The sequence below is a fragment of the Pseudomonas sp. FSO-7 genome (genome assembly GCF_059579345.1).
In genome coordinates, this window is the sequence record NZ_CM184193.1 from 5,590,001 (window position 1) to 6,051,373 (window position 461,373).

411 protein-coding genes, 11 tRNA genes, 4 rRNA genes and 2 pseudogenes (2 of these 428 only partly in view) are annotated in these 461,373 nt (G+C 60.6%); 179 read left to right on the forward strand and 249 right to left on the reverse strand.

Going from position 1 to position 461,373, the window contains the following annotated elements; all coding sequences use genetic code 11:
• From AC515T_RS24460 to AC515T_RS24490, 7 genes are all read right to left on the reverse strand, one after another.
• A 16S ribosomal RNA gene (locus AC515T_RS24460) occupies positions 1-739 on the reverse strand; it reaches 798 nt to the left of the window's first position.
• Positions 740-1,282: 543 nt separating this feature from the next.
• Positions 1,283-1,903: a protein-methionine-sulfoxide reductase heme-binding subunit MsrQ gene (msrQ, locus tag AC515T_RS24465; protein ID WP_496530339.1), complete on the reverse strand. Its 621-nt coding sequence runs from the start codon at positions 1,901-1,903 to the stop codon at positions 1,283-1,285.
• Positions 1,903-2,916 carry a protein-methionine-sulfoxide reductase catalytic subunit MsrP gene (gene msrP, locus AC515T_RS24470; RefSeq protein ID WP_496530340.1) on the reverse strand — a complete coding sequence of 338 codons (1,014 nt, stop codon included), beginning with the start codon at positions 2,914-2,916 and terminating at the stop codon, positions 1,903-1,905. Before msrP ends, msrQ begins: the two co-directional genes overlap by 1 nt.
• 75 nt (positions 2,917-2,991) lie before the next feature.
• Complete coding sequence (pssA, locus tag AC515T_RS24475) at positions 2,992-3,837, reverse strand: CDP-diacylglycerol--serine O-phosphatidyltransferase (protein ID WP_123344904.1); 846 nt, start codon at positions 3,835-3,837, stop codon at positions 2,992-2,994.
• A gap of 145 nt (positions 3,838-3,982) precedes the next feature.
• The gene (ilvC, locus tag AC515T_RS24480; RefSeq protein WP_003185459.1) at positions 3,983-4,999 is read right to left on the reverse strand and encodes a ketol-acid reductoisomerase; all 1,017 of its coding nucleotides are present in this window, start codon (positions 4,997-4,999) and stop codon (positions 3,983-3,985) included.
• A gap of 45 nt (positions 5,000-5,044) precedes the next feature.
• Positions 5,045-5,536, reverse strand: a complete 492-nt coding sequence (gene ilvN, locus AC515T_RS24485; RefSeq protein ID WP_003176102.1) for an acetolactate synthase small subunit — start codon at positions 5,534-5,536, stop codon at positions 5,045-5,047.
• A 2-nt stretch (positions 5,537-5,538) separates the two neighbouring features.
• On the reverse strand, positions 5,539-7,263 hold the full coding sequence (locus tag AC515T_RS24490) for an acetolactate synthase 3 large subunit (protein ID WP_496530341.1): 1,725 nt from the start codon (positions 7,261-7,263) through the stop codon (positions 5,539-5,541).
• Between the two features lie 401 nt (positions 7,264-7,664).
• On the opposite strand from AC515T_RS24490, the gene AC515T_RS24495 reads away from it, so the two are divergent.
• Complete coding sequence (locus AC515T_RS24495) at positions 7,665-8,087, forward strand: DUF4124 domain-containing protein (protein ID WP_496530342.1); 423 nt, start codon at positions 7,665-7,667, stop codon at positions 8,085-8,087.
• A gap of 6 nt (positions 8,088-8,093) precedes the next feature.
• Here the strand turns inward: AC515T_RS24495 and AC515T_RS24500 are convergent, their stop codons facing one another.
• From AC515T_RS24500 to mrcB, 3 genes are read right to left on the reverse strand one after another with little or no spacing between them, the layout of a single operon-like run.
• Positions 8,094-8,423 (reverse strand): YqcC family protein, encoded by a 330-nt coding sequence (locus tag AC515T_RS24500; RefSeq protein WP_496530343.1) that lies wholly within the window; start codon positions 8,421-8,423, stop codon positions 8,094-8,096.
• Entirely contained in the window at positions 8,423-9,142 is a 720-nt protein-coding gene (locus AC515T_RS24505; RefSeq protein ID WP_496530344.1) for a tetratricopeptide repeat protein, read from the reverse strand. The genes AC515T_RS24500 and AC515T_RS24505 overlap by 1 nt, the downstream gene beginning before the upstream one ends.
• Positions 9,143-9,158: 16 nt before the next feature.
• Positions 9,159-11,477 carry a penicillin-binding protein 1B gene (mrcB, locus tag AC515T_RS24510; protein WP_496530345.1) on the reverse strand — a complete coding sequence of 773 codons (2,319 nt, stop codon included), beginning with the start codon at positions 11,475-11,477 and terminating at the stop codon, positions 9,159-9,161.
• A gap of 119 nt (positions 11,478-11,596) precedes the next feature.
• Here mrcB and AC515T_RS24515 point away from each other — a divergent pair, with 119 nt between their 5' ends.
• The 3 genes from AC515T_RS24515 (at position 11,597) to AC515T_RS24525 (ending at position 14,094) form a co-directional block, all read left to right on the forward strand.
• On the forward strand, positions 11,597-13,153 hold the full coding sequence (locus AC515T_RS24515) for a bifunctional aminoglycoside phosphotransferase/ATP-binding protein (protein ID WP_496530346.1): 1,557 nt from the start codon (positions 11,597-11,599) through the stop codon (positions 13,151-13,153).
• Positions 13,154-13,244: 91 nt separating this feature from the next.
• Positions 13,245-13,586 (forward strand): pentapeptide repeat-containing protein, encoded by a 342-nt coding sequence (locus AC515T_RS24520; protein WP_496530347.1) that lies wholly within the window; start codon positions 13,245-13,247, stop codon positions 13,584-13,586.
• A 235-nt stretch (positions 13,587-13,821) separates the two neighbouring features.
• Positions 13,822-14,094 (forward strand): TfoX/Sxy family protein, encoded by a 273-nt coding sequence (locus AC515T_RS24525; RefSeq protein WP_496530348.1) that lies wholly within the window; start codon positions 13,822-13,824, stop codon positions 14,092-14,094.
• Positions 14,095-14,316: 222 nt separating this feature from the next.
• Here AC515T_RS24525 and AC515T_RS24530 read toward each other — a convergent pair whose 3' ends face one another.
• Genes AC515T_RS24530 through AC515T_RS24545 form a run of 4 tightly spaced genes read right to left on the reverse strand, consistent with a single transcriptional unit; the run spans position 14,317 to position 17,867 of the window.
• Positions 14,317-15,165, reverse strand: a complete 849-nt coding sequence (locus AC515T_RS24530) for a ChaN family lipoprotein (RefSeq protein WP_496530349.1) — start codon at positions 15,163-15,165, stop codon at positions 14,317-14,319.
• A 22-nt stretch (positions 15,166-15,187) separates the two neighbouring features.
• The gene (locus AC515T_RS24535) at positions 15,188-15,955 is read right to left on the reverse strand and encodes a heme ABC transporter ATP-binding protein (RefSeq protein WP_496530350.1); all 768 of its coding nucleotides are present in this window, start codon (positions 15,953-15,955) and stop codon (positions 15,188-15,190) included.
• Positions 15,955-16,938, reverse strand: a complete 984-nt coding sequence (locus AC515T_RS24540) for a FecCD family ABC transporter permease (protein WP_496533190.1) — start codon at positions 16,936-16,938, stop codon at positions 15,955-15,957. The genes AC515T_RS24535 and AC515T_RS24540 overlap by 1 nt, the downstream gene beginning before the upstream one ends.
• Positions 16,939-16,988: 50 nt before the next feature.
• Positions 16,989-17,867 carry a heme/hemin ABC transporter substrate-binding protein gene (locus AC515T_RS24545; RefSeq protein ID WP_496530351.1) on the reverse strand — a complete coding sequence of 293 codons (879 nt, stop codon included), beginning with the start codon at positions 17,865-17,867 and terminating at the stop codon, positions 16,989-16,991.
• A 256-nt stretch (positions 17,868-18,123) separates the two neighbouring features.
• Here AC515T_RS24545 and AC515T_RS24550 point away from each other — a divergent pair, with 256 nt between their 5' ends.
• Positions 18,124-18,441: a Rieske (2Fe-2S) protein gene (locus AC515T_RS24550; protein ID WP_496530352.1), complete on the forward strand. Its 318-nt coding sequence runs from the start codon at positions 18,124-18,126 to the stop codon at positions 18,439-18,441.
• On the opposite strand, the gene sfsA is transcribed toward AC515T_RS24550, so the two are convergent.
• Positions 18,397-19,143 (reverse strand): DNA/RNA nuclease SfsA, encoded by a 747-nt coding sequence (gene sfsA, locus AC515T_RS24555; protein ID WP_496530353.1) that lies wholly within the window; start codon positions 19,141-19,143, stop codon positions 18,397-18,399. The two genes, AC515T_RS24550 and sfsA, sit on opposite strands and share 45 nt — an antisense overlap.
• On the reverse strand, positions 19,143-20,315 hold the full coding sequence (locus AC515T_RS24560; protein ID WP_496530354.1) for a pyridoxal phosphate-dependent aminotransferase: 1,173 nt from the start codon (positions 20,313-20,315) through the stop codon (positions 19,143-19,145). Before AC515T_RS24560 ends, sfsA begins: the two co-directional genes overlap by 1 nt.
• Before the next feature lie 337 nt (positions 20,316-20,652).
• Here AC515T_RS24560 and dksA point away from each other — a divergent pair, with 337 nt between their 5' ends.
• The 14 genes from dksA (at position 20,653) to AC515T_RS24630 (ending at position 40,212) form a co-directional block, all read left to right on the forward strand.
• Positions 20,653-21,096 carry an RNA polymerase-binding protein DksA gene (gene dksA, locus AC515T_RS24565; protein WP_003205639.1) on the forward strand — a complete coding sequence of 148 codons (444 nt, stop codon included), beginning with the start codon at positions 20,653-20,655 and terminating at the stop codon, positions 21,094-21,096.
• Between the two features lie 232 nt (positions 21,097-21,328).
• On the forward strand, positions 21,329-22,219 hold the full coding sequence (gene gluQRS / locus AC515T_RS24570; protein WP_496530355.1) for a tRNA glutamyl-Q(34) synthetase GluQRS: 891 nt from the start codon (positions 21,329-21,331) through the stop codon (positions 22,217-22,219).
• A gap of 77 nt (positions 22,220-22,296) precedes the next feature.
• Positions 22,297-22,473, forward strand: coding sequence for a hypothetical protein (locus tag AC515T_RS24575; protein WP_003176118.1), 177 nt, complete (start codon positions 22,297-22,299; stop codon positions 22,471-22,473).
• Positions 22,457-25,411, forward strand: a complete 2,955-nt coding sequence (locus AC515T_RS24580; RefSeq protein WP_170866875.1) for a sensor histidine kinase — start codon at positions 22,457-22,459, stop codon at positions 25,409-25,411. Before AC515T_RS24575 ends, AC515T_RS24580 begins: the two co-directional genes overlap by 17 nt.
• A gap of 22 nt (positions 25,412-25,433) precedes the next feature.
• Positions 25,434-26,867, forward strand: coding sequence for a sigma-54-dependent transcriptional regulator (locus tag AC515T_RS24585; protein WP_496530356.1), 1,434 nt, complete (start codon positions 25,434-25,436; stop codon positions 26,865-26,867).
• A 722-nt stretch (positions 26,868-27,589) separates the two neighbouring features.
• Positions 27,590-28,987, forward strand: coding sequence for a polynucleotide adenylyltransferase PcnB (locus AC515T_RS24590; protein ID WP_305468523.1), 1,398 nt, complete (start codon positions 27,590-27,592; stop codon positions 28,985-28,987).
• A 3-nt stretch (positions 28,988-28,990) separates the two neighbouring features.
• Positions 28,991-29,473 carry a 2-amino-4-hydroxy-6-hydroxymethyldihydropteridine diphosphokinase gene (gene folK, locus AC515T_RS24595; protein ID WP_496530357.1) on the forward strand — a complete coding sequence of 161 codons (483 nt, stop codon included), beginning with the start codon at positions 28,991-28,993 and terminating at the stop codon, positions 29,471-29,473.
• Positions 29,474-29,838: 365 nt separating this feature from the next.
• Positions 29,839-30,639 carry a 3-methyl-2-oxobutanoate hydroxymethyltransferase gene (gene panB / locus AC515T_RS24600; RefSeq protein ID WP_072411753.1) on the forward strand — a complete coding sequence of 267 codons (801 nt, stop codon included), beginning with the start codon at positions 29,839-29,841 and terminating at the stop codon, positions 30,637-30,639.
• The gene (gene panC, locus AC515T_RS24605) at positions 30,636-31,496 is read left to right on the forward strand and encodes a pantoate--beta-alanine ligase (protein ID WP_496530358.1); all 861 of its coding nucleotides are present in this window, start codon (positions 30,636-30,638) and stop codon (positions 31,494-31,496) included. The genes panB and panC overlap by 4 nt, the downstream gene beginning before the upstream one ends.
• A gap of 336 nt (positions 31,497-31,832) precedes the next feature.
• Complete coding sequence (gene pgi / locus AC515T_RS24610; RefSeq protein ID WP_060740585.1) at positions 31,833-33,497, forward strand: glucose-6-phosphate isomerase; 1,665 nt, start codon at positions 31,833-31,835, stop codon at positions 33,495-33,497.
• A gap of 205 nt (positions 33,498-33,702) precedes the next feature.
• A complete protein-coding gene (gene acs / locus AC515T_RS24615) occupies positions 33,703-35,640 on the forward strand; it encodes an acetate--CoA ligase (protein ID WP_496530359.1) in 1,938 nt (645 codons plus the stop codon).
• Positions 35,641-35,842: 202 nt separating this feature from the next.
• Positions 35,843-36,859: a class I SAM-dependent rRNA methyltransferase gene (locus tag AC515T_RS24620; RefSeq protein WP_496530360.1), complete on the forward strand. Its 1,017-nt coding sequence runs from the start codon at positions 35,843-35,845 to the stop codon at positions 36,857-36,859.
• Positions 36,860-36,980: 121 nt separating this feature from the next.
• Positions 36,981-39,914 (forward strand): DUF748 domain-containing protein, encoded by a 2,934-nt coding sequence (locus AC515T_RS24625; RefSeq protein WP_496530361.1) that lies wholly within the window; start codon positions 36,981-36,983, stop codon positions 39,912-39,914.
• 1 nt (position 39,915) lies between these two features.
• The gene (locus AC515T_RS24630) at positions 39,916-40,212 is read left to right on the forward strand and encodes a DUF2845 domain-containing protein (protein ID WP_496530362.1); all 297 of its coding nucleotides are present in this window, start codon (positions 39,916-39,918) and stop codon (positions 40,210-40,212) included.
• Positions 40,213-40,546: 334 nt separating this feature from the next.
• Here AC515T_RS24630 and AC515T_RS24635 read toward each other — a convergent pair whose 3' ends face one another.
• Together AC515T_RS24635 and AC515T_RS24640 are read right to left on the reverse strand one after the other, a co-directional pair.
• Complete coding sequence (locus AC515T_RS24635; RefSeq protein WP_003205664.1) at positions 40,547-40,900, reverse strand: BON domain-containing protein; 354 nt, start codon at positions 40,898-40,900, stop codon at positions 40,547-40,549.
• 329 nt (positions 40,901-41,229) lie between these two features.
• The gene (locus AC515T_RS24640; protein ID WP_496530363.1) at positions 41,230-41,658 is read right to left on the reverse strand and encodes a pilin; all 429 of its coding nucleotides are present in this window, start codon (positions 41,656-41,658) and stop codon (positions 41,230-41,232) included.
• Between the two features lie 224 nt (positions 41,659-41,882).
• Between AC515T_RS24640 and pilB the strand changes: the two genes are divergently transcribed.
• Genes pilB through yacG form a run of 5 tightly spaced genes read left to right on the forward strand, consistent with a single transcriptional unit; the run spans position 41,883 to position 46,513 of the window.
• Entirely contained in the window at positions 41,883-43,583 is a 1,701-nt protein-coding gene (gene pilB, locus AC515T_RS24645; protein ID WP_496530364.1) for a type IV-A pilus assembly ATPase PilB, read from the forward strand.
• A gap of 2 nt (positions 43,584-43,585) precedes the next feature.
• Positions 43,586-44,803 carry a type II secretion system F family protein gene (locus AC515T_RS24650; protein ID WP_122564917.1) on the forward strand — a complete coding sequence of 406 codons (1,218 nt, stop codon included), beginning with the start codon at positions 43,586-43,588 and terminating at the stop codon, positions 44,801-44,803.
• A gap of 1 nt (position 44,804) precedes the next feature.
• The gene (locus tag AC515T_RS24655) at positions 44,805-45,674 is read left to right on the forward strand and encodes a prepilin peptidase (protein WP_496530365.1); all 870 of its coding nucleotides are present in this window, start codon (positions 44,805-44,807) and stop codon (positions 45,672-45,674) included.
• A 12-nt stretch (positions 45,675-45,686) separates the two neighbouring features.
• On the forward strand, positions 45,687-46,310 hold the full coding sequence (gene coaE, locus AC515T_RS24660; RefSeq protein WP_496530366.1) for a dephospho-CoA kinase: 624 nt from the start codon (positions 45,687-45,689) through the stop codon (positions 46,308-46,310).
• Entirely contained in the window at positions 46,307-46,513 is a 207-nt protein-coding gene (gene yacG / locus AC515T_RS24665) for a DNA gyrase inhibitor YacG (protein ID WP_018609255.1), read from the forward strand. The genes coaE and yacG overlap by 4 nt, the downstream gene beginning before the upstream one ends.
• On the opposite strand, the gene AC515T_RS24670 is transcribed toward yacG, so the two are convergent.
• A complete protein-coding gene (locus tag AC515T_RS24670) occupies positions 46,510-46,725 on the reverse strand; it encodes a hypothetical protein (RefSeq protein WP_053125334.1) in 216 nt (71 codons plus the stop codon). The genes yacG and AC515T_RS24670 overlap by 4 nt on opposite strands.
• Positions 46,726-46,788: 63 nt before the next feature.
• Positions 46,789-47,475 (reverse strand): energy-coupling factor ABC transporter permease, encoded by a 687-nt coding sequence (locus tag AC515T_RS24675; RefSeq protein ID WP_496530367.1) that lies wholly within the window; start codon positions 47,473-47,475, stop codon positions 46,789-46,791.
• A gap of 219 nt (positions 47,476-47,694) precedes the next feature.
• On the opposite strand from AC515T_RS24675, the gene AC515T_RS24680 reads away from it, so the two are divergent.
• Genes AC515T_RS24680 through AC515T_RS24695 form a run of 4 tightly spaced genes read left to right on the forward strand, consistent with a single transcriptional unit; the run spans position 47,695 to position 50,430 of the window.
• A complete protein-coding gene (locus AC515T_RS24680) occupies positions 47,695-48,321 on the forward strand; it encodes a DUF1780 domain-containing protein (protein WP_030140261.1) in 627 nt (208 codons plus the stop codon).
• Positions 48,318-48,845: an MOSC domain-containing protein gene (locus AC515T_RS24685; RefSeq protein ID WP_496530368.1), complete on the forward strand. Its 528-nt coding sequence runs from the start codon at positions 48,318-48,320 to the stop codon at positions 48,843-48,845. The genes AC515T_RS24680 and AC515T_RS24685 overlap by 4 nt, the downstream gene beginning before the upstream one ends.
• 52 nt (positions 48,846-48,897) lie before the next feature.
• Positions 48,898-49,071 (forward strand): DUF3094 domain-containing protein, encoded by a 174-nt coding sequence (locus AC515T_RS24690; protein ID WP_003205686.1) that lies wholly within the window; start codon positions 48,898-48,900, stop codon positions 49,069-49,071.
• A 60-nt stretch (positions 49,072-49,131) separates the two neighbouring features.
• Positions 49,132-50,430, forward strand: coding sequence for an NAD(P)/FAD-dependent oxidoreductase (locus tag AC515T_RS24695; protein ID WP_305468539.1), 1,299 nt, complete (start codon positions 49,132-49,134; stop codon positions 50,428-50,430).
• 156 nt (positions 50,431-50,586) lie between these two features.
• On the opposite strand, the gene AC515T_RS24700 is transcribed toward AC515T_RS24695, so the two are convergent.
• The 9 genes and pseudogenes from AC515T_RS24700 to rluD all read right to left on the reverse strand — a co-directional run bounded on the left by AC515T_RS24700 (position 50,587) and on the right by rluD (position 57,450).
• Positions 50,587-51,450 carry a methyl-accepting chemotaxis protein gene (locus tag AC515T_RS24700; RefSeq protein ID WP_496533191.1) on the reverse strand — a complete coding sequence of 288 codons (864 nt, stop codon included), beginning with the start codon at positions 51,448-51,450 and terminating at the stop codon, positions 50,587-50,589.
• Positions 51,442-52,212, reverse strand: a pseudogene (locus tag AC515T_RS24705) (MCP four helix bundle domain-containing protein); the annotation flags it as partial. The gene AC515T_RS24700 and the pseudogene AC515T_RS24705, both read right to left, overlap by 9 nt.
• A gap of 147 nt (positions 52,213-52,359) precedes the next feature.
• Positions 52,360-52,436, reverse strand: a tRNA-Pro gene (locus AC515T_RS24710).
• 94 nt (positions 52,437-52,530) lie between these two features.
• A tRNA-Lys gene (locus AC515T_RS24715) sits at positions 52,531-52,606 on the reverse strand.
• A gap of 5 nt (positions 52,607-52,611) precedes the next feature.
• Positions 52,612-52,688: transfer RNA gene (locus tag AC515T_RS24720), tRNA-Pro, on the reverse strand.
• Between the two features lie 7 nt (positions 52,689-52,695).
• Positions 52,696-52,771 (reverse strand) — tRNA-Asn (locus AC515T_RS24725).
• A gap of 299 nt (positions 52,772-53,070) precedes the next feature.
• Positions 53,071-55,635: an ATP-dependent chaperone ClpB gene (clpB, locus tag AC515T_RS24730; protein WP_496530369.1), complete on the reverse strand. Its 2,565-nt coding sequence runs from the start codon at positions 55,633-55,635 to the stop codon at positions 53,071-53,073.
• Between the two features lie 130 nt (positions 55,636-55,765).
• Complete coding sequence (gene pgeF / locus AC515T_RS24735) at positions 55,766-56,491, reverse strand: peptidoglycan editing factor PgeF (RefSeq protein ID WP_496530370.1); 726 nt, start codon at positions 56,489-56,491, stop codon at positions 55,766-55,768.
• Positions 56,488-57,450 carry a 23S rRNA pseudouridine(1911/1915/1917) synthase RluD gene (gene rluD, locus AC515T_RS24740; RefSeq protein ID WP_003205696.1) on the reverse strand — a complete coding sequence of 321 codons (963 nt, stop codon included), beginning with the start codon at positions 57,448-57,450 and terminating at the stop codon, positions 56,488-56,490. The genes pgeF and rluD overlap by 4 nt, the downstream gene beginning before the upstream one ends.
• A 150-nt stretch (positions 57,451-57,600) precedes the next feature.
• Here rluD and AC515T_RS24745 point away from each other — a divergent pair, with 150 nt between their 5' ends.
• The 4 genes from AC515T_RS24745 (at position 57,601) to AC515T_RS24760 (ending at position 61,899) form a co-directional block, all read left to right on the forward strand.
• Entirely contained in the window at positions 57,601-58,617 is a 1,017-nt protein-coding gene (locus AC515T_RS24745; protein WP_058546854.1) for an outer membrane protein assembly factor BamD, read from the forward strand.
• Between the two features lie 126 nt (positions 58,618-58,743).
• Positions 58,744-58,977 (forward strand): PP0621 family protein, encoded by a 234-nt coding sequence (locus AC515T_RS24750; RefSeq protein WP_496530371.1) that lies wholly within the window; start codon positions 58,744-58,746, stop codon positions 58,975-58,977.
• Complete coding sequence (locus tag AC515T_RS24755) at positions 58,967-60,556, forward strand: ATP-binding protein (protein ID WP_496530372.1); 1,590 nt, start codon at positions 58,967-58,969, stop codon at positions 60,554-60,556. Before AC515T_RS24750 ends, AC515T_RS24755 begins: the two co-directional genes overlap by 11 nt.
• Positions 60,553-61,899: a sigma-54-dependent transcriptional regulator gene (locus tag AC515T_RS24760; protein WP_496530373.1), complete on the forward strand. Its 1,347-nt coding sequence runs from the start codon at positions 60,553-60,555 to the stop codon at positions 61,897-61,899. Before AC515T_RS24755 ends, AC515T_RS24760 begins: the two co-directional genes overlap by 4 nt.
• Positions 61,900-62,092: 193 nt before the next feature.
• Here AC515T_RS24760 and AC515T_RS24765 read toward each other — a convergent pair whose 3' ends face one another.
• From AC515T_RS24765 to AC515T_RS24800, 8 genes are all read right to left on the reverse strand, one after another.
• Positions 62,093-62,458, reverse strand: a complete 366-nt coding sequence (locus AC515T_RS24765; protein WP_496530374.1) for a DUF6124 family protein — start codon at positions 62,456-62,458, stop codon at positions 62,093-62,095.
• 1,260 nt (positions 62,459-63,718) lie between these two features.
• On the reverse strand, positions 63,719-64,819 hold the full coding sequence (gene thiO / locus AC515T_RS24770; protein ID WP_496530375.1) for a glycine oxidase ThiO: 1,101 nt from the start codon (positions 64,817-64,819) through the stop codon (positions 63,719-63,721).
• A 57-nt stretch (positions 64,820-64,876) separates the two neighbouring features.
• Positions 64,877-65,278: a type IV pilin protein gene (locus tag AC515T_RS24775; protein ID WP_496530376.1), complete on the reverse strand. Its 402-nt coding sequence runs from the start codon at positions 65,276-65,278 to the stop codon at positions 64,877-64,879.
• Between the two features lie 9 nt (positions 65,279-65,287).
• Complete coding sequence (locus tag AC515T_RS24780) at positions 65,288-68,389, reverse strand: pilus assembly protein (RefSeq protein ID WP_496530377.1); 3,102 nt, start codon at positions 68,387-68,389, stop codon at positions 65,288-65,290.
• Positions 68,376-68,855, reverse strand: coding sequence for a pilus assembly PilX family protein (locus AC515T_RS24785; RefSeq protein WP_496530378.1), 480 nt, complete (start codon positions 68,853-68,855; stop codon positions 68,376-68,378). The genes AC515T_RS24780 and AC515T_RS24785 overlap by 14 nt, the downstream gene beginning before the upstream one ends.
• Positions 68,856-68,860: 5 nt before the next feature.
• Complete coding sequence (locus tag AC515T_RS24790) at positions 68,861-69,577, reverse strand: PilW family protein (protein ID WP_496530379.1); 717 nt, start codon at positions 69,575-69,577, stop codon at positions 68,861-68,863.
• Positions 69,574-70,035, reverse strand: coding sequence for a type IV pilus modification protein PilV (gene pilV, locus AC515T_RS24795; RefSeq protein WP_496530380.1), 462 nt, complete (start codon positions 70,033-70,035; stop codon positions 69,574-69,576). The genes AC515T_RS24790 and pilV overlap by 4 nt, the downstream gene beginning before the upstream one ends.
• Entirely contained in the window at positions 70,032-70,505 is a 474-nt protein-coding gene (locus AC515T_RS24800; protein ID WP_496530381.1) for a GspH/FimT family pseudopilin, read from the reverse strand. Before AC515T_RS24800 ends, pilV begins: the two co-directional genes overlap by 4 nt.
• A gap of 233 nt (positions 70,506-70,738) precedes the next feature.
• Here AC515T_RS24800 and AC515T_RS24805 point away from each other — a divergent pair, with 233 nt between their 5' ends.
• Positions 70,739-71,278: a GspH/FimT family pseudopilin gene (locus tag AC515T_RS24805; protein WP_496530382.1), complete on the forward strand. Its 540-nt coding sequence runs from the start codon at positions 70,739-70,741 to the stop codon at positions 71,276-71,278.
• Here the strand turns inward: AC515T_RS24805 and ispH are convergent.
• The 6 genes from ispH to murJ all read right to left on the reverse strand — a co-directional run bounded on the left by ispH (position 71,232) and on the right by murJ (position 78,741).
• Entirely contained in the window at positions 71,232-72,179 is a 948-nt protein-coding gene (gene ispH / locus AC515T_RS24810; RefSeq protein WP_496530383.1) for a 4-hydroxy-3-methylbut-2-enyl diphosphate reductase, read from the reverse strand. The genes AC515T_RS24805 and ispH overlap by 47 nt on opposite strands.
• Before the next feature lie 175 nt (positions 72,180-72,354).
• Positions 72,355-72,792, reverse strand: coding sequence for an FKBP-type peptidyl-prolyl cis-trans isomerase (locus AC515T_RS24815; RefSeq protein ID WP_496530384.1), 438 nt, complete (start codon positions 72,790-72,792; stop codon positions 72,355-72,357).
• Positions 72,785-73,297, reverse strand: coding sequence for a signal peptidase II (gene lspA, locus AC515T_RS24820; RefSeq protein WP_092257339.1), 513 nt, complete (start codon positions 73,295-73,297; stop codon positions 72,785-72,787). Before lspA ends, AC515T_RS24815 begins: the two co-directional genes overlap by 8 nt.
• A complete protein-coding gene (gene ileS, locus AC515T_RS24825) occupies positions 73,290-76,121 on the reverse strand; it encodes an isoleucine--tRNA ligase (protein ID WP_496530385.1) in 2,832 nt (943 codons plus the stop codon). The genes lspA and ileS overlap by 8 nt, the downstream gene beginning before the upstream one ends.
• 13 nt (positions 76,122-76,134) lie before the next feature.
• Positions 76,135-77,073 carry a bifunctional riboflavin kinase/FAD synthetase gene (ribF, locus tag AC515T_RS24830; protein WP_053125376.1) on the reverse strand — a complete coding sequence of 313 codons (939 nt, stop codon included), beginning with the start codon at positions 77,071-77,073 and terminating at the stop codon, positions 76,135-76,137.
• A 129-nt stretch (positions 77,074-77,202) separates the two neighbouring features.
• Entirely contained in the window at positions 77,203-78,741 is a 1,539-nt protein-coding gene (gene murJ, locus AC515T_RS24835; protein ID WP_496530386.1) for a murein biosynthesis integral membrane protein MurJ, read from the reverse strand.
• Between the two features lie 254 nt (positions 78,742-78,995).
• On the opposite strand from murJ, the gene rpsT reads away from it, so the two are divergent.
• Positions 78,996-79,274 (forward strand): 30S ribosomal protein S20, encoded by a 279-nt coding sequence (rpsT, locus tag AC515T_RS24840; RefSeq protein WP_003185593.1) that lies wholly within the window; start codon positions 78,996-78,998, stop codon positions 79,272-79,274.
• A gap of 204 nt (positions 79,275-79,478) precedes the next feature.
• Here the strand turns inward: rpsT and AC515T_RS24845 are convergent, their stop codons facing one another.
• From AC515T_RS24845 to rplU, 6 genes are all read right to left on the reverse strand, one after another.
• A complete protein-coding gene (locus AC515T_RS24845; protein WP_496530387.1) occupies positions 79,479-81,419 on the reverse strand; it encodes a toxin-antitoxin system YwqK family antitoxin in 1,941 nt (646 codons plus the stop codon).
• A gap of 176 nt (positions 81,420-81,595) precedes the next feature.
• Complete coding sequence (locus AC515T_RS24850; protein WP_122564942.1) at positions 81,596-82,051, reverse strand: CreA family protein; 456 nt, start codon at positions 82,049-82,051, stop codon at positions 81,596-81,598.
• 9 nt (positions 82,052-82,060) lie between these two features.
• Entirely contained in the window at positions 82,061-83,179 is a 1,119-nt protein-coding gene (proB, locus tag AC515T_RS24855; protein WP_496533192.1) for a glutamate 5-kinase, read from the reverse strand.
• Between the two features lie 268 nt (positions 83,180-83,447).
• Positions 83,448-84,671, reverse strand: coding sequence for an Obg family GTPase CgtA (cgtA, locus tag AC515T_RS24860; RefSeq protein ID WP_496530388.1), 1,224 nt, complete (start codon positions 84,669-84,671; stop codon positions 83,448-83,450).
• A 190-nt stretch (positions 84,672-84,861) separates the two neighbouring features.
• Positions 84,862-85,119 carry a 50S ribosomal protein L27 gene (gene rpmA / locus AC515T_RS24865; protein ID WP_003205738.1) on the reverse strand — a complete coding sequence of 86 codons (258 nt, stop codon included), beginning with the start codon at positions 85,117-85,119 and terminating at the stop codon, positions 84,862-84,864.
• A gap of 35 nt (positions 85,120-85,154) precedes the next feature.
• Positions 85,155-85,469: a 50S ribosomal protein L21 gene (rplU, locus tag AC515T_RS24870; RefSeq protein ID WP_003176051.1), complete on the reverse strand. Its 315-nt coding sequence runs from the start codon at positions 85,467-85,469 to the stop codon at positions 85,155-85,157.
• Positions 85,470-85,708: 239 nt separating this feature from the next.
• Here rplU and AC515T_RS24875 point away from each other — a divergent pair, with 239 nt between their 5' ends.
• The 3 genes from AC515T_RS24875 (at position 85,709) to AC515T_RS24885 (ending at position 87,683) form a co-directional block, all read left to right on the forward strand.
• Positions 85,709-86,677 carry a polyprenyl synthetase family protein gene (locus AC515T_RS24875; RefSeq protein ID WP_072411888.1) on the forward strand — a complete coding sequence of 323 codons (969 nt, stop codon included), beginning with the start codon at positions 85,709-85,711 and terminating at the stop codon, positions 86,675-86,677.
• A gap of 201 nt (positions 86,678-86,878) precedes the next feature.
• Positions 86,879-87,220, forward strand: a complete 342-nt coding sequence (locus AC515T_RS24880; protein ID WP_496530389.1) for a zinc ribbon domain-containing protein YjdM — start codon at positions 86,879-86,881, stop codon at positions 87,218-87,220.
• A gap of 205 nt (positions 87,221-87,425) precedes the next feature.
• Positions 87,426-87,683, forward strand: coding sequence for a PA4570 family protein (locus tag AC515T_RS24885; protein ID WP_003205743.1), 258 nt, complete (start codon positions 87,426-87,428; stop codon positions 87,681-87,683).
• A 115-nt stretch (positions 87,684-87,798) separates the two neighbouring features.
• Here AC515T_RS24885 and bamJ read toward each other — a convergent pair whose 3' ends face one another.
• The 4 genes from bamJ to AC515T_RS24905 form a co-directional block, all read right to left on the reverse strand.
• Complete coding sequence (gene bamJ, locus AC515T_RS24890; RefSeq protein ID WP_122564948.1) at positions 87,799-88,416, reverse strand: BamJ family beta-barrel-assembly machinery protein; 618 nt, start codon at positions 88,414-88,416, stop codon at positions 87,799-87,801.
• Between the two features lie 203 nt (positions 88,417-88,619).
• On the reverse strand, positions 88,620-89,108 hold the full coding sequence (locus AC515T_RS24895; RefSeq protein ID WP_047230159.1) for a TIGR00645 family protein: 489 nt from the start codon (positions 89,106-89,108) through the stop codon (positions 88,620-88,622).
• A gap of 132 nt (positions 89,109-89,240) precedes the next feature.
• Positions 89,241-89,582 carry a PA4575 family protein gene (locus AC515T_RS24900; RefSeq protein WP_013694243.1) on the reverse strand — a complete coding sequence of 114 codons (342 nt, stop codon included), beginning with the start codon at positions 89,580-89,582 and terminating at the stop codon, positions 89,241-89,243.
• A 511-nt stretch (positions 89,583-90,093) separates the two neighbouring features.
• Positions 90,094-92,532, reverse strand: coding sequence for a Lon protease family protein (locus AC515T_RS24905; RefSeq protein ID WP_496530390.1), 2,439 nt, complete (start codon positions 92,530-92,532; stop codon positions 90,094-90,096).
• A gap of 274 nt (positions 92,533-92,806) precedes the next feature.
• Here AC515T_RS24905 and AC515T_RS24910 point away from each other — a divergent pair, with 274 nt between their 5' ends.
• The 7 genes from AC515T_RS24910 to lanM all read left to right on the forward strand — a co-directional run bounded on the left by AC515T_RS24910 (position 92,807) and on the right by lanM (position 100,048).
• Positions 92,807-93,295: a DUF3015 domain-containing protein gene (locus AC515T_RS24910; RefSeq protein ID WP_024780764.1), complete on the forward strand. Its 489-nt coding sequence runs from the start codon at positions 92,807-92,809 to the stop codon at positions 93,293-93,295.
• An 89-nt stretch (positions 93,296-93,384) separates the two neighbouring features.
• Positions 93,385-95,238: an Lnb N-terminal periplasmic domain-containing protein gene (locus AC515T_RS24915; protein ID WP_496530391.1), complete on the forward strand. Its 1,854-nt coding sequence runs from the start codon at positions 93,385-93,387 to the stop codon at positions 95,236-95,238.
• Positions 95,239-95,337: 99 nt separating this feature from the next.
• Entirely contained in the window at positions 95,338-95,694 is a 357-nt protein-coding gene (locus AC515T_RS24920; protein ID WP_496530392.1) for a hypothetical protein, read from the forward strand.
• Positions 95,695-95,764: 70 nt separating this feature from the next.
• The gene (locus AC515T_RS24925; RefSeq protein WP_496530393.1) at positions 95,765-96,256 is read left to right on the forward strand and encodes a GreA/GreB family elongation factor; all 492 of its coding nucleotides are present in this window, start codon (positions 95,765-95,767) and stop codon (positions 96,254-96,256) included.
• A 190-nt stretch (positions 96,257-96,446) separates the two neighbouring features.
• Positions 96,447-96,590: a hypothetical protein gene (locus AC515T_RS24930; RefSeq protein ID WP_496530394.1), complete on the forward strand. Its 144-nt coding sequence runs from the start codon at positions 96,447-96,449 to the stop codon at positions 96,588-96,590.
• 152 nt (positions 96,591-96,742) lie between these two features.
• Positions 96,743-96,901, forward strand: a complete 159-nt coding sequence (locus tag AC515T_RS24935) for a hypothetical protein (RefSeq protein WP_496530395.1) — start codon at positions 96,743-96,745, stop codon at positions 96,899-96,901.
• 81 nt (positions 96,902-96,982) lie between these two features.
• Positions 96,983-100,048, forward strand: a complete 3,066-nt coding sequence (lanM, locus tag AC515T_RS24940; RefSeq protein ID WP_496530396.1) for a type 2 lanthipeptide synthetase LanM — start codon at positions 96,983-96,985, stop codon at positions 100,046-100,048.
• A 171-nt stretch (positions 100,049-100,219) separates the two neighbouring features.
• Here lanM and ettA read toward each other — a convergent pair whose 3' ends face one another.
• Positions 100,220-101,884, reverse strand: a complete 1,665-nt coding sequence (ettA, locus tag AC515T_RS24945; RefSeq protein WP_018601028.1) for an energy-dependent translational throttle protein EttA — start codon at positions 101,882-101,884, stop codon at positions 100,220-100,222.
• 271 nt (positions 101,885-102,155) lie between these two features.
• Here ettA and AC515T_RS24950 point away from each other — a divergent pair, with 271 nt between their 5' ends.
• From AC515T_RS24950 to AC515T_RS24975, 6 genes are all read left to right on the forward strand, one after another.
• On the forward strand, positions 102,156-106,004 hold the full coding sequence (locus AC515T_RS24950) for a sensor domain-containing protein (protein ID WP_496530397.1): 3,849 nt from the start codon (positions 102,156-102,158) through the stop codon (positions 106,002-106,004).
• Positions 106,005-106,233: 229 nt separating this feature from the next.
• Positions 106,234-107,487 carry a serine hydroxymethyltransferase gene (glyA, locus tag AC515T_RS24955; RefSeq protein WP_122564957.1) on the forward strand — a complete coding sequence of 418 codons (1,254 nt, stop codon included), beginning with the start codon at positions 106,234-106,236 and terminating at the stop codon, positions 107,485-107,487.
• Between the two features lie 209 nt (positions 107,488-107,696).
• Entirely contained in the window at positions 107,697-108,227 is a 531-nt protein-coding gene (locus AC515T_RS24960; RefSeq protein ID WP_496530398.1) for a hypothetical protein, read from the forward strand.
• Positions 108,228-108,554: 327 nt separating this feature from the next.
• A complete protein-coding gene (locus tag AC515T_RS24965) occupies positions 108,555-109,868 on the forward strand; it encodes a C4-dicarboxylate transporter DctA (protein WP_496530399.1) in 1,314 nt (437 codons plus the stop codon).
• Between the two features lie 59 nt (positions 109,869-109,927).
• Positions 109,928-110,632, forward strand: coding sequence for a FadR/GntR family transcriptional regulator (locus AC515T_RS24970; protein ID WP_496530400.1), 705 nt, complete (start codon positions 109,928-109,930; stop codon positions 110,630-110,632).
• Between the two features lie 22 nt (positions 110,633-110,654).
• Positions 110,655-111,347 carry a GntR family transcriptional regulator gene (locus tag AC515T_RS24975; RefSeq protein WP_496530401.1) on the forward strand — a complete coding sequence of 231 codons (693 nt, stop codon included), beginning with the start codon at positions 110,655-110,657 and terminating at the stop codon, positions 111,345-111,347.
• A gap of 145 nt (positions 111,348-111,492) precedes the next feature.
• On the opposite strand, the gene yjiA is transcribed toward AC515T_RS24975, so the two are convergent.
• The 3 genes from yjiA to AC515T_RS24990 form a co-directional block, all read right to left on the reverse strand.
• Positions 111,493-112,461, reverse strand: a complete 969-nt coding sequence (yjiA, locus tag AC515T_RS24980) for a GTPase (RefSeq protein ID WP_496530402.1) — start codon at positions 112,459-112,461, stop codon at positions 111,493-111,495.
• Between the two features lie 284 nt (positions 112,462-112,745).
• Positions 112,746-112,943 carry a YbdD/YjiX family protein gene (locus tag AC515T_RS24985; RefSeq protein WP_053187442.1) on the reverse strand — a complete coding sequence of 66 codons (198 nt, stop codon included), beginning with the start codon at positions 112,941-112,943 and terminating at the stop codon, positions 112,746-112,748.
• 15 nt (positions 112,944-112,958) lie between these two features.
• Positions 112,959-115,025: a carbon starvation CstA family protein gene (locus AC515T_RS24990; protein ID WP_420767271.1), complete on the reverse strand. Its 2,067-nt coding sequence runs from the start codon at positions 115,023-115,025 to the stop codon at positions 112,959-112,961.
• A 158-nt stretch (positions 115,026-115,183) separates the two neighbouring features.
• On the opposite strand from AC515T_RS24990, the gene AC515T_RS24995 reads away from it, so the two are divergent.
• Positions 115,184-115,546, forward strand: a complete 363-nt coding sequence (locus tag AC515T_RS24995; RefSeq protein ID WP_496530403.1) for a PilZ domain-containing protein — start codon at positions 115,184-115,186, stop codon at positions 115,544-115,546.
• 208 nt (positions 115,547-115,754) lie between these two features.
• Here the strand turns inward: AC515T_RS24995 and radA are convergent, their stop codons facing one another.
• From radA to katB, 3 genes are all read right to left on the reverse strand, one after another.
• Positions 115,755-117,122: a DNA repair protein RadA gene (gene radA / locus AC515T_RS25000; protein ID WP_003185644.1), complete on the reverse strand. Its 1,368-nt coding sequence runs from the start codon at positions 117,120-117,122 to the stop codon at positions 115,755-115,757.
• 43 nt (positions 117,123-117,165) lie between these two features.
• On the reverse strand, positions 117,166-117,714 hold the full coding sequence (locus AC515T_RS25005) for an ankyrin repeat domain-containing protein (protein ID WP_496530404.1): 549 nt from the start codon (positions 117,712-117,714) through the stop codon (positions 117,166-117,168).
• Positions 117,715-117,831: 117 nt separating this feature from the next.
• On the reverse strand, positions 117,832-119,373 hold the full coding sequence (gene katB, locus AC515T_RS25010) for a catalase KatB (RefSeq protein WP_496530405.1): 1,542 nt from the start codon (positions 119,371-119,373) through the stop codon (positions 117,832-117,834).
• Between the two features lie 282 nt (positions 119,374-119,655).
• On the opposite strand from katB, the gene mscL reads away from it, so the two are divergent.
• Positions 119,656-120,069, forward strand: a complete 414-nt coding sequence (gene mscL / locus AC515T_RS25015; protein ID WP_122565106.1) for a large-conductance mechanosensitive channel protein MscL — start codon at positions 119,656-119,658, stop codon at positions 120,067-120,069.
• 43 nt (positions 120,070-120,112) lie between these two features.
• On the opposite strand, the gene AC515T_RS25020 is transcribed toward mscL, so the two are convergent.
• On the reverse strand, positions 120,113-120,889 hold the full coding sequence (locus AC515T_RS25020; RefSeq protein WP_496530406.1) for a ferredoxin--NADP reductase: 777 nt from the start codon (positions 120,887-120,889) through the stop codon (positions 120,113-120,115).
• Between the two features lie 293 nt (positions 120,890-121,182).
• On the opposite strand from AC515T_RS25020, the gene AC515T_RS25025 reads away from it, so the two are divergent.
• Positions 121,183-121,896 carry an autoinducer binding domain-containing protein gene (locus tag AC515T_RS25025; protein WP_496530407.1) on the forward strand — a complete coding sequence of 238 codons (714 nt, stop codon included), beginning with the start codon at positions 121,183-121,185 and terminating at the stop codon, positions 121,894-121,896.
• A gap of 182 nt (positions 121,897-122,078) precedes the next feature.
• On the forward strand, positions 122,079-123,218 hold the full coding sequence (locus AC515T_RS25030) for a methyltransferase (RefSeq protein WP_496530408.1): 1,140 nt from the start codon (positions 122,079-122,081) through the stop codon (positions 123,216-123,218).
• 39 nt (positions 123,219-123,257) lie between these two features.
• Here the strand turns inward: AC515T_RS25030 and AC515T_RS25035 are convergent, their stop codons facing one another.
• From AC515T_RS25035 to AC515T_RS25045, 3 genes are read right to left on the reverse strand one after another with little or no spacing between them, the layout of a single operon-like run.
• A complete protein-coding gene (locus tag AC515T_RS25035) occupies positions 123,258-123,422 on the reverse strand; it encodes a DUF2474 domain-containing protein (protein ID WP_003205785.1) in 165 nt (54 codons plus the stop codon).
• 11 nt (positions 123,423-123,433) lie between these two features.
• Positions 123,434-124,441: a cytochrome d ubiquinol oxidase subunit II gene (gene cydB, locus AC515T_RS25040; RefSeq protein ID WP_053125566.1), complete on the reverse strand. Its 1,008-nt coding sequence runs from the start codon at positions 124,439-124,441 to the stop codon at positions 123,434-123,436.
• 3 nt (positions 124,442-124,444) lie between these two features.
• Positions 124,445-125,881 carry a cytochrome ubiquinol oxidase subunit I gene (locus AC515T_RS25045; protein ID WP_496530409.1) on the reverse strand — a complete coding sequence of 479 codons (1,437 nt, stop codon included), beginning with the start codon at positions 125,879-125,881 and terminating at the stop codon, positions 124,445-124,447.
• A gap of 503 nt (positions 125,882-126,384) precedes the next feature.
• Here AC515T_RS25045 and AC515T_RS25050 point away from each other — a divergent pair.
• The gene (locus tag AC515T_RS25050) at positions 126,385-127,623 is read left to right on the forward strand and encodes an MFS transporter (protein ID WP_496530410.1); all 1,239 of its coding nucleotides are present in this window, start codon (positions 126,385-126,387) and stop codon (positions 127,621-127,623) included.
• Between the two features lie 31 nt (positions 127,624-127,654).
• Here AC515T_RS25050 and AC515T_RS25055 read toward each other — a convergent pair whose 3' ends face one another.
• The 5 genes from AC515T_RS25055 to AC515T_RS25075 all read right to left on the reverse strand — a co-directional run bounded on the left by AC515T_RS25055 (position 127,655) and on the right by AC515T_RS25075 (position 132,862).
• Entirely contained in the window at positions 127,655-129,856 is a 2,202-nt protein-coding gene (locus AC515T_RS25055) for a xanthine dehydrogenase family protein molybdopterin-binding subunit (RefSeq protein ID WP_496530411.1), read from the reverse strand.
• Positions 129,856-130,857 carry an FAD binding domain-containing protein gene (locus AC515T_RS25060; protein WP_496530412.1) on the reverse strand — a complete coding sequence of 334 codons (1,002 nt, stop codon included), beginning with the start codon at positions 130,855-130,857 and terminating at the stop codon, positions 129,856-129,858. The genes AC515T_RS25055 and AC515T_RS25060 overlap by 1 nt, the downstream gene beginning before the upstream one ends.
• The gene (locus AC515T_RS25065) at positions 130,854-131,387 is read right to left on the reverse strand and encodes a (2Fe-2S)-binding protein (RefSeq protein WP_496530413.1); all 534 of its coding nucleotides are present in this window, start codon (positions 131,385-131,387) and stop codon (positions 130,854-130,856) included. Before AC515T_RS25065 ends, AC515T_RS25060 begins: the two co-directional genes overlap by 4 nt.
• A gap of 327 nt (positions 131,388-131,714) precedes the next feature.
• On the reverse strand, positions 131,715-132,281 hold the full coding sequence (locus AC515T_RS25070; RefSeq protein WP_496530414.1) for a DJ-1 family glyoxalase III: 567 nt from the start codon (positions 132,279-132,281) through the stop codon (positions 131,715-131,717).
• Between the two features lie 128 nt (positions 132,282-132,409).
• On the reverse strand, positions 132,410-132,862 hold the full coding sequence (locus AC515T_RS25075; protein ID WP_496530415.1) for a DUF4879 domain-containing protein: 453 nt from the start codon (positions 132,860-132,862) through the stop codon (positions 132,410-132,412).
• 204 nt (positions 132,863-133,066) lie between these two features.
• Between AC515T_RS25075 and AC515T_RS25080 the strand changes: the two genes are divergently transcribed.
• From AC515T_RS25080 to AC515T_RS25095, 4 genes are all read left to right on the forward strand, one after another.
• Positions 133,067-134,362, forward strand: coding sequence for an NCS2 family permease (locus AC515T_RS25080; protein ID WP_496530416.1), 1,296 nt, complete (start codon positions 133,067-133,069; stop codon positions 134,360-134,362).
• Complete coding sequence (gene trmA, locus AC515T_RS25085; protein ID WP_496530417.1) at positions 134,359-135,438, forward strand: tRNA (uridine(54)-C5)-methyltransferase TrmA; 1,080 nt, start codon at positions 134,359-134,361, stop codon at positions 135,436-135,438. Before AC515T_RS25080 ends, trmA begins: the two co-directional genes overlap by 4 nt.
• 274 nt (positions 135,439-135,712) lie before the next feature.
• Positions 135,713-136,153 carry a type II 3-dehydroquinate dehydratase gene (gene aroQ / locus AC515T_RS25090; protein ID WP_496530418.1) on the forward strand — a complete coding sequence of 147 codons (441 nt, stop codon included), beginning with the start codon at positions 135,713-135,715 and terminating at the stop codon, positions 136,151-136,153.
• 5 nt (positions 136,154-136,158) lie between these two features.
• A complete protein-coding gene (locus AC515T_RS25095; RefSeq protein WP_496530419.1) occupies positions 136,159-137,010 on the forward strand; it encodes a shikimate dehydrogenase in 852 nt (283 codons plus the stop codon).
• Between the two features lie 137 nt (positions 137,011-137,147).
• On the opposite strand, the gene AC515T_RS25100 is transcribed toward AC515T_RS25095, so the two are convergent.
• Both AC515T_RS25100 and quiC read right to left on the reverse strand, forming a co-directional pair.
• A complete protein-coding gene (locus AC515T_RS25100) occupies positions 137,148-137,825 on the reverse strand; it encodes a TetR/AcrR family transcriptional regulator (RefSeq protein WP_496530420.1) in 678 nt (225 codons plus the stop codon).
• Between the two features lie 104 nt (positions 137,826-137,929).
• Positions 137,930-139,831 carry a 3-dehydroshikimate dehydratase QuiC gene (gene quiC / locus AC515T_RS25105; RefSeq protein ID WP_496530421.1) on the reverse strand — a complete coding sequence of 634 codons (1,902 nt, stop codon included), beginning with the start codon at positions 139,829-139,831 and terminating at the stop codon, positions 137,930-137,932.
• A 283-nt stretch (positions 139,832-140,114) separates the two neighbouring features.
• On the opposite strand from quiC, the gene AC515T_RS25110 reads away from it, so the two are divergent.
• On the forward strand, positions 140,115-141,452 hold the full coding sequence (locus AC515T_RS25110) for an MFS transporter (RefSeq protein ID WP_496530422.1): 1,338 nt from the start codon (positions 140,115-140,117) through the stop codon (positions 141,450-141,452).
• A gap of 177 nt (positions 141,453-141,629) precedes the next feature.
• Here AC515T_RS25110 and AC515T_RS25115 read toward each other — a convergent pair whose 3' ends face one another.
• Positions 141,630-142,508, reverse strand: a complete 879-nt coding sequence (locus AC515T_RS25115) for a DMT family transporter (RefSeq protein WP_496530423.1) — start codon at positions 142,506-142,508, stop codon at positions 141,630-141,632.
• A 252-nt stretch (positions 142,509-142,760) separates the two neighbouring features.
• On the opposite strand from AC515T_RS25115, the gene ypfJ reads away from it, so the two are divergent.
• Complete coding sequence (gene ypfJ, locus AC515T_RS25120) at positions 142,761-143,645, forward strand: KPN_02809 family neutral zinc metallopeptidase (protein WP_122565086.1); 885 nt, start codon at positions 142,761-142,763, stop codon at positions 143,643-143,645.
• The gene (locus tag AC515T_RS25125; RefSeq protein WP_496530424.1) at positions 143,646-144,593 is read left to right on the forward strand and encodes an alpha/beta fold hydrolase; all 948 of its coding nucleotides are present in this window, start codon (positions 143,646-143,648) and stop codon (positions 144,591-144,593) included.
• Between the two features lie 126 nt (positions 144,594-144,719).
• Here the strand turns inward: AC515T_RS25125 and AC515T_RS25130 are convergent, their stop codons facing one another.
• The 3 genes from AC515T_RS25130 to AC515T_RS25140 all read right to left on the reverse strand — a co-directional run bounded on the left by AC515T_RS25130 (position 144,720) and on the right by AC515T_RS25140 (position 146,854).
• Positions 144,720-145,313: an HAD family hydrolase gene (locus tag AC515T_RS25130; protein ID WP_496530425.1), complete on the reverse strand. Its 594-nt coding sequence runs from the start codon at positions 145,311-145,313 to the stop codon at positions 144,720-144,722.
• Complete coding sequence (tesB, locus tag AC515T_RS25135; RefSeq protein ID WP_072411434.1) at positions 145,310-146,179, reverse strand: acyl-CoA thioesterase II; 870 nt, start codon at positions 146,177-146,179, stop codon at positions 145,310-145,312. The genes AC515T_RS25130 and tesB overlap by 4 nt, the downstream gene beginning before the upstream one ends.
• A 105-nt stretch (positions 146,180-146,284) precedes the next feature.
• Complete coding sequence (locus AC515T_RS25140; protein ID WP_496530426.1) at positions 146,285-146,854, reverse strand: GNAT family N-acetyltransferase; 570 nt, start codon at positions 146,852-146,854, stop codon at positions 146,285-146,287.
• 73 nt (positions 146,855-146,927) lie between these two features.
• Between AC515T_RS25140 and AC515T_RS25145 the strand changes: the two genes are divergently transcribed.
• Positions 146,928-147,848, forward strand: coding sequence for a histone deacetylase family protein (locus tag AC515T_RS25145; RefSeq protein WP_496530427.1), 921 nt, complete (start codon positions 146,928-146,930; stop codon positions 147,846-147,848).
• A 278-nt stretch (positions 147,849-148,126) separates the two neighbouring features.
• Complete coding sequence (locus AC515T_RS25150; protein ID WP_496530428.1) at positions 148,127-149,368, forward strand: TIGR03862 family flavoprotein; 1,242 nt, start codon at positions 148,127-148,129, stop codon at positions 149,366-149,368.
• Between the two features lie 135 nt (positions 149,369-149,503).
• Here AC515T_RS25150 and rhlE1 read toward each other — a convergent pair whose 3' ends face one another.
• Complete coding sequence (gene rhlE1 / locus AC515T_RS25155; RefSeq protein WP_058546752.1) at positions 149,504-150,841, reverse strand: RNA helicase RhlE1; 1,338 nt, start codon at positions 150,839-150,841, stop codon at positions 149,504-149,506.
• 58 nt (positions 150,842-150,899) lie between these two features.
• Positions 150,900-151,802 carry a drug/metabolite exporter YedA gene (gene yedA / locus AC515T_RS25160; protein WP_496530429.1) on the reverse strand — a complete coding sequence of 301 codons (903 nt, stop codon included), beginning with the start codon at positions 151,800-151,802 and terminating at the stop codon, positions 150,900-150,902.
• A 161-nt stretch (positions 151,803-151,963) separates the two neighbouring features.
• On the opposite strand from yedA, the gene AC515T_RS25165 reads away from it, so the two are divergent.
• Positions 151,964-152,416: an Lrp/AsnC family transcriptional regulator gene (locus tag AC515T_RS25165; RefSeq protein ID WP_014340343.1), complete on the forward strand. Its 453-nt coding sequence runs from the start codon at positions 151,964-151,966 to the stop codon at positions 152,414-152,416.
• A gap of 63 nt (positions 152,417-152,479) precedes the next feature.
• Here AC515T_RS25165 and AC515T_RS25170 read toward each other — a convergent pair whose 3' ends face one another.
• From AC515T_RS25170 to AC515T_RS25180, 3 genes are all read right to left on the reverse strand, one after another.
• Entirely contained in the window at positions 152,480-153,091 is a 612-nt protein-coding gene (locus tag AC515T_RS25170) for a 3'-5' exonuclease (RefSeq protein WP_496530430.1), read from the reverse strand.
• Positions 153,092-153,112: 21 nt separating this feature from the next.
• Positions 153,113-153,592 carry a LabA-like NYN domain-containing protein gene (locus tag AC515T_RS25175; RefSeq protein ID WP_013694260.1) on the reverse strand — a complete coding sequence of 160 codons (480 nt, stop codon included), beginning with the start codon at positions 153,590-153,592 and terminating at the stop codon, positions 153,113-153,115.
• A 129-nt stretch (positions 153,593-153,721) separates the two neighbouring features.
• Positions 153,722-154,480: a DUF2076 domain-containing protein gene (locus AC515T_RS25180; protein ID WP_496530431.1), complete on the reverse strand. Its 759-nt coding sequence runs from the start codon at positions 154,478-154,480 to the stop codon at positions 153,722-153,724.
• A gap of 175 nt (positions 154,481-154,655) precedes the next feature.
• On the opposite strand from AC515T_RS25180, the gene AC515T_RS25185 reads away from it, so the two are divergent.
• Both AC515T_RS25185 and AC515T_RS25190 read left to right on the forward strand, forming a co-directional pair.
• Entirely contained in the window at positions 154,656-155,318 is a 663-nt protein-coding gene (locus tag AC515T_RS25185; RefSeq protein WP_496530432.1) for a hypothetical protein, read from the forward strand.
• A gap of 90 nt (positions 155,319-155,408) precedes the next feature.
• Entirely contained in the window at positions 155,409-156,488 is a 1,080-nt protein-coding gene (locus tag AC515T_RS25190) for an endonuclease/exonuclease/phosphatase family protein (protein ID WP_496530433.1), read from the forward strand.
• 137 nt (positions 156,489-156,625) lie between these two features.
• Here the strand turns inward: AC515T_RS25190 and AC515T_RS25195 are convergent, their stop codons facing one another.
• The 8 genes from AC515T_RS25195 to AC515T_RS25230 form a co-directional block, all read right to left on the reverse strand.
• Positions 156,626-157,810 carry an MFS transporter gene (locus AC515T_RS25195; protein WP_496530434.1) on the reverse strand — a complete coding sequence of 395 codons (1,185 nt, stop codon included), beginning with the start codon at positions 157,808-157,810 and terminating at the stop codon, positions 156,626-156,628.
• The gene (locus AC515T_RS25200) at positions 157,807-159,051 is read right to left on the reverse strand and encodes an ATP-grasp domain-containing protein (RefSeq protein ID WP_496530435.1); all 1,245 of its coding nucleotides are present in this window, start codon (positions 159,049-159,051) and stop codon (positions 157,807-157,809) included. The genes AC515T_RS25195 and AC515T_RS25200 overlap by 4 nt, the downstream gene beginning before the upstream one ends.
• Before the next feature lie 46 nt (positions 159,052-159,097).
• Positions 159,098-160,462, reverse strand: coding sequence for an FAD-binding oxidoreductase (locus AC515T_RS25205; RefSeq protein WP_496530436.1), 1,365 nt, complete (start codon positions 160,460-160,462; stop codon positions 159,098-159,100).
• Positions 160,463-160,599: 137 nt separating this feature from the next.
• Positions 160,600-161,532 carry a hypothetical protein gene (locus tag AC515T_RS25210; protein WP_496530437.1) on the reverse strand — a complete coding sequence of 311 codons (933 nt, stop codon included), beginning with the start codon at positions 161,530-161,532 and terminating at the stop codon, positions 160,600-160,602.
• Positions 161,525-162,265: an alanyl-tRNA editing protein gene (locus AC515T_RS25215; protein ID WP_496530438.1), complete on the reverse strand. Its 741-nt coding sequence runs from the start codon at positions 162,263-162,265 to the stop codon at positions 161,525-161,527. Before AC515T_RS25215 ends, AC515T_RS25210 begins: the two co-directional genes overlap by 8 nt.
• Positions 162,266-162,342: 77 nt before the next feature.
• On the reverse strand, positions 162,343-163,401 hold the full coding sequence (locus tag AC515T_RS25220) for a pyridoxal phosphate-dependent aminotransferase (protein WP_496530439.1): 1,059 nt from the start codon (positions 163,399-163,401) through the stop codon (positions 162,343-162,345).
• Positions 163,398-164,981: a phenylalanine aminomutase (D-beta-phenylalanine forming) gene (locus AC515T_RS25225; protein ID WP_496530440.1), complete on the reverse strand. Its 1,584-nt coding sequence runs from the start codon at positions 164,979-164,981 to the stop codon at positions 163,398-163,400. The genes AC515T_RS25220 and AC515T_RS25225 overlap by 4 nt, the downstream gene beginning before the upstream one ends.
• Positions 164,982-164,985: 4 nt before the next feature.
• Positions 164,986-165,999, reverse strand: a complete 1,014-nt coding sequence (locus AC515T_RS25230) for a TauD/TfdA family dioxygenase (protein WP_496530441.1) — start codon at positions 165,997-165,999, stop codon at positions 164,986-164,988.
• A gap of 280 nt (positions 166,000-166,279) precedes the next feature.
• On the opposite strand from AC515T_RS25230, the gene AC515T_RS25235 reads away from it, so the two are divergent.
• Complete coding sequence (locus tag AC515T_RS25235; protein WP_496530442.1) at positions 166,280-167,689, forward strand: amino acid permease; 1,410 nt, start codon at positions 166,280-166,282, stop codon at positions 167,687-167,689.
• 49 nt (positions 167,690-167,738) lie between these two features.
• Here AC515T_RS25235 and hrpB read toward each other — a convergent pair whose 3' ends face one another.
• Positions 167,739-170,255, reverse strand: a complete 2,517-nt coding sequence (hrpB, locus tag AC515T_RS25240) for an ATP-dependent helicase HrpB (RefSeq protein ID WP_496530443.1) — start codon at positions 170,253-170,255, stop codon at positions 167,739-167,741.
• Between the two features lie 98 nt (positions 170,256-170,353).
• On the opposite strand from hrpB, the gene pmcY reads away from it, so the two are divergent.
• Both pmcY and AC515T_RS25250 read left to right on the forward strand, forming a co-directional pair.
• Positions 170,354-170,773, forward strand: a complete 420-nt coding sequence (pmcY, locus tag AC515T_RS25245) for a periplasmic Zn2+ metallochaperone PmcY (RefSeq protein ID WP_122565071.1) — start codon at positions 170,354-170,356, stop codon at positions 170,771-170,773.
• Positions 170,774-170,801: 28 nt separating this feature from the next.
• Positions 170,802-171,695, forward strand: coding sequence for a cation diffusion facilitator family transporter (locus tag AC515T_RS25250; protein WP_496530444.1), 894 nt, complete (start codon positions 170,802-170,804; stop codon positions 171,693-171,695).
• A gap of 129 nt (positions 171,696-171,824) precedes the next feature.
• On the opposite strand, the gene AC515T_RS25255 is transcribed toward AC515T_RS25250, so the two are convergent.
• A complete protein-coding gene (locus tag AC515T_RS25255) occupies positions 171,825-172,835 on the reverse strand; it encodes a DUF6515 family protein (protein WP_496530445.1) in 1,011 nt (336 codons plus the stop codon).
• A gap of 287 nt (positions 172,836-173,122) precedes the next feature.
• Between AC515T_RS25255 and AC515T_RS25260 the strand changes: the two genes are divergently transcribed.
• From AC515T_RS25260 to AC515T_RS25270, 3 genes are all read left to right on the forward strand, one after another.
• Positions 173,123-173,905, forward strand: coding sequence for a hypothetical protein (locus AC515T_RS25260; protein ID WP_496530446.1), 783 nt, complete (start codon positions 173,123-173,125; stop codon positions 173,903-173,905).
• A gap of 337 nt (positions 173,906-174,242) precedes the next feature.
• Entirely contained in the window at positions 174,243-174,722 is a 480-nt protein-coding gene (locus AC515T_RS25265) for an Lrp/AsnC family transcriptional regulator (protein WP_003185723.1), read from the forward strand.
• Between the two features lie 256 nt (positions 174,723-174,978).
• Positions 174,979-175,188 (forward strand): DUF2788 domain-containing protein, encoded by a 210-nt coding sequence (locus tag AC515T_RS25270; protein WP_039594082.1) that lies wholly within the window; start codon positions 174,979-174,981, stop codon positions 175,186-175,188.
• On the opposite strand, the gene AC515T_RS25275 is transcribed toward AC515T_RS25270, so the two are convergent.
• Both AC515T_RS25275 and amn read right to left on the reverse strand, forming a co-directional pair.
• On the reverse strand, positions 175,183-175,749 hold the full coding sequence (locus AC515T_RS25275; protein WP_496533193.1) for a pseudouridine synthase: 567 nt from the start codon (positions 175,747-175,749) through the stop codon (positions 175,183-175,185). The genes AC515T_RS25270 and AC515T_RS25275 overlap by 6 nt on opposite strands.
• Positions 175,750-175,888: 139 nt before the next feature.
• Positions 175,889-177,388, reverse strand: a complete 1,500-nt coding sequence (gene amn / locus AC515T_RS25280; protein ID WP_163006687.1) for an AMP nucleosidase — start codon at positions 177,386-177,388, stop codon at positions 175,889-175,891.
• A 346-nt stretch (positions 177,389-177,734) separates the two neighbouring features.
• Here amn and AC515T_RS25285 point away from each other — a divergent pair, with 346 nt between their 5' ends.
• Positions 177,735-178,940 (forward strand): NHL repeat-containing protein, encoded by a 1,206-nt coding sequence (locus AC515T_RS25285; protein ID WP_496530447.1) that lies wholly within the window; start codon positions 177,735-177,737, stop codon positions 178,938-178,940.
• A 97-nt stretch (positions 178,941-179,037) separates the two neighbouring features.
• On the opposite strand, the gene AC515T_RS25290 is transcribed toward AC515T_RS25285, so the two are convergent.
• Both AC515T_RS25290 and AC515T_RS25295 read right to left on the reverse strand, forming a co-directional pair.
• A complete protein-coding gene (locus AC515T_RS25290) occupies positions 179,038-180,687 on the reverse strand; it encodes an acyl-CoA dehydrogenase family protein (RefSeq protein WP_496530448.1) in 1,650 nt (549 codons plus the stop codon).
• 71 nt (positions 180,688-180,758) lie between these two features.
• Positions 180,759-183,143, reverse strand: coding sequence for a 7TM diverse intracellular signaling domain-containing protein (locus AC515T_RS25295; RefSeq protein ID WP_496530449.1), 2,385 nt, complete (start codon positions 183,141-183,143; stop codon positions 180,759-180,761).
• A 406-nt stretch (positions 183,144-183,549) separates the two neighbouring features.
• Here AC515T_RS25295 and AC515T_RS25300 point away from each other — a divergent pair, with 406 nt between their 5' ends.
• The 4 genes from AC515T_RS25300 (at position 183,550) to AC515T_RS25315 (ending at position 187,074) form a co-directional block, all read left to right on the forward strand.
• Positions 183,550-184,347: a hydroxymethylpyrimidine/phosphomethylpyrimidine kinase gene (locus tag AC515T_RS25300; RefSeq protein ID WP_092459561.1), complete on the forward strand. Its 798-nt coding sequence runs from the start codon at positions 183,550-183,552 to the stop codon at positions 184,345-184,347.
• Positions 184,348-184,364: 17 nt separating this feature from the next.
• Positions 184,365-184,991, forward strand: coding sequence for a thiamine phosphate synthase (gene thiE / locus AC515T_RS25305; protein WP_496530450.1), 627 nt, complete (start codon positions 184,365-184,367; stop codon positions 184,989-184,991).
• A 28-nt stretch (positions 184,992-185,019) separates the two neighbouring features.
• The gene (gene hemL, locus AC515T_RS25310; protein WP_496530451.1) at positions 185,020-186,303 is read left to right on the forward strand and encodes a glutamate-1-semialdehyde 2,1-aminomutase; all 1,284 of its coding nucleotides are present in this window, start codon (positions 185,020-185,022) and stop codon (positions 186,301-186,303) included.
• 216 nt (positions 186,304-186,519) lie between these two features.
• Positions 186,520-187,074, forward strand: a complete 555-nt coding sequence (locus tag AC515T_RS25315) for a tetratricopeptide repeat protein (RefSeq protein ID WP_496530452.1) — start codon at positions 186,520-186,522, stop codon at positions 187,072-187,074.
• Between the two features lie 159 nt (positions 187,075-187,233).
• On the opposite strand, the gene AC515T_RS25320 is transcribed toward AC515T_RS25315, so the two are convergent.
• Positions 187,234-187,563: a DUF1820 family protein gene (locus AC515T_RS25320; protein WP_003185742.1), complete on the reverse strand. Its 330-nt coding sequence runs from the start codon at positions 187,561-187,563 to the stop codon at positions 187,234-187,236.
• Positions 187,564-187,697: 134 nt separating this feature from the next.
• On the opposite strand from AC515T_RS25320, the gene miaB reads away from it, so the two are divergent.
• From miaB to lnt, 5 genes are all read left to right on the forward strand, one after another.
• Positions 187,698-189,026, forward strand: a complete 1,329-nt coding sequence (gene miaB / locus AC515T_RS25325; RefSeq protein ID WP_060740492.1) for a tRNA (N6-isopentenyl adenosine(37)-C2)-methylthiotransferase MiaB — start codon at positions 187,698-187,700, stop codon at positions 189,024-189,026.
• Positions 189,027-189,241: 215 nt separating this feature from the next.
• Positions 189,242-190,252, forward strand: coding sequence for a PhoH family protein (locus tag AC515T_RS25330; RefSeq protein ID WP_496530453.1), 1,011 nt, complete (start codon positions 189,242-189,244; stop codon positions 190,250-190,252).
• Positions 190,245-190,703: an rRNA maturation RNase YbeY gene (ybeY, locus tag AC515T_RS25335; RefSeq protein WP_122565058.1), complete on the forward strand. Its 459-nt coding sequence runs from the start codon at positions 190,245-190,247 to the stop codon at positions 190,701-190,703. The genes AC515T_RS25330 and ybeY overlap by 8 nt, the downstream gene beginning before the upstream one ends.
• 40 nt (positions 190,704-190,743) lie before the next feature.
• Positions 190,744-191,583: a CorC family transporter gene (locus AC515T_RS25340; protein WP_003205870.1), complete on the forward strand. Its 840-nt coding sequence runs from the start codon at positions 190,744-190,746 to the stop codon at positions 191,581-191,583.
• Between the two features lie 27 nt (positions 191,584-191,610).
• The gene (gene lnt, locus AC515T_RS25345; RefSeq protein ID WP_496530454.1) at positions 191,611-193,134 is read left to right on the forward strand and encodes an apolipoprotein N-acyltransferase; all 1,524 of its coding nucleotides are present in this window, start codon (positions 191,611-191,613) and stop codon (positions 193,132-193,134) included.
• Between the two features lie 148 nt (positions 193,135-193,282).
• Here lnt and AC515T_RS25350 read toward each other — a convergent pair whose 3' ends face one another.
• Positions 193,283-194,044 (reverse strand): YdcF family protein, encoded by a 762-nt coding sequence (locus AC515T_RS25350; RefSeq protein ID WP_496530455.1) that lies wholly within the window; start codon positions 194,042-194,044, stop codon positions 193,283-193,285.
• 103 nt (positions 194,045-194,147) lie between these two features.
• Positions 194,148-194,468 carry a hypothetical protein gene (locus AC515T_RS25355; protein ID WP_496530456.1) on the reverse strand — a complete coding sequence of 107 codons (321 nt, stop codon included), beginning with the start codon at positions 194,466-194,468 and terminating at the stop codon, positions 194,148-194,150.
• 292 nt (positions 194,469-194,760) lie between these two features.
• Between AC515T_RS25355 and leuS the strand changes: the two genes are divergently transcribed.
• From leuS to AC515T_RS25380, 5 genes are all read left to right on the forward strand, one after another.
• Entirely contained in the window at positions 194,761-197,367 is a 2,607-nt protein-coding gene (leuS, locus tag AC515T_RS25360) for a leucine--tRNA ligase (RefSeq protein WP_496530457.1), read from the forward strand.
• A 90-nt stretch (positions 197,368-197,457) separates the two neighbouring features.
• The gene (locus AC515T_RS25365) at positions 197,458-198,063 is read left to right on the forward strand and encodes an LPS-assembly lipoprotein LptE (RefSeq protein ID WP_496530458.1); all 606 of its coding nucleotides are present in this window, start codon (positions 197,458-197,460) and stop codon (positions 198,061-198,063) included.
• 39 nt (positions 198,064-198,102) lie between these two features.
• Complete coding sequence (gene holA, locus AC515T_RS25370) at positions 198,103-199,140, forward strand: DNA polymerase III subunit delta (RefSeq protein ID WP_053125648.1); 1,038 nt, start codon at positions 198,103-198,105, stop codon at positions 199,138-199,140.
• 268 nt (positions 199,141-199,408) lie between these two features.
• Positions 199,409-199,573 (forward strand): alternative ribosome rescue factor ArfA, encoded by a 165-nt coding sequence (gene arfA, locus AC515T_RS25375; protein WP_030140368.1) that lies wholly within the window; start codon positions 199,409-199,411, stop codon positions 199,571-199,573.
• Between the two features lie 72 nt (positions 199,574-199,645).
• Positions 199,646-200,968: a lytic murein transglycosylase gene (locus AC515T_RS25380; protein ID WP_496530459.1), complete on the forward strand. Its 1,323-nt coding sequence runs from the start codon at positions 199,646-199,648 to the stop codon at positions 200,966-200,968.
• Positions 200,969-201,080: 112 nt separating this feature from the next.
• Here AC515T_RS25380 and AC515T_RS25385 read toward each other — a convergent pair whose 3' ends face one another.
• The 13 genes from AC515T_RS25385 to AC515T_RS25445 all read right to left on the reverse strand — a co-directional run bounded on the left by AC515T_RS25385 (position 201,081) and on the right by AC515T_RS25445 (position 214,436).
• Positions 201,081-202,013, reverse strand: coding sequence for a S66 peptidase family protein (locus AC515T_RS25385; protein WP_496530460.1), 933 nt, complete (start codon positions 202,011-202,013; stop codon positions 201,081-201,083).
• Between the two features lie 963 nt (positions 202,014-202,976).
• Complete coding sequence (gene lipA, locus AC515T_RS25390) at positions 202,977-203,999, reverse strand: lipoyl synthase (RefSeq protein ID WP_014340371.1); 1,023 nt, start codon at positions 203,997-203,999, stop codon at positions 202,977-202,979.
• 1 nt (position 204,000) lies between these two features.
• Positions 204,001-204,648, reverse strand: a complete 648-nt coding sequence (lipB, locus tag AC515T_RS25395) for a lipoyl(octanoyl) transferase LipB (protein ID WP_003205887.1) — start codon at positions 204,646-204,648, stop codon at positions 204,001-204,003.
• A complete protein-coding gene (locus AC515T_RS25400) occupies positions 204,648-204,920 on the reverse strand; it encodes a DUF493 domain-containing protein (RefSeq protein ID WP_122565047.1) in 273 nt (90 codons plus the stop codon). Before AC515T_RS25400 ends, lipB begins: the two co-directional genes overlap by 1 nt.
• A gap of 81 nt (positions 204,921-205,001) precedes the next feature.
• Positions 205,002-206,159 (reverse strand): D-alanyl-D-alanine carboxypeptidase family protein, encoded by a 1,158-nt coding sequence (locus tag AC515T_RS25405; protein WP_496530461.1) that lies wholly within the window; start codon positions 206,157-206,159, stop codon positions 205,002-205,004.
• A 166-nt stretch (positions 206,160-206,325) separates the two neighbouring features.
• Positions 206,326-207,351 (reverse strand): septal ring lytic transglycosylase RlpA family protein, encoded by a 1,026-nt coding sequence (locus AC515T_RS25410; RefSeq protein WP_496530462.1) that lies wholly within the window; start codon positions 207,349-207,351, stop codon positions 206,326-206,328.
• Positions 207,351-208,361: a lytic murein transglycosylase B gene (mltB, locus tag AC515T_RS25415; RefSeq protein ID WP_496530463.1), complete on the reverse strand. Its 1,011-nt coding sequence runs from the start codon at positions 208,359-208,361 to the stop codon at positions 207,351-207,353. Before mltB ends, AC515T_RS25410 begins: the two co-directional genes overlap by 1 nt.
• Positions 208,362-208,378: 17 nt before the next feature.
• Positions 208,379-209,482 (reverse strand): rod shape-determining protein RodA, encoded by a 1,104-nt coding sequence (gene rodA / locus AC515T_RS25420; RefSeq protein WP_163006686.1) that lies wholly within the window; start codon positions 209,480-209,482, stop codon positions 208,379-208,381.
• Between the two features lie 31 nt (positions 209,483-209,513).
• Positions 209,514-211,409 (reverse strand): penicillin-binding protein 2, encoded by a 1,896-nt coding sequence (gene mrdA, locus AC515T_RS25425; protein ID WP_496530464.1) that lies wholly within the window; start codon positions 211,407-211,409, stop codon positions 209,514-209,516.
• Positions 211,410-211,418: 9 nt separating this feature from the next.
• The gene (gene rlmH, locus AC515T_RS25430; RefSeq protein WP_047229490.1) at positions 211,419-211,886 is read right to left on the reverse strand and encodes a 23S rRNA (pseudouridine(1915)-N(3))-methyltransferase RlmH; all 468 of its coding nucleotides are present in this window, start codon (positions 211,884-211,886) and stop codon (positions 211,419-211,421) included.
• Positions 211,887-211,895: 9 nt separating this feature from the next.
• Positions 211,896-212,390 carry a ribosome silencing factor gene (gene rsfS / locus AC515T_RS25435; protein ID WP_053125667.1) on the reverse strand — a complete coding sequence of 165 codons (495 nt, stop codon included), beginning with the start codon at positions 212,388-212,390 and terminating at the stop codon, positions 211,896-211,898.
• A 71-nt stretch (positions 212,391-212,461) separates the two neighbouring features.
• Entirely contained in the window at positions 212,462-213,136 is a 675-nt protein-coding gene (nadD, locus tag AC515T_RS25440) for a nicotinate-nucleotide adenylyltransferase (protein ID WP_496533194.1), read from the reverse strand.
• Positions 213,137-213,164: 28 nt separating this feature from the next.
• The gene (locus tag AC515T_RS25445) at positions 213,165-214,436 is read right to left on the reverse strand and encodes a glutamate-5-semialdehyde dehydrogenase (protein ID WP_496530465.1); all 1,272 of its coding nucleotides are present in this window, start codon (positions 214,434-214,436) and stop codon (positions 213,165-213,167) included.
• A 196-nt stretch (positions 214,437-214,632) separates the two neighbouring features.
• On the opposite strand from AC515T_RS25445, the gene AC515T_RS25450 reads away from it, so the two are divergent.
• Positions 214,633-215,310 carry a DNA-3-methyladenine glycosylase gene (locus AC515T_RS25450; RefSeq protein ID WP_496530466.1) on the forward strand — a complete coding sequence of 226 codons (678 nt, stop codon included), beginning with the start codon at positions 214,633-214,635 and terminating at the stop codon, positions 215,308-215,310.
• A 195-nt stretch (positions 215,311-215,505) separates the two neighbouring features.
• Complete coding sequence (locus AC515T_RS25455; protein ID WP_496530467.1) at positions 215,506-216,822, forward strand: bifunctional DedA family/phosphatase PAP2 family protein; 1,317 nt, start codon at positions 215,506-215,508, stop codon at positions 216,820-216,822.
• Between the two features lie 154 nt (positions 216,823-216,976).
• Here the strand turns inward: AC515T_RS25455 and AC515T_RS25460 are convergent, their stop codons facing one another.
• Genes AC515T_RS25460 through AC515T_RS25470 form a run of 3 tightly spaced genes read right to left on the reverse strand, consistent with a single transcriptional unit; the run spans position 216,977 to position 218,656 of the window.
• Complete coding sequence (locus AC515T_RS25460) at positions 216,977-217,567, reverse strand: LON peptidase substrate-binding domain-containing protein (protein ID WP_496530468.1); 591 nt, start codon at positions 217,565-217,567, stop codon at positions 216,977-216,979.
• Between the two features lie 10 nt (positions 217,568-217,577).
• Positions 217,578-218,294 carry an LrgB family protein gene (locus tag AC515T_RS25465; protein ID WP_092444060.1) on the reverse strand — a complete coding sequence of 239 codons (717 nt, stop codon included), beginning with the start codon at positions 218,292-218,294 and terminating at the stop codon, positions 217,578-217,580.
• Positions 218,291-218,656, reverse strand: coding sequence for a CidA/LrgA family protein (locus tag AC515T_RS25470; RefSeq protein ID WP_053125681.1), 366 nt, complete (start codon positions 218,654-218,656; stop codon positions 218,291-218,293). Before AC515T_RS25470 ends, AC515T_RS25465 begins: the two co-directional genes overlap by 4 nt.
• 350 nt (positions 218,657-219,006) lie before the next feature.
• Here AC515T_RS25470 and AC515T_RS25475 point away from each other — a divergent pair, with 350 nt between their 5' ends.
• The 3 genes from AC515T_RS25475 (at position 219,007) to AC515T_RS25485 (ending at position 221,952) form a co-directional block, all read left to right on the forward strand.
• Complete coding sequence (locus AC515T_RS25475; protein ID WP_122565036.1) at positions 219,007-219,462, forward strand: MaoC family dehydratase; 456 nt, start codon at positions 219,007-219,009, stop codon at positions 219,460-219,462.
• A 102-nt stretch (positions 219,463-219,564) separates the two neighbouring features.
• On the forward strand, positions 219,565-221,283 hold the full coding sequence (locus AC515T_RS25480; RefSeq protein WP_496530469.1) for a C13 family peptidase: 1,719 nt from the start codon (positions 219,565-219,567) through the stop codon (positions 221,281-221,283).
• A gap of 27 nt (positions 221,284-221,310) precedes the next feature.
• A complete protein-coding gene (locus AC515T_RS25485) occupies positions 221,311-221,952 on the forward strand; it encodes an oxidoreductase (RefSeq protein ID WP_496530470.1) in 642 nt (213 codons plus the stop codon).
• A gap of 294 nt (positions 221,953-222,246) precedes the next feature.
• On the opposite strand, the gene AC515T_RS25490 is transcribed toward AC515T_RS25485, so the two are convergent.
• The 4 genes from AC515T_RS25490 to AC515T_RS25505 all read right to left on the reverse strand — a co-directional run bounded on the left by AC515T_RS25490 (position 222,247) and on the right by AC515T_RS25505 (position 226,816).
• Positions 222,247-222,531: a YceK/YidQ family lipoprotein gene (locus AC515T_RS25490; protein WP_135847348.1), complete on the reverse strand. Its 285-nt coding sequence runs from the start codon at positions 222,529-222,531 to the stop codon at positions 222,247-222,249.
• Positions 222,524-223,156 carry a flavin prenyltransferase UbiX gene (gene ubiX / locus AC515T_RS25495; protein WP_496530471.1) on the reverse strand — a complete coding sequence of 211 codons (633 nt, stop codon included), beginning with the start codon at positions 223,154-223,156 and terminating at the stop codon, positions 222,524-222,526. The genes AC515T_RS25490 and ubiX overlap by 8 nt, the downstream gene beginning before the upstream one ends.
• On the reverse strand, positions 223,153-224,502 hold the full coding sequence (gene mpl / locus AC515T_RS25500; protein ID WP_496530472.1) for a UDP-N-acetylmuramate:L-alanyl-gamma-D-glutamyl-meso-diaminopimelate ligase: 1,350 nt from the start codon (positions 224,500-224,502) through the stop codon (positions 223,153-223,155). Before mpl ends, ubiX begins: the two co-directional genes overlap by 4 nt.
• Before the next feature lie 409 nt (positions 224,503-224,911).
• Positions 224,912-226,816 (reverse strand): sigma-54-dependent Fis family transcriptional regulator, encoded by a 1,905-nt coding sequence (locus AC515T_RS25505; RefSeq protein ID WP_496530473.1) that lies wholly within the window; start codon positions 226,814-226,816, stop codon positions 224,912-224,914.
• 475 nt (positions 226,817-227,291) lie between these two features.
• Here AC515T_RS25505 and exaC point away from each other — a divergent pair, with 475 nt between their 5' ends.
• The 12 genes from exaC to AC515T_RS25565 all read left to right on the forward strand — a co-directional run bounded on the left by exaC (position 227,292) and on the right by AC515T_RS25565 (position 244,192).
• Positions 227,292-228,812 carry an acetaldehyde dehydrogenase ExaC gene (gene exaC / locus AC515T_RS25510; RefSeq protein ID WP_496530474.1) on the forward strand — a complete coding sequence of 507 codons (1,521 nt, stop codon included), beginning with the start codon at positions 227,292-227,294 and terminating at the stop codon, positions 228,810-228,812.
• A gap of 264 nt (positions 228,813-229,076) precedes the next feature.
• Entirely contained in the window at positions 229,077-230,525 is a 1,449-nt protein-coding gene (gene eat, locus AC515T_RS25515; protein ID WP_496530475.1) for an ethanolamine permease, read from the forward strand.
• Positions 230,526-230,582: 57 nt separating this feature from the next.
• Positions 230,583-231,977: an ethanolamine ammonia-lyase subunit EutB gene (locus AC515T_RS25520; RefSeq protein ID WP_496530476.1), complete on the forward strand. Its 1,395-nt coding sequence runs from the start codon at positions 230,583-230,585 to the stop codon at positions 231,975-231,977.
• Positions 231,978-232,004: 27 nt separating this feature from the next.
• Positions 232,005-232,829 (forward strand): ethanolamine ammonia-lyase subunit EutC, encoded by an 825-nt coding sequence (gene eutC, locus AC515T_RS25525; protein WP_496530477.1) that lies wholly within the window; start codon positions 232,005-232,007, stop codon positions 232,827-232,829.
• Positions 232,830-232,936: 107 nt separating this feature from the next.
• Positions 232,937-233,398 carry a GNAT family N-acetyltransferase gene (locus AC515T_RS25530; protein ID WP_496530478.1) on the forward strand — a complete coding sequence of 154 codons (462 nt, stop codon included), beginning with the start codon at positions 232,937-232,939 and terminating at the stop codon, positions 233,396-233,398.
• A 589-nt stretch (positions 233,399-233,987) separates the two neighbouring features.
• A complete protein-coding gene (locus AC515T_RS25535) occupies positions 233,988-234,644 on the forward strand; it encodes a DedA family protein (protein WP_496530479.1) in 657 nt (218 codons plus the stop codon).
• A 5-nt stretch (positions 234,645-234,649) separates the two neighbouring features.
• Positions 234,650-235,462 (forward strand): M90 family metallopeptidase, encoded by an 813-nt coding sequence (locus AC515T_RS25540; RefSeq protein WP_496530480.1) that lies wholly within the window; start codon positions 234,650-234,652, stop codon positions 235,460-235,462.
• A 111-nt stretch (positions 235,463-235,573) separates the two neighbouring features.
• Positions 235,574-236,101: an inorganic diphosphatase gene (gene ppa / locus AC515T_RS25545; RefSeq protein WP_123448269.1), complete on the forward strand. Its 528-nt coding sequence runs from the start codon at positions 235,574-235,576 to the stop codon at positions 236,099-236,101.
• 194 nt (positions 236,102-236,295) lie between these two features.
• The gene (locus AC515T_RS25550; protein WP_496530481.1) at positions 236,296-237,027 is read left to right on the forward strand and encodes a LexA family transcriptional regulator; all 732 of its coding nucleotides are present in this window, start codon (positions 236,296-236,298) and stop codon (positions 237,025-237,027) included.
• 529 nt (positions 237,028-237,556) lie between these two features.
• A complete protein-coding gene (locus AC515T_RS25555) occupies positions 237,557-239,536 on the forward strand; it encodes a type I restriction-modification system subunit M (protein ID WP_496530482.1) in 1,980 nt (659 codons plus the stop codon).
• 59 nt (positions 239,537-239,595) lie between these two features.
• Positions 239,596-240,975: a restriction endonuclease subunit S gene (locus AC515T_RS25560; protein ID WP_496530483.1), complete on the forward strand. Its 1,380-nt coding sequence runs from the start codon at positions 239,596-239,598 to the stop codon at positions 240,973-240,975.
• Between the two features lie 16 nt (positions 240,976-240,991).
• Positions 240,992-244,192 carry a type I restriction endonuclease subunit R gene (locus AC515T_RS25565; RefSeq protein ID WP_496530484.1) on the forward strand — a complete coding sequence of 1,067 codons (3,201 nt, stop codon included), beginning with the start codon at positions 240,992-240,994 and terminating at the stop codon, positions 244,190-244,192.
• Between the two features lie 168 nt (positions 244,193-244,360).
• Here AC515T_RS25565 and AC515T_RS25570 read toward each other — a convergent pair whose 3' ends face one another.
• Positions 244,361-245,476 carry an endonuclease NucS domain-containing protein gene (locus AC515T_RS25570; RefSeq protein WP_496530485.1) on the reverse strand — a complete coding sequence of 372 codons (1,116 nt, stop codon included), beginning with the start codon at positions 245,474-245,476 and terminating at the stop codon, positions 244,361-244,363.
• 233 nt (positions 245,477-245,709) lie between these two features.
• On the opposite strand from AC515T_RS25570, the gene AC515T_RS25575 reads away from it, so the two are divergent.
• The 3 genes from AC515T_RS25575 to darG are packed head-to-tail and all read left to right on the forward strand — an operon-like array spanning position 245,710 to position 248,017.
• Positions 245,710-246,291 (forward strand): DarT ssDNA thymidine ADP-ribosyltransferase family protein, encoded by a 582-nt coding sequence (locus tag AC515T_RS25575; protein ID WP_496530486.1) that lies wholly within the window; start codon positions 245,710-245,712, stop codon positions 246,289-246,291.
• Positions 246,288-246,932 carry a type II toxin-antitoxin system toxin DNA ADP-ribosyl transferase DarT gene (gene darT, locus AC515T_RS25580; protein ID WP_496530487.1) on the forward strand — a complete coding sequence of 215 codons (645 nt, stop codon included), beginning with the start codon at positions 246,288-246,290 and terminating at the stop codon, positions 246,930-246,932. Before AC515T_RS25575 ends, darT begins: the two co-directional genes overlap by 4 nt.
• On the forward strand, positions 246,929-248,017 hold the full coding sequence (gene darG / locus AC515T_RS25585; protein ID WP_496530488.1) for a type II toxin-antitoxin system antitoxin DNA ADP-ribosyl glycohydrolase DarG: 1,089 nt from the start codon (positions 246,929-246,931) through the stop codon (positions 248,015-248,017). Before darT ends, darG begins: the two co-directional genes overlap by 4 nt.
• 192 nt (positions 248,018-248,209) lie before the next feature.
• On the opposite strand, the gene AC515T_RS25590 is transcribed toward darG, so the two are convergent.
• The 6 genes from AC515T_RS25590 to AC515T_RS25615 form a co-directional block, all read right to left on the reverse strand.
• On the reverse strand, positions 248,210-248,569 hold the full coding sequence (locus AC515T_RS25590; RefSeq protein ID WP_496530489.1) for a DUF6124 family protein: 360 nt from the start codon (positions 248,567-248,569) through the stop codon (positions 248,210-248,212).
• 595 nt (positions 248,570-249,164) lie between these two features.
• Positions 249,165-250,439 (reverse strand): glycoside hydrolase family 68 protein, encoded by a 1,275-nt coding sequence (locus AC515T_RS25595; protein ID WP_496530490.1) that lies wholly within the window; start codon positions 250,437-250,439, stop codon positions 249,165-249,167.
• 623 nt (positions 250,440-251,062) lie between these two features.
• Entirely contained in the window at positions 251,063-252,184 is a 1,122-nt protein-coding gene (gene fic / locus AC515T_RS25600) for a protein adenylyltransferase Fic (RefSeq protein ID WP_496530491.1), read from the reverse strand.
• Between the two features lie 1,579 nt (positions 252,185-253,763).
• Complete coding sequence (locus AC515T_RS25605) at positions 253,764-254,069, reverse strand: contact-dependent growth inhibition system immunity protein (protein WP_496530492.1); 306 nt, start codon at positions 254,067-254,069, stop codon at positions 253,764-253,766.
• The gene (locus AC515T_RS25610) at positions 254,066-258,844 is read right to left on the reverse strand and encodes an RNase A-like domain-containing protein (RefSeq protein ID WP_496530493.1); all 4,779 of its coding nucleotides are present in this window, start codon (positions 258,842-258,844) and stop codon (positions 254,066-254,068) included. Before AC515T_RS25610 ends, AC515T_RS25605 begins: the two co-directional genes overlap by 4 nt.
• A gap of 133 nt (positions 258,845-258,977) precedes the next feature.
• Positions 258,978-259,436 (reverse strand): GNAT family N-acetyltransferase, encoded by a 459-nt coding sequence (locus AC515T_RS25615; protein WP_496530494.1) that lies wholly within the window; start codon positions 259,434-259,436, stop codon positions 258,978-258,980.
• 443 nt (positions 259,437-259,879) lie between these two features.
• Here AC515T_RS25615 and AC515T_RS25620 point away from each other — a divergent pair, with 443 nt between their 5' ends.
• The 6 genes from AC515T_RS25620 to AC515T_RS25645 all read left to right on the forward strand — a co-directional run bounded on the left by AC515T_RS25620 (position 259,880) and on the right by AC515T_RS25645 (position 265,790).
• Positions 259,880-260,503, forward strand: coding sequence for a CDP-alcohol phosphatidyltransferase family protein (locus tag AC515T_RS25620; protein ID WP_496530495.1), 624 nt, complete (start codon positions 259,880-259,882; stop codon positions 260,501-260,503).
• A gap of 10 nt (positions 260,504-260,513) precedes the next feature.
• A complete protein-coding gene (locus tag AC515T_RS25625) occupies positions 260,514-262,271 on the forward strand; it encodes a bifunctional alpha/beta hydrolase/class I SAM-dependent methyltransferase (protein ID WP_496530496.1) in 1,758 nt (585 codons plus the stop codon).
• Complete coding sequence (locus tag AC515T_RS25630; RefSeq protein WP_496530497.1) at positions 262,271-263,614, forward strand: phosphatase PAP2/dual specificity phosphatase family protein; 1,344 nt, start codon at positions 262,271-262,273, stop codon at positions 263,612-263,614. Before AC515T_RS25625 ends, AC515T_RS25630 begins: the two co-directional genes overlap by 1 nt.
• Positions 263,604-264,059 carry a hypothetical protein gene (locus AC515T_RS25635; protein ID WP_496530498.1) on the forward strand — a complete coding sequence of 152 codons (456 nt, stop codon included), beginning with the start codon at positions 263,604-263,606 and terminating at the stop codon, positions 264,057-264,059. The genes AC515T_RS25630 and AC515T_RS25635 overlap by 11 nt, the downstream gene beginning before the upstream one ends.
• Before the next feature lie 176 nt (positions 264,060-264,235).
• Positions 264,236-264,856, forward strand: coding sequence for a lysophospholipid acyltransferase family protein (locus AC515T_RS25640; RefSeq protein ID WP_496530499.1), 621 nt, complete (start codon positions 264,236-264,238; stop codon positions 264,854-264,856).
• Position 264,857: 1 nt separating this feature from the next.
• The gene (locus AC515T_RS25645) at positions 264,858-265,790 is read left to right on the forward strand and encodes a phosphatidate cytidylyltransferase (RefSeq protein WP_122566195.1); all 933 of its coding nucleotides are present in this window, start codon (positions 264,858-264,860) and stop codon (positions 265,788-265,790) included.
• Between the two features lie 200 nt (positions 265,791-265,990).
• Here the strand turns inward: AC515T_RS25645 and AC515T_RS25650 are convergent, their stop codons facing one another.
• From AC515T_RS25650 to AC515T_RS25680, 7 genes are all read right to left on the reverse strand, one after another.
• Positions 265,991-267,148, reverse strand: a complete 1,158-nt coding sequence (locus tag AC515T_RS25650; RefSeq protein ID WP_496530500.1) for a glutathionylspermidine synthase family protein — start codon at positions 267,146-267,148, stop codon at positions 265,991-265,993.
• Between the two features lie 12 nt (positions 267,149-267,160).
• On the reverse strand, positions 267,161-267,862 hold the full coding sequence (locus AC515T_RS25655; protein WP_496530501.1) for a DUF1190 domain-containing protein: 702 nt from the start codon (positions 267,860-267,862) through the stop codon (positions 267,161-267,163).
• A gap of 19 nt (positions 267,863-267,881) precedes the next feature.
• Positions 267,882-268,310 carry a DUF350 domain-containing protein gene (locus tag AC515T_RS25660; protein WP_003205981.1) on the reverse strand — a complete coding sequence of 143 codons (429 nt, stop codon included), beginning with the start codon at positions 268,308-268,310 and terminating at the stop codon, positions 267,882-267,884.
• A gap of 15 nt (positions 268,311-268,325) precedes the next feature.
• Positions 268,326-268,988 (reverse strand): DUF2491 family protein, encoded by a 663-nt coding sequence (locus AC515T_RS25665; RefSeq protein WP_496530502.1) that lies wholly within the window; start codon positions 268,986-268,988, stop codon positions 268,326-268,328.
• A complete protein-coding gene (locus AC515T_RS25670) occupies positions 268,975-270,009 on the reverse strand; it encodes an ion channel (RefSeq protein ID WP_496530503.1) in 1,035 nt (344 codons plus the stop codon). The genes AC515T_RS25665 and AC515T_RS25670 overlap by 14 nt, the downstream gene beginning before the upstream one ends.
• 288 nt (positions 270,010-270,297) lie before the next feature.
• Positions 270,298-270,996 (reverse strand): PspA/IM30 family protein, encoded by a 699-nt coding sequence (locus tag AC515T_RS25675; protein WP_122566190.1) that lies wholly within the window; start codon positions 270,994-270,996, stop codon positions 270,298-270,300.
• A 22-nt stretch (positions 270,997-271,018) separates the two neighbouring features.
• Complete coding sequence (locus AC515T_RS25680; protein WP_092258175.1) at positions 271,019-271,600, reverse strand: YjfI family protein; 582 nt, start codon at positions 271,598-271,600, stop codon at positions 271,019-271,021.
• A 314-nt stretch (positions 271,601-271,914) separates the two neighbouring features.
• On the opposite strand from AC515T_RS25680, the gene AC515T_RS25685 reads away from it, so the two are divergent.
• On the forward strand, positions 271,915-272,154 hold the full coding sequence (locus AC515T_RS25685; protein WP_496530504.1) for a type II toxin-antitoxin system RelB/DinJ family antitoxin: 240 nt from the start codon (positions 271,915-271,917) through the stop codon (positions 272,152-272,154).
• Complete coding sequence (locus AC515T_RS25690; protein ID WP_496530505.1) at positions 272,144-272,437, forward strand: type II toxin-antitoxin system RelE family toxin; 294 nt, start codon at positions 272,144-272,146, stop codon at positions 272,435-272,437. The genes AC515T_RS25685 and AC515T_RS25690 overlap by 11 nt, the downstream gene beginning before the upstream one ends.
• Positions 272,438-272,496: 59 nt before the next feature.
• Here AC515T_RS25690 and AC515T_RS25695 read toward each other — a convergent pair whose 3' ends face one another.
• Genes AC515T_RS25695 through AC515T_RS25720 form a run of 6 tightly spaced genes read right to left on the reverse strand, consistent with a single transcriptional unit; the run spans position 272,497 to position 282,697 of the window.
• Positions 272,497-273,330: a YfaP family protein gene (locus tag AC515T_RS25695; protein WP_496530506.1), complete on the reverse strand. Its 834-nt coding sequence runs from the start codon at positions 273,328-273,330 to the stop codon at positions 272,497-272,499.
• Between the two features lie 3 nt (positions 273,331-273,333).
• Positions 273,334-274,953 carry a DUF2300 domain-containing protein gene (locus AC515T_RS25700; protein WP_496530507.1) on the reverse strand — a complete coding sequence of 540 codons (1,620 nt, stop codon included), beginning with the start codon at positions 274,951-274,953 and terminating at the stop codon, positions 273,334-273,336.
• 1 nt (position 274,954) lies between these two features.
• Positions 274,955-279,523, reverse strand: a complete 4,569-nt coding sequence (locus tag AC515T_RS25705; RefSeq protein WP_496533195.1) for an alpha-2-macroglobulin family protein — start codon at positions 279,521-279,523, stop codon at positions 274,955-274,957.
• The gene (locus tag AC515T_RS25710) at positions 279,520-280,179 is read right to left on the reverse strand and encodes a DUF1175 domain-containing protein (protein ID WP_060740429.1); all 660 of its coding nucleotides are present in this window, start codon (positions 280,177-280,179) and stop codon (positions 279,520-279,522) included. The genes AC515T_RS25705 and AC515T_RS25710 overlap by 4 nt, the downstream gene beginning before the upstream one ends.
• Complete coding sequence (locus tag AC515T_RS25715) at positions 280,164-281,873, reverse strand: DUF2138 domain-containing protein (RefSeq protein ID WP_496530508.1); 1,710 nt, start codon at positions 281,871-281,873, stop codon at positions 280,164-280,166. Before AC515T_RS25715 ends, AC515T_RS25710 begins: the two co-directional genes overlap by 16 nt.
• A gap of 35 nt (positions 281,874-281,908) precedes the next feature.
• Positions 281,909-282,697 (reverse strand): YfaP family protein, encoded by a 789-nt coding sequence (locus AC515T_RS25720; RefSeq protein WP_496530509.1) that lies wholly within the window; start codon positions 282,695-282,697, stop codon positions 281,909-281,911.
• Positions 282,698-282,965: 268 nt separating this feature from the next.
• Between AC515T_RS25720 and AC515T_RS25725 the strand changes: the two genes are divergently transcribed.
• The 5 genes from AC515T_RS25725 (at position 282,966) to AC515T_RS25745 (ending at position 289,517) form a co-directional block, all read left to right on the forward strand.
• Positions 282,966-284,102 carry a Fic family protein gene (locus AC515T_RS25725; RefSeq protein ID WP_496530510.1) on the forward strand — a complete coding sequence of 379 codons (1,137 nt, stop codon included), beginning with the start codon at positions 282,966-282,968 and terminating at the stop codon, positions 284,100-284,102.
• Between the two features lie 248 nt (positions 284,103-284,350).
• Positions 284,351-284,593 carry an exodeoxyribonuclease VII small subunit gene (locus AC515T_RS25730; RefSeq protein WP_003185917.1) on the forward strand — a complete coding sequence of 81 codons (243 nt, stop codon included), beginning with the start codon at positions 284,351-284,353 and terminating at the stop codon, positions 284,591-284,593.
• Positions 284,590-285,477 carry a (2E,6E)-farnesyl diphosphate synthase gene (gene ispA, locus AC515T_RS25735; protein ID WP_496530511.1) on the forward strand — a complete coding sequence of 296 codons (888 nt, stop codon included), beginning with the start codon at positions 284,590-284,592 and terminating at the stop codon, positions 285,475-285,477. The genes AC515T_RS25730 and ispA overlap by 4 nt, the downstream gene beginning before the upstream one ends.
• A gap of 115 nt (positions 285,478-285,592) precedes the next feature.
• Positions 285,593-287,491: a 1-deoxy-D-xylulose-5-phosphate synthase gene (gene dxs, locus AC515T_RS25740; RefSeq protein WP_496530512.1), complete on the forward strand. Its 1,899-nt coding sequence runs from the start codon at positions 285,593-285,595 to the stop codon at positions 287,489-287,491.
• A 145-nt stretch (positions 287,492-287,636) separates the two neighbouring features.
• Positions 287,637-289,517 carry a TonB-dependent receptor domain-containing protein gene (locus tag AC515T_RS25745; RefSeq protein WP_496530513.1) on the forward strand — a complete coding sequence of 627 codons (1,881 nt, stop codon included), beginning with the start codon at positions 287,637-287,639 and terminating at the stop codon, positions 289,515-289,517.
• Between the two features lie 108 nt (positions 289,518-289,625).
• On the opposite strand, the gene AC515T_RS25750 is transcribed toward AC515T_RS25745, so the two are convergent.
• From AC515T_RS25750 to nrdR, 12 genes are all read right to left on the reverse strand, one after another.
• A complete protein-coding gene (locus tag AC515T_RS25750) occupies positions 289,626-290,411 on the reverse strand; it encodes a cobalamin-binding protein (protein ID WP_496530514.1) in 786 nt (261 codons plus the stop codon).
• Positions 290,411-290,830, reverse strand: a complete 420-nt coding sequence (locus tag AC515T_RS25755) for an MFS transporter (RefSeq protein ID WP_496530515.1) — start codon at positions 290,828-290,830, stop codon at positions 290,411-290,413. The genes AC515T_RS25750 and AC515T_RS25755 overlap by 1 nt, the downstream gene beginning before the upstream one ends.
• Positions 290,827-291,444, reverse strand: a complete 618-nt coding sequence (gene ribA / locus AC515T_RS25760; protein WP_014340439.1) for a GTP cyclohydrolase II — start codon at positions 291,442-291,444, stop codon at positions 290,827-290,829. Before ribA ends, AC515T_RS25755 begins: the two co-directional genes overlap by 4 nt.
• A 109-nt stretch (positions 291,445-291,553) precedes the next feature.
• A complete protein-coding gene (locus AC515T_RS25765) occupies positions 291,554-292,312 on the reverse strand; it encodes a substrate-binding periplasmic protein (RefSeq protein WP_496530516.1) in 759 nt (252 codons plus the stop codon).
• 11 nt (positions 292,313-292,323) lie between these two features.
• Complete coding sequence (locus AC515T_RS25770; protein WP_053125805.1) at positions 292,324-292,827, reverse strand: phosphatidylglycerophosphatase A family protein; 504 nt, start codon at positions 292,825-292,827, stop codon at positions 292,324-292,326.
• Positions 292,824-293,789: a thiamine-phosphate kinase gene (gene thiL / locus AC515T_RS25775; RefSeq protein ID WP_496530517.1), complete on the reverse strand. Its 966-nt coding sequence runs from the start codon at positions 293,787-293,789 to the stop codon at positions 292,824-292,826. Before thiL ends, AC515T_RS25770 begins: the two co-directional genes overlap by 4 nt.
• A 16-nt stretch (positions 293,790-293,805) precedes the next feature.
• Positions 293,806-294,306, reverse strand: a complete 501-nt coding sequence (gene nusB / locus AC515T_RS25780) for a transcription antitermination factor NusB (RefSeq protein WP_047229742.1) — start codon at positions 294,304-294,306, stop codon at positions 293,806-293,808.
• The gene (gene ribH, locus AC515T_RS25785; RefSeq protein ID WP_003206025.1) at positions 294,303-294,779 is read right to left on the reverse strand and encodes a 6,7-dimethyl-8-ribityllumazine synthase; all 477 of its coding nucleotides are present in this window, start codon (positions 294,777-294,779) and stop codon (positions 294,303-294,305) included. The genes nusB and ribH overlap by 4 nt, the downstream gene beginning before the upstream one ends.
• Before the next feature lie 274 nt (positions 294,780-295,053).
• Complete coding sequence (gene ribBA / locus AC515T_RS25790) at positions 295,054-296,145, reverse strand: bifunctional 3,4-dihydroxy-2-butanone-4-phosphate synthase/GTP cyclohydrolase II (RefSeq protein WP_024617563.1); 1,092 nt, start codon at positions 296,143-296,145, stop codon at positions 295,054-295,056.
• A 16-nt stretch (positions 296,146-296,161) separates the two neighbouring features.
• The gene (locus AC515T_RS25795; protein ID WP_053125813.1) at positions 296,162-296,824 is read right to left on the reverse strand and encodes a riboflavin synthase; all 663 of its coding nucleotides are present in this window, start codon (positions 296,822-296,824) and stop codon (positions 296,162-296,164) included.
• 46 nt (positions 296,825-296,870) lie between these two features.
• Positions 296,871-298,004: a bifunctional diaminohydroxyphosphoribosylaminopyrimidine deaminase/5-amino-6-(5-phosphoribosylamino)uracil reductase RibD gene (gene ribD / locus AC515T_RS25800; protein WP_496530518.1), complete on the reverse strand. Its 1,134-nt coding sequence runs from the start codon at positions 298,002-298,004 to the stop codon at positions 296,871-296,873.
• Positions 298,001-298,465 carry a transcriptional regulator NrdR gene (gene nrdR, locus AC515T_RS25805; protein WP_163006734.1) on the reverse strand — a complete coding sequence of 155 codons (465 nt, stop codon included), beginning with the start codon at positions 298,463-298,465 and terminating at the stop codon, positions 298,001-298,003. The genes ribD and nrdR overlap by 4 nt, the downstream gene beginning before the upstream one ends.
• A gap of 127 nt (positions 298,466-298,592) precedes the next feature.
• Here nrdR and AC515T_RS25810 point away from each other — a divergent pair, with 127 nt between their 5' ends.
• From AC515T_RS25810 to trxA, 3 genes are all read left to right on the forward strand, one after another.
• A complete protein-coding gene (locus AC515T_RS25810; RefSeq protein ID WP_496530519.1) occupies positions 298,593-299,057 on the forward strand; it encodes a hypothetical protein in 465 nt (154 codons plus the stop codon).
• Complete coding sequence (locus AC515T_RS25815) at positions 299,054-299,713, forward strand: class I SAM-dependent methyltransferase (protein WP_496530520.1); 660 nt, start codon at positions 299,054-299,056, stop codon at positions 299,711-299,713. Before AC515T_RS25810 ends, AC515T_RS25815 begins: the two co-directional genes overlap by 4 nt.
• Positions 299,714-299,894: 181 nt before the next feature.
• Entirely contained in the window at positions 299,895-300,767 is an 873-nt protein-coding gene (gene trxA / locus AC515T_RS25820; RefSeq protein WP_496530521.1) for a thioredoxin, read from the forward strand.
• A 99-nt stretch (positions 300,768-300,866) separates the two neighbouring features.
• Here the strand turns inward: trxA and AC515T_RS25825 are convergent, their stop codons facing one another.
• Complete coding sequence (locus AC515T_RS25825) at positions 300,867-301,217, reverse strand: hypothetical protein (RefSeq protein ID WP_496530522.1); 351 nt, start codon at positions 301,215-301,217, stop codon at positions 300,867-300,869.
• Positions 301,218-301,337: 120 nt separating this feature from the next.
• Between AC515T_RS25825 and AC515T_RS25830 the strand changes: the two genes are divergently transcribed.
• From AC515T_RS25830 to AC515T_RS25850, 5 genes are all read left to right on the forward strand, one after another.
• The gene (locus AC515T_RS25830; RefSeq protein ID WP_496530523.1) at positions 301,338-301,916 is read left to right on the forward strand and encodes a DUF2796 domain-containing protein; all 579 of its coding nucleotides are present in this window, start codon (positions 301,338-301,340) and stop codon (positions 301,914-301,916) included.
• 137 nt (positions 301,917-302,053) lie between these two features.
• Entirely contained in the window at positions 302,054-302,764 is a 711-nt protein-coding gene (locus AC515T_RS25835) for an ABC transporter ATP-binding protein (protein WP_496530524.1), read from the forward strand.
• A gap of 1 nt (position 302,765) precedes the next feature.
• Positions 302,766-304,031, forward strand: coding sequence for an ABC transporter permease (locus AC515T_RS25840; protein ID WP_496530525.1), 1,266 nt, complete (start codon positions 302,766-302,768; stop codon positions 304,029-304,031).
• Between the two features lie 11 nt (positions 304,032-304,042).
• A complete protein-coding gene (locus AC515T_RS25845) occupies positions 304,043-304,561 on the forward strand; it encodes a DUF3299 domain-containing protein (protein WP_496530526.1) in 519 nt (172 codons plus the stop codon).
• Positions 304,562-304,795: 234 nt separating this feature from the next.
• A complete protein-coding gene (locus AC515T_RS25850; protein ID WP_496530527.1) occupies positions 304,796-305,494 on the forward strand; it encodes an OmpW/AlkL family protein in 699 nt (232 codons plus the stop codon).
• A gap of 192 nt (positions 305,495-305,686) precedes the next feature.
• Here AC515T_RS25850 and AC515T_RS25855 read toward each other — a convergent pair whose 3' ends face one another.
• Positions 305,687-306,616 (reverse strand): NAD-dependent epimerase/dehydratase family protein, encoded by a 930-nt coding sequence (locus tag AC515T_RS25855; RefSeq protein ID WP_496530528.1) that lies wholly within the window; start codon positions 306,614-306,616, stop codon positions 305,687-305,689.
• On the reverse strand, positions 306,609-307,493 hold the full coding sequence (locus AC515T_RS25860) for a sugar nucleotide-binding protein (RefSeq protein ID WP_496530529.1): 885 nt from the start codon (positions 307,491-307,493) through the stop codon (positions 306,609-306,611). Before AC515T_RS25860 ends, AC515T_RS25855 begins: the two co-directional genes overlap by 8 nt.
• 282 nt (positions 307,494-307,775) lie before the next feature.
• On the opposite strand from AC515T_RS25860, the gene AC515T_RS25865 reads away from it, so the two are divergent.
• A complete protein-coding gene (locus AC515T_RS25865; protein ID WP_496530530.1) occupies positions 307,776-312,089 on the forward strand; it encodes an Lhr family helicase in 4,314 nt (1,437 codons plus the stop codon).
• Between the two features lie 136 nt (positions 312,090-312,225).
• Here AC515T_RS25865 and AC515T_RS25870 read toward each other — a convergent pair whose 3' ends face one another.
• Positions 312,226-314,313: a mechanosensitive ion channel family protein gene (locus AC515T_RS25870; RefSeq protein ID WP_496530531.1), complete on the reverse strand. Its 2,088-nt coding sequence runs from the start codon at positions 314,311-314,313 to the stop codon at positions 312,226-312,228.
• A 183-nt stretch (positions 314,314-314,496) separates the two neighbouring features.
• Here AC515T_RS25870 and AC515T_RS25875 point away from each other — a divergent pair, with 183 nt between their 5' ends.
• From AC515T_RS25875 to AC515T_RS25890, 4 genes are read left to right on the forward strand one after another with little or no spacing between them, the layout of a single operon-like run.
• Positions 314,497-315,423 (forward strand): DUF72 domain-containing protein, encoded by a 927-nt coding sequence (locus AC515T_RS25875; protein ID WP_496530532.1) that lies wholly within the window; start codon positions 314,497-314,499, stop codon positions 315,421-315,423.
• A complete protein-coding gene (locus tag AC515T_RS25880; protein ID WP_496530533.1) occupies positions 315,420-316,229 on the forward strand; it encodes an endonuclease/exonuclease/phosphatase family protein in 810 nt (269 codons plus the stop codon). The genes AC515T_RS25875 and AC515T_RS25880 overlap by 4 nt, the downstream gene beginning before the upstream one ends.
• On the forward strand, positions 316,226-317,524 hold the full coding sequence (clsB, locus tag AC515T_RS25885) for a cardiolipin synthase ClsB (RefSeq protein ID WP_496530534.1): 1,299 nt from the start codon (positions 316,226-316,228) through the stop codon (positions 317,522-317,524). Before AC515T_RS25880 ends, clsB begins: the two co-directional genes overlap by 4 nt.
• Positions 317,511-318,512, forward strand: coding sequence for a lysylphosphatidylglycerol synthase domain-containing protein (locus tag AC515T_RS25890; protein ID WP_496530535.1), 1,002 nt, complete (start codon positions 317,511-317,513; stop codon positions 318,510-318,512). The genes clsB and AC515T_RS25890 overlap by 14 nt, the downstream gene beginning before the upstream one ends.
• Positions 318,513-318,650: 138 nt before the next feature.
• Here AC515T_RS25890 and AC515T_RS25895 read toward each other — a convergent pair whose 3' ends face one another.
• The 3 genes from AC515T_RS25895 to AC515T_RS25905 form a co-directional block, all read right to left on the reverse strand.
• The gene (locus tag AC515T_RS25895; protein ID WP_496530536.1) at positions 318,651-319,409 is read right to left on the reverse strand and encodes an alpha/beta hydrolase family protein; all 759 of its coding nucleotides are present in this window, start codon (positions 319,407-319,409) and stop codon (positions 318,651-318,653) included.
• Positions 319,399-320,502 (reverse strand): DUF3182 family protein, encoded by a 1,104-nt coding sequence (locus AC515T_RS25900; protein ID WP_496530537.1) that lies wholly within the window; start codon positions 320,500-320,502, stop codon positions 319,399-319,401. Before AC515T_RS25900 ends, AC515T_RS25895 begins: the two co-directional genes overlap by 11 nt.
• A 213-nt stretch (positions 320,503-320,715) precedes the next feature.
• The gene (locus AC515T_RS25905) at positions 320,716-321,711 is read right to left on the reverse strand and encodes a GlxA family transcriptional regulator (protein WP_496530538.1); all 996 of its coding nucleotides are present in this window, start codon (positions 321,709-321,711) and stop codon (positions 320,716-320,718) included.
• A 98-nt stretch (positions 321,712-321,809) separates the two neighbouring features.
• Between AC515T_RS25905 and AC515T_RS25910 the strand changes: the two genes are divergently transcribed.
• Both AC515T_RS25910 and AC515T_RS25915 read left to right on the forward strand, forming a co-directional pair.
• Positions 321,810-322,364 (forward strand): cysteine hydrolase family protein, encoded by a 555-nt coding sequence (locus AC515T_RS25910; RefSeq protein ID WP_496530539.1) that lies wholly within the window; start codon positions 321,810-321,812, stop codon positions 322,362-322,364.
• A gap of 71 nt (positions 322,365-322,435) precedes the next feature.
• Entirely contained in the window at positions 322,436-322,654 is a 219-nt protein-coding gene (locus tag AC515T_RS25915) for a hypothetical protein (RefSeq protein WP_496530540.1), read from the forward strand.
• Between the two features lie 62 nt (positions 322,655-322,716).
• On the opposite strand, the gene AC515T_RS25920 is transcribed toward AC515T_RS25915, so the two are convergent.
• Positions 322,717-325,101 (reverse strand): glycoside hydrolase family 31 protein, encoded by a 2,385-nt coding sequence (locus AC515T_RS25920; protein WP_496530541.1) that lies wholly within the window; start codon positions 325,099-325,101, stop codon positions 322,717-322,719.
• On the reverse strand, positions 325,098-326,414 hold the full coding sequence (locus AC515T_RS25925; protein ID WP_496530542.1) for an MFS transporter: 1,317 nt from the start codon (positions 326,412-326,414) through the stop codon (positions 325,098-325,100). Before AC515T_RS25925 ends, AC515T_RS25920 begins: the two co-directional genes overlap by 4 nt.
• Before the next feature lie 211 nt (positions 326,415-326,625).
• Here AC515T_RS25925 and AC515T_RS25930 point away from each other — a divergent pair, with 211 nt between their 5' ends.
• Positions 326,626-327,693: a LacI family DNA-binding transcriptional regulator gene (locus tag AC515T_RS25930; protein WP_496530543.1), complete on the forward strand. Its 1,068-nt coding sequence runs from the start codon at positions 326,626-326,628 to the stop codon at positions 327,691-327,693.
• 200 nt (positions 327,694-327,893) lie between these two features.
• Here AC515T_RS25930 and AC515T_RS25935 read toward each other — a convergent pair whose 3' ends face one another.
• Together AC515T_RS25935 and AC515T_RS25940 are read right to left on the reverse strand one after the other, a co-directional pair.
• Positions 327,894-328,412, reverse strand: a complete 519-nt coding sequence (locus tag AC515T_RS25935; RefSeq protein ID WP_047229766.1) for a single-stranded DNA-binding protein — start codon at positions 328,410-328,412, stop codon at positions 327,894-327,896.
• Between the two features lie 9 nt (positions 328,413-328,421).
• A complete protein-coding gene (locus AC515T_RS25940) occupies positions 328,422-329,819 on the reverse strand; it encodes an MFS transporter (protein WP_496530544.1) in 1,398 nt (465 codons plus the stop codon).
• Between the two features lie 179 nt (positions 329,820-329,998).
• Between AC515T_RS25940 and uvrA the strand changes: the two genes are divergently transcribed.
• Positions 329,999-332,833, forward strand: a complete 2,835-nt coding sequence (gene uvrA / locus AC515T_RS25945) for an excinuclease ABC subunit UvrA (protein ID WP_186729629.1) — start codon at positions 329,999-330,001, stop codon at positions 332,831-332,833.
• A 159-nt stretch (positions 332,834-332,992) separates the two neighbouring features.
• Here the strand turns inward: uvrA and bfr are convergent, their stop codons facing one another.
• From bfr to tyrS, 56 genes are all read right to left on the reverse strand, one after another.
• Positions 332,993-333,457 (reverse strand): bacterioferritin, encoded by a 465-nt coding sequence (gene bfr / locus AC515T_RS25950; RefSeq protein ID WP_014340470.1) that lies wholly within the window; start codon positions 333,455-333,457, stop codon positions 332,993-332,995.
• A 158-nt stretch (positions 333,458-333,615) separates the two neighbouring features.
• A complete protein-coding gene (locus AC515T_RS25955; RefSeq protein WP_496530545.1) occupies positions 333,616-335,064 on the reverse strand; it encodes a catalase in 1,449 nt (482 codons plus the stop codon).
• A 224-nt stretch (positions 335,065-335,288) separates the two neighbouring features.
• Positions 335,289-335,675, reverse strand: coding sequence for a 50S ribosomal protein L17 (rplQ, locus tag AC515T_RS25960; protein ID WP_003186009.1), 387 nt, complete (start codon positions 335,673-335,675; stop codon positions 335,289-335,291).
• Between the two features lie 42 nt (positions 335,676-335,717).
• Positions 335,718-336,719 carry a DNA-directed RNA polymerase subunit alpha gene (locus tag AC515T_RS25965; RefSeq protein WP_003186012.1) on the reverse strand — a complete coding sequence of 334 codons (1,002 nt, stop codon included), beginning with the start codon at positions 336,717-336,719 and terminating at the stop codon, positions 335,718-335,720.
• Between the two features lie 22 nt (positions 336,720-336,741).
• Positions 336,742-337,362, reverse strand: a complete 621-nt coding sequence (rpsD, locus tag AC515T_RS25970) for a 30S ribosomal protein S4 (RefSeq protein ID WP_003176404.1) — start codon at positions 337,360-337,362, stop codon at positions 336,742-336,744.
• Positions 337,363-337,380: 18 nt separating this feature from the next.
• Positions 337,381-337,770: a 30S ribosomal protein S11 gene (gene rpsK / locus AC515T_RS25975; protein ID WP_002555466.1), complete on the reverse strand. Its 390-nt coding sequence runs from the start codon at positions 337,768-337,770 to the stop codon at positions 337,381-337,383.
• 30 nt (positions 337,771-337,800) lie between these two features.
• Positions 337,801-338,157 carry a 30S ribosomal protein S13 gene (gene rpsM / locus AC515T_RS25980; RefSeq protein ID WP_003186020.1) on the reverse strand — a complete coding sequence of 119 codons (357 nt, stop codon included), beginning with the start codon at positions 338,155-338,157 and terminating at the stop codon, positions 337,801-337,803.
• Positions 338,158-338,287: 130 nt separating this feature from the next.
• Positions 338,288-338,404 carry a 50S ribosomal protein L36 gene (rpmJ, locus tag AC515T_RS25985; RefSeq protein ID WP_002555468.1) on the reverse strand — a complete coding sequence of 39 codons (117 nt, stop codon included), beginning with the start codon at positions 338,402-338,404 and terminating at the stop codon, positions 338,288-338,290.
• Positions 338,405-338,434: 30 nt separating this feature from the next.
• The gene (gene secY / locus AC515T_RS25990) at positions 338,435-339,763 is read right to left on the reverse strand and encodes a preprotein translocase subunit SecY (RefSeq protein ID WP_018612224.1); all 1,329 of its coding nucleotides are present in this window, start codon (positions 339,761-339,763) and stop codon (positions 338,435-338,437) included.
• On the reverse strand, positions 339,764-340,201 hold the full coding sequence (gene rplO, locus AC515T_RS25995; protein ID WP_003186032.1) for a 50S ribosomal protein L15: 438 nt from the start codon (positions 340,199-340,201) through the stop codon (positions 339,764-339,766).
• Between the two features lie 3 nt (positions 340,202-340,204).
• The gene (gene rpmD, locus AC515T_RS26000) at positions 340,205-340,381 is read right to left on the reverse strand and encodes a 50S ribosomal protein L30 (RefSeq protein WP_003186033.1); all 177 of its coding nucleotides are present in this window, start codon (positions 340,379-340,381) and stop codon (positions 340,205-340,207) included.
• 2 nt (positions 340,382-340,383) lie between these two features.
• Positions 340,384-340,884, reverse strand: a complete 501-nt coding sequence (gene rpsE, locus AC515T_RS26005; protein WP_003186035.1) for a 30S ribosomal protein S5 — start codon at positions 340,882-340,884, stop codon at positions 340,384-340,386.
• 3 nt (positions 340,885-340,887) lie between these two features.
• On the reverse strand, positions 340,888-341,238 hold the full coding sequence (rplR, locus tag AC515T_RS26010) for a 50S ribosomal protein L18 (protein ID WP_003186037.1): 351 nt from the start codon (positions 341,236-341,238) through the stop codon (positions 340,888-340,890).
• A gap of 10 nt (positions 341,239-341,248) precedes the next feature.
• Positions 341,249-341,782 carry a 50S ribosomal protein L6 gene (rplF, locus tag AC515T_RS26015; protein WP_003186039.1) on the reverse strand — a complete coding sequence of 178 codons (534 nt, stop codon included), beginning with the start codon at positions 341,780-341,782 and terminating at the stop codon, positions 341,249-341,251.
• A gap of 12 nt (positions 341,783-341,794) precedes the next feature.
• Entirely contained in the window at positions 341,795-342,187 is a 393-nt protein-coding gene (gene rpsH / locus AC515T_RS26020; RefSeq protein WP_003186040.1) for a 30S ribosomal protein S8, read from the reverse strand.
• A gap of 210 nt (positions 342,188-342,397) precedes the next feature.
• Complete coding sequence (rpsN, locus tag AC515T_RS26025; RefSeq protein ID WP_003186042.1) at positions 342,398-342,703, reverse strand: 30S ribosomal protein S14; 306 nt, start codon at positions 342,701-342,703, stop codon at positions 342,398-342,400.
• A 13-nt stretch (positions 342,704-342,716) separates the two neighbouring features.
• Entirely contained in the window at positions 342,717-343,256 is a 540-nt protein-coding gene (rplE, locus tag AC515T_RS26030; RefSeq protein WP_003186044.1) for a 50S ribosomal protein L5, read from the reverse strand.
• 20 nt (positions 343,257-343,276) lie between these two features.
• Entirely contained in the window at positions 343,277-343,591 is a 315-nt protein-coding gene (gene rplX, locus AC515T_RS26035) for a 50S ribosomal protein L24 (RefSeq protein ID WP_003186046.1), read from the reverse strand.
• A gap of 11 nt (positions 343,592-343,602) precedes the next feature.
• Positions 343,603-343,971, reverse strand: a complete 369-nt coding sequence (gene rplN / locus AC515T_RS26040) for a 50S ribosomal protein L14 (RefSeq protein WP_002555479.1) — start codon at positions 343,969-343,971, stop codon at positions 343,603-343,605.
• A 23-nt stretch (positions 343,972-343,994) separates the two neighbouring features.
• Positions 343,995-344,261, reverse strand: a complete 267-nt coding sequence (gene rpsQ, locus AC515T_RS26045; protein ID WP_003194644.1) for a 30S ribosomal protein S17 — start codon at positions 344,259-344,261, stop codon at positions 343,995-343,997.
• A gap of 2 nt (positions 344,262-344,263) precedes the next feature.
• Complete coding sequence (rpmC, locus tag AC515T_RS26050; RefSeq protein WP_002555481.1) at positions 344,264-344,455, reverse strand: 50S ribosomal protein L29; 192 nt, start codon at positions 344,453-344,455, stop codon at positions 344,264-344,266.
• Positions 344,455-344,868, reverse strand: a complete 414-nt coding sequence (gene rplP, locus AC515T_RS26055; protein ID WP_003186052.1) for a 50S ribosomal protein L16 — start codon at positions 344,866-344,868, stop codon at positions 344,455-344,457. Before rplP ends, rpmC begins: the two co-directional genes overlap by 1 nt.
• A 12-nt stretch (positions 344,869-344,880) precedes the next feature.
• On the reverse strand, positions 344,881-345,567 hold the full coding sequence (gene rpsC / locus AC515T_RS26060; RefSeq protein ID WP_003176422.1) for a 30S ribosomal protein S3: 687 nt from the start codon (positions 345,565-345,567) through the stop codon (positions 344,881-344,883).
• 13 nt (positions 345,568-345,580) lie between these two features.
• Complete coding sequence (gene rplV / locus AC515T_RS26065; RefSeq protein ID WP_003103908.1) at positions 345,581-345,913, reverse strand: 50S ribosomal protein L22; 333 nt, start codon at positions 345,911-345,913, stop codon at positions 345,581-345,583.
• A gap of 11 nt (positions 345,914-345,924) precedes the next feature.
• The gene (gene rpsS, locus AC515T_RS26070) at positions 345,925-346,200 is read right to left on the reverse strand and encodes a 30S ribosomal protein S19 (RefSeq protein ID WP_002555486.1); all 276 of its coding nucleotides are present in this window, start codon (positions 346,198-346,200) and stop codon (positions 345,925-345,927) included.
• Between the two features lie 16 nt (positions 346,201-346,216).
• The gene (gene rplB / locus AC515T_RS26075; RefSeq protein WP_003186055.1) at positions 346,217-347,041 is read right to left on the reverse strand and encodes a 50S ribosomal protein L2; all 825 of its coding nucleotides are present in this window, start codon (positions 347,039-347,041) and stop codon (positions 346,217-346,219) included.
• A 14-nt stretch (positions 347,042-347,055) separates the two neighbouring features.
• Positions 347,056-347,355, reverse strand: coding sequence for a 50S ribosomal protein L23 (rplW, locus tag AC515T_RS26080; protein ID WP_002555488.1), 300 nt, complete (start codon positions 347,353-347,355; stop codon positions 347,056-347,058).
• Positions 347,352-347,954 carry a 50S ribosomal protein L4 gene (gene rplD / locus AC515T_RS26085; protein WP_003186057.1) on the reverse strand — a complete coding sequence of 201 codons (603 nt, stop codon included), beginning with the start codon at positions 347,952-347,954 and terminating at the stop codon, positions 347,352-347,354. The genes rplW and rplD overlap by 4 nt, the downstream gene beginning before the upstream one ends.
• 12 nt (positions 347,955-347,966) lie before the next feature.
• Entirely contained in the window at positions 347,967-348,602 is a 636-nt protein-coding gene (gene rplC / locus AC515T_RS26090) for a 50S ribosomal protein L3 (RefSeq protein WP_003186059.1), read from the reverse strand.
• A gap of 80 nt (positions 348,603-348,682) precedes the next feature.
• Entirely contained in the window at positions 348,683-348,994 is a 312-nt protein-coding gene (gene rpsJ / locus AC515T_RS26095; protein WP_003186070.1) for a 30S ribosomal protein S10, read from the reverse strand.
• A gap of 155 nt (positions 348,995-349,149) precedes the next feature.
• Positions 349,150-350,343, reverse strand: a complete 1,194-nt coding sequence (tuf, locus tag AC515T_RS26100) for an elongation factor Tu (protein WP_003186071.1) — start codon at positions 350,341-350,343, stop codon at positions 349,150-349,152.
• 30 nt (positions 350,344-350,373) lie between these two features.
• Positions 350,374-352,479 carry an elongation factor G gene (gene fusA, locus AC515T_RS26105; RefSeq protein ID WP_072412392.1) on the reverse strand — a complete coding sequence of 702 codons (2,106 nt, stop codon included), beginning with the start codon at positions 352,477-352,479 and terminating at the stop codon, positions 350,374-350,376.
• A gap of 30 nt (positions 352,480-352,509) precedes the next feature.
• Positions 352,510-352,980, reverse strand: a complete 471-nt coding sequence (rpsG, locus tag AC515T_RS26110; protein WP_003186074.1) for a 30S ribosomal protein S7 — start codon at positions 352,978-352,980, stop codon at positions 352,510-352,512.
• 102 nt (positions 352,981-353,082) lie between these two features.
• On the reverse strand, positions 353,083-353,454 hold the full coding sequence (gene rpsL, locus AC515T_RS26115) for a 30S ribosomal protein S12 (protein ID WP_003186084.1): 372 nt from the start codon (positions 353,452-353,454) through the stop codon (positions 353,083-353,085).
• Between the two features lie 216 nt (positions 353,455-353,670).
• Positions 353,671-357,870 carry a DNA-directed RNA polymerase subunit beta' gene (gene rpoC / locus AC515T_RS26120; RefSeq protein ID WP_047230482.1) on the reverse strand — a complete coding sequence of 1,400 codons (4,200 nt, stop codon included), beginning with the start codon at positions 357,868-357,870 and terminating at the stop codon, positions 353,671-353,673.
• 64 nt (positions 357,871-357,934) lie between these two features.
• Positions 357,935-362,008 (reverse strand): DNA-directed RNA polymerase subunit beta, encoded by a 4,074-nt coding sequence (rpoB, locus tag AC515T_RS26125; protein WP_053125867.1) that lies wholly within the window; start codon positions 362,006-362,008, stop codon positions 357,935-357,937.
• A gap of 220 nt (positions 362,009-362,228) precedes the next feature.
• On the reverse strand, positions 362,229-362,594 hold the full coding sequence (gene rplL / locus AC515T_RS26130; RefSeq protein ID WP_053125869.1) for a 50S ribosomal protein L7/L12: 366 nt from the start codon (positions 362,592-362,594) through the stop codon (positions 362,229-362,231).
• 78 nt (positions 362,595-362,672) lie between these two features.
• Positions 362,673-363,173 carry a 50S ribosomal protein L10 gene (gene rplJ / locus AC515T_RS26135; protein WP_122566146.1) on the reverse strand — a complete coding sequence of 167 codons (501 nt, stop codon included), beginning with the start codon at positions 363,171-363,173 and terminating at the stop codon, positions 362,673-362,675.
• 198 nt (positions 363,174-363,371) lie between these two features.
• The gene (rplA, locus tag AC515T_RS26140; RefSeq protein ID WP_003186095.1) at positions 363,372-364,067 is read right to left on the reverse strand and encodes a 50S ribosomal protein L1; all 696 of its coding nucleotides are present in this window, start codon (positions 364,065-364,067) and stop codon (positions 363,372-363,374) included.
• The gene (gene rplK / locus AC515T_RS26145; protein ID WP_003176435.1) at positions 364,067-364,498 is read right to left on the reverse strand and encodes a 50S ribosomal protein L11; all 432 of its coding nucleotides are present in this window, start codon (positions 364,496-364,498) and stop codon (positions 364,067-364,069) included. Before rplK ends, rplA begins: the two co-directional genes overlap by 1 nt.
• A gap of 117 nt (positions 364,499-364,615) precedes the next feature.
• On the reverse strand, positions 364,616-365,149 hold the full coding sequence (gene nusG / locus AC515T_RS26150) for a transcription termination/antitermination protein NusG (RefSeq protein ID WP_003186097.1): 534 nt from the start codon (positions 365,147-365,149) through the stop codon (positions 364,616-364,618).
• 9 nt (positions 365,150-365,158) lie between these two features.
• Positions 365,159-365,527 (reverse strand): preprotein translocase subunit SecE, encoded by a 369-nt coding sequence (gene secE, locus AC515T_RS26155; protein WP_003206102.1) that lies wholly within the window; start codon positions 365,525-365,527, stop codon positions 365,159-365,161.
• 45 nt (positions 365,528-365,572) lie between these two features.
• Positions 365,573-365,648: transfer RNA gene (locus tag AC515T_RS26160), tRNA-Trp, on the reverse strand.
• A 53-nt stretch (positions 365,649-365,701) separates the two neighbouring features.
• The gene (tuf, locus tag AC515T_RS26165; protein ID WP_003186103.1) at positions 365,702-366,895 is read right to left on the reverse strand and encodes an elongation factor Tu; all 1,194 of its coding nucleotides are present in this window, start codon (positions 366,893-366,895) and stop codon (positions 365,702-365,704) included.
• 84 nt (positions 366,896-366,979) lie between these two features.
• Positions 366,980-367,055 (reverse strand) — tRNA-Thr (locus AC515T_RS26170).
• Between the two features lie 26 nt (positions 367,056-367,081).
• Positions 367,082-367,155, reverse strand: a tRNA-Gly gene (locus AC515T_RS26175).
• Between the two features lie 24 nt (positions 367,156-367,179).
• Positions 367,180-367,264, reverse strand: a tRNA-Tyr gene (locus tag AC515T_RS26180).
• 142 nt (positions 367,265-367,406) lie between these two features.
• Positions 367,407-367,862 (reverse strand): hypothetical protein, encoded by a 456-nt coding sequence (locus AC515T_RS26185; RefSeq protein ID WP_496530546.1) that lies wholly within the window; start codon positions 367,860-367,862, stop codon positions 367,407-367,409.
• A gap of 7 nt (positions 367,863-367,869) precedes the next feature.
• Positions 367,870-368,619, reverse strand: a complete 750-nt coding sequence (locus AC515T_RS26190) for a pantothenate kinase (RefSeq protein ID WP_496530547.1) — start codon at positions 368,617-368,619, stop codon at positions 367,870-367,872.
• Positions 368,609-369,565, reverse strand: a complete 957-nt coding sequence (gene birA, locus AC515T_RS26195; protein WP_496530548.1) for a bifunctional biotin--[acetyl-CoA-carboxylase] ligase/biotin operon repressor BirA — start codon at positions 369,563-369,565, stop codon at positions 368,609-368,611. Before birA ends, AC515T_RS26190 begins: the two co-directional genes overlap by 11 nt.
• Positions 369,566-369,698: 133 nt before the next feature.
• Positions 369,699-369,814, reverse strand: a 5S ribosomal RNA gene (gene rrf, locus AC515T_RS26200).
• Positions 369,815-369,982: 168 nt separating this feature from the next.
• Positions 369,983-372,874, reverse strand: a 23S ribosomal RNA gene (locus AC515T_RS26205).
• 245 nt (positions 372,875-373,119) lie between these two features.
• Positions 373,120-373,195, reverse strand: a tRNA-Ala gene (locus tag AC515T_RS26210).
• Between the two features lie 30 nt (positions 373,196-373,225).
• Positions 373,226-373,302: transfer RNA gene (locus tag AC515T_RS26215), tRNA-Ile, on the reverse strand.
• Between the two features lie 81 nt (positions 373,303-373,383).
• A 16S ribosomal RNA gene (locus AC515T_RS26220) occupies positions 373,384-374,920 on the reverse strand.
• Together the 16S, 23S and 5S rRNA genes with 2 tRNA genes alongside form the textbook arrangement of a ribosomal RNA operon.
• A gap of 549 nt (positions 374,921-375,469) precedes the next feature.
• Positions 375,470-376,669, reverse strand: a complete 1,200-nt coding sequence (gene tyrS, locus AC515T_RS26225; protein WP_434698992.1) for a tyrosine--tRNA ligase — start codon at positions 376,667-376,669, stop codon at positions 375,470-375,472.
• Between the two features lie 212 nt (positions 376,670-376,881).
• Here tyrS and AC515T_RS26230 point away from each other — a divergent pair, with 212 nt between their 5' ends.
• On the forward strand, positions 376,882-378,300 hold the full coding sequence (locus AC515T_RS26230; protein ID WP_496530549.1) for a peptidoglycan DD-metalloendopeptidase family protein: 1,419 nt from the start codon (positions 376,882-376,884) through the stop codon (positions 378,298-378,300).
• Between the two features lie 3 nt (positions 378,301-378,303).
• Positions 378,304-379,395, forward strand: coding sequence for an anhydro-N-acetylmuramic acid kinase (locus AC515T_RS26235; protein ID WP_496530550.1), 1,092 nt, complete (start codon positions 378,304-378,306; stop codon positions 379,393-379,395).
• 67 nt (positions 379,396-379,462) lie between these two features.
• On the opposite strand, the gene erpA is transcribed toward AC515T_RS26235, so the two are convergent.
• Positions 379,463-379,813: an iron-sulfur cluster insertion protein ErpA gene (gene erpA, locus AC515T_RS26240; protein ID WP_260962102.1), complete on the reverse strand. Its 351-nt coding sequence runs from the start codon at positions 379,811-379,813 to the stop codon at positions 379,463-379,465.
• Between the two features lie 155 nt (positions 379,814-379,968).
• On the reverse strand, positions 379,969-381,003 hold the full coding sequence (argC, locus tag AC515T_RS26245) for an N-acetyl-gamma-glutamyl-phosphate reductase (RefSeq protein WP_496530551.1): 1,035 nt from the start codon (positions 381,001-381,003) through the stop codon (positions 379,969-379,971).
• 135 nt (positions 381,004-381,138) lie between these two features.
• Between argC and hemJ the strand changes: the two genes are divergently transcribed.
• From hemJ to coq7, 6 genes are all read left to right on the forward strand, one after another.
• Positions 381,139-381,570: a protoporphyrinogen oxidase HemJ gene (gene hemJ / locus AC515T_RS26250; protein WP_003206117.1), complete on the forward strand. Its 432-nt coding sequence runs from the start codon at positions 381,139-381,141 to the stop codon at positions 381,568-381,570.
• 35 nt (positions 381,571-381,605) lie between these two features.
• Positions 381,606-382,574 carry an NAD(P)H-dependent flavin oxidoreductase gene (locus AC515T_RS26255; RefSeq protein WP_496530552.1) on the forward strand — a complete coding sequence of 323 codons (969 nt, stop codon included), beginning with the start codon at positions 381,606-381,608 and terminating at the stop codon, positions 382,572-382,574.
• A 51-nt stretch (positions 382,575-382,625) separates the two neighbouring features.
• The gene (locus tag AC515T_RS26260) at positions 382,626-383,591 is read left to right on the forward strand and encodes a DUF805 domain-containing protein (protein WP_496530553.1); all 966 of its coding nucleotides are present in this window, start codon (positions 382,626-382,628) and stop codon (positions 383,589-383,591) included.
• Between the two features lie 62 nt (positions 383,592-383,653).
• Complete coding sequence (locus AC515T_RS26265; RefSeq protein WP_496530554.1) at positions 383,654-384,442, forward strand: SDR family NAD(P)-dependent oxidoreductase; 789 nt, start codon at positions 383,654-383,656, stop codon at positions 384,440-384,442.
• A gap of 81 nt (positions 384,443-384,523) precedes the next feature.
• On the forward strand, positions 384,524-384,862 hold the full coding sequence (locus AC515T_RS26270) for a histidine triad nucleotide-binding protein (RefSeq protein ID WP_072405750.1): 339 nt from the start codon (positions 384,524-384,526) through the stop codon (positions 384,860-384,862).
• 75 nt (positions 384,863-384,937) lie between these two features.
• On the forward strand, positions 384,938-385,585 hold the full coding sequence (gene coq7, locus AC515T_RS26275; RefSeq protein WP_496530555.1) for a 2-polyprenyl-3-methyl-6-methoxy-1,4-benzoquinone monooxygenase: 648 nt from the start codon (positions 384,938-384,940) through the stop codon (positions 385,583-385,585).
• 131 nt (positions 385,586-385,716) lie between these two features.
• Here the strand turns inward: coq7 and AC515T_RS26280 are convergent, their stop codons facing one another.
• The gene (locus tag AC515T_RS26280) at positions 385,717-386,139 is read right to left on the reverse strand and encodes an OsmC family protein (protein WP_003206127.1); all 423 of its coding nucleotides are present in this window, start codon (positions 386,137-386,139) and stop codon (positions 385,717-385,719) included.
• Between the two features lie 234 nt (positions 386,140-386,373).
• Between AC515T_RS26280 and crp the strand changes: the two genes are divergently transcribed.
• On the forward strand, positions 386,374-387,018 hold the full coding sequence (gene crp / locus AC515T_RS26285) for a cAMP-activated global transcriptional regulator CRP (protein ID WP_060740379.1): 645 nt from the start codon (positions 386,374-386,376) through the stop codon (positions 387,016-387,018).
• Here crp and AC515T_RS26290 read toward each other — a convergent pair.
• Genes AC515T_RS26290 through AC515T_RS26305 form a run of 4 tightly spaced genes read right to left on the reverse strand, consistent with a single transcriptional unit; the run spans position 387,015 to position 390,205 of the window.
• A complete protein-coding gene (locus tag AC515T_RS26290; protein ID WP_496530556.1) occupies positions 387,015-387,716 on the reverse strand; it encodes a lipoate--protein ligase family protein in 702 nt (233 codons plus the stop codon). The two genes, crp and AC515T_RS26290, sit on opposite strands and share 4 nt — an antisense overlap.
• 3 nt (positions 387,717-387,719) lie before the next feature.
• Positions 387,720-388,556 carry an indole-3-glycerol phosphate synthase TrpC gene (gene trpC, locus AC515T_RS26295; protein WP_496530557.1) on the reverse strand — a complete coding sequence of 279 codons (837 nt, stop codon included), beginning with the start codon at positions 388,554-388,556 and terminating at the stop codon, positions 387,720-387,722.
• Positions 388,553-389,602: an anthranilate phosphoribosyltransferase gene (gene trpD / locus AC515T_RS26300; protein ID WP_496530558.1), complete on the reverse strand. Its 1,050-nt coding sequence runs from the start codon at positions 389,600-389,602 to the stop codon at positions 388,553-388,555. Before trpD ends, trpC begins: the two co-directional genes overlap by 4 nt.
• Positions 389,603-389,611: 9 nt before the next feature.
• The gene (locus AC515T_RS26305; protein ID WP_060740375.1) at positions 389,612-390,205 is read right to left on the reverse strand and encodes an aminodeoxychorismate/anthranilate synthase component II; all 594 of its coding nucleotides are present in this window, start codon (positions 390,203-390,205) and stop codon (positions 389,612-389,614) included.
• Positions 390,206-390,615: 410 nt separating this feature from the next.
• Between AC515T_RS26305 and estP the strand changes: the two genes are divergently transcribed.
• Positions 390,616-392,523: an esterase EstP gene (gene estP, locus AC515T_RS26310; protein ID WP_496530559.1), complete on the forward strand. Its 1,908-nt coding sequence runs from the start codon at positions 390,616-390,618 to the stop codon at positions 392,521-392,523.
• Positions 392,524-392,696: 173 nt separating this feature from the next.
• On the opposite strand, the gene trpE is transcribed toward estP, so the two are convergent.
• From trpE to AC515T_RS26360, 10 genes are all read right to left on the reverse strand, one after another.
• On the reverse strand, positions 392,697-394,178 hold the full coding sequence (gene trpE / locus AC515T_RS26315; RefSeq protein ID WP_496530560.1) for an anthranilate synthase component I: 1,482 nt from the start codon (positions 394,176-394,178) through the stop codon (positions 392,697-392,699).
• A gap of 70 nt (positions 394,179-394,248) precedes the next feature.
• On the reverse strand, positions 394,249-395,067 hold the full coding sequence (locus AC515T_RS26320; RefSeq protein ID WP_496530561.1) for a phosphoglycolate phosphatase: 819 nt from the start codon (positions 395,065-395,067) through the stop codon (positions 394,249-394,251).
• A complete protein-coding gene (gene rpe, locus AC515T_RS26325; protein ID WP_496530562.1) occupies positions 395,064-395,738 on the reverse strand; it encodes a ribulose-phosphate 3-epimerase in 675 nt (224 codons plus the stop codon). Before rpe ends, AC515T_RS26320 begins: the two co-directional genes overlap by 4 nt.
• Positions 395,739-395,816: 78 nt before the next feature.
• Positions 395,817-396,965: an iron-containing alcohol dehydrogenase gene (locus tag AC515T_RS26330; protein ID WP_122566697.1), complete on the reverse strand. Its 1,149-nt coding sequence runs from the start codon at positions 396,963-396,965 to the stop codon at positions 395,817-395,819.
• 206 nt (positions 396,966-397,171) lie between these two features.
• Positions 397,172-397,996 carry an ABC transporter permease gene (locus AC515T_RS26335; RefSeq protein ID WP_122566696.1) on the reverse strand — a complete coding sequence of 275 codons (825 nt, stop codon included), beginning with the start codon at positions 397,994-397,996 and terminating at the stop codon, positions 397,172-397,174.
• 13 nt (positions 397,997-398,009) lie between these two features.
• On the reverse strand, positions 398,010-399,257 hold the full coding sequence (locus tag AC515T_RS26340; protein ID WP_496530563.1) for an ABC transporter permease: 1,248 nt from the start codon (positions 399,255-399,257) through the stop codon (positions 398,010-398,012).
• Positions 399,258-399,458: 201 nt separating this feature from the next.
• A complete protein-coding gene (locus AC515T_RS26345) occupies positions 399,459-400,502 on the reverse strand; it encodes an ABC transporter substrate-binding protein (protein ID WP_014340502.1) in 1,044 nt (347 codons plus the stop codon).
• A gap of 49 nt (positions 400,503-400,551) precedes the next feature.
• Positions 400,552-401,676: an ABC transporter ATP-binding protein gene (locus tag AC515T_RS26350; RefSeq protein WP_122566693.1), complete on the reverse strand. Its 1,125-nt coding sequence runs from the start codon at positions 401,674-401,676 to the stop codon at positions 400,552-400,554.
• A 343-nt stretch (positions 401,677-402,019) separates the two neighbouring features.
• Positions 402,020-402,649, reverse strand: coding sequence for a response regulator (locus AC515T_RS26355; RefSeq protein WP_003206156.1), 630 nt, complete (start codon positions 402,647-402,649; stop codon positions 402,020-402,022).
• A gap of 191 nt (positions 402,650-402,840) precedes the next feature.
• Positions 402,841-405,237, reverse strand: coding sequence for a PAS domain-containing sensor histidine kinase (locus AC515T_RS26360; RefSeq protein WP_496530564.1), 2,397 nt, complete (start codon positions 405,235-405,237; stop codon positions 402,841-402,843).
• A gap of 74 nt (positions 405,238-405,311) precedes the next feature.
• Here AC515T_RS26360 and AC515T_RS26365 point away from each other — a divergent pair, with 74 nt between their 5' ends.
• Positions 405,312-406,304, forward strand: a complete 993-nt coding sequence (locus tag AC515T_RS26365) for an alpha/beta hydrolase family protein (RefSeq protein WP_496530565.1) — start codon at positions 405,312-405,314, stop codon at positions 406,302-406,304.
• A 77-nt stretch (positions 406,305-406,381) separates the two neighbouring features.
• Here AC515T_RS26365 and AC515T_RS26370 read toward each other — a convergent pair whose 3' ends face one another.
• From AC515T_RS26370 to AC515T_RS26380, 3 genes are read right to left on the reverse strand one after another with little or no spacing between them, the layout of a single operon-like run.
• A complete protein-coding gene (locus AC515T_RS26370) occupies positions 406,382-407,149 on the reverse strand; it encodes a TerB family tellurite resistance protein (protein ID WP_496530566.1) in 768 nt (255 codons plus the stop codon).
• Position 407,150: 1 nt separating this feature from the next.
• Complete coding sequence (murU, locus tag AC515T_RS26375) at positions 407,151-407,822, reverse strand: N-acetylmuramate alpha-1-phosphate uridylyltransferase MurU (RefSeq protein WP_496530567.1); 672 nt, start codon at positions 407,820-407,822, stop codon at positions 407,151-407,153.
• A complete protein-coding gene (locus AC515T_RS26380) occupies positions 407,819-408,844 on the reverse strand; it encodes an aminoglycoside phosphotransferase family protein (protein WP_496530568.1) in 1,026 nt (341 codons plus the stop codon). Before AC515T_RS26380 ends, murU begins: the two co-directional genes overlap by 4 nt.
• A gap of 130 nt (positions 408,845-408,974) precedes the next feature.
• On the opposite strand from AC515T_RS26380, the gene AC515T_RS26385 reads away from it, so the two are divergent.
• From AC515T_RS26385 to AC515T_RS26435, 11 genes are all read left to right on the forward strand, one after another.
• Positions 408,975-411,773 carry an LPS-assembly protein LptD gene (locus AC515T_RS26385; RefSeq protein WP_496530569.1) on the forward strand — a complete coding sequence of 933 codons (2,799 nt, stop codon included), beginning with the start codon at positions 408,975-408,977 and terminating at the stop codon, positions 411,771-411,773.
• Positions 411,754-413,070, forward strand: coding sequence for a peptidylprolyl isomerase SurA (surA, locus tag AC515T_RS26390; RefSeq protein WP_496530570.1), 1,317 nt, complete (start codon positions 411,754-411,756; stop codon positions 413,068-413,070). The genes AC515T_RS26385 and surA overlap by 20 nt, the downstream gene beginning before the upstream one ends.
• On the forward strand, positions 413,067-414,056 hold the full coding sequence (gene pdxA, locus AC515T_RS26395; protein WP_496530571.1) for a 4-hydroxythreonine-4-phosphate dehydrogenase PdxA: 990 nt from the start codon (positions 413,067-413,069) through the stop codon (positions 414,054-414,056). Before surA ends, pdxA begins: the two co-directional genes overlap by 4 nt.
• Positions 414,053-414,871 carry a 16S rRNA (adenine(1518)-N(6)/adenine(1519)-N(6))-dimethyltransferase RsmA gene (rsmA, locus tag AC515T_RS26400; protein ID WP_496530572.1) on the forward strand — a complete coding sequence of 273 codons (819 nt, stop codon included), beginning with the start codon at positions 414,053-414,055 and terminating at the stop codon, positions 414,869-414,871. Before pdxA ends, rsmA begins: the two co-directional genes overlap by 4 nt.
• 116 nt (positions 414,872-414,987) lie before the next feature.
• Positions 414,988-415,368, forward strand: coding sequence for a Co2+/Mg2+ efflux facilitator ApaG/CorD (gene apaG, locus AC515T_RS26405; protein ID WP_053125932.1), 381 nt, complete (start codon positions 414,988-414,990; stop codon positions 415,366-415,368).
• Positions 415,368-416,243, forward strand: a complete 876-nt coding sequence (locus AC515T_RS26410) for a symmetrical bis(5'-nucleosyl)-tetraphosphatase (RefSeq protein ID WP_496530573.1) — start codon at positions 415,368-415,370, stop codon at positions 416,241-416,243. Before apaG ends, AC515T_RS26410 begins: the two co-directional genes overlap by 1 nt.
• Before the next feature lie 33 nt (positions 416,244-416,276).
• Positions 416,277-416,606 (forward strand): thiosulfate sulfurtransferase GlpE, encoded by a 330-nt coding sequence (glpE, locus tag AC515T_RS26415; protein ID WP_496530574.1) that lies wholly within the window; start codon positions 416,277-416,279, stop codon positions 416,604-416,606.
• A 300-nt stretch (positions 416,607-416,906) separates the two neighbouring features.
• A complete protein-coding gene (locus tag AC515T_RS26420; RefSeq protein ID WP_496530575.1) occupies positions 416,907-418,829 on the forward strand; it encodes a PrkA family serine protein kinase in 1,923 nt (640 codons plus the stop codon).
• A gap of 112 nt (positions 418,830-418,941) precedes the next feature.
• Positions 418,942-420,213, forward strand: coding sequence for a YeaH/YhbH family protein (locus tag AC515T_RS26425; RefSeq protein WP_496530576.1), 1,272 nt, complete (start codon positions 418,942-418,944; stop codon positions 420,211-420,213).
• Complete coding sequence (locus AC515T_RS26430; RefSeq protein WP_496530577.1) at positions 420,210-421,775, forward strand: SpoVR family protein; 1,566 nt, start codon at positions 420,210-420,212, stop codon at positions 421,773-421,775. The genes AC515T_RS26425 and AC515T_RS26430 overlap by 4 nt, the downstream gene beginning before the upstream one ends.
• A gap of 63 nt (positions 421,776-421,838) precedes the next feature.
• A complete protein-coding gene (locus AC515T_RS26435; protein WP_496530578.1) occupies positions 421,839-423,065 on the forward strand; it encodes a multifunctional CCA addition/repair protein in 1,227 nt (408 codons plus the stop codon).
• A gap of 152 nt (positions 423,066-423,217) precedes the next feature.
• Here the strand turns inward: AC515T_RS26435 and folK (AC515T_RS26440) are convergent, their stop codons facing one another.
• Both folK (AC515T_RS26440) and folB read right to left on the reverse strand, forming a co-directional pair.
• Positions 423,218-423,736 carry a 2-amino-4-hydroxy-6-hydroxymethyldihydropteridine diphosphokinase gene (folK, locus tag AC515T_RS26440; protein WP_186652114.1) on the reverse strand — a complete coding sequence of 173 codons (519 nt, stop codon included), beginning with the start codon at positions 423,734-423,736 and terminating at the stop codon, positions 423,218-423,220.
• Positions 423,727-424,080 (reverse strand): dihydroneopterin aldolase, encoded by a 354-nt coding sequence (folB, locus tag AC515T_RS26445; RefSeq protein WP_039590767.1) that lies wholly within the window; start codon positions 424,078-424,080, stop codon positions 423,727-423,729. Before folB ends, folK (AC515T_RS26440) begins: the two co-directional genes overlap by 10 nt.
• 74 nt (positions 424,081-424,154) lie before the next feature.
• Here folB and plsY point away from each other — a divergent pair, with 74 nt between their 5' ends.
• Positions 424,155-424,724 carry a glycerol-3-phosphate 1-O-acyltransferase PlsY gene (gene plsY / locus AC515T_RS26450; protein ID WP_496530579.1) on the forward strand — a complete coding sequence of 190 codons (570 nt, stop codon included), beginning with the start codon at positions 424,155-424,157 and terminating at the stop codon, positions 424,722-424,724.
• Positions 424,725-424,732: 8 nt separating this feature from the next.
• Here plsY and tsaD read toward each other — a convergent pair whose 3' ends face one another.
• Positions 424,733-425,758, reverse strand: coding sequence for a tRNA (adenosine(37)-N6)-threonylcarbamoyltransferase complex transferase subunit TsaD (gene tsaD, locus AC515T_RS26455; protein WP_116833603.1), 1,026 nt, complete (start codon positions 425,756-425,758; stop codon positions 424,733-424,735).
• Between the two features lie 199 nt (positions 425,759-425,957).
• Between tsaD and rpsU the strand changes: the two genes are divergently transcribed.
• From rpsU to AC515T_RS26480, 5 genes are all read left to right on the forward strand, one after another.
• Complete coding sequence (gene rpsU / locus AC515T_RS26460; protein ID WP_002551877.1) at positions 425,958-426,173, forward strand: 30S ribosomal protein S21; 216 nt, start codon at positions 425,958-425,960, stop codon at positions 426,171-426,173.
• Between the two features lie 479 nt (positions 426,174-426,652).
• The gene (gene dnaG, locus AC515T_RS26465) at positions 426,653-428,611 is read left to right on the forward strand and encodes a DNA primase (RefSeq protein ID WP_496530580.1); all 1,959 of its coding nucleotides are present in this window, start codon (positions 426,653-426,655) and stop codon (positions 428,609-428,611) included.
• A 67-nt stretch (positions 428,612-428,678) separates the two neighbouring features.
• Positions 428,679-430,526, forward strand: coding sequence for an RNA polymerase sigma factor RpoD (rpoD, locus tag AC515T_RS26470; RefSeq protein WP_057449625.1), 1,848 nt, complete (start codon positions 428,679-428,681; stop codon positions 430,524-430,526).
• A 127-nt stretch (positions 430,527-430,653) separates the two neighbouring features.
• Entirely contained in the window at positions 430,654-434,397 is a 3,744-nt protein-coding gene (locus tag AC515T_RS26475; RefSeq protein ID WP_496530581.1) for an EAL domain-containing protein, read from the forward strand.
• A gap of 15 nt (positions 434,398-434,412) precedes the next feature.
• Positions 434,413-434,489: transfer RNA gene (locus tag AC515T_RS26480), tRNA-Ile, on the forward strand.
• A gap of 193 nt (positions 434,490-434,682) precedes the next feature.
• On the opposite strand, the gene AC515T_RS26485 is transcribed toward AC515T_RS26480, so the two are convergent.
• Positions 434,683-434,934: a helix-turn-helix transcriptional regulator gene (locus AC515T_RS26485; RefSeq protein ID WP_496533196.1), complete on the reverse strand. Its 252-nt coding sequence runs from the start codon at positions 434,932-434,934 to the stop codon at positions 434,683-434,685.
• An 8-nt stretch (positions 434,935-434,942) separates the two neighbouring features.
• Between AC515T_RS26485 and AC515T_RS26490 the strand changes: the two are divergent.
• The 3 genes and pseudogenes from AC515T_RS26490 to AC515T_RS26500 all read left to right on the forward strand — a co-directional run.
• Positions 434,943-435,143, forward strand: a pseudogene (locus tag AC515T_RS26490) (VapC50 family PIN domain-containing toxin); the annotation flags it as partial.
• A gap of 86 nt (positions 435,144-435,229) precedes the next feature.
• Positions 435,230-437,659, forward strand: a complete 2,430-nt coding sequence (locus AC515T_RS26495; protein WP_496533197.1) for a sulfite exporter TauE/SafE family protein — start codon at positions 435,230-435,232, stop codon at positions 437,657-437,659.
• Between the two features lie 35 nt (positions 437,660-437,694).
• Positions 437,695-438,156, forward strand: coding sequence for an Lrp/AsnC family transcriptional regulator (locus AC515T_RS26500; protein ID WP_053125954.1), 462 nt, complete (start codon positions 437,695-437,697; stop codon positions 438,154-438,156).
• 120 nt (positions 438,157-438,276) lie between these two features.
• Here the strand turns inward: AC515T_RS26500 and AC515T_RS26505 are convergent, their stop codons facing one another.
• On the reverse strand, positions 438,277-438,591 hold the full coding sequence (locus tag AC515T_RS26505) for an XRE family transcriptional regulator (RefSeq protein WP_496530582.1): 315 nt from the start codon (positions 438,589-438,591) through the stop codon (positions 438,277-438,279).
• Positions 438,584-438,949, reverse strand: coding sequence for a type II toxin-antitoxin system RelE/ParE family toxin (locus AC515T_RS26510; RefSeq protein WP_496530583.1), 366 nt, complete (start codon positions 438,947-438,949; stop codon positions 438,584-438,586). Before AC515T_RS26510 ends, AC515T_RS26505 begins: the two co-directional genes overlap by 8 nt.
• A gap of 364 nt (positions 438,950-439,313) precedes the next feature.
• On the opposite strand from AC515T_RS26510, the gene AC515T_RS26515 reads away from it, so the two are divergent.
• From AC515T_RS26515 to AC515T_RS26555, 9 genes are all read left to right on the forward strand, one after another.
• The gene (locus AC515T_RS26515) at positions 439,314-440,996 is read left to right on the forward strand and encodes a flavin monoamine oxidase family protein (RefSeq protein WP_496530584.1); all 1,683 of its coding nucleotides are present in this window, start codon (positions 439,314-439,316) and stop codon (positions 440,994-440,996) included.
• A 12-nt stretch (positions 440,997-441,008) separates the two neighbouring features.
• Positions 441,009-441,803: a carbon-nitrogen hydrolase family protein gene (locus AC515T_RS26520; RefSeq protein WP_496530585.1), complete on the forward strand. Its 795-nt coding sequence runs from the start codon at positions 441,009-441,011 to the stop codon at positions 441,801-441,803.
• 62 nt (positions 441,804-441,865) lie between these two features.
• On the forward strand, positions 441,866-444,298 hold the full coding sequence (gene pqqF, locus AC515T_RS26525; RefSeq protein ID WP_496530586.1) for a pyrroloquinoline quinone biosynthesis protein PqqF: 2,433 nt from the start codon (positions 441,866-441,868) through the stop codon (positions 444,296-444,298).
• Positions 444,299-444,468: 170 nt separating this feature from the next.
• Positions 444,469-444,543, forward strand: a complete 75-nt coding sequence (pqqA, locus tag AC515T_RS26530; protein WP_003177660.1) for a pyrroloquinoline quinone precursor peptide PqqA — start codon at positions 444,469-444,471, stop codon at positions 444,541-444,543.
• An 80-nt stretch (positions 444,544-444,623) separates the two neighbouring features.
• Positions 444,624-445,535: a pyrroloquinoline quinone biosynthesis protein PqqB gene (pqqB, locus tag AC515T_RS26535; RefSeq protein WP_092202698.1), complete on the forward strand. Its 912-nt coding sequence runs from the start codon at positions 444,624-444,626 to the stop codon at positions 445,533-445,535.
• A 213-nt stretch (positions 445,536-445,748) separates the two neighbouring features.
• Positions 445,749-446,501, forward strand: coding sequence for a pyrroloquinoline-quinone synthase PqqC (gene pqqC, locus AC515T_RS26540; RefSeq protein WP_496530587.1), 753 nt, complete (start codon positions 445,749-445,751; stop codon positions 446,499-446,501).
• Positions 446,498-446,773 (forward strand): pyrroloquinoline quinone biosynthesis peptide chaperone PqqD, encoded by a 276-nt coding sequence (gene pqqD, locus AC515T_RS26545; protein WP_496530588.1) that lies wholly within the window; start codon positions 446,498-446,500, stop codon positions 446,771-446,773. Before pqqC ends, pqqD begins: the two co-directional genes overlap by 4 nt.
• Positions 446,745-447,914, forward strand: a complete 1,170-nt coding sequence (gene pqqE, locus AC515T_RS26550) for a pyrroloquinoline quinone biosynthesis protein PqqE (protein ID WP_496530589.1) — start codon at positions 446,745-446,747, stop codon at positions 447,912-447,914. Before pqqD ends, pqqE begins: the two co-directional genes overlap by 29 nt.
• A complete protein-coding gene (locus AC515T_RS26555) occupies positions 447,880-449,709 on the forward strand; it encodes a S9 family peptidase (protein ID WP_496530590.1) in 1,830 nt (609 codons plus the stop codon). The genes pqqE and AC515T_RS26555 overlap by 35 nt, the downstream gene beginning before the upstream one ends.
• A gap of 128 nt (positions 449,710-449,837) precedes the next feature.
• Here AC515T_RS26555 and AC515T_RS26560 read toward each other — a convergent pair whose 3' ends face one another.
• From AC515T_RS26560 to AC515T_RS26585, 6 genes are all read right to left on the reverse strand, one after another.
• Positions 449,838-449,996 carry a YqaE/Pmp3 family membrane protein gene (locus tag AC515T_RS26560; protein ID WP_038436734.1) on the reverse strand — a complete coding sequence of 53 codons (159 nt, stop codon included), beginning with the start codon at positions 449,994-449,996 and terminating at the stop codon, positions 449,838-449,840.
• Positions 449,997-450,218: 222 nt separating this feature from the next.
• On the reverse strand, positions 450,219-451,586 hold the full coding sequence (ltrA, locus tag AC515T_RS26565) for a group II intron reverse transcriptase/maturase (protein WP_496529475.1): 1,368 nt from the start codon (positions 451,584-451,586) through the stop codon (positions 450,219-450,221).
• A 597-nt stretch (positions 451,587-452,183) separates the two neighbouring features.
• On the reverse strand, positions 452,184-453,962 hold the full coding sequence (locus AC515T_RS26570; RefSeq protein ID WP_496530591.1) for an acyl-CoA dehydrogenase C-terminal domain-containing protein: 1,779 nt from the start codon (positions 453,960-453,962) through the stop codon (positions 452,184-452,186).
• Between the two features lie 244 nt (positions 453,963-454,206).
• Positions 454,207-456,003: an acyl-CoA dehydrogenase C-terminal domain-containing protein gene (locus tag AC515T_RS26575; RefSeq protein ID WP_496530592.1), complete on the reverse strand. Its 1,797-nt coding sequence runs from the start codon at positions 456,001-456,003 to the stop codon at positions 454,207-454,209.
• A 91-nt stretch (positions 456,004-456,094) separates the two neighbouring features.
• Positions 456,095-457,384, reverse strand: a complete 1,290-nt coding sequence (locus AC515T_RS26580) for a GGDEF domain-containing protein (protein WP_496530593.1) — start codon at positions 457,382-457,384, stop codon at positions 456,095-456,097.
• Positions 457,385-457,764: 380 nt separating this feature from the next.
• A complete protein-coding gene (locus AC515T_RS26585; RefSeq protein ID WP_003206230.1) occupies positions 457,765-459,570 on the reverse strand; it encodes a phenylacyl-CoA dehydrogenase in 1,806 nt (601 codons plus the stop codon).
• Positions 459,571-459,885: 315 nt separating this feature from the next.
• On the opposite strand from AC515T_RS26585, the gene AC515T_RS26590 reads away from it, so the two are divergent.
• Entirely contained in the window at positions 459,886-461,154 is a 1,269-nt protein-coding gene (locus AC515T_RS26590; RefSeq protein ID WP_496530594.1) for an NHL repeat-containing protein, read from the forward strand.
• Positions 461,155-461,253: 99 nt separating this feature from the next.
• On the opposite strand, the gene AC515T_RS26595 is transcribed toward AC515T_RS26590, so the two are convergent.
• On the reverse strand, positions 461,254-461,373 hold the final stretch of the coding sequence (locus AC515T_RS26595) for a pyrroloquinoline quinone biosynthesis protein PqqE (RefSeq protein WP_496530595.1). Its footprint extends 177 nt past the window's final position; 120 of the gene's 297 nt are visible here — the last part of the coding sequence; its start codon lies beyond the right edge, outside the window — the gene reads right to left on this strand; the stop codon is at positions 461,254-461,256.

Consider the following 461,373-nt stretch of genomic DNA (forward strand, 5'->3'; position numbering starts at 1 on the left):
AGTCCAGGTGGTCGCCTTCGCCACTGGTGTTCCTTCCTATATCTACGCATTTCACCGCTACACAGGAAATTCCACCACCCTCTACCATACTCTAGCTCGACAGTTTTGAATGCAGTTCCCAGGTTGAGCCCGGGGCTTTCACATCCAACTTAACGAACCACCTACGCGCGCTTTACGCCCAGTAATTCCGATTAACGCTTGCACCCTCTGTATTACCGCGGCTGCTGGCACAGAGTTAGCCGGTGCTTATTCTGTCGGTAACGTCAAAACACTAACGTATTAGGTTAATGCCCTTCCTCCCAACTTAAAGTGCTTTACAATCCGAAGACCTTCTTCACACACGCGGCATGGCTGGATCAGGCTTTCGCCCATTGTCCAATATTCCCCACTGCTGCCTCCCGTAGGAGTCTGGACCGTGTCTCAGTTCCAGTGTGACTGATCATCCTCTCAGACCAGTTACGGATCGTCGCCTTGGTGAGCCATTACCTCACCAACTAGCTAATCCGACCTAGGCTCATCTGATAGCGCAAGGCCCGAAGGTCCCCTGCTTTCTCCCGTAGGACGTATGCGGTATTAGCGTCCGTTTCCGAGCGTTATCCCCCACTACCAGGCAGATTCCTAGGCATTACTCACCCGTCCGCCGCTCTCAAGAGGTGCAAGCACCTCTCTACCGCTCGACTTGCATGTGTTAGGCCTGCCGCCAGCGTTCAATCTGAGCCATGATCAAACTCTTCAGTTCAAACATCTTTGGGTTTTGAGAAAACCCTAAACTTGGCTCAGCAATCGTTGGTTACATCTTTGATTTCTCGCGGAGTAACTTGTGATGCTGATAATCTGTTGACTAGCAGTCTGACTCCACAAGCACCCACACGAATTGCTTGATTCAGTTGTTAAAGAGCGGTTGGCTGAGTCTTTCGTCTCAACCGAGGCGCGCATTCTACAGCGCCCCGTGTATCTGTCAAGCGGTTATTTTCAGAAGTTTTCAAAGTTTCCTTATCAACTTCAACCACTTGCGCTTCCGATCTCTCGTTAGCGGGAGGCGAATTCTACAGCGTTAGTCGCTGCTGTCAACACCTCTTTTTCACCGCTTTCGACCGAGAAGATCGAACCGCCGATAGAGCCAAACAACACTGCGCTATCTGCTGCTTCCGGACCTCGATGAACTGAAGCCCTGCACCGCCGAAACCCACTCAACTCGTTGAATCTCAAGGAGTTTTCCGTTTCGACTGCGCCGGAAGTGGGGCGAATTATAGACGTCCAGAATCTGCCGTCAACCCCCTAATTACGCTTTTGTTGCAGAAGGCACTTTCCTGCCCAGCAAACGCGGGATTCGACGCATAACCGGCGGGACTCTCAGCATCAACAGTACGGCCCCAATAAAGGCATATATCGACCACTCCTTCAGATCTGCCCTCACGATCCACAGCATATGCAGCAATCCAAGCCCCAGGATCAGATACACCAGGCGATGCAACTTCTTCCAGCGCACGCCAAGTCGCCGCTGGCTGTAACGATTGGATGTGACTGCCAGCGCCAGCAAGCCGAGAAACCCAAGCGCCCCTACAATAATGTAAGGCCGCTTGCTCAATTCGACGCCCAACTGCGACCAATCGAATCCCAGTATGAACGCCGCATACCCGCTTAAATGCAGCACAACATAAGCAAAGCACCACAAACCCAACTGGCGCCTGACCGCAATCCACCCCGCCCACCCCGTCATTTTTTGCAACGGCGTCATGCTCAAGGTGATCAACAACAGGATCAGTGTCCCCAACCCGAGCCGATCCACCAGCACCTTGCCCGGGTCAGGACCCAACGAATTCATCAAGGCTTCGTAAAGCCAGAGCAACGGCCAGACTGCCGCGGCGATGAAGACGCTAATTCGCCAGACTGGAAAACGCATCAGTAGTCCTTCCTCAGGTCCATCCCTGCATATAAAGAAGCGACTTCATCCTGATAGCCGTTGAACATCAGCGTATCGCGCACATTGGGACTGAACAGCCCACTCGGCAAACGACGTTCACGTGCCTGGGTCCAGCGCGGGTGATCGACCGATGGATTGACGTTGGCATAGAAGCCGTATTCATCAGACGCGATGCTCTGCCACGTGGTTTTCGGCTGCTCGCTCACTAGGCTGATGCGCACGATGGACTTCACACTTTTGAACCCATACTTCCACGGGACCACCAACCGCAGCGGCGCGCCGTTCTGGTTTGGCAACTCCCGTCCATACATCCCAACCGCGAGGATGGCCAACGGGTTCATCGCCTCGTCCAGTCGCAAGCCTTCCACATATGGCCAGTCGATCAAGGCGAAACCGGAACGCTGCCCCGGCATGACCTTGGGGTCCTGCAAGGTTTCGAAGCGGATGTACTTGGCCTTGGAGGTCGGCTCGACCTGCTTGAGCAATGCAGAGATGGGGAAGCCAATCCATGGAATGACCATTGACCAGGCCTCGACACAGCGCAGCCGATAAATCCGCTCTTCCAGTTGATAAGGCTTCATGAAGTCTTCCAACCCATAGCGCCCCGGTTTCCCCACCTCCCCGTCCACCACCACGCTCCAGGGTTCGGTCTTCAAGGAGCCGGCATTGGCCGCCGGGTCCCCCTTGTCGGTCCCGAACTCATAGAAGTTGTTGTAATGGGTCGCGTCCTTGAACGGCGTGATGGACTCATTCTTGACCGTGACCGCCTCCCATTGGACGGAAGGCAATTTCTCGGTAAACCAGGACGGCGCCTTGCCTGGTTCGACCTCGGCATAACGCGCCGCATCGGCAGCGCTGGCCCATCGCGGCAAGCTGCTGACGGCGAGGCCCGCCATGGTTGCTCCGAGCATTTGACGACGGGATAGATAGAGGGATTCGGGCGTGACGTCCGATTCACGGCAGTCGGACGACTTGGGGATCTTGATCAGCATGACAACTCCGCAGTATTGGAGGGCAGATGCACCAATAGACTGCGGAGTATGGGGGAAATTACATTAAGGCAACGTTTAGCGTCGGCGAAGACGCAACAAGTATTGCACCGGGCCGGAAGCGGCATAGGCGAGGAATACCAGCAGCAGGATACGCGGCGGATCACTGAACACCACCGCGAATACCAGCACCACCGCCAGAATCGCAACGAACGGCACACGGCCCTTCAGATCCAGCTCCTTGAAGCTGTTGTACTTGATGTTGCTGACCATCAGCATCCCGGCCGCGGCAACCAGCAGCGCTACCAGGAACGACATTTTTGAACCCTGGATGCCGTAGTCGCTGAATGCCCAGACAACACCGGCCACGACCCCCGCCGCGGCTGGACTGGCCAGACCGATGAAGTAACGTTTGTCAGCCTTGCCGACCTGGGTGTTGAAACGAGCCAGGCGCAACGCCGCACCCGCCACATAGATAAAGGCAACCATCCAGCCGACCTTGCCCATGTCCCCCAGCGCCCAGCCGAACGCCAGCAAGGCGGGAGCCACGCCAAAAGCGACCATGTCGGACAGCGAATCGTACTCGGCGCCGAACGCGCTCTGGGTATTGGTCATACGGGCGACGCGCCCGTCCAGGCCATCGAGCACCATGGCGACGAAGATCGCAATGGCGGCGAAGGCGAAGTAACGGCTCGCCCCTGCGCTATCGCCGGCGCTCAAGGCAGCCTGGGCGCTCATGGAGCTGATGATGGAATAGAAACCGGCGAACAGGTTCGCGGTGGTGAACAGATTCGGCAGCAGATAGATGCCACGATGCCGGACCTTACGGCCTTCAGCGTCATGGCCTTCTTCGACGTGCTCATCGATGGGCAACAGGCTTTCGGCGTCAGGAGCCTGGTTTGGCTCGTCGGGACGTTCGCTCATGGGCAATACCTTGCAACGGTGTGAAAAAATTCGACAGATGTCTGGGACGACGGTTCGGCCGCAAACGATGCAGCTTTATACCAGAAGCCGTCGCCCAAACGAAAAAACGCGGCCAAGGCCGCGTTTTTCGACTCAAGTTCGCGACTTAGTTCTTGGCTTTGTCGACGATCTTGTTGGCACCGATCCACGGCATCATCGAGCGCAGTTGCTCGCCGATGATTTCGATACCGTGGGCGGCGTTGTTGCGACGCTTGGCGGTCATCGAAGGATAGCCGGTGGCGCCTTCGCTGATGAACATCTTGGCGTACTCGCCGTCCTGAATACGTTTCAGGGCATTGCGCATGGCCTGGCGGGACTCGGCGTTGATGACTTCCGGACCGGTCACGTACTCGCCGTATTCGGCGTTGTTGGAGATCGAGTAGTTCATGTTGGCGATACCGCCTTCGTACATGAGGTCAACGATCAGCTTCAGTTCGTGCAGGCACTCGAAGTAGGCCATTTCTGGCGCGTAGCCCGCTTCAACCAGGGTTTCGAAACCAGCCTTGACCAGCTCGACGGTGCCGCCGCACAGAACGGCTTGCTCGCCGAACAGGTCGGTTTCGGTCTCGTCCTTGAAAGTGGTTTCGATGATGCCGGTACGACCGCCACCCACGCCAGCGGCGTAGGACAGGGCCACGTTCTTGGCGTTGCCCGACGCATCCTGGTAGATCGCGATCAGGTCAGGGATACCGCCGCCCTTCACGAACTCGGAACGCACGGTGTGACCCGGGGCCTTCGGCGCGATCATGATCACGTCGAGGTCGGCACGTGGCACGACCTGGTTGTAATGGATCGCGAAGCCGTGGGAGAAGGCCAGGGTGGCGCCTTTCTTGATGTTCGGTTCGATTTCGTTCTTGTACAGCGCCGATTGGAACTCGTCCGGGGTCAGGATCATGACCAGGTCGGCGGCGGCAACGGCAGAAGCCACGTCGGTCACTTTCAGGCCGTGGGCCTCGGCCTTGGCAACGGTGGCCGAGCCTTTACGCAGGCCGACAGTCACGTCAACGCCGGAATCTTTCAGGTTGCACGCCTGGGCGTGACCTTGGGAACCGTAGCCGATGATGGCGACTTTCTTGCCCTGGATGATCGACAGGTCGCAGTCTTTATCGTAGAAAACTTTCATGAATTTCCCCTATATCCGGCCATTCAGGCCATTCGCTAATTTGATTTAGATGCTCAGCACTTTGTCGCCACGGGCAATCCCGGTGACGCCACTGCGTACGGTTTCCAGAATCGAGGCAGTGCCGATCGATTGAATGAAGCTGTCGAGCTTGTCGCTGGTACCGGTCAACTGAACGGTATAGACGCTGGCGCTGACATCGACGATCTGCCCACGATAAATATCGGTAGTACGTTTGATCTCGGCGCGTTGGGCGCCGGTGGCCTTGACCTTGACCAGCATCAGTTCACGCTCGATGTGAGCGCTTTCCGACAGGTCCACCAGCTTGACCACCTCGATCAGCTTGTTCAGGTTCTTGGTGATCTGCTCGATGACTTCATCGTGCCCCACGGTGGTCAGCGTCAGACGCGACAGGGTCGGGTCTTCGGTTGGCGCCACGGTCAGGCTTTCGATGTTGTAGTTGCGCTGCGAGAACAGGCCTACAACACGAGACAGCGCACCCGGTTCGTTTTCCAGAAGCAAGGAAATAATGTGTCGCATGATTAGGTACGCTCCGTCTTGCTCAGCCACATATCGCGCATGGAGCCGTCTTTGATCTGCATCGGGTAGACGTGCTCGCTGGTGTCGACCGCAATATCGATCACCACCAGGCGATCCTTCATGGCGAACGCTTCCTCCATCTTGGACTTCAAATCCTTCGATTCGGTGATGCGCACACCAACGTGACCATAGGCCTCTGCCAGCTTGACGAAATCAGGCAGCGATTCCATGTACGAGTGCGAATGACGGCTGCCGTAGCTCATGTCCTGCCACTGGCGAACCATCCCCAACACACCGTTGTTCAGGATCACGATCTTCACCGGCAAACCGTATTGCAGGCAGGTGGACAGTTCCTGGATGTTCATCTGGATGCTGCCTTCGCCGGTAACGCAGGCGACATCGGCCTCCGGAAAGCTCAACTTGATGCCCATGGCCGCCGGGAAACCGAAGCCCATGGTGCCCAGGCCACCGGAGTTGATCCAGCGGTTGGGTTTGTCGAACTTGTAGTACTGCGCAGCGAACATCTGATGCTGGCCCACGTCGGAGGTCACAAAGGCATCGCCCTTGGTCACTTCGCACAGGGTTTCGATCACGGTCTGCGGCTTGATCACACTGCCGTCGCCCTTGTCATAAGGGAACAGGCCGCGATCGCCGCGCCATTCATCGACCTGCTTCCACCAACTGGCCACGGACTCCTTGTTCGGAACCTCGCCGATTTCCTTGAGAATGGCGACCATTTCGGTCAGCACGCTCTCGACCGGACCGACAATCGGCACGTCTGCCTTGATGGTCTTGGAGATGGACGCCGGGTCGATGTCGATGTGGATGATCTTGGCGTTCGGGCAGAACTTCGCCGCGCCGTTGATCACACGGTCGTCGAAACGCGCGCCGACCGCCAGGATCACATCGGCGTGGTGCATCGCCAGGTTGGCGGTGTAGCTGCCGTGCATGCCGAGCATACCGATGAACTGACGATCGGAGCCCGGGAACGCGCCCAGGCCCATCAGCGTATTGGTGACCGGCAGGTTGAGCATTTTCGCCAGCTCGGTCAGCGGCGCGGAGCCACCGCCGAGGATCACGCCGCCACCGGAGTACAACACAGGGCGCTTGGCCGCCAGCAGCATTTCGGCTGCCTTGCGGATCTGCCCGGAGTGACCACGGACCGCCGGGCTGTAGGAACGCAGCTTGGCTTTTTTCGGGAAGATGTATTCGAACTTCTCGGCCGGGTTGGTCATGTCTTTCGGAACATCGACCACGACCGGGCCCGGACGACCGGATTCAGCCAGGTAAAAGGCCTTCTTCATGACTTCCGGGATTTCCGACGCGTGCTTGATCATGAAGCTGTGCTTCACGATCGGCCGGGAGATACCGATCATGTCGGTTTCCTGGAACGCATCGGTGCCCACCATGGTGCTAGGCACCTGGCCGGAGATGATCACCATTGGGATGGAGTCCATGTACGCGGTGGCGATACCGGTGATGGCGTTCGTGGCGCCAGGACCGGAAGTCACCAGGACCACGCCGGCCTTGCCGGTAGCACGGGCATAACCATCAGCCATATGGGTGGCCGCCTGCTCGTGACGAACCAGGATGTGGGTCACTTCCGGTTCTTTGAACAGGGCATCGTAGACATGAAGAAGAGCACCACCGGGGTACCCGTAGATATACTTGACGCCTTCGTCACGCAAAAAGCGGACGAGCATCTCACCGCCAGATAAAAGCTCCACGTTGTTCACCTCTAAAACGCCAGAATACCGACCCACGAAAAGGGGACGGGTCTTAATAGGTTTACTTCTCGGCAGAGCATGAGCGACGGTGGTCGCCGACTACGTCAGCACTGACTGAGCAAGTATTGGGATCGTCCCAAGTGTTGCGGGCCTTTCCCACCCAGCGCGAGGTAACGCGTTGCGGGTGTAACAGGTCGGCGCGGATGTGCGCCTCATGATCTGCCGAGTGGGTCTGCTTCTGGCAGTCCCTCTACAGCGGACTTTGGATTCTTCTGTTTCGCCTCCTTCAAGTCAAGTCGTCTATGTGCTTTATTCGAAGTAAGCGCATGAGAACGCAAGAAAAAACCCTTAAACGGCAACTGTGTTAGCTTCAATTGCGCAACTCAAGACAAGGAAACAGCATGCGAATGATCTTCTTGACGGCCAGCCTGCTGGTTGGCCTGAGCCCGATATGCATGGCCGGTCAGGTCTACAAATGGGTGGACGCCCAGGGCGTGACCCATTTCGGCGCCCAGCCTCCCGAAGGCACAGAGGCCACGACCGTGATCAAGTCCGCCCCATCCGCCGCCAAACCGGCAGCACCGCCGTCTGGCGGGGTCATTGGCGACCAGAAGGCCATCGACCAACAGGTCAAAAAACAGGTTGCCGAACAGGAAGCGCAGCTCAAGGCCTTCTGCGAACAGGCCCGGACCAACCTGGCGCAATTGCAGAACAACCCCAGGGTGCGCGAAGACGTGGAGGGAGAAATGCGCCGCCTCACCGAAGAAGAGCGGCACCAGCGGATCGACGAGACCCGCAAACAAATCGAGGAGAACTGTCAGTAACGCCGGTCAGCCGACGTCGCTGATCAACCGATCGAATTGCGCCAGCAGCCGCTGCAACTCGGCGCCCTGCCCTGGCCGCTGGGCATAGACCATCTCGGCCATGGCAAGGATGCCCGAAGCGTTGGGCAGCGGCAGGTCGTTTTCCAGGATGGCTTTCATCCTGGGCAGGAAAATCCATTGCAGCCACTGCTCGAAATCCAGGGTGTCGACCGCGAACGGCTCGACGCTGGCCAACGCCTGCGCCGAAGGCGATACCTCGCTCCACCAGCCCTGGACCCGCAGCTCCCGCTCGATCAGCAGCAACTGATCGGCGATTTGAGGAAAACGCGTATCCATCAGAGCGAAACCTTGGCCTTCTGACGGGCCAACGCCGCGCCAGCGGAGTCGCCTTGTTTCTCACGGGCCTGTGCGATCAACTCCCACAGGCTGGCCTGAAGTGCCGGGCGACCACTGGATAATGTCAGGCCACGGCGGGCCAGTTGTTCGGCTTGCGGCGCATCACCCTGGGCCATGCGCACCTGGGCCAGGCGATAAAGCACCTGGGGTTCACGCGGCGCCACACGCTGGGCACGCTCCAAACTGGAGGACGCACCGTTGAGGTCACCGCCGGCCTGCTGCTGTTGCGCCGTGGTCAGCAAAGCCAGCACCGGGCCGTCCAGTTGTTCATCGGCGGACAAACCACCGGAACTTGCCGAAGGAATGCTGCTCGGCGTCGAAGGCATGCTGTAGCTGCCCTGATTGATCGGCGAGGTTTCGATAGGTCCTGGCGTGATCGGGCCCGGCGTGATCGGCGTGCTGCTGATCGGCGCCGAAGTCGTCGCGCCACCACCGGGCACCATCACCACGACGCCGGTGTCGCCCTGGGGGATTGCCTGGACCTGGCCCTGCGCCGGCCGTTTCACCGTCGTTTGACGGAAACCGCCGTTGGCCGAGACCCGTTCGCTGTTGGACACAGCAGTACCGGAGTCAACGACCGGAATCGAACCGCGTTGTACGGTAGAGCAACCACTGAGCAAAGCCACGGCCGTTACCGCTGGAATCAACCACTTGTTCACTTGAAACCCTCTTTGCTTAATTCATCCAGTCCTTGACCCAATCCATCACCGATTCGGCGGGATTCGTGCCGCCACAGGCTGCACCGGGTGGCGGTTCGCTGCCGCGAATATACGGCATCTGTACGGCGCCCGGGCAATTGGCGTCGGAACCTTGGCCGGTACGCGAATCGACCCAGGCCTGGACGATGTTGTCCGGTTGCGGCATGTCCAGCGGCAGCGGGTCGGCCTTGCGCATGAAACTGGTCCAGACCTGCAACGCGCCGGTGGCGCCGGTGAACGGGGTCTTGCCGTTGTCATCACGTCCGAGCCAGACCACCGCCAGCAGGTCCTGACTGAAACCGGCGAACCAGCTGTCGCGCGAGTCGTTACTGGTCCCGGTCTTGCCCGCCAGGGTCAGGGTCCGAGGCAACACGTTATAGACCGAACTGCCGGTGCCTTCACGCATGACCCGCTGCATCGCGCTCTGGATCAGATAAATGGAGGCCGGGTCGAAACGCTGCTGGATCTGGAACGGATAACGCTTGAGGGGCTCGCCATCGGCGGTCAGCACGCTGCGGATCCCGCGCATGGGCGTATTGAAACCGCCGTTGGCCAGGGTCTGGTACATCGCCGCCACTTCTATCGGCGTCAGCCCTCCAGCCCCCAGCAGCATCGACGGGAAGGCCGGGAATTCGCGGCTAACCCCCAGGCGCGCCAGGGTCTTGAGGACATTCGGCACGCCGACTTCCAGCCCAAGGCGAGCCGTCGACAGGTTGTAGGAATGCGCCAGCCCCTGGTAGAGGAACACCGTGCCGTGGGAACGACGATCATAGTTCTGCGGTTTCCAGACCTGGCCATCCGCGCCCTTGACCGAGAACGTCTCATCCGACAACCAACTGGTCAGCGTGTACTGGCTCGGTTTTTCCAACGCAGTGAGGTACACCGCCGGTTTGATCAGCGAGCCAATCGGACGCACCGCATCCAGGGCCCGGTTGAAGCCGGCGAAACTGGCCTGGCGGCTACCGATCATGGCCTGGACTTCGCCGGTTTCCGGGTTGGTCACCACCATGGCCGCTTCGACTTCGTCGGCGCCCTTGCGCCCGCCCAGCCGCTTGAAGGTGTCCTCGACCGAGGCTTCGGCCTTCATCTGCAGGATTGGGTCGAAACTGGTGAAGATGCGCAGGCCTTCTTCGGTCAAGTCCTCGTCGCGGTAGTCTTCTCGCAGTTGACGCTTGACCAGGTCCATGAAGCCGGGGAATGAACTGTCCGCCAGGCTGCCACGCTTGGTCACGCCCAACGGCATCTTTTTCGCCGCTTCGACTTGTTCGGCCGTCGCCACACCTTGTTGTTGCAGCAGGTCGAGCACCAGGTTGCGCCGTTCGAGGGCACGTTCCGGATTACGCCGCGGGTTGTAGGAAGACGGCCCCTTGACCATGCCCACCAGCAACGCCACCTGATGCAGCTTGAGCTCGGACAGCGGCTGGCTGAAGAAGAACTGGCTGGCAAGGCCGAAACCGTGCACCGCCCGTTGACCGTCCTGGCCGACGAACACCTCGTTGAGGTACGCCTCCAGAATCTCCTGCTTGTCGTAGTGCAGCTCCAGCAACAGCGCCATCATGGCTTCGGTGAGCTTGCGGGTCAGGCTGCGCTCGTTGGTCAGGTAAAAGTTCTTGACCAGCTGCTGGGTCAGGGTACTGCCGCCCTGGCGCATATGGCCCGAGGAGGTGTTGACCCAGATGGCCCGGGCAATCGACTTGGGCGAGACGCCGAAGTGATGGTAGAAGTCGCGGTCTTCGACGGCGATCAGCGTATCGAGCAGGAACGGCGGCACCTGGTCGATCTTGATCAGGATCCGGTCTTCGAGGTTCTTGGGGTACAGGCCACCAATGAGCAGTGGCTCAAGGCGCACCACCGACAGACTCGCGTTGTTGGCGCCGGTCAGCGCAGCCACATAGTCGCCGGAAAAACGCACCCGCACCGGTTGCGCCTGCTCCAGGCCTTCATAGAACTGGAAACCACGGGTGTTGAGGTCGATGGTATTGCCATTGACCGAAGCCGCACCCGGACCATTGGCCACGCTTTCACGGCGATAACCCAAGGCATCGAGTTCGGTCAGGAAGTCGTCCTTGCTCAGCTTTTGTCCGACGAACAGCTCCAACGGCCGGGCATAGACCTTGGCCGGAATGGTCCAGCGCTTGCCGGAGAACTTCTCCTGGACCACGGCATCGAGATAGACCGCAAAACCGGCGAGCACGACGAGGCCCACCAGGCTGAGTTTGAGGGCCCAGCCCAGCCAGGGCCGCAGGCGGCTGGCGGGTGGTTTCTTGGGGGTACGGGGGGATCGGGTACGAGTCATGGCGGCGGATTATACGCACTTTGCTTCGGTTCAACATGAGCCCGCCACGCGGTTTGCGTTAGCGCGGCTAGCGGCCATAATGACGGCCTTGAATTTTTCCAGTCTATGAAGGACCGCCCGTGAGCCAATCCCTGATCGCCGCCCTGCAAAACCCGGCCCTCTACCCGCATCCCGTCGAAGCGTTCCAGGTCATCGAAACCCATATTTCCTGGGTATTGCTCACCGGTCCATACGCTTACAAATTCAAAAAGCCGGTCAACTTCGGCTTCCTCGATTTCACCAACCTCGAGGCGCGCCAGCATTTCTGTGGCGAAGAGTTGCGCCTGAACCAGCGCCTGACCCAGGACCTGTACCTGGACGTGCTGCCGATTACCGGCAGCGCCGAAGCGCCACAACTGGGGGGCGATGGTCCGGCCATCGAATACGCCCTGAAGATGCGTCAGTTCCCACAAAGCCAATTGCTCAGCACACTGCAAGCCAACGGCGAACTGACCACCGCGCACATCGACGAGATGGCCGTCCAGATCGCCCAGTTCCACCTCTCCACGCCCCAGGTGCCCGCCGAAAACGCCGCCGGTACGCCGCAAAGCGTAATGGCGCCGGTGCTGCAGAACTTCGAACAGATCCGCCCGTTCCTCAACGACAAGGCCGACCTGCTACAACTCGAAGCGTTGCAAGCCTGGGCCGAAAGCAGTTTCGAACGCCTCAAGCCACTGCTCACCCAACGCAAGGCCGAAGGTTTCATCCGCGAATGCCACGGTGATATCCACCTGGGCAACGCCACCGTGATCGACGGCAAGGTGGTGATTTTCGACTGCATCGAATTCAACGAACCGTTCCGCTTCACCGACGTCTACGCCGACACCGGCTTCCTGGCGATGGACCTGGAGGACCGTGGCCTCAAGTCCCTGGCGCGGCGTTTCGTCAGCCAGTACCTGGAACTGACCGGCGACTACCAGGGCCTGGAACTGCTGAACTTCTATAAAGCCTACCGCGCCCTCGTCCGGGCCAAAGTCGCGCTGTTCAGCATGCCGGCCGAAGCCGATCCGGTGCAGCGCGCCACCACCCTGCGCCAATACCGCAATTACGCCAACCTGGCCGAAAGCTACAGCACCATTCCTTCGCCTTTCCTGGCCATCACCCACGGTGTTTCGGCCGTTGGCAAAAGCCATGTCGCGATGCGCCTGGTCGAAGCACTGGGCGCCATTCGCCTGCGTTCGGACGTGGAGCGCAAGCGCCTGTTCGGCCAGCAACAGGTCCCCAACGATCCACAAGCCGGCATCTATAGTAGCGACGCCAGCAGCGCCACCTACACCCGCCTGCATGAAGTCGCCGCGGCGATCCTGCGCGCCGGATTCCCGGTAGTGATCGATGCCACCTACCTCAAGCACGATCAGCGCGACGCTGCGGCAAAAGTCGCCGAGGCCACCGGCGCTCCGTTCCTGATCCTCGACTGCGACGCACCGCAAGCGGTCATCGAAAGCCGCCTGGCGCAGCGTCAGGCCGACCAGCAAGACCCCTCCGATGCGAATCTGGCAGTCATCGCCGCACAACAGTCCAGCCGCGAAGCCCTGACCCCGACGGAAATTCTCTGCAGCAAACAGGTCAAAACCAACGAAAGCGGCACGCTCGACATCGTGGTCGCGCAAATCCGTCAGCGCCTGCCAGGCCTGTAGATCACTATTTCGGCCGTGAAGCGACGCCCGGCTTCACGGCCGTCAAATAGTGGCACTATACTGGCGTCATAAAACCAACAGGTGATATGAAATGAGCCACCCCAAGATTCTCAACAGCCCGCTCTATGCCCTGCTGCGCAAAGATGACATTTCAGGCTTCAACAAGGAGCGCCCCCAAGGCACGGTCGACATGCGCGGCGGCGATTTTCGTGGCCTCGATCTGCGGGAGCTGAACGCGGACGACGTCGATTTCACCGATGCGTATTTCCGCGCTAGCGATTTACGCGGCATCGATTTTCGCAAGTCGTCACTGGAAGGCGCGAGCCTGGCCCATGCGCAGATATCCGGCGCCTACTTCCCGCCTGAGTTGTCTGCCGACGAGATCCTGATGTCGATGAATTTCGGTACGCGGCTGCGCTACCGCACACGCTGACACTGTCGCAACCCGGTAGGCCAATACGCGGCAGACCCCACCCCGGATCGAACTGAGCTCCAGCGCCCCCGCTCGCGCTGGACGATGCACCTTGCTGCGTCTTCCTACCCCATCGTGCGTAATGCATTAGAAGCTTTTGCGTCGAATCCCACCAAAGAATCACGCTTTTCCTACTGACCGCTACACTGCTCAGAAGCTTGCCCACCGCACCATTCGGCCGTCGCAAGGAGGCTCGATGAATGATGAACTGCAACACCTGAAGAATCTGGGCAAGACATCGGCCCAGTGGCTGCACGCCGTGGGTATCCACAGCGCTTCCGATCTACGCCGGCTCGGGGCGGTGGACGCCTATCGCGCGGTGCGCACACGCGGCTTCCGGGCATCCAAGGTGTTGCTGTACGCCATCGAGGGGGCATTGATGGATGTGCATTGGAATGAAATCCCCGCCGAACGCAAGGAAGCCCTGAATAAACAGCTGGACGCCATTTCTACGCGTCACAAGACCTGAAGCCCCTTTCGTTCCCAGCGCGAACCCTGGCCACGAGGTTATTTCGACGAATCGCAAAAACAATGTTTGACATGGTAATGAGAATCGCTATGATTACCACATCCGGTCGCGAGACTGGTCGATATTTGAACAGCCCTTGGTTCGGACTCTCAGATATCTCCTCATCAGGCTAATCACGGTTATTTGACCCGGCTCTTGCCGGGTCTTTTTTTGCCTGCGATATCACTGACCGAAGTGTTCGCGCATTTGCGCACAATAATCCTGGGGCGGCATGGCCGGGGTGTACCACACGTAGTCCGCCATGGCCGAGGTCACATCACTGCCCTCTTCAGCCAACATCAGGACGATCGGTGCCTCGCTGGCGCCAAGGTCCAACGCGTGCAGCGGCACCCCAACATCCTTTCGCCCATGCCAGGCGCCGGCGAACAACAACGCCGGGGTCGGCGCTTGCAGCAGGCGTTCGGCCATGCGCCGGTCACGCTGTTGCTGCACGGCCAGCATCGGTGGCATTTGCGACTCGGGCAGCAAACCACAGTGGGACTCACGGATCTGTCCCAACAACGCGTCTTTCACCGCATCGGCATTGGAGCGAGTTCCCATCAAGCTGGGCGCTTGCCGATAGAAACGCTGGACCTCGGCGGCGTCCAGATTGGCGGCCAGCAACGGATAGCGTTGCGCCAAGGCAAACTCGACGACGGGCCCATACAGGCTCCAATCCCAGCCAGGGGACCAGGCCAGCGCGTCGGGCAGGTCCTTTGGCAACGCGGGCAGCTGGCGGACCGAATCAACGCGTGGCTGTTGCGAGGGGGTGAGCATTTCCAGCAACAGGCTCCCTTGGGCCCGCTGCCCGGCCAAGGCCTGGAGTAGCCATCGCTGCAGCGCGTGGTGATCAGGATTGTCGTGCCGCTCCCCCACCACCACCCGAGGCGCCTTTGCCAGGCGTTCGACCAACGCCTGGGGCGTCATGGCCTGGCCGTCGTGCAAATCACGAATCCGTCCGCCGAGCGGGGGCGGTGCGATGCTCTGGCACGCCGTCAGTACACTCAATGCCAGAATCAGGAGCAGGCGCACGTCCGTATCCTCCAGGGCGCCCTCAGCGGGCAATGATCAATGGATGCCCGCGCTCCGGATGGTCTTGCACCAGCACGTCCAGGCCAAACACCGCCTTCAGCGGTTCCGGGCGCAGCACGTGCCGGGGCGTGTCCAGGGCCACCGGTCGACCGGACGCGAGCAGCAACAGGCGATCACAGTAACGCGCCGCCAGGTTCAGGTCATGCAGGATCACCAGCACGGCAGCGCCGCGACCGGCGAATTCACGCACCGCCTGGAGGATAGTGTGCTGGTGCAACGGATCGAGCATCGAGGTTGGCTCGTCCAATAGCAGGGTCTGCCCCGCTTCACCTGGCCACAACTGCGCCAACACCCGGGCCAGATGCACCCGCTGGCGTTCGCCGCCGGACAACGCTAGGTAACTGCGACCGTGCAGATGCGCGGCGTCTGCCGCTTGCAGCGCCGCGGCGACGATTTGCTCGTCGCGCAGTCGGCCACTCTGGTGCGGCAGGCGCCCCATGCCGACGACTTCCTCGACGCGAAAGGCAAAATCCAGGGTCGAGGACTGCGGCAAGACCGCCAGGCGACGGGCGCGCTCGGCACCGTGCCATCGGGCCAGTGGACGGTCTTCAAGCCAGACCTGCCCCTGGCTCGGGCGCAACTCGCCACACAGGGCCGCCAGCAAGGTACTTTTGCCCGCGCCGTTGGGCCCGAGCACACCGAGTACTTCGCCGGGTTTGAGCAGTAGATCGACGTCCGCCAACACAGTTTTGCGGCCACGCTGAATGTGCAGGTTCTGTGCTCGCAACATCAGGCGCGTCCTCGTACCAATAGATAGAGGAAGAACGGCGCGCCGATGAAGGCGGTGACGATGCCGATCGGCAATTCCGCCGGGGCCAGCGCCAAGCGTGCCACCAGATCGGCGAACAACAACAGGCTTGCCCCCGCCAGCACCGACGCGGGTAGCAACACACGGTGGTCGGGACCGGCCATCAGGCGCACCAGATGCGGCACTACCAGCCCGACGAAACCGATCATGCCCGCCGCCGCCACAGCCGCGCCAACCCCCAGGGCCGTACAAAACACCAACTCACGCTTGAGGGCTTCGACGTTGACACCCAAATGAGCCGCCTCGGACTCGCCCAGCAACAGCGCATTGAGTTCCCGGGCCCGGCGTGGCAACCAGAGCGCCACGCCGGCGCTGACCAGCAACAACGGCCACAGCCTCGCGTAGCTGGCGCCGTTGAGACTGCCCAGGTTCCAGAACGTCAGGGTGCGCAGGGTGGCGTCATCCGCCAGGTAAGTGAACAGGCCGACAGCGGAACCGGACAGCGCGGTCAAGGCAATGCCGGCCAGGAGCATGGTCGCGACATGGGTCTGGCCATTTTGGCGGCCGAGACGATAGACCAGCGCCGTCACGCCGAGCCCGCCAAGGAACGCACACAACGACAACACATAAGGGCCAAAGGCTTCGGGCAACCCACCCAGCGCCGAGCCAGCGACGATGGCGAATGCGGCCCCGAGTGCCGCGCCGCTGGACACGCCCACCAACCCCGGGTCTGCCAGCGGGTTACGGAACAGCCCCTGCATCGCCACACCGGATAACGCCAATACCCCGCCCACCGCCAAGCCCAACAGGGTGCGTGGCAAACGGATCTGGCCGAGGATCAGTTCGGCCTGCTCCAGGCCATCGGCGGTCACCGGCAAACCCAGCAGGCGTAAGGCGGCGCGCAAGGTGTCCAGCAGTGGCAGGCTCACCGGCCCCAGGGCCAGGGACAGCCAAGTCGCCAGCAAACACAGCAAGCCCAGGCCAGTGAACAAGGTGCGAGGCTTGACCAACGAAGTCATGGCGCCGTGGCCGACTCAGCCGGATAGAAGCCTGCCGTCAGTGTCACCAGGCTTTGCGGCAAACGCGGGCTCAGGCCACCCACCAACAGCGTCGGGTCGAGCTCCATGACGCGCCCGTCCCTGGCAGCCCGGGTCGAGGAAAGGATCGGATTTTCCCTGAACAGCGCCGCACGCGCTTCTTCGCCACTCAAGGCACGGTCGGCGAAGACCAGCACTTCAGGATTCAGGCTGGCGAGGGTTTCCACGGAAAAAGATTTATAGCCGCTGTGGGTCGCCAGGTTGTGGCCGCCGGCCTGCTGCAGCAACCAATCGGCGGCCGTGCCCAGGCCTGCGACCAGTGGCTTGCCGCCGGAACTGCCCACCAACAGCAATACGCCAGGCGCCTTTTGTTTGCGCTGGGCCTCGGTCACCCGGGCCCGTTGCTGGGTGAGCTGTTCCTGATAACGGTCGAACAGCCGTGTCGCCTCGGCCTCGGCCCCCAGCAATTGCCCCAGGTGCCGCAAATTGCCCTGCAGGGTCGGCAGGTCTGGTGTGGCCGAGAACAATTCGACTTTTACGCCTGCGTTGCGGATTTGCGCCAGCACGGGTGGCGGCCCCATTTCCTCGGTGCCCACCAGGATCTGCGGACGCAGGCTCAATACGCCCTCTGCGGAGAGTTGTCGCTGATAGCCAATGCTGGGCAGGGCCCGCAAGGATTCAGGATGCTGGCTGGTGGTGTCGACGCCCACCAGCTTCGACTCGCCCCCCAGTGCACTGACCCACTCCGACAAGGCGCCGCCGGCGCTGACCCAACGCTGCGGCAAGTCGGCCGCACTGGCCCCCTGGCTGAGCAACAGTGCGACACAGAGCGCAACAACGCGGATATTCAGGCGCATCGGGCAGCTTCCTCAAAGAAGTTTTTCGCAGGACTGGGCCGGGACAAGTATCCTCGGCCACCTGCGAAGGAGGCGCCATTTGATAATTGTTTTCATTTGACCGTCAAGCATCGATCTTTTGCCATATAAAGCCATGTGGGAGCGAGCTTGCTCGCGATAGCGGCCTGTCAGTCACTGAGATGTTGAATGTGCCGCCGTCATCGCGAGCAAGCTCGCTCCCACAGGGGTTTACACCGACAGACATATAGAGACACACATGAAGCTTCTTTGTACCGCCGCCGAACTGCCCGACAACGGCAGTCGCGGTTTCGACCTTGATGGGCGCAAGGTGCTGGCCGTGCGACGCGCCGGCCAGGTGTATGCCTATCTCAACCGCTGCCCGCACCGTGGCGTGCCGCTGGAATGGCAACCCGACCAGTTCCTCGACCCCAGCGCCAGCCTGATCCAGTGCGCCACTCACGGCGCACTGTTCCTGATCGAAAGCGGCGAATGCGTGGCCGGTCCCTGCGCCGGTCAGTTCCTGGCCGCGCTAGACAGCCGGGAGGACGAGCAAGGCATCTGGGTCGAGCTCTAGCAACACCGGCAACGCCCGGTCCACCCACATCTGCTCAGGCGTCAGCGTAACCCCATAGGCCAACACCTCCACACCCGCCGCCACCGCATCACGCAGGGCTGCGGCGTACACCGGGTCGATTTCCTGTGCCGGGCGCACGGCCTCGATACCACTCAGATTCACGCAATACAGCTGCACCGCCCGCACGCCTTCCCGGGCCAGGCAGGCGAGCTCCCTCAGATGCTTGGCTCCGCGCAGGGTCACCGCATCGGGAAATGCCGCCACGTTCGTACCATCGAAACCCAGCGTGACACTTTTGACTTCGACCCAGGCCGAGCCTCGCTCGTAGTCCAGGCGAAAATCGATACGGCTGTTTTCCACGCCATAAGCCACTTCACGCTTGAGCCCGGTAAACCCGTTCAGTTCGCTGATGACCCCGGCGCGCAAGGCTTCTTCGACCAAGGCGTTGGCCCGTGCGGTATTGATGCAGGCCAGCCGCCCTTGAGGGGTTTCGCCGATTTCCCACGTGCCGGGCAACTTGCGCTTGGGGTCGCTGGAGCGACTGAACCAGACGCGCGCGCCTTCAGCCATGCAATTGAGCATAGAGCCGGTGTTGGGGCAGTGAATAGTGAGGAGTTCGCCGTGAACGGTCTCGATATCAGCGAGAAAACGCTTGTAACGTCTAATCAGACGCCCCTCTTCCAGTGCAGGAGAAAAATGCATCAGCCTTGCCAGCTCCGCAGTCCACGTTCGATTCGCGCCACCGCTTCCTGTAACCGCGGCAAGCTCTGTGTGTAGGCGAACCGCACATGGTGGCTGGCCTGATGGCGTCCGAAATCCAGACCCGGCGTGAAGGCCACATGCTCGGTTTCCAAGAAGTGCTGGCAGAACGCAAAGGCATCGCCGCCGAAGGCGCTGATATCGGCATAGAGGTAAAACGCCCCTTGCGGCTCCACGGCGATACCGAAGCCCAATGCCCGCAAGGCCGGCAGCAGAAAGTCGCGGCGCAGCGCGAACTCGGCCCGCCGCTGCTCGAAGATTTCGATGGTGGCGGGCTCGAAACAGGCCAGGGCGGCGTACTGGGCCATGCTCGGCGCACTGATGTAGAGGTTCTGCGCCAGCTTTTCCAGCTCGCCGATGGCTGCCGACGGGGCCACCAGCCAGCCCAGCCGCCAGCCGGTCATGCCGAAATACTTGGAAAAACTATTGAGAACAAAGGCGTCGTCGTCGACTTCCAGCACGCTGGCAGCGTCGGTGCCGTAGGTCAGGCCGTGATAGATCTCGTCCACCACCAGATGGCCGTTGTGGCCCTTGATGGCCTTGGACAACCCCGCCAGCTCGTCCCGGGTGAGAATCGTCCCGGTCGGGTTGGCCGGCGAGGCCACCAACGCACCGACGCTGTCCTGGTCCCAATGGCGGTTCACCAGGTCCGGCGTCAATTGGTAGCGCACATCCGGCCCCACGGGCACCAATTGCGCCGCGCCTTCTACCAAACGCAGGAAATGACGGTTGCACGGATAGCCGGGGTCGGCCAACAGCCAGTGCTTGCCCGGGTCCACCAGCAAGGCGCTGGTCAGCAGCAACGCGCCGGAGCCGCCCGGCGTGATCATGATGCGGCGAGGATCGATGTCCACCCCGTAGCGCTGCCTATAGAAACCCGAGATGGCCTCGCGCAGCTCGGGAATGCCACGGGCCGCGGTGTAACGGGTCTTGCCCGCCGCCAGCGCGGCCTGGCCGGCCTGGATGATCGGCTCGGCGGTGGTGAAGTCCGGCTCGCCGATCTCCAGGTGGATGACGTCATGCCCGGCGGCTTGCAGTTCGTTGGCGCGGGCCAACAGCGCCATCACATGGAAAGGTTCGATGGCGCGGCTGCGCGCACTGTAGGGCTGAGCCATTGGCCTTCCTTCAGGGGAAAAGAACCGATTCTACCCAACTCGGGAACAACTGCGGGAACGCGCGCGAACCCAAAGCGGTCTGAGCCCTCGGATTGCAGGAAATGACTCCTGCGATTGGCCCAGGCTTGACTAGAATCAAGCATTGAGCAGGTTGACATCCCCACCGAAGCGAACCCGATCACGTTTTACAGGCCCCGGCCGCCGCAGGCTCGACAACCGGGAGTAGCGCGGCCCGATTTGATCTGGTAAGTTCGCCCGCTTGCAGCCGCAGGGCCGGCAGGTGTCGGTGATGGAGCAATCCTGCGTAGTGGATTACAAGAGTAGAGGCGGTCCATTCATGCCCACCCAAGCAAAGCAGAATCAAAATCAGTCGCTCAGCGGGTTTGAGCCTTACGTCCCGCAAGCTGGCGAAGAGTACATGGGCGCCCCCATGCGCGCGCACTTCACCAAGATCCTGAACAAGTGGAAACAGGACTTGATGCAGGAAGTCGACCGCACCGTGGATCACATGAAAGACGAAGCGGCCAACTTCCCCGACCCGGCCGACCGTGCCAGTCAGGAAGAAGAGTTCAGCCTCGAGCTGCGCGCCCGTGACCGTGAGCGCAAGCTCATCAAGAAAATCGACAAGACCCTGCAACTGATCGAAGACGAAGAATACGGTTGGTGCGAGTCCTGCGGCATCGAGATCGGCATTCGCCGCCTGGAAGCCCGACCGACCGCGGATCTGTGCATCGACTGCAAGACCCTGGCGGAAATCAAGGAAAAACAGGTCGGCAAGTAATCGCCGGAGCTGTTACCGAAACGGAGCGTTCATACGCTCCGTTTTTTGTTTCTGGCACCTTCGGTACACCCAATACCCTTGTGGGAGCGAGCTTGCTCGCGATGACGGCGGCATATTCAATACGGGTGCAAGCTGACCCACCGCTATCGCGAGCAAGCTCGCTCCCACAAGGGGATATGCTTCGACATCAAGACTTGTATGCCTACCGCCCGGACTCAGTAACATTCGCCCTATGACTGCCATCGCCCCCTACATCGGACGCTTCGCCCCTACCCCCAGTGGCCACCTGCATTTCGGCTCGCTGGTCGCCGCCCTGGCGTCGTACCTCGATGCCCGGGCGGTGGGCGGGCGCTGGTTGCTGCGCATGGAAGACCTCGACCCGCCTCGGGAAGAACCGGGCGCGCAAGCGGCGATTCTCAAGGCGCTGGAAAGCTACGGGTTCGAATGGGACGGCGAAATGGTCCGCCAGAGCGAGCGCCATGACGCCTATGACCAGGTCATCAACCGGCTGTTCAGCCAGGGCCTGGCCTATGCCTGCACCTGTTCGCGCAAGCAACTGGAGGCGTACCAGGGCATTTATCCAGGCCTGTGCCGCAATGCCGGGCACGGCACCGAGGACGCCGCCATCCGCCTGCGCGTCCCCGAGCTCGAGTACCACTTCACCGACCGGGTCCAGGGCGAGTTCCGCCAGCACCTGGGCCGCGAAGTCGGTGACTTCGTGATCCGCCGCCGCGACGGGCTCCATGCCTATCAATTGGCCGTGGTCCTGGACGACGCCTGGCAAGGGGTGACCGATATCGTGCGCGGCGCCGACCTGCTGGACTCCACGCCGCGCCAGCTCTACCTGCAGGAACTGCTCGGGTTGCCGCAACCGCGTTACCTGCACGTGCCGTTGATCACCCAACCCGACGGGCACAAGCTCGGCAAATCCTACCGCTCCCCGCCCCTGGCGGCCGACCAGGCCACGCCCCTGCTGCTGCGGGCGTTGCGCGCGCTGGGCCAGCAACCGGGCCTCGAACTGCTCGACGCCAGCCCACGGGAACTGCTGGCCTGGGGCATTCGCCACTGGGACGCGGGCAAGATCCCGCGCACACTGAGCCTGCCCGAAGCGCAAATACGTTGACGGCCCTTGCAGCTTGGCGCCCATCCGTTACCATCGCCGCACGTTTTCGGGCACGCGCATAAATTAGAGAGGCCGGGATGTATATCTATCGCTTGGTCCTGCTCCTGGTAGTGGGGATTTATCTGTTCTCCCCGGCCATCATGGATTGGTGGATCGATGCCACGGGTGCCTGGTATCGGCCGTATCTGCTCTGGCTGATCCTGATTGTCGTGACCTTCATCCTGCAGAGCCAAAAAGATGCCGATGAGCTTTAGCCTGACCCAGATGATCCTGATCAGCGCCGCCTACCTGGCGGTGCTGTTCGGCGTGGCCTGGATCAGCGAACGGGGCATGATCCCCCGGGCGATCATCCGTCACCCGCTGACCTACACCCTGTCGCTGGGTGTCTACGCCAGCGCGTGGGCGTTCTATGGCACGGTCGGACTGGCCTATCAGTATGGTTATGGTTTCCTCTCCAGTTACCTCGGTGTATCGGGCGCGTTCCTGCTGGCGCCGGTGTTGCTCTACCCGATCCTTAAAATCACCCGCACCTATCAACTGTCCTCCCTGGCCGACCTGTTCGCCTTTCGCTTTCGCAGCACCTGGGCCGGCGCCCTGACCACGATCTTCATGCTGGTCGGGGTGTTACCGTTGCTGGCCCTGCAAATGCAGGCCGTGGCCGACTCCATCAGCATCCTGACCCGCGAACCGGTGCAGCACCGGGTGGCGTTGAGTTTCTGTGTACTGATCATTCTGTTCACGATTTTCTTCGGTTCCCGGCACATCGCCACGCGGGAGAAACACGAAGGCCTGGTGTTCGCGATCGCCTTCGAGTCAGTGATCAAGCTGATCGCCATTGGCGGCGTCGGTCTCTATGCCTTGTACGGCGTGTTCGACGGCCCGCAACAGCTGGAAGTGTGGCTGCTGCAGAACCAGACCGCCCTCGCCGCCCTGCACACGCCTTTGCAGGAAGGCCCGTGGCGCACGCTGTTGCTGGTGTTCTTCGCCTCGGCCATCGTGATGCCGCACATGTATCACATGACTTTTACCGAGAACCTCAACCCGCGCTCGCTGGTGAGCGCCAGTTGGGGCCTGCCGCTGTTCCTGCTGCTGATGAGCCTGGCGGTGCCGCTGATCCTCTGGGCTGGCTTGAAGCTGGGGGCCAGCACCAACCCGGAATATTTCACCCTGGGCATCGGCATCGCCGCCAACAGCAAGGCCCTGGCGTTGCTGGCCTACGTTGGCGGCCTCTCGGCGGCCAGCGGCTTGATTATCGTCACCACGCTGGCCTTGTCGGGCATGGCCCTCAACCACCTGGTGCTGCCGCTCTACCAGCCACCGGCCGAAGGCAACATCTATCGCTGGCTGAAATGGACCCGAAGGGCGCTGATCGTCGCGATCATCATGGCCGGCTACGGTTTCTACCTGATGCTGGGCGACGGGCAGGACCTGGCCAACCTGGGCATCGTCGCCTTCGTCGCCACCTTGCAGTTCCTGCCCGGCGTGCTGTCGGTGCTGTATTGGCCGACCGCCAACCGCCGCGGCTTCATCGCCGGCCTGCTGGCGGGAATCCTGGTGTGGCTGGTGGCGATGCTGCTGCCGCTGATGGGTAACTTGCAGGGTTTCTATATTCCGCTGCTGAACATGATCTACGTGCTCGACGACACCAGTTGGCACATGGCGGCCATCGCGTCCCTGGCGGCGAACGTGCTGATGTTCACCCTGATCTCGCTGTTCACCAACGCCAGCAGCGAAGAGGCCAGTGCCGCCGAAGCCTGTGCGGTGGACAACGTCCGTCGTCCGCAGCGCCGCGAGCTGCACGCCGCCTCGCCCCAGGAGTTCGCCACACAACTGGCCAAGCCCCTCGGCGCCAAGGCTGCGCAAAAGGAAGTCGAACAGGCCCTGCGCGACCTTTACCTGCCCTTCGATGAACGCCGCCCGTATGCCTTGCGGCGCCTGCGGGACCGGATCGAGGCCAACCTGTCCGGCCTGATGGGCCCCAGCGTGGCCCAGGACATGGTCGAGACGTTCCTGCCCTACAAGGCCGGCGGCGAGAACTATGTCACCGAAGACATCCACTTCATCGAAAGCCGCCTTGAGGATTATCACTCGCGCCTCACGGGCCTGGCCGCCGAACTGGACGCCTTGCGCCGTTATCACCGCCAGACCCTGCAGGAACTGCCGATGGGCGTGTGTTCCCTGGCCAAGGACCAGGAAATCCTGATGTGGAACAAGGCCATGGAAGAACTGACCGGGATCGCCGCCCAGCGCGTGGTCGGCTCACGCCTGAGCACCCTGGGCGAGCCGTGGAAAGGCTTGCTGCAAGGCTTCATCGACCTGCCGGACGAGCACCTGCACAAACAACACCTGGCCCTCGACGGCCAGACCCGTTGGCTGAACCTGCATAAAGCGGCGATCGACGAGCCGTTGGCACCGGGCAACAGCGGCCTGGTGCTGCTGGTGGAAGACCTGACCGATACCCAGATGCTCGAAGACAAGCTGGTCCACTCCGAACGACTGGCAAGCATTGGCCGGCTGGCCGCCGGGGTGGCCCACGAAATCGGCAACCCGATCACCGGCATCGCCTGTCTGGCGCAGAACCTGCGCGAAGAACGCGAGGACGACGGCGAGCTGACGGAAATCAGCGGCCAGATCCTCGAACAGACCAAGCGCGTGTCGCGCATCGTCCAGTCGCTGATGAGCTTCGCCCATGCCGGCGGGCACCAGCACAATGACGAGCCCGTCTGCCTGGCCGAAGTGGCCCAGGATGCCATTGGTCTGCTGGCCCTCAACCGGCGCAATTTCGAGGTGCAATTCTTCAACCTGTGCGACCCGGACCATTGGGTCGATGGCGACCCCCAGCGGCTCGCCCAAGTGTTGATCAACCTGCTGTCCAACGCGCGGGACGCCTCACCGGCCGGCAGCGCAGTGCGGGTCAAGAGCGAAGCTTTCGAACACACGATCGACCTGATCGTCGAAGACGAAGGCAGCGGTATCCCACAGAACATCATGGACCGATTGTTCGAACCCTTCTTCACCACCAAGGATCCTGGCGAAGGCACCGGTCTGGGCCTCGCACTGGTCTATTCCATCGTTGAAGAGCATTATGGACAAATCACCATCGACAGCCCGGCCGATGTTCAGAGCCAACGCGGCACCCGTATCCGGGTGACCTTGCCGCGTCATGTCGAAGCGACGTCCGCTGTGAACTGAGACCGTCGAGAGAATCGAATCAATGCCGCACATTTTGATCGTCGAAGACGAAACAATTATCCGCTCCGCCTTGCGCCGCCTGCTGGAACGCAACCAGTACCAGGTCAGCGAAGCCGGTTCAGTGCAGGAAGCACAAGAACGTTTCAGCATCCCCACGTTTGACCTGATTGTCAGCGACCTGCGCCTGCCTGGCGCCCCGGGTACCGAGCTGATCAAGCTCGGCCAGGGTACGCCGGTGCTGATCATGACCAGCTACGCCAGCCTGCGCTCGGCGGTCGACTCCATGAAAATGGGCGCGGTGGACTACATCGCCAAACCGTTCGACCACGACGAGATGCTCCAGGCCGTGGCCCGCATCCTGCGCGACCGACAGGCGGCGACCAGCAACCCGGCGGAACCCGTCGGCAAGGCCAGCGTCGCGGCGAAAGCCGGCATCAGCAACAGTAATGGCGAAATTGGCATCATCGGCTCCTGCCCGCCCATGCAGGACCTGTACAGCAAGATCCGCAAGGTAGCCCCAACCGACTCCAACGTGCTGGTCCAGGGCGAATCCGGCACCGGCAAGGAGCTGGTGGCCCGCGCCCTGCACAACCTGTCGCGCCGGGCCAAGGCACCGATGATCTCGGTGAACTGCGCGGCGATTCCGGAGAGCCTGATCGAGTCCGAACTGTTCGGTCACGAGAAAGGCGCGTTCACCGGCGCCAGCGCCGGGCGTGCCGGGCTGGTGGAAGCGGCGGACGGCGGTACGTTGTTCCTCGATGAAATCGGCGAACTGCCACTGGAAGCCCAGGCGCGCTTGCTGCGGGTGCTTCAGGAAGGTGAAATCCGCCGGGTCGGCTCGGTGCAGTCGCAGAAGGTCGATGTCCGCCTGATCGCGGCCACCCACCGTGACCTCAAGAGCCTGGCGAAAATCGGCCAGTTCCGCGAAGACTTGTATTACCGCTTGCACGTGATCGCCTTGAAACTCCCTGCCCTGCGCGAGCGTGGCGCGGACGTCAATGAAATCGCCCAGGCGTTTTTGGCCCGTCAGAGCGCGCGGGTCAACCGCACCGACCTCAAGTTCGCCCCGGACGCCGAACAGGCCATTCGTCATTACGCCTGGCCGGGTAACGTTCGGGAGCTGGAAAACGCGGTCGAGCGGGCGGTGATCCTGTGCGAGAGCCCGGAAATCTCTGCCGACCTGCTGGGCATCGACATTGAACTGAGCGACCTGGACGATGAAGAATTCATCGGCCTGGCCCCGCAACAGGGCGGCGCTGCCAACAACACCAGCCACGAGCCCACCGAAGACCTGTCCCTGGAGGACTACTTCCAGCATTTCGTCCTGGAGCACCAGGACCACATGACCGAGACCGAACTGGCCCGCAAGCTGGGCGTCAGCCGCAAGTGCCTGTGGGAACGGCGCCAGCGCCTGGGGATTCCACGGCGCAAGACCGGGGCAACCAGCGAAAGCTGACTGTGTGGGAAGGTTCAAACACTGATGGATGTGAAAAAACTGTTACCCCAGTCTTTTTCACGTAACAGAAGCCGGGGTTTACGGTAACGAAACCCCGGCTTTTTTTCGCCTCGGAAAAATGGCTATAACCATAGAACCCCCGGTTTCTCTGGGTTTCACAAAAGTTGGCACGCACCCTGCTATAGCTTTGGTACAAGAACAATAACAAGCAATGCAAAAGACAATAAAAATAAGACGAATCGACTCACGCACAATAAAAACAAGACGGCGAGAGGCGCAGCTAACTGATTCTTTTGGAGAGGCGTTGTATTTGGGGCTTGCCCCACAACCAGGCCGAGAACAATAAAAACTGTCTCAAGACAGGTGCCTGAACTGGTTGGATCGGTTGATCACTGCAACACAGCGACCAAAGCAATCCGTTTGCTCTTGGCTCCCGATTGGGAGGGTCACGAAGGAAAACCTCGTGGCGCGGGCACTCAACAAAAACAAGAAGCCCGAAACCAATAATAAAAACAGAGCACGCAACTAATTCTGGGGGAGCTTCGGCTCCCCTTGTGGTTTCTGTCATTCCCCTTCCCTGAAGCCTACAAAGCTTGTCGCTTGAAGCTTGCAGCTCAAAGCTGCTCCGTCCTACACCATCCCTCGACTAAATGCTAGAATCCCCGCCCATCATGCGGTCATTCTTTGTTTTTGGCCGAATATTCCTTCAAACAGTGCATCCCATGCTGAAGAAGCTGTTCCAGTCATTCCGTTCTCCCTTGCGTCGTACGCAACACATTCGCAGCACGCCTGAAGTGCTCAACAGCGGCCAGCATTCGCTGCAAAAGGCCCAGTTCAGCCGTTATGCGGTGAACATCGTCGAACGTTTGCAGAACGCCGGCTACCAGGCTTACCTGGTCGGTGGCTGCGTGCGCGACATGCTGCTCAACATCACGCCCAAGGATTTCGACGTCGCCACCAGCGCCACGCCGGAACAGATACGGGCCGAGTTTCGCAATGCACGGATCATTGGCCGGCGCTTCAAGCTGGTCCATATCCACTTCGGCCGCGAAATCATCGAAGTGGCGACCTTCCGCGCCAATCACCCGCAAAACGATGAAGAGGAAGACAGCAACCAGTCTTCCCGCAATGAGAGCGGGCGCATCCTGCGCGATAACGTCTACGGCACACTGGAAGAAGACGCGCAACGCCGCGACTTCACCATCAACGCCCTGTATTACGATCCGGTCAGCGAACGCATCCTCGATTACGCCAACGGCGTGCACGATATTCGCAATCGCCTGATCCGCCTGATCGGCGATCCCAAGCAGCGCTACCAGGAAGACCCGGTGCGGATGCTGCGGGCCGTGCGTTTCGCCGCCAAGCTGGATTTCGGCATCGAAAAACACAGCGCCCTGCCGATTCGCGAACTGGCACCGATGCTGCGAGAAATTCCTTCGGCCCGACTGTTCGAAGAAGTGCTCAAGCTGTTCCTGTCAGGCAACGCGGCCGACACCTTCGAGATGCTGGTGGACCTGCAGCTGTTCGATCCGCTGTTCCCCGCCAGTGCCGAGGCCTTGGAGCACAACCCGACCTACACCCACACCTTGATCAGCGAAGCACTGATCAACACCGACCTGCGCATCAAGCAGAACAAGCCGGTGACGCCGGCGTTCCTGTTCGCCGCCTTGCTCTGGCCCGCCCTGCCGGCTCGGGTGCTGCGCCTGCAAGACCGTGGCATGCCGCCGATCCCGGCGATGCAGGAAGCCGCCCACGAGTTGATAGCCGAACAGTGCCAGCGCATCGCTATTCCAAAACGCTTCACGATGCCGATCCGCGAGATCTGGGACATGCAGGAGCGCCTGCCACGGCGCAGCGGCAAACGGGCCGACCTGCTGCTGGACAACCCGCGTTTCCGCGCCGGCTACGACTTCCTGCTACTGCGTGAAAGCGCAGGCGAGCAGACCGATGGCCTGGGCGAATGGTGGACCGATTACCAGGACGCCAACGACAGCGAGCGCCGCGACATGATCCGTGAGCTCAGCGGCAAGGATGACGGCGCCAGCGGTCCACGCAAGCGCCGCCGCAGCAGCGGTGCCAAGCGCAAGCGTGCCGGCGTACCGAGCGCATCGGGCGAGTAATCGATGGAACGCATCTACATCGGCATGGGCAGCAACCTGGCCGAACCCGCCGAACAATTGCGCAGTGCCGTCCAGGCGCTGGCGCAATTGCCCGATACCCAACTGGTGGGGGTCTCGGCGTTTTATCAAAGCGATTCCCTGCTACCCGGCCAGCCGCGCTACACCAACGCGGTGGCGGCGCTGGACAGCCACCTGGCACCGCTTGACCTGCTCGATGCGCTGCAAGCCATCGAAACCGGACAGGGTCGCGAACGTCTCGAACGCTGGGGCCCACGCACTCTGGACCTGGATATTCTGCTGTTTGGCGATCGCCTGATCGACGAGCCACGGCTCAAGGTCCCCCACTACCACATGCAGGCCCGGGCCTTTGTCCTGTACCCACTGGCCGAACTGGCCCCGGTCGACCTGCGCCTGGCCGATGGGCGCCTGCTCAAGGACCTGCTTGCGGCGTGCCCATTCGTCGGCCTGGAACGCCTTCCGAACTGACGCAAATCCACCTTGTGGGAGCGAGCTTGCTCGCGATAGCGATGTGTCAGTCGACACTTGGATGGACTGATCCACCGCTATCGCGAGCAAGCTCGCTCCCACAGGATTCGGGACCCGGCAGTCAGATCAGAAACACGCCCCTACGCTGAAACGCATCAGTAACCCCGGTAACACCCGGCGGTAACACATCCAATTGACTTCCCGAGTGCTCCTCACGACTATAGGCGTCCCGTAGCCGCCAACGCGGCGTTTAAAGGGCGCAATCCAGGCCTTACAAGCACCACGCATAGAAGGTGCGCCTGTATAAATGACGAATCATGCGCGTTACTCGCAGTAGTTCACGAGCGCCTAATGAGGACTTTTTCATGCCAGCTATTACCCTGACCACGCTGCAAGGTCTCAAGCAAAAAGGTGAAAAAATCACCATGCTGACCTGCTATGACGCAACCTTCGCCCATGCCTGCAATGAGGCCGGTGTCGAAGTGCTGCTGGTGGGCGATTCCCTCGGCATGGTGCTGCAAGGTCACGACAGCACACTGCCGGTGACCACCGCCGAGATGGCCTACCATGTGGCCGCTGTCAAACGTGGTAACACCGATGCGCTGATACTCGCCGACCTGCCGTTCATGGCCTACGCCACCCTCGAACAAACCATGACCAACAGCGCCATGCTCATGCAGGCCGGTGCCCACATGGTCAAGGTCGAAGGCGCGTTGTGGCTGGCCGATTCGATTCGGCTGCTGGCCGAGCGGGGTATCCCAGTGTGCGCGCACCTGGGCCTGACCCCCCAGGCGGTGAATATCCTCGGCGGCTACAAGGTCCAGGGCCGCAATGAAAACCAGGCGCGGCAGATGCGCGCCGATGCGATTGCGCTGGAGCAGGCGGGCGCGGCGATGTTGCTGCTCGAATGCGTGCCCAGCGAACTGGCGGAAGAAATCACCCAGGCGGTGAAGATCCCGGTGATCGGAATCGGTGCCGGCAACGCCACCGATGGCCAGGTGCTGGTGCTGCACGACATGCTCGGGCTGTCGATCACCGGTCGCGTGCCCAAGTTCGTGAAGAACTTCATGGCCGGGCAAACCTCCATCCAGGGCGCCTTGAGTACCTACGTCGCTGAAGTCAAGGCCGCGACTTTCCCGGGCGCCGAACACGGATTTTCCGCATGAACACCGTCAAAACCGTACGCGAACTGCGAGCCGCCGTGGCCCGTGCCCGCGGCGAAGGCAAGCGCATCGCCTTCGTACCGACCATGGGCAACCTGCACAGCGGTCATGTGGCGCTGGTGACCAAGGCCGCGCAACGGGCCGACTTCGTGGTGGCGAGCATTTTCGTCAATCCGCTGCAATTCGGTGCTGGCGAAGACCTGGACAAATACCCCCGCACCCTGGCGGCCGACCAGGAAAAACTGCTCCAGGCCGGCTGCCATCTGCTGTTCGCCCCCAGCGTCGAAGAAATGTACCCCGACGGCATGGCCGGGCAGACCCGGGTCAGCGTCCCGCAATTGTCCGAGGGCTTGTGCGGTGCCAGCCGTCCCGGGCATTTCGAGGGCGTGGCGACAGTGGTCAGCAAGCTGTTCAACATGGTCCAGCCTGACCTGGCGGTGTTTGGCCAGAAAGACTTCCAGCAACTGGCGGTGATCCGCGCCCTGGTCCATGACCTGAACATGCCGATCCAGATCATCGGCGAGCCGACCGTTCGCGCCGAGGATGGCCTGGCGCTGTCGTCGCGCAATGGCTTCCTCAGCCCGGATCAACGCGCCGTCGCGCCCGTGGTCTATCGCGTCCTGAGCCAGATCGCCGAGTCAATCAAGCAGGGCCAACGAGATTTCCCGGCACTGATCGGCGAACAGCTCAAGCAACTGGAAGCCGCCGGCCTGCGTCCCGATTACCTGGAAATCCGTCACGCCAAGACCCTGCGCCCGGCGTTGAACGAGGACCGCGACCTGGTGATCCTGGTGGCCGCCTTCCTCGGCACCACGCGCCTGATCGACAACCTGCATCTGGATCTCGACAGCCCCGCCTGAACATCACAAAAACCTGTGGGAGCGAGCTTGCTCGCGATAGCAGTGGGTCAGTTGATGTAATGCTGACTGACACACCGCGATCGCGAGCAAGCTCGCTCCCACAGTTGATCAGTAATATCCCCAACACCTCCGTCTGTCGGCCCCTTCCCACCCCCGTTGTATAAAAAAGTACCGGGAATCGGTCTTACAAAGTCAAGACAGATCGCAACGCGAGGTTTACTGTAGTCGCCCTGCGTCCGGCGATCGTGTCGACGCAGTGTCCGCACGCCCACCTCGAGCCGCGTCGGAATTTTTAGTGTACAAAAGGTCGTTCAAGTAAAAAGGAAACCCGCAGCGATGGCGTATTACCGAACCCCTCATGACGTGACCGCTCTGCCAGCTTGGCAAGCGCTGAATGACCACCGCAAAGCCATGCAGGATTTCAGCATGCGCGAAGCGTTCAATGCCGATCCGCAGCGTTTCACTCAATTCACCCTGTCGAGCTGCGGCCTGTTTCTCGACTACTCGAAAAACCTGATCAACGCCCAGACCCGCGACCTGCTGGTGGGCCTGGCCAACGAAGTCGACCTCAAGGGCGCGATCAAGTCGCTGTTCGAAGGCGAAATCGTCAACGCCTCGGAAAACCGCCCTGCCCTGCACACCGCCCTGCGTCGGCCGGTGGGCGACAAATTGCTGGTCAACGGCGTCAACGTGATGCCGGACGTGCATAAGGTGTTGAACCAGATCACTGACCTGGTCGGCCGCATTCACGACGGCCTGTGGCGCGGCTACACCGAGAAGCCGATCACCGACGTGGTGAACATCGGCATCGGTGGTTCTTTCCTCGGCCCGGAACTGGTGTCCGAAGCGCTGTTGTCCTACGCGCAAAAAGGCGTTCGCTGCCACTACCTGGCGAACATCGACGGCAGCGAGTTCCATGAACTGACCATGAAGCTGCGCGCCGAGACCACACTGTTCATCGTCTCGTCGAAATCCTTCAATACCCTCGAAACCCTGAAGAACGCCCAGGCCGCCCGCGCCTGGTACCTGGCCCAGGGTGGTTCCGAAGCGGAGCTGTATCGCCACTTCATCGCCGTGTCGAGCAACAATGCCGCCGCCGTAGCGTTCGGCATCCGTGAAGAAAACATCTTCCCGATGTGGGACTGGGTCGGCGGGCGTTACTCGCTGTGGTCGGCCATCGGCCTGCCGATAGCCCTGGCCATCGGCATGTCGAACTTCAAGGAATTGCTCTCCGGCGCCTATTCCATGGACCAGCATTTCCAGAGCGCCCCGTTCGAGCAGAACATGCCGGTGCTGCTGGCGCTGCTGGGCGTGTGGTACGGCAATTTCTGGGGCGCGCAGAGCCATGCGATCCTGCCGTACGACCACTACCTGCGCAACATCACCAAGCATTTGCAGCAGTTGGACATGGAATCCAACGGCAAGAGCGTGCGCCAGGACGGTACGCCGGTGTCGACCGACACGGGCCCGGTGATCTGGGGCGGCGTCGGCTGCAACGGTCAGCACGCCTATCATCAGTTGCTGCACCAGGGCACCCAGTTGATCCCGGCCGACTTCATCGTGCCGATCGTCAGCTTCAACCCGGTTTCCGACCACCACCAGTGGCTGTACGCCAACTGCCTGTCCCAGAGCCAGGCGCTGATGCTGGGCAAGACCCGCGCCGAGGCCGAAGCCGAGCTGCGGGACAAGGGCGCCAGCGAAGAAGAGGTGCAGAAACTGGCCTCCCACAAGGTGATTCCGGGCAACCGTCCGAGCAACACCCTGGTGGTCGAACGCATCAGCCCACGGCGCCTCGGCGCATTGGTGGCGCTGTATGAACACAAAGTGTTCGTGCAGAGCGTGGTCTGGGGCATCAACGCCTTCGACCAATGGGGCGTGGAGCTGGGCAAGGAACTGGGCAAGGGTGTCTACAACCGCCTGGTGGGCAGTGAAGAGAACCCGGCCGAAGATGCCTCGACCCAGGGCTTGATCAACTACTTCCGCGGGCGTCACCGCGGCTGATCGTCCCCCGCTCCCACAGCTCACCGCTGATCCCTGTGGGAGCGAGCTTGCTCGCGATGGCGGTGTGTCAGTCAACCTCTGTGTTACTGATCCACCCCCATCGCGAGCAAGCTCGCTCCCACAGTTGCTTTGTGCATGACTTGAACCCTCCGGCTACTCGGCGCATCTTTATGACTTGTCGCAAAAACAAGAATAAGGAACCGTCATGTTCGATATCAGCCAGTACCCCCACGCCGATGCCGTCCGCCGGGCTGCGCAACTGAGTCAAGACGAGTACAAGCGGCTCTACAAAGAATCCATCGAACACCCCAGCGCCTTCTGGGCCGAGCAGGCCATGCGCTTTCTCGACTGGATGACGCCTTGGCAAACCGTCCAGCGCTATGACCTCAAGAATGGCGACGCGTCCTGGTTCGCCGGCGGCAAGCTGAACGTCAGCGCCAATTGCATCGACCGTCACCTGGACACCCGTGGCGACCAGGTCGCGATCATCTGGGAAGGCGACGACCCCGCCGAATCGGCGCAAATCACCTACAGGAAACTGCACAATCATGTGTGCCGCCTGGCCAACGTGCTGAAAAGCCGTGGCGTGAAGAAAGGCGACCGGGTCTGCATCTACATGCCGATGATTCCCGAGGCCGCCTACGCCATGCTCGCCTGCACCCGCATCGGCGCGGTGCATTCGGTGGTGTTCGGCGGCTTCTCGCCGGACTCCCTGCGCGACCGGATTCTCGATGCCGATTGCCGCACCGTGATCACCGCTGACGAAGGCGTGCGTGGCGGGCGCTTCATACCGCTCAAGCGCAACGTCGACAAGGCCCTGGAAAGCTGCCCGAACGTCAGCACCGTGCTGGTGGTCGAGCGCACCCAGGGCGAGGTGGGCTGGGTTGAAGGTCGTGACCTCTGGTATCACCAGGCCATGCACGACATCAGCGACGACTGCCCGCCCGAATCGATGGACGCCGAAGACCCGCTGTTCATCCTCTACACCTCCGGCAGTACCGGCAAACCCAAGGGTGTGCTGCACACCACGGGCGGTTACCTGCTGCAAGCGGCGATGACGTTCAAGTACGTGCTGGACTACCGCGACAACGAAGTGTTCTGGTGCACCGCCGATGTCGGCTGGGTCACCGGCCATAGCTACATCGTCTACGGCCCGCTGGCCAACGGCGCCACCACGCTGATCTTCGAGGGCGTGCCGAGCCACCCCAGCAGTTCGCGCTTCTGGCAGGTGATCGACAAGCACCAGGTCAACATCTTCTACACCGCACCGACCGCCCTGCGCGCGTTGATGCGCGAAGGGCCCGGACCGTTGCAGGAAACCTCCCGCAAAAGCCTGCGATTGCTCGGCAGCGTCGGCGAGCCGATCAACCCGGAGGCATGGGAATGGTATTTCAACACGGTCGGCGAACAGCGCTGCCCGATTGTCGATACCTGGTGGCAGACCGAAACCGGCGGCATCATGCTCAGCCCGTTGGTCAGCGCCCCACGGCTCAAGCCGGGCTGCGCCACCCGGCCGATGTTCGGCGTGCAACCGGTCTTGCTGGATGAGGTGGGCAAGGAGATCAACGGCGCCGGCAGCGGCGTGCTGGCGATCAAATCCAGTTGGCCGGGGCAGATTCGCAGTGTCTATGGCGACCACCAACGCATGGTGGACACGTACTTCAAGCCCTATCCCGGCTATTACTTCACCGGCGACGGCGCGCGCCGCGACGAAGATGGCGATTACTGGATCACCGGGCGCATCGACGATGTGATCAACGTCTCTGGGCATCGTATTGGCACCGCCGAGGTGGAAAGCGCCCTGGTGCTGCACGACAACATCGCCGAAGCCGCCGTCGTCGGTTATCCCCATGACCTCAAGGGCCAGGGCATCTATGCCTTTGTCACGCCGATGAACGGTGTGGAGGCCAATGACGAGCTGAAGAAGGAATTGCTGGCCCACGTCAGCAAGGAAATCGGCAGCTTCGCCAAGCCGGAACTGATCCAGTGGGCGCCGGCGCTGCCCAAGACCCGTTCGGGCAAGATCATGCGGCGCATCCTGCGCAAGATCGCCTGCAACGAACTCGACAGCCTCGGCGACACCTCGACCCTGGCTGATCCAAGTGTGGTGGAGGGGCTGATCGACAAGCGCTTGAATCGATAAGCCCGACAAGAACCTGTGGCGAGGGAGCTTGCTCCCGCTGGAGTGCGTAGCACTCCCAAAATCATAGGGCCGCTGCGCAGCCCAGCGGGAGCAAGCTCCCTCGCCACGGGACCGCATCGGGTTCGCAGCCTGATGCAACCTCAAACCCGATCTTTCATAACTGCTAAACTCCCGCGCCTCATTTCTCAAAGGCGCGCCCGGCATGTCTTCCTTGAATCAGGCGCTGCGCGCCGCCCTCGACCAGCGCCAAGACCTGCTCGGCCAATTGCATGAACAAGGCACCGACTGCTATCGCCTGTTCCATGGCAGCCAGGAAGGCGCGCCCGGCCTGACCGTCGACCGCTATGGCCCGCAATTGTTGGTACAAAGCTTCCATCAGTCGCTGGAGCGCGACGACCTGCTGCAACTGCACGGCATCGTCAACGAACGGCTTGGCCTGGAAACCTTGTTGGTCTACAACGACCGCGCCCGGGGCAATTCGCGCATCGACCGCCAGGACACGGTCTATCAGGCTGACGAGGCCGCCCTGCAAGACCTGGTCGGGCATGAATGGGGCTTGAATTATCGCGTTCGCGGTCGCCATGCCGGGCAGGATCCCCTGCTGTTTCTCGACCTGCGCAACGCCCGGGGCTGGGTCAAGGCACACAGCCGCGGCAAAAGCGTGTTGAACCTGTTCGCCTACACCTGCGGCGTCGGCCTGAGCGCTGCGGCCGGTGGCGCGCGGGAGGTGTGCAACCTGGACTTCGCCGAAGGCAACCTGGCGGTGGGCCGCGAAAACGGCCTGCTCAACCCCGATTTGCCGCCGATGGAGTTCGTGCAGTCGGACTACTTCCCGGCGATTCGCCAACTGGCCGGCCTGCCCATCAGCCAGCGTCGCGGGCAAAAATTGCCCAGCTACGTGCGACTGGAGCAACGCCAGTACGACCTGGTGCTGCTCGACCCACCGGCCTGGGCCAAAAGTGCGTTCGGCACCGTCGACTTGTTGCGCGACTACCAAAGCCTGCTGAAGCCGGCGTTGCTCACCACCGCCGACAATGGCGTGCTGATCTGTTGCAACAACCTGGCAAAAGTCCCCATGGACGACTGGCGCGATCAGGTGTTGCGTTGTGCGGAAAAAGCCGGTCGCCCGGTGCGCGAGTGGAGCGTACTGACACCCGGCAGCGATTTCCCCTCTCAGGACCTGCAGCCGCCGCTCAAGACATTGATCCTCCAGCTCTAGGTCCGTGTCGGAATTCTCACCGAGAAAACCAGACAAATCTCATAAATCACAGTGGCTTCGGAACCGTAAACGCATGCCATACTCCAAGGCATTCCGAATTCACACCAAGATGAAGCCGCACATGCCCAAAGGATTGATTCGCGCTATCGGCGCCCTGTTGACCGCACTGGCCCTCTACAGTCTGTTGGGTTTTCTGATTTTGCCAGGCATTGCCTTGCGCATCGCCAACCAGCAATTGGCTGCCCATGCGACGGTGCCGGCACAGATCCAGCGCCTCGAACTCAATCCCTTCAGCCTTGAAGTCACCCTCTGGGGCCTGAATATCGGCGAGCCAGGCAAGGAGCAGGTCGGCTTCGAACGGCTGTACGCCAATTTGCAACTCGACAGCCTGTGGTCCGGCGCCCTGCACCTGGTCGACATCGAGCTGGACAAGGCCAAGACCGAAGTGGTGTTCGCCAAGGACGGTCAGTTGAACCTGCTGGGGCTGTTCAAGCTGCCGCCCAGCGAACCGACGCCCGCCGATCCCGAGGCCAAGCCGTTCCCACTGCGGGTCGATCGAATCAAGTTGGCTGGCGGTTTTTTGCATTTTCAGGACCTGCGTCCCAGTGAGCCCATCGAGTTCCTCTACGACACCCTCGATTTCGAGCTGAAGAACCTCAGTACCCTGCCCGATGACAATGCCGACATGACCCTGGTGGCCGCCGGTCCCGAAGGCGGACAGATCGACTGGACCGGTAATTTCAGCCTCACACCGATTGCCTCCCAAGGTACGCTCAAAGTCACTGGCGGCCAGATGAAAGCCTGGTGGCCCTATGTGCGCGACGCCGTACCGCTGGTGCTGGAAAATGGCGTCCTGAACCTCAGCACCGACTACAAGCTCAACCTGGCCAAGGGCACCGAACTGCTGCTCGACAATGTCGCGGTCAGCGTCGCGCCCTTCGCCATCAAGACCCCCGATGGCCGTCCACTGGTGAAACTCGAACGCCTGGATGTCAGCGAAACCACGGTGGACCTGGCCAAGCAGCAAGTGGTGGTGGGCAAGATCCGCAGTCAGAAGCTGGAAACCTGGGCCGCTCGCGAGGCGGACGGGCAGCTGGACTGGCAGAAGCTCTTCGCCAGCCAACCGGCCAAACCGCAGGTCAAGGCGGAACCGGCCTCCGCCCCGGCGGCGGCCGACTCACCAAAAGCTGAACCGGCACCGCCCGGCAAACCGTGGCAAGTGCTGTTGAAGGACGTGCAACTGCGCGACTACCGAGTGCACCTGGCCGACCGCCAGGCGCAGCCCGTCGTGGCCCTGGAGGTCGGCCCGCTGAACCTCGACCTGCAGAATTACGACACCCTCAACGGCTCGCCCTTTACCCTCAAGCTGGACACCGGCCTGGGCAAACAGGGCAAGATCCTGGCCGACGGCGAGGTCAACCTGAACCCGATCAGCGCCAGGCTCAAGGTCAAGACCCAGGACATCGACCTGCGCGTCGCCCAGTCGTACATCAACCCGTTCATTCGCCTGGAGCTGCGCTCCGGGATGCTCGGCAGTGACCTGGCGGTCGACCTCAAAAGCACCGAGCCGCTGGCCTTTGCCGTCACCGGCCGCGCCCAGGTCGATCAGTTGCACACCCTCGACACCCTCAAGACCCGTGACTTCCTCAAGTGGCAGAAACTGGTCCTCGAAGGCCTGAATTACCAGCACGGCGACAGCCTGTCCATCGACAAGGTCAACCTGTTCCAGCCTTATGCGCGGTTCATGATCAATGACGACCGCACCACCAACGTCGATGACCTGCTGATCCCGCAACCGGCCGACAGCGGCACGAAGAGCACCGCGGCAAAACCGGCGTCCCAGGAAAAACCGCTGGGTATCCACATCGGCGGCATTGCCATCAACGACGGTTCGGCCAACTTCGCCGACTTCAGCCTGACGCCCAATTTCGCCACGGCCATCCAGCAGCTCAATGGCCAGATCGGCACCATCGACAGTCGCCAGGCCCAACCGGCCACCGTGGACGTCAAGGGCAAGGTCGACCGTTACGCGCCGGTCACCATCAAAGGTGCGGTCAACCCCTTCGATCCGATGGCCAGCCTCGACATCGCCACCAGTTTCAAACGGGTCGAGCTGACGACCCTGACGCCCTACTCCGGCAAGTTCGCCGGCTATCGCATCCGCAAGGGTCGGCTCAATCTCGACCTGCATTACCGAATCACCAAAGGCCAGCTCCAGGCGGAGAACAAGGTGGTGGTCGAGCAATTGCAGTTGGGGGAAAAAGTCGACAGCCCGGACGCCGTGAGCCTGCCGCTGAAGCTGGCCATCGCCTTGCTCAAGGATTCCGAGGGCAAGATTTCCATCGAACTGCCGGTCACTGGCAACCTCAACGATCCGCAGTTCAGTGTCATGCCGATCGTCTGGCAGACCCTGCGCAACCTGGTGGTCCGCGCGGCCCAGGCGCCATTCAAACTCATCGGCGGGCTGGTGGCCGGTGGCGGCTCCGAAGACTTGGGCAGCGTGGCATTTGCGCCGGGCTCCAGCGACCTGAGCCAGGACAACCAAAGCACGCTGCTCAAACTCTCCGAAGCCTTGGCCAAACGGCCGGAGCTGCGCCTGGAAATCGAAGGCACCGCCGCCGAGAGCAGCGACGGGCCATTGCTCGCCGCCCAGCGCCTGGAACGCGAATACCAGTACAACTACTACAAGATGCTCCAGCGCCGGGGTGACAAGGTTCCGGCCCAGGCTTCGCTGATAGAGGTGCCCGAGGATGAAAAGCCGCCCCTGCTTGAAGGCATCTACCGCACGCGCCTCAAGACCCAGCCGCCGGCCGAATGGACGCAACTGGATAAAAAGGCCCGTATCGAAAAACTGCGCGAAGGCGTGATCAAGTTCTGGAGCGGCAGCGACGTGCTCTTGCGTCAACTGGGCCAGGAGCGGGCCAGCAGCATCAAGGACTTCCTGGTGGACAAAGGCCAATTGGCCGACGACCGCGTGTATTTCATCGACGCCAGCCTCGGCCAGGCCGAAAGCGATGGCCGAGTGATCACCCCTATGCATCTGGATGCCGAATAAGATGAAAACCTGGTACGAGCTCAGCCTGGGTCTATTGCTCGCCGCCGGCCAGGCCTCGGCTGCTGACACGCTGCGCTGCGGCAGCCAGTTGATCAGCGTCGGCGACCGCTCCAGCGAAGTGCTGCAAAAGTGTGGGCAGCCCGTGGCGCGGGATGACCTGGGCTACAAGCGCAGTGTCAATCGCCGGGAGGAATACCCGGTGGAAGAATGGACCTACGGCCCCAACAGCGGCATGTACCAGTACCTGCGTTTCGAGGGGAATCGGCTGGTGCAGATCACCAGCAAGCGGGGGCGGTGAATCTACCGCCGCCATCGCGAGCAAGCTCGCTCCACATTTGATCGCATTCCTTCTGGCAGAACTCGCGCCCCTGGGGGAACAGGCTTGATCGCTGTCTTCTGAAAGAACTCGATCCCTGTGGGAGCGAGCTTGCTCGCGATAAGGGCAACCCGATTTCCCCGGCCGGACCGCACACTTTTCCCTCCCCAGAATAGAACAGGCCCCCGGCACGAATGCCGGGGGCCTGTAATGGCCACATCCGTGTGGCCTTTCGCATGAACTCCAAAGCAACGGCAAGCGTATGACTCAGCCCGCTTACCGTGCCTTCTCCCGGTCCAGGCGAGAAGTCTTAGCCTTACTCGGCTTTCAGGCCGTCAGCCGATACGGCCTTGACGCCTTTGATTTTCTTGGCGATCGCCACGGCGGTGTCTTTTTGTGCATCAGTGACTTTGGTCATCGAAGATAGGGACACAACACCTTTATTGGTTTCGACTTTGATATCAGTGCCTGGAATGCCTTTTTCGGTGACCAGGTCAGCTTTGACCTTGGTGGTGATCCAGGTATCGGAAACGTCTTCTTTGGCCTCTGTCACTTCGCCAGCAGCCAGCATCATTGGCGCCTGAGTTGCTTGAGTGGTCTCGGCGAAAGCGCTAGCCATGGTCAGGGTCAGTGCGGTAGCAGCGGCGGCAGTGATAGCGAACTTCTTCATACGAGTAACTCCTGTTTTTCTCAGAAACTGCCGGAGGTGGATCCCGGCAGGGTTATCAGGAGTAGTGCGAACGCTGTGCCAGTTTTGAAACATCTATAAAATGCTTATAAATCAAAATGTTAAGCGAAGCGGCAATTTTCGTGATCATGCAAAATGCATGAAGCGGTGATTCTGGACATGCAACTTGCGGGTTTTATACAGGTGCTAACTTTATGAATTTCTGAGCATTTCTTTAACAGAAAAATATCCTGCCTTAGCCAACCGAACGGAGCGGGCTAAACGGAAAAGCCCCGCATAGGCGGGGCTCGATGGGGTGTTTGCCCAAATGGTCAACCAGCAGCAGCTGCTGCAGCGCCTGTACAGCCGGCAGGCAGGAACTCTTGGGCGGCGGTGGAAGCGCAGGTCCAGGTGCCTGCGGCTGAACGGCTAAGGGTAATTGTCTTGGCCAGCACGGGTGCAGGGGCGTTTGCAATAGTGCATTGAATGGTACCCGTTCCCGCCGCAGCATTGCCCGCGACGGTGATTGCGCAATTGCTGGTGCTCGCAGTTGCCCCAGTGTTGGTTCCATCTGGATTTTGGCCTTGATTCATGACGTCCTCAAACGGCACCTTCAAAGCGGAAATTTCCGCCAGTGCAGCCGTCGCCTTGGCCCGCGCCTGGTACTTGGAATATTGAGGCAACGCGAACGTCGCCAGAATGCCGATGATCGCCACGACGATCAGCAGCTCGATCAGCGTAAAACCCTTTTGCTTATTCATAGACATCTCCCATGCATGAGTCGAAATCTCATGACCTGAAACGGCCATTGCAGGGCACATGCCAACCCTCAAGCCCTATCAATAAAGGGGTTTGAACCCACACAGCGGCGACGTCCTACCTCAACAACCGCACTATCTGACGTTTTTTGTCACCCAGGCCCGCTGGTTTGGCGTCGATGCTTGACTAGGCTATAAGTCATGAACTGTCCGCGTCCGGTATCCCCATGAATGACATCGCCCTCAGCGGCCTGACCAAGCAATTGGTGCTGGCCGAACTGATCACCGAGCAAAATGCGCAACAGGCGTATCAACAGGCTCAACGCAGCCGCATCCCCTTGGTCAGCTACCTGGTGCAGAACAAACTGGTCCAGAGCCGTCAGGTCGCGGAAATCGCCTCGGAGCATTTCGGCGTCGCCCTGCTGGATCTCAACAGCCTGGACAAGGAAGCCCAGCCCACCGGCCTGGTCAGCGAAAAACTGGTGCGCCAGCATCACGCCCTGCCGCTGTGGCGGCGTGGCAACAAACTGTTCGTGGGCATCTCCGACCCCACCAACCACCAGGCCATCAACGACATCCAGTTCAGCACCGGCCTGACCACCGAAGCCATCCTGGTGGAGGACGACAAACTCAGCGACGCCATCGAGAAGTTCTTCGAATCCACGAGTACGGGCCTGGAAGGCATGGGCGATGCCGACCTCGACGGCCTGGACATCGAATCGATCGACGACACCAAGCAGGATTCCATCGGCGGCCAGGACACCGACGACGCGCCCGTGGTGCGTTTCGTCAACAAGATGCTGCTGGACGCGATCAAGGGCGGCTCTTCCGACCTGCACTTCGAGCCTTACGAAAAAATCTACCGGGTGCGGGTGCGCACCGACGGCATGCTGCGGGAAGTGGCCCGGCCGCCGATCCAACTGGCGACCCGTATCGCCGCCCGCCTCAAGGTCATGGCCAGCCTGGATATTTCCGAACGGCGCAAACCCCAGGACGGCCGGTTGAAAATGCGCCTGTCGAAAACCAAGTCCATCGACTTCCGGGTCAACACCCTGCCCACGCTCTGGGGCGAAAAGGTGGTGATCCGGATCCTCGACCCGTCCAGTGCGCAAATGGGCATCGATGCCCTGGGCTACGAACCGGATCAGAAAGACCTGTACATGGCCGCCCTCAAGCAACCGCAAGGGCTGATCCTGGTCACCGGCCCGACCGGCTCGGGCAAGACCGTGTCGCTGTACACCGGGCTGAATATCCTCAACACCGTGGACATCAATATTTCCACCGCTGAGGACCCGGTGGAGATCAACATGGAAGGCATCAACCAGGTCAACGTGAACCCGCGCCAGGGGTTGGACTTCGCCCAGGCCCTGCGCTCGTTCCTGCGCCAGGACCCGGACGTGATCATGGTCGGCGAGATCCGCGACCTGGAAACCGCCGAAATCGCCATCAAGGCCGCCCAGACCGGGCACCTGGTGCTCTCCACCCTGCACACCAACAGCGCGGCCGAAACCCTGATCCGCTTGCAGAACATGGGCATTCCGGGGTTCAACATCGCCACCGCCGTGCACCTGATCATCGCCCAGCGGCTGGCGCGCAAGCTGTGCAACCACTGCAAGAAGGCCATTGAGGTTCCCGAGGAAACCTTGCTCAAGGAAGGTTTCCCCCGGGAACGCATCGGCACATTCACGATCTATGAGCCGGTCGGTTGCGAACAGTGCAACCACGGTTACAAAGGGCGCGTGGGGGTTTACGAAGTGGTCAAGAACACGCCCGAGCTGCAACGGTTGATCATGGCCGAGGGCAACTCGCTGGAAATCGATCTGCAAATGCGCAAGGACGGCTTCAATGACCTGCGCACATCGGGGCTGCTCAAAGTGATGCAGGGCGTCACCAGCCTCGAGGAAATCAACCGGGTCACCAAGGATTGAGCATGGCGGTCAAGGCAGTAAAAACCGACGTCTATACGTGGGAAGGCAAAGACCGCAAAGGCGCGAAAATGACCGGCGAGCTGACGGGCCAGAGCCCGGCCCTGGTCAAGGCACAGCTGCGCAAGCAAGGCATCAACCCCGAGAAGGTACGCAAGAAATCCACCTCGATATTCAGCAAGGGCAAGCGCATCAAGCCGCTGGATATCGCCCTCTTCACCCGCCAGATGGCCACGATGCTCAAGGCTGGCGTGCCGCTGTTGCAGGCGTTCGACATCATCGGCGAAGGTTTCGACAACGCCAACATGCGCAAGCTGGTGGACCAGGTGAAGCAGGAAGTCGCCGCCGGCAACAGCTTCGCCGCTTCGCTGCGCAAATGCCCGCAATATTTCGACGAGCTGTACTGCAACCTGGTGGACGCCGGCGAACAGGCCGGTGCCTTGGACACCCTGCTGGACCGGGTGGCGACTTACAAGGAAAAGAGCGAAGCCCTCAAGGCCAAGATCAAGAAAGCCATGACCTACCCGACGGCAGTGATACTCGTCGCAGCGGTGGTCACCGGCATCCTGCTGGTCAAGGTGGTGCCGCAGTTCGAATCGGTCTTCTCCGGGTTCGGGGCGCAACTGCCGGCGTTCACGGTGATGGTCATCGGCTTGTCGGAATTCATGCAGCAATGGTGGTGGATGTTGCTTGGCGCCCTGGTGGGAACGTTCTTCGGGGTGAAATATGCCCTCAAGCGTTCCCAGGCGTTTCGTGACTGGCGAGACAAGTGGCTGCTCAAGCTCCCCTTGATCGGCACCTTGATGTACAAGTCTGCGGTGGCGCGCTTCGCCCGCACGCTCTCGACGACATTCGCCGCTGGCGTGCCGCTGGTCGAAGCCCTCGATTCGGTATCGGGCGCCACCGGCAACGTGGTGTTCAAGCGCGCCGTGCAGCGCATCCGCCAGGACGTCTCCACCGGCATGCAGTTGAATTTTTCCATGCGCGCCTCAGGCATCTTTCCGAACCTGGCCATCCAGATGACTGCCATCGGCGAGGAATCCGGCGCACTGGACGACATGCTCGACAAGGTGGCGAGCTTTTATGAGGCCGAAGTGGACAATCTGGTGGACAACCTCACCAGCCTGATGGAACCCTTCATCATGGTGATCCTGGGGGTTGTCGTCGGTGGCCTGGTGGTTGCCATGTACCTGCCCATCTTTCAACTCGGCTCTGCGATCTGACATGCCCTTGAGCGAATTTTTCGTGCTGTATCCCGTGGCTTTTGTGCTCGTTGCAGCATTGCTCGGCCTGATCATCGGCAGCTTCCTCAACGTGCTGGTGTGGCGCCTGCCGAAGATGCTCAACCGCGAATGGCGCCTGCAAGCCCACGATCTGCTGGGCCTGCCGGCCGAAACCCCGGGCCCGGTCTACAACCTCATGCTGCCCCATTCACAGTGCCCGCACTGCGGCCATCGCATCCGCGCCTGGGAGAACATTCCTGTGCTCAGCTATCTGATGCTGCGCGGCCGCTGTTCGGGTTGCGCCGCGCCCATCGGCAAGCGCTACCCCCTGACCGAAGTGGCCTGCGGCGCGTTGTCGGCGTTCGTCGCCTGGCATTTCGGCTTTGGCTGGCACGCCGCGATGGTGATGGTGCTGACCTGGGGCCTGCTGGGCATGAGTCTGATCGACGCCGAGCATCAATTGCTGCCCGATACCTTGGTGTTGCCGTTGTTGTGGCTGGGCTTGATCGTCAACAGCTTCGGGCTGTTCGTCTCCCTGGACCAGGCGATGTGGGGCGCGGTGGCCGGCTACCTGGCGCTGTGGTCGGTGTTCTGGGTGTTCAAGCTGATCACCGGCAAGGAAGGCATGGGCTACGGGGATTTCAAGCTGCTGGCGATGCTGGGCGCCTGGGGGGGCTGGCAGATCCTGCCGCTGACGCTGCTGCTGTCGTCGCTGGTGGGCGCCGTTATCGGGGTCATTGTGCTGCGCTTGCGTGATGCTCCCAGGTCAACGCAAATACCCTTCGGACCTTATCTGGCCATTGCCGGCTGGATTGCCTTGCTCTGGGGTGGTCAAATAACCGACTTCTATTGGCAGTCTGTCGGTTTCTAATGTCGATCCTTTATGAATAACCCTCTGGAAAAACCCTGGATTCTCGGCCTGACCGGTGGCATCGGCAGCGGCAAGAGCGCGGCGGCCCAGCATTTCATCGACCTGGGCGTGCACGTCATCGACGCCGACCACGCCGCGCGCTGGGTGGTCGAGCCCGGGCGCCCGGCGCTGGCGAAAATCGCCGAACACTTCGGCCCTGGCGTATTGCAGGCCGACAGCGCTTTGGACCGGACGGCGCTGCGCAAGCTGATTTTCGAGCATGCCGATGAACGCCGTTGGCTCGAAGCCCTGTTGCATCCGCTGATCGCCGAGGAAATCGCCCATCACCTGGCCCAGGCACAATCGTCCTACGCGATCCTGGTGTCACCCTTGCTGATCGAGTCAGGGCAATACACCATGACCCAACGGATCCTGGTGATCGATGCGCCGGAACAACTGCAGATCGAGCGTACGTTGCAACGCGACCAGACCAGCGAACAGCAGGTCCAGGCGATCCTCAAGGCCCAGTCCAGCCGCCAGGATCGCCTGAGCCATGCCGACGACGTGGTGGTCAACGACCGCGACCTCGCCTGGCTGCACAGCGAGGTCGAGCGCCTGCATCACTTTTACCTTACTTTGCGTGGAGGCCAATCATGAGCCAAACCCCAACCGTTGATTGCCCAACCTGTGGCGCCCCTGTGGAGTGGAGCCCGGAGAGTACATTCCGGCCGTTCTGCTCTGATCGCTGCAAACTGATCGACCTGGGTGCCTGGGCGTCGGAAGAACACAAGATTCCGGTCAGCCCCGACGCCGAGGATGAGCTGTTCAGTGAAGACTTCGAGCCACGCTCACACCACTAAGGCCGCATGAAACCGTAGTCCTGTTCGTCGTCGAGGTTTTCCGCCAGGAAACTCAACTCGTCGGCCAGGTCTTCAGCGCTGCGCACGGTCTTGCTCTGTTGCACGATGGCACTGAGCAAGGCTCGCAGGCTCAGGCCCGGGTCGAAACCGATCTCCATTGCGGCATCGTGGCTACGCCTGATCTCTTGTCTGGCCCACTCATAAACACTCATGGTCGTGCTCCTGGAAGTTTTCCAGAGCATGCAGGGCAAGCGGTGGGGCAGCCTTGACGTGAATCAAGGCTTGTCATCATCGTTCCACGGCGCCGACAGGTAGCGCGTGCGGTTGAAGGTCTCCAGCCATTCGGGACTGAACACCACCAACGCACTGATCACCATGCCGTTGATGAAAGCCTCGGGAAAGATGATCAGCCAGAGGTAGCCGATGAAATCCTCCAGCCAGTAAGGCATGGCGAATATCCCGTCGTACCACAGCAGACCAAGCCCCAGCAGCAGGCACGCCAACGCCGAAAGCGCAGCGGCGAGAAACCCCGAACAGAAGATGTACACGAACAGGTTGCGCGGCTGGGCGCGTTCCACCAGGATCGCGCAACCTTCGGTGATCATCACCGGCAGCAGGATCAGCAACGCACCATTGACCCCGACCGCCGCCAGGTCCTGACGCCCCAGCAGCACCAGCGCAAGCTGCGCGCACAGGCCACCCAGGATCGCCAACGGCCAGTCCAGCAGCAGCGTCACGGCGGTCATGCCGATGAAATGATACGAAACGCCGGTGTCGAAATCCCGTCGCACCAGCCACAGCATGAACAACGCCAGCACCGTGCCGAACAGCAAATGCTGGCGACGGCTGTCGGTGAACAGCTCGACCCACGGTGCCCGCACCACGGCCCAGGCCAACACCGGCACATACACCAGCCAGCCGACCGCCAGGGTCTGCGGCGAGAGCAGCTCGGCACCGATCATGGGACTACTCCTTTCGCTTGCCCTTGTTGCATCGATTTTCTGTGGCGAGGGAGCTTGCTCCCGCTTGAGTGCGAAGCGCTCACAAAAAAGGCCTGCTGCGCAACCCAACGGGAGCAAGCACCCTCGCCACAACTCTTGGCAGTCTACACCCCACCCCATAACGGCCATTAATCAACGCAACGCTTCCAGCTTGTCGCAATTGAACGCTAAGCTTGGGCCATGGATGACTCCGATTACTTACGCCTGCTGACCATCGCGGCCGAGCAAGCCAACGCCTTTCTCTCCAATGCCCGCAAATGGGAGCGTGAGCGTTGGGTCTGCCAGCGTCTGCTGCAAGGGTTGAACGTGCCTTATCGCGCCGACGAGTTCGCCCCGGCCGGCGAGCCACCGGACGTGTTGTTTCGCGATGCCAATTTCGAGGTGTTTTTCGTGCTCGACGAGGGCCGCCGCCTCAATGACGAATGGCGCGACGAACTGCAACGCCGCCGCAGCGCCTTTTCCCTGAGCCAACTGGTGCGTCGCGAGGCCAAGCCCCGGCGGATCCCGGCCAATGAGTTCCTGATGCGCCTGGCCCCGACCCTGCGCAAGAAAGCCCACAACTACACCGAGCGCGGCATGGACCTGGGCGAACTGGACATCATCGCCTTCGCCAGCCTCAAGCGCGAAGTGCTGGACCTCAACAGTCACTTTCCACCGCCGACCGAATACCTGCGCCAAGGCTGGCGCTCGCTGTCGCTGGTGGGGCCGACGTTTGCCCGGGTGCTGTTTGCCCACCCCGACGCGCCGGACTTTTTGCGAGGCAACCTGGGGCGCAGCATCGTGTTCGATGTCGGGATCAGCCTGTGAGCCCGTTGCAGGAACTGATCGCCGCCGTGCCGCAGCAGGGCCGCGTACGCTGGATCGGCGTGCGCCCCCAGGGCCATGCGCCGATGATCGAACTGGACGCCGTGGAGGCCCGCCTGGAAGCCGGGCTGACCGGCGACCATGCCCGCCCCGGTGCGCGCAATGCGCGACAAGTGACGCTGATCCAATGGGAGCACCTGGCGGTGATCGGCTCACTGATGGGCCGCCCCGAGGACCAGCCAGTGCTGCCACAAGAGCTACGGCGCAATATTGTGGTCAGCGGCATCAATCTGTTCAGCCTCAAGGGCCGGCGCTTTCGCATCGGCCAAGCCATCTTTGAAACCACCGGCTGGTGCCAACCCTGCGCACGACTGGAACGAAACCTCGGCGAAGGTACGTTCCAGGCCGTACGCGGCCATGGCGGAATCACCGCCCGGGTGTTAAAAAGTGGAATCATTCGCCTGGACGACAGCCTGACCGTCGAACCCGTTCCGGCGAGCGGCTACGCTGCTTTCAATGCCGGCTAGCCGGACGCTGTAACGTCTTCACCTTTCGCAACGTCTACCTGACGAGGCCTTTATGACCAGTCGCCTGAACCCAGAAGACCAGAAGCATGTCGAAGAGTACCTGCAACTGTCCCAGCACCGAGTCGAGCGCCGGCCTTTCCGGCCGTGGATGCTCCTGGTGGTGGTACTGGCCGTGACCATAGGCCTGGGCCTGTTGAGCCGACTGATCAGTTACCTGACGCTATGAGCCGCATTTCGCTCGCTCGGGTAACGGCACCGATTTCCTTTAGCCTTGCGAGATATCCCCATGACTCATCGTATTGTCATCGTTGGCGGCGGCGCCGGCGGTCTGGAGTTGGCTACCCGTCTGGGTAAGACTCTGGGCAAGCGTGGCACGGCCAGTGTGATGCTGGTCGACGCGAACCTGACCCACATCTGGAAACCCCTGCTGCATGAAGTGGCGGCCGGCTCCCTCAACTCCTCCGAAGACGAACTCAACTACGTCGCCCAGGCAAAATGGAACCACTTCGAGTTCCAGTTGGGGCGCATGAGCGGCCTGGACCGCGAGCGCAAGCGCATCCAGTTGGCCGCCACCTATGACGAGGCGGGCGTCGAGCTGTTGCCGGCTCGGGAACTGGGCTACGACAGCCTGGTGATCGCCGTCGGCAGCACCACCAATGACTTCGGCACCGAAGGCGCGGCGCAGCACTGCCTGTTCCTCGACACCCGCAAGCAGGCCGAGCGCTTTCACCAGCAACTGCTCCACCACTACCTGCGTGCCCACGCCGGACAGACCGATATCGTCGAGCGCATCAGCGTCGCCATCGTCGGCGCCGGTGCGACCGGGGTCGAATTGGCGGCCGAGCTGCACAATGCCGCCCACGAACTGCATGCCTATGGCCTGGACCGGATCAAACCGGAGAACATGCACATCACTCTGATCGAAGCCGGCCCACGGGTCTTGCCCGCACTGCCCGAGCGCATCGGCGGACCGGTGCACAAGACCCTGGAAAAACTCGGGGTCAACGTCATGACCAACGCCGCTGTTAGCCAGGTGACCGCCGACAGCCTGATCACCGCAGATGGCCAAGTGATCGACGCGAGCCTGAAAGTCTGGGCCGCCGGGATTCGCGCACCGGACTTCCTCAAGGACATCGACGGGCTGGAGACCAACCGGATCAACCAGCTGCAGGTGCTGCCGACGCTACAGACCACCCGTGACGAGAACATCTTCGCCTTCGGCGATTGCGCCGCCTGCCCGCAACCCGGCAGCGATCGCAACGTTCCGCCCCGTGCCCAGGCCGCGCATCAGCAAGCCTCGCTGCTGGCCAAATCCCTGAAGCTGCGGATCGAAGGCAAGGCCCTGCCGGAATACAAATACACCGACTACGGTTCATTGATTTCGCTGTCGCGCTTCTCAGCGGTGGGTAACCTGATGGGCAACCTGACCGGCAGTGTGATGCTCGAAGGCTGGCTGGCGCGGATGTTCTATGTCTCGCTGTACCGCATGCACCAGATGGCGCTGTACGGCATGTTCCGCACGGCCATGCTGATGCTGGGCAGCAAGATCGGGCGTGGGACCGAGCCTCGGCTGAAGCTGCATTGAGTCAGCAGTACTGACATCGAATGATCCACCGTCACGCGAGCAAGCTCGCTCCCACAGTTGATCGCGGTCATCCTGTAGGAGCGAGCTTGCTCGCGATGGGGGCGGTACAGTCAATACTTGAGCTCGGGCAGGATCACTGTCCGAGCCATCCATCGATCAAACCTGAAACCGCTGCACCATCGTGCGCAGCGAATTCGCCAGCTGCGACAACTCATGGCTGGAGGCACTGGTCTGGTCCGCGCCGGAAGCCGAGCGCACGGACAAATCACGAATGTTCACCAGGTTGCGATCCACCTCGCGGGCCACTTGCGCCTGTTCTTCGGCGGCACTGGCGATGACCAGGTTGCGTTCGTGGATTTCATTGACCGAGGCCGTGATGGTCTGCAGTGCGTCCCCCGCCCGCTCCGCCATGGCCAGGGTGCTGGCGGCGCGGCTGGAGCTGGCCTGCATGGAATCAAGTGCCTGGGTGGCACCGCTGCGCATGCCCTGGACCATTTGCTCGATTTCCTGGGTCGATTGTTGCGTGCGATAAGCCAACGCCCGCACCTCATCGGCCACCACCGCAAACCCACGTCCGCTCTCCCCCGCCCGAGCCGCTTCAATCGCCGCGTTGAGGGCCAGCAGGTTGGTTTGCTCGGCGATGCCCCGGATCACATCCAGCACCTTGCCGATATCCTGCGACTGGTTGGCCAGGGATTGCACCAGGCCACCGGTGACTTGCACATCGGTGGCAAGGGCGCCGATGGCCTCGACCGTGTCGCTGACCCGCTGCTGCCCAAGGGACGCCGATTCACTGGACTGACGCGTGGCATCGGAGGTGGACACCGCATTGCGCGCCACTTCCTCCACGGCGGTGGTCATCTCGGTGACAGCGGTGGCCGCCTGTTCGATTTCGTTATTCTGCTGTTGCAGGCTGTGAGTGCTATCGACGGTGACCGCGTTCAGCTCATCGGCGGCGGTCGCCAACTGAGTAGCCGAGCCGCTGATACCCTGCAGAGTTTCACGCAGGTTCTGCTGCATGGCCGCCAACGCCTTGAGCAAGCGGCTCACTTCGTCGTTGCCATGGGTCTCGATGGGCCGGGTCAGGTCACCGCGGGCGACGTTCTCCGCAGCATTCAGCGCCTCGCCCAAGGGCTTGACGATACTGCGCGTGAGCAACATGGCCAGGGTCACCGTGGCCAGGGCGGCAAGCACAATGAACAGGCTGACAATCATGCGGGAATTGGCGTAGTGCGCCTGGGACTTCTGGCTCTCGATGGACACCTGCTTGGAGAACAACTCCGCCAGATCGTTGAGCTGCTTGCCGGAACCGTCCACTACGGTCTTCATGTCCACCAGCAGCAGCTTGATCAGCTCGTCCCGACGCCCCTGCTCCGCCAGGGTGAAGGATTGCGCGATACCGGTACGGTAAGCGGCAAAGGTCTGCTTGAACTGGTCATACAGCGCCTTGCCTTCCGGCGTGACGACAAGCTTGTCGTAATTGGCGATCTTTTCGCTCAGTTCTTTATCGCGGGTATCCATCTGGCCGCGGTAAACCGGAATATTCTTGGGATCCTGGTCCAGGGCCATGCGCAGGGAAATGGTGCGAATGCGCAGCATCAGTTCGCGGATCTCGTCACCGCCCCGGATGCTGGGCAGCCATTGGGTTTCCACGGCGACCTCACTGTCACGAATGCTCGACATCTGTCCCAGCGCGAACACCCCGAGCAACGCCACCAGCACGGCAATCAGGGCAAAACCCAACGCGGCACGGGGGGCGATATTCAACTGACGAAGAACCATAGAGGGTGCCTTTTTTTATTGTTGGCCTGAGGTGGGGCCACGCCCCTGTCGCTGGGTTATCGGCAGGTCGTACGATGACTTAAGTCAGTCCACTTTATTCCGGGCAAAAAAAAATCCCCGTATCTTTCGATACGAGGATTTTTAATATGGTCGGGGTAAGGGGATTCGAACTCCTGACATCCTGCTCCCAAAGCAGGCGCGCTACCGGACTGCGCTATACCCCGGTAAAAAAAAGGCGACCTTCGCAAGTCGCCTTCCTCGATCAGTGCTTTTGGCCTCTGATCTTAAGATTCGATTCCAGCGAGCTGGTTTCAAAAATGGTGGGTCGTGTGGGATTCGAACCTACGACCAATTGGTTAAAAGCCAACTGCTCTACCAACTGAGCTAACGACCCAAATATGGTCGGGGTAAGGGGATTCGAACTCCTGACATCCTGCTCCCAAAGCAGGCGCGCTACCGGACTGCGCTATACCCCGATTGAAATGGCTCCGTGACCAGGACTCGAACCTGGGACCCAATGATTAACAGTCATTTGCTCTACCGACTGAGCTATCACGGAACTGATATTTCAAGCTACAACGTTGAAGCAAGCTTCAACCTCTTCTACCCTTATGCATCGCTGCGTTCGTGTGTCTGAGGCGCGCTATTCTACAATCTTCAAAACCTCTGTCAACCCCTTAAATTGCTTTCAAGACAATGATTTGCAACTTATTTTGGATTCCTTCTCAGTGAGAAGTCGCCCTTGGGGTGACGTACTGCGGGGCGCACTTTACAAGCCTTTTCCTTTGAGTTCAACGGCCTGATGAAAAAAATGGCCTTGCAAGGCAAGGCCATTTCCCTCGTCGGCAAAGCCGGCCTTCAGTTGAAGACGATTTCGTCGTTCTCCACCGTACCGGTCACGGTTTCACCCGGCATGAAGCGCCCCGACAGGATCAACTGCGCCAGCGGGTTTTCGATCCAGCGCTGGATCGCTCGCTTGAGCGGCCGTGCGCCATAGACCGGGTCGTAACCCACCGCAATCAACTTGTCCAACGCCTCATCGCTCAGTTGCAGTTTCAGCTCACGCTCGGTGAGGCGGCTGCGCAGGCGGCCCAGTTGGATCTCGGTAATGCCGGCAATCTGATCCCGGGCCAACGGCTCGAAGATCACCACTTCGTCCACACGGTTGATGAACTCCGGCCGGAAATGGGTAGAGATCGCGTCCATCACCGCCGCGCGCTGCGCCTCACGGTCGCCCACCAGCTCCTGGATCTGCGCCGAGCCCAGGTTGGAGGTCATCACGATCACCGTGTTGCGGAAGTCCACCGTGCGCCCGTGGCTGTCGGTCAGGCGACCATCCTCCAACACTTGCAGCAGGATGTTGAACACATCCGGGTGCGCCTTCTCGACCTCATCGAGCAGGATCACCGAGTACGGTTTGCGACGCACCGCTTCGGTCAGGTAACCGCCCTCTTCATAGCCAACATAACCCGGTGGGGCACCGATCAGCCGTGCCACGGAATGCTTCTCCATGAACTCGGACATGTCGATGCGCACCATGGCCTCTTCCGTGTCGAAGAGGAACTCGGCCAGCGCCTTGCACAGCTCGGTTTTACCGACGCCGGTCGGGCCGAGGAACATGAACGAGCCGCTCGGACGATTAGGGTCCGACAACCCGGCGCGGGACCGGCGCACGGCGTTGGAGACCGCTACGACCGCTTCTTCCTGACCAATCACGCGCTGGTGCAGCAGGCTTTCCATCTTCAGCAGCTTGTCACGCTCGCCCTCAAGCATTTTCGACACCGGAATGCCGGTCCACTTGGACACCACCTCGGCGATTTCTTCCTCGGTCACCTTGCTGCGCAGCAACTGGTTTTCGCTCTTGCCGTGCTGGTCGACCATTTGCAGGCTGCGCTCCAGGTCCGGGATCACCCCGTACTGCAGCTCGGCCATGCGGTTGAGGTCGCCTTTGCGGCGAGCCGCTTCAAGCTCCTGGCGGGACTGTTCGATCTTTTGCTGGATCTGCGCCGAGCCCTGGACCTCGGCTTTCTCCGAGTTCCAGATTTCCTCGAGGTCGGAATACTCCCGCTCGTGACGAACGATTTCTTCCTGCAACCTTTCCAGACGTTTCTTCGCCGCTTCGTCGCTTTCTTTCTTCAGGGCCTGGGACTCGACCTTGAGTTGAATCAGGCGTCGCTCCAACCGATCCAGCACTTCGGGCTTGGAGTCGATTTCCATGCGGATGCGGCTGGCCGCCTCGTCGATCAGGTCGATGGCCTTGTCCGGCAATTGACGGTCGGTGATGTAGCGATGGCTGAGCTTGGCCGCGGCGATGATCGCGCCGTCGGTGATCGCCACTTTGTGGTGAACTTCGTAGCGTTCTTTAAGGCCGCGCAGGATGGCGATGGTGTCTTCTTCGCTCGGTTCCTCCACCAGCACTTTCTGGAAGCGCCGCTCGAGGGCCGCGTCCTTCTCTATGTATTGGCGGTACTCGTTGAGCGTGGTCGCGCCGACACAGTGCAACTCGCCCCGGGCCAACGCAGGCTTGAGCATGTTGCCGGCGTCCATTGAACCTTCGCCCTTGCCCGCACCGACCATGGTGTGCAATTCGTCGATGAACAGGATGATCTGCCCTTCCTGCTTGGACAGTTCATTGAGCAGGGCTTTGAGTCGCTCTTCGAATTCACCACGGTATTTGGCACCGGCAATCAACGCCCCCATGTCCAGGGACAGCAGGCGCTTGCCCTTGAGGCCGTCCGGCACTTCGCCATTGATGATGCGCTGGGCCAGGCCTTCGGCGATGGCGGTTTTACCCACGCCCGGCTCACCGATCAGCACCGGGTTGTTCTTGGTGCGGCGTTGCAGCACCTGGATCGTGCGACGGATTTCATCGTCGCGACCGATCACCGGGTCGAGCTTGCCTTCCTCGGCGCGCTTGGTCAGGTCGACGGTGTATTTGTCCAGCGCCTGACGCGACTCCTCGTGGTTGGCGTCGTTGACCGCTTCACCGCCACGCAGGTTGTTGATGGCATTTTCCAGGGCTTTCTTGCTCACGCCTTGGCCGAGCAGCAACTTGCCGAGCTTGCTGTTCTCGTCCATGGCGGCGAGCAGCACCAATTCGCTGGAAATGAACTGGTCGCCCTTCTGCTGGGCCAGGCGGTCGGCCTGGTTGAGCAGCCGCGCCAGATCCTGGGACATGTTCACGTCCCCGGTCGGATTCTGGATCTTGGGTAACTGGTCGAGCTCCTTGGCCAGTTCTTTGCGCAGGCTGTTGACGTCAAAGCCGACCTGCATCAACAGGGGTTTGATGGAGCCGCCCTGCTGTTCGAGCATGGCCTGCATCAAATGCGCCGGTTCGATACCGGGATGGTCCAGACCGACGGCCAGGGACTGGGCATCGGACAGGGCCAACTGTAATTTGCTGGTTAAACGATCAATACGCATGGGTCACCTTCCTAATGAGCAGGCCGGACCTTGAAAACATCCTGAATGAAGAAACCTGCCAGATACCGTTATAGATGTGGTCGATTCTGGAAGATTCAAGCCGGGCGCCCTTGATGCAGATCAGAGAAGTCTAGCGTTCGATCCAGATCAGCGAGGCGAAGCGACCGGTGCGCGGATTGCGGCGGTAGGAAAAGAAGCGTGAGTCGGTCACGGTACAGAAACCGCCACCGTAGACCGCCGTGACACCCCGTGCGGCCAGGCGCAGCCGTGCCAACGCATAGATATCGGCCAGAAACTTGCCGGCATTGGGGCTCGCGACAAAAGCGTGTGCCGCTTCAGGCAGTTGCGCGATGAAGGCTTCACGCACTTCCGGCCCGACTTCGAAGGCTTGCGGGCCGATGGCCGGGCCAAGCCAGGCCAGGATTTCATCCGCGGGCACGGCAAGGCTGTCGAGGGTGGCTTCCAGCACACCGTTCGCCAGCCCGCGCCAACCGGCATGGGCCGCCGCGACGCGGGTGCCGGCACGGTTGCAGAACAGCACCGGCAGGCAATCGGCGGTCATCGCCGTGCAGGCGATACCCGGCGTGGTGGTCCAACTGGCATCGGCGGTCGCCACCTGGGCCGGGTCAGCCTCGACCACGGCAATGCCGTGGACCTGCTGCAGCCAGGCCGGGGTGATGACGAATTGATCGGTGAGGCGACGGCGGTTTTCGGCGACGGCCGTGGGGTCGTCGCCCACATGGTCGCCCAGGTTGAGGCTGTCGAACGGCGCCAGGCTGACGCCGCCCTCGCGGGTGGTGACGCAGGCCTTGACCCGGGCCGGCGCGGGCCAGTCGGGTATCAGCCAGTCACTCATCCGATGAACGCCTCGCGGTCCTGCTTGAGCAACGTCAGCAGCCAGACGAAATCATCCGGCAACGGCGACTCCCAGCTCATGCGCTTGCCGGTCGTCGGATGATCCAGTTCCAGGAAACGCGCGTGCAGCGCCTGGCGCGGGAAATTCTTCAGCGATTCGACCATGGTCTGGCTGGCGGCTGGCGGAATGCGGAAACGACCGCCATAAGCCGGATCGCCCACCAACGGGAAGTTGATGTGGGCCATGTGCACACGAATCTGGTGAGTACGGCCGGTTTCCAGCTTGACCCGCACGTGCGTGTGGGAACGGAAACGCTCCAGCACGCGGTAATGACTGACCGCCTGCTTGCCCCCTTCCATTACCGCCATGCGCTGGCGCTGCTGGCCGTGTCGACCGATCGGGGCGTTGATCTTGCCACCGGCGGTGACGACCCCGATCACGATGCATTCATAGATGCGGCTGACACTGCGGCTTTGCAACTGTGTGACCAGCTGTGTCTGCGCCTGGATGGTCTTGGCCACCACCATCAGGCCGGTGGTGTCCTTGTCCAGGCGGTGCACGATGCCGGCACGGGGCACATTGATGATGTCCGGTACGTGGTGCAGCAAGGCATTGAGCAGCGTGCCGTCGGCATGACCGGCCGCCGGGTGCACCACCAGGCCCGCGGGCTTGTTGATCACCAGGATGTCATCGTCTTCATAGACGATGTCCAGGGCAATGTCCTGGGCGACCCATTCTCCCTGGGCCTCCTGCTCGGCAGTCAGTTCGAGGATGGCGCCGCCATGGACGATGTCGCGCGGACGAATCACCGCCCCATCCACAGTCAGGCGGCCGTCCTTGATCCAGGCGGAAAGGCGCGAGCGAGAGTGCTCGGCAAAGAGTTGTGCGGCGACTTGATCGAGGCGTTGGCCGCCCAATTCGGACGGCACCTCTGCGCGAAGTTCTATTTTATCGGACATGCTCGGACTGGGCGTCGGCACAGCCTTTGGTTTCGGCTGCGCGCTTGTGGTTAAATACGGCGTCTTTTGCCCCGAGGCTTTCAACGGGGCGCTCATCATAACAGGACGGCCCCGCCCAAGACAGCGGCCGTCATAGGGACGCAAGCCGCCATGCAAGTGAAACACCTGCTGCTGATCGCCATCCTCGCATTGACTGCTGCTTGCTCGTCGAAGGAAGTCGTAGACGAAAACCTGAGCGAAGTCGAACTGTACCAACAGGCGCAGAACGACCTGGATAACAACAGCTATACCAGCGCCACCGCCAAGCTGAAGGCGCTGGAATCGCGGTATCCGTTCGGTCGTTACGCCGATCAGGCCCAGTTGGAGCTGATCTACGCCAACTACAAGAACGCCGAGCCGGAAGCCGCCAAATCCGCCGCCGAGCGTTTCATTCGTCTGCACCCGCAGCACCCGAACGTCGATTACGCCTATTACCTCAAGGGCCTGACCTCCTTCGACCAGGACGTCGGCCTGCTGGCGCGCTTCCTGCCGCTGGACATGACCAAGCGTGACCCGGGCGCCGCGCGCGACTCCTACAACGAGTTCGCCCAGCTGACCAGCCGCTTCCCCAATAGCCGCTACTCGCCGGACGCCAAGCAGCGCATGATTTATCTGCGCAACCTGCTGGCGTCCTACGAAATCCACGTGGCCGACTACTACCTGACCCGTCAGGCCTACGTCGCCGCCGCCAACCGTGGCCGCTACGTGGTGGAAAACTTCCAGGAAACCCCTTCGGTGGGTGATGGCCTGGCGGTGATGACCGAAGCCTACCAACGCCTGCACCTGGACGACCTGGCGGCCACCAGCCTGGAAACCCTGAAGCTGAACTACCCGGATCACCCGTCGCTGGTCGATGGTCAGTTCACCCCACGGGTCGACGAAGCCGACAACCGTTCGTGGCTGAGCAAGGCGACCCTGGGCCTGATCGAGTCCCGTCCACCCCTGCCGCCGGGCGAAACCCGCGCCAACCAGGACGTGCAGCGTCAATTCCAGGATGCCAAGGAAGCCATCCCGAACGAACTCAAGCCCAAGGACGAAAATGGCGACGTGATCGAGGAAGAAGAACCTGAGAACGAGTCCAGCGACCGATCCTGGTTCAGCTACATGACCTTCGGCCTGTTCGACTGAGGCCAAGGCATCAACAAAAAAGGGAGACCCGAGGGTCTCCCTTTTTTATGCCTGGGTTTTATTGCGCTGTGCGCCGTTCCAGTCCTTGGCTAAACTGCCTGATCTCTAGCCAAAAAGCCGCCCATCATGCTTCGTTTACTGTTCTGGATCGCCCTGATTGCCGCCGCGGTATGGTTCTGGCGCAAGTTCAAGGGTGCCTCCTCCGCGCCGAACGCTCCCCGAGAGTACGACGCACCGCCCATGGTGCGCTGCGCCCATTGCGGCGTACACCTGCCCCGTGACCGGGCACTGGCCCTCGAACAACAATGGTATTGCAGCCAGGCTCACCTCGAGCAAGGCCCGGGCAGTCGTGAGCGCTGAGGCCTCAAGCCCACGCGAGAAGCAGACGCAGCGCCTGCTGCGCCTCTATCACCTCTACCGCCTGAGTATCGGCATCACGCTGGTGCTGCTGATCTCCAGCAACATGGACAACCGCCTGCTGGAGTTCGCCAACGACGACCTGCTGCGCAGCGGCAGTTGGTTGTACCTGGTGCTGAACATCCTGCTGGTGGTGTTCCTTGAAAACACCCGCCGCCCTGCCCGGCTGTTCGGCCTGGCCCTCACCGATGTGCTGTTGCTTTCGTGGCTGTTTTTCGCAGCCGGCGGTGTGCCCAGTGCCATTGGCAACCTGATCATCGTCTCGGTGGCCATCGGTAACACGCTGTTGCGAGGCAGGATCGGCCTGTTGATCGCGGCCGTCGCCACCCTCGGCATCGTCGGTTCGAGTTTCTTTCTTGGCTTGAGCGACTCGAACCGTCCCAGCAGCTATTTGCAGGCCGGCACCCTCGGGGCACTGTGCTTTGCCGCCGCGCTGCTGGTGCAAGGCCTGACCCGACGCCTGGAAGCCAGTGAAACCCTGGCCGAGCAACGCGCCAGCGAAGTGATCGGCCTGGAGGCGCTCAACGCCCTGATCCTGCAACGCATGCGCACCGGTATCCTGGTGCTCGACCGGCAGCGGCGGGTGCAACTGGCCAACGAGAGCGCATTGAACCTGCTGGGCATGCACGACCTGGTCGGCCAGCAGCTCGACGATTACTCCACTGCCCTGGTCGAACGCCTGCAATTGTGGCGGAACAATCCCAGCCTGCGCCCGCCCAGCCTGACCGTTGCCGGCACGGGCCTGACCTTGCAACCCAGCTTCATCGCCCTGGGCCATCACGATCAGCATCAAATTCTGGTTTTCCTTGAAGACCTCGCCCAGGTCTCCCAGCAGGCTCAGCAGTTGAAACTCGCCTCCCTCGGGCGCCTGACCGCTGGTATCGCCCATGAAATCCGCAACCCCTTGGGCGCGATCAGTCACGCGGCGCAATTGCTGCGCGAATCCGAGGAACTGAACGACGCGGATCGGCGTCTGACGCAGATTATTCAAGATCACTCCCAACGAATGAATCGCGTCATTGAAAACGTCTTGCAACTGTCTCGTCGCCAGCAAACCACACCCCAGCGTCTCGACCTGCGCACCTGGCTCGACCCATTCGTCCGGCAGGCCCGCGAAAGCATGGCCGAACACCAGCGCTTGCACCTGAGCATCGACCCGGGGGACTACACCACGCTGATGGACCCCGACCAGCTCACCCAGGTACTCGACAACCTGCTGCGCAACGCCTGGCGCCACAGCGCAATGGCCCATGAACAGGCCGAGGCCTGGTTGAAACTGTTCATCGACCCCCACAGCCAGCTGTCGACCCTGGACATCATCGACAACGGCCCCGGTGTAACGCCCGAGCAGCAGGCGCATCTGTTCGAACCCTTCTTTACCACCAGCAGCCAGGGCACCGGTCTTGGGCTCTATCTGTCCCGTGAGCTGTGCGAAAGCAACCAGGCCCGCCTAGACTTCAAACCACGCCAAGGCGGCGCCTGCTTTCGCATCACCTTTGCTCACGGACGGAAACAGATTTGAACAATCGCTCACGGCAACGAATCCTGATCGTCGATGACGAACCGGACATCCGCGAACTCCTGGACATCACCCTGGGCCGGATGAAACTCGACACCCGCAGCGCCAAGAACCTTGCCGAGGCCCAGGCGCTGCTGGCGGGGGATGCCTTCGACCTGTGTCTGACCGATATGCGCCTGCCCGATGGCACCGGCCTGGAGCTGGTGCAGCACATCCAGCAACGTTATCCACAACTGCCCGTGGCGATGATCACGGCCTACGGCAGCCTGGAAACCGCCATCGACGCCCTCAAGGCCGGCGCCTTCGACTTCCTGACCAAGCCGGTCGACCTGGGGCGGCTGCGGGAGCTGGTCACCAGTGCCCTGCGCCTGCCAGCCGTCGCCACACCGACCAGCACCATCGAGCGCTGCCTGCTGGGCGACTCGCCGCCGATGCGCAGCGTGCGCAAACAGATCGAAAAACTCGCCCGCAGCCAGGCCCCGGTGTACATCAGTGGGGAGTCGGGCTGCGGCAAGGAACTGGTCGCCCGACTGATCCACGAACAAGGCCCCCGTGCCAACCAGGGCTTTGTGCCGGTCAACTGTGGGGCGATTCCCACGGAACTGATGGAAAGCGAGTTCTTTGGCCACCGCAAAGGCAGCTTCAGCGGTGCCATCGAAGACAAGCCCGGTCTGTTCCAGGCGGCCCATGGCGGGACCTTGTTCCTCGATGAAGTGGCCGACCTGCCCCTGGCGATGCAGGTCAAGCTGTTGCGGGCCATTCAGGAAAAAGCCGTGCGCGCCGTGGGCGGCCAGCAGGAAGAAGTGGTGGATGTGCGAATCCTCTGCGCCACCCACAAGGACCTGGATGCCGAAGTCGCCGCTGGGCGCTTTCGTCAGGATTTGTATTACCGGCTGAACGTCATCGAGCTGCGCGTGCCGCCCTTGCGTGAACGCCGCGAAGACATCGAGCCCCTGGCCAATCACATGCTCCAGCGCCTGGCGGCCAGCACCGGCAGCCCCGCAGTAAAACTCCATCCCCAGGCCCTGGCCGCGCTGCAAAACTACCGTTTCCCGGGGAATGTGCGAGAGCTGGAGAACATGCTCGAACGGGCCTATACCCTTTGTGAGCAGCAACAGATCGAGGCGGATGACCTGCGCCTGGCCGAGGGCAATAGTGCGCCTGAGGCAGGCAATCCCGATTTGATGCAGGTCGACAATCTGGAGGATTATCTGGAAGACGTCGAGCGCAAGCTGATCCTTCAAGCACTGGAGGAAACCCGCTGGAACCGTACGGCGGCGGCGCAGCGGTTGAAGTTGTCGTTTCGGTCGATGCGGTATCGGTTGAAGAAACTCGGCCTGGATTGAGCCCCGGTTTCGAAGCCCGCGTATTCCCCTGTGGCGAGGGAGCTTGCTCCCGCTGGGCTGCACAGCAGCCCCAAAAGCATCGAATCAATCAACCTGATACACCAAGGTGTCAGGTTTGGGGGCCGCTTCGCACCCCAGCGGGAGCAAGCTCCCTCGCCACAGGTTCGGCATCCCCCCTCTGTAACGCCGCTCTCTAGCCCTCCGGCACAGGTACCCGCTCGTCCAGAACACGATTGGCCAATAACTCACTCAACTCAATCAATTGCTGTACTCCCAAGGCGATATGTCGCCGCGAGCCTTCAAGTTCGAAGGCCAGGTCGCTGATCGTTGCGTTGGCAGAGGCCAGGGTTTCGCTGAGGTTGGTGAGGAGGCATTCGGTGTCGATGCCGTCCACTACAGTGAATAGCTGGTTTGAGGTTGGTTTCTTTTTGGCTTCGGGTTTTGGGCCAAGGTAATAGTCGAGGGCGCGTTTGGCGGCTTCATCAAGCCCTTTTGGATTAAGGCTGGAGTCAGGAGAAGTGTTATTGGTTTCTGAAGGTGGTAGGGGTTTGTCACTCATTGCGGTACTCCAAAGAGGGAATGGATTACCAAGTTTTTCGGGCCGCGACGCCCGGACGCTGAATTGGCAGCGACGGGAAAAGGTTAGCCAGAGTTCTTCTCACCCGGCAACCGCCAGAACTCGTCGGAAAATTCGGCTCGAATCAGAATCTTGTCCGACCATTCCCACAAAGCTTGGTCGGCTGTGAGGGCGGTGTGTATATCCGTTTCTGCGGTAACGGCTGCTTAGGGTTCCGCTCTTACAGCGGGTCACTTTTGAAAAGCCCGGAAGCCGGCCCAGTCAAAAGTAACCAAAACGCTTCTGCCCCACCACTTGGTGCCTCGCCTGGGCTCGGCATGCCCGAACGAAGGCATTGCTCCGTGGGCCCGCCGCGAAGGGCCATCCATGGCCCAGCGCGGCTATCCCGGCATCCATGCCGGGATGCCCACTCCACAATGCCTGCGTTCGGCCAGCGTGGTTAACGGGGCGCTGAGATCAACGTCCACCGCGAGGCGGCCTAACAGCCGACCTGATTTAGGGTGATCGCGTTTCTCCTGTGGGAGCGGGCTTGCTCGCGAAGGCGGTGTATCAGTTAGCGGTAATGCTGGATGTGCCGGCTTCATCGCGAGCAAGCTCGCTCCCACAAGGGCTCGGTGGCGATCTGCAGATTTGCGGCCACTGCAAATCCCTGTGGGAGCGAGCTTGCTCGCGATAGCAGTGGATCAGCTTGCATCAGCGTTGGATGTGCCACCGCCTTCGCGAGCAGGCTCGCTCCCACAATTGGATAGGTGTACGACCGGAAGAACCAGGTCGGCTGTCAGGCCGCCTCGCGAGCAAGCTTTGCTCCCACAAAATCTGATTGGTGTACCACCGGGAAGAACCAGGTCGGCTATCAGGCCGCCTCGCTTTTGATTTTGATCTGGGGCGCCCCGTTAACCACGATGGCCGAACGAGGGCATTGCGCAGTGGGCACCTCGGCATGGATGCCGAGGTAGCCGCGCTGGGCCATGGATGGCCCTTCGCGGCGGGCCCACGGAGCAATGCCTTCGTTCGGGCATGCCGAGCCCAGGCGAGGCACCGAGTGGTGGGGCAAGAGCGTTTTGGTTACTTTTGCGCTTCTCAAAAGTGAGCCGCCGTAAGGGCGGAACCCTAAGCGGCCGTTACCGCAGCAATGGATATGTACTCGATCAACAACATCCTGGCCGGCTGTCAGGCCGCCACCGCGAGCAAGCTCGCTCCCACAGTTGAATCTGAGCACAAGAACTGTATCAAAACCGAACCTTACAACCGCCCCGCCGGCGCATAAGGCGCAGGATCAATCACCGGCTCACGCCCCAACATCAGATCCGTAAACAACTGACACGACGCCGGCGCCAACACCAGCCCATTGCGATAATGCCCACAGTTCAACCACAACCCCGCAACCCCCGGCACCTCGCCAATATAGGGAATACCTTCAGGCGACCCGGGCCGCAACCCAGCCCAATGCCCCACCACCTCAGCCCCCGCCAATGCCGGAATCAACTGCTGCGCCGAAGCCTTCAAACTCTCCAGCGCCGTATCGGTAGGGGTCTTGTCGAAACCTTCGCGCTCCAGCGTACTGCCAACCAGAATATGCCCATCACGACGCGGAATCGCATAGCGTCCCTTGGCCAGGACCATGCTCGACAAAAAATCCGAGGCGCACTTGTACAGAATCATCTGGCCCTTGACCGGCTCGACCGGCAACTTCAAGCCCAAGGTCTTGAGCAACTCGCCACTCCAGGCACCAGCGGCCAAAACCACCTCATCACCACGAATTTCGCCAGCAGAGCTGTGCACACCCACCACACGCCCACCGTCGCGAATGAACCCACTGACTTCGCAATGCTCATGAAGCGTGACATTAGGCAGCGCCAGCAACGCTGCCTTGAGGGACTTCACCAACCGCGGATTGCGCACGTTGGCCACGTCGGCCATGTAGATCGCCCGGGAAAAACCCGCGCCCAGCACCGGCACGGCATCGTGGACCGCCGAGATATCCACAGCCCGTAGCGGGCGCCCTTCCCGCTCAGCCCAGGCCAACGCTTCGTCCTGGTCGTCCAGATCCAGCCAATACAGTCCGGTCACGTGCACTTGCGGATCGATCCCGGTGGCGGCGAACAATCGCTCGCCCAGCTGTGGATAAAAATCCTGCGACCAATGGGCCAGCGCCGTGACCGCCGGGCTGTAGCGCCAGGGGTACAACGGCGAAACGATGCCGCCGCCGGCCCAGGACGATTCCTGGCCGACATTGGAGCGGTCCAGCAGCACCACACGTTGCCCTTCGGACGCCAGATTGAACGCCGTCAGCAGGCCGATGACTCCGCCACCGACAATCACCACTTGCTGTTGCCTGGTCATGTTCTGATTCGACTCACTAAAACAAAGGGCGCAAAAGCGCGCCCGGATCAAAGAAACTCAGCGCCCCCAACAATCCTTGGTGGTCAGCCCCGCGGTGGCGTTGAGCATGCCGCGTACGCCGGTATTGTTGATGGTGAAATCACCGCACTTGTCCGTCGCCATGGACGAGCCGCTCTTGCGCACAGCGGTCAGGGTGAAACTCTGGTCCGCCAGCGTCTGGGTAATGGTGTAGAAATCGTTGCCGCTGCTCAGCCCGGTGGCATTGGTGTAGACGTTGTTCTTTGAGTAGTTGCGCTCGAGAATCTGCGCCTGCTCGGACAAGAGCCCAGCAATTTCAGCGCGTCGGCCCTTCTTCATGTATTCGGTCAGGCTCGGATAGCCGACGGTGATCACGATACCGATAATCGCGATCACGATCATGATTTCGATCAAGGTGAAACCCCGGTTGGATCTGCGCATGCCTTGCCCTCATTGTATTTGCCGCCACATGATGCGGCGGCTGCCGCCGACGGATTTGCCCAGCAGGTCGGTAATACCGCCACCGGAATCGTTCACGATCATATTGGTGGCCCCGTTGGCACTGACGACGGCACTCAGGGTCGGGATACCGCCCGTGAACACCACGCCAGCGGAAATCGTATCCAGGCTGGTGAGCGAACCATCGTTGTTGGTATCGAGTACCGCATAGTTGAGCATCTTACCGTTGAACGCATCCAATTCGATCAGTTTGCCAGTACCGAAGCTGGCGCAAGGGTCGGTGGTGTCCACGGCGGCCGTGGTAAAGATCACGCGCCCGAGCACCAGGTTGGCCGGGTTGATGACCCGCTCCCCGGTCAGCGCATTGTTGTACACCAAGGGCAGGTACCAGCCCTTCTTCGCAGGATACGTCACGTCGGTCTGGCTGGTGGTCACGAACTGTCCGGTGCTGCCTGAAAACACCCCGGTGATCGACTGGGCTTGCAGGCTCGACACGGTGATTTGCCCCCCGCCACCCGTGGCGTCCCAGATCGAATAGAACGCTTGCAGATCCTTGTTGAGCTTGTCGGCCGCTTCGTTGAACTTGCCGGTACCGAAAAATACCTGGGTGCCGCCTTGGGGGTTGTCTGCCAGCAGAGGCTGCACGGTAATCGGCTGGGTCGCGCCGCCGGGGGCGGTGAACAACGGCTGGCCAGCAAATGCCAGGCCCCATGCGGTGGGCGAGGTGCCGCTGAGGTCGAATTTCCACATCCGCCCTTTCAAGTCGCCACCGTAGGCGGCCTGCACGACATTCTGGGAGTTGACCCGCAACTTGACCGACGACAGGCCGTTATCGGTCTCACTGCTGTTGATGACGATTTTGCGGATCAGCGAACCGTCGCGGATATCCACCACGTACAAAGCCGCCACGCCGCTGTTGCTGCCATAGCCATTGGCGATGAACGCCGCCCAGCGACCGTCCGCCAGGCGCGCGACTTCAGGGCGTGCGTAGGCATAGCCCAGGTCATTGAGGGCGTTGGCCGTGTTGGCAACGGTGGGCGCGCTGATTTCCCACAGCGCCCGAAACGCATTGCCCGCCGCCGCATCGAACAGCTGCACCGCGAAGAACGTTTTGCCCCCGGCACCCGTGCCGCCCAGGGTCACGGTCTTCCAGGCGCTCCCCGATTGCACGTCGAATACACCGACCTGCCCATCCACCAGAAACTTGTGGCTCACGCCGTTGATGTAGTTGGTGTCGGCGATGTCCTGCAGCGAGGGCAGCACGCTCGACGGCATGTAGGCGTAACGCCGCGTGCCGTTGGCACTGTTGATGACACTGAAAAAGCCATCGTTGCCATTCACCACCAGGCTGGTGCTCATGTTCGTCGCCTTGGTCGCCAGGTAGGTGCTGTAGCTGGTGTCGTTGAGCAGGTCCGCAGCGGTCTGGTCGTTGGGCGATGCCAGCACCAGCGGCGAATTGATGATGTCCCCCAGCAACGCGCTGCGCACCTTCAGGCCGGTTTTGTTGATGCCCTTGCTCCACTCCACCAGGTCATTGCCGGTGATCCCCGTGGGCAGGTTCTGGCTGAGGCTGGTTTGCTGGGCCGGCGAAAAGTTGCCGTAGGCCAGGGTCACCGGCACGTTGGTCGCGGTGTTCCAGGACTGATAGATCGGTGCCGTGGCGCCGGGCACGATGGCGGTGTCAGTGGTCCACTGCAGCGCTGCCGTGTTGACCGTGCCCGCCGTGGTGAAGCCAAACGCCCGGATGGTGCCGCGCCAGTCCTTGGGGTCATAAGTGGTCTGGTAGTAGCTAGAGGTGCTCGACAATGTAGCGGCGTTGGTGGTGCCGCCGCCCCCGGAGCCGGCCTTGGAGGTGATGTCGCTCAGGGCAGAGGCCAACGCTGAGTTCAGGCCTTCGCTGTCGCTCGCCGGATAATACTTGCCCGCCCCGTAACGGGCAGCGTCGGACAACATCTGGTTGGTGACGGCAAAACCCACGGTGTAGGTATTGAGGTATTGCCGGGGAAAATCCGTGGCGTTCCAGCTCTTGCCGGTGGCGTCGGTGCCGGTGGAGCGCATGTCGATGTCGAAGGCGAACTTGGCGATGTCGTCCAGGTAAAGCGTATCGCCCTCCGCATTGCCGAGGGGATCGGCGCCATCGTTGTTGCTGATCCCATCCCAATTCGGCAGCCGGGAGCCACCCAGCGGGTCGTTGGTGGGGAACGTCCGGTCATAGGTGGGCAAGCCGTCGGTGATCACTACGCCGAAGTTTTTCTGGCAACGGTACTGGACCGGGCTGGTGTAGGTGGCGGGCGTTGCATTGTAGTAAGGCGCCATGCCCCTGAAATAGCGCGTGACTTCGTAATAGCTTTCCGCCAAGGGTGTGTTCGCAATAGCGCCCAAACCGTTGATGGCGTTGATCAGGGCGCTGTAGTTGCTGTCGGCCTGGGTCTGAGTCACGCTGCCGCTGACCGGTGACAGGTCGCTGATGGCGCGCGCGATGTAGCCCCCTGGGCCGGAATTGCTGCTGTTGGGCGGGTTGAACGTGGCGAGGCCGATGCGCAAGGCACGATTGCCGGCGACCAAGTCGTTGGACACATCCCGCGCCACGTTGATTCGATAATCGTTGGGAATCGTGCCGGTGGTGAAGTCCCGGCTCGAGCCGTTGGCCAGGGTCACCAGATACGCCAGGTATCTGCCGGTGTAACGGGTATTACCACCTCCCACAGGGTCTGGCAAGCGAAGGCAGACCCGCCCGATGCTGGGTCGATAGAAACCGTACCAGCCAGACGAGCAGCCGCCACGCAACAGGCTCATCAACAAGATGTTCGAGTCGTCCAGATCCAGCTCATACCTGTCATTGCAGTTGTTACTGGCGCTGCACGCATAAGTGCGTGTTTGCGTCGCCGTCGGATCGAACCCGGCCGCCCAGATGATGTTATTCATGCTCCCCGAATCATCGATCAGCAGCATCACGTTCGGCGTCACGGCGGCGGCACTCAGCAAAGGCGAGTCCGAAGGCGTGAACGCACAGGCCGGCGCCGCCAGGTAAAGGCTGAGCAACGCCCCCCACAACGCCTGCCACCCGCCGCGAAGCGCCTTAATATTTGGCATAGATGCTCTCCACCACGCTGCGCTGGTTATTGCCCACCACCGCCACCGCCGTGATCCGGTACAGCGTCGCCGACGTGTTGACCGGCACGTTGACCGCCGTGAGCGTCGTGCCGATGTTCTGCACACCATAAAACCCACCGGCGGCGGCAACCCAGAGCACTCCCGACGACGAATTGCGCCCCGCGCCCGTCAGGGTCGCCGACTCGGCCGGTGGTGCGCACTGGGTCGTGGTGGTGCACATCGGCAACGAATACGTTTCAACCTGCACCGCGCTTTCCCCCACCCTCAGCGCCGCCTCGGCCACCTGGAACGACTGGTTGCGCAGCATGACGCTGCTGGTCATTTTTTCCTGGAGGGTGGCGCTCTGCATCGACGACAGGCCGATCAGCGTCAGCAGCAACAGGAAGACCAGACTGACCAGCAATGCCATGCCCCGCTGGCGGTGCACCTGCCCCATCGAAGTCATCTCCTTCATAGCAACCGGTTGCGCAAGGCGGCAACCACATTGAAGGTCTGCTCGCGCACCGCGTTCCTCGGGTCAAAAAGCGTCAGGGTCAGGCGCACGCTGCGGATCAGTGCCGGGTCAGCCGGGTTGCTGGTGTAACTCGACGCCGCGATGTCCGTCGCGCTGCCGGCCACGCCGAACGTCACGTCGAACGCCCGCACATTGTCCACCAGCACCGACAGGGTCGGCGGATTGCCGGCGCCGCTGCCCAGCAGCAATTGGTTGTTGTTGAAGCTGTAGACCAGTCGGCGGATCGGGAAGGCCAACTGCCCCGCCGCCGGTAACCGCGCGTTGGTATAGGCCGTCGCCGAGGTGCGGCAATCGGAGACGACGGTCCAGGTCGGAGCGTTGCCGCCACTCCCTATGTCGGCGGTCACCAGGGTCAATCTCCGGTTGGCGTTATCCCAACGGATAGGGGTGATCTGGCTGGCATTGAAATCATTGGCCGTGGAAGCATCGGTAATGTTCCCCAGACAACCGAACATGCCCACCATGCGAATCTCCTGGACCATTTTGCTCAGGACGAACCGGGCGTCCTCCTGCATCACCGCCGCCGCGTTTTGGCTGATGTAGGTGTTCTTGGCGGCGATGAAAATCTGCACGACACCCAGGATGACGATCAGGCTGAGCACCAGGGCAATCATCAATTCAATCAGGCCGAATCCCCGGCAACGCCTGTTCATGGCGGCGTCCCCAGCGGATCGACGGCGACGCGGCTGGTCAGCACAAAGCTGCGCCGCGCCTCGGTCGCGTTGCTGGTGTTGGCGGCCCGGGCGTCGTCCCAGGAAATCGTAATCGTGTAGACCCGCTGGTTCAGCGCAATGGTGCCGGTGGCCGTGGCACCGCCAAAGGCGATGATGTTGGTCTTGAAATCGTAGAGGTCCTGGTCCCGGGCCACGTTGAGGTTCGGCGAGCTGGGCGGCGTAATGGTGTAGTCGGCGCTGGAGTTGGCGCGAATGCGGTCCAGCAGGTCATAGGCAATGAAGCTGGCCTGGCTGGTCATGCGCGAACTGTCGGTGTACTTGAGCGCATTGAGCTGGACCATCGCCGCCCCCAGCAAGCCGACGCCGAGAATCAGCACCGCCACCAGCACCTCGATCAGCGTCATGCCCTCCTGCGCCCTTTTACTGCAATCCTTCATCCGCAACTTCCACTCAATACGATTCGTCCATTGAGGCAAACACTCAGCGTCCTGCTCTGCGCCCCTCGTACATAATTGAAACTCACCGGCGTGGCCGGTGCCGATAACCCGCCGAGATTGTTGAAATCGATGTTGTTCACCTCTGAGGTTAGCGTCAGAGTCGCGCCGCTGCCCATTGCTGGAACAACCCGCAATACATTGGCCGGTGTGCCAGTACTGTCATACACCGTCAGTTCACCGCTCCAGACGCTGCCCTGGGCCGTGGGGCGGATACGTGTGGTGATACCACGGTCGATCGCCTCCATGCGGGCAAAGTTCAGCGCCCGGCGCAGATCGCCAATCTCGGTATCGGCCTTGGTGCCCTGCATCGATCCGGTAAAGGCCGGCACCGCCAGGGTAATCAGGATCAGCAGCACGCCAAGGGCCACCAGCACCTCGATCAGCGTGAAACCTTTTGTACGAAGATCCATCGATGCCCTCCGTTGCCGTCGGCTATACCTGCTTCTACACGCTAGAACAAACCACCGCTTGTGGCGAGGGAGCTTGCTCCCGCTCGGCCGGGCTGGCGCTCCAGCGCGTAGCGGCCGCTATTTTGGGGCTGCTGCGCAGCCCAGCGGGAGCAAGCTCCCTCGCCACAACAGGCTCCCCAACACTGAGTTCTTGCACTATCGCGTAGCTTCACGCTCTCCAGGGAGGAGACGTCATGTATCAACAGGGCTTCAGCCTGATCGAACTGCTCATGGGACTGGCAATTGCCGCAATTGTTCTGCCGTGGGCCGGCGCGGGCTACAAAGAGCTGATCGAATCCATCGAACGCGAGGATACCGCGCAGTTGCTGATCAGCGGGTTGCGCACTGCGCGCAGCGAAGCCATCGCGCGCAACCGGACGGTCGTGCTCAAGGGGATAGACAACGATTGGGGCCGAGGCTGGCGAATGACCCTGGACGACAAGGAGAAAACCGTGCTGATGGAGCGCCGCGCCAGCGCCCGGGTGATTGGCAACTGGCCGGTGAAACGCCGGGTGAGGTTCGGCAGCCAGGGGGAAGCCCTGCACCCCAGCGGCGCATTCCAGGCAGGCACGCTGCATGTCTGCGCCAAACGCGGGCCGGTCAGCCACCATCAAGTGATACTGGCGCCTTCCGGTCGCGTGCGCCTGGAGAGCGTCGAAGCCCAACAGGCGCTGTGCGAAAAAGGACTTAAAGCAAGGAGCGGACGCGCAGCTCTTTCGGCATCGAGAACGTGATGTTCTCCTCGCGACCGGCCAGTTCATCGGCACCGGTGGCGCCCCAGGCCTGTAATTGCTGGATCACGCCACGCACCAGGACTTCCGGCGCGGAAGCACCGGCGGTGATGCCGATGCGCTCGACGCCCTCGAACCAGCTGCGTTGCATGTCCTCGGCACCGTCGATCAGGTAAGCGGGCGTGGACATGCGCTCCGCCAGCTCGCGCAAGCGGTTGGAGTTGGAACTGTTCGGGCTGCCGACCACCAGCACCACATCGCATTCGTTGGCCAGTTGCTTGACCGCATCCTGACGGTTCTGGGTGGCGTAGCAGATGTCATCCTTGCGCGGGCCGCCGATGGCTGGGAAGCGCGCACGCAGGGCGTCGATCACCCGGCTGGTGTCGTCCATGGACAGGGTCGTCTGGGTCACGAAAGCCAGGCTATCGGGGTTGCGCACCTGCAAGGCCGCAACGTCCTCCTCGTCTTCGACCAGATAGATCGCACCGCCGTTGCTGGCATCGTATTGGCCCATGGTGCCTTCGACTTCCGGGTGGCCTTCATGGCCGATCAGGATGCATTCACGACCGTCACGGCTGTAGCGCGCCACTTCGATGTGCACCTTGGTCACCAATGGGCACGTCGCGTCGAACACCTTCAGGCCACGGCCGGCGGCTTCGCTGCGCACGACCTGGGAAACCCCGTGGGCACTGAAGATCACGATGACGTCGTCCGGCACCTGGTCCAGTTCCTCGACGAAAATCGCCCCGCGGCTGCGCAGGTCTTCGACGACGAATTTGTTGTGGACCACTTCGTGGCGCACATAGATCGGCGGCCCGAAGACTTCCAGGGCGCGGTTGACGATTTCGATCGCCCGGTCCACACCGGCGCAGAAGCCACGGGGGTTGGCGAGTTTGATTTGCATGCTGTGCCTCGTGTCTTGCGCGCAAGAAATTGAATCAGGGCAATCCAGTGTGGGAGCGAGCTTGCTCACGATGACGGTATATCAGTCAACGTCAATATTGACTGATCCGACGCTATCGCGAGCAAGCTCGCTCCCACAGTGAATCGGGTGGCAGCAGGAACTGCCCGTTAAAACCTTAAACCGCCTTCACTTCGAGGATTTCCACTTCGAAGTTCAAGGTCTTGCCCGCCAACGGATGGTTGAAGTCCACGTTCACCTGGGCGTCGTCGAACGCCTTCACCACGCCCGGCAGTTCGGTATTGGCCGCGTCGTTGAAGATCACCAGCAGGCCCTCGGACAATTCCATGTCCTGAAACTGGGAGCGTGGCATGGTCTGCACGTTTTGCGGGTTGGGCTGACCAAAGGCGTTTTCCGGTGGTACGACCACGGTGCGCTTGTCACCGGCCTTGAAACCGAAGATCGCCGCCTCGAAGCCTGGCAGCAGGTTGCCATCACCGACCTTGAACACTGCCGGAGCCTTGTCGAAGGTGCTGTCGACAGTGTCACCGTTTTCCAGGTGCAGGGCGAAGTGAAGCTTCACTTCGGTGTTTTGAGCGATACGCTGCTCAGTCATGGACGGCTTCTCCGGTTTTCTTGCTCTTGAACATGTCCAGGGCGAGCATCACGGCGCCCACGCTGATGGCGCTGTCGGCAAAGTTGAACGCCGGGAAATACCAGCGGTTCTGCCAGTGCACCAGGATGAAATCGATGACGTGGCCCAGGGCGATGCGGTCATAGAGATTGCCCAAGGCCCCACCGAGCACCAAGGCCAGCGCCACGGCCAGCCAGGTCTCATTGCGCCCAAGGCGCTTGAGCCAGACCACCAGCACGGCACTGACCACGACGGCAATCAGGGCGAACAGCCAGCGCTGCCAGCCGGAACTGTCGGCCAGGAAACTGAACGCCGCCCCGGTGTTGTAGGCCAGGGTCCAGCTGAAGTAATCAGGAATGATCACAATCTGCTGGTACAGGGTCAACGAGCTTTCAAAGTAGAACTTGCTGGCCTGGTCGATGACCAGTACCAGCACGCTCAACCAGAGCCAGCCCAGCCGTCCGAAACGGCCCGCTGCGTTAGGCATAGTGGCGAACCTCGCCAGTGCCGCTGATGTTGTCGACGCAACGGCCACAGATTTCCGGATGCTCCGGGTTCACGCCGACGTCTTCGCGGCAGTGCCAGCAGCGGGCGCACTTGGTGTGGTTCGACTTGACGATCTTCAGCTTCAGGCCGCTGACTTCAGTGGTCACCGCATCGGCCGGCGCCTGCACGAGAGGTGCAACGCTGGCGGTGGAGGTGATCAGTACGAAGCGCAGCTCGTTGCCCAGTTTGGCTAGGTCGGCGTCCAGGGCGTCTTCGGCATACAGGGTCACTTCGGCCTGCAGGTTGCCGCCGACGGCCTTAGCCGCGCGCTGGATCTCCATTTCCTTGTTGACCGCGGCCTTGACCGCCATGACGCGATCCCAATACGCACGGTCCAGCTCGAAGCCTTGCGGCAGTTCGGTCAGGCCTTCGTACCAGGTGTTGAGCATCACCGACTCGTTGCGCTCGCCTGGCAGGTACTGCCACAGCTCGTCGGCGGTGAACGCCAGGATCGGCGCGATCCAGCGTACCAGGGCCTCGCTGATGTGAAACAGCGCGGTCTGGCACGAACGGCGCGCCTTGCTGTTGGCGCCGGTGGTGTACTGGCGGTCCTTGATGATGTCGAGGTAGAAGCCACCCAACTCCTGCACGCAGAAGTTGTGGATCTTGGAGTAGACGTTCCAGAAGCGGTATTCACCGTAGTGTTCCTGCAATTCGCGTTGCAGCAGCAGGGTACGGTCCACGGCCCAACGGTCCAGCGCGAGCATGTCTTCGGCCGGCAGCAGGTCGGTGGCCGGGTTGAAACCGGTCAGGTTGGAAAGCAGGAAGCGCGCGGTGTTACGGATCCGCCGGTAGGCGTCCGCGCTGCGCTGCAGGATCTGCTCGGAAACGGCCATCTCGCCGGAATAGTCGGTGGAGGCCACCCACAGGCGCATGATGTCGGCGCCCAGGGTGTCGTTGACCTTCTGCGGCGCGATCACGTTGCCCAGGGACTTGGACATCTTGCGGCCAGATTCGTCGACGGTGAAGCCGTGGGTCAGCAGCTCACGGTACGGCGCGTGGTTGTCGATGGCGCAACCGGTCAGCAGCGAGGAGTGGAACCAGCCACGGTGCTGGTCCGAACCTTCCAGGTACAGATCGGCGCGCGGGCCGGTCTCGTGGCCCATCGGGTGCGAGCCACGCAGTACGTGCCAATGGGTGGTGCCGGAATCGAACCAGACGTCCAGGGTGTCGCTGATCTTGTCGTACAGCGGCGCTTCATCGCCCAACAGCTCAGCGGCATCGAGCTTGAACCAGGCTTCGATGCCTTCGGCTTCGACGCGCTTGGCCACGACTTCCATCAGTTCGACCGTGCGCGGGTGCAACTCGCCGCTTTCCTTGTTCAGGAAGAACGGGATCGGCACGCCCCAGTTGCGCTGGCGGGAGATGCACCAGTCCGGACGGTTGGCGATCATCGAGTGCAGGCGCGCCTGGCCCCAGGCTGGCACGAACTGGGTTTCTTCGATGGCCTTGAGCGAACGCTGGCGCAGGGTGTCGCCGCTGGTGGGCTGCTTGTCCATGCCGATGAACCACTGCGCGGTGGCGCGGTAGATCAACGGGGTCTTGTGCCGCCAGCAGTGCATGTAGCTGTGTTCGATGACGGTGGTGTGCAGCAGCGCGCCGACTTCGGTCAGCTTGTCGACGATGGCCGGGTTGGCTTTCCAGATGAACTGGCCGCCGAAGAACTCCAGCGACGGTACGTATACGCCATTGCTCTGCACTGGGTTGAGGATGTCGTCGTTGACCATGCCGTATTTCTTGCAGGTCACGAAGTCGTCGACGCCGTAGGCCGGCGCGGAGTGAACCACGCCAGTGCCTGCGCCCAGCTCCACGTAGTCGGCCAGGTACACCGGCGACAGGCGGTCGTAGAACGGATGACGGAAATTGATCAGCTCCAGCGCCGAACCCGGCGCGGTGGCGACCACCGAACCTTCGAGGTTGTAGCGGGCCAGGCAGGACTCGACCAGTTCTTCGGCCAGCACCAACAGCTTGTCGCCAACGTCGACCAGGGCGTAGTTGAATTCCGGGTGGACGTTCAGCGCCTGGTTGGCCGGGATGGTCCACGGGGTGGTGGTCCAGATCACGATCGACGCCGGCTTGGCCAGCTTGCCCAGGCCAAAAGCGGCGGCGAGCTTGTCTTCATCGGCGATCGGGAACGCGACGTCGATAGTCGAGGACTTCTTGTTCTCGTACTCGACTTCCGCCTCGGCCAGGGCCGAGCCGCAATCGAAGCACCAGTTCACCGGCTTGAGGCCCTTGAACACGAAGCCGCCCTCGACGATTTTCGCCAGGGCACGGATTTCGCCGGCTTCGTTCTTGAAGTCCATGGTCTTGTATGGGTTGGCGAAGTCGCCCAGCACGCCGAGACGGATGAACTCGGACTTCTGCCCTTCGATCTGCTCGGTGGCGTAGGCGCGGCACAGCTCGCGGGTCTTGTCCGCGCCCAGGTTCTTGCCGTGGGTCACTTCGACCTTGTGCTCGATCGGCAGGCCATGGCAGTCCCAGCCCGGGACATACGGCGCATCAAAACCCGACAGGGTCTTGGAGCGGATGATCATGTCCTTGAGAATCTTGTTCAGCGCGTGACCGATGTGGATGGTGCCGTTGGCGTACGGAGGGCCGTCGTGCAGGACGAACTTCGGACGATCCTTGCCAATTTCGCGCAACTTTCCGTACAGGCCAATGCTGTCCCAACGCTGCAGAATCTGTGGTTCGCGCTGAGGCAGGCCGGCCTTCATTGGGAAGGCGGTGTCCGGAAGGTTTAGCGTGGCTTTATAGTCGGTCATTTAAGGCTCTTCATTAGCGATTGGCGCTGGTTGCGACAAGGGCACGGGCGGCGGCGATATCTGCATGGATCGCCGTCTTGAGCGCCTCCAGAGAGGCAAAACGCTGCTCTTCACGCAGCTTATGGTGGAAAACCACCGTCAAACGCCGGTCATACAGATCGCCGGCAAAATCCAGAACATGTACTTCAAGGTGGGCCTTGCCATCGCCCTGGACCGTGGGTCGCACGCCGATGTTGGCGACGCCGGGCCAGGTCTTGCCGTCGATCTCGACACTCACCAGGAACACCCCGGTCAGCGGCACACGACGACGCTTGAGCTGCACGTTGGCCGTCGGCGTACCCAATTGGCGCGCCAGTTTCTGCCCGTGCAGGATCCGCCCGGCAATCCGGTACGGCCGACCGAGCAAGCGCTCGGCCAATTCGAAGTCGGCCGCCGCCAGGGCATTGCGGACCTGGGTGCTGCTGACGCGCAAGCCATCCATCTCGACGGTCTGCGCCGCTTCGACGGTGAAACCCTGGGCGATGCCGGCCTGTTGCAGGTAATCGAAATCCCCGGACCGGTCGCAACCGAAACGGAAATCATCGCCGACTTCCAGATGCTTCACATCGAGACCGTCCACCAGGATGGTATCGACGAACTCGGCGGCGCTGAGCTTGCTCAGGCGCTGGTTGAAGGCCAGGCACAGGACCCGGTCGACGCCTTCGGCGGCCAGCAGTTGCAGCTTGTCCCGCAACCGGGCCAGACGGGCCGGGGCGGTGTCCGGAGCGAAAAATTCCCGTGGCTGCGGCTCGAAAATCACCACGCAGCTGGGCACGCCCAACTCCAGCGCACGCTCGCGCAGTCGCGCCAGGATAGCCTGGTGGCCACGGTGAACACCGTCAAAGTTGCCAATAGTGGCGACACAGCCCCGATGCTGGGGGCGCAGGTTGTGGAGGCCTCGAACCAGCTGCATAACGCGCTTCTTGCTCATAAAGTGGCCGATTATAACCACACCCGGCGGCCGACGACAGGCAACACCGCACCCCAAAGTGATCGAACCGACAAAACCGCTGCCCGGCCCGGGATTATCCAGGGCCCGTCCTCAGCCCAAGGCCTTGCGATTGAAGTCGCGCAGACGGAACCCCATCAGCAGCAACATGCCGAAATACGCCACCACGCCGGCCACCACCAGCGCCCCCAGGCGCAGGAAACGCTCGAGCATCTGCCCTTCGCCCCAGGCCGGCATGAAATGCATCGCCCCCAGCAACACCGCCGACATCACCGCCACGGCGACCAACAGCTTGAGGCCGAACTTGCCCCAGCCCGGCTGCGGTTGATACATCTTCTGCTTGCGCAACTGGTAGAACAGCAGCCCGGCGTTGAGGCAGGCGCCGGCGCTGATCGCCAGGGCCAGGCCGGCGTGGGCCAGCGGGCCGATGAGCAACAGGTTGAACAACTGCGTCATCACCAGGGTGAAAATGGCGATCTTCACCGGCGTGCGGATGTTCTGCTGGGCATAGAACCCTGGCGCCAGCACCTTGATCACGATGATCCCGAGCAAGCCCACCGAATAAGCGATCAGTGCCCGCTGGGTCATCAAGGCATCGAAGGCATTGAATTGGCCGTACTGGAACAGCGAGACCGTCAGCGGCTCGGCGAGGATCCCCAGCGCCAGGGCACACGGCAACACCAGCACAAAGCACAGGCGCAGGCCCCAATCGAGAATCCGCGAGTATTCGTGGCGGTCCTGGCTGGCGTAGGTCTTGGCCAGGGTTGGCAGCAGGATCGTGCCCAGGGCCACGCCCAGCACACCGGACGGCAACTCCATCAGGCGGTCGGCGTAGTACATCCACGACACCGAGCCGGCCACCAGGAATGAGGCGAAAATGGTGTTGATGATCAGGGAAATCTGGCTCACCGACACCCCCAGGATCGCCGGCAGCATCTGCTTCATCACCCGCCACACGCCGCTGTCGCGCAGGTTCAGCCGTGGCAGCACCAGCATGCCGATCTTTTTCAGGTGCGGCAGTTGATAGAGCAGTTGCGCCAGGCCACCGACCAGCACTGCCCAGCCCAGGGCCATCACCGGCGGGTCGAAGTAAGGTGTCAGGAACACGGCGAAGACGATCATGCTGACGTTGAGCAGGGTCGGCACAAAGGCCGGCACGGAAAAGCGGTTCCACGTGTTGAGGATCGCCCCCGCCAGGGACGACAGGGAAATCAGCAATATATAAGGAAAGGTTACCCGCAGCAGGTCGGAGGTGAGCTGGAATTTTTCCGGGGTGTCGGTGAAGCCCGGCGCGGTGGCCCAGATCACCCAGGGCGCGGCGAGCATGCCGGCGGCCGTGACCAGCGCCAGCACCAAGGTCAGCAGCCCCGTGACGTAGGCAATGAATGTGCGGGTTGCCTCGTCGCCTTTCTGGCTTTTATATTCCGCCAGGATCGGTACGAAGGCCTGGGAGAACGCCCCTTCGGCGAAGATCCGTCGCAACAGGTTGGGCAGCTTGAAGGCGATGAAGAAGGCGTCCGTCGCCATCCCGGCACCGAATAGCCGTGCGATCAGCGTATCGCGAACGAACCCCAGGACGCGGGAAAGCATCGTGATAGAGCTGACGGCGGCCAACGATTTGAGCAGATTCATGAAAAGAGTTTTTGCCTGTCGATAAACAGCAGGCGAACAACGCGCCCACTTGTGCGATACTCCGCGCCGCTAAACAGTGCAGAGCCAAAGCCCGCGAGTTTACAGGTCGCACGCCGGAAAGAAATCCTTCGGTGCGCAGCACCTGCCATTCAGCGGAACGCGTCACCCGCCCTTGACAAGACTTCAACTCATCGGCATGATTCGCGGCCTATTTTGTTTGCTATTTCCCAAAAAGTCTTTCGAGGAGCTCGACGGTGGCCAACACACCTTCCGCCAAAAAACGTGCAAAACAGGCTGAGAAGCGTCGCAGCCACAACGCCAGCCTGCGTTCCATGGTCCGTACCTACATCAAGAACGTAGTCAAGGCCATCGACGCAAAAGACGCTGAAAAAGCTCAAGCTGCTTACGTTCTGGCTGTGCCAGTTATCGACCGCATGGCCGATAAAGGCATCATCCACAAGAACAAGGCTGCTCGCCATAAGAGCCGCCTGAATGGCCACGTAAAGGCCCTGAACGTTGCCGCTGCTGCCTAAGCGACGCGCTCGTTAAAAAACCGACCTCAGGGTCGGTTTTTTATTGCCTGCGATTTACCTCCTACCAGATCACCTTTCCCCTGTGGGAGCGAGCTTGCTCGCGATAGCGGTAGGCCAGATGATGGGGATGGTGACTGCACTGCCGTCATCGCGAGCAGGCTCGCTCCCACACTGGATCTTGTGCTCACAACCTTCGTGGCAACCCTACTCACCAAAATTGAAAACCACCGGCTTGGGCGGAGGGCAACCTCCCGGTGGCGGGAAATTCTGTACGCCTGCCTCATCGTAGCCGGTGTAACACCCCACTATCTTGTCATCCTTGAAGTTCATGCGGCGCTCGACCACGCCCGTCGGGTAGTAGTAGACCGTCTCGCCTTCACGCTTGGCGTAGGAGTAGTCCTTGTATTCACGCCCCTCGACCGTTATCAGTCGAAAGCCCTGCTTGGCCTCGGAGAACTTCAACTGACCGTCGGGGTAGTACTCCTTGCGCATCACGCGATCACCAGGCTCCAGCAGCACCTCCCGGACGGTGCGCCCATCCTGGGCGTAGCGAGCACTTTGCTCATTACCGAACAGGTAATCACTCTCCGAGTCGAAATGACCATTGTTGAAAGCCCCGCGCTGCTTGCCGCAAAGCTTGATACGGGTGTATTTCCCGTCAGACACATGGCAATAGTTCCGGTCCGCGATCAACACGCCATTGGCATCGAATGATTGCACGTTGCCAATGGGCTCATCCCCCTCGTAGGTTGCTACCGTATCGGGCTGGCCGTTGGGGTGATAGAGACGAAAAGCGCCCTCTCGCGAACCCTGGCGCCACGAGATATCCGACAGCAGCACCGCACCGTCATCGGTGTAGGTCAACGCCCGCCCTTCGATCTGACCATTGGCATAGTTGGCCGAATAGGTGAGCTTGCCATTCGCCCCATAGGTTTCTTTCAACCCATCCAATACACCCGCGCGGTAATGCTCGACGAGCCGCAACAGCCCCGCGGCATCCACTTCACGCAACTCACCCGACTTCTTGTCGGCGACATAGTCCACGGTCTGGACACCACCGCCCTCCACCTTCGATGTCCAACGACCTTCCCGGACACCGCGCACATAACGCCCCTCCCCCCAGGGCATTATCCAGTCCCCGTGCTGCATTCCCGCCACGAACTCGCCACGCTGGATGACCTCACCCTGACGCACACGCTCGGAAGGCCCGTCAAAATCACCGTGCTTGTAAGTATCGAAGCCAGACATCTCCCCCTCATCGTCGCGCCCCTTGATCGTCCAGCGCCCCTCATAGAAATCGTCGACGATCATGCCCTTGGAAACCGTACCACCCTCCCTGACGACCCACGGCCCCTGGCGCGATCCATCCACATAGGCGCCCGTGGACGCATAGCCCGACTCGTCGAACTCCATCCACTTGCCCACTCTCTTGCCCTGGGCATACGAACCCAGCGCCCAGAGCCGACCATTACCCAAGAATGCCCACACCCCATCCTCGGAGCCCTGGTACACCTCCGGCCGGGTTTCCCAAGCCATCCGGCTGACGCTATAGGCAGCACCCACATCCTCGTCCCGAGGCGGCACGCGCTCATACGTCAGCGTGAGCCAGCGCCCTTCGCGCTGCTGGAAGGTCTTTTTGTAGGTATCGCGATGAGGGTCCTCTGCCGGTTGCCCCGTAGACGCCGGGACACCATCGACACCGAAGTAGCCCACCAGGGTGCCACTCGCCGGCTCCAGCGTGTCGAACTCGGCGATACCGGTCTTGGGTAACACAGCGCTGTAATCGTAGGGCGGCAACTTGCCCAGCGCTTTCTGGACCAGCGCGGCAGTGAGGACCTTGCGCTCAGCGACAATACGATCCAGTACCGGCTGCAGCGGCTCGAGCCGGCGATACCTGCCAGTGGCCGGCACGAAGCGATAACCGTGAAGTGCAGATCGCCCATTGATGCGGGACAGCACGATCAACGTCTGTAGATCACTGTCGAGACTGGCGTAGAACACCGACTCGATGCTCGCATCGCCATAGGTGTCGAGCACTTGCGGGACACCGTCCGGTGAGTCACACAGGCATGAGTAGCCGACGACACCCTCCGCCTCGCGGATAAACGCCAGCGTCACCCCGCTCTCCTGGGAGTTTTTTATCACCGGGTGCGCCAGGGGCTTAGCGCCATAAAACGGTTCCGCCAGGGCCCCGGCGGAAACTGAACAACCCAATAGCAACAGCAGCAAAAACGCACGCATACGAATCCCTTCGCGCCAAAAGCACAACACATCCATGGACATTAAAAAGCGAGCCGATCGGCCCGCCCGTTATTCGATCCTTAACGCCAAGGCAAGATCGGAATCGCCGTCACCGCATTCTGCGGACTGCCCTCGATCACGCGATCGCTGTAGACCAGGTACACGAGTGTATTGCGCTTCTTGTCGAGGAACCGCACCACCTGCATGGTCTTGAACACCAGAGAAGTGCGCTCGCGGAACACTTCCTCGCCATCCTTGAGCTCACCCTTGAAGCTGATGGGCCCGACCTGGCGACAGGCGATGGACGCCTCGGCGCGATCCTCGGCCAGGCCCAGGCCGCCTTTTACACCGCCAGTCTTGGCCCGCGACAGGTAGCAGGTCACGCCCTCCACCTTGGGATCATCGAACGCCTCGACCACAATCCGGTCATTCGGCCCGACGAACTTGAACACGGTCGACACCTGACCGATTTCCTCGGCCGAAGCCAGCAGCGGCACTGCCAGCAGCAAGCCGATCAATCCTTTTGCCAAACCCATGATTTTTCCTTAGACGAGGATCAGGTTGTCACGGTGGACCAGTTCGGGCTCCGCCATGTAACCCAACAGACCGACAATCGCATCAGACGACTGACCGATGATTTTCTGCGCTTCCAGCGCGCTGTAGTTGGCCAGGCCACGGGCGATCTCGCGACCGTCCGGCGCCACGCACACCACCATTTCGCCCCGACGGAAACTGCCCTGGACCAGCTTCACGCCCACCGGCAGCAAGCTTTTGTTGCCTTGGGACAAGGCCGACACGGCGCCAGCGTCCAGTACCAGGGTGCCGCGGGTTTGCAGGTGCCCGGCCAGCCACTGCTTGCGCGCCGCCAGCATGCCGCGCTCCGGAGAAAGCAAGGTGCCAATGCGCTCGCCCGACTTCAGACGATCCAGCACCCGCTCCAGCCGACCGCCGACAATGATGGTGTGAGCCCCGGAACGCGCCGCCAGGCGTGCCGCACGCAGCTTGGTCTGCATGCCGCCACGCCCCAGCGCACCGCCCGTGCCACCCGCCACCGCATCCAGCGCCGGGTCGTCGGCACGGGCTTCGTAGATCAGCTTGGCATCGGGGTTATTGCGCGGATCGGCGTCGAACATGCCGTCGCGATCCGTGAGGATCACCAACAGGTCCGCCTCCACCAGGTTCGCCACCAGCGCCGCCAGGGTGTCGTTATCGCCAAAACGGATCTCGTCGGTGACCACCGTGTCGTTCTCGTTGATCACCGGGATGACTTTCAGCTCCACCAGCGCCCGCAAGGTACTGCGGGCATTGAGGTAGCGCTTGCGGTCGGACAGGTCGTCGTGGGTCAGCAGGATCTGCGCCGTATGGCGACCGTGCTCGGCAAAGCTTGATTCCCAAGCCTGCACCAGGCCCATCTGGCCGATGGCGGCGGCGGCCTGCAGCTCATGCATCGCGCTGGGTCGCGACGTCCAGCCCAGGCGGCTCATACCGGCGGCCACAGCGCCGGAAGAGACCAATACCAGCTCGACGCCAGCCTCATGCAAGGCCACCATCTGCTCGACCCACACCGCCATCGCCTGGCGATCCAGGCCCTTGCCATCCGCTGTCAGCAGTGCGCTGCCGATCTTCACGACCCAGCGCCGCGCCCCCGTCACCTTGCTCCGCATCATCTTCAACCTTTGCCAGCGAACGGCGCGACCCAGCGCCGCCCATGGGATTATTCGTATTTGCGTTTTACAGATACCAAAACGCCGCTCGAATGAGCGGCGCCTTGGGAACCGGCTTGCCGGCGATGATAACACTGCACTGAAACACTTGAACCTGTGGGAGCGAGCTTGCTCGCGATAGCGGTGTGTCAACCGCCATCAACATTGCTGACCCCCTGCAATCGCGAGCAAGCTCGCTCCCACAGATATTGGTTTCAACTAAGCTGCATCAGTCGCGAACGTAGATGATTTCCGGACCGTCTTCGTCATCCACATCTTCCTCATCCCAATCGTCGTCACCGATGTCATGGACCGACTTCACGCCGCTGCGACGCAGGGCACGCTGGTCATCCAGCGCCTGCAACTGGGCACGGGCTTCGTCTTCGATGCGCTGGTCAAGCTCGGCCAACTCTTCCTTGTAGACCGGGTCATTGGCCAGGCGATCAGCGCGATCTTCCAGGTAGCGCATGATGTCGTGGCAGAGGCGCTCGGTGTTTTCCTTGGCGATGGCCGAGATCACATAGACCGGACCTTCCCACTCCAAGCGGTCGACGATTTCCTTGACCCGCTCCTCATGCTCTTCTTCGAGGATCTGGTCGCACTTGTTCAGCACCAGCCAACGGTCACGCTCGGCCAGGGCCGGGCTGAACTTGGTCAGCTCGTTGACAATGACTTCAGCAGCATCGGCAGCATCGGTTTCATCCAGCGGCGCCATGTCGACGAGGTGCAGCAACAGGCGGGTACGGGACAAGTGCTTGAGGAAACGAATCCCCAGGCCCGCGCCCTCGGAAGCCCCTTCGATCAACCCCGGAATGTCGGCGATCACGAAGCTCTTCCAGCGGTCGACGCTGACCACGCCCAGGTTCGGCACCAGGGTGGTGAACGGGTAATCGGCCACTTTCGGCTTGGCCGCCGACACCGAGCGAATGAAGGTGCTTTTACCGGCGTTCGGCAAGCCCAGCAGACCCACGTCGGCCAACACTTTCATTTCCAGCTTCAGGTCACGCTGCTCGCCAGGCTTGCCTGGCGTGGTCTGGCGCGGCGCACGGTTGGTGCTGGACTTGAAACGGGTGTTGCCCAGGCCGTGCCAGCCGCCATGGGCGACCAGCAGACGCTGGCCGGCCTTGGTCAGGTCGCCAATCACTTCCTGGGTGGCCGAATCGATCACCGTGGTGCCGACTGGCACGCGCAGGATCAGGTCTTCGCCCTTCTTGCCGGTGCAGTCGGTACTGCCGCCGTTGGAGCCACGCTCGGCATCGAAGTGCCGGGTGTAACGGTAGTCGACCAAGGTGTTGAGGTTTTCATCGGCGAGCATGTAGATCGAGCCGCCGTCACCTCCGTCACCGCCGTTCGGGCCACCGTTTTCAATGAACTTTTCCCGACGGAAACTCATGCAACCATTGCCGCCGTCGCCGGCCTTCACTCGAATCGATACTTCATCAACAAACTTCATGACACACGCCTCTCGCCATACGGACGAGCCAAAAAAACAAGACATAAGACTCTTGCAAAAATGAGCGCAGCGACCTGATGACACGCCCCAACCGCAGCGCCGACAGCCCATACAAACAGTTTTGCAAGAGACTCACCCCACAAACGAAAAAGCCCCGTCGCAAGACAGGGCTTTTCCAGCGGTCTCGCAATTAAGCTGCGATAACGCTTACGTAACGACGACCGAAGGCGCCTTTTACTTCGAACTTGATCACGCCTTCGACTTTAGCGAAGAGGGTGTGATCCTTACCCATGCCCACGCCGTAGCCAGCGTGGAATTGGGTGCCGCGCTGACGCACGATGATGTTGCCTGCTTTGATAGCCTGGCCGCCATACATCTTCACGCCAAGGCGTTTGGCTTCTGAGTCGCGACCGTTACGGGTACTACCACCAGCTTTTTTGTGTGCCATGAGTTCAATTCTCCTAGTGAGGAATTAGGCTGAAATTAAGCCTGAATACCGGTGATTTTGATCTCGGTGTACCACTGGCGGTGGCCCATGCGCTTCATGTGGTGCTTACGACGACGGAACTTGATGATGCGGACTTTATCGTGACGACCTTGGGAGATCACTTCAGCCACAACGGTAGCGCCAGCAACGACTGGAGCGCCGATATTCACGTCATCGCCATTGGCGACCAACAGAACGCGATCAAAAGTCACGGATTCGCCGGTAGCGATTTCCAGTTTTTCGATCTTCAGGTATTCACCTGGGGCGACCTTGTATTGCTTGCCACCAGTAACAATTACTGCGTACGACATGGTATTTCTCCGATAATCCTGCTCACCCAGCGCTTTATAAGAAGAGGTATTGGCTGGCATGGCTGCATGGGCTGGAAGGCCCGGATGCAATTGCGTAAGGCAGGTGCTGCCCAGGAAGTTCAGGGTGCGCGATTGTACGCAAGCCAAGAGCCCCTTGCAAGTAGCCGTCCATCGCGCCTTGACACCTGCGGACGTGGGTCCTAGCATGCCGCGCAACCCTTCTGGAGCACCTGTCGCTGATGCAACCCCAAGCTTTCTACCGCGCGGTGGCGGACGATTTTAGCGCCGTCGACGGCATCATCAAGAAGCAGCTGACTTCCCGAGTGCCGCTGGTATCGAAAATCGGCGACTATATCACTTCGGCGGGCGGTAAACGCCTGCGTCCTTTATTGGTGCTGCTGTGTGGCAAGGCCCTGGGTCGCGAAGGCGATGACATGCGCCTGCTGGCCGCCACCATCGAATTCCTGCACACCGCGACCCTGCTGCACGACGACGTGGTCGACATGTCCGGCATGCGCCGTGGCCGTTCGACCGCCAACGCCATGTGGGGCAATGCCCCAAGCGTGCTGGTGGGCGACTTCCTGTATTCACGCTCGTTCGAAATGATGGTCGAGCTGGGCTCGATGCCGGTGATGAAGATCCTGTCCCAGGCCACGCGCATCATCGCCGAAGGCGAAGTGCTGCAGTTGTCCAAGGTGCGCGATGCCAGCACCACGGAAGAAACCTACATGGAAGTCATCCGCGGCAAGACCGCGATGCTCTTCGAAGCCTCGACCCACAGCGCCGCGGCCCTGGCCGGCGCCAGCGCCGAGCAGAGCGAAGCGCTGCGCACCTTCGGCGACCACCTGGGCGTGGCCTTCCAGTTGGTGGATGACCTGCTCGACTACAAGGGTGATGCCGAGACCCTGGGCAAGAACGTCGGTGACGACCTGGCCGAAGGCAAGCCGACCCTGCCGCTGATCTACACCATGCGCGAGGGCACGCCGGAACAGGCGGCGCTGGTACGCCAGGCGATCCAGAAAGGCGGGATCGAAGACCTGGAAAGCATCCGCATCGCGGTCGAAGCTTCCGGCTCGCTGGAGTACACCGCGAAACTGGCCCGGGACTACGTCGCCCGCGCGATCAAATGCCTCGACGCCCTGCCGCCCAGCGAATACCGCGATGCGCTGGTGGAATTGAGCGAGTTTGCGGTCGCCCGTACTCACTGATTGCAACGGCAACGACGAACTTTTGTGGCGAGGGAACTTGCTCCCGCTCGGTTGCGCAGCGACCGCACGTGCCATAAGGGGGCTGCTTCGCAGCCCAGCGGGAGCAAGCTCCCTCGCCACAAAAGCCCCACATCACCCTCCCAGCAACAAAACCCTATATAATGTGCGCCCTTTTGCCCTCCTGATACCCAAGGAACCTTAGTGAGCACGTTGCCTCCCTGCCCGAAATGCAATTCCGAATACACCTACGAAGACGGCACCCAACTGGTCTGCCCGGAGTGTGCCCACGAATGGTCCGCCAGCGGCGACGTTGAAGCGGCGTCCGACGACACCGTGAAGAAAGATTCGGTCGGCAATGTCTTGCAGGACGGCGACACCATCACCGTGATCAAGGACCTCAAGGTCAAGGGCACGTCACTGGTGGTCAAGGTCGGCACCAAGGTCAAGAACATCCGCCTGTGCGACGGCGACCACGACATCGACTGCAAGATCGACGGCATCGGCCCGATGAAACTCAAATCCGAGTTCGTCAGAAAGGTCTGATTCGGCTGTATTCCATCCCATGCCCCGCGTGTGGGATGGAGCTTCACCCTCCCCGCTTCAGCCCTATTTCCCGGGTGTTAGCCAAGCGCCAGGCGCCTTGAGCTACCACAACCCATCGTCAGAAAAACAATCGCAACGCCAATAGAGACTTGCTATTTAGCGAATAAGAATTATTCTCATCGAAACCATCAAGGAGATGAGAACCATGACTTATTTGATCGATGCCTGGCTGGACCGCCCACATCCCTACCTCAGGATCCTGCATCGGGAAACCGGGGAAGTCTGTGCGGTGCTTGAAGAAGAAGCCTTGAACGAGCTGCAGGACCAAGGAGACCTGGACCTCAACAGCCTCAATTCCAGTGAGCCGCTGGTGCTCAAGGAACTGGTGCGCAATCTGTTCCTGTTCTGCTATGCCCGGGCGTTGCGCCCTACGGGTGATTTCAGCGGCAGGTTCCATGGATGAAGCATCAAACCCCGTGGGAGCGAGCTTGCTCGCGATAGCGGTGTGACAATCAACTGGGATGTTGAATGTAAGTCCGCCATCGCGAGCAAGCTCGCTCCCACAGCTATTTAGGGTCTTACAGTACGTCCAACAGCTCGACGTCGAACACCAGCACGCTGTGCGGTGGAATGCTGCCAACGCCTTGAGCGCCGTAAGCCAGTTCGCTCGGCACGTACAGGCGCCATTTGCTGCCGGCATTCATCAGTTGCAGTGCTTCGGTCCAGCCTGGGATCACGCCGCCTACCGGGAATTCAGCTGGCTGGCCGCGATCGTAGGAGCTGTCGAACACAGTGCCGTCGATCAGGGTGCCGTGGTAGTGGGTACGCACCTGGTCTTCACGGGTCGGCTTGGCGCCTTCACCCTGGGTCAGCACTTCGAATTGCAGGCCGGAAGCCAGGGTGGTGATGCCGTCACGCTTGGCGTTTTCCGCCAGGAACGCACGGCCTTCGCCAGCAGCGGCTTCAGCCTTGGCGGCGGCTTCCGCTTGCATGATTTCACGAATGACCTTGAAGCTGGCGGACATCTCGTCCTGGCCCACGCGGCTTGGCTTGCCGGCGAACGCGTCGGTCAGGCCGGCCAGGATCGCGTCCAGGCTGACACCCGGTGGTGGGTTGTCGCGCAGTTGGTCGCCCAACTGACGGCCAATGCCGTAGCTGACGCGGGTTTCGTCGGTGGACAGGTTAACTTCGGACATGATGCTGCTCCGCTGTGCGGACGGCTCGAGAGTTGCCGTGTGTGCCACAGCGCCTCCCGGAGCGCCCGGAACCAAAAGGGCGAGCAGACTAGCACAGATGCCACGGCGGGTGACGAGCCCTCACGTCAAAGCAACCCGCCAGAAACGGCAACGCCCGCCTGCAGTTCGCCAGGCGGGCGTTGCGTCAGCGCGGTGAACGGACCTCAGTGCTTGGTCAGTTTGTCCAGGTAACCCATGGCGAAGGCCGAGACCACGAAGGTCATGTGGATGATCACATACCACATCAGGTGCTCGGGATCGACGTTCTTGGCGTCCATGAAGATGCGCAGCAGGTGGATGGAAGAAATGGCCACGATCGAGGCGGCGACTTTCATCTTCAGCGATGAAGAGTCCATGGTGCCCAGCCAGTTGAGCTTTTCCTTGTCGGAGTCGATGTCCAGTTGCGACACGAAGTTCTCGTAGCCGGAAATCATCACCATCACCAGCAGGCCGCCCACCAGCGCCATGTCGATCAGCGACAGCAGCACCAGAATCAGCTCGGACTCGGCCATGGCGAATACATTGGGGATGATGTGAAAGACTTCCTGGAAGAATTTCAGCGCCAGGGCCAGCAGGCCCAGGGACAGCCCGAAGTAGATCGGCGCCAGCAACCAACGGGAGGCGTACATTGCATTTTCGATAAAGCGTTCCATTGAGTCTCACACCTGGGCTGAAAAATCGCGGCGAGTATATCAGCCACGACCTGCCCCACAAATGCCGGGGCCATCCCTGGTCCCTGCTCTTGTGTCAAAATTTTTCTGCGAGTGTCCGTGCGGCGATAGCCGTCAATGCAGCGGACGAAACTCGAAGCCGCCGACATTGCGGCAACGGCCTCCATTGATTTCACGCAGCTGGGCCTGCATGTGCAAGGACCAGATCTGCGGGTCGTCGGCCAGCTCATAGCCGTGCAAGGTCAGGCTTTGCACAATGGTATCGAGGATGGATTCGGCGGCAGTCGGGCCGGGAAATGGCCCTTGCGCCTTGATGGCAGAGGGTTGTTCGCCAGCCATTCCGGCGGCGAAGAGCAAGGTCCACATACCGGTATCTCCCGCCAGGGGACGAATGGCGCATTCGATACGGGTGACAAGGCCCAGGCATTGACGAGTGAGGCAAAGGTTGCGCGACATGGCGGCGCCCCTCGGTAGATCCGGTATTCAGTCTCGGGAGGAGGCTGTTTCGATCCAATGATGACTCTCGTTATCCTTGAGCTGAGGATAGAAGAAAAGTTCCGGGCCCACGGGTTTTCGAGACCAGAATACGCTGAGCGGTCATAGTGTGAATATTGACGCCAAAGTGGCGGCACTTTTGAGAACTCATCCACAAAACAGTGTGGGAGCGAGCTTGCTCGCGATGGCGGTGTGACAGTCGAGATACCGTGACTGAAATTCCGCTATCGCGAGCAAGCTCGCTCCCACAGGTTTCTGGCGCTCACACACAACCCGTGTGGCGAGGGAGCTTGCTCCCGCTCGGCGGCGCAGCCGTCGTAAAAACTGGCTGACGCGATCCATCTGAATGATCGCGGCAATCCAATTGGGGCCGCTTCGCAGCCCAGCGGGAGCAAGCTCCCTCGCCACAATGACCCGCACTTCGCCGCCAATCCAATGGTGGAAGCGAGGTCTTGCGGCGGTCAGGAAAACATCAAGCCGGCTTGGCCTCCGCCAAGGCCTGCTGCGCCAGTTCCTTTTCCGCTTCCTTGATGTCGTCTTCGCTGATCATCTCCGCGATCACCCGCAGCCGCTCCACCACCCGGGCGTTGACGCTGCCCTCCGGGAACTCGCCGTTTTCATCCGGCTCGCCGGCAGGCTCGCCCACCAGCAGGCTCAGGGCTTCGTCGGCCTGACGCACCGCATAAACGTGGAATTGCCCGGCGCGCACGGCGGCCAGCACTTTCTCGTCGAGCATCAGGGTCGCGACGTTGGCCTGGGGAATGATCGCCCCCTGCTCACCGGTCAACCCACGGGCTTCGCAGAGGCGGAAGAAGCCTTCGATCTTCTCGTTGACCCCACCCACCGCCTGCACTTCGCCGAACTGGTTGATCGAGCCGGTGATGGCGAAGCACTGCTTCAACGGCGTCTTCGACAGGGCCGAGATCAGCGTACACGCCTCGCCCAGGGACGCACTGTCGCCGTCCACGTAACCGTAGGATTGCTCCAGGGCGATGCTGGCCGAGATCGCCAGCGGGAACTCCTGGGCATAACGGCTGCCCAGGTAACCGGTGAGGATCATCACGCCCTTGGAGTGGATCGGTTGGCCAAGGTTGACCTCCCGCTCGATGTCGACGATGCCACTGCCGCCCGGATACACCGTGGCGGAAATCCGCGCCGGCACGCCAAACGCCGAGTCGCCCACTTCCAGCACGGTCAAGCCGTTACACTTGCCCACGGCGGCGCCGTCGGTGTCGATCAGGATAATGCCCGCCAGCATGTCGTCGAGGATTCGCGCCGAGACACGCCCGGTGCGGGTGGCCTTGGCCTTGAGGGCACGTTCGATGTGGCCGGCGTCGGTCATCTCGTCACCGGCCAACTGGCGAATGAAATCCGCCTCGCTGACCAGTTGGAACAGGTCACCGATACGCGCCGACAAGCGTCCCTGGTGTTCGGCCAGCCGGGCGCTGTAGGTCGCCAGGCGCGCCACCGCGTCGGCGGTCAGCGGCGCCATGCCTTCTTCCGAAGTGCGGGTCTTGAGCAACTGGGCGAACTGCTCCAGGCTCTCGTCACCCATCGGGATGTCTTCATCGAAATCCACCAGCACGCGAAACATTTCCTGGAAGTCCGGGTCCAGGTCCTGCAAGGCGTAATAGAGCTGGCGGGCGCCGATGATCACGACCTTGACCTGCAACGGGATGTGTTGCGGCGTCAGGGTCACCGTGGCCAGTCGTCCCAGCTCACCCAGGGGCGATTCCATCTTCAGCTTGCGCGATTGCAGGGCGCGCTTGAGCGCATCCCATACGAACGGTTCGCCGAGCATTTTTTCCGCTTCAAGGATCAGGAAGCCGCCATTGGCCCGGTGCAAGGCCCCCGGACGCAGCTGTCGGTACGTGGTGTAGAGCGCGCCCTGGTCGGTGCTGTATTCAATCCGGCCGAACAGGTTGTCGTAGGTCGGGTGCGGCTCGAACACCACCGGCGCGCCACCGCTGGACGGATGCCCGACCACCAGGCTCGGCGCGTACTGCTCTTCCAGCAGTTTGCGGGCGATGGCGTCGGTCTTGCTGTCGTCCACCAGTTGCTCGACCACGGTCTTGAGCAGATAGACCTGCATGGCCTGCAGATAGCCGCAGACCGCGGCGTTCTCCGCGTACTTTTCCGACAGCGGCGCCAGCAACGGTTGCAGGGCCAGGGTGATGGTTTCTTCGTTGAGCTGGCGCAACTGATTGCTGGACTCGCGCTTCCATTGCGGCAGGCTGGCGAGCTCTTCGTTCAAGCGCTCCTCCAGGCCGGAGATGTCCTCGTGGAAACGCTCGCGCTCGGCTTCCGGCAACTGGGCGAATTCCGCCTCGTCCAGGGCCTTGCCTTCGCTCATTGGCGTGAAGGCGATGTTGCTGCTGTCACGGTACAACGCGACATCCTTCTCCAGCGCCAGGCGCTCGATCACATCCAGGGCCCGGTCGTAGCGCTGGTTGAAGGCGCGGTCGATGGCGCTTTTTTTCTGCTGGTAGGACGGGTGCTCGAACACCGCCGGGAAGGTCGCCAGCAGGTTGTCGATCAAACCGTTGATGTCACCGATGAACGCACCGGCCGTGCCGGACGGCAGCTCCAGGGCACGGGGTTCGCGGGGTTCATCGAAATTGTTGACGTAGACCCAGTCCGCCGGGGTCTGCAGGCGCTTGCCTTCGGCCTTGAGGTAGCGTTTGACGAACGAAAACCGGCCGGTGCCGGGCTCGCCCATGACGAATACGTTGTAACCGGGGCGCGGCATGGCCACGCCGAACTGCAAGGCTTCGACCGCACGTTCCTGGCCAAGCACACCGCGGAAGGGCTCCAGATCATTGGTGGTAGAGAAGCTGAACTGTTCAGCGGAAAACGGACGGGTCAGCGCTTCGGGCGCTAGACGCAAGCTGGCAGCAACAGGATCAGGCATCGGGCTTCCTTACATCAGGCGGGGCAGATAGCGGCATTCTGGCGCTGCCTGTACCTGACTGGCAAGGAGCGCCTCTGACCAAAGCATAGTCAATGGGAAAACCCCGGATGGGACCCCGTAAACAGGCGATCCCCCGTAATGTTTTTGCAAAATATCACGGAACCCTCGGATCGTGCCTAAACTCCAAATTGCGCGGCTGGAACAATAACCGGCCCACTGGCAGCTGTAGGGGCCAGACCCTGTCCATTGGTATGCACATAAAGAGAACATAGCTATGAAACGGATTCTTCTCGGTACTCTCTTCACCGCTGTATCCCTCAACGCCATGGCTCAGGCGCCGGGCGGCCCGGATTGCGGCTGGGGCAACATGCTGTTCGAAGGTCAGCGTGGCACTCCGGCACACTTCCTGGCATCCACCACCAACGGCACTTCCGGTAACGCGACCTTCGGCATGACCTCCGGCACCAACGGGTGCTCGACCAACGCGGCACTGACCTACGGCGGCAAGTCCTGGCTGGCCATGAATGGCATGATGAACGAGCTGTCCGAAGACATGGCCAAGGGTCAGGGCGAAGCGCTGACCACCTATGCCGTGGTACTGGGCGTAGCGCCGGAAGATCGCGCACACTTCTCCGCCGTTACCCACGAGCACTTCCAACAGATCTTCAGCAAGGCTGACGTGACGGCGGAAGATGTGCATACCAACACCCTGGCCGTGCTGAAAAACGACCCTCGCCTGGCCAAGTACGCGACTCAAGCTTAAGCTCGACAGCACTCGCTCCTCTCGGGGAGCGGGTTTTCTTTTTGGGGCCCCTTCGGTCTTTATTTTTTCGACTTTCCAAGTAGCCGACTATGCTCAAACGCCTTGCCTGGCTGGCGCTCTGTGTGTGCGCCCCGCTGTCCGCCGCGCCTCATATCGACCCTCAACGTTTGCAGCAACTGGCCAATGACCGCTTCTGGATCTCCCTGGGCCACTACGAAACCGCCAAGCTGGGTGGCTGGCGCAGCTATATCAGCGACAAGAAATTCTTCCTCGCCCCCGACGGCAACGAACATCCTGACCATGAACTGACCGCCACGCTGCAAGCCTTGTATGGCCCGGCCAGCACCGGCCAGCAGCATGCCCAGTGCGTGTATCCGGCACGCACCCGCTGGCTGAAGGCGCAGCTCAACCTGACAGACCTGCCGGCGGTCAATTGCAGCGACTTCACCCAGTGGTTCAAGGACGTCTCGCCCCACAGCGCGGTGATGATTTTCCCCGCCGCGTACCTCAACAGCCCGTCCTCGATGTTCGGCCATACCCTGTTGCGTATCGACCAGGCCGATGTACAAAGCGACAAGACTGCCCTGCTCAGCTACGCGATCAATTTCGGCGCCTACATCGAAGGCTCGGACAACAGCATCCTCTATGCCTGGAAGGGCCTGATGGGTGGCTATCCCGGCCTGTTCGCCCTGGTGCCGTACCAGGAAAAACTCTCCGAGTACCGTAGCCTGGAGAACCGCGACCTGTGGGAATACCGCCTCAACCTGAGTCAGGCGGAAACCGCGCGCATGGTCGAGCATGTGTGGGAACTCAAGCAGATCCAGTTCGACTATTTCTTCTTCGACGAAAACTGCTCCTATCGCCTGCTCGAATTGCTGCAAGTGGCCCGCCCCAGCCTGCGCCTGACCGAACAATTCCCGCTGACGGCGATTCCCACCGACACCGTCAAGGCGGTGAAAGAAGCCGGCCTGGTGGAAAGCATCCAGTATCGACCGTCCCGGGAGCGAGAACTGCTCAGCCGCGCCGAACCGCTCAGCGATGATGAACAGCAATGGGTACTGAGCGTCAGCGCCGATCAGCAGCAACTGCAAGCAACGGCCTTCAAGGCGCTGCCACGCGCACGCCAGGCGCTGATCATCGACGCGGCGTATCGCCTGGAGCGCTATCGCGCCAACGGCCAGGAACGCGATCCACAACGAGCCCAGCGCAGCTTCGAGCTGTTGCGGGCGATCAACCAGAACCCCGCGCCGGAACTCGACATCCCGCAACCGGGCCTGCCCGAGGACGGTCACCAATCGCGTACCTGGCAAGCCGGCCTCGGCACCCGGGGCGACCGGGCGTTCGGCGAGTATGGCTTGCGCATGGCCTATCACGACCTCAACGACAACGCCGAAAGTTTCCCGCTGGGGGCACAGATCGAAATCCTGCAATTGAAACTGCGCCAGTACGAAGGCAATGACTGGCAGGTGCAGCAACTGGACCTGGCGACCATTCGCTCCCTGACCCCACGCAACGAGCTGCTGCAACCGTTGTCCTGGCAGGTCACCGGCGGTCTGGAGCGGGTGCCGGGCAAACACGACGATGAAACCTTGGTCAGCCACGTCAACGGCGGTGCCGGTGGCACCTGGGCGCTGGGTGAGGATGTGCTGGGCTTTGCCCTGGGCACGGTGCGGGTCGAGCACAACAACGATTTCGCCCAGTTCATCGCCCCGGCCGCCGGCTTCAACAGCGGCGTGCTGTGGAAAAACCCGCTGGGCAACCTGAGCCTGGAAGCCAAGGGCGATTATTTCGTCAACGGCGAAGTGCGTCGTAGCCTGAGCTTGAATCAACAATGGGAATTGTCCCGCAACCTTGGCTTGCGCCTGAGTGCCCAGCGGGAATTCAGCCAATTGGCCTCGCCGGAGAACGAGGTGATGCTCGAGGTGAAGTGGTATCACTACTGACGGCCTGCGTCACCAACGGATTGATCACCGCGCTTTCACGCCTTTCTGACGAATCCACTTCTAGACTTCTTGTAGGCGGGATTCGGCAGGAAAACGGAAATGAAGCGCGCGGCGATGGTACTGGGTGTGTTGATGTTGCTCGGTGGCTGTGAAACAACCCACGAGGACTTGATCGCCCGGGGTTACCCACCGGCGTTCGCCGACGGTTACGACGACGGCTGCAGCAGTGGCCGGCAAGCGGCCGGGGTGATCACCGGCCAATTCAGGAAAGACGTGCCGCGTTACCTCAAGGATCCGCGCTATGCCGAGGGCTGGAGCGATGGCTTCCGGCAGTGCCAGGCCATGCGCGAGAGTGAAGAGCGTAACGCCTACCGCGAACGCCATTGGGACGAACGTGAACGGGCCTGGCAGCAACAGAAGGACCAGGACGCCGCCCGGGCTTATCGCTCGCCGTGAGTCGCATACAGATATTCGTCGAAACCAAAACCTTGCGACCATGGCCCAAACTCCAATAGAGGAGAACACCATGAGCCGCGCTTTCGTCAACGAAGACAACGCCGCTGCCCAGGCCGACCAGCCGGTCGAACGCCAGGTCAGCGCGCAACCCAATTACGTCACGCCCACCGGGCTTACCCAGCTCCAGGCCCGGGTCGCCGAGTTGCAAGCCTTGCACAGCCAGCAGGCGACGCGTGGGGAGCTGGCGGACAAACAACGGATCGCCGACCTTGAACGGGATTTGCGCTATTTCAAGCAGCGCCTGCAAAGTGCCCAGGTCGTTGCACCGACGTCGTCCGATCAAGTACGGGTCGGGCATTGGGTGACCTTTGTCGATGAACAGGATCACGAGCAACGGGTGCAATTGGTGGGTGAAGACCAGGCCGATGCGGCCAGTGGCTTGATCAACTGGGGTTCGCCGCTGGGGCGGGCGTTGTTGGGGGCGAAGGTTGGGGATGAAGTGACATGGAAGCGACCACTGGGCGATCTCGCCATCGAGGTCGTGGCGATAGACCTCCAATGATGTTGCCAGTTTCTTTAAACATGATTACAGCCTCTAACATCAAGTCCCGACAACATTCTATTACTTGCCTGTAGCTATATGTAACCGCAACATGAGGTCATAACAGCAAGTTTGCGTTAAATCAGGACCATGCTACTGTTTTTCCCGCACCGCAATCGGTGCACTGTAAAAACAAAAAGGAGATGCACTCATGAGCGAGCAACTACTGGCAATGTCAGGTGACTTCGACAACGATTTCAAATCCTACCAACAGGTAACTGACCTCGGCTTCGAGTCAGCAGCACTGACCATTGTCGAGTGCGGCACCATAAACTGTACCGCCCTCTTATGCTAAACCCTTTCCCAGCAAAGTAGACCTGCACAACAGGTCCTTGATACCCCCTAACCCCACCTATAAAACAACATCATCCACACCCTACAGTTCGGGTGCGTTTACTCGCACCCAATCGCTGTACGTGGTGTTTTATAACTGATGAGGAAAACACTATGAGCGAACAGATCATGAACATGTCCGGCGACTTCTATGGCGAATTCGACGCTTATCAAGCCCCCGCCGATAATATGGGATCGATCCTGGCAACGACAATGGAATGCAACACCTTTGGAACGTGCACCAATGTTGAATGCTCGACACTGGGGTGTTAAGCCCTTCGACTGATCAAAACAGGCAACACCTATAACCATAGAGCAGGCAACGCCTGCTCTATCCATGTCAGGAGCAATGGCATGCTTGTTAACGCTTTGCAGTTGAATCAGCGAGGCCGGTACAGATTCTCTTCCGACGGCGACATCGCCCTTTTTGAAAACAACCTGACCCGTCTGCATGTTGATGATCAAGCCTTGCTGGATCATTTCGGATTGAACCGGGACCAACTGGCGTCGTATGCCAAGGGCCCCATCAACCACCCGCGCCTGCCCGTCGACGGCGAAACCGCCTTGATGGCCCTGAAGAACAAGCTCACTCGGCTTGACAGCCTTCACGTCGACACAGAGGCCTTGAGCGGCAAAGACAATTTTTATTGGTTTGGCTACCGTTTTTATCTTTATTTCATCGACATGTTCAAGGCGGATGGGCGCTACGCCAGAGCGTCACTGCACATGGATGAACCTGCCCTGCTGGCAAGCCTTGAGCACTATGTCCTGGCACGAGTCGGACGCACATCGGAACAAAGCCTGGTCCATTACCTGAATACGCGAATTGCCGACGGCGACGACATTGATCTGGGCGGATTCAACGAACACCTGCGCACATTGCCGTTGCTGAATTTTTTCGAATCCTATCCCGTGCTGGCGACACTGCTGCTGGATTTGCTGGAGGACACCCTCAATTATCTTTATGCGGTCATTTTCGACTTTGCCGACGATGTTGAAGCCCTGGAAGCGGAATTCTCGATCCCGTCTCGGAAAATCAATGCGATCGAGTTCGGCCTGGGTGACCCCCACGGTCGCGGCGAAACGGTCTGCCAGGTCAAGGTCTGCACAACTTCATTGATCTACAAGCCAAGAGCAAGCCGCGAAGCACTTTTTTTCAATCAGCTGCTTGGACAATTACGCGAGTGGACAGGCGCTGATTGTTTTGCCATCCACGCGCCTAGAATTCTCAGCCGTGAACGACACAGCTGGATAGAAAAGATCGACAACACGCCTTGTGCCAGCGCAGCGGACGTGGCGCTGTTCTATAAAAAAATGGGCGCACAAATCGCCGTCATTCATGCACTCAACGGTATCGACTTCCATTACGAGAACATCATCGCGTGTGGCAACAGCCCGGTCATGATTGACCTGGAGTGCTTGTTCACCGCGTCCACCAGTGAACTGCTACTCGACCTGCCTGCCAACAGTGCACTGTCCAATACCTTTAAATTGATCCAGCAGTCGGTATGTTCCAGCGGTTTTGTGCCCTTTTCACAAAAATCCAATAACGACCAGAGCGGGCTGACTCGGCAAGCGCTATTCATCTCCACCCGTCACGCCCTGGTTTTCGAAAATGGCTTTTACCATTTACGCAAAGTCGAGTTCGAACACCTTCTGGTGCAAAAACACTTGCCGCTTTTGCAGGGCGAACGCCAGGGACATGAAACGTTTAAAGCCGAACTTATCCTCGGCTTTGAATACGCTTATGGCGAATTGATGACGCATCGGCACACGATTATGCAGATGCTTGAGCAATCCGCAGGCGAATTATCAACCCGTGTATTGCTCAAGAACTCTCAACGTTATGCTGACTTTATCGGGCTGAGCCGCCATCCACGCTTCATGAAAAACATGTTGGACCGGGAGCTTCTGCTGGCAACGCTGTGGAGAGACTTGAAGGAGCCCTATCGAACAAAGGGTATCCCGCGCTATGAGATAGCCGACCTGCAAAGATCCAGCATTCCGTGTTTCACCATGCCGCTCAACGCCAACGCTTTGATGAGCGCACAAGGTGAAACAATAGACATGACGCCAGTACAACCGCCGATAAAAAGCTGCCTACAAAAAATAGCCAACCTGTCTACCGCCGACAGGGCATTACAACTCACGTTACTCGAAATGTGTCTGTTCCCAGAGTCCAATGGACAGCCGCCATCACATGTCATCGCCAATGAAGCGCTCCAAACGGATCGACTCGACGCAGTACTGCGCATCAGTTCCCGCCTCGAAGCGCTTGCGGTCAAGGGAACGGCAACGGACGTCAGTTGGCTGGCTTTTCATACGCACCCCACGACTCACAGGAAATACCCCTCGCCAATGGATCACGGGTTGTACTCCGGTGTCGCCGGGGTTGGCTTGTTTTACCTGAGCCTGTTCAAGGTGAGCGGCAAACCGCACATGCTGGCACTCCTGGATCAGGTCCTGGACTCACTGGAGCAACATTTTGGCTTTTTCAAAGCCGACCTGACCGTCAGTGCTTACCATGGGCTGGGTGCATACATCTATCTGCTCATCAATCGTCGCCAAATCACGGGCGATCCGAAACACGATGAGAAAATTGCCAGCCTGCTGACCCAGCTGATTGAAGTCCCCCCTGAACGCTACGACTTCGACTTCCTGGGCGGTTGTTGTGGTGCGGTGACGCTGCTGGCCAATATCCATGGGTTATCCGCGCAAGCGGATGTGCTGCCGGCCATTCGGCGCATGGTCGACTACATAAAGGACCAAGTCCTGATCGAAGAAGGCCAGCTTCTGCGACGCGATGATCGCTCCGTCATTTTAACGGGCCTGTCCCATGGTCTATCTGGCGTCATCCATGCGTTGTGCAAAGCCTACGACGTGACCGGCGATAGGGCCTTGGTGCCCTTGGCCATCCAGGTACTGGAGGGTGAAAATCGCTTGAGCCGGGAAGGTTTCTGGCTGGACCTGAGAGACCTGGTCCCTGTCGACCATGCCACCAAGTGGTGTCATGGAGACGGCGGCATCCTCATCGCCAGGCGACAACTCATGAAGTCGATGGGAGATGCCTTGGACGACACCACCCGGCAGACAGTCCTCGACGACATCCAGCGCTGCGAGAACAATCTCTGGCACCACGGCTTCGGCGATGGCTACAACCTTTGCCATGGCGATTTCGGCAATCTGATCTGCCTGTATGACTTGTATCGGCACGCCGATAATCCCGAGGGCATCAGCAGGGTCAAACAGGCCCTTGGCGAAGTCACCCGGCAGTTTTTCGAGGGCCCCTTTCTCCATAGCGACCGGGTTCCCGACGTGAGCCTGCTGACTGGCATTACAGGCGCAGGTTATGCCTTGCTGTATGAGATCGACCCAACGATCCCCAACATACTCTCGCTCGATTTCGCGATGCCCGCTTAAGTGGGCTAACAGTCACTGTGGGGAGCGAGCTTGCTCGCGAGACGGCTTCACATTCAGCATCTCTGCTAGCTGATCCAGCGCTATCGCGAGCAAGCTCGCTCCCACAGGGGAAATTGCGCCCATAAAAAAACGGAGCCTTCGAAGGCTCCGTTTTTTATGCAACCGACCGAATCAGGCCAGCTTCTTGTGCCGTACACGATGCGGCTGGGCGGCCGCTTCGCCGAGGCGTTTCTTGCGATCGGCTTCGTACTCGGTGTAGTTGCCTTCGAAGAACACCGCTTGGGAGTCGTCTTCGTACGCCAGGATGTGGGTCGCCACGCGGTCGAGGAACCACCGATCGTGGGAGATCACAATGGCGGCGCCCGGGAAGTCCAGCAAGGCTTCTTCCAGGGAACGCAGGGTTTCGACGTCGAGGTCGTTGGACGGTTCGTCGAGCAGCAGGACGTTACCGCCCTCCTTCAAGGTCAACGCCAGGTGCAAGCGACCGCGTTCACCACCAGACAGGTCCTTGACGAACTTCTGCTGGTCGCCGCCCTTGAAGTTGAAGCGGCCGACATACGTGCGCGACGGGATTTCATAGTTGCCGATGCGGATCTGGTCGGAACCGTCGGAGATCTGCTGGAACACGGTCTTGCTGCCGTCCAGGTCTTCGCGGCTCTGGTCGACGCAGGCCAGTTGCACGGTTTCACCGATTTCGATGCTACCCGAATCCGGGGTTTCCTTGCCCATCAGCATGCGGAACAGGGTGGATTTACCCGCGCCGTTACCACCGATCACACCGACGATGGCGCCTTTGGGCATGGAGAACGACAGGTTGTCGATCAACACGCGGTCGCCATAACCCTTGGTGACGTTCTTGAATTCGATGACCTTGTCACCCAGGCGCGGACCGGCCGGGATGTAGATCTCGTTGGTTTCGCTGCGCTTCTGGAATTCCTGGGATTGCATTTCCTCGAAGCGTTGCAGACGTGCCTTGGATTTGGACTGGCGGGCCTTGGCGCCTTTGCGCACCCACTCCAGTTCTTCCTTCATGGCTTTTTCATGGGCCGACTGCTGCTTGGATTCCTGGGCCAGACGATCGGACTTGGCTTCCAGCCAGCCCGAATAGTTGCCCTCGTACGGAATGCCTGCGCCGCGGTCCAGTTCCAGGATCCAGCCGGCGACGTTGTCCAGGAAGTACCGGTCGTGCGTGATCGCAACCACGGTGCCTGGGAAGTCGTGCAGGAAGTGTTCGAGCCAGGCGACGGAATCGGCGTCCAAGTGGTTGGTCGGTTCGTCGAGCAGCAACATGTCCGGGGCCGACAGCAGCAGGCGGCACAAGGCCACGCGGCGCTTCTCGCCACCCGAGAGGTGTTCGACCTTCGCGTCCCAGGCCGGCAGGCGCAGCGCATCGGCGGCGACTTCCAGCTGGCGATCCAGGTTGTGGCCGTCGCTGGCCTGCAGGATCGCTTCGAGCTTGGCCTGTTCGGCGGCCAACTTGTCGAAGTCGGCATCTGGATCGGCGTAGGCGGCATAGACTTCGTCGAGGCGCGCCTGGGCGTCCTTGATCACGCTGACCGCTTCCTCGACCACTTCACGCACGGTCTTGCTCGGGTCCAGCTGAGGCTCCTGGGGCAGGTAGCCGATGTTCAGGTCCGGCATCGGACGGGCTTCGCCGTCGAATTCGTTATCGACGCCGGCCATGATTTTCAGCAGCGTGGATTTACCCGAGCCGTTGAGGCCCAGCACGCCGATCTTGGCGCCGGGGAAGAACGAGAGTGAAATGTTTTTCAGGATTTCCCGCTTCGGCGGAACAACTTTGCTCAGCCGATGCATGGTGAAGACGTATTGAGCCATGGTGAACCTAGCGTCAGTGACAGGTGAAAAGAACGAGCCAGGCCATGCGCGGCGCCGGCACTTGACGGTCATCAGTGCCTGCGGGCGGATAGAGCCTGGGAATCTGGAGCTGGAACGCTCTTGTTTGACCGGCAAAGCTACCTCAACCGTCGGTCAAGGTCCAGCCGCCAGGGGCTGGCACTTTGCCACAAGTCAAGGCATGCTAGCCGCCCTTCGGGCGTCCGGCTTATAGTGCACGTCGCGCCAGTCCAGCAAACCGCAGGATTACAGCTTGTCCAACGTCACTCCGCCCCTGTCCCCTCGCGCACCCGCAGTCGTGCCCGGCTCGCCCCTGCGCGGGACACTGAAGGGCGCGCTGGCCACCCTGGTGCTGCTGTTGCTCGGCTTGCTGTTCTGGCAACTGCTCGACCAACTGCGCGAAACCCAACAGCAACAGCGCCAATACACCATCGACTACACCGCCGATCTTGCCGCGCAGGTCAGCCTGAACATGGCGCTGAACGCGCAAATCGCCCTCAACCTGCTACCAATCGTCGAGCAACCACAAAGTGCCGACGAACAGCAGGCCCTGGTGCGCAAACTCCAGCAGTCGCTACCCGAATTACGCAGCCTGGCACTGCTGAGCCCTTCCGGCCGAGTGCTCAGTGACAGCGACACCGACAGCCACGACGCCGATTACCTGGCTGATCTGGTGCGGCGCAGCCGGGCCCAGGCCCATTACTTCAGCAATGCCGAAGACGGCTCCGTCGTTCATCTATTGTTGCATCAGGCCAGCGGCAGCAGCCGGGGCTATTGGGCCTTGCGCCTGACCCCGAGTTTTTTCGCCACCCTGACCAAGCAGGCCGATGTGGGGCTGCGCCCGCTGTGGCTGGTGGAAAACCGTCTCAACCAGCAGATCGTCAGCCGCGACGAGAGCCTGCCCTCGAGCAGCCCTACCCATCTGTCCCCGGATGACCTGGAGAACACGGTACTGACCGTGCCCCTGAGCAGCAGCGACTGGCAACTGCGAGGGCTGTTCGACCGTCGCCAGGTGATCGAGCAACTGCTGCCGGCCTTCATTGGCAAGTGCCTGCTGGGCCTGGCATTTTCGTTGCTGCCAGTGATCGCGCTCTTGAACATGCGCCGACGCCAGCGGCAGTTGCATGAAGGTCGACGACGTTACCAGGATATTTTCGAAGGCACCGGCGTGGCCCTGTGCGTGCTGGACCTGTCGGGGCTCAAGGCCTTTTTTGAGCGGGCCGGCCTGCACACTGGCGATCAATTGCGCGCCTGGCTGCAAACCCCTCACCAACTCGAACAATTGCGCCAGGAAGTTCACGTCACCGAAGTCAACCAGATGGCGTTGAAACTACTCAACGTCGACTCCTGTGCCCAGGCTTGGCAGTTGCTGGTCGGCAAGGGCACGCCCGACAACAACCCCGTCGGCTCGAAACTGCTCGAAGCGTTGCTCGACCAACACAAGCAACTGGAACTGGAAATCAAGCTCCAGGATGCCCATGGCCGCGATCAGCACCTGTGGCTGGTGCTGCGCCTGCCGGAAAAACAACAAGACTGTAACGCGGTCATCCTGAGCATCAGCGACATCACCAGCCGCAAGCTGATCGAGCTCTCGCTGCTCGAGCGCGAAGGTTTCTGGTCCGACGTGGTACGCACCGTGCCGGACCATCTCTACGTGCAGGACGTCATCAGCCAGCGGATGATCTTCAGCAACCATCACCTGGGTCAGACCCTGGGCTACGACCGCACCGAACTGCACCAGATGGGCGAGTACTTCTGGGAAATCCTGCTGCACAGCGACGACGCCGATCACTACCACAACCTGCGCCAGGAACAACGGCGGGGCGGGTACACGCAGCTGTTGCAATGCCAACTGCGCTTTCGTCATCGCAATGGCAAATGGCGTTGTTTCGACATCCGCGAACAAGCCCTGGCCCGGGACCGGCACGACCAGGTGACCCGGATCATCGGCGTGGCCAAGGACGTCACCGAGCAGATCGAGGCCAGCGAATCGCTGCGCGACAGCGAGCAACGCTATCGGATGCTCGCCGAAAGCATCAGCGATGTGATTTTCTCCACCGACAACAAGCTTTCGCTCAACTATGTCAGCCCGTCGGTGCAAGCAGTGCTGGGCTACACCGCCGATTGGATTTTCCAGAACGGCTGGCAATCGATCATCGCCAATCCGCAACAACTGACCGGCATCTACAGCCTGATGGACCGCGTCAGCAAGGCCCTCGACAAGCCTGATCAACTGGCCGAGCTGCGCAACCAGATGCAGACCCAGCTGTTCCTGTTCGACTGCCTGCGTGCCGACGGGCGCAAGATCCCCATCGAGCTGCGGCTGGTGCTGGTGTGGGATGAACATGGTGCGTTCGAAGGCGTGCTCGGCGTCGGCCGCGACATCAGCCAACAGCGGCGCGCCGAAAAAGACCTGCGCATGGCCGCCACGGTCTTCGAGCACTCGACCTCGGCGATCCTGATCACCGACCCGGCCGGCTACATTGTCCAGGCCAACGAAGCGTTCAGTCGCGTCAGCGGTTATGCCGTGTCGCAAGTGCTGGACCAGTTGCCCAACATGCTGACCGTGGACGAGCAACAGGAAGCCCACTTGCGCTACGTGCTCAAGCAGTTGCAGCAGCACAGCACCTGGGAAGGCGAGGTCTGGCTCAAGCGCCGCAATGGCGAACACTACCCGGCCTGGGTCGGCATCACCGCCGTGCTGGACGACGAAGGCGACCTGGCCAGCTATGTGTGCTTCTTCAGCGACATCAGCGAACGCAAGGCCAGCGAGCAGCGCATCCATCGCCTGGCCTATTACGACGCCCTGACCCACCTGCCCAACCGCACGCTGTTCCAGGATCGCCTGCACACCGCGCTGCAATCGGCCGAGCGGCAGAAGACCTGGGTCGTGCTGATGTTCCTCGATCTGGACCGTTTCAAGCCGATCAACGACTCCCTGGGCCATGCCGCCGGTGACCGGATGCTCAAGGAAATGGCCACGCGCCTGCTCGGCTGCGTCGCCGACGACGACACCGTGGCGCGCATGGGCGGCGACGAATTCACCCTGCTGCTGCAACCACGCGCCAGCCGTGAAATGGCGCTGAACCGGGCCATCACCGTGGCCGAGCAGATCCTCGCCAGCCTGGTCCGGCCATTCGTGCTCGAAGGCCGCGAGTTTTTCGTCACCGCCAGTATCGGCATCGCCCTGAGCCCCCAGGACGGCAACGAACTGAGCCAGTTGATGAAGAACGCCGACACGGCCATGTACCACGCCAAGGAACGTGGCAAGAACAACTTCCAGTTCTACCAGGCCGACATGAACGCCAGCGCCCTGGAGCGCCTGGAACTGGAAAGCGACTTGCGCCACGCCTTGGAGCAGAACGAGTTCGTGCTGTATTACCAACCGCAGTTCAGCGGCGACGGCAAACGTTTGACTGGCGCCGAGGCCCTGCTGCGCTGGCGCCATCCGCGCCGCGGGTTGGTGCCGCCGGGGGATTTCATCCCGGTACTCGAAGAACTCGGGCTGGTGGTGGATGTCGGCGACTGGGTCATCACCGAAGCCTGCCGGCAACTCCGAACCTGGCACCAGGCCAAGGTCCGGGTGCCAAAGGTCTCGGTCAACATTTCCGCCCGGCAGTTCTCCGATGGCCAATTGGGCACGCGCATCGCCAATATCCTGCGCAGCACCGGCCTGCCGCCGGCCTGCCTGGAGTTGGAACTGACGGAAAGTATCCTGATGCGCGAAGTCAGCGAGGCGATGCAGATCCTGGCCGGGCTGAAGAACCTGGGCCTGAGCATCGCCGTTGATGACTTCGGCACCGGTTATTCATCGCTCAACTACCTCAAGCAATTCCCCATCGACGTGCTGAAGATCGACCGCACCTTCGTCGACGGCCTGCCATCCGGCGAGCAGGATGCGCAGATCGCCCGGGCGATCATCGCCATGGCCCACAGCCTCAACCTGGCGGTGATCGCCGAGGGCGTCGAGACTCATGAGCAACTGGACTTTTTGCGCGAGCACGGCTGCGACGAAGTCCAGGGCTACCTGTTCGGCCGGCCGATGCCGGCCAACCGGTTCGAAGCGCAGTTCAGCAATGATGCGTTGTTCATGCTCGATTGAGATTCTTTGGTGTCTGGACTGGCTTCATCGCGAGCAAGCTCGCTCCCACAGGGTTATGTGTACGCAGGCCAAATGTGGGAGCGAGCTTGCTCGCGATAGGGCCCGCCAGGGCAACGCAGAATGGCGCGTGAAACCCATTCGTCCGCGACATGACGTCCTTTCATATGCCATCCAAAACCGGTTGGGTTAGAATGCCCCCCTTTTCTGCCCCCGATCCTTGAGGACCGCCATGTTCAGCCGTGATTTGACTATTGCCAAGTACGACGCCGATCTCTTTGCCGCCATGGAGCAAGAAGCTCAGCGCCAGGAAGAGCACATTGAGCTGATCGCTTCGGAAAACTACACCAGCCCCGCGGTGATGGAAGCTCAAGGCTCGGTACTGACCAACAAGTACGCCGAAGGCTACCCAGGCAAGCGCTACTACGGTGGTTGCGAGTACGTCGACGTGGTCGAGCAACTGGCCATCGACCGCGCCAAGGAACTGTTCGGCGCCGATTACGCCAACGTCCAGCCACACGCTGGCTCCCAAGCCAACGCCGCCGTGTACCTGGCGCTGCTGTCGGCCGGTGATACCATCCTGGGCATGAGCCTGGCCCACGGCGGTCACCTGACCCACGGCGCCAGCGTTTCCTCCTCCGGCAAGCTGTACAACGCCATCCAGTACGGCATCGACGGCAATGGCCTGATCGACTACGACGAAGTCGAGCGCCTGGCCCTCGAGCACAAGCCGAAAATGATCGTGGCCGGTTTCTCCGCCTACTCGCAGATCCTCGACTTCCCACGCTTCCGCGAAATCGCCGACAAGGTCGGTGCCTACCTGTTCGTCGACATGGCTCACGTTGCCGGCCTGGTTGCCGCGGGCGTCTACCCGAACCCGGTGCCATTCGCCGACGTGGTCACCACCACCACCCACAAGACCCTGCGCGGTCCACGTGGCGGCCTGATCCTGGCTCGCGCCAATGCCGACATCGAGAAGAAGCTGAACTCCGCCGTCTTCCCAGGCGCCCAGGGTGGCCCGCTGGAGCACGTGATCGCCGCCAAGGCGATCTGCTTCAAGGAAGCCCTGCAACCTGAGTTCAAGGCTTACCAGCAACAAGTGGTGAAGAATGCCAAGGCCATGGCCGGCGTGTTCATCGAGCGCGGCTTCGACGTGGTGTCCGGCGGTACCGAAAACCACCTGTTCCTGCTGTCCCTGATCAAGCAGGACATCTCCGGCAAAGACGCCGACGCGGCGCTGGGCAAGGCGTTCATCACCGTGAACAAGAACTCGGTGCCCAACGACCCACGCTCCCCGTTTGTCACCTCGGGCCTGCGTTTCGGCACACCGGCCGTGACCACCCGTGGCTTCAAGGAAGCCGAGTGCAAGGAACTGGCCGGCTGGATCTGCGACATCCTGGCGGACCTGAACAACGAAGCGGTCATCGACGCCGTGCGTGAGAAGGTCAAGGCTATCTGCAAGAAGCTGCCGGTATACGGCGCTTAATCAGCTCGCCAACGCGTAGCCAAGAAGGCCCGCATCGAAAGATGCGGGCCTTTTTTATTGGCACGTACAAAACATACGATCAAACAACTAACGCCAGCCAGCCTTTAATGTCCTGCAACACAGGCACTCCCACACGCGATTAATAACTCAATAAGATCAAGCTCGCCTCACCTCGAAATTAATCAACCCTTACAGGAGTCAATATTCACATGGACAGTGAACATTCCTTTCATGCAACACTTGATATGTTCAGCGCTCACGTCAATCTACTGGGAAGGCTGCACGGCAAACCCGCGATGGCGACCGTCAGTTCTTTCAGCGGTGGATTTTATACCGGCAAACCCCAGACCCAGGATCACTCACACCTGCTTGGCATGCGCCCCGAAGCCCCTGGAACGCGCGGCGAGCCCTTGCGGCTGCATTTCCGGCACACGGCGGGTGGCTATCTCCTGACCCTAAAAAATACCGGCGAGCACTACAACAAACTGCTCAGTAAAAGCTGGTTTGAAGTACTTGGCGCAAAGGATCCCACTACTAAAAAGCCGACGCATTTTACCCTTATCGACTTTCAACAGAAAGTCATCACGCCGGCAACCATCAAATCCGGTCACACCCGTATTTCGCTCATGACAGCCGGTAGAAAATATGTGGGGGGATTAAGGCTGCGGGGCTCGCCTTATCTCTATCTTGCCGAGACGGGAGAACAGTCAAAAGTGACGTTCATTCTGAGCATCCTCTGAGAAAAATACCCGTAGAGCATTTTAATCCAAGGCAGTTGCAAGCCCCCCTGTGGCGAGGGAGCAAGCTCCCTCGCCACAGTCTTGGGTCCTCTCCTGAACTGACTCGCTGACTGGCGATATTTTTTCTGACCGAGAAAAGGCTCAAGCTCAGGGCTTTCGCCACAACTGGTAAGACCGGTAAAGCCAAAACACCACAATCAAGCTTGCATACCCGCGAAAACAGCGCCTAGACTGCGCCTGCACTGGACAAACCGGTAAGACCACAATAATGAAGTCCCGACGCCAGCCATCCTGGCGAACAAGGACACCGAACCAGGAATCCCTCCCATGCTCAAATGGTGCTCGCGGTCGATCTTCCTACAAGTTGTCCTTGGACTGGTGCTCGGCATCGTCTGTGGGCTTACCCTTCCTGAATACTCTGCACAGCTCAAACCCCTCGGCGACGGTTTCATCAAACTGATCAAGATGCTTATCGGCCTGATCGTGTTCTGCGTGGTGGTCAGTGGCATCTCCGGCGCCGGTGATCTCAAGAAAGTCGGACGCATCGGCCTCAAGTCGGTCATCTACTTCGAAGTCCTCACCACCATCGCCCTGGTCATCGGTCTGGTCCTGGCTTTCAGCACCGGCATTGGCAGCGGCGCGAACATCCACCTGGAACAGCTCTCCAGCGCGGACGTAAACGATATCGCCCAGCGCGGCGAGCACATGGTCACCACCACCCAGTTCCTGATGAACCTGATCCCGACCTCGGTGATCGGGGCGTTCGCGGAAAACAACATCCTGCAGGTACTGCTGTTCGCCGTGCTGTTTGGCAGCGCGTTGAACCTCGTCGGTGACGCCGCTTCCGGCATTTCGCGCCTGATCAACGAACTCAGCCATGTGATCTTCCGCATCATGGGCATGATCGTGCGCCTGGCCCCCATCGGTGTGTTCGGCGCCATTGCCTTCACCACCAGCAAATATGGCCTGGACTCGCTGCAGCACTTGGGTAGCCTCGTCGGCCTGTTCTACCTGACCTGCATCGCTTTTGTCGCCGTGATCCTCGGTGTGGTGATGCGTGCGTCGGGCCTGCCGATGCTGCCGTTTCTCAAATACCTGCGCGAAGAGCTGCTGATCGTACTCGGCACCGCGTCGTCCGATGCCGTGCTGCCCCAGATCATGCGCAAGCTCGAACACCTGGGGATCGGCAGCTCCACCGTGGGCCTGGTGATTCCAACCGGTTACTCATTCAACTTGGACGGTTTCTCGATCTACCTGACCCTGGCGATTGTCTTCATTGCCAACGCCACCGGTACACCCCTGGCCCTGAGCGATCTATTGACCATCCTGCTGGTCTCGCTGATCACCTCCAAGGGCGCCCACGGGATTCCCGGCTCGGCCTTGGTCATCCTGGCGGCGACGCTGACCGCAATCCCGGCGATCCCGGTGGTCGGTCTGGTGCTGGTGTTGGCCGTGGACTGGTTCATGGGCATTGGCCGGGCCCTGACCAACCTGATCGGCAACTGCGTGGCGACCGTGGCGATTGCCCGCTGGGAGAAAGACATCGATGTCCCTCGGGCGCGCAAGGTGCTGTCCGGTCAACAAGGCTATACCTTCCACCCCAGAAAACCGGTGGGCAATGCCCATCACCAGCAATTCTGAAAGACGGCGATGCCGGCCCGCGAGCCGGCATCGCCTGATTGATTTCCAAGGAGTCACATGTGATCAGCTCATCGACCGTCGTCAATTCCGTGGTGGAGAAACTCCGCGCCGCCCTCGCCCGGGGCCAGTGGCGCTCGGGCGACATGCTGCCCGGCCAGCGAGAGTTGGCCGAGCAACTGGGCATCAGCCGGCCAAGCCTGCGTGAAGCGGTGATTGTCCTGGAGACCCTGGGCCTGGTGCGCTCGATGCCCGGCAAAGGCGTCGTGGTGCTGGAGGCCAATCCCGGCGATGCCGCCAGTGAAGGCAGTGCCATGGCCGGCGCGAGCCTGGAGGACCTCTTGCAACTGCGCTACACCCTGGAACCCTTCATCGTCGGCCTGGTGGCCCAGTCCATCAGCAGCAAGGACGTCGGCCAGTTGCGCCTGACCCTCATGGACATGCGCGAAGCCCTGGAAGCCAACGACAGCGACGCCTGCGCCAACGCCTACATCGCCTTCCATGAAGAACTGTTTGCCCTGACATCCAACCCGATCTTCCAGAACGTGGTCCAGCAGACCAGCAACGCCCTCAAGCAAAGCGCCGACGTGTTGCGCAACTCGCCCGAGCACCTGGCCGAACGCCTGGAAGAGAACGAAGCGGTGGTCCGTGCCATCCGTGGCAAGAACAGCGCCCAGGCCAGCGCCGAAATGCGCCGGCACATTCTTCGGGAAGGCCAGCGCATGGGCATTGAATTGAATATTCCGGACGACAACCTCGGCACCTGAGCCTGGGCCTGCGGAGACCGCCATGAACACTCTCGTTTCCCATCAACACAACCGCAATGTACTCGCCGCCCTGCCCCTGCGCGGCCGGATCGGCAAACCGTCGGTGGACGATATCTACCCGCGGATCTTCGACGCCATTCTCGAACAACGCATTGCCCCGGCCAGCCGCTTCACCGAGGAAAGCCTGGGAGATGTATTCGGTGTCAGCCGCAGCATCATTCGCCGCGTCCTGGCGCGCCTGTCCCACCAGCAAGTGGTGATCTTGCGGCCCAACCACCGGCCACAAGTCGCCGCACCGGATCTGGAGCAGACCCGACAGATTCTCCATGCTCGCCGCCTGGCCGAGCAGACCCTGGTGCGCCTGGCCTGCAAGGCGCCGCAACCGCAGGATCTACGACGTCTTCGGGATCTGGTGGAACAGGAACAGCACTGCCTGGAGCGCGGCGAGCGGGGCCCGGCGATACGCCTGTCCGGCGAGTTTCACCTGCAACTGGCCGCCATGGCCGGCAACGCGCCGTTGATGCAGTTTCTCGGCAGCCTGGTGCCCTTGACCTCACTGGCGCTGGCACGGCACGAGGTCAAGTCCCGTCGGCATTGCGCCTGGCAGGAACACCTGGCGATCGTCGACGCGGTGGAAGGCCGCAACGTCAATGAAGCGGTGCGGCTGATGGATGAGCACCTGGACCATCTTGAGCAAAAGCTGACGATCAAATAGCGGTTGTGGCGAGGGAGCTTGCTCCCGCTCGGTTGCGCAGCGACCGCAAAATCTTGGGGCTGCTGCGCAGCCCAGCGGGAGCAAGCTCCCTCGCCACGAGAAGCTCTTTAGCCGCACATTGTTGATGGTCGCAGGCAAAGCGTCGTCAAAGTAGGGCTGCTTCGAAACCTGCGCGGATTTTTTCCTCGGGCAGCTCGTCGGCGATGAATACGATCACGCTTTCCCGGGGCTCATCCAGAGCCCATTCAGTGTCCCAATCGAAACCGTACAGCTTGAGCACGCCCTGAAATACCAGCCGGCGGGGTTCGCCGGCGATGTTCAACACGCCTTTGTAGCGCAGCAATTGCTTGCCGTGCTCTTCCAGCAACTGGTTCATGAACTCGCTGAGCTTGTCGATATCCAGCGCCTTGTCGGTGCGCAGCACCAGGCTGCTGATGCGATCGCCCGGGGTGGCCTTGCCCACCGGTCGCAGGCTGAACCCTGCGCCCAGGTCTGCATTGAGATTGAAACCACGAATGTCGAGCAACTCAGCCAGGTCGATCTGGCCGTGTTCAACCACCCTGATCGGTGCCCGTCGGTTGATGCGCGTCAGCCGCTCGCCAAGGGCCTGGACTTGAGCGGCGTCTACCAAGTCGGTCTTGCTCAGCAGCAGGCGATCGGCAAACCCTACCTGGGCCTGGGCGATAGCCTGGGTCAGGTGGATGCCGGCGTGAGCGGCGTCCACCAGGGTCAGGATCCCGTCGAGGATATAGCGCTCGCGCAGGTCCTCGTCGATGAAGAAAGTCTGCGCCACCGGGGCCGGATCGGCCAGGCCGGTGCATTCGATCACCAGGCGGTCGAAGGCAATCTCGCCGCTGTCCAGTCGCTCGAGCAACAGGTACAGGGCCTTGGTCAGGTCGGTGTGAATGGTGCAGCACACGCAGCCGTTGGCCAGGGTCATGACCTGCACCGGCTCATCGCCCAGCAGTTGGGTGTCGATACCGGCATCGCTGAATTCGTTCTCGATCACGGCGATTTTCAGGCCATGCTCGGCCTTGAGCAGATGGCGCAACAACGTGGTCTTGCCGGCGCCGAGGAAGCCGCTGAGGATGGTGACCGGGATGGGAGAGGACAAACTGAATCTCCTTGATGCCTGAAAGGAAAGCGGTTTTTGTGGGAGCGAGCCTGCTCGCGATGGCGTCGGGTCAGTCGACATTACCATTAACTGACACTCCGCTATCGCGAGCAAGCTCGCTCCCACAAGGGTTCTGTGGCGTATGCAAATGCTGAAACCAACCCAAAACAACTGTGGGAGCGGGCTTGCTCGCGATAGCGGTGTGTCAGCCACATTATCTGTTAACTGACACGACGCCTTCGCGAGCAAGCCCGCTCCCACATGGGGTTTGGGTTTAACTCAACTCAACAGCACTTGGGCCCACCCTTGCCACCGTAACGGGCCTCCTGGCGTTCGCGAAAGAACGCCTCGTAGTCCATCATCGGTTTGTCCGGGTGCTGGGTTTGCATGTGCTCGACGTAGTTGTCGTAGTCGGGCATGCCGACCATCAGGCGGGCGGCCTGACCGAGGTATTTACCCAGGCGACTCAAGTCATTGAACATCGTTGCAATCCTCTATCAAGCGTCCGGCAGGGCCTGGAATGGCGCTTCTTTGTCCGTGCGTTCTTTCGTGCCCCAGGCGGCGATGCCGACCTTGAGCGCGTAGAACAGAATGCTGAAGACCACGAACAGGAACAACACCGTCAGCGTCGCGTTGGTGTAGGCGTTGAACACCACGTGCTGCATTTGCTCGATGCTCTTGGCCGGGGCCAGGATCTGGCCGGCGGCCAGGGCATCGTTGTATTTGCGCGCCAGGGCCAAGAAGCCGATCGCCGGGTTGGCGTCGAACAGCTTGATCAGGCCCGCCGTGGTGGTGCAGATCAGTAGCCAGCTCGCCGGCAGCAGCGTGACCCAGACGTAGCGCTGGCGCTTCATCTTGATCAGCACCACGGTGGCGAGCATCAGGGCGATACCGGCCAGCATCTGGTTGGAGATGCCGAACAGCGGCCACAAGGTGTTGATGCCGCCCAGCGGATCGATCACGCCCTGGTACAGCAGGTAACCCCACAGCGCCACGCAGCCGGCGGTGGCGATCAGGTTGGCGGTCCAGGATTCGGTGCGCTTGAGGGCTGGCACGAACGAGCCGAGCAGATCCTGGAGCATGAACCGCCCGGCGCGGGTGCCGGCGTCCACAGCCGTGAGGATGAACAGCGCTTCAAACAGGATCGCGAAGTGGTACCAGAACGCCATGGTGTTCTCACCCGGCAGCACCGAGTGCAGGATCTGCGCGATACCGACCGCCAGGGTCGGCGCACCGCCGGCACGGGCCAGGATGGTGGTCTCGCCGATGTCCTTGGCCACCGCTTGCAGCGCGTCGGGGGTGATTGCAAAACCCCAGCTGCTGACGGTCTGGGCCACGGCCACCACGTCAGTCCCGACGATCGCCGCCGGGCTGTTCATGGCGAAGTACACGCCCGGCTCGATCACCGAAGCAGCCACCATGGCCATGATCGCCACGAAGGACTCCATCAGCATGCCGCCATAACCGATGTAGCGAGCGTTGGTTTCGTTATCCAGCAGCTTGGGCGTGGTGCCCGAGGAAATCAGCGCATGGAAACCCGAGACCGCGCCGCAGGCGATGGTGATGAACAGGAACGGGAACAGCCCGCCCTTCCACACCGGCCCGGTGCCGTCGGTGAACTGGGTCAGCGCCGGCATTTTCAACTCGGGCATGGTCACCAGGATGCCGATCGCCAGGGCGACGATGGTGCCGATCTTGAGGAAGGTCGACAGGTAGTCCCGTGGCGCCAGGATCAGCCACACCGGCAGTACCGCCGCGACGAAACCGTAGCCGATCAGCATCCAGGTGATCTGGATCCCGGTGAAGGTGAAAGCCTTGGCCCAGACCGGGTCGGCGGCGATTTGCCCGCCCAGCCAGATCGAGCCCAGCAGCAACAGCACGCCGATGATCGAGATTTCACCGATGCGGCCCGGACGGATGTAGCGCATGTAGATGCCCATGAACATCGCGATCGGGATGGTCGCCATCACCGTGAAGATGCCCCACGGGCTCTCGGCCAGGGCCTTGACCACGATCAGCGCCAGCACCGCGAGGATGATGATCATGATCAGGAAGCAGCCGAACAGCGCGATGGTACCGGGGATGCGGCCCATTTCCTCGCGCACCATGTCGCCCAGGGAGCGACCGTTGCGACGAGTGGAGAGGAACAGGACCATGAAGTCCTGCACCGCACCGGCCAGCACCACGCCGGCGATCAGCCAGAGCGTGCCGGGCAAATAGCCCATCTGCGCCGCCAGCACCGGCCCGACCAGCGGCCCCGCGCCGGCAATGGCCGCGAAGTGGTGGCCGAAGAGAATGTGTTTGTTGGTCGGGACGTAGTCCAGGCCATCGTTGTTGAGCACGGCGGGGGTGGCCCGGCGCGCATCGAGTTGCATCACGTTGTTGGCGATAAAGAGGCTGTAGTAGCGGTAGGCGACCAGGTAGATGGCCACGGCGGCGACGACGATCCACAAGGCATTGATCGCCTCGCCTCGGCGCAAGGCCACGACGCCCAGGGCGCACGCTCCTACGACGGCCAGCAGTAGCCAGGGTAGATGGCGCAGCAGGCTATTATTGTTTTTCATTTTTATATTCCAGCCAGGGTGGACAAGAAAGATAGCCACAGGAGTTTAGCGCTAACCTGGACAAAGGCCATACTCGACATTCGTCTGTCTGTTGTCGAACGGTGACGAGACTCCCTCGGCAGGGTCTATAGTCAATGAATCTTCAGAGGGGATGCGTCATGAGCGAACGTCGCCGCTTCGTGCGAATTGAATTCCATGCCAGGATCGACCTGAGCCAGGGCCCGTTCATCTGGCCGGTGGAGCTGCTCGATCTGTCCCTCAAGGGACTGCTGATCCAGAAGCCCGAGCCCTGGCTTGGCGATATCGAACAGCCCTTCATAGCCGATATTCATCTGAGCCCTGAGGCTGAAATCAAAATGGAAGTTCGGTTGACTCATGATGACCATGGTCACCTGGGTTTCGTTTGTGAACGCATCGATCAGGAGTCCATCGCACACTTGCGCCGATTGGTGGATCTCAATCGGGACGATCATGATCAAGGGGTGCTGGAGCGGGAGCTGGCGGCGTTGATTCATATCTGAAAAGCCCTGCCACCCCCCTGTGATATACACAGTCCCCAGTCATATGCACGATCCCCTGTGGCGAGGGAGCTTGCTCCCGCTGGGCTGCGTAGCAGCCCTAAAAGCAGCGACTCAATCAGCCTGACACACCGAGATGCAGATTTCAGGTCTGCTGCGCAGCCCAGCGGGAGCAAGCTCCCTCGCCACAGGGACCGCGCAGGCCTTGGGGTTATTCGAACAACGCATCCAACGCCTGTTCCAGACGGGTCACCGCGATAATCTGCAACCCCGGCGGCGCTTCCTTCGGCGCGTTCCCCTTGGGCACGATGGCGCGTTTGAAGCCGTGCTTGGCCGCTTCCTTGAGCCGCTCCTGTCCGCTGGGCACCGGCCGCACTTCCCCCGACAACCCCACTTCGCCAAACACCAGCAAATCATGGGGCAGCGGCCGGTTGCGCAGGCTGGACATGACCGCCGCCATCAACGCCAGGTCGGACGCGGTCTCCAGTACCTTGACCCCGCCCACGACATTGAGGAACACGTCCTGGTCGTGCGTGGGAATACCGCCATGTCGATGCAACACCGCCAGCAGCATGGCCAGCCGATTCTGATCCAGGCCCAGGGTGACCCGGCGCGGGTTCGCCAAGTGGCTGTCATCCACCAGCGCCTGCACCTCCACCAACATCGGCCGGGTCCCTTCCCACGTCGCCATGACCACACTGCCCGGGACTTCTTCCTGGGCACGCGTCAGAAAAATCGCCGAAGGGTTCGAGACTTCTTTCAGGCCCCTGTCGGTCATGCCGAACACACCCAATTCGTTGACGGCGCCGAAACGGTTCTTCACCGCCCGCAGCAAACGCAGGCGGCCATCGGACTCGCCTTCGAAATACAACACGGTGTCGACCATGTGCTCCAACACTCGCGGGCCCGCCAGCGCACCTTCCTTGGTGACGTGGCCCACCAGGAAAATCGCCGTGCCGCTCTGCTTGGCGTAGCGCACCAGCAACGCCGCGCTTTCACGCACCTGGGACACGCCACCCGGGGCCGATTGCAGCTGTTCGGTGAAAATGGTCTGGATCGAGTCGATCACCATCACCTTGGGTTTTTCCAGGCGCGCCGTGGCGATGATGGTTTCGATGCAGGTCTCGGTCATGACCCGCAACTGGTCCTGGGGCAAGCCCAGGCGCCGGGCACGCATGGCGACCTGTTGCTGGGACTCTTCGCCAGTGACGTACAGCGCCGGCATGCGGGTGGCAAGGTTGCACAAGGTTTGCAAGAGGATGGTGGATTTGCCGATGCCCGGGTCCCCACCGATCAGCACCACCGAACCGTCCACCAGGCCGCCGCCCAGCACGCGGTCCAGTTCACCGGACGCGGTGGAGAAACGCGGGATTTCTTCAACGCTGACTTCGGCCAGGGTCTTGATCTGCGCCTGCTGACCGGCCCAGCCCGTGCGGCCGGTGGGGGCCGCCGCGCCGCCGCTTTCCACCATGGTTTCGGTCAGGGTGTTCCAGGCCCCGCATTCGCTGCATTGGCCGGCCCATTTGGGGAAGGTCGAGCCGCACTCGGTGCAGCCGTACATGCGCTTTGCCTTGGCCATCTGAACTCCGGGGTCAAAACCGCGATGATAGCCCAGTGAAGGTTCACTGAGGGGCCGGCATTCTGATTTCGCCCTTCGCCAGATCCGCCGCGCTATTGCCCAACGGATCCCGGGCCTCCAGGTCGGCGCCCTTGGCCTTCAAGGCATCGAGCAACTCGCCACGCTTGAACAAACCCGCATACATCGCGGCGGTCTGTCCGGCACCGTTGCGCTGGTCCGGGCTGCAATAGGTGGACAGCAAGCGCCGGGCAATCTGCACTTCGCCCTTGAAAATGGCACCCATCAGCGCCGTATTGCCGCGTTTGTCCTGGGCACAGGCATCGGCCCCCGCGTCCAGCAACCGCTCCACGGCCGGGCCGTGGCCGTGATAAGCCGCCAGAATCAGCGCGGTGTAGCCCTTCTCATCCCGGGTATCCAGCGAATAACCGGCCTCGATAAACGTATCGAGCATCGGCACATCGCCCCGGCGAGCGGCGTCGAAATAATAGTTCTGCAGTTGTTCCTGTACCGCCGCCGGCTCGGTGGGTATTGGCTGATCGGCCAGTACGCTCAATGACCACGCCGCGAGTGTCGATAAAAGCAACTTACGCATCATGACCTCCCCATGCCCCAAGAACTGTGGGAGCGAGCTTGCTCGCGATGCAGGCGACTCGGTCTGGCTGCGCACCGCAGCGCCCGCATCGCGAGCAAGCTCGCTCCCACAGGTGGATCAGTCGCTCAGTTTTTCCGCCAGTGCCTTGACCCGGGCCAGGTCGCCTTTGGCGACACGGGCCACGCCAGTGCCGTATTCAGGATCGGCCTTGTAGAGGAACGACAGGATGATGTGCTTGCTCTCGTCATCAGTGGTCGCCAAAGAGCCACCAAAGCTTTCGATCAGGTCATCACGTTCTTTCTTGCTGAACGAACGATACAGATCACCGGCCTGCTTGAAGTTCTGCTCGCGCTGGATTTTCGCCTGCTGGGTGCTGCCACTCAGCGCGGCCTGGCTGTAGCGTGCCGCTTGCGGTTCTTCACGAGGCATCAGGCGGCTCGGTTGGTAATTCACGCCGGTACTGGTGCCGCCTGGGTTCATCGCACCGTCCTGGTTACCGTTGTTCACCGCCACCTTGGGGGCGTTGATCGGCAATTGCAGGGCATTGGCGCCTATGCGGTACATCTGCGTGTCGGCGTAGGAAAACACCCGTCCCTGAAGCAAACGGTCCTCGGAAGGCTCGATGCCTGGCACCAGATTGGCCGGCGCCATCGCCACCTGCTCGGTTTCCTGGAAGACATTCGCCGGATTGCGGTTCAAGACCATTTGCCCGACTTTGCGCTCAGGCACACCCGGCCAGATCTTGGTCGCGTCCAGTGGGTCGAAGTCGAACTTGGCAAGGTCCTCTGGTTTGAGCACCTGGACGTACAAGTCCCACTTCGGGAAGTCGCCCTTATTAATATGACTCACCAAATCGTTTGTCATATGGCTGTAATCTTGACCCTGAACTTTCACAACTTCTTTCGGATCGAGATTTTTCAAACCCTGCAAACTTTTCCAATGAAACTTCACGTAGTGAACGTCACCCTTGGCGTTAATCAGCTTATAGGCATGCACACCGTTACCGTCAATTTCACGGTAACTGGCCGGCGTGCCGGAGTTGGAATACAACTCGGTCAAGGTGCGGGTCGACTCTGGAACATGAGAGAAGAAATCGAAGCGGCGTGAATCATCGTCCAGGTTGGTCCGCGGGTCGGGCTTGAAAGCGTGGACCATGTCCGGAAACTTGATGGCATCCCGAATGAAGAAGGTCGGGAAGTTGTTGCCCACCAGGTCCCAGTTACCGTCGGCGGTGTAGAACTTCGTGGCGAAGCCACGGGGGTCGCGCAGGGTTTCCGGCGAATGATTGCCGTGCACCACGGCGGAAAAGCGCACGAACACCGGGGTGACCTGGCCGGCGGCAAAGACCTTGGCCTTGGTCAGGTCGCTGAGATCGTCGGACACCGTGAATGTGCCGTGGGCACCGGTACCACGGGCATGCACCACGCGCTCGGGGATGCGTTCACGATCGAAGCGCTGGAGTTTCTGGATCAACTGCACGTCTTGCAGCAGGGTCGGACCGTTGGGACCTGCCGTCTGCGAATTCTGGTTATCGCCGACCGCCGCACCGTTGTCCCGGGTCAGGGTGGCCGCGTTGACAGAGAAGGATAGAAGGCTCGCGGTCAGCACAAAAAGAGCGCGGCGATGGGAATAAGCCCCGTGGCCGAGGGAAGTGTTCATAGGCATGTTCCTCTGATGTTATAGGGCGCATCCATGTGCGCCATCCAGAGGCTAGTGCCGGGAAACGGAAAACCTAAATAGAAATGCCATACCGTGCCGATAGAAAAAACGTTATAGGGCCCCCGACCGAAACCGCGTATCACGCGCGATTGATGGCACTTTGTAAACTTTTCATCCGAGCCCCGGTCGATAACTGAAGCTTTGTAAGCAGGCGTTTCGAGCAGGACTCGGTGGGCTGATTTACACTGCCACTCATCTTTCATCTGTTACAAGGAATAACTCATGGGCGTGCTAAGCGAATTCAAGGCCTTCGCGGTCAAAGGCAATGTCGTCGACATGGCCGTCGGGATCATCATCGGCGCCGCTTTCGGCAAAATCGTTTCGTCCTTCGTGGGCGACGTGGTCATGCCGCCGATTGGCCTGCTGATCGGTGGCGTGGATTTCAGTGACCTGGCCATCACCCTCAAGGCCGCCCAGGGTGATGCGCCTGCCGTGGTACTGGCCTACGGTAAATTCATCCAGAGCACCATCGACTTCATCATCGTGGCGTTCGCCATTTTCATGGGCGTCAAGGCCATCAACCGCCTCAAGCGCGAAGAAGCCGTAGCCCCCAGCGCCCCCCCGGTTCCGACCAAGGAAGAGCTGCTGCTGGGTGAAATTCGCGACCTGCTCAAGGCTCAGAACGAGCGGCCCTGAGCCGATCAGTCACTGCCCCTCGCCACACTGATCGACATCAGCCCTACCAGTAATTTTCCACCGCCACCTGGCCCGGACGACGGGTCAGGCTCAGTTGCAGGCCTCTGGCCTTGAGCAACTTGCGCGTGTCGTCGATCATTTGCGGGTTGCCGCACAGCATCACCCGCGAATGCTCCGGCGTCAGCGCTACGCCGGCCGCGCGCTCCAGCTCGCCGCTGTCGATCAAGGTGGTAATGCGCCCACTGAGCGCCCCCGGGTGTTGCTCACGGGTGACGGTGGCAATGAAATGAAACTTGTGAGCGTACTCGACCAGGTAGTCGCGCTGGGGCAGTTCCTTGATCAGGTCCTGATACGCCAGTTCGCGCGCCTCGCGCACGCTGTACACCAGGATGATCCGCTCGAATTTTTCCCAAGCCTCGAAATTCTGGAGGATCGAAAGAAACGGCGCCACGCCCGTCCCCGTGGACAACAACCACAAATCCCGACCATCGACGAAGCGGTCCAGCGTCAGGTAGCCAAAAGCCTGGCGATCCACCAACAGTTCGTCACCCGGCTGCAAGCGGCTGAGTTCGCTGGTGAACTCGCCATCGGGCACCACGATGGAAAAGAATTCGAGGAACTCGTCGAACGGCGACGACACCATGGAGTAAGCCCGCCAGACGGTGGTACCGTCCGCCTTGGCGACGCCCAGCCGGGCAAACTGGCCCGCCCGGAAGCGAAAGCCGCGATCCCGGGTCGTGCGCAACGTAAACAAATGAGACGTCACTGGCTGGACATCGAGCAAGGTTTGGCGGGTGAACTTCTCTGCGCTGTCGGTCATGAGCCACTCCTGGGGGACAAGACGTGCAGTGTCCCGCAAAGTGAGCGTCTTCACCACCGACAAGCAAGTAATGGCATTTTAGCTACAGTTACCTCCGCCACCTCCAAATCCTTTACCAAACTTGTACAAAGTTAAAGACATGTAAAACCAAACCAATAAGAAACTTATCTCCTTAAATATTTCAAAATGTAAGCGAACTAAAAAAACCCCACTACAAGTTAGGAATAGTCCTACACTAAAATTTCGCATCATGGATTGGATCCGCATGGACGAATCAAACCCAGGAGAAAGCGATGGACAGGTGGAAGGACTTGTTGCTGAGGAAATTATCCTGTGAAAAAGACCTGCAGACGGCCTATCGTCTGGTACTGAATTTCTTTAACAATCAGGGATTTGAATATTGCGCATTTGCAGCCTATCTCGGAAGCCCCGACAAGCACACCAGCAAAGTGAATCTGAATAACTACCCTTATGGATGGGACCGGCTCTATGAACAAAACGGTTATGCTTCAAACGACCCATTAGTAGCACATTGCAATCAATCAGCGCTCCCAATCTTGTGGGATGAGACTGTTTTCGCTCAGGCCCCCAAGTTATGGCGAGAACTTAATCGACAGGGACTCAAGTACGGCTGGACCCAGGCTGTTCATGACGACCAAGGGGCGCAGTGCAGCCTGTTCAGCCTCGCACGAACCCATTGTCCCATTGATATCGAGGAACACTATGGCAATCTCGGCTACGCCATCTTCGCCAGTCAAAAGCTGCATGCGCTCGCCAGCAAAAAACTGTCTGACGCCGTCACAATCAAGCAGAACTATCACTTGTCGCCGAGAGAAATAGAAGTCCTGAGGTGGTCGGCCGAAGGTAAGACGGCGTCGGAAGTGGGCCGGATTCTCTGTCTTTCCGAACGAACGGTGAATTTCCATGTGTGCAGTTGCATGCGAAAACTGAACGTCAGCAATAAAATTTCAGCGGTGGCCAAGGCAGCCCAGATCCATGTGATCTGACCCGTGGCGCGGCACTGCCGAGCTGAAAAACCCGCGAGTAATGTGCAACAAAAAAACGTACCATTTACGGTCCCTCTTGAATGATGCCGCCTCTTGCACGCGACGCAGTTCATTCAGGTGGTCCCGCACAGACACCGGCCTCCAGGCAGCGGGAAATTCGTTGATCTCCAGAGTCCCCAGCCATGCCCCTGCTTGACAGTCCTTTCGCCCAACTCGACCTGATCCGCCAACCCGAACAGCAGAACGAACCGCTACAAGCCTTCGATGCGGCCGATGAATACCTGCTCGCGTATCTGGCCGAACAACAACCGGCCGCGCAGACTCGGGTCCTGGTGCTCAATGACGGCTTCGGCGCCCTGGCCGCCAGCCTGGCCGGCAACCTTCTGGTGACCAGCAGCGGTGACTCCTTCCTGGCCTTGCAGGCACTGGAGAAAAACCTGGTGCGCAATGGCCGGCCCTTCGACGCCGTGCCAACGTTGCCCGCCAGCGAACCGTTGACCGGCCCGTTCGATCGTGTCCTGATCAAAGTACCGAAAACCCTGGCCCTGCTGGAAGAACAACTGATTCGCCTGCAAGGCCAACTGGCGCCGGGCGCCCAGGTGATCGCCGGGGCCATGATCAAGCACCTGCCCCGGGCCGCCGGTGATTTGCTGGAGCGCTACATCGGCCCGGTGCAGGCCTCCCTGGCGGTGAAAAAAGCGCGGCTGTTGATCGCCACACCGCCCGCCGCCTCTTCACCCAGCAGTGCGCCGATCGTATCGCCCTACCCCACGCGCTACTGGCTGGACGAACCGAAGATCGAACTGCTCAACCATGCCAACGTGTTCTGCCGCGAAGGCCTGGACATCGGCACGCGCGCGTTCCTGCCACATCTGCCGAAAAACCTCGGCACGGCCCGGGTCGCGGACCTGGGCTGCGGCAACGGTGTGCTGGCCATCGCCAGCGCCCTGCAAAACCCCGAGGCCCGCTACACCCTGGTGGACGAGTCGTATATGGCCGTGCAATCGGCCGCCGAAAACTGGCGTGCGGCACTGGGCGAACGTGAGGTGACGATCCGAGCCGGCGATGGCCTGGCCGGGCAAGAAGCGCAGTCGCTGGATGTGGTGTTGTGCAACCCGCCCTTCCACCAGCAGCAAGTGGTGGGCGACTTCCTCGCCTGGCGGATGTTCCAGCAGGCTCGCGAAGCGTTGGTGGTGGGCGGCGCGCTGTACATCGTCGGCAACCGGCACCTGGGCTACCACAGCAAACTGGCGCGGTTGTTCCGAGGCGTCGAGCAAGTGGCCGCCACGCCGAAATTCGTGATTCTCAAAGCCCGCAAATAAATCGCCCCCAGTGGGAGCAAGGCTGCCCCCACAGGGAATTCAGTGGGTGGTCAGCCCCGCGGCATTCATGAACATCCGCATCAGGCTGGCGACGATGAACAACGCCAGCACACTGCCAGCCCAGATCAATGCCAGCCAGCCGAGCCGTTGCCAGAGCGGCTTGCGTTCGGCGGCCTCGATGTCTTTCAAGTCAGGTTTGGCCATGCTCGACGCCCTCAATGGTAGCCGTCGTCGTGGGTCACCTTGCCGCGGAATACGTAGTAGCTCCAGAAGGTGTACACCAGGATCAACGGAATGATGAACAGCGTGCCCACCAGCATGAAGCCTTGGCTCTGGGGCGGTGACGAGGCGTCCCAGATCGAGATGGACGGTGGCACGATGTTCGGCCACAGGCTGATGCCCAAGCCGCTGTAGCCGAGGAAGATCAGCACCAGGGTCAGGATGAAGGGCGTGTAATTGGCATTGCGGGCCACTGCGCGGAACAAACCGTACATGGTCACCAGCACCAGGATCGGCACCGGCAGGAACCAGAACAGGTTCGGCAACGTGAACCAGCGGGCCGCGATGTCGGCGTGGGCCAGCGGCGTCCAGATGCTGACGATACCGATCACGGCCAGTACCACGAACGCCAGCGGCCGGGCCAGGTCATGCATCTGCTCTTGCAACTTGCCCTCGGTCTTCATGATCAGCCAGGTGCAGCCGAGCAACGCGTAGGCCGCGATCAACGCCAGGCCACAGAACACCGTGAACGGCGTGAACCAGTCCAGGGAGCCGCCGGCGAACTGGCGATTGACCACTTCGAAGCCGTCAATGAATGCCCCCAGCGCCACGCCTTGGAAGAAGGTGGCTGTCAGCGAACCGCCAATGAATGCCTTGTCCCAGAGGTGGCGCTTCTCAGCCTTGGCCTTGAAGCGGAACTCGAAGGCCACGCCGCGGAAGATCAGGCCGATGAGCATCAGGATCAACGGCAGGTACAGCGCCGACAGCACCACCGAGTAGGCCAGCGGAAACGCCCCGAACAGCCCGGCACCGCCCAGCACCAGCCAGGTTTCGTTACCGTCCCAGACCGGCGCCACGGTGTTCATCATTACGTCACGGTCACGCTCGCCCTTGACGAAGGGGAAGAGGATGCCAATCCCCAGGTCGAAGCCGTCCATGATCACGTACATCATGATGCCGAAGATGATGACCACGGCCCAGATCAGCGGAAGATCAATACCCATGATTCAATTCCCCTTGTTCGAGCGGTCGGTTTTATCCACGCCTTCGCCGTCATCGGCGGCCGACAATGGCCGGGCCGGCGTCCGTTTCTGGCCCGGGCCACCGTCGCTCGGCTCGGCTTCGTGGGCCTCCGGCCCCTTGCGCACCAGGCGCATCATGTAGCTCAAACCTGCGCCGAACAGCGCGAAATACACCACGACGAACAGCACCAGGGTGATGCTCATCTGGGCGAAGCTGTGGCCGGACGAAGCATCGGCCGTGCGCATCAAGCCATAGACCACCCAGGGCTGACGGCCGATCTCCGTGGTAAACCAGCCGGCCAGGATCGCAACCAGGCCGGACGGCCCCATCCATAGCACCAGGTAGAGGAACAGTCGGGATTGATAGATCCGATCCTTGCGGCGTAGCCACAGGCTGCACAGCCCAGTGAAAATCATCAGTAAGCCGAGGCCGACCATGACCCGGAACGACCAGAACACAATGGTCGAGTTCGGTCGGTCTTCAGGCGGGAACTCCTTGAGGGCCGGCACCTGCTTGTCCAGGCTGTGGGTCAGGATCAGGCTGCCCAGGTAAGGAATTTCCACGGCGTACTTGGTTTTTTCCGCTTGCATGTCGGGCCAGCCGAACAGGATCAGCGGGGTCGGCTCATTGCCGACGTTTTCCCAGTGGCCCTCGATGGCGGCGATTTTCGCCGGTTGGTGCTTGAGGGTATTCAGGCCATGGAAGTCGCCGATGACCGCCTGTATCGGCGCGACCAGCAAGGCCATCCACATCGCCATCGACAGCATCCGGCGGATGGCCGGGGTATCGCGCCCGCGCAGCAAATGCCAGGCCGCCGACGAGCCGACGAAGAACGCCGTGGCGACAAACGCGGCGGTGGACATGTGCAGCAATCGATAAGGAAACGAGGGGTTGAACACCACCGCCAACCAATCCACCGGGATCACCCGGCCGTCGATGATTTCGTAGCCCTGGGGGGTCTGCATCCAGCTGTTGGAGGACAGGATCCAGAAGGTCGAGATCAGGGTCCCGATCGCCACCATGACCGTGGAAAAGAAATGCAGGCCGCGGCCGACGCGGTTCCAGCCAAACAACATCACGCCCAGGAAACCCGCTTCGAGGAAGAACGCCGTGAGCACCTCGTAGGTCAGCAGGGGCCCGGTCACCGCACCGGCGAAATCCGAAAAACGGCTCCAGTTGGTCCCGAACTGATAGGCCATGACCAACCCGGACACCACCCCCATGCCGAAGTTGACGGCAAATATCTTCGACCAGAAGTGGTACAGGTCGCGGTAGGTGTCATCGCGGGTCTTGAGCCACAAGCCCTCGAGTACCGCCAGGTAACTCGCCAGGCCGATGGTGATGGCCGGGAACAGGATGTGGAACGAGATCGTGAACGCGAACTGGATTCGGGCGAGATCGAGCGCCTCCAAACCGAACATAAGTCTTCCTCTGTCAGGTAAAACCGGCTGCGGGCGGGGCTTGCATCAACCCCCAGGGATATGGAGTGCAATGCTTTTCAAATCGTTCTTTTTATAACCGTCACAACGCAGGACGCTGGCCGGATGGCCGCCAGCTCAACGCCCCTGAGGGTATTGATCTGGATCAAGCAATGCTCAAAGAGTAGTCGCAATATGGCCGATGGACGGCGTGGTCTTTTGTCGCGTGGCAGGTTGTCTCAGTGCTGCAGTCACGTTCCAAAATGCACCCAGTCCCTGTGGCGAGGGAGCTTGCTCCCGCTGGGCTGCGAAGCGGCCCCGGGATTTTGCGGTCGCTGCGCAACCGAGCGGGAGCAAGCTCCCTCGCCACAGGGGCCGGCGTGCTCCCGGTAAAACGGCTTCCACTGGTAAAAGTAGATGTTTGGCTAACTATTTTTCCAACCACCGCAACTTCCAGTTACAGCTCGGTGATAATCTCGTGACCTTCATCACCGGACCCGTCATAGATGCCCAGCCAAGCGCCGCTGCTGCTCCGTCACCATCGTCCCTTCATCGCCTTCTGGCTGGCCCGAATCTTCACCGCCAGCGGCTTCCAGATGCTCACCGTGGCCATCGGCTGGAATCTTTATCAACTGACCGGCAACGTCCTCGACCTGGGCCTGGTGGGGTTGGTGGAGTTTGCCCCGCGCGTGCTGTTCATGCTCCACACCGGGCATGTGGCGGACCGCTATGACCGGCGCAAGGTCGCGGCGATTTGCCAGTCATTGCAAGCCATGATTGCCCTGGCCCTGGCGATTGGCAGCGCCACCGACAACGTCACGCGAGAAATGATCTTCATCCTCGCCTTCCTGCTGGGCGCCGCCCGCTCCTTCGAAATGCCGACCACCCAGGCGCTGCTGCCAAGCATCGTGCCGGCGTCGCTGTTTCCCCGGGCCGTGGCCGCCGCACAATCGGCCCAACAGTCCGCCACCATCGTCGCCCCCGCGCTCGGCGGCCTGCTCTACGCCTTCGGCAGCACCTGGGTCTATGGGCCCACCGTGCTGCTCTACATCATCGCCTGCTGCCTGATGCTCAACCTGCCCGCCCGGCAGACGCCGCTGAACAAAGGCAAGGCGACCCTGGATTCGTTGCTGGCCGGGATTCGCTTCATCCGCAGTCGCCCGGACATTCTCGGGGCGATCTCCCTGGACCTCTTCGCGGTGCTGCTCGGCGGTGCGACGGCGCTGCTGCCGGTGTTCGCCAAGGACATCCTGCTCACCGGCCCCTGGGGCCTGGGCCTGTTGCGTTCGGCACCGGCGGTCGGGGCCTTGCTGATGTCGCTGTGGCTGGCGCGGTTTGCCGTGGAGCGCAAGGTCGGCCGGGTGATGTTCACCGCTGTGGGCGTGTTCGGCGTCGCCACCATCGCGTTCGGCCTCTCCACTTCGTTCTGGTTTTCCCTGGCGGTGCTGGTGGTGCTGGGCGCGGCAGACATGATCAGCATGGTGATCCGTGCCTCGTTCGTGCAACTGGAAACCCCGGATGAAATGCGCGGCCGGGTCAGCGCGGTGAACGGGCTGTTCATCGGAGCTTCGAACCAGTTGGGCGAGTTCGAATCCGGCCTCACCGCCCACTGGTTCGGCACGGTGCCGGCGGTGGTCATGGGCGGTGTGGGCACACTGTTGGTGACCGGGACCTGGATCAAGCTGTTCCCGACCCTGGCCAACCGCGACCGGATGCACGAACTGGTGGACGAAGCGAAAGCCTAGTGGCCTGTACTCGAATTAACCGTACAGGCCACTAGATTAACTTGTCGAGGGTGATGGGGAAGTCCCGCACCCGCTTGCCGGTGGCGTGGTAAATCGCATTCGCCACCGCCGCGGCCACCCCGACAACGCCGATTTCACCCACGCCCTTGGACCCGAGCGCGTTGACGATCGCGTCCTGTTCTTCGACGAAAATCACCTCGATGTCACCGATGTCGGCACTGACCGGCACGTGATACTCCGCCAGGTTGTGATTCATGTGGCGCCCCAGGGCGTGATCGGTCAGGGTTTCTTCATGCAGGGCCATGCCGACACCCCACACCACACCCCCGAGAATCTGGCTGCGGGCGGTTTTCGGGTTGACCACCCGGCCAGCGGCGATGGCGCTGACCACTCGGTTGACCTTCACCGTCCCCAAGTCCTCATCCACCCATACTTCGACAAACACCGCCGAGTGAGTGGCCGTGGCGTAGGCCTGGCGTTTTGCATCCGGCTCGGCGGTGACCTCGGCCTGCAACGGCGTCTCGCCACTTTTTTGCGCCAGCTCCGCTAACGCGACGCTCGCGTCCCCCAGCCGCAGTTGGCCGTCGACAAACGTCACTTGCTCGAGGGTCGCGCCACTGAAGGCCGGGCAGGCCTGGCGAGCCACGGCCAGGAGTTTTTCCTTCAGCGCTTGGCAGGCCTGCTGCACGGCGGTGCCCACCGACGAGACGGTGAACGAACCGCCCTGCAACGGCGCGGTGGGCAGCGACGAATCCCCCAGGACAAACGTGACGTCCTCAAGGGAAACGCCTGACGCCTCAGCGGCGATCTGGGTCATGACCGTATAGGTACCGGTGCCGATGTCCGTGGTGGCGCTGCTGACGGTCAGCTTGCCATGGGTATCCAGAGAGGCTTTGGCACTGGCCTTCTGCTGCATGGCCTCCCACACGCCACCGGCCATGCCCCAACCGATCAGTTGCCGGCCTTCACGCATGCTGCGGGGTTCCGGGTTGCGCGTCTCCCAGCCGAAACGACGGGCGCCCTGGGCATAGCACTCCCGCAGCTCTTTGCTGGAGTACGGCTTGCCTTCGTTCTCGTTGCGTTCGGCGTAGTTGATCAAGCGCAGTTGGATCGGATCGATCGCCAGGGCACAGGCCAGTTCATCCATGGCGCACTCCAGGCCGATCAACCCGAGGGCGGCACCGGGGGCGCGCATGTCCAGGGGCGTGTAGACGTCCAGCGGCACCAGCTTGTAGGTCAACTCAACGTTGTCGCAGTGATAGAGCATGCCGCTCCACTCCACCACGTGTTCGGTGAAGTCCTCGAAGCGCGAGGTCTGGCCGACGGCGGTGTGCGCCACGGCCAGCAAGCGACCGTTGGCCGCCGCCCCCAGTTGCACGCGCTGCAGGGTTCGTGGTCGATAACCAAAGGTGAACATCTGCTGGCGCGTCAGGCTGACCCGCACCGAGCGCTTGAGGGCCAGTGCCGCCATCACGGCCAACGGCAATTGGTACTGCGGGCGCAGCCCGGAACCGAAGGCGCCGCCAACAAACGCGGCAAACACCCGCACCTGCTCTTTCTCGAGGCCGAAGACCTTTTGCACATAGGCCTGGCAGTTCTGCGTGCCTTGGGTCTTGTCGTGGATGTGCAGGCTGCCATCAGGTTGATACAACACGGTGGAGGCGTGTGGCTCCATCGGGTTGTGGTGTTCGATCGGCGTGCTGTAGGACACGTCCACGCTGAGCGCGGAGCTGGCGTACTCGCCCTGAAAATTCCCACGGGGCTTGGGCAGTTCCGCCGGTGCCGGGTGGGCGTCGTTTTGCAGGGTGATCAGATCGGTCTGATGCTCCTGGGTCTCGTATTCGATTTCAACCAGCGAACCGGCGTACCGGGCCAGCTCAAGGTTGTCCGCCACCACCAGGGCCAATGGCTGGCCGCTGTAGAGCACATGGTCGTTGAACAACGGCCGGAACGGCGAGCCGTCCGCCGCATCGGCATCCTGGTACGGCTCGTCGTAACTGGCGATTCTCGGCCGGTTGGTGTGGTCGATGACCGCGACCACCCCCGGCAGCGCCAGGGCTCGGGACGCATCGATGCGCAGCACGCGGCCACGGGCGACCGTACCGGAGACGACGCTGCCGTGGAGCAAGCCGTCTTCGGGGTATTCAGCGGCGTAACGGGCCTGGCCCGTCACCTTGAGCAAGCCATCGACCCGATCGAGTGGTTGCCCTATGGATTTGCTCGGAGCGTTCATCAGGCGTGTCCTCCTTGCGGTGCGCAACCCAGCGCGGCATTACTCAAGGCGCGGACAATCGCCCGGCGCGCCAGTCTGACCTTGAAGCCGTTGTGCTCCAGCGGCTCGGCGTTTTGCAGCAGCGCGTCGGCGGCGGCGGCGAAGGTTTCGCGGCTGACGGTCTGCCCGGTCAGCCAACTCTCCACGGCCCGGTCACGCCAGGGTTTGTGCGCCACGCCACCCAGGGCCAGGCGCGCCTGGCGAATCACCGGCCCGTCCAATTCCAGCGCCGCCGCCACCGACACCAGCGCAAAGGCGTAGGAGGCGCGGTCACGGATCTTCAGGTAGTGGCTATGCTCGGCAAAACCGGCGGCAGGCAATTCGATAGCGGTGATCAGTTCATCGTCGGCCAGTTGGTTATCGCGCTCCGGAGCATCGCCGGGCAGGCGATGGAAGTCGGCGAACTCGATGGTCCGTGCCCCACCCCGCCCCAAGACATGGACCACCGCTTCCAGGGCGGCCAAGGCCACACACATGTCGGAGGGATGGGTGGCGACACATTGATCGCTGGCGCCGAAAATCGCGTGGATCCGGTTCAAACCGGTCCGGGCCGGGCAACCACTGCCAGGCCGGCGCTTGTTGCACGGTACGCCCGCGTCATAGAAGTAATAGCAGCGGGTGCGTTGCAACAGGTTGCCGCCGGTGCTGGCCATGTTGCGCAGCTGCGGCGAGGCACCCGCCAGGATGGCCTGGGCCAGCAGCGGATAACGGCGCTCGATCCACGGGTGCCAGGCCAGGTCGGCATTGCTCACCAATGCGCCGATCATCACCCCGCCTGACGGGGTTTCACTGAGGTCCGCCAAGGGCAAACCGGTGATGTCGATCAGGTGCTCGGGGCGGGTGAGGTTTTCCTTCATCAGGTCCAGCAGGTTGGTGCCGCCGGCGATGAAGCGGGAAACCGGGCTCGACAGATCGACGGCCGCCTGCAGCGTGTCCGGCTTGCTGTATTGGAATGGGTTCACTGATCACCTCCCTGTGCCTGAGGCTGGCGGCACAGTGGCAACGCTTGCTCGATGGCATCGCGAATGTTGTTGTAGGCGCCGCACCGGCAAAGGTTGCCGCTCATCAGTTCACTGATCTCTGGGCGGGTCTGCGCCCTGCCCTCGTTGGCTAGCCCCACCGCTGAACAGATCTGCCCCGGCGTGCAGTAACCGCACTGGAACGCGTCATGGGTGATGAACGCCTGCTGCATGGGGTGCAAGCCCTCATCGCCGGCCAGGCCTTCGATAGTGGTCAACTCGGCACCGTCGCACATCACCGCCAGGGTCAGGCAGGCATTGATCCGCTTGCCATCGCGCAGCACCGTGCAGGCGCCGCACTGGCCGTGGTCGCAGCCTTTCTTGCTGCCCACCAGGTCCAGTTGCTCACGCAGCAGGTCCAGCAAGGTGGTCCAGGCCAGCACTTGCAACTCGCGCACTTGGCCATTGAGGGTCAGACGGATCGGATGACGGACGAAGGCCGCCGGCGTCGCTTCGGACAGGGTCGCGCTCATGGAACACCTCACGGTTGGTCGTACTCGCGGCGTTTTGGGAAACCGCCGTCATAAGGGGTACGACTTCAGGGTGGGGTGAAGCGTTCAAGGCAAATGATCGACGTTGGAAGCCAGCGCCTTCAGTGGGTCCGCTCGCATTTGAAGTTGAATGCGCTGACGCCATCGCGAGCAGGCTCGCTCCCACATTGGTTCTCGGGTACTCATAGATCCTGCATCCACCATAAATCCCTGTGGGAGCGAGCCTGCTCGCGATAGCGGTAGGTCAGATTGCATTGAAGTTGACGGGAGCAAGCTCCCTCGCCACAAGCCGGTGCCCTCTGAAGAATGTCAGGCCAGCAACTCCGCCGCCACCACGCTCCTCACGCCCTTGCCGCTGAGTTGTTCCACCAGCATCAAGGCGAACGCCAGGGCGGCGGCCGAGCCTTGAGCGGTGATGCAGTTGCCATCCACCACCACGGGTTGATCGACGAAGCTGCAACCGGACAGTTGCTGGCTCACCGCTGGCAGGCAGGTCATGCGTCGCTGGCGCAGGAGGCCACACGCTTGTAGCGCCAGGGCCGGGGCTTCGGCGATGGCGGCGAAGAAACGTCCGGCGGCGGCCTGGTCCTTGAGCAGTTGTTGCAGCGGTTGATGGGCCGCCAGGTGCTGTGCGCCGATGATGCCGCCCGGCAGGACGACCAGGTCGAACTCCTGTGCGAGCACGTCCACCAGCATGCCATCGGCCGTCAGGCGCGTGCCGCGGGCGCAAGTGAGCATGCGTCGCCCTTCGATGCTCGCCACCACGGTTTCGATCTGCGCTCGACGCAGCACGTCGATCAGGGTGACCGTCTGCAGGTCGTCGACACCCTCGGCGACGGCGATCAGGGCTCGGGCGATCTTGGTTCCAGGAATCATGGGCACTCTCCGCGGGGTGATGCTTGTAGTGTAGGAGCTGCCGAAGGCTGCGATCTTTTGATATGCGCTTGAGGCTCAAGTGTCAGGGGAAAGATCGCAGCCTCGCTTCGCTCGACAGTTCCTACAGGCTATTTGATGTACAGCTGGGTCGACATCCGGTTGCCCGGGGCGTTGATCGACTGGTTGCTGAAGCTGAAGGTCCCCTCCTGCTTGCCCCTCAGGTCGAAGATGTACAAATAGCCGACGACTTTGGTCCGCACCGAGCAATCATTGAGATTGCCATTGCTGTACGCGCACACCGGCGAGCGGGTGCCGTCGACTTCAAAGCCGTCCAGGGTGACATGGGGTTGGCGGCCATAGCCGACCTCCAACACATAGACTTTGATCGTGGGGCCGTGATCGCAACGCGTCTGCGCCTGCCCTTGGGCGATGTCCTCGAAGCCACAGGCCGGCGACTCGACCTTGAGCACCTTGACTTCACTCAAGGGCGGTGCCGACGCGGCATTGGCGGCGTGGCCGGGCAACCACAGGCCCAGTGCGCAGGCCACGGCTGCCAGCAGCTTTTTATTCATGCGATACATAGAGACCTCCCGGAACCGCGCGCAGTATGGCCCACTTGGCGCGTTGGCAAAACATCGACGACGATCGCAGCCACAACGCTACGCTGCTGGTATGATGCGCGGCTTTTTCCGACCCGCAGAAAATTCCCGGGCGCCGCTGGCGACCTGTGCTTTGCTGTTGAGGTCGATACATTCACGGCGCCGGGCGCGCCACGGGGAGCAGACATGCTGGAAAGGCTGTTTCAACTCAAGGCACACAACACCAACGTGCGGACCGAGATCCTGGCGGGCGTCACGACCTTCCTGGCCATGGCCTACATTCTGTTCGTCAACCCGAGCATCCTCGGCGAAACCGGCATGGACAAAGGCGCGGTGTTCGTCGCCACCTGCCTGGCGGCGGCCATTGGCTCCACGGTCATGGGCCTGATCGCCAACTACCCGATCGCCCTCGCCCCGGGCATGGGCCTGAATGCCTTCTTCACCTACACCGTGGTCCTGCACATGGGCCACACCTGGCAAGTGGCGCTGGGCGCGGTGTTCATCTCCGCCGTGCTGTTCTTCCTGCTGTCGATCTTTCGTATTCGCGAGTGGATCATCAACAGCATCCCGCTGCCGCTGCGCTCGGCCATTGCTGCGGGCATCGGCCTGTTCCTGGCACTGATCGCCCTGAACAATGCCGGCATCGTGGTGAAGAACCCGGCGACCATGGTCGGCCTCGGCGACTTGAAACAACCGGCGCCGATCCTCGCGACCCTGGGTTTTGTCTTGATCGTCGCCCTCGAAGCCTTGAAAGTACGCGGCGCGGTGCTGATCGGCATCCTGGCGGTCACCGTCGTCTCGATCCTGATGGGTTTCACCCCATTCGGCGGCGTCATCTCCGCGCCACCGTCCCTGGCCCCGACCTTCCTGCAACTGGATATCAAGGGCGCCTTGGACATCGGCCTGGTGAGCGTGATCTTCGCCTTCCTGTTCGTCGACCTGTTCGACAACTCCGGCACCCTGATCGGCGTCGCCAAGCGCGCCGGGCTGATGGGCAAGGACGGCCACATGCCGAAGATGGGTCGTGCGCTGATCGCCGACAGCACCGCCGCCATGGCCGGTTCGCTGCTGGGCACCTCCACCACCACCAGCTACATCGAATCGGCAGCGGGCGTCAGCGCCGGCGGCCGCACCGGCCTGACCGCCATCGTGGTGGCGATCCTGTTCCTGCTGGCGCTGTTCTTCTCGCCACTGGCTGCCAGCGTCCCGGCCTTCGCCACTGCGCCGGCCTTGTTGTTCGTCGCCGTGCTGATGACCTCGGGCCTGGCGGAAATCGACTGGGATGACATCACCGTCGCCGCCCCGGTGGTGATCACTGCCCTGGCGATGCCATTCACCTACTCCATCGCCAACGGTATCGCTTTCGGTTTCATCGCCTGGACCGCCATCAAACTGGTGTCTGGCCGTGGTCGTGAGCTGAACCCGGCGCTGGTCATTCTGTCGATCCTGTTCGTGATCAAGTTGGGTTGGTTCAACGCATGACTTTTGATTCCCAGGCTTACGCCGCCCAGTTGCAGGACAAGGTCACTCGCTTGCGTGACCTGCTGGCGCCGTTCGATGCACCGGAACCTGCGGTGTTCGATTCGCCCCTGAAAAACTTTCGCCTGCGGGCCGAATTCCGCCTCTGGCGCGAGGCCGGTGAACGGCACTACGCAATGTTCTCCCAGGACGACAAGCGCACACCGATCCTCATCGAGGAATTTCCCATTGCCAGCCTGCGCATCAACCAGTTGATGCCGCAACTCAAGGCCGCCTGGCAAGCCAGCGCGCCCCTGAGCCATAAGCTGTTCCAGGTGGAATTCCTGACCACCCTGGCCGGCGATGCGATGATCACCCTGTGCTATCACCGCCCGCTGGACGAGCACTGGCACGCTGGCGCCTCGAAACTGGCGGCCGACCTCGGTGTGAGCATCATCGGTCGCTCCAAGGGCAAACGCGAAGTAATCGGCCATGACTACGTGGTGGAGAAACTCGACGTGGGCGGCCGCACCTTCAGCTATCGCCAGCCCGAAGGCGCCTTCACCCAGCCCAACGGCACGGTGAACCAGAAGATGCTCAACTGGGCGTATGACGCACTGGGCGATCGCAGCGACGACCTGCTGGAGTTGTACTGCGGCAACGGCAACTTCACCCTGCCCCTGGCTACCCGCGTGCGCAAAGTCCTGGCCACCGAGATCAGCAAGACCTCGGTGAACGCCGCGCTGAGCAACCTCAGCGAAAACGCTGTGGATAACGTCACGCTGGTGCGCCTGTCCGCCGAAGAACTGACCGAAGCCTTGAATGAAGTCCGGCCGTTCCGCCGCCTGCAGGGCATCGACCTGAAGAGCTACGAATTCGGCAGCGTCTTCGTCGACCCGCCTCGCGCCGGCATGGACCCGGACACCTGCGAGTTGACCCGGCGTTTCGACAACATCCTGTACATCTCCTGCAATCCCGACACCCTCGCCGCGAACATCGCGCAGTTGAATGACACCCACCGCATCACGCGCTGCGCGCTGTTCGATCAATTTCCTTGGACCCATCACATGGAATCCGGGGTGTTGTTGACGCGGCGTTAAGCCAACACCTACCTATGTGGCGAGGGAGCTTGCTCCCGCTCGGTTGCGCAGCAACCGCAAAAAGCTTGGGGCTGCTACGCAGCCCAGCGGGAGCAAGCTCCCTCGCCACAATTCATCAACCACCGAAAATACACGCCAACGGCAATGTTCGATCATCGAACACTTATTGCCCGATGACCGCTGCTTTATTTGACCAAATTAACCATCTAGTACAATTTATCTCCACCGGCTGAAACCCCGCCGACACCAACAATAAAAAAGTGGAGAAATTGCGATGCCTCCGATCGTTCTGGTGCTCAACGGCCCGAACCTGAACCTGCTCGGCACCCGCGAGCCGGCAACCTACGGCCATGAAACCCTGGCCGACCTCTCGGCACTGTGTGGCCGCTCCGCTGAAGAGTTCGGCCTGGCGGTGGAGTTTCGCCAGACCAACCAGGAAAGCGAACTGCTGGACTGGATTCACGGCGCCCGGGGCCGGTGCGCCGGAATCGTCATCAACCCGGCGGCCTGGACCCACACCTCCGTGGCGATACGTGACGCCCTGGTGGCGAGCGAAGTGCCGGTGATCGAAGTCCACCTGTCCAACGTCCACGCCCGCGAAACCTTCCGCCATCACTCCTTCGTTTCATCCGTCGCCATTGGCGTGATGTGCGGGTTTGGCAGCCACGGTTATCGCCTGGCCCTGGAACATTTCAGTCAACGGTTGAAGGGTTGATGCCCATGTCGAATATCACTGTGCTGGCCGGCCTGATCGGCGCGGGCATCCAGGCATCTCGCACGCCTGCGCTGCATGAGCAGGAAGGCGATGCCCAAGGCATGCGTTACCTCTATCGGCTGATCGACCTCGACGCGCTGAAACTCGACAGCGGCGCCCTGGCCGACTTGCTGGTGGCCGCCGAACGCATGGCCTTCACCGGCCTGAACATCACCTTCCCCTGCAAGCAGGCGATCATCCCACTGCTGGATGAGTTGTCGCCCGAGGCCCGCGGCATCGGCGCGGTCAATACCGTGGTGCTCAAGGACGACAAGCGCATCGGCCACAACACCGACTGCCTGGGGTTCGCCGAAGGTTTTCGCCGTGGCCTGGGGGATGTGGCGCGCAAGCGCGTGGTCCAGATGGGTGCGGGTGGCGCTGGCGCGGCGGTGGCCCATGCGCTGCTGCTGGAGGGCGTGGAAACCCTGAGCATTTTTGATGTCGAGGTCAGCCGTGCCGAGGCGCTGGCCAACAACTTGAACCAACACTTCGGCGCTGGCCGCGTCCGCGCCGGGCATGACCTGCCCACTGCCATGGCCGAGGCCGACGGCCTGGTGAACACCACCCCCATGGGCATGGCGAAACTACCGGGCATGCCGGTGCCGGTCGAGCTGTTGCGGAGCGCCTTGTGGGTCGCGGAAATCGTCTACTTCCCACTGGAAACCGAACTGCTGCGCAACGCCCGGGCCATCGGCTGCCGCACCCTCGATGGCGGCAACATGGCGGTGTTCCAGGCGGTGAAGGCGTTCGAACTGTTCAGTGGCGTGGCGCCGGATGCGCAGCGGATGCTGGCGCATTTTCAAAGCATGAATCACTAAGGCCTGGTGTCATTCCCTTGTGGGAATGACTTTGTGGGAGCGAGCCTGCTCGCGATTGCGGTGTACCAGTCACCATCGATGTCGGCTGAACCATCGTTATCGCGAGCAAGCTCGCTCCCACACAATCAGGTTCGGCGTCAGGGCTGCAGGTACCGCAACACCGACTCACACACCATCTCGCGATGCCGCTGCTTGATGGCCTCATCCGACAAATCGATCTGAAAGATCTCGCCGAACGTCTGGCGGTTGGACACCCGGTAGAAACAGAACGAGCTGATCAGCAGATGCACGTCCAGCGGCTCGAGGCCGGCACGGAATACGCCCTCTTCGGCACCACGGCGCAGGATCACGCCCAGGGAATCGAGGATGGTGTTGGTCATCGCCTTGATCGCGCCTGACTGCTTCACGTACTCGGCGTTGTGGATGTTCTCGATGCAGACGATGCGCACGAAATCCACGTTGCGGTCGTGGTGGTCGAAGGTGAATTCCACCAGGCGCCGGATCGCGTCCACTGGAGCCAGTTCCGCCAGGTGCAGGCGACTCTCGGTGGTGCGGATATCTCCGTAGAGTTTTTCCAGCACCTCGACGTACAACTGCTCCTTGCTGCCGAAGTAGTAGTAGATCATGCGCTTGGAGGTGTGGATGCGCTCGGCGATGGCATCAACCCGGGCGCCGGCCAGGCCTTGCTGGACGAATTCGACGATGGCTTCCTGAAGAATGTTTTCCCGGGTCTTCTCCGGGTTGTTCTTGCGACTTTTGCGTGGCGTGGCGACGGGTTCGTCGAGCGCTGCGGAAAGCTCTGGATTCATAGTCATTGCGGGGCTCACGGCCATCACTGCACAGGCTGGCGATTATGGGCCGCACCGTGCACTGAAGCCAAGCCACGACACTGCCCATTACCACCGCGTTTACGATTTCCCTACAACTTGGCGTGCCGCACGCCACCGCTGCGAGACTTGGCCATGGCCGCCAGGCGCACCGCGACGTTGGCGGCGCCATAACCGGCGTAACCGTTCTTGCGCTGGATGAGTTCAAAGAAAAACCGTCCCTCGAAGGGCTCGGTGTAGACGTGAAACAGCTCGCCACCCTGGGCATCGCGGTCGTACAGCACGTTGAAATAGGCCAGTTCGCTGAGGAACTCGTCGTCGAAATCGAAACGCGCCGCCAGGTCGTCGTAGTAATTGAGCGGGATGTCCAGCAACGGCACGCCCGCCTCCTTGGCACGACTGACCTGGGCGAAGATGTCGTCGCAATCGAAGGCGATGTGATGCACACCGGAGCCGCGATAACTCGACAGAGCGTGTGAGATCGCGGTGTTGCGGTTCTCGGAAATGTTCAGCGGCAAGCGGATCGAACTGCAGCGGCTGCGCAGTGCACGGCTTTTTACCAGGCCATAGGGGTCGGGCAAGACCACTTCGTCGTCGGCCTCGAAATCCAGCAGGCTCTTGTAGAACAGCACCCAACTGTCGAGGCTGTCGGCCGGCAGCGCCATCGCCATGTGGTCGATGCGCTTGAGCCCGGCCCCGATGACCGCCCCCGGCTGCAGGTTGAAATCGGTGCCATAGACATCGGCCTCCTGGTCCACCAGGTAAATCAGGCTGCCGTCCGGTGCGCGCACCGCCGCCAGCTCCAGCTCATTGGGCCCCACCAACCCGCGATAGGGCTGGCCCTTGTAGGCAACGGCCCGCTCCAGGGCGCTGGCACTGTTTTTCACACGCACGGCGGTGGCGCACAACGAAGGCCCGTGGGCTTCGAAAAAGCTGTGGGCGAAGGAGTACGGTTCGCTGTTGAGGATCAGGTTGATATCGCCCTGGCGCAGCAGGCTGACATTCTTCGAACGATGCTGACCGGCCTTGACGAACCCCAGCCGTTCCAGCCAATGGGAGAGCTTGGCACCGAGGCTATCGTCTACGGCAAACTCGAGGAATTCGATGCCGTCGTATTCGCTGGCCGGCGGCGTGGCGAACAGGATATCGGCATTGCCAACGGCGCTCGCGTCTTCGGCCAGGCGCTGGCGGGTCTTTTCTTCCAGGTACAGCAGCGAACGCAAGCCGTCGGCGGCGTTGGCCCGTGGTGGCGCGGCGCGGAAGCCATCGTTGAAGATCTCCAGCGACAGCGGTCCGGTATAACCACTCTTGATGATCGGCGCCAGGAACCCCGGCAAGTCGAATTCACCCTGCCCCGGGAAACAACGGAAATGCCGGCTCCACTCCAAAACGTCCATGGCCAGGATCGGCGCGTCAGCCATTTGCACGAAGAAAATTTTCTCGCCCGGGATCTCGGCGATCGCGCTCGGATCACCCTTGAGGGACAAGGTATGGAAACTGTCGAGCAACACGCCAAGGCTGGGGTGGTCGGCCTGGCGTACGATGTTCCAGACCTGTTGATAAGTATTGACGTGGCGGCCCCAGGCCAGCGCTTCGTAACCGATACGCAAGCCCCGCGCACCGGCCCGTTCGGCCAACAGGCGCAGGTCATCGACCAGGATCTGCTCGTCGCCGACGCTGTCGGCCGAGGCATTGCTGCACACCAGCACCAGGTCGGTGCCCAGCTCCTGCATCAAGTCGAACTTGCGCTCGGCCCGTTCCAGGTTGCGCGACAGCCGATCGCGACGGCAGCCTTCAAAATCACGAAACGGTTGGAATAAGGTGATGGCGATGCCCAGGTCGGCGCACATCTGCCTGATTTCCCGCGGGCTGCCATCGTAATAGAGAAGGTCGTTCTCGAAGATTTCCACCCCGTCAAAACCGGCGGCGGCAATGGCTTCGAGCTTTTCCGGCAAGGTACCGCTCAAGGATACGGTGGCAATGGAACGCTGCATGACTTCGGCTCCCGGGACAGGCATCGGCTACAAAAGGTGCGCCGCTTTTTAAAATGCTTTTAAAAGAGTGAGCCGATTATTGAGCTGCCGGTTTCTTTCAGCAATTCAATATGTACCATTCGGTTAGTTTTTTGGGCGATTATCGAACAAAATGCCGATTGCCGAATTGACGATTTTTTGCTCACTGCGCACCATCGCTCCCCACATCGACGCAGGCCCTGATCGCCGACGTCGTGGGACAGACCCAGACCGACCATAAGAATTTCAAAAACGGGTACACGCTATGATTCCTTCCCAAAGTTCCCGCCTGGCCCCTGGCCTGGGTGCCTCCACCGGCAGCGTCGCTGACAAGATCCGTGGCGCCATGGCCGTGGGCAAGACTCGTTGGGGCATGCTCGCCCTGGTGTTTTTCGCCACCACCCTGAACTACATCGACCGCGCCGCCCTGGGCGTCATGCAGCCGATCCTGGCCAAGGAAATGAGCTGGACGGCGATGGATTACGCCAACATCAACTTCTGGTTCCAGGTCGGTTATGCCGTCGGCTTCGTGTTGCAGGGACGGCTGATCGACCGGATCGGCGTCAAGCGCGTGTTCTTCTGCGCCGTGCTGCTCTGGAGCCTGGCGACCGGCGCCCATGGCCTGGCCACGTCGGCGGTAGGTTTCATGGTCTGCCGCTTCATCCTCGGCCTCACCGAAGCCGCCAACTACCCTGCCTGCGTGAAGACCACCCGGCTGTGGTTCCCGGCGGGCGAACGGGCCGTGGCGACGGGTATTTTCAACGCGGGGACCAACGTCGGCGCGATGTTCACCCCGATGCTGCTGCCGCTGGTCCTGCACGTGTGGGGGTGGCAGGCCGCGTTCCTGTGCATGGCCGCCCTGGGCGGGATCTGGCTGCTGTTCTGGGGCCTGAAATACTTCAACCCCGAAGACCACCCTACCGTCAAACAGTCGGAACTGGACTACATCCAGGCCCAGGACGAACCGGACCAGGTTCGCGTACCGTTCTCACGCATTCTGCGCATGCGCGGCACCTGGGCGTTCGCCCTCGCCTACTCGATCACCGCGCCGGTGTTCTGGTTCTACCTCTATTGGCTGCCGCCGTTCCTGAACCAGCAATACAACCTGGGCATCAACGTGACCCAGATGGGCATCCCGTTGATCATCATCTACCTCACCGCCGACTTCGGCAGCGTGGGCGGCGGGATCCTGTCTTCGTTCCTGATCGGTCGCGGGCTCAATCCGATCAAGGCGCGGCTGGTGTCCATGCTGCTGTTTGCCTGCTGCATCATCGGCGTGATCATGGCCGCCGGCGCAAGCAACCTGTGGATGGCGGTGTTCGCCATTTCCCTGGCCATCGGCGCGCACCAGGCCTGGACCGCCAACATCTGGAGCCTGGTGATGGACTACACGCCCAAGCACATGATGAGTACGGTGTTCGGCTTCGGCGGCATGTGCGCGGCCATCGGCGGGATGTTCATGACCCAGTTGGTGGGCCACATCCTCACGATCACCCACAATAACTACACCGTGTTGTTCACCCTGATCCCGGCGATGTACTTCATTGCCCTGATCTGGCTGTACTTCATGGCGCCGCGCAAGGTGCCGACCCTGGAAAACTGACTGTCCACACGCTAACGGACAGCGATCCACCCGTGGCGAGGGAGCTTGCTCCCGCTCGATTGCGCAGCAATCGCAAAAAAGCGAGGGCCGCTTCGCAGCCCAGCGGGAGCAAGCTCCCTCGCCACAGAGGGCTGTGCTAGCCACAGGGCTGTGCCCCACAAAGGGGGCTGGTAGCGCTTACTTACGACGCTGTTGCCACGCCGCCGCCAACCCACTCAAGCAGATCAAGGCGATGCCCACCACGGTGGTCAGCGTCGGCGTATGGTTGAACAGCAACCAGCCCAACAGCCCTGCGAACACGATCTGGCAATACCCGAACGGCGCGAGCAGCGCCGGGGCGGCAAAGCGGAAGGCCTGGGTCAGCATCAAGTGCGCGGTCATCCCGCACGCCCCCAGCGCCAACATCATCACCCCGTGCATCAGGCTCGGCACTTGCCAGAAGAACGGCACCAGCGCGCTCATCACCAACGTATTGCACAGGCCGGCGAAGAAATTGCTGGTGGTCGGGCTGTCGATCTCGCTGAGCTTGCGCGTGAGCAGTTGGTAGAAACAGAAAAACAATGCCGAGCAGAATGGCAACAACACCGCCGGAGTGAACAGATCGCCGCCGGGATGGACGATGATCAACACCCCGATAAAGCCGAAGATCACCGCGATCCATTGACCGCGCGTCACGTGTTCCCCCAGCAACGGCACCGACAACGCGGTCACCAGCACGGGGGCGAGGAAGTTGACCGCCGTCGCCTCCGCCAGTGGGATGAACATCAACGCAGTGGTGAAAAACAGACTGGTGCCCAGCAGGCACAACGCCCGGGCCAACTGCCACAACGGCCGTTTTGTACGCAAAACCCGCAACCCCGAACGCGGCAGGAAAATACCCGCCATCAACAAGGTGTGCACCACGTAACGCGCCCAGACCACCATGATGATCGGATAAAAACCCGACAGATACTTGGACAACGCGTCATGACTGGAGAACAGGAACGTTGCGACCAGGATAAGCACGATGCCCTTGAAAGCCTGATTGACGCCGGAGAGCGGTGTGCTGACGGTCATGAGGGAAACCTGCGTTGCTTGATGTAGGGGCCGTGACGCACGATGCAGTTGTTGGGCCAGCGAGCATACCGATAAGTTCTGAATCCGAAGTGTAATGAAAATTGCGCAGCCAGGCAGGATTGGCTCACCGCTGAACCAAAATCCGTGTCCGTTGCCTGACAGCTCAAGCGCGGCGCGCACCTTGGGCGCCTAAAAGCTAGACTCATCGCCACAGCAGTTATTTCTCGCAGGGTCATTCAGAGGATTTCCCACATGTTATGGAAAAAAGGTCGCCGCAGTGACAACGTGGTGGACGCCCGTGGTGACGGTGGGGGCGGTGGCGGGATGCGTTTCGGCGGCGGCAAGGGATTGAGCCTGACGGCCATTATCCTGATCGTCGGCATCGGCTGGATCACCGGCCAGGACCCGATGCAGATTCTCGGGCAACTGGCCGGGCAGATGGACCAGTCCGCGCCTGCCACTTCACAAACCCGCCAGGCGCCACCGGCCAACGATGAACAGGCCGAGTTCGTGCGCTCGATCCTCGGCGATACCGAAGACACCTGGGGCCAGGTCTTCCAGCAGGCCGGACGCCAGTACCAACAACCCAAACTGGTGTTGTTCAGCGGCCGGGTCAACTCGGCCTGCGGCCTGGCCTCCTCGGCGACCGGTCCGTTTTATTGCCCGGCGGACCGGCAGGTCTACCTGGACATGAGTTTCTTCAAGGAAATGTCCCAACGCTTCGCCGCCGCTGGCGATTTCGCCCAGGCCTACGTCATTGCCCACGAAGTCGGCCACCACGTGCAGACGCTGCTCGGTGTGTCGGCGAAGATCCAGGAAGCCCGCCAGCAAGGCCGGCAGATGGAAGGCGACGGCGGCTTGTTGGTGCGTCAGGAATTGCAGGCCGATTGCCTGGCCGGCGTCTGGGCCAACCACGCGCAAAAACGCCTGAACTGGCTGGAGCCGGGGGACATCGAGGAGGCCTTGACGGCCGCCAACGCCATCGGCGATGACCGTCTGCAGCAACAAGGCCAGGGCCGCGTAGTGCCGGACTCCTTCACCCATGGCACTTCGGCGCAACGGGTGCGCTGGTTCAAGACCGGCTTCGCCCAGGGCCAGGTCAGCCAGTGCGACACGTTCGCGGCGAAAAACCTGTAGATGAAGTGGGGCACGTTGATCGGGCTGGTGCTGTGCTGCACCGTTGCCCAGGGCGAGGAACACGGCGTCAACGTGGTCGCCCAAGGGCGCCTGCAATTCAAGGGCGGTGCCATGGCGGTCGCCGTCAGCCCGCCCCCGGCGTCCATTCAGCGCGTGCTGATCATCCTCCATGGTCGGCTGCGCAATGCCGAGACCTACCTGCGCAGCGCCGAAAAAGCGACCGGGCAGGCCGGGCAACAAGGCACGACGCTGATCATCGCCCCGCAGTTTCTCAACGAACAGGACGTGGCTCGCCATACATTGCCCAATGAGCTGCTGCGCTGGCGGGGCAATGACTGGATGGCCGGTGGCCTGTCCACGGGGCCCAATCCGGTCAGTTCCTTCCAGGTCCTCGACGACATCGTCGCGCGCGTCAGTGACCGGCAGCAGTTTCCCGAGGTGAAGGAGATCGTCATCGCCGGCCATTCCGGCGGCGCCCAGGTCGTGCAGCGCTATGCCCTGCTCGCCCATGGCCAATACCGGATCAACCCGCGCTTTGTCATCGCCAACCCGTCGTCCTATGCCTACTTCGATGCGCAACGGCCCATGGCCTTCGACCCTGCCAGTTGCCCTGGCTTCAATCGCTGGAAATACGGCCTGCAGGACCTGCCCACCTATGCCGCCGGACAAACGCCTGCCCGCCTGGAGGAGAACTACGTCAAGCGCGACATCGTTTATCTGCTCGGGCAGCAGGACACCGACCCGGAGCATCCGGCGCTGGACAAGGGCTGTGAAGCGCAAACCCAGGGGCCGTATCGGTTACTGCGCGGGCATTTCTTTTTCGACTACCTGACCCGGCGTCATCCCGAGGGGCTGAACCAGCGGCTGATCGAAGTGCCTGGGGTCGGGCACAATGGGAGTGGGATGTTCAATTCGCCGGAAGGGTTGAAGGTGTTGTTTGGGCAATAAGCCTTTTGGTGGCTTATAGGGCCTCATCGCGAGCAAGCTCGCTCCCACAGGGTTTTCTGCGTTCGCCACTCCTCCACTGTGGGAGCGAGCTTGCTCGCGATGGCGATCGATCAGTCAACCGATCTCTCAAGCCGACAGCATCCGCCGCAACTCGACACAATCGCGCGCATGCCAATCCGTCAGCTCCGGCCATGGATTGTCCGGCAGGTTCACCAACACCGTCCGCGCCCCTGCAGCACGACCGCAGTCCAGGTCGAAGCGGTAGTCCCCCACCATCACCATCGTGTCCGGCGCCACGTTCCAGGCCTCGGCCAGTTTCAACAGGCCACCGGGATGCGGCTTGGGCGGTGCCTCGTCGCGGCCCAGGACATCCTCCACGGCGAAACAGTCCGCCAGGCCAATGGCCTCCAGGGTCACATGGGCCAGTTCGCGAGCGTTGCGGGTCAGGATCCCCAGGCGATGGCCGCGCCCGGCCAGCTCTCGCACCAACTCGACCGCGCCGGGCGCAGGCTTGGAGCCCAGCGCCAGGTCCCGTTCGTGCTCCAGCAACCAGGCATGCTTGGCCGCCGCTTCCTCAGCGGGCAACCCCGCCAGATGAGTGAGGATGTCATCTTCGGCCGGAATCGCCAGGGCCACGCGGATTGCCGCGAAGTCATGCACGGCGATCGTCAGCGTGCCATCCATGTCGAACACCCAGTGCCGAACCTCGGACAGGCTCATGCCCAGTCCTTGCGGTGGCGAATCAGGCCTTCCTGGGTGACCGAGGCCACCAGTTGCCCGGCGCGGTTGAACACGCTGCCACGGGAGAACCCACGGGAATTGCCGGCCCACGGGCTGTCCATGGCGTAGAGCAACCAGTCATCGGCGCGCAGGTCGGCATGGAACCACAAGGCGTGGTCGAGACTGGCGACCTGCATATCCTTGTGCCACACCGATTTGCCATGGGGCAGCAGCGAAGTGGTCAGCAAGCCGAAGTCCGACGCGTAGGCCAGCAGGTATTTGTGCAAGGCCGGCGAATCCGCCAGGGCGCCGTCGGCACGGAACCACACGTATTTCACCGGGTCGGCCGGTTGCGGGTTGTAGGGGTCTTTTTCAGTGACCGGGCGCACCTCGATCGGCTTGGGGCACAGCAGTTTTTCGCGCATGTGCTCGGGCAGCAGGTGCGCACGCTGCTGGGTAAGTTCCAGCTCGGACGGCAGGTTTTCCGGCCCGACCACTTGCGGCATGGTGCTCTGGTGCTCAAAACCCTGTTCGTCGTACTGGAACGACGCACTGCAGGTAAAGATCGGGTTGCCCTTCTGGATCGCCGTCACCCGACGGGTGCTGAAACTGCCACCGTCACGCACCCGGTCCACCTGGTAGACCACCGGCAGCGCGGCATCGCCCGGACGCAGGAAATAACCGTGCATCGAATGCACATGGCGCGCCTCTTCCACGGTCTGGCTGGCCGCCGACAACGACTGGCCCAATACCTGGCCGCCGAACAACTGGCGAAACCCCAAATCCTGGCTGCGACCGCGAAACAGGTTCTCTTCGATCGGTTCCAGGGTCAGCAGGTCGACCAGATCTTCCAACACGTGGCTCATTCAGACTTTCCTCACACAGCACAACACCGCGCAGTCTGCGCTACGGCGGTGGATCGATTGTTGGCCCGGACCATTTGGGCGGGGCATTATAAACGTCCGTGTCGGCTAACCGTGCAGGGTCTGCAACCACTGCTCACGATTGATGCGATAGAGCACATGGTGACGCAATGGATGTCCAACCGCGAGCTTTGGGTGTTCGAAGTCGTCCGCCGGGTCGTGGTGCATGCCAATGGCCTGCATGACCTTTTGCGACGGCAGGTTATCCACAGCGGTGAACGCCACCACTTCGTCCAGCAACAACTGGTCAAAGGCACAGCGCAGCCCGGTCCACGCCGCCTCGCTGGCATAGCCCAGGCCCCAGTGCTCCCGGGCCAGGCGCCAGCCAATCTCGATGGCCGGCGTGAACGGCGCGTCGAACCCGACCACACCAAGCCCGGTAAAGCCAATGAAGGCCCCGGTGTCCTTGCGTTCCAGCGCCCACAACCCAAAACCATGCTCGGCGAAATGCCCACGCACGCGACCGATCAGGGCGGCGCTTTCCAGGCGGCTCAGGGGCGCCGGGAAATAACGCATCACCTGCGGGTCGGCGCACATGGCGGCAAATTCCGGCAAGTCGTCGTCGCGCCACTGCCGCAACAGCAGCCGTGCGCTTTCCAGTTCCAGTATCGGCTCCATTTTCACTCCCTTTCCATGCCCCAGAGTCTACATCGCTGGTAGGATCCGTCACTCATTCACGACTGAAAACACCATGTCGCTGCCGCTGATCTATCACGAAGACTACAGCCCCGAATTCCCGGCGGAACACCGTTTCCCCATGGACAAGTTCCGCCTGCTGCGCGATCACCTGGTGGACAGCGGCCTGACCCGCGACGCGGACCTGCTGCGCCCATCGCTGTGCCCGCCGGATATTCTCGCCCTGGCCCACGACCGTGGGTATATCGAACGCTACATGGGCGGCGAGTTGTCCCGCGAAGACCAACGGCGACTCGGCCTGCCCTGGAGCGAAGCCCTGGCCCGCCGAACGGTCCGCGCCGTGGGCGGTTCGCTGCTGGCCGCCGAACAGGCCCTCGAACACGGTCTGGCCTGTCACTTGGCCGGCGGCACCCATCACGCCCACTACGACCACCTGGCCGGATTCTGCATTTTCAACGACCTGGCGGTGATCAGCCGCTATTTCCTGGCCAGCGGTCGGGTCTCGCGGGTGCTGATTTTCGATTGCGATGTGCATCAGGGCGACGGTACCGCCCGAATACTCCATGACACCCCGGACGCCGTGACAGTTTCCTTGCACTGCGAAAAGAATTTTCCCGCACGCAAGGCGCAAAGCGACTGGGACATCCCGCTGCCGATGGGCATGGGCGACGCCGCTTACCTGAACGTGGTGGACGATGCGCTCAACTACCTGCTGCCGCTCTACCAGCCGGACCTGGTGCTGTATGACGCCGGCGTCGACGTACACAAGGACGACGCCCTCGGTTATCTGAAGCTCACGGACGAAGGCCTCGCCGCCCGGGATGAGAGCGTCATGCGCCATTGCCTGGGACGCGACATCCCGGTGGTCGGCGTGATCGGCGGAGGCTACAGCAAGGACCGCCAGGCCCTGGCCCGCCGCCACGGGATCCTGCACCACAGCGCACAAAGGGTCTGGACGTCATCAGGTTGTCATTGAAACCTGGGCTTTACCCACAATGCCTGTGGAGCGGCCTGTGGATAACCTGAGCGAAACGGCCTACAAGCTATGTTGCCTATGGCATGCAGAGGCTTGGCTGTTTTTTGATCAGAGTTCTCAAGAACACCTACATCCCCTGTGGGAGCGAGCTTGCTCGCGATGGCGGAGTATCAGCCACATCAATGCCGCTGACACACCGCCTTCGCGAGCAAGCTCGCTCCCACAGGGATCTGTGCTGGTAGAATGCCCCGCCTATTCCAACCCCCACAGTTCAAATCATGACCTCGACCGCCAAGCCTTCCGCCCCAAACATCGCCATCATCGGCGGCGGCCCCGCCGGCCTGATGGCGGCCGAGGTATTGAGCCTGGCCGGCCTGAAGGTCGACCTGTACGACGGCATGCCATCGGTGGGCAGGAAATTCCTGCTGGCCGGCGTGGGCGGCATGAACATCACCCACTCCGAAGCCTTCCCGGCCTTCCTGTCCCGCTACGCCGAACGCGCGCCAAACCTCGCGCCGCTGTTGCGGGCATTCGGGGCGGATGAGTTATGCACATGGATCCACGGGCTGGGCATCGACACCTTTGTCGGCAGCTCCGGGCGGGTATTTCCGACTGACATGAAGGCCGCCCCGCTGTTACGTGCCTGGCTCAAGCGCCTGCGCGATGCTGGCGTGGTGATCCACACCCGTCATCGCTGGCTCGGCTGGAACCCCGATGGCAGCTTGCGCATAGCGTCCCCGGAGGGCGAAAAAACCCTGCGCCCCAAGGCCACTTTGCTCGCCCTGGGCGGCGGCAGCTGGTCGCGCCTGGGCTCCGACGGCGCCTGGATGCTACCGCTGGAACAACGCGGCGTGGCCCTGGCGCCATTGCAACCGAGCAACTGCGGGTTCGAGGTCGAAGCCTGGAGCGACCTGATGATCAGCAAATTCGCCGGCGCCCCGCTCAAGAACATCGCCATGGGCCTGAACGACGATGTGCCGCGCCTCGGCGAATGCGTGATCACCGCCACCGGCCTCGAAGGCAGCCTGGTCTATGCCCTGTCGGCAACGATTCGTGAGGCCATCAACCAGCACGGCGGCGCGACCCTTCATGTGGACCTGTTGCCGGGCCGGCCTGTGGATAAAATCCTCCAGGCCCTGAACAAACCCCGCGGCTCCCGCTCGATGGCCAAGCACTTGCACAGCCAATTGGGGATCGACGGGGTCAAGGCGGCACTGTTGCGCGAGCTCACGCCGGCCGAGTGTTTCGCTGACCCGGTGCGGCTGGCCCAGGCGATCAAGGCCCTGCCGGTCACACTGGTGAAGACCCGCCCCCTGGACGAAGCCATCAGCAGCGCCGGTGGCGTGACGTTCGAAGCCCTGGATGAACGCCTGATGCTCAAGCAAGTGCCCGGCGTTTTCTGCGCCGGGGAAATGCTCGATTGGGAAGCGCCGACCGGTGGCTACCTGCTTACGGCGTGCTTTGCCAGCGGCCGGGCGGCGGGGTTGGGGATGGTGGAGTGGTTACAGCGCCTGGATTGAAGTTCGAGGCGCGCCCATCGCGAGCAAGCTCGCTCCCACAGAAAATCTGCAGTGGACACCGGATCTGTGCACACCTGAGAACCAGTGTGGGAGCGAGCTTGCTCGCGATAGCGATGTATCAGACGCCGCGAATCATCAAGGCTTACGCTTACGCGGCCCAGTGTTGAACACCGGCACTTTCCGCACAGGCTTGACCGAAGGTTCCACAGGCGCAGCGTCGCCACTGTCCACCCACTTGCCCAGGTTGCGCTTGCCGCCACCACCGGAGGTTTTCGGTTTCTTCGGCTTTTTAGGCTTCTTGATCACCTGGCCGCTGGCATCGGTGTCCGGTACCCGATGCTCAGGCTCGAAGTCCTGTTCCATCTGGCGAGTCAGCGTCTGGCGCGTCAACATCTCGATGGCCGACAGCAAATTCACTTCATCGGCGCAGACCAGGGAAATCGCTTCCCCCGTCGAGCCCGCCCGACCGGTACGGCCGATGCGGTGGATGTAGTCCTCGGCGACGATCGGCAGGTCGAAGTTCACCACCAACGGCAAGTCCTCGATGTCCAAGCCACGGGCGGCGACATCGGTGGCTACCAGGATCTGCACTTCGCTGGCCTTGAAGCGGTCCAGCGCACGTTGGCGGGTGGCCTGGGGTTTGTCACCGTGGATACCGTCGGCGTTGACGCCCAGGCCCTGGAGTTTTTCCACCAGCGCATCGACGCCGTTGCGGGTCTTGGCAAAGACCAGCACCTGCTTCCACTTGTTCTTGCGCATCAGGTGCACGAACAATTCCGGCTTGCGCTTCTTGTCCACCGTCACCACCCATTGCTTGACGGTGTTGGCGGCCACGTTGCGCGGGCTCACTTCAATGCTCAGCGGATCGTTGAGCATCTGCCCGGCTAGCAGGCGGATCGCATCGGAAAAGGTCGCCGAGAACAGCAGGGTCTGGCGCTTCTTCGGCAGGGCCTTGTAGATATTCGCCAGCTCCTCGGAGAAGCCCAGGTCGAGCATGCGGTCGGCTTCGTCCAGCACCAGGGTCTGCAGTTGATTGAACTTCAGCGCATTCTGGCGGAACAAGTCGAGCAAACGACCCGGCGTGGCGACCAGCAGGTCGACGCCCTTGCGCAACTTCATCATCTGCGGGTTGATGCTGACGCCGCCGTACACGGCGTAGGTGCTCAGCGGCAGGTTTTGCGCGTACTGACGAACGCTTTCATGAACCTGCTCAGCCAGTTCACGGGTCGGCACCAGGATCAGCGCCCGCACCGAGTTGGCCGCGACCTTCGGCCCTTCGGTGGTCAGCAACTGCAACAGCGGCACCGCAAAACCGGCGGTCTTGCCGGTGCCGGTCTGGGCCGCGGCCATCAGGTCGCGACCGGCGAGCACCGCCGGCATGGCTTGGGCCTGAACCGGGGTCGGGGTCTGGTAGCCGAGCGTCTCGAGGGCGCGCAGCAAGGGTTCGATCAGGCCAAGGGTGGCGAAAGTCATGGAAGTACCGTAGGAAAAATCAGCGCAAGGTGTGCAATGCGCGGCAGTTTACCCTAAATCAGGAGACGGCCGGCGCAGGCTTGGGTTTGCGCCACTGTGGCAAGCCGATCAGCACCACCGCACTGATGATCACCAACATCGCCAAGGCCTCCTCGATGCCGATGGTTTCACCGGCGAATACGATGCCCAGCAATACCGCCACGGCCGGGTTGACGTAGGCATAGCTGGTGGCCGCCGCCGGACGCACATGCTTGAGCAGGTACATGTAGGCGTTGAAGGCGATGATCGAACCGAAGCAAGTCAGGTAAGCCAAGGCGAGCCAGCCTTCCAGCGGCGGCATGCTCTCCAGATGCTCGCCGCTGGCCACGCTGCCGATCAGCAGCACCACGCCGCCCACCAGCATTTCCACGGCACTGGCCATCGCCCCCGCCGGCAACGGCAGATGCTTGCTCAGCACTGAACCGAACGCCCAGGAGGCCGCCGCGAACACCAGCAACGTCGCCCCCAACGGGCTGGATTGCAGGTTGGAACCGAGGTTGAGCATGGCGATGCCGATCAACCCCAGCACAATCCCCGCCCATTCCAGACGGGTATTACGCGCGCCCCAGAAATATCCGCACAGCAAGGTAAACAAAGGCACCGTCGCCACGGCCAGCGCCGCGACCCCGGACGCTACGCCCGTGTGCTCGGCGACACTGACCGCGCCGTTGCCAAAACTGAGCAACAGCACGCCAATGATGGCCCCGGCCTTCCATTGGGCCCAGGTCGGCGCCGGCGCCCCGCGCCAGCGCAGGAAGCCGTACATCAGCGAACCGGCAATCACAAAACGAATCCCAGCCAGCAGCAATGGCGGCCAATGTTCCACGCCGATGCGAATCACCAGGTAGGTCGAACCCCAGATGACATACAAGGCAAAGAAGGCAGCGATCAATGGCAGGGAGAAACGGCGTGGGCCAGGCATGTTCAGCTCGAAGTCAGGACAATGAGAGACGTTATTCTAGAAAGGCGACAGACGGAAATTAAGCTACAAAACCTGTTTATCCGGGCCATACACTTTTCAAAACACGGCGATCAGCGCTATAAATCGCGCTTTCGAAAGTCACACCGTCAGGAAGCCAAACCGTGGATAAATACGACCGCATGTTGCTCAGCGCTTTGTTGGACAACGGTCGTGCGTCCTACGCCGAACTGGCCCGCAAAGTGAACCTGTCAGCCCCCGCCGTGGCCGAACGGGTCAGCAAACTGGAAGCCAGCGGCGTCATCACCGGTTATCAAGCCAAAGTCGACATGGCGAAGATCGGCCTGCCGGTGCAGTGCGTCATCGAACTGCGAATGAACCAGCACGGCAACCAGAAGACCTACGACGAACTGTGCAAGATCCCACAACTGACCGAATGCCACCGGGTCACCGGGGACCCGTGCGTGATCATGCAGGCGGCGGTTGGCTCGATGCCCGAGCTGGAAGAGTTGATCAACCGCATCGCCAAGTTCGGTTTCAGCAAGACCTCGATCGTGCTGTCCAGCGCCATTGAAAAGCGCGTGCCGTTGGGGCAGTTGGAAGGCAACGGGAAATAAGGATCAAACACTGAACAACCTGTGTGGGAGCAAGCCCGCTCCCACAAGGGTTTTGTGGTGTGTTTAGAACCCGCGATGCCGCTTGAGATGCTCGTTGATCTTCGCCGCCGGCACTTTCTGCAAACTGCACAGCAGATCATGGGACAACTCCCGCAGCCCATGCTTTTGCCGCAGTTCCGCCGCCAGGTGCGCGGTGAGGTTGGCGGCCATTTCGGCGTCGGCCATGGCCCGGTGAGCCTGGCCGGTGTGGGGCAAGCCGGCGAACGTGTTGAGCGTGCCGAGCTTGTGGTTCGGTGCCGCCGGCATCAAGCGCCGGGCCAGCAAGAGGGAGCAGGCAAAATTCTGCAAGCGGGTGCGCTTGATGCGTCCCAGCTCAAAATCCCAGAACTTCTGGTCGAACGCGGCGTTATGGGCCAGCAGCGGCGTAATGCCGACAAACTCGTTGACCTCGTTCATGACCTTTTCCGCCGAGGGTGCGCTACGCAGCATCGCGTTGCTGATGCCGGTCAGTTGTTCGATGAAGGCCGGCACCCGGACACCGGCATTCATCAGGCTCTGGTAGCGGTCGACGATCCGGCCTCGCTCAAGCATCACCACCGCGATTTCAGTAGCCCGGCAACCGCTGCTCGGGGTGATCCCGGTGGTTTCAAAGTCGATGACTGCGATGCGTTCCAAACCTTTTGAACTCCGTGAAAATCAATTCTTGAGCAACAACGCGCCTTCGATGGGCACATAGCGACTGGCGGCGCGGATCAGCGAGTTGGCAGTCAACCCCGGCACGCCATAGGCCACGGCCTGCACACCGTGCTTCTGAATGATGCGTTCGAGCAACATGTCGAAATCGCCATCGCCGGAGGCCAGCACCACTTCATCGACATGGTCGGCAGCGTCCATGATGTCCAGCGTGATGCCCACGTCCCAATCGCCCTTGGCCGAGCCGTCGCTGCGCTGGATGTAGGGCTTGAGCTTCACGATGAAACCCAGGTTGCGCAGGATCTGCTGGAATTGTTGCTGCTTGCTGTCACCGCGATCGATCGCATAGGCATAGGCCTCGACGATCTGTCCCTGTTTGCTGACATCGGCCCACAGCGCGGCGTAGTTGAAATGGCAGCCGTAAGCCTGGCGCACGGTGTAGTAGAGGTTCTGGACATCGGCGAACACTGCAATTTTTTTCACCGCGTTTCCTCTTGGATGCACACGTACGCAGACCACCAGGGGCCGAAAAGTCGCCCAGTATGCCAGCCAGAAGGATTGTTCCGCGAATAATCGGCCCGAGGCGCCAGGGCGCCCCGGACGAATGGCAGGTCAGACGAAGGAGTCGTCGTCGCCGAAGGAAGATGAATCGTCACTGTAGTCCGCGTCGCTGAACCCTCCCGGGTCGCTGCCGTAGGCATCGTTATCGGCCACGCGCGAATCATCGCCCCAGCCGTTGTCGCTGTTGTTGGCAGTGTCGTTGACCGGTTGCGCCGGTTCTTCCTTGATGACCTCGACGATTTCCTGGGGTTGCTGGTTACTGTGGAACAGGCTGCTGATGCCTTGAGCCAGCATCACGCCGCCCGCCACGCCCGCGGCGGTTTTCAGAGCGCCGCCGAGGAAACTGCCCGCTGCCGGGGCCTGCTGCTGCGGTGCGCCATAATTGCCCGGTGACGTGCCGAAGCCCTGTTGGGGCGGGGCATTGAAGGACGGTTGCGCCGGTTCGCGCCAACCACCACCGCTGGAAGCCGGCGCGCTCGCCGGCCGTGAGTCCCGCGGGCTGCCGCCGAAAATACTCGAGAGGAAACCACCGCCACCGCTGGGTGCCGGCGCTTGCTTGCGAGCCTGTTGCAGCTCGACCTGCAATTGCTCGACCTGTTGGGCGAGTTGCTTGTTCTGCTCATCGAGGCGCTTGATCGCGGCCTCCTGCACCAGGATCGCCTGGGCCATGAAATAGCCCGCCGCTGGCTGGCTCGCCAGGTGTTCCTTGATCCGCGCCTCGGCCTGGGCATCGCGCGGGGCTGAATCCTTTTCGGCCTGTTGCAGCCGTGAAAACAGTCCATCGATCAGGGTTTGTTCTTCGCTGTTCATGGCGACCTCATTCGATTGCCGGGTAGAAACCATTCCGATCTCGAAGACCGGTGCCCATCAGTAATGGGGCTCGCCGGAAAGCTTTCAATGGTCTTTACCTGATGTTTACGTTTGCTTGTGCGGGCGCCTGATCGGTTAAAGTGTCGGACCGCTTTTTCAACTGCGATACCGACTCATGAATCCGTTTGACGTGCTGCGCGACTCTTTGTATTTCTTCAAGCGCCATCTGGGCCGGATCGCCCAGCTGTGCCTGCCACTGGTGATACTCGAGGCGTTGCTGCAGCAAGGCGTGGACAGCGCCCTCGGCCCCGAGGGTTTCCCCGGCTACAGCGTGATCGTCGGACTGCTGGTGTACCCGCTGTACACCGCCGCGTTGATCCTGTTTCTCGACGCCCGCAGCCGCGGTGAAGCGCCACGCACCCGGGATCTGCTCGCAATGGCCCTGACCCTGTGGCCACGCTTTGCCTTGCTGACGGCCCTCAATACGCTGCTGATCCTGGTGGGGCTGTCGTTGTACTTCCTGCCGGGCCTGTGGCTGATGGTGACCCTGGCCTTCGGCGAATACCTGTTGGTCCTCAGGGGCCTGCCCCCCCTGGCGGCGATGAAGGAAAGCCTGAACATGTCCCGCGGCAACTTCTGGCGGATCCTGCTGTGCATTCTCTGTGTGATGGGTCCGTTGTGGCTGCTCAAGGGCGCCAGCGTCTCGATGTATCCGTCGCCGCAAAACCCCTTGCTCAGCTTGCTGATCGACAGCGTCCACAGCTTCCTGCAACTGTTCACCACCGTGGTGCTGTTCCGCCTGTTCATGCTGATCGAAGCCAAGCCCGAGCGCCGCTGATCGCATACGGCGACCGCCCTGGGCTTGGGCTTGGGAACCGCTCTCGGTTATGCTCGGGAGCACTTTTGCGTTTCGCCCATAAGCCGAGCCATGACCCGTCTACTGCGCCACACCTTGCTGGGCCTGCTGTTGATCCTCAGCCTGGCCGCCCTGTCGATCTACAGCCTGACCTGGCGGCCACAGCCCCGGGAAACCGTGCCGGTCAGTTGCGCCGTCAACGCGGCACCGCTGGTGCCCGGCCAGGCCTTGAAGGTGATGACCTGGAACGTCCAGTTCCTCGCCGGCAAGCGCTACGTGTTCTGGCACGACCTGGCCCAGGGCGACGATGAAAGCCCGACCCTGGAAGACATGGCCTTCAGCCTCGACGAAGTGGCCCGGGTCATCCGCGATGAGCAACCGGACATCGTGCTGCTCCAGGAACTGGACAAGGGCGCCAAGGCCAGCGATTACCAAGACCAGCTCAAGCTGTTGCAAGAGCGCTTGGCCGACCTCTATCCGTGCGGCACCAGCGCCTTCGACTGGAAAGCCGACTTCATCCCCAACCCGCACATCTTCGGCAGCGTTGGCCGGCAACTGGCGACCCTGAGTCGCTACCGCATCGACCATGCCGAGCGCGTGCAACTGCCGGTGGCCGACGCCAACGTCATCAGCCGTCAGTTCCAGCCGAAAAATGCCTTGTTGGTGAGCTATCTGCCGCTGAGCGACGGCAACCAGTTGGTGGTGCTCAACACCCATCTGGAACGGGCCAGCGAACCGGACGAAACCCTGCCCAGACAAATCACCGCCGTGAGCAAGGCCCTGGACAAGTTCGAATCCGCAGGCACGCCCTGGCTGATCGGCGGCGACTTCAACCTGCTGCCCCTGGGCCAGTACCGACGCCTGCCGTCCGAGCAACGCACGCCCTACTCCGCCGACAGCCCCCTGCACCTGTTGTGGGACAAATACCCGATGATTCCCACCAACAACGAAGCCAGCGGCATCGACCGCGAACACTGGCTGACCCACTACCCGAACGACCCCGGCCTCAACGGCCCCGACCGCACCGTCGACTACCTGTTCTACAGCCCCCGGATCAAACGGGTTGAAGCCCAGGTACGGCAGGACGACACCTTGCGCATCTCCGATCATTTGCCGGTGATTGCGCGGTTTTTGTTGCCGGCAGCGCCTTAGCAGGACTTGCCTAAGACTCCCCTGTGGGAGCGAGCTTGCTCGCTCCCACAGGGGAGTCCGGTTCGGAACATAGTGGCGAGCGCTTATTGTCGAGAACAGTTACCGGCGGAGAACATTTTTGAAATGCCCAGCCTCATTCAGGAAACCTGAGCAGACCTCTGCTCGATGTCGATACCGATGAGCGGGCGCCTGAGCGCAATCGATGCCCATGCCCCCACGGCTGCGATGACGCATGCGGCAAACCCCAGCAGGAAGGACATGAAGCTGAGTTCCTGAGCGACAGCCAGAAGCCCGAGCACAGCTGCGGTTGCTTCGGCAGCGCCCCAAACACACGTCTGAACGGCCATTGCAACAGAGCTGCGGCCTTTCCATATTTTCACCGCTTGGGCTTGGTACAACGGGCCACAAATCATTTCGCCGATAACGATAAACACCACCACGACAAACAGAATTGCCTGCGCCTGCGTTGAAATGATCAACAGTAGGCATCCCGCGCCGATCAATAAATTGGAAATGATCACGCGCCACAGACGCGACACACGCTGCGAAAACGACGTGATGTAAACTTGGCTGGAAATGATGATCCCGCTGGCCACCAGGAAAAGCACGCCCACTAGCTCACTGGAGAAGCGCTCGGTCGCATAGGTAGGAAATACGTAATAAAACTGCGCATAGCCAATCATGGTCAGAAAGTTGATGGCCATGAACGCAGCAACTCTGGGGGAAGCCTCGGACTCGCCCATCGTGGAAGAACGATCGGCAGACACCAGACCTGTTGAACGTGCCACCTGCGCAATCAGCGTGGTGGATACCGTGGCAAGCACACCTAACAACAAGGGCAGCGCCACAAACCAGTACCCGGTGCCGGCGAGTATCAACGACGCAACGAAGGGAGCGACCCCTGCGCCGGCGTTTGCGGCGACGTTTTCGTAGGAGAGCACGCGCTCGTGCTCGCTCTCGCGAAAATACTGAACAATGTATGAAATCTGCGAAATCGTAGCGATCGAGTTGGACACACCGAACACCACGACCAGCGCGACCCAGATGAACACGTTTGTGATGCCCATCGATGCCGCGAGCAGCATCAATAACGCTGCCACCGCCACGCACAATAAGGCGAGGGCAATTTCCCAACGGCGATCAACCTTGTCCAGAATGCCTTGAAAGGCCAGTGCACCAATTCGATTTGAAACAATCGCAAACCCAACAACAATGCCGGCAGCACTGGTACTGAGCCCTACAGCAGCATTGAGCCAGATAGCCATGAATGGATAGAAGCAACTCCAGGCGGCGGACGAAAGAAACCGGACGAAGTAAATCATTTGAATACCGGGCTTCTAGGGCCACGATCGGTATGGATAAGCACCTCACCTATCTCGCGGGCGACCACTTCTGCATAACCGGTGAGCATGCCAATCCAAGCATAGTCAGACGTGCCTATGGGTTGGATCACGCTGCCTACGTTGGCTATAGGGGTATGGATAGACGCCATTGGCGGAGTCTCCCAGTCATACACGATGGCTTCATGGTCCAGGCAATACCAGTAACTCAAGGTCAGACGGCACGCCTCGACAGGCTTGTATTGAAGCGTGGTATCCAGCAAGCCCAGGGGCAGCAGCGCGACGTGTTGCAGGACCGTTGCAGGCGCGAGTTCATAAGCCAACGCAATTTGCTCGACGATGCTCGCGCCACCGAGACGCCCCATGTTGGCGTCAATCAGATAAGCCGTGGATTCTGTCGCGATGAATTCGCAATGAAAGAAGCCATTATCAAACGATGAACGGGAAATCAGATCGCGCACAGCCGTCTCGATTTTCGAACGCACGGACCACGCAATTTGGGCGTCGGCTGGAAACTGATTGGCGACTTCAGTAAACCCGACACGATCGCGCCTGGACAGGCCTAGGAGGACAACCCGCCCATCCTGGACATAGCCCTCCATGCTGACGAGGTCTCCTACGCAATGTGCCTGGACAATCCACGCAATATTCTGCGGATCATCCACTCCGCTCTCCAGGATGGCCGATTTGATCACACTGGCAGGGTCAACCCCCACGTCAATCGAAAGCATAGTCGTTGCTACCGCGCCGGAACCGACCGCGGGCTTGAGAACCAGGTCATTTGGCTGACCGGGTGTCAGCCAGGGAATGACAAAGTCTCCATTGGCCAGAGACACACAGGACTCGGCGGGAACGTGCTCCGGTATCAGACCGCCCACGAACTCCTTGGATGACAGTTTTCCAAAGACCGAAGGAGGCGCATTGAAGCCGAACTCCTGGGCAATCGCAGAGATAACAGGGAACAACTCGTCAAAGAACGTTGTAACACTGTGGATCACACCAACAAGCGTTGGATTGGACTTCAAGTAAGCGGACAGGGCATCTTTGTCCGTAAAGGCGGGAATGCAGGTGACCCCTTCAAATACGCTTTTGGCTGCCCTGTGAAAACCTGAAGGGTTAACAGACAATATAGGCTCAAAGCCCGCACTGCGAATTGCCTCGCATACATACTTGATGGAGACCTTGTTAATACCCACTATCAAAATATGACGCATGTCTTTCATATCCATCCTTAAAAATGAAAAATCGACAGTTATTGAGCCTCAACGGTCACGAGTGATACATCTTGCCTGGGTTGAGAATGTTCTCCGGGTCCAATGCCGATTTGATTGCTCGCATGAATTGGAGCGCCGCGCCATGCTGTGCCGACATCCACTTCAATTTTCCTTGCCCTACACCATGCTCACCACTGACCGTGCCGCCGAATGACAACGCTCGACTCGATAGCCGGTTGAGAAACGCCTGAACTTCCACACTCTCGTCCTCATCTTCATCGAGCATAATCAGCAGGTGGAAATTACCGTCGCCGACATGGCCGATAAGTGGTGCGTCGAGTCCGGAGGCGGCAATGTCGGCTGCGGTGGCGCTGATGCAGGCGCTCAGGCAAGACAGCGGAACACAGACATCGGTGGCCAGCCCCTTGCACCCCTTGTAGAACGCGTGAAATGCCCACCAGGCGTCATGTCGTGCTTTCCACAGGGCCGTGCGCTCTTCAAGACGCTCGGAGATTCTGACCTGTCCGCCGTACTCACCGGCGCAATCCTTGAACAACTCAACGCTGCTGGTGACTGTGGACCGGTCCCCATGGAACTCCAGAAAAAGATGCGGTGTTTCCACTAGGTCCAACGCGGGGGAATAGGCGTTGCAAGCGCGAACAGCCGTTACATCCAGCAGCTCAATCCGGGCAATCGAGAGGCCTTGGCCGAGGGCACAGGCCACCGTCTGTACGGCGTTGTCGACCGAGTCGAACGAACAAACGCCGGCAACGATGGCCTCGGGCATCGGATGCAATCGGACTTCCAGCTCACTGAATATGCCCAGGGTGCCCTCAGAACCCACAGCAATCGCCAGCAAATCCAGGCCCATAGCCGATTTGGGCGCTCGGGAGCCGATTTGGACCACAGCCCCGTCCGCCATGATCCAGCGAGCGGCTTTGACATTGCCGGCCATCGTCCCGTAACGAACCGAGTTGGTCCCCGATGCACGCGTTGCCGCCATTCCGCCCATCGAGGCGTTGGCACCAGGGTCGACGGAAAAGAACAGCCCGGTATCACGCAAATAGCTGTTGAGTTGTTCGCGGGTGACGCCCGGTTGAACGGTGGCGGTCATGTCGGTGACGTTCACGTCGACAATCGCGTTCATTTCCGAGCAGTCGATACAGACACCACCCTTCGGCGCGTTGATTTGCCCTTCGAGGGATGAGCGCGCACCCACCGGGATCACCGCAACATCGTATTCACGACAGAGTCTTACGACCTGGACGATTTCGTCCTCAGTGCGAACAGTCACCACAGCATCGGGTGGACTCAGTTCGATACCGGGGGGCGCCTGGCAGAATTGTCGCCGGATCCCTAGTTCAAGCCTTAAACGCGCGCCAAACAATTGATGGAGTTTTTCTACGACTAGAGAATCCATTCGTCTCATCCCTGTTCTGACTGATTACTGCCGGGTTTATTTTTAGATCCGACTGCTGCGCTATCCCACGCACTCCTGTGAACGGTGGTGTCGTAGATCATGGGGCACAGAAAGCAGCCCCCCCGTCCTGCTCCTATTCACTCCTCGTTTTTTTTGCTCGCTCGGGCCGCACGCCCGTCGTACTCCGGGCGGCCAGAAACAATCAACCCGAAGAAATAAGGTTGCGCACCTGAATCCTCCAACTGACGGCCTGACTTGTTATGCACTTCAATGACAGAGAAAAGATCCACGAGACGGTCCTGAATCTGTTCTATTTCTGCGTCCTTGAGTGTCACCATCGAGCTGTACTTGAAAGAACCTGAAACATCGAAATATTCACTTTTCTCAGGTTTGAGCAGCGACCGATCCACTTCATGGCGCAGGAACTGGTCTTTCAAGTTCAACGCATCCACTGTTCGTGGCATCCTCAGCGTTGGCGCATGCCGGACAAACGGGTCGTCAGGTGTCGCTCGCACTTTGGAGACCAGGTTCAGGAATGCTTCGGTTTTTTGATCATAGGCTAGGCCGAGTTGCTCGCACACCAACACAATTTCTGCTACGGAAGCACTGTCCACCATGTAGAGATACGTCATCAACGGCAGCAGTTCGAAGTTCGCCTCGAATGCCGCGATCACCTCTTCGGTGACGATGAACTCACGCTCGTACCGGCTCAGACTCAGCGCCCGTCGCAAGATTTTTGAGTCGTGCTCGCGCAGCTCCAGCCGGGACGAAAGATCGGTTACCTCGACACCTTTACCGAACAACATCTCGTGGACGTCAGCCGGCAACAAGTCTCTGAAGTAGTGCCAAAAATAATCAAAACTGACTTTGCTGGCCGCATCGATTTTAAGGTGGTCATGCAGCTCGACAGCCGCATCAATGCTCAGGTATTTCCTTCCGGCCTCAACATCACGATAGTAATTGGCCGAAAATGGAATATTGACCTCGTCGAGAAACGTGGAAATTTTCAGATGCCCGGCTTCGATCCGAAACTGCATCAAAAACGCACCAAACGCTCGTTTGCTATCCAAGCTCATCGGCCTCTGCCGACAGAGCGACAACCACTCTTGTCGTATTTTTCTTGATTTTCATACTGGAAGTTACCACGCCTATTTCCTGTGTATTACGCACATGAACGCCCCCACAGGGGATTGACCAGTTTTCGCATTGCCACCAACGGAATCCCTGTCCCTGGCTGATATCCGCTTCCGTACGAATCTCATAACTTGCAGAGCAAAACTCATTCAAGGCGTCTGTCGCCTTTCTAAGACTGTCTTCGTCGAATTCGCCGACAAACTCGTATTGATTCTCCCCAACCTCGTCGCTCAACGGCGAACGCACCGGGTGTGGAATCGAGCGCCCGAGCGTCTGCTCAAGCATGCAATGGATCAAGTGCATCGCCGAATGAAGACGCATCTGATGATATCGCAATGACCAATCAAGCGTGACGATCGCTTGCTGGCCGATCACGCCCGCCTGCAGTTGGGTGAACGCTTCGTCGTCAATCGACAGGTAATGCCTGATCTGGTCATCTCTTTTTTTCGTCGCGACGATCTTCAGCGTGCGCACAACGTCCCCCTCCCCCGCGACCGGGATGTTCAACACGCCTCGATCTCCGAGCTGTCCGCCTCCTTGCGGGTAGAACACTGTCTCGCCAAGGAGGACAAAAGGAAGGCCAGCATCGTCGCGATCAAGCAGATCGACTCGGCATTCCAAGTGTTTCAAGTACGGTTGCTCGTGAAACAATGGCAGCGTCTGGATCATTTTTACCTCAAGTAAGTCTCACTGATTTGCGTTGGAAGCCCAGAGGAATCACCGAGGGCCTCCATGCCCCGCTGGCCTCAGTTGGGTCCCATGGTTTGCAGTTTTTTCTTCAGTACATCGCACAATCTGGACATCTGTGCCTGATTCCCGAACGAGATCCGCAGGCAGGTATCAAGGCCATAATCGGTCAACCGCGACGTCAGGAAGCCTTCGCTTTCCAGGTGCCCATGCAGATCCTCGCAGCGTTGCTGGCTGGCGCACTCGACGAATGCAAAGTTAACGTACCGGCTTCTGGCTTCAATGCCATGGGCCTCGAACAGGCTCACGATTTCCTGCCCCCAGGCCTGACAATGCGTCGCGGTCTTGTCCAGGTGATCGGAGTCCTGCAGGACATATTCCCCGGCCAGGGCGGAAAACGAACTGACGTTGTACGGCGCCCGTCGCGCTTGCAGCACCGGCACCAGATCGGCGCTGGCATAAGCCCAGCCGAGGCGTAATCCGGCAATGCCGTAGGCCTTTGAAAAAGTCCGCAGGCATATCGAGTTTGCCCGAGCATTGACAATCTGAATGCCTGCTGAGTTTTCCCGATCCGGGGCAAACTCTGCATACGCTTCATCGATGATGACCGTCGTACTTTCTGGGATCGCAGCTACCAGCGATAACAGCTGCGATGGCAATAAATAGTCGCCCAGAGGATTGGATGGATTGACCAGGACCACCACGCCCGGTTTTTTCTCCAAGGCAAGACTCAGCGCGGCCTCATAGTTCCCAGCGGCGCTCGGGACTATCTCGCTATAGTCGGCCCCCAGCAGCGCTGATCGGATTTTGTACATCTTGAAGCTATGCTGCTGCGTCACGATGCGGCTGCCGGGCTTCAACAGACTGCGCAACGCGATATCGATCAACTCATCGGAACCCGCGCCGACCACCACGCGCTCGGGATCAACACTCCAGCGCTCGCCGATTGCCGTGCGAAGAGACTTGTAAGTCACCTCAGGGTATTCGCTGAGCAGGGCCGGCATCGACGCGCACAGATGCAGTGCCAGGCCAGATGCGCCCAAGGGGTTTTCGTTGGCGTGCAATCGGACACGCTCGGCGGCGGCTCCTGCGAAAACCGTGTCCTTTGACGAACTCATCGGCTGTGCCCTCCCAGAATCTGGGCAACGATCGTTTCCAGATACCCGGTCAATGCCACATCTCGATCAAGATACGGAATATGTTCACGCACCCGTGCATGCCAGGTACGGCCCTTCGGCCCCAGTTTGGTGCTGCCCCTGATATCGGCAGCCTGAGCCGCACAGATCAATTCGAAGGCAAGGACATATCGCGTGTTCTGCAGCACCTCGGTCACGCGACGCGCGGCGACGAGGCCGAATGAAACCACATCCTGAAAATCACCTGTGGTGGTCAGGGTCTGGATCGAGACCGGCGTTGCCAGCGAACGGTTTTCTGCCGTCAGAGAAGCCGACATGAATTGCCCGCCCATGAGGCCGAAACGCAGACCACCGTTTTCTGCACACAGGAATGACGGGAGGCCATTACTGTTGGCTTTGGTCAGGAAGCGATCAATCCGCCGATCGGAAAGGTTGCACAGTGTAATGACGGAGATCGTCAGGTAGTCCATGGCCGAAGCGATGTACTGCCCGTGAAAGTGCCCATTGTGAAAGACTTGACCATTTTCGGGCGTGATCAAGGGGTTATCGTTTGACGAGTTCAGCTCATTAGCGACCACGCGTTCGACGAACTCGATGGTTTCCAGAACCGGCCCCAGAATCTGCGGCGTGCAGCGAATGGAATAGGCATCTTCGATGGGCATGTCTTCCTGGCGCACTTGGTCTGTGCGCAGTGCACTCAGTTGCGATGAAAGCTGAAGATCGTCAATGGCCAGTTCCGAACTCTGAAGATCGGCCCAAATGGTCTCGGCAATTTTTTGCTGGCCCAGGTGCGGCTTCAACTGGTGAACGTCAGGGTGGAAAGGACGCACCCGAGCTTGTAACGCTTCGAACGAAAAGGCCGATATCGAAGTGTATTGCTCAAGCAATTCCCGGGCCTCGACCACATTCATCGCTGCGACCGCGACCATGCAGGAAGTGCCATTGATCAGCGCCAATCCTTCCTTGTAACTCAAATGAAGCGGTTCCAGGCCCAATTGCTCAAGCGTTTCAGCCGCAGGAACCCGGATGCCGTCAAGATAAGCGTAGCCGTCCCCGGTCAGCATCCGTGCGACAGCCGCCAGCGGCCCCAGGTCGCCGCTGGTGCCCAGAGACCCCTTGCTCGGAATTTCGGGAATCAAGCCAGAGTTGTAGATGGCAATGTACCGATCAAAATTCTCCAGCGAGAGCGCCGAATTACCGCGGGACAAGGAGATGATTCGCGCAAACATCGTTGCGCGGGCCACGCTGTCCGGAAACCGCTTGGCAACGTTTGTCGAGACACCCTGGATCAGATTGGATTGGAGTTCGTGGGCCTTATCGATCGGTACCAGATGGTCAACAAAACCGCCCATTCCGGTATTCACACCATAAATGACCGCCCCTTGAGCAACGAGGTTTTCCAGCGCTTCTCTCGACGCCCGAACCCTTTGCCGGGTGGCTTGCGATGCGACTATTGTTTTTCCAGGCTGGGCGTACTTGATCAGGTCCTGAAGACTGACATCGACGCCGGGAGTCAGTACAAATGCGCTATCCGACGTGAAGTTTTTTTCCTGAATCGTCATTTTTTCATCCCTGAGCTACGTGTGGCTGCTCATCAGCCCAATCGGCGATGACCACGTTGATTGTCCTGTTGCCCGAAAATGCGCGTCGGCCATGCGCATACTGGAAATTATCGAGCAGTAAAATGTCGCCCTTCCCCAAATCGACATCTCGCTCCACACTTCTAACGGTATGGAACAACTCGAGGGTGAGATCTTCCGGAAGTGGTTCACCATCACCAAAACACATGGCTTCCAGCAGCTCCGGACTGTTGCGTTGCGCCTTTGCCAGTTCACTTGCGTCCTGCTCCCGACCATCGATACGCGCCCATTCGATCATGGCCGCCGCACCCCAGAAGTGCGCTTGATTGCACCAGATGTCTGCCGCTTTGCGCGGATGCCGACGCATCGGCGAAATGCAGTCCTGCCAGAGGACCAAGTCATCGCCGCTCCACTCGAAATCCCAACCTCGCGCCCGGCAAAGTGCTTCTGCTTCGGTCGTGCTGGAGGTAGAAAATGTCTCCTGCCAGCTTTTTTTCACCCCTGGCTTGAGGTCTACCCGCGCCTCGCCGGGTAAGGTCCGGCGCAATCTAAGGCCTCGTTCGGTCAGTTGACTCAATGTCGATCGGTTTACCAACTGCTCCAATTTACGCATGTCCCCAACTACGGACTCACCGCCCTTGCCGGCAGGCTCCACGCATACGAAGGCGATGATTTCGGGAGGATTTTTTACATAGGCCATTTCCTGGTGAAGGATGACTGACCAATCGGGAGGTGTGCGGGTCGCTTCCATGACCTTGCCCTGAATCGTCGAGCGGGGAGAGCTGCCACCGACGTAATCGCGGGTCTGAAAACCCAGTGCCCCAACAGCCCTTTCAAACACGCCGGGATCCCTGCACGGACTGGCACCGCGAATGACAACAGCGCCCTCACTCAACAACTGTGCATGGATGTCATGCGCCGCTTCTGAAAAAAAGTGTCTCGGATCGGCATAGGTGCCGGCCATGAAATCGAAAGCCTTTTCGGTATCGAAGCCCTTCACAGTCATCGCTCCTCACGTCCCTGAATCGTTGGCATGTCCATCTGCGATGCATTAGATACCATTCCCTATTTACAAATTCAACACATAGAAATATGTTTCTTCCATAAGATTATTTTCAACCAAAAGCGAAGCATCGACGCACCGCGCGTCGATGAATAACCCAACTTATTGATAGATAAAAAAATACCTGAAGGATCAGAAACCGTATGCCCGTAAAAAAGCATCACTCTCGCTCAAGCACCCAGCAGCAATTTATCAACCCTCACGTGAGCCCCTTCGCATGAGCGGCCCCCAGACACATTCAGGCGAGCTGAAACGCAGCTTGAAAAATCGACATATTCAATTGATTGCGCTAGGGGGGGCCGTGGGTACGGGCCTCTTCCTTGGTTCGGCTGGAGCGCTCAAGCTGGCTGGCCCCTCAATGATCTTTGGCTACGCCATTTGCGGTTTCATCGCCTTCATGATCATGCGCCAGTTGGGTGAAATGATCGTTGAAGAACCTGTCGCCGGTTCCTTCAGCCACTTCGCTCACAAATACTGGAGCGGGTTCGCTGGTTTCCTGTCGGGGTGGAACTGCTGGATGCTGTACACCTTGGTCGGCATGTCCGAGCTGACAGCCGTAGGCAAGTATGTGCATTACTGGTGGCCCGAGATTCCGATCTGGGTATCAGCCGCTGTGTTCTTTGTACTGATCAACGCGATCAACTTGATCAACGTCAAAGTATTCGGCGAGGCCGAATTCTGGTTCGCGATCATCAAGGTTCTGGCAGTGATCGGTATGATCGTCATGGGCAGTTATCTGCTGGCCAGCGGTAACGGAGGGCCACAGGCATCGGTAAGCAATCTGTGGGAACACGGAGGCTTTTTCCCCCAAGGAGTGGGCGGACTGGCAATGTCCATGGCCATCATCATGCTGTCTTTTGGCGGCCTGGAAATGCTCGGATTTGCCGCTGCCGAGGCAGAAGAGCCTCGCAGCGTGATCCCCAAAGCCATCAATCAGGTGATCTACCGCATCCTGATCTTCTACATCGGAGTGCTCATCGTGTTGCTGTCACTAATGCCGTGGGACAGTCTGCTGATTTCGCTTAATGCATCTGGCGATACCTACAGTGGCAGCCCGTTCGTGCGAGTGTGGTCAATGCTCGACAGCAACATCGCCGCACATATTCTCAACTTTGTGGTCCTCACCGCCGCCCTGTCGGTCTATAACAGCGGCACCTACTGCAACAGCCGGATATTGCTCGGGCTGGCCCAACAAGGTGACGCGCCGCAAGGCCTGGTCAAGATCGACAAACGAGGCGTCCCCGTGCACTCGATCCTCGCCACGGCAGCCGTGACCCTGATCGCCGTGCTGCTGAACTACGTGATCCCGCAGCATGCCTTGGAATTGTTGCTGTCACTGGTGGTTGCAACGCTGGTGATCAACTGGGCGATGATCAGCCTGGCCCATGGCAAATTTCGCCAGCACATGAACGAGACTAGACAGACACCGCTGTTCAAGGCCCTGTGGTACCCCTACGGCAACTATGTCTGCCTGGCATTCATGATGTTCATCGTGGCCGTCATGTTGATGGATCCCGTCAACCGGATCGCGGTGTACGCGATTCCGATATGGATAGCGTTGGTGTGGGTCTGCCACGGAATCAAACACAAACGCAGTGTTTCACAGGACCTTTACGGGGACGCCTGAACGACTAAAGGCCCAGGCCATTGACCGGGTGGGACCGAGCAAGCAAGGCTTACTTACGCGGCTTGACCCGCGCCGTCGCCTCCGCCACCAGCGGATCATCCGGCCAGTAATGCTTGGGATAGCGCCCCTTGAGGTCCTTCTTCACCTCGGCGTAGGTACTGCGCCAGAAGTTCGCCAGGTCTTGGGTGACCTGCACCGGTCGCCGCGCCGGGGACAGCAGGTGCAACTTGACCACCTGCCGCCCGCCGGCAATGCGCGGGGTGTCGGCCAGGCCGAAGAGCTCCTGCAAGCGCACCGCCAGGATCGGCGGATGTTCGCTGTAGTCCAGGCGGATCGACGACCCCGAGGGCACGCTCAAATGGTGCGGCGCCAGTTCATCCAAGCGTTGCGGCAGGGGCCAGGGCAACAGGTTGTGAACGATGCTCGACAGGTCCAGGCTGGCGAAATGACTGAGGCGCGAGACGCGGCCCAGATACGGCATCAACCAATGCTCGAGGCTGTTCAGCAAGGTGCCGTCACTGACGTCCGGCCACTCACTTTCACCCTTGGCGCCCAGGTCCAGGCGACGCAACAGCGCCACCCGTGCCTGCCATTGCCGCAGTTCCGGGGTCCAGGGCAACAATTCCAGGCCCTTGCGCCGCACCAGGTTCACCAGGGCCTGGCTACGGGCTGACTCATCCAGGCCGGTCAACGGTTCGCGGCTGAGCACCAGTTCGCCGACCTTGCGCTGGCGCTCGGCTCGCAGCACGCCCTCGCGCTCGTCCCAATCCAGTTGATCCACCGTGCGCACTTGCTCGGCCAATACCGAGTCGAACAGTGCCGGGTCGAAATCCGTCGCCAGGTAGATCCGCTCTTCCCGCTGGCCCTGGCGGCTGCCCAGGTCGGCGATCACCAGCCACGCTTGTTTCATCAGGCTGTCAGCTTCGGCAAACAGCGCCGCACGACCGTTGGCCAGGCGATATTCCGCGCCGCCGGGCCGGCGCTGTTGGGCGACACGGTCCGGGTAAGCCAAGGCCAGCAACGCGCCGAGCCAGCGTGGATGATCGGGATCGGCCACGGCTTCTTCGGCCTTGCCCCGCAGGTAGCCGCGGTATTGCCGGGCCAGTTGCCGCGCCCGCTGCACCCCACCCTGGGCGCCCCGTGCCGCCCGTTCTTCGCCGGACAGCAAGGCCAGGCGACTGTGCAGGTCCGCGCCGGCACCACGGAGAATGTCGCGCTCGCCCAGCAGCGCAGCGACGTTGCAGGCCATGTCCGCCAGCCCCAGGGCCTGGCCGCGCAACAACAGATGCGCGATACGCGGGTGGGCCGGCAGTTCGGCCATGGCCTGGCCGTGGCGGGTCAGTTGCTCGCCCTCCAGCGCACCCAGGCGTTGCAGCAGGTCTTGGGCCTGGGCATACGCAGCGGCGGGAGGAATGTCGAGCCAGACCAGTTGCTGCGGCGTCACGCCCCAGCGCCCCAACTGCAGGGCCAACCCGGCCAGGTCCGCCGACAGGATCTCCGCGCTGCCGTAAGCGGCCAGTTGTTCATGCTGGTCTTCGGACCACAACCGGTAGCACACCCCCGGTTCCAGGCGCCCGGCCCGACCGGCCCGCTGGGTGGCGCTGGCCCGGGAAATGCGCTGGGTGTCGAGCCGGGTCATGCCGCTGCCCGGGTCGAAACGCGGCACCCGGGCCAGTCCGGCGTCGATCACTACTCGCACGCCATTGATGGTCAGGCTGGTCTCGGCAATGTTGGTGGCCAACACCACCTTGCGCTGGCCAGATGGCGCCGGGTCGATGGCGGCGCGTTGAGCGGCGAGGTCCAGTTCGCCGTGCAACGGGCAGAGCAAGACGTTGCCGCCTTCGCCCAGGGCCTCGGCCAGTTGCTGATGGACCCGGCGGATCTCCGCCTGCCCAGGCAAGAACACCAAGACGCTGCCGGTTTCATCGTGCAGGGCTTCGAGCACGGTCTGCACCAGCCGAGGCTCGATGAACTCGCCAGGCTGGAATGGCCGGCCCCAGCGCACCGTCACCGGGAACATACGGCCTTGGCTGCGCAGGATCGGCGCGTTGTCCAACAGCCCGGCCAGGCGTTCGCCTTCCAGGGTGGCGGACATCAGCAGGATCTTCAGCGGCTGGTCGTCGCGAAACAGCTCCCGACCGTTGAGGCTCAAGGCCAGGGCCAGGTCGGCGTCGAGACTGCGTTCGTGGAACTCGTCGAAAATCAGCAGCCCCACACCTTCCAGTGCCGGATCGTCCTGCAAGCGGCGGGTGAGGATGCCTTCGGTGACCACTTCAATGCGGGTCCTGGGTCCAACCTTGCTGTCGAGACGAATCCGGTAGCCGACCGTCTCACCGACCTTTTCCCCCAGTTCGCTGGCCAGCCGCTCGGCCGCCGCCCGTGCCGCCAGGCGCCGGGGTTCGAGCATCAGGATGGTCTGCCCGGCCAGCCAGGGCTCGTTCAGCAAGGCCAGGGGCACACGGGTGGTTTTACCGGCACCGGGCGGTGCTTCAAGCACGGCTTCATGGCGCGATGCCAAGGCTTGGCGCAGGGCGGGTAAAACTTCATCAATCGGCAAAGAAATCATGCTGGCTCCAAAACAGAGGGCCGAGTATAACGGCGAACTGTTTAGCGTGGTCTGGACTCCAACCAGCAACGCCTCTACTACCTGTTCAGGAGATTGCTATGCGTATTCCCTCTCGCGTGATCGGTGGCGTGCTGGTCGCCACCCTGCTGACCCAGATCAGCGCCTGTGGCTCGATCTTCTACCCGGACCGTCGCGGTCAGATCGACGGCAAGATCGATCCGGCCATCGCCGCCCTCGATGCCGTCGGCCTGCTGTTCTACATCATCCCCGGCCTGATCGCGTTCGCCGTGGACTTTGCCACCGGCGCCATCTATTTCGAGCCGGGCCGCAGCGTGCAGATCGAGCCAGAGAAACTCAAACCGGCCATCAACCCCGACGGCACGGTCAATAACCAAAAATTGCAGGCGATTTTGGAACGCGAACTGGGCCGCAGCTTCCCGCTGGACGACCCTCGCCTGATCCAGCACAAAGGCAGCGCCCAGCAACTGGCCACCCTTGGTCTCAAACCGGCCGCATGACGGGCGCTGCTGAAGGAACGACCGCGCCATGACCACCAGTACCGAACACGCTCGCCTGTTGCGCCTGGCCACCCGGGCGTCGGTGGCCGTGGCACTTGTCCTGATCGTCGCCAAGGCCCTGGCCTGGTGGCTCAGCGGTTCGGTGAGCATGCTCGCCGGCCTGACCGACTCGGCGCTGGACGGCGTCACCTCGCTGCTCAATCTGCTGGCGGTGCATTACGCCCTGCGCCCCGCCGACGATGACCATCGCTACGGCCATGGCAAGGCCGAATCCCTGGCCGGCATGGCCCAGGCGCTGTTTATCGGCGGCAGTGCGGTATTGATTGCCTTGCAGGCCTTCGAACGCCTGAAAGAGCCGGTGCCGGTGGCGGCGCCCTGGCTCAGCGTCGGTGTGATCGTGTTTTCCCTGGGGCTGACCCTGGCGCTGCTGGCGTTGCAGCATCGGGTCATCCGCGCCACCGGCTCCAACGCCGTGCGCGCTGACTCGCTGCACTATCGCTCCGACCTGTTGCTCAACGGCAGCATCCTGGTCGCCCTGGTGCTGGCGGGGTTCGGCTGGTATCAACTCGACGCCTGGTTCGGCCTGGGCATCGCGGCGTACATCCTGTGGAGCGCGATCCAGATCGCCCGGGAAAGCTTCGCGGTGCTGATGGATGAAGAGCTGCCGCCCGATGTCAGCCAGCGCATGCTGGAACTGGCCTGTGCCGTGCCCGGCGTGCTCGGCGCCCATGACCTGCGTACGCGGGTCTCCGGCAACCACTGGTTCGTGCAACTGCACCTGGAGTTGCCGGGGGAACTGACCCTGTCAGTGGCCCACGGCATCAGCGACCAGGCCGCCGACGCTATCCACCGCGCTTACCCGAAGGCCGAAGTGCTGGTGCATGCCGATCCGTCGGAAGTGGTGAAGCGCGCCAGCGCTTGATGCCGAACACCCGTGGCGAGGGAGCTTGCTCCCGCTCGGTTGCGCAGCGACCGCAAGATCCTGGGCCTGCTGCGCAGGCCAGCGGGAGCAAGCTCCCTCGCCACAGGGGACGGCTTCTATACCGAGTGATCAGTACGTCACCTGATACCCACGACTGCTCAAGCAACTGCCCTGGGCCTGGCGATAGGTCTGCACCACTTCCGGCGCCGGTGGGTAGGTGTAGTTGCGCGGGTCGAACCCACTCTGCTGCACCGCCCAGCGATAGCAGTCGTAGCCATCCCGATTGACCTGTTCGGGCGACTGGCCGTTGGCCGGATAAGCCACCACGTCAAAGCTGTTGCCCTGGGGTTGCGGCTGCGGGTTGGCGACCGGCGCATCGACCACGACGTAATCCTGAGTGTTGGCTTCGTAGATGTAATAAGCGCCGGCGGCGAGAAAGAACAGCGAGCTGCCGATCCACACTTCCCTGGCGTAATCGGGCAGGTAACGGGTGCGGATGCCCCGCGGTGGCGCGACCACCACATAACGCGGCCCTTGAGGGCGATACCAGTAGCCGCCCGAATAGAAATAGTCCTGGCCGCGATAAGGCACGCGGTAGTTGCGATCCGGGAAACGGTCGATCACATAACCGGGACGGTATTGCGGCCCAGGGCCCCAACCGTTGCCATGCCCACCCGGCCGACCGGGCCAAGGCCGATCAGGACGACCGTCATGGTCAGGTCGCGGACCTGCGTTCGGATAACCATCGTTGCGCCGAGGGATGTCGCGGTAGTAGCCCGGTTGCGGTTCACGGGTCTGGGTCACGCTGTCGGGCCGGCCTTGGATCGGCAGGTTGTTGCCAGGCTGCGGCTGCGGGCGGCCATGGCCGTTGGGGTCTTGAGGCCCACGGTCATAGTGCTGGCCGCCCTGGTATTGCGGCTGCGGCTTGACCTCGAACTGACGACTGTTATCGCCCCGAATGATTTCGTTGCTCTGCGGCCGTGGCTGGCCCGAGTAACCCTGGCCGTTGCCGCCGCGCCCGTCCGGCCCGCGACCGCCATCCGGGCCGCCACGGTTTTGCTGATCGTCGGCCATTCCCTGCGCACTGACACTTGCCCACAACAGACCAACACCTGCCAAACGCCAGATGCGCGACTTCATGAAATTCCTCACAACGGTTCAGGGCCTGATGATAAGACTGGAAAAGCCCAGGCCGGTTCTGCGACAGGTTATCAGCCATGGGGTTTATTTCGCAGGCTGCTGAAAGTTTTCCTCTAAGATGCCTATCGATTTCGCCGGTTGACAGGGACTTTCCGTTCACCCGTGACGACTACCGGCATCGGTCGCAATGAGCCAATCAAGGGAGTGAAGGCATGACAATTCCATTCAGGTGGGGTCAGGGGCACCGCATGCAGCGCCTCGTCACGAGGATCCGTCTTGGTGCTCTGATGCTGCTGCCCGTAGCGCTGTGGGGTTGCGCGCCCGTACCGTTGGTCTATGAAGATGATCGGCGGCTAAGCCGCATGTTGTGTGAAGTGGGAGAACAACGGGTGACCCTCAGCCCGCGATTCTCGTATGACTTGCCCGGGCCATTGAGGCGCCCCCCGTGCGGCACCATCAAAAGCGGCTTCAACTACGATAAGGTGCGCGACATTCAGTCAGCGAGTGCCTCTGGCAGCTTTCGCTCCGGTGAGCTGGTGGTGCTGGCCTCATCGCGCTGGATAATTGTCGAAAGCCTGCTTGATGGCAAGGACGAAGGGACGCTCTATTCTCCCGAGCAGTTCCTGCAAAACAAACTGGACCTGATGGACATCAGCCAAAACGAGCCGCGCCCCGATCAGATCGACTGGGTCACCCGGCAAGGCATGCAATGCCTGCGCTTCTACGACATGTGGCACAGCCCGACGGGGGAATGGGAAGAGGACATCCAATACTGGTGCTGGGAAAACCAGAGCGGCCTGAAACAACCGTTCTCGGTAAGGGCCGGCCAACGCTTGCCCGAGGGGACCAAGGGCTATGATCTGGATGAAGCCTTTCTTCTACCCTTTTTCCAAAGCCTGAAAATCAATCGGCTGTCCGACATTGCGCTGGCCGAGGCCGACGCAAGAATCAAGGCCGCCTGCGCCCACGTCAAATCCCGTTATGACCAACAGTTGAACTGGGGTGCCGACTATCCAGACAAACGCCTGACCCGCCAACGCCTGCGTTCTTGCGGATATGACGCGCCCTAGCCAAAGCAGAATCTGCGCCCAATAAAAAAGGGAGACCCGTCGGCCTCCCCTTGAGAACTTCGTCCATGCTCGACGCTTATGGCGTCGGCTCACCTCACGCCGTCTTCTGGACGGTGTGCAGCTCGGGGGTCTGCCAGTACCGGTGGGTACTGCGACCGCAGCCGGCCTGATTGGGCGGGCTGCACTGGACTGTTTGTCCGAGCAGTGATCTTGGTGGTAAGCATAAGCCTGGGTTGCCGACGGATGATTGCTAAGATTGCGGAAATAAACATCACTTGCGCAATTTTTAACCCCGGATAGATAATCTGCCGCAATTATCAAGATAAAGGCCCGACCGATGAGCAAACTCGACCGTTACGACCTGAGCATTCTGGCGGAATTGCAGCGCGACGCGCGCATCTCCAACCAGGAACTGGCCGAACGCATCGGCCTGTCGCCCTCCCCCTGCTCGCGGCGGGTCAAGCAGTTGGAAGACGACGGCTACATCACCCGCCAGGTCGCCCTGCTCGACCGCAAACTACTGGGCCTGAGCCTGACGGCTTATGTGCTGATCGGCATGGACCGTCACACACCCGAGCGTTTCGAGAACTTCGAAGCCGCCATCCGCAACCTGCCGCAAGTGTTGGAGTGCAGCCTGGTCACCGGCATGGACGCGGACTACCAGCTCAAGGTCGTGGTGCCGGACATGGACCATTACCAGAAACTGCTGCTGGGGCACCTGACCCGGATCGATGGCGTCACCAGCGTGCGCTCGAGCTTTGTGTTGAACCAGGTGCTTAACAGCACCGAACTGCCGTTGACGCATCTGCGCAGCTGACTGCTTTTGTGGCGAGGGAGCTTGCTCCCGCTGGGTTGCGCAGCAACCCCAAAAAAACGTCGGCCGGTTTCCTGACTGCCAGTGGACCGGTTCGCGACTGCTGCGCAGTCGAGCGGGAGCAAGCTCCCTCGCCACAAAATCTCAACCTCGCGTCCGCCCAGGCCTGCGACACACCGCCGCAGGCCAATCCCCCGCCCGCCCCCCATGCCTTATACTCGCCACGCCTTTTCAATCCCGCCCACGCCGGAGTGTCCTGATGGATCCTGCTGTTTTCGAAGAGTGGATGATGACCGGCCTGGTCAGCATCCTGATCATTTTCATGGGTTTCATCGTCTGGGACCTGGCGAAGAAGTCCAAGGCCGGGCGTTTTGGCTCGTTCATCCTGTTTTTCGTGCTGGGCCTCGGCGTGGCGGCGTTCATCATCAAGAGCGTGGTGATCGGCCTGATCGAGTCCGGGACGTTATAAGCGCGCCGGCACTTCTTTCCACTGGCCCTGGTCGAGCCCTTCGAGCGTCCAGTCGCCGATCCTGACCCGCACCAGGCGCAGTGTCGGCAAGCCCACCGCAGCGGTCATGCGTCGCACCTGACGGTTGCGCCCTTCGCGGATCACCAGCTCCAGCCAGCTCGTGGGCACGCTTTTACGAAAACGCACCGGCGGGTTGCGCGGCCACAATTGCGGCTCGTCCAATTGACGCGCCTCGGCCGGCAACGTCATGCCGTCGTTCAATTCCACGCCCTCGCGCAAACGCTGCAACTGTTCAGCGTTCGACTCACCCTCTACTTGCACCCAATAGGTCTTGGCCAGCTTGTGTTTGGGGTCGGCAATACGCGCCTGCAACTGCCCGTCGTTGGTCAGCAACAGCAAGCCTTCGCTGTCGCGGTCCAGGCGTCCGGCCGGGTAGATGCCCGGCACATCGATAAAATCCTTGAGCGTCGCCCGCCCCTCACCGTCACTGAATTGTGTCAGCACATCGAAGGGTTTATTGAACAGGATCAGCTTTGGCTCGGCCGGCGGAGCCTTGGCCACACGGCGCGGCGCGGCGGCGGGAAGCTTTGCGCCAGGGCGACGGGAAGCAGGGCGTGGAGGACGGGGCATGGCGAATACAACATCTAACGGTCAGGGCCGACCATGCTAGTGGCCCGACCGTTAAATGACCACCGTCCGATCAGCGGAACGGTGGCTCGTCGAAGCTGCGCAGCTTGCGCGAATGCAACGAGTTGAGTTCGGTGCGCAACAGGTCCAGCGCCGCGATACCGATCTTCAGATGCTGGTTGACCGCTCGCTCATAGAACGCGTTGGCCGAGCCCGGCAGCTTGATCTCGCTGTGCAACGGTTTGTCCGAGACGCACAGCAACGTGCCATAGGGCACCCGCAGACGATAACCCTGGGCGGCGATGGTGCCGCTTTCCATGTCCACCGCCACGGCCCGGGACAGGTTGATCAGCGGACGTTCCTGGGCCCAACGCAACTCCCAGTTGCGGTCGTCGTAGGTCAGCACGGTGCCGGTGCGCAGGCGTTTCTTCAGTTCGTCGCCCTTCTCGCCGGTGATATTCGCCGCCGCTTGCTGCAAAGCCATCTGCACTTCGGCCAGGGCCGGAATCGGGATGTTCGGCGGCACCACCCGGTCGAGGATACCATCGCGGCGCATGTAGGCGTGGGCCAGCACGTAGTCGCCGATGGTCTGGGACTGCCGCAGCCCGCCGCAGTGGCCGATCATCAGCCAGCAATGCGGACGCAGCACGGCCAGGTGGTCGGTGATGTTCTTGGCGTTGGACGGGCCAACACCGATGTTCACCAGGGTCACGCCATGGCCGTCGTTGGTCTGCAGGTGATAGGCCGGCATCTGGTAGCGGTGCCAGACCACCCCGGCGGCGATGGCCGACGCTTCGCTGTGCTCCATGTTCTTGTCGATGATCACGTTGCCCGGCAGGACCATGCGTACAAAACGCGGGTCGCTGCGCAGTTGCTCCAGGCCATGGACGATGAACTGGTCGACATAGCGGTGGTAGTTGGTCAGCAGGATCCACGGCTGCACATGGCGCCAGTCGCTGCCGGTGTAATGCACCAGTCGGCGCAGGGAAAAATCCACCCGCGCGGCGTCGAACAACGCCAGGGGCAGCGGGTCGGTATTCTCCCAATCGTAGAGACCGTCGGCGATGCCATCGGTGGCGGCCGACAGGTCGGTGCTGGGGAACACCCGCGCCAACACGGCGGCGGTCACGCCGGAGCCGGCCAGTTCGTCGCCCTGCTCCACCACGTACGGGTACGGAATGTTCTGCTCGCTGACGCCCACTTCCACGGTGACGGTAAAGTCGTGCATCAACGGGACCAGCTGTTCCAGCAGGTATTTACGGAACGCGGCGGGATGGGTGACGGTGACGCTGTAGGTGCCGGGCAACTGGACCTTGGCATAGGCACGGGTGGTTTGCGGGACTTCGCCGTGGCAGTGATAGGTCAGGCGCAGGGCCGGATAGCGAAACAATGCACGCTGCTCGGCATCCGGCTCGATGCGGTCCTTGAGATAACGCATCAGCGCCTGGTTCAGCGCGGTGGTCGCACGCTCGTGCAGGGCCGCCAGACGATCCACGGCTTGTTCGGCGGTTTGAACGACAATAAACGCTTCGGTCACGATCAGCTTCCTGTGTTCTGACTTGCAGGCCTTCATCTTGCCTGCATCGCCGCCCGACGGGAACAGTGGCGTATTGGCGCGCTCGATCATTGCCCTCTCTCATTATGGGGCTGGCCTGCTCGCGATGGCGGCCTGGCACCGGCCTGAGACAGATTGATCAGGTCTGCGCTCATCACCTTCGAGACATAAATCGAGAACAATACGCCAGCCATTGTATGGCGCTATCAATGCAACTTTCATAATAGCTGTCATTCTTGACAGTATACAGACAGGCCATTTATGTGAATTCTGTTCTTGTGAATATTGCCATTCATTGAGGCCTATCGAATTCCAGTGGATCGCGTTGTAAAGGCCCTCTACCAAGCAACCAAGGTCTATTCCCATGAACACATCAACCAAACCAAACACCGCTCCGGGTAATTTTGATAACAGCTTCGCAGATCAAGGTATTGCTCGAATTCAACTCCCGTCCGGGCCATTCCAGGGTACATCCAGGCTACTGCCGGATGGAAAAATACTTTCAATTTCGGAGACCGAGCAATTTAACACCCTGGCTATTGTGAAACACACGACGGAGGGCGTTCTGGACACCACGTTTGGCAGTGGGGGCGTGGTTTATACGCGACTTCCAATAAACGAAAGTTTGACGGTATTGAACTATTTAGTACTGGAAAACGGAAAAATTGTTGTATTTGCAGGCCTGGGTGGTGGTGGGCCCTTCGATTTTTTCCATGGGGCGCTATTCGCTCGCCTGCTTCCCGATGGCCGCCTGGATCTTATGTTCGGCACCGGTGGAATCACTCCCTTCAATACAGAGCTGGCGACTCGGCATAGAGCGGGAATAGCCGCTAGAGAAAATGGAAGCATTTTTGCTGCAACGGAAACCAGAGATACAGGCGCCGGGCGTGACGGTGTGATTTTCGGCCTCAATGCAGCGGGCAAGCCGGATGAGACTTTCGGCAACAACGGCGTGGTGTACTCAATGCCGGGCGCCAGTTTTCAATCCGTCGCCGTACAGGCAGACAAGGTACTGGTCAGCGGCATCTACCAAAAAGGCGGACTCATTGCCCGCTATACCAGTCAGGGCGAGCTTGATTTGAGTTACGGCGGCTTCAATCAGGGATATGTTTTGATTGATGGCACAGGAGGCTCTCATGTAGAACTCATCCACCTGGCACAGCAGCCCGACGGAAAGACATTGGCTGCAGGCTATATTTTCAAAGGGACCATGGGCAACTTGCTGGGAGCGTTACCCCTTCTGTCACGGGTTAACGAAGACGGCACGCAAGACAATACGTTTAACGGAGGAAAGGCCCTGGAAATATTCGACGAAACAGCCTACGGATGGCATGCCTTGCATACAACGGCACAACCTGACGAAAAACTGATAGTACTGTGCCAAAAATACAGTACAACCGCATTACTAAGGTACCTGAAGGATGGCTCTCCGGACGCCAACTTCACCGCCCCTGAACTCCAACTAATGGATTACAGACCACGTCCTGTCATCCAGATACAACCTGACGAGAAAGTATTGGTTTCTGGCTCGAACAACGGCATCGGCGCCATTATCCGTCTGCTAGGTTAATCGAAACCAATCACGGTGAAGAGGGAGTTATCAATCTCCCTCGTCACGTCAAGGTTCAAACTCCAACCCTATGCAGTCAGATCGGGATAATCGGGTGTCAGAACCCCTGCGGGGTCGAACGTCCCACAATCGCCTCCACATCAACCCCACGGGGCAAGGTGCCGTAGACCCGCCCTCCTCCCTCCAATCGACTGGCAATAAAACCGTCGCTGACCTCACTGTTGCCCGCCTCGAGCAACAGCTTGGCTTGCAGGCCCACGGCGATGTCTTCGGTCAGTTGCCGGGCGCGATATTGGATGTCGTCGGTGTCCTTGAAAGCTGCGTGCAATTGCTGGATGTGCCTGGCCAGGCGCTTGTCGCCATGGCCGTCGCCCAATTCGCTGAACAAGACTTCCAGCATACCGGGCTCCTTGGACAGGGCGCGCAACACATCGAGGCATTGCACGTTACCGGAGCCTTCCCACGTCGAGTTGACCGGCGCTTCGCGGTACAGGCGCGGCAGGATGCTGTCTTCGACGTAGCCGGCGCCGCCCATGCATTCGGCGGCTTCGTTGATCATCGCGGGGGCGCGTTTGCAGATCCAATACTTGCCCACCGCCGTCACCAGCCGGGCGAACTTGGCCTCGTGCTCGTCATTCAAATGGTCCAACGCCCGCCCCATGCGCAAGCTCAAGGCCAGGGCGGACTCACTTTCCAGCGCCAGGTCAGCCAGCACGTTCTGCATCAGCGGCTGCTCACTCAACAACTTGCCGCCGACCTTGCGATGCGCGCAGTGATGAGCGGCCTGGGTCAACGCCTGGCGCATCAGGGCGCTGGAACCGACCATGCAATCGAAGCGGGTCATGGCCACCATCTCGATGATCGTCGGCACGCCTCGGCCTTCTTCACCGACCATCCAGGCCAGTGCGCCACGGAACTCGACTTCGCTGGAGGCGTTGGAACAGTTACCCAGCTTGTTCTTCAAGCGCTGGATGTAGAACTGATTGCGCGTGTCGTCGGGGCGATGGCGCGGCAGCAGGAAACAGGTCAGGCCCTTGTCGGTCTGGGCCAAGGTGAGGAAGGCGTCGCACATCGGCGCCGAACAGAACCATTTGTGCCCCACCAGCTCATAGGCCTGGCCCGGACCGCTGGCGCCCACCGGATAGGCCTTGGTGGTGTTGGCGCGCACATCGGTGCCGCCCTGTTTTTCGGTCATCGCCATGCCCAGGGTCACCCCGGCCTTGTGGGCCATGCCGACGTTGCGCGGGTCGTACTCGGTGGCGAGCACCTTCGGCACCCAGCGCTCGGCCAGGTCCGGTTGCAGGCGCAGCGCCGGCACGCTGGCGAAGGTCATGGTCAGGGGGCAGCCGGTGCCGGCTTCGGCCTGGCTGTGCAGATAGGTCATCGACGCCCGGGCGACATGGGCGCCGGGCTGTGGATGGGCCCAGGGCAGACTGGGCAGGCCATGCTCGACGGCAGTCCGCATCAACTGGTGATAGGCGGGATGAAATTCCACCAGGTCGATACGATGGCCGTAGCGGTCATGACTGGAGAACACCGGTTTGTTCTGGTTGGCCAGGAAGCCCGCTTCCATCAACGGCCCGCCGGCCAACGCCCCGTACGCATCGATCCGCGCCTGCGCCCAACCGGCCCCAAAGCGTTGCGACCACTGTTGCAGCGGCAGGTCGATGCGGTACAGGTTGGCGCCATCCAGGGACGGCGGCTGATTGGTGACGTCGTGGGTTTCAGCGAACTGGTGCAGGTTCATGACGGGGCTCCTCGATCGGCCAGGGATTCAGTTAAGCACCGCCTCCAGGCCGAACAAAGTGTCATATACGCCTAAATATCGGCGCTTTCACCCTGCCTCGGACACAGCACCCGGCGCTGGAGCGTGGCCTGCAACGCTTCGAATTTCACCGGTTTGCTCAGGTAGTCGATCAGCGCGCCCGACGGGCAGCGCTCCTGCCCCAGGTTCGGGCTGACCACCAGCACCGGCAATTCTTCGCAGCCGGACAACGAGCGAATCTGGCAGCAGACCGACACACCGTCCAGCGGCGACGACTGGCAATCGAGCAGCACCGCGTCAAAGCGCTCGCCGTGCAGCAGATCCAGCGCGGCGCGGCCACTGTCGGCGGTGCGCACCCGATACCCCAACTTGAGCAACATGCCACGCATGACCAACTGATCGATGTTGTTGTCATCCGCCAGCAGCACCGTGCAATCCTGGGGTTGGCGCGAGCCCTGGCGGCTACCGAAGGAAAACGGCGTCGGGACCGCAGCCGGCAAAGCCACGTCAAACTCCACGTCCAACTGGAAACGACTGCCACGACCGGGCTCGGAGGTGTGGGTCAGGCGCCCGCCCAACAGTTCCACCAGTTGCCGACAGATGGCCAGGCCCACGCCGAGACCGCCATATTCGCGAGTCATCGAGCCGTCGAGCTGGAAGAAACGCTGGTACAAGGTCGCTTCCCCCAAGTCGGTAAAGCCGATCCCGGTGTCGATGACGGCAAAGGACAACGCCAACCGGTCGAGCGCCGTCGCCCGACCGCTGACACGCAGCGCCAGGCCGCCCACCCGGGTGAACTTGATAGCGTTGTCCAGCAAGCATTCCAGGCACTGGGCCAGTTTGCCGCTGTCGCCGAGCAACCGGTCCGCCAGGCCCGGGGCCACGTCGACCTTGAAATCCAGGCCCTTGGCCGCGGCATTGGCGTCGAACTGCACCTGCAGCGCATCGACCACTCCACGCAGGCTGAACGGTGCCGGATAGACCTTGAGCTTGCCGGCCTGCAACTCGGTGAGGGTGAGGATGCCATTGACCATGCGCATCATGTCCCGTGCAGACCCGGCGGCGGTCTGTTGATACTGGGTCAGTTCCTCGTCCATCTCGACGGTTTCCATCAACTCCAGGGAACCGATCACCCCATTCATCGGCGTGCGCAGTTCATGGGTCAGGGTGGCGAGGAATTCATCCTTGAGCTTGTTGCCGTGGGCCAGTTGCTGGTTGAGCACTTCGAGTTTCTGCCCGGCATCCAGCAGGGTCTGGGCCTGCTGCTCGCGCATGGCATTGATGCGGTCGGCCAGGGCCAGGGACAACAGCGCCACTTCGATGGCCGAGCCGATCTGGCTGGCGTACATGGTCAGGAAGACGTTAGGCAGGTAACCCAACACCATCAAGGTATTGATGATGCCCCCCAGCAGAAACGCCGACCAGGCGATGATGAAATAACGCGCCACCCGCAGGCCACGCCACCAGGCGAACAACCCTGCTGCAAAGATCGCCACCGTGAACACCAGCGCCAACGCCGTTGCCAGGCGCAGGGCCAGGGCATAGCTGGTCATCAGCGACAGGCCGATGACCACGGCGCTGTAGCCGATCAGTGCCAGCAGCATGCGGTCCATCCAGCGGCCATGCTGGGCGGTTTGCAGGAAGCTGCGGGCGAACTGGCTGCCGAACAGGCCCGCGCAGCCGATGAAGAACGGCGTCGCGGCGTTGGCCCACCAGGGGTTGTCCGGCCAGAAGTACTCCACGGCGGCACCGTTGACCGACAACTGGTACAGGCCGAACGAGGCAATATAGAAGATGTAATAGAGGTAGCTGGTATCGCGCACGCTCAGGTAGATGAACAGGTTGTACACCAGCATCCCCAGCAGCACGCCATAGATGATGCCCAGCACATACAGGCGCACCGGCTGTTGCTCGAGGTACGCGGTGCTCGACCACAGCGTCAACGGCGCCTGGATCGAACCCTGGCTTTGCAGGCGCAGGTAGAGGGTCTGCTGTTGCTCGGGTTTGAACGCCAGGCTGAACAGGTAGTTGTTCTGGTGGATCTCGCGGCTGGCGAACGGCAACGCGTCACCGGTCTGGCGAACCAGGCGATAGGCCCCCGCCGCGTCGGGCAGGTACAAGTCGAGGTGGTCCAGCGGCGGGTACGCCAGCTCCAGCAGCCAGGTGCGCTGGGCGTCCGGATTGCCGGGGCGATAGTGCAGGTCGATTTTCAGCCAGAAGGCTGATCGCGAGTAACCGGCGTTCAGCGTGGCTTTGTCGTGGGGCTTGAAAGCACCCGCTGCGGACTGGGCCAGGACCTCATCCAGGGTGGCCGTACCGCTCGCATCTTCGAACACTTGCAAGGCATGGCCCAAGGGCAGGCTTTGGGTGAATTCATCGAATTCCAGGGCACTTGCCAGAGGGGGCAAGCACAGCAGTAACATCAGCAAATAGCGCATTGAAGCCCCAGCGTGGCCTGTCCGGTTGAGTCAGGAAGCCCCCCATTCCCTGAGTAGACGTAAAACCGGCATTACCTGTTATGTGTTGGATCCATCTCTAGCATAGCCGTTGATGGCCAATTTGCACCATTGAAATCTTTCCTGCAGAAGGCTCTAGAACAGGCGTTTCAGAGCAAAGCATTGAGATAGAGCTGTTGCTTTGGTCAGGTCGATAACCGGCGGACCAATAGTGGCGAGGGAGCTTGCTCCCGCTGGAGTGCGTAGCGCTCCCAAAAACCGGGGCCGCTTCGCAGCCCAGCGGGAGCAAGCTCTCTCGCCACAAAAGCCCCCGCCAGCAAGCCACTCAATACAAAACCCTCAGCGTCCGAGCACCGATAAAACAGGTTTGGTGGTAAGCTCGCGCACCATGAATATCTACAGCTCTCGCCCCGTTGTCCTCTGTCTCTCCGGCCACGATCCCAGTGGTGGCGCCGGTTTGCAGGCAGATATCGAAGCCCTGCTTGCCCAGGGTTGCCATGCCGCCCCCGCCGTTACCGCATTGACCGTGCAAGACACCGTCAACGTCAGCGATTTCCGTGTGCTCGATCGCGAGTGGGTGCTGGCGCAGGCCAATGCCGTGCTCAACGATTCGCAGGTGGCGGCGGTCAAGCTGGGGATGCTCGGCTCGCTGGAAATGGTCGACACGGTGGTCGAACTGCTCCAGGCCCACCCGCATCTGCCGATGGTCTGCGACCCGGTACTGCGTGCCGGCGGCGGTGGGCGCCTGGGCAAGGATGAGGTCGGCTACGCCATGCGCGAACGCCTGCTGCCCCTGGCAATCATCGCCACCCCCAACCTGCCTGAAGCACGCATCCTCGCCGAACTGCCCGAGGGCAGCGCCGACGAGTGCGCGGAAAAACTGCTGCCCTTCGTCAAACACCTGTTGATCACCGGTGGTCACGGCGACGAACATGAAGTCCATAATCGCCTGTACAGCCGCGACGGCCGCCGCGAAACCTTTACCTGCCAGCGCTTGCCTGGCAGCTACCACGGTTCCGGCTGCACCCTGGCCAGCGCCCTGGCCGGTCGGCTGGCCCAGGGCGAACAGCTCGCCAGCGCCGTCAAGACGGCGCTGGATTACACCTGGCGCACCTTGCGCGATGCCGAACAACTGGGCAAAGGCCAGTTCGTGCCGCGTCGCCTGCCGCTGGATTTCTGCTCGTAGCACCGGAGGCCTGTGGAATGAAATTACGTGGCCTTTACGCCATCACCGATAGCCAACTGCTGGCCGGCAAGTTCCTCGCTTATGTAGAAGCGGCGCTGGAAGGTGGCGTGACCCTGCTGCAATACCGCGACAAAAGCAGCGACGAGGCCCGCCGCCTGCGGGAAGCCGAAGCCCTGCGCAACCTGTGCGAGCGCTACAAGACCCAGTTGATCATCAACGACGACGCCGAACTGGCCGCGCGCCTGGGCGTCGGTGTGCACCTGGGCCAGACCGATGGCCCGCTGGCGCCGGTGCGGGCACTGCTCGGGCACAAGGCGATCGTCGGCGCCACCTGCCATGCCAGCCTGGCACTGGCCGAACAGGCCGCCAGCGAAGGCGCCAGTTATGTCGCGTTCGGGCGCTTCTTCAACTCCAATACCAAGCCCGGCGCCCCCAGCGCCAACCTTGAACTGCTCGAACAGGCGCGCATCAAACTGCATATTCCGGTGTGCGCCATCGGCGGCATCACCCTGGAGAACGCCGCCCCGCTGGTGGCCCACGGGGTCGACCTGCTGGCGGTGGTCCACGGCCTGTTCGGCGCCGACAGCAGCGCTGAAGTGACGCGCCGCGCCCGCGCCTTCAACGCGCTGCTGCAGATCAAATAGTCCATTTTCCGTTTTCGAGAGCCCAACCATGTCCCGTTCCGAAACCCTGTTTGCCAACGCCCAGAAACACATCCCCGGCGGCGTGAACTCGCCCGTTCGTGCGTTCAAGAGCGTCGGCGGCACCCCGCTGTTCTTCAAGCACGCCGAAGGCGCGTACGTCACCGACGAAGACGACAAGCGCTATGTGGACTATGTCGGTTCCTGGGGCCCGATGATCCTCGGCCACAGCCATCCGGACGTGCTGGATGCGGTGCGCAAGCAATTGGTCCACGGCCTGTCCTACGGCGCCCCGACCGCGATGGAAACCGAGATGGCCGACCTGGTCTGCTCGATCGTGCCGTCGATGGAAATGGTGCGCATGGTCAGCTCCGGCACCGAGGCGACCATGAGTGCGATCCGCCTGGCGCGGGGCTACACCGGTCGCGACAGCATCATCAAGTTCGAAGGCTGCTACCACGGCCACTCCGACAGCCTGCTGGTCAAGGCCGGTTCCGGCGCACTGACGCAGGGCGTGCCGAGTTCGGCCGGCGTACCGGCGGCATTCGCCAAGCACACCCTGACCCTGCCGTTCAACGACCTCGAAGAAGTCGAGAAAATGCTCGGCGAAGTCGGCCAGGAAGTGGCCTGCATCATCGTCGAGCCGGTGGCTGGCAACATGAACTGCGTGCCGCCCGCGCCGGGTTTCCTCGAAGGCCTGCGCAGCCTGTGCGACCAGCATGACGTGGTATTGATTTTCGATGAAGTGATGACCGGTTTCCGCGTAGCCCTCGGCGGCGCCCAGGCCCATTACGGTGTCACGCCGGACCTGAGCACCTTCGGCAAGATCATCGGCGGCGGCATGCCGGTGGGCTGCTTCGGCGGCAAGCGCGAGATCATGGAATGCATCGCGCCGCTGGGCCCGGTCTACCAGGCCGGCACGCTGTCGGGCAACCCATTGGCCATGGCCGCCGGCCTGACCACCCTGCGCCTGATCAGCCGCCCGGGCTTCCACGCCGAGCTGACCGACTACACCACCCGCCTGCTCGACGGCCTGCAGATCCGCGCCGATGCGGCGGGCATCCCCTTCGTGACCACCCAGGCCGGCGGCATGTTCGGCCTGTATTTCAGTGGCGCCGATGACATCGTCACCTTCGAAGACGTCATGGCCAGCGATGCCGACCGGTTCAAACGCTTCTTCCACCTGATGCTCGACGGCGGCGTGTACCTGGCCCCGAGTGCGTTCGAAGCCGGCTTCACCTCCATCGCCCATGGCGAGACCGAGCTGAAGATCACCCTCGATGCAGCCGAGCGGGCCTTCGCGGCGCTGAAATAAGCCTGTGGATAACTGACGCTGGCTGAGGCCGGCGTCAGTGATTGCTGACAACCCCCCGCCCTTTTCCTACGTATTTATGCCCGAAGCTGCTATTAGCATTCCCGCGCAGCAGAAAAACGAGTAAAGACTTTGTAAGGATGGCCCCGCTTATTTCATAATGCGCGCTTATTGGATCCCCCGAGGGTCCGCGCGCCCCTCAGAGGTAAGTCGATTCCCATGAACCGCACCGGCCGCACCCTTGCCTTGGGCTGCCTGTTGCTCCTTCAGCCGCTGCTGGCGAATGCACAGGCAGGCGGCAACTCGTTGTTGATCCCGGCGCTGGGCCGTTGCACGCTCAACACCCAGCCACAAGATCTCGCACCGGCACTCGACGCCTGTCAAAAAGCGGCGGACGCAGGTGATGCGCAAGCGCAATACGAGTTGGGCGAGTTCTACTACGAAGGCAAGGCTGCACCCCGCGACCTCAAGCAAGCCCTCAACTACTTCGAAAAAGCCTCGCTGCAAGGCCATGCCCAAGCGCAATTCAAGCTCGGCGGCATGTTCTTCCATGGCGAAGGCGTGCCGGCCAACAACGTCCAGGCCTACATCGTCTTGAAGATGGCCGCGGTCAACGGCGCCGAAGAAGCCCTGGACACCGCCGACGAAGTCGCCGAGAAAATGCCCCGCGACGAGCTGGAAGTGGCGACCCAGGTGCTGGGCCAGATCTTTCGCAAATACCTGATGGAATTGCAGAACGCCGACGGGCGTACGCCTTTCTCGCCGCTTCCCTGAACCCACCGCAGCCTTGCGGCTGGGAGCTTATTGTGGCGAGGGAGCTTGCTCCCGCTGGAGTGCGAAGCGCTCCCAGAAATCTTAGGGCCGCTGCGCAGCCCAGCGGGAGCAAGCTCCCTCGCCACAAAGGCTCTTCAGGAACAATCAGAGTCCTGAACCTTATTTCTCAGGCATCGGCATCGGAAACGGCATCACGTTGCCGACCGCGCCGCGGGCTTCGCTGATTTTCGGCGTGCCCAGGCGTTCGACTTCGTCGATGCGCACGATCGAATGCATCGGCACGAAGCTGCGCACCACGCCTTCGAACTGCGCCTTGAGCTTTTCTTCGCTCGGATCGACGACCACTTGCGTGCGCTCGCCAAAGACGAACTCTTCCACTTCCAGGAAGCCCCACAGATCACTTTGATAGATCTGCTTGGCGTACATTTCGAACACCTGGCCCTGGTTGAGGAAAATCACCTTGTAGATTGGAGCTTCACGTTTGGTCATGGCTGGCGAAACACATCGGCGGGTAAAAAATGAGGGCGCGAACTATAGCATAGCCACTGCTCGCACAGCGGTAGGAACCGGGGGACTTGTTCCCTATAATGCGCGGTTCTTTGAATCACGTGATGAACCCGTCCATGGCCAAGAAGCTTTACATCGAAACCCACGGTTGCCAGATGAACGAGTACGACAGCTCGCGCATGGTCGATCTGCTGGGTGAACACCAGGCCCTGGAAGTCACCGCCCGCGCCGAAGACGCGGACGTGATCCTGCTCAATACCTGCTCTATTCGCGAACGCGCCCAGGACCGGGTGTATTCCCAGCTCGGCCGCTGGCGCGAACTGAAGCTGGCCAACCCGGAAATGGTCATCGCCGTGGGCGGTTGCGTGGCCAGCCAGGAAGGCGCGGCCATTCGTGATCGCGCCCCGTACGTAGACGTGGTCTTCGGCCCGCAGACCCTGCACCGCCTGCCGGAGATGATCGACGCCGCGCGCGCGACCAAACTGCCGCAAGTGGACGTCTCGTTCCCCGAAATCGAAAAATTCGACCACCTGCCCGAACCGCGCATCGACGGCCCAAGTGCCTATGTGTCGGTAATGGAAGGCTGCAGCAAGTACTGCACGTTCTGCGTGGTGCCCTATACCCGCGGCGAAGAAGTCAGCCGACCGTTCGACGACGTGATCGCCGAGATCATCCACCTGGCGGAAAACGGCGTGCGCGAAGTGACCCTGCTGGGGCAGAACGTCAACGGCTATCGCGGCCTGACCCATGACGGCCGCCTGGCGGACCTCGCCGAGCTGATCCGCGTGGTGGCGGCGGTGGACGGCATCGACCGCATCCGCTACACCACCTCGCACCCGCTGGAGTTCTCCGACAGCCTGATCCAGGCCCACGCCGAGGTCCCCGAGCTGGTCAAGCACCTGCACCTGCCGGTGCAATCGGGCTCCGATCGGATCCTCGCGGCCATGAAGCGCAACCACACGGCGCTGGAATACAAATCCAAGCTGCGCAAGTTGCGTGCGGCAGTGCCGGGCATCTGCATCAGCTCGGACTTTATCGTCGGCTTCCCCGGCGAAACCGAGAAAGACTTCCAGCAGACCATGAAGCTGATCGAAGACGTAGGCTTCGACTTTTCCTATTCCTTCGTCTACAGCCAGCGCCCTGGAACCCCGGCGGCCGACCTGGCGGACGACACCCCGGAAGAACTGAAAAAAGAACGGCTCAACGCCTTGCAGCATCGCCTCAACCAGCAAGGTTTCGAGATCAGCCGACAGATGGTCGGCTCCGTCCAGCGGATTCTGGTGACCGATTATTCGAAAAAAGACCCCGGCGAGCTGCAAGGGCGCACCGAAAACAACCGCATCGTCAATTTCCGTTGCGACACCCCGGCCCTGATCGGGCAGTTCGCCGACGTGCACATCGACGCCGCGCAACCGCACTCCCTGCGGGGTTCGCTGATCCAGTGACCCCGCACTTCCTGTGGGAGCGAGCTTGCTCGCGATAGCGGCATGACAGTCAATACTTAGGTTGAATGTGAGGCCCCCATCACGAGCAAGCTCGCTCCCACAGTGAATCGTGCCAACCCTGTGATCAGATTCGCCTGTTTAAGAGCTTTCGCACCCAGCCTACTGGCGTTATCCTTGATTTCACCTTAATTGCCCCTGGGCGGCTAAAAACGACCTTGAACGCACCCATCGAACCACATCGCTTTATTCTCGAGCCCTTTGAGGCTCGCCGCTTCGCCAATCTGTGCGGGCAATTCGACGAGCACCTGCGCTTGATCGAACAGCGCCTGGCCATCGAGATCCGCAATCGCGGAAACCAGTTCGAGCTGATCGGCGAACCCAAGCACACCACCTCCGCGGAAAACCTGCTGCGCCGTCTCTACCGGGAAACCAAGGGGAGCGAGCTGTCGCCGGATACGGTCCACCTGTTCCTGCAGGAATCGGCTGTCGAAGAACTCGACAACCACGCCCCGTCGGAACCTGCCGTGGCCCTGCGCACGAAAAAAGGCATGATTCGCCCTCGCGGCTTGAATCAGCAGCGCTACGTGAAGGAAATCCTGGGCAACGACATCAACTTCGGCATCGGCCCGGCCGGTACCGGCAAGACCTACCTGGCCGTGGCCTGCGCCGTCGATGCGCTGGAGCGTGAACAGGTACGCCGCATCCTGCTGGTGCGACCGGCGGTCGAAGCGGGTGAAAAACTCGGCTTCCTGCCCGGCGACCTGGCCCAGAAGATCGACCCGTACCTGCGCCCGCTCTATGACGCACTGTATGAAATGCTCGGCTTCGAATACGTCGCCAAGCTGATCGAGCGCCAGGTCATCGAAGTCGCGCCGCTGGCCTACATGCGCGGTCGGACCCTGAACAACAGCTTCATCATCCTCGACGAAAGCCAGAACACCACGGTCGAGCAGATGAAAATGTTCCTGACCCGGATCGGCTTCGGCTCCACCGCCGTCATCACCGGGGACATCACCCAGGTCGACCTGCCCCGTGGCACCAAGTCCGGGCTGAACCATGTGATCCAGGTGCTCAAGGACGTGCCGGGCATCAGCTTCACGCACTTCATGCCCAAGGACGTCGTGCGTCATCCGTTGGTACAGCGCATTGTCGAAGCCTACGAGCGTTTCGAGCATCGCGCCGAGCAAGAGTCGGCCGACAGCCAAGGCAATGGCCGCAATGCTTGAACTCGACCTGCAAGTGGCCTGTGAACACGCCGCCCCCAGCGAGGCCCAGTTCCGCCAATGGTGCGAACTGGCCCTGCGCCAGCGCAGCGCCGACTCGGAGCTGACGATCCGCCTGGTGGACGAGCCCGAAGGCCGCGAACTGAACCACACCTGGCGGCAGAAGGACTACGCCACCAACGTGCTGTCGTTCCCCGCCGACGTTCCCGACGACCTGCTCGACATCCCGCTGCTGGGGGACCTGGTGATCTGCGTCCCGGTGGTGGAGCGCGAAGCGGCGGAACAAGACAAGACCCCTGAGGCCCACTGGGCCCATCTGGTGATTCACGGCTGCTTGCATCTCCTGGGTTACGACCATATAGAAGACGACGAAGCCGAAGAAATGGAAGCACTGGAACGAACGTTGCTTGCAGAGCTGGGTCATCCCGACCCCTACGCCGGCGACGAACACTGATACATCAACCTGTAACGACAAAGGATTCAGAGTAATCGCTATGAGCGAAGATCGATCGAGCAACGGGCAGAAGTCATGGCTGGGCAAGCTCACCCAGGCTTTTGCCCATGAGCCGAAAAACCGCCAGGAGCTGCTGGAGCTGCTGCGCGATGCACACCAGAACAAACTGCTGGACAGCGAAGCGCTGGCCATCGTCGAAGGCGCCATCCAGGTTGCTGACCTGCAAGTGCGGGACATCATGGTGCCGCGCTCGCAAATGGTCAGCATCAAGGCGACCCAGACCCCGCGTGAATTCCTGCCCGCCGTGGTCGACTCCGCTCATTCGCGCTACCCGGTCGTTGGCGAGAGCCATGACGACGTCATGGGCGTGCTGCTGGCCAAGGACCTGTTGCCGCTGATCCTTCAGGAGAACGGCGACAGCTTCAACATCAAGGACCTGCTGCGCCCGGCCACCTTCGTGCCCGAGTCCAAGCGCCTGAACGTGCTGCTGCGCGAATTTCGCGCCAACCACAACCACATGGCCATCGTCATCGACGAATACGGCGGCGTGGCCGGCCTGGTCACCATCGAAGACGTGCTCGAACAGATCGTCGGCGACATCGAGGACGAGCATGACGTCGAGGAAGACAGCTACATCAAGCCGCTGCCCAGCGGTGACTTTCTGATCAAGGCCCTGACGCCTATCGAGAACTTCAACGAATTCTTCGACAGCCAATTCTCCGACGATGAATTCGACACCGTCGGCGGCCTGGTGATGAGTGCTTTCGGGCACCTGCCCAAGCGCAACGAAACCACGGAAATCGGCTCCTGGCGCTTCCGCATCCTCAATGCCGACAGCCGCCGGATCCACCTGCTGCGCCTGTCACCCATTGGCCGATAACCCCTGCGAGACCCGCTAAGGACACACATGCGCTGGATAACCCGCCCCGGCTGGCCCGGTAACCTGCTGGCCGTGGCGGCCGGTGCGATCACCACCCTGGCCTTGGCGCCGTTCGATATCTGGCCGCTGGCATTGCTGGCGGTCGGCTTGTTCTATGCCGGGCTGCGCGAGCTTTCGCCGCGCCAGGCCCTGGGCCGTGGCTGGTGTTTCGGTTTCGGCCTGTTTGGCGCCGGCACCAGTTGGATCTACGTCAGCATCCATAACTTCGGCGGCGCCTCGGTGCTGCTCGCCGGGTTGTTGATGTTGCTGTTCATCGCTGCCATCGCCTGGTTCTTCGCCCTGCCCGCCTGGCTGTGGGCGCGCTGGCTGCGCCGCAACGAGGCGCCACTGGCCGATGCCCTGGCGTTCGCCGCACTGTGGTTGGGCCAGGAGGCGTTTCGTGGTTGGTTCCTCACCGGGTTCCCATGGCTGTATTCCGGTTACAGCCAGCTCGACGGCCCCCTGGCCGGCCTTGCGCCGTTGGGCGGGATGTGGCTGATCTCCTTCACCCTGGCCCTGACCGCCGCGCTGCTGTACAACGCGCCGCGGTTGATCCGCACCGGGCGCAAGGGCTTTATTGCCGCGGGCGTGCTGCTGTTGATCGGCCCATGGGGGGCCGGCATGGCTCTCAAGGGCCACGCCTGGACCAGCCCTTCGGGCGACCCGCTGAGCGTCGCGGCGATCCAGGGCAACATCGAACAAAGCATGAAGTGGGACCCCGAGCAGCTCAACGCGCAGTTGGCGCTGTACCGCGACATGAGCTTCGCCTCCAAGCGCGTCGACCTGCTGATCTGGCCGGAAACCGCGGTGCCGGTGCTCAAGGAGTCCGCCCAGGGCTACCTGGACATGATGGGCACTTTCGCCGCCGAGCGGCAGTCGGCGCTGATTACCGGCGTGCCGATTCGGCAACTGGTGCGCCACGAGAAGCGTTACTACAACGGCATCACCGTGACCGGCGAAGGTGACGGTACCTACCTGAAGCAAAAACTCGTGCCGTTTGGCGAATACGTGCCGCTACAGGACATCCTGCGTGGCCTGATCGCCTTCTTCGACCTGCCCATGTCGGACTTCGCCCGGGGCCCGGCCGACCAACCGCTGCTGCAAGCCAAGGGTTACCAGATCGCCCCGTTCATCTGCTATGAAGTGGTCTACCCGGAATTCGCCGCCAGCCTCTCGGCGCGTAGCGACCTGCTGCTGACCATCAGCAACGACACCTGGTTCGGCACCTCGATCGGCCCGCTGCAACACCTGCAAATGGCCCAGATGCGCGCCCTGGAAGCCGGTCGCTGGATGATCCGTGCGACCAACAACGGCGTAACCGGCCTGATCAACCCCTTCGGCCAAATCACCGCACAGATCCCGCAATTCGAACGCGGCATTCTCTACGGCGAGGTGGTGCCGATGCACGACCTGACGCCGTACCTGCAATGGCGCTCGTGGCCGCTGATCATTCTGTGCGTGTTGTTGCTGGGCTGGGCGTTGATGGCGGGACGGATGGCTAAAACCGTTTGACCCGTCCCCATGTGAATGAAACACCCTGTGGCGAGGGAGCTTGCTCCCGCTGGGGCGCGCAGCGGCCCCAAAAACAAGGCCTGCGTCGCAATCCAGCGGGAGCAAGCGCCCACGCCACAACAGCAATCACCTCACTCCGCGCAGTGTTTCAGCGATAGAACAACCAATACCCCACCTGCCCCACCGCCTCATTCATCAACTGCCCGGACTGCCAGATCGACTTGAACTCCGGCATCCAGCCGCCCAGTGGCCGGGCGTTGTCCGGCCCCAGGAAACCGACAGGCGCCGGCACCACTTCCAATCCCGCGCGCTCGAAACTCCAGACCGCCCGTGGCATGTGCCAGGCCTGGGTCACCACCACGACTCGCTTGACGCCCTCCGGCAGCAGGATCGCGGCGCTCAACTGGGCATTTTCCCAGGTCGTACGGCTGCGCTCCTCCTGCCAGCGCACGTCGACGCCAAAATCCTCACGCAGCGAGTCGGCCATCAGCCTGGCCTCGCTGGGCGGGGTGTCGTAATGCAAGCCGCCGGAGGTCAGCACGGGCAAGCCCGAAGCCTTGGCCAGTCGCGCCGCATAACGCTGGCGCTCCAGGCCCACACCAGTGGGCTGATCGGAGCCCCAGGCCGGGTCACCGCGCTCGCGACCGGAACCCAGCACCACGATGGCGTCGGCACGCTGGGCCAGGGTCGCCCACTCACTGCGCAGCAGCGGCGGTTCGCGCTCCAAGGCCTTCGCGCTCCACTGCACCACCACCGGCAGGCTCATCAGCCAGAAGCCGCCCAGGCCCACGGCGAAACACAGGCGGGCCAGGCGTGGCCGTGAATGGCGCCACCACCAGGCAAGCGCCAACAGCAGCAAAAGAATGCCGGGTGGCAATAACAGTTGTTTGATGAAATAGCGAAACGGCATCGGGCATCTCCATAGATGCCCGAAGCCTAGGTGGGTTGACGCAAAGCGACAACAGATTCGAAAAAACCCTGAATCAAAAAAAGCGACACGCGTGAATCCGGCGTTACTTGAACTGCAGTGACCGGACCTTTACTGCATCCTTGTCGGGCGTCCGGTCCTTGAGCCATACAACCTTGGCCGAACGGGGCGCATCGAGACGCTTGAGTACCTGGGCCCCACTGGTGGGGGCTTGATGTCCGACCTGTTCGAGATAAGCCTTGACCAGTTCGAACTCCGCGGGGCTCAAACCTCGCAGTTCCAGCTCTGCCGGAGGTTCATTGCGCAAGCGACCGGCGGTTCTTGCAGCGTCCAGGGCCACCCCGAGACGATCGATCAGTTTTTCATACAACTCAGGTGTAGCGACTTTTCGTTGTGATTCAACCATCCCTCACCTCATTGAAGATAAGACTCACTCCCCATTGAGAAGCTTAGCTTCGCTGGGCAAACCGGCAGGGCGCCGCGACCAACGGCCCTGAACACGGGTCTTCGCCAGCGGTCGTCGGTGGCCAGCACGCAATCAGGGTTTCCCTCGGTAGAGCGCGGTCATGTATGCTACGGCGCTTCCTGTAACTCCACTTCCAGCTTGCCTGGGCATCGAAAACGCCGCATTCGGCGTCGTCTGCGTCCAGCATGGCCACGAAGAGGATTGGGCCACCCCATTCAGTACAAAAGTAGCCATGCACGAACACTACCAGCCCCGTGAAATCGAAGCCGCCGCCCAGTCGTTCTGGGACGAGCAAAAGTCCTTTGAAGTCAGTGAACAGCCAGGCAAGGAGACTTACTACTGCCTGTCGATGTTCCCTTACCCCAGCGGCAAGCTACACATGGGGCATGTGCGCAACTACACCATCGGCGACGTGATCTCCCGCTACCAGCGCATGCAAGGCAAGAACGTCCTGCAACCCATGGGTTGGGACGCCTTCGGCATGCCGGCGGAAAACGCCGCGATGAAGAACAACGTGGCCCCCGCCAAGTGGACCTACGAAAACATCGCCTACATGAAGACCCAGCTGCGCAGCCTGGGCCTGGCGGTGGACTGGTCCCGCGAAGTGACCACCTGCAAGCCCGACTACTACCGCTGGGAACAATGGCTGTTCACCCGCCTGTTTGAAAAAGGCGTGATCTACCGCAAGAACGGCACCGTGAACTGGGACCCGGTGGACCAGACCGTACTGGCCAACGAACAAGTGATCGACGGCCGCGGCTGGCGCTCCGGCGCGCTGATCGAAAAGCGCGAGATCCCGATGTATTACTTCAAGATCACCGCCTACGCGGATGAACTCCTGGAGAGTCTCGACGAGCTGACCGGCTGGCCCGAGCAGGTCAAGACCATGCAGCGCAACTGGATCGGCAAGTCCCGGGGCATGGAAGTGCAATTCCCCTACGACGTCGCCTCCATAGGCGAAGCCGGCACCCTGAAAGTCTTCACCACCCGCCCGGACACGCTGATGGGCGCCACCTATGTGGCGGTGGCCGCCGAGCATCCGCTGGCCACCCTGGCGGCACAGAACAACCCTGAGCTGCAGGCGTTCATCGCCGAATGCAAGGGCGGCAGCGTCGCCGAAGCCGACGTCGCCACTCAAGAGAAGAAAGGCCTGCCGACGTCGTTGTTCGTCGAGCACCCGCTCACCGGCGAAAAACTGCCGGTGTGGGTCGCCAACTATGTGCTGATGCACTACGGCGACGGCGCGGTCATGGCCGTGCCCGCCCACGACGAGCGTGATTTCGAATTCGCCCACAAGTACAACCTGCCGGTCAAACCGGTCGTGCGCACCAGCGCCGGCGACCAGACCCCGGCCCCTTGGCTGGACGCCTATGGCGAACACGGCGAACTGATCAACTCCGGCGAGTTCAACGGCCTGGATTTCGCCGGTGCGTTCGATGCCATCGAAGTCGCCCTGATCAAGAAGAACCTCGGCGCCTCGCGCACCCAGTTCCGCCTGCGGGACTGGGGCATCAGCCGTCAGCGCTACTGGGGCTGCCCGATCCCGATCGTGCATTGCGACACTTGCGGTGACGTACCGGTGCCGGAAGACCAACTGCCGGTGGTCCTGCCGGAAGACGTCGTACCCGACGGCGCTGGCTCGCCCCTGGCACGCATGCCCGAGTTCTACGAGTGCAGTTGCCCGAAATGCGGCGCACCGGCCAAGCGTGAAACCGACACCATGGACACCTTCGTCGAGTCCTCCTGGTACTACGCCCGCTACGCCTCGCCGCACTATGAAGGCGGCCTGGTGGAAAAATCCGCGGCCGACCACTGGTTGCCGGTGGACCAGTACATCGGCGGCATCGAACACGCCATTCTCCACCTGCTCTACGCGCGTTTCTTCCACAAGCTGATGCGTGACGAAGGCCTGGTGAGTTCCAACGAGCCGTTCAAGAACCTGCTGACCCAAGGCATGGTGATCGCCGAGACTTACTATCGTCGCGAAGCCAACGGTGCCTACACCTGGTTCAACCCGAGCGACGTCGAGCTCGAACGCGACAGCAAAGCCAAGGTCATCAGCGCCAAGCTGATCGCCGACGGCCTGCCGGTGGAAATCGGCGGCACCGAGAAAATGGCCAAGTCGAAGAACAACGGCGTCGACCCACAGTCGATGATCGACCAGTTCGGCGCGGACACCTGCCGCCTGTTCATGATGTTCGCCTCGCCGCCTGACATGAGCGCGGAATGGTCCGACTCGGGTGTCGAAGGCTCGCACCGTTTCCTCAAGCGCGTCTGGCGCCTGGCCCAAGCCCACGTCACCCAAGGCCTTCCGGGCACACTGGACGTCGCCGGCCTGAATGACGAGCAGAAAGCCGTTCGTCGCTCGATTCACCTGGCCATCAAGCAGGCCAGCCATGACGTCGGCCAGAACCACAAATTCAACACCGCCATCGCCCAGGTGATGACGCTGATGAACGTACTGGAAAAAGCCGCGCAAGGCACCGAGCAGGATCGCGCACTGATTCACGAAGGCCTGGAAGCCGTGACGCTGCTGCTGGCACCAATCACTCCGCACATCAGCCACGAGCTGTGGAATCAACTGGGTCACGCCGACCCGGTGATTGACGCTCGCTGGCCGGTGGTGGACGAAACCGCGCTGGTGCAGGACAGCCTGACCCTGGTCATCCAGGTCAACGGCAAGCTGCGCGGCCATATCGAAATGCCGGCCGCCGCCACGCGTGAAGAAATCGAAGCCGCTGCGCGGGCCAATGAAAACGTGCTGCGCTTTGTCGATGGCCTGACGATCCGCAAAGTGATCGTCGTGCCCGGCAAGCTGGTCAACATCGTCGCAAGCTAATTGGATCGGGCGTCAGGCTCGAGCCTGGCGCCGAATACAACCTGCGGGGTCGCATGGTCGACCCCCATAGGGTTCAAGGGGAGCAACAAGATGATCAAACGTAATCTGCTGGTAGTGGGCCTGGCGGTCCTGTTGAGCGCCTGCGGCTTCCAACTGCGCGGCACCGGCACCACCGAGCTGGCGATCAAGGAACTGGACCTCAGCGCACGGGACGCCTATGGCGAAACCGTGAAAATGCTGCGCCAGACCCTGGAGAACAGTGGCGTCAAGGTCTACAGCGGTGCGCCGTACAAGCTGGTGCTGGCCGGGGAACAACAAAGCCAGCGCAGCCTGAGCTATGCCGGTGCCGGTCGTTCGGCCGAATACGAGCTGACCACCGTGCTGAGCTATGAGATCCGCGGCCACAACAACCTGTCGCTGCTGGACGACAAGCTCCAGGTGCAAAAGGTCTACCTGCACGATGGCAACAACATCACCGGCTCCGACCAGGAGTCCATCGAAGTGCGCGGCGAAATGCGTCGTGAACTCGTACAGCGCATGATGTTGCGCCTGCAACAGTTGAGCCCGACCCAACTGGACCAGTTGCAACAGACCGCCGACGCCCGCGCCAAGGCCGAAGCCGATGCGCTGGAAGCGGCACGCAAGGCTGAAGCGGAAACCCCGCAGCAGTCGCCGATGCAGATCCCGGCTGAATAAGCCTTGCGGGGCGCTCCGGCGCCCCGCTCGCTTTCTCTTATGAAGCTCGCTCCCGCCCAACTCGGCAAACACCTGCAAGGCGCCCTCGCGCCGGTCTACATCATCAGTGGCGATGACCCGCTGCTGTGCCAGGAAGCCGCCGACGCCATCCGCTCCGCCGCCCGCCAGCAAGGTTTCGACGAGCGCCAGGTCTTCGCCGCCGACGCCAGTTTCGACTGGGGCACGCTGCTACAGGCCGGGGCGAGCATGTCGTTGTTCGCCGAAAAACGCCTGCTGGAACTGCGCCTGCCCTCCGGCAAACCCGGGGACAAGGGCGCCGCCGCGCTGATCGAATATTGCTCACGCCCGGCCGAGGACACGGTGCTGCTCATCAGCTTGCCGAAACTCGACGGCAGCGCGCAGAAGACCAAATGGGGCAAGGCCCTGGTCGAAGGCCAGCAGACCCAGTTCGTGCAGATCTGGCCGGTGGATGTCAGCCAGTTGCCCAGCTGGATCCGCCAACGCCTGTCCCAGGCCGGCCTCTCGGCCAGCCAGGACGCGGTGGAGCTGATTGCCGCCCGGGTCGAAGGCAACCTGTTGGCCGCCGCCCAGGAAATCGAAAAGCTCAAGCTGATGGCCGAGGGCGGGCAGATCACCGTGGAAACGGTGCAGGCCGCCGTGGCCGACAGTGCGCGCTTCGATGTCTTCGGGCTGACCGATGCGATCCTCAACGGTGAAGCCGCCCATGCCCTGCGCATGCTCGAAGGCCTGCGGGGCGAAGGCGTCGAGCCACCGGTGATCCTCTGGGCCCTGGCCCGGGAGTTGCGCCTGCTGGCCAACCTTTCCCTGCAATACAGCCAGGGCGTACCGTTGGACAAAGCCTTCAGCCAGGCCCGCCCGCCCGTCTGGGACAAGCGCAAACCCCTGATGAGCAAGGCCCTGCAACGCTACTCCGCATCGCGCTGGGCGCAATTGCTGCTCGAGGCCCAGCGCATCGATGCACAGATCAAGGGCCAGGCCGCCGGCTCGCCGTGGATGAGCCTCAGCCGGTTGTCGCTGTTGATGGCTGGGCAGCGACTCCCTTTGCCCGCTGAATAACACAGTACCTGTGGCGAGGGAGCTTGCTCTTGCTGGACTGCGCAGCAGTCCAAAAATCATTTGACTCGGTGTGTCAGGCAAAATGCATTCAGCTCTCTCGGGGCTGCTGCGCAGCCCAGCGGGAGCAAGCTCCCTCGCCACAACAGCGTTCCAGCCACACTTTCCCTCGCCACTCTTGAAATTTCCTACGCCATGCAGGGACTGGACAACTACCCAACTCTGTCCCATGATTTGCCCCGCAAAAACCACCCCCACGAGAGATCCCATCATGAGCAAGAAGCCATCCAGGCATGGCCCCAACAAGGCCAAGTCCATCGTCGCCCAGCCCCTGTTCCGCAGCCGCCAGGAACGACCCGCCAAGGGCAAAGGCAGCTACCGCCGCGAAGCCTTCCAGTCTGACAACTGGGAGGCTTCTTGCTTTCTGGCCGCTTGAAACACTCGGACAAGCCCTACGCCCCTTTCGCATGTTAAGGTCAGCACCTGATTTGTATTTCTGGACCCGTGCATGCCCTTCTGTCTTTCCCATCGTTGGCCACTGCGCCAAATGATTCTTGCCGCAAGCGTTGTCCTGCTTGTCGCCTGCGCCGAAAAACCTACCGCCGCCGACGCCCAACCGCTCCAGACCGTTCCCGCCGTGACCGCGCCGGCCATCGTGCCGCCTGTGGTGCCCACCGGTGATGACCTGGCCATTGCGCCGACCCAGACCTTCGCGCAATGGCAGGCCGGGTTCCGCAAGGAAGCCCTGGCCGCCGGGATCCGCGCCGATTTGTTCGACCGCGCGTTTATCGGTGTCAGCCCGGACATGAGCGTGATCAAGGCCGACCGCAGCCAACCGGAATTCACCCGCCCCGTGTGGGAATACCTCGATGGCGCGCTGTCGCCACTGCGGGTCAACAAAGGCAAGAGCCTGATCCAACAGAACGCCCAGGTCCTGCAAAGCATCGAGCAGCGTTATGGCGTCGATCGCGAGGCGCTGGTGGCGGTGTGGGGCATGGAGAGCAACTTCGGCCAGTTCCAGGGCAGCAAATCGGTGATCAACTCCCTGGCGACCCTGGCCTATGAAGGACGACGCCCGGGATTTGCCCATGCGCAATTGATCGCCGCACTGCAAATCCTGCAACAGGGCGATATCACACCGGAAAAAATGCTCGGCTCCTGGGCCGGCGCCATGGGCCAGACCCAGTTCATTCCCACCACGTACAACACCCACGCGGTGGATTTCGATGGCGACGGCCGCCGCGACATCTGGGGCAGTTCTACCGATGCCCTGGCCTCGACCGCGCATTACCTGCAAAGCTCCGGCTGGCAACGTGGCCAACCGTGGGGCTTCGAGGTCGATCTCGCAGAAGGCTTCGACTACACACTGGCCGATGGCACGATCCGCAAGCCCGTCTCCGAATGGCTGCGGCTGGGCGTTTCGGAATATGGCGGCTTGCCGATCGCCCCCGAGGACAGGCAGCTATCGGCGGCCCTGCTCCTGCCGGCCGGCCATCGCGGCCCGGCGTTCCTGATCTTCGATAACTTCCGCGCCATCCTCAAGTACAACAACTCGTCGTCCTATGCCTTGGCGGTCGGGCTGTTGTCAAAGCGCTTTACCGATGGCGGGCTGGTCTACGGCCAGTGGCCCAAGGAAGACCTGCCCCTGAGCCGCAGCGAACGCATCGAACTGCAAACGCTGCTGGGCAAGCACAACTACGACGCGGGCAACCCCGACGGCATCATCGGCGCCAACACCCGCAAGGCCATCCGCAGTGCCCAGCAGTCGTTCGGCTGGCCGGCGGATGGGTATCCGACGCACCAGTTGCTGGAGGCGTTGCGTAGCCGCTGAATTGCCGTATGGCGGCTACCGCCATCGCGAGCAAGCTCGCTCCCACAGGTGTTCCCGGTCAACCTGTGGGAGCGAGCTTGCTCGCGATGACTGATCTGAAGACGCTACATGACTAGCGACTGACCACCACATCCTGCTCCAACACCAACCGCTTCTCCCCCGCATCCAGCGTCACCAACGCCCCCATGGGCAAGGTCAGGTTCGGATCGCAATGCCCACTGCGCCAGCCGGACAGCACCGGGATACGCAACGGTTCGAAGGTCTGCTTGAGCAAGTGGTTCAACGCCTCGACGTCGACCCCGGCCACATCCCCCACCAACACGCCACGAAGTTTGTGCAACGTGCCGGCCAAGCGTAGCTGGGTCAGCAGCCGGTCGATGCGATACAGCGGCTCGTTGACGTCTTCGATGAACAGGATCACTCCTTCGGCGTCGATCTGATAAGGCGTGCCCATGGTCGCGGCAATGATCGACAGGTTGCCGCCCAGCAGACGTCCGTGGGCAATGCCCGGCTCGACGGTGGTCAATGGGTAGGCTGCGGGGTGATTCAACATGCTGCCGGCTTTCAATTGCCCACGCAGCAGGCTGAAAAACGAGGTGACGGTTGGGGGTTCCTTGTCGCCCAGCAGATCGGCGTTGAGCAGTGGCCCGTGGAAGGTCACGAAGCCTGCGTAGCGGCTGATGGCCAGGTGCAGGGCGGTGATGTCGCTGTAACCTACGAATGGTTTGGGGTTGCGTCGTAGGAGGTCGAAGTCGATGCGATCCAGCAGGCGGGGGGTGCCGTAGCCGCCGCGTAGGCAGATGATGGTTTTGACTTCTGGGTCGGCGAAGGCGGCGTGCAGGTCGTTCAGGCGTATTTCGTCGCTGCCGGCCAGGTAGTTGTCCTTTTCGTAGACGCCTGGGAATATTCGCAGCTCATGACCCCGGGCGCGCATCCATTGGATGGCTTTTTCCGTGTCCAGGGGGGCGGGGCCGGCGGGGGCGATCACTCCGATCATGCCTTCTTTCGGGAGTGCTGGGACGGGGTGGTGTGGGGTTAGGGCCATTGGGTTCCCGGCTTTTTTGATCGTGTGTATATCCGTTTTTTTTGTAACGGCGGCTGGCGGTTCCGCTCTTACAGCGGGTCACTTTTGGAAGAGCGCCAAAAGTAACCAAAAACGCTTTGCCCCACCACTCGGTGCCTCGCTCAGGCTCGGCATGCCCTCACTCCGGCATTGCTCCGTGGGCCCGCCGCGAAGGGCCATCCATGGCCCAGCGCGGCTATCCCGGCATCCATGCCGGGATGCCCACTGCGCAATGCCTGCGTTCGGCCAGCGTGGTTTAACGGGGCGCCCAGATCAAGATCAAGATCCAAAGCAAAGCAAAGCAAAGCAAAGCAAAGCAAAGCAAAGCAAAAGCAAAAGCAAAAGCAAAGCAAGAGCGGTGGCATATTCAGCATCTATGTGGCTGAGCCACCGCTATCGCGAGCAAGCTCGCTCCCACACTGGATCTTCAGCGAATACAGAATTCACGTGCACCTAACCCCCCTGTGGGAGCGAGCTTGCTCGCGATGAGGTCGGCACATCCAACATCACTGCAGACTGACCCACCGCCTTCGCGAGCAAGCCCGCTCCCACAGGAGAAATGCGGTCTCACCAAGAACCAGGTCAGCTATCAGGCCGCCTCGCGGTGGACGTTGATCTCGGGCGCCCCGTTAACCACGATGGCTGAACGCAGGCATTGGTTCGTGGGCAACCCGGCATGGATGCCGGGTTAGCCGCGCTGGGCCATGGATGGCCCTTCGCGGCGGCCCACGAACCAATGCCGGAGTGAAGGCATGCCGAGCCCTAGCGAGGCACCGAGTGGTGGGGCAAAAGCGTTTTGGTTACTTTTGACTGGGCCGGCTTCCGGGCTCTTCAAAAGTGACCCGCTGTAAGAGCGGAACCCTAAGTGGCCGTTACCGCAGCAACGGATATACACACCGCCCCCGGATACACCACCCCACCAACCCACAAAATCCCAACCTTAAATCAGGACCCCAGCAACTCAGCCTTAACCAGTTTCGCCTGCTCATCCGCATGATACGAAGACCGCACCAACGGCCCCGAAGCCACGTTCTTGAACCCCATCTTGTACCCTTCCTCAGCAAACCAGGCAAAGGTATCCGGATGCACAAAACGCTGCACCGGCAGGTGACTACGCGAAGGCTGCAAGTACTGCCCCAAGGTCAGCATATCGATGTCATGCTCACGCATCCGCTTCATGACCTCGATAACTTCCTCATCCGTCTCACCCAGGCCCAGCATCAAGCCAGACTTGGTCGGAATGTGCGGCATCATCTGCTTGAAGCGCTGCAGCAAGGTCAGCGACCACTGGTAATCCGACCCCGGCCGCGCGGCCTTGTACAGGCGCGGCACGGTTTCCAGGTTGTGGTTGAACACATCCGGCGGCTCGGCGGCGGTGATTTCCAGGGCGATGTCCATGCGGCCACGGTAATCGGGCACCAGGGTTTCCAACTGTACGTTCGGCGACAGCTTGCGGATCTCGCGGATGCAGTCGGCAAAGTGCTGGGCACCGCCGTCACGCAGGTCGTCACGGTCCACCGAAGTGATGACCACGTACTTGAGCTTCAGGTCGGCGATGGCGATGGCCAGGCTTTCCGGCTCGTTGGTGTCCAAGGGCTTCGGACGGCCGTGGCCGACGTCACAGAACGGGCAGCGACGGGTGCAGATGTCGCCCATGATCATGAACGTGGCGGTGCCGCCGGAGAAGCATTCGCCCAGGTTCGGGCAGGAGGCTTCCTCGCAGACGCTGTGCAGCTTGTGCTTGCGCAGCAGGGCCTTGATGCGGTCGACTTCCGGGGAAACCGGGATGCGCACGCGGATCCAGTCGGGTTTCTTCGGCAGTTCGGTGGTGGGGATGATCTTGACCGGGATGCGTGCAACCTTCTCGGCGCCGCGCAGCTTGACGCCGGCCTCTACCTTGGCACGCGGGGCCGGACGCTCGGTGACGTCCAGCGTCGGGATCATGGTTTGCACTGCATCAGTAGTCATATCAGTCGATTCCGCCCGTGAGGGTCGTCTGCTCAGCATAGTCGAGGTGTTTGACGAGCTGCGCGCGCAGCCGGGCACTTACCTCGGCAAATTCAATCGATCCTGCGTGTTCGCTCAACTGGGTCATCGCCAGTCCCGCGTAGCCACAGGGATTAATCCGTCGGAATGGCGCCAGGTCCATGTCCACGTTCAACGCCAGGCCATGAAACGAACAGCCGTGGCGGATCCGCAAACCCAGGGAGGCGATTTTCGCCCCATCGACGTAGACACCCGGCGCATCCGGCTTGGCCGCCGCCGTCACCCCGTAGCTGGCCAGCAGCTCGATCAGGCACGTCTCCATGCGGGTGACCAGCTCGCGCACGCCAAACCCCAGCTTGCGCACATCCAGCAACAGGTAGGCGACCAGTTGGCCAGGGCCATGGTAGGTCACCTGCCCGCCTCGGTCGACCTTCACCACCGGGATATCCCCCGGCAGCAACAGGTGCTCGGCCTTGCCGGCCTGGCCCTGGGTGAACACCGGCGGATGTTCCACCAGCCAGACTTCATCGTCGGCGGTGGTGCCGCGTTCGTTGGTGAAGCGTTGCATGGCATGCCAGACCGGCTCGTAAGCCATCGTGCCCAGCTCGCGAAAGCCCAGCGTGCCCGGCATCACAACACCATGTGCACGAAACCGGTCGCTCGCAGCTCGCTGTTGATGTCGTAGAGCTGTTCCTGACCGGTGGCAATGATGTGCAACTGGATCGTCGTGTACTTGCCGTTGGTACTCTGGCGCTCGGCCAGGGTCTTGTGGTCAACGGTGGCATGTTTTTCAAGGATCGCGATGATCTTGTCCTTGAAACCCACACCGGTGTCGCCGATTACCTTGATGGGGTAATCCGCGCAGGGAAATTCGATTTTTGGCGCCTTTACTTCGTCTGTCATGGCGTAACGGCCTCGTAAGCCGTGGTAACGCACATGGCCCCGCTCCGGATGGGAACGAGGCCATGCAGGTCAACACATCAATCAGTTGAACAAGCCGTAGAAGAATAGACGGATGCTATCCCAGATGCGGCGGAAGATACCACCTTCCTCGACCGCGTCCAGAGCGATCAGGTCAGCGCTGTGCACCACTTTGTCGTCCAGTTTGACTTCGACTTTACCGATCACGTCGCCCTTGGCGATGGGAGCGGTCAGTTGCGGGTTCATGGTCATGCTGGCAGCGAGCTTCTTGAGCTGGCCTTTGGGCAGGGTCATGGTCAGGTCCTGGGCCAGGCCGGCCTTGACCTGGTTGCTCGAACCTTTCCAGACCTGGGCCTGGGCCAGTTCGGTGCCCTTCTGGTAGAAGGTCTGGGTTTCGAAGAAGCGGAAGCCGTAGGTCAACAGCTTCTGGGTCTCGGCGGCCCGGGCCACTTCGCTGCTGGTGCCGAAGACAACGGCGATCAGGCGCATGCCATCACGCACCGCCGAAGACACCATGCAGTAGCCGGCTTCGTCGGTGTGGCCGGTCTTCAGGCCATCGACGGTCTTGTCGCGCCACAGCAGCAGGTTGCGGTTAGGCTGCTTGATACCGTTCCAGAAGAATTCCTTCTGGGAGTAGATGGCGTAGTGCGCCGGGTCTTCATGGATGATTGCCCGGGCCAGGATCGCCATGTCGTGAGCCGACGAATAGTGCTCAGGGTTCGGCAGGCCGGTGGGGTTCATGAAGTGGCTGTTGGTCATGCCCAGGTCGGCCACGGTTTTGTTCATCATGTCGGCGAACGCATCTTCGCTGCCGGCGATGTGCTCGGCCAGGGCGACGCTGGCGTCGTTGCCGGACTGGATGATGATGCCGTGCAGCAGGTCGCTGACGGTCACTTGCGAACCGACCTTGATGAACATCCGCGAACCGCCGGTGCGCCAGGCGTTTTCGCTGACGGTCACCGGATCGTTTTCACCGATCTGGCCGCGACGGATTTCCAGGGTGGCGATGTAGGCGGTCATCAGCTTGGTCAGGCTGGCCGGTGGCAGGCGCTGGTCACCGTTGTTCTCTACCAGCACCTCGCCGCTGCTGGCATCCATGAGCACAAAGGATTTGGCGGCCAATTGAGGGGGCGCCGGCATCATCTCGACCGCGAACGCGGCCGGTGAGAGAAGCAGCGGGACTAGCAGGCAAAGGCGTTTGGCAAAGGTGGTGATGTTCATCCGTCTCTCGAAATCGCTAATGGGACTGCCCGAAGGCAGAACTAAACAGGCAGCTTTCTAACGAGCTGCCGCGTATTTAAGTTGCTCACTCACACCCTTGCCGGGCTTTTATTATTCATGGAGCCAACAACCTGACCCGCTCCAACCGCAAGCGGGCCTCATTCAATCACTCAGAGGTGACCAGGCTCGGCGAACCGAGATTGGCCAGGCGCACACTGTTCTGCACCTGCTGGACCTCACCCGGAGAACCGATCGGCCCCAGGCGCACCCGATGCAGTGTCTGCTGGTTGCGCACGATCGAGCTGATGAACACCGGGGCGCTCACCATCGAGCTGAGTTTGGACCTCAGCAGCTCGGCAGCGTCCGGGTTGGCGAACGCGCCCACTTGCAGAAACTGGCCAGACGCTGTTGCAGAAGCGTTTTTTTTTGCATCGATCTGTACCGGCAGCACGGCCGCGGCGTGTTGCTGCGGCGGTGGTGTCCACTGCTCGACCGTGCCGGTGGACGCCGTCACGGTGGGCGCGGCATTTTGCGCCACTTTCGGCTCGTTGAGCATCAAAGGCGCCGGACGGCCACGTTGGGCCCACCATTCCTGCGGATCGATGCCTTCGACCTTGACCCGGGCGGTGCCGGTTTCAGCGTAACCGAGTTTTTTCGCCGCCGCATACGACAGGTCGATGATGCGGTCGGAATAGAACGGCCCACGGTCGTTGACCCGCAAGATCACGCTCTTGTTGTTGTCCAGGTTGGTCACCCGCACATAGCTGGGCAGCGGCAAGGTCTTGTGGGCCGCGCTCATGCCATACAGGTCATACACTTCGCCGTTGGCGGTGTTCTGGCCGTGGAACTTGGTGCCATACCAGGACGCCGTGCCCGAGGCCACGTAGCGCTTGGAATCGGCCATCGGGAAATAGGTCTTGCCCAGCACCGTATAGGGGTTGGCCTTGTAGGGGCCGGTGTGCAGGGTTGGCGTGGCGTCGGGGATGCGCGAGACATCCACGTCCCACCACGGCGCGCCGTCCTTGTGGGCCCGATTGATGTCCAGGCCCGGCGTCGCGCGCACGGCGGTGGTGTTTTTCTGGACCGGCGCGCGGCTGGTCGAACAACTGACGACCAGCAGCGACAGCGCAGCCAACGCCACCAGCTTGAGGGGTTTGGCCTTCAGGGGTAGATGGGTAGGCAATGCCCGCATTATTTGACGCCCCGTGCTTTGACCAGCTCTTCAGACAGTTGATATACGGCCATGGCGTACATCACGCTGCGGTTATAACGCGTAATCGCGTAGAAATTCTTCAGGCCCATCCAGTATTCGGGGCCTTGTTCGCCTTCCAGGCGCATCGCGGTGACCGGCATGTCGTCACGCAGCGTATCATGACTCGACCAGCCCAACGCCCGCAACTCCCCGACGGTTTTCGTCGGCTCGATGCCCTCGGTCAGGCCCTCGTCCACTTGCTCGCCACGCACGTCGGCACGGCTGACCACCGGCTGGCCGGCTTCCCAGCCGTGACGCTTGAAATAGCTGGCGACACTGCCGATGGCATCGGTCGGGTTGGTCCAGATATTGATGTGGCCGTCGCCGTCGAAGTCCACCGCGTAGGCGCGGAAACTGCTGGGCATGAATTGCGGCAGGCCCATGGCCCCGGCGTAGGAACCCTTGAGGGTCAGCGGATCGACCTGCTCTTCGCGGGCCAGCAGCAGGAACTCGCGCAGCTCCTTGCGGAAGAACTCGGCACGCGGCGGGTAATCGAAGCCCAGGGTCGACAACGCGTCGATCACCCGGAAATTCCCGGTGTTGCGGCCAAAGAAGGTCTCGACGCCAATGATCGACACAATGAACTGGGCCGGCACACCGTATTCCTGCTCGGCACGGGCCAGGGCCGCCTCGTGCTGGCGCCAGAAGTCCACACCCCGGGCGATACGCGCCTCGGTGATGAACATCGGCCGGTACTCGCTCCACTGCTTGACCCGCTCGGCGGGCCGGGAGATCGCGTCGAGAATCGACTGCTTGCGCTCGGCCTCGCGAAACACCCCCATCAGCTGTTCACCGGCGAAACCGTAGTCGCGGGTCATCTCACCGACGAATTCGGCCACCTGTGGCGAGCCTTCGTATTCACCGGCCCAGGCCTGCGACGCACTGCCCAGGAAGCCGACCAGGCCGATCCACGGCGCATATCGCGTCGACCAGCCACGCATTGCTTGCATTGAACTCTTCACCTTATTCAAACCTGCGCGATCCACTTGCGATGCGTATGAATCGACATCAAAACCCCAAACGCTGACAGTAGTGTCACCAGCGAAGTTCCTCCGTAGCTAATGAAAGGCAACGGCACCCCCACGACCGGCAACAGGCCACTGACCATACCGATGTTGACGAAAACATAAACAAAAAACGTCATGGTCAGGCTGCCCGCGAGCAATTTGCCGAACAGCGTCTGGGCCTGGGCAGTGATCACCAGCCCCCGGCCGATCAGCAATAAATAGATCAGCAGCAGCACGCAGATGCCCACCAGGCCGAACTCCTCGCCCAATACGGCGATGATGAAGTCGGTGTGGCTTTCCGGCAAAAAGTCCAGGTGCGACTGAGTGCCCATCAGCCAGCCCTTGCCGAACACCCCGCCGGAGCCGATGGCGGCCTTGGACTGGATGATGTTCCAACCAGTGCCCAGCGGATCGCTCTCCGGGTCGAGGAACGTCAGCACCCGCTGCTTCTGGTAGTCGTGCATCACGAAGTACCACATGGCCACCGACACCGGCACGGCGGCGGCGATCACGCTGAGAATCCAGCGCCAGCGCAGCCCGCCCATGAACAGCACGAAGGCGCCGCCGGCCAGGATCAGCAGCGAGGTGCCGAGGTCCGGCTGGCGGACGATCAGGATGAACGGGATACCGATCAGCAACAGGCTGATGCACACATGCTTGAGCTGCGGCGGCAGTGAACGCTTGGCCAGGTACCAGGCGATGGTCGCCGGCATGATGATCTTGAGGAATTCCGAAGGCTGGAAGCGGATCACCCCGGGGATGTTGATCCAGCGGGTGGCGCCCATGGCGTTGTGGCCCATGATGTCCACCACCACCAACAAGCAGACCCCCACCACATAGGCCAGTGGCACCCAGCGCGCCATGAACCGCGGTTCGAGCTGGGCGATCACGATCATCGACACCAGGCCGATGCCGAACGAGGTGGCCTGCTTGGCCAGCAGGTCCCAGCTCTTGCCACTGGCCGAATACAGCACGAACAGACTGCCCGCGGCCAGGGTCAGCAGCAGGATCAGCAACGGGCCATCGATGTGCATGCGCTGCAGCAAGGTGGCGCGACGGCGCATCACGTCTTCGCTGGAGAGGATCCGGTCGAAATTATTCTTCACGGGCCGTAGCCTCCGCAGTGATGGGGCTTGCGTATTCAGGCTTGAGCTGGCCGTGCTCATCCAGCAGCCAGGCGTCCATGATCTGGCGCACCACCGGCGCGGCGACGCCAGAACCCGACTCGCCGTTCTCGACCATGACCGCCACGACGATCTTCGGGTTGTCGGCCGGCGCGAAGCCGACGAACAAGGCATGGTCGCGGTGGCGCTCCTGGACCTTGGTGCGGTCGTACTTCTCGCCCTGCTTGATGGCGACGACCTGGGCCGTACCGCTCTTGCCGGCAATGCGGTACTGCGCGCCGATGGCCGCCTTGCGGGCGGTGCCGCGAGCGCCGTGCATCACCTGCTGCATGCCGATGTTGACCTTCTGCCAGTCCGACGGGTTGCGCAGGATGATGTCCGGCATCGGGTCCGGGTCCACCGGTTTCTGGCCTTCGATGGTCTTGGCCAGGTGCGGGCGATACCACTTGCCCTTGCTCGCCACCAGCGCCGTGGCCTGGGCCAGTTGCAAGGGCGTTGCCTGCATGTAGCCCTGGCCGATCCCCAGGATCAAGGTTTCGCCGGGGAACCAGGCCTGGCGCCGGGTCGCCCGCTTCCATTCACGGGACGGCATCAGGCCGGGCGATTCCTCGAACATGTCCAGGGAAACTTTCTGACCAAGGCCAAACTTGTTCATGTAGGACGACAGCCGATCGATCCCCAGCTTGTGGGCCAGGTCGTAGAAGTAGGTGTCGTTGGAACGCATGATCGCCGTTTCCAGGTCCACATAACCGTCGCCGGTGCGGTTCCAGTTGCGGTACTTGTGGTCGTAGTTCGGCAGTTGGTAATAACCCGGGTCGTAGACCCGGCTCGACGCGGTGACCACGCCAGCGTCCAACCCGGCAATCGCCACGGCTGGCTTGATGGTCGAACCCGGCGGATAGAGGCCACGCAACACCCGGTTGAACAGCGGCCGGTCGATGGAATCGCGCAACTCGGCGTAGGCCTTGAAGCTGATGCCGGTGACGAACAGGTTCGGGTCGAAGCTCGGCTGGCTGACCATCGCCAGCACCTCGCCGGTGTTCGGGTCCAGCGCCACCACCGCGCCGCGCCGCCCGCCCAGCGCCGCTTCGGCGGCCTCTTGCAGCTTGATGTCCAGGCTCAGGACGATGTCCTTGCCGGGAATCGGATCGGTGCGCTTGAGCACCCGCAATACGCGACCGCGGGCGTTGGTCTCGACTTCCTCGTAACCCACCTGACCATGCAGCTCGGGCTCGTAGAAGCGCTCGATACCGGTCTTGCCGATATGGTGGGTGCCGCTGTAATTGACTGGATCGAGGGTCTTGAGCTCTTTCTCGTTGATCCGCCCCATGTAGCCGACCGAGTGGGCAAAGTGTGGCCCCTGGGGATAATGCCGCACCAACTGCGCCACCACCTCGACGCCGGGCAGGCGGAACTGGTTCACGGCGATCAGGGCGATCTGCTCTTCGGTCAGCTCGAACAAAATCGGCACCGGCTCGAACGGCCGTCGCCCCTGGCGCATGCGCTTCTCGAAGATCGCCCGGTCGTCGGGCGTCAGTTGCAGCACTTCGACGATCACGTCGAGCACCTGCTGCCAGTCGCCGGAGCGCTCGCGGGTCATGCTCAGGCTGAAGCTGGGCCGGTTATCCGCCACCACCACGCCGTTGCGGTCGAAGATCAGCCCGCGGGTCGGCGGAATCGGTTGCACATGCACCCGGTTGTTTTCCGACAGGGTCGAGTGGTACTCGTACTGGATCACCTGGAGGAAATACAAGCGCGCAATCAACACGCCGATCAGCGTCACCACCGCAATAGCGCCGAACACGACGCGACCCCGCACCAGGCGGGCGTCTTTTTCGTGGTCCTTGATACGGATCGGCTGGGGCATGGGGCAGGATTACTTGTGGTAAGGGTGCCCGGACAGGACTGTCCAGGCACGATACAGCTGTTCGCCGATCAGGATCCGCACCAGCGGGTGCGGCAACGTCAACGGCGACAACGACCAGCGCTGGTCGGCCCGGGCACAGACTTCCGGCGCCAGCCCTTCCGGGCCACCGACCATGAAGTTGACCGTACGCGCGTCCAGCCGCCAGCGATCGAGCTCCACCGCCAGTTGCTCGGTGCTCCAGGGCTTGCCGTGGACTTCGAGGGTGACGATGCGCTCGTTCGGCCCGACCTTGGCCAACATGGCTTCGCCTTCCTGGCGGATGAAGCGCGCCACGTCGGCGTTCTTGCCACGGGTGTTGAGCGGAATTTCCACCAGTTCCAGGGCCAGCTCGGACGGAAGACGCTTGGCATATTCATGCCAGCCTTCTTCCACCCACTTGGGCATGCGAGAACCGACGGCGATCAGGCGCAGTCGCACAGCGGTCCCTTATTGCTGGTCTTTGTTGAGCTTGGTGAAGTGCTCATGGGGGTTTTCCGGGCTGTGGTGCGCGGCGCTGGCCGAACGGCTTTGCTCGGCACCGGCCCACAGGCGTTCCAGGTCGTAGAACTGGCGCGCCGAGGCGGTCATCATGTGCACGATGACATCGTCCATATCCAGCAGGACCCAGTCGCTGTCGCCCTTGCCTTCTTCACCCAGTGGCTTGACGCCCTGGGCCTTCACCGCTTCGCGGACCTTGTCCAGCATCGCGCCGATCTGGCGGTTGGAGGTACCGGTGGCGATGATCATGTAGTCCGTGATGCTCTGCTTGTCACGAACGTCGATCACCTGGATGTCCTGGGCCTTGACGTCTTCCAGGGCCGCCACGGCGACCTTGACCAGCTCTTCGCCGACCAGCGCCACGCCGGTGTGGGCTTCTACGGGCAGCGGGGCGCTCTTGAACGTGCCCTTGCGCTTTACTTTGTTTACGTCTTTGTCAGTCATATAAAACTCGTTTTGCTCGTATGTTCGGGCGCTTCGCTACACGCATTCACGTGCCTTGAAGCGCGCCTTTTTCAGTTCGACGCACGGTAAAGCCCGTGCGCATCGATGTAGGCCAGGACCGCGTCGGGCACCAGGAAACGTACCGACTTACCGCTGGCCAGCAGTTGACGGATCTGGGTGGCGGATACCGCGAGCGGCGTCTGCCAGACGAATGCAATCTGTCCGCTCGGCCCTTTCAGGGCCAGCGGGTCGCTCACCGAGCGGGCCGCCAGCAGGTTGCGCAAGGCATCCGGCGGCTCGCTGTCGGCATCCGGGCGTTGCAGCACCAGGATGTGGCAATGCTGGAGCAACTCGTCCCAGCGATGCCAAGTGGGCAGGCCGCAAAATGCGTCCCAGCCCAAAAGCAGAAAAACCTGGGCATCAGCGGCCAGCTCGGCACGCATCAGCTCCAGGGTATCGATGGTGTAGGACGGTTTGTCCCGCTGCAATTCGCGGGCGTCCACCACCAACGGCGCCACACCGGCCACCGCGCACTCGACCATCGCCAGACGGTCCTGCGCCGACACCTGCGGCATGTCCCGATGAGGCGGCCGGGCGCTGGGCGTCAGGCGTAGCTCATCGAGGGCCAGGGCGTCGGCGACTTCCAGCGCACCGCGCAAATGGCCGATGTGCACCGGGTCGAACGTGCCGCCCAGGATACCGATGCGCTTTGGCGCGGTGGTCGCCGTCACCGCGCTCGTAGTCATGGAGGCCAGCGGGTCGAGGTCGCCCAAGTCAGACCGGCTCCTGTCCGCGCAACTGGCCATCACCGACCACGATGTACTTCTCGCAGGTCAGGCCTTCCAGACCGACCGGGCCGCGGGCGTGCAGCTTATCAGTAGAAATGCCGATCTCGGCACCCAATCCGTATTCAAAGCCATCGGCGAAGCAGGTCGGGGTGTTGATCATCACCGACGCCGAATCCACTTCAGCCACGAAACGCCGGGTTTCGCCCTGGTGTTCACTGACGATGGAATCGGTGTGGTGAGAGCCGTGGCGGTTGATGTGTTCGATGGCCTGGTCCAGCCCGTCGACCACGCGGATCGACAGGATCGGCGCCAGGTACTCGGTATCCCAATCCTCTTCCGTGGCCGCAACGGCCTCGATGATCGCCCGGGTACGCTCGCAACCGCGCAGTTCGACGCCTTTTTCGCGGAACTGGGCGGCCATCGACGGCAAAAAGTCCTGGGCAACGGCCTGGTCCACCAGCAAGGTTTCCATCGCGCCGCAGATGCCGTAGCGGTAGGTCTTGGCGTTGAAGGCGATGCGCTGGGCCTTCGGCAATTCGGCGTGGGCACTGACGTAGACGTGGCAGATACCGTCGAGGTGCTTGATCACCGGCACGCGGGCGTCACGGCTGACCCGCTCGATCAGGCCCTTGCCGCCACGGGGCACGATGACATCGACGAACTCGGGCATGGTGATCAGGGCGCCAACGGCGGCGCGGTCGGTGGTTTCCACCACTTGCACCACGGCCGCCGGCAGATCGGCCTCGGCCAGGCCGCGCTGGATGCAAGCGGCAATGGCACGGTTGGAATGGATGGCCTCGGAGCCGCCACGCAGGATGGTCGCGTTACCCGACTTCAGGCACAGGCTCGCAGCGTCGATGGTCACGTTCGGCCGCGACTCGTAGATGATCCCGACCACGCCCAGGGGCACGCGCATCTTGCCGACCTGGATGCCCGACGGGCGGTAGCTCATGTCGCGGATCGCCCCGACCGGGTCCGGCAGGGCCGCGACCTGGCGCAGACCGACGATCATGCCGTCGATGCGCGCCGGGGTCAGCGCCAGGCGCTCGAGCATGGCCGGCTCCAGGCCATTGGCCCGGCCGGCGGCCAGGTCCCGTTCGTTGGCGGCGGACAACTCGGCGCGCGCGGCGTCCAGCGCATTGGCGGCAGCCTGCAGGGCGCGGTTTTTCTGCGCGGTGCTGGCCCGGCCGATGATGCGCGACGCTTCACGAGCGGCGCGACCCAGGCGGGTCATGTAGTCAAGAACGGACTCAGTCATGGTCTGTGTGGTCTTGGCGATGGGGAAAGCGGCAGATTATAGCTGTCGTAACCCTCGACTAACAGCATGGACTCGCAGTGGTGACCGGCGGAGAAGTAAAACAGGCGTAAACAGCCGGTTGAAGCGAGTGTTCAGCGGTGATTAAGCTTTCCATTGCTATCATCGCGCTTCCTTTGGCCTCACTTCGTCTATCGACATGACCGATTTGCCAACGCCCAACGCCCTGCCCCACGCCTTTTTCGACCGCGACGCCCAGGTCCTTGCCAAAGACCTGCTGGGCAAAGTCATCCGCCACAAGGTCGGCGACCTGTGGCTCAGCGCGCGGATCATCGAGACCGAGGCGTATTACTTTGCCGAAAAAGGCAGCCACGCCTCCCTGGGCTACACGGAAAAACGTAAGGCTTTGTTTCTGGATGGTGGGCACATCTATATGTACTACGCCCGGGGCGGCGATTCGCTGAACTTCAGCGCCCAAGGCCCCGGCAATGCGGTGCTGATCAAATCGGCCTACCCGTGGGTCGATGCCCTTTCCGGGCCGGCGAGCCTGGCGCAGATGCTGCTGAACAATCCCGACGCCCAAGGCCGCCCGCGCACACCGCAAAAACTCTGTGCCGGTCAGACCCTGCTGTGCAAAGCCCTGGGGCTGAAGGTGCCGGACTGGGACGCCAAACGCTTCGACCCCGAGCGCTTGCTGGTGGAAGACGCGGGCGTGCCAACGGTCAACGCGATCCAGACCACCCGCCTGGGCATCCCCCTGGGACGGGACGAGCACCTGCCCTACCGATTTGTCGATGCGGCCTATGCACCGTGGTGTACCCGTAACCCGTTGCGGCGGGGGCAGGTCGAAGGCCGTGATTATTTTTTACTTTCATGAACACAACCGCCCCCTGTGGGAGCGAGCTTGCTCGCGATGGCATCGGGTCAGCAGAATGGGGGCTGACTGACACACCGCAATCGCGAGCAGGCTCGCTCCCACAGTTGATGTTCAGTGACCACAGGTTTTGTGTTCACAACAGAATCCCACAGGGGGTTCGATGCATGCCCATCACTATTCAATGGAGTTGTTCTTATGGGCCCATGGCTCGATAGCATCACCGGCTGGTTGACCGTCAACCCGCAATGGCTGGCGGTGGCGGTGTTCATCGTCGCCTGCGTGGAATGCCTGGCCATCGCCGGCCTGATCGTGCCGGGTACGGTGCTGCTGTTTGCCATCGCTGTGCTGGCCGGCAGTGGCGCATTGTCCTTGGGCGAGACGCTGCTGCTGGGCCTGCTCGGGGGTTTGCTGGGGGACTTGGTGTCGTATTTCCTCGGCCGGCATTTCCACCAGAACATCCGGCGCCTGCCGGGGCTGCGGCATCACCCCGAATGGATGAGCGCGGCGGAAAGCTATTTCCAGCGCTACGGCATCGCCAGCCTGCTGGTGGGCCGATTCATTGGCCCGCTACGCCCCATGCTGCCGATGGTGGCCGGGATGTGCGACATGCCGTTCCCACGCTTCGCCGCTGTCAGCGTGTTGGCCGCGGCGGGCTGGACCGTGGCGTACCTGTTGCCGGGCTGGGCCACCGGGGCGGCATTTCGCCTGCCGTTGCCTGAAGGGTTCTGGCCGCAGGCCGGTGTGGTCATCGGCAGCATCGCGGTGATGATCGGGCTGAGCGTCAACAGCACCCTGCGGCGCCATCGCCATGCCACGGTCCTGATCGCCGGGATCGGCCTGGTGATCCTGATCGGCCTGTTCATCGGCTTTCGCTACCTGACGGCCTTCGACCAAGGCTTGATGGCCCTGGTCCAGGAGCATCGCGGCCCGACGCTGGATGAGATCGCCGTGACCTTCACGCTGATCGGCGAATTCCGCTATATGTTGATCGTCTGCAGCCTGCTGACCGGGTTGCTGCTGTTGGCACGGCAATGGCGCCAGGCAATCTTCGCCGGGGGCACCATGCTGTTCACCGCCCTGGCCAATACCGGCTGCAAACACTTCTTTGCCCGTGTGCGCCCGGAAATCCTCACCGACCCACTGACCAGCTACAGCATGCCCAGCGGCCATTCCTCCGGGGCATTCGCGCTGTTCCTGAGCCTCGCCGTCCTGGCCGGCCGCGGCCAACCGCCACGCCTGCGCCTGACCTGGCTGTTGCTCGGCTGCCTGCCAGCGCTGGCCATCGCCCTGTCGCGGGTCTACCTGGGCGCGCACTGGCCGAGCGACATCGTCGCCGGGGCAATGCTCGCCGCCAGCATCTGTGCGGCCGCCCTGTGGTTGAGCCAGCGCCAGACCCCGCTGCCGGCCATGCCGCCGAAAGTCTGGTGGCTGATCCTGCCGGCGCTGGTGGCGATGTTCAGCTTCTTCGCGCTGCGGCATTTGCCCCATGCGATGTTGCGGTATGCCTATTGAACACAATATCTGAGGGCACTGGAGATCCCCTGTGGGAGCGGGCTTGCTCGCGAAAGCGGTGGATCAGTTAACACATGCGTTGGATGACACTCCGCTTTCGCGAGCAAGCCCGCTCCCACAGGGGGTCGGTGTTGTTCGGTGGATATGAGGGGTGTCAGGCGAACAGTTCGCCCTGCAACTCATCGAGCAACGCCTGGATCGCGTCCAGGCGCTGTTGCGGGTCGTCGAGTTGCAGCAGGTCGATCTTGTCCAGCTCATTGAACGGCAGCAGGTAAGCCAGTTGATTGGCCAGCGATTGCTGGCCGGTCGCTTCGGTGCCCATGTTCAGAGCCTCGACCATCGGATGCTCGGCCAGGGCCTTGAGCAGCGCCACCAGGTCGGCGTCTTCATCCTGCAGGGGTTGCTCCGGCTCCTCCTCCAGCCACTCGACTTCAGCGACCGTCAGTTGATCCGCCTGGACGCTGCTGCCATGGACGATAAAGCGCCGCCCACCCTGCACGCGAATTCCCAGCAGGCCATTGTCCTGCTGGGAAAAATCGGTGATGCGCGCTTCACAACCGACCCGCGCGTAGCCTTCAGGCGCGATGCCGACCTCCTCGCCATCGAGGATGCACACCACCCCGAAGCCTTCGCCCTTTTTCATGCAGCGCCCGATCATGTCGAGGTAGCGCGCCTCGAAAATCTGCAAGTCGAGGATGCAACCGGGGAACAGCACGGTGTTCAACGGGAAAAGCGGCAAGCTCATAACCAGATCCTTAAACGGTCATCGACACCACCAACGGCAATAGCACCGCCGTGGCCACGCCCATCAGACTCATCGCCAGCGCCGCAAAGGCGCCCGACTCTTCGCTTTCCTGCAACGCCACCGACGTGCCCACCGCATGAGCCGCCAGCCCCAGGGCCATGCCCCGGGCCTCAGGGCTATGGACACCCAACCGGGTCAGAATACTCGGACCGAGGATGGCCCCGAGTACACCGGTGATCAACACGAACACCGCCGCCATGGCCGCCACGCCGCCGATCTGCTCGGCCACCAGCATGGCGATCGGCGAGGTCACGGACTTGGGCGCCATGGTCATCAGGATCATGTGCTCAGCCCCAAAAGCCCAGCCCAGCAACACCGCGGAGCCGGTGGCAAACACCCCGGCTATCACCAGCGTAGTAAAAATCGGCCAGAACAACTGCCGGATCCGTCGCAGGTTCAAATACAGCGGCACCGCCAGGGCGACCGTGGCCGGGCCCAGCAGAATGCTGAGGATCTCGGTGCTCTTGCGGTACTCGGCATAGCCGATGCCGCAGCCGACCAGCACGCCGATCAACAGCACCATCGACATCAGCACCGGTTGCAGGAACACCCAGCGGGTCTTTTCGAACGCCGCCAGCACCAGTTGATAGGCACCGAGGGTAATGCCGATGCCGAACAGCGGATGGTGGATCACCGAGGTCCAGGCGCCCTGCCAGTCGAGCATCATTGGCTGTCCTCCGGGGCGGCGACGTGACGGCGGGCCAGGCGCTGCATCAGCACCCCCGTCAGCGCCACGGACAGCACCAGCGACAAGGTCAACGCACCAACGATGGCCCAGAAATCGGCGGCAATCGCCCCGGCGTAGACCATCACCCCCACCGCAGGCGGCACCAGCAGCAAGGGCAAGTAACGCAGCAGGCTGCCGGCGGCCAGGTTCAACGGCTCGCTGACTTCACCGCGTACCACCAGATAGCCCAGCAGCAACAGCAGGCCGATGATCGGCCCTGGCAGCACCGGCAAGAACAAATGATTGATCGCAGTGCCCAGCAATTGAAACAGCACCAGCCAGGTCAGGCCCCGTAGCAACATCCGCTCTCTCCCCCAGCAACAGACCCAATGAACGCGCCAATTCGGTTCACGGCGTGATTGTGTGGCGAGGGAGCTTGCTCCCGCTTGAGTGCGAAGCGCTCATAAAATGGGGCCGCTGCGCAGCCCAGCGGGAGCAAGCTCCCTCGCCAAGAAATCAAACGCACACGTTAAGTGAACGCAATTGCAAAGAATGCGCCGGCATTATAAGCATGCCCGCGCTATGGTTCGGCATTCGTAAAAAGCATGGTCGATGACCTGCCCGGCGCGCCATGTTGATCTACAGTGGTTCTCCGGGGACGCCAATCCCCGTTCCAGAAAAAGTAAAACAGATGAACCCAAGGAGAGTCTCAATGCCCTACGTCCCCGTTGCAGCGCTCAAAGATTATGTCGGCAAGGAACTTGGACGTTCCGAATGGCTTACCATCGATCAGGAGCGCATCAACCTGTTCGCCGAAGCCACTGGCGACTTTCAGTTCATCCACGTCGATCCGGTCAAGGCCGCGCAGACCCCGTTCGGCAGCACCATCGCCCACGGTTTCCTGTCGCTGTCGCTGATGCCCAAGCTGATGGAAGACATCCTGATCCTGCCCGAGGGCGTGAAGATGGTCGTCAACTACGGGCTGGACAGCGTGCGCTTCATCCAACCGGTAAAAGTCGATTCCAAGGTCCGGCTCAAGGTCGACCTGGTGGACGCCACCGAGAAAAAACCCGGCCAATGGCTGCTCAAGGCCACCGCCACCCTGGAAATCGAAGGCTCGGAAAAACCGGCCTACATCGCCGAGCCGTTGTCGCTCTGCTTCGTGTAAACCTGCGCAAATGCGAAACCGTCCAGGCAGTTTCGCATCGCTTTTCTATGTCTAGGGGGCATAGCTGCGGCATACTCGTGGCCTGATGACCTGGATCCCGTTATGCGCTTACTCGTCCCACTGACCCTGACCCTGTTGCTCACCGCCTGTGGCGACGGCGAATCGCCGCTGCCTCCCGACGCGCGCCTGCCCGATGGCGGACGCTATCGCGGCGACCTGGTGGATGGGCTGCTGCAAGGCCAGGGGCGTATCGACTACCCCAACGGCAGTTGGTATGCCGGGCAATTCGACAAAGGCCAGTGGCACGGCACCGGGGAATGGCATGGCAGCAATGGCGAGGTCTATCGCGGCCAGTTCCACCAAGGCCTGTTCCACGGCCAGGGCAGCCTGACCACACCGACCAGCAGCTACACCGGCGGCTTCAAGCTGGGGCGCCGGGACGGTGAAGGAACGCTCAAGGAAAACGGCATGACCTACCGGGGCGAGTTCAAGGCCGACCGCTATTCCGGCCTCGGACGCCTGGAGCTCGACGACGGCAGCCAGTACCAGGGTCCCTTCGTCAACGGCAAGCCCAACGGTGAAGGCCAGCGCTTCGACGCCAGCGGCAACCAGTTCACCGGGCATTTTGTCGATGGACAGCTGCAGGGCAAGGGCACCTTCAACAGCGCCGAGGGCGATGTCTACATCGGCGGTTTCAGGAACAACCAACTCAATGGTCGCGGTCGCTACGAAAATGCCGACGGCGACGTCTGGATCGGCCAGTTCAAGGATGGCGCGCTGACCGGCAAGGGCGAACTGATCGGCGCCGACGGCAGCCACTACCTCGGCCAATTCAATGATTGGCGTTTTACCGGCGAAGGGCGCCTGAACCTGCCCGACGGCAGTTTCTACATCGGCCAGTTCGAAAGCGACAGCTATCACGGGCGCGGCACCCTGGCGCTGACCGACGGCACCGTACAAAGCGGCACCTGGGCCAACGGCCAACGGGTGCGCGACGCGGACGGCAGGTTGTTGCCGGATGTGCTCGAACTCGGCCTGCTGGCCCAGGGCCAGCTGCTGGAGGAAGCCCTGGCCAATATCCCGGCCTCGACCCCAGCGGTGGAGCTGTACAGCCTGACCCTGGGCGGCGACGGTAAGCAAAGCGTGTTCCTGCGCGAATCCGACTATGTCGCCAACATGCTCGCCAGCCGTTTCGGCGCGTTCGGGCAGATCCGCCTGGTGAACCATCGTGACCACCTCGGCGATCGGCCCATGGCCAGCCGCGAAAGCCTGCGCCGCGCCGTTGCCACCCTGGCCGAGCGCAGTGGCCCGGAAGACCTGATTTTCATCTACCTGACCAGTCACGGCACCAGCGAGCATGAACTGGTGCTCGACCAGCCGCGCATGGAACTGGCCGACCTGCCCGCCGATGAACTGGCCGTGGTCCTGGCACCGCTGAAGAACCGCGACAAGATCGTGGTGATTTCGGCCTGTTATTCCGGCGGTTTCATCCCGGCACTCAAGGATGAACGCACCCTTATCATGACTGCTTCTCGGGCCGACCGGGTGTCCTTCGGCTGCTCCGAGGAAGCCAACTTCACCTACTTCGGCGATGCGCTGTTCGCCCAGGCATTGAACCAGACCGACGACCTGGAGCAGGCCTTCAAGCGGGCCAAGGCCACCGTGGCCGAACGCGAACAAGCGGACAATTTCGAGGCCTCCGAACCGCAGATGTGGGCGCCAAGGACGGTCCTTTCCCACTGGCAACTGCTGCGCAAACAGCAGGCACGTAAAGCATTGCAAAGTGCTGCATTGAACGACGAGGCCACAAAGAGCAACTAAGCTGAACCGTATCAAGGGGGAAACACTATGTACTTGACGCCTCAGCATGTTTTGCTCGCCGGTGCGACCGGGCTGACCGGGGAACATCTACTGGACCGGCTGCTCAACGAGCCGACCATCACCCGCGTATTGGCGCCTTCACGTCGGCCACTGGCCGAGCATCCACACTTGGAAAACCCGGTTGGGGAGCCGGCCCAGGTGCTGCCACAGCTCAGCGGCCAGGTCGACATCGCCTTTTGCTGCCTCGGCACGACCATCAAGAAAGCCGGCTCTGAAGCCGCCTTTCGCGCAGTGGACCTCGACCTGGTCGTGGCGTTTGCCAAACGCGCCCGGGAACTGGGGGCACGGCACCTGCTGGTGATCAGTGCATTGGGGGCCGACGCCAAGTCATCGATCTTCTACAACCGGGTCAAAGGTGAGATGGAGGCGGCACTCAAGGCCCAGGACTGGCCGCAGTTGACCATCTGCCGCCCTTCCCTGCTGCTGGGCGACCGCGTCGAACCACGCCTGGCCGAGCAACTGGCCGGGCCGTTGTCCAAGCTGATCCCAGGCAAGTACCACGGCATCGAAGCCTGCCAACTGGCCCGGGCCATGTGGCGCTTGGCGCTGGAAGAGCAGGATGGGGTGCGGGTGGTGGAGTCGGATGAGTTGCGCAAGCTTGGCAAGTAATTGCGGCGCCTGAGCGGGCGCCATCGCGAGCAAGCTCGCTCCCACAGTTGACCAAGTTTCTTCAGAAGGAATGCAATCCCTGTGGGAGCGAGCTTGCTCGCGATAGCGATTGATCAGCTTGCATCCATGCTGGATGCCCCCCGCTGTTGTGGCGAGGGAGCTTGCTCCCGCTCGACTGCGCAGCAGTCGCCCTCACATTTGAATCAGCTCAAAAAGCTTGGGGCCGCTTCGCAGCCCAGCGGGAGCAAGCTCCCTCGCCACAGGTTCTGGGCAGATCAAGCACTGTGGTGTTTGTTACAACCCGCCTGTCGCTTGGAACCCTACGCCTAATGCCGTGAACAACGACAACGGCAACAACAAAGTATCCAGCAGCGCACTGCCCGGCAGATCCAGCCCTGGGTAACTCGGCGCCTCGGCCCCAAAGCGGTCCTTGGCGCAGCAACCACCATTGAGGGCATAAAGATCCAGACGCGTGCCCGCGTACACCACCGGCGCCCCGGGCTTGGCGGCGTCGAGGGTGCGGGCGGTGGCGCAGCCGGTCAGTTGCAGCGCCAGCAGCACGATCAGCAGCTTATTCATCGCTGCTCAAATGGTGCTCGCCCCAGCGCGGCAACATGTCCTGGGGAATGTTCAGCAGATTGAGAATCCGCGCGACAACAAAATCGATCAAGTCATCAATGGTCTGCGGCTGGTGATAAAACCCCGGCGAGGCCGGCAGGATGGTCACGCCCATGTTCGACAGCTTGAGCATGTGCTCCAGGTGAATGCTCGAATACGGCGCTTCCCGCGGCACCAGGATCAACTGACGGCGCTCCTTGAGCGTCACGTCCGCCGCCCGTTCGATCAGGTTGTTGCAAGCCCCGGTGGCAATCGACGACAGCGTCCCGGTGGAACACGGCACCACCACCATCGCCGCCGGCGCGCCGGAGCCCGAGGCCACCGGCGACATCCAGTCTTCCTTGCCATACACACGAATCTGCCCCGCCGCCGCACCGGTGTATTCGGTGAGGAAGGCCTGCATCATCTGGGTCTTGGCCGGCAGGGTCACGTCGGTCTCGGTGGCCATCACCAGTTGCGCGGCCTTGGAGATCAGGAAGTGCACCTCGCGGTCTTCGCGCACCAGGCAATCGAGCAGGCGCAAGCCGTACTGGGCGCCGGAGGCACCGGTCATTGCCAGCGTGATACGTTCAGGGCCATTGCTCATTTCAGCGCCTCGGCCAGTTTGCCGTGCAGGCCGCCGAAGCCGCCGTTGCTCATGATCACCACGTGAGTGCCGGGCTGGGCCTGGCTCTTCACACGCTCGATGATGCCCTCCAGGGAATCGCTGACAATCGACGGCACCGTGCACAACGCCGCGGTGGCGCCGAGGTCCCAACCCAGGTTGGCCGGTGCGTACCAGATCACCTGGTCGGCATCGACCACGCTTTCCGGCAGGCCATCGCGATGGGCGCCGAGCTTCATGGAGTTGGAACGCGGCTCGATGATCGCGATCAGCGGCGCGTCACCGATGCGCTTGCGCAAACCGTCGAGGGTGGTGGCGATGGCGGTCGGGTGGTGGGCGAAATCGTCGTAAATGGTGATGCCGCGCACTTCGGCGACTTTTTCCATCCGCCGTTTCACGCTCTTGAACGCGCTCAACGCGGCGATGCCCATGGACGGCACCACGCCGACATGCCGGGCCGCCGCCAGGGTCGCCAGGGCGTTGGCGACGTTGTGCTGGCCGGTCATGTCCCACTCGACCACGCCTTGGGACTGGCCCTCGAACATGACTTCGAACTGCGAACCGTCATCCTTGAGCAATTTCACCTGCCATTGACCGCCCGCACCGGTGGTTTGCACCGGGGTCCAGCAACCCATTTCAATGACGCGCTGCAACGCCGGTTCGGTGGTCGGGTGAATCACCAGGCCTTCGCTGGGAATGGTACGCACCAAATGGTGGAACTGTCGCTCGATGGCCGGCAGATCGGGGAAGATATCAGCGTGATCGAACTCAAGGTTGTTGAGGATCGCCGTGCGTGGACGGTAGTGGACGAATTTCGAACGCTTGTCGAAAAACGCGCTGTCGTATTCGTCGGCCTCGATCACGAAGAACGGCGTGCCGCCCAGGCGCGCCGACACCGAGAAGTTCTGCGGCACGCCACCGATCAGGAAGCCCGGGCTCATGCCCGCGTGCTCCAGGACCCAGGCGAGCATGCTGCTGGTGGTGGTCTTGCCATGGGTGCCGGCCACGGCCAGGACCCAGCGGCCCTGCAACACGTGATCGGCCAGCCACTGCGGGCCCGACACGTACGGCAGGCCTTTGTTGAGCACGTACTCCACCGCCGGGTTGCCCCGGGACATGGCGTTGCCGATGACCACCAGGTCCGGCGCCGGGTCCAGTTGCGCCGGGTCATAGCCTTGGGTCAGCTCGATGCCCTGGGCTTCCAGCTGAGTGCTCATCGGCGGGTAGACGTTGGCGTCGGAACCGGTCACGTGATGGCCCAGCTCCTTGGCCAGGACCGCCATCGAACCCATGAAAGTGCCGCAAATACCGAGAATATGGATGTGCATAGTCGACCTCGTAAACATGGCCGCAGGTTAGCGTAGGGAGGGGGAAATCGCACCTTGTGTTTCGAACTGCAACTGTCGGGGCACCACAAATCCCCTGTGGGAGCGAGCTTGCTCGCGATAGCGGTGGATCAGCTTGCGGTGATGTTGAATGTACAGCCGCCTTCGCGAGCAAGCCCGCTCCCACAGGTGAATGTGCCCGCAGGTGAATGTACAACCCGGCCTTTGTGGCGAGGGAGCTTGCTCCCGCTGGGCTGCGAAGCAGCCCCAAGCTTTCTTTCCACCCTGAAACCGGAGGTGACTGCTGCGCAGTCGAGCGGGAGCAAGCTCCCTCGCCACAACAGCAATCAGCAATCAGCAGTCAGCAGTCAGCAGTCAGCAGTCAGCAGTCAGCAGATCAATGATCAGTGGCTCAGCGAGCAATCGCGTGCTTGCGCAGCTTCCGGTAAAGGGTATTGCGGCTGATCCCCAGTTGTTCGGCGGTGTGAGTCATGTGCCAGCGCTGGCGCTCCAGGGCATCGAGCAACGCCACACGCTCGGCATCTTCCAGCGGCCGTTCCGCCACCGCCTCAACCACGGCAACCGGGCGCTGGCGAATCATCGCCGGCAAATCCTCCAACCCGATCCGCCCGCCGTCGCACAACGCGGCGAGGGTCCGCAGCACATTGCGCAGTTGCCGCACATTGCCCGGCCAATCAAAGCCCAGCAACGCCTGGCGCGCCGGTTCGTCGATGGCCACCGTCTCGGCACCGCTCTCTTCAGCCAACAGGAAATCCAGCAACTGCGACTTGTCACTGCGCTCGCGCAACGCCGGCAGCGGGATTTCCAGGCCATTGAGCCGGTAGTACAAATCCTCACGGAAACTGCCGTCCCGCACCCGGTCGAGCAACTGCCGGTGGGTGGCGCTGATGATGCGCACGTTCACCGCCTCGGGCTCGCCGCCGATGGGCACCACTTGGCGATCCTCCAGCACCCGTAGCAAACGGGTCTGCAAAGCCAGGGGCATGTCGCCGATTTCATCGAGGAACAGCGTGCCGCCGTCGGCCTGTTGCAGTTTGCCGCGCATGCCTTCCTTGCGCGCACCGGTGAAGCTGCCGCCGCGATAACCGAACAGCTCGCTCTCGATCAGGCTTTCCGGGATGGCTGCGCAGTTGAGGGCGACGAAGTGCTTGCCGGCGCGCTGGCTGGCGTGGTGCACGGCCTTGGCGAACGCCTCCTTGCCGGAGCCGGTTTCGCCGTGGATCAGCAGCGGCACATCACGCTCGAACACCCGCAGCGCCTTGCGAAAATGCTCCTGCAACGCCGCATCCCCCAGGCAGATCCCCGGCAGGCGGGCGGGCTCGATGGCCTTGAGCAGCGGCGCGACCGGCACCGGCACGCTGCGCGGCTGCCCACGCAACACGGCGAACAAATGCCGGCCGTCACGGGTGCGCAGCGGCCAACTGGCGCTGGCTTGGGCACTGGCCCGGCCCAGCAATTCGTCCAGTGAGCAGTCGAAAAAGTCCTCGACCCGCTGGCCGAGCAAGCCGCCACGGATATGCCCCAAGAGGTTGAGCGCGCTCTGGTTGACCGCGCAGATCCGTCCTTCGCCGTCGAACGCCATGAGTCCTTCGCTGAACAGTCCCACGGACTCGGCCTGCAAGTGGAAGCGCAGCAGCCATTGATTGTCGAAGCAACGCAGGAAATAGCAGCTCTCGATCATCTTCGCCGAGAGATTGACCAGGGCCATGGTGTGGAACTGGCTCTGGCGCGACACGTCCGGCCGGGCCGAAGAGACATCGAGCACCGCCAGCAATTCGCCCTGGGGGTCGAACACCGGGCTGGCCGAGCAGGTCAGGCCGGTGTGACGGCCACGAAAGTGTTCTTCCTGGTGGATGGTCAGGGCCTGGCGTTCCACCAGGCAAGTGCCGATGCCGTTGGTGCCTTCGCAGGCTTCGCTCCAGTCGGCGCCGAGCCAGAGGCCGGCCCGCTCGAAAATCTTCCGCTCGCTGGGAGCGGTGACGCAGTTGAGGATCACGCCCCGGGCGTCGGTCAGCAGCACCGCGTGGCCGGCGCCGGAGAGTTGCTGGTGCAGGCTGGTCATTTCATTGCCGGCGATGTGCAGCACCTGTTGCAAGCGCTCGCGGCTCTCCAGCACCCGGCCATGTTCAAGCACCGTCGGCGCCAGGTTCTGGGCCGGGTCGAGGTGATAGTCCTCGAGGCAGCGCAGCCAGGAACGGGCAATCGAGGGATCGCTGCCAGGCCCCTGCAAATGGGCCTTGCCCTGGGTGACTGTCAGGACTTGCTGGGCATGGCGACTCAAATGGTTGCTGTGCATTTCTTATTGTTCTCCCCGAAGGACCTGCCTCACTGGAGCAACTGGTGAATATCCAACTGTGAACACTGAACCCTGTGGCGAGGGAGCTTGCTCCCGCTCGACTGCGTAGCAGTCGCCTCCCATTTCAGAGTGAAAAAAGCTTGGGGCTGCTGCGCAGCCCAGCGGGAGCAAGCTCCCTCGCCACAAAAGCGTTCTTGTCCATGGCCTGATCATCAGCGCCCAGCATCCTCCAGCCCAACCCCCTTTGCAATGCTGGCGCGACCTGTCAGTCACAGACTGTCTCGCATCTGGCACAAACTGTCACACCCGCTGTATCGCAAGCGTCACACCCCCCCTCCGTTTGTCCGACCCTCTCCTCCTAAAGTGTTGATTTCCGGGCCCTGCAAGGCAATGGCCCGACCTTTGCTCTAGGCTTAAGTACCAGCGCGTATTTGCGCGGCTCCCTAATAAGCACAAAAGCCAAGGAGAACTCATCATGCGTTACGCTCACCCCGGTACTGAAGGCGCTATCGTTTCGTTCAAGAGCAAATACGGTAACTACATCGGCGGCGAGTTCGTCGCGCCTGTCAAAGGTCAGTACTTCACCAATACTTCCCCGGTCAATGGCCAGCCCATTGCCGAATTCCCGCGCTCCACGGCCGAAGACATCGAAAAAGCCCTGGACGCCGCCCACGCTGCCGCGGATGCCTGGGGCGCCACTTCGGCCCAAGCCCGTTCGCTGATCCTGCTGAAAATCGCCGACCGCATCGAAGCCAACCTCGAAGTGCTGGCGATCACCGAATCCTGGGACAACGGCAAGGCCGTGCGCGAAACCCTCAACGCCGACATCCCCCTGGCCGCCGACCACTTCCGCTACTTCGCCGGTTGCCTGCGGGCCCAGGAAGGCGCGGCTGCCGAGATCGACGGCAACACCGTGGCCTACCACATCCATGAACCGCTGGGCGTGGTCGGGCAGATCATCCCGTGGAACTTCCCGCTGCTGATGGCCGCCTGGAAACTCGCCCCGGCCCTGGCCGCCGGTAACTGCGTGGTGCTCAAGCCGGCCGAGCAAACCCCACTGGGCATCTGCGTGCTCATGGAACTGATCGGCGACCTGCTGCCGCCCGGCGTGCTGAACGTGGTGCAAGGTTTTGGCAAGGAAGCCGGTGAAGCCCTCGCCACCAGCAAGCGCATCGCCAAGATCGCCTTCACCGGCTCCACCCCTGTCGGCTCGCACATCATGAAATGCGCCGCCGAGAACATCATCCCGTCCACCGTGGAACTGGGCGGCAAGTCGCCGAACATCTTCTTCGAAGACATCATGCAGGCCGAGCCGAGCTTCATCGAGAAAGCCGCCGAAGGCCTGGTGCTGGCGTTCTTCAACCAGGGCGAAGTCTGCACCTGCCCCTCCCGCGCCCTGGTGCAGGAGTCGATCTATGACGAGTTCATGAAGGTTGTGATGAACAAAGTCCTGCAGATCAAACGCGGCGACCCGCTGGACACCGACACCATGGTCGGCGCCCAGGCGTCCGAGCAGCAATTCGACAAGATCCTGTCGTACCTGGAAATCGCCAAGGGCGAAGGCGCCGAGCTGCTGACCGGCGGCCGGGTGGAAAAACTCGAGGGCAACCTGGCGACCGGGTATTACATCCAGCCAACCCTGCTCAAGGGCACCAACAAAATGCGCGTGTTCCAGGAAGAAATCTTCGGCCCAGTGGTGAGCATCACCACCTTCAAGGACGAAGCCGAAGCCCTGGCGATCGCCAACGACACCGAGTTCGGCCTTGGCGCCGGCCTGTGGACCCGCGACATCAACCGCGCCTACCGCATGGGCCGGGCGATCAAGGCCGGTCGTGTGTGGACCAACTGCTACCACCTGTACCCGGCCCATGCCGCGTTCGGTGGCTACAAGAAGTCCGGCGTGGGCCGTGAGACCCACAAGATGATGCTCGATCATTACCAGCAGACCAAGAACCTGCTGGTGAGCTACGACATCAATCCGTTGGGGTTCTTCTAAGGCATTGGGGTGAGGCAGGTGGTTCTGCTTCGCCCCTTTAGATCGCTATCGCGAGCAGGCTCGCTCCCACAAGGATCTGTGGATAACTCTCCTTCAGGGTTGAAGCAGATCCACTGTGGGAGCGAGCCTGCTCGCGAAAGCGGTGTCAGTCACATAGTTGCTCAAGGTGCCGCCGCCTTCGCGAGCAAGCCCGCTCCCACAGGGGTACTGCGCTAATCCGGCGATCAGGCTAGACAAAAAAACAATAAAAACAGGTAAACCCTTATGCCAAGCGATCATGCAAACCCGCAACCGGCAACGTCCTCGGTCGACTTCGAAAAAGTCGGCTCCGAATATTTCCAACAACGCGAACTGAAAAAAGGCGCGGCAGGCTGGGTCCTGCTGGTGGGCCTGGGCGTGGCCTATGTCATTTCCGGTGACTACGCCGGCTGGAACTTCGGCCTGGCCCAGGGCGGCTGGGGCGGGATGTTCCTCGCTACCCTGCTGATGGCCGCGATGTACCTGTGCATGTGCTTTTCCCTGGCCGAGCTGTCCTCGATGATCCCTACCGCGGGCGGCGGCTACGGCTTTGCCCGCAGCGCATTCGGGCCCTGGGGCGGATTTCTCACGGGCACGGCGATCCTCATCGAGTACGCCATCGCCCCGGCGGCGATTGCCGTGTTCATCGGCTCCTATTGCCAATCGTTGTTCGGCATTGGCGGCTGGATGATCTACCTGGCGTTCTACATCATCTTCATCGCCATCCATATTTTCGGCGTGGGTGAAGCCCTCAAGCTGATGTTCATCATCACCGCCGTCGCCGCCCTGGCGCTGGGGGTTTTCCTGGTAGCGATGGTGCCGCACTTCAACGTCGCCAACCTGCTGGACATCCCCGTTACCGAGGCCGCCGGGGCCAGTTCGTTCCTGCCCTTCGGCTACGTCGGCGTCTGGGCGGCCATTCCTTATGCGATCTGGTTTTTCCTCGCCGTGGAAGGCGTGCCCCTGGCCGCTGAAGAAACCAAGAACCCCAAGCGCGACCTGCCACGCGGCCTGATCGGCGCCATGTTGGTACTGGTGGCCTTCGCCCTGCTGATCCTGGTGATCGGCCCGGGCGGCGCGGGTTCCAACGCGCTGATGGCCTCGGGCAACCCGCTGGTGGAAGCCCTGGCCAAGGCCTACGGCGGCTCGACCTGGATGGGCCACTTCGTCAACCTCGTCGGCCTGGCCGGTTTGATCGCCAGTTTCTTCTCGATCATCTACGCCTACTCGCGGCAGATCTTTGCCTTGTCCCGCGCCGGCTACCTGCCGCGCAAACTCTCGGAAACCAATAAAAGCAAAGCGCCGGTCCTGGCGCTGGTCATTCCCGGCATCATCGGTTTCGGCTTGTCCTTGACCGGCCAGGGCGACCTGCTGATTCTGGTGGCGGTGTTCGGTGCGACCATTTCCTACGTGCTGATGATGGCCGCGCACATCACCCTGCGCATCCGTCGCCCCAAAATGGACCGGCCGTACCGCACGCCGGGCGGCATCTTCACCTCGGGCGTGGCCCTGGTGCTGGCGTGCATCGCCGTAGTGGCGGGCTTTTTGGTGGACCCACGGGTGGTCATCGGCGCCGCGATCATCTATGGAGTGTTAATTGCTTACTTTGCTTTCTACAGTCGGCATCACTTGGTCGCAGGCACCCCCGAAGAGGAATTCGCGGCCATTCAAAAAGCCGAAGAAGCCTTGCACTAAGCCGTAACGTGCCGAAAACCACGGCGCCGCCCAGCGGCGCCGTCACGGAGAACCTGTATGGCCAGTTTTGCACACACGGTCGGCGCCCAGACCTACCGTTTTGACAGCCTCAAAGACCTGATGGCCAAGGCCAGCCCGGCGCGTTCCGGGGATTTCCTGGCCGAGATCGCCGCGCTCAACGATGGCGAGCGGGTCGCCGCGCAAATGGCTTTGGCCGACCTGCCCCTCAGCCATTTCCTGCAAGAAGTGCTGATTCCCTACGAGGCCGATGAGGTCACCCGGCTGATCGTCGACACTCACGATAAACAGGCTTTTGCCGTTGTCAGCCACCTCACGGTCGGCGGCTTTCGCGACTGGCTGCTCAGCGACGCCGCCGATGAACAGAGCCTGCGGGCCCTGGCCCCCGGCCTGACGCCGGAAATGGTCGCCGCCGTGTCGAAGATCATGCGCGTGCAGGACTTGGTATTGGTGGCTCAGAAAATCCGCGTGGTCACCAAATTCCGCGGCACCCTCGGCCTGCGCGGCAGACTGTCCACCCGCCTGCAGCCCAACCATCCCACCGATGAACCCGCCGGCATCGCGGCGAGCATCCTCGACGGCCTGCTCTACGGCAACGGCGACGCCATGATCGGCATCAACCCGGCCACCGACAGCACAGCCTCGATCTGCGCCATGCTGGAAATGCTCGACGCCATCATCCAGCGCTACGATATTCCCACCCAAGGCTGCGTGCTGACCCACGTCACCACCTCCATCGAAGCGGCGAACCGCGGCGTGCCCTTGGACCTGGTGTTCCAATCCATCGCCGGCACCGAAGCGGCCAACGCCAGTTTCGGCATCAACCTCAATGTCTTGCAGGAAGGCTACGACGCCGGGCTCAGCCTGAATCGCGGCACCCTCGGCAACAACCTGATGTATTTCGAAACCGGCCAGGGCAGCGCGCTGTCGGCCAACGCCCACCACGGCGTCGATCAACAGACCTGCGAAACCCGGGCCTACGCCGTGGCACGGCATTTCAAGCCATTCTTGGTGAACACGGTTGTAGGCTTCATCGGCCCGGAGTACCTGTACAACGGCAAACAAATCATCCGCGCCGGCCTCGAAGACCACTTCTGCGGCAAGTTGCTGGGCGTGCCGATGGGTTGCGACATCTGCTACACCAACCACGCCGAAGCCGACCAGGACGACATGGACACCCTGCTGACCCTGCTGGGCGTGGCCGGGATCAACTTCATCATGGGCATCCCCGGCTCCGATGACATCATGCTCAACTACCAGACCACCTCGTTCCACGACGCCCTCTACGCCCGCCAGACCCTGGGCCTGAAGCCGGCGCCGGAATTCGAGACCTGGCTGGCGAACATGGGCATCTTCACCCAGGCCGATGGCCGGGTGCGGTTCGGCGACAACCTGCCCCCGGCGTTTCGTCACGCATTAGCTCATTTGGGATAAGCCGCATTTGGGATGAGAGAACTGCCCATGGATAAAAAACCTGTAGATCCACAAAACCCTTGGCTGAACCTGCGTACCCTCACCCCGGCGCGCATCGCCCTGGGCCGCACCGGCACCAGCCTGCCGACCCAGGCGCAACTGGACTTCCAATACGCCCACGCCCAGGCCCGCGATGCGGTGCACCTGGCGTTCGATCATCAAGGCATTCGCGCACAACTGACTGAGCGCGGCCGCGAAAGCCTGCTGCTCCACAGTGCCGCCGCTGACCGCCACAGCTATCTACAGCGCCCGGACCTGGGCCGACGGCTCGACGAGGCCTCCGCACAAATCCTGGAGGACTACGCAGCGGCCCATCCCGGCGGCGTGGACCTGGCCATCGTCGTGGCTGATGGTCTGTCGGCGCTGGCGGTGCATCGTCATACCCTGCCGTTCCTGGCGCGCCTGGAAGAACAGACCGCCGCTGACGGCTGGTCGGTGTCGCCGGTGATCCTGGTGGAACAAGGCCGGGTCGCGGTAGCCGATGAAGTGGCGCAGCGGCTCGGCGCGAAAATGTCGGTGATCCTGATCGGCGAACGCCCCGGCCTCAGCTCCCCCGACAGCCTCGGGCTGTATTTCACCTACGCGCCCAAGGTCGGCCTGACCGACGCCTATCGCAACTGCATCTCCAATGTCCGCCTCGAAGGCTTGAGCTACGGCATGGCGGCCCATCGCCTGATCTACCTGATGCGCGAGGCCTGTCGCCGTCAGCTCTCGGGGGTCAATCTGAAGGACGAAGCCCAGGTTCAAACTCTGGATTCGGAAAGTGCTGCCGATATGAAAGGTAATTTCCTACTGATGCCGCCCCAAAGCTGATCCGTTTATCCGATTGCGTTTTTGATCCGCTTTCAGGCAGCATCAAAAGCACGGCAGCGCGACATTGTTGTCTGAGTATCTGTCGACCTTTGCAGACGAGACCTACCATGCGGATTATCCAAGCAACTCTGGAACACCTGGACCTGCTGACCCCATTGTTCGTCAAGTATCGGGAATTCTACGGCTCACTGCCCTACCCGGATTCGTCGCGAGCCTTCCTCGAAAAACGCCTGCGCCGCAAGGAATCGGTGATCTACCTGGCCTTGCCCGATGACGATGACAACCGGCTGCTGGGGTTCTGCCAGCTCTACCCGAGCTACTCATCCCTGTCCCTCAAGCGCGTATGGATCCTCAACGACATCTACGTCGCCGAAGACGCCCGCCGCCAACTGGTGGCCGACAACCTGATCCGCACCGCGAAAAAAATGGCCAAGGAAACCAACGCCGTGCGCATGCGCGTCTCCACCAGCAGCAACAACGAAGTCGCGCAGAAAACCTACGAGTCGATTGGCTTCAAGGAAGACACCGAGTTCAAGAACTACGTGCTGCCGATCAGCGAAGAACTCTGACCCACTGTGGCGGGGAAAACGCTGTGGCTGAGTGCCCCCTCGCCACAGAGTCCCGCTCCACAAACAAACTCCACTGACACCACACCCCGTGGCGAGGGAGCTTGCTCCCGCTGGGCTGCGCAGCAGCCCCAAAACCTGAGCACGCGGTACACCAGACGGACCGAGTCAGCTTCTTGGGAGGACCGCTCCGCGCTCCAGCGGGGATAAATCCCCTCGCCACAGAATCCCGCTCCACAAACAAACTCCACTGACACCACACCCCGTGGCGAGGGAGCTTGCTCCCGCTGGGCTGCGCAGCAGCCCCAAAACCTGAGCACGCGGTACGCCAGGTTCACCGAGTCAGCTTTTGGGGGGACCGCTTCGCGCTCCAGCGGGAGCAAGCTCCCTCGCCACAAAATCGGTCCGAGCCGAGGCCTCATCCAACCAGCCCCTCAGAAATCCCCAGCTACAAACTCCCCCCGCACTTCCCCTGCCCCGCCGTATAATGCCGCTCTTCCCAGCTTGTAAGAAAAAGCTACACATTCTGTAGCCATACTCAAAGCCAGACCCACAAGCCTGCCGAGTCGGGCCACCACCACAGGTGCTATGCATGGATTTCAACCCCCTCGACCTCATTCTGCATCTCGACGTCTACCTCGACATGCTGGTGACCAACTACGGCACATGGGTCTACGCCATCCTGTTCCTGGTGATCTTCTGTGAAACCGGCCTGGTGGTGATGCCCTTCCTCCCAGGCGACTCGCTGCTGTTCATCGCCGGCGCCGTCGCCGCCGGTGGCGCCATGGACCCCGTCCTGCTGGGCGGCCTGCTGATGCTCGCGGCCATCCTCGGCGACAGCACCAACTACCTCATCGGCCGCACCGCCGGCGAAAAACTCTTCAGCAACCCCAACTCGAAAATCTTCCGCCGCGACTACCTGCAGCAAACCCACGACTTCTACGCCAAACACGGCGGCAAAACCGTGACCCTGGCGCGCTTCCTGCCGATCATCCGCACCTTCGCCCCCTTCGTCGCCGGCGTGGGCAAAATGAACTACCTGCGCTTCTTCGGCTTTAGCGTCCTCGGCACCGTCCTGTGGGTCGGCGGCCTGGTGACCCTCGGCTACTTCTTCGGCAACGTGCCCTTCATCAAGCAGAACCTGTCGCTGCTGGTCGTTGGCATCATCCTGCTGTCGCTGTTGCCGATGATCATCAGCCTGGTGCGCAGTAAAATGAGCCAGCGCGCCTCGAAAGCCGAAACGCGCTGATCGCTATGTGGTCCCTGAGCAACTGGCGCCGCCGACGCACCCTCGCCAAACACCCCGTGGCCGAGGACACCTGGCGGCGGGTGCGTCATCAGTTGAGCTTCCTCGACGGCATCAGCGCCGCCGAGGACCAATGGCTACGGGAAGCCTGCGTACTGTTCCTGCACGATAAACACCTCACCGCCCTGCCCGGCGTCGAACTGCACCAGGAACAACGCCTGCTGCTCGCCGCCCAGGCGCAATTGCCGCTGATGCACCTCGGCGATTTGAACTGGTACCAGGGCTTCCACGAAATCGTCCTCTACCCCGACGACTTCCTCAGCCCCCAACGCTACCGTGACGCCAGCGGCATCGAGCACGAATGGGACGGCGAACACAGCGGCGAAGCCTGGCCCCAAGGCCCGATCATCCTGGCCTGGGACGGCGTGATGGCCAGCGGCGGCTGGGACGGCTACAACCTGGTGATCCACGAACTGGCGCACAAACTCGACATGCTCAACGGCGACGCCAACGGCCTGCCACCGCTGCACGCCGACATGCGCGTCCAGGACTGGGCCGACGCCATGCAACAAGCCTTCGACGACCTCAACCGGCAACTGGACAACAACCCGGACGCAGAAACCGTCATCGACCCCTACGCCGCCGAAAACCCGGCGGAATTCTTCGCCGTCACCAGCGAATACTTCTTCAGCGCCCCAGACCTGCTGCACCAGGCCTATCCCAAGGTCTACGAACAGCTCAAGGCGTTCTACCGCCAGGATCCTTTGGCCCGGCTGCGGCAACTTCAGGCCGAAGATCCGGTCTATCAGGCGTCATACTAAGGTCTCTAAGACCCTGCTAACGTGGCAACAGCGGCCGAATATGCCTATAATCGCCGCCACTTTTTGGTCAATCCGACCAGTCATTTGGTCAACTAACGGGGGCACCGCCCAATGAGCTACAGCAAGATTCCGGCTGGCAAAGACCTGCCGAACGACATCTACGTCGCGATCGAAATCCCGGCCAACCACGCCCCGATCAAATACGAAATCGACAAGGACAGCGACTGCCTGTTCGTTGACCGTTTCATGGCCACCCCCATGTTCTACCCGGCCAACTACGGTTTCATCCCCAACACCCTGGCCGACGACGGCGACCCCCTCGACGTGCTGGTCGTGACCCCATACCCAGTGGCCCCAGGCTCGGTCATCCGCGCCCGTCCAGTCGGCATCCTGAACATGACCGACGACGGCGGCGGCGATGCCAAAGTCATCGCAGTGCCACACGACAAACTGTCGCAACTGTACGTCGACGTGAAGGAATACACCGACCTGCCACCGCTGCTGATCCAGCAGATCGAACACTTCTTCGCGAACTACAAAGATCTCGAAAAAGGCAAGTGGGTCAAGATCGAAGGCTGGGCCGGTGCAGACGCCGCCCGCGAAGCGATCACCAAGTCGGTTGCCGCCTACAAAGGCTGATACAAACTTGAAAAGAACCCCGGTTTGCCCCGGGGTTTTTTTATGCCTTAATGATTGCTAATACGTAGTTGTATTAACACCGTTTAAGCACGTTTAGCCCGCGCCTTTCAAATCCTGCAAACGGAAAGATCGTCTTATATATTTGCACGACTTGTTTATTGCCGAAAACACAGTCGCCCCTAAACTTTCCGTTTATGAAAATACTTTCCAGTGGCGACCGCTTCCGAGCCCTTCTAAAAGAAGCGAATATCCGATCCGCCGACTTCGCGAAGTTATACGGCGTGAAATCCCAACACGTGAACAACTGGTTCAACCGTGGCATCCCGCCCGGGCGCATCCACTCCATCGCCAGCCTGCTGACCGTCAGCCCGGAGTGGCTCGCCCACGGCGAAGGCCCCCAAACCCCATTGGGCCTCGGCCCCGGCACCACCTACGAGGCGGCCGAAAACGACGGCGTCTACAGCGTGGTGGAACCCACGGACATCGAACTGCCTTTCTACAAGGAAGTCCCCATCGCCCCCGGCGAAACCAAAACCCACATCGTCGAAATCCCCGACCAATCCATCCGCCTGCCCCGCAGCCACCTCGAATCCCTGGAAATCGACCCCGGCGACGCCTTCTGCATCACCATGGTCGGCGACAGCATGGCCGAACGCATCGAAGACGGCTCCACCCTCGCCATCGACCGCGGCCTGACCCAAATCGTCGACGGCCATATCTATGCGCTTGAACACGACGGGATGCTGCGCATCAAATACCTGCACCGTATTCCCGGTAATCGGCTACGCCTGCGTAGTCATAACTGTGCTGCGTATCCTGACGAAGTCTTCAGCGCCGAACAGATCGACGCGCAACACATCCGGGTAATCGGCTGGGTGTTCTGGTGGTCCACCCTCAACAAACGGAGACCGCCGGTGTTCGACTAAACCACCCAAGACCAGAAACCGTGGCGGGAATTGTGGCAGGAGCTGTGGCAAAAGCTGTGGCAGAAGCTTTTGTGGCGAGGGAGCTTGCTCCCGCTGGGCTGCGCAGCAGCCCCCTGCTTTCCCCCTGAATCCCCCTAACCCAATGATTCCATACCACTTACCACTGGGATTCTGAAGCAAACCCGCGTATCCTCCGCCCCACATTTGCGAGCCCACGCCTCGCACCGACAAGGCAGATCACTTTCTGACCAAGTCCCACAGCCGGCCGCAAGAGCCGGATGTACGTTTTGAAGGCTGGTGAGGTTTGTCAAAAACGAACTGAGTTAGTCAACGAGAAGCCGGCCATAAGCCGGCTTTTTAATGTGTGAGCTTTAATCCCATAACCCTTGTCCCAGCCCCGACTCAGCCCGTCTCCGAGCTATCAACGTCTAAATATCCCCAAGAACCTATCAATCCTGGATCGCCTATGACATGTAGGCAGTCCGGCAGGTTAAACTCCGCTTTTTTGCCTACTCCAAGGAGTTGCTGCGTGAACACGGAAAATCATACCCAGACAGCCGCCTTTCTCTGGTCGATTGCCGACTTGCTGCGTGGTGACTTTAAGCAATCCCAATATGGTCGCATCATCCTTCCATTCACCCTGCTGCGGCGCATGGAGTGCGTGCTCGCACCGACCAAGGATGCTGTGATTCGCGAGTTTTACGCCCAAGAAGGCCGCCCAGAAAACGTACGTGAAATGTATATGCAGCGGGCAACAGGCGGCTTGCAATTCTTCAATGCATCGTCACTGACCCTTGCTACCCTTTCCGACACCCAAACTGCTGCCGACCTGATGAGCTATGTTCAGGCCTTCAGCAAAGACGCCAGCGAGATCTTCGAGCACTTCCACTTCGAGGACTTCGTTCAGCAGTTGTCCAGCGCCAACCTGCTCTATCAAGTGGTGCAACAGTTTGCTGCTACCGACCTGAGTCCCGAGCGCATCAGCAACTTCGGTATGGGTATTGTTTTCGAAGAACTGATCCGCAAGTTTGCTGAAAGCTCCAACGAAACGGCCGGGGAGCATTTTACCCCGCGCGATATCGTGCACCTGACTACCTCACTGGTGATTACCAATCAGGATCACAAACTCAAGCCCAACAGCATCGTCACGATCTATGACCCAACAGCGGGCACGGGCGGTTTTCTGTCTGAAGGTGATGAATACATTCAGTCCATCAGCGAAAAAGTTAGCGTCTCACTGCATGGACAGGAGCTGAACCCCGAGTCCTACGCCATCTGCAAAGCGGACATGCTGATCAAGGGCCAGGATGTGGCCAGCATCAAGCTCGGCAATACCCTGGCCAACGATCAACTAGCCGATAAATGCTTCGACTTTATGCTCAGCAACCCACCGTTCGGAGTGGAATGGAAGAAGGTGCAAAAGCAAATCACCGACGAGCACACCCGTAAGGGTTTCGACGGCCGCTTTGGCCCCGGTCTGCCACGGGTGTCCGACGGTTCGCTGCTGTTCCTCCTGCACCTAGTCAGCAAGATGCGTGATCCGCGCGACGGTGGCTCGCGCATCGGCATCATCCTCAACGGCTCGCCGCTGTTTACCGGTGGCGCGGGCTCCGGTGAGTCGGAGATTCGCCGCTACCTGCTGCAGAATGATCTGGTTGAAGCCATCGTCGCGTTGCCGACTGACATGTTCTACAACACCGGCATCGCCACTTATGTGTGGATACTCAGCAACCATAAGGCCGCTAAACGGCAGGGCAAGGTGCAGTTGATCGACGGCAGTCAGCACTACGCCAAAATGCGCAAGTCCCTTGGTAGCAAGCGCCAATACATCACCGAAGATCAAATCAGCGAGCTGGTGCGCCTGTATGGCAGCTTCGAGCACACTGCACAGAGCAAGATCTTCCCTATCGATGCCTTCGGTTACCGTCGCATCACTGTCGAACGCCCGCTGCGCCTGAACTTCCAAACCAGCGCCGAGCGCATCGACAAAGTATTGGAAGAAAAGGCTATTCAAAAGCTCGACGGCGCCGCTCAGCAGCAACTGGTGACGGCCCTACTAGAAATGGACGCAAGCCAGCTGCACCGCAACCGCGAGCGATTTAGCAAGCAACTGAGAAAAGCCCTTGCCGCGCGCAGCATCAGCCTCAGCGCCCCAGAGCTAAAAGCCCTGCTGAATGCCTTGAGTGAGCGCGACCCCGAGGCGGATATCTGCATGACCAAGGGCCAGCCGGAAGCAGACACTGGCCTACGCGACAACGAGAACGTGCCGCTGGGTGAATCCGTATACGACTACTTTCAGCGCGAAGTCATCCCCCATGTACCGGATGCCTGGATCGACGAAAGCAAGACGGATACTCAGGACGGCGAGCTCGGCATCGTCGGCTTCGAAATTCCTTTTAATCGCCATTTTTATGTTTTCCAGTCGCCGCGCCCACTGGCTGAGATCGATAAAGATCTGAAAGCTTGCACGGACCGGATCAAGCAGATGATCGAAGGGCTGTCGGCATGACAAGTTTGTCGGGAGCAAATTTGAATAACGGCGCAGCCGTTGACCCAAGGGGCGAGGGCATGGATAGCCCGAGTACCTTCCCAGCGTATCCGGCGTACAAAGAGTCTGGAGTGGAGTGGCTCGGTGATATCCCTATTGACTGGACGTTATCAAAGGTTAAATACGACTCATACGTTAAGGCTCGCGTAGGGTGGCATGGCCTTAAGTCTGACGAGTTCACAGATGAAGGGCCTTATCTTGTTACGGGGAGTGACTTCAAGAATAGAGTCGTCGAGTGGGCTAGCTGCTATCACTGCACAAGCGAGCGATTTGAACAGGATAAATACATACAACTACGAGAAGGTGATCTTCTCATCACGAAAGACGGAACCATTGGGAAGCTGATTCTTGTCGAGGATCTTCCCGGGCAGGCCACTTTGAACAGTGGAATATTTGTTGTTCGGCCACTTCAGCAAAAATACTCTACACGTTTCTACTTCTGGATTATGCAGTCCTCGGTGTTTCATGATTTTATTGGCTTAAATAAAACCGGAAGCACCATTATCCATTTATACCAAGAGACATTTGAAAATCTACCCTATGCTTTGCCTGCTTTTGTAGAACAAACTCAAATCGCACGTTTCCTAGACCAGGAGATCGCACGCATCGACGCGCTGATTGAAGAGCAGCAGCGTCTGATCGAACTTCTCAAGGAAAAACGCCAAGCCGTAATCTTCCACGCCGTCACCAAAGGCCTCGACCCAGCGGTACCTATGAAAGACTCCGGCGTGGAGTGGTTAGGCGAGGTGCCGATGCATTGGGCTGTTGCACCAACAAGCTATCACTATGAAATTCAACTGGGGAGAATGCTGAACGAGCAACGTGCACAGGGCGAATATTTGAAGCCATATCTCCGAGTATCTGATGTTCAGTGGAATGCAATTAATACGCTTGATTTGCCTTTGATGGACTTCCCCCCGGAGGCTCAGCTCTCATACCGATTAAAGAGTGGAGACTTGCTGGTCAATGAAGGTGGTAGCTATGTTGGTCGCTCGGCAATATGGAGAGGTGAACTGGACGAATGCTATTACCAGAAAGCACTCCATCGATTGCGCCCCCGAGACTCCAGGCAAGATACTGCTGAGTTTTTTTTATACGTGATGGAGATGGCAACTCAAAGAGGGGTATTTGTTGCGGGTGGTAATCAGACTACGATTGACCATCTGACTGCCGAGCAGCTGCGTCAGTACAGGTTTGCTTTTCCGCCTTTAAAGGAACAACAGCAGATAGCAATCCATGTATCTCAAGAAGCATCGAAGGTTTCTTCTACGGTCTGCGAAGCAGAAAAACTTATTATTCTTCTCCAAGAGCGACGCTCCGCGCTGATCTCCGCAGCTGTGACTGGAAAAATCGACGTACGCGGTTGGCAACCCCAGCCAGCGCGCCACCCCCTGAATTAGCACAAGAGGCCGTGTAATGGCGGACAGCAAGGAAGCGCAGTTTCAGCAAGACATTATAGACGCTCTGGCCGCACAAGGCTGGTTGGTGGGCGCGGCCAGCGGCTATGACCGGCGCACCGCGCTGTACACCGAAGATGTGCTGGGCTACTTCAAAGACGCCTGGCCGGAGCGTTGGGACAAGTTCGCCAAGGCCAACCCGAATGCACCAGAAGACGTGCTGGTACAGAAGCTGGTGCGCGAGCTGGAGCAAAGCGGCACCCTGGATGTGCTGCGCCATGGCTTTAAGCTGCCGGCAGTGAAGGTGGAGCTGTGCAGCTTCCAGCCCGATCACGACATGAACCCAGATACCCTCAAGCGCTATGAGTGCAACCGCCTGCGCGTGGTGCCGGAGGTGTCTTACTCGCCACATGCGCGTGAAGTCGGCAGCGGTGGGCAAAGCTACGACCCACGGCTCGATCTGGTGCTATTCGTCAACGGCATCCCCACCGCCACGCTGGAGCTGAAAAGTGAATTCAAGCAGTCGGTGGAAAACGCCAAACGTCAGTACCGTTACGACCGCCCGGTAAAAGAGCCGCTGACGCGCAAACCCGAGCCACTACTGACCTTCAAACGTGGCGCGCTGGTGCACTTTGCCGTGGGCCAAAATGAAGTGGCTATGACCACCAAACTGGCGGGCAAAGACACCTTCTTCCTACCGTTTAACCTTGGCAACGAAGAAGGCGGCGCAGGCAACCCAATGCCTGCCGACGACGGCCAATACGCCACCAGCTATCTGTGGCAACGCCTGTTGCAGCCGGATGCATGGCTCAAGGTGCTGGGCCGCTTCTTGCACTTGGACAAGAAAACCAGCGAAGGCTTCGACGGCACGCCGGTGACCAAGGAAACGATGATATTCCCGCGTTACCACCAGTGGGAGGTGGTCAACACACTGATTGATACAACCCGCGCCGAAGGGCCGGGCAAGCGCTACCTGATCCAACACAGCGCCGGCTCAGGCAAGTCCAACTCCATCGCCTGGACCGCGCATCAACTGGCTTCGCTGTACGACGACGCCGGTCAGCGCCTGTTTAACTCGGTGATCGTAGTCACTGACCGAACAGTGCTCGATAGCCAGTTGCAAAACACCATCTACCAATTCGAGCATGCCCAGAGCGTGGTCAAGCCAATCAGTCGCGAGATCGGCAACCAGAGCAAGTCCGAACAATTGGCGGAGGCGCTGGCTGAGCAGACGCGCATCATCATCGTCACCATCCAGACTTTTCCAGCACTGTTCGATGCGTTAGACAAGTACCCCAAGCTGGCTAGCGGGCGCTACGCGGTAATCGCTGACGAGGCGCACTCTTCGCAGACCGGCTCCTCAGCTAGCAAGCTGAAGCAGATTCTCGGTAGCGATGCGCTAGACGCCGAGGAAATCAGTGCCGAAGAACTATTGGACGCCGCTGTACAAGCGCGCCAACCAAACGAGCGCATCAGCTACTACGCCTTCACTGCAACGCCCAAACCCAAGACCCTGGAGCTGTTCGGTCGTCCGGCTGATCCTACGCTGCCGGCCAGTTCCAGCAATAAGCCGGAGCCTTTTCACCTTTATTCCATGCGCCAAGCTATCGAGGAAGGTTTCATCCTCGATGTGCTGCGCAACTACACCACCTATAACACCGCCTGGAAGATCGCCCACCCGGATGGCGAAGACGACGAGGTGGAGAGCAAGAAGGCACGTATCAAGCTAGCGCGCTGGGTGCGCTTGCATCCGTACAACATTAGTCAAAAGGTTGAGGTGATCGTCGAGCACTTCCGCGCCAATATCCGCAATCTGCTCAATGGCCAAGCCAAGGCGATGGTGGTGACCAGCAGCCGCCAGGAAGCGGTGCGTTATCAGTTAGCGGTGAGAGCGTATGTAAAGCAGATGGGCTACAACGATGTGCACCCGCTGGTGGCATTCTCTGGCAGCGTACTACCAGATGAGGCGATCCCTGAAGAGGTGACGGAAAACAGCAGCCTGCTCAACCCTGGCCTAAATGGCCGCGACCTGGCCCTGGCGTTCGATACCCCAGACTTCAACGTGATGATCGCGGCCAACAAATATCAGACTGGATTCGATCAGCCCAAGCTATGTGCCATGTACGTGGACAAGAAGCTGCAAGGCGTGGACTGCGTACAAACTCTGTCACGGCTGAACCGGACTTTCGGTGACAGCAAGGAAACCTTCATCCTCGACTTCTTCAACGAACCGCAGGATATTCTCGACGCCTTCTTGCCGTACTACACCAAGGCCGAGCTGAGCGATGTAACCGACCCACAAATCATCTATGACCTTCAGAAGAAGCTGGATGCCGAGGGAATTTACTACTGGCAGGAGGTCGAGGCGTTCGCCATGGCTTTCTTCGACCCTAAGGCTGCGGCCAGTAAGCTCAGCTATTACTGCACGCCGGCCAAGGAGCGCTTTGCCAAGCGCTACGCCCTCTCGTTGGAGTCCCGCCAGCAAGCGCTAGATTTCAAACGTACGGCCGAAGCCAACGGTGATGATAACGGACTTAAAAAAGCTGAGTTCACTCTGAAAGAGGCCGGCGAACAAATAGATCAACTCGATCTGTTCCGAAAAAACTTACAGAGCTTCGTACGTCTGTACGAATTCCTCTCGCAGATTGTGGCTTACGAGGACCGCGAACTGGAGCAGCTTTGTGTGTATGCCAAGCATTTGCACCCACTGCTGCGCCTGGATCGTCTGCAACAAGACGACGTGGACGTGGGCGAGCTGCAACTGACCCATTACCGACTGAGCAAGCGTGCCGAGCATCAACTGCACCTGAGCGAAGAACAAGGTAAGTACCAGTTAAAACCTGGCAGCGATGTGGGCAGCGGTAAACCTCACGACCCGGAGAAAAAGCGTTTATCGGAAATCATTGAGGCCCTGAACGAGATATTTGGCGCCGAAGTGAGCGATGACGACCAACTGCAGTTTCTCGCCGGCATCGCTCAACGCATCAGTCGTCAGGAAGATGTGATGGCGCAGGTAAACAACCACTCGGTCGAACAAGTGATGCACGGCCTGTTCCCGAAGCGAGTGCTGAACACCGTACTGGACGCCATGACCGACCACGAAAAACTGTCGCTGGAAGTTTTGGACAACGAAACCAAAAGTCGGGCGTTTGCCCTGGTGATTCTAAAGATGCTGAAGACGACAGCTGGCTTCGATGAGGATCTACGGCACGGTGCCTGATGGGTTATTCATCGAGAAAACTCAATTACTAAAACGACGGCGGAATTTATGGTGCAGGAAAGCTCTGCTGCACCAGTCCCCGTGCTACACAATGGCTTACGTTTTGACAGCGAGGCGGCCCATTTTCAGCGCGACCCCCATCCCCCCACCCTGCGAATGTAGACGCCGCTACCGCTTGCTCAAATCCTCGGCAACAGCCACTTCGTCGTAGTGTGGAAATCGTTGCTTCAGTCGCTCAATCGTCCACCGCCATTTGGGCGTGGTGGGACGACAAATCGTATTCTGATTACCAAACATTCCGACCTCCCGCACAGCCTGACTTACAGGCACGCTCTGCAGCCACTTAATCGGAACAAAGTATTCGCAACGCTCCGGATCGGCGGCAAACTCAGCGTGATAGGTTGCGCGTTTCGCAACCTCCAGCACTGGCCGCTCTTCGCCATCCTGCATGACTGTGAACTCACTTGCAGGCGTGGACGTTCCCAAAACACGCCCAACACCGACATAACCTTGCTGGGGAATATTTACCCAGACCCGATCTCCCGGAGAGAGGAGTTGCAAGGTCTTGCTATACCACGCACCGCCACCACCAGAAATAAAACCGAATTCCACGGCATCAGCCCATGAACGCGAGACGGAATCCCCGAACGAACAGTAAAACTCTCCATTCCAAGGCTCACCGTGTCCTTCACTCGTCGATACGGCGTTTACCTGAGTCTGAACAGGATCAAGTAACCAGGATCGACTCAGCAACTGCTGATCACCTACCTGGAAAACTTGGAAGCAAAGCACGTTGATCGGAATATCTCGCTTGCTGAGGTATTCAACGATTCGTTCGCTACTGGCGTCCAACTCTGTGGCGACGATGATGAGTTGATGGCTTTTATTCAGATCATCATCGTCAAGCACACGACCAAAACGCGCGAGAAAATCTGCATACAAGCTGCCCCCAGGTCGGAACCGTTGATAAATCGCCGCGATTTCGTTCTCACGCAGACTTTCTACCCAAACGGCATAGTCGAGGGCCTGAGCAACGACCTCCCGGGGCGTGCGATCTCTTTTGAGCTCAATCAGCACCAGACTTCCATCAGGTGCGATGGCCAGTAGGTCAATGCGGCCGCCCATTCCGGTGGATTCTTGCCTGCCTATCAGCATCCATTCCTCAGAGAGAATGCTGGGAGAGCTGATGATCATTTCCTCAAGTAGCTGCTCGCTGGCCAATCGGCTTAGGCGAAGCTTGTTCGGTACAAGACCGACGGTCCAGACGTCCGTTTTGATAGGCAAGTTTTGAGTCCTTTGGGATTTGCGTAACCGAGCGATGAATGGTGATTGCTACCTTGATGACTGGTCAAGACAAGGGAGTGAGTCGTCCTCTCCGAATAATGGCACAACAGCATCACAAAAAATGCTTTACTAATTTCTACAGGGAAACGTGCCATTTGCTAGATCGAACAATAATGAGGGGCTGAAGCCTGCTCAGATACCCAGATTAGATACATAGGTCAAGGAGACCAGCCATGTCAGAAGTCAGAAATATCAAGGATCAAAAGCTTCTGTACCACCTTACCTCGACTGAAAACCTCGACGGGATATTTAGAGAAGGCCTGAAACCTCGGGCTGCTCTCACCACCTTTATTGACGTAGCCGACAGCGAGATTCTGAAAAAACGCCAAGCCCTTGAGCTTGATCGCTATGTGCCCTTTCACTGGTTTGCTGCAAATCCATTTGACGGAAGCGTGCAGTTCAATAGACCAAAATCAACATTTGTGCTGATCTCGGTTTACCGATCACATGCCCAAAAAAATGGCTGGAAAGTCATTCCTCGCCACCCGCTGGCAAACGATGAGATTCAGCTACTTGAGTACGACCAGGGCTTCGAATCCATCAACTGGGAGATCATGAGCACTCGATACTACCAGGACCACGACTGCAAGAGCATTTGCATGGCTGAATGCCTCTCTCCCGGCATCGTCGCTCCGAATGATTTTTCTACACTTTTTGTTCCGAATTCTGATGTCGAGACGCTTTGCACGGAAAAAATGCGGGAGGCCGGTGTTAATGTACGCCTCACCGTGAATCCCGGAATGTTTCGCAAATGATCTACAGCAGACTGAATCCAGAGAAAGCTCTGATTTGGCGTATCGTCCATCGGGACAACCTGCCTTGGATTCTGGATAACGGTCTGCACTGTGCAAATTCGAACGTTCAGTCACCGCAGTACGTAAACATCGGCAACCCTGACTTGATCGACAAACGCCGAACCCGCCACGTCCCCATAGCTCCGGGAGGGGTATTGGCCGACTACGTGCCCTTCTATTTCACGCCCTTCTCTGTGATGATGAAAAATATCCACTCGGGGCGGAGTGTTCAGCAGCGCAGCAATGACGAGATCGTGATTCTGGTCTCTAGCCTGTACCGCATTGAGCAGATGGGCCTTCCGTTTGTCTACACGACAGCGCATGCCTACCCCGATTGGACAGACTATTACAGCGACCTGGCGAATCTCGGCCAGATCGATTGGTCTATCATTCAACGGCGCGACTTCAAACGGGAACCTGACGACCCTCGGAAGATGGAGCGGTATCAGGCCGAAGCGCTGATCCACAATCATCTACCGATTACAGGACTCCTTGGCATCATGTGCTACACCGATGCAATGAAAAAACGCATAGAGCAGGACGTAGCCGCCAGGGGCCTTGCGTTGCCTGTTCATGCGCGTCCGGGATGGTATTTCCAATGATCCGTTTTACCCAAGGCAACCTTCTGGAAGCCAAAACCGAAGCCCTGGTCAATACGGTGAATACCGTGGGCGTGATGGGTAAAGGTATCGCGCTGATGTTCAAAGAGCGCTTCACGGAGAATTACCGCCTGTACTCGGCTGCCTGCAAGGCTGGTGAAGTGGAGACAGGTAAGGTTCACGTAACGGCGGCCAACGAACTGGACGGGCCACGCTGGATCGTGAACTTCCCGACCAAACGGCACTGGCGCTCACCGTCGCAAATGGCGTGGATAACCGAAGGCTTGCACGACCTACGTCGTTTCCTGATCGAAAACGATGTGAAGTCCGTAGCGGTTCCACCTCTAGGCGCCGGTAACGGTGGTTTGAAATGGCCAGAGGTTCGCGAACAGATTGTTGAGATCCTGAGTGATCTTGATGTCGATGTGCTGGTGTTCGAGCCTTCTAACCAGTATCTGAACGTCGCCAAGCGTAGCGGTGTGGAGAAGCTCACGCCTGCTCGTGCACTGATTGCCGAACTGGTTCGTCGCTACTGGGTTCTGGGTATGGAATGCAGCCTGCTTGAGATTCAGAAGCTGGCCTGGTTCCTTGAGCGCGCCATCGAAAAGCTGCCAAACACCGAAAACCCTCTGAATCTTCAGTTCGTTGCTCACAAGTACGGGCCGTATGCCAACCGGTTGGAGCATCTGCTCAATAACCTGGATGGCAGCTATCTGCATTGTGACAAGCGCATCAGTGATGCGGGTATCAGCGACGTGATCTGGTTTGACGAAGGGCGCAAAGCGTTCCTACAGACTTATCTTCAAACAGAGGCGAAGGAATACGCCCAGGCCTTGGAGCGTACCGCCGATTTGATCGATGGCTTTGAGTCGCCTTTCGGCATGGAATTGTTGGCTACGGTTGATTGGTTGGTGAGCCAGGATGGGATTTCGCCGACTGTTCCTGCCGTGCGCGAGGCATTGAAGCATTGGGATGGCGGAGCAGGTGCTGCGGCTCGTAAAAGCAAGCTGTTCGATGATCAGGCGCTTGGTATCGCGCTGAAGCGGCTGACTTCCACTAGTTTCAAGCCGGAAGTGGCGACCTGTTAGGGGTAACGCGTGACTGGACAATTATCCAACAGGTTGTTGGACAATCTCAGCGTTCATCGCTTCGATGACGCTCCGCAATTGTGCAAGTACTTCTTGCACAATTAGAGCTCATCGCTTCGGGGACTGTCGGATACCAAAAAGGTCTTGCCAAGCAAGACCTTTCTTCATACCCGGGGTAAGCACGGCCCCTTGCTACCTCACCTCAACAATATCCAACGCCCGATTCGCCAACAGTTCACTCACCTCAATCACCTGCAAAATCCCCAACGCAAAATGCCGTCGTGATCCCTCAAGACCAAACGCCAAATCACTGATCATGGCATTGGCCGAAGCCAGGTTTTCACTGAGGTTGGCAAGCAGACATTCCGAATCAACATCAGGTGCGATACGAAAAATAGTGTTGGGCTTGTCAGACGTTTCGCTCTTCGGCGCAGGCTTCAGGTAGTAATCCAACGCCCGGTTGGCAGCATCATCAAGCTTGTTGTTACGAGCAGACTGAGCGCGAGACACATGCTCATCTGTGGTCGGAGGGTTCGGTGTAATTTTGACCATAGCCTTAACTCTCTTTGGTGAGGCCACGACCCTCTCGCTGCTAAACGAGTGGGTGGCAGCTGTACGCGGGTTAGCAGACCGACGAGTTAAGAAATCGGCGCGCCCGAGGGCGCCCCACGCACAGCCGCCATCAAGTGCAGGGATGGGAATACCTGACTGATGAAGCTTGATGCGACTCAACTCGACGGGCTGCTAAACCCGATCACTGATGGGCAGTGACAGGATCAAAACTACCGACGCGGCCAAGGACGCACAAGCCGGCGGATTCTGGCGTAGTTGTAGGCAATGGCGCAAGGCGATGTCGGTCGTGGCGAGTCTCGTGGAGTCACGATAAACAGCTGGCTGGAATGTTGCTGATGCACCGCTATCGCGAGCAAGCTCGCTCCCACAGAGGAGCTTGTGTACATACGTCGCGGGGAAATGCATTCGCAACCGACTGCATCCTTGCAGCCAGTCTGCGAAGAGGGTTACGACTCGTTGTTCAATGGGGCTTGCGAGCAACGTCGCAATGAATCAGGCGGGATATCTCGATCATATCCACAACGGTTTTGTCATCGACCTCAAACCCGCTGCCTGCCCCCCCCCTGCGTCGCTATTACTTGAGTGTGACGTCGAGCATCGGCGGGATGTAGCCGTAGTCGTACTCGGCCACCACGAACGTCTGCTGCCCTTTTATTTTCATGCCCACCGTGGGTGCCTCGGTGCCACCCACACGAATCTGCGTGCCGGTTTCGTCGGTCGGTACGCTGTCGATGAAGGAGGTCACCAGGCCGTTTGGCATTACATAGTGCGAGTAGGTCTGGAATGGCTGGGAGGACGGGTTGCCCAGCACCAGGCCGGATCCGTTCAGCGGCACGTAAGGGCCGAAGAGCGAGTCCGCGACGAAACCGTACACGCCGTCCGGCCCGGTCACGCCGTCGGCGTAGGTGAAGGTATGGCTGATCGTGAACAGGTAGTACTTGCCATCCTGGAACACGAAGTGCGGGCGTTCGGTCTGGTCGTTTACGCCCACGGCGGTCAGCAGTGGCGGCAACATTTCCCAGTCGTCACCGTCCGCGTCGCGGGCCACGGCGATGCCGACGCAGGCGGTCTGGAAGCGCGAGTTGCCGACATCTTCATAACCCGGTGGCACATCGCCGATTTCTGCCTCGCCTACTTTGTGCGAGCCGCGCTCACCGGCCACGTTGCCCTCGAACAGCATGTACAGCTTGCCGTCTTTCGGGTCGCGGAAAGGCCATGGGTCGCGGAAACCCCAGAACGCGTTTTGTGCTTCGGTCTGGTACATATTGCCGTCGGCCTCGAACAGCCGCTTGACCTTCTCGAAGCCGACCATGCTGACACCGTGTTCAGTGGTCACCACCCGACCGCGCACCTTGACGATGGTCGCGCCCGGGGTGACGGCGGTGTAATACAGGTCCACTTCACCGCGGTCGTTCAACAGGATCGGCGTACCGGCCCATTCGCGAGCGGTCGGCGAAACGCCTTCGGCCATTACACGGCCACCGAATTCCCAGTTCTTGCCGGTACGAGAGAACCAGTAGTACATCTTTGCCCGACCGTGACGATCGTTCCAATCGCGGAGGATGTCGTAGTTACCGTCCTCGTCGAGGTACTGCGGGTCGTTTGGATGACGATCGGCCGTCAGGGTGAAGATCACCGACCAGCCATCGACGGACGTCACGTTACCGTCCAGGTCGCGCAGGGGCATGGTGTCCCAGATGAACACGTCGTTGTTCAGTACCGGGAAATCCGCGCTGACCAGCGGTTGAGTGGTGGTGGGGTCATCTGCCCGGACTTTCAACGCGTCAGCGCGGGTCCAGAGGCTGGGTTGATGTGGGGTTGCACCGAATTTTTCAGTGGTGGTTTTCATGAGTTATTGCCTCGTCCATGAATGGATTCAAATAAATAGTGATTTAGAAATACTGTATGCACATACAGATAAACCACCTTATAGAGGCTCATGCATGCGGGTCAAGCAAAAAAATGCATTTGTGCATAATCGTGTTTTTCTTTTAGCTGATACGTTTCAGCCATGAACGTTTCGAGAAGTTCATTCCTGTGGAGATCGACGACGTTGCCTGCACGGTTGGTGCTCTGAACGCCGTTCAATGGAAAGCGCGCTTAACTGGGCAACGGGCGGAAGGAGTGCATATAGGGTTCAGTCAACTGAGCTTGCGCGTTCTGCGCAAAGCCCAATGTCGAGAGTGAGCGAAGGGCATCGCGGGCAAGCCTTGCTCTCACAATGGTTTGGCTTGGTTGAGGGGGTGGGTTTGCCGGCCTCTTCGCGAGCAAGCCCGCTCCCACAAGGGTCTGGCTTGGTTGACGGGGAGGGTTTGCTGGCCTCTTCGCGAGCAGGCTCACTCCCACAGGGGGATGGCGGGGGACGTGAGGTTTGTGCAGAAAAGCATCGAGCATGTGACTAAACCTGCCCGATGCCAACGACCTGACCTGTCACCCCAACGCATTCAAACAAACCACCTTCGGCTGAGAAGGTCAGGCATAAGGCTTGAACTCATTGTTATCCCGGGCCAGTAACTGCATCAGTTTTGGGTGGATAAAGAGCTTTTCCTTGCCGACCTGTGTTTCTTGGAGAACGCCGACGTCGACGAGATCTTTGAGGTAGCGAGAGGCAGCCTGGCGCCCGGCAATTTGTTTCTCGACGAGGTTATGGATGCGGCAATACGGTTGTTCGAAGATCACATCCACCAATTCACGGGAATAGATTTTCGGCAGTTGCTCACGAACGAATTGGGTGGTGTGTTCGGACAGGCTGCGGATGGCGGCGATTTTGGCGCAGGTCCAGCGGGCGGTTTCTTCCACGGCGCTAAGCATGTAGAGCAGCCAGGGTTCCCATGCCTGTTCGCGGGTGACGTCGAGCAGGAGACGGTAGTAATCGGCTCGGTGGGCAATGATGTAACGGCTGAGATAGAGAATCGGTAGGTTCAGAAGCCCTTCCTGAATCAGAAACAGCGTATTAAGCACCCGCCCGGTACGGCCATTGCCATCGGTGAACGGGTGAATAGCCTCGAACTGGTAATGCCCGACGGCCATACGCACCAGTGGGTCCAGATCCGTCTCGTTGTGCAGGAAACGCTCCCAGTTGGCGAGTAAATCACGCAGATGGTTTTCGCCGTCCGGTGGGGTGTAGATGATCTCGCCGGTACGGTCGTTGGCTAGTTGGGTGCCCGGTACGCGTCGGATGTCCATGTTCACGCCCTTGAGCGTACGGCAGATCTCGACTGCCGTGCCCGTGGATAAGGGACGCTCGGCCAGTGACAGGTAGCCATGGTGCAGGGCTTTGCGGTAACGCAAGGCTTCCTTGGTCGCCGGATCGGCATGGCCGTCAGCCTCCTGGGCATGCTGAAAGAGCAAGTCCGTGGTGGTGACGATGCTTTCGATTTCGGAACTGTCCTTGGCTTCCAGCAAGGGAATGGTGTTGATCAGCACCGTTTGGTTGGGGATCAGTTCGGCGGCTTGCTTCAACTCAGCCAAGGCCGTGCGCGCCCCGATACAGCGTTTGAGTACTGCACGGGTTTCCAGTTCGGCTGCTGGAGGGAGGGAAGGTAATTGGTTATACGGCTTATCGGCCTGCCAGACCTTAGGGGCTGCAATCATGGGCGATCCTGGTCCTTGGGAGTATCGATCAAGGGCAAGGGCGTTCAATCAGATGCCCTCTCGTGTCGTCAGTGTAAACACGAGGGGATAACGTGTCGCTTTTTTTCGTTTTTTGCGACACGTTCCGCGCTCATGTCGCTGGCGACGACATGAGCACGGAACGTGTTGTCGAAATGGCGTTTTAGCGACATGACAGGTTTCTGCACAATTGACAGTTCGAAAATTTTCCGCTGGCTCGCTCTCGCAAGGGGTTTCGGCGTATGCCTGGTGCGCCGTGCGAATTAAAGATTTGCCCTACACCAACCGCTTCTTTTCCTGACTTATTTCCCCAGTCGTCCGCGGCAAAGTCTCGCGCCTCCCCCTGCGCCGCGAGAGGCCTGCATGCGTGTCCTCAACCAAATGCTTGCCTTTGGCAATGTCATTGGTTCGTTGGTGACGGCGGCCTTGGACCAGAAGCAGGCCGATGCCTAGCCGATGCAGCAGAATTTCCGGCGCTGCCTGAACGATTACGACAGTTGCCCGTCGGCTACATGCCAGCACCATAACCGATCAACCAGAGCCCCCTAACTATGACCATCAACTTAAAAGAAACATCCTATACGCCCCCAATGCCTCCCACCAATACCAAACCAACCTTCCAAATAGTCTCAAAAAACAAATTATTTTTTATGTTCTGGCTAACTCTTGGTTACTACCTATTCTACTGGACATACAGAAACTGGAAGACATACCGAGCCACAACAAACGCGAAGATCCTTCCTTTAATACGAACCCTATTTGGACTATTTTTTATATATTCGCCACTTATGAAAATAGACCACCAACTAAAGACACACAACAAAGAATACAAGTGGAGTCCGCGCCTCCTAGCCTCAGGACTAATAATCTCAGGATGCATAGTAATCTATTGCCTCCTTCCCCTTGGGGGTTTAGGAGACGGATACTTACTCCCCATAATAAATTTATTTTTAGACCTGTACTGCTTACTTAAAGTCCAATCTGCCATAAACCATTTGGGCGATGACCCACAGGGACAGCAGAATGCCAACATAACGGTCGCCAATTGCGCCTGGATTTCGTCAATGTGGTTGGGATTACTCCTTTGGGGAATTGTAGAAACCACGATATGTGGCCCATACAATCGCTATAGGCCTGACTCCCCTACAAGATGGGTCTTTTGCAATGTGAGTGTGGTGGACATCTTTAAGGCCGCCGCTATATCGCTCACCCATAAGCACTCTTCCTAAATTTATGCTGGCGGCTCGCACAAAAAAGGCCTTTCCAAGAAAGGCTTTCTTATTTTCGAAGGAGATGATCCTTTTTTACCTTATATGAACAATAGCGCAATGGTGAAGAACCTGTACGAGCCGTCGGGCATTTCTTTCTCATTACCGAATCTGGCTACATATAGAGAAAACCGGCGCGACCAAGAAACAATGTTATCGGTGCCTAAAGACTATTTTTTAATGGCTAAGGGCAAAGTAGCGACTGCAAATCACAGATGAACCTGTGGAAGCGAGCAAGCTCGCTCCCACAGTGGGCTTCAATTTTCATGAGTAAGAGATCAAGTATCTCAGTTTCAGCCGTCAACTCTAAAGCTCAGCCTGCAAGCAATATGACGTAACCATGCCTCACCCGTCTCCCATGCGCGCCAGTAACTGTAATAACAACTCAGCTCCCTCAATAAATACGCCCTTAACTCCAATTCACTCTTCTTCCTCTCAAGCAGGCTATTGACTTCTAGTTGAACAGCCCTCAAATCGTCAATATCAGACTCTGCTAGAAAAGCGTCGAGGACCTCCTCAGCCGTTCCATGTTCATCAGGCCAATCTTGGTGGAAATAGGCCCCAAAAAAATCATGTAATTCAGGAAATTCTATATTCATACTTCCGGAAATCCTGTTAGCAAAAAATATCCTGTTGGGCTTCGTTGATCTTTCTTCAAGACCAACAATACTTTTGACGCGGGTAGATAATCGGTACGACCATTTAACAGACTGATTCCCACTGGTTGGCTAAACGTATGTTTAATAGTTGTCTTTTCTTTTGGCCCGGCTAAGAAATTTTCGATTTTCTGTTCATTTGCCGCCATTGCTCTCGCCGCTGAAAACTCAGCAGTAGATCTATCAGGAAACGTAGAGGCTGCGGGAATATGCGGCTCTGCCTCCAGTCTCTGGGCCAGTTGAGCATTTGTTCTGCCGATATGCTTCTCAATCAGATGCCCACCACGCGCCTCATGCGCAGCCAAACCTCCCCCCGGCACAATCTCGCTGAATGGTCCATCGGCTTCGATATCGCCAGGGCACCGGCACGACAACCCCAACGGATCCACCCACCCCGTCGGGTTCAGGGTGTACCGATACCCATTAAGCCCTCCCGCCAGTTTGCTCGGGTCAGGCGTCAAATAGCGACCAGTCTCAGGATTGTAGTAGCGGTGCCGGTTGTAGTGCAGGCCGCTTTCCGGGTCGAAGTATTGGCCCTGGAAACGCAGGGGCTGTTCCAGTGGCTCACCGTCGCCGTGCTGGAGCTCGGTGACTTGGCCGTAGCCGTTGTAGCGCGCCGACCAGACGATCTGGCCGGCCGGGTTGGTCAGTTCCTGGGGTGTGCCCAGGTGGTCCAGGTGGTAGTAGAACGATGTGGTTTTTTCCGGGCCTTCGCCCTCAAGTAGGGCCAGTGGACGGAAGGTGCCCGGTTCGTAGACGTAGCTGCGGTGGTGGCGCGGGCTGTTTTCGGCGACGACCTGGTCGCCCTGCCAGAAAAACTCCGTGGTCAGGCCGTCCGTGGTCTTGCTGATGCGTCGGCCGAAGGCGTCGTAGCGGTAGGACGTTTCGCGGCCATCGGCCGTGGTGATGCCGATCAGGCGGTGCTGGCTGTCGTAGCGGTAGGCGCTGACCAGGGTCTGGCCGCGGCGTTCGCGGATCAGGTTGCCGAAGGCGTCGTAGTCGTAGTGGCGGTCGCCCTCCCGCAGCAGGCGGTTGCCCTTGACGGTGGTCGGGCCGGGGCGGTCCTGCATCAGCAGGTTGCCGGCCGGGTCGTGGCTGAAGTGTTCCGGCGGCTCGCTGTGGGAAAAGTCGATGCGGGTCAGGCGATCCAGCGGGTCGTACTGGTAGCTGCGGCGGTTTCGCTTGTCGGAAAGGGTCTGAAGGTTGCCTCGGGGGCTGTAGGTATAATCGCGCCAGAACAGTTGCTGCTGTGGGTTCTGCCACACGGTCTGGGCCTTGAGGCGGCCCTGTTCGTCATACGTGTAATCACTGAGCAACCGGCCCTGCTGGCGTTGTCGTTCGCGACCGCCGTCAAAGCGGTGTTCGGTCAGGCGCGCGCCGTTGAGGTCGATGGCGGTCAGCGCGCCCCCGGGGGCGTGGTGGTAGTCGAGCTGGCTGTCGTCCGGCAGGCGCAGGTGGTTGAGGCGTCCGCAGGCATCGTAGCGATAACGCAGGGTGCCCCAGCCCTGGTGTTCGCTGGTCAAGCGGTCCTGGGCGTCGTATTCGAAGGCCAGCGGATGGTCGCTGCCGTCGTCGACGTGGACCAGCCGGCCCAGTTCGTCGTAGCGGTATTCGATGGCCTGGCCGTCGGGCAAGGTCTTGACCCGCAGGCGCCCGGCCGCGTCACGCTGGTACCGGGTGACCCGTTGCGAGCCGTCCTCGCCGTGCTCGGTTTTTTCCAGCAGGTGGCCGTTGAGGTCGTAGGCGTAGGCGGTGCGTTGCCCGTCGAAGCCGGTTTCCTGTCGGATCAGTCCGCCGGGCGTGTAATCCAGCTGATATTTTTCGCCGGATTCGTTTTCAATTTCCGTCAGCAACAGCCGCGCCGAGTCGTAGCGATACTTCACCTCGCTGCCGTCGGGGTTCAGGCGGCGGCTGACCAGGTGCAGGTCGTCGGCGTATTCGTAGCGGGTGATCCGCCCCTGCTCGTCGCGCTCGGCGATGACCTTGCCGTAGGCGTTGTAGCTCCAGGCCCGAGTGGCACCGGTGGGCAGGGTCACTTGCAGCAGCCGGCCGACGGCGTCCCATTGGTAGTGCGTGAGGGCGCCGTGTTCGTCCCGGCGGCTGAGCAAACGTCCCAGGGCGTCGTAGGTAAAACACCGGCGACCGCCGTCGGGCAGGGTCTCTTCGGTCAGTTGGCCCAGGCGACTCCAGGTGAAACGATGTTCGCCACCGTCCGGGTCATACCGCGCCAGCAGTTGCCCATGGGCGTCGTAGGCATATTCCGTACGCTGGCCGTCGGGATCGATGCTGGCGATTACATCGCCCCGGGCATTGCGGCGGTAGGTCCACACGGCCTGGCCGCGCTGCCGGGCGTGCAGGAAACCGTTGCGGTATTCGTAGGACGTTGGCGCCTCGTCCGGTGGAATCAGCGCCACTAGCCGTCCGACGTCGTCGTAGCGGTATTCGCTGACCGCCCCCAGCGGGTCCTGTTCGGCGATCAACCGGCCCTGTTCGTCATAGGCCTTGAGGTGCTCGCCGCCGTCGGGCTCGACCTTGCGCACCAGCCGTGCCCGATCGTCGTGGACATACACTTCCTGGCTGCCATCCAGGTGCCGCACCGTGACGCTGCCGTCTTCGCCCCAGGTGTAGCGGCTGTCCATCTGCGCAAACGAGGCCCAATGCCGTACGCAGCGGGACGCCGCCCCGACGCCTTGCCACTCCCAGTAGAAACTCGCCCCGCCGGCCAGTTGCCGCTGGAGGATGACGTGCTGGTCGTCGTAGTCGTAGCGTTCGCTTTCACCGGCGGCATTGGTCGCTTCGATCAGTCGGAAACGTCCGTCGTAGCGGTAGGACATCAGCGTCTGTTCGGTCCGCCAGGCGTCGTCGAGGGTGATGGCCGGGTGGAAGCTCTGGTAGTCGACGGCGGTCAGGTGGCGCTGTGCGTAACGCAGGCGCAGGGAGCGCCCGGCGCCGTTGTCCAGTCGGCTGACGTCGCCATGGATGTTGCGCTGGACCGTCAGGCGGTTCTCGTAGCGGTCGCTGAGGGCGATCAGATGGCCGTCGCGAAAGTGTAGGAACGGGGCGTCTTCGCCGGGTTGGGCGACGATCAACTCGTCCGGCTCGCTGCTCAGGTAGATGGCCGCGCGGGCCAGGCTGTTGTGGATCGCCGGACGCTGGGTGGTGGGCCGGAGGAAGGTGGTGCGGCGGTTTTCCTGGTCGACCCAGATGACCTCCTCGCCTTCGATCAAAAGGCGATGGGCCAGGGCATGGCTCCAGCCGCGCCCGAGTCCGATGTCCAGGTCGGCGGCGCTGGTGCGGTACAAACGAGTGAAGATAAACGGCAAACGCCCGTCGAGGGTGCCGTCGTCCAGGGTCAGCAGTTCTTCGCCGGTGACCATCGACACCGGGCAGCCGCTGGTCTGGGTCTGGGCCGCGGTGTCGGCGCTGTCGCCGTTGGGGTTTTTCGATTGGGATGGGGCGTCGTCGTGGGGTTCGTGTTCGCTCAGGCGGGTAGAAGGCTGGGATTTTTCCCGCGCCACGGCGGCCGGATTGCTGACGGACAATGGTGCTGAGTGTTCAGGGGTGATGTGCAAAGGTCCGACAGGCGTCGGTTTTAAAGGCCCGCGCTGGCTGACCACCAACGGTTTGAGCACATCGGCATGTTGATTGAGCCGGTCGGGGGTGAGTTGGCCCAGTTTCAGGCTCGACGCCATTAACCACTCCCGGGCCCGCTCCGAGCGGAGCCGGCCCAGCACTTTGCCGCTCATGCGCAGACCCAGCCCCCCGGTCAAACGCATCAACAGGAAATTGATCAGCACCGAAGCGCGCATTTCACCCACGACTTCAGCCATGTACTGGGGTGGCAGCATCCGCAGCCAACTGACGAACGCCGCCATGTGAACGAAGAGCAACGGCTCGTCGCTCAACACCATCAGCCCTTTGGCGATCGCCTCGGATGAGGCCTTCAGTAGCTGTTCAAGCTCGGCCTGGGTCAGGTACTCCAGCAGCTTTTCACTGTTGGCCTGCAGGTCGGCCAATAGCCCGAAAACCTGTTTAACGTCGTCCCACAGCTGATGCAGGGCATTTTTGAAGCCGTGCCAATCGGCTTGCTGCAACTGACCGTAACGCTCGAGAAACCCGGCATCGGAAAACTCCGCCCACAGCGGTTGAAACTGCTCCCACTCCGCCTTCAGCCAACCCTCAAGTTCATCGACCATGCCTTGGTAAGACGCGTACAACGCCTTGACGTGATCAGCCGTGACATGGGGGAAAAAGGTGATGCGATAACGCTGGCCTCGCCAACACTCAGGCACTTCCAGGATGCCGCTGGGACCGATCACGCGGTGGAGCGGCTCACCGAATGTTTCCTGCCCAGGTTCGCCACCAATCACCGGTTCCAACATCACCGGTGTGTCGCCGATCGGCACAAAGCGCGCCGCCTGGAACATGTGCACCAGCGTCAGCGGCCCCTCCGCCGGGCAGGCCACCACCGTGGCGCTGACGGGCGAGTCCTGGTTTTTTGGTACCGAGAGGGACACCTCATTGCCGACCTTGAACACTTGCTCAAGATCCAACGCCCAGCCGGCCCAGAAGTTTTCAGCCCAGGCGTCGTAGTCGTTCAGGCAGTTTCGAAAGTCCTGGAAAACCGCTTCGACATCCGGCTGCTCGGGGTCCATGGCGGCCATCACCAGCGAACCAATGACGTTGCCCTGGGCAAGAATTTTGTCGTAGCTGGGCATGCAGGAATCTCGGTGCGGGAGCGGACGCGAGACTCTGCCGGGGATGACAGGGGAATTCAGTCAGTGGAGGGGGACAAAGGATGTAGGGCGATTCGCTAAATTTAAACGCTTGGCGTGGGAGCCCCGCCGATGACTATAAACACCGCGCCATCAGCCATTGCTCTTTCCCCCAAGCCTCAAAGCGCTCCAGCACCTCCCAACTCAGCTTGGCGTAATAGTCACGCTGGCTGTGGGTGTGCAAGAACAGGGTGATGATTCCAACCTCCCGCGCATGGCTGCAGATGCCTTCGATCAACTGCGCCGCAAGTCCTCTGCGTCGCGCATCGGGGGCGATGAACACACACGCCAGCCACGGGCCCAGCTCTGGCCGGTCAGGCAGGTCGTGGCTGGCCAGTGAGGCGCCACCGAGCAACTGGTCGTACTCCATGGCGATCAGGCATTTCCAGCGGCCATCGTGCTGCCCCGCAGCGAACTCCTGCTGCCAACTGGCGAGGGATTGCTGGGCAAACTCATAGCTGAATTCCTGATGGAGCCACTCGGCCATCTGGTCGCATTTATCCATGTGGTTAGCGAGCCAATCCATTTGTGGCATTTGAAACACTCCTTGTTCATTTGGCCTGGCGGGAGGGGTTGGGTCAGTTTTACAGCCATTGTGGATGCAGAGGGTCAGCAGGTTGAAGATCTATTTGTTTGATGGGCCGCTATCGCGAGCAAGCTCGCTCCCACAGGGGAATTTTGGTGAAGTCGGGATAGTGGCGAGGGAGCTTGCTCCCGCTCGGCTGCGCAGCAGTCGTAAACCTACCCGGTCACCGCGTTGAATGGTTTTTGGGGCTGCTGCGCAGCGCAGCGGGAGCAAGCCCCCTCGCCACAGGGTTAGTGTTTTTCACATGTCCCAGGGTGTCTTGCGCGGATAAATGCGCAAATAGATGCCTACCCGCGCTCATTCTCAAGAAATACCCGCCAGCAACCCCTCAACCTATCGTAATCTCGCACCTGTATAAGCCCAGCCCCGCAACCGGCCGAGATCTCACCCCGATGCCCTCCATCTACCAACTCAAGCCTGCCTTCCAAAACCTGCTGCGCCCCCTGGTTCAACGCCTTTACAACAACGGCGTCACCGCCAACCAGGTCACGGTGCTCGCAGGCATCGTTTCAGTCCTGGTCGGTGCGCTGATCGCGTGGTTCGCCAGCCATCCGTGGATCTTCGTCCTGGTGCCGATCTGGATGTTCCTGCGCATGGCGTTGAATGCGGTGGATGGCATGTTGGCGCGGGAGTTTGGTCAGCAATCGCATCTGGGCGCCTACCTCAATGAGCTATGCGATATCATCGCCGACGCTGCCCTGATCCTGCCTTTTGCCCTGATTCCCGATGCCAGTCTGTTGCTCGTGTTGTTGGTCACGCTGTTGGCGTTGTTCAGCGAATACGCCGGCGTCCTGGGGGCGATGGTCGGGGCTTCGCGGCGCTATGACGGGCCGATGGGCAAGAGTGATCGCGCCTTTGTGTTGGGCGTGTTGGCGACCGGTATTGCCCTGGGTTGGCTCGGGGCGCTGTGGGTTGATGGTGTGATGGCGGTGGTTGCCGCCCTGCTGGTTTATACCCTGGTCAATCGGGTCCGTCATGGCCTGAGCCAGGTGACGGAAAACGCTCCCTCAGCATAAGGAAGTTGCAATGCGCGAAGCCCAAGATTTGACGTTTACCACCCACGATGGCGTGGAGTTATTCTACCGGCACTGGCCGGCTGTCGATGCGGCGGCGGGCGAGCCCCGTCAGGCCGTGTTGTTGTTTCACCGTGGGCATGAGCACTCCGGGCGCATTGCGCATCTGGTGGATGAGCTGGATTTGCCCGGCTTCGACTTCTTTGCCTGGGATGCACGCGGCCATGGCCAGTCGCCGGGCGCACGCGGCGACAGCCCGAGCTTTGCCACCAGTGCGCGGGATGTGCAGACCTTCTGCGATCACATCGGCACGGCGCACCAGATCGACGAAGCGAACATCGCCGTGGTCGCACAAAGTGTCGGCGCGGTGATCGTGTCCACCTGGGTCCACGACTACGCGCCGCGCATTCGCTCGCTGGTGCTGGCGTCGCCGGCGTTCAAGGTCAAGCTCTACGTGCCGTTCGCCCGTCCGGGCCTGGCGCTGATGCGCAAGTTCCGCGGCAATTTTTTCGTCAACAGCTACGTCAAGGCGAAATTCCTCAGCCATGACCCGGAGCGCGTGGCGTCCTACGACAGCGATCCGCTGATCACCAAGGCCATTTCGGTGAACGTGCTGCTGGGCCTGTACGAAGCCGCCGACCGCGTGGTGGCCGATGCCCAGGCGATCCAGGTGCCGACGCAGTTGTTGATCTCCGGCTCGGACTTTGTCGTGCACCGCAAACCCCAGGAGCAGTTCTTCGAGCGCCTGGGCAGCCTGCACAAGGAAAAACACATCCTGCCAGGGTTCTTCCACGACACCCTCGGCGAGAAGAACCGTGCGCCAGCCGTTGCCAGTGCCCGTCGCTTCATCCTGCAAAACTTCGCCCGTCCGCTGGACCGCCCTTCCCTGCTGGACGCCGATCGTCTGGGCGCAACCTGCGCCGAAGCTGAAACCCTGGCCACGCCGCTGCCGCACAACTCGTTGCGCGACCTTTACTGGCGCATGACCCGCGCCAGCATGCGCTTTGGCAGCAAACTGTCGGCCGGGGTGAAATTGGGCTTCGACACCGGGTTCGACTCCGGCAGTACCCTGGATTACGTCTACCGCAACCGCCCCACCGGCACCTCGGCACTGGGCAAGATGATTGACCAGAACTACCTGAACTCCATCGGCTGGCGCGGCATTCGTCAGCGCAAGCTGAACGTCGAGGAGCTGCTGCGCCTGGCGATGGCCGAGTTGCGCGCCCAAGACCGCGAAGTGCGCATCGTCGACATCGCCGCCGGTCATGGCCGCTACATTCTCGAAGCGCTGCAAGGCGTCAGTCCGTTGCCCGAATCGATCCTGCTGCGCGACTACAGCGACATCAACGTGCGCGACGGCAGTGCGCTGATCGTTGAAAAAGGCTTGGGCGACATCGCTCGGTTCGTCAAAGGTGATGCCTTCGACCGCCAGGATCTGGCGGCCCTGGAGCCAAAACCCACCCTCGCCGTGGTGTCGGGCCTGTACGAGCTGTTTGCCGACAACCAACTGGTCGGCGGCTCCCTCGCGGGCCTGGCCGAAGCCGTGGAGCCTGGCGGTTTCCTGGTCTACACCGGTCAGCCGTGGCACCCGCAACTGGAATTGATCGCCCGCGCCCTCACCAGTCACCGCGCCGGGCAAGCCTGGGTGATGCGTCGACGTACCCAGGCGGAGATGGATCAATTGGTCGAGGCAGCGGGCTTTCGCAAGATCACCCTGCGTGTCGATGAATGGGGCATTTTCAGCGTTTCGCTGGCGCAGCGAGTGCAGTAATGAGCGCCGTCATCGCTCCGGCCCGCGAACCCGCACTGCTGAAACCGGCAGTGCTGTGGCTGCTGTTGTTGGCGCCGCTGTTCTTCAGCACCTACGGCTTCGCCACCTGGGTCACCTCCCAGCGTGACGACGTCGGCACGCTGGTGTTCGCCTGGGAAAGCCACATGCCGTTCATGGCCTGGACCATCGTGCCGTACTGGTCGATCGACCTGCTGTACGGCCTGTCCCTGCTGTTGCCCACCAGCCGTGACGAACTCAAGCGCCATGCCTTGCGCCTGCTCACGGCCCAGGTGATTGCGGTCAGTTGTTTCCTGCTCTGGCCGCTGCGCTTCACCTTCCCCCGGCCGGAAATGGATGGGGTGTTCGGTTGGTTGTTCGACGTGCTCGCGGGTTTTGACAAGCCGTTCAACCAGGCACCGTCGCTGCACATCGCGCTGCTGGTAGTGCTGTGGGTGTGTTATCAGCGGCATCTGCAAGGCTTCTGGCGCTGGCTGATGCACGGTTGGTTTGCGCTGATTGGTGTGTCGGTGCTGACCACGTATCAACATCACTTCATTGACCTGCCCACGGGCGCATTGGCCGGTTGGCTGTGTGTCTGGTTGTGGCCGTTGGATCGGCCGAGTCCGCTGCTGACTGCGCGTCTGGCGGCCGATCCTGCCCGTCGGCGCTTGGCCTTGCGTTATGGCGTGGGCGCGGCGGTGCTGTTCGTCCCGGCGTTTGCCTTGGGCGGCGCGTGGCTCTGGCTGATCTGGCCGGCGGTCGCGATGCTCATGGTGGCGCTGAACTACTTGGTGTTCGGTGCCGATGGTTTCCAGAAGCGTGCCGATGGCCGCTTGAGCCCGGCGGTGCGTTGGTTGTTGGCGCCGTACCTGGCGGCGGCCTGGGTCAATTCCCGCTGCTGGACGCGCCAGCATCCGCAGCCGGATCAGGTGGCGGACAACGTCTGGCTGGGGCGAATCCCCACGCCGATGGAGTTGAAGGACAGCGCGTTTACCGGCGTGCTCGACCTCTGCGCGGAGCTGTCCCTGGACAGCACGGGCGTCGCCTATCGTGCCTTGCCAGTGCTCGACCTGACGGCACCGACCAGCGAGCAATGCCTGGAAGCCGCAGAGGCCATCGAAAGCCTGCGTCAGCACGGGCCGGTGCTGGTCTGCTGCGCCTTGGGTTATTCGCGCAGCGCCACGGCGGTGGTCGCCTGGTTGTTGCACAGTGGACGGGCGGCAAGTGTTGACGCGGCGATCGTGCAAATCCAGCGAGTTCGCCCGCAGATTGTTTTGCACGAGGCGCACCGTCGGGCGTTGGAGCCGTTATCCAGAAGCCGGGAGAATGTCCATGATCACTGATATGGAGCTGCACACCGTGGCGAGCCTGTTGCGCCGGGGTCATTCGCTGGACCAGTTGTCCACCGGGCTGACGCTGCTGGCGACGCTGGTGGGGTTGGGGCAATGGCTGGTGGGGGTCATCGATCCGTGGTTGCTGCTGTTGAGTGCGGCGCTACTGGTGCTCGGTGTGCTGGAAAAGTACTGGGCGTTGCGCGTGGCGTTTGACGCCGATCTGTTCCAGCGCATGGCGGACAGTACCCAATCCCTGGCCGAACGCACCTATACCTTGGATCAGGCCCTCACCTCGCTGGGCCTGCAACCCGCCGAACGCGCCGGCCGTCTCTGGACCGAACGCCGGCACGGTGCGTTGTTGCTGCTGCGTCGGCAGTCGCGATTATTGGCCATACAAGTCGTCTTGGTGCTGGGCTTCATCCTGGCCAGTCCCTGGCTGGCTTCAGGTCTGTAGATAGTTTTTTGTGGCGAGGGGGTTTGCTCCCGCTGGGCTGCGAAGCAGCCCCAAAACCAAGCACTGTGGTGTATCAGATAGATTGTGTTCAGCCTCTTGGGGGCTGCTGCGCAGCCCAGCGGGAGCAAGCTCCCTCGCCACAGTCAGGCTTATGTTTCTCAGGACAAGGAATCCTCATGTTCGAACCCGTGGTCGCCAACCTCATCACTTCAGCCGCCCGCATGGTCACGGGCGCTCGCAGCCTGTGGCTCGGTTGTGCGCCGACGCCGGTGCAGCGGGTCTACTTCGCCAACCACAGCAGCCACGGTGACTTCGTGTTGCTCTGGGCCTCGCTGCCGCCGGCGCTGCGCAAGCTCACCCGCCCGGTGGCGGGGGCCGACTATTGGCAAACCAGCCCGATGCGTCGCTACATCATCAACCGCGTGTTCAACGGTGTGCTGGTGGACCGCGAGCGCAAGGATCCTTCCTACAACCCCTTGCAGCCCATGCTCGAAGCCCTGGAGAACGGCGACTCGCTGATCATCTTCCCCGAAGGCACGCGCAACCCCGACGAAGGCCTGCTGCCGTTCAAGAGCGGGATCTACCACTTGATGAAGGCTCATCCCGAGGTCGAGGTGATCCCGGTGTGGATCGCCAACCTCAACCGCGTCATGCCCAAGGGGCGGGTATTGCCTCTGCCGCTGCTATGCACCACCAGTTTCGGTGCGCCGTTGTGCATCGAAGAAGGTGAAAGCAAAGAGCAATTTCTTGAACGCAGCCGCGCCGCGCTGCTGGCACTGGCCCCGGAGCACGTCTGACATGGATCGATATACCCTGATGTTGTTTGGCGGGATCGGCGCCATTCTGGTGCTGGCTTCGCTGGTTGGTTTCATTCTCAAGCTGCGGACCAAAGGCGCGCCGAACTCGGTCATCGACAACCTCAACGCCCGGATCAATGCCTGGTGGATCATGGTGCTGGTGATCGGCGTGGCGTTCTGGCTCGGCAACGCGGCGGTCATCCTGCTGTTCTACGCCGTGTCGTTCTACGCCCTGCGGGAATTCCTTACCCTGACCCCCACCCGGCGCAGTGATTACCCGGCCCTGGTGGCGGCGTTCTACCTGGCGCTGCCACTGCAATACCTGTTGATCTACTACGACTGGTACGGGCTGTTTTCGATCTTCATCCCGGTGTATGTGTTCCTGCTGCTGCCGATCCTGGCGTCCCTGGGCGGCGATAGCACGCACTTCCTCGAGCGCGCTTCGAAGGTCCAGTGGGGCTTGATGATCGCGGTGTTCTGCATCTCCTTCGTGCCCGCCCTGCTGACGTTGGACATCGCCGGTTTCGAAGGGCGCAACCTGTTGTTGATCGCATACCTGGTGATCGTGGTGCAGCTGTCGGATGTGTTGCAGTACGTCTGCGGCAAGCTGTTCGGCAAACACAAGATCGCGCCGAACCTGTCGCCGTCGAAAACCGTTGAGGGCTTTGTCGGCGGCATTTTCCTGGCCTCGCTGATCGGTGGCGCGCTGTGGTGGATCACGCCGTTCAACCCGTGGCAGTCGTTCCTCATCGCCTTGCTGATCAACCTGCTGGGCTTTGCCGGCGGCATCGTCATGTCGGCCATCAAGCGCGACCGCGGCGTCAAGGACTGGGGCCACATGATCGAAGGCCACGGCGGCATGCTTGATCGACTGGACTCGGTGTGCTTCGCCGCGCCGATCTTCTTCCACCTGGTGCGGTACTGGTGGACCTGAGGAAATCTGTGGCAAACATCTAAACCTGTGGGAGAGAGCTTGCTCGCGATAGCGCCAGGTCAGTCAACATCGATGTTGGCTGATCCATCGCCATCGCGAGCAAGCTCGCTCCCACAAGGGTTTCGGTATTTGGCCCATTGGCACACAGCTCTTGTGGCAAGGGGATTTATCCCCTCGCCACAAGAGCGGTTGGCAATCGATCAATCGAGGATCAGATGCGGCAAGAACCGGCTCGAATCCTTGGTGATCAGGCTGTTGTCTTCCCGCACACCAATGCCGGCCGCCTGGTCGCCGATGACCCAGGAACCGATCAGGGTGTAGCTGTCGTCAAACTTCGGCAGCGGCGCGAACTCCTGGAGAATGAACGGCGCGTCGGTGTAGGGGCCGTCCTCCCTGACGATCAAGCCATCAGCCGTCTGCAGCTCGATGTTGGCGCCTTCCCGGGAAAAGTACGGCTTGCGCACCCAGCCCTTGGGCACCGCTTTGCGGGTGTCTGTATCCAGGTGGGCCGCGAGCAGATTCGGGTGGCCTTTGTTGAATTCCCACAGCAGCGGCAGGATGCCTTTGTTCGAGATGATCGACTTCCAGGCCGGCTCGAAAAACTGCGTATCGCATTGGGCAATCGCCGCACCAAAGGGCTCGTGGAAGATGAACTCCCAGGCGTGCAGCTTGAACAGGTGCGGAATCCAGCGCTCTTGCAGGTCGACGAAACGCCCGTCGCTGTTGAGGCCGATGTCTTCAATATCGATGTGCCGCGATTCGATGCCGACTTTCTCCGCGATCAGCCGCAGGTAGTCCGTGGTGCCCTTGTCTTCCACCGAGCCTTTCATCGAGGCGAAATAGAACGGCTCCTTGAGCTGCAACTGGGCGAAGGCCTGGTGCAGCTTGGTGTCGATGCTGTTGAACTGGTCGGCATGGGCCGGCAGCGTACCGCGCTCGATGCATTGCTCCAGCCAACCCCACTGGAACGCCGCCGCTTCGTAGAGGCTGGTCGGCGTGTCGTAGTTGAGTTCCAACAGCTTGGCCGGGCCCGTGCCGTTGTAGGAGAAATCCATGCGCCCATACAGGTGCGGGTGGCCTTCGAGCCATGAAGTGCGCACCAGGTCGAAGAACGGCGCGGGAATGCTCAGGCGCTCCAGCAGTTCTTCGCTCTGGACCACGCGAGCCACGAGGTCCATGCACATCTCATGGATCTCGCTGGTCGGGTCTTCCAGGTCATACTCGATCTGCTTGAGGGTGAACTGGTAGTACGCGCTTTCGTCCCAATAGGGTTCGCCGTCGATGGTGTGGAACAGAAAGCCGAGCTGCTCGGCGGTCTGTTTCCAGTCAGGACGTTCTGCGCAATGGATCTTCTTCATGGCGCTGGTTCCTCAACCGCCGGAGCTGCTCGAACCGCCCCAACCGCTGCGGGCACTGGACTGGCTGCCGAAGCCACCGCGAGACGTGGACGACGCGACAGACATCGCCTTGCTGCTCTTGACGGAGTCGGTGTAGCTGCCATACCGCGCCTGGTTGGACTTGGTAAAGGTCGAGCCACTGGACACCCGCTGGCTGAGCGTCGAGGACCCGAAGTTGCCGCGATCATCGCGGTAGCGGTAGACCGGCTCGGAGTAATAGCTGCTGCGGTTGCCGCTCAACAGGTTGCCGATCAGCATGCCGGTCAGCAGGTTGCCGAAACCTGACCCTCCCACGTTCGCTTCCGAAGCCGGCAATTGGGCCCGGGCGGCGTCGACCTCGGACTGCGTGACTTCGCCATCGGCGCTCAACTCGAAACCGCCCAGCTTGGGAATGAACTGGCCGGCCGAGTCCTGCTGGCACCAATCGGGAACGAAGTCGGCATCGCAATCGGCCTGGCTGGCGTACGTCGGCGCAATGCGACGATGCTCAGACATGGCGGTCATGTAGGCGTTGGCACAAATGTCCACCGGCAGCTTTTCATCGACACATTGCTGGACAGACTGGAAGTTGTACTTCTTCTGCAACTTGTAGGTTTTTTCCGTTGGCCCGCAACCGGATATCGCCAGGGCGACCGATGCGGCCAGCGAAAGCTGAACGTACTTGCTTCGTTTCATCGGAATCTCCGTGGCGCAATCAGTTCGTGGAAGGCGTCATGCACGCGGCGTTCAACATGCCGACGCTGATGGCCACGGCGGCGATGTAGATACCGGCGGCGATTTCACCGTTCTTGATGCGCGCGGAGGCGCCCTTGAGCACCAGGCTGGTCACCAGGAACGCCAACAACTGAACGACAGCGGCGATCACCGCCCAGACGACGAAATCCAGCAGGCTGATCGAGTAGGCGATCACGTTGCTGGCCGGGATGGCGAAACCAATGAGGGCACCGCTCAGGGCGATCGCCGCAGCCACGTTGCCCGAACGGATCAGTTCGAACTCCTTGTGCGGCGTGACATGGATGTAGATGAACTGAAACAGCGCGAACAGCACGGCCGCGCCGAGAATGTACAGGACGAAACCGAATACGGCGGCCTTGTTCAGGGAAATGGAGAGCGCTTCAAGCATGGACTTCTTCCTTATTCAAAGAGTGTTCAGGTCAGTGGTGTACAGCGAAATACCCAGCGAAGTGCTCAGGCTGACGGTGCCTTCGGCGTCCTCTTCGACGGAGAACAACAGGAACTCCCGGCGATCCGTCAGGCCGGTGTCGCGGGCGTACAACATCGAGCGGTGCTCGACGCTATAGGACTCATCCGGATTGCTCACGCGCTCGCTCAACGTCACCAGTTCTGTCTGGCCCGCCTCGGTGCCCCATTCGCGGGCGTACTCGACACCGTCGTGGGTGTAGGTCGGCAGGCCGATCAGGCTTTCAGGGCCGGCCAGGCGACGCAACTCCGCTTCACTGTTGATCGTGACGTAGCTGAGGTAGTTGAACAGGATCACCGACTCGACCTGCCCGGCGATGTCGCCGCTGGTGTGCACTTGCAGCCAGTAGTCTTCGTCGTTCATGTAGCAGCGCGACAGCCAGTTCGACTGCCCAAGGTCGACGATGCCCAGGCTCCAGATCTGTTGGGAGCCCGGGATGACCACGCTGCTGTTGCCGTCGAGCAGCAACTTGAGCGTGGTATCGAACATGACCTGCTTGCCGGAGGCCAGGCCCAGCGGCCCGGTGATAGGCGAGTTATTGCGGGCTGCCGGGTTCGCGTTCGGGGCCTCAAGCCCCATCAACTGTTTAAACCACCCCATGGGAAATTTCCTTCAGACGCGTGGAGGCGATGTAGAAGAGTTCTCCGCCCACGACACGCGTGGCGCCGGGCGGGTTGATCGCTGGGTGTCGGGCGCCCTGGGCGCGGTAGCCGATCAGCGTAGCGTTGTGCTGCTCTTTCATTCGGATGTAGAGCTCGCCGAACGTCGCCTCAAACGCCTCGGGCAACTTCATCAGGTACTGGGTGGCGCCTTCGCCGACGCACAGCAATTCATTGATGACCACTGACGAGCCCGGATCCTGGGAGGCCCGCACCAGCATTTCGATGGCCATGCTGGAGGTGCATTCCAGGCTCGGCGCATAGGCGCTGGCGAGGGCGGCGGTTTCGCTGTCATTGAAGTGGGCGACCACGTGCCCGACCGGCCCCAATTGATTGATCGCCAGCACGGTGGCCAGGGTCAGGTCGTCGGAGTGGGTGCGCACCAGCACGCGTTCGGCACCCGGCACGCCGGCACGCTGCAACAGCGCGACGGAGGACAGGCTGTCGCCCTTGATGAAGGACGTCTTGCCGGGCATGGGGTTTTCTTCGAGATCGCAATCACAGATGACGATCAGGTTGTCATTGGAGGTTTCGTCCTGCAGCAGCAGTTCGATGACCCGTTCGCTGGAGGCGCCCTCCCAACCGATGAGCACTGTGTGGCCGACCTGGCCGGTGAAATCGCCTTTGCCCTTCATGCCTTTTCTCCATACATCGATGACGCTGCTGGTGGTTTTGCCGATGACCGTCGTCAACAGGGCAATGCCCCCGAGCATGATCCAGGTCGCCACGAAAATTCGCCCGGCGGATGTCTGTGGCAACAGATCGCCATAGCCGACGGTGAGCGTGGTGGTGAGATAGAAGTAGATAAACGTGGCGGCGGCGATGAGGTGTTGCTCGCCCAGCAGCACCAGGCCGATCCAGGCCGTGGACAGGTGCACGCCCAACGCAATGGCCAGGCCCGCCCAGCCAAACCGATGGAAGAAGGACGACGCATACGTGCGCAACAGAAGGAAAATCGACATTTCGTCCCTGACTCCGTGGGGCTTCGTTCCTGGCGGGATCATCGCTCTGGCATCTGAGGGCTTGAGCGTAGTGGCCGGACAGCATTAAACCTGTTGCGGCGCTTGGATAAAAGTACCTGCACCACAATTAAATCCGTGGCGTGCCGGACATTATTGTGGCGAGGGAGCTTGCTCCCGCTGGACGGCGCAGCAGGCCCCATTTTGGAGCCGCTTCGCGCCTCAGCGGGAGCAAGCTCCCTCGCCACGGTTTTTGTGCTCGACCGGCCTTGATTGATCAGGCCGAACCGATCACTCAGCCGATTTTTTCTTCAGGCGTTCCAGAATCGCATTGGCGCTGCCTTCGTTCGGCGTGATGCCGGCATCGCGCAGCTTGCGCTCCAGGTCGGAGCCGGTCGAAGCCTCGGCCAGTTCGTCCTGGGCTTGCAGCTCAGCGGCGCGTTGCTGTTGCTTGGCTTGCAGGCGATTGAGCGTACCGACGGCGGTTTCCAGCTTGCCATTGGCGCCGCCACTGGCGATCGAAGCGCTGACCTGGGCCTTCTGCACGCTTTCGCGGGCCTTGGCCATGTCCACTTGCTGACGCAGGCTCTTGATGCGGCTCTCGGCCTTGGTGATGTCTTTGCGCATGTTGTCCGCGTAGCCGCCGAATTCGGTCGCGTGCTTTTGCTCGGCGTCCAGTTCGGTGGTCAGGGTCGAAATGGCTTCGGCCACTTCCAGTGCCAGGTCTTCGCGGTTGGCCTGGATCGCGGCCAGGGCCTTGGCTTCCAGGTCCTTGATCTTGGCGTTGTATTCGCCAACACGATCGGTTGCCAGCTTGTGCTTGGCCATGATGGTGACCAGCTCACGCTTGGCATTGGCCAGCGCGCTGTCGGCATCGCGGATTTCCTGGTCGAGGATGCGCAGGGCCTGTTGGTCGACGATCGATTCGCCGACTTCGCTGGCACCGCCACGCAGTGCGGTGAACAACTTGCTCCAGATGGACTGAGTCATTGGATGGTTCCTATTCGGCGAATTAGATGAAGAAGCGTTCGAACGCTTCGCTGGCGCGCTGGACGTTGTCGACGAGGGTTTTGACCTCGGTGACGACGTTGGTCAGGCTGGAGTCGGAGCTCAGCGCGCCGAACATGTTGTAGACGACCTGTCCGTTGGGCATGGTCTCGATGCCGATGGACGACAGCGGGAACATTTCCCGGCTGCGCAGCACGGCGTCGTTGAATGCCGCCACGTCGCTGATCGACTCGACGTCCACCAGGACGGTATCGACGATGATCTGGTCGCCAACCACGGCGATGTAGATCGGCAAGCCACCGAAGTCATTCATTTCCAGCTTGATGCTGGACTCGGAGCCTTGGACGAGGGAGAGGGTGATGTCGTTCGCGACCACTTCGTCCAGGGCCTGAAGGGCGCTGTAGAGGCGATCGATGTTCCAGTTATTACCTGCGCTCATGTAATTCTCCGACATGAATGAGCCAGCCAGAATCGGTTGGCGTAGCTGTTTCTCCATCTGCTTGAGCAGGCTTCGGTTTTCGGGAAGCACCCAAGTTTCATGTTTCACATACCCGGCGGCACTCAGGCCGGCGCGCATCTGCTTCATGTAGAAGCTCGATGGTTTTTTCGCGGCGGGTTTGGAGCGCTCTCCCTTGCTGCTCGTTGAATCGCCATCAGGCCCGCCTGGCGAATCCGATGGAGAGCTGGTTTGCATGGTACTGACCCCACTGTGAAAAACTCACGCGTGAGAAACACTACAGGTAACTTCTAAAGCCCACAATAGCTCACGCGTGAGATTTTTATCAGACTCACTCAGCAGGGCCGATTCGTCTGAAAACAGCAAAACCAGCAAACCAAAGGTTGCCGAGAAGGAAGAGCAATTGCTAACGTAACGCCAAACGTCATTACAGGTATTACCCCATGGCTTCCATCAACATCCGCATTGACGATGACCTTAAGCAGCGGTCATTTGCCGAGCTGGAAAAGCTCGGTGTCACGCCTTCCGAATTGCTACGCCAGACACTTCAATACGTGGCGGAGCGAGGCAAATTGCCTTTCAAGACAGCATTAATCAGCGAGGAAGATGAAGCGCTCATTGCAGTGGTTACGGAACGCCTCGCCAACCCTCAACGAGTAAAGGTCAGCCTGGATGACCTATAGCCTTGAATTTGATCGACGTGCATTGAAGGAATGGAACAAGCTAGGCGAAACACTGCGACAGCAATTCAAAAAGAAGCTCATCGAGATTCTTGAGAACCCCCGCGTCGAAGCCAACCGACTCCGACAACTCCCCGACTGCTACAAGTTGAAACTGCGCAACGCCGGGTATCGGTTGATCTATCAGGTTATTGATCAAGAAGTCGTGGTGTTCGTCGTTGCGATAGGAAAACGCGAGCGCGAAGCGGTTTATCAGGATGCGCAGGAGCGCATCTCGTCCGGCTGAAATTTTTTGCTACGCGCATTGCTTACTGAATTGTCCAACAGCCGTTGGACAATTCGCCCTCACGGATAGCTAAAATTCTTGACCAACGTCAACTCGCCCACCGCCCGCATCGGCACGACGAAGGTTTCCATCTTCTCGTTCGGCGTGCCTTCCTCCGTGATCACGGTGACCTGCGCAGTGGTCAGGGCTTGTTGCGCTTGCTCTCCACCGCCCTCACCTTCTTCGCCGTCCTCCTCACTGCGATAACCGCCGCCGTAGTAGTTCACATACACCAGGTACTGGCCTTTGATCGGCGCGGGCATGGCGAAGATTTCCGGGCCGTAGCCGGTGGTGACGTCGACGTCGAGGGCGGCGCCGTTGGCGACGGCGCGGTCGCCGTACCAGATGTGGGCGCCATCGGGGGTAACGAGGTGCAGGTCCAGATCGGTGCCATCGCTGTCCCAGGTCAGCAACACCCGCAGCTTGGCCGGCGTGGCGCCGCCGCTGGTGTTGAGAAACTGCGTGCGATGGCGCTGTTGACCATCGGCGCTGCGCACTTCCACGCTGTTGCTGCCGTTGGGGAACGAGAACGGCCGGTCGAAACGACCTTCCTCATCCAGCTTCAGCGGCAGGCTGACACCGTTGACGATCAACTGGCCCGGCGCGTTACTGTCCTTGGGCGCGCTTTTGATCTGGCCGGTGATGCGGGCGGTGTTGGCCTGGCCCGGGGGCGTGTTGACCGACGAGGCCGGGTAGTTGACGGTCTGGCTGAAGCTTTCGCCTTCACCGCCCGGCGCCCCGCTGCGCCAGCCGCCGACAGGGGTGTCGAGCTTGATGGAGTCGGCGGCCATGGCCGGTGGCAACGCGGTCAGGGCGCAGAGCAACAGCAAGACCTGTGGATAACGGAGTGTCATGGTCTATTCCAGCAAGAGGTGACGGGCGAGCCCTTCGATATAGGTTTCGTCCTGGCCGTTGGGGTGAGCTTCGAAGGCCAGGTGCAAATATTCATGCGTCAGGTCGAGACGGTCTTGCAGCGACAGCACGCCGCGCACATAGATGCGCTGGCGCTCGCGGTCGACATAAGGCCGGCCGAAGGCGACGCGGCAGACGGCGAAAGCGCTGATTTCGTTGTAGCCCACTTCCCCCTCCAGCCGCTCACGCCAGCCCCGGCGCTGCTTCAGCAGCCAGTCCTGGGCGGCGGGCAGCGCCTCGCAGGACGCCACCGGGTTGTCCCAGCGACTGAGGCTGGCACGCGGGTAGGCGTGCAGCAGGATGGCGTCGTAGCGTTGGCCGGCGTTGGCTTGCTCCACCGCTTGTGCCCAGGACAGTTTGTCCGGGCCGGGCTGGTCGGAGTGGTAGGTGACATCGGTGCCGGCCAGGACCAGGTCGCTGGTCCAGGCGGCAATGGCGCGGGTTTCGGACGCCGCCGGGCGGGGTGCGACGCGCTGGCGATGGCTGCTGTCGTCGATGCTCAGGCAATCACCGTTGCGCTGGGCGTTTTGCAGCAGGTAGGTGCGGATCGCCACGGCCAGGGCCTTCGCGGCTTCGGCGGGTTCGGCCTTGGCTTCGCGCTGCAGGACCCGGGCGACGTATTCCTCCCGGTCCAGGCGCGCCACCAGCTTGCCGGGCATCAGGAACAGCTCGCCGTCGCTGTGGATATCCAGTTGATTGCCGTTGGTGAACTCGACGCGGTAATCACCGCGCAGTTGACCCGGCGTGGCAGGCCGATCGCCGGCCATCACCCGCTGCAAGGGATAGCGGGCAAACAGGCCGACTTCCACACAACGCCCGGTTTCCGCCGGCCAGCGGGATGGCAACGCCGTCGCCAAACCTTCGCCGTAGACCTTCAGGACCTGCTGGCTGGTGCCGCGCCCACCGGCCCATACCGGGGTGCCGTCGGCCAGCCAACCGGCGAAACCGCCCTGCCGGGAGGAAGGCCCCTGGTCACCCAGCCAGCTCCAGGTCTTGACCCGCAGGCGACTGCCCAACTCGCCAACCAGCCGCCCGTCCGCCGCGCCGAGCACCACATCCAGCAGCACCCGCCGGGCCTGGTCCTGGGCCGGCAGCAGGGCCAGGGCCTTGAGCAGTTCCGCGACCGGCACCTGCGTCTGGGGTTGCAAGGACGGCAGGCCCAATAACCAGGCCGGCGCCTGGCGGGCCTGCCAGTAATCACGCCAGTTAGCGGCCGACAGCCCGAGCCGCTTTGGCTCGAAATACAAGCCACAGGATTTCACCAGCGCCTGGTCGCGACCGATGCTCTGCCCAGCGTTGCAGCAATAGACTTCTTCCTTCGACTCGCCGCGGCACTCATAGACCGGCTCGCGTGCGTCGGTGTCCACCAGCCAGGCGTAGACAAACAACTTCCACAGGCTGCCCAGTGGCGCCTGCAAGGAAGCGGGCAGCGGCTGGCGATCCAGCACCTGCGTCTGGCTCACGCGCAGCAATTGGCCGTCGAAGGCCAGGCGCAACGGCTCGTCCTGCGCCGTTGCCAGCGCAGGAATCAAGCACAACCACCACCCAACCCACCGCCTGCGCATGTCAGTTGACCGTGACCTGACCAAGCGCCGGTTTCTGTTCGCGAGCCTGATTCTGTGGCGCGTAGACCTGGGTGAAGCGCACCGGTGGCAAGGTGAACTGGCCCTTCTGGGAGAAACGCACCAAGTGCCGCAGGCGCAGCTCGCCACTGAGGGCGTCCACCGGTACCGCATACGCCATCTGGCCGGGCTCGAAGCGGGCCTTTTCCAGGGACGTCGGTTCGCTGTCGGCCTTGCCCATCAACTGGATGCCCCAGGTGGTGCGCTCCACATCGGCGCCCGGCGGCAGCGGCACTTCGAGCATGCCGTAGCGCAATGGCGTCGAGGCCTTGCTGTTGATGATCACTTCATCCAGGTAGAGGCTGTCGCTGGACAATGGTTTGTTGCCCACGGCTTCGAGCTTGAAGGTGTAGGCCTCGTCGCCCGGCACCAGACGCGACAGGCGTCGGGTGATCGACACCGCCATTGGCGCCACTGGCGGTTGCTGGCTCTGGAAGCTCAGTGCCGCTTGCAGCGGACGCTCTTGTGCACCGGTCAACGTCAGCGTCGTTGGAAGCTGCGCACCCTGCCATTGCCAGTAGGTTTCACCGGTCGCACCCTGCTTGGCGGCCCAGCCTTCGCCCGGCGCCAGGGCCACGGCCGGCGCCGCCTGTTCGATGCTGCGCTGCAACCAGGTCAGGGCCAGGGCCCGTTCCAGGGTGGACTGCTGCGGCAGGACGCGCTCCAGCAAGGCCGTGGCGCGAGCCTGATCGAAGTTTTGCAGCGACAGCAACAAGGCTTCAACGAACGGCTGCGGGCTGAGTTCCAGTTGCTGTTGCGCCGCATCGGCTTGACGGCTGAAGGCCGCCGGCAACGGTACCTTGGCCTGTTTCGCCAGGGACGCGGTCAGGACACGGGCGCTGGCCAGGCCAAGGGCCGAATCCGGCGCATACATGACCAGGCTGTCTTCGCCGCCGTCCAGCACGCTCTCGGTGCTGTCTTCACTGGCTTTCGCCAGGTCATCCATCAGGCCGCTGAGCAAGGTGTTCACCGGCAATTGCATCTGCTTGGCGAACGACAGGATCAACGCACGTTGCAGCAGCGGCGTATCACCGGCCTGCTTGGCGTAGACCTCCAGCACCCGCTGCCAGTGTTCCGGCGGCAAGCTCAGATCCAGGGCCTTGCTGGCGTGCCAGTCGGCGTAATAGGCATAGGCGGTGAGGAAGGCATCCGGCTCACCGTCCTGGCCCCACCAGGTGAAGCTCGCCGACGGGCCGGCCATTTGCACCAGGCGCAAGCGGCTGTTTTGCATGATCAAGCGCAAGCGGTCGCGGATCTGCGGGTTCGACGCCAGGGTCGGATACGCGATGCTCAATGGCAACAGGCGACTGGCGGTCTGCTCGACGCCGCCGTAGGGGTAGCTCAGCAGGTCGTCCAGGGCCGAACGGAACAGCGCTTGCGGGCTGTCATCCAGGCGCAGGCGGATGTCGCTGGCGTCGGCCGGCAGGGTCAGCGGGGTGTCGCCGCTGGCCACGTCAAGGCGCTGGCTCTGGGTGACTTGCCAACCGTTGCCGCTGGCGTTCAAGTGCATGGCCAGGGCGTCCTGGGTTTCGCCGTTCAACTGCAACAGCACGCTCAAGTCGCCACTGCTCAGTTCCATGGTCGGCAGCGGTACGTAGTTGATGCCGTTTTTCAGCTCCGCCGCCACACGTTGTTCAGCGCCGGCGTAACGGATCAGCAGTTCGGCCTTCAGTGGTTTTTCCGATTGGCTGAAAGCGAACAGACCCAGTTGCGGCTTGTCGCCCGTGCGGAAGCGGGTCGGGCCGCTCCACTTCAGGTACAGCGGTTTTTCCGAGGCGATGAACTGCTTCTTCTGCCCCACTTGGCCGTCGTCGGCAATGGCCTTGGCGGTGATGCGCCAGCGGGTCAGGGAGTCGGGCATCTTGAAGGTAAAGCGGGCCTTGCCATTGGCGTCGGTGACCAGCTCCGGTTGCCAGGCGGCGGTGTCGACGTCTTCACGCCGCGGCCGCTCCAGCACCTTCACGCCACGCTCGCTGCGGTTGGCCTTGCCCGGCGCGCCGGGGCTGCCTGGCAGCGCCACGTCGTAACTGATGAACGACAGGCTGGCACTGGTGCGCACGTTGTTGCGACGCGGGTGATAGAAGAACTGGTCGATGGTCGGCGCCACTTCCGGTTGCAGGGCATAGACCATTTCGTCCACCACACTCACCGTCAGGTGCGCCGGGATCGCCTTGCCCGCGAACTGGGTGCTCAGGTCCACGGTCACCGTGTCGCCCGGACGGTAAGTGGCTTTATCCGTAACGACGGCAACGTCGATCTGCGGCGTGACCACCTTGATGCCAGCGTTCTGGAAGCTGTACTGGCCGCCCTTGGTGTACAGCACCGAGAAGGTCAGGTTAGGTGCAAAGCTATCCTTCACGGCAATGCGTGCACGGTATTGGGTGTCGCTGAGTTTTTCCATCTTCAGCCAGTCGCCACCCTTGGACAGCAGCGCCGTGGCCTCGACCTTGTCTCGCTCCAGCGACAGCAGCGCATCGCTGACCGGTTCGGGGAAGGTGATCAGCGCCAGCGCTTCGTCACCGGTCTTGTATTCAGGCTTGTCGAAGACGATCTCGACCGTGCCCGGCACGGCCTTGATGCCTTCGCCGGTCACCGCATGGGCGGCGGCGCCGATGACTCGGCCGTGGTCGTCCTTGAGCGTCAGGTTGTAGGTGCCCGGGCGGTCGAAGGTCAGGCTGAAGCCCTTGTCCTTGGCCGCCAGCTTGCCTTCGCCAGTGCTCTGGTCCTCCAGGCGCACCCAGGCGTAGCTGCCCGGCGTCACGGCCTTGGCTTGCTCGTTGCCGCCTTCGTTGGCGTAGCTGAACGACACCTTCTGGCCAACGGCGCTGAACCGCTGGGGAGCGCTCAGGCGGAAATTCGCCGCGCCACGGTCGATGAGGATTTCCTTGGTGGTCTTGACCCGATACGCCGCGCCATCGCTGGCGAACACAGTGAGGGTGTAGCGGCTCGGCTTGTCGGCGGCCGGCAGGTCGAGGATCGCGTTACCCTTGGCATCGGTGGTCACTTCGCTGCTGGTCAGTTCCACCGGGAATTGCCCCAGGTATTGCAGTTCGTTATCCACCATCGACAGTTGCTGGGCGCGCAGGCTCAGGCTCACCTTGGCATTCACCACCGGCTTGCCGTCCGGGTAGAGCAACACGAGGCTGCCCTTGACCGGCTCGCCGGTACGGTAGTCCTGCTTGGCCAGGTTCAGGGCGATCTCGAAGTGCGGCTTGATGTATTCGGCCACGCGGAAGGCGCTGCTGTAGAGCTGGTCCTTGTAGCTGAAGCGCAATTCATAGCCGCCGGCCACGGCGTTTTCCGGCAGTTGGAAACGGCCTTGGGTGCCGGCCTTGGAATCCAGCTTCAGGGCCAGGGTTTGCAGCGCGGTGCCAGTGGCGTCCAGCACGCTGACATTGACGTCGGCGGCAGTCGGTTGCACCGAGTCACGGGCGTTCTTGAACTCTCGGCCAACGATTTTCAGCGACACCCAATCCCCCGGCCGGTACAGCGGCCGGTCGGTGAAGGCATAGAGCTTGGTGTCGTAGATTTCGCTGTCGTAGTAGAAGTTTTCCGAGACGAATACCCCGCCCTCCTCGTCTTCACCGATGACGAACGAACGCTCCGGGCTGACGTGCTTGAGGCGCAGCAGGCCGTCTTCATCGGTGGCACCGCTGCTCATCACGCCCAGGCCATCGGTCCACAGCACGTTGACCTTGGGCACCGAACGCCCTTCATGCTTGCGTGCGGCCCAGACCAGCAATTCATCGCCGGCAATCTTGCTCACGGCCACGGTGTTGGAGACGAAGACCATGGTGGTTGCGCGGTATTTGCCGATCAGCGCTTCCACCAGGTACAGGCCTGGCTTCAACTGGCCCAGCGGCACATAGACGTTGCCCGGGGCGACGCTGACGAACTCACTGGACGAGCCGGCCAGGTTGACGCCTGCAGGCGGCTGGATCGGCTTGGCTTGCCAAAGTGGATAACGGAACTGGCTGACCACCGGCAAGCCCGGGATCAAGGCGAATTGCGCCGGAGCGTCATACGGGGTCGGCGCGACCAGGGCGTTGCCGACCTTCAGTTCCGGCACTTCTTCGGTGACTTGCTGGCGGGACTCGTAGGAGAACGCCCGCTGCATCACCCGACGGGATTTGCGGTACCAGTTGTCCCACAGGTACGCGAGGGTGTTCGACAGGCCTTCGCCCTTGAACTGGCCGTCGCTGACCACGCGGTGCAGGTTCTTCTGGCGCTTGAGGAAGTCCAGCGGCTTGTCGATGCGATAGACGCGAATATCCGCGCCGCCATAGGGCTCCATGCGGAACCGGCGGTAATCGCGGCCCGGCGCTTCGAGGCGAACCATGGCCTGCTCGTCGCTGGCAAAACTGCTGTCGGCCAGCAGGAAGAAGCTTTCACCGGCCACCGGCGTGTAGCCGCTGGGCTCCACCGTGTCTTCGGCATTCACGACAGGTGCCAGCAACAGGGCAAACAGCAGGGGCAATTTTGAACACAAGCGCAGCATGCGGGCACCGGTCATTGGGAGAGAAAGTTGAGTCGATAGACGCCGATGAAGTTGGGGTTGGCTGCGTCGGGTATCCATCGGGTGTCCTTCCAGTTCATGAGTTGTTGCAGGCTTGCGGAGCGCATGCCGTTGTCGGTAGGGGTTGTGGTGCCGGTGTGATAGGCGATGTAGCGGCCCATCCAGATCATCAGGTGCTGGTCGTCGCCCTGATCGAAGAACATCAGGTCGCCAGGCCGGGCCTGGGCGACATCGCGGCCCACCAGGCGACTGTTGAACTGGATCAGCTTGATGGCGTTGACGTAGGGCCCGACCTTGCCGCCGCCCTGCTGCCATTGCTGGGCGAGGCGTCGTTGCGCATCGCTGAGCGGCAGTTCCGGCGGCAGGTAGCGATTGGACAGGCCGTTGCTGCGCAGCCATTTTTCATCGTGGACCTTGAGCGCTTCATTGGCGGCGAAACGCACCAGCCCGGCGCAGTCCTGCTGGTACCAGCGCGGGCTCGGGCCTCTGCTCAGTTGTTCCTGGGCAATGCGCACGAACCAGGCGCGAAAGACCTGGGATTGCTGCACGTCCAGCGCCGGCGCCTCGACGGCAAGCGCAGGCCCGCCAAGCAGCAACGCCAGCAGCAGCGTCAACGCAGGATTGCGGATCAGTGCTGTCACAGCGCTTTCCATTCCAGCGGCAGCCACTGCCAGTGACCGTCCGGCTCGCTGCCTTCAGGCAAGGTCAGGGCGTATTTGCCGTAGCCGCCGAGGGTGCGCAGTTTCGGGATCAGGTAGGTTTGCGCGGCGTTGTAGAACACCGGTTCCATGTCCTGGGGCAAGCTGTCGAGGGTTTCGCGCTGCATCAGTTGCGCCATGGAATCCGGGCCGAAGTAGACCGGCATCAGCAGGTCCTTGGGCACCACATCGGCCATGGGCGGGAAGCGTTTGTCGAGGGTGCCGAGGGCCTTGTCCACCAATTTGTCATCGAGGGAGAACAGCAATGTGGAACCGTGGCGTGCCAGGCTGACCCGCAGGAACGCCTTGCCGGTAATCGCCTCGGGCTGCTCCGCTTCCTTGGCCAGGTAAGGGCCGAAATTGGAGCTGACCTGACGCAGCCACTGGTGAGTCGAGCCTTGTTGTTTCTCGACGACCGGGAATGCATGTTCGGCGACGTTGTTTTCATAAGCGCCAACCATCGAACCGAACAGATTGCCCAGGTCGGCATCGAGCTTGCCGTCGTCTTCATTCAGGCTTGCCACCAACAGCGGCGTGTACAGGCGCGAATCAGCGTACCAGCAAAGGCCTGCGGCGCCGGCCACATGGTCGACCATGGCCTGGGCGGCTTTTTCGTCGGCGCCGAGTTTGACCAGCAACGGTTTCTGTTGCTCGGCGGCGAGGGGCAAGGCCACACAGGCACTGGCACCCATGGGCATGGCTTGCCAGATCGGCTTGAAGTCGAAGTCCGGCTGGTTTTCCAGTTCGTCCATGGCCAGGAAGCTGTGCCAGCCCTTGTCGTCCATGTCGAAACGCAAACCGGCGAAGTTCGGGATGAAACGCTGGTACCCCATGGCGAGCACGCTGGCGTTGACCGAGATGCGTTGCTTGACCTCCGGCGCCTTGGGCGGCAGGCCGAAGGCTTCGGGGAACAGCTTTTCCCCGGCCAGCAGCGCCTCAAGGGATTGGGTCGAGACCATGCCACGTTCGTCGGTAGGGCCATTGCCTTTGTCGTAGAGCTTGGTCGGGTTGGACAGCACGACCAGTTTGTCGCCGTGGGAGGCGAAGACCAGGGATTTGCTGGCGTTATAGCTGAGCTGATACAGCGCGACTTCGTCGCCGCCCACCTTCAGGTCGCCGAGCTTGCTCAATTGGGTGTCATCCAATGCGACTTTCGCCAGCGGTTCCAGCATCTTCGCCAGGCCGCCGCGATCCATCACCAACAGGAAATCCTTGAGGCGACCGTCCGCACCACGCCACAGCGCGACATCGGCCGGCTGGTCGAACAGCGCTTCGATCAGGCTGTCCTGCAGCTTGAGGTCATGCTCGTAGATGATCCGGCGCAGGCTGCCGATCAGCCCGAGGCGGTCGGCATGGGCCTCGTAATAGAAGACGAAGTCCTCGGTGAGCGTGTCCTTGAGAAACGGCACCGCCAACAGGTCCTTGGGCAACTGGCTCAGGGAATGGGCCTCGAGCAAGCCGTCGGGACGGCTCAGGCCGAGTTTTTCCAACGCCAGCTCCATGGGCGGCGCCTTGGGCTTGGTCATGAACCAGCCCAGTCCGGCGGCGACACCGGCCACCAGGCACAGCCCGATCAGTATCGCCGGCCAGCGGCGCACAGGTTTGGCGACAGGTGTCGGCGTGGTCGGGGAAGCAGTGTTGTCGCTCATATTCACAAGGGCCTGTTCATCCGTGGAGCGGATACTTAGTAATTGAAAGTCTTGACCAGCAACAAATCGCCAATGGCGCGCAGGGGCACGACAAAGGTCTCGCGTTTTTCATCGACGGTGTTTTCGTTGAGCACCAGGTTGATCTGCGAGGTGATCACCTCGTTCTGATTGCTGGTCTCATCAAAGTTGTAGCCGCCGCTGCCGTAGTTGCCCCAATAGTTCACGTAGACCAGGTAGGTGCCGTGCATCGGCGCGGTCATGGTGAACATTTCAGGGCCGGGGCCGTCGACGCCATCCGGGTCGAGGCCGCCACCGTTGGTCAGCGCCGGCCGGCCGAAGAACGCATGTTGGCCGTCGGGGGTGACGATATGCAGGTCGAGCTCGGCCTTGGGGTCGTCCCAGCCCAGCACCACGCGGATCTGCGCCGGGGTGCGCAGGTTGTTGGCTTCATAGAATTGCACGCGCTTGAGGGACTGGCCTTCGGAGCTACGCACCTCGACGCTGTTGGAACCGGCGCCGAACGCATACGGCCGGGCGAAACGCCCCTCGTCGTCGGTATAGAGATTCAGTGGGTTGCCGTTGACCGCCAGGCTGTGGGGCTGACGAGCCGTGCCCATGTCTTTGATCCGGCCTTCGATCATCGTGCGGTTGCGCTGCACGCCCCGGTCGATGGGCGGAGTGGGATAGGCGACCTGCGGGTTTTCCGTGCGATCGAGCAAGCCACTGTAGCGCCAGCCCCCGACCGGTTCCGACAGCTCGGCCGAAGGCTCGGCCCACGCCAACGGCGCGCCAAGCAACACGATCAATAAAGAAAGAAAACGCACGTATGCCTCCTGCCATGCACGACGCAACCCGGCGCCCTTCCTCGGCGCTGCTTGTCATTATTCGGGTGTCGCCTGAAGGCCCCGCTACAAGGGGCCGTAGATGGCGCGAAGAGTAGCTATTCGACGAATTTTTCACAATCGGGGAACGCGCGATTCTGTGTGGGAAATCACGTACTGAACGGTGCGTGAGCCGAATAGAGGATTTATTCGGCTCACCAAATGAGCCGAATAGCGTTATTATTCGGCTCATTCATCTTTGGACAGGCGCATGGCATTCCATTGGATCTGGCAACAGCCCGACTGGCCCAGTTTTCACTGGCAAGCTGAAACATTGGCACCGCTGCTTCGCGAATGCGTGCAGACCCAGGGTCAATTGCTCGGCATGGCCGGCGCGGTCACGACTTCGCTCAGCGCCCAGAACGAACTGGATGCCTTGCTGCAAAACATCGTGACCTCCTCGGCTATCGAAGGAGAGCAATTGAATGTCGGCTCGGTGCGCTCTTCCCTGGCCCGGCGCCTGGGCCTCGAACAAGGCAATGACACGCCGGTCAGCCAACGCAGCGAAGGCTTGGCGAACTTGTTGCTGGACGCGACCCGGCACTTCAACCAGCCCCTGACCATCGAGCGCTTGCTGGAATGGCACGAGTGGTTGTTTCCTGATCAAACGAGCCACCTTGCCCATCGGCAGATCCGCGTAGGTGCGTTGCGCGGTGACGAACCGATGCAAGTGGTCTCAGGTCGACTGGACCGACCTACCGTTCACTTCGAGGCGCCGCCTCGCCAGGGCCTTGAACAGCAATTGCAAACGTTCGTCGACTGGTTCGAGGCCAGTCGTCATCAGGCCGAGCTCGATCCGTTGTTGCGTGCCGGTATTGCTCACTTCTGGTTTGTCACCCTGCATCCGTTCGACGATGGCAATGGTCGCCTGACTCGTACCCTGACCGACCTCGCACTGGCCCAGGGCGAAGCCCAAGCGATCCGTTTCTATGCCATGTCGGTGAGTATCCTGGAAGACCGCGCCGGCTATTACCGAACCCTCGAAAGCAGTCAGAAAGCCACACTTGATATCACGGCCTGGTTGACCTGGTTTCTGCAGACCCTGTTGCGCAGCCTGCACAAAGCGATGACGCAGATCGAAAGCGTGTTGGGTAAGACGCGGTTCTGGCAAGCCCATCGCGCTTCGGCACTCACGCCTGAACAGACCAAAGTGCTGAATCGGTTGCTCGATGGCGGTGAAAAGGGGTTCGAACAGGGGATCAACGCCGCTCAGTACCAAGCCGTGGCCAAGGTCTCCAAGGCGACGGCAACGCGACATCTGACGGAGCTATTGGAGAAAGGCTGCCTGGAGCGGATGCCTGGCGGCGGGCGCAGCACGCGCTACCGCATAAATTATCCAGACGCATAAGATCATTTGTGGCGAGGGGATTTATCCCCGCTGGGTTGCGAAGCGACCCCAAAGCTGAGTACTCAAGCCAGCTGACACACCGAGGTGTGAGCTTTTAGGGGGGCTTCGCAGCCCAGCGGGGATAAATCCCCTCGCCACAGACGCTCGACTCCTCGCTGATAGGGGGTATAGCCTGGCGCCCTGATTTGCCCCAAAACCCCATGTCTGCTAGTGTCGCGCCGGTTTAACAGTCAACCGGAATAGCCGCCATGGCCCGCAAAAAAGCTGCACTGGATTTCGAACAATCTCTGGCCGACCTGCAAACGCTGGTCGAACGGTTGGAGAACGGCGAATTGTCGCTGGAAGACTCGCTGACCGCCTTCGAGCAGGGTATCGGCTTGACTCGCGACTGCCAGGCGGCGCTGGCCCAGGCCGAGCAGAAGGTGCAATTGCTGCTCGAACGCGACGGTGAGCTGACCGAAGAGCCTTTCGACGCGGAACAACCTGAATGATCGGCGCCTATCAGGCCAGCAGCCAGGCCCGGGTCAATGCTGCACTGGATACCTTGTTCAGCGCCCCGAGCCCGGAACTGGCGCGCCTGTACGAAGCCATGCGCTACAGCGTGATGAACGGCGGCAAGCGTGTGCGGCCGCTGTTGGCCTACGCTGCGTGCGAAGCCTTGGGCGGCCAGGCCGAACAGGCCAACGGCGCGGCCTGCGCGGTGGAACTGATCCATGCGTACTCACTGGTGCACGACGATTTGCCGGCCATGGACGACGACGACCTGCGGCGCGGCCAGCCCACCACCCACAAGCAATTCGACGAAGCCTGCGCGATCCTGGCCGGCGACGGCTTGCAGAGCCTGGCGTTCAGCGCCCTGCTGGACCCGGCCCTGAGCGACTGCCCGGCGCAGGTTCGCCTGGACATGGTCAGTGCTTTGGCACTGGCGGCAGGCCCCGCCGGAATGGTCGGCGGCCAGGCCATCGACCTGGGCTCGGTGGGCCTGAAACTGGACCAGAGCGCCCTGGAATACATGCACAGGCACAAGACCGGCGCTTTGATCGAGGCCAGCGTCCAGCTCGGTGCCCTGGCCAGCGGCCGGGCCACACCCGCCCAGTTGCAAGCCTTGCAGACCTACGCCCGGGCCATCGGCCTGGCGTTCCAGGTGCAGGACGACATCCTCGACGTCGAAAGCGATACCCAGACCCTCGGTAAACGCCAGGGTGCCGATATCGCACGGGACAAGCCGACCTACCCGGCCCTGCTCGGCCTCGACGCGGCCAAGGCCTACGCCTTGGAGTTGCGTGACCAGGCCCTGGCCGCGCTGCGACCCTTTGACGCGCCGGCCGAGCCGTTGCGCGACTTGGCGCGATATATCGTCGAACGACGCAGCTGATACAGGGTCAACCCATTCATGAGTGCGTATCGGCCAAGTTCCGGCCTACGCGTGGGCAGCTTGCGATCCATAAGGTAAACTGCCGCCTCTTTCTATACCTATAACGATTCGCCTGATGCCCACGACGTTTCAAGAGATTCCCCGCAAACGCCCGACCACGCCCCTGCTGGACCGCGCCAACACGCCGGACGGCCTGCGTCGCCTGGGTGAAGCCGAGCTGGAAACCCTGGCCGATGAGCTGCGCCTGGAACTGCTCTACACGGTCGGCCAGACCGGTGGGCACTTCGGCGCGGGCCTGGGCGTCATCGAGCTGACGATCGCGCTGCATTACGTGTTCGACACCCCGGATGACCGGCTGGTGTGGGACGTCGGGCACCAGGCCTATCCGCACAAGATCCTCACCGATCGTCGCGAGCGCATGGGCACGCTGCGCCAGAAGGACGGTATCGCCGCCTTCCCGCGCCGCTCCGAGAGCGAATACGACACCTTTGGCGTCGGCCATTCCAGCACGTCCATCAGCGCCGCCCTGGGCATGGCCATTGCCGCCCGCCTGCAAAACAGCGAGCGCAAGGCGATTGCGGTGATTGGCGACGGCGCACTGACCGCCGGCATGGCCTTCGAGGCGCTGAACCACGCGCCGGAAGTCGACGCCAACATGCTGGTGATCCTCAACGACAACGACATGTCGATCTCGCGCAATGTCGGTGGGTTGTCCAACTACCTGGCGAAGATCCTCTCCAGCCGCACCTACGCCAGCATGCGCGAAGGCAGCAAAAAGGTGTTGTCGCGCTTACCCGGCGCCTGGGAGATCGCCCGCCGCACCGAAGAATACGCCAAGGGCATGCTGGTGCCCGGCACGCTGTTCGAAGAGTTGGGCTGGAACTACATCGGCCCCATCGACGGCCATGACCTGCCCACGTTGATCGCCACCCTGCGCAACATGCGCGACCTCAAGGGGCCGCAGTTCCTGCATGTGGTCACCAAGAAAGGCAAAGGCTTCGCCCCGGCGGAAGTCGACCCGATCGGCTACCACGCCATCACCAAGCTCGAACCCCTGGACGCTCCGGCCGCCGCGCCGAAAAAGGCCGGTGGACCGAAGTATTCCGGCGTCTTCGGCCAATGGCTGTGCGACATGGCCGCCGCCGACCCACGCCTGGTGGGCATCACCCCGGCAATGAAGGAAGGCTCGGATCTGGTGGCGTTCAGCGAACGCTACCCACAGCGCTATTTCGACGTGGCGATTGCCGAGCAGCACGCCGTGACCCTCGCCGCCGGCATGGCTTGCGAAGGCGCCAAGCCGGTGGTGGCGATCTATTCGACCTTCCTGCAACGGGCCTACGACCAGTTGATCCATGACGTGGCGGTGCAGAACCTCGACGTGCTGTTCGCCATCGACCGCGCCGGCCTGGTGGGCGAAGACGGCCCGACCCACGCCGGCAGCTTCGACCTGTCGTTCCTGCGTTGCATCCCCGGCATGCTGGTGATGACCCCGAGCGATGAAAACGAACTGCGCAAGATGCTCACCACCGGCCACCTGTTCAATGGCCCGGCGGCGGTGCGCTACCCCCGTGGCACCGGTCCGAACGCGACCCTCTCGACCGACCTCGAACCCATCGAGATCGGCAAGGGCGTGATCCGCCGCCAGGGCAAGCAAACCGCCCTGCTGGTGTTTGGCGTGCAACTGGCCGAAGCCTTGAAAGTCGCCGACACCCTGGACGCCACCGTGGTGGACATGCGTTTCGTCAAACCCCTGGACGAAGCCCTGGTGCGCGAGATGGCCGGCAGCCATGACCTGCTGGTGACCGTCGAGGAAAACGCCATCATGGGCGGCGCCGGCGCGGCGGTCAGCGAGTTCCTGGCCCGGGAGAACATCCTCAAGTCGGTGCTGCACCTGGGCTTGCCGGACAGCTACGTCGAACATGCCAAGCCGGCGCAGATGCTGGCTGAGTGTGGGCTGGATGAGGCAGGAATCGAAGCGGCGGTGCGGCGGCGGTTGCAGCTGTTGAGCCTGTAAGTTCAGCCAACACAAGCCCCTGTGGGAGCGAGCTTGCTCGCGATAGCGGTGCATCAGCCAATGGATTAATTGACTGATCTGCCGCCATCGCGAGCAAGCTCGCTCCCACAAGGGTTTGTGCAGACCAGAAATGTCCGGAACACCCATGAAACTGCGCCTCGCCCTCACCCTTTCCCTACTCCCCACCCCCGACCTGCTGGCCGACACCTTCGAGCGTGACCAGGCCCTGAAGCTGCCCGACATCGTGATCAGTGCCAACCGCCAGGTCGAAGCCCGCAACGACAGCAGTGCGGCCAACACCGTGTTCACTCGCGACGATATCGACCGCCTGCAACCGGCCAGCGTCACCGACTTGCTCAGCCGCGTGCCGGGGGTGCAAGTGGCGCCGCTGGGTGGGCGCGGCAGTCTGCCGGGGGTTTACATTCGCGGCACCAAATCGGCCCAGAGCCTGGTGTTGGTGGACGGCCAGCGCATCGGTAACGCCACTTCCGGCGACAGCAACCTGCAGCGCTTGAACATCAACCAGATCGAGCGGGTGGAAGTGCTGCGCGGCTCGCGTTCGGTGATCTACGGTGCCGACGCGGTGGGCGGGGTGATCCAGATTTTCACCCGGCGCGGCAACACGCAAGGCCTGCAACCGCGCCTGCATGTGGGGGTCGGCAGCCACCAGACCTGGGAGCGCAGCCTGGGCCTGTCCGGCGGCGACGAGCAGACCCGTTTCAACCTCGGCGCCAGCCTCGACGACAGCGCCGGTAGCAACCGGACCCACAAGTCCTACACCAGCGACCGCGACGACGACGCCAATCGCAACCAGTCCTTCAGCCTGAGCCTGAGCCATGCGGCCAGCGATGACCTGGAAGTCGGCCTGAACCTGCTGGATAACCGCGGCAAAAGCGAATACGACAACCCGTTCGGCCGCTTCGACCCGACCACCTTCGAGTCCCTGCCCCAGCAACCCTACAGCGAGTTTGCGGTGAGCAGCTTCAGCACCTATGTGGACGGGCGAATCAACGACGCCTGGACATCCCGTCTGGAACTGGGCCACAGCGAGAATCGCGAGAAGACCTTCGACAAGCTCAGCGACGTCCGCGAAGTCTTCAACACCTACCGTGATTCCGTGACCTGGCAGAACGACCTGACCCTGGACGAGCGCAACAGCCTGATCGTCGGCGGCGACGGGTATCAGGACCGGGTCAACAGCAGCACGCCGTTCGACGAAGACAGCCGCTGGAACCGTGCCGCGTTTATCCAGCACCGCTTCCAGGCCGAAACCTTCTCGACTGAACTGGGCCTGCGTCGCGACCAGAACCAGCAATTTGGCGGCCAGAACAGTTGGAGCGGCACCCTCACCCTGCCGATCGACCCGGACAATGACCTGCTGCTGACCTACAGCGAGAGCTTCCGCGCACCGACCTTCAACGACTTGTACTACCCGGACTTCAGCAACCCTGACCTGAAACCCGAGACGGCCAAGAGCTACGAGCTGCAATGGCGCAGCCAACTGAGCGACAGCGCCCGCCTGGAAACCTCGCTGTACCGCACCGACCTGGAAGACGCGATCATTTTTGGCCGCGACTCACGCCCGCAGAATGTCGCCTCGGCGCGGATCAACGGCTTTGAAATGGCCTACCTGCAGGATGTGTTCGGCTGGCAAGGCAATCTGGCCCTGGCCATCATCGACCCACGGGACCGCGACAGCGGCCACACCCTGGCCCGCCACGCCCGGCGGACCTTGAGCCTGGACCTGGACCGGCAATTCGACCGCCTCGGCCTGGGCGCCACCTGGCAAGCGGTCAGCGGCAGCTACGACGATGAAGACAACCGCAACGCCCTGGGCGGCTATGCCTTGCTCGGGTTGCGTGGCAGTTGGGCGTTGACCCGGGAGGTGAAGCTGGAGATGAAGGTGGATAACCTGCTGGACAAGGGGTACAGCCGGGCGCTGTATAGCCATGATGGCGGCCAGTATGGGTATCGGGAAGAAGGTCGGGCGTGGGTGTTTGGGGTGACTTGGACACCTGCGCTCTGATCCAGGATTTGTGATGTTTGAGCGGGCCTCTTCGCGAGCAAGCCCGCTCCCACAGGGTACGCATTCCAACTGTGGGAGCGGGCTTGCTCGCGAAGGGCGCGCCGCGGTCTACCTGTCTGGCGCAATCAACTCGCACAACCGCGCCGTGGCCTCGATCATCTGCCCACTGGGGCGCTCCAGCCCCTTGTCATTGACCAACAACCATCGTCCCTGCGCCACCGGCCAGGCTTTCCAGGCATCAAGCTGCGCTTGTTCCGTGGCCAGGATGACCTGCGGATTGCGCTGCAGCACCGCTTCCACACTCACCTGCGGCGCCGGCACGCTCAGGTCGGCAAAAACGTTGCGCGCCCCGCACACCGTCAGCGCATCACTGATGATCTGCCCGCCACCGACGGTGTACAGCGGCCGGTCCCAGACCTGGTAGAAAACCGGCAACGGCGGGTCCCGTCGATAGCGCTGGCGTAACGCCTCAAGACGCACGCGCAACTGCGCCGCCCGCTGCACGCCTCGCTCCGGGCGACCGAGTTGCACGGCGATGGCTTCGATTTGGGTAATGAGTTGGTCGAGGTTGCGGGGCTCGGCGACATGGATGGGGATGCCCAGGCCCTTGAGTTGCTCGCGCTGGGCCGGGCCGACACTGCCGGGCCAAAGCAGGAGCAGATCGGGCTTGAGGCTGAGCAAGCGCTCCATGTCCAGTTGCCCGTAACGGCCTACCGAGGGCACGTCCTTGAGCGCCGACGGGCGATCACCGCCATCCAGCACGCCTACCAACAGGTCCGTGGAGCCCAGTTCAACGACGATTTCCGACAGCGATGGCGCCAGGCTGACGACCCGCGTGGCCGCCATCGTCGAGGCGCTGACGGCCAGCAGCAAGACCGCCAGCCAGCGGCTCATCAGCCGAGTTGACGCGGGATGCGGTACAGGTAGAACAACACGGCGGTCGACAGCGCCAGCAGCATCAACGGCACGGCTTCCAGGCCCACGAACACCGCCAGGGCGCCGACCCAGGCCGGTAGCCCGGCCACCAGGAAGGCGGCGCGGCGACGGGCCGCCAGGTCGATCCACGCCTGGGGCTCTTCGGGGGTGTCGAGGGCTTTCTGGGTGGCGATCAGGGCCTGTTTATACGGCCCGAAGAATCGCAGGCTGACAAACATCGACGCCACGCCGGCAATGAACAACGGCATCGCCAGCACCGGCAGGATCGCTTCGCCCTGGCCGAACACCGCGTTGATCACAAACAGTGGCAACAAGGCCAGGGCCAGGTATTTCCACCAACTGACCGATAGCCGCCGCCGAACCTGACCACGCGTCACGCCCGGTCAACCTCGCCTTGGTGCTCGTTGCCCATCATGTGGTCGAGCTTGCTGGCCTTGGTCGCCAGGTAGAGTTTGTTGTGGGGGTTGTGACCGGTGTGCAGCGGCACACGCTCGGCCACCACGATGCCCATGTCGGTCAATGCCTTGACCTTGCGCGGGTTGTTGGTCATCAAGCGCAACGACTTCACGCCCAGATGTTCCAGCATCGGCAGGCAGATGCTGTAGTCACGCAGGTCGGCGGCAAAGCCCAGGCGTTCGTTGGCTTCCACGGTATCGGCGCCGCCATCTTGCAGTTCATAGGCGCGGATCTTGTTCAACAGGCCAATGCCACGGCCTTCCTGACGCAGGTACAGCAACACGCCACGGCCTTCACGGGCGATGGCCTGCAGCGCGGCCTCGAGTTGCGAACCGCAATCGCAGCGCTGGCTGAACAGAGCGTCGCCGGTCAGGCATTCGGAATGCAGGCGACCCAACACCGGAGAACCGTCAGCGAAATCACCCAGGCTCAGCACGACGTGCTCGCGGCCGGTGGCTTCATCGAGAAAACCATGCATGGTGAATTGCGCAAAGGGCGTTGGCAGCTTGGAAGCGGCAACAAAAACGACAGGCACCGGTGTGCTCCTGATCTAGTACTGGAGATTCGCAGAGGCGGGCATTGTAACAGCACGATCCGACAGACGCTTAGGCTGAATTGTCGGCCATAACCATCGAAAAGTTTGATTACGGCTTTGGTGGCTTGCCGTGCTCGTCGAAGGGATAGGGTTGCTTCCAATGTTCGAAAATCGGCTTGAGCTTGCCGGTTTCTACCAGCACTTTCATCCGCTCGTCGAACAGTTCCATCAATGCCTTTCCGTTTGCGTTGTTGGCAAAGCCCAGGTAGAGGGGCAAGTTGATCAGCGGCGAGAGTTTGAACTGCTTCGGGTTATCGGCCTTGGCCAGCACTTCTTCGATTTCCATCGACGCATCGATGTAAAAATCCGCTCGCTCATGAATCAACATCGGCAAGATCCCCACCGCCCGGTGGATCTCATTGAAACGCCGGATGTTGGGCAGGTAGTTGTTGTATTCGTACCCGCGCATCCATACCAGCCGATAGTTGCCAATCGTCGCCAGGGTGGGCGTCGGCTTGGAGGCCAACCCCAAGGCATAGATGTGATCGACGTCGTAGTGCCACTTCGGGTAAAGCACGCCTTCGGACTCATCCCGATAGGCGCCGACCTGCACGTCGACCTCGCCGCGCTGCACCAACCCGATCGAGCGGGTGTAGGGCACGCTACGGATTTCCAGCCGGATGCCTTCAGGCTCGAACACCGCGCGCAAGATGTCCCAGCCCATGCCCTGGCCATCGGCCTGGGTGTAGTCGACCCACTCCTCGCTGGCCGCGCGGACCTTGTCGGGCAGTGGCGCCGACTCGGCCACCCCTGCCCCCACACAGGCTCCTAAACACAGCAACAGCAGTAGTGCGCGTTTTACGCCCATGCCTGGCTCCTTCAGGTGAAACACCACACCAATCCTTGCATTGCCAGCCAGGCGAAAACCCCGGCCAATACATCGTCGAGCATGATCCCGACGCCTCCGTGCACATGTCGGTCGATCCAGCGGATCGGCCACGGCTTGAGGATATCGAAGAAACGGAACACCAGAAATCCCGTCAGTAACCAATACCAGCCTTCCGGTACCAGCCACAGGGTGATCCACATGCCGACCATTTCGTCCCAGACGATGCCTTCATGATCGTGCACCCGCAGGTCGTCCGCCACTTTGCCGCACAGCCAGAAGCCAAACAGCATGGTGATGCCGAGCATCAACCAGTAGCCCCAGTCCGGCAACATCTGCCACAACGGTATGAAGGGTAGCGCAACCAGCGAGCCCCAGGTGCCCGGCGCTTTAGGTAAAGTGCCCGAACCGAAGCCAAATGCCAGGAAATGCCAGGGATTGCGCCAGACCGAAGGCGGAACGAACTCTGCCGGGACCTGGTTGGGATGATCTGTCACGGTGTCTCCCGAAAATGTTGATAGCCCCGTACCTGCGGGGTGATGTCGTGCCCGTCGCTGTCGACCAGCTTGACGCCTTGCCCGGCCAGTACACTGCCGATCACATGGATCGGCCAGCCTTCGGCCTGCAACGCCGACAATCGGCTCGGTGCCAGGGCGAACAGCAGCACGTAATCGTCACCGCCGCTCAGGGCGGCCTGCGTGGCATCCGTGCGGCCAAGAAAGGTTACCAGAGCGTTGGACAGCGGCAGTCGGTCCCGTTCAACCTGCAAGGCTACCCCGGACGCCAGGGCGATATGCCCACAATCGGCCAGCAGGCCATCGGAAATATCCATCGCCGCGCTGGCCTTGCCCCGCAACGCCAGGCCCAAGGCGATCTGCGGTTGGGGCGACCAATAATGAGCCAGCAGCGGCTCGGCAAGCGCAGGTTCGGCGCGACGCTGACCGAGCACCAACGGCAAGGCGCCGGCGGCATTGCCCAGTTCGCCGCCGACACACAGCAGGTCACCGGGTTGCGCGCCGCTGCGGGTCAGGGCCTGGCCGGACGGCACGTGGCCGAACACGGTCATGGTCAGGCTCAGCGGCCCACGGGTGGTATCCCCTCCCACCAGCGCCACGCCACAGGCCTGGGCCATCTGGTTCAAACCACGGGCATAGGCCTGCAGCCAATCGGCGGTCACCGTCGGCAAGGTCAGGGCAAGGGTAAAGGCCAAAGGCTTGGCGCCCATGGCGGCCAGGTCGCTGACCGCCACGGCCAGCGAACGCTGGCCGAGCAGGAACGGCTCGCAAGGATCTGGAAAATGCACACCGGCCACGAGCGTGTCGGTGGAGACCGCCAGCTGTTCCCCGGGAGGAACGGCCAGCAGGGCACAGTCGTCGCCGACCCCCAGCGCAACGCCCTCGCCGCCCTGGGCGCAAGGCGCGGCGGCAAAGTAGTTGCGGATCAGCTCAAACTCACCCATGGGATTTCAAGCGCAATCAGCGCTTGAACGCCTTCACTTCAGCTTCACGCAGACGCGGGGCCAGCTTGTCGAGCACGCCGTTGACGAACTTGTGGCCATCGGTGGAACCGAAGACTTTTGCCAGCTCGATCCCTTCGTTGATCACCACACGGTACGGGACGTCGACGCGCTGCATCAGTTCCCAGGTGGACAGGCGCAACACCGCCAGTTCAACCGGGTCCAGCTCTTCGATGGTCAGGTCCAGGCAAGGGGCCAGGGCGATGTCGATCTCGGTCTTGTGGGCCGGCACGCCGTGGAGGATCTCGCGGAAATACGCGCCGTCGACATCACTGAAATCGTTATCGACCCGAAACTGCGCTTCGATCTCGTTCAGCGATTGCTTGGCCATGTGCCATTGATACAGCGCCTGGGTCGCGAGCTGACGGGCTTCGCGACGCTTGACGCTCTTCGACGGCTTGCCGGCATCAGCAGGCTTTGGATCGCGCGGGTTGAAACGATCGCTTTCGTCGCTAATCACTTGGCCTCCAACTGCGCCAGCAGGCTGACCATTTCCAGGGCGGACAGGGCAGCTTCGGCACCTTTGTTACCGGCCTTGGTGCCGGAACGTTCGATGGCTTGCTCGATGGAATCAACGGTCAGCACGCCGAAAGCGACCGGCACGCCGAATTCCATGGACACCTGGGCCAGGCCCTTGGTGCATTCGCCCGCCACGTATTCGAAGTGCGGAGTACCGCCACGAATGACCGCGCCCAGGGCGATGATCGCCGCATATTCGCCCTTTTGAGCGACTTTCTGCGCAACCAGCGGAATTTCGAAGGCGCCAGGGGCGCGGATGATGGTGATGTCGCTTTCGCTCACGCCATGGCGAACCAGGGCATCGACCGCACCGCCAACCAGGCTCTCGACCACGAAACTGTTGAAACGGCCCACTACCAGAGCGTAGCGGCCTTTGGGGGCGATGAAGGTACCTTCGATGGTCTTCAGGGTCATTCGTCAGATCTCTTAAAGAGCCAGAGCGCGTTCTATACGCGCTCCTTCAGTGATATTAGCCACGAATACAGCATCGGAAATTCCAGCATGCTGTTCATTTTCAAGCTTTTGTGGCGAGGGAGCTTGCTCCCGCCGGGCTGCGAAGCGGCCCCTATTGTGGGTGCTGCGCAGCGGCCCTGTTGTGGGTGCTGCGCACCCAAGCGGGAGCAAGCTCCCTCGCCACGATGAATCTAACAAGCCTCAAGTGAACAACAATGCCGAAATCTCCGGGTCATTATTCGGAGGGCACGTATTCTACAACTTCCAGATCGAAACCGGATATCGCATTAAATTTCATCGGTGCGCTCATCAGGCGCATTTTACGCACGCCCAGGTCACGCAGGATCTGCGAACCGGCACCGACGATGCTGTAGGTGGTCGGTTTTTTCACCACCGCCTGGTCGCCGGTTTCGCGGATGTGCGCCAGCAGCACGTCGCCATCGAGCGGGTGGCCGAGCAGCAGCACCACGCCGCTGCCGGCCTCGGCCACCGCGGCCATGGCGGCCCGCAGGCTCCAGCGGCCCGGTTGCTTGACCATCAGCAGGTCGCGCAACGGGTCCATGTTGTGCACGCGCACCAGGGTCGGCTCTTCGGCGCACACGGTACCCAGGGTCAGCGCCATGTGCACGTCGCCTTCCACCGAGTCGCGGTAGGTCACCAGGTTGAACTGGCCCAGTTCGCTGTCCAGCGGCTGTTCGGCAATCCGCTGAACGGTACGTTCGTGGATCATCCGGTAGTGAATCAGGTCGGCGATGGTGCCGATCTTGATGTTGTGTTCGGCGGCGAAGGTTTCCAGTTCCGCGCGACGGGACATGGTGCCGTCGTCGTTCATCACTTCGCAGATCACGCCGCTGGGTTCGAAACCGGCCATGCGCGCCAGGTCGCACGCCGCTTCGGTGTGGCCGGCGCGGGCCAGGGTGCCGCCGGCCTGGGCCATCAGCGGGAAGATGTGGCCGGGGCTGACGATGTCTTCGGCCTTGGCGTCCCGGGCGGCGGCAGCCTGTACGGTGCGTGCGCGGTCAGCGGCGGAGATCCCGGTGGTCACGCCTTCGGCGGCCTCGATGGACACGGTGAACTTGGTGCCGAAGCCCGAGCCGTTGCGCGGCGCCATCAATGGCAGCTTCAGCAGCTCGCAGCGCTCGCGGGTCATCGGCATGCAGATCAGCCCACGGGCGTGCTTGGCCATGAAGTTGATGTGTTCGGCCTTGCAGCACTCGGCGGCCATGATCAGGTCGCCTTCGTTCTCGCGGTCTTCGTCATCCATGAGGATGACCATCTTGCCTTGGCGGATGTCTTCAACCAGTTCTTCGATGCTATTGAGCGCCACGCGGCACCCCCTTGGGTCAGGATTTGAGGTAGCCGTTGGCGGCCAGAAAACTTTCGGTGATGTTACCCGCAGCAGGCTCTGCGGCCTTATCGCCCAACAGCAGGCGTTCCAGGTAACGGGCCAGCAAGTCGACTTCCAGGTTGACCCGGCGACCAGGCCGGTACGAAGCCATGATGGTTTCGCTCAACGTGTGGGGAATGATCGTCAGCAGGAATTCGGCGCCATCCACCGCGTTGACCGTCAGGCTGGTGCCGTCGACGGTGATCGAGCCTTTATGGGCGATGTACTTGGCCAGTTCCTTGGGCGCGCGGATGCGAAACTCCACGGCCCGGGCGTTATCCGTGCGCGAGACCACTTCGCCGACGCCGTCCACGTGGCCGCTGACCAGGTGCCCACCCAGGCGAGTGGTGGGGGTCAGGGCTTTTTCCAGGTTGACCGGGCTGCCGCTCTTGAGGTCGTTCATGGCCGTGCAGTCGAGGGTTTCGCGGCTGACGTCCGCCAGGAAGCCGTTGCCCGGCAATTCGACGGCGGTCAGGCACACGCCGTTTACCGCGATGCTGTCGCCCAACTTGACGTCGCTCAGGTCGAGCTTGCCGGTTTCGACGTAGACCCGCACATCGCCGCCCTTGGGGGTGAGTGCACGGATGCTGCCGATGGATTCGATGATGCCGGTAAACATGGAGTCCTCCTCGAGAACGGGCCGCCGCGTGAGCGAAAGCCGGGAATTATACGCTGGCCGGTGGCACGGGAACGGCGATGACTCGCCAGTCATCGCCCACGGCGCGGATTTCGGTGATTTTCAGCGGGGGGGCGTCCTTCATCTGCGCCAGCGGCCAGTCCAGCAGGGGCCGCGCCGAAGAACCGAGGAACTTGCCGGCGATGAAAATCTGGAGCTCGTCCACCAGCCCTTGCCGGGCGAAAGCCCCCGCCAGGCGCGGACCGGCCTCCACCAGCACCTCGTTGACACCACGCCCCGCCAGCTCCACCAGCAGGCGATGCAGATCGACCTGGCCGTCATCGCCCGCCACGATCATGCATTCAGGACCGTTGGCGTATTGTTCTTCCACCGCCATGCAGGTAGCGACCAGCGCCGGGCCGGCCTTGAAAAACGCCGCATCCAGCGGCACCCGCAGGCGTCCGTCCACCAGCACCCGCAGCGGCGGACGGCTCATGACCAACGCAGTCTGCTCGGCATCGAGCCCCAGCTCATCGGCGCGCACGGTCAGCCGGGCGTTGTCCGCCAGCACCGTATCGGCGCCGGTCAGCACCACACTGGCCTGGGCGCGCAGGCGTTGGACCGCCGAGCGTGCGGCCGGCCCGGTGATCCACTGGCTTTCGCCGCTTTCCATGGCGGTGCGGCCATCGAGGCTCATGGCGAGCTTGACCCGCACGAACGGCAGGCCCCGCTCCATGCGCTTGAGAAAACCTTCATTGAGCTTGCGCGCTTCGCCCTCCAGCACGCCGCTTTCGGTGACGATACCGGCCTGGGCCAGGCGTTGCAGACCTCGTCCGGCGACTGCCGGGTTGGGGTCCTGCATCGCTGCCACCACCCGCGCCACGCCGGCGTTGACCAGCGCATCGGCACACGGCGGCGTACGCCCGTGATGGCTGCACGGTTCGAGGGTCACGTAGGCCGTGGCGCCCCGGGCCTGTTCACCGGCGGCGCGCAAGGCATGGACTTCGGCATGGGGCTCGCCAGCGCGGATGTGCCAGCCTTCGCCGACAATCTGTCCATCACGCACGATCACGCAGCCGACCCGGGGGTTGGGGTGAGTGGTGTAGTGACCGCGCCGCGCCAACTCCAGGGCGCGGGCCATGTAGTGGGCATCGAGGACGGCCTGCTGCGCCGAGACGGTCATTGTTTCACCGGTTCGCGGGCCAGGCGGTCGATTTCTTCGCGGAACTCGTTCAGGTCCTGGAAGCGCCGGTACACCGAGGCGAAACGGATGTAGGCGACTTCATCGAGCTTCTGCAGCTCGGCCATCACCAGCTCACCGACCACCAGGGATTTGACCTCGCGCTCGCCGGTCGCCCGTAGCTTGTGCTTGATATGCACCAGCGCCGCTTCCAGGCGCTCGACGCTCACCGGGCGTTTTTCCAGGGCGCGCTGCATGCCGGCGCGTAGTTTTTCTTCATCGAACGGCTGACGGCTGCCGTCGGTTTTGATCAGGCGCGGCAACACCAGTTCAGCGGTCTCGAACGTCGTGAAACGTTCGCCGCAAGCCAGGCATTCGCGGCGGCGGCGGACTTGTTCGCCCTCGGCGACCAGTCGCGAGTCGATGACCTTGGTGTCGTTGGCACCGCAGAAGGGACAGTGCATGGTGGCAGGCAACAAAAAAAGGGAGGGCCATGGTAGCGCATCCCACTGGCAAGACAAGCCATAGGGTTTACGGTATACAGACGGGCTTACCGTCAGATCCATGGAATTCACCTTGCTGGAGCCACACATGCCGCTACGATCACTCGTTTTGCTCAGTTTTTTCAGCCTGCTGATGGCGTGCAGCAGCGATGCCCCCAAGCCCGCCGCTCCCGCCCCGGCCCCCGCGCCGAAACAGGCCCAGGAAAAGGCCCGGCAGGCCACCGAGCTGGGGCCGCTGCCGGCGCACCAGCGCGAGTTGAGCGGCACCCTGCAAGGCGTGCCGGCCGGGGCCGAGGTGGAACTGGCGCTGCTGGTGATCGATGACAAGGACCGTCCGCAGCAACTGCTGGCCAGTTCCAGTCTGATCGGCACCAACCAGGCCCTGCCCTTCCGCTTGCGCTTCAACCCGGAAGCCTTCCCCGTGGGCGCCCGCGTAGAACTGCGTGGCCGCGCCAGCCAGTCCGGCCAGTTGATCCTGCACTTGCCGGAACAACGCATCAGCCAACCGACCACCCAGGCATTGGGCACCTTGCAGTTCGTCAAAGCGCCATGAGTGCACCGCAGGACCTGCAACGGGCGTTGGGTGAATTGCTGGGCGACGCGCGCCTGGTCGCCTGCCCGCTACCCGGCGCTGACTTGACGTTGTGGCTGATCGACGGCGACAACATGGACCGCGCCTTCAGCCCGGAAGAAACCCGGCGCATTCTTCACGAGCCGCCCTACTGGAGCTTCTGCTGGGCCAGCGGGCTGGCGATGGCCCGCTACCTCGCCGAACAGCCGCAGTGGGTCGAAGGCAAGCGGGTACTGGATTTCGGTGCCGGCTCCGGCGTGGCGGGCATCGCGGCGGTCAAGGCCGGGGCGCTGGAAGTGGTGGCCTGCGACCTCGACCCGCTGGCGATTGCCGCGTGCCAGGCCAATGCCGCGCTCAATGGTGTAGAGCTGGGTTATTCGACGGATTTTTTCGCCGAGGCTGATCGTTTCGACCTGATCCTGGTCGCCGACGTGCTCTACGACCGGGCCAACCTGCCGCTGCTCGACCAGTTCCTCAGCCGTGGCCGCGAGGCGTTGGTGGCCGATTCCCGGGTGCGGGATTTCCAGCATCCGCTGTACCGGCGCATTGAAATGCTTGAAGCCATGACGTTGCCGGACTTGGCTGAGCCTGAAGAGTTTCGGCATGTAAGCCTGTACCACGCGCGGCGCTGGTCTTAAAAAGCATCGCGAGCAAGCTCGCTCCCACAGGGCTCGCATGAACACTTGAGATCCGTTGTGGGAGCGAGCCTGCTCGCGATGAGGCCCTGTCAATCAATACACCTCTCACGGCTTCCCGGCTTTCAGCCACCCCCCACCAAGCCGTATAGTTGCCCCATTCAAGCGTTCTACGAGATCCCCCATGACCCAGGACACGCCCTACATCTTCGACGCCACCACGGCCGATTTCGACCAGTCGGTGATCGCCAACTCTTTCCACAAACCGGTGCTGGTGGATTTCTGGGCCGAATGGTGTGCGCCGTGCAAGGCGCTGATGCCAATGCTGCAAACCATTGCCGAGAGCTATCAGGGTGAATTGCTGCTGGCCAAGGTCAACTGCGACATCGAGCAGGACATTGTGGCCCGCTTCGGCATTCGCAGCCTACCGACGGTGGTGTTGTTCAAGGACGGCCAGCCCGTTGACGGCTTTGCCGGTGCCCAGCCGGAATCGGCGGTGCGGACGATGCTCGAACCCCATGTGCAGATGCCACCGCCGGCCGCCGCCGACCCGTTCGAACAGGCCCAGGCGCTGTTCGACGACGGTCGTTTCGCCGACGCCGAAGCCGTGCTCACCGTGTTGCTGGGTGAAGACAACACCAACGCCAAGGCCCTGATCCTGTATGCCCGCTGCCTGACCGAGCGCGGCGAGCTGGACGAAGCACAGACCGTGCTCGACGCGGTGAAAAGCGACGAACACAAGGCCGCCCTCGCCGGCGCCAAGGCGCAGATCCAGTTCCTCGGCCTGGCCAAGCATCTGCCGGACGCTGCCGATCTCAAGGCGCGCCTGGCAAAAGACCCGCAAGACGATGAAGCGGTGTACCAACTGGCGATCCAGCAACTGGCGCGCCAGCAGTACGAAGCGGCCCTCGATGCGCTGCTCAAGCTGTTCGTGCGTAACCGCAGCTACAGCGAAGGCCTGCCCCACAAGACCTTGTTGCAGGTGTTCGAACTGCTGGGCAACGACCATCCGCTGGTGACGACCTATCGTCGCAAGCTGTTCGCGGCGTTGTATTGATTCCCCTGTAGGAGCTGCCGAAGGCTGCGATCTTTTGATCTTTCGCTTGAGATTCAAGCGTCAGGGTAAAGATCGCAGCCTCGCTTCGCTCGACAGCTCCTACGCGGTTTCGTGCCAGCTATAGAGCGGTGTGTCGCCGCCACTGATGACTTTTACATCCGGGCTATGGCGCAAGCGTACCAACAGGCGCTTGCCCGCCGAGGCGCTGCCGGTCAGGCCTTCGAGCTGTTCCAGCAGGTCCGGACCGCTCAGTTGCCCGGCCTTGCGCAGCAGTTCCTTGGCGATCTGCCATTGGGCATCGTCCGGGTTCACCGGTTTGGCCGCCGGTGCCGCCGTGCCTTCGGACTTGGCCACTTGCAACTGCGCGCCGAGCTGCGCCCAGTCGCCCTCATCCATTTCGATCGTCAAGTCCACCGGCCATTCGCCGACGGTTCCGCGTATCCGCAACATCACCGTGCTCCTGAATATTTCATGTACGCATGCTCCCATGGCCCTTGCGCGACGCCAAGCAGACGGTCAAACTCTCCGTACTTTCGTTATAAGATTACATAACCTTTTCGGAGACTCGTCATGCGTCGTCTGCTTCTCGCTTTGCCGTTCGCCCTGATGCCATTGGCTGTCGCTCATGCCGCGGTCGAACATGACCATGACCATGAGCACGGCAGCCTTGGGGCCCACGAACACGGTGTGGCCCGTCTCAACGCCTCGCTGGACGGCGAGATCCTGGAGTTGGAACTGGAAAGTCCGGCGATGAACCTCGTGGGTTTCGAACACGCCGCCACCAGTGACGCCGACAAAGCCAAGGTGGCCGCTGTCCGGGCGAAGTTGGAGAAGCCCGCGGCGCTGATCAATCTGGCCGATGCCAAGTGCACCCTGGAGCAGCAGGAACTGGAAAGCCCGCTGTTCGGCGACGAACCGGACCACGAAGACCATGCCGATGATGATGATGGCGACGAGCACCATGAACACAGCGAAATCCACGCCCACTACCAATTCCGTTGCGTCGCGCCTGGTTCCTTGACCCATCTGGACCTGGCGCCACTGTTCAAGGAATTTCCCGCCACCCAGAAAATCCTGGTGCAACTGATCGGCCCGAGCGGCCAGCAAGGCGGGGAAGTAACGGCCAAGGCGCCAGCCCTGAAATTCTGAATACACTACAAAGCCCATGTGGGAGCGAGCTTGCTCGCGATAGCGATGCGTCAAACAACACCTGTGTTGGATGTGCTGGCCTCATCGCGAGCAAGCTCGCTCCCACAGGAGCCCTCCATTACCCTGAAATCGGCGATATGACCCAAGCACTCATCGAACTGTCCGACCTGGGCTTCAGTTGGCCCGGGCATCCGCTTTTGCTGGATATCCCGGCGTTTCGCCTGGAAGCGGGTGAAACCCTGTTCCTCAAGGGCCCGAGTGGCAGCGGCAAGACCACGCTGCTGGGGCTGCTGGGCGGGGTGCAAACGCCGGATCGCGGCAGCATCCGCCTGCTCGGCCAGGAACTCAGCGAACTGGGCGCCGGCCGCCGCGACCGCTTTCGCGTGGACCACACCGGCTACATCTTCCAGCAGTTCAACCTGCTGCCGTTTCTCTCGGTACGCGAGAACGTCGAACTGCCCTGCCACTTTTCCAAGCTGCGTGCGCAACGGGCCATCCAGCGCCACGGCAGTGTCGATCAAGCCGCCGCCACGCTGCTGGCCCACTTGGGCTTGACCGATCCGAACCTGTTGGGGCGTCGCGCCGACTCGCTGTCCATCGGCCAGCAACAACGGGTCGCCGCCGCCCGGGCATTGATCGGCCAACCGGAACTGGTGATCGCCGACGAACCGACTTCAGCCCTGGACTACGACGCTCGGGAAAACTTCCTGCGGCTGTTGTTCGCTGAATGCCGCGAGGCCGGCTCGAGCCTGTTGTTCGTCAGCCACGACCAGAGCCTGGCGCCGCTGTTCGACCGCCACCTCTCGCTGGCCGATCTCAATCGCGCCGCCACGCCACTCGAGGTCTGAGATGTATTTGTTCCGTCTAGCCATGGCCAGCCTGGCGAACCGCCGCTTCACCGCGATCCTCACCGCATTCGCCATCGCCCTGTCGGTGTGCCTGCTGCTGGCGGTGGAACGGGTGCGCACCGAGGCGCGGGCAAGTTTCGCCAGCACCATCAGCGGCACCGACCTGATCGTCGGCGCCCGCTCCGGTTCGGTGAACCTGCTGCTGTATTCGGTGTTTCGCATCGGCAACGCCACCAACAACATTCGCTGGGACAGCTTCGAGCAGTTCGCCAAGAACCCGAAAGTGAAGTGGGCGATCCCCATGTCCCTGGGCGACTCCCATCGTGGTTATCGGGTGATGGGCACCACTGAGGCCTATTTCGAGCATTACCAGTACGGCCGCCAACAGCACCTGGAACTGGCCGATGGCCGGGCGTTCGCCACCGATCCGTTCGAAGTGGTGCTCGGTGCCGAAGTGGCCGAGGCGCTGCACTACAAGCTGGGTGACAAATTGGTGCTGGCCCACGGCGTGGCGGCAATCAGCCTGGTCAAGCATGACGACAAACCCTTCACTGTGGTCGGGATTCTCAAGCGCACCGGCACGCCGGTGGATCGCACGCTGCACATCAGCCTCGGCGGCATGGAGGCGATCCACATTGATTGGAAAAACGGCGTGCCGGCCCAGGGCAATGGCCGCATCAGCGCCGACCAGGCCCGCAACATGGACCTCACGCCCCAGGCGATCACCGCGTTCATGCTCGGCCTCAACAGCAAGATTTCCACCTTTGCCTTGCAGCGCGAGATCAATGAGTTCCGTGGCGAACCGCTGCTGGCCATCCTCCCCGGCGTAGCACTGCAGGAGTTGTGGAGCCTGATGGGCACGGCGGAAAAAGCCTTGTTTGTGATCTCATTGTTCGTGGTCCTGACCGGGTTGATCGGCATGCTCACGGCGATTCTCACCAGCCTCAACGAGCGGCGCCGGGAAATGGCGATCCTGCGTTCGGTGGGCGCGCGGCCATGGCATATTGCGACGCTGCTGGTGCTCGAAGCCTTTGCCCTGGCGCTGGCCGGGGTCACCGCCGGGCTGGCCTTGCTGTACATCGGCATCGCCGCCGCCCAGGATTACGTGCAGTCGGCCTACGGTTTGTACTTGCCGCTGAGCTGGCCGAGCGAATATGAGTGGACGCTGCTGGCTGGCATCCTGGTCGCCGCCCTGCTGATGGGCAGCGTGCCGGCCTGGCGCGCCTATCGCCAATCGTTGGCCGACGGCCTGTCGATCCGTCTATGAGGACCTTGAAGATGCCCCGCGCCCTGCTCGCGCTGTTGATGATGGTCGCCCTGCCGCTGTGGGCGGCCGAGCCGAGGGACCTGGCCTGGTCGGAAATGATCCCACCGGACGCGCCGCCAGAAGTGCCGAACATGACGCCGCTGCATGACCTGTCGAAGATGAGCGACGCCCTGGCCGCCGAATCCGCGCCGGCGGCCAAGCAGGATTTGCCCAACGCGCCAGTGGTCAAGGCACTCGACGGCCAGCAGATTCGTTTGCCGGGTTACATCGTGCCGCTGGAAGTCAGCGAGGAAGGCCGCACCACGGACTTTTTGTTGGTGCCGTATTTCGGCGCTTGCATCCACGTACCGCCACCGCCGTCGAATCAGATCGTGCATGTGAAAAGTGAAATCGGGGTCAAGCTCGACGAGTTGTACCAGCCGTACTGGGTCGAAGGGCCGATGCAGGTCAAGCCGTCTACCAGTGAACTGGCCGATGCCGGGTATCAGATGGAGGCCGAGAAGATTTATGTGTATGAGCTGCCGGAGTGAAGCCGGTGGTGATGTGTTGTTGATGAGATAGCTATCGCGAGCAAGCTCGCTCCCACAGGGGTGCTGCGTCGAGCGCGAGATTTGTGTTCACGACAGACCCACTGTGGGAGCGAGCTTGCTCGCGAAGGGGCCCTCAAGGTTGCTCATCACACTTTCATTGAGCTGAGTCAAAAGCCGCCTACATACGCCTTCGTACCATAGGACATCAATTTTGAAATGTCCTCTGGAGCCCCCATGCACAAGTCCTTGCTCAGCGCTTCCCTCGTTGCCCTCGCCCTCGCTGCCCCGCTCGCCCAGGCCCATACCGCTGGCGACATCATCGTTCGCGCCGGTGCTATCACCGTCAATCCGGAAGCCGACAGTTCCAGCGTCAAGGTCGACCGTGGCCCGCTGGCCGGCGCCGACCTGGGCGGCAAGGCGACCATGAGCAGCGACACGCAACTGGGCCTGAACTTCGCCTACATGCTGACCAACAATTGGGGTATCGAACTGCTGGCGGCCTCGCCGTTCGAGCACGACGTGAAAATCAAAGGCACCGCCCTCGGCGCGGCCAATGGCAAGCTCGGCAGCCTCAAGCACCTGCCGCCGACCCTGAGCCTGGTCTACTACCCGCTCGACGCCAAATCGGCGTTCCAGCCTTATGTCGGCGCCGGTACCAACTACACCTGGATCTACGACGAACACGTCGGCAGCGAAGCCAGCGCCAATGGCTTCAGCAACTTCCGGGCGAAAAACAGCTGGGGCATGGCCTGGCAAGTCGGTGCCGACTACATGCTGACCGACAACATCATGATCAACGGCCAGATCCGCTACATCGACATCGACACCACCGCGTACGTGGACAACAACGCCGTGGCCGGCGGTACCCGGGCCAAGGTGGATGTCGATGTGGATCCGTTCATCTACATGGTGGGGTTGGGCTACAAGTTCTAAGCCCGCCCCCCATCGCACATTGACAACACACCTTGTGGCGAGGGAGCTTGCTCCCGCTCGAGCGCGAAGCGGTCGCAAATGCTTTGGGCCTGCTTCGCAGTCCAGCGGGAGCAAGCTCCCTCGCCACAAAAGCGATGCATGACTCACGAAAAAGGCGCCCCGAAAGGCGCCTTATTTGTGGGAATGTGAAACTCAGCGCCCCAACAACCGCGCCAGCCCCACGCTCATCGGTGTTTGCTGTGGAAAACTGAAGCGCTGCAACAACCGATGGTTGTCGGCCCGGGAATGGCGGATGTCGCCGGAGCGCGCCGGGCCGTAGCTGATCGGCGGCAGGTCGCCCACCACGGCGGCCAGGGCCTGGAGCATCTGCTTGAGGGTCGTGGCCTGGTTCCAGCCGACGTTCACCGCGCCCACTTCCACCTCGGGTTTCTCGATGGCCTGCACCAGCAAGTCCACCAAGTCTTCGACATAGACAAAATCCCGGGTCTGTTCACCGTCGCCGAACACGGTGATCGGCAGGCCTTTCTGTGCCCGTTCGCTGAAGATGCTGATGACCCCGGAATACGGCGAGGACGGATCCTGGCGTGGGCCGTAGATGTTGAAAAAGCGGAACACCACCGGCTCCAGGTCGTGCTGGCGGCGATAGAAGTCCAGGTAGAACTCGCTGGCCAACTTGTCCGACGCATACGGCGTGAGCGGAGCCTTGGGCGTTTCTTCGTCGATGGACTCGCCTTCGCCGTTGTTGCCATAGACCGCTGCGCTGGAGGCGAACAGCACCCGTTTCACGCCGGCCTGGCGCATGGCCTCGCAGACGTTCAGGGTGCCAATGAAATTGCTCTGGTGCGTGCGTACCGGGTCGTCCACCGAGGCCTGCACCGAAGCCACTGCCGCCAGGTGCGCCACAGCGCTGCAACCGGCCATGGCCCGGGCCACCAACGCCGCATCGGCGACATCGCCTTCGATCAGTTCGAGCGCCGGGTTGTCCAGGGGCAGGTTGCTGCGCTTGCCGGTGGACAGGTCATCGAGGATGCGCACCGCATGCCCCTTGGCGAGCAAGGCGTCGGTCAGGTGCGAACCAATGAAACCCGCGCCGCCGGTGATTAAAACAGGGCCTTCAGCCATGGCGATAAAACCTATCCAGTAAGCCCGGGAGTGCTGCGCGCCAGGCGCGGGGCTTGATCCCGAAAGTGTGCAGAATCTTCTTGCAGGCCAGCACCGCGTGCTGCGGTTCTTCCGCGGCGTCCGGCCGTGCGGCATGGGCCTGGGGCGTGGGCGACTCGATAGCCAGCGGATGCAAGGGGCGGGCTTCGGTGAGGATCGCCTGGCCCAGCGCCAGCGGCGTGGTCGCCTCATGCCCGGCGTAATGATAGGTGCCCCACAGCGGCGCCGCGCAATCGAGTTGCTTGAGCACCGAGATGATCACCCGCGCCGCATCGTCCACGGGCGTCGGATTACCCCGGCGGTCGTCGGCCAGCAACAGCTCTTCGGGCTGCTCGGCCCGGGCCAGGAAACGGCCGAGGATGCCATCGACGCTGTCGTCCAGCAGCCAGCCGAAACGCAGCAGCACATGTTGAGGACAGGTGGCGCGCACGCTTTGTTCGATCCGCCACAGCGCCTGGCCCCGCACGCCCAGGGGCACCGGTTCGTCCTTCTCGCTGTAGGCCGTGGCGCGGGAACCGTCGAACACCCGATAGCTCGACGGCTGCAGCAAGATGATGTTGTGATGCTGGCACAGCCCGGCGAGGCGCTCGACAGCGTGCTCCTGGCTGGCCAGGCGCTGCTCGCTGACGGCCTCGGCCTGAAACCAGTCGAAGTAGTACGCCAGGTTGATCAAGGCGTCCGGGCGGGTGTCGTCGAGCAGTTGCGTCAGGCTCGCGGCATCCCAACCGTCTTCGGGCGGGCGGGGGGCAAGAAAACCGATGTCTTCTTCTGCACCGAGGCGAATCAGCGCCTGCCCAAGGGCATTTCCGCCGCCCAGTAACATAAGGCGCATTCGCATAAAGTCAGCAGGCCCAGTCTATTGGCACAAGAATTTGGTCGATAACGCCCGCAAGCGTTGTCGGAATCGTTGCATTTTGCGGGTTTAGTGCGCAACCGTCATCCGTAAAGTGCAGATCCTGGATTTGTACTGTTCTTTAGGACCCTTTCGCGAGCAAGCCCGCTCCCACATGGGAATGCATTCCAAATGTGGGAGCGGGCTTGCCCGCGAAGGGGCACTGTCAGGCGATAGAGATCCCGGACGGTACTTGCATCTTCCCCAAGTCACCCGCATAACTCCCCCATGAATCTGCCTCTCCCTGCCGACCACGCCATGGCGGGCTTTCACCCCGCCGTCCGCGCCTGGTTCAGCCAGACATTCCCGGCGGTCACGGCCGCCCAGGCCCGGGCGTGGCCGTTGATCGGCCAGCGTCGCTCGGTGCTGGTGGCGGCGCCCACCGGCTCGGGCAAGACCCTGACGGCGTTTCTCGCGGTGCTCGACGACCTGGTGCACCGCGGCCTGGAACAAGGCGGCCTGCCGGACCAGACCCTGGTGGTCTACGTCTCGCCGCTCAAGGCCCTGAGCAACGATATCCAGATCAACCTGCAGAATCCCCTGGCCGGCATCACCGAGCAGTTGCAAAAGATGGGCTTGCCGCCCTTGCCGATCACCACCGCCGTGCGCACTGGCGACACGCCGCAGAAAGACCGCTCGGCGATGCGCAAGACCGCGCCGCACATCCTGGTGACCACGCCCGAATCCCTCTACGTGCTGCTCGGTTCCGATTCCGGCCGGCAGATGCTCGCCAGCACCCGCACGGTGATCGTCGACGAAATCCACGCCATCGCCGCCAGCAAGCGCGGCAGCCACTTGGCCTTGAGCCTGGAGCGCCTGCAAGCCCTGTGCGCCGAACCGCTGATGCGCATCGGCCTGTCCGCTACGCAGAAGCCGATCGAAGCGGTGTCCCGGTTTCTCGTCGGCGAAGGACGCAGTTGTGAAATCGTCGACATCGGCCACGCTCGCCCTCGGGACCTGGACATCGAGGTGCCACCGGTGCCGTTGTCGGCGGTGATGGCCAATGACGTGTGGGAACTGGTCTACAACCGCCTCGCCGAGCTGGCCCGGGAGCATCGCACCACCCTGGTGTTCGTCAACACGCGGCGCCTGGCCGAACGCCTCAGCCGCCATCTGAGCGAGCGCCTGGGCAAGGACGCCGTGGCCGCCCACCACGGCAGCCTGGCGAAGGAATTTCGCCTCGATGCCGAGCAACGCCTCAAACGCGGCGAACTGCAGGTGCTGATCGCCACCGCCTCCCTAGAGCTGGGCATTGATATCGGCGATGTCGACCTGGTCTGCCAGATTGCCTCGCCCCGTTCGATCTCGGCATTCCTGCAAAGAGTTGGACGCTCCGGCCATCAGGTCGGCGGCACGCCCAAGGGACGTCTGTTCGCCACCACCCGCGACGACTTGATCGAATGCGCCGCCCTGCTCGACTGCGTACGCCGTGGCGAGCTGGACATTTTGCACATCCCCAAGGCGCCGCTGGATGTGCTGGCCCAACAGATCGTCGCCGAAGTCAGTTGCCAGGAATGGCCGGAACAAGCGCTGCTGGAAACCTTCCGCCGCGCCTCGCCCTACGCCGAGCTGGACGAAGGGCATTACCAGGCGCTGTTGCAGATGCTCGCCGAAGGCCTCAACGGTCGCCAGGGCGTGCGCAGCGCCTACCTGCACCGCGACGCCGTGACCCGGACGCTGCGCGGGCGCCGGGGCAGCAAACTGACGGCGGTGACCAGCGGCGGCACCATCCCGGACAATGCCGACTACAGCGTGCTGCTCGAACCCCAGGGTTTGAACATCGGCAGCGTCAACGAAGACTTCGCGGTGGAGAGCATTGCCGGCGATGTGTTCCAACTGGGCAATACGTCTTACCGCATCATCCGTGTCGAGACCGGTCGCGTGCGGGTCGAAGACGCCCAGGGCCAACCGCCGACCATCCCGTTCTGGCTCGGCGAAGCCCCGGGGCGCAGCGACGAATTGTCTTGGGCCGTGGCACGCCTGCAAGCCCAGCTCGATCACCTGCTCGGTGCCACGCCGGGCAACCTGCAACCGGCCCTCGACTGGCTGACCGGCACCTTGCGCCTGAACCTCGCCAGCGCCGAACAACTGGTCGATTACCTGGCCCCGGCGCGCCAGGCTTTCGGCGCCCTGCCGTCCCAGGACACGCTGTTGATGGAGCGATTTTTCGACGAGTCCGGCGGCACGCAACTGATCATCCATACGCCGTTCGGCAGCCGCATCAACCGCGCCTGGGGCCTGGCCTTGCGCAAGCGCTTCTGCCGCACCTTCAACTTCGAATTGCAGGCCGCCGCCAGCGAAGACGCCATCGTGCTCTCGCTGTCAACCAGCCACAGCTTCGAACTGGACGAGGTCTGGCGCTACCTCAACAGCCACAGCGCCGAACAGATCCTGGTCCAGGCGGTGCTGGATGCGCCGCTGTTCGGCGTGCGCTGGCGCTGGAACGCTGGCGTGGCCCTGGCCTTGCCGCGCTACACCGGCGGGCGCAAAGTCGCCCCGCAGATCCAGCGGATGAAAAGCGAAGACCTGATCGCCAGCGTGTTCCCGGACCAGATCGCCTGCCTGGAAAACCTGGCCGGCGAGCGGGAGATCCCCGATCACCCGCTGGTGGAACAGACCCTCGACGATTGCCTGCACGAAGCCATGGACAGCGAAGGTTGGCTGAGGCTGTTGCGGCGCATGGAAGCGGGGGAGATTCGCCTGATCAGCCGCGACCTGCCGGCGCCCTCGCCCCTGGCGGCGGAAATTCTCAGCGCCCGTCCCTACACCTTTCTCGACGACGCGCCGCTGGAAGAACGGCGGACCCAGGCGGTGATCAACCGGCGCTGGAGCGATCCACAGGCCACCGACGACCTTGGCGCGCTGGACGCCGAAGCCATCCAGTCGGTCCGGGATGAGGCCTGGCCGACGCCGGCCAATCTCGATGAGATGCACGAAGCCTTGATGAGCCTGGCCTGCATCGCCGACAGCGAAGCCTGCGCCCACGCATCGTGGCCGGATTGGTTGCAGGCCCTGGCCGCGAGTGGTCGCGCCAGCCATATGCAGATCAGCGCCGAGCGCGGTCTGTGGGTGCCGCTGGAACGCCTGACCTGCCTGCAAGCCCTTTATCCACAGGCTCCCTGGCAACCGGCGCTGGCCCCACTGGCCGGTTTCGATGAAGCCTGGGACAGCGACGAAGCGTTGGTGGAAATACTTCGGGCCCGGCTCAGTGCCTTTGGCCCGCTGCCATTGAAGGCCATCGCCTACCCGCTGGGGTTGTCGACGCCGCAGGTCACCCAGGCCCTGGCGCAACTCGAACAGCAAGGCTACGTGCTGCGTGGGCGCTTCACGCCGGGCACCGGGCAGGAGGAATGGTGCGAGCGGCATTTGCTGGCGCGGATCCATCGCTACACGGTCAAGCGCCTGCGCCGGGAAATCGAGCCGGTGATGTTGCAGGACTTCATGCGGTTTCTGTTCGACTGGCAGCACCTGTCGTCGTCCACCCAGGGCCGGGGCAATGCCGTGCTGCCGTCGATCCTCGGCCAGTTCGAGGGCTACCCGGCCGCCGCGTCAGCCTGGGACAGCGACCTGCTGCCCGGGCGGATCAAGGACTATTCGCCCAGTTGGCTCGATGAATTGTGCCGCAGCGGCAAGTGGGTATGGACGCGCCTGAGCGCACGCCAGAAACCTTCCGCCAGTGCGCTGCGCAGTACGCCGGTGGTGCTGCTGCCACGCAACCAGGTGGCGTTGTGGAGCAGCCTGGCCGGGCAAACGGCCGTGGATGAACTGTCGCCCAAGACGCAAAAAGTCCATCAGGCCCTGAGTGAACACGGCGCGCTGTTTTTCGATGAGCTGGCCCATGAAGCCCACCTGCTGCGCAGCGAACTGGAAATCGCCTTGCAGGAGTTGGTGGGCGCCGGGTTGGTGAATGCCGACAGCTTTGCCGGCTTGCGCGCGCTGATCACCCCGGCCAGCAAACGTCAGGCCCGCAGCAGCCGACGCGGGCGCGGCGCGTTTGTCGGCGGCATGGACGACGCCGGTCGCTGGGCCTTGTTGCGCCGCAGCCAACCCGTCCCAGTGGAAGGCAACCGCCCCGCACCCACCGCACCGGAGACTCTGGAACACATCGCCATGACCCTGCTGCGTCGTTACGGCGTGGTGTTCTGGCGCTTGCTGGAGCGGGAGGCCGACTGGCTGCCAAGTTGGCGCGAGCTATTGCGCACCTTTCATCGCCTGGAGGCGCGGGGCGAGATTCGCGGCGGGCGTTTTGTCAGCGGCCTGGCGGGCGAACAGTTCGCCCTGCCCGAAATCATCCCGCTGCTACGCGAAACCCGTCGCCGTCCCACCGACGGCAGCCTGGTGGCGGTGTGCGGGGTCGACCCGCTGAACCTGGCCGGCACCTTGCTGCCGGGGGCGAAAGTACCGGCGCTGGCAAGTAATCGGCTGGTGTATCGGGATGGGTTGCCGGTGGCGGCGCAGATTGCCGGCAAGCAGCATCTGTGGGTGGAGTTGGATGCTCAGGGGATGGCTGAGGTGAGGAACAAGCTCATTCAGAAAAGTTGAATGGGTGTCTGGACTGGCCTCATCGCGAGCAAGCTCGCTCCCACAGTGGACCGAGTTCCTTCAGAAAGAATGCGATCGAATGTGGGAGCGAGCCTGCTCGCGATGAGGCCATAAGCCCCACCACAAACCTCGGCAGTCATTGAGCTTGATCAGGCAGCTCATCCCCCGCCTTTGGCTCCTCGACCAACCGCCTTGGCATCACCACCTGTTGTGGATAAGTCTGCGCAAAGTGCACCGCCGGATGGTTATCCACAAGCTTCTTCAACTGCTGGTTGAACGCCCGGCTCACCGCATACTGCCCACCCGACACGGTGCGGAACTGCGCCGTGAGCACCACGCCGTTGAGGTCCATCTTGTCCACGCCGAACACATCCAGCGGCCCTTGCAGGTTGAACTTGAGGAACGGGTCTTCGGCAATCGAACGCCCCGCCTCGCGAATCAACTCGATGGCCTCGTCCACGTCGGTGTCGTAGGTGAACTGCACGGAGAAGAACGCAAAGGCAAATTGCCGGGATTGGTTGGTCACGGCCTTGATCTGGCCGAACGGCACCGAGTGCACGAAGCCCTTGCCGTCGCGCAGGCGCAGGGTGCGGATGGTCAGGCCTTCGACGGTACCGGCGTGGCCCGAGCTGAGCACCACCCAGTCGCCGATGGACAGTGTGTCTTCAATGATGATGAACAGGCCGGTGATCACGTCCTGCACCAGTTGCTGGGAACCGAAACCGATCGCCAGCCCCACCACCCCGGCACCGGCCAGCAACGGCGCGACGTTGATACCCAGGTTGGCCATGGTGGTGATCGCGCAGATCACCACCAAGATGATTTTCGCCGCGTTACGTAACAGCGGCAGGATGGTCTTGACCCGGGTGCTGGGCTGGCGGGCCCCGCGCTTGTTCAGTGGCGGCTTCAAGGCTTCCTGGATCGCCGTGTCGAGCACCACCCACGTGAGCCAGGTCACCAGGAAGATCAGGCCGATGCGGCTCAAGGAATCGCTGATCGCCCGGCCTATGGCATTGCGCGAGGCGAACTCGAACAGGGAAATGCCCCAGATCCGCCCGAGGACTTCAATGAATGCCACCGCCATGACGATCCGCAACAAGGCGTGCAACAAGCTCAACAGCCGCCCCTTGTAGGCGCTGTTGCGCTGGATGGCCTCGGCCTTGGGCGACTTGAAGACATGTTGGAACACCGTGCTGAGGAACACCGTGGCGATTAGCAGGATGGTGGTGAACAAGGCGCAACGCAGGGCTTTCTGGTTGTCCTCGCCGACGCCGATCAGGCTCACCGCCGACACCAGCACCATCAGCAGGATCGGCCAGTACCAGAGCCCGGAAAAGATCCGCAGCGACTCCTGCAAGGCCGGTTGTTTCAAGCGCTGGGCCAGTGGGCGGTTGCGGATCAGGTGCGCCACCGGGCGGCGCATGTGAATCACCAGCCAACCAAAGATCATCGACGCCGACAACCCGGTGAACACCGCGATGCTGCTGGTGATGTTGCCGCCCAGTTGCCGGGCGATCTGCGGGCTGGTGAGGGCATCGCTGAGGGCGGCGAGAAAGCCGATCAGGAACAACGGTCGGGGAGCGAAACGCCGGATCATCGCCACCGCTCGACGTTTGTGGCCGGCGTTGAACATCACGATCACGCACAGCAACACCGAGGTGGAGAAAATACCGCTGCTGGTGGCGTAGGCGAAGCACAGCGCCAGGGCGCGACCGACCGAGACTTGCAGAAAGTGACTGACATAGAGGGTCAGCGGCAGGCAGGCCACCGCCGGCAAGGTATAGGGCAACAGATAACCGAGCAGGTCGTGCATGCGCTGGCGGGTACGTAGCCAACGGCGCCGGCCGAGGCGTCGCACCAGCAATCGCGCGCCGGCCCATAGCAGCGCAAACGTCCCCAGCCACACACCGGAGAGCAACAGGAAATCCCCCGCCACGCGCCAGGACGAACGGGACGTCTGGTCCACCAACCGATCCACCTCATCCGCCGCCCGGTCCGCCCGCAGGCGCCAGGCATCCACCAGGCTCTGGTTGAGCTCGAGTTTGTCCTGGACGTCGTCGATGCTCGAACTGATGGCCCCCAATAGACCGCCCTGCACCAGCGGCGCGGGCTCGGCGGGCGGTTCATCGGGCTTGGTGGTGCCAGGGACGGCGGCGGTCCCGTAGGCGCTGGTGCCGGACAGCGCCAGCAAGAACAGCAGCAATACAGTGCTCAATCGAGACAAAACGCGAGGCTCCTTCACACGGGATTGGTAAGGAACTGATCAATATTGGGCCGGCAAGTTCGCTCCGAAGGTCAATACAAAACCTTGTTCACTGCCGCCGGGCACTCCATCGAAACTTTCCAGCTCGCGCGGCGGTCATCAAAAGACACAGGCGGTACGAGGTCATTGGCACGGGAGGGATACATGACGGCGATCCACATTGGCATTTCCGGCTGGCGCTACACGCCTTGGCGGGGGGATTTCTACCCCAAGGGGCTGACCCAGAAACGGGAACTGCAATTCGCCTCGCGAGCGGTCAACAGCATCGAAATCAATGGATCGTTCTACGCCCTGCAACGCCCCGAACGGTATGCCCAGTGGTATGCCGAGACACCGCCCGGCTTTGTGTTCAGCGTCAAGGCGCCGCGCTTCATCACCCACATCAAGCGCCTGCGGGACATCCACAAGCCTCTGGCCAACTTCTTCGCCTCCGGTGTACTGGAGCTCAAGGAGAAACTGGGGGCGATCCTCTGGCAGTTCCCGCCCAGCTTCAAATTCGACCCCGAGTTGTTCGAAGACTTCCTCAAGCAATTGCCCCACGACACCGAAGGCGCCGCCGCCCTGGCCCGGGAGCACGAGCCGCGCCTGGACGGCCACGCCAGCACCCAGACCGATAAAAAACGGCCGCTGCGCCACGCCGTGGAAATCCGTCATGAGAGTTTTATCGACCCGCACTTCATCACGTTGCTCAAACGCTACGACGTGGCCCTGGTGATCGCCGACACGGCCGGTAAATGGCCCTATCGTGAAGACGTCACCAGCGATTTCGTCTACCTTCGCCTGCACGGCGCCGAGGAGCTGTACGCCAGCGGCTACACCGACGAGGCGTTGAAGCGCTGGGGTGACCGGATCGAGGCCTGGAGCCACGGCAAGCAGCCGAGCGACGCGCACCTGATCGACCCGGACAAGAAGCCCCGGGCACGCAAGAGCCGGGAAGTGTTCTGCTATTTCGACAACGACATCAAAGTCCGCGCGCCCTATGACGCACGCCACTTGCTGGAGCGCTTCCACCTGGACAAGGACCTCGCCACCACGCCCGGCGAGCGACCGGCCGAAGGGGTGTTGCCATGAACCGTCCGGAAATCACTGAAGCGACCCACGGGCCGACCCAGCAACAGGCCCAGACGCCCGACCGGGTCAACCGTTTCACCGTGCTGACCGTCAACACCCACAAGGGCTTCACCGCCCTGAACCGGCGCTTCATCCTGCCGGAACTACGCGAAGCGGTGCGCAGTGTGTCCGCCGATGTGGTGTTCCTGCAGGAAGTCCACGGCACCCATGAACACCATCCCCAGCGCTACAGCAACTGGCCGAGCATGCCGCAATACGAATTCCTCGCCGACACCCTCTGGCCACAGTTCGCCTATGGGCGCAACGCGGTGTACCCGGCGGGCGACCATGGCAATGCGTTGCTGTCGAAATTCCAGATCATCCGCCACGACAACCTGGACGTGTCCATCAGCGGCCATGAAAACCGCGGCATGCTCCACAGCGTGCTGCGCCTGCCCGGCGATGGGCAGGATGTGCATGCCATCTGCGTCCACCTGGGGCTGCGCGAAGGCCATCGCATCGAGCAACTCAAGCTGCTTTGCCAACGCCTGGGGGAACTGCCGCCCAACGCGCCGGTGATCGTCGCCGGCGACTTCAACGACTGGCGCGGCAAAGCCAGTGAATTGCTCGAACCCTGCGGCCTGCGGGAAGTGTTCGCCGAACAGTGGGGCAAGCCGGCCCGCAGTTTTCCGGCGCGCCTGCCGATCCTGCGCCTGGACCGCATCTACGTGCGCAACCTCAAGGCCCATCATCCCAAGGTGTTGAACGTACGACCCTGGTCGCACCTTTCTGACCACGCACCGCTGTCGGTGGAGATCGAATTATGAGCGCGACGATGGACAAGGCGACGGTGGAACAGGTCGACACGACGCCCACCGAACGCAACCCGGCGCTGGCCGATATCGAATACGGCTGGCACGGCAACAACCGCGTCACCCTGCTGGAAAATGGCGAGGAATATTTCCCACGGGTGTTCGAGGCCATTCGTCGCGCCCAGGATGAAATCCTCCTTGAGACCTTCATCCTGTTCGAGGACAAGGTCGGCTACGAGCTGCGAGACTTGCTGGTGGAAGCCGCCCAGCGTGGCGTGCGCATCACCGTCAGCCTCGATGGCTTCGGCTGCGGTGAGTTGACCACCGATTTCCTGGCCTCGTTGAGCGACGCCGGGGTGCGCTTGCAGATGTTCGACCCGGCGCCCCGGCACTTGGGCATCCGTACCAATTGGTTCCGCCGCCTGCACCGCAAGATCGTGGTGGTGGACGGGGTGATTGCGTTCATCGGCGGGATCAACTTTTCCGCCGACCACCTGGGGGATTTCGGCCCCGAGGCCAAGCAGGACTACTCCGTGGAGGTCAAAGGCCCGGCGGTGGTGGATATCCATCACTTCGCGCTGTTGCAGAGCGGCCGGCCCGCCCGGGCCAAATACTGGTGGCAACGGCGCCGCAGCCGTCGCAACGAGCTGGCGTTCAACGACCATGATGGCCAGGTGCGCCTGGTCTACCGGGATAACCACGAGCATCAGACCGACATCGAAGAGGTCTACCTGCAGGTGCTGCGCAGCGCCCAGCGGCGGGTGGTGATCGCCAACGCGTACTTCTTCCCCGGCTACCGCTTGCTGCGCGAGATCCGCAACGCCGCCCGGCGTGGCGTGGAAGTGCGGCTGATCCTGCAAGGACAGCCGGACATGATGATCGCCAAACTCGCGGCGCGGATGCTCTACAGCTATCTGCTCAAGGCCGGCGTGGTGATCTACGAATACTGCGAGCGGCCGCTGCACGGCAAAGTCGCCCTGGTGGATGAGGACTGGAGCACGGTGGGTTCAAGCAACCTCGACCCGTTGAGCCTGTCGCTGAACCTGGAAGCCAACGTGCTGATCCGCGACCGGGCGTTCAACCGCGAGCTGTTCGAGCGCCTCGACCACCTGAGTCGTGAACACTGCACCGCCATGCCCGAAAACCATGCGCCGCGAGGCCTGCTGTGGCGCATGACCATCGGCTTCATGGTGTTCCACTTTTTGCGCCATTTCCCGGCCTGGGCCGGCTGGCTGCCGGCCCATAAACCGCGTCTGAAACCTTTTTCGCCGCCGACGGCGGTCCGGAGCGAACCCCATGAACCACTCTGAAGCGCACACCGCGCCGAGAGATACCCATGCGCCGGAACAGGCCAAGCCAAAATCCCGCTGGAGCCGCTGGAAAAGACCGCTGACCCTGGCGTTTTTCCTGTTGCTGATCGTGCTGTTCACGGCCCTGGCCCGGCGCATCGATTGGTCCGAAGTGTTGGCCACCCTGGCCGATTTCAAGGTACGCACCTTGCTCATCGCCGCCGCGCTGACCGTCACCAGCTTCATCACCTATGCCTGCTTCGATCTGATCGGACGCACCTACATCCGCCAGAAACTCGGTTGGCGGCAGATCTTGCCGGTGGGGGTGATCAGTTATGCCTTCAACCTCAACCTCAGCGCCTGGGTCGGCGGTATCGCCATGCGCTATCGGCTGTATTCGCGACTGGGGGTCAGCAGCGGGAACATCGCCAAGATCCTCGGCCTGAGCCTGGCCACCAACTGGTTCGGCTACATGACCTTGGCCGGGGTGGTGTTCAGCAGCGGCCTGGTGACCATGCCGCCGGGCTGGAAACTCAGCAGCGGCGCACTGCAAGGTGTGGGCGTGCTGTTGTTGCTGGCGAGTGCCGGGTACCTGGCGGCCTGTCGGTTTTCCAAGCGCCGGGCCTGGACCATCCGTGGCATGGAAATCAACCTGCCGTCGCTGCGCATGGCGGTGCTGCAACTGGCGTTAGGGGCGCTGAACTGGTCGTTGATGGCAGCGGTGATCTTCACGCTGCTGCCCAGCAAACTGGATTACCCGGTGGTGCTCGGGGTGCTGCTGATCAGCAGCATTGCCGGGGTCATTACCCATATTCCGGCGGGGCTTGGGGTGTTGGAGGCGGTGTTCATCGCGCTGCTGCAACATGAGGTGTCGCGGGGCAGCCTGCTGGCGGGGCTGATCGCTTACCGGGCGATCTACTTCATCTTGCCGTTGCTGATTACCGTGGTGATGTACCTGGTGATCGAGGCGAAGGCCAAGGCGTTGCGGGTCAAGCCTGGGCTCAAGTGATGGGTTGCCTGGCCTGGCCCCATCGCGAGCAAGCTCGCTCCCACATTGGATCTGTAGTGAACACACATATCGCGATCACTACACATTCCCTGTGGGAGCGAGCTTGCTCGCGATGAGGCCCCCACAGACACCCCACGATCACCGCGCCTGGATAATGCTCAACCGCTCTCCCACCACCATTTCCGTGATCCAGTCCACCAGGATCGAGGTGTAGGCCTGTTGTGACACGGGGTCGCTCAAGGCATGGTCGGCGCCGTCGATGATCCGGTGCGTCAGGGAATGGGTCTGCTGGCACGCCGCCCGGTAGCTCATGATCGTGGCGTGGGGCACGTAGGTATCGGTCTCGGACTCCACCAGCAACACATCGCCGGTGAACTGCGAGCACGCGTGCAAGGCGCGATTGGTGCTGGCGTGCACCAGGGTGCTGCGGTAATCCAGCAGGTCAGTCTTGTCCAGGTCGCGCTTGGGCGTGTGCCATTGCTCGTCGCGGTACAACGCCGGCACCCGCAGGGCCAGCCAGCGCACCGGGCGCAGCGACGTCAGGATCGAGGCCAGGTAACCGCCATAACTGGTGCCCACCACGGCAATTGCCGAGGTATCCAAGGCGGGGTGGGCGAGCAGGCGGTCGTATGCCGCCAACAGATCCCGCAGGTTGTCCTCGCGGGTGACCCGGGACAAGGGAATCCCCGCCCCTCCGGTGTGCCCGCGCAAGTCGAAGGTCAGGCACACACAACCGAGGCCGGCGATACCTTTGGCCCGTTCCAGGTCCCGCTCCTGGCTGCCGCCCCAGCCGTGTACGAACAACACGCCTGGTACCTTCGACTTGGGACTCAGGAAGGTCCCGTTCATATGTTCATCATCAATCGCAATCTGGATCGTTTCACTTCTAGCCGTCATAGGATTGAACCGTTACGTATTTGAGTAGGAAATCACCTTTTTCCGCCGCGCCGCGATACACCTCCCTGGCGCCGGCTGGCAGCGGTTGGTCGAGGTAGCTCTCCACCGAGGACACTCGCACCGCGCTGGTTTCGGGCGTTTCGACGAACACCTGCAATGCCGCCAGCTCGGCGCTGCTGGCCCCGCCCATGCGCCACGATTGTTCCAGCACACCACCACGGGGCTGGCCGGCGGCATCCAGGCCCTGGGCAATGTCGTAATTGCGCCGCGACGCAAAAAAGCTCGGGTAGGCCTGGTTGGCGGCGTCATCGAACACTTGCGCCAGCCGCACCGCCTCACGCACATCGTCGGGCAGTTCGAGCCTGAGCAACTCGATATAGCCGCCCTGCACCACCAGCAGGTCCGACCCGCCGTACACTTCCACCCCTTCGCTGTCGTGGGTCAGGTGTTGCACGCCGCAATAGCTCATGACCTGGCCGTTGATGAAGCTCTGGCCAACGCTCTGGGTCTTGACCTCATTGAGATGCTGTTCCAGCACCACCCCTTCGCGAAACAGCGCCTGGGCGTCAGGTCCGGCGACGATTTCATCGAACTGCGCCAGGCTCTTGATGAGCCGTTGGCCGCGCCCGGCACAGGCATGGATCGGCTTGATGCGGATCGGCCCGGTGTAGAGCAAATGTTCGGCGGCCGGGCGGGCGTCCTTGAGCGAAAACACCGTCACGCCGTCGAGCACTGCGCCTCGGGTGAGCTTGGCAAACAGCGGCGACCAGCCTTTGGGCGCCACCGCGTCCTTATTCAACAGACCGTGGGTAATCGCCTTGGTGCAGATAAAATCATGCTCGACATACCCACCCCACACGTCCTCCGGCCCCTTGACCCCCAGGCGCATCAAGGCTTCGGCGCCGATCAGGGTTTGCGTGGGCAACAGATAAAGATCATGACCAGCCTGGGGATCATGGCTGTCGCCGTACTCCCATCCCAGGATCTGTGCCAGCCACTGGGCCAGTGCGCGGTTGGTCTCGACCTCATGGCGTGGCGCTTGTGGATTGACCGAATAGGCCACGACCCGTTTGTTGCGATTGACTGATGTCATGCGGTGCCCTTTTTTCCTGCGCTCGATGGCTTTAGACAGGGGAAGGTGCAGAGATCAGGCCAACGGTGGCCTGGGCGATGAGGGTCAGCCAAGCGGGCGCATTGTGCGCAGTTGATAGCACCTGGCCTGTTTCATTCTGCACGACACATGGCAAGCATCCCGCAAATTGCACGATGGCGGGCTACAGACGTAGCCCCTTGTGGCGAGTGAGTGTCAGCCCTTGGGAACGCTCGGCGGACTCACCCCAAACCGCGCCCGATAATCGCTCGGCGCCAACCCGGTGATTTTCCTGAACGTCGCACGAAAGGCACTGGGGTCCTGGTAACCGACGGTCCAGGCTATGTGGTCGATGGTGCCATTGGTGAACTCCAGCATTTCCCGGGCCTTGCCGACCCGCAGGTGCTGGCAGTATTCGGTGGGCTTGAGGCCGGTGGCGGCACGGAACCGGCGCAGGAAGGTGCGCTCTTCCAGCCCGGCCCGTTCGGCCATCGCGCCGAGGGAAACCTCCACCGCACCGTTGCTTTGCAACCAATGCTGGACCTTGAGAATCGCCCCGTCGCCATGGCCGAGGATGGGCGCGAAGTTACTGCCGCACTGGCTCGCGCTGTCGCTGTGCTCGATCACCAGGAATTGCGCGGTGCGCGTGGCGATGCTGGGCCCAAGCAGGCGATCCACCAGGCGCAACCCCAGCTCCGACCAGGCCATCAGCCCGGCGGTGGTGATCAGGTCGCCGTCGTCGACAATGGGTTTGTCGGCGTTGAGCTTGACCTTCGGGTAACGGGCGGCGAAATCCTTGGCCGAGGTCCAATGGGTGGTGGCGCTGCGCCCATCGAGCAGGCCGCTTTCGGCCAACAGGATCGAGCCCACACACACGCCGCCCAACACGGTGCCGCCCGCATGCTGCGCGCGCAGCCAATCCATCAGCGTTGGCGAGGCCAGGTCGTCATCGAAGCCGGCGAGGGACGGCGGAATCAGCAACGCCACCAAATGGCCCACCGGGCCGGTTTCGCTGTCGAACACCCGCCACGGCGCCTCACCGTTGTCGGTCCGCCAGTGACTGACCCGCAACCGTGGCAATTGTGCACTGGCGTGCTCGGCCGCGATCCGCTGGGCCACGGCGAACAGATCGGTCAAGCCATGCACCGCCGCCATCTGCGCGCCAGGGTAGATGAGCACCCCAAGCTCGGCGACTGCCCTTTGCTGCGCCATTGTCAGTTTTCCCTCGCTTATTGTCGTTGCGGCCAATCCTCGAACCGGCGGTAAACGCCAATACTGGCGCCCTACCTCACCTGATCAAGGAAGCCCTCATGTCCAAGCAAGCGCTCATCGTAGTCGATATCCAGAACGACTACTTCCCCCAGGGCAAATGGCCGTTGGTCGGCGCCGACGCCGCCGCTGATAACGCCGCCCGGTTGATCGAAGCCTTTCGCCAGGCTGGCAACAACGTGGTACACATCCGCCACGAATTCACCTCCGACGACGCGCCCTTCTTCACCCCAGACTCCGAAGGCGCACAATTGCACCCCAAGGTGCTCAACCGCGCCGACGAACCGGTGGTCCTCAAGCACTTCGTCAATTCGTTTCGCGAAACCGAACTACAAGCCCTCCTCGACCAGCACGGTATCGAGCAACTGGTGGTGGTCGGCAGCATGAGCCACATGTGTGTCGACGGCGTGGTGCGGGCGGCAGCGGACCTGGGCTACGGCGTCACGGTGATCCATGATGCCTGCGCCACCCTCGACCTGGAATTCAACGGGGTCGTCGTCCCGGCCGCCCAGGTGCATGCGGCGTTCATGGCATCGCTGGGGTTTGCCTACGCGAGTGTGGTGAGTACCGAGCAATTCCTGGCTGACAATCACTAACCACACGTTACATTTAAAAAACCGCGCTTCGTCGCCGAAGTGCGGTTTTGTCTCGCGCATAGACCGAGAAGGTGATTGCGCAACTCCATCCCGTGCGGGCGAACACAAGAGTGATCGAAGATCCTCTGTTTTTAGCGCTCATGTTCATCAGCGCATTCGCGGCCATTTGCATACTCAACTGGCTCGCTTCCGGGCCTGAAGTGCTTGGCTTCTGCTTTGACGAGCGCCAGCAACGCCTGACCTTCACCCAGCGCCGCGCCGCCCTGCCCGACCAACCACCGAAGAAATGAAAGCCTCCGATACCCCTTGGATCGGCCCTCCCGGCCTGGGAGGGCAAAGATTTCTCAGGTGATCAAAGAAGTTCATGCTCCGCAATGTCGGCCAACTTTAAAGCCCAGCCGCTATGGCCGTTGATTCGCAGGGTTCTCGCATCCGCTCCTTTCAAGGACACCTCGAGCTGCTCCCACGCCGGACGAAAATCCCCTGTTTTAGAAATTTTCATATCAATGAAGTCCAGGCCATATTCAATGGTCCATCTGATCTCCAGACTATTGCCGTTTTTCCAGCCATGACTGATGCCGTCATCTTCAAATAACACGCCGCTGGAGGTGCCTGAAGGTGCAGGAAAAATCACCAGCTCGCGACGCCGATCGAGGGAAGGGTCATTAAGCTTGTGACACTCACCGGTCGCTATCGCAGCGCCCCCTCGCACCAACAAGGGCAAACGCTCCAAAGGCGCATCCAGAGAAACGTACTGGCCGCCTTCGTACCAGTCACCGGTATGCCAGTCGCACCATCCCGTCGCGTTCTGGGGCAGCCACACCTCGCGCTCGCGTGCGCCTTCCTCTACCACGCTGGCGACGAGAACGTCTCGGCCCAGAAAGAACTCGTCGTTTTCCTCGAACGTTTGAAGGTCGTGCTCGTGGTCAAGAAACGTAGGTCGCAAAATGGGCTCATCTTCGTGACTGGCTTGCCACAGCAAGGTATAGAAATAAGGCATCAACCTGTATCGGAGTCCAATGGCGTCACGGACCGCATCGGTGACCGTTGGGTGCATCCATGGCTCATTGACGGTGCCATCGTCGTTCCAGGAGTGAATGGTGAAGCGCGGGTGCATCACACCATTCTGGACCCAACGGACAAACAGCTCGGGATCCGGTTTATTACCGGAGAACCCACCCACGTCGTGCCCCACGTTGTACAACCCCGACAGGCTCATGCCCAGGCCCATGCGGGTGTTGTAGCGAAGTGTTTTCCAGTTGGTTCGGTTATCACCGCTCCATGTCTGAACATAGCGCTGCATGCCGGCACAACCTGAGCGTGAGATGAGGTAGGGCCGCTCTGCCGGGGAGAAGCGCCGTTGTGCCTCTAAAGACGCTCTCATCATCAGCAATGCCATGACGGGGCGGATATGTTTGATTGCTATCTCGCGCCCAAAGCCTTGGCAGCGCGCCTCGCCGTCCCAGACTTCGAATTCATTGTTATCGTTCCATGTAGATTCAATGCCCAGCTCCAAAAGCTGTGACGTGACATTTGACTGCCACCAACTGACAGTGTCCGGGTTGGTGAAGTCCAGATGAGAGCCCTCATCGTCCCAGAAGACTGACCGCTCTGGCCTGTCGTGTTCAGAGTCGGTAATGAACATCCTTTGCTTGGCTACCTCGGCGTAGCGCGGGTGGTCCTGCAGCAGACAAGGCTTTATGTTGGCAATCAGTCTGACGCCAGCCTCCCGGTAAGCCTGGGCCAGCGCCTTGGGGTCCGGGACTTTTTCATGGTTCCAGTTGAACACATAGCGTTTTTCGCCGATGGAGGTGTACCCGGATGACAGTTGAAAAGAGTCGCAAGGAATATCGTGCTGACGGCACAGATCAAGAAACTCCAGCAACTGTTCCTGAGCATTTTCGGCGTCGGTGTAATGCATGGTTGAGCCGCTGTAACCCAGGCTCCATTTAGGCAGAAACAAGGTGCGTCCGGTCAGACGAACGAAAGCCTTCGTCACATCCAGTATGCGCGGGCCTGCCAGTACCCAGTAGTCGAGGTCGCCGGCCTCCGCTTTGTACCGACGATAGGGCCGGTGATAGTTATCCAGCTCGTTACCCAGATCAAACAGACTGGTGTTCAGGTTGTCATAAAACATCCCGAAACTGGCGTGTTCCTGGTGCGTGATGACAAAGGGAATATGCTTGTACAGCGGGTCGGTGCACGCAGCGTCATATCCCATTGCGTCCAGGTTACGCATTTCAAAACGTCTGCCGGCGCGGTTCAGATCGCCGGTTTTTTCGCCGAGCCCGTAGTAGCGATGTTCAGGCGCGCGAAGCTGGTAGTGCTCCAGGCCTTCACCATGAGCGTCAAGCGAATAGGCACCGGTGGGCCGATCCGAGACCAACGGCTTCCAGCTCTGGCCATCGTTGTATTCCCACTGTAACCACAGCGGCTGATTCACAGTGATGCGTAGTTTTTGGGTGGTAATCACCAGCCGGCCCTGAAGCTCTTCGACCCGGTACGCGGGCAAAGAGAAATCCGCTACCGACTCGCGGGCCCGGCCCTTCCAGGCGACGTCCTCCCGGGGCGCAATGCTCCAGGTCCGATCCAGTGCCAACGCGCCTGCACGCATAAGCAGAACACGCGCCAAGCCGTCTTCGAGAATATAGATTCGGAATAGATGCCGGCCCTCAACCAGCAGCTCGATGTAGCCTTTTTCCTGGGCCTGTAGCGTCCAGACTTTAAGTGACTTCATTGTGCACGCACCGCTTTAGGTTTGGACGTTCTGTCTGCGATAAACAAAATCATGAAAAACGCACCTATAAAATCAAAGAGCCCCATCGCAATGAACAATGGGTTGAATCCTATTTTGTCCACGCTGACACCGATGATCAGCGAGAAAATAAAGCTGGCAATCCAGGCGCATGAGCCTCGCATTCCGTTCACAGTCGCCAACTCATCCCGATCAAACGTTTCGACGACCAGTGCACTTAACATGCAGGAAATAATCTGGTGGCCAAAACCGCCGACTGAAATAAGCGCAATCGCAACATAAGGGTCTTGCACCTGTGTCATCACGGCTAACGAAAACATCAGGAACGCGCCGGTGATTGAACTGGCGACGATCGAGTTCACCCGGGTGCATTTGAAAAAACGATGGTAAGCGCGTGATAGATAACCGCTGGCGATACTGCCCAGATCCGCCGCCAGAAACGGAACCCAGGCAAACAGTACGATTTGCTTAAGGTCCATTCCTCTTTCGTTGGCCAGATACAGCGGCACCCAAAAACTCATGACGGCCCATGCCGGTTCTGCCATGAAGGCGGGAAGCGCGATACCGTAAAATCGCTTGTCCCGGCCAATCTTTCTCAACGCTTTAAAAAATGGCATTTGCTGGCCGATTTTTTCGCCGTCTTGTTGGATATGCTTCAACTCATTGGGCGACAAGCGCGGGTGGATATCAGGGGCGTGGTAGAGCCATCCCCAGACGGCAGCCCATACCAGTCCGATCCCCCCGGAGATTAGAAATGCGCCCTGCCAGCCCAGCGATACATGAGCCAGATAGATGATGGGAGGGGCGAGCATCGCCCCCAAAGAAAAGCCAACCCCCGCCCAGCCCGCGGCGATAGGGCGTTCTTTTTTTGGAAACCAGTCCCCTATCGCCTTGGCATTGGCGGGTGTCGCCGCGGCCTCCGAAGCGCCCATAAAAAAACGCAGAATCGCCAGATGCACCCAACTCGCAGCCCCGGCATGAAGAAGGCACATCACTGACCATACGACGGCGCATATCACGAAGCCGAGCTTGAGCCCGATCGCATCGATCAGCCACCCGCAGATGGGTTGGAAAACCGTATAAGCAAGTTGGAAAGAGGCGACCACCCACGAGTATTGTTCAGTCGACATGCTGAACGTGGTTTTCAGTTCCGGCGCCAATATGCCTAATGAGTTACGGGTTATATAGTTGACAGTGACGCCGAGCAAAAACAGGGAAAGCATCCACCAACGCAGATGCGGGATGAATTTTAGCTTGGCCGAAAGTCGAGCATTGCGTTCGATATCGATAGTCATCAAGTCTTCGCCTGTCACCGGATTTTCCGGCGTTTTGTTTTTATTTGAGGCTTGACGCTATGGCACCTGCTCATGATTCGTACAGAAGTAAGCGTGTATAAATTTACATTCTGCTCTACCGCAGCTAGGCAGATACCCAAGGACGCTAGGATTGGTGGCCCTTTTCTGCTATGAAAGCTTTTACATAAATTGTCTCAATGGATAAGCCGCGGTGGGGAAATTACACATTGCCGAAATCGCGGCACAGACGGGCCTGTCCATCGCAACGGTGTCGCGGGTGCTTGCTGGCAAATCAAATACCCGCCCGGCCACGCGAGAAAAAGTCTTAGCGGCGGCGCGTCAGCAGGGCGTGATGGAAGGTCTCGCCAACGGTCGTTTCCTGCTCGACGGGCTGACCCTCTTCGCGCCCTCGCGAGCCTTCAACGTACGCTCTGATATCTTCTACTACAAAGTGATCCAGGGCATCACGCAGGCGGTCGCGCAACATGATGTTCGAGTCCGCTACTGCGAGCTTGAAGAGGTCGATAGCGACGCATTGCTGTTTTTGGAAAAGATGAACCAGAAGGACACGGGTGCGGCGATCCTGATTGGTATTGATGATCCGCACATACACCAACTGGCCGCCGATCTCAGCAAGCCGACGGTGCTGATCAACTGCATTGATCGCAACATGCGCCTGCCCTCGATATCGCCCGACCACTTTTTAATCGGTCATTATTCGATCAATTATCTGTTTCAGATGGGGCACCGAAATGTACTGACCCTCCAGTGCCTCAGGCGGTACACGATGGACCTGCGAATACGTGGAATTCGTGATGCATGGAAGGAGCAGAATCTCGAATTTGTCGAAGCAAGACACCTAATGGTTTGCGAGGGTTTCGGCAGTGCTGAATCTGAAGCGCGGGTAGCGGCCTTCATGGAAAACTGCGCACCTGACGACCGACCGACTGCCATCCTGGCCGGGGGTGACTTTATGGCTGCCGGGGCAGTTAAAGCGCTCCAGAATGCTGGTTTGAGGGTTCCTCACGATGTTTCAGTGATGAGCATGGACGGGTTCAACCTGGCGGACATCAACGATATACCGCTCACCACGCTTCACGTGCCCCGCGATGAATTAGGCGCAGAAGCGATAAGGGTATTAAGACAACAGCTTTTCGAACCGCGATCTCCTCGTGGCAATCTTCTCCTCGGTGGGCAACTCATCACCGGCAGCTCAGTGCGACGCATCAAGCACAGCGCCAAGCAAACGCCGGTCTATCAGAAGATTATTTATGACTAATCAATTCGCGGCATAGTCCGTTAATCCGCGCTGCTCATCACCTGGGTCCATCTCGCGATACCTCGGCTTTACACAGGGCGAAAAAAACCCTCCTGGCTTTGCAGCGAAGAGGGCTTTTATCGAACTTTAAAGGATCAGCGAGTGAGGAGCCTCATCGACTAAAACGTCTCATGCGCCTTTACCACTGAATCTTATGCAGGTCAGAACGGGATATCGTCGTCGAAGCTGTCGAAATCCGGAGCCGGCTGCGGCGCGGCCTGTTGTGGAGCCGCCGGGCGCTCGCGCTGTGGCTGTGGAGCCGACTGCGGACGAGGTGCCTGCTGACGCGGGGCCGCCTGCTGGTAGTTGTTGCCACCTTGTTGCTGGTCGCCCTGTGGACGGCCGCCCAGCAGTTGCATGGTGCCTTGCATGTCGACCACGATTTCGGTGGTGTAGCGCTTGATGCCGTCTTTTTCCCACTCGCGAGTCTGCAGCTTGCCTTCGATGTACACCTGCGAACCCTTGCGCAGGTATTCGCCGGCAATCTCGGCCACCTTGCCGAACATCGACACGCGGTGCCATTCGGTCTTCTCGACCTTCTGGCCGGTCTGCTTGTCGGTCCACTGTTCGCTGGTCGCCAGACTCAGGTTGGTCACGGCGTTGCCGTTCGGCAGGTAGCGAACTTCGGGATCCTGGCCGCAAGTACCGACCAATATGACTTTGTTAACCCCACGGGCCATAACGTTCTCCTAGGCTTCGCACGTGGTCGGGGCCGGGTTGTTCACCAGGCGCTCGAGCGTCGCGCGATCCAATAATTCGGTGTCGAGTTTGATATACACGGCCGCCTCGTCGGCGACCACCACTGCATCGGTTACTCCAACGACGGCCTTCAGACGCTCGGTCAGGCCAGCCTCACGAATCGCCTCGGGCGATAAGGGCAAGCGCAGGCTCGTCACATAGGGAGGTTCGCGCATGGTAACAGCAAAAAGCAGCCAAAGTGCAGCCAGCGCGGCGCAACCCAGGAACACAACCGACAAACCGCCATGCTGGAACAGCCAGCCGCCGAGGATCCCGCCCAACGCCGAACCCAGGAACTGGCTGGTGGAATAAACCCCCATCGCCGTGCCCTTGCCACCCGCCGGAGAAACCTTGCTGATCAGCGACGGCAGCGACGCCTCCAACAGGTTGAACGCGGTGAAGAACACCACCGTGCCGATCACCAAGGCCCGCAAGCTGTCGCCGAACTGCCAGAAGAATAGCTCAGTGAGCATCAGCGTCATGACGGCGCCGAGCAAAACTCGTTTCATTTTGCGTCGTTTCTCGCCATAGATAATGAAAGGAATCATGGCGAAGAACGAAATCAGCAGCGCGGTCAGGTAGACCCACCAATGTTGCTCCTTGGGCAGGCCGGCCTTCTCGACCAGGGCCAGCGGCAAGGCCACGAAGCTGGACATCAGCATGGCGTGGAGCACGAAAATGCCCAGGTCCAGGCGCAACAGGTCCGGGTGCTTGAGCGTCGGGATCAATGCCTGGCGCGCCACCCCGGACTCCCGGTGCTGCAACGGTCCGGTGGCGCGCGGCACCATGAACGCCACGATCAGGATCCCCACCAACGCCATGGCACCGGTCGCCAGGAACAGGCCGGACAAGCCAAAGGCACGGGTCAGCAACGGACCTACCACCATGGCCACGGCGAACGACAGACCGATGGTCATGCCGATCATGGCCATGGCCTTGGTCCGATGCTGTTCGCGGGTCAAGTCTGACAGCAACGCCATGACGGCCGCGGAAATAGCCCCGGCACCCTGCAGGATGCGTCCGGCGATCACGCCCCAGATCGAGTCGGCGTTGGCCGCCAGCACACTGCCGAGGGCGAAGACGATCAGCCCCAGGTAGATGACCGGACGCCGGCCGATGCGGTCGGAAATGATCCCGAACGGGATCTGGAAGATCGCCTGGGTCAGGCCATAAGCGCCGATCGCCAGCCCGATGAGGGCCGGGGTCGCGCCCGCCAGGTCCATGCCATAGGTCGCCAGCACCGGCAACACCATGAACATGCCCAGCATACGGAAGGCGAACACCAGGGCCAGACCGCTTGCTGCGCGTGTCTCGCCACGACTCATGCGTTCGCTGTGGGGATCTTGCATGGAAAAACCTCATGTGAACCGGCGGCGATTCTACCAGTCCCATCGATTGAGAGGGTATATGGCGACCGTTTGCCGCGCAGTCTTCATGTATGGCTGCAATCGCGTCTGCAATAGTGTGCATCCATCCAGTGTTTGCCCGTATACTCCTACGTTTTCGACGCCCGCCGAGCGAGGCCACTTTGGACAAGATCCTGATTCGTGGGGCCCGAACCCACAACCTGAAGAACATCGACCTGACCCTGCCACGGGACAAGCTGATCGTCATCACCGGCCTGTCCGGATCCGGCAAATCATCCCTGGCTTTCGACACGTTGTACGCCGAAGGCCAGCGACGTTATGTCGAGTCGCTGTCGGCCTACGCCCGGCAGTTTCTGTCGATGATGGAAAAACCCGACGTCGACACCATCGAAGGCCTGTCGCCGGCCATTTCCATCGAACAGAAATCGACTTCCCATAACCCCCGGTCGACGGTCGGCACCATCACCGAGATCTACGACTACCTGCGCCTGCTGTATGCGCGGGTCGGCATTCCCCGCTGCCCCGACCACGACATTCCCCTGGAAGCCCAGACCGTCAGCCAGATGGTCGACCTGGTGCTGGCCCAGCCGGAAGGCAGCAAGCTGATGCTGCTGGCGCCGGTGATTCGCGAGCGCAAGGGCGAACACCTGATGGTGTTCGAAGAACTGCGCGCCCAAGGCTTCGTGCGGGCCCGGGTCAACGGCAAGCTGTGCGAGCTGGACGAACTGCCGAAGCTGGATAAACAGAAGAAGCATTCGATCGATGTGGTGGTGGACCGCTTCAAGGTCCGGGCCGACTTGCAACAGCGGCTGGCCGAATCCTTCGAGACCGCGCTGAAACTGGCCGACGGCATCGCCCTGGTCGCACCGATGGACGACGAGCCCGGCGAAGAGATCATTTTCTCCGCACGCTTCGCCTGCCCGATCTGCGGCCATGCCATCAGCGAGCTGGAACCCAAGCTGTTCTCCTTCAACAACCCGGCCGGCGCCTGCCCGACCTGCGACGGCCTGGGGGTCAAGCAGTTCTTTGACACCAAGCGGCTGGTCAATGGCGAGCTGACCCTGGCCGAAGGGGCGATTCGCGGCTGGGACAGGCGCAACGTCTATTACTTCCAGATGCTCGGTTCGCTGGCGGCCCATTACAAGTTCAGCCTGGACAAACCATTCAACGAGTTGCCCGCCGACCAGCAGAAATTCATCCTGCACGGCAGCGGCTCGCAGAACGTCGACTTCAAATACCTCAACGACCGTGGCGACATCGTCAAGCGCTCCCACCCGTTCGAAGGCATCGTGCCGAACCTGGAGCGACGCTACCGCGAGACCGAATCGGCCAGCGTGCGCGAAGAACTGGCCAAGTTCCTCAGTACCCAGCCCTGCCCCGATTGCCGTGGCACCCGACTACGTCGCGAAGCGCGGCATGTGTGGGTCGGCGAGAAGACGCTGCCAGCGGTGACCAACCTGCCGATTGGCGACGCCACCGATTACTTCGGCGGCTTGAAGCTCACCGGTCGTCGTGGCGAAATCGCCGACAAGATTCTCAAGGAAATCCGCGAGCGCCTGCAGTTCCTGGTGAACGTCGGCCTGGACTACCTGACCCTCGATCGCAGCGCAGACACCTTGTCCGGCGGCGAAGCTCAGCGTATCCGCCTCGCCAGCCAGATAGGCGCCGGCCTGGTGGGGGTGATGTACATCCTCGACGAGCCGTCCATCGGCTTGCACCAGCGGGATAACGACCGGTTGCTCGGGACCCTGAAACACCTGCGGGACATCGGTAACACGGTGATCGTGGTCGAGCACGACGAGGATGCCATCCGCCTGGCCGACTATGTGGTGGATATCGGTCCCGGCGCGGGCGTGCATGGCGGGCATATCGTTGCCCAAGGCACGGCCGCCGAAGTCATGGCGCACCCTGACTCGCTGACGGGCAAATACCTGTCGGGCCGGGTCAAGATCAAGGTCCCGGCCAAGCGTACGCCGCGCAACAAAAAGCTGTCGCTGACCCTCAAGGGCGCTCGCGGCAACAACCTGCGCAACGTCGACCTGGAAATCCCCATTGGCCTGCTGACCTGCGTTACCGGTGTATCCGGCTCCGGCAAGTCGACGCTGATCAACAACACCCTGTTCCCCCTCAGCGCCACGGCCCTGAACGGCGCCACCACCCTGGAAGCCGCCGCTCACGACAGCATCAAGGGCCTGGAGCACCTGGACAAGGTGGTCGACATCGACCAAAGCCCGATTGGCCGCACACCGCGCTCCAACCCGGCGACCTATACCGGGCTGTTCACACCGATCCGTGAACTGTTCGCCGGCGTGCCGGAGTCCCGTTCACGGGGTTATGGCCCGGGGCGTTTCTCGTTCAACGTCAAGGGCGGACGCTGCGAGGCCTGCCAGGGCGATGGCCTGATCAAGGTGGAAATGCACTTCCTGCCCGACATCTACGTGCCGTGCGATGTGTGCAAGAGCAAGCGCTACAACCGCGAAACCCTGGAGATCAAATACAAGGGCAAGAACATCCACGAAACCCTCGAGATGACCATCGAAGAGGCCCGGGCGTTCTTCGACGCGGTTCCGGCCCTGGCGCGCAAGCTCCAGACGCTGATGGATGTCGGCCTGTCGTACATCAAGCTGGGGCAGTCGGCAACCACGCTGTCCGGTGGTGAAGCCCAGCGGGTCAAGCTGTCCCGCGAGCTGTCCAAGCGCGACACCGGCAAGACCCTGTATATCCTCGACGAGCCGACCACCGGCCTGCACTTCGCCGATATCCAGCAATTGCTCGACGTGCTGCATCGCCTTCGCGACCACGGCAACACCGTGGTGGTGATCGAACACAACCTGGACGTGATCAAGACCGCGGACTGGCTGGTGGACCTGGGGCCGGAAGGCGGTTCCAAGGGGGGTCAGATCATCGCCGTGGGTACGCCTGAACAAGTGGCCGAGATGAAGCAGTCCCACACCGGTTACTACCTCAAGCCGCTGCTGGAGCGTGATCGGGACTGATTCCACCCGAGCACGAAAAAGCCCCTGTCATCTCATCGATGGCAGGGGCTTTTTGTTTTTCTGTGGGAGCGAGCTTGCTCGCGATAGCGGTATATAAGTCACGTTTGTGCTGGCTGATCCACTGCTATCGCGAGCAAGCTCGCTCCCACAATGAGTACGTCAGAACTGCGATTGCAGGTAGTTCTCCAACCCGATCAGCTTGATCAGACCCAACTGCTTCTCCAGCCAGTAGGTGTGGTCTTCTTCGGTGTCGTTGAGCTGGATCCGCAGGATCTCGCGGGTCACGTAGTCGTTGTGCTGCTCGCAGAGCTCAATGCCTTTGCACAGCGCGGCGCGGACTTTGTATTCCAGACGCAGGTCCGCGGCCAACATATCGGGCACGGTGGTCCCGACATCCAGGTCATCGGCGCGCATGCGTGGCGTACCTTCCAGCATCAGGATCCGGCGCATCAGTGCATCGGCGTGCTGGGTCTCTTCTTCCATCTCGTGGTTGATACGTTCGTAGAGCTCGGTAAAACCCCAATCCTCGTACATCCGCGAATGGATGAAATATTGATCACGGGCTGCCAGCTCGCCGGTCAGCAACGTGTTGAGGTAATCGATTACGTCTGGGTGACCTTGCATCGCCCTACATCTCCACAAGCTTTTAAAGGTTGTAGTTTGAACCAAGCTGACCGCAAGGTCACGGCCTCAACGCAATAAAAGCGAAGAAAATCCGAGAAAACCAAGCTAAATAACGCAAAAACCGCCCTAATGAGGGCGGTTCTGCTTCTCGTTTAGACTTAGTTAAGCGCTACGCCCAAGGCTTTTGCGATGCCTTCTCCGTAGGCGACATCTGCCTTGAAGAAATGCTGCAACTGACGGTCAACCACATCCGCCGACACACCGCCCATCGCCCCTGCGATGTTGTTGATCAGCAGGGCTTTCTGCTCATCGCTCATCAAGCGGAACAACGCACCGGCGTGGCTGTAGTAGTCGGTGTCTTCGCGATGGTCGTAACGGTCCGCCGCGCCACTGAGGGCCAGTGCCGGCTCCGCATAACGCGGGGCCTGCTTCGGCGCTTCCACATAGCTGTTAGGCTCGTAGTTCGGTGCCGCCCCGCCATTGCTGCCAAACGCCATGGCGCCGTCGCGCTGGTAAGTGTTAACCGGGCTACGTGGCGCATTCACCGGCAATTGCTGGTGATTGGTGCCCACCCGGTAGCGGTGCGCATCGGCGTAGGCGAAGACACGACCCTGCAGCATGCGATCCGGCGAGAGGCCAACCCCTGGCACCATGTTGCTCGGACCAAACGCCGCCTGCTCGACTTCGGCGAAGTAGTTCAGCGGGTTACGGTTGAGTTCGAGCACACCCACTTCGATCAACGGAAACTCCTTCTGCGACCAGGTCTTGGTCACGTCGAACGGATTCTCGTAATGAGCCGCCGCTTGGGCCTCGCTCATGATCTGGATGCAAACGCGCCATTTCGGGAAGTCACCACGCTCGATGGCCTCGAACAAGTCACGCTGGGCGTAATCCGGGTCGGTACCCGCCAGACGTACCGCTTCTGCCGGCGCGAGGTTCTTGATGCCTTGCAGGGTCTTGTAGTGCCACTTCACCCAATGCCGCTCACCCTGTGCGTTGATCAGGCTGTAGGTGTGGCTGCCAAAGCCGTGCATGTGGCGATAGCCATCCGGAATGCCGCGGTCGGAAAACAGGATGGTGACCTGGTGCAGCGCCTCAGGCGAATGCGACCAGAAATCCCACATCGCTTGGGCACTTTTCAGGTTGCTTTGCGGCAGACGCTTCTGGGTGTGGATAAAATCTGGAAATTTCAACGGATCACGGATGAAGAAGACCGGCGTGTTGTTGCCGACGATGTCCCAGTTGCCTTCCTCGGTGTAGAACTTCAGGGCGAAACCGCGTGGATCGCGTTCAGTGTCGGCCGAACCACGCTCGCCACCCACGGTAGAAAACCGCAGGAAGGTAGGGGTCTGCTTGCCGATCGAGTCGAACAACTTGGCGCTGGTGTACTGGGTGATGTCTTGGGTGACGGTGAAGGTACCGTAAGCCCCCGACCCTTTGGCGTGCACACGACGCTCGGGAATGTTCTCGCGGTTGAAATGAGCGAGCTTTTCGATCAGGTGAAAATCGTCGAGCAGCAGCGGGCCGCGCGGGCCGGCGGAACGAGAGTTCTGGTTATCGGCGACAGGAGCGCCGCTGGCGGTCGTAAGCGTTTTGATCTGGCTCATGCTCAATCTTCCTAGGTCGGTCTTCAAACTGCCGGCTAATCGGCTGGAAAGGAGTATTGATCATATTAATGACAGCATCCAAATTCATTAAATCATGGACATCGATAGTCATTATCTAACGATGAAGACTTGCCAATAGCCAAGCCAGGCGAAACGGCCTTGGTACTTTTTCAGCAGGCACAAAAAAACCGGGCACAAGGCCCGGTTTTTTGTTTGTTGCCTACTTACTCAGCGGATACAGCTTCACCGCTGGTAGCACGATCAACCAACTCGACGTACGCCATAGGCGCGTTGTCGCCAGCGCGGAAACCGCACTTGAGGATGCGCAGGTAGCCACCCTCACGGGTAGCGTAACGCTTGCCCAGGTCGTTGAAGAGCTTACCAACGATAGCTTTCGAACGGGTACGGTCGAAAGCCAGACGGCGGTTAGCCAGGCTATCTGTCTTGGCCAGAGTGATCAGCGGCTCAGCAACGCGACGCAGTTCTTTGGCTTTCGGCAGTGTAGTTTTGATCAGCTCGTGCTCGAACAGCGACACCGCCATGTTTTGGAACATGGCCTTGCGGTGCGAGCTGGTGCGGCTCAGGTGACGACCACTTTTACGATGACGCATGGTTCATTCCTTACCAAACACAACGTTCGGTGATTACGACGATCAGGCAGTCGCCTTGTCGTCCTTCTTAAGACTTGCAGGCGGCCAGTTGTCGAGGCGCATGCCGAGGGACAGACCGCGGGAGGCCAGAACGTCCTTGATTTCAGTCAAGGATTTCTTGCCAAGGTTCGGAGTCTTCAACAGCTCTACTTCGGTACGCTGAATCAGGTCGCCGATGTAGTAGATGTTTTCCGCCTTAAGGCAGTTAGCCGAACGTACAGTCAGTTCCAGATCGTCAACCGGGCGAAGCAGGATCGGATCGATCTCGTCTTCCTGCTCGACAACCACTGGCTCACTGTCACCCTTGAGGTCGACGAACGCAGCCAACTGCTGTTGCAGGATGGTTGCAGCACGGCGGATAGCCTCTTCAGGATCCAGGGTACCGTTGGTTTCCAGATCAATAACCAGCTTGTCCAGGTTGGTACGCTGTTCGACACGGGCGTTTTCCACCACGTATGCGATACGGCGAACGGGGCTGAACGAAGAGTCAAGCTGCAAGCGACCGATGCTGCGGCTTTCGTCTTCATCGCTCTGACGCGAGTCTGCCGGTTCATAACCACGACCACGAGCTACGGTGAGCTTCATGTTCAGGGCGCCGTTAGACGCCAGGTTAGCGATTACGTGATCGGGGTTAACGATCTCGACATCATGATCCAGCTGAATATCGGCAGCGGTAACCACCCCCGAACCCTTCTTCGACAAGGTCAGCGTAACTTCGTCACGACCGTGCAGCTTGATAGCCAGACCTTTCAGGTTCAACAGGATTTCAATTACGTCTTCCTGTACACCTTCGATGGCGCTGTACTCGTGGAGCACACCGTCAATCTCGGCCTCGACTACTGCACAGCCGGGCATTGAGGACAACAGGATGCGGCGCAGCGCGTTGCCCAGGGTGTGGCCGAAACCACGCTCGAGAGGCTCGAGTGTGATCTTGGCGCGGGTTGGACTGACAACCTGCACATCAATATGGCGGGGTGTCAGGAACTCATTTACCGAAATCTGCATGGATGCACCTATTTTCTAGCCCTTACTTGGAGTAGAGCTCGACAATCAGGCTTTCGTTGATGTCGGCGGACAGATCACTGCGAGCAGGAACGTTCTTGAAAACGCCCGACTTCTTCTCAGTGTCTACTTCTACCCATTCTACGCGGCCACGTTGGGCACACAGATCGAGAGCTTGGACAATGCGAAGTTGGTTCTTTGCTTTCTCGCGAACAGCAACCACGTCACCAGCACGAACCTGGTAGGACGGAACGTTTACGGTCTGACCGTTAACGCTGATCGACTTGTGCGATACCAGCTGACGGGATTCGGCACGAGTAGAACCGAAACCCATACGGTATACAACGTTGTCCAGACGGCATTCGAGCAGTTGCAACAGGTTTTCGCCGGTTGCGCCTTTCTTGCCAGCTGCTTCTTTGTAGTAGCCGCTGAATTGACGCTCGAGAACGCCGTAGATACGACGGACCTTCTGCTTTTCACGCAGTTGGGTGCCGTAATCGGACTGGCGACCGCGGCGTTGGCCGTGGATACCAGGTGCTGCTTCAATGTTGCACTTCGATTCGATCGCGCGCACGCCGCTCTTCAGAAAAAGATCGGTGCCTTCACGACGAGCGAGTTTGCATTTTGGACCAATGTAACGAGCCATTCTTTACAATCTCCTGGATTACACGCGGCGCTTCTTCGGCGGACGGCACCCGTTGTGCGGGATTGGCGTCACGTCGGTGATGCTGGCGATCTTGTAGCCACAGCCGTTCAAAGCGCGGACTGCGGATTCACGACCTGGACCTGGACCCTTGACGTTGACGTCGAGGTTTTTCAGGCCGTATTCCAGCGCAGCTTGACCAGCACGTTCAGCAGCTACTTGAGCAGCGAACGGGGTGGACTTGCGGGAACCGCGGAAACCCGAACCACCGGAGGTAGCCCAGGAAAGAGCGTTACCTTGACGGTCGGTAATGGTCACGATGGTGTTGTTAAAAGAAGCATGGATGTGGGCGATGCCATCAACCACTGTCTTTTTAACTTTTTTACGAGGACGAGCAGCAGGTTTTGCCATGATTAAATTCCTGTCGATTCGCTGGGGCGATTACTTGCGGATCGGCTTACGCGGACCTTTACGGGTACGCGCGTTGGTCTTGGTACGCTGACCGCGTACTGGCAGACCACGACGATGACGCAGACCGCGATAGCAACCGAGGTCCATCAAGCGCTTGATTTTCATGTTGATTTCGCGACGCAGGTCACCTTCAGTGGTGAACTTCGCCACTTCGCCACGCAGCTGTTCAATCTGCTCGTCGCTCAGATCTTTGATCTTTGCCGCTGGGTTGACCCCAGTCACTGCACAAATTTTCTGTGCAGTAGTGCGACCAACACCATAGATGTAGGTCAGCGAGATAACAGTATGCTTGTTATCTGGAATGTTGACGCCTGCAATACGGGCCATTCAGTGGGACTCCAATTGACAGCTACCTACGCCCCGGAAGCCAAGAAATAGGGCGCGAGATAATATCGCTGTAATAACAAATAATCAACCCGGCAGCGCACTAGCTGCCGGGCTTAAAGCACAATCACACTCAGCCTTGGCGCTGTTTGTGACGCGGTTCCGCGCTGCAAATTACCCGAACAACACCTTCGCGGCGAATAATCTTGCAGTTACGGCACAGCTTTTTCACCGATGCACGAACTTTCATCACCAACTCCTCGAACCTTATGGACGCTACTCAGCGCAACATGCCGCTGCCGTAGCCCTTCAGGTTGGCTTTCTTCATCAGGGATTCGTACTGGTGCGAAACGAGGTGCGATTGTACTTGGGACATGAAGTCCATCACAACCACGACCACGATCAGCAACGAGGTCCCGCCAAGGTAGAACGGTACGTTTGCCGCAACCACCAGGAACTGGGGAAGCAAGCAGACGGCCGTCATGTAAAGAGCACCGAACAAGGTCAAACGAGTCAGAACGCCATCAATGTAGCGCGCCGACTGCTCACCTGGACGGATGCCCGGAATAAAGGCACCGGACTTCTTCAGGTTTTCCGCTACGTCTTTCGGATTGAACATCAACGCCGTATAGAAGAAGCAGAAGAAAATAATCCCTGCACTAAACAGCAGAATATTCAACGGCTGACCAGGAGCGATCGACTGCGAGATGTCCTGCAACCAGCCCATACCTTCAGACTGGCCGAACCAGGCACCCAACGAAGCCGGGAACAGCAAGATGCTGCTCGCGAAAATAGCCGGGATAACGCCGGCCATGTTCACCTTCAACGGCAAGTGGCTGGTCTGCGCAGCAAAAACCTTGCGGCCCTGCTGACGCTTGGCGTAGTGAACAGCAATACGACGCTGGCCACGCTCAATGAACACCACGAAACCGATAATCGCTACTGCCAGCAAACCGATGGCAACCAGGGCAAAAATATTGATATCACCCTGACGCGCAGACTCGAAAGACTGCCCGATCGCTCTCGGAAGACCGGCGACGATACCTGCGAAGATCAACATCGAGATACCGTTGCCAACACCACGCTCAGTAATCTGCTCACCCAGCCACATCATGAACATCGCACCCGCCACAAAAGTGGTTACCGCGACGAAATGGAAGCCAAAGTCACCAGTGAACGCTACGCCCTGCCCCGCCAAGCCGATGGACATGCCAACAGCTTGAACGAGAGCGAGGACGACAGTGAGGTAGCGGGTGTACTGGCTGATCTTGCGACGGCCAGCTTCACCTTCCTTCTTCAACTGCTCCAGCTGCGGGCTGACAGCGGACATCAACTGCATGATGATCGATGCCGAAATGTACGGCATGATCCCCAGTGCAAAGATGCTCATCCGCTCCAGCGCGCCGCCGGAAAACATGTTGAACAAGCTAAGAATGGTCCCCTCATTCTGTCGAAACAGGTCCGCGAGTCGGTCCGGGTTGATACCTGGAACCGGGATGTGTGCGCCTATTCGGTAGACGATAATCGCCAGGAACAGAAAACGCAGACGAGCCCAGAGTTCAGACATACCGCCTTTGCCGAGCGCAGAGAGAGCACCTTGCTTAGCCATTTATTCCTCGAACTTGCCGCCAGCTGCTTCGATAGCCGCACGCGCACCTTTGGTGGCGCCGATTCCCTTTCCGATGGTGACAGCACGAGCAACTTCGCCCGACAGCATGATTTTCACACGCTGAACGTTCTGGTTGATCACGTTGGCATCCTTCAGGGACTGCACGGTGACGATGTCGCCGTCCACTTTGGCCAGCTCGGACAGACGCACTTCTGCGCGATCCATGGCTTTCAGGGAAACGAAACCGAACTTCGGCAGGCGACGATGCAGCGGCTGTTGACCGCCTTCAAAGCCTGGAGCAATAGTGCCACCGGAGCGGGAGGTCTGACCTTTGTGGCCACGGCCACCGGTCTTGCCCAAACCACTACCGATACCACGGCCCGGACGATGCTTTTCGCGACGGGAACCCGGCGCTGGACTCAGATCATTGAGTTTCATCGATTAACCCTCGACACGCAGCATGTAGTAAGCCTTGTTGATCATCCCGCGATTCTCGGGAGTATCCAGGACTTCTACAGTGTGACCGATGCGACGCAGACCCAGACCCTTAACGCACAGTTTGTGGTTAGGGATGCGGCCGGTCATGCTTTTGATCAGCGTAACTTTTACGGTAGCCATGATCAGAAGATCTCCTTGACGCTTTTGCCACGCTTGGCGGCAATGGATTCAGGAGACTGCATTGCTTTCAAACCCTTGAAAGTGGCGTGAACCACGTTTACTGGGTTAGTCGAGCCATAGCACTTGGCCAGAACGTTCTGAACGCCAGCAACTTCGAGGACAGCACGCATAGCGCCGCCAGCGATGATACCGGTACCTTCAGAAGCAGGCTGCATGTACACCTTCGAAGCGCCATGGGCGGACTTCATTGCGTACTGCAGAGTGGTGCCGTTCAGATCAACCTGGATCATGTTGCGGCGAGCAGCTTCCATTGCCTTCTGGATCGCAGCAGGCACTTCACGCGACTTGCCACGGCCGAAGCCAACACGGCCTTTACCATCACCCACTACGGTCAACGCAGTGAAAGTGAAGATACGGCCGCCTTTAACGGTTTTGGCTACGCGGTTAACTTGAACCAGCTTCTCGATGTAGCCTTCGTCGCGCTTTTGGTCGTTATTTGACATAACTTAGAACTCCAGCCCAGCTTCACGAGCAGCATCAGCCAGCGCCTTGACGCGGCCGTGGTACTTGAAGCCAGAGCGGTCGAAAGCCACCTGCGAGACGCCAGCGGCTTTAGCACGCGTAGCGACCAGCTGGCCAACCTTAGTGGCCGCGTCGATGTTGCCAGTGGCGCCATCACGCAGTTCTTTATCCAAAGTCGAGGCACTTGCCAGGACTTTGTTGCCGTCGGCCGAAATGACCTGGGCGTAGATGTGCTGCGACGAGCGGAACACGCAGAGACGCACGACTTCGAGTTCGTGCATTTTCAGGCGTGCTTTGCGAGCGCGACGCAGTCGAGTAACTTTTTTGTCGGTCATTTGCTATGCCCTACTTCTTCTTGGCTTCTTTACGACGGACGACTTCGTCCGCGTAGCGCACACCTTTGCCTTTGTACGGCTCTGGTGGACGGAAGTCGCGGATCTCGGCGGCCACTTGACCTACCAGCTGCTTGTCGATGCCCTTGATCAGGATATCGGTCTGGCTAGGAGTCTCAGCGGTGATGCCTTCCGGCAGTTCATAATCCACTGGGTGCGAGAAGCCAAGAGCCAGGTTCAGCACTGTGCCTTTTGCTTGCGCTTTGTAACCAACACCGACCAGCTGGAGCTTGCGCTCGAAGCCTTGGCTTACGCCTTGGACCATGTTGTTTACCAACGCACGAGTGGTACCAGCCATTGCGCGAGTCTGTTGATCGCCATTGCGAGCAGCGAAACGCAACTCACCAGCTTCTTCAACGATCTCAACGGACGAATGGATGTTCAGTTGCAGAGTGCCCTTGGCACCCTTCACCGAAAGCTGTTGGCCTGCGAATTTGACTTCGACACCGGCTGGCAGCTTAACGGGGTTCTTAGCGACGCGTGACATGCTTATCCCCCCTTAGAACACAGTGCAAAGAACTTCGCCGCCGACACCGGCAGCGCGCGCAGCACGATCCGTCATCACACCTTTGTTGGTGGAGACGATAGACACACCGAGACCGCCACGAACCTTTGGCAGATCATCGACGGACTTGTACTGACGCAGGCCTGGACGGCTAACGCGCTTCACTTCCTCGATGACCGGACGGCCTTCGAAGTACTTCAGCTCGATGGACAGCAGAGGCTTGATTTCGCTGCTGATCTGATAACCCGCAATGTAACCTTCGTCCTTCAGGACTTTGGCAACAGCTACCTTCAACGTAGAAGATGGCATGCTTACGACGGACTTTTCAGCCATCTGGGCATTACGGATACGAGTTAGCATGTCCGCTAACGGGTCCTGCATACTCATGGGCTAGACGCTCCTAATACACAAAAAATTAGCCTTTCGGCTAGTACGTGTCGCCGAGCGCATCCGTGCAATAAAAACACGGGCTCAGGCGAGCCGGGTATTCTAGACACACCCCACAAATGAATCAAGCCCCAATAGGGGCTTGATTCAAGTTCAAGGTCACCGACGGTCAGGATCTTGCGATCCCGAACGCCGCGACTTTGACAGTGCTTACCAGCTGGCTTTAACCAGACCTGGAACGTCACCACGCATTGCAGCTTGACGCAGCATGTTACGGCCAAGGCCGAACTTGCGGTACACGCCGTGCGGACGACCAGTCAGGCGGCAGCGGTTACGCATGCGCGAGGCGCTTGCGTCACGTGGCTGCTTCTGCAGGGCTACGGTAGCTTCCCAACGCGCTTCTGGACTTGCGTTCAGATCAACGATGATAGCTTTCAGCGCTGCACGCTTGGTGGCGTACTTGGCAACGGTGAGCTGACGCTTCAGCTCACGGTTCTTCATGCTCTTCTTGGCCATTTTCCTACTCCAATCAGTTGCGGAACGGGAATTTGAAAGCGCGCAGCAGTGCGCGACCTTCGTCATCCGTCCGAGCAGTGGTGGTCAGGGTAATGTCCAGACCGCGGAGAGCGTCGATCTTGTCGTAATCGATTTCCGGGAAAATGATCTGCTCTTTAACGCCCATGCTGTAGTTACCACGACCATCGAAGGACTTGGCATTCAGGCCGCGGAAGTCGCGAACCCGAGGCAGGGAGATCGACAGCAGACGATCCAGGAACTCGTACATACGCTCACGGCGCAGGGTCACTTTGACGCCGATCGGCCAACCTTCACGGACTTTAAAGCCAGCGATGGATTTCCGAGCGTAAGTCACGACGACTTTCTGACCGGTGATCTTTTCCAGGTCAGCCACAGCGTGCTCGATGACTTTTTTGTCGCCGATCGCTTCGCCCAGACCCATGTTCAGGGTGATTTTGGTAACGCGCGGAACTTCCATCACGTTCGAAAGCTTAAGTTCTTCCTTAAGTTTCGGTGCGATTTCCTTCCGGTAAATCTCTTTTAGTCGTGCCATGGTCTTCTACCTAGCAGTGTTCAAGCATCAACCGCTTTTTGGGTCGACTTGAAGACACGAATTTTCTTACCGTCTTCTACTTTGAAACCAACGCGGTCAGCCTTGTTGGTTTCGCCGTTGAAAATGGCGACGTTGGAAGCGTGCAGTGGCGCTTCTTTCTCGACGATACCGCCCTGTACGCCCGACATCGGGTTAGGCTTGGTATGACGCTTGACCAGGTTCAGACCACCCACAACCAGACGGTTGTCAGCAAGAACCTTCAGCACCTTACCGCGCTTACCTTTGTCTTTGCCGGCGATCACGATGATCTCGTCGTCACGACGAATCTTTTGCATGTCGGATCTCCTTACAGCACTTCTGGGGCGAGCGAGACGATCTTCATGAACTTCTCAGTACGAAGTTCACGGGTCACTGGCCCAAAGATACGGGTGCCGATCGGCTCTTGCTTGTTGTTCAACAGAACAGCAGCGTTGCCATCAAAGCGGATGATGGAGCCGTCAGCACGACGAACGCCATGGCGAGTGCGGACTACGACAGCAGTCATCACTTGGCCTTTTTTCACCTTACCGCGAGGAATTGCTTCCTTGACGGTAACCTTGATGATGTCACCGATACCAGCGTAACGACGATGGGAGCCACCCAGCACCTTGATGCACATAACACGGCGAGCGCCGCTGTTATCGGCCACATCGAGCATGGATTGAGTCTGAATCATATAATTTCTCCGACCCCTAGCCCTTAGACTTCCACAGCGCGTTCGAGAACATCAACCAGCGCCCAAGACTTGGTCTTGGCCATCGGACGAGTTTCACGAATAGTGACTTTGTCGCCGATGTGGCACTGATTGGTTTCGTCGTGCGCGTGCAGCTTAGTCGAACGCTTAACGTATTTACCGTAGATCGGGTGCTTAACGCGACGCTCGATCAGAACGGTGATGGTTTTGTCCATCTTGTCGCTGACAACACGGCCAGTCAGCGTACGGACAGTTTTTTCGGCTTCAGCCATGATTACTTACCTGCCTGCTGGTTGAGCACAGTTTTCACGCGAGCGATGTCACGCTTAACTTGCGAGAGCAGATGAGACTGCCCCAACTGGCCAGTTGCTTTCTGCATACGCAGATTGAACTGGTCGCGCAGCAGGCCGAGCAGTTGCTCGTTCAGCTGCTGTGCTGATTTTTCACGAAGTTCATTCGCTTTCATCACATCACCGTCCGTTTAACAAAGGAGGTGGCGAGCGGCAGCTTTGCAGCAGCCAGGGCGAAAGCCTCACGCGCCAGCTCTTCAGAAACACCCTCGATTTCATACAGGACTTTGCCTGGCTGAATCTGGGCAACCCAGTACTCCACGTTACCCTTACCTTTACCCATCCGAACTTCGAGTGGCTTCTTGGTGACAGGCTTGTCCGGGAATACACGGATCCAGATCTTGCCGCCACGTTTTACGTGACGGGTCAGAGCACGACGCGCTGACTCGATCTGACGAGCGGTGAGACGACCACGAGCAACAGACTTCAGCGCGAACTCGCCGAAGCTGACTTTGCTACCGCGCAATGCCAGGCCACGGTTGTGGCCGGTCATCTGCTTGCGGAACTTCGTACGCTTTGGTTGCAACATTTGGCGTACCCCTTACTTAGCAGCTTTTTTACGAGGCGCTGGTGCTTGTGGTTTCAGTTCTTCTTGGCGACCACCAATTACTTCGCCTTTGAAGATCCAAACCTTTACACCGATCACACCGTAAGTGGTGTGAGCTTCGTAGTTGGCATAGTCGATGTCGGCACGCAGGGTGTGCAATGGCACACGACCTTCGCGATACCATTCAGTACGTGCGATTTCAGCACCGCCGAGACGACCGCTCACTTGGATTTTGATGCCTTTGGCACCAATGCGCATGGCGTTCTGTACAGCGCGCTTCATAGCGCGACGGAACATGACGCGACGCTCCAGCTGCTGAGCTACGCTCTGCGCAACCAGCATACCGTCGAGCTCCGGCTTGCGGATCTCTTCGATATTGATGTGCACAGGCACACCCATTTGCTTGGTCAGGTCCTGACGCAGTTTCTCAACATCTTCACCTTTCTTCCCGATAACGATACCTGGACGAGCGGTGTGGATGGTGATACGTGCAGTCTGCGCCGGACGATGGATATCGATACGGCTTACGGACGCGCTTTTTAGTTTGTCTTGGAGATACTCACGCACCTTCAGATCAGCGAACAAGTAGTCCGCATAAGTCCGACCGTCTGCGTACCAGACGGAGGTGTGCTCCTTGACGATTCCCAGGCGAATGCCAATGGGATGTACTTTCTGACCCATCTCTTCGACTCCGTTACTTGTCAGCAACCTTGACAGTGATATGGCAAGACCGCTTGACGATGCGATCAGCACGGCCTTTGGCACGTGGCATGATGCGCTTCAGCGAACGCCCTTCGTTGACGAAAACGGTGCTGACCTTCAGGTCATCAACGTCTGCGCCTTCGTTATGCTCGGCGTTGGCTACGGCCGACTCCAGCACTTTCTTCATGATCTCGGCGGCTTTCTTACTGCTGAAAGCCAACAGGTTGAGCGCTTCGCCCACCTTCTTCCCGCGGATCTGGTCGGCGACCAAGCGGGCTTTCTGGGCGGAGATTCGAGCGCCCGACAACTTAGCGGCTACTTCCATTTCCTAACCCCTTAACGCTTGGCTTTCTTGTCTGCCACGTGCCCGCGATAAGTGCGGGTACCGGCGAACTCGCCCAGTTTGTGGCCGACCATGTCTTCGTTAACGAGAACTGGGACGTGTTGACGACCGTTGTGTACTGCGATGGTCAGACCGACCATTTGTGGCAGGATCATCGAACGACGCGACCAGGTCTTAACTGGTTTGCGATCGTTCTTTTCCGCCGCCACTTCGATCTTCTTCAGTAGGTGAAGATCAATAAAAGGACCTTTTTTCAGAGAACGTGGCACTGTCGTATCCCTCTATTTACTTGCGACGACGGACGATCATTTTGTCGGTACGCTTATTACCACGAGTCTTCGCGCCCTTAGTCGGGAAGCCCCATGGCGATACCGGATGACGACCACCAGAGGTACGACCTTCACCACCACCATGTGGGTGGTCAACCGGGTTCATGGCAACACCACGAACGGTTGGGCGAACGCCACGCCAGCGCTTGGCACCAGCTTTACCCAACGAACGCAGGCTGTGCTCGGAGTTCGAGACTTCGCCCAGGGTCGCACGGCATTCAGCCAGTACTTTACGCATCTCACCAGAACGCAGACGCAGGGTCACGTAGACACCTTCACGAGCGATCAGCTGAGCCGAAGCACCAGCGGAACGAGCGATCTGTGCGCCTTTACCTGGCTTCAATTCGATGCCGTGTACGGTGCTACCAACTGGAATGTTACGCAGTTGCAGAGCGTTGCCCGGCTTGATCGGTGCCAAGGCACCTGCGATCAGCTGGTCGCCAGCACTCACGCCTTTAGGGGCGATGATGTAGCGACGCTCGCCATCTGCGTACAGCAGCAGAGCGATGTGAGCAGTACGGTTTGGATCGTATTCGATACGCTCGACGGTGGCAGCGATGCCATCCTTGTCGTTGCGACGGAAGTCGACCAGACGATAATGCTGCTTATGACCACCACCGATGTGACGAGTGGTAATACGGCCATTGTTGTTACGACCACCAGACTTCGATTTTTTCTCGAGCAGCGGTGCGTGAGGAGCGCCTTTATGCAGCTCCTGGTTGACCACCTTGACCACAAAACGGCGGCCAGGGGAAGTCGGTTTGCATTTAACGATTGCCATGATGCACCCCTTCCTTACTCAGCACTGCTGCTGAAATCGAGATCTTGGCCTGGCTGAAGGGAGATAACTGCCTTCTTCCAGTCATTACGCTTGCCCAGACCGCGAGCAGTGCGCTTGCTTTTACCCAGAACGTTCAGGGTAGTCACGCGCTCTACTTTCACGCTGAACAGGCTTTCGACGGCCTTCTTGATTTCCAGCTTGGTTGCGTCGGTAGCAACCTTGAAAACGAACTGGCCTTTCTTGTCTGCCAGAACCGTAGCCTTCTCGGAAACGTGCGGGCCAAGCAGAACTTTAAATACGCGTTCCTGGTTCATCCCAGCAGCTCCTCGAATTTCTTCACGGCCGACACGGTGATCAACACCTTGTCGTATGCGATCAGACTGACCGGATCGGAACCCTGCACGTCACGAACGTCGACGTGTGGCAGGTTGCGAGCAGCCAGGTACAGGTTCTGATCAACAGCATCAGACACGATCAGGACGTCAGTCAGGCCCATGCCGTTCAGCTTGTTCAGCAGATCTTTGGTTTTCGGTGCTTCAACAGCGAAGTCCTGAACCACGACCAGACGATCAGTACGCACCAGCTCAGCAAGGATGGAACGCATTGCTGCGCGATACATCTTCTTGTTCAGCTTCTGGGAGTGATCCTGAGGACGAGCTGCGAAAGTGGTACCGCCGCCACGCCAGATTGGGCTACGGATAGTACCGGCACGAGCACGGCCAGTACCTTTCTGACGCCATGGGCGCTTGCCGCCACCGGAAACGTCGGAACGGGTCTTTTGCTGCTTGCTACCTTGACGGCCGCCAGCCATGTAGGCCACGACTGCTTGGTGAACCAGCGTCTCGTTGAATTCGCCGCCAAATGTCAGTTCGGAAACTTCGATCGCTTGAGCGTCATTTACATTTAATTGCATGTCAGCTTCCCCTTAACCGCGAGCCTTGGCTGCTGGACGTACAACCAAGTTGCCGCCAGTAGCGCCAGGAACAGCGCCCTTGACCAACAACAGATTGCGTTCAGCGTCCACGCGCACTACTTCGAGGGACTGCACGGTCACGCGCTCAGCGCCCATATGACCGGACATTTTTTTGCCCTTGAATACACGACCAGGAGTCTGGCACTGGCCGATAGAGCCTGGAACGCGGTGGGATACGGAGTTACCGTGGGTGTTATCTTGCCCGCGGAAGTTCCAACGCTTGATCGTACCCTGGAAGCCTTTACCTTTGGACTGACCGGTTACATCAACCAGTTGGCCAGCGGCGAAGATTTCAGCGTTGATCAGATCGCCGGCCTGGTACTCGCCTTCTTCAAGACGGAATTCCATTACGGTACGACCAGCGGCAACGTTCGCCTTGGCGAAGTGGCCAGCCTGAGCTGCTGTTACACGCGAAGCACGACGCTCGCCGACAGTGACTTGCACTGCACGATAGCCATCGGTCTCTTCAGTTTTGAACTGGGTGACGCGATTCGGCTCGATCTCAATGACCGTGACCGGAATGGAGACACCTTCTTCGGTGAAAATACGGGTCATACCGCATTTACGACCGACTACACCAATAGTCATGTTGTAAACCTCATGAGTGTACGGGGCTTTCACCCGCTATGGCCGCCCATTTCAGAGCGTTACACGACTAAGACCGAGTCTTAGCCGAGGCTGATCTGCACTTCCACACCGGCCGCAAGATCGAGCTTCATAAGTGCATCAACGGTTTTATCCGTTGGCTGGACGATGTCCAGAACGCGCTTATGAGTACGGATCTCGTACTGGTCACGCGCGTCTTTGTTGACGTGCGGGGAGACCAGAACGGTGAACCGCTCTTTACGGGTAGGCAGTGGAATTGGACCACGCACTTGAGCACCAGTACGTTTCGCGGTTTCCACGATTTCCTGGGTGGATTGGTCGATCAGGCGATGGTCGAAAGCCTTCAACCTGATACGGATTTGCTGATTTTGCATTGGATTTCAGACTCCGGCTGCTATTCCCACCGAGCGCAATACGCCCGTTAAAAGGAGGCGCAATTCTATAGACGCCCCATATAGGTGTCAACCCAATAAAAAAGCCCCCGCTGGGCGGGGGCTTTTTCAGCTCATCGAAGCTGACTCAAAAGAGCTTACTCGATGATTTTGGCTACGACGCCAGCGCCGACGGTACGACCGCCTTCACGGATAGCGAAACGCAGACCGTCTTCCATTGCGATGGTCTTGATCAGGGTGACAACCATTTTGATGTTGTCGCCTGGCATTACCATTTCAACGCCTTCCGGCAGTTCGCAGTTACCGGTCACGTCAGTGGTCCGGAAGTAGAACTGTGGACGGTAGCCTTTGAAGAACGGAGTGTGACGACCGCCTTCTTCTTTGCTCAGAACGTACACTTCAGCTTCGAACTTGGTGTGCGGCTTGACCGAACCCGGCTTAACCAGAACCTGGCCACGCTCAACGTCGTCACGCTTGGTACCACGCAGCAGAACGCCGCAGTTCTCGCCAGCACGACCTTCGTCGAGCAGTTTACGGAACATTTCAACACCGGTGCAGGTGGTGACAGTGGTGTCACGCAGACCAACGATTTCCAGTGGATCCTGAACCTTGACGATACCGCGCTCGATACGACCAGTCACAACAGTACCGCGACCGGAGATCGAGAATACGTCTTCGATTGGCATCAGGAACGGCTTGTCGATAACACGAACTGGCTCTGGGATGTAGCTGTCCAGAGTTTCTACCAGGCGCTTGACAGCGGTGGTACCCATTTCGTTGTCGTCTTGGCCGTTCAGAGCCATCAGAGCCGAACCGATGATGATTGGAGTGTCATCACCTGGGAAGTCGTAAGTGCTCAGCAGGTCGCGCACTTCCATCTCAACCAGTTCCAGCAGCTCAGCGTCGTCAACCATGTCAGCCTTGTTCAGGAAGACAACGATGTACGGAACGCCTACCTGACGGGACAGCAGGATGTGCTCACGAGTTTGTGGCATCGGACCATCAGCGGCCGAGCAAACCAGGATCGCGCCGTCCATCTGGGCAGCACCAGTGATCATGTTCTTCACATAGTCAGCGTGACCTGGGCAGTCAACGTGAGCGTAGTGACGAATCGAAGAGTTGTACTCAACGTGCGCGGTGTTGATGGTGATACCACGAGCCTTTTCTTCCGGAGCGCTGTCGATTTTGTCGAAAGCAACAACGGCCGAACCGAAAACTTCGGAGCAGACGCGAGTCAGAGCAGCAGTCAGAGTGGTTTTACCATGGTCAACGTGACCAATGGTGCCAACGTTGACGTGCGGTAGGGAACGATCAAATTTTTCTTTAGCCACGACAATTAACTCCTTGCCTAAAGGGCTGAATCAGCCTTGCTTTTTGGTAACAGTCTCGACGATATGCGACGGAGCTGTATTGTATTTTTTGAATTCCATAGAGTAGCTTGCGCGACCCTGAGACATGGAACGAACGTCGGTTGCATAACCGAACATTTCACCCAACGGAACCTCGGCACGAATGACCTTGCCGGAAACCGTATCTTCCATACCCAGAATCATGCCACGACGACGGTTAAGGTCGCCCATGACATCACCCATGTAGTCTTCAGGCGTAACGACTTCTACCGCCATGATTGGCTCGAGCAACTCACCACCGCCCTTCTGGGCCAGTTGCTTGGTCGCCATGGAAGCAGCCACCTTGAACGCCATCTCGTTGGAGTCGACGTCGTGGTAAGAACCATCAAACACAGTTGCCTTCAGGCCGATCAGCGGATAGCCGGCAACAACGCCGTTCTTCATCTGCTCTTCGATACCCTTCTGGATCGCCGGGATGTATTCCTTAGGAACCACACCACCTACGACTTCGTTCAGGAATTGCAGACCTTCCTGACCTTCGTCAGCCGGTGCAAAACGGATCCAGCAGTGACCGAACTGGCCACGACCGCCGGACTGGCGAACGAACTTACCTTCGATTTCACAGCTCTTCGTGATGCGCTCACGATAGGAAACCTGAGGCTTACCGATGTTGGCTTCGACGTTGAACTCACGGCGCATCCGGTCAACCAGGATGTCCAGGTGCAACTCGCCCATGCCAGAGATGATCGTTTGACCAGTCTCTTCATCAGTCTTGACGCGGAAAGACGGGTCTTCCTGAGCAAGCTTGCCCAGAGCGATACCCATTTTTTCCTGGTCGTCCTTGGTCTTAGGCTCAACGGCAACCGAAATAACCGGCTCCGGGAAGTCCATGCGCACCAGGATGATTGGCTTGTCAGCATTGCACAAAGTTTCACCCGTGGTGACATCCTTCATGCCGATCAAGGCCGCGATGTCGCCAGCGCGTACTTCCTTGATTTCTTCACGGGCGTTTGCGTGCATCTGCACCATACGACCCACACGCTCTTTCTTGCCTTTTACCGAGTTGATCACGCCGTCGCCGGAGGCCAACACGCCCGAGTAAACTCGAACAAAGGTCAAGGTACCCACGAATGGGTCGGTAGCGATCTTGAACGCCAAAGCCGCGAACGGCTCGTCGTCACTTGCGTGACGCTCCATTTCCTCTTCCTCGTTATCCGGGTTGGAACCCTTGATAGCAGGAATGTCGGTTGGAGCAGGCAGGAAGTCGATAACGGCGTCGAGAACCAGGGGAACACCCTTGTTCTTGAAGGAAGAACCGCAAACAGCCAGAACGATCTCACCAGCGATAGTACGCTGACGCAGAGCGGCCTTGATTTCCTCGTTGGTGAGTTCTTCACCTTCGAGGTACTTGTTCATCAGCTCTTCGCTGGCTTCGGCCGCAGCCTCAACCATGTTGCTGCGCCATTGCTCGGCTTCTTCCAACAGTTCGGCAGGAATTTCCTTGCGAACAGGGACCATGCCCTTGTCGGAATCGTTCCAGTAGACAGCTTGCATGTTGATCAGATCGATCTGACCCTGGAAGTTGTCTTCGGAACCGATAGCCAGCTGGATCGGCACCGGAGTGTGACCCAGGCGCTGCTTGATCTGAGCGATCACGCGCAGGAAGTTGGCACCAGCACGGTCCATCTTGTTTACGTAAACAAGACGTGGAACGCCGTATTTGTTGGCCTGACGCCATACGGTTTCCGACTGAGGCTCAACACCCGAAGTACCACAGAACACAACGACAGCGCCGTCGAGTACACGCAGGGAACGTTCAACTTCGATGGTGAAGTCTACGTGGCCCGGGGTATCGATAACGTTGAAGCGGTGCTCGTGCGGGTACTGCTTCTCGGAACCTTTCCAGAAGGCGGTGATAGCAGCAGAAGTAATGGTAATACCACGCTCCTGCTCCTGCACCATCCAGTCTGTGGTCGCGGCGCCGTCATGCACCTCGCCCATTTTGTGACTCTTGCCGGTGTAAAAAAGGACGCGCTCGGTGGTGGTGGTTTTACCAGCATCCACGTGAGCAACGATACCGATGTTACGGTAGCGGTTAATCGGTGTAGTACGAGCCATAAAGCCCTCGCAAATTGAGTGACGCTAAAATTAGAAGCGGTAGTGCGAGAAAGCCTTGTTGGCTTCAGCCATACGGTGCACGTCTTCACGCTTCTTAACTGCAGCACCTTTACCTTCAGCAGCGTCCAACAGTTCACCAGCCAAACGCAGAGCCATGGACTTCTCGCCGCGCTTGCGGGCGAAGTCTACCAGCCAGCGCATTGCCAGGGCGTTACGACGGGACGGACGAACTTCGACCGGAACCTGGTAAGTAGCACCGCCTACACGGCGCGACTTCACTTCGACCAGCGGAGCGATGGCGTCGAGAGCTTTCTCGAAGATTTCCAGGGGATCGCTGTTCTTGCGTTCCTTAACTTTGTCCAGTGCGCCATAAACGATACGCTCGGCAACGGCTTTCTTGCCGCTTTCCATTACGTGGTTCATGAACTTGGCGAGAATCTGGCTTCCGTATTTCGGATCGTCCAGAATCTCACGTTTGGCTGCTACGCGACGTCTTGGCATTGATAAGCCCTCAAACGGTCTTCAGGTTAGCCCGGGACAGCAGATGCGTGCCCGACCTTACTCTTATCGACTCAATAAAATTAAAAACTGCTAAACGGCCGATTATTTCGGACGCTTGGTACCGTACTTCGAACGACCTTGGTTACGACCTTTAACGCCGGAAGTATCCAAAGAGCCGCGAACGGTGTGGTAACGAACACCTGGCAAGTCTTTTACACGACCGCCGCGGATCAGGACCACGCTGTGTTCTTGCAGGTTGTGGCCTTCACCGCCGATGTACGAGGAAACCTCGAAACCGTTGGTCAGACGCACACGGCATACTTTACGCAGTGCCGAGTTAGGTTTTTTCGGCGTGGTGGTATACACACGGGTGCATACGCCACGACGTTGCGGGCAGTTCTGCAGCGCAGGCACGTCGGATTTCTCGACGATACGCTTACGCGGCTGACGTACCAGCTGGTTGATAGTTGCCATCTACTAGCTCCACTGTTGTCTTGCGACGCTATTGTCTTACAAGAAAAGCAAAATGGCAGGAACGAATTCCCGCCAAATTTAGGGGATCAAGAGTCTAAAGAGGATCTTGTCCCCAGTCAAGGCAAGGCCCCGACCTCCCCGCCCGCCGGATCTCGACAATTTGTCTCGATCCGTCGAACGGGGCGACCAGGGCCAGGCACTCAATTACCGCAGAACTCAGTTACCACTCGAGTTCAGTGCTTCGGTCAGTGCAGCTTCCACTTCACTGGCGCTTACGCGCAACGGCTTGTCGGCATCACGGCGACGCTTGCGCTCGCTGTGATAGGCCAAACCGGTACCGGCCGGGATCAGACGACCCACGACCACGTTTTCTTTCAGGCCACGCAGGTAATCGCGCTTGCCGGTTACCGCCGCTTCGGTCAGTACGCGGGTGGTTTCCTGGAAGGAAGCCGCCGAGATGAACGATTCGGTGGACAACGACGCCTTGGTGATACCCAGCAGCACGCGAGTGAACTTGGAGACGAACTTGTCTTCGGTCGCCAGGCGCTCGTTTTCCACCAGCACGTGAGTCAGTTCCATCTGGTCGCCCTTGATGAAACTCGAGTCGCCGGATTCAGCGATCTCGACCTTACGCAGCATCTGACGCAGGATGGTCTCGATGTGCTTGTCGTTGATCTTCACGCCTTGCAGACGGTAAACGTCCTGGATCTCGTTCACGATGTACTTGGCCAGCGCACTCACACCCAGCAGACGCAGGATGTCGTGTGGATCGCTCGGGCCGTCCGAGATAACTTCGCCGCGGTTTACCTGTTCGCCTTCGAAGACGTTCAGGTGACGCCACTTCGGAATCAGCTCTTCGTACGGATCGCTACCATCGTTCGGTGTAATGACCAGGCGGCGCTTGCCCTTGGTCTCTTTACCGAACGCGATGGTGCCGCTGACTTCAGCCAGAATCGAGGCTTCTTTCGGACGACGAGCTTCGAACAAGTCGGCAACACGCGGCAGACCACCGGTGATGTCGCGAGTTTTCGAAGTTTCCTGCGGGATACGGGCGATAACATCACCGATCGCGATCCGCGCACCGTCCGCAACACCGACCAGGGCGTTGGCTGGCAGGAAGTACTGAGCGATTACGTCAGTGCCTGGCAGCAACAGATCCTTGCCGTTGTCATCGACCATCTTCACAGCAGGACGGATGTCCTTGCCGGCAGCTGGACGATCTTTTGCGTCGAGTACTTCAATGTTGGTCATACCGGTCAATTCGTCGGTCTGACGCTTGATCGTGATGCCTTCTTCCATGCCCACGTAGGTCACGGTACCTTTCATCTCGGTCACGATCGGGTGGGTGTGCGGGTCCCACTTGGCCACGATGGCGCCAGCGTCGACCTTGTCACCTTCCTTGACCGAAATCACAGCACCGTAAGGCAGCTTGTAGCGCTCGCGCTCGCGACCGAAGTCGTCGGCGATGGCCAGCTCACCGGAACGCGACACTGCCACCAGGTGGCCATCCACGCGCTCTACGTGCTTGAGGTTGTGCAGACGGACAGTACCGCCATTCTTCACCTGGACGCTGTCAGCAGCGGAGGTCCGGCTTGCCGCACCACCGATGTGGAACGTACGCATCGTCAGCTGGGTACCCGGCTCACCGATGGACTGGGCAGCGATAACGCCGACCGCTTCACCGATGTTCACCTGGTGACCACGGGCCAGGTCGCGACCGTAGCACTTGGCGCAGATGCCGTAGCGGGTTTCGCAGCTGATCGGCGAACGTACGATCACTTCGTCGATGCTGTTGAGCTCGATGAACTCGACCCACTTCTCGTCAACCAGCGTGCCGGCAGGAACGATCACGTCCTCGGTACCCGGCTTGAATACGTCACGGGCGATGACACGACCCAATACGCGTTCACCCAACGGCTCTACAACGTCACCGCCTTCAATGTGCGGCGTCATTACCAGGCCATGTTCGGTGCCGCAATCGATCTCGGTCACGACCAGATCCTGGGCAACGTCTACCAGACGACGAGTCAGGTAACCGGAGTTCGCCGTTTTCAACGCGGTATCCGCAAGACCCTTACGAGCACCGTGAGTGGAGATGAAGTACTGGAGTACGCTCAAACCTTCACGGAAGTTCGCGGTAATCGGGGTCTCGATGATGGAACCGTCCGGCTTGGCCATCAGGCCACGCATACCGGCGAGCTGACGGATCTGCGCGGCAGAACCCCGTGCGCCCGAGTCGGCCATCATGTACATCGAGTTGAAGGACTCCTGGTCGACTTCGTTGCCATGACGGTCGATGACTTTCTCTTTCGAGAGGTTGGCCATCATCGCCTTGGAGACTTCGTCGTTCGCCTTGGACCAGAGGTCGATCACCTTGTTGTACTTCTCGCCCTGGGTTACCAGGCCGGAGGCGTACTGACTTTCGATCTCTTTCACTTCTTCGGTGGCAGCACCGATGATGCGGGCTTTTTCATCCGGGATAACGAAGTCGTTAACACCGATGGAAACGCCGGAAATGGTCGAATAGGCAAAACCGGTGTACATCAACTGGTCAGCGAAGATCACGGTCTCTTTCAGACCAACCACGCGGTAGCACTGGTTGATCAGCTTGGAGATCGCCTTTTTCTTCATCGGCAGGTTGACGACGTCGAAGGACAGGCCTTTTGGCACAACCTGGAACAACAGCGCACGGCCGACGGTGGTGTCGACGATACGAGTGTTGGTCACGCTGCCGCCATCACGATCGTTCACGGTTTCGTTGATCCGCACCTTGACCTTGGCGTGCAGTGCGGCTTCGCCGGCACGGAACACACGGTCAACTTCCTGCAGATCGGCGAACACACGACCTTCGCCCTTGGCGTTGATCGCTTCACGCGTCATGTAGTACAGACCCAATACAACGTCCTGCGACGGAACGATGATGGGCTCACCGTTGGCTGGCGACAGGATGTTGTTGGTCGACATCATCAACGCACGCGCTTCCAGCTGGGCTTCCAGCGTCAGCGGAACGTGCACGGCCATTTGGTCGCCGTCGAAGTCGGCGTTGTACGCAGCACAGACCAGCGGGTGCAGCTGGATAGCCTTACCTTCGATCAGTACCGGTTCAAATGCCTGGATACCCAGACGGTGAAGGGTCGGTGCACGGTTGAGCAGAACCGGGTGTTCGCGAATCACTTCAGCGAGAACGTCCCAGACTTCTGGCAGCTCGCGCTCGACCATTTTCTTGGCGGCTTTGATGGTGGTCGCCAGACCACGCATTTCCAGCTTGCCGAAAATGAACGGCTTGAACAGCTCCAGAGCCATTTTCTTAGGCAGACCGCACTGGTGCAGACGCAGGGTCGGGCCTACGGTAATAACCGAACGACCGGAGTAGTCAACACGCTTACCGAGCAAGTTCTGACGGAAACGACCCTGCTTACCCTTGATCATGTCAGCCAGGGATTTCAGAGGACGCTTGTTGGAACCGGTGATAGCGCGGCCACGACGACCGTTGTCGAGCAGTGCGTCGACCGCTTCCTGCAACATACGCTTTTCGTTGCGCACGATGATGTCCGGAGCGGACAGATCGAGCAGGCGCTTCAAGCGGTTGTTACGGTTGATCACTCGACGATACAGATCGTTGAGGTCGGAAGTCGCGAAGCGACCGCCATCGAGCGGGACCAGTGGACGCAGGTCTGGCGGCAGAACCGGCAGAACGGTCAGCACCATCCACTCTGGCAGGTTGCCGGAACCCTGGAAGGCTTCCATCAACTTCAGACGCTTGGACAGCTTCTTGATCTTGGTTTCGGAGTTGGTTTGCGGAATTTCTTCGCGCAGGCGGCCAATCTCGTGTTCCAGGTCGATAGCGTGCAGCAGTTCGCGGACAGCTTCGGCACCCATGCGGGCATCGAAATCGTCGCCGAACTCTTCCAGCGCTTCGAAGTACTGCTCGTCGTTGAGCAACTGACCTTTTTCAAGGGTGGTCATGCCTGGATCGATAACGACGTAGCTCTCAAAGTAGAGAACGCGTTCGATATCACGCAGGGTCATGTCCATCAGCAGGCCGATACGGGACGGCAGCGATTTCAGGAACCAGATGTGGGCAACTGGCGAGGCCAGTTCGATGTGCGCCATGCGCTCACGACGAACTTTTGCCAGCGCGACTTCAACGCCGCACTTCTCGCAGATCACACCACGGTGCTTCAAGCGCTTGTACTTACCGCACAGGCACTCGTAATCCTTGACCGGGCCAAAGATCTTGGCGCAGAACAGGCCGTCACGCTCAGGTTTGAACGTACGGTAGTTGATGGTTTCCGGCTTTTTAACTTCACCGAACGACCACGAACGGATCATCTCAGGCGAGGCCAATCCAATACGGATGGCGTCGAACTCTTCGACTTGACCCTGGTTTTTCAGCAAATTCAGTAGGTCTTTCAAGGCCTTTCCTCCTGGCGGAGCAGAGAGCGGGCAAAACAGCCCCGCTCTCGATTCGCGTCACGTGTTATTCGGTTTCCAGATCGATATCGATGCCGAGGGAACGAATTTCCTTGATCAACACGTTGAAAGACTCGGGCATGCCCGGCTCCATACGGTGATCGCCGTCCACGATGTTTTTGTACATCTTGGTCCGGCCGTTCACATCGTCCGACTTCACTGTGAGCATTTCTTGCAGAGTGTATGCAGCACCGTACGCTTCCAGTGCCCAGACCTCCATCTCCCCGAAACGCTGACCACCGAACTGCGCCTTACCACCCAGCGGCTGCTGGGTAACCAGGCTGTAAGAACCGGTAGAACGAGCGTGCATCTTGTCGTCTACCAAGTGGTTCAGCTTCAGCATGTACATGTAGCCAACGGTAACCGGGCGTTCGAACTTGTTGCCGGTACGGCCGTCGAACAGCTGCATCTGGCCGCTTTCCGGCAGGTCTGCCAGTTTCAGCATGGCCTTGATTTCGCTTTCCTTGGCACCGTCGAACACCGGAGTAGCCATTGGAACGCCGCCGCGCAGGTTCTTCGCCAGATCCAGGATTTCCTGGTCGGAGAAGGTGTCCAGCTCTTCGTTGCGTCCGCCGATCTCGTTGTAGATCTCGTGCAGGAACTTACGCAGGTCAGCGACCTTGCGCTGCTCTTCGATCATACGGTTGATCTTCTCGCCCAGACCTTTGGCCGCGAGGCCCAGGTGGGTTTCAAGGATCTGACCAACGTTCATACGCGAAGGTACGCCCAACGGGTTGAGGACCACATCGACCGGGGTGCCATTGGCATCGTGCGGCATGTCTTCAACCGGCATGATCACGGAGACCACACCCTTGTTACCGTGACGACCGGCCATCTTGTCGCCCGGTTGGATGCGACGACGGATTGCCAGGTAAACCTTGACGATTTTCAGCACACCCGGAGCCAGGTCATCGCCCTGCTGCAGTTTGCGCTTCTTGTCTTCGAACTTGTCGTCCAGCAGACGGCGGCGATCAACGATATAGGCCTGGGCCTTCTCGAGCTGCTCGTTCAGAGCATCTTCAGCCATGCGCAGTTTGAACCACTGGCCATGCTCAAGACCGTCGAGAACTTCGTCGGTGATTTCCTGACCTTTCTTCAGGCCGGCGCCGCCTTCGGCCTTATGGCCAACCAGAGCGGAGCGCAGACGTTCGAAAGTTGCGCCTTCAACGATACGGAACTCTTCGTTCAGGTCCTTGCGGATCTCGTCGAGTTGGGTCTTCTCGATGGACAGTGCACGAGCATCACGCTCAACGCCGTCACGGGTGAAGACCTGTACGTCGATGACGGTACCCTTGGTGCCGGTAGGCACGCGCAGGGAGGTGTCTTTAACGTCGCTGGCTTTTTCACCGAAGATGGCACGCAGCAGTTTTTCTTCCGGAGTCAGCTGGGTCTCGCCTTTCGGAGTGACCTTACCCACCAGGATGTCGCCTGCGCCTACTTCAGCACCTACGTAAACGATACCGGCTTCGTCCAGCTTGTTCAGTGCGGCTTCACCCACGTTCGGGATGTCCGCAGTGATTTCCTCTGGGCCAAGCTTGGTGTCACGGGCCACACAGGTCAGTTCCTGGATGTGGATCGTGGTGAAGCGGTCTTCCTGAACAACACGCTCGGACAGGCAGATGGAGTCTTCGAAGTTGAAGCCGTTCCATGCCATGAACGCGATGCGCATGTTCTGACCCAGCGCCAGTTCACCCATATCGGTGGACGGACCGTCGGCCATGATGTCGCTACGCTGAACCCGATCACCCTTGCTCACCAGCGGGCGCTGGTTGATGCAGGTGTTCTGGTTGGAGCGGGTGTATTTGGTCAGGTTGTAGATGTCGACACCGGCTTCGCCAGTTTCAACTTCGTCATCGGCAACACGAACCACGATACGGCTGGCATCAACGGAGTCGATCACGCCGCCACGACGAGCCACGACGCAAACGCCGGAGTCACGGGCTACGTTACGCTCCATGCCGGTACCGACCAGCGGCTTGTCAGCGCGCAGGGTGGGTACAGCTTGACGCTGCATGTTCGAACCCATCAACGCACGGTTGGCGTCGTCGTGCTCGAGGAACGGGATCAGCGACGCTGCAACCGAAACTACCTGCTTCGGCGATACGTCCATCAAGGTGACGTCTTCCGGCGCCTTGACGGTGAACTCGTTCAAGTGACGAACAGCGACCAGCTCGTCGATCAGGACTTTCTTGTCGTTCATCGTGGCCGAAGCCTGAGCGATCACGTGATCAGCTTCTTCGATAGCGGACAGGAACACGATCTCGTCAGTGACCAGGGCGTCTTTCACCACACGGTACGGGCTCTCGAGGAAGCCATACTGGTTGGTGCGCGCATAGGCGGCCAGGGAGTTGATCAGACCGATGTTCGGACCTTCCGGCGTTTCGATCGGGCAGACACGACCGTAGTGCGTCGGGTGTACGTCACGAACTTCGAAGCCTGCGCGCTCACGGGTCAGACCGCCCGGGCCGAGTGCGGAGACACGACGCTTGTGGGTGATCTCGGACAGTGGGTTGTTCTGGTCCATGAACTGGGACAGCTGGCTCGAACCGAAGAACTCCTTCACCGCCGCAGCCACTGGCTTGGCGTTGATCAGGTCTTGCGGCATCAGGCCTTCGCTTTCAGCCATCGACAGACGTTCCTTGACCGCACGCTCTACGCGCACCAGGCCAACACGGAACTGGTTCTCGGCCATCTCGCCTACACAGCGAACACGACGGTTACCCAGGTGGTCGATGTCATCGACGATGCCTTTGCCGTTACGGATGTCGACCAGGGTCTTGAGGACCGCAACGATGTCATCCTTGTTCAGCACGCCCGAACCTTCGATCTCGGTACGACCGATACGACGGTTAAACTTCATCCGGCCGACCGCAGACAGGTCATAGCGCTCAGGGCTGAAGAACAGGTTGTTGAACAGGGTCTCGGCGGCATCCTTGGTTGGCGGCTCGCCAGGACGCATCATGCGATAGATCTCGACCAGGGCTTCCAGTTGGTTGCCGGTGGAGTCGATCTTCAGCGTGTCGGAGATGAACGGACCGCAGTCGATGTCGTTGGTGTACAGCGTCTCGATGCGTACGACCTGGGCCTTGGCGATTTTTGCCAGGATCTCGGTGTTCAGCTCGGTGTTGCACTCTGCCAGGATTTCGCCGGTGGCCGGATGCACGATGACCTTGGCCGTGGTGCGGCCCAGGACGTAGTCCAGAGGCACCTGCAGCTCTTTGATCCCGGCTTTTTCCAGCTGGTTGATGTGGCGAGCGGTGATACGACGACCTTGCTCGACAATAACCTTGCCTTTGTCATCCTGGATATCGAGGACAGCGATTTCACCGCGCAGGCGCTGAGGCACCAGTTCCAGGCTGAGGTTTTCACCTTGCACGTGGAAGACGTTGGTGGTGTAGAACGCGTCCAGCACTTCTTCGGTGGTATAGCCGAGCGCGCGCAGCAGTACCGATGCAGGCAGCTTGCGACGACGGTCGATACGCACGAATACGCAGTCTTTCGGGTCGAACTCGAAGTCCAACCACGAACCGCGGTAAGGAATGATGCGCGCGGAGTAAAGCAGTTTGCCGGAGCTGTGCGTCTTGCCACGGTCGTGGTCGAAGAACACGCCCGGAGAACGGTGCAGCTGGGAAACGATTACACGCTCGGTACCGTTGATTACGAAGGTACCGTTTTCAGTCATCAGGGGGATTTCACCCATGTAGACTTCTTGCTCTTTGATGTCCTTGATCGCTTTGTTCGACGATTCTTTGTCGAAAATGATCAGGCGCACTTTTACCCGCAAAGGTACGGCGTAAGTCACACCGCGCAATACGCATTCTTTGACATCAAATGCCGGTTCGCCCAGGCGATAACCGACGTACTCCAGCGCAGCATTGCCGGAGTAGCTGATGATCGGGAAAACGGATTTGAAGGCCGCATGCAGGCCCACGTCGCGGAACTGATCTTTAGTCGCTCCCGCTTGCAAGAATTCACGATACGAATCCAGCTGGATGGCCAGGAGGTACGGCACATCCATGACGTCCGGCAACTTGCTAAAGTCCTTGCGGATACGTTTTTTCTCAGTATATGAGTAAGCCATCAGCGTTCCCCAGCTTGGTCACCTGCTTGTTTGGCCCCTCCCGACGGGAGCAGCCAGAAAATCGTGCAAACCCCATGGTTTGCGCCACCACATCGGGTGGTTACAGCTCGCGATCAGCACCGACCCAGTCGGCTGCCAATAACGGAAAAAGGCCGGTGGCAAGAGCCACCAGCCATCAGCCTGTCGCTTAACGCTCGGGCTGGAGACGCAAAGTCGATGCTTACTTCAGCTCGACTTTAGCGCCTGCTTCTTCCAGAACTGCTTTGGCTTTGTCAGCTGCGTCTTTGGCAACAGCTTCCAGAACCATGGCAGGAGCGCCGTCAACTACAGCCTTGGCTTCTTTCAGGCCCAGACCGGTCAGTTCACGTACTGCCTTGATCACGTTTACTTTCTTCTCGCCAGCTTCGGTCAGCATGACGTTGAATTCGGTTTGCTCTTCAACAACAGCGGCAGCAGCAGCTGGACCAGCGGAAGCAGCAGCAGCGGAAACGCCGAATTTTTCTTCGAAAGCTTTGATCAGCTCAACAACCTGCAGAACCGACATTTCAGCTACGGCGTTGAGGATATCGTCTTGGGAGATAGACATTACTGTATTTCCTGAATTGGGGGACGGCCTACGCGGCCATCGAAATAAACAAAAAAGCGCGAGAGAAAGTGCTCAGCCTTAGGCTGCGGCAGCTTCTTTTTGCTCGCGAACTGCAGCCAGGGTACGAGCCAGCTTGCTGGTGGCGCCTTGAATCACGCTCATCAGCTGCGAAATGGCTTCGTTGCGGGTCGGCAGTGTTGCCAGTACATCGATCTGATTAGCTGCGAGGAACTTGCCCTCGAACGCAGCTGCCTTGATCTCGAACTTGTCCTGACCCTTGGCGAATTCCTTGAACAAACGGGCAGCAGCGCCTGGATGATCCTTGGAAAACGCGATCAGGGTCGGGCCGGTGAACACGTCGTTGAGAACACTGTATTCAGTGCCAGCAACAGCGCGCTTGAGCAGGGTGTTACGTACGACACGTACGTAAACGCCAGCTTCACGGGCCTCTTTACGGAGTCCGGTCATTGCGCCTACTGTTACGCCACGGGCATCAGCCACGACAGCGGACAGAGCGACTTTGGCAGCCTCGTTGACTTCAGCGACGATGGCCTTCTTGTCTTCGAGATTAATTGCCACGGGTTTAACTCCTGCTTGTTACCGTTTCATCCGGTCGAAACCGAATGTCGTTTTGGTGTCTGATTCGGTAAGGAACCGGGAGCACCATCTGCGTAGGCTTGTGGTTTAAGACTTGCGTCGCCTACGGTCTTGGACAGCCCCCGCCAGGCAGGGACCCCAATTTTTTGATTGGCGCGATTGCTCGCGCCAACCTGAGTCTTACGCGTCGAGCGAGCTCTGATCGATGACCAGACCTGGGCCCATAGTGGTGCTCAGGGTAACGCGCTTGACGTAGATACCTTTCGAAGAAGCAGGCTTGATACGCTTCAGATCAGCGATCAGGGCTTCAACGTTCTCCTTCAGCTTGACGGCGTCGAAGCCGATCTTGCCAACGGAAGTGTGGATGATGCCGTTTTTGTCGGTGCGATAACGAACCTGACCAGCCTTGGCGTTTTTAACCGCAGTGGCTACGTCTGGCGTTACGGTGCCGACTTTAGGGTTAGGCATCAGACCACGTGGACCGAGGATCTGACCCAACTGACCCACAACGCGCATGGCATCCGGGGATGCGATCACTACGTCGTAGTTCAGGTCGCCGCCCTTCATTTCAGCAGCCAGATCGTCCATGCCTACGCGATCAGCACCAGCAGCCAGAGCAGCTTCAGCTGCTGGACCCTGGGTGAAGACAGCTACACGAACGGTCTTGCCAGTGCCATGTGGCAGCACGGTAGCGCTACGAACGACCTGGTCGGATTTACGTGGGTCAACGCCCAGGTTTACAGCAACGTCGAACGACTCGCTGAACTTGACAGTCGACAGCTCAGCCAGCAGAGCGGCGGCGTCTACAAAGTTGTAGGCCTTGCCTGCTTCGATTTTGCCGGCGATAGCCTTTTGACGCTTGGTCAGCTTAGCCATTACACACCCTCCACGTTAAGGCCCATGCTACGAGCAGAACCGGCGATAGTACGCACGGCTGCATCCATATCAGCTGCAGTCAGATCCGCGTTTTTGGTTTTCGCGATCTCTTCCAGCTGAGCACGGGTAACGGTGCCAACCTTAACGGTGTTTGGACGAGCGGAACCGCTGGTCAAACCTGCAGCCTTCTTCAGCAGAACCGAAGCAGGGGTGCTTTTTGTTTCGAAGGTGAAGCTACGGTCGCTGTAGACAGTGATGATCACTGGAGTCGGCAGACCTGGCTCAAGACCCTGAGTACGGGCGTTGAAGGCCTTGCAGAATTCCATGATGTTCACGCCGTGCTGACCCAGTGCAGGACCAACAGGTGGGCTTGGGTTAGCCTGAGCGGCCTTCACTTGCAGCTTGATGTAAGCGGTAATTTTCTTGGCCATGAGGCACTCCAATTACGGGTTCGAACGCCTCGAAAGGCTCCCCGGTTACTTGCGCGTTTATCCCAGTGACGACAAAACCCCACAGCCTTGGGCTGCGGGGTTGGGATGCCTGCTCAATCAGACCTTTTCGACCTGACTGAACTCTAGCTCTACCGGAGTAGAGCGACCGAAAATGAGCACTGCCACTTGGATCCGGCTCTTTTCGTAGTTAACTTCTTCAACCGTGCCATTGAAATCAGCGAATGGACCGTCGGTGACACGTACAACCTCACCTGGCTCAAACAATGTCTTCGGCTTCGGTTTGTCGCTACCATCAGCGACGCGACGCAGAATCGCTTCTGCCTCTTTATCCGTGATCGGCGCAGGCTTGTCGGCAGTACCGCCAATGAAACCCATCACCCGAGGGGTATCCTTGACCAAGTGCCAAGTCCCTTCGTTCATGTCCATCTGTACCAGCACGTAACCCGGAAAGAACTTACGTTCACTTTTGCGCTTCTGGCCATTACGCATCTCAACCACTTCTTCAGTGGGGACCAGAATCTCGCCAAAGCCGTCTTCCATGCCAGCCAGCTTTACGCGCTCTACCAGCGAGCGCATGACATGCTTCTCGTAACCCGAGTAAGCATGCACAACGTACCAACGCTTAGCCACGGGACACCCTTAGCCAACAATCAAGGAAACAAGCCAGCCGAGCAGGGAATCAAGCCCCCACAACAGCAACGCCATTACCAGAACAACAGCCACAACGATCAACGTGGTCTGCGTGGTTTCTTGGCGAGTCGGCCATACGACTTTACGAATCTCGGTGCGAGCTTCCTTAGCGAGTACAAAGAAAGACTTGCCCTTGGCTGTCTGCAGGCCTACAAAGGCAGCTACAGCAGCAATGGCGAGCAATGCAAGTACGCGGTACAGGATCGGCGAAGCAGAATAATACTGATTGCCAACAACGCCAATAACCACCAAAGCGACTACCACTAGCCACTTGAGCAGATCGAAGCGAGAGCCTTGAGCTTCAGCTTTAGGAGTCATCTATGAAGATCCTGTGAAAAGAAAGCCAGACACACCGAGTGAATCTGGCAGGTCAGGAGGGAATCGAACCCCCAACCTACGGTTTTGGAGACCGTCGCTCTGCCAATTGAGCTACTGACCTAAAACAAAATCAGGCCGACCATTATGCCGGCCCGAAAAAGACATTACAACTGTTTACTCGATGACTTTAGCTACGACGCCAGCGCCGACGGTACGACCGCCTTCACGGATAGCGAAACGCAGACCGTCTTCCATCGCGATGGTCTTGATCAGGGTAACAGTCATCTGAATGTTGTCACCTGGCATTACCATTTCAACGCCTTCTGGCAGCTCGCAGTTACCAGTCACGTCAGTTGTACGGAAGTAGAACTGTGGACGGTAGCCTTTGAAGAACGGAGTATGACGACCGCCTTCTTCCTTGCTCAGAACGTAAACTTCCGCGGTGAACTTGGTGTGCGGCTTGACAGTGCCCGGCTTGACCAGAACCTGGCCACGCTCAACGTCGTCACGCTTGGTGCCGCGCAGCAGCACGCCGCAGTTCTCGCCAGCACGACCTTCGTCGAGCAGTTTGCGGAACATTTCAACGCCGGTGCAGGTAGTTTTCTGAGTGTCGCGCAGACCGACGATCTCAACTTCTTCCTGGATACGGACGATGCCACGCTCAACACGACCAGTCACAACAGTACCGCGACCAGAGATCGAGAATACGTCTTCGATTGGCATCAGGAACGGCTTGTCGATGGCACGCTCTGGCTCTGGGATGTAGCTATCCAGAGTTTCCACCAGCTTCTTGACAGCAGTGGTACCCATTTCGTTATCGTCTTGGCCGTTCAGAGCCATCAGAGCCGAACCAATGATGATCGGAGTGTCATCACCTGGGAAATCGTAAGTGCTCAACAGGTCGCGCACTTCCATCTCAACCAGTTCCAGCAGCTCAGCGTCATCAACCATGTCAGCCTTGTTCAGGAAGACAACGATGTACGGAACGCCTACCTGACGGGACAGCAGGATGTGCTCACGGGTTTGCGGCATCGGACCATCAGCGGCCGAGCAAACCAGGATCGCGCCATCCATCTGGGCAGCACCGGTGATCATGTTCTTTACGTAGTCGGCGTGACCTGGGCAGTCAACGTGTGCGTAGTGACGCACGGCCGAATCGTATTCAACGTGAGCGGTGTTGATGGTGATACCGCGAGCTTTCTCTTCCGGGGCACTGTCGATCTTGTCGAAGTCAACCTTGGCCGAACCGAAAACTTCGGAGCAGACACGGGTCAGAGCAGCGGTCAGCGTGGTTTTACCGTGGTCAACGTGACCGATGGTACCAACGTTGACGTGCGGCTTATTACGTTCGAACTTTTCCTTAGCCATCGAAATCACCCCTAGGAGAAGAATTTAGCGAGTCACACAAGCCATTAAAACAAAGGCAGATATTTGCATATCTGCCTTGTAATATGGAGCTCTTGAGCGGATTTGAACCGCTGACCTCACCCTTACCAAGGGTGTGCTCTACCAACTGAGCTACAAGAGCGAAACACTTTGCACAACCTGCAAACTTGGAGCGGGTAGCGGGAATCGAACCCGCATCATCAGCTTGGAAGGCTGAGGTTCTACCACTAAACTATACCCGCGGAGCTTGCAGCTCACGCTAAAAATGGTGGAGGGGGAAGGATTCGAACCTTCGAAGTCGTAGACGTCAGATTTACAGTCTGATCCCTTTGGCCGCTCGGGAACCCCTCCTAAGCGAGCCGGCATTCTATATCATGCCAGCCTTCTGTCAAGCATTTTCTCATTAAAAACCTGAGGTTAGCTGCGTTGACGTCGCTTCGTATCGCTTACCTTTAAAGGTCTTCGCTGCGAAGCGGGCGCCATTCTATGCAAACTACCCTGCGGGTGCAACCCCTTCGCATGGCATTATTTTATGTTTTAACTCATTGAATTCTTTAGAAAGGTTTTGAAGCAGTGTTTCATTCACCTTTCCCGCGCCTTCCTGGGAAACCAGAACCCAGAACCCTCCTCCCTCAGGGAGACTTTGCGAGCTCGACGCCGCAGGACGACCTGCGACCCCCGAAGCGGCCAGGCGCTGCTCCAGCTGTCTAGCCTGCTCCGGACGGGCAAAACCACCCAGGTAGATACACGTTTTGGCCGCCTCACCAGGCTTGGCTGAATCGCGCCTGACAAGGGCATCCGCCGTTTCGCTCAAGAGATGAATATCCTGCTGCGAACCACGATACAAACTCAGCGGCGTGACATCCTTGGCGCGAAGCGGGGCCTCCTGCTGATGCCAGATGTAGTAGAAGACATTCAAAACCAGCAACAACAAAAACAGCCACCGCATAGAAACCTCAAGACAAAGGACAGGCCATCGCCAAACCGACGAAAACCAGGTCAGGCACCACCCTGGCATCTGGAACGACCCCGGAAACCAGATTGGCATCCCCCCCAGTAAGAAACACCACGAAATCCTTTCCCCAATATTGCTGCGCCAATTCAAGCTGGGTCAGGACAAACCCCCTGAGCATCAGCATGCAACCACGCTCGACCGCCTCGACAGTCGCACGACCTGGGGCGAGGCTCTCATGGGCTCGCTCGGCCGCTACATCGTCATAGCGAATTTTCCGCGTATGGGTACGCAATTGATTGCGCATCAGAGGCATGCCAGGACAAATGAACCCCCCCAGATGCCCACCATCCGCAGCCACGAAATCGGCTGTAACGGCAGTACCAAAATCCAGTACCAGGCACGCCCCCGAAGCGAGATGAAAACCGCCAAGCAGAGCCAGCCATCGATCGAGGCCTAGCCGCTCGTAATCCTCGTAGCCGTTTCTCACACCCGCCATTTCCCTGGCAGGTACAGCACGAACGACCGATACCCCGAACACATCCACCAGCGAAGTGACCAGTGAATCCGTCTCCGCCTGGGTTCTCACACTGACAAGACGACACTTCTTGAGCTGGAACTTCTTCGCATCACTCAGGCTCGCAAGCAAATCGCCGTCAGAGCCGACCACACCACCTTCGACCGGCGTTATCCCGTCAGGGCACAGAACACGCCATTTGATAAAGCTATTGCCGCAGTCGAGCTCAAGAATCATCACGCAACCTCAAACTGAGCTCACCACCGCTAAAGTTTTTTTCCACGCCATCTACCTTCAAACGCAGGGCACCCTGGTGATCAATGCCCAGCACAATGCCGTCAATTTTATTAACACCGGCAATCAGCGACACAGCCCGCCCTTGCCAAAGATGGTACTGCTCCCATTCCGATTGAATCGCAGCAAACCCCGATACGTGATGAAGCTCCAGATATTGCTGCAACTTCGCACCCAATCGTGCCACCAGCTCATTTCGATCAAAATCCCTGCCCGTTTCAAGACACATGGATGTCCACTGCTGGTCGACCTCTTCAGTCGATTGCATGTTCACATTGATCCCTACGCCCAAGACCACATGGCAAACGTCCGCGGGATCTCCCACCAACTCAAGCAAAATGCCGGCGATTTTTTTTTCACCCACCAGGACATCATTAGGCCATTTCAGCCCCGCCCCCACGATCCCCATATCACGAAGTACGTGCATGACGGCAAGCCCGACGACCAGGCTCAGCCCCTCAATCTGTCGCATGCCTCCATCAATGCGTAGCACCAGACTGTGGTAGAGGTTTTCGGCAAATGGGCTGACCCATTTACGGCCTCGACGACCACGACCCGCTATCTGTCGCTCAGCCAAAACCATGAACGGCGCCGCCTCTCCGCGCTCGACGAAACGCAGCGCCTCGGCGTTAGTAGAATCGATAGAGTCAAATATATGGACAGGCCACCCATGAAGGCCTTTTGCGCAGATCTCTGTCGCATCCAAAAGCAACAGGGGCTTAGCCAACTGATAACCCCTACCTCGAACTTTATGAACAGACAATCCTAAGTCCGCCTCCAAGTGCTGCAACTGCTTCCATACAGCACTGCGACTGATACCCAGGGCAGCACCCAGCGCCTGCCCCGAATGAAAGCGACCATCCTTCAGAAGTTTTAGCAACGTGAGCATGCGGACTGCGCCCTGATAATGAGGCCCGCATGATAGCCATGCGCAAGACTGTTGCATAGAAACACAAAATGACTTTACTGCGGGCAAAACAAAACCCCTACCTGCATCAGCAGATAGGGGTTTCGGAATTTAATCTTGACGATGACCTACTCTCACATGGGGAAACCCCATACTACCATCGGCGATGCATCGTTTCACTGCTGAGTTCGGGATGGGATCAGGTGGTTCCAATGCTCTATGGTCGTCAAGAAATTCGGTAGCCAGCGCGTGCCTTGCGGTCACGTTCCAGCGAATGGGTATGCGATAGTTTGGTGCTGTTTGTGAGTATCTCGAACTTTCGGTTCGTTTCGTCTTCACACACCGCAATCTGGTCTCCTTCGCCTTTAGGCTTGGAGTTGCAAATTGCTTGGGTGTTATATGGTCAAGCCTCACGGGCAATTAGTACAGGTTAGCTCAACGCCTCACAGCGCTTACACACCCTGCCTATCAACGTCGTAGTCTTCGACGGCCCTTCAGGGGACTCAAGGTCCCAGTGAGATCTCATCTTGAGGCAAGTTTCCCGCTTAGATGCTTTCAGCGGTTATCTTTTCCGAACATAGCTACCCGGCAATGCCACTGGCGTGACAACCGGAACACCAGAGGTTCGTCCACTCCGGTCCTCTCGTACTAGGAGCAGCCCCTCTCAAATCTCAAACGTCCACGGCAGATAGGGACCGAACTGTCTCACGACGTTCTAAACCCAGCTCGCGTACCACTTTAAATGGCGAACAGCCATACCCTTGGGACCGGCTTCAGCCCCAGGATGTGATGAGCCGACATCGAGGTGCCAAACACCGCCGTCGATATGAACTCTTGGGCGGTATCAGCCTGTTATCCCCGGAGTACCTTTTATCCGTTGAGCGATGGCCCTTCCATACAGAACCACCGGATCACTAAGACCTACTTTCGTACCTGCTCGACGTGTCTGTCTCGCAGTCAAGCGCGCTTTTGCCTTTATACTCTACGACCGATTTCCGACCGGTCTGAGCGCACCTTCGTACTCCTCCGTTACTCTTTAGGAGGAGACCGCCCCAGTCAAACTACCCACCATACACTGTCCTCGATCCGGATAACGGACCTGAGTTAGAACCTCAAAGTTGCCAGGGTGGTATTTCAAGGATGGCTCCACGCGAACTGGCGTCCACGCTTCAAAGCCTCCCACCTATCCTACACAAGCAAATTCAAAGTCCAGTGCAAAGCTATAGTAAAGGTTCACGGGGTCTTTCCGTCTAGCCGCGGATACACTGCATCTTCACAGCGATTTCAATTTCACTGAGTCTCGGGTGGAGACAGCGCCGCCATCGTTACGCCATTCGTGCAGGTCGGAACTTACCCGACAAGGAATTTCGCTACCTTAGGACCGTTATAGTTACGGCCGCCGTTTACCGGGGCTTCGATCAAGAGCTTCGCGTTAGCTAACCCCATCAATTAACCTTCCGGCACCGGGCAGGCGTCACACCCTATACGTCCACTTTCGTGTTTGCAGAGTGCTGTGTTTTTAATAAACAGTCGCAGCGGCCTGGTATCTTCGACCGGCGTGGGCTTACGCAGCAAGTGCTTCACCCTCACCGGCGCACCTTCTCCCGAAGTTACGGTGCCATTTTGCCTAGTTCCTTCACCCGAGTTCTCTCAAGCGCCTTGGTATTCTCTACCCAACCACCTGTGTCGGTTTGGGGTACGGTTCCTGGTTACCTGAAGCTTAGAAGCTTTTCTTGGAAGCATGGCATCAACCACTTCGTCACCCAAAGGGTAACTCGTCATCAGCTCTCGGCCTTAGAATCCCGGATTTACCTAAGATTCCAGCCTACCACCTTAAACTTGGACAACCAACGCCAAGCTGGCCTAGCCTTCTCCGTCCCTCCATCGCAATAACCAGAAGTACAGGAATATTAACCTGTTTTCCATCGACTACGCTTTTCAGCCTCGCCTTAGGGACCGACTAACCCTGCGTCGATTAACGTTGCGCAGGAAACCTTGGTCTTTCGGCGTGGGTGTTTTTCACACCCATTGTCGTTACTCATGTCAGCATTCGCACTTCTGATACCTCCAGCAAGCTTCTCAACTCACCTTCACAGGCTTACAGAACGCTCCTCTACCGCATCACTTGCGTGATACCCGTAGCTTCGGTGTATGGTTTGAGCCCCGTTACATCTTCCGCGCAGGCCGACTCGACTAGTGAGCTATTACGCTTTCTTTAAAGGGTGGCTGCTTCTAAGCCAACCTCCTAGCTGTCTAAGCCTTCCCACATCGTTTCCCACTTAACCATAACTTTGGGACCTTAGCTGACGGTCTGGGTTGTTTCCCTTTTCACGACGGACGTTAGCACCCGCCGTGTGTCTCCCATGCTCGGCACTTGTAGGTATTCGGAGTTTGCATCGGTTTGGTAAGTCGGGATGACCCCCTAGCCGAAACAGTGCTCTACCCCCTACAGTGATACATGAGGCGCTACCTAAATAGCTTTCGAGGAGAACCAGCTATCTCCGAGCTTGATTAGCCTTTCACTCCGATCCACAGGTCATCCGCTAACTTTTCAACGGTAGTCGGTTCGGTCCTCCAGTCAGTGTTACCTAACCTTCAACCTGCCCATGGATAGATCGCCCGGTTTCGGGTCTATTCCCAGCGACTAGACGCCCTATTAAGACTCGCTTTCGCTACGCCTCCCCTATTCGGTTAAGCTCGCCACTGAAAATAAGTCGCTGACCCATTATACAAAAGGTACGCAGTCACCCAACAAAGTGGGCTCCCACTGCTTGTACGCATACGGTTTCAGGATCTATTTCACTCCCCTCTCCGGGGTTCTTTTCGCCTTTCCCTCACGGTACTAGTTCACTATCGGTCAGTCAGTAGTATTTAGCCTTGGAGGATGGTCCCCCCATATTCAGACAAAGTTTCTCGTGCTCCGTCCTACTCGATTTCACTTCTAAGATCCTTTCGCGTACAGGGCTATCACCCACTATGGCCGCACTTTCCAGAGCGTTCCGCTAAAATCAAAGAAGCTTAAGGGCTAGTCCCCGTTCGCTCGCCACTACTAAGGGAATCTCGGTTGATTTCTTTTCCTCAGGGTACTTAGATGTTTCAGTTCCCCTGGTTCGCTTCTTGCACCTATGTATTCAGTACAAGATAACCATCTTATGATGGCTGGGTTCCCCCATTCAGACATCTCCGGATCAAAGTCTGTTTGCCGACTCCCCGAAGCTTTTCGCAGGCTACCACGTCTTTCATCGCCTCTGACTGCCAAGGCATCCACCGTATGCGCTTCTTCACTTGACCATATAACCCCAAGCAATCTGGTTATACTGTGAAGACGACATTCGCCGAAAATTCGATCTTGCTCTAAGAGCAACTCACAAATTTTACCTTAGCCTGATCCGTTACCAGTGAAAGTAACGCTCAGTCTATCTTTCTATCACATACCCAAATTTTTAAAGAACGAACTAGTCAAAGACTAGAAATCAACATTCACCATCGAACCGATGGAATGCTCATTTCTAAGCTTTATACAATCGAAGCAGTAGTGGTGGAGCCAAGCGGGATCGAACCGCTGACCTCCTGCGTGCAAGGCAGGCGCTCTCCCAGCTGAGCTATGGCCCCGTATTTCTACAGGCGTTTCCCACACAAAATTGGTGGGTCTGGGCAGATTCGAACTGCCGACCTCACCCTTATCAGGGGTGCGCTCTAACCAACTGAGCTACAGACCCAATTTCGGGCTGCTTCTTTCGTCTTCTTCAATGAATCAAGCAATTCGTGTGGGAGCTCATGAAGCAGCTGCGGTCGTCGATTAAGGAGGTGATCCAGCCGCAGGTTCCCCTACGGCTACCTTGTTACGACTTCACCCCAGTCATGAATCACACCGTGGTAACCGTCCCCCCGAAGGTTAGACTAGCTACTTCTGGTGCAACCCACTCCCATGGTGTGACGGGCGGTGTGTACAAGGCCCGGGAACGTATTCACCGCGACATTCTGATTCGCGATTACTAGCGATTCCGACTTCACGCAGTCGAGTTGCAGACTGCGATCCGGACTACGATCGGTTTTGTGGGATTAGCTCCACCTCGCGGCTTGGCAACCCTCTGTACCGACCATTGTAGCACGTGTGTAGCCCAGGCCGTAAGGGCCATGATGACTTGACGTCATCCCCACCTTCCTCCGGTTTGTCACCGGCAGTCTCCTTAGAGTGCCCACCATAACGTGCTGGTAACTAAGGACAAGGGTTGCGCTCGTTACGGGACTTAACCCAACATCTCACGACACGAGCTGACGACAGCCATGCAGCACCTGTCTCAATGTTCCCGAAGGCACCAATCCATCTCTGGAAAGTTCATTGGATGTCAAGGCCTGGTAAGGTTCTTCGCGTTGCTTCGAATTAAACCACATGCTCCACCGCTTGTGCGGGCCCCCGTCAATTCATTTGAGTTTTAACCTTGCGGCCGTACTCCCCAGGCGGTCAACTTAATGCGTTAGCTGCGCCACTAAGAGCTCAAGGCTCCCAACGGCTAGTTGACATCGTTTACGGCGTGGACTACCAGGGTATCTAATCCTGTTTGCTCCCCACGCTTTCGCACCTCAGTGTCAGTATCAGTCCAGGTGGTCGCCTTCGCCACTGGTGTTCCTTCCTATATCTACGCATTTCACCGCTACACAGGAAATTCCACCACCCTCTACCATACTCTAGCTCGACAGTTTTGAATGCAGTTCCCAGGTTGAGCCCGGGGCTTTCACATCCAACTTAACGAACCACCTACGCGCGCTTTACGCCCAGTAATTCCGATTAACGCTTGCACCCTCTGTATTACCGCGGCTGCTGGCACAGAGTTAGCCGGTGCTTATTCTGTCGGTAACGTCAAAACACTAACGTATTAGGTTAATGCCCTTCCTCCCAACTTAAAGTGCTTTACAATCCGAAGACCTTCTTCACACACGCGGCATGGCTGGATCAGGCTTTCGCCCATTGTCCAATATTCCCCACTGCTGCCTCCCGTAGGAGTCTGGACCGTGTCTCAGTTCCAGTGTGACTGATCATCCTCTCAGACCAGTTACGGATCGTCGCCTTGGTGAGCCATTACCCCACCAACTAGCTAATCCGACCTAGGCTCATCTGATAGCGCAAGGCCCGAAGGTCCCCTGCTTTCTCCCGTAGGACGTATGCGGTATTAGCGTCCGTTTCCGAGCGTTATCCCCCACTACCAGGCAGATTCCTAGGCATTACTCACCCGTCCGCCGCTCTCAAGAGGTGCAAGCACCTCTCTACCGCTCGACTTGCATGTGTTAGGCCTGCCGCCAGCGTTCAATCTGAGCCATGATCAAACTCTTCAGTTCAAACATCTTTGGGTTTTGAGAAAACCCTAAACTTGGCTCAGCAATCGTTGGTTACATCTTTGATTTCTCGCGGAGTAACTTGTGATGCTGATAATCTGTTGACTAGCAGTCTGACTCCACAAGCACCCACACGAATTGCTTGATTCAGTTGTTAAAGAGCGGTTGGCTGAGTCTTTCGTCTCAACCGAGGCGCGCATTCTACAGCGCCCCGTGCATCTGTCAAGCGGTTATTTTCAGAAGTTTTCAAAGTTTCCTTATCAACTTCAACCACTTGCGCTTCCGATCTCTCGTTAGCGGGAGGCGAATTCTACAGCGTTAGTCGCTGCTGTCAACACCTCTTTTTCACCGCTTTCGACCGAGAAGATCGAACCGCCGATAGAGCCAAACAACACTGCGCTATCTGCTTCTTCCGGACTTCGATGAACTGAAGTCCTGCACCGTCGAAACCCACTTAACTCGTTGAATCTCAAGGAGTTTTCCGTTTCGACTGCGCCGGAAGTGGGGCGAATTATAGACGTCCAGAATTTGCCGTCAACCCTTAATTTCGCTTTATTCAGATTTCAGCGTAATACGTGCGAAAGCCTTCTTCCCAGCCTGGCACACATGAGTAGAGCCCAGCTTGTATATATAGGTGCGATCCACAACCTCACCATCTATACGCACACCACCCGAACCCAACAGATCTCGCGCCACCGCCGCATTCTTGACCAAGCCCGCCTTATTAAGGACCGCTGCAATTGGCATATCCTCGGCAGCAGTCAACTCGATCTCAGGCAGATCATCCGGCAGCTCGCCATCCTTCATACGATTACCCGCCGCACGATGAGCGTTGGCCGCAGCCTCCTCACCATGGAAACGCGCAACGATCTCTTCAGCCAGCTTGATCTTGATGTCTCTCGGATTGGCCCCGGCCTCTACATCAGCACGGAACGCATTGATCTCATCCATGGACCGGAAGCTCAACAACTCAAAGTAACGCCACATCAGCACGTCTGGAATGGAGACCAGCTTGCCATACATGACGCCCGGCGCTTCCTGGATGCCCACGTAGTTGCCCAGGGACTTGGACATCTTCTTGACACCATCCAGACCTTCCAGCAATGGCATCGTCAGGATGCACTGCGCCTCCTGACCATAACCACGCTGCAGCTCACGCCCCATCAACAGGTTGAACTTCTGGTCGGTACCGCCAAGCTCAACGTCCGCGCGCAACGCGACCGAGTCATAACCCTGTACAAGCGGATAGAGGAACTCATGAATGGCGATTGGCTGATTGGTTGTATAGCGCTTGTCGAAATCATCGCGCTCGAGCATGCGAGCCACAGTGTACTGGGACGTCAGGCGAATGAAATCCGCCGGCCCCATCTGATCCATCCAAGTGGAGTTGAACGCCACTTCGGTCTTGGCCGGATCAAGAATCTTGAAAACCTGAGTCTTGTAGGTCTCGGCGTTATCGAGAACCTGCTCGCGGGTCAGTGGTGGGCGCGTAGCGCTCTTCCCGCTCGGATCACCGATCATGCCGGTGAAGTCCCCTATGAGGAAGATGACCTGGTGCCCCAGATCCTGGAACTGGCGCAGCTTATTAATAAGCACGGTGTGACCCAGGTGCAGATCGGGCGCCGTCGGATCGAAGCCAGCCTTGATACGCAGCGGCTGCCCGCGCTTGAGCTTTTCGATCAGCTCGGACTCGACCAACAGTTCTTCCGCACCACGTTTGATCAGCGCTAGCTGCTCTTCAACCGACTTCATAACAGACCCGTAAGGCTCAGATTCAAAGGGCCCCAACCATACAAGATCGCGCACCAAATACAAGGTTTGCCCGGCGCACGGACGCCAATCCACAGAACAGAGCGTTCGCGGGCTTGCTTCGCAGGGGTTTTGGTTATATTTTATACAGTTATTTCATCTTCATCATGTCATTCATCTTTTCCAATTCATCTTTTCAAAAGTCAAAATTACTTATGACCACAGAACCGTCTAAAGCGCCGCCGCTTTACCCAAAGACCCACCTGCTTGCCGCCAGTGGCATCGCAGCCCTCCTAAGCCTGGCGCTGCTGGTGTTTCCCTCCAGCGATGTTGAAGCCAAAAAGACGACTCTGAGTCTTGAACTGGAAAGCCCTGCTGAACAACTGACACAAGAACAAGACGCCGCCGAAGCCGTTCAAGCCACAAACGAACCGGCCGCCTCTCCTTTTGCGCAGATTGAAAACAGCCCGGAAGACACTGCCCAGGCCGCCGCTCAGGTAGAAGCGCCTGTTGTGCAAGAAAAGAAAGGACCGGACCATCGCGAAGTGATTGTTGCCAAGGGCGACACGCTTTCCACCCTTTTCGAAAAGGTTGGCCTGCCCTCGACGTCGGTCCATGAAATCCTGGCCAGCGACAAGCAAGCCAAGCAATTCACTCAGCTGCAACGGGGCCAGAAACTCGAATTCGAACTCGATCCAGGCGGACAACTGACCACTCTGCACACCAAGCTGAGCGACCTGGAAAGCATCACCCTGACCAAAAATGACAAGGGTTATGTATTCAACCGCGTCACCGCCAAGCCTACCGTTCGCTCGGCCTACGTCCATGGCGTCATCAACAGTTCATTGTCCCAGTCAGCTGCACGCGCAGGTCTTTCCCATAGCCTGACCATGGACATGGCCGGTGTCTTCGGCTACGACATCGACTTCGCCCAGGACATTCGCCAGGGTGACGAATTCGACGTCATCTATGAACAGAAAGTGGTCAACGGGAAGAGCGTCGGCAACGGCCCGATCCTTTCCGCGCGCTTCACCAACCGCGGCAAGACGTACACCGCAGTGCGCTACACCAACAAGCAAGGCAACAGCAGCTACTACACCGCCGACGGCAACAGCATGCGCAAGGCATTCATTCGTACACCGGTTGATTTCGCCCGCATCAGTTCGAAGTTCTCCGCCGGCCGCAAGCATCCGATCCTGAACAAGATCCGCGCCCATAAAGGTGTCGACTACGCCGCCCCCCGTGGTACGCCAATCAAGGCGGCCGGCGACGGCAAGGTGCTGCTCGCAGGACGTCGCGGCGGTTATGGCAATACCGTGATCATCCAGCACGGCAATACCTACCGCACGCTGTACGGCCACATGCAGGGCTTCGCCAAAGGCGTGAAGACTGGCGGCACCGTCAAGCAAGGCCAGGTGATCGGTTACATCGGAACCACCGGCCTGTCCACCGGCCCGCACTTGCACTATGAGTTCCAGGTCAACGGCGTCCACGTCGATCCCCTTGGCCAGAAGTTGCCGATGGCCGATCCGATCGCCAAGGGCGAACGCGCGCGCTTCCTGGCTCAAAGCCAACCCTTGATGGCTCGCATGGATCAAGAGAAAGCTACCATGCTGGCCTCGAGCAAGCGCTAAGCCATGGCGCTCTATATCGGCGTGATGTCCGGGACCAGCCTGGATGGCTTGGACATCGCACTGATCGAACTGGCCCCGGCGATCAAATTGATCGCCACGCACTACATTCCCATGCCCGCCGCTCTGCGCGCTGAATTGCTCGGATTGTGCAGCAGCGGGCCCGATGAGATTGCCCGCTCCGCCATTGCCCAGCAAAGCTGGGTAAAGCTGGCCGCACAGGGCATCCACACCCTACTCGATGAACAGAAACTCAAGCCTGAAGACATCACGGCGATTGGCAGCCATGGCCAGACCATTCGCCATGAACCCGCCCGTGGGTTTACCGTGCAGATCGGTAATCCGGCCCTACTGAGCGAATTGACCGGCATTGCCGTCGTCAGCGATTTCCGCAGCCGCGATGTCGCCGCTGGCGGACAAGGCGCCCCGCTGGTACCGGCCTTTCACGAGGCACTGTTCGAAGAACGAGCGGGTAATCGTGCCGTGTTGAATGTCGGCGGTTTCAGCAATCTCAGCCTGATAGAGCCCGCAAAACCTGTAGCCGGCTTCGACTGTGGCCCAGGCAACGTATTGCTCGATGCCTGGATACATCAACAACGAGGCGACGATTTCGACCGTGACGGCCAATGGGCTGCCAGCGGGACAGTCGAGCCTGCCCTGCTCAAGGCACTGCTCAGCGATCCCTTCTTCGTCACCAAGGGTCCGAAAAGTACCGGCCGCGAAGTATTCAACCTGCCTTGGCTGAGCCAGCATTTGTCACAGTTGCCAGCCTTCGCCCCCGAGGACGTACAGGCGACGTTGCTCGAACTGACCGCCCTGACCATCGTCGAATCACTGCAGCATGCCCAGTCGAATACCCAGGAGTTGCTGGTCTGCGGCGGCGGCGCGCACAACCTGACGCTCATGAAACGCCTGGCTGAGTTGCTGCCGGATACCAAAGTCAGCAGTACGGCGATGTATGGCGTGGACCCGGACTGGGTCGAAGCCATGGCTTTCGCCTGGCTCGCCCATTGCTGCCTTGAAGGCATTCCAGGCAATCGTCCGAGTGTCACTGGCGCCCGTGGCTTGCGCGTACTCGGCGCCATCTACCCGGCCTGAGATCAAATTACGGACAAAAAAACGCCGCAGGGCCGTAAGGCACACTGCGGCGTTTTTATTGAAGCACTCAGATCGAGAACGAAGAACCGCACCCACAGGTAGTAGTGGCGTTAGGGTTCTTGATCACGAAACGCGACCCCTCCAGACCTTCCTGATAATCCACCTCGGCACCTGCCAGGTACTGGAAGCTCATCGGATCGACCACCAGGCTGACCCCTTCGCGCTCGACGATGGTGTCATCTTCGGCCACGTCCTCATCGAAAGTGAAGCCGTACTGGAAACCGGAACAACCGCCACCCGTAACAAATACGCGCAGCTTCAAACGATCATTGCCCTCTTCATCGACCAGGCTCTTCACCTTGTGCGCGGCACCGTGGGTGAATTGCAAAGCCGTGGGGGTGAAGGTTTCGACGCTCATGCTGAATATCTCCCGGCGCTTACGCCGCCATAATGCGTGATGGCGGGCATTATCCGCTTCTCCTAGAAAATTGGTCAACTATTTGCGAAGCAGCGGCAAGCTACACGTCCAAAGCTGCAAGCTTGTAGCTTAAAGCTTGCAGCTTGTAAGTGTTCTTAAGGCAACATCCCCGCATGGGACAGCCCCAGGCGCTCATCCAGCCCGAACAAGATGTTCAAGTTCTGCACCGCCTGGCCCGACGCGCCCTTGACCAGGTTATCGATGACCGACAACACCACCACCAGGTCACCGTCCTGCGGACGATGTACCGCGATCCGGCAAACGTTCGCACCGCGCACGCTACGGGTTTCCGGATGGCTGCCAGCCGGCATTACGTCGACGAACGGTTCATCGGCGTAACGCTTTTCAAACAATGCCTGCAGGTCCACCGAACGATCGACGACGGTCGCATACAGGGTGGAATGGATGCCACGAATCATCGGCGTCAGGTGCGGCACGAATGTCAGGCCGACGTCCTTGCCCGCTGCCCGGCGCAACCCCTGGCGAATTTCCGGCAGGTGGCGATGCCCCTTGACCGCGTACGCCTTCATGCTTTCCGATGTCTCGGAATACAGCGAGCCTACACTGGCGCCACGCCCGGCACCGCTGACACCGGATTTACAGTCGGCGATCAAGCGCGAAGCATCGGCAAGACCGGCCTCAAGCAACGGCAAGAACCCCAACTGTGTAGCGGTCGGATAGCAACCCGGTACGGCGATCAGTCGAGCCTGCTTGATCTTCTCGCGATTGACTTCCGGCAAGCCGTAGACCGCCTCTTCGAGCAACTCCGGCGCACCATGGGGCTGGCCGTACCACTTGGCCCACTCATCGGCGTCCTGCAGACGGAAGTCCGCCGAGAGGTCGATGACCTTGGTCCCGGCGGCCAGCAGTTCACCGGCCAGGGCGTGGGCGACACCGTGGGGGGTGGCGAAGAACACCACATCGCAGGCGCCGAGGGTCTTGACGTCCGGGACGCTGAACGCCAGACCGTCGTAATGGCCCCGCAGGTTCGGATACATGTCGGCGACGGCCAGGCCGGCCTCGGATCGGGAAGTGATGACCACCACTTCAGCCTGCGGATGCTGTGCCAGAAGACGCAGCAGTTCGACACCGGTGTAACCCGTGCCGCCGACGATACCGACCTTGACCATAAACCTGCCCTCAACGAACCCACTGGAAAGCCGTCGATGATAGGGGCCGCAGGGCGTGGCGACAACCGTCAAGGTGACGTGTGGCCGCTCCAACCTCTACTATCGGGCTACCGTGAATTCTTGGAATAACTAAAAATGCTCTATCTGTGGCTCAAAGCACTTCACATTGTCAGCATGGTCTGCTGGTTCGCCGGCCTGTTCTACCTGCCTCGCCTGTTTGTCTATCACGCCCAAAGCGAAGACAGCGTCAGCAAAGAACGCTTCAGCGTCATGGAGCGCAAACTGTACCGCGGCATCATGGGCCCGGCGATGATTGCCACCTTGGTATTCGGCATCTGGTTGCTCAGCCTCAATGCCGGTGCCTACTTCACCCAGGGAGGCTGGATGCACGCCAAGTTGACCCTCGTCGTGTTGCTGATCGGTTACCACCATATGTGCGGCGCCCAGGTGAAGCGCTTCGCCCGTGGCGAAAACACCCGCAGCCATGTCTTTTATCGCTGGTTCAATGAAGTGCCGGTTCTGATATTGCTGGCTATTGTAATTCTGGTCGTCGTCCGACCGTTCTAATCTCCAATCAGCATCCATTATCCGGGGTACTTCCAATGTCGTTGCCCGCTCCGCTCGAACAACGCTTGCGCCTGCCTGTCGTGGCGGCGCCCATGTTCCTGATTTCCAATCCACAACTGGTGCTGGCCTGCTGCCGCAACGGCATTGTCGGCAGCTTTCCGGCGTTGAACCAGCGCGAAAGCAGCGGCTTCAAGGCCTGGCTGGAAGAAATCGAAGCAGGCCTGGCGACCCTGGAAAATCCGGCGCCCTACGCGGTAAACCTGATTGTTCATCACAGCAATCCGCGACTTCAGGCCGACCTGGCCATCTGCATCGAACACAAAGTGCCGATTGTCATCACCAGCCTGGGTGCGGTGAAGGAGCTGGTGGACGCGGTTCACGGTTACGGCGGCCTGGTGTTCCATGACGTGACCACCCGACGGCATGCCGAGAAAGCCGCCGAAGCCGGTGTCGATGGCTTGATCGCCGTAGCCGCCGGCGCAGGCGGGCACGCCGGGACCTGGAGCCCGTTTTCACTGATTGCCGAGATCCGGCAGTTTTTCGATAAGACCGTGCTGCTGGCGGGATGCCTGAATCACGGCCATCAGATTCTGGCCGCACAATTGCTCGGCGCGGATCTGGCCTACTTCGGTACGCGCTTTATCGGCACGAGCGAAAGCCACGCACCTGACGCTTATAAAGAGATGTTGCTCACATCCAGAGCCGCAGACATCGTGCATACTCCTGCTGTATCCGGGGTACCGGCCAGTTTCATGCGCCAGAGCCTGGAGAACGCCGGTTTCGATCTCGCCGCTCTGCAGAACAAAGGCGAGGTGGATTTCGGCTCGAAACTCAAACCGCTGAACGACGAAGCCAAGGCCTGGAAAACCGTATGGTCCGCAGGCCAGGGTGTGGGTGAAATCGATGATTTGCCCAGCGTCGATCAGTTGGTGGCACGCTTGAATGAAGAATACCGTCAGGCACAAGCCCGGGCGGCGCAGCTTGGCGGGCAATGGCCCCGTTGAACCAGCCCGAACAAAACAACCAGTTAACTTTCAGAGACAAGGATGCCGGGCATGAGCGAAACCCGTTTCAACATCGTATTCGACGGCGGCCTGATGCCGGGCGTCGATACCACCACCGCCAAACTCAACCTCGCCGAGCTGTTCAAGAGCGACGTCGCCGCCATTGAACGACTGTTCACCGGTCGCAAGGTAGCCCTCAAAAGCAACCTCTCCCAGAGCGAGGCGCAGCAGTACCTGGAAGCGCTCAACAAGAGCGGAATCGACGCCAGGATCGAAGCCGAACCCGTCGTCCAACTGAGCCTTGGCGAAGTACAGGACGCGCCACGGCAACCCAGTGGACGCCATCCCGATTCGATCGTCGAGCCTGCCTCGCCCTACGCGCCTCCCCGCGCCGAAGTCGGTGAAGCGCTTGCCGAGTACAGCACACTCAAGCCCTTCAGCTTCGACGGGCGTATCGGGCGCTTGCGCTATCTGGCCTGGACCATGGTGTTGACCCTGGCCTTACTGCCCTTGGTCGGCGTGGGCTTCTGGCTGGCCTCGACCTGGCTGCTGGCGTCCGACTCGATCGCGGGACTCATCGTCGGCGGCCTGCTCGCCGCAGTCGTCGTGCTCGCCTTTGCCTTCGTGAGCATCCAGTTCAACGTCCAGCGCCTGCATGATCTCGGTTGGTCGGGGTGGTTGTGGCTGATCAACCTGGTTCCATTCGTGGGCAGCATCTTCCCCTTCGTCCTCATCATCGCTCCAGGCAATACCGGCGCAAACCAGTACGGTCCGCCACCGCCGCGCAACACCACAGCGGTCAAATTGCTGGCGTCGCTCTGGCTGGTGATGATCGTCTTGATTTTCATGGCCACCTTTGCCGGCATCTTCGGGGCCCTTCAGGAGGACTACGACAGCAGCAGCCTGAGCAGCTATGAAAGCAGCGAGTCCAGCGACGAAACCTCTGAAGAGCCCGCCGTCGAGGCAGCCGAGCCCGCTCCGCCTTCTGTAGACTATGAAGAAGAAGAGGAACAATAAGCGCGCTTCATGCCGGTGACAGCCCAGTCGACTGGCGGCGGGCTGTTGCGATGGAGAACTGCATGACCCGTTACGCACTGATCACTGGCGCTTCCAGCGGTATCGGCCTGGCCATGGCCGAAGCGCTGGCCCGGCGTGGCCGCAACCTGATACTGGTGGCTCGACAGCGTGATCGGCTGGAAAGTATTGCAATCGAACTGACTCAGCGGTTTGGCGTGGAGGTATTGTTCCGGGCTTGTGACCTGGGCGAACCGCTGAGGCTTTCAGGCTTTCTGCTGGAACTGGAGGAAGGCGAGCGACAGATCGATCTGCTGGTCAATTGTGCGGGCATCGGCACCAGCGGGCCGTTCCTGGGCCAGGACTGGATGACCGAGCAGGACCTGATCGAAGTCAACATCCTCGCCCTGACACGGCTTTGTCATGCCATCGGTAATAGCATGGCACTGCTCGGTGGCGGCCAGATCCTCAACGTTGCCTCGATCGCTGCATTCCAACCCGGCCCCTGGATGAGTACTTACTACGCCAGCAAGGCCTATGTACTGCACTTCTCCGAAGCCCTGCGAGTTGAACTGAAGAAATGCGCGATCAAGGTCTCGGTGCTTTGCCCTGGCCCGACCCGGACCGGCTTTTTCTCCAGGGCACAGATGGACGAACAGAAGCTCATCGACAGCAAGTTGCTGATGAGCCCGGAGGAAGTTGCCCTGTACGCCGTGCGCGCACTGGACAAGAACCGCGCCATTATCATTCCCGGACGCCGCAATCGCTGGCTGGCCGTACTGCCGCGATTGGGATCGCGATGGCTGGTCCGGACCATCGCCGGCATGATCAACAAGGCCTATTGCCCACGTTGATTCCTTCACGTCGAACAACCAGGCGCCTCAACTGGAGCCGTCACAACACTCGACCTTAACGAACCCAACGGAGAAACAGCTGTGGATACTCTGTTTACCAAGATCATCAACCGGGAAATCCCGGCAAAGATCATCTACGAGGATGACCAGGTACTGGCCTTCCACGACATCGCCCCGCAGGCACCCGTGCATTTTCTGGTCATCCCGAAAAAACCGATCCGCACGCTCAATGACCTGACCGAAGAAGACAAGGGCCTGGCCGGGCACATTCTGTTCACTGCCCAGCGCCTGGCGCTGGAATTGGGCTGTGAAGAAGGTTTTCGCGTGGTGATGAATTGCAATGAACTGGGTGGGCAGACGGTCTATCACATTCATATGCATGTGCTAGGGCAGCGCCAGATGCATTGGCCGCCGGGCTGATACCCCTGACCCAACGCAAATCTTCGACGGCCGATTGGGGTAAACTGGCCGCTGTGATTTTTCCCGGAGGTAAGCATGACTACCCAACGTCACTACTCGCCGATTGACCGTCTGTTGCTGCAAGCCGATACCGCGATGCGCACCCTGCTGCCCTTCAGTGGCCAGCCGTACCGCCCCTCACCGGCTATCGTGCAGCCGGACGCGCAACTGAGTGACGAGCAAACCCGCCACGTCGCTGGATTGATGCGTATCAATCACACCGGCGAAGTCTGTGCCCAGGCGCTGTACCAGGGCCAGGCGCTGACAGCGAAGCTGCCCCAGGTGCGTGAGGCCATGGAGCACGCCGCCGAGGAAGAAATCGACCATCTGGTCTGGTGTGAGCAACGCATTCGCCAGCTCGGCAGCCATACCAGCGTCCTGAACCCGCTGTTCTACGGGATGTCATTCGGGATCGGCGCGGTCGCCGGGTTGATCAGCGATAAAGTCAGCCTCGGCTTCGTTGCGGCAACCGAGCATCAAGTGTGCAAGCACTTGAACGAACACCTGGAGCAACTGCCGGCCGAGGATGAAAAGTCCCGGGCGATCCTCGAGCAGATGCGCGAGGATGAGGAACACCATGCCGAAAGTGCACTCGACGCCGGTGGCTTCCGTTTTCCGGCCCCGGTGAAGTTCGGCATGAGCCTGCTGGCCAAGGTCATGACCAAGAGCACTTATCGGATTTGACGGCGATGGGGGACTGGATAACGCTCCCCATTGCAACGCCAATGAAAAAGGCGACTTCCAGCGGAAGTCGCCTTTTTCTTTAGCTCAGGATTTCAATGCGGCGAATTGCGGGTTTCGCCATTGAGATCGACTCAACCCAATTCGATGATTTCATAATCGTGGGTGATTTCGACCCCGGCGGCGCCGAGCATGATCGAAGCCGAGCAGTATTTCTCGGCGGACAGCTCAATGGCCCGCTTGACTTGGGCTTCCTTCAGGGCTCGCCCCTTCACCACGAAGTGCATGTGGATTTTGGTAAATACCTTTGGATCTTCGGTGGCACGCTCCGCTTCCAGGAACGCTTCGCAGCTTTCGACGGCCTGGCGGGACTTTTTAAGAATGCTGACCACGTCGAAATTGCTGCAACCGCCTACGCCCAACAGGAGCATTTCCATCGGCCGAACACCCAGGTTCCGACCACCGGCCTCTGGCGGGCCGTCCATGACGACCACATGACCACTGCCTGATTCACCGAGGAACATGGCTTCGCCAGCCCATTGGATGCGTGCCTTCATCGCCAAGACTCCACTGTTAAAAAAGGGTCGCCAGCTTAGCACAGCGCTCTGGCATGACCGCTCTCCGTCTGAAGAGACGTTACCTGCTGGCATGTAGGTAAATTCTCAAATCTATTAAGGACGCCTCTGTTAAGCTGGCGCCAACTCGCTGGCGTATGGCCAGCTTTTAGCGATAGTCATTCGCCTCCATAAAAAACCAAACCACCACACCGCGCAGTCTTTCGGGATACAACCATGGTTGCCATTACTCCCACGTTCAAGATCAAGAATCTCGACAAACTCTTGATGCATTGCCAGCGCCGCCGCTATCCAGCCAAACACAACATCATTTGTGCGGGAGATCGTTCCGAGACGCTGTTTTTTATCATCAAGGGCTCGGTCACTATCCTGATAGAAGATGATGACGGTCGGGAAATGATCATCGCCTACCTCAATTCCGGCGATTTTTTCGGCGAGCTGGGGTTGTTCGAACAGGCGGGCAAGGAGCAGGAACGCAGTGCCTGGGTGCGGACCAAGATTGAATGTGAAGTTGCGGAAATCAGCTACGCCAAATTCCGAGAACTGTCCCTGCAAGACCCGGACATTCTTTACGTCCTCAGCGGACAAATCGCACAACGCCTGCGCAATACCACGCGCAAGGTCGGCGATCTCGCGTTTTTCGACGTCACCGGACGTGTCGCACGCTGCCTGCTGGAACTGTGCAAGCAGCCCGATGCCATGACCCACCCGGACGGCATGCAGATCAAGGTGACCCGCCAGGAGATTGGCCGGATTGTCGGTTGCTCGCGTGAAATGGTCGGTCGCGTACTCAAGGACCTGGAAGAGCGCAACCTGGTCAGCGTCAAAGGCAAGACCATGGTGGTGTTCGGAACGCGTTAAGCCCCCAGCAGCTGGGTCAGCCGTTCCCGGTACAGCACCTCGAGTCGCGCCAACGCGTGAGGCGCCGGGAATTTTTCGTGCAAGGCAATGTGGCTTTCGGCACGCACTCGGTGCTCCAGGCCACAGGCCTCATTGAAGCGATTGACCGCCGCGACCATAGACTCGCGCTCATTCTCCAGCAACAGCGCACCATGGACCAGACCCACCGGACGTTGACCGCCCTTGCTCTGGCGCCAGCGCTGAGCGGTGCCGACCATTTTCCGGCCGTCGAGGTTGACGTTGAAGCGCCCGTCGCAAAAGGCCCCTTCCACTTCTCCCAGCGAAGCCACCCCGCCCAATTCGTCCAACAACTGGCAGATGGGGTCGCACAACCGACGGTACCCGGTTTCGATGCGACCGTGGTCGCCTTCGCTGCGCGGCGGGGCGTAGACCAGGGCGATATTGACGGTGGTGGCCGACTGCGGTACCGGCTCACCGCCGGTTTCGCGCAGCAGGACTGGCCAGCCGTGGGCGGCCGATACTTCACAGGCCTGTTCGAACCCTGGCAGGCGACTCAAGCGGCGCGGCATGACCAGCGCACGGTCATTGGGTTGCCAGAACAGCAGGCCGAACTCGGCATCGCCCGCACAGATGCTGGCCAACAGATCCTGTTCGGCTTGCAGGCCAGCTTCGACGGTCAGGGAAATCACTGGCGACATGGATCAGTCCAGCGTCGAGCCGCTCACCGGCAGGCCTCGCTCAGGAAAGAACAGTCGCTGCAATTCCGCACCCGGGTTCTCGGCTCGCATGAATGCCTCGCCCACCAGGAACGAGTACACATCGCTGACTTCCATCAGTTCGACATCGGCCCGGTTGAGGATGCCGCTTTCGGTGATGACCAGGCGATCGCGTGGAATGCGCGGCAACAGGTCCAGGGTGGTTTCCAGGCTGACTTCAAACGTGTGCAGGTTACGATTGTTCACGCCGACCAGTTTGGTATCGAGGGTTTTCAGAGCTCGCTCCAACTCGTCGCCATCGTGGACTTCCACCAGGACATCCAGCCCGACACTCTTGGCCACGGCCGCCAACTCGGCCATTTTCACGTCATCCAGGGCGGAAACGATCAACAGCACGCAATCGGCGCCCAGCGCCCGAGCCTCGATGATCTGGTACGGGTCGATCATGAAGTCCTTGCGGATCACCGGCAACTTGCACGCCGCCCGTGCCTGCTTCAAATAGTCGTCGGCGCCTTGGAAAAAGTCGACGTCGGTCAGCACCGAGAGGCAGGTCGCACCGCCTTTCTCGTAGCTGCGTGCGATGTCGGCCGGAACGAAGTGTTCACGGATCACGCCTTTGCTGGGAGAGGCCTTCTTGATTTCGGCAATCACCGCCGGCTGTTTTTTCTTGGCCTGATCGATCAGCGCCTGGGCAAAACCGCGCGGCGCATCCGCTGAACGCGCTAGGTTTTCCAGCTCGGCCAGACTGACGCGAGCACTGCGCTCTGCCACTTCCTGGGCCTTGCGAGCCAGAATTTTTTCCAGAACCGTTGGCACGCTCATCCTTCGTTCTCCACTTTGAATACGGCGGTAAATGCACCCAACTCTTCGAGTTTTTCCCTGGCCAGGCCAGTGTGCAGTGCATCATGGGCCAGTTCCACGCCTTGCTTGAGGCTGCTGGCGTGGTCGGCGGCGTACAACGCAGCGCCGGCATTGAGCACGATCATCTCAGCGGCTTTCTGGCCGTTCTCGGTCTTGCGGCGACCCAGGGCATCGCGGATCAACGCCAGCGACTGGGCCGGGCCATCGACCGCCAGGCCGTGCAAGCTCTGGCTCTTCATGCCCAGGTCTTCAGGTTCGACCCAATACTCGCTGATCTGATCATTTTTTAGTTCGGCCACGAATGTGGGCGCCGCCAGGCTGAATTCATCCAGGCCATCCTTCGAATGGACCACCAGCACGTGCTTGCTGCCCAGGCGTTGCAGCACTTCGGCCAGCGGCCGGCACAACGCCTGGCTGAACACCCCAACCACTTGATGCTTCACGCCGGCCGGATTCGTAAGCGGGCCGAGCATGTTGAACAGCGTACGCAACCCCAGGTCACGGCGCGGCGCGGCAGCGTGTTTCATGGCGCGGTGATGGGTCTGGGCAAACATGAAACCAATGCCGACATTGTCGATACAGCGCGCGACTTGAATCGGCGTCAGGTTCAGATAGATGCCGGCCGCCTCCAGCAGGTCGGCACTGCCGCTCTTGCCTGAGACGGCGCGGTTGCCGTGCTTGGCAACGGTGCAACCGGCCGCCGCGACCACAAACGACGAGGCAGTGGAAACGTTGAAGATATTGGCGCCGTCACCACCGGTGCCGACCACATCGACCACACCGTCCAGCGTCTTGAGTTCGACCTTGTCCGCCAGTTCGCGCATCACCGACACGGCGCCGACGATTTCGTCGATGCTCTCGCTCTTCATACGCATGGCCATCATGAACGCGCCGATCTGCGCATCCGTGCATTGGCCGGTCATGATTTCGCGCATCACGTCGCGCATCTCGTCGGTGCTCAGGTCGAGATGGCCGACGATACGGCTCAGGGCTGTCTTGATATCCATGAAAAGTCCTTAGCGCGTGCCGCCGGTTTGTTTGAGGAAGTTGGCAAACAGCTCGTGGCCCTGCTCGGTGAGAATAGACTCGGGATGAAATTGCACACCCTCGATATTCAATGTCTTGTGGCGCAGCCCCATGATTTCATCCACCGAGCCGTCTTCAAGCTGGGTCCAGGCTGTCAGCTCCAGGCAGTCAGGCAGCGTTTCGCGCTTGACGATCAGCGAGTGGTAGCGGGTTACGGTAAGCGGACGATTGAGTCCCTCGAACACGCCCTTGTCCTCGTGGAATACCGGGCTAGTCTTACCGTGCATGACTTGTCGGGCGCGCACGACATCGCCGCCGAACGCTTGGCCGATCGACTGATGCCCCAGGCAGACGCCCAGGATCGGCAGCTTGCCGGCGAAATACTTGATGGCATCGATGGAAATGCCCGCTTCGGTCGGCGTGCACGGGCCGGGGGAAACCACGATGCGCTCAGGCTTGAGGGCTTCGATTTCGGCGATGGTCAGTTCGTCATTGCGCACGACCTTGACCTCGGAGCCCAGCTCGCCAAGGTATTGCACAACGTTGTAGGTAAAAGAGTCGTAGTTATCGATCATCAGCAACATGGCGTAAGCAACCTATTGAATTCACTGACTTTAAACACAGCCTTCAGAGAGTGACCCGCACGCTGCTGCGCTTGGCAAGGCGATTGATGCCCCGGCGAAGCGGTTCTACAGCGGGTAAAGAAGGCAAATCGGTACAGGTCCGGCGAAGCCGGCGGAGAATGTTCAGGCGCGCCAACGCCAACGGGCGTGTGCCTTGATCATTTGATCCAGAAGTTTGCTGACAATCGACACAGGGGAAGTCTCGTTCATACGTTCCGGCACAGTAGCTTAGCTGGGCGGAGCACGCAATATGACCGTTCCCGAAGGGCTTTGAAACAATCGCGACGTTCCGGACAGATGGCAAAACGCCGGAAGTTTTTGGTACTGTCGTTTCGTTTTCTAACAACAATAAAATAAAAACGGATTTTCCCATGATCAAAAAGACGTTGTTCGTACCGATTGCCGGTTGTCTGTTGGCGATGGCCTGCGCCCAGGCGAGCGCCGCCCCCAACCCGTACTCCAAGTTCATCGTGTTCGGTGACAGCCTCAACGACGCTGGCCAGTTCGCCGACCCGAATGGCCCGCCCGGCTCCACCGAGCGCTATACCAACCGAACCGGTCCGATCTACACGGACGGTAGCGGAGAAGCCTATTCGGCCAACTCCACCCAACTGCTCGGTGGGCGCCTGGGCTATTCCGCCGACGAGACCGCTGCCTCCACTTCGGCGGTCCGCGCCAACGAAGGGCTGGCAGATGGCAATAACTGGGCGGTAGGCGGTTATCGTACCGACCAGATCCTCGAATCGATTACCGGTGTGTCCGATACCGGCGAGCGCAGCCGTCCCGGCTACCTGCAATCCAATGGCCTGCGCGCCGATCCGAATGCGCTGTATTACCTTTCCGGTGGTGGCAACGACTTCCTGCAAGGCAGGGTGCTGACCCCCGAGCAAGCGAACGCCGCCGCGGACCGTCTGGCCGACAGCGTCCAGGTGCTGCAAACGGCCGGTGCCCGCTATGTGATGGTCTGGCTGTTGCCCGACCTGGGCCTGACCCCGGCCCTCAACGGCGGCCCCTTGCAGGACACCTTTTCGCAATTGGGCAATCAGTTCAACCAACAACTGATCACGCGCCTGCAAGGCATCGACGCTGAAATCATTCCACTGAACATTCCGCTTTTGCTGAAGGAAAGCTTCGCCGATCCGGCAAGATTCGGCCTCGCCACCGGCGAGAATCTCACCGCGACCTGTTTCAGCGGCAACGGCTGCACGGAAAACGCCACCTATGGCATCAACAGTGCCACGCCTGATCCCACCAAGCTGATCTACAACGACGCGGTCCATCCAACCGAAACCGGGCAAAAACTGATCGCCGACTACGCCTTTTCCCTGCTCGCGGCGCCCTGGGAGCTGACGCTGCTGCCGGAAATGGCCCACTCGACCCTGCGTGCTCACCAAGATGAATTGCGCAGCCAATGGCAATCGGACTGGGAGGACTGGCAGGCGGTCGGCCAGTGGCGAGCCCTCGTGGCAGGTGGCGGCCAGCATCTGGACATGGACAGCCAGGACAGCGGCGCCAGCGCCGACGGCAGCGGTTACAGCCTCAACGTCGGCGGCAGCTATCGCCTCAACGAGGCATGGCGTGTAGGTGTCGCCGCCGGTCTCTACCACCAGGACATGGAGGCAGGCCATAACGATTCGAAGTACAAGCTCAACAGTTACCTGGCGACCGCTTTCGCCCAGTTCCAGCAAAACCGCTGGTGGGCCGACGCGGCGCTGACCGGCGGCAAGCTCGATTACGACAACCTGGAACGCAAGTTCGACCTGGGCGTCAACGAAGCGCAGGAGAAGGGCGACACGGACGGCCATCTCTGGGCCTTCAGCACGCGGGTGGGCTACGACATCGCCCAGCCGGGCAGCGAATGGCACCTCTCGCCGTTTATCAGCGCGGACTATGCGAAGGTGGAAGTCGATGGTTACTCGGAAAAGAGCAACCGCTCCACGGCACTGACCTTCGATGACCAGACCCGCGACTCGAAACGCCTGGGCATTGGCTTGCAGGGCAAATACAACATCACCCGGCAGACCCAGGTGTTCGGCGAATATGCCCACGAACGCGAGTACGAAGACGATACGCAAAAGGTCAACATCGCCCTCAACAGCCTGCCGGCCAACGACTTCACGCTGGAAGGCTACACGCCACAGAGCCACCTCAATCGCCTGAGCCTGGGGGTCAGCCACAAGTTGACCAACGACTTGGCGCTGCGGGGCGGTTATACGTTGCGCAAGGATGATGACCTGACCCAGCAAGGGGTGAGCCTGGGGGTCAGCCTGGACTTCTGATCGAGGAAAACCTGTGGGAGCGAGCGTGCTCGCGATAGCGGAGGATCAGTCGACTCATAGGTTGAATGTGACGGCCTCATCGCGAGCAAGCTCGCTCCCACACGGATCGAGTTGCCTGAAAGAACTGTGGCGAGGGAGTTTGCTCCCTCGCCACAGGTGTTTGTAGCAGGCCTTCAGTCGTTCGAGGTCTGCTCGGCCAACGCCACGGCGCGAAACATGGCCCGGCGTTTGTTCAGGGTTTCTTCCCATTCCAATGCCGGCACCGAGTCGGCGACGATGCCACCGCCGGCCTGCACGTGCAGTTCACCGTTCTTGATGACCGCGGTGCGAATGGCAATCGCGGTGTCCATGTTGCCGTTCCAGGCGAAATAACCCACGGCCCCGCCGTACACCCCGCGCTTGACCGGTTCCAGTTCGTCGATGATTTCCATCGCCCGGATTTTCGGCGCGCCGGACAAAGTGCCCGCCGGCAGGATTGCCCGCAGGGCATCCATCGCGGTCAGCCCGGCCTTCAACTGGCCGGTGACGTTGGAAACGATGTGCATCACATTGGAATAGCGCTCGATGACCATCTTCTCGGTGAGTTTCACCGAACCGATTTCCGAGACCCGCCCGGTATCGTTGCGCCCCAGGTCAATCAGCATCAGGTGCTCGGCGATTTCCTTGTCGTCCGACAGCAGGTCTTCTTCCAGCGCCCGGTCAGCTTCCTCCGTGGCACCACGGGGGCGAGTGCCGGCGATCGGTCGCACGGTGATCAGGTTGTCTTCGACCCGCACCAGCACTTCCGGCGAACTGCCCACGACATGGAAGTCGCCGAAGTTGAAGAAGTACATGTAGGGCGTCGGGTTGAAGCAGCGCAGCGCCCGGTAGAGATCGATGGGCGCGGCCTTGAAGTCGATGGACATCCGTTGCGACGGCACCACCTGCATGCAGTCGCCAGCGAGGATGTACTCCTTGATGGTATCGACGGCCCGTTCGTAATCGTCCTGGGTGAAACTGGAACGGAACACCGGGTCGGCCGCCGACTGCTTGCTGAAGTCCAGGCCGGGACGCGGGGTGATCGGTTGACGAAGCTTTTCCAGCAGTGCCTGCAGGCTTTGTTGGCCCTGCTCGTAGGCATCTTCCTGGGCCGGATCGGCCAGGACGATGGCGTGCATCTTGCCGGCGAGGTTATCGAAGACCACGACCGCGTCGGACACCATCAGCAAAATATCCGGCACGCCCAACGGATCGGGGTTCGGACAGGTACCCAGGCGCTTTTCCACGTAGCGCACGCAGTCGTAACCGAAATAACCCACCAGGCCACCATTGAAACGCGGCAGACCGGGGATGGTCGGCACGTTGTAGCGGGCCTTGAAGGTTTCGACGAACGCCAGTGGGTCTTCGACTTCGAGGCTTTCGATCTCGACGCCGTCGTGGGTCACGCTGATGCGATGGTCATGGACCCGCAGCACCGTGCGGCACGGCAGGCCGATGATGGAGTAACGGCCCCACTTTTCCCCGCCTTGCACCGATTCGAGCAGGTAGGAGTTGGGCTGGTCGGCCAGCTTGAGATAGATCGACAGCGGCGTGTCGAAGTCGGCCAGGGTTTCACAGGCAAGGGGGATGCGGTTGTAGCCGGCAGCGGCTAGACGCAGGAATTCTTCGCGGATCATGGGGTGCCTCGTGGCAAGAGGAGCTGAAAGTCAGGTATGCAAACGCGCCGGATAACCGGCCAGGATCACGTCAGGCGCGCCAACGCCAACGGGCCAGGGCCTTCATGACTTTCATCCAGAGTTTGCGAGTGACCACCACGATGGCGTTTCCAGAAGAGGATTGAACAGCGTCGGGCAACGTTATCTCAGCGGCCGGGTCCAGGCAACCGGGAATTAACAGGCGCAAATCGTCGATCACCAGCGTCGGAAACTCTTCGGCGATGGGCCGGCCGTGGTTGTAGCCGTAACTCAGCGCCACGCACTTGACCCCTGCCGCCTTGGCCGCCAGCACATCGCTGCGCGAGTCGCCGACAAACAGAGACTGGGAAGCCGGGATGTTGGCCATTTTCATCACGAAGAACAGCGCCGCCGGGTCAGGTTTTTTCTGCGGCAAAGTATCGCCGCCGATGATCCAGCGGAAATAGCGACCGATTTTCATCTGATCCAGCAACGGCGCAACGAAGCGTTCCGGCTTGTTGGTAATCAGGGCCATTTCCACGCCCTGCTTTTTCAGCCACTTGAGGGTGGACCGTACGCCGGGGTAGACCACCGTCAGCGGGTGATTGCCTTCGTAAGCTTCATTGAACAATGCCAGCGCCCGTTCGGCCTCGGCATCGTCGACCCCTTGGGCATCGATGTCATTGGCCAGGGCCCGGCGCACCAACATCGGCGCGCCATTGCCGACCCAGTGTCGCACCGAGTCGAGGCCGGCGGGCGGGCGTCCGAGCTTGAGCAGCATACTGTCCACGGCCGCCGCGAGGTCCGGGACCGAATCGACCAATGTGCCATCGAGGTCGAACATCACCAGACGCGGCAAGCTGCCGGGGAACAGCTGCTCGAAGCCGCTCATGGGCGCGCCAGGGCCAGTTCGGCGCGCATTTTTGCAATCACCTCTTCGTAGTTCGGTGCGTTGAAGATCGCCGAGCCCGCGACAAACGTGTCGGCGCCAGCCGCGGCGATTTCACGGATATTGCTCACGTTCACGCCACCGTCGATTTCCAGGCGGATGTCACGGCCCGAGGCATCGATCAGCGCCCGAGCTTCGCGCAACTTGTCGAGGGTGCCCGGGATGAATTTCTGCCCGCCGAAGCCAGGGTTGACGCTCATCAGCAGGATCATGTCGACCTTGTCCATCACGTACTTGAGCACGTCCAGGGGCGTCGCCGGGTTGAACACCAGGCCGGCCTTGCAACCGCCCTCGCGGATCAACTGCAAGGAGCGGTCGATGTGCAGCGTGGCTTCTGGGTGGAAGGTGATGTAGGTGGCACCGGCTTCGATGAAGTCACCGACGATGCGGTCCACCGGGCTGACCATCAGGTGCGCGTCGATCGGCGCGGTGACGCCGTACTTGCGCAGCGCCGCGCAAACCATCGGGCCGATGGTCAGGTTGGGCACATAGTGGTTGTCCATGACATCGAAGTGCACGATGTCGGCCCCGGCGGCCAGAACGTTGTCCACTTCCTCGCCCAGGCGGGCGAAGTCGGCGGAGAGAATCGACGGAGCAATAGCGAAGGGCTGCATGACGCACCTGTTTTGAGCGAAATCACGATGGCGCGCATTGTATACCTCAAGATTTGGCGCGCCCACCGTGACCGTCGATCAATACGCCGCGCGGTAGATCTTCTCGATATCGGCGGCGCTCAGTTGGCGCGGATTGTTGCGCATCAGACGCTCGATCCCCGCCGCTTCCAACGCCATCGAGGGAATCACGTCCTCGGTAACGCCCAGGCCGCTCAGGCCCTTGGGAATTTCCACGGCAGCACACAGCGCGACCATGGCCTCCACGGCTTCGTCGGCCGCTTCCAGATCACTCAGGTGAGCGGTCTTGAGGCCCATGGCTTCAGCGATATCGCGCATGCGCTCGACGCAGGCCATCTTGTTCCACGTCATGACATACGGCAGCAACAAGGCGTTGGCGACGCCATGGGACACGTGAAAGCGCCCGCCCAACGGATAGGCCAGTGCATGCACCGCCCCGACCCCGGCATTGCCGAATGCCATGCCGGCCATCAGGCTGGCCGTGGCCATGTCCTCACGGGCTTGCAGGTGCGCGGGGTTGGCATAGGCCTTGGGCAAGGCGCGGGTGATCAGTTTGATTGCGCCGATGGCCAGGGCATCGGTGATCGGCGAAGCATTCAGCGACAGGTAGGCCTCGATCGCATGCACCAGCGCATCGACGCCGCTGGCAGCCGTGACGCTGCGCGGGCAAGTGAGGGTCATCTGTGGGCTGACCAACGCCACGTCCGGCAACAGAAAATCGCTGACGATGCCTTTTTTCAGTTGCGCGGCCTTGTCGGAGAGGATCGCCACGTTGGTGACTTCCGAACCGGTACCCGCCGTGGTGGGGATGGCAATCATGGGCGGGCCTTTGCGCGGTACCTGATCGACACCGAACATATCTTGCAGCTCGCCGTGGTAGCCGGCATAGACGCCCACGCACTTGGCGATGTCGATGGCACTGCCGCCGCCCAGGCCGATCAGGCCATCGTGACCACCGTCGCGGTAGGCTTGCATGCAGTCCTCGACAATGGCGATTTCCGGGTCCGGCATGACCCGGTCGAAAATCTCGTAGTCGCGCCCACCCAGATGTTGCAGGGCCAGCTCCACGGTGCCGGACTTGACCAGCGCCGCGTCGGTCACAATCAGCGGATTGTCGACGTCCAGGCGCGTCAACTCGGCGGCCAGTTGCTCGATGGCAGCGGCACCGGTGATCAGTTTATGGGCGATCTTGAATGAAGAAAGACTCATGTGCGCGGCCTCTTATTCGAGTATGGGCTGGCACAAGGATAGCTCGGTATTGAGGGTTGTCTGCCATTCAGCCCATGAATGCAGTAAAGGAGCCTGTAGATGAGCCCCTGTGGGAGCGAGCTTGCTCGCGACAGCGGATCAACATTCGGCATCTTAACACCGCTTTCGCGAGCAAGCCCGCTCCCACATTGGTTTTGCGTTGGGCCTCAGACCTGCGCAGTACGCAGCTTCTCGCTGCGCCCACGCAACCACTCCAGGGTCAGCAGCAATATCACCGAGAAGGCGATCAGCAGCGTCGCCGCCGCCGCGATGGTCGGGCTGAGGTTTTCGCGGATGCCGCTGAACATCTGCCGTGGCAACGTGGCCTGCTCGGGGCCGGCCAGGAACAGGGTCACCACCACTTCATCGAACGACGTCGCGAAGGCGAACAGGGCGCCGGAGATCACGCCTGGGGCGATCAACGGCAGGGTCACCCGACGAAATGCCGTCAGTGGTGAAGCCCCGAGGCTGGCGGCGGCGCGAACCAGGTTGTGATTGAACCCCTGCAAGGTCGCCGACACCGTGATGATGACGAACGGCACACCCAACACGGCGTGGACCACGATCAGCGAGAAGAAGCTGTTGCCCATCCCCAACGGTGCGAAAAACAGGTAGCTGGCAACGCCGATGATCACCACCGGCACCACCATGGGCGAAATCACCAGAGCCATCACCAGCGCCTTGCCTGGGAAATCACCGCGGGTCAGGCCGATGGCTGCGAGGGTGCCGAAGATCATCGCCAGCAATGTCGCCGCCGGGGCCACGATAATGCTGTTCTTCAACGCCCGCATCCATTCGGCCGAGGCGAAGAAATCGTGGTACCACTGCAGCGAGAAGCCTTGCAGCGGGTACACCAGGAAACTGCCGGAGTTGAACGACAGCGGAATGATCACCAGCACCGGCAGGATCAGGAACAACAGGATCAACCCGCAGAGTATGCGCAGGCTGTAGAACCACACCCGCTCGATGGGGGACATGTAAGGACTCACCATTTTCGATCTCCCCTTAGCTCAGGCGCAGGCGACTGGCGCCCACCAGCCAGCTGTAAATCAGATAAAGCACGATGGTCGCCAGCAACAGCAGCCCGCCGAGCGCCGTGGCCATGCCCCAGTTGATGCTGGTGTTGGTGTAGAACGCGACGAAGTAGCTGACCATCTGGTCGTTCGGGCTGCCCAGCAGCGCTGGCGTGATGTAGTAGCCGATGGCAAGGATGAACACCAACAGGCAACCGGCGCCAACACCGGCATAGGTCTGCGGGAAATACACCCGCCAGAAACTCGCGAACGGATGGCAGCCCAGGGAAATCGCCGCACGCATATAGGTAGGCGAGATACCCTTCATCACGCTGTAGATCGGCAGGATCATGAACGGCAGCAGGATATGGACCATGGAGATGTACACACCGGTGCGGTTGAACACCAGCTCCAGGGGCTTATCGATGATGCCCATGGCCATCAGGCCACTGTTGATCAGGCCACCCGATTGCAGCAGCACGATCCACGCGGCGACTCGCACCAGGATCGAGGTCCAGAACGGTAGCAACACCAGGATCATCAACAGGTTGCTTTGGCGCGACGGCAGGTTCGCCAACAGGTAGGCCAGCGGGTAGGCCAGCACCAGGCAGATCGCAGTGATCACCAGGCCCATCCAGAAGGTGCGGGCGAAGATGTCGAGGTAGATCGCTTGGTCAGGAGTGGCCGGGGCCAGTTCCCCAAGGTCATCGATGCGGTGATCGACGGCCGCCAGCAGGTAATACGGGGTGACATTACTGGTATTGCGACGGATCACCTGCCAGTACGCCGGGTCGCCCCAGCGCTCATCGAGGTTTTCCAACGCTTCTTTATAAGAGGCCGGTTCGGTGGCAAACGGCAACGCCCGAGCGGTCTTGGTCAGCAGGCTGCGATAGCCGGCCAGTTCCATGTTCAGGCGCTTGGACAGATCGCCCAGGGTCTGGTTCTTGCGGGCTTCGGCCAGGTCTTCACTGGCAGCCTTGTACACCGGTTCGCCTGGCAAACCGCGTCCGTCCCAGGCCGCGACGGCAGCGACGGTACGTGGCATGGCGCCCACCACTTCCGGATTGCTGACGCTTTTGAACAGCAGCGCCACGATCGGCACCAGGAACACCAGCAACAGAAACAGCACCAGCGGCGCGATCAAGGCCTGGGCCTTCCAGCGGTTGACCCGCTCGGCACGCTTGAGCCGCTGCTTGAGGGTGGGGCTGGTGCCCGCGTTCAGTGGAACGGCGATGGCCATGGCGAACTCCGCAAATCTTTTTATCGTTACAGGGGCGGCGGGCCGCCTCTGTTCTTTTGAAACACCCGGGTCGATGAAAGAACCTGTGGGAGCGAGCTTGCTCGCGATGACTGCGGCACAGTAAAGATTGATGTGCCTGACAGACCGCTATCGCGAGCAAGCTCGCTCCCACATGGATCTCATCCGGTTTCAGACCGTCGGTTACTTCGCAGCCCAGGAGTTAAAGCGCTGCTCCAGTTGCTCACCGTTGTCAGCCCAGAAGCTGACGTCGATCTGCACCTGGTTGGCGATGTTTTCCGGGGTGGTCGGCATGTTGGTCAGGACATCCTTGGCCAACAACGGGACCGCCTGGGTATTGGCCGGGCCGTAGGCGATGTTTTCCGAGTAGGTCTTTTGCTGCTGCGGTGCCACCGAGAAGGCGATGAATTTCTTCGCCGCTTCGGCACGGGTCTTGTCCAGGCCGCGCGGGATGGCCCAAGCGTCGAAGTCGTAGATACCGCCGTTCCACACCACTTTCAGATTGCTTTCTTTCTGTACCGCGGCGATCCGACCGTTGTAGGCCGAGCTCATGACCACGTCACCGGACGCCAGGTACTGCGGCGGCTGGGCACCGGCTTCCCACCACTGGATGTTCGGCTTGAGCTCATCGAGCTTCTTGAACGCACGGTCCTGGCCGTCTTTGCCAGCCAGCACCTTGTAGACGTCTTTCGGCGCTACGCCGTCGGCCATCAAGGCGAATTCCAAGGTGTACTTGGCGCCTTTGCGCAGGCCGCGCTTGCCCGGGAATTGCTTGGTGTCCCAGAAGTCCGCCCAACTGGTCGGCGCGGTCTTGAGTTTGTCGGCGTTGTAGGCCAGCACGGTCGACCACACGAAGAAACCTACGCCGCAAGGCTGGATGGCGCCCTTGACGTAGTCTTCGGCCTTGCCGAACAGGGCCGGGTCCAGTTGCTCGAACATGTCCTCGTCACAACCACGGGACAATTCCGGAGACTCGACTTCCACCAGGTCCCAGGAAACGCTCTTGGTATCGACCATGGCCTTGACCTTGGCCATCTCGCCGTTGTACTCGCCAGCCACGATCTTGCCGTTGCCGGCCGCTTCCCACGGTGCGTAGAAGGCTTTGACCTGAGCCGCCTTGTTCGCCCCACCGAAAGACACCACGGTCAGGTCCGGGCCCGCCGCCATCGCGCTTGCCGCACCCATCATGCCCAGTGTCAGGGCTGTGAACTTCAGGGATCTCAACATTTATTGTTCTCTCCACGTGCAGGGTTGGTGTTGGTACAGCAGGGGGCGATCAATTCGCCTCTAAAAGGGGATCGAGCGCACGCACATGCTCGACTTGCCAGCCAAGCGGAACCACGTCCCCGACGGCGAGCGCGGGATCGAGCTCGGCAATCGGCTGTTTCACGAAGAAGTCGTTCTTGCCGCAGACTTCCAGGCGAACCCGGACGTGGTCGCCCAGATAGATGAATTCCGCCACCCTCCCTGAGAAGCGGTTGACACAGTGTTCGCTGACGCCGTTGAGGCTCACCCGCTCCGGACGGATCGACAGGGTCACCGGCTCGCCGGGCTGGCCGACGTTCACCGCCAGGGCCTCGACTTTCTCGCCGCGCGCCAGCTCCACCAGGCAACGATCGCCGGTGTGGCTGTGCAGGCGGCCGTTGAGGCGGTTGTTTTCGCCGATGAAGTTGGCGACGAAGGTGTTTTTCGGCTCTTCATACAGGGTGCGCGGTGGGGCGATCTGCTGGATTTCACCCTGATGGAACACCGCCACACGGTCGGACATGGTCAAGGCTTCGCCCTGGTCGTGGGTCACGTAGACCACAGTCACGCCAAGGCGCTGGTGCAGGTGCTTGATTTCCATCTGCATGTGTTCGCGCAATTGCTTGTCCAGCGCACCCAGGGGTTCGTCCATCAGCACCAGCTGCGGCTCGAACACCAGCGCCCGGGCCAGGGCCACCCGTTGTTGCTGGCCGCCGGACAATTGCGCCGGGTAGCGCTGGGCGAAGCTGTCCAACTGGACCATGCTCAGGACACGCTTGACCCGATCGCTCACGTCGCTCTTGTTCAGGCCTCGCACTGTCAGCGGGAAAGCGAGGTTCTCGGCGACGGTCATATGGGGGAACAAGGCGTAGTTCTGGAACACCATGCCGATGTCGCGCTTGTGCGGCGGCACGTTGTTGATCGAGCGCCCGGCCAGCAGGATCTCGCCGGCGGTTGGGGTTTCAAACCCGGCGAGCATCATCAGGCTGGTGGTCTTGCCGGAGCCGGAAGGCCCGAGCAGGGTCAGGAATTCGCCTTTGCGAATGTCCAGGTTGAGGTCTTTGACGATCAGGTTCTCGCCGTCGTAGCTCTTCTGCACACCACGAAAGCTGACCAGCACATCGCTGGCCCCCGCGCTTGAATCGACCTGGCTCATACCCGCACCTTTTGTTTTGATGACTGCTTGTGAAATCAAGCCTAGTGGACCCTGGGGCCTGCGCAAATCGGGGCACAGGAGAGAATCGCCTCAGCCGGATGGAAGAGTCGGGGTAGGGATCGCCCTACAAGGATGGCGGGATTGGGTAAATGCGGTGACGAGTCTTGAGCGGCAAGCGGCAAGTAGGGGCAAGAAGCCGTGTTGGGGCGTGTCGCAAATGGATATGCCGACACAAGACCTGTGGGAGCGAGCTTGCTCGCGATTGCGGTGTGTCAGCCAACATCGATGCTGATGGTCCGACGCCATCGCGAGCAAGCTCGCTCCCACAGGGGAGTGGTGAAGTTCAGAGCAGCTTGTGCTCCATCGCGTACTTCACCAGCTCCGCCAATGAAGTGATGTTGAGCTTCTGCATCAGCCGCGCCTTGTGGGTGCTGATGGTCTTGCTGCTCAGGGCCAGTTGCTGGGCGATGTCGTTGACGTTGGCGCCCTGGGCCAGGCGTTCGAAGACTGAGAATTCGCGCTCGGACAGCAGCGAGTGCAGCGGTCGGGTGTCGGTCAGGCCGACTTCGAAGACCATGCGGTCGGCCAGGTCCGGGTCGATGTAGCGCCCGCCGGCCGCGACCTTGCGAATCGCCATGAGCAGCAGGGCCGGGTCGCTGTCCTTGGTCGCGTAGCCGGCGGCCCCGACTTTCAATGCACGGGCAGCCATTTGCGCCTCGTCATGCATCGACAGCACCAGGATGGCCGGTGGATTGTTCAGCGCCCGGATCCGCGGGATCGCCTCCAGGCCATTGACCCCCGGCATGGAAATATCCAGCAGCACCACTTCGCAGGGCACATGCCGCAAGGTCTCGAGCAACTGTTCGCCATTGCTCGCCTCCCCCACCACCACCAGATCCTTGGCCAGGCCGATCAACTGCTTGATGCCTTCGCGGACGATGGTGTGGTCTTCGGCTACCAGTACACGGATCACATTGCTCTCCAGATTCAGGGTCTCATCGCGAACGGGTTCGCAATGGCTACGTTACGCTAACAGCCCGATCGCAATCGCGAGCAAGCTCGCTCCCACACTGGACCGGTGATAAACACAGGTGTTGATCCACCCCTCGACAATGTGGGAGCGAGCTTGCTCGCGATAGGGCCCGCCCAGGCGACCCACCCCGATCAGGCCTCACTCAGCGGCACCCGCACCGCCAGGGTCGTCCCCTCCCCCGGCTCACTGTCCAGGGTCAATTGACCGCCCATGATCAGCACCCGCTCACGCATGCCGACCAGGCCAAAGGACGTTGGCCGGCTCGTATCGGCAATAAATCCTACACCGTCGTCGCTGACCGTCAGGCATAAATCAGCGCCTTGTTGAACCAGCGTCAACTCCACGGTATGCGCCTGGGCATGGCGCATCACGTTGGTCAGCGCCTCCTGGAGAATCCGGAACAGGCCGATGGCCTTGGCGTCGCTCAAGGGCGGCAGGTTGTCCGGCACCTGCACCAGGCAAGGAATCTGCGTCCGCGCCTCGAAGCGCCGGGCCTGCCATTCGATGGCCGAGGCGATGCCGGCATCCAGGATCGGCGGGCGCAACGCCGTCGCCACGTCCCGCACCAGTTGGAACAACTGGGCAATCAGGCGCTTCATGCTGTTAAGTCGCTCATGCAGGCCCGGGTCGAGTTGCGCGTAGGCCAATTCACACATGGAAGTTTCAAGCTTCAACACCGTCAGCATCTGGCCCAGCTCGTCGTGGACTTCCCGGGCAATGCGTGCCTTTTCTTCTTCCCGCACGCTTTCCAGGTGCGCCGACAACTCGCGCAACTGCTCGCGGGAGCTGGCCAGCTCCAGTTCGATGCGCTTGCTGTTGGTGATGTCCCAGACGATACCGTCCCAGACATAGGCGCCATCCTCGAGACGACGGGTGATCGCCTTGATCTCGGCCCAACGCTCCTGGCCGTCGCGGGTCAGGATGCGGCCCTGCCATGACCAGTCACTGTCGGTATCCAGCGCCTGGTCCTGGGTGCGGTGATAATCGGCCTTGTCCTGCGGATGCACCAGGCTGCGCAGCCCGGTGTCGCTGCGGGCCAGGACTGCAGGGGAATAGCCCACCAGGCTTTCGCTGCCTTCGCTGATGTAGGCAAAGTCGATCTGGCCGGTCACTGGCGCCCGCTCCAGGCGAAAGACCAGGCCCGGCACATTGGCGGCGATGCCTTGCAGCCGCGCCTCGCTTTCGCGCAACGCCGCCAGCGCACGTCGGCGCTCGGTCACATCATTGAGGTAGACCACCAGGTATTCGGCGTCGCGAAAACGCAGGAAGCTCAGGGAAACGTCGGCCGGCAGGATGCTGCCGTCGGCTCGTACGCACTCGGTTTCGAAGCTCTGCGGCCCCTCTTCACTGGCCCGGGCGCGCTTCCACAGGTTCAACCAGCGGTCCATGTGCAAGCCCGGCTCGAAGTCGATCAAGGGCCGGTCGATGATGGCGCCCGAGGCGTAGCCAAGCATGGTTTCGGCCGCTCGGTTGGCATAACGCACGTGGCTGTCCCAATTGACCCACAGGATGCCGACCGTGCTTTGGTCGATGGAAAACTGCGTCAGGCGCAAGGCTTCTTCGCTGGCGGTACGCTGGGCAATGTCCTCCTTCGCGGCACGCAGACGGCGCTCCAGTCCACGTTGCTGGCGGCGCTGCCAGAACACGATGGCGACACTGCTGAGCAGCAGGGCCAGGATCAACAGGGTCAGGTTCTGCCAGAAACCCGGGGTTTCGGTCAGGCGCGGGTATTTGGGCTTGAGCCAACGGCTGTGCAGTTGCTCCAACTCCTTGGCCGGGATGGCCTGCAAACCGATGTCGATGATTTCCGCCAGCTCCGGCCAGTCCCGGCGTGTAGCCACCCGCAGCAACTGCGGCAGGCCAATGTCGCCCACCACCGCCAGCTCAGCGAATTCGTGTTCGACCATCAGCCGCCCCAGTTGCGCCTCGTCGACCACCGCGTACCGGGCCTGCTGGGTCAGCAGCAATTGCAGGGCCTCACGTTCCATCGGCACGCCTTGCAGGTTCAGCGTCGGGTAGTTGCTGCGCAGGTAATCGGCCGTGGCGCTGGGCATGCGCACCGCAACACGGGCCTGGGCGTCGAGTTTTTCCAACTCCACCCCCTCGGCGCCTTTCTGCGCGCCGACGATCAATTGCGGCACGCGCATGTAGGGATCGGAAAACTGCCAGAGCTTGAGCCCGCCCGGGGACTGGGTCAGGCCTGGCGCGACGTCCACCTCGCCGGCACGCACCGCGGCTTCCAGTTGCGCCACATCCTGGAAGTTGCGCCAGGTCAGCTCGACGTTCAAGGCCTTGCCCAGCCACTGCATCAACTCGACGTTGGTACCGGACAACCGCTGCAAGCGCCGGTCGTATTGCGCATAGGGCGCCTGCAAGACCAGGCCGACCCGCCATTGCGGATGTTGCACCAGCCATTGGCGTTGCCCTGCATTCAATTGCACCCCAGGCGCCGACGGCGCGGGCGCGGCCCACGCCATCAAGGGAAGCCATAAACAGCCGATAACCCACAGGCAGCAAAAACGCATCATCGAAGTCTCATGCACTGACAAATACTGACCAACCCATTAGGCTGCCGGAAATACTTCTGGTCATGGAATATCCGATGCCCTCTGTTTATCGCCTGGCGTTGCCAGCATTGTGCCTGTCGCTGATCCTGCCAAGTGCCTTTTCTGTCCAGGCCAGCGAGACGGCCCCCGCCGCCGAGCAACCGGCTGAAGAAAAACCCGTCGAGCGCCAGCCTTTGCTCGAGCGTAGCCAGGAAGAAGCGGCTGCACTTGGACGAAAAATCCCGCCCCAGGAACAGCAACAGTTGCAGACCGGCAGCGACACCTTCCTGGCACTGTGGAAACCGGCCAATACCAGTGAACCCAGGGGCGCGGTCATCATCATCCCCGGGGCCGGTGAAACCGCTGACTGGCCTCAAGTCGTCGGCCCGTTGCGTAAAAAGTTGCCCGACGTTGAATGGAGCAGCCTGAGTATCACCCTGCCGGACCTGCAAAGCGACGTCATTGCACCGCGCGTGGTGGAAGCCGCGCCCGAGAGCAAACCGGCCGACACCGCTGCCGCGGCACCGGACGCCACCACTTCGGCGCCGATCGAACAGGTCGCCGGCGGCGAAGCCGATGCGCTGGATCCGGTCGTTGCGCAAACCGATGAAGAGCACGCCAAGGCTGACGCCGAGCGCATTTTTGCACGCATCGATGCGGCGCTGGCCTACGCCGAACAGCAAAGCGCACGCCGCATCGTACTGCTGGGCCATGGCACCGGCGCCTATTGGGCCGCGCGTTACTTGAGTGAAAAGCAGCCCTCGCAAGTCGAACGCTTCGTGATGGTGGCTGCACAGACGCCGGTCACTGCCAAGCCCGGCCTGGCCGAACTGACCCCGACCTTGAAGCTGGCGACTGCCGATATCTTCTACATGGACAAATCGCTGGATCGCAACGCGGCGTTGGAGCGTTTGCAGGGGAGCAAACGCTTGAAAGGTTCGACCTTCAGCCAAGTGTCCCTCAAGGCCCTGCCGAACCCGTCGGCGGAGCAGGAGCAATTGTTTCGTCGGGTACGGGGTTGGTTGAATCCGCAGAAGCCGGGGGAGTAAGGGCCGGCTCACACCTCAAGTGAAGCACTGTTGTGGCGAGGGGATTTATCCCCTCGCCACAAATGCTCCCTGCAGCGCTAGCGAAAATCCCGCCGTTCCCGAATCAGTCGATAGGCGTTATGCAGCTCTCGGGTTTTGTCGGTGGCTTCACGCACCTGCAAAGGCGTCGCCCCGCTGCCGGCAATCTTGTCCGGGTGATGACGACTGAGCAGCCGCCGGTACGCGCGCTTGATCTGCGACGGTTCGCTGGTGGCCGAAACCCCGAGCAGACGCAGGGCTTCCTGATAGGTCACGCTGGCGTTGGGCCGCGACAATTTCTGCGGTTCGTAATCGGCCGCCAGCGCCTGGACCTGTTGCGGCGTCCAGCCCAGCCAGCGGCCCCATTGGGCCACCAGTTCTCGCTCACCGACACCGGCACGTCCATCGGCCCAGACCATCCGCCAACAGGCGCGCAATACCCCTTCAGCCGCATGGGGCTGGACGGCCAGACGACGCATGTAACCGCGCAAGCGATCGTTTCCGGACTTGCCCCGGTTGAATGCCGCGATCGCCCGGCGTTGCGCCGACTCGCTCAAGTCCAGCGCCCGCATCTCCTGACGAGCCTGCTGGATGTGGCCGTCGACCACGCGCCCATCGCATTTGGCCAGGCGCCCGAGCAATACAAACAACAACTCATCGTTGCGTAATGCCGGACGGCCGCCCAGACGCTCACGTATTTGTGCCCAGCCCTGCAGGTTCAGGCGCCGGTCCAACGCCTGTCCCAACAACGCGCCAAGCATGGCCCCCGGAATGCTGGCTATGGCAAAGCCCGCCCCGGCTCCAATCAGAGTCCCTGGCCACCACATATCAACCGCTCGCTTCTATCAAGGTTTCGACCTGCGCCAACCGTTCATGGGTGCCGACATCGACCCAATGCCCTTTCAGGTGCTCGCCACTGACGCGCCCCTCGGCCATGGCCGCGCGCAACAGCGGTGCGAGCTTGAAAGCACCGCCTGTGCAACCGTCGAACAACCGCGGGTGCAGGACGGCGATGCCGCTATAGGTCAGGTTGTCGGCAGGTGTTTGCCCATCGTGAACCTTTCCGTCGGCCAGGATGAAATCGCCGTTCGGGTGATGCTCGGGATTGTCGACGAGCACCAGGTGCGCCAGCCCGTTTAGCGGCTCGCGCAAGGCGCTGAAATCGTAGTCGGTCCAGATATCGCCGTTCACCACCACAAACGCCTCATCGCCCAGCAACGGCAAAGCCCGGAAAATTCCACCGCCGGTCTCCAGCGGCTCGCCTTCGGGCGAAAACCGAATGCTCAGGCCAAAACCTGAACCGTCCCCCAGGTGATCTTCGATCTGCTGGCCGAGCCAGGCGTGATTGATCACGATCTCGGTGAACCCGGCCTTGGCGAGCGCCCGCAAGTGGTATTCGATCAAGGGAATACCGCCCACGCGAATCAACGGCTTTGGCGTGGTCAGGGTCAAGGGGCGCATGCGCTCGCCCTTGCCCGCCGCCAGGATCATCGCCTTCATGCCGTTGCTCCGGCCGATTGGCGCAGGCTGCCAAGCAGCTCTTCGAGCGGCGCCAGCTCAGGACGTCGGGCGATGACCGCTTCTATATAAGCAAAGAAACGCGGCACATCACCGAGGTAACGTGGCTTGCCGTCACGGTGGCAAATGCGTGCGAAGATTCCGATGACCTTGAGGTGACGCTGCACGCCCATCAAGTCGCTGGCCCGCAGGAAATCTTCGAAATCCGGCTGGACGGGAATGCCAAGGGCGCCGGCCTGTTGCCAGTAAGTCTCCAGCCAGCCGCGCACACGGGCTTCGGGCCAACTGAGAAAAGCATCCTTGAACAGGCAGGTCACGTCATAGGTCACCGGGCCATAGACCGCATCCTGAAAGTCCAGCACACCGGGGTTCGGTACACTGAGCATCAGGTTGCGCGGCATGTAGTCGCGGTGCACCAGCACTTTGGGCTGGGCCAGGGCGCTGTCGATCAACAGCTCGCTGGCCTGTTGCCAGAGTTGCTGCTGGGCCGAATCGAACTCGATGCCCAGCTCACGCTTGACGTACCACTCGGGAAACAATTCCAGCTCCCGACGCAGCAACGCGACATCGTAGCTCGGCAACGGCGCGACCATCGGCAACTGCTGGAAAGCCAACAAGGCTTGCAGGGCATCACCGAATAAATCGTCGGCATTTTCGCCGTCGATCACATCCAGGTAGGTCTGATTGCCCAGGTCATTGAGCAAAAGAAAGCCGCGTTCGAGGTCTTCGGCATAAATTTTCGGCACGTTGATGCCGGATTTCGCCAGTAAAAAAGCAATATCCACGAAGGGTTTGCAGTTTTCCTGGGGCGGTGGCGCATCCATTACGATCAAACTGCGGCCCTCGCCTTCCCAGCGGAAGTACCGCCGGAAACTCGCATCACTGCTGGCGGCGGTCAACGTGGCCGGGGGTACGGCGCCCCAGTCCTGTTGAGTGAATAGGGCTGGCAGTTGTTCATCGAGCCAAAGTTTCAGGTGTTGCAAGCGTACATCTTGGTCGGGCATTGCAAGGGTCTCCGACGGCGCTAGCCGTCAAGCGGGTCATGCTTTATTATCCAGCATCTTTTTCAGACCATCGAGAGGCGTGCGGCCCACACCGCGGGCAGATGGCACGCAGGAAGCCCGGACTAATAAGATGGCATTGAAATCCCCCGCGTTTCGTAAAAAATTTCCGTTGCTGGTCACCGGCAGTCTGCTGGCCCTGCAACCCCTGGCCTCTTCATTCGTCGTCGCGGCGCAGCAGTATGACTGCTCCGTCTCCGCTTCGGGTGCCTGGGACTGTGCGCCCAAGACACCGGCCGCCGCGTTGCCGCCGCGCCCTGTGCACGACGGCAGTGCGGTTTCCGACAGCGGCGCGGCGCCAGCCGACAACCGTTCGGGCGAGGAAGCCGGCGAAAAGCCGATGCTCGTTACCGAAGCCAAGGGCCGCGGCCTGAAGTCGCGCAGTGCAGACTACAGCCACCTGGATTGGGTTCCACGAGAGAACCTCACCCCGGCGCAGTTGGCTGAAACCGGTCCTTACTGCGCCGGCGCCTATATCGAGCCGACGCGTCCTGGCATGAATGACAAGACCGCCAAGAGCGATGCGCCCACGTTCCTCGGCGCCAAGGCGTCACGCTATCAGCAGGAAGAACAGGTGGCGACCCTGGCCGGTGACGTGGTCATGCGCCAGGGCAGCATGCAGGTCGAGGCCGACGAGGCCAGCCTGTACCAGGCCGAGAACCGTGGCGAGCTGAGCGGCAACGTGCGGGTTCGCGACAACGGTGCGCTGATCGTCGGCGACCACGCCGATGTACAGCTGGACACCGGCGAAGCCAAGGTCGACAACGCCGAATACGTGATGCACAAGTCGCGCATCCGCGGTAACGCGCTGTACGCCAAGCGCGCCGAAAACGCGATCATCCGTCTCAAGGACGGTACGTACACCACGTGTGAACCGGGCAGCAACGCCTGGACGCTCAAGGGCAACAACATCACCCTGAACCCGGCTACCGGCTTCGGCACCGCGACCAACGTGACGCTGCGGGTCAAGGACTTCCCGGTCCTGTATACGCCGTACATCTATTTCCCGATCGACGACCGTCGCCAGTCCGGCTTCCTGCCGCCGACCATCGGCAGCGGCAGCGACACCGGCTTCCTGCTGGTCACACCGTACTACTTCAACCTGGCGCCGAACTACGATGCCACGTTGTACCCGCGCTACATGAGCAAGCGTGGCCTGTTGATGGAAGGCGAGTTCCGCTACCTGACCAAGTCCAGCGAAGGTCAGTTCGGCGCGGCGTACCTCAACGATGAAGAAGACGAACGCGCCAAGCAGACCGACTACAGCAAGACTCGCTACATGTACAACTGGCAGCACAAGGGCGGGCTCGATTCGCGTGTGCTGACGGAAGTCGACTACACCAAGATCAGCGACCCTTACTACTTCCAGGATTTGCAGACCGACCAGATTGGCGTGGAATCCAGGGATTTTGTAAATCAGCAGGGTGCGGTCAGCTATCGTGGTGATACGTATGCGGCGCGCTTGAACGTCCAGGCCTATCAAATGGCCTCGATTTCGAACATCACGCCTTATGACCGTTTGCCACAGATCACCTTCAACGGTGCACTGCCACAGCATCCGGGTGGTTTGGACTTTGCCTATAACACCGAGTTCGTGCGGTTCGATCGTGACTTGAGAACCGGAGACTATACGGATGAAAACGGTGACACCGAGCCGTTCCTGGATCAGAACGTCCGGGGCTTGGCTCGCGCTACCGGCGATCGGATGAATCTGGCACCCGTTGTCAGCCTGCCGATGAATGCAAGCTACGGTTTCATCAAGCCGTCGCTCAAGTACCAGTACACCCAATACGACCTGGATCTGGATAGCCAAGGTAAACGAGACATCGCCGGCCAGGACGCTGAAGGCGATCGCCTGAACGGCACCTACAGCAGGAATCAGAGCCGTGGCGTTCCAATCGCCAGCATCGACAGCGGCCTGTATTTCGACCGCGATACCCAGTGGTTCGGCAAAAATTACCGTCAGACCCTGGAACCGCGCCTGTACTACCTCTATGTGCCAGAGAAAGACCAGAGCGACATTCCGGTCTTCGATACCAGCGAAAGCACGTTCAACTATTCTTCGCTGTTCCGGGACAACCGTTTCACCGGCTCCGACCGTGTCGGCGACGAGAACAAGCTGTCCCTGGGCGTGACCAACCGCTGGATCCAGGAAGATGGCTTCGAACGCCAGCGCATCAGCGTCGGCCAAGCCTTCTACTTCAAGGACCGCGAAGTTCAACTGCCAGGTATCGACTACAAGACCCGCGAAGATGCGCACTCTAGCGTTTCGCCTTACGCGCTGGAATACGAATACCGTTGGAACCGCGACTGGCGCACCACCGCCGACTACAACTGGGACCCGGACACCCACAGCCCTCGCTCGGGCAGTGCGATGTTCCACTACCAGCCGGAAGACAACCCGAACAAGGTCATCAACGCCGGTTATCGCTATCGCAACGACCTGGTTCGTTACGACCAGACCACTGGCCGGTGGCAAGTGGGCGGTGGCGACTACGGCACCCCGGGCCAACCTGGCTACGTGAAGGACTACTACAAGATCAAGCAGCACGACTTCTCGGTCATCTGGCCGATCGTGCCGCAGTGGAACGCAATCAGCCGCTGGCAGTACGACTACAACCGCAACCGTACCCTGGAAGCCTTCGGTGGTTTCGAATACGACAACTGCTGCTGGAAACTGCGCCTGATCAACCGTTACTGGGTCGACTACGAAGAGTTCAGTCAAGCCGCCCCGGAAAACGAAAAAGGCGACCACGGCATCTTCCTCCAAATTGTTCTGAAGGGACTCGGCGGCCTCACCGGCGCCAAGGTAGAGAGCTTCCTCGACAAAGGCATCCAAGGTTATCGTGAACGTGAAGAGCAAGCTTTCTGATTGTCTGCGCCCGCTGATGCTGGGCGCGCTGTTCCTGGGTACCGCGGCCAACGCTGCGGTACAGTCCATCGATAAAGTGGTGGCCATTGTCGACAACGACGTGGTCATGCAGAGCCAGTTGGACCAGCGCGTCCATGAAGTGCAGCAAACCATCGCCAAGCGCGGCGGTGGCCTGCCGCCACCGGGCGTGCTGGACCAGCAAGTGCTCGAACGCCTGATCGTCGAAAACCTGCAATTGCAGATCGGCGAACGTTCCGGCATTCGCATTACCGATGAAGAACTGAACCAGGCCGTCGGCACCATTGCCCAACGCAACAACATGAGCATCGACCAGTTCCGTGCCGCCCTGGCTCGCGACGGCCTCTCCTACGAGGACGCCCGCGATCAGATCCGTCGCGAAATGATCATCAGCCGTGTGCGCCAGCGCCGTGTCGCCGAACGCATCCAGGTGTCGGAACAGGAAGTGAAGAACTTCCTCGCCTCCGACCTGGGCAAGATGCAGCTTTCCGAAGAACTGCACTTGGCGAACATCCTGATTCCGACCCCGGAAAGCGCCAACTCCGAAGCGATCCAGAGCGCTTATCGCCAGGCAATGGATGTCTACCAGCAGCTCAAGCAAGGCGCTGACTTCGGCCAGATGGCCATTGCCAAGTCGGGCAGCGACAACGCCCTGGAAGGCGGCGACATGGGCTGGCGCAAACCCGCTCAACTGCCGCCTCCGTTCGACCGCGAACTGAGCGCCATGGCCGTGGGCGACATCACCCAGCCAGCACGCACGCCAGGCGGTTTCATTATCCTGAAAGTGCTGGAAAAGCGCGGTGGCGGAACCCAGGTCCGTGACGAAGTACATGTTCGCCACATCCTGATCAAGCCAAGCGAGATTCGCAGCGAAGCCGAGACCAAGCGCCTGGCGGAGAAGCTCTACGACCGCATCGAAGCGGGCGAAGACTTCGCCGAACTGGCGAAGAGCTTCTCGGAAGACCCGGGGTCGGCCCTCAACGGCGGCGACCTGAACTGGGTTGACCCGAATGCACTGGTTCCCGAATTCCGCCAGGTCATGGCCGATACGCCGCAAGGCCAGTTGTCCAAGCCGTTCAAGAGCCCTTATGGCTGGCACGTACTGGAAGTCCTTGGCCGTCGCGCCACCGACAGCACCACCCAGGCGCGCGAACAGCAGGCGATGACCGTATTGCGTAACCGCAAATACGACGAAGAGCTGCAAACCTGGCTGCGTCAGATTCGCGACGAAGCCTACGTTGAAATCAAACTTCCTGGTGCAGACCAGGCAGCGCAGTGAAACCCAAGCGTTTCGCGCTGACACCCGGCGAACCAGCCGGCATCGGTCCCGACCTGTGCCTGCTGCTCGCCTCGCAACCCCAGCCACATCCCCTGATTGCCATCACCAGTCGCGACCTGCTCCTTGAGCGGGCCGCGCAACTGGGGGTGGTCGTCGACCTGTTGCCGGTGACGCCGCGGGCCTGGCCGGATGCTCCGGCGCCCGCCAACAGCCTGTATGTCTGGGATACGCCGTTGGGCGCCCCGGTCGTCTCCGGGCAGTTGGACAAGGCCAACGCCGCGTTCGTCCTGCAAACCCTGACCCGCGCCGGTCGAGGCTGCCTGGACGGGGCGTTCGCCGGCATGATCACCGCACCGGTGCACAAGGGCGTGATCAACGAATCCGGGATTGCCTTTTCCGGGCACACCGAATTCCTGGCGGAGCTGACCCACACCGCGCAAGTGGTGATGATGCTCGCCACCCGTGGCCTGCGTGTGGCCCTGGTGACCACTCACCTGCCCTTGCGGGACATCGCCGACGCCATCACCCCGGAACGCCTGGAACGGGTCACGCGCATCCTGCACGCCGACCTCCAGGAAAAGTTCGGCATCGCCCGGCCACGCATCCTGGTCTGTGGGCTCAACCCCCATGCCGGCGAAGGCGGGCACCTGGGCCGTGAAGAAATCGACATCATCGAACCCACCTTGGAGCGCTTGCGCAGCGAGGGCATGGACCTGCGTGGCCCGCTGCCTGCCGACACTCTGTTTACCCCCAAATATCTGGAGCACTGCGATGCGGTGCTGGCGATGTACCACGACCAGGGCCTGCCCGTGCTGAAGTACAAAGGCTTCGGCGCGGCCGTCAACGTGACGTTGGGCCTGCCGATCATCCGTACCTCCGTGGACCATGGCACCGCCCTGGACCTGGCCGGCAGCGGCAAGATCGATACCGGCAGCCTGCAAGTCGCGCTGGAAACCGCCTACCAGATGGCCGAGACCCATTTATGACCGAGCAATACCAACACCGCGCGCGCAAGCGCTTCGGCCAGAACTTTCTGCATGACGCCGGCGTGATCGATCGCATCCTGCGCGCCATCCGGGCCAAACCCGACGACCGCCTGCTGGAAATCGGGCCAGGCCAGGGCGCCCTGACCGAGGGCCTGCTCGACAGCGGCGCGCAACTGGACGTGGTGGAACTGGACAAGGACCTGGTCCCGATCCTGAACCAGCAGTTCGCCGGCAAGAGCAACTTCAACCTGCACCAGGGCGACGCGCTGAAGTTCGACTTCAATAGCCTGAACGCCGCGCCAAACAGCCTGCGGGTGGTGGGCAACCTGCCGTACAACATCTCCACGCCGCTGATCTTCCATCTGTTGAGCAACGCCGGCCTGATCCGCGACATGCACTTCATGCTGCAGAAAGAAGTGGTCGAGCGCCTCGCCGCCGGCCCTGGCGGTGGCGATTGGGGTCGCCTGTCGATCATGGTCCAGTACCATTGCCGGGTCGAACACCTGTTCAACGTCGGTCCGGGTGCATTCAACCCGCCGCCGAAAGTCGATTCGGCCATCGTCCGCCTGGTACCCCACGCCGTGCTGCCGCACCCGGCCAAGGATCATCGCCTGCTGGAACGGGTGGTGCGTGAAGCGTTCAACCAACGCCGCAAAACCTTGCGCAACACCTTGAAACTGCTGCTCAGCAGCGCCGAAATCGAAGCCGCCGGCGTTGATGGCAGCCTGCGCCCCGAGCAACTGGACCTGGCGGCTTTCGTACGCCTGGCCGACAAGCTCAGCGAACAGGCCGCCCCGCAAGCCGACGCCAACTGAACGGGTGACGATCGCTATCGGGCAGTACGCCAGTCTGGTCTACTACCCGATACTTGGCCTAGACTGATCTCCTGAGTCGCGCCCGCGTCCCGCTTCGTTTTTAAGGCCTTATTTGCATGTCTGATCCTCGTTACCAGGTCGACGTCAGCGTCACCACCCGTTTTCTGGCAGAACAGTCGCAACCCGAGCATGACCGCTTCGCCTTCGCCTACAGCATTACTGTGCGCAACAACGGCTCCTTGCCGGCCAGGCTGCTGTCGCGGCATTGGGTCATCACCGACGGCGACGGCCATGTCGAAGAAGTTCGCGGAGAAGGCGTGGTCGGCCAGCAGCCGTTGATCGACGCTGGTAAAAGCCACAGCTACAGCAGCGGGACGGTGATGACCACCAAGGTCGGCACCATGCAAGGTACCTACCAGATGCTGGCCGAGGATGGCACACGCTTCGACGCCGTCATCAAGCCCTTTCGCCTGGCCGTACCCGGGGCGCTGCACTAATGGCTACGTATGCGGTCGGCGACCTGCAAGGCTGCCTCGACCCGCTCAAATGCCTGCTGGAACGCGTCGCCTTCGATCCGCAAAAAGACACGTTGTGGCTGGTGGGCGACCTGGTCAACCGTGGCCCGCAGTCCCTTGAGACCCTGCGCTTTCTCTACAGCATCCGCCAGTCACTGGTATGCGTGCTCGGCAACCACGACCTGCACCTGCTGGCCGCCTGGCAGAACATCGAGCGCCTGAAAAAGTCCGATACCTTGAGCGAAATCCTCGCTGCCCCCGACTGCGTTGAACTGCTGGAGTGGCTGCGCCAGCAAAAGCTCATGCACTACGACGAGCAACGCAACCTGGCGCTGGTCCATGCCGGCATCCCGCCCCAGTGGTCCCTGCGCAAGGCACTTAAATGCGCCGGCGAGGTAGAGCAGGCCTTGCGCGACGACAATCTGTTCGCGCCCTACCTGGATGGCATGTACGGTAACGAGCCGGTCAAATGGGACAACGACCTCACCGGTAGCGCCCGTCTTCGGGTCATCACCAATTACTTTACGCGCATGCGCTTCTGCACCCGCGACGGCAAGCTCGATCTCAAGGGCAAGGAAGGCATCGAGACCGCACCGCCCGGCTATGCCCCCTGGTTCAAGCACAGCGAGCGCAAGACCCGTCACCTGAAGATCATTTTCGGGCACTGGGCGGCATTGGAAGGCCAATCCGACGAGCCCGGCGTCTTCGCTCTCGATACCGGCTGCGTGTGGGGCAGCGCCATGACGCTGATGAACGTCGATACTTTCGAGCAACTGCGTTGCGATTGCGACGAACAGGGCCACGCTAAAATCCATCACCCGACCACTGCACCATCGCCGGCCGGCACTGCCGTTTGACCGGCGTTGCGTTCCAGCGCTACAGGAGTCCTCATGACCGAATTCAAACGCATCCCCCCGGAAAAAGCCCAGACCCTGCGCGAGCAAGGCGCGGTCATCGTCGACGTCCGCGACCCAGCCACTTTTGCGGCTGCGCATATCAGTGGTTCCAGGCATCTGGATAACCACTCCATCGCCGACTTCATCCGGGCCGCCGACCTCGACGCACCTACCGTGGTGGTCTGCTATCACGGCAACTCCAGCCAGAGCGCAGCCGCCTACCTGGTCAGCCAGGGCTTCAGTGATGTCTACAGCATGGACGGCGGTTTTGAGTTGTGGCGTACGACTTATCCTTCAGAAATAGCGCAAGGCACTCGCGAATAATTTTTTATGCCGTCCCAAGCCCGCGAGAACCGTGGGCTTGAGCACTGGCAGACGAACGGTCTGCCACAACTAATTACGTATTCCACCTTTACCTCCGTGATTCCGAACTATCCTTAGCCTCAGGCCATCCAAAACAGGGGAGAGCCGGTACACCGGCGCGCGGGTCATCGGGAGTCAGCTTTCAGGAACCTGCATTCTTGAAAGCATTCTGGGGGGTAAACGGCAGCTGGGTTCCCAGCGGCTGTCCAGCATCGACTGATTGATCCGACACCGGCTCCACGTATCGAGCGAGGTGACGTCATGAGCATTTTTAGCCACTTCCAGCAACGTTTCGAGTCCACGCGGCAAGAGGAATACTCGCTGCAGGAATACCTCGAACTCTGCAAGCAGGACCGCAGTGCCTATGTGTCGGCTGCGGAGCGTCTGTTGCTGGCCATCGGAGAACCGGAGCTGCTGGATACCTCGACCAACTCGAGGCTCTCGCGCATCTTCTCCAACAAGGTGATTCGCCGCTATCCGGCCTTTGCGGACTTCCACGGGATGGAAGAATGCATCGAACAGATCGTGTCCTACTTCCGCCATGCCGCCCAAGGCCTGGAAGAGAAGAAGCAAATTCTTTATCTGCTCGGCCCCGTGGGTGGCGGTAAATCGTCCCTGGCCGAAAAACTCAAGCAACTGATCGAAAAAGTGCCCTTCTACGCCATCAAGGGCTCGCCGGTGTTCGAATCGCCCCTGGGGCTGTTCAACGCCACCGAGGACGGCGAAATCCTCGAGGAAGACTTCGGTATTCCACGCCGCTACCTCAATACCATCATGTCGCCATGGGCGACCAAGCGCCTGGCCGAGTTCGGCGGCGATATCAGCCAGTTCCGGGTGGTCAAGCTCTACCCCTCGATCCTCAACCAGATCGCGGTAGCCAAGACCGAGCCGGGGGACGAAAACAACCAGGACATCTCGGCCCTGGTGGGCAAGGTCGATATCCGCAAACTGGAAGAATTCCCACAGAACGACGCCGACGCCTACAGCTATTCGGGTGCGCTGTGCCGGGCCAACCAGGGCCTGATGGAATTCGTCGAAATGTTCAAGGCGCCCATCAAGGTGCTGCACCCACTGCTGACCGCCACCCAGGAAGGCAACTACAACAGCACCGAGGGCCTGGGGGCCATTCCGTTCACCGGCATCCTGCTGGCGCACTCCAACGAGTCGGAATGGCACACCTTCCGTAACAACAAGAACAACGAAGCCTTCATCGACCGGATCTATATCGTCAAGGTGCCGTACTGCCTGCGCGTGACCGACGAGGTGAAGATCTACGACAAGCTGCTGTTCAACAGTTCGCTGTCCAAGGCGCATTGCGCCCCCGACACCCTGAAGATGCTGGCCCAGTTCACGGTGCTGTCGCGCCTCAAGGAGCCGGAAAACTCCAACATCTATTCGAAGATGCGCGTGTACGACGGTGAAAACCTCAAGGACACCGATCCGAAGGCCAAGTCGATCCAGGAATATCGCGACAACGCCGGCGTCGATGAAGGGATGAACGGGCTGTCCACACGCTTCGCGTTCAAGATCCTGTCCAAGGTCTTCAACTTCGACCCCCACGAGATCGCCGCCAACCCGGTTCACTTGCTGTATGTGCTGGAACAGCAGATCGAGCAGGAACAATTCCAGGCCGAAACCCGCGAGCGTTACCTGCGTTTCCTCAAGGAATACCTGGCGCCGCGCTACATCGAGTTCATTGGCAAGGAAATCCAGACCGCGTACCTGGAGTCCTACAGCGAATACGGCCAGAACATCTTCGACCGCTATGTGCTGTACGCAGACTTCTGGATCCAGGACCAGGAATACCGCGACCCGGAAACCGGCGAGATACTCAATCGCGTAGCCCTCAACGAAGAACTGGAAAAAATCGAGAAACCGGCAGGCATCAGCAATCCGAAGGATTTCCGCAACGAAATCGTCAACTTCGTGCTGCGCGCCCGGGCCAACAACAACGGCAAGAACCCAACTTGGCTCAGCTATGAAAAGCTGCGGGTGGTCATCGAGAAGAAAATGTTCTCCAACACCGAAGACCTGCTGCCCGTCATCAGCTTCAACGCCAAGGCCAGCAAGGAGGACCAGCAAAAACACAACGATTTCGTCACACGCATGGTCGAACGTGGCTACACCGACAAACAGGTACGACTGCTTTCCGAGTGGTACCTGCGGGTCCGGAAATCGCAGTAAGCAGCGGCAAGCTTCTAGCTACAACCGCAAGGGAGCGGCGTCGAGCCCAAGGCTCGACGCCACGCCCCTTACGGCTTGAGGCTTACGACTTGAAGCTCCCCTGGAGGGGCCTATGAGCTATGTGATCGACCGACGCCTTAATGGCAAGAACAAGAGCACGGTGAACCGCCAGCGGTTTCTGCGGCGTTACCGTGACCACATCAAGAAGGCCGTCGAAGAGGCGGTCAGCCGGCGCTCCATTACCGACATGGAACACGGCGAACAGATCAGCATCCCCGGCCGCGACATCGACGAGCCGGTGCTTCACCATGGTCGCGGCGGCAAACAGACCGTCGTGCACCCTGGCAACAAGGAATTCACCAGTGGCGAGCACATCCCCCGGCCCCAGGGCGGCGGTGGCGGCAAAGGCCCCGGCAAGGCCGGCAACTCCGGCGAAGGTATGGATGAGTTCGTCTTCCAGATCACCCAGGAGGAATTCCTGGAGTTCATGTTCGAGGACCTGGAGCTGCCGAACCTGGTCAAGCGCAACCTGACCGGTACCGACACCTTCAAGACCGTGCGTGCCGGTATCAGCAATGAAGGCAACCCATCGCGCATCAACATCATCCGCACCCTTCGTTCGGCCCACGCCCGGCGCATCGCACTGTCGGGCAGCAGCCGGGCCAAACTGCGCGAAGCCAAGGAAGAACTAGCCCGCCTGAAACGCGAAGAACCCGACAATTTCGGCGACATTCAGGACCTTGAAGCGGAAATCGAGAAACTCAGCGCACGCATCCACCGCGTGCCGTTCCTCGATACTTTCGATCTCAAGTACAACCTGCTGGTGAAACAACCCAACCCCAGCTCCAAGGCGGTGATGTTTTGCCTGATGGACGTTTCCGGCTCCATGACCCAGGCCACCAAGGACATCGCCAAGCGTTTCTTCATCCTGTTGTACCTGTTCCTGAAGCGGAACTACGACAAGATCGATGTGGTGTTCATCCGCCACCACACCAGCGCGCGGGAAGTGGACGAAGAGGAGTTCTTCTACTCCAGGGAAACCGGCGGCACCATTGTCTCCAGCGCCCTGAAACTGATGCAGGAAATCATGGCCGAACGCTACCCCGCCAGTGAATGGAACATCTATGCGGCCCAGGCGTCGGACGGTGACAACTGGAATGACGATTCACCGATCTGCCGTGACATCCTGATCAACCAGATCATGCCGTTCGTCCAGTACTACACCTATGTGGAAATTACCCCACGCGAACACCAGGCCTTGTGGTACGAATACGAACGGATTGCCGAAGCATTTTCCGACACATTTGCCCAACAGCAACTGGTCTCGGCCGGGGATATCTACCCGGTCTTCCGTGAACTCTTCCAGCGCAGGTTAGTGACATGACCGCCAAAAAAGAGCAGAAGCGCCAGCCCATTTCCACCGGCTCCGAATGGACGTTCGAGCTGATCAAGGCCTACGACCGCGAAATCAGCCGTATCGCGGACCGTTATGCCCTCGACACCTACCCAAACCAGATCGAGGTGATCACCGCCGAGCAAATGATGGACGCCTACGCGTCGGTCGGCATGCCGCTGGGCTATCACCACTGGTCCTACGGCAAGCACTTCCTCAGCACCGAAAAATCCTACAGCCGCGGTCAGATGGGGCTGGCCTATGAAATCGTGATCAATTCCGACCCCTGCATCGCCTACCTGATGGAAGAAAACACCATCTGCATGCAGGCCCTGGTGGTGGCGCATGCCTGCTACGGCCACAACAGCTTCTTCAAGGGCAACTACCTGTTCCGCACGTGGACCGATGCCAGCTCGATCATCGATTACCTGGTGTTCGCCAAGCAGTACATCATGCAATGCGAGGAGCGCCACGGTATCGACGCGGTGGAGGACCTGCTGGACTCCTGCCATGCCCTGATGAACTACGGCGTGGACCGCTACAAACGACCGTATCCGATTTCCGCCGAAGAGGAACGCCGGCGCCAGAAGGACCGTGAAGAGCACCTGCAAAAACAGATCAACGATCTATGGCGCACCATTCCCAAGGGTGCGGACAAGTACAATGAAAAAGACAACGCCCGCTTCCCTGCCGAGCCCCAGGAGAACATTCTCTATTTCATTGAAAAACATGCGCCGCTGCTGGAGCCCTGGCAGCGGGAAATCGTGCGCATCGTGCGCAAGATCGCCCAGTATTTCTACCCACAGCGCCAAACCCAGGTAATGAACGAAGGCTGGGCCACGTTCTGGCACTACACGCTGATGAATGACCTGTACGACGAAGGCCTGGTCACCGACGGCTTCATGATGGAGTTCCTGACGTCCCACACCAGCGTGGTGTTCCAGCCTGGTTTCGACAGCCCGTACTACAGCGGCATCAATCCTTACGCGCTGGGTTTCGCCATGTACCGCGACATTCGGCGCATGTGCGAAAACCCTACCGAGGAAGATCGTCGTTGGTTCCCGGAAATCGCCGGCTCGGACTGGCTGTCCGCCATCAAATTCGCCATGAGCAGCTTCAAGGACGAGAGTTTCATCCTGCAGTACCTCTCACCCAAGGTGATCCGCGACCTGAAATTGTTCAGCATCCTCGATGACGACCAGAAAGACGACCTACTGGTGCCTGCCATCCATGACGAAGGCGGTTATCGCATCATCCGCGAAACCCTGGCGGCGCAATACAACCTGGGCAATCGCGAGCCCAACGTGCAGATCTACAGCATCGACCGCCGGGGAGATCGCTCACTGACCCTGCGCCATCAGGCGCACGACCGCAAACCGTTGGGTGACTCCACCGATGAAGTGCTCAAGCACCTGCATCGCCTCTGGGGCTTCGACATCCACTTGGAAACCCTGCAAGGCGACCAAGTGATGAAAACCCATCATGTACCGCCCAGAGGCGAACAAGCCGAAGGCGACTATGGCCGCCTGGACCTGGCCGTCATTCATCTTTGATCCCGTTTTCGCCTCCGGACGTCTGACGCAAAGGTTATCCTGTCGGACCAACGGAGGTTTTTTATGCAGATCTATAAAGTTGGCGGCGCCGTACGCGATCGCCTGCTGGGCATTCCCGTCACCGACGTCGATCGGGTCGTCGTGGGAGCCACCGCCGAGGAAATGCTCGCCAAGGGTTTTCGCCCCGTGGGGGCTGACTTTCCGGTATTCCTCGACCCGAAGACCGGCGAGGAATACGCCCTGGCACGCACCGAGCGCAAGAGCGGCCGCGGCTATGGCGGTTTCGTGTTCCACGCCAGCCCTGAAGTCACCTTGGCGCAAGACCTGGTCCGCCGGGACTTGACCATCAACGCCATGGCTGAAGATGACCATGGCAACCTGACCGACCCGTACCACGGCCAGCGCGATCTGGAAGCCCGGGTGCTGCGTCACGTATCCCCCGCTTTCGCCGAAGATCCGCTCCGGGTCCTGCGGGTTGCCCGCTTTGCCGCGCGTTATGCGCCGCTGGGTTTCAAGGTGGCGGACGAAACCCTCGAACTGATGCGCCAGCTCAGCGCGTCCGGCGAATTGGAGGCGTTGACGGCTGAGCGCAGTTGGAAAGAGATTTCCCGCGCCCTCATGGAAAAACAACCACAGGTATTTATCCAGGTCTTGCGCGACTGCACGGCCCTCAAGGTCTTGATGCCCGAGGTCGACGCGCTGTTCGGCGTGCCGCAGCCTGAAGCCCATCACCCGGAAATCGATACCGGCGTCCATACCCTGAGCGTGCTGGAGCAGGCGGCACTGCATCAACAACCGCTAACGGTCCGCTGGGCCTGCCTGCTCCATGATCTGGGTAAAGGCCTGACCCCCCAACACGAATGGCCGCGGCACATCGCCCATGAGCACACGGGCTTGAAGCTGATCAAAACCGTCAGCGAGCGCTTCAAGGCGCCCCGCGACTGTCAGGAACTGGCGTTATTGGTGGGCCAATACCATACCCATGGTCATCGCGCGCTTGAACTGAAGGCATCTACTTTGCTTGAGCTGCTACAAAGTTTTGATGTGTACCGTCGCCCCCAGCGCTTCGAGGAATTCATTGCGGCATGCGAGATGGATGCGCGAGGGCGCAAGGGGCTGGAGCAGCGAAGTTATCCACAGGCTGATTATCTGCGGGGCGCCGCAGCAGCGGCTCGTGCAGTGGCGGTGCAGCCTTTGCTGGAAAAGGGCTTCAAGGGGCCGGAGCTGGGAGAGGCAATCAAGCGTGAGCGTCTCCGGGCGTTGAAGGCCTACAAGGAGGCGGCGAGCTGAGGGAAGTTTGAGGTCAGCTTGCATTTGTGCCGAATGCACCGCCGTCATCGCGAGCAAGCTCGCTCCCACATTAGAATTTCAGCGAACACATATCTTGTGTTCAACCGAGATCCACTGTGGGAGCGAGCTTGCTCGCGATGACGGCAGGCGCCTCACAGCAGATTCGACGGTGTAAGCGGCTGGCCTCGCCATTCGAAAGCCACCGGCGCCAGCACCTGGTCGATCTGCGCTTCTTCCCACAAGGTGGCAAAGCTTTTGCCCACACCGGGGTGAATCCGATCCGGCGCGATCAACGACAAAGGCCACAGGACGAAGGCGTTCTTGAGGATTTCCGCGCGCGGCAGGATCAGCCCATCGAAGTTACCGACCTGTTCGCCATACAACAACACGTCGATATCCAGTGGCAGTCCCTTGCGGTCCGGCGCATAGCGACCGTTGTCCGCCTCGATGAACTTGAGGCGACGATCCAACTCCATCAGCGGCAGATCCGTGAAGGCCGAGACGACAAAGTTGAAGAACGGCCCGCTCTTGATCCCAACCGGCTGGCTCTCGAACACGGCCGAACAGCGCATGTCCACCAGGAATCCAGCCAAGGCCTCAAGACCGGCGCATAGATGGGTTTCGCGCTCGATATTGCTGCCGAGTCCGAGAAAAACCTGAGTCAGCGACATCCGCGCTCGATCTCCACGCCAACGCCGCTGGCCGCCGGTACGGCGCCAGGCTTGGTCACTTTCAGACGCAGCCAGGTGATCTTGAACTCGTCCATAAGCTCCTGGGCCAGCCGCTCGGCAAAGGTCTCGACCAACTGGAACTGCGCCTGCTCGGCAAATGCCTGGATGCGCGACGACACGCTGGCGTAGTCGAGCGCCAGGGTCAGGTCGTCGCCCGCGGCGGCCGGGCGGTTGTCCCAGGCGAAGCTCAGGTCAAGCCGCAGGCACTGTCGGATGCCTCGCTCCCAGTCGTAGGCACCGATTACCGTGTCGACTTCCAGGCCCTCGATAAACACTCTGTCCAAGCACTCTTCTCCGCAGCACGACAAGGGCGCGATGCCCCGTTAGAATCAGGGCGTCCTCGCCCGGAATAGTTAGCATGTTTTGGTTACTGGCGATTTTCGCCTACCTGCTCGGCTCGCTGTCCTTCGCCATTTTGCTCAGCCGCCTGACCGGTCGCCCGGATCCGCGAATGAGTGGCTCAGGCAATGCCGGCGCCACCAACATGCTGCGCCTGGCCGGACGCAAACTCGCCATCCTGACCCTGCTGGGCGACCTCTGCAAAGGCCTTGTCCCGGTATTGATCGCCAGCCTTGCAGGGCTCTCGTTGCAGCAACAGGCCTGGATCGGCGTCTGCGCCGTCATCGGCCACTTATTCCCGCTGTACTTTCGCTTCCGTGGCGGCAAGGGTGTCGCCACCGCCGCCGGCATGCTGCTGGGCCTGTACCCGCCCGCCGCCCTGCTGGCGGTCTGTGCCTGGCTGCTGACGTTCTACCTGACCCGCACCAGTTCCCTTGCCGCGCTGATCGCCACGCCGCTGACCCTGCCATTGCTGGCCTGGCAGGAACCGGCGGCCTTGCTGCCAATGACCGCGCTGGTTGCGCTGATCGTCTGGCGCCACCGGGGCAATCTACGCGACCTGTTCGCCGGGCGCGAACGGCATTTTTAAATGCCGTTTCACAGGGGTGCCAACTGCTCCATGGGCCAGCGCGCCTGCACACTGATTGCCAGGCTTTCCTGCTGGCCGGCCTGCAAACGCTGGCAGCCGGCAAAGGCAATCATCGCGCCGTTATCGGTGCAGAACTCCGGCCGGGCGTAGTAAACGTCGCCCTTCATGTCACCGAGCATTTTCTCCAATGATGTGCGCAAGGCCTTGTTCGCACTCACGCCCCCGGCGATCACCAGGCGCTTGAGGCCGGCCTGCTTCAGGGCACGCTTGCACTTGATGGTCAAAGTCTCCACCACGGCCTGCTGGAACGCCAGCGAGATGTCGCAACGGGCTTGCTCACTGTCGTCCCCGGCGCTGACGCACTGCTGCCAGGTGTTCAGGGCGAAGGTCTTCAGCCCGCTGAAACTGAAATCCAGGCCGGGGCGGTCGCACATCGGCCGCGGAAACACGAAACGCCCATCGACCCCTTGCGTCGCAAGCCGGGAAATTTCCGGCCCGCCTGGATAATTGAGCCCCATCATTTTTGCGGTTTTGTCGAATGCTTCGCCGGCGGCATCGTCGAGGGTTTCGCCGAGCAACTCGTATTGGCCGATGCCATCGACCCGGATGAGCTGCGTATGGCCGCCCGACACCAACAAAGCGACGAACGGGAATTGTGGCGGTTGCGACTCCAGCATCGGTGCCAGCAGGTGGCCTTCCATGTGATGCACGCCCAGGGCCGGAATCCCCCAGGCAAAGGCCAGCGCCTGGGCGCAGGAAGCGCCGACCAGCAACGCGCCCACCAGGCCCGGGCCGGCGGTGTAGGCGATGCCGTCGATCTCGGTCGGCACGCAGCCGGCTTCGGCCAGTACCTGGCGGATCAAGGGCAGCATGCGCTTGACGTGATCGCGGGAGGCAAGCTCTGGCACCACCCCGCCGTAGGCACGGTGCAGGTCGATCTGGCTGAACAGCGCATCGGCCAGCAGGCCGCGCTCACTGTCGTAAAGTGCGACACCGGTTTCGTCGCAGGAAGTTTCTAATCCCAGTACTAGCATGGGTTTGCGCCTTGTAGAGGCTGAATTCGAAGGCGCGCATAATAGTCGCCGCGTTGTGCCCCGACCAGCGGTTTTCGATCAGAGGCTTTGCATTCCGAGCGTTGAGGGGTTAACATCCGCAACCCTTAAAAACCGACGTCTTCAAGTGCTCTTTTGCCGCGAGGATGTTGACCCCGGTAATGAATGAAGGTAGCTCTGGATGCCAGCCGTCAAAGTAAAAGAGAACGAACCCTTCGACGTAGCTCTGCGTCGTTTCAAGCGCTCCTGCGAAAAAGCCGGTGTTCTGGCTGAAGTTCGTAGCCGCGAATTCTACGAGAAGCCGACTTCTGAGCGTAAGCGCAAGGCAGCAGCCGCTGTTAAGCGTCACGCCAAGAAAGTTCAGCGCGAACAGCGCCGCGCCGTACGTCTGTACTAATACACAGACGTCCGTAGCAAGCTTCTGCCAAGCCCGGCCTTCAAGCCGGGCTTATGGCATTTGCGGAATAACGCTTGATGCTTCACCGTCAAAGTCGCAGACGCGACCAAGACAACCCGCTTCACCGCGTCAGACCTGGCTCTTTTGCCAGCGGTGCACGTCTTTCCTGACGAGCCTTCCAAGGCTACCGACGAGCACACCCTGATTCCTCTAACGACGATCAGCCCAAGGCACCTGCCTGCGTGCCCGCTTCATGAGCTATCCGAGGCCTGACCGGCCGTTACCGGACTCAGCGCAACACATTCAAACAGTCGAATACTGATAGTTACTAACGTCAGTGGATTATCGGCAGATACACTTCCCGACAGCGATGATGCAGACGACCCGGTCGAGCCACCGATTCAGCGTGCCTCACACCCAGACCCGGTTACGCCTGCCGACTTCGGGTCCATATTTCGCGCAGTGATGATGAGAACGCCATGGCCGGGCTGATTCCCCAGAGCTTTATTGACGACCTCCTGAACCGCACCGACATCGTCGACGTGGTCAGCTCTCGCCTGCAAATGAAGAAAGCAGGCAAGAACTACACGGCCTGCTGCCCGTTTCACAAAGAGAAAACGCCTTCTTTCAGCGTCAGCCCCGACAAGCAGTTCTACTATTGCTTCGGTTGCGGCGCGGGCGGCAATGCCCTCGGCTTCATCATGGACCACGACAACCTGGACTTTCCCCAGGCCGTCGAAGAACTGGCCAAAGCCGCCGGCATGGAAATTCCCCGCGAGGAAAGCGGTCGACCGCACAAACCGCGCCAACCGACCGATTCACCGCTGTACCCGCTACTGACGGCGGCGGCCGATTTCTATCGCCAGGCCCTCAAGAGCCATCCGGCGCGCAAGGCTGCGGTGGATTATCTCAAGGGCCGCGGCCTGACTGGCGAAATCGCCCGAGACTTCGGCCTCGGATTCGCCCCGCCCGGCTGGGACAACCTGTACAAGCATCTAAGCAGCGATACGCTGCAGCAGCGCGCCATGATCGACGCAGGCCTGCTGATCGAGAATGCCGAAACCGGCAAGCGTTACGACCGCTTCCGCGACCGGGTCATGTTTCCGATCCGCGACACGCGCGGGCGGATCATTGCTTTCGGTGGCCGGGTACTGGGTGACGACAAGCCCAAGTACCTGAACTCCCCGGAAACCCCGGTGTTCCATAAGGGCCAGGAACTCTACGGCCTGTACGAAGCGCGCAAGAACAACCGCAACCTCGACGAAATCATCGTCGTCGAGGGTTACATGGACGTGATAGCCCTGGCCCAGCAAGGCCTGCGCAACGCCGTCGCGACCCTGGGCACGGCCACCAGCGAAGAGCACATGAAGCGCCTGTTTCGCGTTGTGCCCAATGTGCTGTTCTGTTTCGACGGCGACCAGGCTGGCCGCAACGCCGCCTGGCGTGCGCTGGAAGCTACCTTGCCGTGCCTGCAGGACGGCCGGCGGGCACGTTTCCTGTTCCTGCCCGAGGGCGAGGATCCGGATACCCTGGTACGCTCCGAAGGAACCGACGCGTTCCGTGCGCGGATCAACCAGCACGCACAACCGTTGGCCGACTATTTTTTCCAGCAGTTGACCGAAGAAGCCGATCCACGCTCCCTCGAAGGCAAGGCCCACATGGCCACCCTTGCGGCGCCACTGATCGACAAGGTGCCCGGCGCCAACCTGCGCACGCTCATGCGCCAGCGCCTGACCGAGATCACCGGCCTCAACAGCGAAGCGGTCAATCAACTGGTGCACAGCGCCCCCCTGGAGGCGCCGCCGGCGTATGACCCGGGCATCGATTACGACGCGATGCCGGATTTCGCCGACTATCATCAACCCCAGCAGGATTACGCCCCGCAGCAGGAGTGGACGCCGAAAAAACCCGGCAGCGGCGGCAAGAAATGGGACAAGAAACCCTGGGACAAGAACGGCAAGCGCGGTGATCGCGACCAGCCACGTGCCCCGCGCGTGCCGGCCGCCGTCGAACCCCCAACACTGGCCGCCTTGCGCACCTTGCTGCATCACCCGCAACTGGCGGAAAAAGTAGAGGATGCGGGGCACTTCGCCGCCGAGGACCACAGCAATACGCAATTGCTGGTCGCCCTCCTTGAAGCCGTGCAGAAGAACCCCAAGCTAAACTCTTTCCAGTTGATCGCACGGTGGCACGGGACCGAACAGGGACGCCTCTTGAAGGCCCTGGCCGAGAAGGAATGGCTGATTGATGGAGACAACCTTGAACAACAGTTTTTCGACACCATTACTAGCTTGTCCGCCCGCCAACGCGAGCGAAACCTGGAACAACTTCTGCAAAAAGCTCGCCAGAGCGAGTTGACCAGCGAAGAGAAAAACCAATTGCGCGACTTACTCAGCCGCAATGTTTGCGCATCAAACCCGACCTCAACTGGCGCGTGAGGTCACAGCTCAGGTATAATCCTCGGCTTGTTTTTTGCCCGCCAAGACCTTCAGTGGATAGGGTGTTATGTCCGGAAAAGCGCAACAGCAGTCTCGTATCAAAGAGTTGATCCTATTGGGTCGTGAGCAGGGCTACCTGACTTACGCGGAGGTCAACGACCACCTGCCGGAGGATATTTCAGATCCGGAACAGGTGGAAGACATCATCCGCATGATCAACGACATGGGGATCAACGTATTCGAGGTTGCTCCAGATAAGGATGCCCTTATGCTGGCCGACGCCGATACCGACGAGGCGGCCGCTGAAGAAGCGGCCGCAGCGTTGGCAGCGGTCGAGACCGACATTGGTCGCACCACGGACCCCGTGCGCATGTACATGCGTGAAATGGGTACGGTAGAGCTCCTCACACGTGAAGGCGAAATCGAAATCGCCAAGCGTATTGAAGAAGGCATCCGTGAAGTGATGGGCGCGATCGCGCACTTCCCTGGCACGGTTGACCATATTCTCTCCGAGTACACCCGCGTCACCACCGAAGGTGGCCGCCTGTCCGACGTCCTGAGCGGCTATATCGACCCGGACGACGGCATTGCGCCGCCTGCCGCCGAAGTGCCGCCGCCGATCGATGCGAAAGCCGTCAAGGCCGACGACGACACCGATGACGACGACGCCGAAGCGAGCGACGACGAGGAAGAAGCCGAAAGCGGTCCGGACCCGGTCATCGCCGCACAGCGTTTCGGCGCTGTGGCCGACCAGATGGAAATCACCCGCAAGGCGCTGAAGAAGCACGGTCGCAACAACAAGCAGGCGATTGCCGAGCTGTTGGCACTGGCCGAGCTGTTCATGCCGATCAAACTGGTGCCGAAGCAATTCGAAGGCCTGGTCGAGCGTGTTCGCAGTGCCCTGGATCGCTTGCGTCAGCAAGAGCGCGCGATCATGCAGCTTTGCGTGCGTGACGCCCGCATGCCACGTGCTGATTTCCTGCGCCAGTTCCCAGGCAACGAAGTCGACGAAAGCTGGACCGATGCATTGGCCAAGGGCAAGAGCAAATACGCTGAAGCCATTGCCCGCCTGCAGCCGGACATCGTTCGTTGCCAGCAGAAACTGAGTGCGCTGGAGGCCGAGACTGGCCTGAGCATCGCCGAGATCAAGGACATCAACCGTCGCATGTCGATCGGCGAGGCCAAGGCCCGTCGCGCGAAGAAAGAGATGGTCGAAGCGAACTTGCGTCTGGTGATCTCCATCGCCAAGAAGTACACCAACCGCGGCCTGCAATTCCTCGACCTGATCCAGGAAGGCAACATCGGCCTGATGAAGGCGGTGGACAAGTTCGAATACCGTCGCGGCTACAAGTTCTCGACCTATGCCACCTGGTGGATCCGTCAGGCGATCACTCGCTCGATCGCCGACCAGGCCCGCACCATCCGTATCCCGGTGCACATGATCGAGACGATCAACAAGCTCAACCGCATTTCCCGGCAGATGCTGCAGGAAATGGGTCGCGAACCGACGCCGGAAGAGCTGGGCGAACGCATGGAAATGCCTGAGGACAAGATCCGCAAGGTATTGAAGATCGCCAAAGAGCCGATCTCCATGGAAACCCCGATCGGCGATGACGAAGACTCCCATCTGGGGGACTTCATCGAAGACTCCACCATGCAGTCTCCGATCGATGTCGCCACTGTCGAGAGTCTCAAGGAAGCGACTCGCGAAGTACTCTCCGGCCTCACTGCCCGTGAAGCCAAGGTACTGCGCATGCGCTTCGGCATCGACATGAATACCGACCACACCCTTGAGGAAGTCGGTAAGCAGTTCGATGTAACCCGTGAGCGGATTCGCCAGATCGAAGCCAAGGCGTTGCGCAAACTGCGCCACCCGACGCGAAGCGAGCATCTGCGCTCCTTCCTCGACGAGTGACCTTCAAAACCCCCGGCCCTGCCGGGGGTTTTGTTATGCGCAGATAAAATCCCCTTCGTTACGCTCCTCACCCCCCTGTTGCCCGTCTACACTCGAAACATCCTCCCCAAGCCATGACGAGACAGTGATGCCCAGACTGACGGCCGCGCTTTTGCTGTCATTGATCACCTGGACCGCAACAGCTGGCGCGTTGACGCTCACAGATGAGGAGCTCCGCTGGCTCAAGGACCATCCCGACCTGCGCCTGGGCGTCGACGCCTCATGGCCACCGTTTGAGTTTCGCGACGATCAAGGCCGCTATCAGGGCCTGGCCGCCGACTACATCGAGATCATCCGTGAACGGTTGGCCATCAGGCTCACGCCCGTCGAGCCGGCCAGCTGGACTGCCGTGCTGGAGCAGGTCGTACAGGGCAAGATCGACCTATTGCCGGGCATCATGTCCACCCCGGAACGCCAGAATTACCTGGCATTTACCCGCCCCTACCTGGATTTCCCCATTGTCATCCTGGCCCATCGCGGTGGCGCCCAGCCCCACAGCCTCAAGGAGCTATACGGGCTGAAAATCGCCGTGGTGGAGAACTATGCCCCCCATGAATTGCTGCGCAACCATCATCCTGACCTGAACCTCGTGGCGCTGCCCAACGTCAGTTCAGCCCTGCAAGCGCTGGCAACCGATGAAGTGGACGCGGTAGTGGGCGATCTGGCTTCCAGTGTCTGGAGCCTGCGCCAGCTCAAGCTCGAAGGTCTTTATGTCAGCGGGGAAACGCCCTATCGCTATCAATTGGCAATGGCCGTCCCTCGCGACAACAAGGTATTGGTGGGCATCCTGGACAAAGTCCTGGCAGACATGAGCCCGGCCGAGGTCGCCGAGATCCAGCAGAAGTGGATCGGCAATGTGCACGACTATCGCCAGCTCTGGTCAGACTTACTGTTTTACGGCCTGCCTGCGCTGCTGCTCCTGGTCGGCATACTGGCGGTGGTGATTCGCATCAACCGCCGGCTCAGCTCGGAAATCGCCCGCAGGGTCGAGCTTGAGCAGGAGCTGCGCAGCAGCGAATACCATTACCGTGGGCTGGTGGAGAGCCTGTCGGCCATTGCCTGGGAAGCAAGGGTCAGCGATTTCACCTACAGCTACGTGTCGCCTCACGCCGAAGACCTCTTGGGCTATCCCCTCTCCCATTGGCTGGTCCCCGGCTTCTGGCGCAACATCATTCATCCGGCCGACCTGATCCGCGCCCAGACCTACTGCGACCATGAAGTGCTGGCGGGCCGCGACCACTGCATCGATTACAGGGTGATCACGGCCGATGGTCGCTGCCTGTGGGTACGCGACATTGTCAGCCTGATCGAACACGGGCACGAACCGCTGATGCGCGGGTTGATGATCGATATCAGTGAAGCCAAGCGCACCGAAGAAGCACTGCGTCTTTCGGAGCAGAAATTTGCTTCGGTGTTCCGCCAGTGCCCGGACATCCTGGTAATTGCACGGCTGCTGGACGGTTGCCTGCTGGAGGTCAACAAGGCCTTCGAAGAGCAGATCGGCCTGAGTGCCGCAGAAGTGGTGGGGCGCAACGCAACCGAACTGAATATCTGGGGCATCCAAGGCGTGGGGCCGAGCCTGTTGCAGCGTTTGCAGGCCGGCAGCATTCGCAACCTGGAAATGCCCTTTCGCCGTAGCAACGGCCAGGTATTCACCGGACTGATCTCCGCTGAACCCTTCGACCTCGACACAACGCCAGCCCTGGTCGTGGTGGTGCGAGACATCAGCCAGCTCAAGGAAACCCAACAGCAATTGCAGACATCCGAAGAAAAGTTCGCCAAGGCGTTCCACGCCTCGCCCGATGGCCTGCTGCTGTCCCGGCAAAGCGACGGCTTGTTGATTGAAGTCAACGAAGGCTTCAGCCGCATTACCGGCTTCAACAGCGCCCTGTCGGTGGACCGCTCCACCCTGGACCTGGGCATTTGGGTCAATCTCAACGAGCGCAAGCAGATGCTCGACCTGCTGAAACGGGACGGCTTCGTCAGGGACTTTAGCTGCCATATCCGTCGCAACGATGGGCAGATACGGCTCTGCGAAGTGTCCAGCCGCCCACTGCCCATCGGCAACGAAGACTGCATGCTGACCATCGCCCGGGATATCACCGAACGCCACCTGATGCAGGAAAAACTGCAACAGGCCGCCACCGTATTCGAAAGCACTGCCGAAGGCGTGCTGATCACCGATACGCAACAGCACATCAGCGCCGTGAACCGGGCCTTCACCGAAATTACCGGCTACAGCGAAACCGAAGCCTTGGGCCACACACCTCGGTTGTTGGCTTCCGGCCTGCATGACAGCGCGTTTTACGCGGCAATGTGGCACCAGTTGACGGCGGAGGGACACTGGCAGGGAGAGATCTCCAATCGGCGCAAGAACGGCGAGCTGTACCCCAGTTGGCTGACCATCAGCGCCGTGCGCAATCGGGGCCGACAGATCACCCATTTCGTCGCGGTCTTCGCCGATATCTCCAGCCTCAAGCACGCCCAGGCCCGGCTCGATTACCAGGCTCACCACGACCCGCTGACGGGCCTGCCCAATCGCACGCTGTTCGAAAGCCGCTTGCTGACGGCTCTCAACAGCCAGCAGGAAAACGGCGGCCAGGGTGCCGTGCTGTTCCTGGACCTGGACCGCTTCAAGCACATCAATGACAGCCTCGGGCACCCGGTCGGCGACCTGCTGCTCAAGGGCATTGCCGTGCGCTTGCGCGAGCAGTTGCGCGACATCGACACCGTGGCGCGCCTGGGCGGCGACGAGTTCATTATCCTGCTGCCGGGCCTGCAACAGCCCAGCGATGCCGAGCACATCGCCCAGAAACTGTTGAACTGCTTTACCGCACCGTTCCAGGCCGGTGAGCATGAATTCTTCATCAGCGCCAGCATCGGCACCAGCCTTTACCCGCAGGATGGCTGCGACGTCGCCACGCTGGTCAAGAATGCCGACGCGGCGATGTACCGCTCCAAGGCCAAGGGGCGCAACCGGGTGGAGAAATACACCCGCGACCTCACCGCCCAGGCCAGCGAGCGCGTGGCCTTGGAGCACGAGCTTCGCCGGGCGATTGAACGCAACGAGCTGTCACTGTCCTTTCAACCGAAAATCAGCCTCGCCGACAACCGACTGGTGGGCGCCGAGGCACTGATTCGTTGGTATCACCCGACATTTGGTGACGTTCCGCCCGAACACTTCATCCCGCTGGCGGAAGAAAACGGCATGATCCTGCAAATTGGCGACTGGGTACTGGAAAGCGCCTGCCGGCAACTGTGCGAATGGAACAGCATCTACGAAAGCCTCGGCCCTCTGTCGGTCAACCTGGCCGGTGCCCAACTGCGCCAGCCCAACCTGCTGGGGCGTATCGAACAACTGCTGCGCGAACACCAACTGCGGCCCGGCTTACTGCAACTGGAAATTACCGAGAACTTCATCATGAGCCAGGCCGAAGAAGCCCTGACGGTGTTGCACCAGTTGAAGAACCTCGGCGTACAATTGGCCATCGACGACTTCGGCACGGGCTACTCCTCCCTGAGCTACCTCAAGCGCCTGCCGCTGGACATCCTCAAGATCGACCAATCCTTCGTCCGCGGCCTGCCCGACGACCCGCACGACGCGGCCATCGTGCGGGCAATCATCGCCTTGGGCCGCAGCATGCAATTCACCATCATCGCCGAGGGCGTCGAAACCCTGGCCCAGCAGCAATTCCTGGCTGAAGAAGGTTGCGAACAGATCCAGGGCTACATCGTCAGCCTGCCCCTGTGCGCCGACGAGTTCGCCGCAACGTTTCTTCGTGTGACCGTATCGGATTATTCGGATAGCACAGCCGAGAAACCGTCGCTATAATCCGCGACCTACTGAGGGCCTATAGCTCAGTTGGTTAGAGCAGAGGACTCATAATCCTTTGGTCCACGGTTCGAGTCCGTGTGGGCCCACCAACTCCAAAGCCGCGCATTGCGCGGCTTTTGCGTATCTAGCGTTAAAGCACCCTCAGCCTAAATGACCAAAAATGTCCACATTGAGCGTTGGGGATCACCAATTGCCATGCTTGATAAGAGAAAATTGGGGTTCTGGTCTGCCTATCTGGAAACGTCGCAATAATCTCCAACGCCCATCAAGTCGACGTCGCCATCAATCGAACATTCCTTGGATTTCCTCCAATGTGGGCATTACCGCTGGCACCACAGCGAACTCACAGTCCAAGGCCCCCAAAACTCGCGCATAGGCAAGCATACCCACCGATAGGTCTCCTTTCTCAACAGCGATGACCTTTTGCCGGGTGACACATGCCAAGGCCGCGAGCTGAGCTTGGGTCAGTCCGCGATTCAGGCGGTGCTGCCGAACTTGTTGGCCTAGACGCAGGGTGATTAGGGTGTAGTCCATGTTATGTTGATATCGAGCCTTTGCACCCTGACGATTTCGTTGCCGATCTTTGGGATATTGACCAAGCGGCTGTTCTCGAAGCAGCACAGCGGCAGCGAGCATCCTTGAAAAATCCGCCGCACAGTGCGCGGCAATACCTCGATAAGCTACTCCAACAAAAACTCCCCGAAACTGTAAAATTGCTCTCCAGATTTGAATTCCTGATTTGACGATTGCAGCCAAGGACTTGACGCTACAACGATGAGTTCGCGCCTCATCTCACGCCCATACCCGTCACTCAACCTCTATCACCGAGATTCCCATCATCGCCAGCCCCAGCCTCCCCCGACTGTTTCTTGAACTGTTCTGGCAACTCGGCATCCTTCTGGTGCCGGCCTTTTTCGTCACCATACTGCCGCCCCCGTTGGCTTTGCTGGCGGTGGTGTGCCTCGGGCTGCTGATGGGCCTGGCCGCTCGCCTGGGCTTTTTGGCGATGGGCCGAGGCGTCGCGCGGTTGACGGTCGGTGCCGTGTTTGGCCTGGGTTTCAGCCTGGGCCGGGCGCTGCCTGAGTGGTGGGGCATCTTGGTGGCGATCGTCGGCATCATCATCGGGCTCGCCTGCGTCAGTCGCTGGGAGCGGCGCCTTGGGTTGGCGCCCGCTTCCGGCAAAGGGCCGAGTGCCTGGGGTGGAAACGAGCCGCTGCTGACCCCTGAAGGCGAGCCGATCCGGGTCTTCAACCACGGCGAAATCGCCATGGGCGGCCCGACGTACTGCGACTATCTGTTCCCCGACGGTGTGCTTTTGCAAGGCATTGGCTCCTCGGCAGTGTTCTCCACCGACGGGCGCTACTTTGCTGCACCGGTACCGTCCCGACAGGCATGGGGACTGGTGGTCCTCGACCGTCAGCAACGCCTGCTGTACCGCTGCGCCGACAGCGAGCTCTGGGAGTTGGACACTTTTGACCTCGACCGGTTGAGCGGACGCCATAGCCCGCTGGTGGATAACAGCGTTCGCGAAACCCGCCTCGATGAGCTGCTGCAAACGGCCAGCGTCACCCATCTGCTGCCTGTCGCCGACCTGTGGCTGGAATCCGGTTGGCATCCTGAGCAGACCTTTGAACGGCGCTCCGCTGATGGCCTGCAATGCCTGCAGGGCAATATCTCATTACCCTCGACCTTTCGTGACTTGGCCCAGCCACTGGATCCCCTGCTTTCGCCGCGCTATACCGTCAGCGTCAACGGGCAACCGTCCGACCTGCTGATGGCGGCAGACGCACCGCTGATATGGAGCACCGATCAACGGGCCTTGGTGTGCCTGGCCCAGGAACAAGGCGGTCAAGGGGAGGGCGACCGGTATTGGTTGTGGCAGCTCGACACCGGCTGGCGCGTCCTGCCCTCGCCTTGGGTCAAGAGCGCCGCGGAACCGTCCTTCTACTGGCATGAACTGCTGGGCCTCGACGCCGACCATGTGCGTATCGGCGCGTACCTCGACTATCCGCGCCCAGGATCCGGCCGTTATGGCTATCGCCTGGACAGTATCCATGGCGATACCGAAACCCAGACCGGGCATGACGCCCAGGGGCGTATGCAGGTCGGTGAGTTCAAGCTGACCCGCATGGCGATTGCGATGCCGCTGGACAGCAAGGGCCGGCGAGGCGATTCCTGCATCGAGACGCAACAACCATTGCAGGGCAACGTGCGTGCTGTCCTGACCTGGCTCGGTGACAATCGCGAAGGCTTGGGTGGCTATCGCTGCAGGATCGGCGACTGGTCCGTGCCTGGAACCTGGTTGCTGGATCATCGAGTCTCCGAATGTGGGCGCTACCTGGCGCTGCTGCCCTTCGACGGTTCAACGACCGTTACAACCCACGCGGTGGTAGCCGACTTGCAGGAGCAACGCTTGCTGGAAGGACCTGCAATGTGGATAGAGCGAATACTCGATTTTCGCGATGGCCGGCTGAGCCTGGCGGTCGTTCAAGGTCGGCTGGATAACGATAGGGAAAGCAGCCCGTTGCAGCGATTCAACGTCGCCGCGCCGGAGGTTGGCAGTGACTCGTCCTTTTTTCGTCCAAACGAACAATCCCGACTGTTCTACAACACGGTGCAGTTGCAACCGACAGCGTCACAGCTCAGCACCGTCGAGCCCTGGCGCCTGGTGGACGGCCCGCAAGCAGCCACCGCCGAGGGTGATTTCATCCAGCCTGCGCCGAATGATCAGGATGCCGCCTGGCTGTTCGGCAGCGAAACGGAATACGCCGACAGCTGGGTACGTGCCGGTACGCCCCGTCTCGGCGGGCACCTGCTAACGGCCTCGGGTTGCGCATTGGTTGATCTGGCACCCTCGATGGCCTGGTCACCAAACGGTCGCTATCTGGCGCTGACCTGTATGGCAACCGATGTGGCAGAACAGTGTGGAAGCTACCGGGGCTGGCAATTGCTGCTCCTCGATGTCCAAGCGCATACGCTGCGGATACATCCGCAATGGTTGGGCAATCGGCCTCAGTTCGAAAGCTTCGACGAAGAACACGTGCAGATACGGTGTTTCGAGCACGACTGGGAAACCGAAAGCAGCGAGGATCAAGGCTCGGTGCAATCGTTCTTGCTGGACGCTTTGTTGCAATTGCCCGCTGAACAACTGATTTGCCGGGAAGGTATCTGGCTCAGGTCGTCCCAGGCGGACCTCGCCTTTGCCTGGCATGCACTGGCGTTACCCGCCATTCGCTATTTCGAGCGCGGGAGCCTGTAACATGCCCGCCATCGATGCCTGCGCCGGAGCCCACCTTGACTGATACCCGCCCCCCCGTCCTCGACGAAATCGACCGGCAACTGATCGCGGCGCTGCAAATCAACGCCCGAGAGAGCGTCGCCATGCTTGCCCGGCAACTGGGTATCGCCCGCACGACCGTGACCTCGCGGCTGGCGCGCCTGGAAAAGACCAAGGTGATTACCGGATATGGCGTACGCCTGGGTCAACGGGTGATTGACGGCGGCTTGCAGGCTTACGTCGGCATCAAGGTCCAGCCGCGCTCCGGCAAGGACGTGCTGCGACGCCTGAGCGCCATGGCCCAGGTGCAACAGCTGTGTGCGGTCAGCGGGGAGTTCGACTACGTCGCCTGGTTGCGCACGGAATCACCGGAGCAACTGGATCAGTTGCTGGACCAGATCGGCAGCGTGGACGGCGTGGAGAAGACCACCACCTCGATCATCCTCAGCAGCAAGATCGATCGGGGCCAGCCGGTCTAAGTCCTGCGCAACTTACCCTGTGGGAGCGAGCTTGCTCGCGATGGCGGCCCGTCAGTCCATGGACATGTGACTGAACCGACGCTATCGCGAGCAAGCTCGCTCCCACAGGAACACCGCCAGTTACGGTGTTTGATGGGCAAAGTTTTCGATCCTGACCTGTCCCTCCGGAAAGGTCGCGATAATCTCCAACTCGCCCCCCATGGCCCGGATGTAATTTCGCAACGTGCTGACGTACATGTCCGTACGGCGCTCCATTTTCGAGACCGCCGCCTGGTTGATATGCAGTGCCTTGGCCAAGGCCTCCTGGCTCAACTCCTGCGCCTGGCGCAACTCGTGCAACGGCATTTCTGCACGCAACTTCTGATACAGAGCCTGCGCCCGAGCCTGGGAGTCAGGCGAACGACGCGCCATCAAGTCGGAAAATTTCTTAGCCATTGTCAAAACCCTCTTTCTTCAATACTTCCAAATGCTCGTCATAGAGGCGTTCGACCAAAGGCACATACACCTGATACCAACGGTCCTGGCCAGTTTTGTCTCCCCCGATCAGCAGAATGGCGCAGCGGCGTGGATCAAACGCATAGAGCACACGATAAGGCCTACCTGCGTGTTGCACTCGTAACTCACGAAGGTTGCCATGACGCGAATCTTTGATATCACTGGTGTGAGGAAAGCCCAGGTACGGCCCGGTGTCGCCGAGCAGCATTACCGAGGCCTGTACCGAGTCTTGCTCTGACTCACAGAGACGGTTCCACCACCTCTCAAATTCGTCAGTGTATTCAACGTCCCATTTCATACAAATATGCCACCCAGGTTATATAACCTCAAGGGAATAACCATAGGAGTTTCGGCGAGCATCCGCTCCTGTTGATCGCGCTGGCAATTGTTAAGGAGAGTTTCTGTGGGAGCGAGCTTGCTCGCGATGGCGGTCTGTCAGTCCATGGAAGCGCTGACTGAAGCGACACTATCGCGAGCAAGCTCGCTCCCACCGAGGAACAGGTTTCGTCATTACGATTGAGGAACAGGTCAAAATGACTGGATTACACTCAAAACGACGACATATTGTGTCTTATTAACGTGTCCCACCCTCCCTAGAATGGCTGGCATCTTTCCTATACTCAGACGCGAACACCGCGTCGAGTCGCCCAGCAAGGTCAGCCATGAACAAGCACAATCGCCACCCAGCAGACGGTAAGAAGCCCATCACCATTTTGGGGCCGGACTTTCCTTTCGCCTTTGACGACTGGATCGAACACCCGGCTGGCCTGGGCAGCATTCCCGCCCATAACCACGGTACGGAAGTGGCGATTGTCGGTGCCGGTATTGCCGGCCTGGTGGCGGCGTACGAACTGATGAAGCTGGGGCTCAAGCCCGTGGTCTACGAGGCATCGAAGATGGGTGGGCGCCTGCGCTCACAGGCGTTCAACGGCGCCGAAGGGGTGATTGCCGAGCTGGGCGGCATGCGTTTTCCGGTGTCATCCACCGCGTTCTACCATTACGTCGACAAGCTGGGCCTGGAGACCAGACCGTTCCCCAACCCGCTGACCCCGGCGTCCGGGAGCACGGTCATCGACCTGGAAGGCCAGACCTATTACGCACAGAAACTGGCGGACCTTCCCGCACTGTTCCAGGAAGTCGCCGACGCCTGGGCCGATGCGCTGGAAGATGGTTCGCGCTTCGGCGACATCCAGCAGGCGATCCGCGACCGCGACGTGCCACGCCTCAAGGAATTGTGGAACACCTTGGTGCCGCTGTGGGACGACCGCACCTTCTACGACTTCGTCGCCACCTCCAAGGCGTTCGCCAAGCTGTCGTTCCAGCACCGTGAAGTGTTCGGCCAGGTCGGTTTCGGCACGGGCGGCTGGGATTCGGATTTCCCCAATTCGATGCTGGAGATCTTCCGCGTCGTGATGACCAACTGCGACGACCATCAGCATCTGGTGGTCGGCGGCGTCGAGCAGGTGCCCCACGGCATCTGGAACCACGTGCCGGAACGCTGTGCTCACTGGCCCGAAGGGACCAGCCTGAACTCGCTGCACCTGGGCGCCCCCCGCAGCGGCGTGAAGCGTATTGCCCGTGCGGCCGATGGCCGTTTCAGCGTGACGGACGTGTGGGAAAATACCCGCGAGTACGCCGCCGTGCTGGTCACGTGCCAGAGCTGGCTGCTGACCACCCAGATCGAATGTGAAGAAGCGCTGTTCTCGCAAAAAATGTGGATGGCCCTGGACCGTACCCGCTACATGCAATCGTCGAAGACGTTCGTGATGGTCGACCGGCCGTTCTGGAAGGACAAGGATCCGCAAACCGGTCGCGACCTGATGAGCATGACCCTGACCGACCGCCTGACCCGTGGCACCTATCTGTTCGACAACGGAGACGACAAGCCAGGGGTGATTTGCCTGTCGTATTCCTGGATGAGCGATGCGCTGAAAATGCTCCCGCATCCGGTGGAAAAACGCGTGAAGCTGGCCCTCGATGCCCTGAAGAAGATCTACCCCAAGGTGGATATCGCCGCCCGGATCATCGGCGATCCGATCACCGTGTCCTGGGAAGCCGACCCGCATTTCCTCGGTGCCTTCAAGGGCGCCCTGCCCGGCCACTATCGCTATAACCAGCGCATGTACGCGCATTTCATGCAAGACGACATGCCGGCCGAACAACGCGGGATCTTTATCGCCGGCGATGACGTCTCATGGACACCCGCCTGGGTCGAAGGCGCGGTACAGACCTCACTCAATGCCGTGTGGGGAATCATGAAGCACTTCGGCGGTGAAACTCACGCCGAGAACCCGGGTCCAGGTGATGTGTTCCACGAGATCGGTCCGATCGCCCTGCCCGAATAAAAGGAGTTTTCGATGCGTGTAGCCCTCTACCAATGCCCACCGCTGCCACTGGATCCGGCCGGCAACCTGCAACGCCTGCACCAGGTGGCGCTGGAAGCCAGGGGCGCCGATGTGCTGGTGCTGCCGGAGATGTTCATGACCGGCTACAACATCGGCGTCGATGCGGTGAATGTATTGGCCGAGGTCTACAACGGCGAGTGGGCGCAACAGATCGCCCGCATTGCCAAGGCGGCCGGCCTGGCGATTGTCTATGGCTATCCTGAACGCAGTGAAGATGGCCAGATCTACAACGCCGTGCAACTGATCGACGCCCAGGGCGAGCGCCTGGCCAACTACCGCAAGAGCCACCTGTTCGGCGACCTCGATCACGCCATGTTCAGCGCCGGCGACTCCGCGCTGCCTATCGTCGAGTTCAACGGCTGGAAACTCGGCCTCTTGATCTGTTACGACCTGGAGTTCCCGGAAAACGCCCGACGCCTGGCCCTCGCCGGCGCCGATTTGATCCTGGTGCCGACCGCCAACATGCAGCCCTACGAGTTCATCGCCGACGTCACCGTGCGTGCCCGGGCCATCGAGAACCAGTGTTTCGTGGCCTACGCCAACTATTGCGGCCACGAAGGTGAACTGCAGTATTGCGGCCAAAGCAGCATCGCCGCACCGAATGGCAGTCGCCCGGCACTTGCGGGACTGGACGAGGCCTTGATTGTCGGCGAACTGGATCGACAACTGCTGGACGACTCCCGCGCGGCCTACAACTACCTGCACGATCGCCGCCCCGAGCTTTACGACGACCTGCACAAACACTGATTGAGGATTGAGAAAGGGCCCTGATCCGCTAGCATGGGCGCATCCTTGTTCTGGAAGCGCCCATGCCGGTCCCCGACTCCCTCCGCCCCCACACTGAAATCCTGGCCAACGGCTTGCGGGTGACATTGCGTCATGTCCCGGGCCTCAAGCGCAGCGCCGCGGTACTGCGCGTCGCCGCTGGCAGCCATGATGCCCCCCTGGCCTGGCCGGGCATGGCGCACTTGCTCGAACATCTGTTCTTCCTCGGTAGCCAACGGTTTCCCGCCGGGGAGAACCTGATGGCCTACGTGCAGCGGCACGGCGGTCAGGTCAATGCGCGTACCAGCGAACGCACCACGGATTTTTTCTTCGAACTGCCTCCCGCAACCTTCGCCGACGGGCTGGAACGGCTGTGGGACATGCTCGCCCAGCCACGCCTGGATGAAGCTGATCAGTTGCGAGAACGGGAAGTGCTGCACGCAGAGTTCATCGCCTGGTCCCAGGATGCGGCCGCCCAGCGACAGCTGGCCTTGTACGACGGCGTGTCAGCGTCCCACCCGCTGCGGGGTTTTCATGCCGGCAATCGCGACAGTCTCGCGGTGGAGCAGGCAGAATTCCAAACTGCATTGCACGACTTCTACCGCCGTTTCTACCAGAGCGGCCAGATGACCCTGAGCCTGGCCGGCCCGCAAAGCATCGATGCCTTGAAAGCGCTGGCGGAACAGTTCGGCAGCCATGTACCGAGCGCTGAAACGGTGGCCAGACCGGCACCGCCAAAACTGATGGCATCGTCCCAAACGAGTTATCAACAGGCTGGTGAAGGTTGTCTCGACCTGCTGTTCGCCTTCGAAGCGTTGCCCGCCGCCTCGCCCCAAGCCCTGGACTTTCTCTGTACGTGGCTGAACTCCAGCAAACCGGGTGGCCTGCTTGCCACGTTGCGTCAGCGCGGCCTGGCGGACAGCCTCAAGGCCACCGCGCTGTATGAGTATGCCGACCAGGCGCTGCTGCACATCGAGTTCAAGCACCACAACGCTCAGGCAGCGGCGCAAGTCCAGCCATTGCTGCACGACTGGTTGGGCTTCTTTGCCGTCCAAGACGACTGGGCACCGTTGCGCCAGGCGTTCACCGCGTTGTTGCAACGCCGTCAGGAGACAGGATCGGCCTTGCAGTTGGCCCGCTGGGACGGTGAAGGACGTGACGCGCCGCTGCTGGAAAACGACCTCGTGAGGCTCAGGGGAATCCTCAAGCAACTTCATCCCGCCGATAGCGTCGTGGAACCCTGGCAACTGCCCGCGCCCAATCCGTTCCTGCAAACACCAGGCGAAGCGCCTCGCGCCGGACTGATACGCGGTCAAACCAGCGCCCACCGCGGCTTGCGCACCTTCGCCCAGGATCGCTCCCGGGGCCGGCGGGAACGCTCGCCCATGCAGTTCAGCCAGGCACTGCCGGACAACGGTCGTGACGGCGCGGTGTACCTGCGCTGGCAACTGACGACCCAGGCACCGCCCGACGTTCAATCCAGGCTCGACCGACACTTGGAGGATGTGCGCGAAGAGGCTCGACAGGCCGGCGTGGACGTCAGTGTCGAACCCTCCAGCCATCAATGCCTGCTGAAACTGGTCGGCTTGCAGGCGCCGATACCGTTGGTGCTTGAACACGTTCTGGCGAAGCTTGCCCAACCGCTGCCAATGGCCCAGGCCGGTGAAGACCCCCCGTCGATGCCGATTCGACAGCTATTGAAGGTCTTGCCGAATCATTGCCGGCAATCATCAGCGTTGCCAATGTCCGACAGCGATCAAAACGTGTGGGCAACGGCTCGATGGGACGGGCTGTCCATCGGTCTGTCGGCCACCACCCAAGGGGCGCTTGGCCCGGTGCTGGCCCGTGTACCGGGCATTGCCGGCGAGGACGTCAGCCTGACAATGGCACCGCGCGGGCAACGCATCTGGCATACGCTCAAGACCCACGACGAAGAAGCGGCCGTGTTGCTGTTTTGCCCGACGGCCACCTTGGCGCTGGCCGACGAAGCCGCCTGGCGCTGGCTGGCACAGCTGTGCCAGACGCCGTTCTACCAGCGCCTGCGCGTCGAGTTGCAGTTGGGTTATGCGGTGTTCAGTGGGTTGAAGCAGATCAATGGACAAACCGGGGTGTTGTTCGGCGTCCAATCGCCCAGCCTCTCGGCGGCACAACTGATCGCCCACATCGAGCAATTCCTGGCCGGGTTACCGGCGCTGGTCGAGCAGTTCGATGATTCATTCCTGACCGACCAGCGGCAGGCGCTCGCTGCCCAGCTCCAAAGCACCGCCCTGCCCTTCGCCCAGGCCGCCGAATTGCTCTGGCAGGGCAAGCTGGCCGGCCGCCCGTCGGATTATCTTGAGCAACTGGCCGCTGCCATCCAGTGCCTGGACCGCGCCCAGCTAGAAACAGCCGCCCAGGGTTTGATCGACGCGCAAGGGGGATGGCATTGCCTGAGCAATGGCGCCTGCCCGCCAGAACACTGGCAAGCGGCGCAATGATCGTTGCAGCCGCTGTAATGAGCTTTCTTTGAGAATCGCGGCGAACGAATTTGTCAGATTTAGTAACATAGGCGCCTAAGCATCTGAACATCTCCGAACGGAGGTGGACTATATGTATAGGTCTGCACCGTTCCATCGAACCCAATCCCCCCAACCAAAGGAGTATTCCCATGTCCTGGTCCAAACCCGCATATATCGACCTGCGTATCGGTTTCGAAGTCACCATGTACTTCGCCAGCCGCTGATTGCTGCAGGCGGTTAAGCACGCAGCACTACGCCTCGGCCAGCCGAGGCGTTTTTATTTCGGTTTGCAGATGGAGCAGCCATGTTCGTCCAGATTCTAGGTTCCGCCGCCGGTGGCGGTTTCCCCCAGTGGAACTGCAACTGCGCCAACTGCGCAGGTTTTCGCAACGGCAGCCTGCGGGCCCAGGCGCGTACCCAGTCGTCCATCGCCCTGTCCGATGACGGGGTGAACTGGGTGCTGTGCAACGCCTCTCCGGACATTCGCGCCCAGCTCCAAGGCTTCGCCCCGATGCAACCTGGCCGGGCCCTGCGCGACACCGGCATTGGCGCGATCATCCTGATGGACAGCCAGATCGACCACACCACCGGCCTGCTCAGCCTGCGCGAAGGTTGCCCACATCAAGTCTGGTGCACCGACATGGTCCATGAAGACCTGAGCACCGGCTTTCCGCTGTTCAACATGCTGACTCATTGGAATGGCGGGTTGAGCTGGAATCGCATCGAGCTCGACCAGAGCTTCACCATCGCCGCCTGCCCGAACCTGCGCTTCACCCCTCTACCCCTGCGCAGCGCCGCACCGCCCTATTCACCCCATCGCTTCGACCCGCACCCGGGGGACAACATCGGGCTGATCGTCGAAGACCTGCGCACCGGCGGCAAACTGTTCTATGCCCCGGGCCTGGGCAAGGTCGACGAGTCGTTGCTGGCGATCATGGCCGGCAGCGATTGCTTGTTGGTGGACGGCACGATGTGGGACGACGATGAAATGCAGCGCCGTGGCGTCGGCACCCGCACCGGCCGGGAAATGGGCCACCTGGCTCAGAACGGCCCCGGCGGTATGCTGGAAGTGCTGGAGCAACTGCCCGAGCAGCGCAAGGTCCTTATTCATATCAACAACACCAACCCGATCCTGGACGAAGACTCGCCCGAGCGGGCCGAGCTTGTACGTCGAAAGATTGAAGTGGCTTACGACGGAATGAGTATTGAGTTGTAGGAAGGCTGGAACGATTTTGGGAGTGGGGTTGTGGCGTCTCAGCCAACATTGATGCTGGCTGACCGGACGCTATCGTGAGCAAGCTCGCTCCCACAGTCGTCCGAGTCGTACTCGATATCTGAGTCACAGCAAAACCAGTGTGGGAGCGAGCCTGCTCGCGATGAGGCCAGCCCTGACGCCACAGAACCCAAGGGCATTTCCCGGAGAACCGAAATGACTGACACCCCCCTGTCCCCCGCCGAGTTCGAAGCGGCCCTGCGTGCCAAAGGCGCGTATTACCACATCCATCACCCCTATCACGTGGCGATGTATGAAGGCCGTGCCACTCGCGAGCAGATCCAGGGCTGGGTCGCGAACCGCTTCTACTATCAAGTGAATATCCCGCTCAAGGACGCCGCGATCCTGGCCAACTGCCCGGACCGGGAAGTCCGCCGCGAGTGGATCCAGCGCCTGCTCGACCATGACGGCGCGCCGGGAGAAGACGGCGGCATCGAGGCCTGGCTGCGGCTGGGCCAGGCGGTGGGCCTGGACCCCGACCAACTGCGCTCCCAGGAATTGGTGCTGCCCGGCGTGCGCTTCGCGGTGGACGCCTACGTCAACTTCGCCCGCCGGGCCAGTTGGCAGGAAGCCGCCAGCAGCTCGCTGACCGAACTGTTCGCGCCGCAGATCCACCAGTCACGCCTGGACAGTTGGCCCCAGCATTACCCGTGGATCGACCCGGCCGGCTATGAATATTTCCGCACCCGCCTGGGCCAGGCCCGGCGTGATGTGGAGCATGGCTTGGCGATCACCCTGCAGCACTACACCACCCGCGCAGGGCAGGAACGCATGTTGGAGATTCTCCAGTTCAAGCTGGACATCCTCTGGAGCATGCTCGACGCCATGACCATGGCCTACGAATTGAACCGCCCGCCCTATCACAGCGTGACCGACCAACGGGTTTGGCACAAAGGAATTAGCTTATGAGTTTCGATCGCAGCCAAACCCCGCGCTGGCGCCCCGGCTATCGCTTCCAGTACGAACCGGCCCAGAAAGGCCACGTGCTGCTCTATCCTGAAGGCATGATCAAGCTGAACGACAGCGCTGCGCTGATCGGTGGCCTGATCGACGGCGAACGGGATGTCGCGGCGATCATCGACGCGTTGGCCAAGCAGTTTCCCGACGTGCCGGAACTCGGTGATGACATCGAGCAATTCATGGAGGTCGCCCGTGCAGAGCACTGGATCGAACTTGCCTGACACCACCGGCCTGCCACCCAAGCCGGAAGTCGGCCTGCCGCTGTGGCTGCTGGCCGAACTGACCTATCGCTGCCCATTGCAATGCCCGTACTGCTCCAACCCCCTGGACTTCGCCGAGCAGGGCAAGGAGCTGAGCACCGAGCAGTGGTTCAAGGTGTTTCGCGAGGCTCGTGAGATGGGCGCCGCGCAGCTGGGTTTTTCCGGTGGCGAGCCGTTGGTGCGCCAGGATCTGGCCGAGTTGATCGCCGAGGCGCGCAGGCTCGGTTTCTATACCAACCTGATCACCTCCGGCATCGGCTTGACCGAACAGAAAATCAGCGACTTCAAAAAGGCTGGCCTGGACCATATCCAGATCAGTTTCCAGGCCAGCGACGAGCAGGTGAACAACCTCTTGGCCGGCTCGAAGAAAGCCTTCGCGCAAAAGCTGGAAATGGCCCGGGCGGTGAAGGCCCACGGCTACCCGATGGTGCTGAACTTCGTGACCCATCGGCACAACATCGACAAGATCGACCGCATCATCGAGCTGTGCATCGCCCTGGAGGCCGACTTCGTCGAACTCGCCACCTGCCAGTTCTATGGCTGGGCGCAGCTCAACCGCGTCGGCCTGCTGCCGACGCGGGAACAATTGGTGCGTGCCGAGCGCATCACCAATGAATACCGTGCCAAGCTGGAAGCTGAAGGTAATCCGTGCAAGTTGATCTTCGTCACGCCGGACTACTATGAAGAACGCCCCAAGGGCTGCATGAACGGCTGGGGCAGCATTTTCCTCACCGTCACGCCGGACGGCACGGCATTGCCCTGTCACGGCGCCCGGCAGTTGCCGGTGCAATTTCCCAATGTGCGCGACCACAGCATGCAGCACATCTGGTACGACTCGTTCGGCTTCAACCGTTTCCGCGGTTATGACTGGATGCCCGAACCGTGCCGCTCCTGCGATGAAAAGGAAAAGGACTTCGGCGGCTGTCGCTGCCAGGCGTTCATGCTCACGGGGGATGCCAGCAATGCCGACCCGGTGTGCAGCAAATCCGAACACCACGGGGTGATTCTCAAGGCGCGTGAAGACGCCGAGCACGCCACGCAAACCATTGAACAGTTGGCCTTTCGCAATGAACGAAACTCGCGCCTCATCGCTAAAGGCTGAGCCTTTCAGCGCCGCCCAAGCCGTTGCCGCCGGCACCGACTTCGCCGAACTGCAGGTCGGGCCCCTGGGCTTGTTCTGGAATGAATACCGCCCCGCGGACGGCGCCTGCCGGATCTGGCATTGGCAAGACGCCAAGGCCCGCTGCCTGACGCCGGACGGGTTCAGCGCGCGCAGCCGGGTCTATGAATACGGCGGCGGATCGTTCTGCCTGAGCCATGACGGCGTGCTGTTCGTCAATGAGGCCGACCAGCAGCTGTATCACCAATCGCTGAACGGCGAACGGCCCGTGGCGCTGACCTCTGGTGAATGCCGCTATGGGGATCTTGGCTTCGCCGACGGCCAGGTGTTGGCGGTGGAAGAACAGGCCAACCAGCATCGCCTGGTATCGATCGGGTTGGCGGATCATCAGCGGCATCTGCTGGCCGAAGGCGCCGATTTCTACGCTTCGCCAACCCTGAGCCCGGACGGCCAGCGGTTCGCCTGGATTGAGTGGAGCCGCCCGCATCAACCCTGGACAGCAACGCGGTTGATGTTGGCCGAACGTAATGCTTCGGGTTGGGGCGAGCCACGCTGTGTGGCCGGCGACGGTGAGCAAACGTCCATTCAGCAGCCGCGCTTCGACGCGGCCAATCGCCTTTACTGCCTGACTGATCGCGGTGGTTATTGGCAGCCCTGGAGGGCGTCGGCCCAAGGCCTGGAACCGTTGCCCGCCGCCGCAGCCGATCATGCCCCGGCGCCATGGCAACTGGGGGGCTGTACCTGGCTGCCGCTGGGTGAACACATGTACCTGGCGAGTTGGACCGAAGCGGGTTTCGGGCGCCTGGGTCTGTGTCGCGATGACCAGGCCTGTGAGGACTTCACCGGCACCTATAGCCGCTTTCGCAGCCTGGCGCTGGATGAGCGGTTCATCTACGCCATTGCCGCTTCGCCGACCCGCCCATCGGCGGTCATTGCCATCGAGCGACAGAGTCATGAAGTGGCGGTGCTGGTCGGCGGCGTCGCGCCATTGCCCGTCGAACAGATCAGCTGTCCTCGAACCCTGCGCTATCCATCCGGGTCAAGAGAGGCCCACGGGTTCTTTTACCCGGCCATGAATGCACCCGCAAAGCCGCCATTGGTGGTGTTCATTCACGGCGGCCCCACCTCGGCCTGTTATCCCCTGTTCGATCCCCGTATCCAGTATTGGACCCAGCGTGGCTTTGCCGTTGCCGATCTCAATTACCGCGGCAGCAGCGGCTATGGCCGGGCCTATCGGCAGGCGTTGCATTTGAATTGGGGCGTGGTGGATGTCGAGGATGCCTGCGCGGTGGTCGCTTACCTGGATGAACAAGGCCTGATCGACGGCCGTCATGCGTTCATCCGGGGCGGCAGTGCCGGTGGCTACACGACGCTCTGCGCCTTGGCGTTCCATGAGGTATTCCGTGCCGGCGCCAGCCTCTATGGCGTGAGCGACCCAGTCGCCCTCGGCCGGGCCACGCACAAGTTCGAAGGTGATTATCTGGACTGGCTGATCGGCGATCCGCAACAGGACGTCGAACGCTACCGCGCCCGCACCCCGCTGCTGCACGCCGGAAATATTCGCGTACCGGTGATCTTTTTCCAGGGCGAGCTGGACGCTGTGGTGGTGCCGCAGCAAACCCGCGATATGGTCAGTGCCTTACAGGCCAACGGCGTGGCGGTCGAGGCGCATTACTATCCGGATGAGCGCCACGGTTTTCGCAAGGCCGCGAACCAGGCGCATGCGCTGGAGCATGAGTGGTTGTTCTATCGCAAAGTGATGGACGGTGATCTGTAGCAAGCCAGAAAAACGGTGGGAGCGAGCTTGCTCGCGATAGCGGTGTGTCAGTCTATGGATATGTTGACTGGACCATGGCTATCGCGAGCAAGCTCGCTCCCACAGGGGGAATTTCATGACCGATGAATTCAGCGCTTGGCGATGATGTACACCGCATGCACGATGCCCGGGATGTAACCCAACAGCGTCAGCAGGATATTCAGCCAGAACGCCCCGCCGAAACCGACTTGCAGAAATACCCCCAATGGCGGCAGCAGAATGGCGATGATGATTCGAATGATATCCATGGATGACTCCTGATTGGCGATGGCTACGTTGCCATATAGCTCATTGACCCACGACCGCTCGTCAGGGTTCAGTGAAAAAAACAATCAGGCTGGCGGCCGAACGGCCAAATCCACTCACGACAAAAAAACGCAGGATCGGCATAGGGGACGGCCTTCATAGGCCGTTCCCCTGCCACACCACCCGGCATGCGGGTCCGCACCGGGCGGTTCGAGAGATTGAGGTCAGGAGAGACGCGGTAAACCCAAGCTGTCGAACCAGGCGATACTCAGCACACGGTTCAGCTCATACCGGCTGTTGCTCCACCAACGGCGAGCATTCCCCGCGATCTTCCTCGCGACTTCCACACTCGCCCCCAGTGCCCGCAACGCCCGGTAGGTCGTCGTTCCGCGCTTCCATTGCTTGAGCTGGATTGCTCGTAATCGGTGCCGTATCCATTCGTCCAGCTCGCGCCAGACGGCTGGGGTTTGCGACAGTCCGAAATAAGCTTTCCAACCCAGAATGTAAGGGCGCAGATCATCGACGATCTGCTGCAAACTACGGCCACATGAGCGTCGGGTGTGCCAGCGTATTCGCTGCTTGAACTGCTTTTGCGCTTTAAATGAGACGGCTCGCTTGGCTTCGCCCTGAGAGGCCCAGAAGGCGTATCCCAGAAACTTGCGACCAAACGCACTCGTCACCGCACTCTTGCTCTCGTTGACGCTCAAGTGCAGCTTTTCATACAGACACTTGAGCAAGGACATCACTCGCTGCCCGGCCTTCTGACTGCGAACGTACACATTCGCATCATCGGCATAGCGCACAAAACTATGACCTCGGCGTTCAAGCTCTCGATCCACTTCGTCCAGCAGCACGTTCGCCAGCAACGGCGACAGCGGGCCGCCTTGCGGCGTCCCCAGGCGGCTTTTCTCGACCACGCCATTGATCAGCGTTCCCGCATCCAGATACGCACGGATCAGGCGAATGACCGCCTGATCTGCTATCCGTTTGCGTAAGCGATCCATCAAGATGTCGTGGTCGACCCGGTCGAAGAACTTCTCCAGATCAACATCCACTACCACCTTGAGCCCCGCAGACACATGGCGCTGAGCCGCCAGGATGGCGTCCTGCGCACTGCGCCCCGGACGAAAGCCGTAGCTGTGTTCACTGAAGGTTGGATCGAGCAGTGGTTGCAGGACTTGCAGCAGCGCTTGTTGAATCAACCGGTCGGTGACCGTTGGAATGCCTAACTCGCGTTCACCGCCGTCAGGCTTGGGAATGACCACGCGCCGTACCGGACTGGGCCGGTAGACGCCTGAAAGAAGCTGTTCGCAGATCACAGGCCATCGGGACTGCAAAAGTTTGGCGGTCTGTTCAATGTCCAAACCGTCGACTCCAGCAGCTCCTTTGTTGGCCCTGACTCGTCTCCAAGCCCGTTTCAGGTTCGCTCTCGCAAAGGCCCGTTCCAGCAGCCCTTGCCCTGCGTTGTAGGATTCATCTTGCGGGCAATTGACCTCGTCGCTGATGGAGGCACTCACGGCTTCACCGCTCGCGTCCCTCCCATCCGCCCCGCGTTTGGCAGGCATCTGACTTCCGGTCTTTCGCATCAACATGGCCTATGACGCTTTCTCTCGTTCGGCCCTTCGTCAAAAAAAGAAAAAAAGACTACTACGGCCTCTGCTGACTTCTCGCTCCGGTTTGCACCGTCGCCCTTTCAGGCATAAGGCGAGATCTCCCCAGGTAAGAACGCAATCCTTCACCGCACAGCCGCCGGATCTACGCAGCCGCCCTTTGACCACAAGAGTTTCGCGGTTTTTGGCCCGCTCACCCTGGTCGGCTTCGCCTTATATCCGGTTCTTGTTCATCGGCTCACGGCTTCGCTCCACGCTTCCTCCCCACACTCGGTCGCCCTCATGCAGTTGCGCTTCACTTCATTCGCTGTGGTCAGCTTACGGCGGGACTTTCACCCACAAGATTGCGCCCATGCTGGGCGCACCAAAAGAAAACCCCGCCGAAGCGGGGCTTTGCAGACTGTTTCCCTGACATCCATTTCACTCCGCCGTCCTGGCAGAATCCTACGTGTCCGTGTTGTTGCCTTTGCGCGTCCTGCGCTACGTCCATGGAAGCTAGATTAGCCCTGGATCCAATCCACCGATAGAGGGAAAACGCCAGCACGATGTGTAAGCAAATGCTTACACATCGTCATCGTTTCAGAACTGGCTGGCTTCCAGCAGGAACAGCGACTCGCTGCCCGCCTTGACCGACGCGCTCAACGAATGAATACGCGGCAGCAGGCGGGCGAAATAGAACCGCGCCGTGCCCAGTTTGCTCGCGTAGAAATCATCCTGGCTTTCCTTGCCCAAGGCCGCCCTGGCCATCAGTGCCCACATGTAGGCATAGGCGGTGTAGCCGAACGCCTGGAGGTACTCCACCGACGCCGCGCCGATTTCATTCGGGTTGTTCTTCGCCCGGTCCAGCAACCAGTCGGTCAACTCGTCCAGCGTGTCGAGCGCGCTGTTCAACGGCTTGACGAATTCCTCCAGGTCGCTGCTCGCAGTGGCGGTGAAATGGCGGATTTCATCGGCGAACAACCGGTAGAACGCACCGCCACTGCCGACGATCTTGCGCCCAACCAGGTCCAGCGCCTGGATACCGTTGGTACCTTCGTAGATCTGGGTGATGCGCACGTCACGCACCAGTTGCTCCTGGCCCCATTCACGAATGTAACCATGGCCGCCAAACACTTGTTGGCCATGGACGGTGGTTTCCAGGCCCAGGTCGGTCAGGAAAGCCTTGGCCACCGGGGTCAGCAACGCCACCAGGTCTTCGGCGCGCTTGCGGGTGACAGGGTCTTCGCTGAACTTGGCGGTGTCCAGTTGCATCGCCACGTAGGTGGAAAATGCCCGGCCCCCTTCGTTCGAGGCCTTCATGGTCAGCAGCATCCGACGTACGTCGGGGTGGACGATGATCGGGTCAGCGACCTTGTCCTTGTTCTGCGCACCAGTGGGCGAACGGCTTTGCAGGCGGTCACGGGCGTATTCGACGGCGTTCTGGTAGGAACGCTCACCGGAGGCCAGGCCTTGGATGCCAACCCCCAGGCGCTCGTAGTTCATCATGGTGAACATCGCCGCCAGGCCTTTGTTCGGTTCCCCCACCAGGTAACCCACGGCTTCGTCGAAGTTCATCACGCAGGTGGCGGACGCCTGGATGCCCATCTTGTGTTCGATCGACCCGCAGTTGGCCGCGTTGCGCGCGCCCAGGCTGCCATCGGCATTGACCATGAACTTGGGCACCAGGAACAGCGAGATACCCTTGGGGCCTGCCGGCGCGTCCGGCAGCTTCGCCAGTACCAGGTGAATGATGTTCTCGGTGAGGTCGTGCTCGCCACCGGTGATGAAAATCTTCGTGCCACTGACCTTGTAGGAGCCGTCGGCCTGGGGTTCGGCCTTGGTGCGGATGATCCCCAGGTCCGTACCGGCGTGAGGCTCGGTCAGGCACATGGAACCGGCCCAGACGCCGGCGTACATGTTCGGCAGGTACGCCGCCTTCAGTTCTTCACTGGCATGGGCGTTGATCGACAGGCAAGCGCCGGCGGTCAGCATCGGGTACAGACCGAAGGACAGGCTGGCGGAGTTGACCATCTCCTCGACCTGGGCCGAAACGGCCTTGGGCATGCCCATGCCGCCGTACACCGGATCACCGCCGACACCGACCCAACCACCTTCAGCGTAAGTCTTGTAGGCCTGTGGGAAACCTGCTGGCGTGGTGACGGCGCCGTCGGCCCAGTGGCAGCCTTCTTCATCAGCGGCGCGGCTGAGGGGGGCGATGCTTTTGCTGGTGACCTTGCCGGCTTCCTCGAGGATCGCTTCGACCGTTTCAGCGTCTACGGTGTCGGCCAGCGCCGGCAGTTGAGCCCAGAGTTTCGCGACCTCGAACACTTCATTGAGGACGAAGCGCATATCGCGCAGGGGCGCTTTGTAGTCAGTCATGGCAAACCTCGCAAGATCTAAACAATTGGTTCGTAAGAGACGGTTTTCGCAATGACCTGAGTGTACCTCAACAACTTTTGCGACACATAGGGTCAACCCATGACTGTTTTGTTATTTTTAGTCACCATAGAAGTCAGGATGATTTACCGTGGCGAGGGAGCTTGCTCCCGCTTGAGTGCGCAGCGCTCACAAAGAGGGGCTATGGCGCAGCCCAGCGGGAGCAAGCTCCCTCGCCACGGATCAGTCAGAGTGCAAACAACTCCGCCGGCAGCTTCATCAGACAATCGCTCCCTGCTTCGATGGCAGCCCGATGAGCGGCAGTCCTTGGTAGCAGGCGCTTGAAGTAAAACTCGCACGTCGCCAATTTGGCCCGGCAGAAATCGCCATCTGCAGTGCCACTGTCGAGCTGAGCCTGGGCCACCAAGGCCATGCGCAACCACAAGTAGGCCAGGATGATGTAGCCGCTGTACATCAGGTAGTCCACCGAGGCGGCGCCCACTTCATCCGGATTTTTCATGGCCGCCATGCCGACCCGTGTGGTCAGCTCGCCCCATTGCTGATTGAGCCCATCGAGTTGCGCGACGTCGTCCTTGAGCTGCGGATGCTCGGCATTGGCGGCGCAGAATTTGTGAACGATCCGGGTGAAGCCACGCAGCAACTTGCCCTGGCTGCCCAACACCTTGCGCCCCAGCAGATCCAGCGCCTGGATGCCGTTGGTCCCCTCGTAGATCGGCGCGATGCGGCAGTCGCGCACCAACTGTTCCATGCCCCACTCGCGAATGAAGCCATGGCCACCGAACACTTGCATGCCGTGGTTGGTCACCTCCAGCCCGGTGTCGGTCATGAAGGCTTTGCAGATCGGGGTGAGAAACGCCAGCAGGTCCTCGGCCTCCTGGCGCGCGGTTGCGTCCGCGCTCAGGTGGGCGGTATCGAGCAGTTGCGCGGTGAAATACGTCAGTGCCCGGTTGCCTTCGTTGAAGGCCTTCATGGTCAGCAACATCCTGCGCACATCGGGATGAACGATGATCGGGTCGGCGGCTTTTTCCGGCGCTTTGGGGCCGGTCAGCGCACGCATCTGCAACCGGTCGTTGGCGTATTTGATCGCCCCCTGGAAGCTCGCCTCCCCCAGGCACAGGCCCTGCATGCCGGTGCCAAGCCGGGCGTGATTCATCATGGTGAACATGCAGTTGAGGCCCTTGTTCGGCTCGCCGATCAGGAACCCCTTGGCCCCATCGAAATTCAGCACGCAAGTGGCCGAGGCCTTGATGCCCATCTTGTGTTCGATCGAGCCACAGGAAACGCCATTGCGCGGCCCGGCCTCACCCGTGGCGTCGGGCAGGAACTTGGGCACGATGAACAACGAGATGCCTTTGGTCCCGGCGGGGGCGTCCGGCAGCTTGGCCAGTACCAAGTGGATGATGTTATCGCTCATGTCGTGTTCACCGGCGGAAATGAAGATCTTGCTGCCGGAGATCGCGTAGCTGCCGTCGGCCTGGGGCACGGCGCGGGTCTTGATGATGCCCAGGTCGGTGCCGCAGTGGGCTTCGGTCAGGCACATGGTGCCGGTCCACTGGCCGGCGGTGAGTTTGCTCAGGTAGGCCTGTTTCTGTTCTGCCGTACCGTGGGCGTGAATCGCCGACATGGCGCCGTGGGTCAGGCCCGGGTACATGCCCCAGGACGTGTTGCTGGAGCCGATCATCTCGCTGATGACCAGGCCCAGGGAGCTGGGCAAGCCTTGGCCGCCGTACGCCGGGTCCGCCGCCAGCCCATGCCAGCCGCCCTCCACGTACTGTGCGAAAGCCTGCTTGAAGCCTGTAGGCGTGGTGACTACGCCGTTGTCGAAATGGCACCCCTCTTCGTCACCGGAACGATTGAGCGGCGCCAGCACGTTTTCACAGAACCTGGCGCCTTCCTCGAGGATCGCGCTGACCATGTCCGGGCTGGCATCGCTGGCGCCCAGTTCGGCATAACGGCCATGGAAATCGAAGACGTGATCGATCAGAAAGCGCATGTCGCGCAGGGGGGCTTTGTACTCGGGCATGGTGGTTTTCTCCGGTAGCAGATCGTTTCAACCTACTGCCGGCCACCCTGGCCCACAATCACAGTCCAGACGCTGAATGCGCCGTCATCACTCAACCCACGGCGGTTTCCATGCGCACCGCGCCACGACGGTTCTGGCCGAACGCGACTACACAGTTACGCCCCGCGCCCTTGGCGTTATACAGCGCCTGGTCGGCGGACTTGAGCACTTCTTCGGGCGTACGTTGTTCGAGGCGTTCCGCGACGCCGATGCTGACCGTCACCGATACGCTGGAGGCACCCGCGCCGGAGCGACGCTGGCGGCCTTGCTGGTCGTCCTGGGGACGGCTGTCGGGATTGCGCAGCTGGATAGCGTACGTCTCGATGGACTGGCGGATGACTTCCAGATGGGGCATGCACTCGTCGATGGTCTTGCCGGCGAACACCAAGGCAAATTCCTCCCCGCCGTAGCGATACGCCCTACCGCCACCGCCGATCTTCGACAGTTTGCTGGCAACCAGGCGCAGCACCTGGTCGCCCACGTCATGGCCGTGGGTGTCGTTGAATTTCTTGAAATGGTCCACGTCGCTCATCGCCAACACATAATTGCGCCCCAGGCGCTGCATGCGTTCATTCAATGCCCGACGGCCCGGCAGGCCGGTGAGTTCGTCACGGAAGGCCATTTGATAGGCCTCGTGGGCGACCGCCGCAGCGATCATCAACATCACCTGGCTGCACATGATGTTCAGGGTGAACGGCAGGATGAAAGTTTTCGGCAACATCCAGAACAGCCCGAGCAACCCCACCAATTGCGCCGCGTGCAGTGGCCGGGGATTGCGCCAATATTGCCAGGCCAGCAGCAGGAATGCGGCGGCGAACATCGGGTAGGACAATTGAATCAGGCTCATCCAGGCACCGTGCAACGCGGGCCAGCGGATCTCCGAGAGCCACAACAGCAAGGCCTGGGGGAAACTCTGCTCCAGGGCCAGCGCCACGCTGCCAAAGACCAGTAGCACCGCGAACCGCGCCACCATGTCCTGGAACAGGTGGGTGCGCTCCTGCCAAGCCGCGAACAGCCCGAACAACAGCGGCAGCAACAGGCAGACGAGATGGAACACCACCGCCGCGTCTTCACGCACCTTGCCGTTATCGCGATAGAAGTCGGTCTGGGTGTCCAGGAGAAAGTAGGCGATGTACACGGTGACCATCAGAAACAGTTCACGTTGACGTCGGTAAACAGCGCAATACGCCCCGCCCAGCAGCAACACCAGCGTCGGGAGAACGTTGAACAGCGAGGTGAAGAAAACGTTGAGATCCTTGACGTAGGCAGCCGCAAGCCCCGCCACCAACAGTAGCAATGACGGTAGGAAATGGCTCAAACGTACAGCGGAAGAACGCGGCAAGGGTAAAGCTCCGACCCGGCTGATCAAAGATGGCATTGTGCCTGCAACTGGAGCAGTAAGGCACGCAAGATGTGACAGATGTCACACTGCCATCGCTGTAACGGCAGAGGGGACGGTTTTCTTAGGGTTGGGTTGGATGAATATTGTTTCAGGATCACTGTTGGTCAATGTGGGAGCGAGCTTGCTCGCGATAGCGTTTTTTCAGTCATCACATCCATGGGCTGACACACCGCTATCGCGAACAAGCTCGCTCCCACAAGGGCCTGCAGCGGATATAGATTTAGTGGCTATGAACATTCCAATGTGGGATTTGCGGCAGCCATGAAAAAGCCGCTGCTCCCGAAGGAAGCAGCGGCTTTTTTAGAAGAACCGCGTAAGGCTTAGTAGCCCAGCGCGAAGTCCTCTTCTTTCATGTCCATCAGGTTGTTGGCACCCGACAGCATGGTTGCCACGTGGGTACGGGTACGCGGCAGGATGCGCTGGAAGTAGAAGCGCGCGGTCTGCAGCTTGGCGGTGTAGAAGGCTTCTTCGGTGGTGCCGGCGGCGAGTTTTTCCGCCGCCAGGCGCGCCATGTCGGCCCAGAAATAAGCCAGACAGGCGTAACCGGAGTACATCAGGTAGTCCACCGATGCCGCGCCCACTTCTTCGCGATCCTTCATGGCTGCCATACCGACCTTCATGGTCAGCTCGCCCCATTCCTTGTTCAGCGCAGCCAGAGGTTCTACGAACTCCTTGACCGCTTCGTTGCCTTCGTTGCCCTGGCAGAACTTGTGGACGATCTTGGTGAAGCCCTTGAGTGCCTCGCCCTGGGTCATCAGCACTTTGCGGCCCAGCAGGTCGAGGGCCTGGATGCCGGTGGTGCCTTCGTACAGCATCGAGATGCGACTGTCGCGAACATTCTGCTCCATGCCCCACTCGGCGATGAAGCCGTGACCGCCGTAGATCTGCACGCCATGGTTGGCCGATTCGAAACCGACTTCGGTCATGAAGGCCTTGGCGATCGGCGTCATGAATGCCAGCAGCGCATCGGCCTTTTTCTTCTCTTCCTCGTCCACGCCGTACTTGACGATGTCGACCTGCTTGGCGGTGAAATACACCATCGCCCGGTTACCCTCGGCGAAGGCCTTCATGGTCAGCAGCATGCGACGCACGTCCGGGTGCACGATGATCGGGTCGGCGGCCTTGTCCGGCGCTTTCGGGCCAGTCAGGGAACGCATTTGCAGGCGATCACGGGCATATTTCAGGCCACCCTGGAAGCCGATCTCGGCGTGGGCCAGGCCTTGCAGCGCAGTGCCCAGACGCGCGGTGTTCATGAAGGTGAACATGCAGTTCAGGCCTTTGTTCGCCGGGCCGATCAGGTAACCGGTGGCCGCGTCGAAGTTCATCACGCAAGTGGCGTTGCCGTGGATGCCCATCTTGTGTTCCAGCGAACCGCAGCTCACCGCGTTGCGCTGGCCAATGGAGCCGTCGGCGTTAGGCAGGAATTTTGGCACGATGAACAGCGAAATGCCCTTGGTGCCAGCCGGTGCGTCCGGCAGGCGTGCCAGCACGATGTGGACGATGTTGTCGGCCATGTCGTGTTCGCCGGCCGAAATGAAGATCTTTGTACCGGACACCTTGTAGGAACCGTCGGCCTGAGGCTCGGCCTTGGTGCGCAGCATGCCCAGGTCGGTGCCACAGTGCGGTTCGGTCAGGCACATGGTGCCGGTCCATTCGCCGGACACCAGCTTGGTCAGGTAAGCCTCTTGCTGTTCGGGCGTACCGTGCTCGGAAATCGTGTTCATGGCGCCATGGGACAGGCCCGGGTACATACCCCACGACCAGTTGGCTTCACCGACCATCTCGCTGACCGCCAGGCCCAGGGACTCCGGCAAGCCTTGACCGCCATGCTCTACGTCGTGGGCCAGGCTTGGCCAGCCGCCTTCGACGAATTGCTTGTAGGCTTCCTTGAAACCGGTCGGCGTCTTCACGCCGGACTCGCTCCAGGTGCAACCTTCGATGTCGCCCACCCGGTTCAGCGGAGCCAGCACCTGCTCACAAAACTTGGCGCCTTCTTCGAGAATGGCGTCAACCATATCCGGAGTTGCGTCCTGGCAAGCCGGAAGGCTCTGATAGTGCGCTTCGTAGCCAAGCAGTTCGTCACGGACGAAGCGAATATCACGCAAGGGGGCCTTGTAGTCAGGCATAGCGATAAACCTCTTGATGTACCCGGGGATGAACGACCGCGTGGATTTGTTGTAGCGGTCAAACAGTTGTTTGAAACATACGTTTACGCCTAAATCTTGTCAAGCGCCGATCCGTTACCGCTCGTCCCATGCGTGAAATTCAGGCAATCAACGAACCGTGCTCCCATGACTTTAAAGCTTAGCGAGCCGGCTCGCTTCCACGCCATGACTGTCAACCCTGACAGGTTCGGCGCTGAGAAAAAGCTGATGTACTGGTCCTGAGGCAACCGAGCTGGGCCACTTCGGTCCAGACTAGTTCCGAATGGAGGAAAGCGCATGAGCACTCAATCCGCAGAAGACAGTTCGAATCGCGCACCAGGTGAATTGGACCGGAAATTTGGTACCGATGGTTATATCCGATTCAATGACCGAGGTAGCGTCACCACCCTTACTCACGACAGGGACGGCAAATTAGTCTTTGCCTTGCAACTCGAAGATCGTTTTGCACTGACGCGCTACCTGCGTGACGGGATCAAGGACGAGGCGTTCCAGGAGATTGGTTGGAATTTTCGGGATGGCGACAAGAGCCTGCCGACCCGCGTACTGGTGCAAGAGGATCAGAAAATCCTGCTCATCGGGGCTTCATCCCTGAACACAGCGAGAGAATGGAACCCGGCGGCCGTGCGCTTTCTTGCCAATGGCGGCCATGACATCGTGTTTGGCCGACGAATCCTCCCTGGACCAGTCAATGCAAACAGTGGGGAGACAGTGAATTACAAAAACGTGGATGGATGCCTGCAAAAAGATCAACGCATTCTGATCTGTGCCACTTACTACCTTTATCCTGATGCAGAAAAACCAGAGGAAACCCTTAGCCGCCTGTTTTGCCTACAACCCAATGGGGAACTTGATGCTGGCTTCGGCGCAGGTCGCGGCTTTATTGATATCCGGTTCCATGATCAAGCCAGTTTCGCCTGTAATGTGCATGTCCAAAGCGATAGCAAGATCATCGTGGCGGGCAGTTGGCGACGCCTGGGCGAAAGACCAAGAACGCGGACCGTTGCTCGCTACCTGCCGACAGGCGAACTGGATCTTGACTTCGGCAGTGGCGGTTTCGCCGATATCGTTGTTGAAGAAAACACCGGGCACTTACTGCCTGCCGAACGTTTTCAACCGAATATCGTTGCCCGCGTGCTGGTCCAGAATGACGACAAGATTCTCGTCGCCGGCTACGCAAACGCTCCCGACGACTTGCGAAGCGGCTTACTTGTCAGGCTGGAGGCGAGCGGTGCACTGGATGGAAGTTTCAATGATGGTGAACCGCTGTTGATTTCTCGCCCTTTAAATAAACTGAGCCACAACTCTATGACTCTGCAACCGGATGGCAGAATCGTGGTGGTAGGCACAGCCATCATGGCTGGTGTAAACATGCGGCAGTACGAGCGCGTGACTCAGAACGGACAGTTAGAGGGTTTCTTTTTGGGGCAAAGCCCCGGCGACTGTGCCGATGTGACCGTTCAACCTATGGGAAGGGTTGTTATGGCAGGCAGCTCCGTTGTGGACAACTGGATTAGCCCGACGGCCTGGGGATACATGGGAAGCTAGCGAGGCTAGCATGGAATGCACTCGACGGTTACGCAAGAATAAAGGCGTCGCTTGAACCGTTGAGTGCATCGACTTCATGCGACGCCAACGAACGAAAGATCAGGCAAAGGTATCGATCAACGTCCCCAGCATTTCATCGGAAGCCTTGGCAACGTTCACGCCCAGTTCCACCTGAAACTTACCCTGGGACATTTCAACCATGTTGCTGGCGAGATCCGA

What these genes read in the sequence shown, in the direction of transcription:
- msrQ (WP_496530339.1), bottom strand. Translation starts at nt 1,903, where the DNA reads ATGCGTTTTCCAGTCTGGCGAATTAGCGTCTTCATCGCCGCGGCAGTC.
- msrP (WP_496530340.1), bottom strand. Translation starts at nt 2,916, where the DNA reads ATGCTGATCAAGATCCCCAAGTCGTCCGACTGCCGTGAATCGGACGTC.
- pssA (WP_123344904.1), bottom strand. Translation starts at nt 3,837, where the DNA reads ATGAGCGAACGTCCCGACGAGCCAAACCAGGCTCCTGACGCCGAAAGC.
- ilvC (WP_003185459.1), bottom strand. Translation starts at nt 4,999, where the DNA reads ATGAAAGTTTTCTACGATAAAGACTGCGACCTGTCGATCATCCAGGGC.
- ilvN (WP_003176102.1), bottom strand. Translation starts at nt 5,536, where the DNA reads ATGCGACACATTATTTCCTTGCTTCTGGAAAACGAACCGGGTGCGCTG.
- AC515T_RS24495 (WP_496530342.1), top strand. Translation starts at nt 7,665, where the DNA reads ATGCGAATGATCTTCTTGACGGCCAGCCTGCTGGTTGGCCTGAGCCCG.
- AC515T_RS24500 (WP_496530343.1), bottom strand. Translation starts at nt 8,423, where the DNA reads ATGGATACGCGTTTTCCTCAAATCGCCGATCAGTTGCTGCTGATCGAG.
- mrcB (WP_496530345.1), bottom strand. Translation starts at nt 11,477, where the DNA reads ATGACTCGTACCCGATCCCCCCGTACCCCCAAGAAACCACCCGCCAGC.
- AC515T_RS24520 (WP_496530347.1), top strand. Translation starts at nt 13,245, where the DNA reads ATGAGCCACCCCAAGATTCTCAACAGCCCGCTCTATGCCCTGCTGCGC.
- AC515T_RS24525 (WP_496530348.1), top strand. Translation starts at nt 13,822, where the DNA reads ATGAATGATGAACTGCAACACCTGAAGAATCTGGGCAAGACATCGGCC.
- AC515T_RS24535 (WP_496530350.1), bottom strand. Translation starts at nt 15,955, where the DNA reads ATGTTGCGAGCACAGAACCTGCACATTCAGCGTGGCCGCAAAACTGTG.
- AC515T_RS24545 (WP_496530351.1), bottom strand. Translation starts at nt 17,867, where the DNA reads ATGCGCCTGAATATCCGCGTTGTTGCGCTCTGTGTCGCACTGTTGCTC.
- AC515T_RS24550 (WP_496530352.1), top strand. Translation starts at nt 18,124, where the DNA reads ATGAAGCTTCTTTGTACCGCCGCCGAACTGCCCGACAACGGCAGTCGC.
- sfsA (WP_496530353.1), bottom strand. Translation starts at nt 19,143, where the DNA reads ATGCATTTTTCTCCTGCACTGGAAGAGGGGCGTCTGATTAGACGTTAC.
- AC515T_RS24560 (WP_496530354.1), bottom strand. Translation starts at nt 20,315, where the DNA reads ATGGCTCAGCCCTACAGTGCGCGCAGCCGCGCCATCGAACCTTTCCAT.
- dksA (WP_003205639.1), top strand. Translation starts at nt 20,653, where the DNA reads ATGCCCACCCAAGCAAAGCAGAATCAAAATCAGTCGCTCAGCGGGTTT.
- gluQRS (WP_496530355.1), top strand. Translation starts at nt 21,329, where the DNA reads ATGACTGCCATCGCCCCCTACATCGGACGCTTCGCCCCTACCCCCAGT.
- AC515T_RS24575 (WP_003176118.1), top strand. Translation starts at nt 22,297, where the DNA reads ATGTATATCTATCGCTTGGTCCTGCTCCTGGTAGTGGGGATTTATCTG.
- AC515T_RS24580 (WP_170866875.1), top strand. Translation starts at nt 22,457, where the DNA reads ATGCCGATGAGCTTTAGCCTGACCCAGATGATCCTGATCAGCGCCGCC.
- AC515T_RS24585 (WP_496530356.1), top strand. Translation starts at nt 25,434, where the DNA reads ATGCCGCACATTTTGATCGTCGAAGACGAAACAATTATCCGCTCCGCC.
- AC515T_RS24590 (WP_305468523.1), top strand. Translation starts at nt 27,590, where the DNA reads ATGCTGAAGAAGCTGTTCCAGTCATTCCGTTCTCCCTTGCGTCGTACG.
- folK (WP_496530357.1), top strand. Translation starts at nt 28,991, where the DNA reads ATGGAACGCATCTACATCGGCATGGGCAGCAACCTGGCCGAACCCGCC.
- panB (WP_072411753.1), top strand. Translation starts at nt 29,839, where the DNA reads ATGCCAGCTATTACCCTGACCACGCTGCAAGGTCTCAAGCAAAAAGGT.
- panC (WP_496530358.1), top strand. Translation starts at nt 30,636, where the DNA reads ATGAACACCGTCAAAACCGTACGCGAACTGCGAGCCGCCGTGGCCCGT.
- pgi (WP_060740585.1), top strand. Translation starts at nt 31,833, where the DNA reads ATGGCGTATTACCGAACCCCTCATGACGTGACCGCTCTGCCAGCTTGG.
- acs (WP_496530359.1), top strand. Translation starts at nt 33,703, where the DNA reads ATGTTCGATATCAGCCAGTACCCCCACGCCGATGCCGTCCGCCGGGCT.
- AC515T_RS24620 (WP_496530360.1), top strand. Translation starts at nt 35,843, where the DNA reads ATGTCTTCCTTGAATCAGGCGCTGCGCGCCGCCCTCGACCAGCGCCAA.
- AC515T_RS24625 (WP_496530361.1), top strand. Translation starts at nt 36,981, where the DNA reads ATGCCCAAAGGATTGATTCGCGCTATCGGCGCCCTGTTGACCGCACTG.
- AC515T_RS24630 (WP_496530362.1), top strand. Translation starts at nt 39,916, where the DNA reads ATGAAAACCTGGTACGAGCTCAGCCTGGGTCTATTGCTCGCCGCCGGC.
- AC515T_RS24635 (WP_003205664.1), bottom strand. Translation starts at nt 40,900, where the DNA reads ATGAAGAAGTTCGCTATCACTGCCGCCGCTGCTACCGCACTGACCCTG.
- AC515T_RS24640 (WP_496530363.1), bottom strand. Translation starts at nt 41,658, where the DNA reads ATGAATAAGCAAAAGGGTTTTACGCTGATCGAGCTGCTGATCGTCGTG.
- pilB (WP_496530364.1), top strand. Translation starts at nt 41,883, where the DNA reads ATGAATGACATCGCCCTCAGCGGCCTGACCAAGCAATTGGTGCTGGCC.
- AC515T_RS24650 (WP_122564917.1), top strand. Translation starts at nt 43,586, where the DNA reads ATGGCGGTCAAGGCAGTAAAAACCGACGTCTATACGTGGGAAGGCAAA.
- AC515T_RS24655 (WP_496530365.1), top strand. Translation starts at nt 44,805, where the DNA reads ATGCCCTTGAGCGAATTTTTCGTGCTGTATCCCGTGGCTTTTGTGCTC.
- coaE (WP_496530366.1), top strand. Translation starts at nt 45,687, where the DNA reads ATGAATAACCCTCTGGAAAAACCCTGGATTCTCGGCCTGACCGGTGGC.
- yacG (WP_018609255.1), top strand. Translation starts at nt 46,307, where the DNA reads ATGAGCCAAACCCCAACCGTTGATTGCCCAACCTGTGGCGCCCCTGTG.
- AC515T_RS24670 (WP_053125334.1), bottom strand. Translation starts at nt 46,725, where the DNA reads ATGAGTGTTTATGAGTGGGCCAGACAAGAGATCAGGCGTAGCCACGAT.
- AC515T_RS24675 (WP_496530367.1), bottom strand. Translation starts at nt 47,475, where the DNA reads ATGATCGGTGCCGAGCTGCTCTCGCCGCAGACCCTGGCGGTCGGCTGG.
- AC515T_RS24680 (WP_030140261.1), top strand. Translation starts at nt 47,695, where the DNA reads ATGGATGACTCCGATTACTTACGCCTGCTGACCATCGCGGCCGAGCAA.
- AC515T_RS24690 (WP_003205686.1), top strand. Translation starts at nt 48,898, where the DNA reads ATGACCAGTCGCCTGAACCCAGAAGACCAGAAGCATGTCGAAGAGTAC.
- AC515T_RS24695 (WP_305468539.1), top strand. Translation starts at nt 49,132, where the DNA reads ATGACTCATCGTATTGTCATCGTTGGCGGCGGCGCCGGCGGTCTGGAG.
- AC515T_RS24700 (WP_496533191.1), bottom strand. Translation starts at nt 51,450, where the DNA reads ATGCAGCAGAACCTGCGTGAAACTCTGCAGGGTATCAGCGGCTCGGCT.
- clpB (WP_496530369.1), bottom strand. Translation starts at nt 55,635, where the DNA reads ATGCGTATTGATCGTTTAACCAGCAAATTACAGTTGGCCCTGTCCGAT.
- pgeF (WP_496530370.1), bottom strand. Translation starts at nt 56,491, where the DNA reads ATGAGTGACTGGCTGATACCCGACTGGCCCGCGCCGGCCCGGGTCAAG.
- rluD (WP_003205696.1), bottom strand. Translation starts at nt 57,450, where the DNA reads ATGTCCGATAAAATAGAACTTCGCGCAGAGGTGCCGTCCGAATTGGGC.
- AC515T_RS24745 (WP_058546854.1), top strand. Translation starts at nt 57,601, where the DNA reads ATGCAAGTGAAACACCTGCTGCTGATCGCCATCCTCGCATTGACTGCT.
- AC515T_RS24750 (WP_496530371.1), top strand. Translation starts at nt 58,744, where the DNA reads ATGCTTCGTTTACTGTTCTGGATCGCCCTGATTGCCGCCGCGGTATGG.
- AC515T_RS24765 (WP_496530374.1), bottom strand. Translation starts at nt 62,458, where the DNA reads ATGAGTGACAAACCCCTACCACCTTCAGAAACCAATAACACTTCTCCT.
- thiO (WP_496530375.1), bottom strand. Translation starts at nt 64,819, where the DNA reads ATGACCAGGCAACAGCAAGTGGTGATTGTCGGTGGCGGAGTCATCGGC.
- AC515T_RS24775 (WP_496530376.1), bottom strand. Translation starts at nt 65,278, where the DNA reads ATGCGCAGATCCAACCGGGGTTTCACCTTGATCGAAATCATGATCGTG.
- AC515T_RS24780 (WP_496530377.1), bottom strand. Translation starts at nt 68,389, where the DNA reads ATGCCAAATATTAAGGCGCTTCGCGGCGGGTGGCAGGCGTTGTGGGGG.
- AC515T_RS24785 (WP_496530378.1), bottom strand. Translation starts at nt 68,855, where the DNA reads ATGACTTCGATGGGGCAGGTGCACCGCCAGCGGGGCATGGCATTGCTG.
- AC515T_RS24790 (WP_496530379.1), bottom strand. Translation starts at nt 69,577, where the DNA reads ATGAACAGGCGTTGCCGGGGATTCGGCCTGATTGAATTGATGATTGCC.
- pilV (WP_496530380.1), bottom strand. Translation starts at nt 70,035, where the DNA reads ATGAAGGATTGCAGTAAAAGGGCGCAGGAGGGCATGACGCTGATCGAG.
- AC515T_RS24800 (WP_496530381.1), bottom strand. Translation starts at nt 70,505, where the DNA reads ATGGATCTTCGTACAAAAGGTTTCACGCTGATCGAGGTGCTGGTGGCC.
- AC515T_RS24805 (WP_496530382.1), top strand. Translation starts at nt 70,739, where the DNA reads ATGTATCAACAGGGCTTCAGCCTGATCGAACTGCTCATGGGACTGGCA.
- ispH (WP_496530383.1), bottom strand. Translation starts at nt 72,179, where the DNA reads ATGCAAATCAAACTCGCCAACCCCCGTGGCTTCTGCGCCGGTGTGGAC.
- AC515T_RS24815 (WP_496530384.1), bottom strand. Translation starts at nt 72,792, where the DNA reads ATGACTGAGCAGCGTATCGCTCAAAACACCGAAGTGAAGCTTCACTTC.
- lspA (WP_092257339.1), bottom strand. Translation starts at nt 73,297, where the DNA reads ATGCCTAACGCAGCGGGCCGTTTCGGACGGCTGGGCTGGCTCTGGTTG.
- ileS (WP_496530385.1), bottom strand. Translation starts at nt 76,121, where the DNA reads ATGACCGACTATAAAGCCACGCTAAACCTTCCGGACACCGCCTTCCCA.
- ribF (WP_053125376.1), bottom strand. Translation starts at nt 77,073, where the DNA reads ATGCAGCTGGTTCGAGGCCTCCACAACCTGCGCCCCCAGCATCGGGGC.
- murJ (WP_496530386.1), bottom strand. Translation starts at nt 78,741, where the DNA reads ATGAATCTGCTCAAATCGTTGGCCGCCGTCAGCTCTATCACGATGCTT.
- AC515T_RS24850 (WP_122564942.1), bottom strand. Translation starts at nt 82,051, where the DNA reads ATGGGTTTGGCAAAAGGATTGATCGGCTTGCTGCTGGCAGTGCCGCTG.
- proB (WP_496533192.1), bottom strand. Translation starts at nt 83,179, where the DNA reads ATGCGGAGCAAGGTGACGGGGGCGCGGCGCTGGGTCGTGAAGATCGGC.
- cgtA (WP_496530388.1), bottom strand. Translation starts at nt 84,671, where the DNA reads ATGAAGTTTGTTGATGAAGTATCGATTCGAGTGAAGGCCGGCGACGGC.
- rpmA (WP_003205738.1), bottom strand. Translation starts at nt 85,119, where the DNA reads ATGGCACACAAAAAAGCTGGTGGTAGTACCCGTAACGGTCGCGACTCA.
- rplU (WP_003176051.1), bottom strand. Translation starts at nt 85,469, where the DNA reads ATGTCGTACGCAGTAATTGTTACTGGTGGCAAGCAATACAAGGTCGCC.
- AC515T_RS24875 (WP_072411888.1), top strand. Translation starts at nt 85,709, where the DNA reads ATGCAACCCCAAGCTTTCTACCGCGCGGTGGCGGACGATTTTAGCGCC.
- AC515T_RS24885 (WP_003205743.1), top strand. Translation starts at nt 87,426, where the DNA reads ATGACTTATTTGATCGATGCCTGGCTGGACCGCCCACATCCCTACCTC.
- bamJ (WP_122564948.1), bottom strand. Translation starts at nt 88,416, where the DNA reads ATGTCCGAAGTTAACCTGTCCACCGACGAAACCCGCGTCAGCTACGGC.
- AC515T_RS24895 (WP_047230159.1), bottom strand. Translation starts at nt 89,108, where the DNA reads ATGGAACGCTTTATCGAAAATGCAATGTACGCCTCCCGTTGGTTGCTG.
- AC515T_RS24900 (WP_013694243.1), bottom strand. Translation starts at nt 89,582, where the DNA reads ATGTCGCGCAACCTTTGCCTCACTCGTCAATGCCTGGGCCTTGTCACC.
- AC515T_RS24905 (WP_496530390.1), bottom strand. Translation starts at nt 92,532, where the DNA reads ATGCCTGATCCTGTTGCTGCCAGCTTGCGTCTAGCGCCCGAAGCGCTG.
- AC515T_RS24910 (WP_024780764.1), top strand. Translation starts at nt 92,807, where the DNA reads ATGAAACGGATTCTTCTCGGTACTCTCTTCACCGCTGTATCCCTCAAC.
- AC515T_RS24915 (WP_496530391.1), top strand. Translation starts at nt 93,385, where the DNA reads ATGCTCAAACGCCTTGCCTGGCTGGCGCTCTGTGTGTGCGCCCCGCTG.
- AC515T_RS24920 (WP_496530392.1), top strand. Translation starts at nt 95,338, where the DNA reads ATGAAGCGCGCGGCGATGGTACTGGGTGTGTTGATGTTGCTCGGTGGC.
- AC515T_RS24925 (WP_496530393.1), top strand. Translation starts at nt 95,765, where the DNA reads ATGAGCCGCGCTTTCGTCAACGAAGACAACGCCGCTGCCCAGGCCGAC.
- AC515T_RS24930 (WP_496530394.1), top strand. Translation starts at nt 96,447, where the DNA reads ATGAGCGAGCAACTACTGGCAATGTCAGGTGACTTCGACAACGATTTC.
- AC515T_RS24935 (WP_496530395.1), top strand. Translation starts at nt 96,743, where the DNA reads ATGAGCGAACAGATCATGAACATGTCCGGCGACTTCTATGGCGAATTC.
- lanM (WP_496530396.1), top strand. Translation starts at nt 96,983, where the DNA reads ATGCTTGTTAACGCTTTGCAGTTGAATCAGCGAGGCCGGTACAGATTC.
- ettA (WP_018601028.1), bottom strand. Translation starts at nt 101,884, where the DNA reads ATGGCTCAATACGTCTTCACCATGCATCGGCTGAGCAAAGTTGTTCCG.
- glyA (WP_122564957.1), top strand. Translation starts at nt 106,234, where the DNA reads ATGTTCAGCCGTGATTTGACTATTGCCAAGTACGACGCCGATCTCTTT.
- AC515T_RS24960 (WP_496530398.1), top strand. Translation starts at nt 107,697, where the DNA reads ATGGACAGTGAACATTCCTTTCATGCAACACTTGATATGTTCAGCGCT.
- AC515T_RS24965 (WP_496530399.1), top strand. Translation starts at nt 108,555, where the DNA reads ATGCTCAAATGGTGCTCGCGGTCGATCTTCCTACAAGTTGTCCTTGGA.
- AC515T_RS24975 (WP_496530401.1), top strand. Translation starts at nt 110,655, where the DNA reads ATGAACACTCTCGTTTCCCATCAACACAACCGCAATGTACTCGCCGCC.
- AC515T_RS24985 (WP_053187442.1), bottom strand. Translation starts at nt 112,943, where the DNA reads ATGTTCAATGACTTGAGTCGCCTGGGTAAATACCTCGGTCAGGCCGCC.
- AC515T_RS24990 (WP_420767271.1), bottom strand. Translation starts at nt 115,025, where the DNA reads ATGAAAAACAATAATAGCCTGCTGCGCCATCTACCCTGGCTACTGCTG.
- AC515T_RS24995 (WP_496530403.1), top strand. Translation starts at nt 115,184, where the DNA reads ATGAGCGAACGTCGCCGCTTCGTGCGAATTGAATTCCATGCCAGGATC.
- radA (WP_003185644.1), bottom strand. Translation starts at nt 117,122, where the DNA reads ATGGCCAAGGCAAAGCGCATGTACGGCTGCACCGAGTGCGGCTCGACC.
- AC515T_RS25005 (WP_496530404.1), bottom strand. Translation starts at nt 117,714, where the DNA reads ATGCGTAAGTTGCTTTTATCGACACTCGCGGCGTGGTCATTGAGCGTA.
- katB (WP_496530405.1), bottom strand. Translation starts at nt 119,373, where the DNA reads ATGAACACTTCCCTCGGCCACGGGGCTTATTCCCATCGCCGCGCTCTT.
- mscL (WP_122565106.1), top strand. Translation starts at nt 119,656, where the DNA reads ATGGGCGTGCTAAGCGAATTCAAGGCCTTCGCGGTCAAAGGCAATGTC.
- AC515T_RS25020 (WP_496530406.1), bottom strand. Translation starts at nt 120,889, where the DNA reads ATGACCGACAGCGCAGAGAAGTTCACCCGCCAAACCTTGCTCGATGTC.
- AC515T_RS25025 (WP_496530407.1), top strand. Translation starts at nt 121,183, where the DNA reads ATGGACAGGTGGAAGGACTTGTTGCTGAGGAAATTATCCTGTGAAAAA.
- AC515T_RS25030 (WP_496530408.1), top strand. Translation starts at nt 122,079, where the DNA reads ATGCCCCTGCTTGACAGTCCTTTCGCCCAACTCGACCTGATCCGCCAA.
- AC515T_RS25035 (WP_003205785.1), bottom strand. Translation starts at nt 123,422, where the DNA reads ATGGCCAAACCTGACTTGAAAGACATCGAGGCCGCCGAACGCAAGCCG.
- cydB (WP_053125566.1), bottom strand. Translation starts at nt 124,441, where the DNA reads ATGGGTATTGATCTTCCGCTGATCTGGGCCGTGGTCATCATCTTCGGC.
- AC515T_RS25045 (WP_496530409.1), bottom strand. Translation starts at nt 125,881, where the DNA reads ATGTTCGGTTTGGAGGCGCTCGATCTCGCCCGAATCCAGTTCGCGTTC.
- AC515T_RS25050 (WP_496530410.1), top strand. Translation starts at nt 126,385, where the DNA reads ATGCCCAGCCAAGCGCCGCTGCTGCTCCGTCACCATCGTCCCTTCATC.
- AC515T_RS25055 (WP_496530411.1), bottom strand. Translation starts at nt 129,856, where the DNA reads ATGAACGCTCCGAGCAAATCCATAGGGCAACCACTCGATCGGGTCGAT.
- AC515T_RS25065 (WP_496530413.1), bottom strand. Translation starts at nt 131,387, where the DNA reads ATGAGCGCGACCCTGTCCGAAGCGACGCCGGCGGCCTTCGTCCGTCAT.
- AC515T_RS25070 (WP_496530414.1), bottom strand. Translation starts at nt 132,281, where the DNA reads ATGATTCCTGGAACCAAGATCGCCCGAGCCCTGATCGCCGTCGCCGAG.
- AC515T_RS25075 (WP_496530415.1), bottom strand. Translation starts at nt 132,862, where the DNA reads ATGTATCGCATGAATAAAAAGCTGCTGGCAGCCGTGGCCTGCGCACTG.
- AC515T_RS25080 (WP_496530416.1), top strand. Translation starts at nt 133,067, where the DNA reads ATGCTGGAAAGGCTGTTTCAACTCAAGGCACACAACACCAACGTGCGG.
- trmA (WP_496530417.1), top strand. Translation starts at nt 134,359, where the DNA reads ATGACTTTTGATTCCCAGGCTTACGCCGCCCAGTTGCAGGACAAGGTC.
- aroQ (WP_496530418.1), top strand. Translation starts at nt 135,713, where the DNA reads ATGCCTCCGATCGTTCTGGTGCTCAACGGCCCGAACCTGAACCTGCTC.
- AC515T_RS25095 (WP_496530419.1), top strand. Translation starts at nt 136,159, where the DNA reads ATGTCGAATATCACTGTGCTGGCCGGCCTGATCGGCGCGGGCATCCAG.
- AC515T_RS25100 (WP_496530420.1), bottom strand. Translation starts at nt 137,825, where the DNA reads ATGACTATGAATCCAGAGCTTTCCGCAGCGCTCGACGAACCCGTCGCC.
- quiC (WP_496530421.1), bottom strand. Translation starts at nt 139,831, where the DNA reads ATGCAGCGTTCCATTGCCACCGTATCCTTGAGCGGTACCTTGCCGGAA.
- AC515T_RS25110 (WP_496530422.1), top strand. Translation starts at nt 140,115, where the DNA reads ATGATTCCTTCCCAAAGTTCCCGCCTGGCCCCTGGCCTGGGTGCCTCC.
- AC515T_RS25115 (WP_496530423.1), bottom strand. Translation starts at nt 142,508, where the DNA reads ATGACCGTCAGCACACCGCTCTCCGGCGTCAATCAGGCTTTCAAGGGC.
- ypfJ (WP_122565086.1), top strand. Translation starts at nt 142,761, where the DNA reads ATGTTATGGAAAAAAGGTCGCCGCAGTGACAACGTGGTGGACGCCCGT.
- AC515T_RS25125 (WP_496530424.1), top strand. Translation starts at nt 143,646, where the DNA reads ATGAAGTGGGGCACGTTGATCGGGCTGGTGCTGTGCTGCACCGTTGCC.
- AC515T_RS25130 (WP_496530425.1), bottom strand. Translation starts at nt 145,313, where the DNA reads ATGAGCCTGTCCGAGGTTCGGCACTGGGTGTTCGACATGGATGGCACG.
- tesB (WP_072411434.1), bottom strand. Translation starts at nt 146,179, where the DNA reads ATGAGCCACGTGTTGGAAGATCTGGTCGACCTGCTGACCCTGGAACCG.
- AC515T_RS25140 (WP_496530426.1), bottom strand. Translation starts at nt 146,854, where the DNA reads ATGGAGCCGATACTGGAACTGGAAAGCGCACGGCTGCTGTTGCGGCAG.
- AC515T_RS25145 (WP_496530427.1), top strand. Translation starts at nt 146,928, where the DNA reads ATGTCGCTGCCGCTGATCTATCACGAAGACTACAGCCCCGAATTCCCG.
- AC515T_RS25150 (WP_496530428.1), top strand. Translation starts at nt 148,127, where the DNA reads ATGACCTCGACCGCCAAGCCTTCCGCCCCAAACATCGCCATCATCGGC.
- rhlE1 (WP_058546752.1), bottom strand. Translation starts at nt 150,841, where the DNA reads ATGACTTTCGCCACCCTTGGCCTGATCGAACCCTTGCTGCGCGCCCTC.
- yedA (WP_496530429.1), bottom strand. Translation starts at nt 151,802, where the DNA reads ATGCCTGGCCCACGCCGTTTCTCCCTGCCATTGATCGCTGCCTTCTTT.
- AC515T_RS25180 (WP_496530431.1), bottom strand. Translation starts at nt 154,480, where the DNA reads ATGAACAGCGAAGAACAAACCCTGATCGATGGACTGTTTTCACGGCTG.
- AC515T_RS25185 (WP_496530432.1), top strand. Translation starts at nt 154,656, where the DNA reads ATGAATCCGTTTGACGTGCTGCGCGACTCTTTGTATTTCTTCAAGCGC.
- AC515T_RS25190 (WP_496530433.1), top strand. Translation starts at nt 155,409, where the DNA reads ATGACCCGTCTACTGCGCCACACCTTGCTGGGCCTGCTGTTGATCCTC.
- AC515T_RS25195 (WP_496530434.1), bottom strand. Translation starts at nt 157,810, where the DNA reads ATGATTTACTTCGTCCGGTTTCTTTCGTCCGCCGCCTGGAGTTGCTTC.
- AC515T_RS25200 (WP_496530435.1), bottom strand. Translation starts at nt 159,051, where the DNA reads ATGAAAGACATGCGTCATATTTTGATAGTGGGTATTAACAAGGTCTCC.
- AC515T_RS25205 (WP_496530436.1), bottom strand. Translation starts at nt 160,462, where the DNA reads ATGGATTCTCTAGTCGTAGAAAAACTCCATCAATTGTTTGGCGCGCGT.
- AC515T_RS25215 (WP_496530438.1), bottom strand. Translation starts at nt 162,265, where the DNA reads ATGATCCAGACGCTGCCATTGTTTCACGAGCAACCGTACTTGAAACAC.
- AC515T_RS25220 (WP_496530439.1), bottom strand. Translation starts at nt 163,401, where the DNA reads ATGAGTTCGTCAAAGGACACGGTTTTCGCAGGAGCCGCCGCCGAGCGT.
- AC515T_RS25225 (WP_496530440.1), bottom strand. Translation starts at nt 164,981, where the DNA reads ATGACGATTCAGGAAAAAAACTTCACGTCGGATAGCGCATTTGTACTG.
- AC515T_RS25235 (WP_496530442.1), top strand. Translation starts at nt 166,280, where the DNA reads ATGAGCGGCCCCCAGACACATTCAGGCGAGCTGAAACGCAGCTTGAAA.
- hrpB (WP_496530443.1), bottom strand. Translation starts at nt 170,255, where the DNA reads ATGATTTCTTTGCCGATTGATGAAGTTTTACCCGCCCTGCGCCAAGCC.
- pmcY (WP_122565071.1), top strand. Translation starts at nt 170,354, where the DNA reads ATGCGTATTCCCTCTCGCGTGATCGGTGGCGTGCTGGTCGCCACCCTG.
- AC515T_RS25250 (WP_496530444.1), top strand. Translation starts at nt 170,802, where the DNA reads ATGACCACCAGTACCGAACACGCTCGCCTGTTGCGCCTGGCCACCCGG.
- AC515T_RS25255 (WP_496530445.1), bottom strand. Translation starts at nt 172,835, where the DNA reads ATGAAGTCGCGCATCTGGCGTTTGGCAGGTGTTGGTCTGTTGTGGGCA.
- AC515T_RS25260 (WP_496530446.1), top strand. Translation starts at nt 173,123, where the DNA reads ATGCTGCTGCCCGTAGCGCTGTGGGGTTGCGCGCCCGTACCGTTGGTC.
- AC515T_RS25265 (WP_003185723.1), top strand. Translation starts at nt 174,243, where the DNA reads ATGAGCAAACTCGACCGTTACGACCTGAGCATTCTGGCGGAATTGCAG.
- AC515T_RS25270 (WP_039594082.1), top strand. Translation starts at nt 174,979, where the DNA reads ATGGATCCTGCTGTTTTCGAAGAGTGGATGATGACCGGCCTGGTCAGC.
- amn (WP_163006687.1), bottom strand. Translation starts at nt 177,388, where the DNA reads ATGAAGGCCTGCAAGTCAGAACACAGGAAGCTGATCGTGACCGAAGCG.
- AC515T_RS25285 (WP_496530447.1), top strand. Translation starts at nt 177,735, where the DNA reads ATGAACACATCAACCAAACCAAACACCGCTCCGGGTAATTTTGATAAC.
- AC515T_RS25290 (WP_496530448.1), bottom strand. Translation starts at nt 180,687, where the DNA reads ATGAACCTGCACCAGTTCGCTGAAACCCACGACGTCACCAATCAGCCG.
- AC515T_RS25295 (WP_496530449.1), bottom strand. Translation starts at nt 183,143, where the DNA reads ATGCGCTATTTGCTGATGTTACTGCTGTGCTTGCCCCCTCTGGCAAGT.
- AC515T_RS25300 (WP_092459561.1), top strand. Translation starts at nt 183,550, where the DNA reads ATGAATATCTACAGCTCTCGCCCCGTTGTCCTCTGTCTCTCCGGCCAC.
- thiE (WP_496530450.1), top strand. Translation starts at nt 184,365, where the DNA reads ATGAAATTACGTGGCCTTTACGCCATCACCGATAGCCAACTGCTGGCC.
- hemL (WP_496530451.1), top strand. Translation starts at nt 185,020, where the DNA reads ATGTCCCGTTCCGAAACCCTGTTTGCCAACGCCCAGAAACACATCCCC.
- AC515T_RS25315 (WP_496530452.1), top strand. Translation starts at nt 186,520, where the DNA reads ATGAACCGCACCGGCCGCACCCTTGCCTTGGGCTGCCTGTTGCTCCTT.
- AC515T_RS25320 (WP_003185742.1), bottom strand. Translation starts at nt 187,563, where the DNA reads ATGACCAAACGTGAAGCTCCAATCTACAAGGTGATTTTCCTCAACCAG.
- miaB (WP_060740492.1), top strand. Translation starts at nt 187,698, where the DNA reads ATGGCCAAGAAGCTTTACATCGAAACCCACGGTTGCCAGATGAACGAG.
- ybeY (WP_122565058.1), top strand. Translation starts at nt 190,245, where the DNA reads ATGCTTGAACTCGACCTGCAAGTGGCCTGTGAACACGCCGCCCCCAGC.
- AC515T_RS25340 (WP_003205870.1), top strand. Translation starts at nt 190,744, where the DNA reads ATGAGCGAAGATCGATCGAGCAACGGGCAGAAGTCATGGCTGGGCAAG.
- lnt (WP_496530454.1), top strand. Translation starts at nt 191,611, where the DNA reads ATGCGCTGGATAACCCGCCCCGGCTGGCCCGGTAACCTGCTGGCCGTG.
- AC515T_RS25350 (WP_496530455.1), bottom strand. Translation starts at nt 194,044, where the DNA reads ATGCCGTTTCGCTATTTCATCAAACAACTGTTATTGCCACCCGGCATT.
- AC515T_RS25355 (WP_496530456.1), bottom strand. Translation starts at nt 194,468, where the DNA reads ATGGTTGAATCACAACGAAAAGTCGCTACACCTGAGTTGTATGAAAAA.
- leuS (WP_496530457.1), top strand. Translation starts at nt 194,761, where the DNA reads ATGCACGAACACTACCAGCCCCGTGAAATCGAAGCCGCCGCCCAGTCG.
- AC515T_RS25365 (WP_496530458.1), top strand. Translation starts at nt 197,458, where the DNA reads ATGATCAAACGTAATCTGCTGGTAGTGGGCCTGGCGGTCCTGTTGAGC.
- holA (WP_053125648.1), top strand. Translation starts at nt 198,103, where the DNA reads ATGAAGCTCGCTCCCGCCCAACTCGGCAAACACCTGCAAGGCGCCCTC.
- arfA (WP_030140368.1), top strand. Translation starts at nt 199,409, where the DNA reads ATGAGCAAGAAGCCATCCAGGCATGGCCCCAACAAGGCCAAGTCCATC.
- AC515T_RS25380 (WP_496530459.1), top strand. Translation starts at nt 199,646, where the DNA reads ATGCCCTTCTGTCTTTCCCATCGTTGGCCACTGCGCCAAATGATTCTT.
- AC515T_RS25385 (WP_496530460.1), bottom strand. Translation starts at nt 202,013, where the DNA reads ATGGCCCTAACCCCACACCACCCCGTCCCAGCACTCCCGAAAGAAGGC.
- lipA (WP_014340371.1), bottom strand. Translation starts at nt 203,999, where the DNA reads ATGACTACTGATGCAGTGCAAACCATGATCCCGACGCTGGACGTCACC.
- lipB (WP_003205887.1), bottom strand. Translation starts at nt 204,648, where the DNA reads ATGCCGGGCACGCTGGGCTTTCGCGAGCTGGGCACGATGGCTTACGAG.
- AC515T_RS25400 (WP_122565047.1), bottom strand. Translation starts at nt 204,920, where the DNA reads ATGACAGACGAAGTAAAGGCGCCAAAAATCGAATTTCCCTGCGCGGAT.
- AC515T_RS25405 (WP_496530461.1), bottom strand. Translation starts at nt 206,159, where the DNA reads ATGAACATCACCACCTTTGCCAAACGCCTTTGCCTGCTAGTCCCGCTG.
- AC515T_RS25410 (WP_496530462.1), bottom strand. Translation starts at nt 207,351, where the DNA reads ATGCGGGCATTGCCTACCCATCTACCCCTGAAGGCCAAACCCCTCAAG.
- mltB (WP_496530463.1), bottom strand. Translation starts at nt 208,361, where the DNA reads ATGCAAGCAATGCGTGGCTGGTCGACGCGATATGCGCCGTGGATCGGC.
- rodA (WP_163006686.1), bottom strand. Translation starts at nt 209,482, where the DNA reads ATGCGCCGTCGCGCCACCTTGCTGCAGCGCATGCACATCGATGGCCCG.
- mrdA (WP_496530464.1), bottom strand. Translation starts at nt 211,409, where the DNA reads ATGCCCCAGCCGATCCGTATCAAGGACCACGAAAAAGACGCCCGCCTG.
- rsfS (WP_053125667.1), bottom strand. Translation starts at nt 212,390, where the DNA reads ATGACTGACAAAGACGTAAACAAAGTAAAGCGCAAGGGCACGTTCAAG.
- nadD (WP_496533194.1), bottom strand. Translation starts at nt 213,136, where the DNA reads ATGACTACGAGCGCGGTGACGGCGACCACCGCGCCAAAGCGCATCGGT.
- AC515T_RS25445 (WP_496530465.1), bottom strand. Translation starts at nt 214,436, where the DNA reads ATGACTGAGTCCGTTCTTGACTACATGACCCGCCTGGGTCGCGCCGCT.
- AC515T_RS25450 (WP_496530466.1), top strand. Translation starts at nt 214,633, where the DNA reads ATGACCGATTTGCCAACGCCCAACGCCCTGCCCCACGCCTTTTTCGAC.
- AC515T_RS25455 (WP_496530467.1), top strand. Translation starts at nt 215,506, where the DNA reads ATGGGCCCATGGCTCGATAGCATCACCGGCTGGTTGACCGTCAACCCG.
- AC515T_RS25460 (WP_496530468.1), bottom strand. Translation starts at nt 217,567, where the DNA reads ATGAGCTTGCCGCTTTTCCCGTTGAACACCGTGCTGTTCCCCGGTTGC.
- AC515T_RS25465 (WP_092444060.1), bottom strand. Translation starts at nt 218,294, where the DNA reads ATGATGCTCGACTGGCAGGGCGCCTGGACCTCGGTGATCCACCATCCG.
- AC515T_RS25470 (WP_053125681.1), bottom strand. Translation starts at nt 218,656, where the DNA reads ATGTTGCTACGGGGCCTGACCTGGCTGGTGCTGTTTCAATTGCTGGGC.
- AC515T_RS25475 (WP_122565036.1), top strand. Translation starts at nt 219,007, where the DNA reads ATGCCCTACGTCCCCGTTGCAGCGCTCAAAGATTATGTCGGCAAGGAA.
- AC515T_RS25480 (WP_496530469.1), top strand. Translation starts at nt 219,565, where the DNA reads ATGCGCTTACTCGTCCCACTGACCCTGACCCTGTTGCTCACCGCCTGT.
- AC515T_RS25485 (WP_496530470.1), top strand. Translation starts at nt 221,311, where the DNA reads ATGTACTTGACGCCTCAGCATGTTTTGCTCGCCGGTGCGACCGGGCTG.
- AC515T_RS25490 (WP_135847348.1), bottom strand. Translation starts at nt 222,531, where the DNA reads ATGAATAAGCTGCTGATCGTGCTGCTGGCGCTGCAACTGACCGGCTGC.
- ubiX (WP_496530471.1), bottom strand. Translation starts at nt 223,156, where the DNA reads ATGAGCAATGGCCCTGAACGTATCACGCTGGCAATGACCGGTGCCTCC.
- mpl (WP_496530472.1), bottom strand. Translation starts at nt 224,502, where the DNA reads ATGCACATCCATATTCTCGGTATTTGCGGCACTTTCATGGGTTCGATG.
- AC515T_RS25505 (WP_496530473.1), bottom strand. Translation starts at nt 226,816, where the DNA reads ATGCACAGCAACCATTTGAGTCGCCATGCCCAGCAAGTCCTGACAGTC.
- exaC (WP_496530474.1), top strand. Translation starts at nt 227,292, where the DNA reads ATGCGTTACGCTCACCCCGGTACTGAAGGCGCTATCGTTTCGTTCAAG.
- eat (WP_496530475.1), top strand. Translation starts at nt 229,077, where the DNA reads ATGCCAAGCGATCATGCAAACCCGCAACCGGCAACGTCCTCGGTCGAC.
- AC515T_RS25520 (WP_496530476.1), top strand. Translation starts at nt 230,583, where the DNA reads ATGGCCAGTTTTGCACACACGGTCGGCGCCCAGACCTACCGTTTTGAC.
- eutC (WP_496530477.1), top strand. Translation starts at nt 232,005, where the DNA reads ATGGATAAAAAACCTGTAGATCCACAAAACCCTTGGCTGAACCTGCGT.
- AC515T_RS25530 (WP_496530478.1), top strand. Translation starts at nt 232,937, where the DNA reads ATGCGGATTATCCAAGCAACTCTGGAACACCTGGACCTGCTGACCCCA.
- AC515T_RS25535 (WP_496530479.1), top strand. Translation starts at nt 233,988, where the DNA reads ATGGATTTCAACCCCCTCGACCTCATTCTGCATCTCGACGTCTACCTC.
- AC515T_RS25540 (WP_496530480.1), top strand. Translation starts at nt 234,650, where the DNA reads ATGTGGTCCCTGAGCAACTGGCGCCGCCGACGCACCCTCGCCAAACAC.
- ppa (WP_123448269.1), top strand. Translation starts at nt 235,574, where the DNA reads ATGAGCTACAGCAAGATTCCGGCTGGCAAAGACCTGCCGAACGACATC.
- AC515T_RS25550 (WP_496530481.1), top strand. Translation starts at nt 236,296, where the DNA reads ATGAAAATACTTTCCAGTGGCGACCGCTTCCGAGCCCTTCTAAAAGAA.
- AC515T_RS25560 (WP_496530483.1), top strand. Translation starts at nt 239,596, where the DNA reads ATGGATAGCCCGAGTACCTTCCCAGCGTATCCGGCGTACAAAGAGTCT.
- AC515T_RS25565 (WP_496530484.1), top strand. Translation starts at nt 240,992, where the DNA reads ATGGCGGACAGCAAGGAAGCGCAGTTTCAGCAAGACATTATAGACGCT.
- AC515T_RS25575 (WP_496530486.1), top strand. Translation starts at nt 245,710, where the DNA reads ATGTCAGAAGTCAGAAATATCAAGGATCAAAAGCTTCTGTACCACCTT.
- darT (WP_496530487.1), top strand. Translation starts at nt 246,288, where the DNA reads ATGATCTACAGCAGACTGAATCCAGAGAAAGCTCTGATTTGGCGTATC.
- darG (WP_496530488.1), top strand. Translation starts at nt 246,929, where the DNA reads ATGATCCGTTTTACCCAAGGCAACCTTCTGGAAGCCAAAACCGAAGCC.
- AC515T_RS25590 (WP_496530489.1), bottom strand. Translation starts at nt 248,569, where the DNA reads ATGGTCAAAATTACACCGAACCCTCCGACCACAGATGAGCATGTGTCT.
- AC515T_RS25595 (WP_496530490.1), bottom strand. Translation starts at nt 250,439, where the DNA reads ATGAAAACCACCACTGAAAAATTCGGTGCAACCCCACATCAACCCAGC.
- fic (WP_496530491.1), bottom strand. Translation starts at nt 252,184, where the DNA reads ATGATTGCAGCCCCTAAGGTCTGGCAGGCCGATAAGCCGTATAACCAA.
- AC515T_RS25605 (WP_496530492.1), bottom strand. Translation starts at nt 254,069, where the DNA reads ATGAATATAGAATTTCCTGAATTACATGATTTTTTTGGGGCCTATTTC.
- AC515T_RS25610 (WP_496530493.1), bottom strand. Translation starts at nt 258,844, where the DNA reads ATGCCCAGCTACGACAAAATTCTTGCCCAGGGCAACGTCATTGGTTCG.
- AC515T_RS25615 (WP_496530494.1), bottom strand. Translation starts at nt 259,436, where the DNA reads ATGCCACAAATGGATTGGCTCGCTAACCACATGGATAAATGCGACCAG.
- AC515T_RS25620 (WP_496530495.1), top strand. Translation starts at nt 259,880, where the DNA reads ATGCCCTCCATCTACCAACTCAAGCCTGCCTTCCAAAACCTGCTGCGC.
- AC515T_RS25625 (WP_496530496.1), top strand. Translation starts at nt 260,514, where the DNA reads ATGCGCGAAGCCCAAGATTTGACGTTTACCACCCACGATGGCGTGGAG.
- AC515T_RS25630 (WP_496530497.1), top strand. Translation starts at nt 262,271, where the DNA reads ATGAGCGCCGTCATCGCTCCGGCCCGCGAACCCGCACTGCTGAAACCG.
- AC515T_RS25635 (WP_496530498.1), top strand. Translation starts at nt 263,604, where the DNA reads ATGATCACTGATATGGAGCTGCACACCGTGGCGAGCCTGTTGCGCCGG.
- AC515T_RS25640 (WP_496530499.1), top strand. Translation starts at nt 264,236, where the DNA reads ATGTTCGAACCCGTGGTCGCCAACCTCATCACTTCAGCCGCCCGCATG.
- AC515T_RS25645 (WP_122566195.1), top strand. Translation starts at nt 264,858, where the DNA reads ATGGATCGATATACCCTGATGTTGTTTGGCGGGATCGGCGCCATTCTG.
- AC515T_RS25650 (WP_496530500.1), bottom strand. Translation starts at nt 267,148, where the DNA reads ATGAAGAAGATCCATTGCGCAGAACGTCCTGACTGGAAACAGACCGCC.
- AC515T_RS25655 (WP_496530501.1), bottom strand. Translation starts at nt 267,862, where the DNA reads ATGAAACGAAGCAAGTACGTTCAGCTTTCGCTGGCCGCATCGGTCGCC.
- AC515T_RS25660 (WP_003205981.1), bottom strand. Translation starts at nt 268,310, where the DNA reads ATGCTTGAAGCGCTCTCCATTTCCCTGAACAAGGCCGCCGTATTCGGT.
- AC515T_RS25665 (WP_496530502.1), bottom strand. Translation starts at nt 268,988, where the DNA reads ATGGGGTGGTTTAAACAGTTGATGGGGCTTGAGGCCCCGAACGCGAAC.
- AC515T_RS25670 (WP_496530503.1), bottom strand. Translation starts at nt 270,009, where the DNA reads ATGTCGATTTTCCTTCTGTTGCGCACGTATGCGTCGTCCTTCTTCCAT.
- AC515T_RS25675 (WP_122566190.1), bottom strand. Translation starts at nt 270,996, where the DNA reads ATGACTCAGTCCATCTGGAGCAAGTTGTTCACCGCACTGCGTGGCGGT.
- AC515T_RS25680 (WP_092258175.1), bottom strand. Translation starts at nt 271,600, where the DNA reads ATGAAGCAGATGCGCGCCGGCCTGAGTGCCGCCGGGTATGTGAAACAT.
- AC515T_RS25685 (WP_496530504.1), top strand. Translation starts at nt 271,915, where the DNA reads ATGGCTTCCATCAACATCCGCATTGACGATGACCTTAAGCAGCGGTCA.
- AC515T_RS25690 (WP_496530505.1), top strand. Translation starts at nt 272,144, where the DNA reads ATGACCTATAGCCTTGAATTTGATCGACGTGCATTGAAGGAATGGAAC.
- AC515T_RS25695 (WP_496530506.1), bottom strand. Translation starts at nt 273,330, where the DNA reads ATGACACTCCGTTATCCACAGGTCTTGCTGTTGCTCTGCGCCCTGACC.
- AC515T_RS25700 (WP_496530507.1), bottom strand. Translation starts at nt 274,953, where the DNA reads ATGCGCAGGCGGTGGGTTGGGTGGTGGTTGTGCTTGATTCCTGCGCTG.
- AC515T_RS25705 (WP_496533195.1), bottom strand. Translation starts at nt 279,523, where the DNA reads ATGACCGGTGCCCGCATGCTGCGCTTGTGTTCAAAATTGCCCCTGCTG.
- AC515T_RS25710 (WP_060740429.1), bottom strand. Translation starts at nt 280,179, where the DNA reads ATGGAAAGCGCTGTGACAGCACTGATCCGCAATCCTGCGTTGACGCTG.
- AC515T_RS25715 (WP_496530508.1), bottom strand. Translation starts at nt 281,873, where the DNA reads ATGAGCGACAACACTGCTTCCCCGACCACGCCGACACCTGTCGCCAAA.
- AC515T_RS25725 (WP_496530510.1), top strand. Translation starts at nt 282,966, where the DNA reads ATGGCATTCCATTGGATCTGGCAACAGCCCGACTGGCCCAGTTTTCAC.
- AC515T_RS25730 (WP_003185917.1), top strand. Translation starts at nt 284,351, where the DNA reads ATGGCCCGCAAAAAAGCTGCACTGGATTTCGAACAATCTCTGGCCGAC.
- ispA (WP_496530511.1), top strand. Translation starts at nt 284,590, where the DNA reads ATGATCGGCGCCTATCAGGCCAGCAGCCAGGCCCGGGTCAATGCTGCA.
- dxs (WP_496530512.1), top strand. Translation starts at nt 285,593, where the DNA reads ATGCCCACGACGTTTCAAGAGATTCCCCGCAAACGCCCGACCACGCCC.
- AC515T_RS25745 (WP_496530513.1), top strand. Translation starts at nt 287,637, where the DNA reads ATGAAACTGCGCCTCGCCCTCACCCTTTCCCTACTCCCCACCCCCGAC.
- AC515T_RS25750 (WP_496530514.1), bottom strand. Translation starts at nt 290,411, where the DNA reads ATGAGCCGCTGGCTGGCGGTCTTGCTGCTGGCCGTCAGCGCCTCGACG.
- AC515T_RS25765 (WP_496530516.1), bottom strand. Translation starts at nt 292,312, where the DNA reads ATGGGCGTAAAACGCGCACTACTGCTGTTGCTGTGTTTAGGAGCCTGT.
- thiL (WP_496530517.1), bottom strand. Translation starts at nt 293,789, where the DNA reads ATGGGTGAGTTTGAGCTGATCCGCAACTACTTTGCCGCCGCGCCTTGC.
- ribH (WP_003206025.1), bottom strand. Translation starts at nt 294,779, where the DNA reads ATGACCCTGAAGACCATCGAAGGTACCTTCATCGCCCCCAAAGGCCGC.
- AC515T_RS25795 (WP_053125813.1), bottom strand. Translation starts at nt 296,824, where the DNA reads ATGTTTACCGGCATCATCGAATCCATCGGCAGCATCCGTGCACTCACC.
- ribD (WP_496530518.1), bottom strand. Translation starts at nt 298,004, where the DNA reads ATGACCGTCTCGGCGCAGCAGGCCGTCCTCGATGCCCACTACATGGCC.
- nrdR (WP_163006734.1), bottom strand. Translation starts at nt 298,465, where the DNA reads ATGCACTGTCCCTTCTGCGGTGCCAACGACACCAAGGTCATCGACTCG.
- AC515T_RS25810 (WP_496530519.1), top strand. Translation starts at nt 298,593, where the DNA reads ATGCCGCTACGATCACTCGTTTTGCTCAGTTTTTTCAGCCTGCTGATG.
- AC515T_RS25815 (WP_496530520.1), top strand. Translation starts at nt 299,054, where the DNA reads ATGAGTGCACCGCAGGACCTGCAACGGGCGTTGGGTGAATTGCTGGGC.
- trxA (WP_496530521.1), top strand. Translation starts at nt 299,895, where the DNA reads ATGACCCAGGACACGCCCTACATCTTCGACGCCACCACGGCCGATTTC.
- AC515T_RS25825 (WP_496530522.1), bottom strand. Translation starts at nt 301,217, where the DNA reads ATGTTGCGGATACGCGGAACCGTCGGCGAATGGCCGGTGGACTTGACG.
- AC515T_RS25830 (WP_496530523.1), top strand. Translation starts at nt 301,338, where the DNA reads ATGCGTCGTCTGCTTCTCGCTTTGCCGTTCGCCCTGATGCCATTGGCT.
- AC515T_RS25835 (WP_496530524.1), top strand. Translation starts at nt 302,054, where the DNA reads ATGACCCAAGCACTCATCGAACTGTCCGACCTGGGCTTCAGTTGGCCC.
- AC515T_RS25840 (WP_496530525.1), top strand. Translation starts at nt 302,766, where the DNA reads ATGTATTTGTTCCGTCTAGCCATGGCCAGCCTGGCGAACCGCCGCTTC.
- AC515T_RS25845 (WP_496530526.1), top strand. Translation starts at nt 304,043, where the DNA reads ATGCCCCGCGCCCTGCTCGCGCTGTTGATGATGGTCGCCCTGCCGCTG.
- AC515T_RS25850 (WP_496530527.1), top strand. Translation starts at nt 304,796, where the DNA reads ATGCACAAGTCCTTGCTCAGCGCTTCCCTCGTTGCCCTCGCCCTCGCT.
- AC515T_RS25855 (WP_496530528.1), bottom strand. Translation starts at nt 306,616, where the DNA reads ATGGCTGAAGGCCCTGTTTTAATCACCGGCGGCGCGGGTTTCATTGGT.
- AC515T_RS25860 (WP_496530529.1), bottom strand. Translation starts at nt 307,493, where the DNA reads ATGCGAATGCGCCTTATGTTACTGGGCGGCGGAAATGCCCTTGGGCAG.
- AC515T_RS25865 (WP_496530530.1), top strand. Translation starts at nt 307,776, where the DNA reads ATGAATCTGCCTCTCCCTGCCGACCACGCCATGGCGGGCTTTCACCCC.
- AC515T_RS25875 (WP_496530532.1), top strand. Translation starts at nt 314,497, where the DNA reads ATGACGGCGATCCACATTGGCATTTCCGGCTGGCGCTACACGCCTTGG.
- AC515T_RS25880 (WP_496530533.1), top strand. Translation starts at nt 315,420, where the DNA reads ATGAACCGTCCGGAAATCACTGAAGCGACCCACGGGCCGACCCAGCAA.
- clsB (WP_496530534.1), top strand. Translation starts at nt 316,226, where the DNA reads ATGAGCGCGACGATGGACAAGGCGACGGTGGAACAGGTCGACACGACG.
- AC515T_RS25890 (WP_496530535.1), top strand. Translation starts at nt 317,511, where the DNA reads ATGAACCACTCTGAAGCGCACACCGCGCCGAGAGATACCCATGCGCCG.
- AC515T_RS25895 (WP_496530536.1), bottom strand. Translation starts at nt 319,409, where the DNA reads ATGACGGCTAGAAGTGAAACGATCCAGATTGCGATTGATGATGAACAT.
- AC515T_RS25900 (WP_496530537.1), bottom strand. Translation starts at nt 320,502, where the DNA reads ATGACATCAGTCAATCGCAACAAACGGGTCGTGGCCTATTCGGTCAAT.
- AC515T_RS25905 (WP_496530538.1), bottom strand. Translation starts at nt 321,711, where the DNA reads ATGGCGCAGCAAAGGGCAGTCGCCGAGCTTGGGGTGCTCATCTACCCT.
- AC515T_RS25910 (WP_496530539.1), top strand. Translation starts at nt 321,810, where the DNA reads ATGTCCAAGCAAGCGCTCATCGTAGTCGATATCCAGAACGACTACTTC.
- AC515T_RS25920 (WP_496530541.1), bottom strand. Translation starts at nt 325,101, where the DNA reads ATGAAGTCACTTAAAGTCTGGACGCTACAGGCCCAGGAAAAAGGCTAC.
- AC515T_RS25925 (WP_496530542.1), bottom strand. Translation starts at nt 326,414, where the DNA reads ATGACTATCGATATCGAACGCAATGCTCGACTTTCGGCCAAGCTAAAA.
- AC515T_RS25935 (WP_047229766.1), bottom strand. Translation starts at nt 328,412, where the DNA reads ATGGCCCGTGGGGTTAACAAAGTCATATTGGTCGGTACTTGCGGCCAG.
- AC515T_RS25940 (WP_496530544.1), bottom strand. Translation starts at nt 329,819, where the DNA reads ATGCAAGATCCCCACAGCGAACGCATGAGTCGTGGCGAGACACGCGCA.
- bfr (WP_014340470.1), bottom strand. Translation starts at nt 333,457, where the DNA reads ATGCAAGGTCACCCAGACGTAATCGATTACCTCAACACGTTGCTGACC.
- AC515T_RS25955 (WP_496530545.1), bottom strand. Translation starts at nt 335,064, where the DNA reads ATGAGCCAGATCAAAACGCTTACGACCGCCAGCGGCGCTCCTGTCGCC.
- rplQ (WP_003186009.1), bottom strand. Translation starts at nt 335,675, where the DNA reads ATGCGTCATCGTAAAAGTGGTCGTCACCTGAGCCGCACCAGCTCGCAC.
- AC515T_RS25965 (WP_003186012.1), bottom strand. Translation starts at nt 336,719, where the DNA reads ATGCAGATTTCGGTAAATGAGTTCCTGACACCCCGCCATATTGATGTG.
- rpsD (WP_003176404.1), bottom strand. Translation starts at nt 337,362, where the DNA reads ATGGCTCGTTACATTGGTCCAAAATGCAAACTCGCTCGTCGTGAAGGC.
- rpsK (WP_002555466.1), bottom strand. Translation starts at nt 337,770, where the DNA reads ATGGCAAAACCTGCTGCTCGTCCTCGTAAAAAAGTTAAAAAGACAGTG.
- rpsM (WP_003186020.1), bottom strand. Translation starts at nt 338,157, where the DNA reads ATGGCCCGTATTGCAGGCGTCAACATTCCAGATAACAAGCATACTGTT.
- rpmJ (WP_002555468.1), bottom strand. Translation starts at nt 338,404, where the DNA reads ATGAAAGTTCGTGCATCGGTGAAAAAGCTGTGCCGTAACTGCAAGATT.
- secY (WP_018612224.1), bottom strand. Translation starts at nt 339,763, where the DNA reads ATGGCTAAGCAAGGTGCTCTCTCTGCGCTCGGCAAAGGCGGTATGTCT.
- rplO (WP_003186032.1), bottom strand. Translation starts at nt 340,201, where the DNA reads ATGAAACTCAATGATCTGAGTCCAGCGCCGGGTTCCCGTCGCGAAAAG.
- rpmD (WP_003186033.1), bottom strand. Translation starts at nt 340,381, where the DNA reads ATGGCTACCGTAAAAGTTACGCTGATCAAAAGCATGACCGGCCGCATC.
- rpsE (WP_003186035.1), bottom strand. Translation starts at nt 340,884, where the DNA reads ATGTCAAATAACGACCAAAAGCGCGACGAAGGCTACATCGAGAAGCTG.
- rplR (WP_003186037.1), bottom strand. Translation starts at nt 341,238, where the DNA reads ATGACCGACAAAAAAGTTACTCGACTGCGTCGCGCTCGCAAAGCACGC.
- rplF (WP_003186039.1), bottom strand. Translation starts at nt 341,782, where the DNA reads ATGTCACGCGTCGCTAAGAACCCCGTTAAGCTGCCAGCCGGTGTCGAA.
- rpsH (WP_003186040.1), bottom strand. Translation starts at nt 342,187, where the DNA reads ATGAGTATGCAGGACCCGTTAGCGGACATGCTAACTCGTATCCGTAAT.
- rpsN (WP_003186042.1), bottom strand. Translation starts at nt 342,703, where the DNA reads ATGGCCAAGAAGAGCATGAAGAACCGTGAGCTGAAGCGTCAGCTCACC.
- rplE (WP_003186044.1), bottom strand. Translation starts at nt 343,256, where the DNA reads ATGGCACGACTAAAAGAGATTTACCGGAAGGAAATCGCACCGAAACTT.
- rplX (WP_003186046.1), bottom strand. Translation starts at nt 343,591, where the DNA reads ATGCAAAAGATTCGTCGTGACGACGAGATCATCGTGATCGCCGGCAAA.
- rplN (WP_002555479.1), bottom strand. Translation starts at nt 343,971, where the DNA reads ATGATTCAGACTCAATCCATGCTCGATGTGGCCGATAACAGCGGCGCT.
- rpsQ (WP_003194644.1), bottom strand. Translation starts at nt 344,261, where the DNA reads ATGGCTGAAGCCGAAAAAACTGTCCGTACGCTGACTGGCCGTGTTGTC.
- rpmC (WP_002555481.1), bottom strand. Translation starts at nt 344,455, where the DNA reads ATGAAAGCGAATGAACTTCGTGAAAAATCAGCACAGCAGCTGAACGAG.
- rplP (WP_003186052.1), bottom strand. Translation starts at nt 344,868, where the DNA reads ATGTTGCAACCAAAGCGTACGAAGTTCCGCAAGCAGATGACCGGCCAC.
- rpsC (WP_003176422.1), bottom strand. Translation starts at nt 345,567, where the DNA reads ATGGGTCAGAAAGTACATCCCATTGGCATTCGCCTGGGAATCGTCAAG.
- rplV (WP_003103908.1), bottom strand. Translation starts at nt 345,913, where the DNA reads ATGGAAGTAGCCGCTAAGTTGTCGGGCGCTCGAATCTCCGCCCAGAAA.
- rplB (WP_003186055.1), bottom strand. Translation starts at nt 347,041, where the DNA reads ATGGCAATCGTTAAATGCAAACCGACTTCCCCTGGCCGCCGTTTTGTG.
- rplW (WP_002555488.1), bottom strand. Translation starts at nt 347,355, where the DNA reads ATGAACCAGGAACGCGTATTTAAAGTTCTGCTTGGCCCGCACGTTTCC.
- rplD (WP_003186057.1), bottom strand. Translation starts at nt 347,954, where the DNA reads ATGCAATTAAATGTAAATGACGCTCAAGCGATCGAAGTTTCCGAACTG.
- rplC (WP_003186059.1), bottom strand. Translation starts at nt 348,602, where the DNA reads ATGACTATTGGTGTAGTCGGTCGTAAATGCGGTATGACCCGTATTTTC.
- rpsJ (WP_003186070.1), bottom strand. Translation starts at nt 348,994, where the DNA reads ATGCAAAATCAGCAAATCCGTATCAGGTTGAAGGCTTTCGACCATCGC.
- fusA (WP_072412392.1), bottom strand. Translation starts at nt 352,479, where the DNA reads ATGGCTCGTACTACACCGATTAACCGCTACCGTAACATCGGTATCGTT.
- rpsG (WP_003186074.1), bottom strand. Translation starts at nt 352,980, where the DNA reads ATGCCAAGACGTCGCGTAGCAGCCAAACGTGAGATTCTGGACGATCCG.
- rpsL (WP_003186084.1), bottom strand. Translation starts at nt 353,454, where the DNA reads ATGGCAACTATCAACCAGCTGGTACGTCAGCCGCGTAAGCGTATCGTC.
- rpoB (WP_053125867.1), bottom strand. Translation starts at nt 362,008, where the DNA reads ATGGCTTACTCATATACTGAGAAAAAACGTATCCGCAAGGACTTTAGC.
- rplL (WP_053125869.1), bottom strand. Translation starts at nt 362,594, where the DNA reads ATGTCTATCTCCCAAGACGATATCCTCAACGCCGTAGCTGAAATGTCG.
- rplA (WP_003186095.1), bottom strand. Translation starts at nt 364,067, where the DNA reads ATGGCTAAGCTGACCAAGCGTCAAAAGGCTATCGCCGGCAAAATCGAA.
- rplK (WP_003176435.1), bottom strand. Translation starts at nt 364,498, where the DNA reads ATGGCCAAGAAAATTACCGCTTACATCAAGCTGCAAGTGAAGGCCGCT.
- secE (WP_003206102.1), bottom strand. Translation starts at nt 365,527, where the DNA reads ATGACTCCTAAAGCTGAAGCTCAAGGCTCTCGCTTCGATCTGCTCAAG.
- tuf (WP_003186103.1), bottom strand. Translation starts at nt 366,895, where the DNA reads ATGGCTAAGGAAAAGTTCGAACGTAATAAGCCGCACGTCAACGTTGGT.
- AC515T_RS26185 (WP_496530546.1), bottom strand. Translation starts at nt 367,862, where the DNA reads ATGCGGTGGCTGTTTTTGTTGTTGCTGGTTTTGAATGTCTTCTACTAC.
- AC515T_RS26190 (WP_496530547.1), bottom strand. Translation starts at nt 368,619, where the DNA reads ATGATTCTTGAGCTCGACTGCGGCAATAGCTTTATCAAATGGCGTGTT.
- birA (WP_496530548.1), bottom strand. Translation starts at nt 369,565, where the DNA reads ATGCTCACGTTGCTAAAACTTCTGAAGGATGGTCGCTTTCATTCGGGG.
- tyrS (WP_434698992.1), bottom strand. Translation starts at nt 376,669, where the DNA reads ATGAAGTCGGTTGAAGAGCAGCTAGCGCTGATCAAACGTGGTGCGGAA.
- AC515T_RS26230 (WP_496530549.1), top strand. Translation starts at nt 376,882, where the DNA reads ATGACCACAGAACCGTCTAAAGCGCCGCCGCTTTACCCAAAGACCCAC.
- AC515T_RS26235 (WP_496530550.1), top strand. Translation starts at nt 378,304, where the DNA reads ATGGCGCTCTATATCGGCGTGATGTCCGGGACCAGCCTGGATGGCTTG.
- erpA (WP_260962102.1), bottom strand. Translation starts at nt 379,813, where the DNA reads ATGAGCGTCGAAACCTTCACCCCCACGGCTTTGCAATTCACCCACGGT.
- argC (WP_496530551.1), bottom strand. Translation starts at nt 381,003, where the DNA reads ATGGTCAAGGTCGGTATCGTCGGCGGCACGGGTTACACCGGTGTCGAA.
- hemJ (WP_003206117.1), top strand. Translation starts at nt 381,139, where the DNA reads ATGCTCTATCTGTGGCTCAAAGCACTTCACATTGTCAGCATGGTCTGC.
- AC515T_RS26255 (WP_496530552.1), top strand. Translation starts at nt 381,606, where the DNA reads ATGTCGTTGCCCGCTCCGCTCGAACAACGCTTGCGCCTGCCTGTCGTG.
- AC515T_RS26260 (WP_496530553.1), top strand. Translation starts at nt 382,626, where the DNA reads ATGAGCGAAACCCGTTTCAACATCGTATTCGACGGCGGCCTGATGCCG.
- AC515T_RS26265 (WP_496530554.1), top strand. Translation starts at nt 383,654, where the DNA reads ATGACCCGTTACGCACTGATCACTGGCGCTTCCAGCGGTATCGGCCTG.
- coq7 (WP_496530555.1), top strand. Translation starts at nt 384,938, where the DNA reads ATGACTACCCAACGTCACTACTCGCCGATTGACCGTCTGTTGCTGCAA.
- AC515T_RS26280 (WP_003206127.1), bottom strand. Translation starts at nt 386,139, where the DNA reads ATGAAGGCACGCATCCAATGGGCTGGCGAAGCCATGTTCCTCGGTGAA.
- crp (WP_060740379.1), top strand. Translation starts at nt 386,374, where the DNA reads ATGGTTGCCATTACTCCCACGTTCAAGATCAAGAATCTCGACAAACTC.
- AC515T_RS26290 (WP_496530556.1), bottom strand. Translation starts at nt 387,716, where the DNA reads ATGTCGCCAGTGATTTCCCTGACCGTCGAAGCTGGCCTGCAAGCCGAA.
- trpC (WP_496530557.1), bottom strand. Translation starts at nt 388,556, where the DNA reads ATGAGCGTGCCAACGGTTCTGGAAAAAATTCTGGCTCGCAAGGCCCAG.
- trpD (WP_496530558.1), bottom strand. Translation starts at nt 389,602, where the DNA reads ATGGATATCAAGACAGCCCTGAGCCGTATCGTCGGCCATCTCGACCTG.
- AC515T_RS26305 (WP_060740375.1), bottom strand. Translation starts at nt 390,205, where the DNA reads ATGTTGCTGATGATCGATAACTACGACTCTTTTACCTACAACGTTGTG.
- estP (WP_496530559.1), top strand. Translation starts at nt 390,616, where the DNA reads ATGATCAAAAAGACGTTGTTCGTACCGATTGCCGGTTGTCTGTTGGCG.
- trpE (WP_496530560.1), bottom strand. Translation starts at nt 394,178, where the DNA reads ATGATCCGCGAAGAATTCCTGCGTCTAGCCGCTGCCGGCTACAACCGC.
- AC515T_RS26320 (WP_496530561.1), bottom strand. Translation starts at nt 395,067, where the DNA reads ATGAGCGGCTTCGAGCAGCTGTTCCCCGGCAGCTTGCCGCGTCTGGTG.
- rpe (WP_496530562.1), bottom strand. Translation starts at nt 395,738, where the DNA reads ATGCAGCCCTTCGCTATTGCTCCGTCGATTCTCTCCGCCGACTTCGCC.
- AC515T_RS26330 (WP_122566697.1), bottom strand. Translation starts at nt 396,965, where the DNA reads ATGAGTCTTTCTTCATTCAAGATCGCCCATAAACTGATCACCGGTGCC.
- AC515T_RS26335 (WP_122566696.1), bottom strand. Translation starts at nt 397,996, where the DNA reads ATGGTGAGTCCTTACATGTCCCCCATCGAGCGGGTGTGGTTCTACAGC.
- AC515T_RS26340 (WP_496530563.1), bottom strand. Translation starts at nt 399,257, where the DNA reads ATGGCCATCGCCGTTCCACTGAACGCGGGCACCAGCCCCACCCTCAAG.
- AC515T_RS26345 (WP_014340502.1), bottom strand. Translation starts at nt 400,502, where the DNA reads ATGTTGAGATCCCTGAAGTTCACAGCCCTGACACTGGGCATGATGGGT.
- AC515T_RS26350 (WP_122566693.1), bottom strand. Translation starts at nt 401,676, where the DNA reads ATGAGCCAGGTCGATTCAAGCGCGGGGGCCAGCGATGTGCTGGTCAGC.
- AC515T_RS26360 (WP_496530564.1), bottom strand. Translation starts at nt 405,237, where the DNA reads ATGATGCGTTTTTGCTGCCTGTGGGTTATCGGCTGTTTATGGCTTCCC.
- AC515T_RS26365 (WP_496530565.1), top strand. Translation starts at nt 405,312, where the DNA reads ATGCCCTCTGTTTATCGCCTGGCGTTGCCAGCATTGTGCCTGTCGCTG.
- AC515T_RS26370 (WP_496530566.1), bottom strand. Translation starts at nt 407,149, where the DNA reads ATGTGGTGGCCAGGGACTCTGATTGGAGCCGGGGCGGGCTTTGCCATA.
- murU (WP_496530567.1), bottom strand. Translation starts at nt 407,822, where the DNA reads ATGAAGGCGATGATCCTGGCGGCGGGCAAGGGCGAGCGCATGCGCCCC.
- AC515T_RS26380 (WP_496530568.1), bottom strand. Translation starts at nt 408,844, where the DNA reads ATGCCCGACCAAGATGTACGCTTGCAACACCTGAAACTTTGGCTCGAT.
- AC515T_RS26385 (WP_496530569.1), top strand. Translation starts at nt 408,975, where the DNA reads ATGGCATTGAAATCCCCCGCGTTTCGTAAAAAATTTCCGTTGCTGGTC.
- rsmA (WP_496530572.1), top strand. Translation starts at nt 414,053, where the DNA reads ATGACCGAGCAATACCAACACCGCGCGCGCAAGCGCTTCGGCCAGAAC.
- apaG (WP_053125932.1), top strand. Translation starts at nt 414,988, where the DNA reads ATGTCTGATCCTCGTTACCAGGTCGACGTCAGCGTCACCACCCGTTTT.
- AC515T_RS26410 (WP_496530573.1), top strand. Translation starts at nt 415,368, where the DNA reads ATGGCTACGTATGCGGTCGGCGACCTGCAAGGCTGCCTCGACCCGCTC.
- glpE (WP_496530574.1), top strand. Translation starts at nt 416,277, where the DNA reads ATGACCGAATTCAAACGCATCCCCCCGGAAAAAGCCCAGACCCTGCGC.
- AC515T_RS26420 (WP_496530575.1), top strand. Translation starts at nt 416,907, where the DNA reads ATGAGCATTTTTAGCCACTTCCAGCAACGTTTCGAGTCCACGCGGCAA.
- AC515T_RS26425 (WP_496530576.1), top strand. Translation starts at nt 418,942, where the DNA reads ATGAGCTATGTGATCGACCGACGCCTTAATGGCAAGAACAAGAGCACG.
- AC515T_RS26430 (WP_496530577.1), top strand. Translation starts at nt 420,210, where the DNA reads ATGACCGCCAAAAAAGAGCAGAAGCGCCAGCCCATTTCCACCGGCTCC.
- AC515T_RS26435 (WP_496530578.1), top strand. Translation starts at nt 421,839, where the DNA reads ATGCAGATCTATAAAGTTGGCGGCGCCGTACGCGATCGCCTGCTGGGC.
- folK (WP_186652114.1), bottom strand. Translation starts at nt 423,736, where the DNA reads ATGTCGCTGACTCAGGTTTTTCTCGGACTCGGCAGCAATATCGAGCGC.
- plsY (WP_496530579.1), top strand. Translation starts at nt 424,155, where the DNA reads ATGTTTTGGTTACTGGCGATTTTCGCCTACCTGCTCGGCTCGCTGTCC.
- tsaD (WP_116833603.1), bottom strand. Translation starts at nt 425,758, where the DNA reads ATGCTAGTACTGGGATTAGAAACTTCCTGCGACGAAACCGGTGTCGCA.
- rpsU (WP_002551877.1), top strand. Translation starts at nt 425,958, where the DNA reads ATGCCAGCCGTCAAAGTAAAAGAGAACGAACCCTTCGACGTAGCTCTG.
- dnaG (WP_496530580.1), top strand. Translation starts at nt 426,653, where the DNA reads ATGGCCGGGCTGATTCCCCAGAGCTTTATTGACGACCTCCTGAACCGC.
- rpoD (WP_057449625.1), top strand. Translation starts at nt 428,679, where the DNA reads ATGTCCGGAAAAGCGCAACAGCAGTCTCGTATCAAAGAGTTGATCCTA.
- AC515T_RS26475 (WP_496530581.1), top strand. Translation starts at nt 430,654, where the DNA reads ATGCCCAGACTGACGGCCGCGCTTTTGCTGTCATTGATCACCTGGACC.
- AC515T_RS26485 (WP_496533196.1), bottom strand. Translation starts at nt 434,934, where the DNA reads ATGGACTACACCCTAATCACCCTGCGTCTAGGCCAACAAGTTCGGCAG.
- AC515T_RS26505 (WP_496530582.1), bottom strand. Translation starts at nt 438,591, where the DNA reads ATGGCTAAGAAATTTTCCGACTTGATGGCGCGTCGTTCGCCTGACTCC.
- AC515T_RS26510 (WP_496530583.1), bottom strand. Translation starts at nt 438,949, where the DNA reads ATGAAATGGGACGTTGAATACACTGACGAATTTGAGAGGTGGTGGAAC.
- AC515T_RS26515 (WP_496530584.1), top strand. Translation starts at nt 439,314, where the DNA reads ATGAACAAGCACAATCGCCACCCAGCAGACGGTAAGAAGCCCATCACC.
- AC515T_RS26520 (WP_496530585.1), top strand. Translation starts at nt 441,009, where the DNA reads ATGCGTGTAGCCCTCTACCAATGCCCACCGCTGCCACTGGATCCGGCC.
- pqqF (WP_496530586.1), top strand. Translation starts at nt 441,866, where the DNA reads ATGCCGGTCCCCGACTCCCTCCGCCCCCACACTGAAATCCTGGCCAAC.
- pqqB (WP_092202698.1), top strand. Translation starts at nt 444,624, where the DNA reads ATGTTCGTCCAGATTCTAGGTTCCGCCGCCGGTGGCGGTTTCCCCCAG.
- pqqC (WP_496530587.1), top strand. Translation starts at nt 445,749, where the DNA reads ATGACTGACACCCCCCTGTCCCCCGCCGAGTTCGAAGCGGCCCTGCGT.
- pqqD (WP_496530588.1), top strand. Translation starts at nt 446,498, where the DNA reads ATGAGTTTCGATCGCAGCCAAACCCCGCGCTGGCGCCCCGGCTATCGC.
- AC515T_RS26555 (WP_496530590.1), top strand. Translation starts at nt 447,880, where the DNA reads ATGAACGAAACTCGCGCCTCATCGCTAAAGGCTGAGCCTTTCAGCGCC.
- AC515T_RS26560 (WP_038436734.1), bottom strand. Translation starts at nt 449,996, where the DNA reads ATGGATATCATTCGAATCATCATCGCCATTCTGCTGCCGCCATTGGGG.
- ltrA (WP_496529475.1), bottom strand. Translation starts at nt 451,586, where the DNA reads ATGTTGATGCGAAAGACCGGAAGTCAGATGCCTGCCAAACGCGGGGCG.
- AC515T_RS26570 (WP_496530591.1), bottom strand. Translation starts at nt 453,962, where the DNA reads ATGACTGACTACAAAGCGCCCCTGCGCGATATGCGCTTCGTCCTCAAT.
- AC515T_RS26575 (WP_496530592.1), bottom strand. Translation starts at nt 456,003, where the DNA reads ATGCCCGAGTACAAAGCCCCCCTGCGCGACATGCGCTTTCTGATCGAT.
- AC515T_RS26585 (WP_003206230.1), bottom strand. Translation starts at nt 459,570, where the DNA reads ATGCCTGACTACAAGGCCCCCTTGCGTGATATTCGCTTCGTCCGTGAC.
- AC515T_RS26590 (WP_496530594.1), top strand. Translation starts at nt 459,886, where the DNA reads ATGAGCACTCAATCCGCAGAAGACAGTTCGAATCGCGCACCAGGTGAA.